This is a genomic window from Clostridium paridis (assembly GCF_016765615.1).
Lineage (GTDB): Bacteria > Bacillota > Clostridia > Clostridiales > Clostridiaceae > Clostridium_T > Clostridium_T paridis.
The window spans coordinates 375,898-837,270 of sequence record NZ_JAESWA010000022.1; the positions used below are offsets into that span (position 1 = coordinate 375,898).

The following is a 461,373-nucleotide window of genomic DNA, read 5'->3' on the forward strand; positions in this document are numbered from 1 at the left end:
AGTCCCCGATATCTTTTCTAAAATACATATCTTTAAAGGAAACATTATCAATATTCTTATATGCCGCAGCTTTTGCCTCTTCTATCGTTTTTCCTAATCCAACTACAGAGAGTACTCTTCCTCCAGCTGTTACAAGCTTTCCATCTTTAATCTGTCCCCCAGCTATAAAGACGTTATTTTTAACTTTATCATCTATAGTTATTTCGTAGCCTTTTTCAAAATTTCCTGGATATCCTTTTGAAGCTAATACAACATTGCAGCAGGCACCTTCATGCCATTTAATATTATAACTATCTAGTTGTTCATCTAGGGAAGCCTCTATTAATTCTAGGAAATCACTTTCCATTAAAGAAAGTAAACTTTGAGTTTCTGGGTCACCCAGTCTTACGTTATATTCAAGAAGATATGCTCCTTTTTTAGTCATCATTACACCGAAGAATATAATGCCCTTGTAATCATAGCCTTCTTCTTTTATTCCTTTTAATGTAGGTTTTAGTATATTTTCATTAAAATCCACTAAAACTTCGTCACTTACAAATGGATTAGGTGCTATAACACCCATCCCCCCAGTATTTGGTCCTTTTCCTCCATCAAGAATCTGTTTATGATCCTTTGCTGAAATAAACGGAATTATAACCTTTGAATCAGTTATGCTTATAATTGAAGCTTCTACTCCTTCAAGAAATTCTTCAATTATAATTTTCTTTCCTGCCCCGTTAAATACATCATCTACCATAAAACTATATATGGTATCTTCTGCTTCCTTTTTGCTAAAGCATATATTAACCCCTTTGCCCGCTGCTAATCCATCTGCTTTTATCACAAGTGGATATTCGCAATCTTTTAAGTATTCAATGGCTTTTATATGATCATAGAATTCCTCATACTTAGCAGTTCTTACCCCGTACTTTTCCATAAATACTTTTGAGTAACTTTTGCTTCCCTCCAGCATAGCAGCTCTTTGCTCTGGCCCAAATACTTTAAGTCCTTCCTTTTTAAATGCATCAACAACACCTTTAATTAATGGATCTTCTGGCCCAACTACTGTTAAATTAATTTTTTCACTTTTTGCGAAATTAACTAATTCATTAATATCAGATATATTTATGTTTTCACATTTGTTTTCTAGTGCAGTTCCTCCGTTACCTGGAGCTACAAAAATCTTTTCAACTTTATGATTCTGAGCTAATTTCCATGCCATTGCATGCTCTCTTCCACCTGAGCCAATTAATAATAACTTCATAACCGTCCCCCTAATGTTTAAAGTGTCTTACGCCTGTAAACACCATGCTTATGCCATTTTCGTTACATTTTTCTATAGATTCATTGTCTCTTATAGATCCACCTGGTTGTATTATGGCCTTTATTCCATGTTTAGCTGCCTCTTCCACCACGTCCCCAAATGGGAAGAAGGCATCTGATGCTAATATTGTAGCACCTTTTCCTCTTTCTAAAGCCTCAGTAGTTGCCCAAATTCTATTTACTTGTCCTCCGCCTATTCCTGTAGCTCTAAAATTATTTACAACAACAATTGCATTTGACTTAACATACTTTACAACTTTCATACCAAATGTTAGTTGATCTAATTCTTCCTTAGTTGGTGCTTTTTCAGTAACCACTTTTAATTCATCAAGTAATTTCTTATCTTCTTCTTGAATTAACATACCACCATCTACTGTAACCATATATTTTTTGTCTTTAGGAGAATTTTTTATTTTAAGTACTCTTAAGTTCTTCTTTGTTTTCAATACTTCTAAAGCATCTTCATCAAAATCTGGTGCCGCTACTATTTCTAAGAATATTTTAGCCATTTCTTCTGCAGTTTTCTTATCTACTTTTTTATTAACTGCTACTATTCCACCAAAAATTGATATTGGATCACAATCATATGCCTTTATATATGCATCATATACATCTGAGCCTATAGCTACTCCACATGGAGTATTATGTTTAAGTGCACAACATGCTGTTTCTTCGAATTCACATGCAACTTTCCATGCTATATCTAAATCTTTTATATTATTGTAGGATAATTCTTTTCCATTTAATATTTCAAAGCCATTCATAGAACCATCAACCATAGTTGATCCGTAATAAGCAGCACTCTGATGTGGATTTTCTCCATATCTTAAATCTTGAAGCTTCTTATATGAAACTGAAAGATATTCTGGATATTCTTCATCTAATAAGAAGTTTGAAATAGCAGCATCGTAAGCACTCATTAAGTTAAATACTTTTCCTGCAAGTAATTTTTTAGTTTTGTAACTTACTTCTATGTTTTCATTTATTTCATTTTTAACCTTCTCATAATCTTTTACATCACTTATTACAACAACATCATTAAAGTTCTTAGCTGCCGCTCTAAGCATAGTTGGACCACCAATATCAATGAATTCAACTTTTTCTTCAAATTCCAAATCCTCTTTTACCTTTTCAAAGAAAGGATATAGATTAACTACAACTAAATCTATTGGATTTATTTCATGTTCTTTTATTGTTTCCATGTGTTCCTTGTTATCTCTAATAGCAAGAATTCCACCATGAATTTTAGGATGTAAAGTTTTAACTCTTCCGTCTAGCATCTCTGGAAATTCTGTAACTTCATTTATTTCAACAACATTTATTCCATTTTCCTTTAGATATTTATAAGTTCCTCCTGTTGAGATAATTTCAACATTCTTCTCTTGTAAAAACTTAGCAAAGTCTAATATTCCATCCTTATTAAAAACACTTATTAATGCTCTTTTAATCATTTATTATCCTCCTAAACTATTTAGAGATATAGCATTTACCATTTTCTATTTTTACTTTTTTATCAGAAATAAGTTTAATAGCTTTTGGTAAAAGTTTATGTTCCTCTACAAGAATTCTCTTTTGAAGAGTTTCTGCTGTGTCTTCTACAAATACAGGAACCACTTCTTGCAATAAAATTTCTCCACCATCAACTTCTTCATTAACAAAATGTACAGTGCACCCTGAATACTTTACACCTTTTTTTACTGCAGCTTCATGAACTTTAATTCCATACATTCCAGCTCCGCTAAATGATGGTATTAAAGAAGGATGAATGTTAATAATTTTATTTCTAAATACCCTTAAAATTTCCCCATTTAATATTGAAAGATAACCCGCTAATACAATTAAATCAACTTGACCATTAATTAAATTTAAAATCTCATCTGATACTTTACCTTTATATATTTTTCTATCTAAAGCTATTGTTTCTATACCATGATTTTTAGCTCTTTCTAAACCATAAGCTTTTTCAGAGTCTGAAATAACATATTTAATTTCACAGTTTAGACTACCTTTTTCAATTTCATCTATAATTGCTTGAAGGTTACTTCCACTTCCAGAAACTAAAACTGCTATTCTAAGCAAACTCCTTCACCTCCAGCTCTTACATACCCAATCTCGTAAGCTTCTTCTCCAAGTTCTTTAAGTTCACCTATTACCGTTTGTGCATCATCTTTATTTACGCAAAGAACATATCCAATTCCCATGTTAAATGTGTTATACATATGATCCTTATCTACGCCTTTTTCAATAATTAAGTTGAATATTTCAGGCATAGGATATGAGTCTTTTTTAATTACTGCTGTTTGATTTTCTTTAGTAAACATTCTAGGAACATTTTCTATAAACCCACCGCCAGTTACATGCGCCATACCCTTTATTTCAAACTTATCTAAAAGAGCTAATATTGGTTTAACATATATCTTAGTTGGTGTAAGTAAGGTTTTCCATATTTCTTCCCCATTAAACTTCTCGTTTATGTCTGGAAAAAGTTTTCTAACTAATGAAAATCCATTTGAATGTAAACCTGATGAAGGAATACCAATTAGAACATCTCCTTCATTAATGTTACTTCCATTTATTATTTTATCTTTATCTACAATTCCTACAGCAAAGCCAGCTATATCATATTCACCCTCTTTATAGAAACCCGGCATCTCAGCTGTCTCTCCACCTATTAATGAAGCTTCTGACTGCATACAACCATCACACACACCTTTAACTAAATCACTTGACACCTCTGCTTCTAATTTTCCACAAGCAATATAATCTAGGAAGAATAATGGCTTTGCTCCATGACATAAAATATCATTTACACACATAGCAACACAATCAATTCCAACCGTATCGTATTTTTTAGTTTTAAAAGCTATTTCTAGTTTAGTTCCAACTCCATCTGTACCCGAAACTAAAACTGGCTTTTTATACCCTTCTGGCAATTCAACCATTCCAGCAAAACTTCCAAGACCATTTAAAACATAGCTACTTAAAGTTTCTTTTGCATATTTTTTTATTAAATCAACACTTCTATAACCTTCTTCAATATTTACACCAGCTTCTTTATAAGTTAGCATTATTCATCCTACCTTTCTAAATAGTCTTTTGAAGTTTCAATAGGTGTACTTACTGGATATTTCCCATTAAGACAGCCTATACAAAAACCATTAATACTATTTTTACCTAAAGAACTTATTAATCCGTCTATGCTTAAATATGCCAATGTATCGCATCCAACTATATCACTTATTTCTTCTACTGTTTTATTTGCCCCAATTAATTCTTTTCTATAAGGCGTATCTATCCCAAAATAGCACGGGAATTTAACTGCAGGTGACGCAACTCTAAAATGCACCTCTGTTGCCCCTGCTTTTCTTAGTGCCTCAATTAGATGTCTAGAGGTGGTTCCTCTTACTATAGAGTCATCAATCAAAATAACCCTTTTGCCCTCAACATTGCACTTAAGAGGATTTAATTTTACAGATACTGCTCTCTCCCTAAGTTCTTGGTTTGGAGTTATAAAGGTTCTACCTACATATCTATTTTTAACAAATCCCATATCAAAAGGTATTCCTGAGGCTTTAGAATATCCAACCGCTGCTGGTATTCCTGAATCAGGTACCCCAATTACTACATCTGCTTCTACTGGCGATTCTTTAAAAAGTTGTTCTCCTGCTCTTACCCTTGATTGGTGAACATTAATTCCATCTATTACTGAATCTGGTCTTGCAAAATAAATATACTCAAAAGCACATGTATGTCCCCCAGTTTTTTCTGAATATCTTATGCTTTTTACCCCATTTTCATCTATAATAACTATTTCACCTGGTTCGATATCTCTTATGAATTCAGCTCCAGTTGAATCAAATGCGCAACTTTCAGATGTTAACACATATCCTTCATCAATTTTTCCTAATGCTAAAGGTCTTATACCATATGGATCTCTTACCCCAATAAGCTTATCCTTGGTTGATATAACCATAGCAAAGGAACCTTTTATAGCACCAATGGCATTATAAACAGCACTTTCTATACCTTTATTCGCTCCTCTTGCGATAAGGCTTATTACAACCTCTGTGTCTATTGTAGTATCAAATACATATCCTACATCTTCTAATAGGCCTCTTAGCACATCAACATTTACTAAGTTTCCGTTATGAGCTACTGCAATTGAACCAAGCTTATACTTAGAAAGTAATGGCTGAGCATTTTCAACATTTGTTGCTCCAGTTGTTGAATATCTAACATGTCCTATTGCCACATTTCCTTTAAGTTTGTTTAAGTCTTCTTCACTGAAAGCTTCAGTTAATAGACCTAAGTCCTTGTGCAATGATATTTTTTCTCCATCTCCTACAGCGATTCCAGCACTTTCTTGTCCCCTATGTTGAAGAGCATATAATCCGTAATATGTTAGCCTTGCTACGTCTACTCCGCCTTTTGTATATACTCCAAATACACCACATTCTTCTTTGAACTTATCAACATTTGGATCTATTAACATTAATCAAACCTCACTTTTATTTCTCATTCTTTATTCTGTTTAATATTTCAACATAAGCATCTTTTACATTCCCTAAATCTCTTCTAAATCTATCTTTATCTAGCTTTTCGTTTGTTGTAGCATCCCAGAATCTGCATGTATCAGGTGATACTTCGTCAGCTAAAAGAATTTCTCCATTATATCTTCCAAATTCTAATTTAAAGTCAATTAGCTTAATGTTTAATTTTAGGAAGAATTCTTTTAATAATTCATTTACTTTTCTTGTTATCTCATAAATTTTATCTAATTCTTCAAAAGTCGTTGCCCCAATTCCTACAGCATGGAAATCATTTATTAATGGATCTCCAAGTGAATCATCCTTGTAACTTAATTCATAAACTGTAGTTTTAAGTTCAAAGCCTTCTTCTAGACCTAATCTTTTTGCCATACTTCCAGCTGCAACATTTCTAACTATTACTTCAAGTGGTACTATTTCAACCTTCTTGCATAATTGTTCTCTTTCATTTAATTGTTTTATAAAGTGAGTTTTTACTCCCTTTTCATTTAATAATTCAAATATTATAGAGGTAATTGCATTGTTTAATGCTCCCTTTTCCTCTATACTGCCTTTCTTCTCACCATTGAATGCTGTTGCATCATCTTTGTAATAAACTATTACCTCATCTGCCTTATCTGTAGCGTAAATCTTTTTTGCTTTTCCTTCATACATCATTTCTAATTTTTCCATTATAGTTCCACTCCTTCTCCATTTTCTTCTATAAATTTTCTCTTCATTTCAGTTCTAAAATTATTTAATGCTTCTTTTATTTCAGGATACTTAATAGAAAGTATTTGCACTGCAAGCATTCCAGCATTGTAGCTATTATTTATTCCAACAGTTGCAACTGGAATAGATTTTGGCATTTGCACTATTGAAAATAGTGCGTCCAGTCCTTCAACTGCTCCTTTTATAGGAACTCCTATTACTGGTAATGTAGTTTGTGATGCTATTACACCTGGAAGATGTGCCGCAAGACCTGCCCCAGCAATTATTACTTCACATCCCTTTTCTTGAACCTCATTTAATACCTCTGTTAATTTTTCTGGTACTCTATGAGCTGAAAGTACATATGCTTTATATTCAATATTAAATTCCTTTAAAGCATTTGCTGCCCCTTTCATTACATCTACGTCTGATTTGCTTCCAAAAAAGATTGCTACCTTCATTGTTAACCCCCTAATTTAATTGCATTTTATTATTTAAAGTAATTTATTCCACCCTGGAATATTTTTTGATCAAAATCTCCAGGTACATTTTTATATACATTAGTTGATATTCTCTCTGAATGAGCCATTTTCCCTAAAATCCTTCCATCAGGAGAAGTAATTCCTTCTATTCCAAGAACAGAACCATTTGGATTGTATGGCATATTTAAGGATACCTGTCCATTTAAATCAACATATTGAGTTGCAATTTGTCCATTTTTAATCATTTCTTGAAGTACTTCCTCTGATGCTACAAATCTTCCTTCTCCATGCGATATTGGAACCGTATGAATGTCCCCAAGATTTACTTCTGAGAACCATGGTGAAAGTTTGGAAGAAATCTTTGTTCTAACAAGTGAATTCATATGTCTTCCTATATTATTGTAGGTTAAGGTTGGCATTTCAGAATTCATTTCTCTAATTTCTCCATAAGGAACTAATCCAAGTTTAACAAGAGCTTGGAAGCCATTGCATATACCAATAATTAAGCCATCTCTATTATTTAATAGATCCATTACTGCATCTTTTATTCTTTCATTTCTAAATACTGTTGCTATAAATTTTCCTGATCCATCTGGTTCGTCAGCTGCTGAGAACCCCCCTGGTATCATAATTATCTGTGATTTTCTAATTTCTTTTTCTAAAGTTTCTATAGATTCAACTAGCATTTCCTTTGTTAGGTTCTTAAATAGGAATTGGGATGCATCTCCACCTGCTTTATTAAAGGCTCTTTCACAATCATCCTCACAGTTATTCCCCGGAAATACTGGGATTATTACCTTTGGTTTTGCAACTTTTATTACAGGTGCACTAATTGAACTTTTTACCTCTGGAAGTTTAACATCTTCTTCAGAAGCTTTAGTGGTTTCGCTTTTAAATACACCCTCCAACTTATTTCTCCATACTGATTGCAAATCATCTAAATTTAATACTTCATTTTCTATAACTATTTGATTTTCTCTTGCTGTTTCTCCAATAATCTTATAGTTACATCCTTTTAATAAATCCTCATTAAAATCTTCTGCCTTAATTTCTACTAATACTGCTGCTGGATTTAATCCAAATAATTCTTGATTGTTTAAATTAGATAATTTTGCTCCAATCTTATTTCCAAAAGCCATCTTCGAAACAGCTTCTGAAACACCACCAAATTTCAAAGTGAATGCTGAAATAACTTTCTTTAATTTAATTAAATCTACTAGCTTGTTCATGTTTGAAATATATTGCTCTAAGTTTAAGGTCTCATCTTCAAGTCTGTCTGTTTTTATAAGTACAAGTTTTGAGCTAACCTCCTTAAACTCTGGTGAAATTACATTTTCAGCTTTTTCTATTGCAACTGCAAAAGATGTTAAGGTTGGTGGTACATCTAAGTCACCAAAACTACCTGACATAGAATCTTTTCCACCAATTGCAGCGAGCGATAAGTCTTTTTGTACCTTAAATGCTCCAAGTAAAGCTGCAAAAGGTTTACCCCATCTTTCTTTTGCCACGCCTAATCTTTCAAAATATTCTTGGAAGGTTAAGTGAGATTTTCTATAATCTCCTCCCATTGAAACTAATTTAGTAAGAGATTCAATAACTGCATAATATCCCATGTGGAATGGGCTCCATAGTCCTATTTCAGGATTAAAACCATAAGCCATTAAAGTCGCATCCTTTGATTCTCCACCTTGAACTGGAATTTTTGCTGCCATACCTTCTGCTGGAGTAATTTGATTCACTCCTCCAAATGGCATTAAAACTGTTAATGATCCTATAGTTGAATCGAATCTATCAACTAAACCTTTTTGAGATGCTACATTTAGACTGCCTAATGTCTTAAGCCAATTTTCCTTAATGCTGCCTTTTATTTCTTTATTAAACACATTATGTGCTTCCTTTGGTAAATCAACCTTAACTTCTGTGTATGACTTAGCACCATTTGTATCTAAGAATTCTCTCTTAAGATCAACTATTAATTTATCTCTCCAGTACATCCTTAGTCTTTTTTCATCTGTTACCTCTGCTACAACCGTTGCTTCTAAGTTTTCTTTCTTTGAGAAATCAATAAACTTTTCCACATCATTTTTATCAACAACCACGGCCATTCTTTCTTGTGATTCTGATATCGCAAGTTCTGTTCCATCTAGTCCATCGTATTTCTTTGTAACTTTATCTAAATTTATATCTAAACCTTCACTTAATTCTCCTATTGCAACTGATACTCCACCAGCTCCAAAGTCATTACATCTTTTTATTAATGTTGATACTTCTTTATTTCTAAATAACCTTTGGATTTTTCTTTCTGTAGGAGCATTACCCTTTTGAACTTCTGCACCACATATATTTATTGATTCTTCAGTGTGCTCTTTAGATGACCCAGTTGCTCCACCTAAACCATCTCTACCAGTTCTTCCACCTAGAAGTATTATTATATCTCCCTTAACTGGTCTTTCTCTTCTTACATTCTCCATTGGTGCTGCCCCAATAACTGCTCCAATTTCTAATCTCTTTGCTTTATAATTATTATGATAAAGTTCTGCTACCTGACCTGTAGCTAGTCCTATTTGATTTCCATATGAACTATAGCCATGCGCTGCCCCTAATGTAATAGTTCTTTGAGGAAGTTTGCCTTTTAATGTATCCTCAATATGCTCTGTTGGATCGCCTGCTCCAGTTACTCTCATTGCTTGATATACGTAACTTCTTCCTGACAGTGGATCTCTTATAGCTCCACCTAAACAAGTAGCTGCACCTCCAAAAGGTTCTATTTCAGTTGGATGGTTGTGAGTTTCATTTTTAAACATTATTAAATAATCAATTGTACCTTTATCTGTTTCAACTTTTGCTTTTATTGAGCATGCATTGATTTCCTCAGATTCATCTAAATCATTTAATAATCCTTTTTTTCTTAACTCTTTAGCTGCAAGAACTGCGATATCCATTAAGTTAATATCTCTAGGATTTTCTCCATAAACAAAATTTCTAGATTTTTTATATTCTTCAAAGCTATTAATTAATGCTTGATTATATGTTCCTTCTTCTATCTCAACATTTGTGATATTGGTTAAGAATGTTGTATGTCTGCAATGATCTGACCAATAAGTGTCAATTACTTTTATTTCAGTTATTGTTGGATTTCTTTTTTCTTGTATAAAATATGATTGAACTAGTTTAAGATCCGCTAGGCTCATTGCCAGGGAAAGTTCCTTGTGAAGTGCTTTAATTTCATTTTCTGTAAGGTTTATAAAGTTATCTAACACCTTAACATCCTCTGGAACTAAATATTCTGAAAAGATTTCTTTAGAATTTATTTCTACTTCTCTTGAATCTACTGGATTAATGTAATATCCTTTTATTTTATCTTTTTCCTCTTTAAATAAATTGCCATATATTATTACTACCTTAGCTGATTTAACTTTTATTTTTTCTCCTGCCGTTAGTATTTCATAACATTCCTCAGCTGAAGCAGCTCTTTGATCATATTGTCCTGGAAGATACTCCACACAAAATGCCCATTCTTTTTCACCTAAGTTTAATTCTCCTACAAATACCTCATCTACCATTGGTTCAGAAAAAATTGAGCTAATAGCTTTAGATTCATATTCATCAGAAAGATTACCTATGGTATATTTGTTCAAAACTCTAACTTTTTCTATAGTTTTTATTGATAAGTTAGTTTTAAAATCTTCAAATAAACCTATTGCCTCTACGTCAAACCCCTTCTTCTTTTCAACAAAAACAGTTTTTACATTAGACATTGTGGCTAACCTCCAAATTAAATTTATAACTTCTTTCTAAAAGTAAAAAAAAAAACACTTGGGAAAATCCCAAGTGACTATTTCTAAGTCAAAGGGATACATCTTTGCTCGAACGATTTTTATAAACCTTCAAAAATCATTCGCCCTTTACATCCTTAGATTACCATCTGTTTTTGCAATTGTCAACTATATTAAGTTTTTTTAACCTTTCTTTCGCCTTATGTCGAACCATTTAAATATATTTGAATTTTATTGTTCGTATTTGTAAATTTTAGGTATACTACTTTCGGCCAATATTGGAGATATTTCTATTCTAAGTTTCTCATTTATATCTAGATTAGTTGCATCTACTAAAGTTATATTCATATTAGGCTTACTAACTATTCTAATCCCACCATTCTTAGAAAATATAATTGGTCTATATTTTACATGATTATATATTACTTTTACTAAATCATAAAAAATATTATGTTTAATATCTCGACTAAATCCTATGTGCTCAATATTCCCAATACCTAATACCCCAACCTTCATATTTCTTTTTGCTTTATATACGCAACTATATCCAACATGCTCTCCTGCTTTAACTTCACAAACATTAATGATCTCTGCATAATAATTATATGTCTTCTTAAAGCCCTTATCTAAGCCCTCATACCCATAAAGTATATTTCCTGCTCTAACTGCATTAGTGAAATCACATGCATTTCTTATTTCATCATTTATAGTTCCAGATGAATTAAGAGCATGAATCATAGGAATCTTTCCAATATATTTTTCACTCGCTTTCTTAAACACACTAATTTGCTTAAGGGTATACTTAACATTTTTAGTATTATGTAAATGCGTATAAATACCGTGAACTAAAACTTGGGGACGGTTAACATTTATTTTATTGATTACCTTGTCCAAATTTTCTGGTTTAATACCCATTCTATTCATGCCTGTATCAACATATATGTGAACTTTAAGTTCCTTATCTTCTGGGATTTTATCAATTATTTCTTCATTATCTATTGTGAAAATAATGTTGTCTTGATCAATTAGAAAATCCTCTTCTTTTATAAGGGGACTCAATATCAATACTTCCACATCTTGAGATATTCTTTTGGCTTCATCAAGTTCTGCCACCGCTAAATAATCTACCTTGTCCTTTAAAAAATCTGAGATTCCTTCAAGGCCAAGACCATAAGCATTTGCCTTAATTACACCTATCACTTTTTTTTCATCATTAAATTTTTTTACAAGATTTAAATTATGCTCAACATTATTTAAAGATATTTCACATGTAAGACCTTTCATCATTCTGCTCCTTCAAAAACAATTTATTAGATTGATTATATCAAATTTCATTAATCTTATACATATTTATTACTTGAATACCTAATTAAGTGGGGAAATTTCATAAAAAAAACACCATTGGATATATTCCAATGGCAGGACCTACGTAGCCCTTAAGTAGTATTATTATATCCATTTGCATTCAAATTATTCCTTATATTATTTTTTTACAACAGTCATCATATTTTATGGTCTTGTACAATTTTTCCTTAATTTTCTATAAGTTTAAGTTTAACTTTTTAAATTAAGCTATTACTGGCTCATTTATTTTTATAAATTCTTCGATTAATCCTTCATATACTTTATTATTTGTTAATAGTTCAATTCCTAACATTCCTAAATATGATGTTCTTGAATCAGTAATATCACCAATTAATTTCGAAATTTGATTAATTTGTAGATTACATAAACATCTCGTCATAGCAACTAAAATAGCTTTAAAGTCTTTATACTCTCTAATAAATTTTGCTATTATAAGTTTCTTACTAATCTTATATTTACTTTCTATGAAGTTTAATATGGAGCTAAAATCATACTTTCTCACAATTGGATTTCTTCCGCTTACATATAAATTTACATCTTTATTCAAATCCACGATTCCACCTAAAGTATCATTATTTGAAAATAACATTCTTCTATATCTATTTTTAGCATCATCTAGATTATTAGTTAACATAGATAATAAATATGCTTCATCTAATATATTGAACTCATCGTTTTTGATGCCCAAGAATACTGACAAACTAGAAAACCTGTATTTTTCTGGACTATGCATATATTTCTTCATATCTAATGGATTCTTATGTATGTATAAGGATAAATTCAAAATGTATCTATCATTTGCTATAAGCTTACTTTTAAATCTATCTTGAAATAAATGCCCATGTCTTTTATATTTTTTATTATAATATCTGGCATATTTTGAGTTTATAGAATGCATTATTTTAGATATATCTGCCCCATAAGAGTCTAAAATGAAATGGCCGTGAGTATTCATGAGGCAATAGCTATAAATTTTAAATTTAAATGTATTCTGAAGTTCTCTCAGTATTTTCAGGTACGCCACCTTATCTTCATCTTTTCTAAATAGCTTTATTTCGCTGATACTTCTTACCATGACGTGATATAATCCATTTGGTAACTTTACTCTTGCAGATCTAGGCATTTTATCAACTCCTTTATTCGGAGTATTGACAAGATTTCTTGATTTTAATCAAATATAAAAAGGGACGGTTAACATTTAATTTTATATTAAAAAATGTTAACCGTCCCCAATTTTTTTTTATTTCTTCAAAGTTTCAGCTATCGCTGCTATACTTCCTAATGACGACAATGTTTCATTTGGTAGAATAAGCTTATTAGCTGGGTTTTTAGCCATTTCTTGAAGTGCTTCAACTTGTTTTAGAGCAATAACTTGTTCATTAGTACCTGATTCAATTATAGCTCTATTAACTAGTGAAACTGCCTCTGCTTGAGCTCTGGCTACAACTTCAATTGCTTTAGCTTTACCTTCAGCCTCTAATAATTGAGATTCTTTCAAACCTTCAGCTCTTCTAATATTAGCTTGTTTCTCTGCTTCTGCTTGTAAAATCTTAGATTGCTTTTCACCTTCTGCTCTTTCAATAGAAGATTGTCTAGCACCTTCTGCTTCCAAAATAACTGCTCTCTTATCTCTTTCAGCCTTCATTTGCTTTTCCATTGCTTGTTGAATTTCAGCTGGTGGAATAATATTCTTAATTTCAACCGAAAGTATCTTTATACCATATGCATCAGTTATGTCATCAACAACTTTAAGTAGCTCTTGGTTAATAATATCTCTTCCAGATAATACTTCATCTAATGTCATATTACCTACGATATTTCTCATATTTGTGATAGTTGAATAAATTATACCTGATTTAAAATCTTCTATGTTATAAACTGCATCTTTTGCGCTTAAAACTCTGTAGAAGATAACATTGTCTATTGATATTTTAACATTATCCTTAGTGATAACAGCTTGTGGCTGAATGTCTAGTATTTGTTGCTTTGTTGAAACTTTCTTTCTAACAAAATCTGCAAAAGGTATTGTAAAATGCCAACCTGGCTCCAAAACTCTATGAAATTGTCCAAACCTCTCTAAAACGAATAAGTAACCTGTATTTACTATTTTAATAGATGATACAACTATTAATAGTAAAATAAATGCCAATACTCCAACAATAATTAGTGCTATCATTATAAATCCTCCTCCACTTTTTCAATCATAATTTTATTTCCTTTAAACTGTAAAATCTTGTATTTGTCCCCTTTTTTTATTTCATCCCCAGTATTTATAGCTTTCCACAAAACTCCGTCAAGCTTTATTTCTCCTTCGTTTATTATATCTTTTTCTGCTTTACCTATTGTTCCTATTTGCTCTTCGTCTCTTGTTTTAGTTTTCTTAACATTTACCTTAAATCTCTTTCTTGCCCATGGATACCCTAAAGATGTTGATACTAAACTTGCAACCAAAAATAGTATTATTTGAATTTCAAGTGGTATTCCAAATATTGCACCTATCATAGCAATTAATGCACCAAGTCCAAACCATACAAAAAGAAAAGCTGAAGTAAAAATATCAATGGCAAAAAATCCAATAGCGACTAGTAACCAAACAATCACATAAGTACTTTCCATGTTTCTCCTCTCCTTTACAACTATATATATAATATACTTTATTAAAAATCATTTTACAAATTATTTTCTAACCCATTAAGAGTTATTTAATATCTCTTTTACTTATTATATAAATCTTTTCTCTTTTTTTCATTGATTTTCTTCAGTTTTCTAATTATTATAAATTTATGAAATGATTTAAATTTTAATTAATTGTCTGATGATAAAATTTAAAATTTTAAAATTAACTTATATAAAAATTAAATGGAGATGATTCAATGGACTTTATAAAAGTTGCAGCAGCTTGCCCTAAAACAAGAGTAGCAGATGTTCAATATAACTTAGAAAATATAATTAAACAAGTGAATGAAGCGGAAGCAAATAATGCTAAAATTATTGTTTTTCCTGAGTTAGCCACAACATCATACACTTGTGGCGATTTATTCACTCAATGGAATCTTATAGAAAATTCATACTTATCAATAAAAAATATTTGCGAACATTCACTAAACAAAGACTTATTAATAATAGTTGGTTCACCGTTATTAGTTAATTATACATTATATAACTGTGCTTTTGTTATATTTGAAGGTAAAATTCTTGGAATTATTCCAAAATCTTATATCCCAAATTATACAGAGTTCTATGAAAAGCGTTGGTTTACTGAGGGATTATCGGTTACTAGCAAAAAAGTTGACTTATCTTTTCAAAAAGGAATACCTTTTGGAACAAATATTATTTTTGGATGTGATGATGTTAAAGTTGGAGTTGAAATATGTGAAGACCTATGGGTAACAATACCACCTTCTTCATATCTTTCTTTAGCTGGAGCAAATATTATTTGCAATCCATCAGCTTCAAACGAATTAGTATCTAAAAGCACCTATAGAAAATCTTTAGTTGAGAATCAAAGTGCTCGTTGTATGAGTGGTTATATATACTCTTCATCAGGAGTATACGAATCTTCAACAGATTTACTTTTCTCAGGGCATTTATTAATAAGTGAATATGGTTCAACTTTAATTGAAAATGAACGTTTCCAAAGGGAAAATGAGATTATTTATAGTTTTATAGATTTATTTAAACTAAATTCAGAAAGAACTAAAAATATTAGTTTTAGAGATTCCTATAAATCACTACCTTTTGAACCTGAATTAATAAGTTTCCAATATAAAAGCACTAAAATTTCTAATTTTAATCGTTATATTGCTAAACATCCATTCGTTCCCTCCTCAGATAGAGAGAGAGAATTTAGATGTAAAGAAATATTTAACATTCAAGCCTCTGCATTAGCTAAAAGACTAGAACATACATATTCAAAAAAAGCTGTTATTGGAATTTCAGGAGGATTGGATTCTACCCTAGCACTTTTAGTTATTGTAAAAACCTTTAAATTATTAGGTTTAGATTCAAAAAATATTATTACAATAACAATGCCTGGATTTGGAACCACAGACAGAACATACAATAATGCACTTACTTTATGTAAAGAGCTTAATTGTGACCTAAGAGAAATCAACATAGTAGATGCTTGCTTAAAACATTTTGAAGATATTGGGCATGATAAAAATAAGCATGATGTAACTTATGAAAATGTTCAAGCAAGAGAAAGAACTCAAATACTTATGGATATCGCAAATAAAGAAGGCGGTATACTAATTGGAACTGGAGATTTGTCTGAATTAGCCTTAGGCTGGTGCACATATAATGGTGATCATATGAGCATGTATGCTGTTAACACATCAATACCGAAAACCTTAGTAAGATACTTGGTTAAATATGTGGCTGATTATGAATCAACTAAAGAAGTTACGGATACTCTTTTAGACATATTAGATACACCTGTTTCTCCTGAGTTATTACCTAAAGATCACAAAGGTGAAATTGCTCAAAAAACTGAAGATATAGTTGGCCCTTATGAGCTACATGATTTTTTCCTATATCATTTCATAAGACATGGCTCCACTCCCGAGAGAATTTTATTCTTGGCTAAGGAAGCATTTAGAGATGATTATGATGAAGAAACCATAAAGAAATGGCTTTTTAAATTTATAAATAGATTTTTCTCACAACAATTTAAAAGAAGCGCCTTACCAGATGGTCCAAAAGTTGGTACAATATCTTTATCCCCAAGGGGAGACTGGAGAATGCCATCAGATGCATCTTCAAGTGATTGGGTAAATAAATTACAATAAGCAAAAGGTGAATGGTGTTGCACTTAATAAATGCTTACACTATTCACCCTTTAAATATGTAAAAACTTATCTATATATATCAACAATCAGCCCTTGTATTTCATCCACAGTTGATGCTATGTTTATATTTTCTTTCTCATCGCTTAACAACATTTGAGTCAATTCTTCTAATCTTGAGTCAATTATATCAACTGTAATAAAATACTGTGTCTGCCAAAAACTAATATCTTGCTTAATACTATACATATATTCTAAAACTGACTGTAAATATTCTTTAATCATTCTTTTATAGCTTGCAACATCTGCATAGGTTTTTGTAAGTACAAGACGATTCCCTTTCTTCTTGATATCTTCAATCATTTTCTTCAGTTCTTCACCACTTCTGCGATCTCTAGCTTGGCTGAAGCTTTGGGAAAAATCCTTCCTTGAACTTTGTATTTTTCTTTCGCTTGTAACTCTAGTGTTTTTTCCTAAACCCTTAATCTCCAAATGAATTCCCCCTCAAATTTATTATACATTATTAATGTAAAACTTCAATTGCTTTGTAAGTGTATTTTTTAGTCTAGTTATGACATTGCTTCAACCTTTTTAATTTCAAAGACCAAAGGGTTTAATGATTTAATAATCTGCTATAATGACATTTGTAAATTCTTTTGCTGACTATTTATAATTTCTATATCTCCGCATCTATCTGTTCTTAATATAATGGTATCCAATCTTTTAAGTCTATCTATTACTTGAATTTCAGGACTTTCATTCCCATCACAAGTTATAATAGTATATTTCGGATTGATTATTCTTAATAATTCCTCTGATGAAGATGTATCAAATCCATGATGACCTAACTTTAATACATCAATATTTTCTATATCTCTACTAAGTAAATCCTTCTCCTCGTCAAATTCGCAATCAGCCATAAATAAATAATTTTTCCCATTTAATATCCCTTTTATAACTAATGAATTATTATTTTCTAAGGAATCGTGCCCTTTTGAAGGTGCCAAAACTTTTAAATCTACTAATCCATCTTTATACTTCCATTCTTTTTCTATGACTTTATATGAAATTTTATTTTTTAGCAAAGATGCTAAGGCTTTATTTTTCTCCTCTTCAACTACACAATATCTAGGTACATACACCATATTAGTTTTTATTTTGCTTGTTATATCAAAAAGACCACCATAATGATCCTGATGATAATGCGTCAAGATTATAAAATCAAGCTTATTAATTCCATGTTTATTTAAATAGCTTAGAATTTTAGCACTGTTTTTTTCTTCCCCACTATCTATTAAATATGACTTTTCTCCATTTTCTATAAGAATACAATCACTTTGTCCAGTATCAATAAAATGCACTTTAACATCTATATCTGAAGCAAGCACATATTTATGGCTACATGTTATGGCTAAAAATACAGATAATAAAAATATATAGATTTTTCTCATACTCTCACTCCTTTAACTGATATTATTTGTTAACCGTCCCCAAAATATAACAAAAATAAGACAGGTAAAAAAATCCTCTACTAAAGCATTTTAAACTTTAATAAGATTCTTACCTGTCTCATATTTATCAAGTTAAATTATTGTTTTAAGTGAGTGCCAGTTTCATCTTGGTATACTTTACCTTGCTTCATTAACGCACCTAGTGTCATTTTAAAATAATTTTTGCTTGTATTAAACTCTCTTCTAATATCTTCTGGATTTGATTTGTCGTTAAATGGAATAGAACCTCCATTTTCTGTTAAAGCCTTTAATATCTTCTCTATTAAAACTTCTCTTTCATCTAACTTTCTTTTCCTTGTAGTTAATCCTAACGTTCCATCTTCATAAATTCTTCTAATTCTGAGCTTAAGTTCTTCTCCCATTGGAATATAGTCGTAATATTCATTTTTAAGCATTAATGCTTTATACTTATTATCCACAGCCAATTTTAATGTGTTATTTTCATTTATTTCATAAACCACAGCTGTAACTTCATCATCTATATTGTAATTTTTAGCAACTTCTAAATAATCATCAACATCAGTAGTTGCAGCTATTCTTCCTGTCTTATCAATATATAAATATAAAAGATATTTTTGTCCAGTATGTAATTTATATAGTTGCTCTTTAAGCGGTATTAGTACGTCCCTTCCTATACCTATGTCAGCAAATGCTCCAATGCTAGTTATGTCAACTACCTTTAGATAGGATATTTCAAAGCATGTTCCTAAGGGTTTTTTTAGTGTTCCTATAATTCTATCTTCAGAATCTCTATATATAAAAACCTTTATAATTTCATCTATATTAGGTTTTTCACCTGCAAGACTTCCCTTTGGAATTAAAATTTCTTGTTCTCCATCAGTAACAAAAATACCAAAGTCGCGTTCCTTTACGACCTTTAATTCATTATATTCTCCTAATTTTATCATTCTATTTCTCCTCACTCTTGTATTTATTTGAAAGATCAAAATACATTCTTGCTGATGATTTTATGCTACTAATCTCATCTTCAGTAAGCTTTCTTACAACCTTTGCCGGTGATCCAATGCATAAAACACCCTCTGGAATATCAGCATTCTGAGTTACTAGTGATCCTGCACCTACTATTGTATTTTTACCTATTCTAGCATTATTCAATATTATACTTCCCATGCCAATTAAACATTCATCCTCTATTACACAACCATGTAAAATAGCGCCATGACCTACAGTAACATTATTCCCAATCTTTACACTATAATCATCTACATGCACAACTGCATTATCTTGAATATTAGAATTCTTCCCAACTTTTATAGAATTCTCATCTCCTCTTAATACTGCACCAAACCAAATAGATGCACCTTCTTCAATCTCCACATTGCCAATAATAGTTGAGTTTTCTGCTAAATAAACTTCCTTATGAATTTTAGGTTTATACGGTGAAAATTCTTTTATCATATTTACCTCCTAAGGACATAAAATTCATTTATATCATATTATTATATAATATATAGAAATATTTTGAAAGAAGGACCTACTATGACTAGGAAAGAATCTACTTTTAAATATAAATCTGAAAAAATAGATGACAAAGATATAAACTTCTATTATGGAATTCCTCATTGTCACACATTCCTTTCTAATGGACGAGGTTCTCCTATTGAAGCACTGGAATATGGTTATAAAAATTCACTAGATTTTATGTTTATAACTGATCACAATTCATATCTAAAAGAAGATATAGATTATAAATCTTCTAAGGTATCCAAATGGACCTATTTGAAATCTTGCTTAAAAAAATATAATAAAAAACATAACCGTCCCCTTACTTTATTAGGATTTGAAAGCAGAAGTAATCCTTGGGGTGATTTGAATTTCATAAATATTTCTACCTATTTCACTGGAGTGGTTAAGGACTTAAGAGTGTTATTACTATGGATGCTAAATAACCAGGAAGGTCTTATATTTATAAACCATCCTCATAGCCCTATAGAAAGACTGCCATACAATGCTTATCTTAATTACTTTATAACATCTGTGGAAGTTGGTAATGGTTCCCCTCCTCATAAATACATTCGTCATCATAAGCATTATTTCAAGTTACTTGACAACGGTTGGAAGTTAGGTGCCATTAATGGGCAGGATAATCATAGGCTTAATTTTGGTGATACAGATAATCTTACTTGTGTAATCTGCAACGAGCTTAATCATTCATCCTTAGTAGATAGTATTAGATGCAGAAGAACATACTCAACTGAATCAAGAACATTAAAAGCTTACTTTAGTATGAATGGGTACTTTATGGGTGAGGTAATAAGTCATCCTAATCTTGATGAATTAAAATTCTATATTTTCCTGCAAGATCCAAAGTACAAAATAAAAAAAGTAGAAATAATATCAAATAACGGAATTGTAGTTAAAACCTTAAATGATTTAAACCTAAATACAGTTAAGTATTTTATAAACTTACCAGTAAACCCAGGTAACACTTGGTACTTACTTGAGGTTTATCAAGAAGAGGACAAAATAGCTATTACTTCTCCAATATTTTTTGAATATTAATCTACTATTCTACAATTGACATAAATAAAACTCGGCATTGCCGAGTTTTATTTATATTAAAAAGATAATTACTTATCTTTTTTGTCTTTATTTAAATTTTTAACTCTGTTTGGTTTTGCTTTTGGTCTTATCTCAATTTGTTTTTGTTTTTGCTTTTTCGAAGTTGCTGGTCCACCACCTTGATTTAAGTCTAAGAACCACATGAAAAATAATAAAGTTAATGCTGTTACAGCTACTCCTTGAATTCCATTTTGTATTTTAAATACAAACTGACCTGCAAGTAATAAAATTGCAATTGCTAACGGAATCCATTTTGATATTTTAAGCTTACTGAAAACGAATTTCCTTAATACATAAAATGCTCCAAGTACTACTGCAAATATAATAACTGTTTGTAATATAAGTAAAAACAGTCCCATTTACTACCCCTCCTAATATTTAATGCTACATATTATATTAATGTAAAATCTAAACATTTTCAATACTTTCTTCAAATAATAATTTGTCTGATTTTACTTTTTTATTGAAACATAGTATAATTTAATAAAATAATAAATAACCAAAAATTTTTTTTATATTTTTATATTTTTTTATAGAAATTTTTAAACTTATTTGATAAAATAAAAATGATAATAGAACAGAGAGGTGATAAAATGTCTATGAATCAATTATCACATTTAGATGATTTAGATTTACAAATATTAGACATATTAATAAAAGATTGTAGAACTCCTTATCTTGAAATAGCAAGAATTTGTCATGTTTCAGGAGGAACAATCCACGTAAGAATGAAGAAAATGGAAGACATGGGAATAATAAAAGGCACTAGAATAGTTCTAAACTTACCTAAACTTGGGTATGATGTTTGTTGCTTTGTAGGAATTTATGTTGACAAAACTTCATCTTTTAACTATGTATTTGAAGAATTAGCAAAAATTAAAGAAGTAGTAGAATTACATTTAACTACAGGTGATTATTCTGTTTTCTCAAAAGTAATTTGTAAGAACATAACAGATCTTCAAGATTTACTTATGAATAAGATTAACACTATAACTGGAATTCAAAGAACAGATACTTTCATTTCACTTACTCAACCTGTAGATAGAAATATTCAACTTTAATCGTGATAGTAGCTAAAACATTTTAATTTACATAAGTGTTTTAAAAACTTGGATATTGTCCAAGTTTTTTTGTTTATAAAAGACACTCATTTTTAAGTATACTTTATTTATTTATGGTTATACTATTGGTTGTAAACAAACAAAAAGGAGTGTGTTTTTTATGAGAACACTAGATACTATTGCACTTATTCTAGTAATCATTGGGGCTTTAAACTGGGGATTAATTGGATTTTTCTCATTTGATCTAGTTGCAAGCCTTTTTGGTCAAATGTCCATAGTTTCAAGAGTTATTTATTCTCTTGTAGGTATATGTGGATTATATGCAATATCTTTTTTCGCAAAAGACAGATATTCTTCAATAGACTAACATAAAAATAACTCTCTATTCATAGAGAGTTATTTTTATATTCAATATTTTTCCAAATTATTACTATTTATTTTAACTAAACAGCAAAATAATGTATAATATAAATTATTACTAATTTGAAAGGGGATGATTACTATTTACCATTCAATATTAGGTGTTAATCTATACGAAATAGTACTTTTATTTTTTATTTATTCATTATTAGGTTGGATAACAGAAGTTATCTACCAATTCTACAATAAAAGATATTTTGTAAATAGAGGTTTCTTGTATGGTCCATTATGTCCAATCTATGGAACTGGAATTGTTTCAGTTGTGTTACTTTTTAATAGTTTTAAAAGTAATATACTTCTTTTATATGTGCTTTCTACTGTTATAATTTCTTTTATTGAATATATAACTGGCTTCATATTAGAAAAGTTTTTCAAATCAAAATGGTGGGACTATACCAATGAACCCTTTAATCTTCATGGTAGAATATGTCTATCATTCTCTCTTGTATGGGGAATTGCAGCATTAATCATTATTAAATTTATCAATCCTTTAATATCAAATATTGTTTCATCTTTTCCTAGAGAATTTAATATTATGACATCATATATATTTTTACTTATTTTCACCTTGGATATAGCATTTACACTTTCCTCTCTAGTAAGATTTAGTAAAATGCTTACCAGGTTACAATTAATATCCTCAGAATTAAAAGAGCGATATGAATATATAATTGTCACAACAAAAGATGCCGCCTTTGATGCAGTTCAAAATATTGAGAACAACATAAAAGAGCTTAGACATAAATATGATATTTCTTTTGACGCTTTAGATTTTAATCACAAGAGACTTTTGCGCGCCTTTCCTAACTTAAAACCAAGTAAATTTGATAATATTTTAAAAGAAATAAAAGAAAAACTAAATTCCTTAAAAGAAATATAAAAAGCGATGGGTTTTCCATCGCTTTCTTATTCTATAGGTTATTTATTATGTTAAAAAGCTCAAGTGCTGCTTTTCGTGGCCCATTTTTCTCGCTTCCTTGTATTGCTAGAGAAGTTTTAATCTCTCCAACCTTAACACCAGATGCAAATAGCGCATCAAAGTATTTATCTAATAATATATCACATTCTTGTTGCTTTTGGGCTGGTCCAAATGGATTTGCAAAATAAGATTTTACTAATCCCCTCTCTGTTGTTGTTCCCTTTGCAACTCTTGCACCTGCTTTAAATACTTTAATTGCATCCTCTGAAGTTTCAAAATACTCTATTGCTTTTCCACCTTCAGAAACTTCATCGTAATTATTTGCATATAAGAAAAGATCTACTTTGTATCCTTTCATTATTTCCTTATAAGAAGCAACTGGCATTACAAGTCTTGCATTAATTTTATCTGGATTCATAAAAATACTTCTATCCATTTCTTTAAATGCATATCCTTGGTCTAAGTCATCCAATCTTACGAATGCTCCAATTTCCGTTCCATAGCCATAAATGCTACCATCTTTTTCTTTAATAGTTCCCATGTCATCAAAAACAATAGTCATATCAGAAATATAATCTTCACTTAAGCCTCTAAAAGCTTCTAGACTTTCAGATTTTCCAGCTCCAGAATCTCCCATAATAATAACATTTGCTTCTTTTCCATTCTTAAGAACTATATTAACCATAGCTCCATGTATAGGAAGATACCCTCTCTTGATTTGAATTAAATTATGAAGGGTCAAGCTCATTTTTTTCATATAGCCAAAATAATCTATTTCTTCTGAATGATTTATATATCCAAACATAATATCATTATCTTTATCATCATAGAAAACAGTCTTTAACTCATCACCCTTTTCTCTAGCTCCGTAAACGTAGATTATATCAGGTTTTTTACCCTTAAATTCTTTTTCCTTTGCTAATTCGAAAAGATTACAAAGTGTAATTCCATGCTCCATGAAGTCTCTATGGAAATATAAAAACGCCAATAAATCTCCTATTTTTGCAGGATAACAAAACCAATGATCTTTATCAATTATTGCCTTTTTTAACGGGTTATCCTTTACTTCTTTAAACATTCCATCTCTTGTATTCTTCTTAGGATAAGTAATAAATGGTGTTTGCAATAGAATCGAATCAATGAAAGGAATGTCTTCTAGTACTCTGTATTCATCTGGTGCTGCCCACACTACATTCGATAACATCAAACTAGCGTTTCCCCCAACTGGTAACTGCCTAAATACATTAGGGTTAAATCCTAAAATATTTTTTTCAATTCTTCTATAAAGTCTACGTATTAATCTGCTAAATTGAGAATTTACTTCCGTAAAACTTACAGCTGCAAGACCTGTCTTTACTCTATTAGAATATATAATTGTATATCTTTCTAACTTTCTCCAAAACAAATATAGATCCTCAATAAATGCAATAAATTCATCTTTATTTAGAAGAAGACCGCTATAATTAGGATTTACATGAGATATTTCTTCAACACTTAATACTGTAAGAACTTTAAATAAATTTGATATCTCAATCTCCAAGTTAAGAATTTGATCGTTTCCAAAGTTTTTCTCTAAAAACCTATAGCTATGTGTGTTTTTCTTTTTAGCCTGCTTTAAAAATGCTTCTAAAACTCTTCTAAATCCATCGCTTTCTAGTAACGTCTCATAATTATCACAATACTTGGCTGTAAAGTTAATAGTTGCCTTGTCATTACTTAATGAAAATTCTTTACGCATATTCTAGCCCCCTTAGTATGCATATAAATTTTTATAAAATTTCATTTTAATAGATTTTTTATCAATCTTATACAATTATAACATAAAAAATGAAATTCAGAAATTATTTTTATTTCATTTTTCAATCAAAATATAAATTTCTGAAAATATTAATATTATGTATTCATCTTAGTTTTCCTGTAAGTACTTAACGCAAAACAAGGCGTATCCATTTTAAATGAACACGCCTTGTTAAATAATTTTATTAAACTTGAAGATTTCCTTTTACAACATTCTGAACTCTTATATGCAATTCTTTCTCTTCTTCTTTTGTTAAATTATTAGTATATATTGGTTCCCCAAAGGTTACTTTTACTTCAGCACTTTGGAATTTATTATTTAACTCATAAGCTTTATAGCTACCATCTATCGAAACTGGTACTATAGGTGCTTTTGCTTTTGTTGCTAATTTCATACTACCCTTTTTAAAATCTTTCATTACTCCTTCTCTAGCTCTCGTTCCCTCAGGGAATATCGCCATATCATTACCATTTAACAAATTATCAGAACCTATGTTAATTACTTTTATAGCTTCTCTTACATTTTCTCTATCAATTGGTACACAATGAATTAAACGCATCCAGTATCCAATTACAGGAACCTTTAAGAGTTCTTTTTTAGCAATAAAGCCAACACTTCTTTGTGTTCCATATAGTAAAATAGGTATATCTAATAAGCTTTGATGATTTCCAATAAACACACAAGCTTCACTCGGAATATTTTCTCTTCCTACCACTTGTATTTTAAGATCTAGAGTCTTCACAGTAAATGCTGCCCAATTTTGAATAACCTTGTCCCTGTATTTAATAACTTCTTCTTCAGTTGCTCTTGATTTTAGCAATTTATACTTAAATCCTCTTATTCTAAATAAAATCATATATAAACCATAAGAAACTAACATTTTAATTTTTTTCATACTTTACACCATCCTAATTTCATCTATTTCATTATACTATGTCTTGATTAAAGTGCAAGTATTTCAAATCTTCTCATAAGAATAATATAATGATAAACTATATTTATTGGCAATTATTAAGGAGGCAGTTATGAAAAAACTTAAATTTCTATCATTATTATTAGTATTAACATCTTTACTTTTTATATCATGCAGTAAAGGTAATACCATTAGTAGCGAAACTCAAACAACAAGTGGAGTTAAAATACATTATATTGATGTTGGACAAGGTGACGCTATATTAATCCAATATAAAGATAAGAACTTACTTATAGATTCATCTACAAGTAAAGAAGATAAAAAATTTAAGAACTATATAAACTCATTAAAAATAAAAAAGTTTGATGCAATTGTTGCTACTCATCCCGATGAAGATCATATTGGAAACATGGATTGGGTAATTAAAAACTTTGATGTAGGCAAGTTCTATGCACCTAAGAAGAAGACTACAACTGCTGCATTTAAAGATATGGTAGCAGAACTAAACAATAAAGATCTTAAAATCAATGTTTTAAAAGGAGGCTCTACTATTGATTTTTCTCCTGATTTAAAGCTTGATGTATTTGCTCCAAATAGCGATAACTATGGTGATGACAATAACAATTACTCTGCTATTATTAAATTAACCTATGGTAATAATACTGCTCTATTTACTGGCGATGCAGAAAAAGAATCTGAGTCAGAAACTCTTCAAAAGGGTTATAATCTAAAGTCTGATATATTAAAAGTAGGTCATCATGGAAGTTCTACTTCTACTTCGAAAAACTTTTTACAGGCGGTAAATCCTAAATATGCTATTATTTCATGCGGAAAAGACAATAAATACGGGCATCCACATATTGAAACTATAGATAAATTGAAAGCTGCCAAAGTTAAATATTATAGAACTGATTTAGATGGAACTATTATTGCAACCTTGGACGGTAAAACTATCACCTTTAATAAATAAAATTAGGGACTAAAACTTGGGGACGGTTAACATTTTTTGGAACATTTCAGTCTAAAATTACAATAATAATATGTTAACCGTCCCCTAATAAAAAATAAAAGAGAGTTGTACTAAACTGTACAGCTCTCTTTTATTTCCTCTGAAGATTCTTGTTCTAATGTTATATGTTTTTTCCAATCCTTATATATGTGAAAAAGGTTAACGACATCCGCTTCATTATAAATAAGTATTTTTTCTATCTTTTCTTTTGGCATTCTAAAAATATAATCACTATCTTTCAAAACCTTATGGAAAGTTTTAGCTAAATTAGCTCCCGATATAAGATCACATTCTTCCCGTTCAATGAAAAATTGTTTTTCTAAATTTTTTAAACCTATACTCTTCTTATTTACTTTTTCATATTCTTTTTGCAAATCAATTGACGTAAAGTGCTCCTGAAATGAAAAGTCTACTTGGAATTTATTAAATAAGTAATTAATAACTGTAAAGTCATTGTTTCCCGAAAAAGTGACTATAGATTTCTTTAATTTATTTGTATAGATATCTTCCAGATAACTTTTTGCTAGAATAAGTATATCTTTTACTTCTTCCTTATTCTCAATCATATATTGAGTGACATGAATTTCTGAATCTTCAGCAGAGAAATAACAAGCGCCGAAAACGCCAACACATTTTGGTTTTTTATAGACATAATGTTCTAGGTCAAAATAGACAGCATCCTCAAAGGATAAATCTCCGTCTCCAAATTTAAGCATATTTTCCTTTGAGAGATCCGTCACTTTAATAGTGTTTTGTCTTACTATCACTAACTCTCACTCTTTCTTTTAAACATATTGAATGTCGTCTATATTTAAATTATAAGTTACATCTTTTCTTTCAACAACTACTTTTATTTTTTTTCTTATCTCCTCATCATCTCTCACCTTATCAAGAAGCTCTTTTGTTGGATTAATGCAGTATGGATAACTAACAGATTTAAGCATTGTAAAATCCCCTGATGTGTCACCATAAGCATAACTTTGAGACAAATCAATATCATATTTCTGTGTCATCTCATCAATCGCATTTTTCTTGCTTACTGAATCCCACATAGGCGATACCTCACCTGTATATTTGCCCTCTTTGTCCAAAAGATATATAGCTCCTTTATAATCATCAAATCCATATTTCAGCGCCATTTCTCTTACTAGCTCAATAGGAGAACCAGATATTATTATCAGAACATGATTATTTTCTTTATGCCATTTAATTCTTTCCCTAGAAAATGTATAAACTCTATCTCCCTTTTGTTCTATAACTCGATTAGCTATAAATTCAATATGATGCTTATCTATTCCTTTAATAGCTTCCATATATATATCAATCATTTTTAATAAATATAAATCGTAGTCCCCTTCTCTTCTATCCCATTTAAGAAAACTTGGACGCACTTCCTTATACCATTTATCCGGCTCAATTATTTCATACTTAATCATTTTTTTAAAAACTTCAGTAATTAAGCCTTCTCTGTACAAAGTACCATCAATATCGAAAAATGCTGCAATTCTTGTCATAATTATCACTCCATTACTTTAATTTTTAATTTTTAATTTTTATTTTATCACCATTATTAGAAATAATACAACCTATTTGTAAAATATTTTGTAACTTTACATTGTTATTTTCTTGACTATATATGAATATACTGATATTATAAGTATGTGATAATGATTTTCAATGTGAGGTGTTAATAATGTGCATTTGCGATTTAAAACCTGGTCAGGTTGGATTAATAAATGAAATTGCAGGAAATGAAAAATTAGCTAAAAGACTTCTAGCACTTGGTTGCGTTGAAGGAACTGAAGTAACCTTAAAAAGAATAGCTCCCTTAGGTGATCCTATAGTTGTAAATCTAAGAGGAACAGATTTCGCACTTAGAAAGAAGGACGCTGAAAATATTTTTATAAAATAAGGGGGAATATTAATGACAACTATCGCTCTACTGGGAAACCCTAATGTAGGTAAAACAACATTATTCAATGAATTAACTGGTTCAAATCAATACGTTGGAAACTGGGCTGGAGTAACTGTAGAAAAAAAGGAAGGTTTCTATAAAGATATCAAAATTGTAGATTTACCGGGAATTTATGCTATGGACACTTTCTCTAACGAAGAAAAAGTTTCTAAAGCTTTCTTAGAAGAAGGAAATGTAGATGCAATATTAAATATTGTTGATGCATCTAATTTACAAAGAAACCTATACCTAACTACACAGTTAAAGGATTTTAACATTCCAATTATATTAATATTAAATATGATGGATATTGTTCTAAAAAAAGGATTTTTAATTGACATAGACCTTTTAGAAAAAGAGATGGGAGTAAAAGTTGTACCAATCAGTGCTTCTAAAGGTAAAGGTATTGAACATATTAAAGAATTAATTGAAAAGAAGGATTTCGAATGCCCATCTACTGATAATGATTTTCATATGCAAAGCGAGGCTGAAGTATATGGATTCTTAGATAAAATCCTTTCTAACATATTAGTTAATAAAAATTCTCATGAAGCTAAAGAAATAAATGAAAAAAATCATGAATTCATAAAAAATCTAAATGTAAAAGAAGCTAAAGTTTCTGATATATCTGAGAAGTTAGATAAAATATTTCTCAATCCATTCTTAGCTTATCCCCTATTTATAGTAGCTGTTGCATTTATATTTAAATTTACTTTCAGTTGGGTTGGAATCCCATTATCCGACTGGCTAGATGGTACAGTATTACAAGGACTAATCATTCCTGGTGCTGAAAATTTACTATCCACTTCTTCAGATTGGTTTAAGAGTTTGATCGTGGACGGAATCATCTCAGGTGTTGGTAGCATAGTGGTCTTACTACCTGTTATTTTGGCTTTATTCCTATGTATTTCTATTTTAGAAGATTCAGGGTATATGGCAAGAGTTGCATTTATAATGGACAAACTAATGAGAAAGATGGGTTTATCAGGAAAGGCCTTTATACCTATGATGGTTGGTTTCGGGTGTTCAGTACCTGCTATAATGTCTGCTAGAACTCTAGAAAGTGAAAAAGATAGAAAATTAACGGCTTTACTAGTGCCATTTATGAGTTGTAATGCTAGATTACCAGTTTATTTAGTATTTTCTAGCGTATTCTTCAGAGGAAAAGAAGCTATCGTTGTAGGATCTCTTTATTTAGCTGGCGTTATTGTTGCATTTATACTCGGAATATTCTTTAAAAACACAATATTTAAAAAAGATGAGGAACCATTTATTATAGAACTTCCTGAATATAAAGTTCCTGAGATTAAGAATGTTATTAAGCACACTTGGGATAAAGGTAGTGGTTTCTTAAAGAAAGCTGGAACAATTATTTTCTCAATGAGCGTTGTTATTTGGTTCTTATCAAACTTCAACTTCTCAGGCATAGTAACTGAAATTAACACTAGTTTCCTAGCATCAATAGGAAATACTATAGCCCCATTCTTTGCCCCTTTAGGTTTTGGAAATTGGCAAGCAGCCGTATCATTACTTACAGGATTACTTGCAAAAGAAACTGTAGTATCTACTATGGAAGTTATTTATACTGGAGATTTATCAAGTATATTACCTAATTTCTTCAATTTTTTAACTGCACTTTCATTTATGGTGTTTGTACTTTTATATACACCATGCGTGTCTGCAATAGGTACTATGAAAAAAGAATTCGGTTCAAAATTCACCTTGTTTTCTGTAGTATTTCAATTAGCTATAGCTTGGGTAGCAGCATTTGCAGTTTATAATATTGGTGGATTATTATTTTAAGGAAGTGATTATATGAAAGAAATATTAATAGCAGGAGTTATCTTAGCGGTAGCTGGATATTTTATCTTTAAGAGTTTGAGAAAGTCTTCTAAGGGTGAGTGTAACTGTGGAAGTTGTTCAAGCAGTTGCCCAAAGTATGAAGAAGACCATGGACTTAAAATAAAAAAATAAGTAATACCTCACATTTATGTTTATATACTTACAAATAAGAGGCTGTTGCAATATGCAACAGCCTCTTATTTTAATTACATCTTTTCTACAACCTGTATTCCTATCAAATCTAAAGAATTCTTTATAACTTGGCAAGTAGCTTCGATTAATCTTACTCTTGCTATTTTAAGTCCTTCATCTTCTAAATTGCTAACTGAATGAGAATTATAGAACTTATTAAAGGCTTTAGCCACATCAATTGAATATCTAGTTACTATTGAAGGTTCAAGTTTATCTAAAGCACTTAGAATGTTTTTATTAAAGTTTTCTAGTGTTTTTATAAGTTCAAACTCCTCTTTAGAACTTAATTTGCTATAATCTACTTCACCTTGAATTTCTCCTATTTTCCTCAATATACTTTTCGCTCTTGCATAAGCATATTGAACATAAGGGCCAGTTTCTCCATCAAAAGATAACATTTCTTTCCAATCAAAAACTATATCCTTCTCTCTTGAATTTTTAAGATAAGTAAATATTACTGCCCCTATACCAACTTTTTCAGCAACCTCTTCCTTATTCTCTAATGAAGGATTCTTTTCATTTATTGTCTCAAGAACCTTTTCTCTTGCTTCTCTTAGTAAATCTTCTAATAGGATAACTTCTCCTTTTCTTGTAGATAGTTTTCTATCAGCAAACTTAATTAGTCCAAAGCCCACATGCACACAATCCTTAGCCCATTCATGACCAGCTAATTCTAATACCTTAAATACTTGCTTAAAATGAAGAGCTTGAGGTGAGCCAACAACATAAATACTCTTCTTAAAATTATAATTATTCTTTCTATACATAGCTGCTGCCAAATCTCTTGTGGCATATATAGTAGCTCCATCTGATTTTAATATTATGCATGGAGGCATATTATAATCTTCTAGCATTACTACTTGTGCTCCATTACTTTCAGTTAAAAGCTTCTTTTCTTGTAGTTCTTTTATAACTACATCCATTTTATCGTTATAGAAGCCCTCACCAGCATATGAATCAAACTTTACACCTAATTCATCATATACCTTATTAAATTCTTTTAAAGATAGTTCTGTGAATCTCTTCCATAAGGCTGTGGCCTCTTGATCTCCATCTTCCAATTTTTTAAACCACATTCTTCCTTCATCTTCTAACGCTGGATTCTTTTCTGCCTCATCATGGAATTTTACATATATTCTTAATAATTCATTTATTGGTTCTCTTTCAAGAGCTTCCTCATCTACCCATCTTTTATATGCAGAAATTAACTTCCCGAATTGAGTTCCCCAATCACCTAAGTGATTTATTCCAACTGATTTATATCCTTGGAAATTAAACATCTTGTAAAGTGCATTTCCTATTACTGTAGAGAATAAATGTCCTACATGGAAAGGCTTAGCTATATTAGGTGATGAATACTCAACACATACAGTTTCACCATTTCCAATATTAGATGATCCATAGTTATTACCTAAATCTATAATTTTTTCAATTGTATTTTTTGAAAAGGATCCTTTATCTACAAAAAAGTTAAGGTATGGTCCTAGGTTTTCAACTTTTTCAAAACCTTCAACATTTATCTTATCTTTAAGCTCAGCTGCAATCATATTTGGAGCTTTTCTTAAAACTTTAGATAATTGAAAGCATGGGAAGGCATAATCTCCCATATCACCATTTGGGGGTATTTCTATTAATGCTTCAATCTTATCTTTCTCTAATTCAATAACTGAACCAAGTCTTTCAGCCACAAGCTTTTTATAATCCATATTTCTTCCTCCTAGATAGTATAATTTTACAAATAAAAACGTCTCTTTATTTATAAAAATAAAGAGACGGAATTCCCGCGGTACCACTCTAATTCAAAATAGTGCTAAACGTAAAACACTATAATGCCACTTAATCATCTAACGCTTAAATCGCGACTACCCAATAGAAAACACCAGGCAGTATCTCCAAGGCTCTCTTCATCTTAATTTATCCTACAGAGCTTACACCATCCTCTGCTCGCTTAAAGATAACTAAACTCAATTATTGATTTATCTTGCCCAAATCACCAAGTATAAGTCAAGTTTACGTAGTTGCTATCTATAAGGAATCAATTAAACTACTTTCCTCTTCCCAGAATTTATATATTACATTATTCATATTATACATTTTGTATTTTGAAAATGTCAATAAAAATAGTCGCATTAGTTATTTTAAGTATGTGCATCTAATAAAATCATTTGCTATAATAGACAGTATAATCTATAAATACAGTAATTTAGGAGAATCATATGAAACGAATTGGTGTTATTGATATAGGCTCAAATTCAGTACGTGTTATGTTAGCAGAAATAGAGGACAGTGGTTATTTTAGAATAATAGATGAACTAAAAGAACCTGTGAGAATATCACAAGATCTATTAGAAGCTGATGAGATCTCTGAGGATACTTTTAATATTATTCTATCTACCTTACGATCATTCAAATCTCTATGCACAGGTTCAGGGGCTTCAAAAATATTTACTGTTGCCACTGACGCCTTAAGGACTTGTAAAAACGGCAAGAGTATCATTACTAAAATATCTGAAATGTTAGATATTAATATAGAGATTTTATCCAATGAAGATGAAATTTATTATAATTATTTAAGTGTAAAAAACACCACTTACACAGAAAACTCTTTACTAGTTGAAGTTTCTGGAGTTAATACTTATTTTGCATGGATAAAAGGTGGAAATATGATTAAATCTACTACAATTCCTTTAGGTAGCTTAAATTTATCATATAACTTTAATTTAAATGATAGAATTATTCATGAAGATTATGAAAATGCTTTAGAAGAAGTAACTAACACATTATCATCTATTGAATGGCTAAAAACTGAGAACTTTGATAATATAATTGGAATTGGGACCGCGTTTAGAACCCTAGGAAAAATTGATCAGAGAAGAAAGAGATATCCTTTATTTTTGACTCATAATTATACTTTCAATGATTTTGACTTATCCGAAATTCATAATGGGTTAAAAAGTAAAGATTTTAAACAAAGATTAAGAGTCGAAGGAATTTCCCCAGATGTTGGTGATATAATAGTTGGTGCAACTTTAATAATTAAAGTTCTATGTAAAAATCTAAATATTACTGATCTAGAAATATGCGGAAGAGGAATAAGAGAAGGAATAATCTTTGATTATATAACAAGAAACTATGCTCCAATTGATGATATTTTGGATTATTCTATTCAGGGTATTATGGAAACTTTGCATGTTAATATTGAACATGCTAAACACGTTTATGATATTACTAAGAGATTATTTGAACAAATGGAACCATTACATCATTTAAATAGCTCCTATAATAAAATTGTTAAAACAGCTTCTTTGCTTCATGATTGCGGAATTAGTATAAAATATTATAATCATCATAAGCATTCTTTTTATGTAATTCTTAATTCCTATATGAATGGGTTAACTCATAAGGAACTATTAATGAGTGCATTAACTGCAGCTTATCATAGAAATAACAGCTACACTATACCACTTCCACAGTTTTGTTCTATTTTAAACAAATTAGATGCAACTTCTGTGGAGAAAATCGGAATACTCCTTAGAATTGCTGAAGGTTTAGACAGGAGTTTAGAGGGTGCTGTAAAAGATGTTAATGTTGATATTGCTAATAAAGAAATAAAACTAACTGTATTTTCCTCAATACCATTAGAACTAGAAATACGTCAAGCACTCCGTTCTAAAGATAAATTCTATGAAATTTATCACAAAACACTTACCATTGAAAATATAATTAAATAATATAAATAGAGGTTATCTTAAACTTTCAATAAGATAACCTCTATTTATTACTTTAACCTCGCAGTCAAAAACATTATTTTCATACCCATTCCAGTCCACTTTGTTTCATATTCAGTCATAATATTTTCTTTAAAATCTGACTTATGTAAATCATAAGTTAGAAATTCAATATCAAAGCCTGATTCTTTAAAATATTCTTGTGATTCATCAAAAAGTTCTTTATCATCTGTTTTAAACCAAATTTGTCCACCATTTTTCAAGAAGCCCTTATAGATCTCAAGAAATCTGCTATGAGTCAATCTTCTTTTCTTGTGTCTGTCCTTTGGCCAAGGATTACAAAAATTTATATATATTTTAGATATTTCATCCTTATCAAAAATTTCTTCTATAAATGTAATGTTAAGAGGTATCAATCTGATATTCTCAACTTCTTCTTCATTAACTCTTCTTAACGCATTAACTAATACTTCATCTTTTAAATCAATTGCTATATAGTTCATATTAGGATTGTTCTTACAATTAATAGCTGCAAATTGTCCTCTTCCACAACCTAATTCTAAATATATTGGATTATTATTTCCAAAGACCTCACTCCATTTTCCTTTGTACTCCTTTGGATTTACAATAACCTTTGGATCTGCTTCTAATTCTGGTCTTGCCCACCATTTTTTCCTTAGTCTCATGGTTCCTCCTTAAAATAAGTTCGCTACAAAATACATTAGTTTTAATAATTGATCTATTACTAATGCTGATGGCCCTGATATTACTTTCCATGCAAAAAATACTACAATAAAGAATATTATCATTTGATACTTGTAAATTTGATCTCCAATTCTTCTAAAAGCACTTGGAAATAAATCTTCTAATATATTAAATCCATCAAATCCAGGTACCGGTAATAGGTTGAAGAAAAATAAATTAACATTTATCGTAACAATCATCAAAAGCATTTTTGCTGTTAAATATGCAAGATCTCCACTACTTCCCATAGCAAGACGAAAAAATATCCCCGTAATTACAGCAAATATAATGGCTACAATTAAATTTGCTAATGGCCCTGCTATAGATACCTTTAAATCATCTTTATAATAATTTTTAAACGCCCTTGGATTAACTGGAGTAGGTTTAGCCCACCCAAATCCAAAGATTAATATCATAATAAATCCCATAGGGTCAACATGTGCTAAAGGATTTAATGTTAATCTTCCTTGGAATCTTGCGGTTTTATCACCCAATCGATCAGCCATCCATGCATGTGCGTATTCATGAAATGTAAATGCAACCAAAATTGCAGGTATAGATAATACTGCAGTTAACATAAAATTCATTTCCAATCCTCCTTTTATAAATGATATTATAGCATAAGAAACTTAAATAATGAATTATCTGTTAAAGAAATTTTCATTACTTATAACTATGTCCACTTTTACTATTTATAGTCAAAATGCTAAGTATATATAATGCAAAAATCATATTACATCTCATGGTAAAACTCTTAGTTTAAACTTCTAAGAGTTGAAGTGGAATGTAAGTTTTTAATGCATTATATATAATATAAAAAGGATGGAACGTATCCATCCTTGTATAAGTTACTCTTTATTGAAAGGTGTTTTGATAAGTTTTCCTTGTGATGTTGAAGCAATTCCTAAATCATATACACCCAAATAGGTTCCTTCATATTTATATTCCTTTGACATTGTTACATCTTTTACTATACCTTGTAACTTATCATTGATCATTACGTCACCTTTTTGAGAAACAAAAATATTTTCCTTATCAACAGGTTTATCAAACAGAACTGTTTTCCAACTTCCTGTATCTGTATCTAAGCCTCCATACATAACTTTAGATATCTTTCCACCTTCAACAATACCAACATATACTATATCATTGCTATCTATATATAATAATTTAGTTTTATTATTAAATGATAGCCTTATATTAGGATTAGTAGCATATATATTTCCATTTAAATCATCTTCATAGATGAGTCTATCCACGTGAGGAATTACTTTTATGCTACCAATTATCGAACTGTTTAAATTCATTTTTGTAATTTTATGATTAATATCAATTCTATAAACTACACCTTTAACTCCTTTTTCATTAACCTTTATATAAGTTACATTATGAAGCGTCGAGGCATCAATACTATCTATTACTGCACCTTGGTCTAATGAATCTAACTTCTCAACTTTCCCAACTTCATTCTTACCTGCATCATAATAATTTAAAAAGAAATTACTCTTCTTTCCTTCACTACTTTCTTTATCCACAAATAATATTCTATTTCTATCTGAAAGCCAAATATAATTTAAGATTTTAGATTCATTTTCAGTTTTGACACTTTTTGATTCTCCTGTTTTTGTATCTATTATGTTTAATATCCCATCCTTTAAATAAGATAGATACTTTCCATCAAAACTATTCTTATATTCCACGTTTTGTGGTATGTTAATTACTTTATCAGTTGCCTTTTTCTTGTCTTCAACCTTTACAGCTTTAAAATTATTGCTACTTACAAATATCTTTTTATCTAAATAAAGAAGCCCTAAAGATTGAATCGTTAAAGAAATTATAATCCATATGATTATTCTCTTAAATACCTTCATTAAATTCTCTCCTTTTTACTTTACTATAAATGCAGTAGGAATACTTCTTTCACCTAAGCTATCTGAAGGAGTATTTATTACATCACCTTCATAATACATAGTCGTAGATTTCCCTCCATCAAGGTTAGCAGCATTAACAGCACCGTATTTTATCATTACATCTTGAGCTTCCTTTAGTGTTGCTCCAACACTCTTAAATACTTGTCTTCCGTCTATAACAAGTAACATTATAGCTGCATCACTTCTCTGACCTATTACAGTTCTAGGAGCAATTCCCCATCCACCATCGCCAGATTTGATTGTTCCCTTTCCATTAATAACTAACGCTGGTCCAAAGGTTACTGCTTCTTGAGCTCCTAGACCATTAAGTTCTTTTAATGAGTATTTACCAACTAGCAATCTTCCTTCTTTATTTATTGCTATCATATCAGTCTTACTATTTTCATCAGCATCATAGGAGATTACCTTTCCTCCTGACATTATTAAACCTATTACTTGTCCTCCGTTTCCAGCCCACGTTGAATTTGCTGATTTATCAGTAAATCCGCCTGCATTTATAGCTGCTATTGCATTATTATCCTTTGCAATTTGAGAAACGGTTTGCCCCTCCTTACCAAGCTTTGATGTATATCCAACATGAACTCTAGTTGGGTCTTTAACAACAAGTAAATATCCTTTAAATTTATCACTTTCTATATCGAATCTTTCTATAGTGTCGTCATGACTTTTAGGAATACTAATTTCTTTATCTGATGCGTCTGTATTTCCTTCTTCAATATTATTATTTTCAGCTAATATCTTATCAATTTCACTTTGACTTAAAAACCACTTTGCTAAGAATTGACTTTTATAAGAGGTCATTGCTGCTCCTACAAAGCCTTTTTTTACATTTTTGAAAGGTCCGTAGTATAAGAAGAATGGCCCTGTTATTGCAGTAAATACAAGTTCAAAAACAATAAAAGCAATAAAGATTTTAAATGAAAATCTTCTTTTTTTCTTACCTTCAACTTCTTTTTTAAATTTGCTCATTATTCATTCCCTTTCCACAAAAAATTAAGCAGACAAATATATTACCTGCTTAATTATATATTTTTATACACTTTTAATCAACAATGTATGATTACATTTTACAATATTTTATTTTTTTATTCTATTGAGTGGCAGGCGGTTTTTGATTATCACCAGTACCACTTGTAGGAGGTTTGCTGTCTCCAGGTGTTGTTCCTCCGTTTGAAGTTGTTCCACCAGGTGTTACTGCACCACCTGTTGTTCCCCCATTAGCAGGAGTACCCCCAGGTGGTGGTGTTTCTCCTCCTGTCGCAGGTTTTCCTCCATTAGTTGGAGTAGTTCCTCCATTTCCCTCTGTTTTTGTTGGAGTTTTAGTAGCTGGATCTATTACATCTCCATTCTCATCAAGTGCAGGCTTATCTGCTGGATTAAATGCTGCAGCCTTTGCCATATATTGATTTATTATATTCCTAAAACTTGTTAAATTATAATCTTTTGATCCCCACTTCTTGTCATTGAAAATAAAGTCTTGAAGCACTTTTCCATTCTGTTTTGCATCAATTAAAAATACCCATCCTTTATCCATATATTCTCCACCTTGACTTAATTCAGTAGCTGGAATTTGTAATTGTTCAAAAACAGGATTATCGAATTTATAAAATGTATATGCATAATTAAATATTGTCATTGGATCAATATTAGTTTTTACACACTTTAACAATGCATTTGCAACTGAAGGGTACTTTAATGGAGATATTTCTTTTCCCTTTTGTGCGAGCAGAGTAACTACAGATTTTTGTCTAGCAACTCTTTCATAGTCTCCATTCCCTACCTTTCTAATTCTTGCATAGGATAGAGCTTGCTGTCCATCAAGATGCTGCAATCCAGCTTTAGTTAATGGCGGAGATTTTACGGTGTCAACCTCACCAATATATTTATTTATTTCATTAATTTCATAATCTTTTACATCTATATCTAAACCACCCATAGCATCGACTATGTCTTGAAAACCCCAAAAGTTAACAACTACATATTTATCTAGTGTTACCCCAAAATTTTCTTTTATTGTTTTAATTAGCAAATCTGGACCACCAATAGAATAAGCTGCATTAATTTTTTGTTCCCCATACCCAGGAATTTTTATTAATGTATCTCTCATAATTGAACTTAATTTTACTTTTTTACTATTGGTATCTATTGTTGCAATTATAATCGAATCACTTCTAGATTTTTCGTCGAGTGTTCTCCCATCTATACCTACTAACAAAATATTTATTATACCATTTTGTTCTTGGTACTTTATTTCTTCTTTATCCTCTTTTGGAACTTCTACAACCTTTTCAGGTTCAACATAAATTTTGCTTTTTATATAATAATAAGTTCCTACAGATGCAGTAGCAATTATAAGAAGTAGCGTACTAATTACTATTATTAGCTTTTTCCTTTTACCCATTTTTTTCATTCTCATACCCCATCTTTAACATAATGTTTAAATATAATAAAATAATTATACTATATAAATTTTCACATTGGTTGCGAAAAAATGACATTTTAATGTTATAATTTTCTTAAAAACCAACAGGAGGTCATTTTTTGAAATTATTAATTTTAGATATACTACAAAGTAATAAATATAATTATGTTTCTGGTGAGGATATAAGTAAAACATTAGGGGTTACAAGAGCTGCTATTTGGAAGTACATAAAATCCTTACAAGAAGAAGGATACGTAATTGAATCTTCTCCTAGAAAAGGATATAAACTTACTTTTGCTCCTAGTAAACTATCAATTGATAAATTAACTAGTAATTTATCTGAAAACACATTAGTAAAAAAAATACTTTATTTTGATACCATTGAATCAACTAATGATTATTGTAAAAAGAATTCAGAAAATATACAGAATGGAACTATCGTATTAACTGATCATCAGCTTAAGGGAAGAGGAAGATTTGATAGAAACTGGTTTTCACCAAAAGGCAAAGGAATATATTGCTCAATATACTTAAAACCCGAATTATCTCCATACGAAATATCTAAAATCACCTCTATTACCTGTGCTGCAATAATAGAAGTTCTTCATTCATATAATATTGATGCTAAAGTTAAATGGCCTAATGATATTTATATTAACAATAAAAAAATTGGCGGAATCCTAACAGAAATGAAAGGAGATATGGACAGAATAAATTATTTAATAATTGGTTTTGGTTTAAACGTAAATCAGGAATCTTTTGAATTCCCTGAAGAAATTAGTTCAATTGCTACCTCATTAAAAACAGTATATAACAAGGACTTTAATAGAGAACTTCTATTAACTGATATCCTTAATAAGTTAGAAAACTTTTATAACAATTTTAGTGAGAATTTCAACTTCGAATATCCACTGAGAGTACTTAGAAATAATTCTTACGTTATTAATAAATCTGTAACATTAATTAAAGGTAAAGAACTTATCCAAGGAAAAGTAATAAACCTAGGTGAAAATGGAGAACTTATTATTGAAAGAAACGGAAAGACTGAAAGTGTTTTTTCAGGTGAAATTTCTTTGAAAATAAATAGTTAGTACATAACAAAAAGAAACCCACTAATGAACTGCTCTCTGTCTACTTGACGAAGAGCAGTTCAGTTCGTAATGAGTTTCTTTTTTATTACATGATAATTAAATAAATTAATCTATATTCCGGCTTCTTTTAGATGTTTTTTAATAATCTCAGCAGAAGCTTTAAGCTTATCACTTTCCTTCTCTTCTAAGGACACTTCTAGTATTTGTTTAGCTCCTTCTCTATTAACTATTGTTGGAATAGCTAAATATACATCATCAAGCCCATATTCACCATTAAGTAATGAGCTAACAGTTAATATAGAATCTTCATCTCTTATAATGGCTTCAACAATTCTACTAATTGCAAGTCCAACTGCATAATTAGTATACCCTTTTTTATTTATTATTTCATAAGCTGCATCTTTAACTTTATCAGGTATTGTCTCTTTAAAACTACCATTACATTTCTTGCACATTCTACTGCAATATTCATCAGCAGAAACTCCTGCAATATTTGTTAAACTCCATGCTGCAATTTCAGAGTCTCCATGTTCCCCTATTATATAAGTATGAATATTTCTAGCATCAATTTCAAAATGCTCGCTTAACATATATTTAAATCTTGATGTATCTAAAACAGTTCCTGAACCAATTACTCTATTTGCAGGTAATCCTGAGATTTTATAGGCTATATAAGTTAATATATCTACTGGATTTGAAACAACTAATAATATCCCATTTGGACTGTATTTTACTACTTCGGGTACAATGCTTTTGAAAATAGGAATATTCTTATTAATAATATCCAATCTTGACTCCCCTGGTTTTTGCCCAATTCCTGCTGTAATAATTATTATATCTGAATCTTTTGTATCTTCATATCCTCCAGCTTTTACATCTACAGCCTTAACAAATGCTGCTCCATGAGATAGATCCATAGCTTCTGCTTCAGCTTTTTCTTTATTAATATCAACAATTACAATTTCTGATGCCAATCCATTTAACATTAATGCATATGCAGTTGTTGAGCCAACAAAACCAGCACCAATAATTGAAACTTTAGTCCCTTTTTCTTTAATCATATTAATTACCTCCCTTTAATAATAATTACTTATTGATAATTATTATCTATGATTTTATTATATTCTTTTCCAATGTTGTTTTCAATATGTTTGTTAAATTTTTCATTAATTTAACCACTTCCCATATATCTATTCACAAAAAATTTAAGTTTTTATCTAAAATATTAAAAAAATACTCTTATATTTTGTCTAAATATGATATATAATTTGTTAGTACTAATGATTAGGAGGTAGATCGATGATAATAAATGTACTTGGTGTTCCTATATTTTATGGATGCGATAGAGAAGGTGTTAACTTAGGTCCAGATACCCTGAGAGAGCATGGACTTTTAGATATATTGAAAGAAAATAATAAAATTTTTGATTTAGGAAACATTTATGTACCAAAGGTTTCTGATGAAAATAAATTTGCAGAGCATAAAAATATGAAATACTTAGCTGCTATTGTTGAGACAAACAAGAACTTAGCACATGCAGTATATGCATCGTTAGCTTCAAATTCTTTTCCTTTCGTTGTTGGTGGTGACCATTCATTAGGATTAGGGAGCTTAAGTGGTGCAGCAAAATACTTTAATGATGATTTAGGTGTTGTTTGGGTTGATGCCCACGGAGACATAAACACTCATTTAACAACCCCTTCTGGAAATGTTCATGGTATGCCTTTATCTGCTGCTATGGGGATTGGTCATAATTTATTAACCGATTTATATTTTAGTGGTAGAAAAATAGATCCAAGTAAGGTATTTATAGTTGGAGCTAGAGATTTAGATAAGGGTGAAATGGAATTAATAAGAAAATTAAAAATAAATGTTTGGACTACTAATGATATTAAGTCTATTGGTATTAAAGCATTTTTAGAAGATTTTAGAAATAGAATTGCTCAACTAAACATAAATAACTTACATCTAAGTTTTGATATAGATTCTTTGGACTCTTCCTTTGTACCTGGAACAGGAACTCCTGTAAGCAAAGGTATAAACATGAAAGAGAGTAAAGAAATTCTATCAGGATTATTTACTACTAATATAATTCGTTCTATGGATTTTGTGGAATTCAATCCTCTTTTAGATGAAGACCACGAAACTTTAAGAAATTGTAAAGAGTTATTAGCTCATATTGCTAAACTTATAAAATAAAAAGTGCTGCCTTCGCAGTACTTTTTTTATTATTCTCAAATACTTTAGTAACATATACATAAATTTCTTAAATTTTTCTTTAAACTTCAAACTTTTTATATTATTATAAAAATAGTTATCTAAGGAGGACTAGAAGATGAAATTACTTTTTTTTGATACTGAAACTACAAGTATACGTCCGGGTAGAATATGTCAGTTAAGTTATATCATAGTAGATTCAGGTGTTAAACCTCAACAAACTTTCGGGAAAAACTTTTTTTTTACAGTAGATGAAATGGATCCATCAGCTGAAGCAGTGCATGGATTTTCTTTAGAGAAGTTATATGAATTAAGCAATGGGAATTATTTTGAAGATTCTTATGAAGAGTTTCTAGAGGATTTTATACAAGCTGATTTTATTATAGGACATAATGTATCTTTCGATATAAAATTCTTATCTCATGAACTTCTATACATACTTGGAGAAGAATTTAATGCTAAACGTACCTTTTGTACAATGAATTATTATAAAGATATTCTTAAATTACTTAAAAACAATGGTGAATATAAAAATCCTAAATTACAAGAGGTAGTTGATTATTTTAATATATCAAAATCAAAAATCCAAGAAACAGCAGATAAGTTATTTGAAGGTAGTGGAAACTATCATGATGCTAGATTTGACACAGCTGCCACATATTTAATTGTTGTAGAAGGAATTAAGAAAAAACTGATACCTGCTGGATACTTTTCTTCTAAAGTTTAAAAAGGCTTCTTATGAAGCCTTTCTTTTATTTATCATAACTATTCGCTAAATCTATTCTCTCTTTTGCAGTTGGATGATCAAACCTTAGTATCTTATACCATTTATCAACATCATATGGTGAAAGATTAGTTTCCATGAACTTAAGTTCTAATATTCCATTCGTTAAATTATCCTTTGTAATTTGAATTGCAAATTTATCAGCATCTAATTCTATTTTCCTCGAATAATATAGTGAAATAGGGTTTAAGATCATTCCAATTAATGTTGAAAATAATAAAATATATGCAAGTCCATATGGTCCCTTAATCGCTCTCTTATTTCTTTTTGCTATAACAAACGTTAAAAAATAAGCTGGAAAATAAGTTAATGCACCTAGTAAAAATTCCAGTGCGATTCCCTTTGGTATATGATTAAGCTTATAATGCCCTATTTCATGTGCCACTACTGATAATATTTGTGATTCATCTAGATTATTTAAAGTAGTATCCCATACAACTATTCTTTTTGATGAAAAAATTCCTGTCATATATGCATTTAATGCAGATGTCTGGTCGCTCATTTTCACTTGATAAACACTAATATTATCAATTCCTTCTCTATGAGCTAAATCTTTTATTTTATATTCCAATTCTTTATTTTGCATTGGAGTTATTTCATTTAGTAGTGGATCTACAACAAAAGGAAAAATAAATGTTCCTAATATAACCGAAAAGCCTGTAAATATTACAACTAAAAGTGGCCACAATTTAAATTTTCTAAAAATATAATATAAAATTGCTGCAGACAATGTAGTTAAAACAAAATTTAAAGCTTCATTTTTAAATAAGTCCAAAAGCCACGAAAAAAAGTCATAATTTAATAATCCTACAAGTTTCAATCTATAAAATGAAGAAAAAAATGTTAGCGGGAAAAATATAATAAAATTAGTTAAGTAGTATATTACTCCTATTATTATCCCTTCTCTTATATAATTGTTTCGTTTTAAAAATTTATTTTCTACAATTTCAATTATTCCGCATTTAATTATAAATATAGGGAAAATTATACTTAGTCCTATACTTAATAAAAAATACCCTTTTGAAAAAGCATAATTTGCTTTTACCAAAGAAGTTTCTACAGGTGGAATAATTTTATCCTTTTCAATCTTAATTTCGACCTTTTTATCGGAGTGAAACTGTCCTTTATATTTACTTTCCAAAAATAATGTAAAGGCCATGGTTATAAAAAATGTAATTGAGAGAAATACTAATAAACGTAATAAAAACTTTTTCACCTTGTCTTCTCCTTTTTTCTTTATTTAAATAAACCTTTATATATATTATATTCTTTATTATGTTTGACATTTAAATAACTTTATAAAATATAAGTATAAAAGTTTTAACTTATTCATTTATAGCATTATTCTAAATACTTAACAATGCATATTTTTTATATTATATTAAATAATATATTGAAATATATCTAAATTATGTTATAATTATATTGTAATTAATAATAGTTATTAAATAATAATGGAGGTAGATTTATGAAAAGTTATATTTGTGATGTTTGTGGTTATGTTTATGATCCTGCAGTAGGTGATGAAGACAACGGTGTTGCTCCAGGAACTGCTTTTGAAGATATTCCAGAAGATTGGGTTTGCCCATTATGTGGTGTAGGTAAAGATGAATTTTCACCAGTAGATTAATTTAATATTTGATAAATGAAAAAGAGGCAATGCCTCTTTTTATTTTTTGCTTACTTCTATTAGTAATTTTTCTAATTCTTTTGCTTTATTCTTATTCATTGCTGGCATTAATTCGAGCTTATATTTCATACCAAGTGCTTCATACTTATTAACTCCAAGCAAATGATATGGCAAAACTTCAATTCTCTCAACATTGTTAAGGCTTCTTATAATTTCTCCAAGTTTATTAATTGATTCTTCGTTGTCCGTTACTCCTGGCATCATAACATGCCTAATCCACATCTTTTTATTCATCTTATTTGCTAGAGCTAAAAACTTTAAACTTTCATCTATATTTCTTCCAGTAATCTTTTCATATTCTATTGGATCATAATGTTTAACATCAAAAAGAATTAAATCTACTAATTCAAGTATTTCCTCATATTTCCCTAACCCAACTCCTGCAGTATCTATAGCTGTATGAATTCCTCTCGATTTACATAATTTCAGTACTTCAATTAGAAACTCAGGTTGCAGAAGTGGCTCCCCTCCTGAAAAAGTGACGCCTCCACCAGAGTTTTTAAAATATGTTTTATATCTTTCGATTTTTCTAACTAACTCTTCGGGTGTATATTCAGTACCCCCTTTAGTATTCCATGTATCTGGATTATGACAAAAAGAACATCTAAGTGCACATCCTTGAAAAAAGACCACAACTCTTATCCCTGGACCATCCACTAATCCCATTGTTTCTATTGAATGAATATTTCCTTTTATCATGTTATCACCTCTTTTAAAAATAGGAGGCTGTAGGGATTTATGTAAACCCCTATTCTAGCCTCCCTTAATCTTTTACTTAGTTATAAACTTTCGTGGAAAGTTCTGCTTATAACTTCTTGTTGTTGTTTTCTTGTTAATCTATTAAAGTTAACGGCATAACCTGAAACTCTTATAGTTAATGAAGGATATTTTTCAGGATGGTCCATTGCATCCATTAATGTTTCTCTATTAAACACATTAACATTTAAGTGATGAGCTCCTTGTGTAAAGTATCCATCTAAAACTCCAACTAAGTTTCCTTCTCTTTCATCCTCTGCCTTACCTAAAGCATCTGGTACTATTGAGAAAGTATTTGATACTCCATCTTCACAAACTTCATTATATGGTATCTTAGCAACTGAATTTAATGAAGCTAAAGCACCATTATTATCTCTTCCATGCATTGGGTTTGCACCTGGAGCAAATGGTTCTCCTGCTTTTCTTCCATCAGGAGTTGCACCTGTTTTCTTACCATAAACTACGTTTGATGTGATAGTTAACACTGATAATGTATGTTTTGCTTCTCTATATAGTGGGTGCTTTTTAAGCTCACTTGAGAACTTATTTACTAATTCAACAGCTATATCATCAACTCTATCATCATCATTTCCATACTTAGGGAAATCTCCATCAATTTCAAAATCAACAGTTATTCCATTTTCTCTGATTGGTCTAACTCTTGCATATTTTATAGCACTTAATGAATCAGTAGCTACAGAAAGACCTGCAATTCCAAATGCCATTAATCTACCAACTTCAGTATCATGTAGAGCCATTTGTCCTGCTTCATAAGCATATTTATCATGCATAAAGTGAATTATATTCATAGTATCAACATATAGCTTAGCAACATATTCTAATACTTTAAAATAACTTGCTTTTACTTTTTCGTAATCAAGTATTTCATCTTCTATTTTCTCAACTCCTGGTACAACTACTGTACCCTTCTTCTCATCTACTCCACCATTAATAGAGTATAATAAGGATTTCGCTAAGTTACATCTAGCTCCAAAGAATTGCATTTGTTTTCCAACCTTCATGGCAGATACACAACAAGCTATTGCATAATCGTCTCCATATATAGGTCTCATAACTTCATCATTTTCATATTGAATAGAATCTGTTAGTATAGACATCTTTGCACAGTACTTTTTAAATCCTTCTGGTAAAGAATCAGACCATAAAACTGTCATATTTGGTTCTGGCGCAGATCCTAAATTTGATAAAGTATGTAAATATCTAAAGGAGTTTTTAGTTACTAATGTCTTACCGTTTACTCCCATTCCTCCAATTGATTCAGTAACCCAAGTTGGATCTCCTGCAAATAAATCATTATATTCTGGAGTTCTTAAATGTCTAACTAATCTTAGTTTAATTATGAATTGATCTATTATTTCTTGTGCTTCTTTTTCAGTTAATAGACCTCTCTTTAAATCTCTCTCTATGTATATATCTAAGAAAGTTGAAGTTCTTCCTAAAGACATTGCAGCACCATTATTTTCTTTAACTGCTGAAAGATATCCAAGATATACAGCTTGTACTGCTTCTTTTGCATTTTCTGCTGGCTTAGATAGATCTACGCCATATTTTAATGCCATATTCTTTATTGCTCCAAGGGCTCTTATTTGCTCAGAAACTTCTTCTCTTTTTCTAATAAGTTCATCTAGCATATCACCCTTTAGATTTTTTAAATCCTTTTTCTTTTCTTCTATTAAAAAGTCAATTCCATAAAGAGCAATTCTTCTATAATCACCTATTATTCTTCCTCTTCCATATGCATCAGGAAGACCAGTTAATAATCCTGCACTTCTTGCCCATCTAATTTCATCAGTATAGGCATCAAATACTCCTTGATTGTGTGTCTTTCTATACTTAGGAAAATTCTCAGCTATTTCTTCATCTATAGAATATCCGTAAGCTTCTAATGATTGCTCAACCATTCTCCATCCACCAAATGGATTTACTATTCTTTTTAACGGAGCGTCTGTCTGTAAGCCTACTATAACTTCATTTTCCTTATCTATGTAACCAGCTTCATAGCTATCTATGCCTGAAACTCTATCTGTTGCCACATCTATGATGCCTTTTTTGATTTCCTCAAGTATTAATTCACTTGATTTATCCCAAACCTTTTTAGTTTTATCAGTAATACCTTGTAAAAACTTATCATCACCTTCATATGGTGTGTAATTTTTTTGAATAAAGTTCCTAACATCTATCTTTTCTTGCCAGGTACCTTCCTTGAATTCATCCCATTGTTTAAACATTGCACATTCCTCCTACCTGAAGTTTACAACTTCATTATATCTTATAAGTATGTAAAAGTTAATAGATTTATGTAAATGATAAAAAGTTTCATTTATTGTTAATAATTATTATCCATAAATAACAAATTATAAAAAAGATATAGTTGAAAATGACAATCATTTAACAAACTATACCCATATTTTTACACAAACCTATTTAGTTCCATATACTTTATAATAATCTTCTATTCTTTTTTTCATTGTATCATCAATTAAAACTTGCCCATTAACTTCTTTATTATATAAATATTCCACCACTTCTTCCATAGTAACTATGGCACATGTTTTAAAGCCAAAATTATCGCGTATCTCTTTTAGTGCTGACTCTTCTCCCTTACCTTTTTCCATTCTATCTACTGAAATAATTAGTCCTTTAACTTCTACTTTTCCCTGAGCTTCTAGTATTGGCATTGTTTCATAAATAGAGGTTCCTGCTGTAGTTACATCTTCTACAATTAATATCTTATCACCATCTTTTATTTTACTTCCTAAAAGAATTCCTGTATCTCCGTGGTCCTTTACTTCTTTTCTGTTTGAACAATAGTTTACATCCATATCATATAGCTTACTTAAAGATATAGTAGTAGCCACACTTAAAGGTATTCCTTTGTATGCTGGTCCAAATACTATGTTAAAATCTTCATTAAAATTTTCCTTTATGGCTTTTGCATAAAAATCTCCTAGTCTACTTAGTTGACTTCCTTTTTTATAGTTACCAGTATTTATAAAGAAAGGTGTCTTCCTTCCACTCTTAGTAACAAAATCTCCAAAGGTTAATACTCCACATTCAATCATAAAATCAATAAATTCTTTTTTATATGCTTCCATTTTACCCCTCCTATTTTTAAATCTTAGCTATTCCTACAAGTTCATTTATATTCTTTATTCCTTCAGCTATTAGGAAATCTTCCATTTCTTTTATTATTCTCTTGCCTGCTAAAGGGTCATAAAAATTTACTGTGCCTATCTGTATTGCGTTAGCCCCTGCCATTATAAATTCAATAGCGTCTTTTCCACTCTCTATTCCCCCAAGTCCAATTACGGGGACAGATACTGCCGAACTCACCTCATAAACCATTCTAAGTGCTATAGGTTTTACTGCTGGACCTGATAATCCTGCTGTTACATTATTAAAAACCGGTTTTCTCCTATGTATATCTATAGCCATTGCTTTTAGTGTGTTAATTAATGATAGTGAATCTGCCCCTGCATTCACACAAGAATATGCCATGTCAACTATATCTTCTGCATTAGGTGAAAGTTTAACCATTAATGGCTTATTAGTTATTTTCTTAATTTTAGAAACAACTTCTGCTGCAACATTTGATTTAATCCCAAAAGCCATTCCCCCTGACTTAACATTAGGACATGATATATTTAATTCAATCATATCTATGTCTGTTTCATTTAGCATTTCACAAGCTTTTTCATAATCTTCAATAGTTGCTCCACCAACATTGGCTATTATATTTGTATCTAGCTTTTTCATTTTAGGAAGTTCTACTTCAATAAACCCTTTAACTCCTGGATTTTGTAATCCTACAGAGTTCATCATTCCCATAGGGGTTTCCCAAACTCGTATTCCATCATTGCCTTCTTTTGGATTTAAAGTTAATCCCTTTGAAGAAATTCCTCCTAATATACTTACAGGATAAAAATTATTATACTCTGCTCCGAATCCAAATGTACCAGAGGCTGCAATTACTGGATTCTTGAATTCTACACCATTTATATTTACTTTCATCATAATCTTTACCCTCCTTACATCTCTATATAGTTTCCGTCAAAAACTGGCCCATCTTTGCAGGTTCTCTTATTTCCATCCTTAGTCTTACAGGTACATACAAGGCACGCTCCTACTCCACAAGCCATATGTTTTTCTAAGGACACATATATTCTCTTATTCTTTTCTTTAGCCATTTCAACTACCTTTTTCATCATTACTTCAGGACCACAACACAAGATAGTATCATAATTGTCCATATCTATTAAATCTGTTACAAAGCCTTTTATACCATGCTTTCCAGTATTAGTTGAAATATTAACTTCATTACAATATTCATTCAGCTCATCCCTTAGGTATATGTCATCTCTAAAGCCTGCATATAAATCTATCTTCATATTAGGAAAGTTACATCTAAGCTCTCTTGATACCTGTAAAAATGGCGCTGTTCCTATTCCACCAGAAACTATAGCAACCTTTCCTAAATCCTCATTAGTTATAAATCCATTACCTAATGCACCAGTGACGTAAATCTTATCTCCAGACCTAAGTTTTGCATATTCTTCTGTACCTCTGCCAACTACCGCATATACAAATGATACTGCTTCACCATCCCAATTACTTACTGAGATTGGTCTTGGTAGGAGTGTTTTTCCATTTAGTTTCAACATATAGAATTGACCTGCCTTAACCTCATTTTTTTCAGCAATATCTATTCTATAAATATTGGGACTAATTTCAACATTACTTATAATCTCTGCTAACTTATATTCCATAAAACCACTCCTAACCTACTTTATTAACTGCATCTAAGATTTCGTCTCTCATTCTAATAACTTCTTTTCTGGCATAATAACCTAGGGATTCTTTACCGTCTCCTTCTTTATAAGCTAATAATATTTTTCTTGAGGAATTGACTACTCCACCATTTCCTTTGTTTAGGTATAGTGCTACATCTTCAGCCTTTCCTCCTTGAGCACCATATCCTGGGATTAAAAAGAACATTTTTGAGAACCTACTTCTTAATTCCTTAGCTTCTTCTCTATGGGTACATCCAAGCACTCCCCCTATTTGAGAATAACCACATTCCCCTAAACAAGCTTCTCCCATTTTAGTTAATCTATCTCCAACCTCATGGTATACCTTATGTCCTAAAGTTGTGTCTAGGAATTCAATGTCATTTGCCCCTGGGTTTGATGTTCTAACAAGCGGGAATAATCCTTTTTTCCCTCTTTCGAGATATGGCAAATATGGTTCTATTGAATCCATTCCCATATAAGGACTTAATGTAATAAAGTCTGCCTCAAAATCTCCTTCAAAATGTGCTTTGGCATACATCTTAGCAGTTGCTGCAATATCTCCTCTTTTTATATCTGCGATGATTATTGCTTCTTTTTCTCTTAAATAATCTAAGGTCTTCTTATAAACCTCTAGTCCTTTTATGCCCAATGCCTCATAATAAGCTATTTGAACTTTAAAAACTGCAGCAACATCATAAGTTCCATCTATGATTTCTTTATTGAATTTAAGTATTGCCTCTGCTTCATCTAAGCTAGCTTTTATAATATATTCTGGAACATACTCAATGCTTGTATCTAATCCTACGCAAACTACACCTTTTTCTTCTACCCTTTTAAATAATCTATCAATTATATTCAATATTTCCCCCTACTTTCTATATGCTATTTTTCCAGCCTTTATTGTCATAACAACCTCTCCGAAGTATTCCATGCCATCAAATGGTGTGTTATTGCTTTTTGATGCAAAATTATTTGAATTAATCTTATTTTTAGAATTTAAATCCACTAATACTAAATCTCCATCATATCCTGGCGATATTCTTCCCTTATTAATCCCAAAAAGTTCACATGGATTCGCTGACATTAACTTACTTAGTGTTTTTAAACTTATTTCATTTTCTTTAACTAATGTTGTATAACAAACTGAGAAAGCAGTTTCAAGTCCTACCATTCCTGGTGCACCCTTTTCTTTATCCTCTTTGCTATGTGGAGCATGATCTGTTCCTATTACATCTACATAGCCATCCTTAATAGCTTTAATTAAGTATTTTCTATCTTCCTCTTCTCTTATAGGAGGGTTAACTCTATAGTTAGATATTTCTGTATTTAATGAAATGTGATGAGGGGTAACTTCCGCTGTTACATTTGCTCCTTCTTTTTTTCCATCAATAACACATTTCATAGCCTCTTTAGTTGATATATGTGCCATGTGAAGCTTGGCTTTAGAATATTTAGCAAGTTCAACATCTCTTAGTGTCATTAGATTTTCTGCAAGTCTCATGTCTATGTTTGAAAATTCATGATTTTCAGCATGTGAAATAACTACCCAATTATTATTTTTAGCTATCCCCATTGCATCTAGCATAACCTTAGAATCCATGACCCCTTTTCCATCGTCAGATATTGCTTTTACAACTAAATTTCCTTGGAAATTATTAAGATGTGTAATGCTCTCCCCATCAAAATCTTTGGTAATAGACAGGCATTGATGTAAGTCTATTAACCCTACTTCTTCATTTTTCTTATATACATAATCAAGAACTTCCTTGCTAGAACAAATTGGGTTAGTATTAGCCATTAAATTCACAAAAGTAAATCCACCTTTTAATGCTGCCCTAGATCCAGTTTCTATATCTTCTTTATAAGTAAACCCCGGCTCTCTAAAATGTACATGTGTATCTATAAAGCTAGGCATTAAAGTTAAACCCTCTCCATTAATTACTTGTACATTTTTCTCAATTGAAGTGCCAATTTCTTTTATTAATCCATTTTGAATATATACGTCTCCTACAAAATCATGACTTTCATCAATTATTCTTGCAGCCTTTATTAATAAATCCATGCCTAACCCCCTATAATTTTGAGAATTCACTTGTTTCATCACAATACTCACATCTATAAATACCCTCTTCTTTATTGGTAAGTTTAAAAGCTTGTGGAATGTGTGCTTCTACTGATGTTATACATCTTGGATTTTTACAATAAAATATATTCTCAACTCTAGATGGTAATTCAGGCTTTATCTTTTCTACTATCTCTTCATTCTTAACTACGTTGATTGTAATACTTGGAGATATAAGCTTAAGGAAGGTATAGTCTTTGATACTTATATCCTCAATCTTTATAATATCTTTTTTACCTAATTTATTACTGGTAACATTCATGATAAGTGCTACTGGATAGTCCACCTTATTTAATTCTAAGTAATTAAATATTTTAATTCCTAGTCCAGCCCTTATATGATCTATTACTACACCGCTTTTTATAGTAGTTATTTTTAGCATTATCTCACCTCCAAAAGTTTAAGAATTAAAGCCATTCTTACATACATTCCATATTCAGCTTGCTTGAAATAGCATGCTCTTGGATCTTTGTCCACTTCTTGAGCTATCTCATTGACTCTTGGTAAAGGGTGAAGAACTATCATGTCCTTTTTAGCTTTAGACATTTTACTTTGGTCTAAAATATAACTATCTTTCAGTCTTATATAATCTTCTTCATTAAAAAATCTTTCTTTTTGAACTCTTGTCATGTATAGAATATCTAATTTATCAATTACATCTTCTAATCTTTCTACTTCTATAAATGGTATATTTTCTTTTATTAAAATTTCATCCCTTATATATTGCGGGATAGTCAATTCCTCTGGGGATATTAAGATTATTTTATTATTTTTATATCTAGATATGGCTTTTATAAGTGAGTGAACTGTTCTTCCAAACTTTAAGTCTCCACAAATTCCTATTACATGCCCTTCTAGATTCTCTTTAAGACTTTTTATTGTTAATAGATCTGTTAATGTTTGAGTTGGGTGCTGATGTCCACCATCTCCAGCATTAATTATTGGTACTGATGAATAAATAGTTGCTACTTTTGCTGAACCTTCTTTTGGATGTCTCATGGCAATAATATCTGCATAAGTTGAAACTATTTTTATAGTATCTGAAAGACTTTCTCCTTTAGAAACAGAAGATGAGTTAGGTTCTGAAAATCCTAGTATATTTCCTCCAAGCTTCATCATAGCAGCTTCAAATGAGAATCTTGTCCTTGTACTAGGTTCATAAAATAATGTGGCAAGTATCTTACCACTTAAAAGATGTGAGTATTCCTTAGGATTTTTCATTATATCGTTAGCTAAGCCCAATATATCCTCAAGTTCCATAATAGATAGATCCATGGGATCTATTAGATGTTTTATATTATTCATAATTTCCTCCTTTTTAACCTCTCTGTGTTAATTTAAAGGTTTTTAAATTTATAAAAAAAATGCCTTCCATAAAGGAAGGCATAATAATCTTATCAATGCTTCATTAAAATAGCTTCCTTAACGACCTCTCTGGATCAATTTAAAGGTTTTAATTTATATAGAGAATATCAAAGATCACATAAAATGTCAATGTTTTTTAGGTATAATTAAAAATATAAATGATAGTTTTAGGTAAGAGAGTCTGAATTAGAGTCTTTTTCAACCCTTCTTCTTTTATTTACTGCAATGGTTGGTCTGTTATACACTACTAAAACTTTCAGCTTAGCAAGTGTCTCATTGAAACCCTTAACTGTGTTTACATTTATTGTTTTATTAGTTGCTGTAGAATCAACTACTTCCGCAAGTTCAACTAACTGATCATCATATGGATAGCATTCTTTTGCTCTCTTATAATCCTTTTTTGCTTCCTCCTGATCCTTATATGTACCACACAGTACTCCTTCAATTAATAAAAACCATCTTTTCAATCGGTTTCCCTCCTATTATCGCAATACACAGGATAATATATATTTACTATATAGCATATTGAAAAGCTTTGCAATATTAAGGCACATTATATATCGGTTTTTTTAGTGAAATGCACGCTTTCTCTACCAAAAGGACTTCATTTTCTTCCACCTCATTAGGCAAAAGTAAAAACTTAAGTTTGTAATTTGATTTTATATATTCTATTACTTTACCTATATATTCTATATTTTTATTTTCTTCACCAATCTCATTTTCAACCCAGCTAGTAGTTTTAAATACATCCTCCATCACCTTATTCTTAAAGGTTTCACTAACATATTCTGGCATGATACTTTCTAATAATTTATTTTTTAAATTACCACTTCCTGAAGTACTCCCTATAAACATTAAATCTTCTGTATCTTTCTTATAAATAAAATATACTCCATTGAATTCTGGAAGTATTTCTAAACTATATTCTACAAATTCACTAAGATTCTCTTCTATTAACTTTTCAGTAAAGGTATTTACATTAAAAAAGTACGATTTTATATTCACCGTATCGTCTCTCCTTCTTCTTATTTGAAAAGAAAGAGTCTATTTAGACTCTTTTCTAACTGGATTATATTTTGATCTGTTTTTTTCTTCAGGATCGATATATTCATAATCACCTGATTCATTTTTCTTTAAACCTAAGCGTGCCATTTGTTTTTTCGTTACCCTAAGCTTGTTAGTCATATTAACACCTCTTAAGTATTATTATTGTCCTTAGGATATATTTTATACTCTGAAAAATAGACAGGCGACTAATTTCATATTTTAATATAATGTTGAAACATAGTCTTAAAAATTATAGATTGGATTGTTCATCTATAGTACTCAATATAAGAATATTGCGTAACAATATAGAGCATTTTAATTTGCAATTTCGGCTAATTTCTCTAAAGAAATAGTAACTGAATTATTTATATATTCGTTTATTTCATCAACCGTAAATATTTCTAATGGCTTATTCGATATTTGAGGATTGGCTTCAAAATACTGACTGGCTTGCGTAAGTATTTGGGGCAATAAATTTATATTTATCTCATCTATTTCCACTGATTTCATCACATCATCAACTTCCAGCTTACCTATATTAGGAATATTATTTTCCAGTTTATAAGTATTTACTATTACTGAATTTAATTGGCGTAAATCGTTAAGATACTTGATTTTTGCAGTACTTCTTTCTTCTGGTGGTAATATATTTACTTCCATAGTAGGTCTAAGATTGTGCCAAATATCATCTGAGATTAAATGACAAAAATATCCTAAGAAGTAACAGTCACTAAATTTGAGCTTGTACTTCTTATAGAAATCATAATAATTCACAAATCTTACTCCATTTTCGTCTACTGTCATGAAATGAGATTTGTTTTTAGGTTCTTTTGCTAAATGAGAAATGTCAGTTGACAGCATCCCCATAAGAAATCTATTTTTGTTTACTTTTAAACTCTTACTTAATTCATTGAAAATACAATAATGCATCATTAAGGAACCCATATTCCTCATCCTCTCTTATACGTAATATTTTACTAATGTTCATTAAATTATAGTTTTTAATAATACTTATTATAATATTCTTAAGGCATATTACAGTTTTCATTTATAAAGTTACATTATATTTCAATAGGATTTTTTCAAGTTCTTCATTTTTTATTGAAAATAAATTCCCATTATGAGATATTTGAAAAATATCTCCGCCACAATATTCAAAAGAGTCATGAGAACCATCTTTTGAATTTAAAATAATGGCCATTCCTCCATCTATTTGACCTGAGCTATTACTACGGTAAAATTCTGAGTTCAATAAATACTCTATAAAATTATCCTTTTCGGAACCAGTAAGTTCAACATTTTTAGCATTGATTCCCCCAGTATAAAATGTAATCTTTGAAATTTCTGTATTTTCTAATTGGTCTTTCTTCTGCGTCCATTCATACCTACTAAGAATATTGCTCCCTACGGTTGTTTTCAAACCTATTTCTACGCAACAAACGAATAGTAAAATAATAATTAATAAGTAGATAACATATTTTTTAGTCTTCATATACTTTACTCCTTAGCATAACTGCTCAACCCACTAAAACTTTCCACTATTTTAATTATATATTATATTTATTATCATTAATAACTCATAGTATAATTCCTAAAAAAAATAACTCCTAGAACCTAGGAGTTATTTATATTTTATGGCTTAGTGCCAATTATTCATTACATTATCCCACATCATCTTGCCACACTTAGCAAGAGTTATGGTACCATATACGCTGTTAGGTATTTCCATTGATAATACAGTAAACACAAAGTTACCTTTTGATAATTGAATTAACTGAGTATCATTTTCTACACCCTTCTTATCACCAGTTTTAGATGATATATCATATTTCAAATCATCTGAAATATATAAAGCAAGTTTATTCTTAATTTGTTGTCTTCTTAATATATCTACAATCATAGTGCTATTTTCTTTATTTAAATAAGTAGCATTATAAAGGTGCTTCCATATCATTGAAAGATCATAAGCTGAAGTTATATTTTCTAAATCGCTTTTTTCTGTTCTTTCATCAGCAGTTTTTCTATTTAAAACTGTGTTTCTAAGTCCCATTTCCTTGATATTTTCATTTATTCTATCCATTCCAACTAAATCAATTATTTTATTCGCAGCAGTGTTATCACTTTGAATTAACATTGCAACTAATAATTCAAAAATTGTATATTCTCTTTCTCCGAATTCATGAATTATACCAGTTCCATAAACTTTATCTTTTCCTTCTATTTTAATTTTATCTAAGAAAGTATATCTTCCATCTTCAACAGCTTTCACAAGAGATACTGCTATAGGTAACTTCATACAGCCTGCCGCAACCATTTGAACGTTTTCATTATAACTATACATATATCCAGAATGTAAATCTTCAAAATAAAAACTGTAATTACCTATTCTAGACTCTAAATATTTTTTTATCTCTTTCATAATACCCTCCAGCTTTCATTACATTATGTTTTTGTAAGATTATTATATCATGTTTTCAGAAAATTTTGAAGTATTTTAATAATTTGTATATTGAGTAAATATTTTGAGCACTAATCCCAATGGAATTAGTGCTCTCATTAAGGGTTTAAACAAAAAACTTAAATTATACTTGTGAGTAAATTCTAATCTTGCACTTACTACAAAGTATTAATCAATAAGTTAACTTAACCCATATTAATCTCCAAAAGAAATACCTATCTTTCTAGCAACAGTTACAAGTTCACCATCAGGATTTACATTTTTATTTGCTCCAATTACATTTTCAAGAGTTTCACATGATATTACATCACCTTTTAAACATACCATATTACCGAATTTTCCTTCTTTAATTAGGTCTGCTGCTGCAACACCATATCTTGTTGAAAGAATTCTATCAAAGGTTGATGTTGTTCCTCCTCTTTGAAGATGTCCTAATACGGTACATCTAACTTCATTTTCCTTAATGATTTTCTCTATATCTCCTGCTAACTTGTTACCTATTCCTCCAAGTCTTATTGGATCTGGAGAATCCTCAACTATTTTAGCTACAACCACTTCTCCATCTTTTGATTTAGCTCCTTCAGCTACAACTATAATAGAGAATGGTTTTCCATGTTTCTTTCTATCTTCAATCTTTTCTACTATCTTATTAATATCATATGGAATTTCAGGTAATAAGATTACATCTGCTGATCCAGCTATTCCAGATTCTAAAGCAATCCACCCTGCATTTCTTCCCATAACTTCAAGTAACATTACTCTATGATGAGATTCTGCTGTAGTATGAAGTCTATCTAAAGCTTCAGTTGCTATACTAATGGCAGTATTAAAACCAAAGGTTACATCAGTTGCTGCTAAATCATTATCTATTGTTTTAGGTACACCTATTACATTTACACCTTTTCTTGAGAAATCTCTAGCAGATGTAAGTGTTCCATCTCCTCCAATAACAACTAAAACATCAACGCCTTCTTTTTTCATGTTTTCTACTGCTACATCTGAAACATCTTTTTTAACCATCTTACCGTCTTCATTAACTAAATAATCAAAAAGATTATCTTTATTAGAGCTGTATAGTATTGTTCCACCTTTATGTTCTATTCCTGAAACACTTTCTAATGTTAGTGGAACAAAATCGTTGTTATATAAACCACGATACCCAAATTTGTAACCAATAACCTCATAACCATACTGCAAAATTGCTGTTCTTGTTACCGCTCTAATTACAGCGTTTAATCCTGGGCAATCTCCGCCTCCTGTTAGTAATGCTATTTTTTTAATTTCTTGTGACATTATAATCCTCCTCTACCCTTGCGGATCGTTCTAAAATTAATACTCTCACGGAAAGTGCTTTGATTTAACGACTTTCTTGTGCTATATTAATGCAAACGACAAAAAATGCTAAACGTTTGCAAAATATTCAGATAATTACCACAATTAAATGATATCATAATATTCAGAAAGTTAAAAGCTTTTTTTATGTTAATAAAATACAATTTTGCATTTTATATAAATATATACTTTTTAAAAATAAAATTAGGATGAGTAACTTTATTTTCTCATAAATTACTCATCCTATAGATTATTTATAGTTGTTTAAAAATACACTCATATTCCATGTAATTTAATAAATATAAATACCTAGATTATTACTCTACTTGAGTTAATAATCTTTTCATTATATCTTTTAGTTTCTTTTCTCCTACCTCTTCATGAGTTACTGCAATAACTAATTTAATATCATTGTCAGATTCATCCCACTTATACGCCCTAATATCTAAAATTGATTCTTCTGGAATATATTCTTCTAAATCTGTTGCGATTTCTTCTGCTAATGTAAGATATTCTTCAAATAATTCTTCTTCACTATACTCATTTATGTTGATTTCATCGTCTTCCATCATTTCTTTTAGTATATCTATTGATATGCTTAAGTTTAGAGCTAAAATATCATCCCTTTTTGAACCTTTGCTCATGTCTTTAACAACTTTAAATTCAGAATTATTTTCAATTTTATCTATAGTATCTTTACTATCAATAATTTGATTACCAAATGCTATGTACATATCTTCAACTCCCAATTTTTTTATGTTTTTAAACTAAATTTATCTGTTTTATTAATTATTATAACTTAAATAAATTAATATATTAATTTATTAACTCAAGCTATAACATTTAACATTATATAGGAAAATAAAAGAACTGCCAACATTTAGTCAGCAGCCCAGTTTAAATATTCATTTTTTATTTAATAATTCCTGCAAAAGCCAAACCTACTAAAACAAGTCCAACAATTATTCTATATACTGCAAATACTCTCATAGGTTTCTTCTTTAAGAAGTTAATAAACATTTCTATTACTACTAGAGCTACTAAAAATGCAACTATAAAGCCTATACCTAATGCTATCCAATAAGTTTTATTCATTATTGAAAAATCAAATTTAATTAATTTTAATAATGATGCTCCAATCATAGCTGGAATAGCTAAGAAAAATGAAAACTCAGTTGCCACAGAAGTTGAAAGTCCTGAGATCCATCCTCCCATTATTGTTGAGGCACTTCTTGACATTCCTGGCCACATAGCTAAGCATTGAAAAACACCTACTTTTATTGCTTGGGTAAAACTTATTTTATCAATGTCCTTAGTAATTCTTTTACTCTTCCTCAAGTCTTTTCTATAGTAGTTCTCAACTAAAACAAGTAATATACCACCAACAACAAATGCAAATGATACAGTTTTAGCTGAAAAAAGTTTTTCTTCTATAAAATCATTAAATTTAAGTCCTAATATAACAGCAGGTATAGTACCTATTAATACTGCTAGCCAAAAATTGAAACCTCTTTTTGCTTCTTGTTTTCTTGTTGCAGCAAATACAAAAAATTCAATTACAGTAGTATAAATTTTCTTCCAATACAATACTATAACGGCTAAAATTGCTCCTAGTTGAATAACTACCTCAAACATATCCGAAAATGCTTTTGTTTGTGATGTATTAAAACCAATTAGTTCTCCAATTAAAATCATATGTCCTGTAGATGATATTGGTATAAATTCAGTAATACCTTCTACAATAGCTATAACAATAGCTTTAAGTATAAAAATAAAATCAATTCCCATGCGTCTACTCCTTTATGTTTACTCAAATTTCATTATAAAACCTAATTACATCAATGTCTAATTAAAATTTCCTTAAAATTTTATTGCTATTAATTAACATATTAATTTATACTCATAAATCCTATGATTAATTCACATAAAAAAAACAGTTAAAAAGTCAAAAAAACTTTAACTTTTTAACTGCAATAATATTATCCTCTTATATTATTAAGTATTTCTTCTTCAACTTTAGCTTCATTTGGCACATATGATTTTAACAAGGTTGATTTTCCTATTATTTTATATTCGCCTAGTGTTGCTGGTATAAATACCGAATCACCCTTAGAATACTTAACAGTTCCATCTGTATATTTGATTTCTCCACTTCCCTCAGTACATGTAAATATATAAAATCTTTCCTTGTCACTGCTCTCAGTTACTTCAGTTTGTAATACATATTTTTCTATAGAGAAATATGGACAAAGTGATAAGTATTCTTTTAAATACCCGTCTTCTTGTATTTTTATTCCTTTTGCATTTTTACCTGATAGGGAAAAATCAATTACATCTAATGCTTTTTGAACGTGAATTTCTCTTCCTCTATTATAATCGTATACCCTGTAAGTAGTGTCGCTATTTTGTTGTATTTCAGCAATTGTTACACCTTCTTCTATTGCATGAACTAATCCACTTTTAACAAAATAGAAATCTCCTGGTTTAACATACACTCTATTTAAATATTTTTCTAAATCACCAGAATTTAATGCCTTTTCAAACTCTTCCTTTGTACAATCTTTAGTCCCTACTACTAGGCTAGCACCTTCCTTTGCATCTATAACATACCAAGCTTCAGTCTTTCCTAGATCTCCTTCATTTTTAAGAGCATATTCATCACCTGGGTGAACTTGAACTGATAATTTATCATTTGCAGTTATTATTTTAATAAGTAATGGAAATCTATCCCCTTTTATCTCACTACCTAAAATTTCAGCCCCTCTTTGTTTAATTAACTCTTCAAAGGTAAGTCCTTTAAATTCTCCATTTTTAACAACACCCATTCCATTTGGATGACAAGCTATATCCCAGCTTTCACCTATATTCCCTTCAGGTAAGTTATCTCTAAAGGCTTCTAGTTCTCTACCGCCCCAGATTCTATCATAATATAAATTCTCAAATACAATTGGATACATTACTAATCCTCCTTCTTAACTGTATGTAGGGTTTTTATAGCAATTTTAATTTATTCATGTTTCAGTTCCGGCATGAAAAAGTTGTTAGCTCAACTCAAAACCCTATATTATTTATAATTAATTATGTGTAAGTTATTATAACATTATATCATAGAGTTATATAAAAAAAGAATATTACTATATAAAAATATATTATATAGTAATATTCTAGATAACTTATTAATAGAACAATGTGAAATCTGGAATCTTTATAGAATCCCCATTACCTTTATTATAATCATCATATACTGTTTTTGCTTTAGTATAATTTTCTTCTATGGCTTTCTTTGTATCTGCATCAGTAATTGAATCTCTTGATTCATATGCCGCCTTTAAATTAGCCATACCTCTTTCTAAGTCAACATTAATCGAAATATAAAAACAACCAGCATTATTTAAAGTTAGTGGATCATTCTTATCTGCAGCATATGCATACCTAACTTCTTTAATCGCATCTGAATACTTTTCTTGATTCATATATACAGTACCCAATGTTCTATGATATTTAGGATTTGCATCATCTAATGAAATTGCTTTCTTAAGCAATGCAATAGCATCATCAGTAGAATTGCTATTTAGTTTTATTAATGCCATGTTATAATATAATTCTGTGTCAGTTGGCTTTACTTGAGATGCAAGACTAAAATATTCATAAGCCTTATTACTATCTTTAGCAGTTGTCCAATAATAATTTGCAATCTTTGCCATAATGTCATAATTAAAAGGTTCTTTTAATAAAGCTGCTCTAAAATAAGGTTCTGCCTCTTTATCTTTTCCTTGCTTCAACATAATATCAGGAATTAAGAAACCATAATTATCAGGATAATCCTTGTTAGCTAGAATACTCTTTTGAGCGAATTCAAATGCCTTATCATATTCTCCTTTGTCATAATAGTACCAACCTGCAGTATGATAACCTATATATGACTCACTATTTTGGCTGATAATTTCATTTAGTAATTTTTCACCTTTTTCATTATCACCAGAATACTGATATATTTTCGCTTGAATTATTTTAACATTAATATTTCCAATATCCTTACCATCTAATTCTGTTAGAGTTTTTTGAGCCATATCAGCTGAATCTTGAGACATTGAATATACTTTAGCTATCCATAGCTTGTAGCAAATCTCATTTGGCTCTTTTGAAGACCTATCTATTAATTTTTGAAGAATTAAATCCTTATTAAACGTAGCTGCTTGAGATATTATGTCAAACACCTTAATCTCGTCCTTATCCTTATACCAAGCTTCTTTTAATAAATCAAATCCTTTATCGTAATCATCTAAAAGCATCTGCATCTTTGCTAAAATGGATAAATCATATGCTGAATCACTATCCACTGGATACTCCTTAACCATTTCGCTAGCTTTATCTTTCTCTCCATTTACCATATATACCGTATACATAGTTCTCATTAATGGTTTATCTTTTCCATAATTATTTAGTTCACTTTCACCTATTTCCAAAGCTTCCTTGTAATTCTTATTCATAAAATATGTGAAAACAATATAGTTTACTAACTCTCTATCTTTAGCTTCATACTTTTCTCTATTATTCCCAACTATTTTATTTCTTTTATCCATAGCATCTTTTAAAAGATCATTGGACTTGTCCATTTCGCCTTGAACAGAATAGATTTCAGCTTCCTTTACTTCCCAGATAGGCCACTTATCATCTTCTTGCAATTTTTCGTACTCACTTACTGATTTATCAAAATCTCCTTGATAGAAAAGCATTTCAGCTTTGTTATTAGCAATTAATGTCTGATTTTTCTTTAAAGCAGTTTTTACTGAAAAAATTATAATCAAGGCCATCATAAAGCAAAAAATCATTACAACTGTAGGATGAAGTATACTCCATTTCTCACTTAAAGCTTTATATTTCTTAATAAATGGATCTATTTTAACCTTTAACTTTTCATAAATAGTTAAACTTTTTTCTTTCATTTTTATTGCATTTTTTATCAGCTTACTTTTTATGGGTTCTCCATTTTTCTTAAGCTTGTTCAATAATTCTTTAATTTTTCCCATTTTTCCTCCTAATTATCCCCTTGAGGTTATAAATAAATTCTATCAAAACCTAAATTAAAAATCTATAATATGCTATACTTAAATTGTATTTACTATAGTTAAATTTTCAAAAGCATTATATATATTAACATAAAAGGAGCCAAATATGAACCTAAAAATTAAACCTTCATTACTAATTATAATTTTTTCAGTAGGGATAATTGCAGGTATTATTACTATATCAAGTGGAAACTTCGAGAAAATATATAATAATTCTCCAAGTTACACCAATTCTCCCACCAATAATGATACTGTTAAAGATTCTATAGTTGAAGTGCCGCTTAACATAATTCCACTACAAGATGCATTTTTACAAAATAAAGATTTTAAAGATAAAACTGAAAAAAGTGGAGTAAACTTGTCAATAATAAATAAGGAAAGTAAAAATTCTTCATCATTGCTTAACTCCAATAAAAATAGATTTGAATTTATTCCAGATTTAAATAATGCTGTTTCTAATACAATTCTTAATGTTCAAAGTAAAAAAATATATATATCTTATATATTTTCAAGTGAAAAACCACTTACATATACTATATCAAATATTCCATACTTATCAAAAGGAACTTTTAATGTAGCTATAATAAATTCTAAGGAATATAATGTTTCTATTGAAAAAACATTGATTGATAAACATTTTAACATTATTATTGTTGAATCGGATACAGAGGCTTCAAGTAAAGTAATAGATAAAACTTTAATAATAAACAATCCTGAAAGTGAAAAGTTTATTTATGGCTTTAGTTTGGTTTATTCTAAGGATACTCCTATTGCTTATGGACTTAAGTTAATTTTCAATAAAATGTCCTATAGTGAAAGAAAAACAGTAATAAGCGCTTTTAATTCAAAAGCTCAAAACTTACCTTTTTATGCTAAAGAAAACTTTAATTATATAGATTTAGATTGATAAAATATCATATTTAGTGTATAAAAAGGAGGGGAATTTTTTTCTTTTTAAAATAAAAAGTATTGTTTGGAATTTCCTTTCTTAATATATTTAGTTATAAGTTACATAATTTTAAGGTGGTGGACAAAATTAGTATTAAATCTTTTTTAAGTATAATCGCAGGAAAAATAACTATATTTTTATCAAGACATTTATTTAAAGGTGGTAGTAACTTTCCTGGAAAAGTTGCCTTAAAACTTGATAAAAAGATTTTAAAAAAAGTTTCAGAAAACTATAAAGTAATTTTAGTAACAGGTACAAATGGTAAAACTACAACTACCTCAATGATAGCAAATAGTTTGAAGAATAATGGATTAGATATAATTACTAATGCAACAGGAGCAAATCTTCATACAGGTATCGTAGCTTGTTTCGTTGAAAATTATAAATTCTTCTCTAAACTTCAAAGATATGCTGTTATTGAAGTGGACGAGGCTAACTTAAAGTTTATTACGGAAGATATTGTTCCAGAAATTATTACAATTACTAATTTGTTTAGAGATCAATTAGATAGATATGGTGAAGTTTATACAACTTTAGAAAAGATATTAGAAGGTATTAAAAAAGTACCTGAGACAAAGCTTATTTTAAATGGTGACGAATCACTGCTTGGTGGATTAAAGCTTAAAAACCCTATGTATTATTACGGATTTAACACTTCAATTAATGATAATAAAGAAATTGAAATTAATGCTGATGCTAAGTTCTGCAAGTTTTGTAAAACTCCTTACTCCTATAACTTTATAACATATAATCACTTAGGTGATTATTATTGCGAAGGATGTGGGTTTAAGAGAGATGAATTAAAATACTACGTTGATAATATAATTGACTTAACTCCAGAAAGTTCAAGTGTAACTATTAATGGAAGAGCATTAAATATTAACCAAGCTGGTGTTTATAATATTTATAATGCACTTTGCTCATATGCAATATCAAAAGAATTAGCCCTTGAGGAAGACAAAATTATCGAATCCTTAGAGAAGCAATCTTCTAGTTTTGGAAGACAAGAAATACTTTCAATTGAAGATAAAAAGGTTAAAATAATTCTTGTCAAAAATCCTGCAGGGTTTAATCAAGCAATTGATACACTCTGCTTAAATAAGGAATCTTTTTCAACAGCCTTTTTACTAAATGATAATTATGCTGATGGAAGAGACGTATCTTGGATTTGGGACGTAGATTTTGAAAAGCTTAAGGATTTGCCTATACAAGATGTATTTATATCCGGAATAAGAATGTATGATATGGCTATTAGACTTAAAATTGCTGGGTTAAACAAGAATTCTTTTATAATTAAGCAAGAGTATAAGGATTTAACTGATTCAATTATTAATAGCGAGAATAATACTGTATATGTACTAGCAACTTATACTGCAATGATTAACTATAGAAAATATCTTCACTCAAAAGGATATATAAAGGAACTATGGTAGGAGGAATTTTAAATGGAAATAAATATATGTCATTTATATCCTGATTTATTAAATGTTTATGGAGATTTAGGAAATATACTTGTGCTTAAATATAGATCTGAACAAAGGGGAATAAAAGTCAATATTACTAACTTGTCACTTGGTGATAAATTTAATAGAAACGACTTTGACATTGTATTCTTTGGTGGTGGACAGGACTATGAACAGTCTATTGTATCTGATGATTTAAAATTAAATAAAGGATATGAACTACAAGAATATATTGAACGCGGTAAAGTATTTCTTGCAATTTGCGGAGGTTATCAACTTTTGGGTAAGTATTACACTTCTCCAAAAGGAGAAAAACTTGAGGGATTAAATATATTAGATTTATATACTACAGGAGGAAGCACTAGATTTATAGGAAATACCATGATAAAAAATGAAGATTTTAACGAAACCTATGTTGGTTTTGAAAATCATTCAGGAAGAACTTACTTAGGAGATGATTTGAAACCTCTAGGAAAATGTATAGTTGGTTATGGTAATAATGGTGAAGATGGAAATGAAGGATGCATATATAAAAATACTTATGGAACCTATTTCCATGGACCCTTTCTTACAAAAAATCCTGAATTTGCAGATAGATTAATTCAAACTGCTTTAGCAAACAAAGGATATGATTATACACTTGCTCCTATTGATGATACCTTAGAACTTAATGCTAAGGAATCTGTAATTAATACCTTAAGCAAATAACAACTTGAAGGGATATAACTATGAAAATTAATAATAAAGTATACAGTGTGTCTTTATTACTAGTTGCAGCTTTTTGGGGATTTGGATTTGTAGCTTCTAAAGAAGCTTTAAACTCCTTTCCCCCTTTTGTTTTAACTTCTATAAGATTTACTGTTTCTGGATTAATTCTACTTATAATCTTTATAAAACGCATTAAAAACTTAACACTAAAATCCCTCGGTTCGGGAATATTACTTGGATTTTTTCTTTTTTTAGGATTTTCAACTCAAACTGTTGGTTTGGTTTATACAACTGCATCTAAAAATGCATTTATAACAGGATTAAATGTTATAATTGTACCTTTTTTGGCTTGGATAATATTTAAGGACAAGCTAGAAAAATTTTCAGTATTTTCAGCAGTGCTTGCTTTTCTAGGTATTTTCCTATTAACTTGGGACGGTTCTTCACTTTTATTTAATTTTGGAGATACACTTACCTTGTTTTGCGCATTATTTTTTGCTATGCATATCACTTTTGTTGGTGTATTTTCAAAAAAGTATGACCCTATTTTGCTAACTATAATTCAATTTTTAGTAACTGGGATTTTAGCTTTAATTTGTTCTATTAAATATGAAAATGTATCTGATATAAATATAAATAACTCTTTAGTTTCATTAGGCTATTTAACTTTTGTTTCGACTTTATTAGCATTCCTAATGCAAAACATTGCTCAAAAGCACACCAAACCATCACAAGCTGCATTAATACTATGTACTGAATCTTTATTTGGTCCATTGTTTTCTTCTTTAGTCTTGAAAGAAACATTAACTATTCAAATGATATTTGGCGGAGCAATCTTATTTCTATCAATAATAATTTGTGAAACTAAGCTTTCATTTTTACATTTACTTTTTAGAAAAGAAAATTCTAATAGTCGTATTTAATATATACTCACTTAAAAGGGGATTATTTATCCCCTTTTATTATTTTAATAAATTCATAAATAATCCTAGCAGTATGTCCCCATACTACTACATCCCCATATTTATAAAAATGTGTAGCATATTTAATTTTTGAAAAATTATATTCCTTCCCTCCTCTTATTAAATGGAATGGGAATTCTTCTCCTCTTTCTACCTTAAGTTCATCTTCATGAATCAAGGGTGTGTTATTAATAAAAAACTCGAGTGGAATTTTTATCATTGAATCCACCTCATCTCTATTAAAATCTTCAGTTAAGCTCTTGAGTCTTCCTACATAGGGATACATTATAAGAGAAAATGGTGTAACTAAGTAATCCATTTGACCAATAATTTCAATATCTGATTCTTTTACGCAAAGCTCCTCCATGAGTTCTCTTACAGCAGCCTCCTTTGGATTTTCTCCTGGCTCAATCTTCCCTCCAGGTAAACAAATATCCCCTGGCTGATGTTTTAGTTTTAAAGAACGCCTTTCAAAAATTATATATGTTATTCCTTCTTCCTCATATAATGGTATAACAACGGAACTTCTCTTATATTTTCCTATTTTTCTTGGTTTTCTATCTTTAAATTTCTCTTCAATTTGTTTACAATTCATTATCAAATCTCCTTATAACAGGTTTTATAGTTGTTATTATACTACAATGATGGTATACTTATTAAGGCTAAAAAGGATTACAACTAAATTATTTTAGTTATAAAAAATTATATGAGAAGATTTGGAGAGATGTATTTTGAAACGTAGAACTTTATTATCAACACTTGCAATTACTTTATCCTTAACATTTATATCTCCTTTCGCACTAAAGACTCAAGCAGCTGAAAAATCCTCAGCACCTTCTGTCGCTGCGAAAGCTGCTATTACTATAGATTATGAAACTGGTGAAATTATTTACGCAAAAGATGTAGATGCAAAAAAGTATCCAGCTAGTACTACAAAACTTATGACTTCTTTACTTTTTGCTGAGAATAAAACTAAAAATGACACTATAGACTATACAGAAGAGGCAAAGAAACAGCCTGCATATTCATTAAATACTAATATGCAACCTATCCCTGTAGGTGGAACTATGACTGCTGACGATGTTATGAAGGCCCTTCTACTTTATTCTGCTAATGATTCAGCTTACATGATTGCTGATGCTGTTGGTGGAGATTCTAAAGGCTTTGCAGACATGATGAATAAAAAAGCTCAAGAACTTAATATGAAGGATACCCATTTTGTTACACCTAATGGATTACATGATGAAGATCATTACACTACTGCGTATGACCTTTCAACCTTAGGAAAAGCTGCTTACCATAATGATTGGGTAAGAGAAATAATGGGAACAGACAAAGCAACTATAACCATAAACAAAACTGCTACTTTCAATGTAGAAAATAGAAATGAAAATTTAGGAAAAGATGGTTGTATTGGTGGTAAAACTGGCTATACTCAACAAGCTGGTAGATGCTTAGTTGCTCTTTACGAAAGAAATGGAAGAAAAATAATTGGAGTTGTACTTGACTCAACAAAGGACGAGCATAGTACACAAGTTTTCAAAGATATGAAATCTATAATTGACTATAGTTATGATGCTACTCAAAAGACGCTACTTAAAGCAGGCTCTGAAGTTGGTAAAGTTTCTCTAGATTATAAAGCTTTCAAGTTCTTTGGACCAAAGAAGACTCTAGAAGTTCCTGTAACTTTAGATAAAGATGTCACAGCATATTCAAATTATGTAAATGATAAAGAAGGTAAAGTTACTATAAACACAGAAGGGAAAGATGCTTGGTCTCTTGCATCAAATAAAGCTACTAAACTAAGCTTTTCAGTAAGGGAGTATAAAGCAGATTACACTGGAAGTGTAAATGTAAAACTAACTCAGTTATTAAAAGCTAACATAGTATTATACGTAATTACTTTAGTAGGAATAGTTGTAATTTTAACTCTAGTTTATCTAATTGCAACTGCAAGAAAAAGATCTAGACGTAGAAGAAGAAGATATTAAAAACTTTTAATATATAAACCGCAAATACAAATGTATTTGCGGTTTGTTTTTATGCTATATTTTCTTTTAACTCTTTCAAAATTTCAATTACATCCATTGGCTTTTCTATAAAATAGTCTGGTGAGGCTTGTCTAAGTTCTTCTAATGGAATCGCCGTATATTTTACACCAATCGTCTTACATCCAGCCCCTTTGCCACATAAAATATCATATGTAGCATCTCCTACCATGATAGCCTCACTTGGCTTAATATTTAAAATTTCACAAGCCTTTAAAGCAGGCTCTGCATCTGGCTTATGTTTTTCAGTTGATTCAGGTGTTATTATTACATCCATTAAATTTAAAATTCCTGATATCTCCATACCTCTTTTTGCAAGAGAAGCCCTTTTAGATGTTACTATTCCAGTTTTTATACCCATATTCTTTAGCTGAATTAGCATTTCCTTCACGCCTTCAAAAGCATTGCACATATTATCATGATTACTTTCGTTATAATCTCTATAAGTTTTAACTAAATCATCAACTCTTTCCTCTGAATATTGTCCTAAGGTCTGAACTAATGGTCTTCCAAATAACATTGCTATTTCCTCCTCTGGAGGTTCAATATCTAATATTTCTTTAAATGCCTTTTTAAAGGAATCCATAATAAGTTTATTGGTATCAATAAGTGTACCGTCTAAATCGAATAATACTGCTCTAATCATAACTTCACTCCTTACTTTAATTCTAAGTCTATGATAATATGTTTAATTAAAATAGGCAAGTATAGGGTTTTTTATAGGAAACTTAACTTATACTTGTTTGAAAATGTCGGCTTCTAGACATTTCCAGACATGTATAAGTTAATAGTTGAACTTAAAACCCTATAATAGAGTTTTTTGTGAAGGAGATGGTACAAATACCACCTCCCCCATTTTCACTTCTTTTTAATCATCATCAGCTTGTCGTATGATAGCCTCATAATCATTTAGTTTGCTATCTAGCAGCTGACTTACTTCAACCAACTCTGGATCAAAGATCTCTTCTTTTTCGTCAAGAAGATTATTCATTCGACTTCTTAAATCTTCTATTTCCATTAGAACTTCTTCCAGATTTGACATAATACCCCACCTCCTTCAATAAAACATTATACTATCTGGAGTATTTTGTCAGTTTATGGTGTCTGAAATATTTTTTATAAATTCGTATAAAATATATCAAAATTATAAAAACTTATTGTGATAAACTAAATATTTATATAACGAGGTATACAAATGATGAGAAAAATATTTAAATCCAGCACTTTAATATTGATGATTTTAATTCTTGTAATAGCTAGCCCTATTAATGCTTTAGCTAGTGCAAATACCGATGTTCAAGCTCAAGATGATGAAGTTCATCTTGTCTTAGATGCTCTTAATTCCTCAAATCTTCCTAAACACTTCCGTAAAACTACAGATAAAATTGATATCAAGGATAGTAAAATTCTTAATTTAAATGGATTAGATGCTTTAAATATTTCAGGAAGCTCACAATTTACAGAATACTCATTAAAGACACTAAAAGAAGCCTTAGATACTAAAAAGAAAATAGTAGTTATAGACCTAAGGGAAGAATCTCACGGCTTTATTGATGGAAATGCTATCAGCTTTAAAAACAAATATAATAATGCAAATCATGGATTAACAAGGAAAGAGGTTATAGCTAAAGAGAAGAAAGACTTGAAAGGTATTCCTAAGAATGAATTTGTAACATTCTATAATAAACCTCAAACCACATTAACCCCCAATAAGATATATAACGAAGAAAAGTTGGTTAACAGTCTTGGTATGAAGTATAAGAGAATTCCAGTTACCGATGGCAGTATTCCTACAAATGATACAGTAGATTATTTTGTTAAAGAAATTAATTCACTTTCTAAGGATAAGTGGATTCATTTCCATTGCAAAGAAGGTATTGGTAGAACTACAACATTCATGATAATGTTCGATTCCATGAAAAACTATAAAGATGTTAAACTTGAAGATATCATAAAAAGGCAAATAATTCTCTCTGGAATTTCAACAGAAAGCATTCAAAGTTTCTATACAGAAAGACGCATAAATTTTCTAACTACCTTTTATGAGTATTGCTCAGAAAATGGTGATAAATATAAAGTAAAATTTTCAGATTGGGCAAAGGAAAAAGGGTATTGATATTATGAAAAGGAAAAGAACGTTAATAATATTAGTTATCTTAATTTTAATGAATTCAAGTTCAGTTCTAGCTTTTTCAAATATTCCAAAGTATTCTTTAAAAAATCCTAAAAAACCAAAATATCTTTATGTATTATCTCAGAATGATATGACAGAAGCTGAGCAAGTTATGATTTCAACTTTGCAGGGATTAATTTCTACTCATTCTTCAAGACAAATATATACAATTAACTCGAACCAACCAGATTATAATATATGGCTAGATGACTTGAAAGATAATTACAATGTAAATTACGAAATGGTAGCTAATCCATGGAGTATGATAGATGTTTTTAAAGATTATATTAAAGGATATGTTTTATATTCTAAAGCAACGCCTTCTGACCCTTCAATTAATAACGCTTGCACTTTAGCTGCTTTAAAATCCTCTCTAGCTATAGATGAATCTATAGAGGATAAAATTAAAGACTTGGGAATAACAACTGTTATTGGTGATTGTAGAAATACTGATAAGTTTTGGGCATATGATAACTTATGGAATAAGTTAAAAAACCATTCCTTGGTTATAGAATTATCCCCTGCACATTCTAGTGCTCTAAGAGATTATGCAATTATGACAAAATCTTTAGTTTTCTATGAAGATGATGTTAATGATTTTAAACTAAGAGAAAAAGTTTTTGGTTCCATGGATTCTAATTCTATTTGCCTTGGATGGGGGCCAGATGAATATAAAAATGTAAATATTGCTTCAAAGTATGGTGTTGGAATGATTGCCGCAGATTGGTCCTATAATTTATCTGTTCTTAGCTCATTTCCATCTAATCCATTAAATCAGAAAAACCAAGCAGTTCCTACAGAGGCAAATGTTCATTATGTGACTTTTATAATGTCAGATGGAGATAATCAGCAATGGAATCTAGGGAGTAACTATACTTCACCAAAGTGGTATGGATCAAAGTTTAGAGGAAAATTTAGTATGGGCTGGAGCATGACTCCTTCTTTATATTACCTAGCCCCTACTGTTCTTAATAAATATTATAGTTCCGCAACAAGTTTAGACAATTTCATCGTCTCTCCTTCTGGAAATTCATATATTTATCCAAGCAAATTTCCTTCTAACGCACTAGATAAATATTTAGAGGATTTAAATTCCTATATGGGAAAAGTTGATGAAAAGTATATAGCTGTTATCGATGATTGGGCTTTCAACAAAACAAGTTTATGGGATAAATTCACAATCAAACCTAATATTGAAGGGATTTTTTATTTAAATTATTCTAAGCATGATGATTATAAGGGCAAGATTTTATGGTCACATGAAAAGCCTATTGTCTCCTGTAGAAACTTACTTTGGAGTGGCCTTGAAGATGAAACGGAGTTAATTAATTCCGTTGAAAACTCCGTAAAAAATGGTGAAATAGATATAAATAATGAAAGTGCCTATACATTTGTATATGTTCATGCTTGGAGTAAAGATATGAGCAATATAAGCAACGTGGTTGAAAGACTTAATAAGTTACCTAACGTTCGAATTGTTACACCAGACTCATTTATGAAATTAATTAAGCAAAATGTATTGCAAAGTAAAAAGAACAGTAATAACTGTTCTTTTTACTTTATACTTCCTGCAGTTATAGATTTTATTATATGTTTTTGTGCTAGGAAATAGAAAATTATTACTGGTATAATGACTAAAATAAGCCCAGCTAAAGCTAAATTCCACTGTTTTGTATATTCTCCAAAGAAAAAGAATGTTTTAAGTGGTATGGTAAGAGTGTTTGGCTTATTAATAACTAGTGAAGGAAGTAAGTAATCATTCCATATCCATACAGTATTTAAAATTGCAACAGTTATTGTCATAGGTTTTAATAATGGAAAAATTATATACCAAAAAGTCTTGAATTTATTACAGCCATCAATTGTAGCGGCCTCATCTAATTCTTTAGGAATACTTTTTAAGAATCCATGATACAAGAATATTGATAATGATGAGCCAAAGCCAACATACATAAATATAATTCCAGCAACATTAAGAAAATGTATCTTTCCCATAACCCTTATTAAGGGAAGCATAACAGCTTGGAAAGGAATTATCATAGATGCAATAAATAATGTAAAAATAAATCCGCTTAACTTACTTTTTGTCCTTTCAAGCATCCATGCAGCCATAGATGAAAATACTACAATTAAAACAACACTTACAATTGTTATAAACAATGAGTGAGCTAAAGATGAAATAAAATCTAATCTTTGGAATGCTTCTTTAAAATTATCAAACGTTACTGAATGTGGTATGGATAATGTATTCTCAAACAATTGCTTTTTGGATTTAAAAGCATTGATAATTATAATATAAAAAGGTGATAAAAATAATACTCCTATTAAGCAACTAATTATTGTTATAAGAATATAGGAAATACGTAGCTTCTTCTTTGATTTCATTACATCTCCACCTCGCTTTTCTTCGAAAAGTATAGTTGAATTAAGGATACTCCTCCAACTATCACAAAGAATATTACCGCTTTTGCCTGGGCAACTCCCATTAAATTAAATTGAAAAGCAGTATTAAATATGTTCATTGCCAACATTTCGGTGGCTTTTGCAGGGCCACCAGCTGTTAAAGATAGGTTTTGATCATATAGCTTAAAGGAATTGGCTAATGTTAGAAAAACACTTACTGTAAAAGCTGGTCTTACTAATGGGAAAATTATATTCTTTACTTTTTGAAATAAGTTAGCTCCATCAATCTCAGCTGCTTCTAATAATTCAGTAGGTATATTTTGAAGCGATGCTACATAAATAACCATTAAGTATCCAGCCATTTGCCATGCCATTAAAATAACTAGGCCATATAAACCTGTCTTTCCATCAGATAACCATCCTAGGAGCCATTGCTGCCCAAAAGCTTTTCCAATTCCAGAAAAAACTTGGGTAAAAATAAATTGCCATATAAATCCTAAGATTAATCCACCAATTAAATTTGGCATAAAAAATACAGTTCTAAGTATGTTACATATTTTAGATTCTCTTGTCACTAACAATGCAAGTCCAAATCCCAGCGCATTTAATACTATTATAGATAAAACAGTAAATTTAAAAGTAAACCAAAATGATTGCTTAAATGTTGGATCTTTAAATACATTTACGTAATTTTGTATCCCTATTAGCTTTACATCTGAATTTATACCATTCCAATCTGTAAAGGAATAATATATTCCGATAACTAACGGAATTAATTGAACTACTATATACGCCAAAAGAATTGGTCCTACAAAACCCCAAAATGAAAAATTCCGTTTTCTCATCTAATCACCCCTATTTAGAACTATTTATTTAAATAATCCTGGATATCCTTAAAGGAAGTCCAGGATTATTAAATTTAATGTATTATTCTATTTCCTAGCATTTTGCCATTCAGTTTTAGCATTGTTAACTAATGTATCCCAGTTGATTTCTCCTGAAATGAATTTTTGAATGTCAGCTCCTAATTTATTTTGTCCCCATCCTGTAGGATATCCCATAAATACCCAAGGCATAGTCTTTCCATCTTTTGAATAGCTTATTATATCCTTTGATAAAGGATCTGCTGGTTGTAGATTATCAGCATCATATCCCTTAAGTGCAGGTATAAACTTAAAATCATGTACTATCATGTCTTTACCCTTATCGGAAGTATATAACCAATTTAAAAAATCTTTAGCTGCTTTTTTAGTTGCATCATCTTTACTACTATTTACGGACCAATACATTGGTACACCTACTGGAATAGAACCTTCCTTAACACCATCTATAGGCATAGGTAGTATTCCTACATTTTGTGCTAAATCTTTATCAACACCTTCAATGCTTCCATAAACCCAATTTCCTTGTTGAATAATTGCAACTTTTCCTAAGGAGAATTTTTGCTCAACTTGTGTTGAATAATCTACACTATTAATAGATTTATCAGTTCCATCTGGTTTATATGCATATTTAATCTGTAAATCTAATAATTTCTTCATTCCATCATTGTATTTAAAATCTAAAGTCTTAGAATTAAATGCTGCTACTCCATCCTTAAATTCATTTGAGAATGCAACATTTGATAAATGTAACCCTGTTACCCAAGTTTCTTTTCCTGGAAGTGCAAATACAGATTCTAAGCCTAAGTCTCCTTTCTTAGAATCTAATGTTTGAACTGCCTTATTTAGATCCCCATAAGTTTTTATTGAAGAAGGGTCTATTCCAGCCTTCTTAAATACATTTTTGTTATATATAAATCCATAACCTTCTAGATCAAAAGGCATTCCTAATATTTTACCATCCATTGTGACAGCGCCTAAAGTTCCATCATAAGCTTGTGAAACCCAAGATTCTTTAGATAAATCCTCTAGCTTGTCCTTCCAATCAAGAGCATCCTGAGGACCGCCAATATTATAAATTGCTGGCTCTTCACCAGATGCGAATTTTGATCTTAATGCTGCACCATAATCTTGTCCACCACCAACAGTTTGAATATTAATGGTAACGTTTTTATTTTCATCCATATAAGTTTTGGCTGCTTTTTCAAGAGCATCTTTTGCTTCAACTTTAAATTGAAATATGTCCAAAGTGACCTTTTTATCATTAGTAGTTTGAGAACTACCGCAACCAACAAGTATTCCCATAGAAACAGTAAGAGTACACGCCATAGCTAAAAGCTTTTTTATTTTTTTCATGATATCCCCCATTTACTAATTATTAAGTTGGTGCAAACGCTTGCACAACTTTAATTTAATTATATATCCCTTGCCAATGTTTGTCAATTAACATTATGGTTATTTTTAGAATTTTTCTATGCATGCTAATTAAAATCCCCATATAATTATTATATTGATATGTTTTTATTATATTCTTTCTTTGTGTTTTCATTCTTAATAAGTAAAAATTACGCAAGCGATTGCATTTGTAAAATCCTATTAATTTAATAAAATATAAAACGCTATATACTAGCATTTTAACTAGTATATAGCGTCATCATCTCATAATTACTTGTTGTATATTTTATTCACTATTTCTACTCTTGATTCACCTAGAACATTTGAAATTTGTAATGCAATTATTCCATTTTTATATACTCTTTCTCCATTTGCATTAATTACTTTTGTTAACTTTTGTTCTAGTTGATCATAAGTCACTAAATCCTCCAAATATGCATCTACAGAATCCTTTATAACTGTGGCTAATTCTTTTGGGTTCTTATAAACTGCTCTCATTATGTACTCCTTCTAACTATATCTTTTTATTATATTTTTAACATATTTATAATATTATAATATGCTTTTCGTTATCTTTCTATATTCATTTACAAATTTCTTTAAAATATTCATATATTAAGGCTACTTTTTTGTTTATTAACTTTTTTTTCTATTTGTGTTAATATTATTATATTGAATATTATGGAGGTAGCGTTATGAAAGTATTAAAAAAATGTTTCATTTATTGTTTCTTAGCAATAATACCAATTTTTATTTTTGGTTGCTCAAAAACAGAAACACCTACTGATGCATTTAATAAATTTAATGATAATCTAAATAACAAAGATTATAAAGCATTATATGCCATGTTAGATGATTCTTCTAAAGAATATATAAATGAAAAAGATTTTATAGACAAATATACCAGCATTTATGGTAGTTTAGATGCTTCAGATATAAAATTGAGTGCTAAAAATTTATCTGAGTCTAATAAGAGTAAATCATCTGAGCTTGACATTCCTTTTTCTCTAACAATGAATAGTGGGTTTGGGAAAATTGATATTTCAGATTATACTCTTAACCTAATAAAAACTAAGGATAAAGAAAATCCGTGGAAAGTTAAATGGAGTGAAAAGTTACTATTCCCTCAGATGGAGAAAGGTGAAAAAATTAAAATTCAAAGGATTCCTGCTAACAGAGGTGAATTAACTGATAGAAATAATGTTAAACTTGCTTATAATGGTAGTGTAGCTGCATTAGGAATACATCCCAGAAAATTTATTCCAACTAAGGATTCCAGTGTACAAGCCTTAGCTTCAATATTAGATTTAACTCCTGATTTTATTGCAGGCAAGATTAAAGATGCTGATAGTAAATTAGACGAATTTATTCCATTAGTAAATGTATCTCTAAATGATAAAGATAAGCTACAAAAGGCTATTGAAATTCCTGGGGTTAAATATATGGAGGTTCCCTCAAGAGTATACACTGGAGGCGAATCAATCGGCTCTTTAATTGGATATGTTGCTCCTATTACCGCTGAAGAATTAGATAAAAATAAAGGAAAAGGATATGGCAATTCTAGTGTCATAGGCAAATCAGGCTTAGAGCAAGTTTTTGAGCCAAGACTTAAAGGGCAAGATGGACTTAAGCTATATATTACTAGAAAAGTTGATAATAAAGATTCTGAAGTCATAATCACAAAAAAGGACGCAACCCCTGGGGAAAATATAAAACTCTCCATAGACTTAGCTTTACAACAAAAAGTTTATAGTGAACTTAGTGGTCAAAAAGGTGCATGTTCATCTATAAATCCTAAAACTGGGGAAGTTCTCTCATTAGTAAGTTCACCTTCCTATGATCCAAATATATTTACAACTTATAAAACAGAAACAATAAAAAAGCAATTTGATACATCTTGGAGTGATATGTCAAATAATAGATTTAATAATACTTACGCACCTGGCTCTATTTTTAAATTAGTGACTGCTGCAATAGGATTAGATGATGGAGTTATAAATCCAGATGAGACTTTAGATATAAAAGGTACTGAATGGCAAAAAGACAGTTCCTGGGGTGGTAAGAAGATAACCACTACTGTTGGTTCTGATAAGCCAATTAACCTTAAAGATGCTCTTATAAGTTCTAATAATATATATTTTGCACAGCAGGCCTTAAAAATAAAAGCTGACAAATTTATTGAAGGAGCTAAGGCCTTTGGAATAGGTGAAGAAATTCCTTTTTCATACCCTCTTTCAAAAAACCAAATTTCAAATGATAATACAATAAAAAGTGAGGAACTTTTAGCTGATACTGGTTATGGGCAAGGAGAACTTTTAATCTCTCCACTTCAAGCTTCACTTATTTATAGTTCTTTAGCAAATGATGGCAACATTATGACTCCAATTCTAGAATTAAGTGATAAAAATCCTCAAAAGGTTTGGAAAGAAAATGTTATAAAAAAAGAAAATATAAATATTTTAAAAGAAGATTTAATCTCAGTAGTAAATAGCCCTACTGCTACTGCTAACCTAGCAAAAATTGACGGAGTAAATATAGGTGGAAAGACAGGAACTGCGGAAATTAAAAAGACTCAAGATGATACAAATGGTACCGAAAATTCTTGGTTTGTAGGAATGAATATGGACAATCCTAAACTTGTAGTTGCCATGATGATGGAGGATACAAAATCCATAGGAGGTACTAAATATCTTGTGCCTAAAGTAAAAAATATCCTTAGTTACTCTATAGCGTCAAATTAGTAATCTTACACTTTTTAATAGAAGTCACCCTAAAAATTTTTAGGGTGATTTTTTTCAACTCTATTGCCTATTTCTTTATTACTTTCTCTATAACATCTTTTTATAAGCTCGTCTCTATTAGGTTCTGTTCCTAATAAAGTTTCGATTGTAACTTGATTTCTTGTGCTAAAATACTTTTCTAACATCTTTTCCTCTAGTTCTTCTTGTGTTGCTAAAGAATAGTCATGTACTATGTGCTTAAGGTTAAATCCGTTATTAATTAACGCTCTTCCAAGCAAAATTGCTCTATGGCAATTAATTGGGTCTTGCATAGCTCCCATAAGCACTATTCTATATCCCTTTATACAGCCAAGTTTTAACCTTTCAATTCCATCTAAAAAATCTTTATCTTCTACTACCTTCTCAAAGTCTGCATATCCTTCCTTCGTATATAACTCTCTATTTTCCCGTTGAGCTGCTAATTCTTTTCCCATATATATATACATAAATCCTCTATTTAATAAAGTATTTCTAATAGTTTCTTTATTAAATTGAACATTATATTTTGAGTAAGGGGTCCCCCTTATATCAACTACGCAATTTATCTTATAATAATTTAACATATCAATTAGTCTCTCAACAGAATAATTTGAATGACCTATTGTATATATATCCATGATTCTCTACCTCATTTTACTTACTATCTATAAACTATTTTTTGCAGTTAAAATTCTTGTAACTGCATCATTTATTCTACTTTCTTGAATTTCACCAGCTTGAACCTTCTCCTTAATAAACCTAACTAATTCTTCATATTCCTTATCATTTTCACCTGGGACCAATGCTACTGGCATTAGAATAATATCTGCACCTGCATTTATAGATTGCATTACAGCTGATTTAATATCATAGTTTTGTGTTATTGCCTTCATATCAAATGCATCTGTAATAACTACTCCTTTAAAACCCATTTTTTCCTTTAACAATGAAGTCATCATCTTTTTAGATAAGCTTGCAGGTGTTTTATCATCATCTAGTGCTGGTACAACTATATGTCCCACCATAATCATATCAACATTATTTTCCACTGCCTTTCTGAATGGATAAAGTTCAACATTTTCAATTCTCTGTAATGGTTGATTTACCTTTACTAGTTCCTTATGAGAATCCCCTGTAGTATCTCCATGCCCAGGAAAATGTTTTGCAGTTGCTAATATTCCCTGAGAATGTAACCCTTCAATAAATTTAACACCAAATTCTGCTACAATCTTGGGATCATTACTAAAAGCTCTGTCTCCTATCACTGGATTATTAGGGTTAGTGTCAACATCCATTACTGGTGCAAAATCTAAATTCAATCCTAAAGTTTTTAAATCACTACCAATGGTACTAGCAGCTTTATATGCATTGTTTGGGTCTTTAGTATTTCCAATTTCTCTTGCTGATTTTGTTTTATTTTCAGTTGGTATTTTATCTATTCTTCCACCCTCTTGATCTGTTGCTATAAAAAATTTATTTACTTTACTTAAATTTTGTATATCTTTAGTTAACTTTTCAGTCTGTGGCTTATCTATCATATTAAACTTAAATAATATAAGTCCAGCTAACTGATGTTTACTCAAAAAATTTTTGGTTGCTTCATTCATCTCTGTAAACTTAATTTTATTTCCATCTTTAACAACTTCGTCAATCGAAAGCATAATCATTTGATCTATTTTTTCTTCTAATGACATTTTATCAAGTTTCCTTTGAACATCATCTGAATATGAACTAACCTCTTCATTTTTAGTTAAGCTACATGCAACTAAAAAAGCTACAAGTATACATGACATCAATATCGAAATATATTTTTTCATATATTCACTCCCCTATTTTATTAATTTAAATTAGGTTATGTAGATTTGTAGCATATATACAAAAGTTTATATAAAATAAAGAGGCTCATTAAGCCTCTTATTTGAAAATTCAAAAAAGTCTTTTTAAAAACACAGTATCTATCACTATTTTAATGGTAGCCAATAGCAGCTATTCATATTAGCATACCCAATGTCTGGGTGATCTAATATATTTCCTCCTGTTAGCCAAAATTTATAACTTTCAGAGCCTCCATGACCACTAAATTGTAGTGGGTCATATATAACCCATGGATTATAAGTTCTTGCAGTTCTCCAAGCAACGTTATTAAATATGCTAAAAATTGGGTTATCAGCATATTTAGTCCAATGTATTCCATCATTTGAACTTGCACAACCAACTCCTTCATGTGAAGAATCTACGCCACCGCTATACCACATCTTAAAGCAGTTAGGTTCTGTACGTATTACAACTGCTCCTTCGCATGCATAATTTTCATCCCATTGCCCGTGGCATCCATGTGGAAGTACTGGCTGATTACCAATCCTAGTCCAATTTAATCCATTATTAGAAACAGCTAATGCAACTTCTTCAATTGAACCATTTGTGACATCATAGTACATAACATAGCGGTTATTAAAAGGCTTAGTTTTATCTATAACTAAGGAACTATTTTCAGGATAGTATAATACATCAGCTGGACCATAACTACCATTATAAATAGAAAATGGTATGAGTTTATCTGATTGCTCTTGAGTAATAGTTTGATCTTGTGTCCAATTTATTCCATCTACAGACACTGCAGTTCTAAGCATATGCGTCTCATCTCCAGGGTGGATATAGGGATCTGGGGAATCCCAATACCAAATTCTATACGGAGTATTATTTCCAAAACCATCTCGACTAAATAAAACTCTTGAATGACGTGCCGTAGCTGAAAGACCAGTTAAATTTTGAGGATAAGTAGTCCAATTTATCCCGTCTGGAGAAGTAGCCATTGCAATTCCTCCATTTGAATCATAATCATACCACATTTTATAAAAAGCTGCAGGACCATAGGGTGCAAACTCAAATTGATCATACCTTACAGTTTGATAATATGCAGGTGTAAGTGTGTCATACACGGGATTATTAACATATTCTATCCATGTACAACTAGGCCTATTACTAGCATCTAGCTTTAAGTACATTTGCCCGGTACATGTATTAATATATATATCTCCTATCTGTCCAATGTCACAGGTTGGTGCATCCATTCCTGTTATATATGATATACCCGGAGACCCTGGAGGGCCTTGAAATCCTCTTGGTCCTTGAGGACCAAGCTGCAAATATACCCATTGTTTCCCTGTATCTCTATAAATGATTCCTTGATCAGTTGCTAAATATAGTCGTCCTTCAATCATAGGTGGAGGCATTTTTGCATAAATTCCTTCTTGTATACTTGGAGTTCCACCAGCATTAATTACATAGATATTTCTATTGCCCTGATTTTGAAAATTATTATTCACTTCATTTATCTTCATATTTACCTTTATTCTAATTAATTCGTATAAATATATGATTTAATAATAACTTCTATGATTTTAATAATCACAATATACAAAAATCATGGGTAAATTTATCGTAATATAGTTTAATATTATAGACTATATATTTCTAGTTTGTTCTTTTAACCATTCTCTTTCTTCTTGAGTTAATTTAGGAGCTAACTTTAAATAAACATCCTTGTGATAATTATTTATCCATTTAATTTCATTTTCTGTAAGCATATCTTTATCTATCCCATCTAAATCTATAGGACAGTATGTAATTGCTTCAAACTTCATAAACTTACCAAATTCAGTTTTAATGTCTTCACATGCAACCATCATATTCTCTGTTCTAATACCATGCTTTCCTTCTCTATATATTCCTGGTTCATTTGTGATTATCATACCCTTTTCTAACTTAATTTCATTAGGTACTTGGCTTATTCTATGTGGTCCCTCATGAACATTTAAAAAGAAGCCCACTCCATGTCCTGTTCCACACTTATAATCTAACCCCTGTTCCCAGATAGGTTGTCTTGCTAAAATATCTAAATTAGATCCAGTAGCTCCATATAGAAACTTTGCCGAGCTTAGTCCAATATGACCCTTTAACACTAGGGTAAAATCTCTTTTTTCCTCTTCAGTAAGTTCACCCAATACTATAGTTCTAGTGGTATCAGTAGTACCATTTAAATATTGTCCACCTGAATCTACTAAAAAGAGTCCTTTATTTTTCAAAATATATTGTATTTCATCATTTGCTTTATAATGCATCATTGCAGCATGATCCTTGTATCCAGCTATTGTGTCAAAGCTAGGACCTACAAATAATTCTTGCTCACTTCTAAATTCCTGTAACTTTTTATCAGCACTCATCTCTGTAATTAATTCTTTACCTACATTTTCTTTTAGCCATTTTATAAACCTTACCATGGCAACTCCATCATTTATTTCACATTGTCTTAAGTTTTCTATTTCTGTTTCATTTTTGATAGATTTGAGATTAGTAGTAATATTGATATCCTCAATTTTCCTAGCTTGATTGTTTATTGAATAATATAAGCTCGCATTTACTTTATCTCCATCGAAAATTATGCTATCTTCTGATTTTAATTTCTTTAAATCATTTTCTATTTCATAGTAGTCACGTAGCACTATTCCTTCAGATTCAAGTTCTAACTTAACTTCATTAGGTACCTTTTGTAAATTTATAAATAAATAGCATTCTTCCATTGATATTAAAATGTTTGAAAGAACAACAGGATTATTTGGTACATCATTTCCTCTGACATTTAAAAGCCATGCTATATCATCTAATGAACTTAATAGGTGATAATTTGCCCCCTTAGTTTTCATCATGTTTCTTACTTTTGTTAATTTTTCACTTCTAGATTTACCTGCGTATTTTACATCATGGATAAATATCTTATCCATAGGGATTTCCGGTCTATCTTTCCATAATTCATCTATTAAGTCTAAATCAATTTTTAGGGATATTTTCTTATCATTTAATTCTTTTTCCATAGCTTTAACCATATTTATTGAAAAGACTCTACCATCCAAGCCTATCATATCATTTTCTTTTAATGTCTCCTTGAGCCATTCTGTGTATGAAGGTACACCAGGATCTACCATCCTAAACAATCTTATACCTGTGCCATTTAACTCATTTTCAGCTTGAATATAATACCTGCCATCTGTCCATAAACCAGCATCTTCTAATGTAACTACTATTGTACCTGCAGAACCAGTAAATCCAGATACCCACTGTCTACACTTAAAATACTCAGCTACATATTCGCTTTGGTGAGCATCATAACTTGGAACTATGTATGCTTGTACATTGCTCTTTATCATTAATTCTCTCAGTTGTTTTATTTTGTCCCTTACATTCATAATTAATTGACCTACTTTCTTTTGCATTTTCTATAACCATTATATACCTAAAACCTCATGATAAAAATATATTGATTAAAATTCTCTTAAACATATATATCTTTTATTAATTTCTATAATTTTTAATTAATGTTTGCAAACTTTATATCATGTTGTTTATAATATAATAGACAATCATTAATTATGTTTATTTTTTAAGGAGATGTTTTTATGGGAGAAATCACAAAATATATCGAAAAGTTTTTAACTTACGATAACCTTCAATTAAAGGAGATTGTTAAACAAGATGAAAAAAGAAATGATATCCAACCATATGTAGGTCCTCAAGTGGGAAAATTATTAGGATTATTAATTAGAGCAATTAATGCAAAAAAAGTATTGGAATTTGGTACATGTCTTGGATATTCTACTGTTTGGTTAGCTCAGGCCTTAAAAGAAACTGGTGGAAAACTTATATCTATTGAGTATAATACTGAACTTTATGAGACCACAAAGAAAAATATTGAGTCAGCTGGACTATCTGATGTAGTAGAATTACAATTAGGAGATGCTAATAAGATAATTAATAATCTTGAAGAGGATAATGTATTTGATATTATACTTCAAGATTCTGATAAAGTATTGTATACTACTATGCTTGAAAAGTGCATTAAGTTAACTCGTAAAAATGGTTTAATAATTGCTGATGATGTATTATTTAAACCTATGGGGATACCTGAAAAGTTTAGTATGCCTGTACATGAATATGTTCAAAAGGTTTTTGCAGATGACCGTCTTTATACTACAATTCTTCCTATAGGAGATGGAGTTGCTATAAGCACTAAATTATGCGACTAATAAGCTATTTTAGCACTCATATAACTTAAATTGTATGCTATAATTTTATATATACAAATTTTACAAGTAAAGGAGATTCTTATGAATGATGAAGCTTCAAACTATTCCCAGACGTCTTGTCCATTTTGTAATAGCAAAAATGTACAAGTAATAATCGAGAAAGAAACTAACGATTATGATGCTCCTAGTGGTTGCTTGGGTTATATCTGTTTAGGACCAATTGGCTTATTATGCGGTCTTTGTGCTGCTGAAGGTACTAAAACTACAACAACTTGTATATGTAATAATTGTGGAAAGCGATTTAGCAAATGATTACGAAAGACAAAGTTTGGATCGCCTTAATGAAGTTCTTTTCTCCAACTTGCCATCAAAGATCCGATAGAAGTTTTTTTCTAGGAAATTATCAATTTCCTTTATGTGCAAGATGCACTGGAATGACTTTAGGATATTTTATTTCAATATTATCAGTTATTAAAATAGGCGCAGCTCCATTAGCTATTAGCATTGTATTTTTAGGAATAATGTTTTTAGACTGGTTAATTCAAACTCTAAAACTAATAGAATCAACTAATATTAGGAGGCTTTTTACTGGAACCCTTGGTGGATATGCCATCATTTGTATTATATCTAATATAATAAGTTATTTTTCAGGTTTAATATTTATTTAAAGGGTGCTTCATATTTTAATGAAACACCCTTTAATAACTTTATGTATTAATTATTTTTACAATACTCTTCAATTGTTTCTGCTACTATCTTAGCCTGTACAACAGCTTCCACTACAGTTTTAGCTCCCGTAACTACATCACCTGAAGCAAAAGTTCCTTTTTTAGTTGTATTTCCCCTATCATCTGTAATAAGAAGCCCATGTCTATTGGTATCTAATTGTTTTGTAGTAGACACTATATTAGTTCTTGGACTTTGGCTTACTGCTATAATTGTTGAGTCACATTCAAAGAATTCTTCTTTTCCTTCAATAATCTTAGTTTTTACTTTTCCTGTTTCTTCATCAATTACATTTTCAGTAGGCGCTAACTTAACCCCATGCTCTGTTATTTCAATAGGCGCTTTAAATATGTTAAACTCTATTCCATCTTCCTTGGCTTCATTTATTTCTTGATTTGTAGCTGGCATATCATCGAAGCCTTTTCTATAAAGTATAGTTACATTTTTAGCTCCATTTCTTTTTGCACTTCTTGCAGCGTCCATAGCAACATTTCCTGCTCCTATTACCGCTACTCTGTCTCCTAATCTATACACACTACTAGATTTTAAATAATCAATAGCGTAATGTACGTTACCTAGGGTTTCTCCTTTAATATTTAATGTTTTAGGATTCCATACTCCTGTTCCGATAAATACAGCTTTATAGCCATCTTCATGTAGTCTATCAATATTTATTACTGGTCCAATTGTTGTATTTGGTCTTATTCTCACACCAAGCTCTATAAGCTTTTCTTCATATAAATCAATTATTCTTTTTGGCAATCTATATTCTGGAATACCATATCTTAATACTCCTCCAATTTTATCATGAGCATCAAAAATTGTGATACTATAGCCTTTTTGTGCTAGTATAAAGGCTATGGTTATTCCTGCTGGGCCACCACCAACTATAGCAATTCTATCTTTATCCTTTGGAATATTTTCAAATTTAATCTCCTCAAGATACTTGGTTGAAATTTCGTCTTCTATGTCATGGAATTTAATAGGCTCTCCTTTAATTCCTCTTATACAATTTCCTTTACATTGATCTTCATGAATACAAACTAAGGAACATACAACTGAAAGAGGGTTATTGTTAAACAATATTTCTCCTGCTTCCTTTAATTTTCCTTCTCTATAAAGTGAGATAATTTGTGGAATTGGTGTACTTATTGGACAATTCTCTTTACATTTTGGATTTTTACACATTATACATCTATTAGCTTCATCTAATAATAATCTTTCTATCTTATCATTCGCCATTTTATATCTCCTAATTTCTCTTTAGACTTTTAAATATATAATTAATTACTTACTTTCATTTTTTCGAACTATTTTTCCCCAATCTAAAAGTGCAACTATTATTGGTTTTATTGACATACCAAATTCAGTTAATTCATATTCAACCTTAGGTGGAACTTCGGCATAAACAGTTCTTTTTACAATATTATCATTTTCAAGTTCTCTTAATTGAAGGGTTAGCATTCTATGAGTTATCCTAGGCATTTCTCGTCTTAATTCATTAAATCTTTTTTTACCGTTAAGTAACCTGTAAATTATTATCCCCTTCCACTTACCACCAATAATATTAAGGCTTGTTTCTACAGGACATTGAATCTCTGAACATTCATTATTTTCCTTATATTCAATATTACTATTCAAATTATCACCTCAGTATAAAAAGTATACTTAAGTACCTTTTTGTATATTATATATAAGAAATGTTCATTCTTCAAGATATTTAATTTTAATATTATAATTTACTTAACCATTAACTATAATATTAAATTTAAGGGGTGACAAGATATATGTCAATTGAAAAATCAAAAATATTAGAAGCCTATGCATGTAAAGAGTTTGATGTAAACAAAAAAATATCTGATGAGGATTTTAAGTTCAGCCGCTTTGATAGGTATAGATTCATGCCCGATTGAAGGTTATGATATTAATAATGTTGAAGATTTACTTGAAAAAGAAGGAATACTAGATAAAACAAAATTTGGTGTTTCTGTTATGGCTGCCTTTGGGTATAGAACAAATAATCCAAGGGAAAAGACAAGACAATCAATTGATAAAATAACTGAATGGATTGAATAAACATAACAAAAAGGAGCTGTTGAATATTACAACAGCCCTTAATTTTATTTCCATAATATATTAGCTTCTTTTCTAGGTACAGTTCTCGAATACTTGATATCTGGATAGCCTATTACCATGCAGGTTACTATTTGTTTGCCTTCTGGCACTTCAAGAAAATCTACTATTTTTCTATTTGCTTGTGATGCCCTTACAAAGAAACCACTAAAGAATGTTCCTAGGCCTAAAGCATTTGTCATTAATTCCATATTTGATGAAGCAAGCGCACCATTTACTGGTGAATCAGCCACTACAACTATTACTGCTGGTGCATTAAAGAATAATTTTTCTTTCCCATTAGGGTTATCTTTAAATTCTTTATACATAGCTACCCACATCTCAGCGTATCTCTTGTACACCATAGTTTCAGGAGTTAAATTTGAAAGCATTGCTTCTCCAACGTTTTTTAAACTTTCTAAAGTTAATTCTTTTAATTCCTGTATTTTTTCTCTTACAACAATATAAGATACTCCTTGAGTGTTGCTTCCTGTCTGAGTAAATCTTCCAGCTTCAATAATTTTTGAAAGCTTGTCTTCTTCTACTGCTTTATCCTTAAATTGTCTTACCGTTCTTCTAAATTTAATAAAGTTCATTAGAGTTTCAGGCTCTATTGTAAACTCTTCTTTATTATAGTTCTTAACCTCTTCCATATTATATTCATCTGTTGATACTGCTTCCTTTGGGCAAACAGCAATACAATGTCCACATTTAAAACATGCTATATTTTTTATTTTTGCTTTACCCTCTACAAGCTCAATATCCCTTGCAAAACAATCTTTAACGCATAAGCCACAACCTATACATTTTTCAGCATTTACATTCATCATAATAAGTTACTCCTCTTCAATCTTAAAATATATAGGGTTTTAAGTCTCCTATAAAAAACCTATATTATATACCTTAAGATTATAATACTTTACTTTAATTTAATCCAGTTACTAAATATTGAATCTACTTTAAAGCCTCTTTTCTTATACATATTATAGGCTACTGAATTTCTTTCTATAACCAAAAGCCCTATCTTATTTACCTCTTTCTTATTTAAAAACTCAATAGCTGTTTCTAAAAGCATTCTTCCGAATCCTCTGCCTCTATAGGGTTTGCATAATCCTATGTCAAAAGACCCTTCTCCATTTTTTATAGTACAATCCATAAATCCTATATTGATGCTGTTATAGGACACAAAAAAATAATAATTTTCTTCATCCGCCTTTTTTAGGTACTCCTGAACTCCATCAATATCTACATAGGAACCATGAGGCATATCACTAAAGGAATCATTATATACTCTTTGATATTCCTGCTTATTTTCTTGAGTTAGTGGTATCAAATCTAAACATTCTATTTTCTTATCTCTATCTTCTAAATACATTCTAATAGCTCTATAATCTATATGAAATCCTAATTTTTCTAACAATTTAAGCCTATCTTCGTTTCTTTCTCCTAAATAAATTTCTTTTGCATTATATAAATTAGCTATAGTAATTGCTTCTTCAATTAAATTTTTTATAATCATTTCTTTTTCATTTGAGGAATCTTCTATATCTAAAAAATGTATATAAGTTGTTCCTAACTGCTGTGCGACTTCTAAAACTATATTAATTCTCCCTAATACTTTTCCACTTCTAAAATAGAATAAAGCTCCATTGCCGTAGTCATATACCTTATTATTGAACATTTCATCAACTTCATTTAATGTCTTTTTTTCTTCAATATTTCTATTTACAAAATCACATACTAAACTTTTCTCTACTTTGTCTAGTTTAATATAACTCTTAATCATTTTGCTCCCCCATTTTTATTCTTTTACCCAATATGAGCTACAATCATTTGATCTTTCTACAAATCCATACTCAACTAACGCTCTTCTTAGGGTAGCATAATCCTCATTTATTCTTTTTATGATTCTATTTATTTCTTTTTCAGAATACTTCTTGCCTTTTGTAAAGTTTTTAGTTATTTCTTTTAATACTATTATTTTCTTTTTCTCTCTAGCAGGGAAATTCTTTAATGCTCCGTTTTCATCAAAATAATTTTTAATGGTTTCTTTCTCTTCTTTATCCGTAATATTATATCTATCATCTATTGTTGTTGCTGTTTTATGTGCATCCCAGATAATATCATCTTCCAATTTATTAATCTTTTTACTTGTTGTCTTTGAAAGTAAATCCATCATTGCTAAGAATAATTTTGCTTGCTTTTCCTTTTCCCTTAACTTAAAACGATGATTTCTTATAGTCGATTGAGCAACTCCAAGCTTTAATGCAATTTCTTTATCTGTTAATCCTTGTGAAATTAAAGTAATAAGTTCTCTTTGAACTTCTGATACACCTGTAAATGATGAATTCATCCCAATTAAGTACTCAAGCATAGATTCATGCCTTTCTTTAATATGAAGTTCAGTTGTCAATTTTGAATCATAGAACTCCGAATTTTTTTCATATATACGCCCTTTTTTAAATGTCTCTTCACAAATTATACATGTATATTCATCTTCTGTTTCGATATAACCTTTTTTTACTTCCTCTATGTTTGCACTCCAAAATAATTCATTTGATTTAGTATCCATAACTTCTTCCTCCCAAGTTCTAAATATTTCCTTTATTATATTATACATCAAAATTAATTTCTGTCTACATATAGATAAACATTTATTATTTTGGTTTGTTTTTGTTTAGGGACGGTTCTGAACTTTTCAAAAAGTTTAGAACCGTCCCCAAAAATCAATTCACTTTGCATATATAACCTTATGGAGAGGTGATTAGAATGAACTACGATAAAATTGAAAATTTAGTTTTACTTGCAAAACTTGGAGAAGAACAAGCAAAGGAAGAATTGGTGAAAGAATTTAAACCTTATATATTAAATCTTTCAAAGAAAACCTTTATAAATGGCTTTGAATTTGAGGATATTAAAAGTGAATGTTATAGAGTCCTATTTAATTGTATACGACTCTATAATCCTGAAAAGCATAGATTTGTTGCTTATGCTACAAATGGAATACGAAATTCCATTAACTTTTTAATTAGAAGTTCAATCAGAAAAGATAAATCAGATGGACCTGAAACCTTGATACTTGATGATAACCTTGAAAACATTCTTTCTCACGACCTAGGTTTTGTTGAAGATGAATTATTTAATGTAATTTTTAGAGCAAAATTAAAAGAGGCTTTAAATAAGCTTGAATATGATGAATTAGAATTAATAACCTTTGTATTTTTTAGAAAGAAGAGCTTAATGGACTATTCTAGATACAAAAACACCACATATAGAAAAGCTGTAACTAAAAGAAATAAGATCTTAGATAAGCTACGATGCTTAATAAGCAAAGAAGAATATCATATGTATTTAAATTAATTCTATTGTTTAAAGTGGTAGTAAGTAATGTATTTATTTTCTTACTTACTACTTTTTTATTAATACCCTAAGTTTTCACCAACAATAATCACTTTTATTCTTCCTTTATTAAACTGACCCCTTATAATCACAAAATCATTGCAGATTCTATTTGTACTTTTACAGTCAACACAATATCCAATTTTAGTGCATGGTGTATCTTTATTCAAACGTTTAGCATCTATTGGTGCTGAATATTGTCTTACTCTTTTTTCAGCTGCTTCTATATCTTTAACAATTTTATTAATCCCTACCACAATAATTACTTGATTGGGACCATAAAGCATTGGAGCAACCCTGCTTCCATTGCCATCTATATTATATAATTCTCCATTTTCAGTAATTGCATTTGTGCTAGAAACAAAACTATCTGAACCAAAATTCTTAATATAAATTTCCCTTTTATCTTTTTTTGTTAGTCCTTCTTTATATTTATCAAGGAAATTATAATCCCCATTTCTTAATAAATCTAATACTCCTGTTTCACTAAGTGTCAGTGAATCTCCTACCCCTACGTTAGAACCAATAGATATGAATCCCTTTACTTTATTAATTAATTCAAATCTATCTTTTACGAAATAACCTTCCATATTACGATTATTCAAATTATTTATTGTTCTCTCTACTTGTTTTTCAATATACCAAGAAATATTATTATCCATGTATCCTCCATTTATAATTATAGAAAAGACCACTTTAGTAAGTGGTCTTTAATTCACGTATTCTTTGTCTTTGTCTAAAATATGTTCTTTTATCCATTGTACCATAAAATCCAGTATCTCAGTAATGTATTTATCCTGATTGCTATCTATTTTACTTAAGTCAACGCTACTTATTTTATCAATAAAATAATCATGTTCCATCTTATGTGTAAATAATTTTTTATATCCAATACTTTTTAAGTATTCCTCTTCAGCAGAGAAGTGAAATTGTGCATAATCTTTTAATTCATGAACTATATCCATAATCCTATCGTATTTATCTAAGTATAAATCATTTTTTAAAAGGCTATAGCCTTTATTAGCTATATCAAAAAGTTTTTTATGTTCCTCATCTATTCTCTCTATCCCTACTTCATACTCTTTTTTCCACTCAAACATATGTGAAAACCTCCTAAAACAAATACTTCTAATTAATATATGATATCAAAATATATTTCCTTATACTGTGATAAACATCACAAAGTGCAGCTTTACCACTACTTCTTAACACCTCAGTTACAGTATAAATAATTTACGGAATGAGAATATTAGTATTGTAAAAAAATATATTTACTACAAGGAGACTTTATATATGCAGATAGAGAAAATAGCTAATAAAATAGAATATAGTGATGACTCTTTTACAAAAAGAGTCCTTTTCAAAGAAGATAAAATATTAAACTTTGTTTTAAATTTCAGACCAGGACAAGGAGTTCCTCCTCACAATCATGAGCAAAGTGATTTACTAGTTCATGTTCTAAATGGTGATGGAGAATTAACTGTTGATGGAGTTACAAATAATATAACTCAAGGAGATGTAATTCATTGTACTGGTAAAGAAGTTTTTAGCATATCGAATACTGGTAAGGAAGATATGTCTCTATTTATTATATTGGCACCAAATCCTCATGCATTATATTCAAAAGAAGTATAAAAAAAGAATCTTTAAATATAATATGCTCCCTGTCAAGTAGACAGGGGGCAGTTCAATATCAAGATTCTTTTTTGTCTTGCTTTTTCTCCTTTTCGTTCCAGTAAGTTAAAGCAACTGCAATAGCAATCCCCATTGCAACCCATGGAAATGCAGCCCTAGCAAACTCTGCTATCATATTTACCTCCTTTGAAACCATTTTATACTTTGATTATTCGTATAATTCTCTTTCCTTTTTCATACTTTTCAAATTCTTATGTTGCTTTATTGTTAAGGGACTTATTAAAATAGCTATAATAAAGTTTATCAAACTACAAATCAAATTAATCATAAGTCCCCTATCAATATACATTACATATCCTATAATAAGGTTATATATAAATGAAGAAAAATTAAGTCCCCATAACACTAGAGTAAATCTAAATATCTTACTATAATGTTGAACCTTCGATTCATAATCCGAATATAAATTTACAAGTTGTTCTTTATTCTTACTTCTAAAATAGGCCCATCTGAAATAGGTGTTTACACACTCAATTTCATTCTCCTCCATAAAATTTATATAATCCTTACTATCAATACTTTTTGGTGTAGATTTTAATAGCTCAATTCTATAGGTATATTCTCCTGGTTCCCCTTCTTCAAATACATATTTTCCTGGAAATGAAAAGCTTAAAAAGTTATATCCTTTATCAGCCATATCATTTATCCAATTCTCTTCCCTCTCATAATCCCAAAAAAGTTTTCTAATAACTTTCTTCATCATTATCCCTCCATTATCCTTCTACCATTTAATATAAGTTCTTCTAATCTTTCAATTTCATTTCTCACTACTTCTTTACCAAGGTCTGTAATAATATATTCTTTTTTTCTACTATCCACATTGTTTTCTAGTATTTTAATCCACGATTTGGAAAGCATAGTATTAATAGCTCCATATAGTGTTCCTGGTCCTAGATTTACTCTATTATTACTCATTTCCTTTACTAATTGCATTATCCCATAACCATGAAGTGGCTTTTTTACTGAAAGAAGTATATAGTATACGGCTTCAGTTAACGCGCCTCTTTCTGAACTTTCTGGCATTTCTAATTCCTCCAATACTACTTTTAACGATATATCTGTTACCAATATATCGGTTACCGATATTCTATATTAATATTATATCGGCAGCCGATAGTTTTTGCAACAACTTTTTGTAATTAATTTCTAAAATATTTTTTAATTAGCAATTTAAATATATAATATAAGTAAGGGCTTCATATTTTTAAAACATAAGATTATGTTAGACTTAGGAGGAATAATATGATAGAAATTAAAGATCTATATTTTTCTTATAACAATTTACCTCCATACATACTAAGTGATATTAATTTAACTATAAATAATGGAGAATATATTTCAATCTTAGGTGAAAATGGTTCAGGAAAAAGTACATTAATAAAACTAATTTTAAAGCTGCTATCGCCAAGTAAGGGTTCTATTACTATTTCAAGTAATAGAATAGGATATGTACCTCAAAAATCAGATTTTATCAATTCTGAATTTCCTATAACAGTATACGAACTTCTTAATTCTTATAAAAAATTATTAAAATTAAAAGACATGGACATTGTCCAAACAAGTTTAGAAATGGTAAATATGCTTAATCATCAAAACTCACTTATAGGTAATCTTTCCGGAGGTCAGTGTCAAAAAATATTTATTGCAAGAGCCTTGATGGGAAATCCTGATTTGATTATATTAGATGAACCCTCAACAGGAATTGATGTAACTAGCCAAGAAGAAATTTATTCAATAATTAAAAACTTAAATGAAGAAAAAAAGATAACTGTTATTTCAATTGAGCATAATCTTACAGCTGCCATGAAAAATTCATCACTTATATATCACATATCTGCTGGAAAAGGACATTTATGTACTCCAGAAACTTATGTTAATGAGTATTTAGGATCGAATGACAATAAGGTTCCTATATTATAAATTTTTATAAACTTATTTGATATAGGTCCAAATTAGTTAAAGTAGCATAGTATATAAATGTAAAAAGCCTCTTCTATTTATATCATAGAGAGAATTCCTTCAGCTTTTTACACTCCTTTGGCATTTTAGGAATTTATCATAAATAGCTATCTAGCATATCCTATTTATAATTTCCTAAAAACAAAAAAGAAGCAGAGAAATCTGCTTCTTTTTTATCTAAATATTCTTCTAACTTTAAATCTATCATTTACATTTACTATCTTTATTCCTAATACATTTAAAAGCTTTTCTAAGCTTTTTACTCTGTTAACATATTTTATATTATTTTTATCTATCAGTTTTTCTACCATTTCTATAGTATCTTTTATTTGATTGTGACTAAGTTTATTTCCTTTAATGCATCCTGAATTTATATAAGTTAATGTAGTCCAAATCTGCTCCTCAGTTATCTTATTTATATCCATAAGTACCCAGGTAAAATCTTTTTTTCTCTCATGTGGTGGATATGCTTCTTTAAAGAATTCAATAAAATAATTAACTGGTTTTGGATCTATATTTTTAACATACTTGCCTAATTGCGCTTTTAATTGATTTTTTAAATACAAATTAGTATTTACTTTTATAGCATCTCCCATTTTCTCAATGCTATCATAGATAAAATTGTATGTTTCTTGTATCTGTTTACTATCTACATTATCTTTTTTTAATACCTTAGTAAGTTCTATGTATTCCAATATACTTTTCTTTGAATTTAATTCTTTATTATATAGCGCTTCCCATACTTCTTTCGCACTTAGTCCATCTAATTTAATGTTTTCATCTATCATTTGTATACCTGCCTTTTTTAGTCTATTATACCATTTAAACTTCTATTATATTATAATTTTTATAAAATGTGATTTTTTTAGGTCAGAAAATTATTCCTTTTAACGTATTTGTTTATGAGAAGCTTCTTAAAGGAGGAAAAAATGTGACTATAAACGAAACAAACTTTATTAAACAAATTAAATTAAAAAATACCAAGGCATTAGATTTTATGGTAGATAACTATAGTAATCTAGTTTTTAAGGTTGCACATAGTGTACTTAATTCAAGTTTTTATTCTAACTATGTAGAAGAATGTGTAAATGATATATTCTTCTCTATCTGGAATAACATTGAAAGCTTTGATGAAGCTAAAGGCGACTTTAAATATTGGATTACAGCAATCTCAAAATATAAAGCTATTGATTATAAGAGAAAATTATATAAATTAAATACTTCTGAATCTTTAGATGAATATATTTTACCTGATGAAGTGAATGTAGAAAATTTACTTATCTCTAAAGAGAATAGAGCGGAAATTATAGAGAGTTTAAACATTCTAAATCCTCAGGACAAGGAAATATTTATTCGCAGATATTTTCTCTACGAAGAGGTTTGTGATATAGCAAAAGCATTTGGTGTAGATAGAAATATAATTGATAAAAAACTTTCAAGAGGTCGTAAACAGTTAAAAACAAAACTCATTCCGTTGAAAGGAGAAGTTATATAATGAATAATATTGATTCTAAAATACAAGAAAAAGATATTTTTAAGTTATTTAATGAAGTAAAAATAGATGAAAAGGAATTTGAGGACTTTGAAATAGATGTTCAAACTCTTCAAAAAGAGAAAATAAAGAAAAATCTTAAAAAGAAAATAAAAGAAAATAAATTCCATAATTCTCTTAAATATGTATCTGCAGCTGCAGCTATTGCCGTAATCTCACTAATATGTATTGAAACAGCAACTCCTGCCTTTGCAGAAAAAATTCCTGCTATAAATTATATTGTTCAGTCCATTAATGATAGATTTGACAATCACGGAGAATATATTAAATATACTCAAATGATCAATAAAACTGTTTCAAATAATGGAATAGATTTTACTATAAATGAAGTACTAGCTGATAATTCTAAATTCGCCATAACCTACACAATAAAAAGTGATAAAAAAATAAAAGATTTAGAAACCTTTGGCCTTAGTAAATTTCTAAAGGTTAACGGTACCCAAAATGGTTCCACTGGTAGCATAATGGGTTATTACGTTGATGATTACACTTATGTGGCAAATGAAGATATTCATACGTCTTTACCACAAGATTCTAAGATGTTTGATGTAGACTTAAATATAGATGATATTATGGGAAACAAAGGAACTTGGAACTTTGCATTTGGAGTATCAAAGGAGGAGATAACAAAAAGCAGCCTAGTATTTAATCCTACAAACAAAATTTCTTTTCCAGATGGAACTAATGTTAATGTGGATAAAGTCGTATTCTCACCAATAGATACATCAATTTTTGTAAACGGAACTTTTAAAAATTATGAAAGGCATAATACCTTTAACGAATGGAACTATGGTAGCTGGATAGTATACGATGATAAAGGAAATGAACTTAGCTGGACTGGTGGTGGTTCTCAATCAAACTTAAATTCTAAAACTTTCACTGGAGAATTTAACTTTAAGAGTATGAAAGAAATTCCTAAATACTTAACCGTTGTTCCTTGTAATATCCTATCTACTGGAGGTGGAGAAACTCACATGGTTAATGGAAAAGAAGTAACTACCCCAATTGATGGTTATAAGACAAAAGAAATATCTAAATTTATAGATGGCAATTTCCCAATAGAACTTGTTCAAGGAAACGTGGGTAAGATCGTTATTAGTGAGGTGAAAACAGAGAATAACATTACAACTATAAGATTTACTGCTACTGGTAAGGCCCCATTTACTCAAGCAAATGAAGTACATGTAAAAGATGAAGCTGGTAATATTGTATCCCCTAAACTCCCTGCACTTCATAGGGATGAAAATAATCCTAATGTATTTACTATTGAATATAAAGCATTTGATAAGAATAAGAACTATACTATCTATACATCTGATCTTAGTAATTACGAATTTAGAGATGACTTAAAATTCAATATCGAGCTTAATAAATAATAAACTTAAAGCCATCCTTTTATTTTAGGATGGCTTTTAAACTATTCAATGTTGTTTTTTCCTTTAATATTACTTGAAATTATTTTTTTAAATGCTTCCGTCTCAGCTTCATCACCAAAGAAATTCTTAGGTATTAATATTGTTTTTACCTTAGGAATATTTAAAATATATAACTCCTTATGATTTGTTGCCTCAGTAATGTCCTTCCAATAATAGATATCCCCGCCTCTCTCAGATTGAACATGGACACCTTTTTTATTTATTGTATATACAAAATCATTATTAAGTGCAGTATCTTTCTTAAAAGTCTTTTTAATTCTTTGCCTTGTCACAATATATAAAGCTAAATACACTACTAAGGTTCCAAACACCCCTGCTATCAATACGAAAGGAATTCCGTATCTTTTATAAAAGATTATTCCATAGACACCTAAAAATAATAGGTATACAACTATAAGCATTTGCTTTGATAATCTTCCCATGTAATATGAAGTGAGTTTTTTATAGTCCTCCAGCGTTAGTTTACCTTTAACTTTAACTTCTTTTTTTGAATCCAAGCTATCTACTCCCCTTATCATCCTTTGTTATTTTCTTAACATAATTCTATCATAAAAACCTTTTCATTTATATACTTTTATTATTTTATAGCATCATCATAAAACTTTACAATTTCCTTCATAAGATCCATATCTATTTTTACATTAGTGCTTAAATAATTTTTATAGAATTCATCCTTTTCACTTTCCGGTATATTTTCTTCACCCTTTTCATTAACTAAAGACTTCCATGCTGCTACTTCTTCTTTTACTTCATTTGTAACATCAGATGAAAGTTCAACTGAGTGACCTCTATCTTTATAACTTATAAATTCAAAATTTTTATTATCACCAAATGTATTTTTATATTTTGTAAAATTATTATAACTTACTACTTTATCATCTTCACTTTGTACTATCATTACCTTGGCATTTGACTTAATCTTATCCAGTCCACCTATCCCAGTATAATTTGCTACCTTTCCAAAACCAATATAATTATATAGTTTTACATAAGGTGAGATAATTGAAGCTATCGGTCCTATCATCCCTTTTGCTTGATTAACTGATAAATCTGTAACATTAGAAAAGCCTGAAAGTGACACTACTGCCGAAATATTATTATCTAAATTTCCAACTGTTGTAACTGCATAACCTCCCCAGGATTGTCCATAAAGTAATAGTTTTAGGTTCTTTAAATTACTCTCTTCCTTCACATATCTTATTGCATAGTCTAAATCTATTACAGCTTGTGGTAATCCTATAACATTTTTCCCTTCACTTTCATCACATCCAGTACCGTCATAAGCAAAAACCCAATAGCCATTATTAATGAAATAGTATATCTGTGGTAAATATGAATTGTGACCTCCCCCACCAAAGCCATGAGATAAAATAATTAATGCCTTAGGTTTTGTTTCTTCTTGTTTTGAATATACATACCCTTTTAGATGTTGTCCTTCATTGCTAGTAAATGAACTCTCAGTTCTTATCATCCCTTTAAAGTCTTGGTAATTGTATTTTATCTTGGTATCATATCTAGTTCCAAATGTTTGTCTAGATAAAATAGTCACCGTAATAAAAATTCCAACATTGAATAAAACAAAAACTACTAGGGCAAAAATAGCTATTTTTTTAGGTGTTACCTTTTTAAACATTTTAACCTCCAAATATTATTGTTTAGGTAATTCATCATCTAATAACTCAAGGAATTTTTTTATTCTTTCCCTATCCTTAACATTTCCATATAAATTAACGCTCAATGTAAGGCTCTCCTTATAACTACTTATGGCAAGTTGAAAATATGGTGGATATTTTATAGAACCACACATATAGGCATCCTTTATTTGTGCTCCCCTAAGACATAGCTTGTCTTCCTCTAAAATTCCTATATTGGTCATGGCTATTAATGGGTGTTTAAACCCAAAACTTATTAGCCTTTTAAAGTTTTTATAACTAAATATTTTGTATATCATTGAAATTTTTATAAATCCATTTAATCCAAGTCCACTATCCTTTTTCTTATTTATACTATCACTAAGTCTTTTCATAGTTTCTAGAAAGCTCTCCTGCGAATCAAACTTTAACCTAGTAATTACTGTTGATGCTAAGTTGCATAAAGCATCAATATTCCTCTCTTCTAAATATCTTCTCATATCAATCATTATAGGAATATTAAGTTCATTTCCGTTTTGTATATCTAAAATTCTAAACATAACTCTATAGTAAGCTGCTAACACTATATCATTCACGGTTACTTTATGCTTTTTGCTATAAAATTTAATTAACTGAAATTTTTCTTTAGAAATATTATGAGTTATAATAAAGGGATGTTTTTTTTCGTCAGAACTTAAGGGAAATGTGTGTTTAAATTGTTTATTACTTTCGTTGTTTTGTGTAATAAAAGTTTTTAAGTTTTCTGTTAACATAAACTTACCTGTAACTCTTCCTATGCTTCTATCACCATTAATAACGAACCTTGGTTTATATGATTGTTCTCTTGTCAAGTTAGAATATATCTCACATAACAAATACATGTATTGCTTAAAACCTGCAGCATCACATATCATATGATTCATGCTTATTGCTAAAGTATCATCTTCAGAATAAAATAAGCATGCTTTAACTTGTGGGGCTTTAAACTCATTAATTTTTGAAGTTATAAAATCATTAAGCTCTTCCTCATTATCTACAACTTTAAATACTTCTTCATAATTTAATCTATCTTCCTTTATCCAATAAGCCTCTTTTTTGCCTTCAACATATTTGCTTCCTAGAATAGGTACTACATCTATAGTCATATCAATAGCTTTTTTTAGTATTGTTTTATCGATTTTTCCGTTAAATCTTAGAATACAATGCAGTACATGATCATTAAATTTATTCTTTTCAAATAGGAATTGTAATTCATCAAATAATTCTGCTTTAAACCTCATTTCTAAGCTCCTATTATTATTAATTATCAAGTCACAAGTTTATCCAATATCTTTGAGTTATTTCTCCATCCTCCTTAACTTCATTTTCTAAGACTCCTCCATTTTTTATAATTGTCTTAGCAGACCCAAGATTATTTTTATCACATGTTATTAACGCCTTATTAATTCCAAGTTTTTTGGCTATTGGTAGTGCAAGCTCTAACATAACAGAAGCATATCCTTTTCTTCTCTCTGTTGGACGAATTCCATAACCAATATGTCCACCATAATTTAATAAATAATCATTTAAACGATGTCTTATATTTATAGCACCTAGAATTCTTTTATTCTCATTAACTAAAAAATATGTATGTGCTGGCACAAAATCTTTTAGACATGTCTCTTCTTTTTCATACATATAGGTTTTTTCTAGCCATTCTTTATAATCCATATCAAGAAGTCTTGCTGAATAAGGAACGATATCTTGTCCATCCTTCTTCCATTCGTTTATGAAATCAAAATATTCCTCTTGCATATCAATATTGGGTCTCATTAGTTCTAGTTTCACACGTCATCACTCCTTAGGAAATTATTATAATTACAAATATTTTACATTAGTTTTCCTATATCTTCAAATAAATTCTTCATCACCATCTTAATTTTTTAAATCAGACCCAAATCCACTATCAAAAAGCACCCCATTTAATGCAATAAATGCTCCTAAAACTAATCCTGATCCAACATTCCCTAATTTAAAAAACCAAGCAATATTTATTGCTATTAGTATAAATATAATGCTTGCCATATTTCTATACAATTTTTTTCTCTTAAGACTTTTTGCATGTTTTTGAATGGGTATAAAAATTCCGATAACATTATTATTAAATACATTAATAAGTACTGAAAAAACTATAGTAGAAAATGCTGCAACTATAAATAAGATTAAATAATCCATGATTCTACCTCATATAAATATTATTTTACACTTAGTTTTTTCCAATATTTCAATTATTTATACCCATAAAGCAAGGTGATTTTTATCAATTATAGAAGATAAAAATCACCTTAAATATGTATTTTGATTTTTTATATTTATATTATTATTTGCCTTTAATGCTTTTTAAAAAATTATTTTTTTCTTCTTCCCCTTGAAATAAGTCAAACCAATCACATATCTCTACTGCAAAATCTACAAATGCTGTTCCCTGGGCAGTAATAATATTCTTGTCTCTAACAACTCTCTCTGAAACAAAATTATTTCTTGGGAAAGGATCTTTTTCTCCAAATACCTCCGCATGTTTCTCTGTCCATTCTACTACTGGTGTTGTGTATTTTGCATTCTGTAAAATTCCGGATTTTGCAAGATATACGGTTCCTGCTCCACATATTGCACTAATAAGCCTGTGCTTTGAATTTAATTTCTCGATTAAATCCATTAATTCTGGTTTAGTTTCACCATACCATCCACCAGGAATAATTAATCCATCAACATCTTCATTTAGCACATCTTTGACTAATTTGTGAGGCTTGTATACAAATCCTGATTTAGCTTTTATAATCTCGTCTGTATATGATATTGTAATTATCTCCTTACCAGCATCTGAATTTAAAAGATGAGTTATAAATGTTATTTCATAATCAGTCATTCCATCAAAAATGAAAACTAATATCTTACTCATTTATATTTCTCCTTTCGCAATTAGGCTATTTATTATCCTGCTCATCTAGTCTTTTCGTGATTATATCAAGTTTTCTGTCAATATCTTGATTCCTTTTTATAAAAGATCTAAAGCTTTTTATTCCATTATAAATAATTACTATAATCGCTATTAATACTACGATATTAATTATGGTCATTACTATTGTTGATAGATTGATATCCATTTTCTCCTCCTTAAAAAAAATTAAAGATATAAATCCATAAGGTACTCATCATCAAATTCCCCATTGATATTAAAATAGTTTTTATGTATTCCAACTCGTTCAAACCCAAACTTCTCATAAAGCTTCATAGCTGTTTTATTGCTTGCTTTAACTCCAAGACTTATAGTTTTAATATTTTCATGTACCTTGGCAAACTTTATTAGTTCGGTCATAACTGCACTCCCTATACCCATTCCCCAATATTCTTTCTTTACAGAAATGGACATTTCACTATTATGAGCTATCCTTTTTCTATTAGATGCACTTAAATGAGAAACACTTATAATTATATTATCTATAATTCCTAAAACCATTATGGTATTTGCATCATTGCTTACATTTTTGAGATATTCTCTTTCCTGTTCTAAAGTAAGCCTAAATTCACCTTTACCAAATAAAAGGTTGTCACTTTCTCCACCAACCACATTTAAATACTTAATCATTCCTTCTGCATCTTCTACAGTAGGTTCCCTAAGTACAAGCTCTTCTCCATTTTTTAATCTTATTTTATTTAAAATGTCTTTGCTCATATATCTATCTCCTTTTTAATATATAATTTGAAATATTAAAACCAAAGTTTTCATAAAAAGGTAGTGCCTCTTCGTTCGCATAAACTACATTTATTGAAATATCTTTAACACCATTATTATTAAACCATTTAAGTGCTCTCTCCATTAGCTTTTTTCCTTGTCCAAATTTACGGTAATCCTTGTGAATAAAAATTGACTCAATTTCTCCTCTTCCATCTTCAATTGAACTTATGCAGTACCCTACATAGCTATCGCTATCTGAATCTAATACTACATCAAACTTAATTATTCCTTTATTAGCTTTCGCATGTATAGTTTCTATTCTTTTTTCAAAAGTAAAATTCATATACTTCTCTTTGAAGCTAATTGATTTCTCAAAATGTACAGAATTAAGGCCTTCCCATAATGGTTTTATTAAATTAATTTCATTAATACCTTTTTCTATTATTGAAATATTCATAATTCCTCCTACTCATTTAAGGATTCTATTGGAACAAACTTAAGTTTTCTTATTGGACCATCCTTAAACTGCTGATAAAAAGGGAAAATACTTATATCATACCCGACTAAAGCTCCCATAACTTCTTTTCCATCGACTTTTTCAGACTCAGCTATATTCCATTTTATCACCTTATATCCTAATCCATAATATTGAGTGGAACCACCATCCTTTATTGTCCCTCTTTTAATAACGAATATAGGTCTTTTATTGAAATGTACTAAGGTAAAATCAGTAACATAGATACATACTAAAACTAAAATTGAGGCTATTATCTTTTTATACTTTTTTAACATATATATATCAACCTTTACTTAATAGTTTTTCTCCAATCATCCCTAATGATTCCATATAGACAATAATCTCTATAATCTCCATTTTCAAATTTATATTTCCTTAGTGTACCTTCAAGAGTAAATCCACTCTTTTCACCAAGTTTTTTCATTCCATCATTATCACTTCTTGTGATAAATTGAAGTCTCATTATATTTTTAGTATTAAATATATAGTCTATAAAAAGATTTAATGCTTCTGTTCCTATGCCTTTTCCTTTTTTATCATTATTAGCTACTAATATTCCAAAATCATAGGCTTCAGTTGTTGCCATAGAATTAAGATAATTAATTATACCAATGGCACGGCCATCCTTATCTTCAATTATGAAGAATGATATCCTGTTAGATGCTACAGCCCTTTCCATATCTGCTAGTGCTGAATCTTTTACTCTCATTTCTGCATCCATATATTCACCTAAATATTCTTGATTTGTATTCCAAGTATATACTAAATCAAAATCCTCTTTACATATTGGTCTTAAGTTGATATTTTTTCCTTTAATCATGCCCGCCTCCCCTTTACATATTATTCCACTTCATAATTGCCTAATTATAGATATTTCTTAAATCCTCTAGCTGCATCCCCGTCGAAACCAACAGACTCATAGAACTTATGTGCACCTTTTCTATGCTTTCTTGATAAAAGCATCATAAAAGAACAATCTCTCTTCACTGCATTTTTCTCAATTTCCTCCATAAGTAATCTAGCTACCCCCATTCGTCTGCATCCACTTGATACTACAACATTTTCTATCACCATAAATGGATCACATTCTCCTATTAATTCACTACAAGCTATACCCATTATCGACCCAATAACTTTACCATTATATTTAGCACATAAAACTATATAATCTGGATTTTCTTTCATCCTATTAAAAGTTTTCTTCATCTTATTAAAATCTGTATTTGTATCTTCAAATCCCTCATCATAAATCAATTTTAATTCTTCCAAATCTTCTTCAACTAATGATGTTACTGTTATCATAATTTTCCCCTTTACCCTTTTAATTTACTTATTTGCATTATTGCAATCAAAATATAAAACTTGAACTAACTCACTACCTACTTTTTCATATTTGCCCTAGCAGTCATCTTTGACATCATTCTTCCAATATATATGGGAAACAAGTATGCCATTTTGGTTTGCAATGCTTGAGAAAAACTATGGCAAATAATAAATTTATTCTTATCTATATTTTTAGCTAGTCCATTTCCTACTTTACAGGCATCAGCTTTAAACTCTTTTGGTACCGGTAGTGGCTCTGAAGATGTTGTTCTAGTTAATGGTGGATGTAATATATGAAAGCTAATTCCACTTGACTCATATTCAATATTCATACATTTAGCAAGAGATTCTATTGCCCCTTTACTTGATGCATATGAGCTTATATTTGTAAAACCTGTAACTCCAACCCCTGAACTTGTAAAAAATACTTTTCCAAAATTTTGTTTCTTCATATATGGCAAAACTTCTTTAGTTAAATTAATTGCACCATAGTAATTAACCTGAAATACTTCGTTATATTCTTCATACGCTAACTCTTCTAAACCCTTAAATATACACTTACAAGCATTATGAATTGCATAATCAATAGTTTTAAATTTTTGTACTACTTCACTTATACAATTTTTCAATTTGGCTACATCTCTAATATCACATTGAAATCCCACAAGTGAATCTGGATACTTCTTTTTTAACTCTGATATTTTATTCAATTCTAAGTCAAGAACTGCTACATTTTTACCATCAGATAAAAATCTCTCTACCATGTAATATCCAATGCCATCATTACCACCAGTTATTATCACTGTCTTCACAATTAATTTGCACCTCTTTATTATTAATAATTACTTATTGCTATTATCGAGCAACTAACCTTCCATATTATATTTATTATAACAATTTAGGTAATATATGTATATTAAATAATACATGAATAACAAGCTTTTGCCTAATACAGATATTAAAAGTTCAAATCCCCATGATCCAATTGTAGTGAATGCTTTACCTGAACCATAGCTTTTATTAGGAAGAGTTATAGACCTTTTAATACCCTATTTAAATAAAAAAGGCTTATTACAAGCCTTTTTATTTATTGTAACAACATATTATGAATATCCCACCCTAAAACACCTGCACACATGCCTTGATTAGCTAGAATAATTATATCAGTTTCAAGTTCAGGGTAATAATAAAGCCTAGCACTAACTCCGTACTCTTCTCCAGTATGTCCACACCTAACTATATTATTTTCTTTATTGAGTACAAATGAATTACCATACCCATACATCCATGTGTATCCTCTTGCACCATTTGCTTCTTCATCTATAACTTTAGGAATAAACATCTCCTTGCTAAGTCTTTCTCCCAAAAGGTTATTATTCCTTAACGCTTTGATAAATTTAATCAAATCATGCGCTGTTGATGTAGCCCCGCCATCTGCTGCTGCATCAGGGGTAGTTGTATAAATATTTTTGTTCCATTCAATTATTTCACCATCAGAATTTCTTATAGCTTCATACCCTTCTGCAACTCTTTCATAAACCTTATCTAAAGATAAAAAATCTGAATCCTTCATACCTATCTTATTAAAAACATTTTTTCTGACATAATCAAAATAAGATAACCCAGATGCTTTTTCTATGATTAATCCTAATAAAATATAGCCTGCTCCATTATAATGATATTTTTTTCCTACTTCATTAATTGGATCTTTATCTATAAATAGCGAAATATAATCTGAGTTTGTACGAATTTTATATATAGGAATCCTAGACCATATTCTCTCCCATTCCTCATCCCCTAGGCTCTCGTCATAGTAATCTCCAATGCCTGAAGTATGAGTGAGCAAACTTTCAACATCAACTTCCTTTGGAATCTTAGTATTAGAAAGTTCTAAGTACTCAGTAACCTTAGTATCAAAATCTATTTTTCCCTCTTCTATTAGTTGTAATATAGCTACAGCTGTAAACATCTTTGATATAGAAGCTATTCTAAATCTTGTTTCTATTGTATTTGGAACCCTCCATGACTTATCTGCATGTCCATAGCACCCTGAAAAAATCTCTTTGTCCCTTTGCATTATAAGAACAACTCCTGAAAACTCTTGTTTTGCAGTCTTTTCTCTTATAACATTGTCTAGTTCTTTTAATCCTCTCATACATCATCCCTCATTTTCTTATTTACTATCCTTTAGTTTTTTCTTCTTTAAGCATTCCTCTGGATTTATAATTATTGGTTCCCATATCCCATTTTCTGCTTTCTCATATTCTCCAATTTTGAAATCTGTATCATTTGTTAGTTTAATAAACTCAATCATATACATATTTCCATCTGTTCCTTTAAAGGGAACTTTTTTTATGTATCCCTTTTCTTCAGATGGCATTCTCTTTTGAACTAAATTACACCAGTACCCATATTCTATATCAACTACACTTTCTCCAAAAAAAGACCATCCATGATAAGGTGCACATAGATAGTTTTCTCCATAAAAAATCATATCATCTATTAGATACTTTTCATCTGTCTTAGTTACATATAAGTATCCATAATAGTATGCAAAGTAAGTTGCATCTTTTTCTGACCCTTCTATAGTTTCAAATTCCACAAAATATTTTATTGCTTCAGGATGTTCTTTATCTGATTCTACCCTCTTTAATTTCAAAAGGTTTATATGAAGTATATTTTTAAATGATTGTAGATATTTCGTATACCTTTCCCTATTCTGATAACTTTCAGTTAAAAACTTATATGCAATTGGATATGGTGCTCTAGTATCTCCAATTGACCCACAACCTGCTTTTTTACCTTCTTCATAATTTGAGGCTTCTCTTAATATACTAAAATAATTAATTATAGTATCTTCTGGAGTTTTAAATAGATACTCAGGTAATTCATTTTTTTCAGCTACATCCTGATAAAATTCATAGTGAAATTCCTTTGTATTAATTATAGGTAATTTAGATGGTCTAAAATACTTTTCTACATCTTTGTCTAATCTAGAATTAGTAGCATTTTCTTTAATTTTTATCCTTACTAATTTCCCACCTATTATACTTCTCTTTTCGTTTGCCATATTTAAATTCATCAACCTTCATATTCTATTACTATATTTAGAATATATTTCACAGGTTTTATAAATAGACTTATCCCATGGGTGTATTATTTAATATTTACGTGCCTTAAGCAAAAATAATGAATAGTCAATTTCTTTATCATCTATTACTTTTTCATCTCTATAGAATGTCTTTATTTCAACATCTCTAAAACCAATTTTTAATAGTATGCTTTTCAATTCTTCTTGATCAAAACCATTATGACCTTTAAAATCAGGTTCATTTCTATGAAAGCTTCCATCTTCCTTATCCAAATCTATAATACACAGAGTTCCTAATGTATTTAATAGCTCATAAAAATTCTTTATTATTTTAGAAGTGTCTTTAATATGGTGCAATACCATAGAGCTAAATATTACATCAAATTTCTTTGATGTGAATTCCTCATTGAGTATATCTATTTTACATGGAGTCATATTATTTATTTCATACTTAGTAATTTTATCTTTTAAGATATCAATCATCCCTTGAGAGGAATCCACAAGAGTAATACTTTTAAACTTTTCATAAATATTGAAGCTTATAAGACCTGTACCGCATCCGAATTCCATAGCAGTAGGATTATCTTTGATATCTATTGATTTTATTATTTCATTCGATATTACTTTAGCTCTTTTAATTCTAATATCTGTGTCCCAGTTCTTTGCGTATTCATCAAAACTCATACTACCCTCTCCTATTTTTTAAATAATCTTCCTTTAGTAGCCCATAGTACTCTAAATCTACAATACCTTTACCTGGCCAGAAATTTCCTTGTCTTATAGTCCCTTCTTTTAAAAATCCATTTTTCATTAATACATTTTTAGAGGGATTGTTATCTAACATAACTTCTGCATTTATTCTATTTACATTAATATGTTCAAATAAATACGAAACAATAATAGATACAGCTTCTGTTGCTATTCCTTTTCCCCAGCTTTTTTCTTCTAGAAAATATCCAAGGGTAAGCATATCTACTCTTTGATTAATATTAAAAACATCAATAATTCCTACTAATTTAAAACCATTATTTTCACTATATATTCCCCATTTAACCTTATCCTTCTTATTGAAATCTCTCCCAAAATGACCAACCATATTTTTCACTGTGTTTTTATTTTTCTTTGGAATAATGCCACAATATATAAAAATCTCTTCATTACTATATATTGAAAATAACTCTTCAACATCCTTATCTTCAACAGATTTTAATATTATATTTTCACCTTGAAGCTTTGGAATCTCAGAAAAAAGTAATTCTATATTCATGTAAATAACCTCGTACACTAATAATTTATTTTCAATTTTACCATAAATAACATAATAAGGATAGTTCAGTGATACTATCTGAACTACCCTCATATGTTATTTTATGTTTATCGCATCTCCAGTCTTCATTGTAAGCCCAGACCTTGTTTTTCTTATATAGTACTTCTTATCTCCTTGCATCTCTCTTTCAATATAGTATCCATCTTTTCTATTTGGGTCTTTTCCAATAGTACTTAGGGCAAAATCATTTTCATCTTCTCCGTAAATATATATATAACCCAATTCAGCTAATGTTTTTTCCCCATTATCATAATACACTCTTATTTTATTATCTGTTTTATCTATTCTATATACTTCTCCTTGGGACTCCTTAGAAAACTCTAATTTTTGTGGTAACGTCATTGCTTCAGTTATTTCTATATCTTTGTTATTTATATCCTGTGGATTTTCGTCTATATTCTCAATATATAGTGGGATAACTTTTATGCTTTTTGCACTTTTTACTTTATCATAGGTCAACTCCTTAATAAATGCGTGTCCTCCATCATCACTAGACCCCCAATTTATAAATCTATATCCAATACCATCAACTTCAATTAAGAATTTTCCACACTTCTCTAAATCAGCAGTAGTAAATCTAATCTCTGTTCCTAAAATTGTACTTTGCATCTCTTTTAAATATATCTTTTCATCTCCAAATTCAAGCATCTTATCCAATCTCGTATTCATAACCTTATCAAAAGAATTACTAAAATCAACCTTAAAATTAAAGTCTGCACTTACCTTCTCAATGCCATCTAATCCAAAAGAATGAAGATGCAATTTGAGATCTCCTCTTTTCTTAAAGGTTCCTCCTTGAATCTCTTCTTCATTAACTAAAAGTGCATTATGTTCATCGATATATTCTACATGTTGTCCTCCTGAACCAGACTTTGGTTGATTTTCAGGGAAATCCATTATAATTGTGAGATTATTAAGTAATGAAGTTTTCTTATCCTTTTCAAAAGGTTTTTTAGAATTTACCCTAATTGCAACAACAGCTTTAGTTGGGGTAACTACTACTTTGTCAATAGTAAACGAATATCCATTATTCTCTTGGGTTTGTCCAACCATCTCTGAAAAGTCTTTATATTCTTTATAGTATCCTAGTTTTTCATAAACCTTATCTAAAAGCTTAATATTTTCTGCAAATGCTGGTTTAGATAAAAGTATAATGGATATTGAAATAAAAACAAAAGCTAAAGCTGCTATAGATAGTCTTTTTATCCAATGTTTCTTGGACCCTTTATTTATTGAATCCTCATTTATTCTTTTTCTTAATACTTTTTTAGTTTTCTTTATCTCAAACTCACTTAACTCAACTGGTATAGTTTCAAAATCCTCTTCCTTTATATCTAAACCTTTGGATATCCTCATGATTTCTAAGTCGTCCATACTAAACTACCTCCTCACTAAAAAGAAACTCCAATTTCTTTTTACCTCTAAGAATCCTATTTGATACTGCTGAAACTGACATACCTAATTTTTTAGAAATATCTACAATTGATTCCTCTACAAAGAATCTTCTTAAAAATATTTCCCGTGTTATATCCTCCATTGTATCTATTTCCTTCAAAATTCTATCCCTAGTTTCTTTGTGTTCTAATTGTTTCTCTAAGGATATCTCATCTACTACCATAAATTCTTCTAAGGTTGATGTGGCTCTTCTATCTTTTTTTCTTACCTCATCTATAGCAATTCTTTTTGTGATTACTACAATCCAGCTAACAAAATTCTTATAATCCCCCCTAAATGATTGAATATTATTCCATATTCTTAGTAATGAATCATTCATACATTCTAAGCTTGTCTCTCTATCATTTAACACTGAATAGGAAACTTTAAATAAAAGATTACCATATCTCTCAACTAGATAATCCAATGCCTTTTCATTCTTCCTAGCTAGCTCTTGGATTAAATTATTATCATCAATTTCCAAAAAGTTCACCTCCAATAGTTACTCAATTATATAAACGTATTAAATTTAAAAACTCTCTCTCTATTTTCAAAAAAATTAACCTAACTAAAATTATTAGTTAGGTTAATTTTACTATAATACATAACACGATTTAAAATTATTTTACATTCTGTATACCATTTAAATATGGATTATAAGTCATGTAAGCATGATTTTCAGTGACATATTCATCCTTAATAAATCCTATATTATCATATACTTTTCTATAAATAGTATTGTTCCTTATATAGCCACCCCAAAGCCCAGGTGTTATTGAATGATCTTTTTCATAAACTTCATATTGTAACATAGACGATTCTGAACTTCTCCATTCTCCAACAAGTTCATCTTTAGTTAAATAAACTGCAAGCTGAAAATCGCTATTAGTTCCGTTATATATCTGTAAATCTAGTGAACTATATGAACAAGTTGCCCCTGAACCAAAAGGCTGAGTTCTATTTGAATCTGGGAATATATCATGGCTATGCCTATGCCTTTCAGTAACTGTTAATTGAGTATGCAATGTCATCCAATATATTAAATTTGAAAGCTGACAAAGCCCCCCTCCTACTCCTGATTTAAATGTTCCATCTGGATATAGTACTAGACCATCTAGATAGCCTTTTTGATAAGTGAGTCTTCCTATAAGCTTCCAATATGAAAAAGTTTCGCCAGGTTTTATTACTAATCCATTTACCTTTTTAGTTGCTATTCTAAGATTTTGAATCTTATTAATTTGCAACTGCATATCCACCCCTTTTAATTTTCTAAGAAGAGGTGTTCTATGCTGAAAAATAATGTTTTGATAAAGCTCTTCATTTAAATATTCAGAGAATTTCTTGTTACTGAAATGCCATTCAATGACTCTCTTTACATCATAATATTTCTTTCCAAAATATAACCTTAGTTTTGAACGATTAATTGGCTTCCTCTCAATATATCCCATACAAACTCCTAATTTACAAATTTATTATAAACATTATATTAGTTATATTTTTGCATTATGCTCTATTAAGTTCGATTAGTACTCCACCGCCATTTAAAATAAGTGTATTGTCATCTTTTATAAAAAAAGTACATCCTTTTCCCGAGGCATCTTGGGCTTGAACTTCAGTAATTGTTCCATTCTCTATTCCTAAATCCTTAAGCTTTAGATTTATTCTGTAATCATTCCAAAGGTCATCTTCATTTAAAATTCGTTTTGTGTATTTAGGATTAGCTGCAACATCTTTCATTGAATCTAATGAATCTCTAAAACAAGATGCACTTTCCTTTGAAAAACTAAATTTCATACCTATTATTTTATCTACATCCTCATTCGAAAAAGCACTTACTTTTGCAAAACCTAATTTCTTTTTAGCTACCCAATTGCCATAAAATTTTTCTTCTTGTTTATTACTTGTTGATTGACTTGATGTATTCTTAACTGAATTTAGAGCCTTATTATTATTACTTGAATCTATTGTATTAGATTTAGCCTCTTCAGCGCTTGAATTTTCTTTATTGTTAGTCTGTGAAACGCTTTGATTATTTTCTTTGCTAACTTGTGCACCCTCATCTTTTTTATTTCCACAAGCTACAGAAAATGCACTAACTACTACTAATAGAATTGTTATTATCTTTTTCTTCATTTACAATCCCCTTATACATTAATTTAATTATAAATTGCAATTACTATACTTTCTCTTTTTACAGTATAATACATTTTTTTCAATTTATCCATTAAGGTTTTGTTACATATTCCTTAAGAAAAAGAAACCCCTATGAACTGCCTTCAATCGAATAGATGTGGCAATTCACTAGGGAGTTTCTCTAATATTTTCGCTAATATTTATTTTACACTTTCGCCAAGGTAAGCTTTTTTAACTTCATCATTATTCAATAAATCAGCTCCTGAGCCTTTTAATGTAATTTTACCAGTTTCCATAATATAGCCAATATCTGCAATTTTTAATGCAGCATTAGCATTTTGTTCTATTAAAAGAACTGTGGTACCTTCTTCATTAATTTTTTTAATTATTCCAAATAATTCTTTTACTATTATCGGTGCAAGACCTAGAGAAGGCTCATCCATCATTATTAATTTAGGTCTAGACATTAAAGCTCTTCCTATTGCAAGCATTTGTTGTTCTCCACCTGAAAGGGTTCCTGCTAACTGCCAGCTTCTTTCTTTTAATCTAGGAAATAGAGAATATACATTTTCAAGATCTTCTGATATTTCTTTACGATCTTTTCTTGAATATGCACCTATCTTTAAGTTTTCAAGAACTGTAAGGTCAGCAAAAACTCTTCTTCCTTCTGGAACTAAAGCTATTCCTTTCTCAACCATCTTTTCAGTACTTAATTTAGTTAAATCTGTTCCTTCATAACTAATGCTTCCACTTTTAGGTTTTACCAGTCCTACTATTGATTTTAATGTAGTACTTTTACCAGCCCCATTAGCTCCAACTAAAGTGACTATTTTGCCGCTTGGTACTTCTAAACTTATATCTTTTAATGCCTCAATTCCTCCATACGACACCACTAAGTTATCTATTTTAATCATCTTCAGACACCCCCAAATATGCATCTATAACCTTTTTATCATTTTGTATTTCAGAAGGTGTTCCTTCAGCTATAGTAATTCCATACTCAAAAACTTGAATCTTATCTGATAAACTCATAACCATTTGCATATGATGTTCAATCATAAAAATTGATAGCTTAAACTTTTCTTTTATTTCCTTAACAAAGTCTGTAAGTTCATCTGTTTCTGTAGGATTCATACCTGCTGCAGGCTCGTCCAGTAGAAGAAGTTTCGGATTTGTTGCAAGGGCTCTTGCTATTTCAAGCTTTCTTTGTTTTCCATAAGGAAGTGATGTAGCTTTTTCATACTTTAAACTTTCGAGTCCTACTTCTTTTAGTAAATCTAGAGACTTCTCAACCATTTCCTTTTCTTCTTTTTTATATTTAGGAAGATTAAATATAGCTTCCATAAAGTTTGATTTAATGTGAACATGATTTGCTATTAAAACATTATCTAGTACTGATAAATCTTTAAATAGTCTAATATTTTGGAAGGTTCTTGCTATTCCTTTTTGTGTTATAAGGTCTTGTCTAAGTCCTGTAATATCATTTCCTTCTAATATGATTTTCCCTTTTGTGGGAGTATAAACATTTGTTATCATGTTAAAAGCTGTTGTCTTACCCGCTCCGTTTGGACCTATTAAAGAAACAATCTCTCCATCATTAATTTCTAAATTAAAATCATTTACTGCAGTAAGTCCTCCAAACTGCATTGTTGCATTTTCAACCTTTAATAACGCCATTATTTACTTCCTCCTTCTGTTAGAGGTTTATCACTTGAGTTTTTAAATATTCCTTTCCAAGAGAACTCTTTTGTTCCCATTATTCCATTTCTGAAGAAAAGAACTATAACCATAAGTATTGCTGAGAAAACTACCATTCTTAATCCTGGAACTCCATTAAAGCTTATAATACCAAAATTAAAATGTTTCTCCATATCTAAGAATCTTAAAACTTCTCCTAGAATAGTTACTACAAAAGCTGAAATTACTGTACCAGTTACGCTTCCCATTCCACCTATAACAATTATTAGTAATATATTAAATGTAAGAACAAACTTAAACATATTTGGATCTATGGTTCCCATTAAGTTTCCTAGAAGACCTCCTCCAACGCCTGCAAAAAATGCTCCAATGGTAAATGCGATGGTTTTATGCTTAAATAAACTTATCCCCATACTTTCAGCTGCTATTTCATCTTCTCTTATAGATTTTAATGCTCTTCCATAAGAACTATTCATAAGTGAAACTATGATTATAATAGTGAATATTGCAATACCGAAACTCCAATACAAATTAGTTTTATGTGGAATACCTCTTAGTCCAAGTGCACCATTAGTAACATTTTGAGCATTAGTTACAACTATTCTTATAATCTCTGCAAATCCTAATGTAGCAATTGCTAAATAGTCACCCTTAAGTCTTAATGCTGGAGCTCCAATTAAAAATGCTATTAATGCAGAAACTAATCCTGCTATTATTAATGCTGGCAAAAATGGAATTTGTATATGGTTAAGTGGAGAAATCAAGGATTCTAAAAAGAAGTTTTGATTCTTTACTCTTTCGGACATTGTTAGAAGCGCTGTTGTATAGGCTCCTATAGCTATAAATCCAGCATGTCCAAGCGAAAACATACCTGTAAATCCATTTATTAAATTTAAACTTAAGCCAAGTATTGTATATATTGCACAAAGATTTAAAATTCTAATTTTATATGTGTCCAAGCCTCTGTTGGCGGCTAAGAGTAATAGAAATATGATTAAAATTAGTCCTATATTTAAAAGTTTTCTTTTATCTTTCATACTTACACCTTCTCTGCTAAATTTTTGCCCATTATACCAGTAGGTTTAAATAGTAATATTACTATTAGAAATATAAATGCAAAGGCATCTCTATATCCAGTTAAGCCTGGAAGGAAAGCAACTATCATAATTTCACCAATTCCTAATATGAAGCCCCCAATAACTGCTCCTTTGATGTCACCTATTCCCCCTATAACTGCAGCTATAAAGCATTTAAGTCCTGGGATTATTCCCATAGTTGCAATTATCTGTGGGTACTTAACAGACCACATCATTGCCCCAACTGCAGCTAATGCTGAACCAATAGCGAAGGTAAAGGATATTATTCTATTTACGTTTATACCCATAAGTCTTGCTGTATCCACATCCTTAGAAACAGCTCTCATAGCCATACCAACATTTGTATGATTAACTAAGTATAAAAGAACAAATAATAATACTAATGTTACAACAGGAATTATGAATGTAAGATTTTGAATAGATACTCCCCCTATAGTAACAACATTTGTAAATATATCAGGTGTTGGGAAAGCTTTTGGCATTCCCCCAAATAAAACTATCGCTAGATTTTCAAGTAAGAAGGAAACTCCGATTGCAGAAATTAAAACTGAAATCTTAGGCGCACTTCTAAGCGGTCTATACGCTGTAAATTCAATAGACATTCCAAGTACTGCAGTTATAACTATTGCTATAATAAATGCAAAATACCAAGGAAGATTAAATGTAGCTACTCCAAAAAATGCAAAGTAAGTTGCCATCATGAAAATATCTCCATGAGCAAAATTAATAAGTTTTAATATTCCGTAAACCATTGTGTAACCTATAGCAATAAGTGCATATAAGCTACCAAGGGAAATTCCATTTGTTAAATGTTGCATAAATATACTAAAAGTCATGATTCCACCACCTATTTTTTAATTATCTGCTTTTATAGTATCGAGATAAGTAAACTTGCCATTTTTAACTTGTTTTAATACTGCATCTTTTACTGCATTATTATTTTCATCTATTGTTATCATACCTGCTGCTCCTGGGAAGTTCTTTGTCTTAGCTATTTCATCCCTTATTTTTACTGGGTCAGTAGAATTAGCTCTCTTAATTGCATCTAATATTAAAATATAAGCATCATATGATAGTGCAGTTACTGCTGCTGGTTCTTTCTTATATTCTTTTCTATACTCTTCTAAGAATTTCTTTGATTCATCTGTTATAGGAGTTTCACTTGCAAAGAAAGTTGAAAATACTGTTCCCTCCACTGCATCTTTTCCTATATCAATAAATTCTGGTGTTTCCCAAGTATCTCCACCAATAATAGGAGTTTTTATTCCAAGTTGTCTTGCTTGTTTAATTATTAATGCACCTTCAGTAAAGTTACCCGGCGCGAATATAACATCTGGATTCTTACTTTTTATATTAGTTAGTTGTGCTGAAAAGTCTTGATCTCCAGTATTATAATTTGCTTTTGCTACTATAGCATTCTTATCTCCAGTAAACTTAATAAAAGAATCAGTGAAAAACTTGCATATTCCTACAGAGTAGTCACTTGAAACTTCTTGAAGTATTGCAACTTTTTTTGCCTTTAGCTTTTCAGCTGCATACTTAGCCATTACAGTTCCTTGAAAAGGATCTATAAAACATACTCTAAAATAGTAATCATTTCCTGCAGTTACTAGTGGGTTTGTTGCAGAAGCTGCTACTGCTGGCACTTTTGCATCCATAACCACATCACCTGCAGCCATAGAATTACCACTTCCCCAGCTTCCTACTATAGCATTAACATTTTCTTGTTCCACTAGGTTTGCTGCTGCACTTGCTGCTTCAACCTTATCTGATTTATTATCTACAAAAACCAATTCAACTTTTTTCCCAAGTACCGTTGGATATAACTTATTTGCAAGTTTTACCCCTTCAACTTCAAGTTGTCCACCTGCTGCGTTTGCTCCTGTCATTGGTTCAAATACTCCAATTTTAACTACATCACTATCTACTCTTGTTTTTGTTTTAGCTTTACATCCTGCTAAAGTAAAAGTAGTTGAGATAGCTAGTACCAAAAGTAATGATATCTTTCTTTTCATAAAAATTGCCCCCCCATTTAGACATATTACTTCAAATTTGTCCTTGATTTAAATTGACATTTTTGAAGTAAAGTAGAATTAAAATTGATAATATATCAATAATTTATCCCTATTATTATTAACCAGTTTATATTAGCATGATATATTTGAAATTGCAACAGAGTCACTCAAGGCAACTTTACTCAATTACAGAACATTTGTATTCCAATGAAGGACACTTCTTTTACAACTTTTATTTCTTTATTACTCTTAAATGAATTAAACATTGCAAACATGAATAAACATTAATTTTTTACCATGTTTATCCCAAATTTATCCAGAAGGAGACCTACTCCCTTCCCCTATACACAGTTAAACCATTGAGTACATATGTATTCTCATCATGGACATCCTGTATTATTTTACTATTTTTCTTCCAATAAATTTTTTTAATTTTTTTATGAAAATATGAAAAAACAACCTAATTTAAATAAAATTAGGTTGTCTTGTACACTATTTTAAATTATTAATTATCCTCGATTAATTCTTTAATCTTTATACTCTTCATTTTGCTTCTTAAGTTTCTAATAATATCATCAACATATTTTTTATGTTCTAATAATTCTACATCTCTAAGAACTGGTAATAATGATTCATAGAGTGAAATTCGTTTTTCTAGTGCCGAAATTTCACTTCCATTTAAGAACATAGTTCTTGATACTAAATTTAACTGTTTAAATAATTCAAAAGATTTATTATATGATAATAAGAATGAAAGTAACTTGACCTTTCTCTTATCCTCAAAATAAGATATCCCATAAAAAAGTATTTGCATCTCCTCATGGCTAGAATAGTTCTCTTCAATATACATTCTAATCCAATTATCTTGTTTTTCGCTTATATCGACTATATCACTATACTTTAGTTTCAATAATTGCTTTATAAAATCATAAAACAAATATCTCTTCTCAATTGATTTTTCCTTAAAAATCTTTACAATTGACGAAACCAATTCAAGATAATTATCTCCTTGCCACAAAAATGCAAAGTCAAAGCTTTCATCTATATTTCTAGAATTCAAAATTAAACATATAAACTCCTCTTTAAATTCATCATCCTTCTCCATTAACTTGTTTAATATATTAGAATCATAATTCATTGTTTTGTCTATTTTAAGCAGTGTAAAATATGCTTTTCTTATAACCTTTAAATCATCCTTAAACACTTCAAATAAACACTTATAGATATCACTATACACATTAAATAATGACTTTAAAGTTCTAATAACAGTTAAGGGTGATTTTTTTGTTTTATTTAAAACAATATTCGTTACATTTATAAATACTCTGGAATCCACATGCATGTAATTTGATAAAAAGCTTACATTTCGTGTCCAACCAATTATTTCATCTTCATTATCAGCAAAATATTCATATAACTTATTAACATACTCTGTATTTATTTCCTTCTCAGGAATTAGTGTAAAGTAACAATATTGCCACTTACTCTTATTAAAGTATTCATATTTATTTATTATTCTTTCTGCTTCATCTAATCCTACTACCTCAATCAATCCCTTAATAATCAATTTTGGACTTACACTAATTGATAAGTTTTGTGATAAATAAAAATCTACTACTTCTACAAATAGACTTTTATTTACCATTAAGGATGAAAATACTATATCCATGCCTTCTCCTAACTCATATTCGTCACTAGATGAAAGTTCTCCAAATTCTTTACAACAGGTTATAAAGCTTTTATAATCTTCTAAGTTGTAATCTTCAACATACACTCTTATATCTAATTCTCTTAGTCTTTCTTCTTTATTATAATTAAATATTTTTAGATGTTTTCTTCCTTTTAGTAATTTGTATATTTTATATCCACCTACATAAAATTTTCTAATATTTATATCATTAGTTTCTAATTGTGCCTTATCAATAGCCTCAAATAATGAATCTGCTGCAATACAATGATTGAAATTATTCTCTTGTAGTTTTTCATTAATAAATAGCTTTATAAATATCATATCCTTTTTTATAACTTCTCTATCAACTTCAGTGAAGTAATCTTCCCCAAAATTTTTTAGAATCGCTATAACCTCTTTATGATATGCTTCATTATTATATAATTCAATAAGACTCAGCCATATCTTCTCTCTAAGCTTTTCAAGCGAAGGCGAATTTTTTAATGCTATTCTATGAAATAAGATATTCTTTTTTCCCCATGGCTCATTCTCATCAAAAACAAATCCTAAATAATAGTTTGATAAACGAAGAAATAACATAGTATAGAGTTTATTTTCAAAGTTCTTTGTAAGATTAATAACTTGATCTACAATATTTCTTTGAATAATAAAGTTCTGATAATATGAATCTTCATTAAACCCTAATCCATTTACTAATACATAATAAATCATTGGAAGGTCTTCAGGTTTTTTCATTAAATATTCTAGTATTAAACTAATTGCTATTGAATAATTATTGCTGCTTCTATACTGCACTAAAGTCTTGATACTTTCTGGCGCGACCAAATATTCATTTTTAGGTATTACATAGCTTTCTGGTTCAAGCATATTGGAACTTAAACTATTTATTCTTTTCTTAATATAAATAAGTGTTTCTGATTCCCTTACAAACCAAAACGTTAGCATCAATTCTGTTAGTCTATAATCATTTTTTCTTTCAAAACTATCCCAAACAATATTTATCTCTGAACTAATAACCTCATTTACTTTTTCAAAATTGAAATGTGTATATACTGAATTTATTGTTTCTATTATCCTTTGTTTTATATTTGGAAAGTATGCTTCTATTAATTCTGCATAATGAATAGCTTTCTTATCAATAAAAACTAAGTAAAATAGATAAGTCGAAAGAATCTGGTCCGTAATTTTTACTAACTCATCTTCATATATATCTATAATTTCCATGTTGCTTAATTTTTGAATTGATTCAAAAAATACACTCTTCTCTATTTCACATATAGTACATATTTTATTAATATTCTGGCTATCTTTAAGACTAATATGATTAAGAAAAGATATTATTCCAGCAATTCTTAATATATTTTCATCATCTAATGCTTGGAGATCTTTTTTTATATTTCTAAAGTACTCTTCTAATAATTGTGTGCTATCTATTATGCTCTCTAATGTGTTCTCCTTCACAACTAATTGAGCTGCCATCACTGCAAGTCTAGGGTTACCCTGTGCTATTTGAATTATTCTATCTAAATATAATGAATTATTTATATTAAATTCTTGACTTGCCATTTCTCTAATTTGCTCATCCTCTAAAAGAGTAATCTTAATAATCTTAGGGTGAGTTTCTTCATAAAACTTATCCAAGATTCTCCTTAGTGCATAATCTCTAACAGTAGCTATTATTTTCAGGTTAATTCCAAGATTTCCTTTGTGTAGATAATCTAATATATCTGATAGTGGGGTTGTTTGATTTACATCATCTATAAATACTAAGTAACTACCCGGTTCTGAAAAATATGTCTTCAAATCCTCAAAAATATTTTGTCCATTATTTTTTATGCACCAAACAATCGTATCCTTATGTTTTTCTGCATATTTCTTACAGCATTCAATTACTAACCTGGATTTTCCCACCCCTGCCTTACCTGATATTATAGTAGAATCATTTCCTTCTAATGTACTTAAGATTTCTTTTAATTCCATTTCCCTAAAATAGAATTTCATTCCCAAAGGTGCTACCATAGAATTTCTATCATAGCTTGCTATGAAATCTTCTAATCTCAATATTTGTCCAGTATCTACTTCTATCCCAAGAAAATCTTTTGCTATCTTGGGATGATAATGATAAATCTGCTGAGAAAGTTCATCTATTCCTATTATTCTCAAGTATACACATTTCTTCTTGCATTTTTTTATAAGTCTATCAACTTGATTAGTATAGAGCTGTGAAGTATGACAGTATATTATTTCTTGAATTTCTTCAGCTCTTATGTTAGTTAATGAAAAATCAAAACATTTATCAATATCTTCTTCTATTTTTTCAAATAGACCACTTTTTTTAACTGTATATTCTGCAAAAGCGTACTTTCCATTAGGTAAGATAAAATATGAATCTGGAGTTCCTTTTCTTGTACCATCGTTTCCAACTACTGAACCTAAAGAAACAATATGTCCATAACCACATGAAACTAAATAGCTATCTGCGAGTTTCTGAAAACTTCCACCATTTAATTCCTGTATTTTTTGCTGTATTTGATTTAGTTTAGACATAAGCCCCTCCCTCTTTTAATCAATTGCTATTTCTACACTGTTGAAAACTATTGATTATTTACGGGCTTCTTTTTATTTTTCCCCATCACTATTATTGGATTTATCCACGTTTATACTTACTTTTCTAGCTGCAAAATCATATCCTCCAGTTGCTGTGAATGTAACTAAGATAGCATTAATTAGCATAATATATAAATTACTAAAGGATATTGTACCATGGTATATACCAGATATAAGTATGGTTATAAAAGCTACAAGGAACGTAAAATACCTTGTGGGGATCTTTTTAATAAATGGTATATCTTTTAGAAATTGAACTATAAGCATTGTTACAATTACTGTGCCTACATAGCTAGATAAAAAATCAAAAGTTATAAAATCATTGATTTCCATACACTTACCTCCTTATGTTAATTAATATAATTTTATATTTCTCTTTTATATATTAAATTCCTTTTTTTGTAATATTTTTTATGAATTTTATTTTTTCTTTTCAAGAAAATATTAAAATTAATTAAATTTTCTATAATATTTATCTTATATATATTTAACAATATGTGGACGCACACAAATTATGCTTATTTAGTCTTTATTATTGTAAATTTATATGCATAAGAAAAAGCTATATCAATAGATATAGCTTTATTAAATTCATTATTTAGTTTTGAATTTTAATAGGTTCATCAATTATAGTTTTCTCTAATAGAAACCTTCCAAAATCCTTATCCATATTGCTTATATGATTTACCCACCATGAAGAGATTGATTTTTGAGCATTAATTATAAATAATGTTGAAGCTCCTGAAGTTGCAAATGTTCTTTTTAAATCTTTAAGTTCTTTTTTAAACTGTTCATGCTGTATATGTTGCAAAGTATAATTAGGATAACTATTATTTTTTTGAATTTCTTCTTCTTCTTTAAAATGCTCTATTACATGCTTTTCTAAATAGTCTAATGAACTTATAATATCCATGGTTTGTTTTCCTTTTTTCATAGCTTGTAATGATTTATTAATAAGTAGAAATAACTCTTTGTGATGATTATCTATACTATCAATTCCTGTAGTGAAATTATCATCCCAAATTAAAATCATAATAATCCCCCTTACTTTATATTCTAAATATACATATTCTAGCGAAAACTTCAAATTCCTCTTTAAATTATCAGAATTTTTAAACTTTTCTGATTTCATTTATTCACATTTCTTAATAACTCAATTAAAATCAAAAAATCAAGATCAGGTGAACAATTGGCTTTAACCTTAATATTATATTAGAGGAGGTGATATTATGCCTGTTAATAGTTCTGGAAATCAGACTACGAATACTACAACCAATACGACAACTCCTTCTGGTGGTACCAACACTAATGTTATAAATACCGGTAATGATCAATTAGATTTAGAGCTAATAGAAAGAGAGATTCAAGTAACTTTAATTTCTATAATAGCTAATTTGACTCTTATCGCGTCGGCAACTAAAAACAGACAACTAATTCTAGATAGGAAAAATGGCTTAGTTCCATCTAATCCATTGGAAGCAACTCAACTAGCTGCTCTTTCATCATTACTCACATTACATGCAGCTACTATACTTGGGGAAATTGCCGAAATAAGACTTGTTGAAAGAGAACAAAACATAGAATCCGGAACTGCTAAAGGAACCATAACCCCGAACATAAATATAACCTTTGGATATAGAGTGGTTATTAGTGGTCTTGTTTTTAAAGCTATCGGAGCTTTACAAAGACTACAAGAAGAAGGAGAAATAACCATATTATAAAAATAACCATCCTTTTTCATATAAAGAATGGCTATTTTTATTTATTTCTAATTTAAAATTGTTTTTATAAAAAATAGTGCAGATATAATCTACACTAAACTATTCAAATATTAATATATTACGTTACTAATTAAATCTATTTTCCCTTCCAGCTGCCTTACATAGTGATAATATTATGAGCCCATAAAATATAGGTAAAAATATAATTATATATACCATACTACCGTTCCCTTATCATTATTATTAGCCTGATTATAAAGCATATATATTTATATTCTATTATTAATCCATTAAATTTATTTTAATATTTATAAACTTATTTAAATGACTATTTTATATAGTACGACTAAAGATATGGAAGATATAAACTCTTGTATCTCGCATTTTAAAATGCTAGTATAGGATTACGGGTTTTAAGTCTCCAAGTGGGACTAAATTAGTTATTTAAACCGAGCAGATATTGGCATATCTGCTCTTTTTATTTGCAAATTAAAAAAGTAGAGTCTTCTCTACTTTCATTTTTAAAAACATATCCTTTATACGGAAAAGTTCCATAAGTATCACTCCAAAACTGTAATTATTACTTTCTAACAAATTCAATATTTATTCTTCAAAAATTCTATTAAACACTTGGAATTGGCTCAACATCAATTACACTTTCATTTGAACCTAAGTAAGTGACTGTCATATGTTCAAAGTCAGATATCCATCTTTCAACCCCGGTTTCTCCTGCTTGAATACAAAATGTGGGATAATCCGTTTCCCCTCTTTGGTGCATGGATAGAATCTCTTTAAATTTCTCTGGAGAAGGTTGTGTTGAAACATGTACATTTTCCAAACCTCTCTTAAATCGTACAACCTGTCCATCTGATCCTTTAAAAATCCAAGTCCCATCTAAAAGCACTACCTCATGACTTTTTACTCCCATATTCTTTATTTCATTAACATACTTAGGGAAGTCAGCACCACTTTTCACTTTATTATGAGCTATCTCAATTTGCTCTTTTGTAAACATAATCGGTTCCTCCATTTATAGTTTAATTTAACTATAGTTTATCAAATAATAATACAAATTATAAACTTGATTTATTCAATATGATATATACCATTAATTAAATCAGCTAAATAGTTCCCATGTGCATTAGCTTTTTCTAAATATTTAAGTAGTTTTAGAATGTCTCCATCTGAAAACCATATTATTGGGAAACGTATTTTCTACTTTCCTTATCATATACTCATTGTTGTCTTGAAAAACTATTTTTTTCATAAAAATATTCCGCTATATTAGCTGCATTTATACGCCAATCCTCTGTGCCATCAACATATATTACTGGACACATAAGCCTTTCTCCCCATTGCTCGATTTTTGATAGAGATCGTGAGGCTACTAAATCAACAAACTTCAAATGCTGCTCATGCATATCGCCACCTTCGCGAATGCGTTCTCCATGTTTCTCATACTCACGTTGCTCTATACGTTTTATACGTAGTTCAATCGGTGCTGATATAAATACAGCGAGTTCGTACAACTGCGGAATTGTGTCACCAAAGTCTCCAGTGACCGCAGAAATGACAAAGGAGTGATGTTTTTTTATGTCAGCGAGCATTAAATTCAAACACTCCTCATTTGAGCGTTCTATAGTATATGGAATTTCTGACTTTTCAAAGTGATAATCTTCAATGTCCATATACTTAAAGTTCAATATATTTGCCAATTGACGTCCAAGTGTAGACTTACCACTTCCGTTTGCTCCGAACACAATTATACCTTGCATTTTACACACTTTTTGACCTCCTGAACATTATAAAAATAATATTTACTTCGTAATATTTTACAATTACGCACTAACCCCATTATATAGTATTGAGTTAATACTGCATATAAGTACACTTCTGATAAAAAGTTTAACATTATCCTATATTAAATGGTTCAAAAGTATTGTAAATAAGTAAACTGAAGTTGGGATATCTAATGATAGTTTTAAATCAGAATTAGGTGTTAATCAATAACACATTCTCTGCCCCTATTTAAGGCTTCTTTAGTACATCATATAAGAAGATGGTTTACTACTTTTTTCTAAAAATATCTAAACTGTGATGTGTTATTCCAACCAAATCAGTACGTTCACATATATAAAAATGATATTTTAAGTAAGCTTCAAACATTTTTTCATCCATTTCGTCAATTGTATTTCTCATATGATTTGTAAATAAGTCAGTTGCAACAAAATGAAGGCGTTCAATATTATATCTTGCCATTAATTCATCGATTTCCTCTTTCCTATACATTTCAAACAGTAATGATGGATTTGATAGACATTTAAACGTATCTCCGTCAACAATGCCATTTTGAATACCTTCAATAATATTACTTTTTTGAAAGCCCCAATTTACAATCGTTGCATCATTCATACAATACGAAATAAATACAATACCGCCTTTTTTGGTAACTCTTATAGCTTCACTGATGGCTAGTCTTTTATCATCCTCATTAAACAAATGGTATAAAGGCCCGAGAACTAGCGTAATATCAAAAGTTTCATCCTCATAGCTTGACAAGTCAATCGCATTGCCCTGTCTAACATCTATATTACAATTTTTTGTAATCTTGCTTTTGAAAATATCAATATTATGTTGTATAAGTTCGATTGCATCAACTTTAAATCCTTTTTCTGCAATTGTAAGTGAATATCTGCCTGTCCCTGCACCTACTTCTAAAACACGCATTCCTTTTTTCAAAAACTTGTTTATATACTTCATTGTAGTAAGAAATTCCACCAGACCATATTTTGTTGTAAGACGCTTATCTTCATCATAATTATTATAATACTCAGTCAAATATTTTAGTTCGTCCATAACTCCTCACCCTCTTTTAACTTCAAAATAGTTTGCTATTGTTCATCTAAAAAGAACATTTCGAACTAATTATGTATAACTTCCCAACTGCCTCCTCTTCCATGATATGCTTCAACACATAATCCAAATCTACATTCGCAGTTTGCACATTTGAAAACATGATACGGAACATCATGAGGAAAAGTCTTATTTCTATCTATCAGACTAAAATCACAGTTACCTTCAGTTAATACTAATATACCTTCTTGCAACATAGTTTTTATTTGTTCAACAATACTGTAGTATTGATAAGGATGTTCTATTCTGATGGTTTCATGTAAATCATCACATATTTGGCACAAACTAATCACCACCATTTCAGATAACAAATTTATTTCGCACTCTTTTACAAATTCAAATAAATAAATTGATTAGATTATACCATATTATTACAATAATTAAAATCGGAATAGACTACACCTTTTTCTTTTCCAACTAACCTTTAAACAAGGACTCTTTAGCAAATAATCTTCCTTTACACTGTATCAAAAGAATGCTCTTAAACACTTTAGTATCCCATTAACATATACTTCACTTAACCTCTTACTAATGAGAAATTCAAAATATTTCTTAATATGTAAATGTGGCACTTCTTCTAATAACATAAAAAATACACCTTTATAAACTTTTATATAAGTTTATAAAGGTGTACTACTCGTATATCCATAACGGAATTAACAGAAATTCAACATATACCATAATGGGTTAGCTTTTTTAATGTTTACCATAATAGATAACAGTAACTTAACATCAACAATTTAGGCTAATCCATTGATATAACTATTAACCTTCCCATCCTTCAGGGAACTCAGCATTGTGATAAACATCTTGAACGTCATCATCATCTTCAAGTAAATCAAGCATCTTTTGGAATTTCTTAGCATCATCTTCGTTAATAGCTGTATATGTATCTGGTATCATCTTTACAGCTGCTTCTAAGAATTCTAATCCAGCCGCTTCTAAAGCTTCTCTAACTGCGCCAAAATCATCTGGTGTAGTTGTTACTACAAACACTTCTTCTTCTGAAGCAAAGTCTTCTGCACCAGCATCTAAAGCTAACATCATGATTTCATCTTCATCTTTATCTTCTTTTTCTATAACTATTTCACCTTTTTCTTGGAACATGAACCCAACACAACCTGATGCTCCCATGTTTCCACCACCTTTAGTAAAGGCACTTCTAACATTACCTGCAGATCTATTTTTATTATCTGTTAGAGTTTCAACAATAACAGCTACTCCTGATGGGCCGTATCCTTCATATACTATTGTTTCATAGTTAACAGAACCTAATTCACCTGAAGCTTTTTTAATTGCTCTAGTAATAGTATCATTAGGCATATTTTCAGCCTTAGCTTTTGCTATAACATCTCTTAATTTAGAGTTAGCTTCTGGATTTGGTCCTCCATTTTTAACACTTACCATAATCTCTTTACCTATCTTTGTAAAGATTTTACCTCTTTTAGCATCTGTCTTACCTTTTTTTGCTTGTATATTATGCCATTTTGAATGTCCTGACATTAAACTTCCTCCTAACTTTGTACCTTAAAAGTTTGTATTATATATAATGCATTAAAGAATTTACATGTCACTGTTAAGCTCTTAGACGCTTCAACTAAGAGTTGGACAATTAGATGTAATATGATTTTTGCATTATATACATAATAATCCTAAACCATTATAACATAGTAGAATTTTTTTCTGCAACCTTAAAAGAGCACATTTTAAGTGCCCCCTAGTTATCAATACTCTCAAAAAGCCTATTTTGTTCCTTAAAATATATACCAATATTTCCTTTATTAATGACAGCTTTCCCATTGGTAGTATTCATTATTTCTTTTACAGCTTTCTCTCCTTCTTCAAGTTCAAGGATAAGTGTAATTTTTACATCTTCAGTATAATCAGTATTTTCAATTGTCCAATTATTTTCACCACAAATATATTGAACCTTACCAAGTAAATCATAATTAATTTTTATATCTATTGGCATTCCCTTAACTTTCTCAACAATTCCACCCGCTTTAATAGCAATAGATGCACCCTTTGTATATGCCCTAGTTAGTCCACCTGCACCAAGCATTATTCCGCCGAAATACCTAGTTACAACAATAGCACAATCAGTTAATCCTGTTTTCTTAATTACTTCTAAAATTGGTATACCTGCAGTTCCTTGAGGCTCCCCATCATCAGAATAACGCTGAATTCCCAGGTTCTCACCTATAACATATGCCCAACAATTATGTGTTGCCATTTTATGCATATTCTTAATTTCTTGAACGAATTCTTTTGCCTCATCCTCTGATTCTACTCTTTTAATATACCCAATAAACTGTGACTTTTTTTCATCAAACTCATCATTAGCCTGCTTTTTTATCGTTAAATAAGACATTAAGATTCTCCTCCTTATAAGCTAAGCTCTTTTAAGATTATATTTAACCCCTCTTTTATTTTCTCATGATTTGTTTGGGAAAAACCTATTCTAAAATACTTATCTCCCTCTTGCTCTTTTCTAAAAAATAAAGCACCAGGAGAAATCAATACTCCTTTATCTCTTAGTATAAAGAATAACTTTCTTGAATTAAATTTCTCTGGTTCAGAAAACTTAAGTAAAAAACTAAGTCCACCATTAGGTTCCTTAAACTCAAGTATGCCTTTAAAATCTCTTTCTAATATTTGTTTAATAAATGTATACCTTGATCTATATTTTTCATTTAAATACTCTATATGTTTTCTCCAGTAGCCTTTAACTATATATCTTTCTAACGCTCTCTGCATTAATGAAGATGTTGAAATATCTGTATTTATCTTTGAAAGATACATACTATCCTTAAATACCTCTGGAATAATTACGTATCCTATTCTGATTCCTGGCATAAATATTTTAGAAAAACTTTTTATGTATATAACCCTATCATAAATATCATAACTTTTTAACGGATTATATACAAGGTTGCTATCATAAATAAGCTCAGATAAGTAATCATCCTCCAAAATATAAAAATCGTATTTTTCAGCTAATGCTATAAGCTTCTTTTTCTTTTCTTCAGAATAACTAATACCTGTTGGATTTTGAAAATAGCTCATTATATACATAAACTTTATCTTTTGCTTTTTTAGTATTTTCTCAAGGATAGCAATGTCAATCCCATCATTTTCAATAGGTACTTCTAGTATATCTGCCCTCTTCCACCTAAAAACTGAAATAGCTCCTCCGTAGGTTGGTCTTTCTACTATTACCTTATCATTTACATTTAATATAGCTTTAGCTGCAATATCTATTCCTTGCTGTGCTCCAGAAACTATTAAAATATCCTCTGAACTATATTTATTTTTCCAAAACCTTTTACTAATTTCTTCTCTTAATTTTTCATATCCTAAAACATCTTGATATAAAAGTGCCTCTGCTCCATCCCTATCAAAAACTTCATTTATAACCTTTTGAAGATCTTTAACCGGAAAGAAAGATGATGATGTTGTTTCTCCTGTAAAATCAATATACTCTCTAAGTCCTCCAGAACTTAATAATTTAAAGGTTTTATTATATTCCTTATTGAAGCTTCTTATAACTTCCTTTCTTCTTGCATAAGTTCCGCTTCCAATCTTCATATTTGCATATCCATCCGCCTGAAGCTTTTTGTAGGCATTTACAATAGTTACATTATTTACTTTAAGCATCTCAGATAAAGCCCTTATCGTTGGTAGTTTTTCTCTATCTTTTATCTCTCCAATATCTATTTTATGCTTTATATAATCTGATAATTGTATATACTTTGGTATTTCCTCATGAAAAATTAAGCTAAATTCCTTCATTTCTCCTCCAATTTTTTCAAAAATATATACTTCTATAAATATACTAGATAGTAAAAATACCCATTACAGGGTATCATAAAAATAAACATTTTCCTTATATCTGAAGCCATTTAAGCTCTGCATTAGAACTTTACTCTTAAGCAGCTTATTTTTGTATAGTTCTTTTAATATATCTTCCATATTAATTGATAAATCTCTAAAAAGCTCGTCCTCTTTTAACAATTGTGAAGTTACCCAATTATTTGTATTCTTTATATGTTCAATTAAAAAACTACAACAATTTTTTATATTACTTCTAATATATTTATCTATATATTTTATAAGACTATTTATGGACTTTGCTTTATCCTCATTGGAAAAAAACACATTTTCGACTATTATTTTGAAATCATCATTTAAATTTATTGCCATAGTAATGGCATCTTTACTTACTAAATAGTCGCTATTGTTAATATAGAGCTTAGAAAAAGAGTCAATACATTTTACTGCTATTTCGTAACTAGTTATATCTCTATGATTATACATGTATTTTTTTAAAACGCTCAGTACTTTTAGCGTTTCTCCAAGATATACCAAATTCATTCTTTGCCTTTCATTATCTGGGAAATACCTCAATTCCCTATGAATTTTGGTTATATCATCATCCTTTGAGAAAATAAGCTTTGAAGAAATAAGTATTTTATCTATATTCATCTTGTTTATTATCTTATTTTTCTTGTCTGTAATGACACTCTTTGAAATTAGTTTGTAATGTACTGGTATATTTTCTTCATAAATATATATATCTTTTATTCCATCTAATTCGTTCTTTATTATTACTAATAAATCAATATCGGATTCTTCCCACAAATCTCCACTTACTAGAGAACCATAAGCTAAGAGGGCTAGTACATCCTTATTTTCTTCAAACTCTGATGTAATTTTTGAAATTACTTTCTGAAATTCAGCTATCTTTAAATTCACAATATCCCTCCAGAAGATTTTTAAACTTATTATACTCTATAGTACATAAAAAATAAAGTTTAATAACTATTTGTATAAATAGAAAAATAGAGCATAATTTTATTTTTATGCTCTATTTTAAGAATCTTATTTTAATATATATTCATTATATTTATTATAAGCTTCGTCATCTACCTCAGCTTTAATATGGGTTCCTTCATCTTTATAATCTTCCTCTATTATATTTGACTTATTATGAAGATATGAAACTATATTTCCCTCTGAATATGGAATTATAAATTCAACCATTTTTAATTTATATGGTAACTTCTCTGATATCTTTTCTAATAGTAATTCAAGATTTATTCTTTCTTTTGCTGATATTTCTAAGATCTCGTATGTCTTAAATTCTTCCTTAATTTCATTTATTGCATCTTCTGATGCTAAATCTATTTTATTAAGAACTAAAAATCCTTCCTTATCTCTGGCTCCTAACTCTTCAAGCACTTCCTCAACAGCTCTTATTTGTTCTATCGCTGTAGGTGATGCAGCATCCACTACATGAACAAGCAAATCTGAGTAGATTACTTCTTCAAGGGTCGACTTAAAAGCTTGAACCAGCTCATGAGGTAATTTTCTAACAAATCCAACTGTATCAGTTAATGTTATTAATCTATTGTCTAGAAGGTTAATAGCTCTAGTAGTTGTATCTAATGTAGCAAATAACATATTAGCTTCAAATACTTTTTCTTTCTTTACTGCATCTTTAGTTGCTACCATATCACATAAAGTATTTCTCAATGTAGATTTACCAGCATTTGTATATCCAACTAGCGAAACTTGAGGAATACTCTGCTTTCCTCTTCTCTCTCTTTGAACTTCTCTATTTTTCTTTATTTTCTTAAGTTCATCATTAAGATCATATATTCTTTCTTTTATATGTCTTCTATCTGTTTCAAGCTTTTTCTCTCCTGGGCCCCTGGTTCCAACTCCTCCACCTGTTCTAGATAAAACAGTTCCTAGTCCTGATAGCCTTGAAGCCCTATATTTTAATTGAGCTAATTCAACTTGAATTCTAGCTTCTCTAGTTTTTGCTCTTCTTGCAAAAATTTCTAATATTAATGTTGTTCTATCAATTACTTTTGCTCCTATATATTCTTCTAAGTTTCTAACTTGTGAGCCTGAAAGTTCATCATCAAATATAACTAAATTAGCTCTAAGTGCTTGCCTTAAGCTGGCAATCTCCGCCACTTTTCCACTTCCTATAAATAGAGCTGCATCTATTTTATTTCTACTTTGAAATACCTTATACATAACCGGAATATCACAAGCTTGCGCTAATTCTTCAAGTTCATCTAAGCTTTCTTCTGTATCAGTTCCAACTATTATAGCTTTTTCAGAATCGTCATCCTCAATTTCACTTTCCTTTAAAGCCTTATCTATTTCTAGTATCTTATCAATTACATTAAATCTATAGGCCTCATCAAAAGAAAGTTTCTCTATTGTTTCTTCTACCAAAATATTATTTTCTATTGAACAAAATCCAAGAGATATATCTGTTATTGCGCCTTCAACAACCCCTACAGCAACAAGAGAATCTAGCTTTAATTTCAATAGTGCAGTAACATCTAATGCTGAAAGTTGTGAATAACCATTAGGATGTGTATGAATAACTCTTATTCCAGATAACTTTTTTTCCTTTATATCTATTATTGGAAGTTCTACTGATGTTGAGTCTCCTATAGCTACTGAAACAACATTTCCTCTTCTATCTATTGCAACTGATATTTCTCTTTCAATTAAAGAAGTTAACCTTGAAATACTTTCTACTATTTCTGTCGCACAAAATTCATATCTTTGAGTTTTAATACCATATATATCATCTAACTCTTTTAAAAAGGAATTCTTAATCCCTTCTACATTACCATGAATCATACTCTCACCTCATTTTCTTCATCTAATTTTAAACTATAACATAAAAGATGTAAATATAGTGTTTTAAGTTCAACTAATAACTTATACATGCCTGAAAATGTCCAGAAGACGACATTTTCAAACAAGTATAAGTTAAGTTTCCTATCAAAACCCTATAGTACACACTATTTATAATTTCCTAATGGAATAAAAAAATAAGTAGCTAAAATATAAATTTAAGCTACTTACTATTATTAATTTTCAAGTATTACTTGAACTTTTGGCTCATAAACTTCTGGTACTGCCTTAAATATAAAGATTAATGTTATAACTGTATTTAGAATAGTAACAATCATAAAAATATTATAATAGTGAAATCTATCTAATAATACTCCATACATAATAGATCCAAGCGGAACTGCTCCTTGAGCAATCATTCCAATTAATGAAAAAAATCTTGCTCTCATTTCGTTAGGGACCATCTTCTGAAGATTTGTACTTATTGGAGTATTAACTCCTGCATTAAAGCCTCCTATGGTTACACATATTAATGCAATTACAATAAATAGTGTCCAAGAATGCCCACCTAATAATGAAACTTGTTTTGGAAAAATTACAATTGAAAAACCAAATAACATTACGCTTTCCATAATAAAAGATAAATTCATAATGTTTTTTGTTTTTGCTTTTTTAGCTCCTAATCCTAGAACTACATTTCCCACTAGAACACCTAGTGTAAATATAGACATTAAATAACCAAACTGCTGAGAACTAAACCCTATTCCTTTTTTCATTATATATGGTAGAACAATATCAAATGAAGGAGTTAAAAGAAGATTAGTCATCATTGCATATCCAAATAACTGCATTATTCCTTTATTACCTTTTATAAAGGTTAAAGTTTCTAAGTTTTCATTAAAAAATGATTTTAATGTTATCTTACCTTTATCATTAATTTTATTTTCATAGATTATTAAAAATGACAATATTCCTGAGATTATAAAGGATGCTGCATTTAAATAAAAAACTGCCTTAATTCCTAAAAGTCCATAAATTATACCTCCTAGAGCAGGTCCAACTATCATTGAAGCTGCATCTAGTCCTCCTCTAGTTGAAGTAGCTTTCATCAGGCTCTCCTCAGATACTAATTCAGGAAGTAATGCTGTAGATGAACCACCAAAAATACTATCCATAATAGATATAAATATTTGAGCTATAAATAAAATATAGATATTAATATTTCCTGTTAAAGCTAAGGTTCCTAGCAAACAAATAATTATACCTCTTCCCAAGTCTGTTGCAACCATGATATTTCTTCTATTTTTTCTATCCCCTAGCATTCCTGCAAAAGGTAAAGTTATTAAATTAGGCACTAAATTTAATATTGAAAATACCCCCATCATTATTCCTGAATGGGTAATATCAAGTATATATAATGGAAGAGCAATTTGCTGTATTCCAGTTCCAATGTATGAAATAAACCTTCCTATCATATATAACAGAAAATTTCTTTTACTACTCATAAACATCTCCTAGAAAAAGTTATTTTTTATATGGTAATTTCTACTATAGTACCATCCTTTGCCTTAACATCTATTAAGGTTAATCCTTTGTACTCTTTTAAAATATATAAACATTTAGCAAGCTCGTTAAAATCTATCATCTCTACATATTTTCTTTCATTTTCTGGTATATTCTTCATGATAAAAGGACTTTTCACAAGTGACATTCCCCATTTGGCAAATACTAATGGAACAGGTATAAAATAGCGTCTTCCTTCTGCCTTAACATATATTCTCATGAAATCCACTCTCCTACTCTATTACAACTTCAACAATATCTCCATTAGCGCTATTAACATCAACAATCTTTCCGCAAAGGCCGTTATCAATTGCTTCTGATATAAGATTTAAATCTAAATTTTCAAGTCCTTTTACATTACTCTCAATTGGAAGCTTCCCTACTGTTTTTAATAAAGTTTTTATAAGTTTTATTGGGAGTTTAACATTTACTACATCACCTTCATGTGAATTAACTTTAATCTTAAGCATCATATTCATAATATCATCCGTTTGTACTGTTTGAATTTCTGTTTTTTTCTCATTAAGTGCTTCAATTAACTCTTGAGCCTTATCAGCTGTAATTTTACCTTCTTCAACCATTTTTAATATTCTTGATATTTCTTCATTCATTAATAATTCCTCCTTAATTCTATTCATTTAACATCTTAATAGCTTGGTCTGGAGTTATTTCTCCTTTATCTAACATGTCTATTACTTTCTTCTTATCTACTGCTGGAGTAGGATTTATATTATAACCTAATGATGAAATAACCTCATCAAGCTTTGCTCTTACTGTTGGATATGAAATACCTAATTCTTTTTCAACATCTTTGATGTTTCCTCTATTTTTTAAGAAAACTTCAATAAACTTTAGCTGCTCTAATGATAAATATTCAAACTTCGACATCTCAAAATCATTTTCTATTACTGTACTGCATTTAGAACACTTAAGCTTAGTAACCACAAGCTTCGAACTACATACAGGACATTTGTTTATAACTTTATACACTAATTGTCACTTCCTTCCTATAATCATACTATACTACTTTATATTTATAATTTCAATATAATTTTTAAAATATTTAATTTTAAACTTAATATTATTAATTTTATTAATTTGTATATTAATTTTATTAATTTATGTATTAATATTATTATTATTACTGCTCATGATAATATTGTAATAGTTGAAAAATGTCAAAAAAATTGTTAATATGGTTAATATGAATAAAGAGTTTAGCTAAAAAAACTTAACTTATACTGATTGAAGCTATTAATTTCTAATGTATAAATTAAATACAAACTTTAAACTCTATAGTAGATTATATATAAATTTTATTTTGGAGGATTAACATGGAAGATAAGAAAAGGAATATACTTATTACTGAAGAACAAATTGCTACTAGAATCAAGGAACTTGGTCAAGAACTTACTAAGGAATATTCAGATAAAAACTTATATGTTTTATCTCTTTTAAGAGGAAGTTTTATTTATGCTGCCGATTTAGTTAGATCTATCGATGCAAATGCTAAAATTGGTTTCATGACTACTTCAAGTTATGGACATTCAGAAGAATCTACTGGTAAAGTTAAAGTTGTAAATGATATTCCTGATAATATAGAAGGTTATGATGTTTTAATTGTTGATGATATTGTAGATACAGGTTATACTATGGAATTTGTAGTTAATCATGTTAAATCTCTTGGTGCTAAATCTGTAAAGACTTGTGTTCTTTTAGATAAGCCTTCAAGAAGAAAAGTGGATCTTAACCCAGATTATTGTTGCTTTGAAATAGAAGATGTTTTTGTAGTTGGTTATGGATTAAACTACGGAGACTATTATAGAAATGTTCCTTATGTTTTTAATTGGGAATAAAATTTAAACTACATAACTTCAGACTAAAAAAGAAGAGTTTTAAACTCTTCTTTTTTAGTCTAAAGAACTATTTATCTTAAAAACTTATTTTCCAAAATCTAAATTAGTTTGAGGGGTTTTACCTACTATAATTGTTTCTGCAATAGGTATTGTTGATTTTACCTCCACCTCATCATTTTTAGTAGGAACAATCACATTAATTTTTGCTTCTACTACTAGATAAATCTTATGTCTTGTCTGATTTATCCCTGCTGATTCAAACTCTGAATAATAATTTGTTTTAACTGTTCCTATAGGCTCCATTCTAACTGTTATCTTTGGTCCCCATGAGGATACTATGTTATTTCTAGAAATATAACCAATAGGGAACTTAATTCCAAGTGAACCTATTCTATTAATGTCCTGCTGTACCTCTAGTGAAACTTTAGTTGAAAGCGCGTTTAATTTTATGGTATCTGCCCTAAGCATTGTTATATTTCCCTCTTTGTCTTTTTCTATCTTAATTACATCATCATATTGAAATTCCTTTGAATAAAGTGTTAATACATTTTCATCAATAGATTCTATAGTTTTCGCTCTCATCTCTGTATCTGAAACCACCATTAATGTCCCCAAAATTATTTTATTAAAAATGTATATAAAAAATGTTAACAAGATAATAATTATAATAATTAATATTATAATACGTTTATTCCATTTATTTTTTTTAGTATAATATTTCATATCAACCACTCCATTTATTATTATATTTTTTTATGCTATAATATGGACTAATGATGATTAATTCATTTTAAATATTTAGGAGGAAATAATGAATAAAGCTAGCTCAACTAATAAAAGCGATCCTAAAACTAAAAATAAAAGTAAAAGTAAAAAACGTAAGAAAGGTCGTATATTTAGAAATATTTTACTTTCCTTATTTTTTATAGCACTAACTTTACTTGTAGTTGCAGGGGGGTATGCTTATGCCATAATAAAGAGTGCACCTGATTTAGATGTTAATTCAGTTCTAAATTTGAGCCAACCCTCAACCCTCTATGATAACGATGGTAATGTTATAGATACGGTTCATTCAGATGAGGAACGTCGTATTATCCCATTTAAAGATATGCCTGATAATCTAAAAAATGCCTATGTTTCAATAGAAGATGAAAGATTTTATGAACATAGTGGTATAGATGTTAAGAGAATCCTTGGCTCTGTACTTATTGATGTTAAAAATAAAGTTTCTGGTAAATCAGGCCTTCATGGAGGATCTACTCTTACCCAACAATTATTAAAAAACACCATTCTAACAAATGAGGTTTCAATAAATAGAAAAATAAAGGAAGCTTACTTAGCTACTAGATTAGAAAAATTGCTTTCAAAAGATCAAATTTTAGAAGCTTACTTAAACACAATTCCTCTTGGCGGTAAAATCTATGGTGTTGAAGCTGCTTCAATGTATTTCTTTGGTAAACCAGCTAAAGAATTAAACCTGATTCAATGCTCATACATTGCAGGGCTTACTCAAGCTCCATCTTACTATAGTGCTTATAATCCAACAATGCAAAAGGATCCTACTCCATACTTAAATAGAACAAAAACTGTAGTTACTAAGATGAAAGATTTAGGTAAAATTTCTCAAGCTGATTATGATCAAGCAATAAAAGATATCGATGCTAAAAAATTTGAATTTAAAACTCAAACTATATCTTATAAATTAAATTATGAGTGGTTCTCAAACCCTGTTATTTCGCAAGTTAAAAAGGATTTAAAGGAACAACTTAAATTAAGCGATGATGAAGTTAGCAAATTAATTGCTAATGGTGGATTAAAAATCTATACTACCATGGATAAAAAACTTCAAGATTACACTCAGAGTGTATTAGATGATAGAAGTAATTTTAATGTTGGAAATCCAGAAGTTCTTGATGAAAACGGAATACCAAAGCTTCAAGCCGCTGCTGTAATTATGGATTATCATACTGGTGAAGTTAAGGCAATGGTTGGAGGTAGAAAAGAACCTAAAGCTGCTAATTCTTTAAACAGAGCTTATAATGTTTTAAAACCTATCGGTTCTTCTACTAAGCCACTAACTGTATATGGTCCTGGAATAGACATGAAGTTAATAACACCTGCAACAGGTATTAATGATGCACCTATTCCTAAAGAAATCGGTATGAAATATGCTACTTCAGATGGACCATATGATCCACATAACCAATCACGAAATGATTATTCTGGACTTATATCAATTCGTGAAGGTTTAAGATACTCAAAGAATATCGTAGCTGTTTTAACTGAAGATAAAATTGGTATCAAAAATGGTATAGCTTATGGTGAAAAGTTTGGGTTAAAATATAACAGTGAATCAAAAACCTCTATAGCTGCCGTTGCTTTAGGTCAGTTTAATAATAATCCTAGTGACCCAGATGGAGGAAATCCATATAAAATGGCTGCTGCATACGGTACATTTGGAAATAATGGTACTTATACTGAAGGTATTCTATATACCCAGGTTAAAGATGCAACTGGAAAGGTACTTTTAGATAATAAACCAGAAACAAGAAGTGTATTATCACCTCAAGCATCATATATAACTTATGATTTACTTAAGGAACCAGTTGAACATTACACTGCTTCACATGCAAAGTGGGGTTCAATGCCTGTTGCTGGTAAAACTGGTACCACTACTGAAAATAAGGATTTATGGTTTGCTGGCTTAACACCATATCTTTCAGCCGCTATATGGGTTGGATATGATGTTCCTACTGAAATAAAAGGTGAAAGTGGTGCTGTTGTAACTCCTATTTGGGGAAAAATCATGGAAAAGGCACATGAAGGTTTAGCCGATAAAGAAATTCCGGTACCTTCAGGAATTAAGAAAATGGCTTTATGTAGCCTTTCAGGTAAAATTCCTACAGATTTATGTTCAAAGGATCCTAGAGGAAGTAAGGTTGTTGAAGATTGGGTTATAGATGGTGCAGAACCTACTGAAACCTGCGATGTCCATGTATCAGCTAAAGTTAATAAATTAAATAATAAATTAGCAACTGATAATACACCTAAAGAGTTGATTGAGGAAAGAGTTTTTATAAAGAAGCCATGGAACACGGATAATTCTTATGTAAAAGATGCCCAATATACTCTTCCTACTGAGCAAGATGATTATACAGTACCACCAACTAAGTCTCCTACTACTGGTGTCCCAGTTCAAGGAAATCAACCTGCTAATAACAATGATAGCAATGTTGACTTAGATGGTAATGAAACTAATAACACGGGAAAGCCGAAAAATAACTAAACAAGAAAGAGATGGAACTTAATCCATCTCTTTCTTGTTTTTTGTTGTCGATTATTGTACTAAGTAGTATAATAAATTTATCAAACTAATGGAGGTAAATACTATGGGTTTAAAAGGTTTAATTGAAGAAAAAAGAAAAGCACAACAAAGAAAGAAAAAGATTGAAACTGCAAAAAAGGTTACTTTAGGTGCTGCTGCTGGTGTAACAGCTGGTGTTGTTGGAGGAATTCTACTTGCTCCTAAATCAGGAAAAGAAACAAGAAATGATATCAAAGAAGGTTATTCAAAGGCAAATGAAAATATAAAACTAAAAGTTGAAGAAGCTAAAAATCTAGCTATGGATAAAAAAGAAACTACTGTCTCCAATATAAAAGAAGCTAAAAGTAAAATTTCTTCATACTTAGAGGAAAAGAAAAACAAAATTACCGCTAGCTCAGCTCAAGATGTTATCAATGAAGCTGAATTAAATACTGAAACATTTACAGAATAAGTGGAGGATTTAATATGCTAATTGATATAAGATATCTATTTTGGGGTATAATTGCAATTGCATTTTTTATTGCAATAATTTATTTAATATTTGTTTTAAGAAAATTAGTTCAAGTATTAAGCAACGTTAACTCAATACTAGAATCTAATAAAGGTTCCATGACAAACATAATTAAAAATATGGCAGATATAACTGATAACGTTAAAGATGTCAGTGAAGTTGTAACTGAGACTACTGCAGACGTAATTGTTGCAAAAGAAAATATTAGTGAATACATAAACATATTTAAAGATATTTTATTCTTAATAAAAAACGTATTTAAAAAATAAGATGGACAAGCGTCCATCTTATTTTTTATGTATACTTAAGTATTCTTTTAAATCTTTTGTCTTTTCATTTCCCAATATATTATCTATAATCTTCAAAGTTCCCTCTATAGAACTTTTTCCTCCAACAGTTGTAATAATTTTTCCTGTATCTACATAGCTTAATTCTGCAATCTTAGAACTTGGAGACATATTTAAAATTTGTTTTCTATCTTCTTCTAATGCTGCAATGATATGATTTTTTACTATTCCACACTTTGCTATAGTCATTATTCCATGGCCTGTAGCTAATATATAGTCACTATCCTTGTAAAATTTATCTATGTAGCTTGAAATTTTATTATTTTCTAAACATCCACATCCACCTGGCATTATAATAATATTAGGAATTATTGGTGCTTCATAAGAATGTGATGGTATTATCTTCATTCCATTTGATAAATCCACCTCATCATCACCGATAACATATAACTTAAATACTTCTTCCCCATTAAATTTATTAATTAAATTAAATAGCTCGAAAGTAAATGAAACTTCTAATAAATCAACTCCAGGATATAAAATGCAACAAACATTTTTCTTTTCATTATTAGATAGAGCTTTAAATGTTTCCTTAGATATTTGGTAAGTTATCTCACCCTTGTCCTTTCTTATAACTTCAAAACCTAAGGAACTAATAAATTCATTCGAAAATTCCTGTTTAGCTTTTTCCATCATGATATTACCACCAAATTCAAAGAAATAATATTCTAATAGTAATCTTATAGCTTCTCTACCATATCCCCTTTTCCTATATTTTCCTTGAATCTTTATATTAAATCTTGCAATCTTTGCTGCAGAATCATAACCATGAAAGCTTACTTCTCCAACTGGCACTTCATCTAAATTATATACTAAACAATAGAAGTTTTTCCCATCAGAAGGCATAACCATTTTATGATAAAAGACCTTCCATTTCTCCTCTGGAAAATGATATATCCCACCAATACCGTCCATGGTTTCTCTGTCTTTCCATAAGGTTTGAACATATTTGAGTTCCGAAAACTCTGGTTGTTTTATATAAACTAATTTTCCATCTCTTCTATAAAAGTTACTTTCCATAATATCACCTAATATTTTCTATATTATATTAATAATATCTCATATTTTCACCTTTTAATCAAATGAATTATCAGAAAACTTTTTAATTCTTGTTAATCAATTATTTTTCTAATACAAATTTCCAATTATTTATTGATTTTTAAAATTAAAATCTATATAATGTTGTTTAGTATTTTTAAACTTTATGTTTAGTATATTATGTTCTAATAGAAATAACTTAACTATTTATTTATAAACTATATGGGAGGAAAATCAAATGCAAATAGGTGAAAAAATTCGCAGATTAAGAATAGAAAAACAACTTACTCAAGAAGAATTAGCAAATAGATGCGAGCTTTCAAAAGGCTTTATTTCTCAGTTAGAGAATGACTTAACTTCTCCTTCAATTGCAACCTTAATGGATATTCTTGAAATCTTAGGTACAAACTTAACTGAATTCTTTAGTGAAGATAATCAGGAGAGAATCGCCTTTACAAAGGATGATATGTTTGAAACTGAAAATAATGAACTCAAATACTCTTTAATGTGGCTAGTACCTAATGCGCAAAAAAATGAAATGGAACCAATAATGATAAATTTAGAACCTGATGGAAGGTATACAGAAGAAGAGCCACATGAAGGTGAAGAATTTGGATATGTACTATCTGGGGTTATATTTCTTCATATAGGTGAAAAGAAATATAAAGTTAGAAAAGGTGAGAGCTTCTATTTTAAACCACGTGAAAATCATTATATTTCAAATGCAGGAAAAACTCCTGCAAAAGTAATTTGGATTAGTACTCCACCATCATTTTAGTGATCAGAAAGAGGTGCTTTATTTTGGGAGAAAATATTATAGAAATTAAAACTTTAACTAAATCATATGAAGACAACGTTGTACTAAACAACATTAGCATGAATATTAAAAGAAATGAATTTATAACACTTTTAGGTCCAAGTGGTTGTGGAAAAACTACTACATTAAAGATTTTAGGTGGTTTTGAAAATCCAGATTCAGGGGAAGTTATTTTTGAGGGAAGCAATATCAATGATATCCCTCCATATAAAAGACCCCTAAATACAGTTTTTCAAAAATATGCTCTATTCCCTCATATGAACGTATATGAGAACATAGCTTTTGGATTAAAAATAAAGAAGTTGCCTAAAGATGAAATTGACTCAAAGGTTAAAGAAATACTTAAATTAGTATCTTTAGAAAACTTTGAAGAACGTAGCATTGAGTCCCTCTCTGGAGGACAACAGCAAAGAATAGCTATTGCACGTGCATTAGTCAATGAGCCTAAGGTTCTACTTTTGGACGAGCCTCTTGGTGCATTAGACTTAAAGTTAAGAAAGGAAATGCAATTAGAATTAAAAAAGATTCAAAAGAAATTAGGGATAACCTTTGTCTTTGTAACTCATGATCAAGAAGAAGCCCTAACTATGTCTGATAAAATTATTGTAATGAATAAAGGGATAATTCAACAGATGGGAACACCAGAAGATATTTATAATGAGCCAGCAAATGCTTTTGTTGCTAGATTTATTGGTGAAAGTAACATAATAGATGGAATAATGCTTGAAGATTATAAAGTGAATTTCTGTAATAAAGATTTTAAATGTGTTGATAAAGGGTTCGAAAAAAATGAAGAAGTTCAAGTTGTTATTAGACCTGAAGATATTAAAATAACTGATAGTGAAAAAGGCATGCTTAAAGGCACGGTTAATTCTGTAATATTTAAAGGTGTTCACTATGAAATTGAAGTCATAGAAGATGATAGAAGCTGGATTATTCACAACACACAAAATGCGAAACCTGGAGATATCATAGGAATGGATATATACCCTGAAGATATTCACATTATGAGAAAGGTTTCTGAAAATGAATAAGAAAAGGGGCCTTGCTGCCTATCCTTATTTATTATGGAGCTTGCTTTTCATCGTAGTTCCACTGATTATAGTTTTATTTTTCAGCTTCACTAAAAAAATTGATTCTCAATATGTTTTTAGCTTAGAAAACTACCAAAAACTTATATCTCCACAATACCTTAAAGTTTTCGGAAGAAGTTTATTGCTTGCAGTTATTTCTACAGTAGCTTGTCTAGTTATGGGCTACCCTATTGCATATATGATTTCAAAGATGAACGTAGGTAAAAGAAATGTATTAATTATGTTATTTATATTGCCAATGTGGATGAATTTTTTACTTAGAACTTATTCATGGCTTGCAATACTAGGCAAAAACGGAATTATAAATACTCTTCTAGGTTATATAGGTATTGGCCCATTAAATTTACTATATAATGATGGGACAGTTATATTAGGAATGATTTATAACTTTCTTCCTTTTATGGTTATACCAATATATACTGTATTAATCAAAATAGATAGCGACTTAATTAGTGCAGCGCAAGACCTAGGTGCTGATAGACGTATACTATTTAAAAGAGTAATTTTCCCACTATCAATACCTGGTGTTATGTCTGGTATTACTATGGTATTTATGCCTGCAGTATCCACTTTTATAATTTCCAGCCTATTAGGTGGTGGACAATATATGCTTGTTGGTAACTTAATTGAACAACAATTTACCAATATAGGAGACTGGAATTTTGGTTCAGCAATTTCAATATTTATGATGATAATAATATTAATTTCAATGGCATTATTGTCTAGATATGAAGGGGAATCCGACAAAGAAGGTGGTGCATTACTATGATGAAAACCTTAGAAAAGATTAGCGCTAAGGTGTATATGTTCTTAATATATTTATTTTTATATGCACCAATACTTGCTTTAATAGTTTTTTCTTTTAATAGCTCAAAGTCAATGGCTTCTTGGGAAGGATTTACATTAAAGTGGTATCAGGCATTACTTGACAATGATAAAATACTTAAAGCACTTTATAACACTTTACTTGTAGCCTTATCCTCCTCAATTATTTCAACTATAGTGGGAACTATAGCTGCTATAGGTATTTATAATATGAGAGGTAAAACAAAAAAGTTAATTCTAAATATTAACTATTTACCTGTTTTAAATCCAGATATCGTTACTGGAATAGCACTTATGAGTTTATTTGTATTTTTGCACCTAACCTTTGGCTTCAAGACACTAATGTTAGCTCATATAACATTTAATATTCCATATGTTATCTTATCTGTTTTACCAAAGCTTAAACAGATGCCAAGCAATATAACAGAGGCTGCATTAGATCTAGGGGCAACCCCAAGCTATGCCATGAGAAAAATAATAATTCCTCAAATTACCCCTGGAATTATTTCCGGCTTCATTATGGCCTTTACTATGTCTATAGATGATTTTGTAATTTCGTTCTTTACTACAGGCTCAGGCGTATCTAACCTATCAATAGAAATATTTTCAATGGCTAGGCGTGGTATAAAGCCTGAAATTAATGCTCTTTCAACATTAATGTTCATTACAGTGCTTACATTATTAATCTTAGTAAACAAAAAAGATTTATCAAAGGAGCCTGTTAAGAAAAATAAGCCAAGCAGTAACAAGAATGGAAATAGAGCTATGGCGTTTGCTTTGGTTATAATACTTTTAGTTACTTCATTTGCTATATATGGCAAGAAGAAATCTGATAGAAAAGTTCTAAATGTATTTAATGTTGGTGACTACATTGATAAAGAGCTTATAACAAAGTTCCAAGATGAAACTGGAATTAAGGTTAACTACGAAGAATATGATACTAATGAAATAATGTATCAAAAATTAAAAGGTGGAAATTCCAGCTATGATATTGTAGTGCCTTCAGACTATATGCTTCAAAAAATGATAAAAGAAGATATGGTTGAAAAATTAGATTTTAATAATATTCCGAACTATAAAAACATTGATGATAAGTTTAAAAACCTATCCTATGATCCTAAAAATGAATACTCTGTCCCTTATATGTGGGGAACAGTTGGTATAATTTATAATAAGACCATGGTTACTGATCCAGTTGATTCATGGAATATACTCTGGAATCCTAAATACTCAAAACAAATAATGATGTTTGATTCCATAAGAGATACTATGGCAATTTCGTTAAAAAGACTTGGATATTCAATAAATACAACCGATCCAAAAGAAATAAATGAAGCAAAAGAAGAGTTAATAAAACAAAAGCCACTTGTTAAAGCCTATGTTGTTGATGAAGTTAAAGATAGAATGATAGGCGGAGAAGCTGCCCTTGCTACTGTATGGTCCGGAGATGCCGTATATATGATGGAGCAAAACCCAGACTTAGAATATGTTGTTCCAAAGGAAGGAAGTAATAAATGGTTTGATACCTTAGTAGTTCCTAAGGATTCTCCTCATAAAGAGGAAGCAGAAGCATTTATTAACTTCTTATGCGATCCTCAAAATGCAAAACAAAATGTAGAATATATAGGCTACTCTACTCCTAATAAGGAAGCATTTAAGCTTCTAGATGAAGATACTCAAAATAATCCTGCATCATATCCTTCAGATGAATTATTAGATAAATGTGAAGTATTTGTAGACTTAGGTGACAGCCTAAAACTCTATGATGATGCATGGCTAGAAATAAAGAGTAACTAATTATAAGATTATGTGATACAATCATATTTATATTTTGCTACAAGCGTGTCAAGAACTGGCACGCTAAATTTTTTTTCAAAAGTTGTGTAATATTTTATGCCTTTAAGTGACTAATTATATGAAAGGGTGATTTAAGTGAAACAAATAGAGAAACTGTACTTAGACCATAGTCAAGATATATATAATTATTTGTTGAGTATTACCCATAATCCTACCCTTTCAGAGGATTTGCTCTCTGAAACATTTGTAAAGGCCATCTATTCTATTGGTAGTTTTAAGGGCAATTCATCAATTAAAACATGGCTATTTAGTATTGCTCGACATCTATGGTTGCAAAGTTTACGAAAAGATAAGCCTACTGTGGAGTATAGTGACCTTTTAGAGCTATATGTCACAGATAATATGTTTGACATCTTTGATTCAAAACAAATATCAGATAGAGTGTGTGAACTGTTAAAAACCAAAGATGAGCGAATACAAAAGATAATAAGTATGCGTGTAGATGGTATAAGCTACTACGAAATATCAGAGAAAATAGGTATTTCTGAAAATTCAGCAAGAGTAATAGACTTTAGAACAAAGAAATGGCTTAAATTCATTTTAAAAAAGGAGGAATTAATTTGAATATATCCTGCGATATTATATTGGATTTAATACCACTTGTAAACGATAGGGTTGCAAGTGAGGACAGCATTAAATTAGTTGCTGAGCATATAAAAGGCTGCGAAAGCTGTAAACTTGAATTTGAAAGTCACACTTTGCCAATCCGAACAGAACTTGATGATAAAAAAGTGGTCTCTTCAATCAAGAAAAAGTTATTTTTTGCAATGTCAGCGTTATTATTGATTGGAGCTTTTATCGGAATGGCATTAAACAAAAATTCGCACTCAAACTTCATGCCAGCAATAATTGTTGTTTTAGGTATTGCCTTTGTTGGGATAATGATTTTTAAATTTGATTTAAAAGGAGATAGAAATATGAAAAGTTTTTTTGTAGGAAAAGCAATTGGTACAATTATTATCTTTGCAATATTAGGAATTTATTTATTGATAAAATATGTACTGAATTTATTTTAAATTTAGTACATATTTTTAGGGGAACTTTTCTATGCGTTCCCCTAAAAATATTGTATATTACCAACTCTGTTCTTTAACAGAGCCTGCTTTTTAAGATATATGTTCTAATTCTAATTTATTAATTACTTCTGGAAACCATAAACTAATCTCTCTTAAAGCGCTTTCTTTTGAATCAGATGCATGTACTGAATTCTCTGTTTTATCAATTGCATATAAGCTTCTGATTGTATTTGCTTCAGCTGCTTTAGGGTCTGTCGCCCCATTTATTCTTCTTATCTCACTAATGGCATTTTCCCCTTCTAAAACTAATGCACATAATGGACTTCTTGTAATATACTCTATTAAACTCTTGTAAAAAGCTTTTCCTTCATGTTCTTTGTAATGTATTTCTGCTAACCCTTCAGAAACCTTTAACAATCTCATTGCTATTACTTTTAGTCCATTTGACTCATAGGCATCAACTATTTTTCCTATTAAATTTCTTTCCACCGCATCTGGTTTAATTAGTACTAAACTCTTTTCCACCATAGTTATAAACCCTCCTTAACTTAATAATCATAATTATAACAAATTTTCAGTATATTTCAAATATTTAAACAATTTTTATTTTGTTCCAAACTTTTTTCTTTGTTATAATATAAAAAGAATTATTAAATACCAAATTATACAGGAGGGTCCTATGAAAAGATATTTAATGATTGTCTCTGGAAGGGTTCAAGGGGTAGGTTTTAGATATTTTGTTTTACTTATTGCAAAAAAAACTCAAGTAACTGGAACAGTTAGAAATCAATCTAATGGTATGGTTGAAATCATGGTTCAAGGAGATGAAAATCAAATAGAAAATTTTAAAGCTCAACTTATGAAGGGTAATGGCTTTTCTAGAATAGATGATTTATCCACGAAAGAAGTTCCTCTAGTAGAAAAAGAAAAAACTTTTAGAATATCCTATTAAAAAAAGGTTAGAGGCTTGTACATATACATTCCTCTAACCTAGTATTTTACTTAATTATTTTTAATTACTCAATTCTTTAAACTTTTTATTTTCAGCATTGTTATCTAATATCATAAGATTATTTGCTTTAATTATAGATATTAGATTATCTGCATAAATCTTTTCTCCATTTGAGTTCTCATGGGTCGAATAGCCACCCTTTTCTATTGCTTTGGCCATATCTTTATAGTTTTTAGCTTCAAATACACCTGCTTGCTTATACCTAGCGTTATTACTTAAAAATTTTCCGTAATCATCAAAAGATGCTTCAATACTATCGTATACTCTAAATTTAGCTTTAATAGTTTCACCGTTATACTCAGTAGTTGTTATCAACTTGCTTGGACCTTTCCAGCTTGTGTCTGCCTTTATTCCGAAGTAATTATTAATTTCAGCATAATTTCCCCATCCTGACTCTGCTATAGATTGAGCTATTACTACAGAAGGTAATATTCCGTATTTTTCATATATTTCATATGCATATGGTTCTACTGTTTTAATAAATTGAAGATTTTTATCTGTATAATTTTCAGGATATAATCCCATGTTTTCAAGCTGATCGTAGTAGTTATGTACTCTCTTCTTTTCTTTATCAGTATATTGTAATTCATCTATAACTTCATCTATACCTTTAGAACCATAATAGGTTTTTCCTGAAACTTTCTTTTCCTCAATAAACTTTTCAGCTAAATCTTTAACTTTATTTTCATCCATTTTAGTAAAATAATTATTTTCTTGAATTGCACTTACTGCTGCAATCTCTTTCCAATTAAGTTGTATTCTATTTTCTCCAACCGAATCTGCTTCACTTATGTATAACTTCATTGCATCTTTAGTAATTGCAATATTTTTCAATCTGTTTTCTTCAAGCTTATATCTATTATATTTTTTTAATCCTACAATTGAAGCTATAGTTATTACAGCTAAAAGTGCAAGAAAAACTATATATCTCATTCTTTTCTTTCTCATTTTAACACCTCACCTTTACATAATATCATAAAAAGTCGTATTTTGAACATAAAAAAATCGTCAAGATGATTTTTTTCTCGCATCTGCCTTTCCTAACACATGTGAGGAAAAATTGGCAGGCGACTAATTATATTTTTTACTCTTTAGGGTAGTCTAGTTAATCCTTAGATTATAATTAAAACTTATGATGTTATACACCCCTTAAAATATTATAAATTCCTAAAGAGTAAAAAACGCCAGAAAAATTCTGGCGTTTTTATTAATTATTTCTTAATTAATCTTTTAAAGTTTTTTATAGCAAACTTAGTTTATTAATACATGAATAAGTTACTATTTGAACTTAAAACCTTTTGCTATGCTATTGATTTATTTACTGCACTTACTACGGCCTTAATTGAAGCTAAGATAATATTATTATCTGTTCCTACTCCATAATGTTTTCTACCATCTTTATCTATTATTTGAATGTATGCTACAGATTCAGCATTTGAATCATCACCTAAAGAATGTTGATTATAGGAACTTACCTTGAAACCTTCAATTATATTATTCATCCCCTTAACAAATGCATCTATAGGACCATTCCCTACCCCTGCAATGTTCATAAGATTACCTTTATAATTTATAGATGCTAGTATTTCTATATCCTTTTTACTTACTTCTTTACTATTTATTTCAATACTTTCAAGGGTTATTGGAGAGTCAATATTTAGGTATGATTTCTTAAATGCATCGTATATGACTTCAGAATTAACTTCCTTTACACTCTCATCTGCGATACTTTGGATCACTAGACTAAAATCTTTCTGCATAAACTTAGGAATAGAAAATCCATAGTAATTTTGCATTATAAAGGCAATTCCGCCCTTACCTGATTGTGCATTTATTCTAATTATTGCCTCATAGGTTCTACCAACATCCTTAGGATCTATAGGTAAGTATGGCACTTCCCAATATTCTTCTTCATTATATAAGCCTAATCCTTTCTTTATTGCATCTTGGTGAGAGCCTGAATACGCTGTATACACAAGAGACCCAGCATAAGGTTGTCTATCTGGAACTGGCATTTCAGTACACTCTTCATATATCCCTATAACTTCATCTATACTACTAAAATCTATTTCTGGATCTATACCTTGTGTATATAAATTTAGTCCTAAGGTAACTAAGTCAACATTTCCCGTTCTTTCTCCATTTCCAAATATAGTTCCTTCAATACGGTCGATGCCTGCTAGCATTGCAAGTTCTGCTGTTGCAACCGCTGTCCCCCTATCATTATGTGGATGTGCACTTAAAATAATCTTATCTCTATTTTTAATATTATCTGAAAACCATTCTATTTGATCTGCATATACATTAGGTGTATACATTTCAACTGTAGTTGGTAAATTCAATATAATTTTATTTTCTGTTGTCGGCTTCCATTCATCAACCACAGCTTCACATATATCTAGTGCATAGTCAAGTTCTGTTCCACTAAAGCTTTCTGGTGAGTATTCTAAAATAAACTCTGTTTCAGGATATTCTCTAACTAACTCCTTTATTATTCTTGTACCATCAACTGCTAGGTCAATAATTTCTTTCTTGCTTTTATTAAATACAACTTTTCTTTGAACTACTGATGTGGAATTATATAAATGAACTACTGCCTTTTTTATGCCTTTAAGTGCTTCAAAAGACTTCTCTATAAGTTCTCTTCTTGCTTGTGTTAAGATTTGAATAGTTACATCATCAGGAATAAGATTATTTTCTATTAAGTATCTAGTAAAATCATATTCTATTTGTGATGCAGCTGGAAATCCAACTTCAATTTCCTTGTACCCCATTTTTACAAGTAAATTGAAAAAATCTATCTTTTTTTCTAAACTCATAGGATTTCTTAATGCTTGATTTCCATCTCTCAAATCCACACTACACCAAATAGGTGCCTTTTCAATTAACTTACTTGGCCACTTTCTCTCTTTTAATTCTACATTTTTGTACTGTTTGTACTTTTTGAATCCTTCTTTTTTCATAATTATAGCCCCCTTAATTTATTCTTATATTAGAAAAAGCGTAGAAATTTTATTTAAAATTTCGTAGCCTTAAATATATATTTTATTATTTTTAGATAACAAAAAAGCGCCTTTGCACTCCATTGGAGCGCAAAGGCGCGGTACCATCCAAACTTATAACTTAATTATAATAACGGTTATTAACCGGTTGAATCTACTTAATTTCAATCCACAGCTCATTGAGCGAGTTCAGAAATATCATTTATAGTCTCGCACCAACCGACTACTCTCTTAAAAATTTAATCTCCTACTACTCTCAGTCATAGCTTTTACAAATAATGATTGATATTATTTAAAATTAACCCCAATTTATAATTTAAAATAATATATCATTTACTAATTTAGTAAAATATTATACTAATTCAAACTAAAAGTCAATGCTATTTTTCCAATTGTTTTAAAACGTAATTAGGTAAAGCAAAAGCTCCTTTATGTATTTCTTCATTATAATATTTTGTATTTTCAAGTTTTTCTTTAAATTTAAAGCCCTTAAAATCATTAATTGGATCATATTTCTTAGAAGCAAATCCAAATAACCAATGACCTGATGCATAGGTTGGCATATTATATTGATATGCTTTGCATATAGGGAATATCTTACCTATTTTGTTATATGCTCTTTTCATTTCTCTAGCATTATTAGGATAGTAAGGACTTTCACATTGATTAACCATTATTCCTTCTTCTGTTAATGCTTTATAGCAATCATTATAAAATGCTTCAGAAAATAGACCTTCTCCTGGTCCTATAGGATCTGTTGAATCTACTATTATTAAATCATAATAGTTTTCTTTATCCTTAATATATTTTATTCCATCTTCATAATAAACAGTTACTCTTGGATCATTAAGTTTACAAGAAGTATAAGATAAGTAATCCTTTGAAGCTTGAACTACTACAGGATCAATTTCTACCATATGAATCTCTTCAATTGTAGGGAAGCCAGTTAGTTCTCTTACTGTACCTCCATCTCCTCCACCTATAACTAATGCTCTCTTGATATTAGGATTTACTCCTAAAGCAACATGTGTAATCATTTCATGATAAATAAACTCATCTTTTTCTGTAACCATAGTCCAGCCATCTATAACTAAGACACGACCAAACTCATAAGTGTCAATTATATCAATTTTTTGAAAATCACTCTTTCCTGAAAATACATGACCTTTAACCTTCATAGAAAATTTAACATTTTCAGTTTGATTTTCTGTAAACCATAATTCCATATTATTCACTCCTAATCCATAAATTCAAAAGGCTTATGAGATGTTATTTCTACATCTACTTTTGAATAATTTTTAATTTTTTCGACAATTCCTCTTGCGATTTCGGTTGATTCACTTCTTTCGGCTTCTAGAACCTTTTCAAGGTATGCAAAAGCATCCCATGGATTTATAGTATCTCCACAAGTATATAAATCAACAGATGCATAGCCATATTCTGGCCAAGTATGAATTGTAAGATGAGATTCTTGAATAATTACAGCTCCACTTACTCCCCAAGGATTAAATCTATGAAAACAACTTGTCACGATAGTAGCCTTTGATTCAATCGCAGCTTCTTTCATGTACTTTTCAATTATTTCATGATCTTTTAATATTTCCTTATTACAGTTGTAATATTCAATTAAAATATGTCTTCCTAGTTGTTCAATATGCATTTAAATCCCTCCTAAATTATTCACCTATAATTTATTTACATAGAATTTTATTAGTAATTTATTTATTTTTAATGATTTTTATCTATTTTATCTTCAATTAGTTTAGTAATACATAACTTTCAGTTTAATTTATTGAATTTATAAACTTTTGTTTAGTAATATTAAACCACCAGTTTTATATATATTAACCATTTAATAATATACCACACTTTAAATACATATATGTAATCCGAAATTCAACCAAAAATGGGATATAAGTTAATTTAAATCAACCTATATCCCATTTACTATGTTTTTCTTTAATTATCTTCGATTTTTATTAGGAATATATTAAATAATTGTATTTCTTATTTCTTGAATTTCTTTATGAATTTCATCAACAATACTTTGTTCATTTTTACTTAAAAAGCCTAAAGACATTTCATATATTTCTATTTCTCTTTTATAGTTATCCTTTCTACTTCTTAACTTTTCTTCGTAAGGTCTATCTATAAAATCTTTAATTAACATGGAGTAATACTCCTGACTGCCAAACTCTTTTGCTAATTTTAATTTTTCTAGATAATATAAATCCTTCTTTTCTTTCTTAATAAGGTAATCAATTAATAAGTTAAAATATTCTCGTGAAGTGTCATATGCTTTTATTTTGCTAAAATATTTCTCATCATTTATTAATGACAAAATTATTTCTTCATTTACACCTAATTTTATTAACTTATCCTTTAACTCATATACTTTCCAGTACTTTTTAGATCTAATTGATAAATCTGTGTAAGTTTCATAAACTTCTTTTGTTGTAAATTCTACTTCTTCACTTAAAAGTATTAGAGAAATTAATTGTTCTAAACATTCAATGGCTTTATTCGTATTATGTACCTCAAAATTATATTTATACTCAAACCACAAGTCCCTTTGCCATAGAAATACCTTGTTTTTAATTCCTTCCTTATAATGTTCTCTTTTAGAAATATTATAAGACTTGTTCAAAAAAATAAATGAATCAAGAAATTCCCTTTCCATCTCAGCTATATAAGCTAGGTTCAAGTAAAAATCCTCTTTTTCCCCATATTTAGATAATGACCTATAACAAAATTCTTTTGCTGTGTCCAATTCTTCTAAGTTAATTGCACAGTCAATCATCGAAAAATAACATAGAAGTTCTTCATCATTCTCTTCAATTTCATCTAACGCTTTCATAAACATTTCAAAGGCATCTTTATATTTTTCCTCATTTTTTAATCTACTACCCTCATTTATTAGAAGTTGAAACTTCCCTCTTGACATTATCTCACCACCTTTCTTTTAATAATACTCTCTATATTATATGAATTTATTCTAGCCACTTCTTTGCTGAACTTTCAAAAATCAAGTTTCCGTATACATATTCTGAAATAAGCAACTACAACCGTCCATTTATCTCATCTACTTCTTGGTTGAACATTCCAAGAAGTATGATTCATAAATGTGGGTTTCGTAAGCTTATTTCTATTATACCAATAATTTGCAAAAAAGAAAAAGCTAGAGGTATAAGCGTTATACTTATACTTCTAGCTTTAAATTTATAAATTATTCTTTGTATTGAAGAGCGTCTCTACCTTCTTCTCCAGTACTTATTCTAACAACATTCTCAACATTATATACAAATATCTTTCCATCACCTATTTTTCCAGTATGAAGCACTTTTTTTGCTGTCTTTACTACTTCCTCAACTGGAACATCACATACAACAATCTCAACTTTCACTTTAGGTAATAGGTTTATATCTACAGTAGTTCCTCTATAAAATTCTTTGTGCCCCTTTTGTGTTCCACAACCTAACACGTTTGATACGGTCATACCTGTTATCCCAATTTCATTTAATGCATCCTTAAGATCATCAAATTTACTTTGAGAAGTGATAATATCAATTTTTGATAATTTTTGACTCATAATAATACCCCCTTATTAGCTTAATCCGCCGTAAGCTTCCTCTCCATGATTCGAAACGTCAACTCCAGCTTGTTCGTCTTCACTAGAAACTCTTAATCCAATAGTCTTATCAATAACTTTTAAGATTATAAATGTCATTACTGCTGCAAATGCTATAGTTGCGACAATAGCAATTAATTGAGCCCCTAATAAATGTATATTACCATAAATCAATCCATCTGCACCAGCTGAATTTATACTTTTTGATGCAAATATACCAGTTGCTATACCTCCCCAGATACCTCCTATACCATGGCATCCAAAAGCATCTAAAGCATCATCATAGTTTAACTTTGATTTTAATATTGTTACTGCAAAGAAGCATATGAATCCACCTATTGCACCAATTGCAATGGAAGACATTGGACTTACAAAACCTGCTCCAGGTGTAATAGCAACTAATCCAGCTACAAGTCCACTTGCTGCTCCAAGTGCAGTTATTTTTCCTCTGTGTATATATTCACCAATACTCCATGCAATTGCTGAAGCTGCTGCTGCTGTATTTGTTGTAATAAATGCATTAAATGCTACATCGCTTACCGAAAGAGCACTACCAGCATTAAATCCATACCATCCGAATAATAGTAATCCTGCTCCTAAAACTGTAATTGTAAGGTTATGAGGTGTAACAGTTTCTTTCTTTTTTCTTTGTCCTAAAACCAATGCTGCAACTAAACCTGAGACTCCAGAACTTATATGAACTACGTCCCCACCAGCAAAGTCTAATGCACCTAGATTTCTAATCCAACCGCCAACACCCCATACCCAGTGAGCTAGAGGATCATATACAAAGGTTGCCCATAGCAACATGAATAACATAAATGCCATTGTTTTCATTCTTTCAGCAATTGCACCTGAAATTAATGCCGGCGTTATAACTGCAAACATCATTTGAAACATCATAAATGCTTGATGAGGAATTGTACCTGCATAATCAGCATTTGGTTCAAATCCAACCCCGTTTAATCCTAAGAAATTAAATCCACCTAATATTCCATTAATGTCTGATCCAAAGGCTAATGTATATCCTATAAGTATCCATTGTATGGAAATAATTGCTATAGCACCATAACTGTGTAAGGTTGTACTTAATACATTCTTTCGTCTAACCATACCCCCATAAAATAATGCTAATGCTGGTGTCATTACTAATACTAATACTGTTGAAATAAAAACAAACACCGTATCTGCACCGTTAATTGCGTTCATAATAAAACCTCCCCTTAAATAAATCCCGAAATAATTTTGTATTATTACTATGTCTAAAATTTTACTATTCAATTGAACATTTGTCAAATAAATCATCATTTGATTGATATATTTTCATTATTTTTAGGGTTTTAATATCATTTTCTTATTTTAGTGATGTACAATTAACTCAATCTTTTTTTGTCTTTTTTTGTTTATAGCTAACAACAAAGCCTTAAAAAATACATTTCAACTTGTACATAAAAGACTAAATTTTATAATTTTAAGCAACCTCCCTTTGTAAACATTTACTCGTTTGAGAAAATTTAAAAGCTACACTAAAATAAATCTATTTTAGTGTAGCTTTAACATAAAACTTTTATACAGGGTTTTGAGTTCAACTAATAATTTATTCATGCCTGAACTTAAACAAGAATAAATTAAGTTTCCTATAAAAAAACCTATACTATTCTGTTTTTCTTCTCTCCATCATAAAACGCCTTAATATTATTTAATAAGTCCCTAAACAATCTTTCTCTAGCCTCTAAACTCGCCCAAGCTATATGAGGAGTAACTACTAGCTTTTGTTTATTTTTTATTTTAAGTAATGGATTATCTTCATTAATTGGTTCTACCTTAAACACATCTAGAGCTGCTGCCTTTATTAAATCCTCGTCTAAAGCCCTTGCTAAGTCCTCATCTACAACTATAGGTCCTCTTCCCATATTAATTAGTACAGCATTTTTTTTCATTTTAGAAATATTATCATAATTCATTAACCCCTGGGTTTTATCATTTAGAGGTGAATGAATTGATAAAATATCAGAAGTTCTTAATAGCTCATCTAACTCTACTCTTTTATAATCAGCGTTATTATTTTGACCAGATGTAGAGTAATATTGAACATTAGCACCAAATGCTTCTGCTATTTTTGCAACTTTTCTTCCTATTGCTCCTAATCCTACTATCCCCCAAGTCTTCCCTGATATATCATTATATTCTTTATCTAAATTAGTGAATATAGGACTTTTTGAATATTCTCCACTTTTGACGTAGTTATCATAATATGCAATTTCATCGTTAATATGAAGTAATGTAGCAAAGGTATGTTGAGCTACAGTATTTGTAGAATAACCTGCCACGTTTGTAACAGCTATATTTCTCTTTCTTGCATACTCCACATCGATATTGTTATACCCTGTTGCCATTTCACAAATAAGTTCTAATTTTGTATTTCCTGATAAATTACTTTCATTTAATACAACCTTATTAGTTAATATTACATTTGCATCTTTAACTCTTTCAGCTACTAATTCACTTGGAGTAATATCATAATACTTTACATCTCCAAATTCTTTTAAAAGCTCAAAATTTACTTTTCCCATTGTTCTACCATCTAAAATTACTATACTTTTCATATGTGCCTCCTATATCAAAAACATTACTAACTATTATTATAGCACATAACCTTTAAGTCTTTTAAGAATGGTTTGTATGTCTTCTCCTTTTCTACGGCTATAATCTTCAATCTGATCCATAGATAATTTTGTTAAATCAAAATACCTTGAACTTTTTGAAGCAAAATACAAACCACATACTGATGAAACTGGATTCATCATGTAATGTTCTGTTAGTGTAACTTTAATTTTTTCTGTTCCATCTAAAAGTTTAAATGCTTTTTCTATTTCTTTTTGATCCTTAAGTGAAGGATAACCAAAAGCAGGCCTAATTCCTCTATATTTACTTTGGAATATTTCTTTCATGCTTAAGTCTTCATTTTCTTCGTAAGCCCAAAATTTCTTTCTAATATCCTCGTGTAGTTTTTCTGCAGAAGCTTCAGCTAATCTATCACATAAGAGTTTCAGCATAATAGCACCATAGTCATCTCCTGAATCTTTAAGTTCCTTTTCATACTCATAAGCGCCGTCCCCTGCAGTCACTATAAATGCACCTATATAATCTTTTATATTTGAGGTTTTTGGTGCAATAAAGTCTGCCAAACTTAAATACTCGCCCTTATTACTTTGCCTTTGCTGACGTAGGAAATAAAATTTTTCTACTTCTTTATTATTCTCATCATATAAAGTAACTTCATCACCTTCTGAATTACATGGGAATATGCCATACACGCCCTTTGGAATTATCCTTCCATTTTCCTCAAGAGTATCTAACATTGAATTAGCATCTTCTAATAACTTCTTGGCCTCTTCACCATATTTCTCATCCTCTAATATTTCTGGGTAAGTTTTTTTCATTTCCCAAGCAATAAAGAAAAAAGTCCAATCAATATATCTTCTTAATTCCTTAATACTATAGCTTATCTCTTGTTTACCTATAACCTTTGGAATAGCTATATCTTCTTTTCTCCATTCCTGCTTTAATGCTTTTTCCCTTGCTTCTTCTATAGAAACGTTATTGATTTTAATATTATTATAAGTATCTCTTACTTCTTGATACTCTTCTTTAATTTTATTTATATATCCTTCTTTATCTTTAATAAGTTCTTTTAAAATCTCAACTGTTTTAGACGCATCTCCACCATAAATAACACCTTTTGAATAATTAGGTTCTATCTTTAGAGCTGTATGAGTTTTTGATGTAGTAGCTCCTCCAATTATTAATGGTATATCAAAATCTTGTCTTTCTAATTCTGATGCAACATGGGCCATTTCATCTAGTGATGGAGTAATAAGACCGCTTAAGCCTATAACATCTACTTCCTCTTCCTTAGCCCTTCTTAATATTTCTTCACAACTCACCATTACTCCCAAGTCAATAACTTCAAAATTGTTGCAAGCTAAAACTACTCCTACGATATTTTTACCTATATCATGTACATCGCCTTTTACAGTAGCTAGTAGAACTTTACCTGCTTTAGCTCCTGATTTTGAATTTTCTTCTTTAATAAATGGTAGTAATATTTCCACAGCCTTTTTCATAACTCTAGCTGACTTTACCACTTGAGGAAGAAACATCTTTCCATCTCCAAAAAGCTCTCCAACAATCTTCATACCATCCATTAATGGTCCCTCGATTATACTTAAAGCCATATATTTAGCTTCTCTTGCCTCTTCTAAATCAAAAATTAAATAGTCTCCATTCCCTTTAACTATAGAGTTGCTTAATCTCTTTTCTAAAGATTCATTTCTCCATAGTTCAACCTTTGTATCACTAGCTACTCCTTCACCTTTAAATCTTTCTGCTGCCTCTAAAAGTTCTTCACTTGCTTCTGGCTTTTTATTTAACACAACATTTTCTACAAGTTCTAATAAATCTTTTGGAATATCATCATATATTTTAATCATTCCAGGATTTACTATTCCCATATCCATCCCACTCTTAATAGCATGGTATAAGAAAACAGAATGCATAGCCTCTCTTATTGCATTATTTCCTCTAAATGAAAAGCTTAAGTTTGATACTCCTCCTGATACTTTTGCATATGGAAGATTTTCTTTTATCCATTTAGTAGCCTTTATAAAATCAACTGCATACCCATTATGCTCTTCCATTCCAGTTGCTATTGCAAGGATGTTAGGATCAAATATTATATCTTCTGGTGGGAATTTAATCTTTTCTGTTAATAAATCATAAGCTCTTTTACAAATAGCTTTCTTTTTTTCAAATGTATCTGCTTGCCCATTTTCATCAAAAGCCATTACTACAACCGCAGCACCAAAAGATTTAATTATTTTTGCTTTCTTTAAAAACTCCACTTCTCCCTCTTTTAAAGAAATAGAATTTACTATAGGTTTACCTCCTATAGATTCTAAACCAGCTAAAATAACTTCCCATCTTGATGAATCAATCATAATTGGTTTGCTTGCTATTTCTGGTTCAGATGCTAAAAGTTTAAGGAAATTCTCCATTTCTTCCTTTGCTTCTAAAAGGCCATCATCAAAATTTATATCTAAAACTTGAGCTCCATTTTCTACCTGATCTCTAGCTATTGCTAATGCCTCTTCATATTGCTTTTCTCTAATAAGTCTAGCAAATTTAGCTGATCCTGCTACATTTAGTCTCTCACCAATATTTATGAAATTATTTTCTTCTCTAGCTTCTAGTAACTCTAACCCTGCATATTTACTATAAATTTTTATTTCCGGAAAATTTCTTGCTCTATATTCACTTACTAGTTCACTAATTGCTTTAATATGTTCAGGCGTAGTACCACAGCATCCACCAACTATATTTAAACAATTATCTTCTAATAATTCTTTAAGATTTTCAGCTGTAACCTCAGGAGTTTCGTCATATTCTCCTAATACATTTGGCAATCCTGCATTAGGATAAACTGATATAAATAACCCTTGGCTTTTAGCTAACTCTTTTACAAATGGAACTAACTCTTTAGCCCCAAAGGAGCAGTTTAACCCAATAGAAATAACATACTCACTATTCATAGATGCACAAAAAGCTTCTAAGGTCTGTCCTGATAGTATTCTTCCACCTTTGTCATTAATCGTGCCTGATATCATAATTGGAAGAGCTTTATTTTTTTCTTCAAAGACTTCTTCAGCAGCAATAATTGCGGCTCTAGCGTTTAATGAATCAAATATAGTTTCAATTAATAGTAAATCCACGCCTCCATCTACAAGTCCTTTAATTTGTTCTTTATAGGATTCCTTAACTTGTGTAAAAGTAACGCTTCTATAAGCAGGATTTTCTACTTCTGGAGACATTGATAATGTCTTATTTGTAGGTCCTACAGAACCAGCAACATATCTATATCTATCTTTTGTAGTATATAAGTCCGCAACCTCACGCGCTATTTTCGCACTATTAAGATTAATATCATAAACCAAATGCGTAAGTTCATAATCCTCTTGAGAAATTATAGTACTATTAAAGGTATTTGTCTCAATAATATCTGCCCCTGCTTCCAAATAACTCTTATGTATTTCTTTTATTATATCTGGATTCGTTAAAGATAATATATCATTATTTCCCTTTTGCTCTTTTGGAAAATCCTTTAATAATTCCCCTCTATAATCCTCTTCATTAAGCTTGAAAGATTGAATACTAGTTCCCATTGCCCCATCAAGAACTAAAATTCTTTCTTCTAAATCCTTAACTAATCTTGAATTTTTAAATAAATGCCCCCTCATACTTACCTCCATTATTTCAAAATTATATTTCTTTATTTGTGGTATAGGGTTTTTTATAGGAAACTTAACTTATTCTTACATAAATAAGTTATTAGTTAAACTTAAAACCCTATATTTTCATTTATTATACTATACAAAGACCACCAATTCTAGTAAATACCTATATATAAAATAGGATATACAAAAAATCGATTATTTATATTAATTAAATAATCGATTTTTTACTAATTAATTTAATTTTAAAAAATAATAATCCTACTCCCATGAACTATAATTATTGATGTAAGTTAATGCTTCAAGTCCACACACAGGACATGCGATGTCCTTTATCTCATTGTAATCAATTACTTTTTTAAGCTTGCTTCCACAATTACTGCAAAACATCTCCTCTTCATAGGAAATTCCTTCAGAAAATTCTACTTTAAGTATACTTTTATCAATTATATTTTTACAATCACTACAATAAAATAATTGTCTTACAACAGTATATCTCTCTATTGGGTACTCTTCATTTATCTGTTTTACTATTCTTATGCATTTTTTATCAGAAGTTTTTAAAATTTCTTCTAATTGAGGCAAATATGCCCCTTTACCCAATAGAAATTCTTGAGAAAAGTGGCAGTTATTACACCTAATGATAACCCCATTACCCATTGCTCAACACGACCTTATTTAATACTATAGTATATCTATATTACATAAGTAACACTTTATTCATATATAATTAAAATTTATCCTATAATAAATAGTTTTTTCTCAAATTTTTTAAAGATGTATTTTATTAGTATAGCCATACCTATACCAAGCACAGCTCCTCCTAAAACATCACTCAAATAATGAACCATTAGATAAACCCTAGAAAATCCTATTATTATAGCTAAGGAAAATATTATTACTCTATATTTTTTAAAATATGAACTTAAAATTGTTGCAGCTGTAAAAGAGCTGGCAGTATGTCCTGAAGGAAAGGAAAACCCACTTGGAGCCTTAATTAAAAGCTTTATTTCGTGTATGCTTATAAATGGCCTTTCTCTTCTAACTAAATTTTTTATTCCTATTTCTCCAACCAAGTAAGTTACTAGTAACGCAACTAAAGTAATAACTCCTATTTTTCTATATTTTTTTTGTGTAAGCAAGATAATAGATACTATAATCCATACTAGTCCTCCATTGCCTAAGTATGTGAAAACTGGCATAATCGTGTTAAATAACTTATTATCTAAATTATTTTTAATAAAATCTATAGTTCCTAAATCTATATAATTAATAAACCCCATAAAAAATCCTCCATAAATAATAAATCAATTCTAGAATATAAGAACTTTTATGTCAAATTAAAAAAGGCTTAAATTAGCCTTTTAAATTTTCTTATGTTCTTATTAAAATATTTTATCTTCTACAATTATTAATGATTTAGGATCAACCTTATTAAACCATGTATTTAATTTTCTTTTTGCCTTATCTTTAACTTCCTGATCAATATGTCTTGATATTTTCATTATTGCAAATGCTAATGCTGCAAAATCGTCACTATAGCCTGCAAAAGGTATGAAATCAGGGATTGCATCAAAAGGAAGTATAAAATAACCTAAAGCACTAACTACAATAGCTCTATCTTTCATTGAGATTTCTGGTTTTTGTAAGGTATAAAAAAGTACTAATACCGAATAAATTACTTTAATTCCTGCACTTTTTGAATAATGTTTAGCTTTTTCTAATAACTTACTTTCAGAAAAATATTTACTATAATCCTTTTTCATAATTCTTACCTCCATAAATTTAATAACACTTATGAAATCACGTCTAATATTTCTACCTTTCCGTCAAAGTTATATATAGCAGAAGCAACAATTAATCTTCCATCTTTTATTGCGTCAGTAACTATACTACTTTTAAGTATTTCCTTCAGGGTATTACCAATATTCTCAATTATACTTTCTTGATATAAGTCCTTATAAACTCTTGTTTTTACTCTTTTAATTGATGGAGAAATTCTTTCAAGTATAGATTTTATTTCTCCTTGATATTTTCCTTCTCCTTTTTCATACTCTATGGCAACATTAACAGCTGCACATCCCTGGTGGCCTAATACCATAAGTACAGGTATATTGACTGCCGTTATCCCATACTCAATTGATCCCAAAGCTTCACTGCTAATTATATTTCCAGCTAATCTTATTTCAAATATATCTCCAAGTCCTTGATTAAAAATTATTGTTGGAGTAATTCTTGAATCCGAACAAGATAATATTGTTGCAAATGGATTTTGCCCCTCTTCTAAGCTTTTTATCATTGCTTCTGATATATCAACTTCCGCATAATTTTTCTTATGATAAAATCTCTCATTTCCCTCTATAAGCTTATCTAAATAATACCTTGCCGTTCGAACATTATTCATATCTTTCATTTGTTTTAGCCCCTTTATTTTAAATTTATTGATATTATATCATAAAAATAAGGCTTGTAAATATGATTATACAAGCCTCTCTTATTTTATAGATTACTTAAACTCATTTAAAAATTTTTCTACATCCTTAACTTGCCACTTTCTATCAATTATAGGTGGCTTATTTTTAATTACAGGATGTAAGTCTTCAAAAGTTGCCTTTCCTTCTTCCTTGTATAAAATACCTGTAGGTATCTTATCTCCAAATTCTAGTGCTTTTTCCATTGCCTTAACTCTATCTGTTGCATCATAATCCTTAGGCAATCTATATACCCTATCTTTATACCACTTAAAAGTATTTACTTTATTAAAGCTAACACAGGGTTCTAATACATCTACTAATGCATAGCCCTTATGGTTTATAGCCTCTTTTAAAACCCTTACAAGGGTTTCCTTATCTCCTGAAAATGCCCTTCCTATAAATGTAGCCCCTGCTGCCAATGCCACTGCAAGTGGATTTATAGGATTTTGAATTACTCCTTCAAATTGCATAGAAGTTATCTGCCCTAGAAATGTAGTTGGAGATCCTTGACCTTTTGTTAATCCATATATCTGATTATCTCCAACAATTTGAGTAATATTTAAATTTCTTCTTATTGCATGCAAGAAATGATTTCCGCCTTCACCATAGGCATCTCCATCTCCTCCTACAACAATAACTTTCAAATCCTTATTTACAAGCTTTATTCCTTGAGCTGGTGGAAGTGCTCTTCCATGTAGTCCATTAAATCCATTTACTTTTAGATAATGTGGCATCTTTGCAGCTTGACCAATCCCCGAAACTACAACTGCCTCATGTGGCTCTATTTCAAGTTCCGCTAAGGTTTCTTTTATCCCTTCTAAAAGCCCAAAATTTCCACAACCTGGACACCAAGCATTTTCATCTTTTGATTCAAATATTTTTATATCAAGCATATTATTTCACCTCACTTTTTATCCTTTCAACTAATTCGTACCCATTTATCTGTCTACCATCGTATTTTAGGATACTTGAATCCATTAGAATACCTGTTTCTTGGGTTATTAACTTTCCTAATTGACCTGTAAAGTTTTGTTCTACATTTATAAACTTAACCTTACCTTTAAATTTTTCTAATGTTCTTTTAGGCAAAGGATAAATATCTCCGAAGCTTAAAGCACCAAATCTATCTTCCTCTTTATTTAGTAGTTCAACTGCTTCTTTTAAGGCTCCATAAGTTGAGCCCCATCCTATTAATATCAATTCAGGCTTTTCACTTCCCATATATATAGGTTCCTCAATATCACTTTCAATCAACTTTTGCTTTTTCATTCTCTTTTTCATCTGTTCAATTCTTACTTTTTCCGATTCTGTTATATGAGAGTCTTCATTATGCTCATCTGAATCTACCAAAACTGTCTGCCCTTTTATTTTTCCTGGAACAATTCTTGGAGATATTCCATCATCTGTTAGCAAATACCTCTTATATTCTTCTCCCGCTTGGAAGTCATCCTCTCGCCATTTACCTCTATCTATAGTGAGCTTATCTAAATTGAAATATGGAACTGTAACCTTTGCATCTGCTAAATATTGATCAGTTAATAAAACAACAAGAGTTTGATATTTCTCTGCTATATTTAAGGCTTTAAAAGTCTGATAAAATGCATCTTCAGCGTTTCTTACCGACAATACTGCTCTGGGGAATTCTCCTTGAGATGCGGTTAATAAAAAACTTAAATCACTTTGTTCAGTTCTTGTTGGAAGACCAGTAGCTGGCCCAGGTCTTTGAGAGTCTAGTACTACTATTGGTGTTTCAGTAATACCTGCAAGTCCAAAAGCTTCAACCATCAATGTTACTCCTCCACCAGATGAACCTGTCATTGCTCTCGCACCAGCATAAGATGCACCTATTGCCATATTTAATGCCGCTATCTCATCCTCCACCTGTTCAACTACAATTCCTGCTTGAAGTTGTTTCTTTGATAAATATGTCATTACTGAAGTTGCTGGTGTCATAGGATAACCACAATAAAAATTTAGTCCTCCTGCTAATGCTCCTAATGCTATTGAAGTATTACCATCTAAAAGCAAGTTTTTTTGATCCCCTAAGGGTTTAAGTTCGTATTTTTTATTTACCAATTCATACCCCTTGGTTAAAGCTTTTAGATTGATATCTCTTATTTCAGCAGCAAACTTTTTAGGAAAAACATCTTCTATTTTATCCAGAGATATTCCAAAAAACTTAAGAATAGCTCCTAGTCCTACCATTCCTAAAGCTTTTGATAACTTAAGTTCTAAAGAAATTTTCTTAAGTGGTAGTGTTTTAACCCTGTCATCTTCAGAATTTATTCCCTCATCTATGATTGCTATTCCGCCAGGAGATAATCTTTCAAGATGTATATCTAATGTATTTTTGTCTAACGCAAAAATAAAATCTAGCTTTGGAGAATGACTGTATATAGGCTCATCTCCAAACCTTACTTGAATAAAATTGTGTCCTCCTCTTACTCTAGACATATAATCTTTATTTGAAAAAACATTATATCCTTTTAACTTTAGTATTTTTTCTAAAAAATCACTTATGGTGTCCATCCCTTGTCCTGCGGCTCCACCAATTAATATATTATACTTCACGTTTCATGCCTCCTTGTATTTTTGTATATATTAAAAATCATTAATTTCTTTTATACCTTCATTATAATTGATATTTGTTATTAATCAATAATTATTATCGCTCATTTCCAATGATTAGCATGCCCCTGGAGGGTATATTGCAATTTATCTTTAATTGGCATTTGTTTTCATTTATATGCTTTATTTATTAAAATGTGTAAAATATTATTAATTCTTTAAATGTAAAATAAAAATGACCTAATGAATATCATTCCTCTAAGAATGGTATTTTTCATTAGGTCATTTTTTTAATTTTCCACTTCTATATTTGTAGGTAATGTTATTATAAATTCACTACCCTTTCCTACCTCACTGCTAACTCTAATGTCTCCTCCATGTAAAGTGACTAAATGTTTTACTAGTGTCAATCCTAAGCCGCTTCCTCCATGTTCTTCAGTAATCGTGTTATAGGCCTGTGCAAATCTATTAAATATTATATCTATATATTCTTTCTTTATTCCAACGCCTGTATCCTTAACTGAAATTTCAATCTTATCATGTAAGTCTAATATTCTAATATAAATAGACCCATTTTCCGGAGTAAATTTTACTGCATTTCCTATTAAATTTATTATACATTTTTCAATTTCATTTGCATCACATAGGATTTGTTTTTCTTCAACTTCCGGATCTATTATAAGTTCTAACCCATTACTTTCAATAAAGTCTTTCATGGAAAGTGCAACTTCTTCTACTAAATATACGATATCTACTTTCTCCAAGTTAAGCCTATAATTTCCCGATTCTATTCTAGATGTATCTATAATGTTATTTATATTTTTTAATAATCTATTAGAGTTCTTATCTAAAACCTCCACGTATTGCTCAATTTTATCCTTCTTTAACTTATTTTCTTGGTTTAATGTTCTTATAAGCTGAATAGAAGATAATATAACATTAAGAGGTGTCCTTAATTCATGGGATAAATTTATAAAATAGTTATTCTTATATCTTTCATTTTCTATAACTTTATTATATAGAACTTTATTTTCTTGAAGTTCTTTATTTAATTGTACCGTCCTTTGATTTACCATGTTTTCAAGTATATAAACATAATTCCAAATTAGATAAATTACTAAAGCAAGTAACATAGCATATAAAAAATATGCTCCTGGTGTTTTCCAAGGCGGATTATTAACATTTATCTCTATTTCCGTTGGTGCACTCCATATCCCTGATGAATTTCTTGCCTTAACTTTAAAAACATATTTTCCTGGATCTACATTTGTATACATTGCATAGTTTCTGTTATCGGATTCTACCCAATCTTTATCTACCCCTTCTAGCATATATTCATATTTTATTTTTTTAGTATTTCTATAATCAGGAAGAAAGTAGCTGATTGTAAAATAATTTTCGTTATACTTCAAATCTATGTTTTGTGTAAAATCAATGGCTTTATCATAAATTTTAAAGGAACTAACTCTAACATTCGTTAAATAATAGTTTTTAACTACATTTTCTGGATAAAAATTATTAAATCCATTAATTCCTCCGAAAAACATTTCACCAGACTTGCTTTTATAAAATGAGTATGCATTAAATTCAGTACTTTGAAGGCCATCTGAAACATCATAGTTTATTACTCTATTGCTACTCATATCAATTTTTGATATTCCGCCATTTGTACTTACCCATGGATTATTCTCTTTATCAATTAATACCCCATAGCAATAATCATTAGCCAAACCTTGGTCTTCAGTATATCTAGTAAATTCCTCCTTGCTTACATTAAATGAATTCAAGCCATGATTTGTGGCAATCCAAATGGTTCCCTTACTGTCCCCATTTATTGATTTTATACTATTTATACTTAACGACTTAGGATTATTTATTTCGTTTTTATATATCCTAAGCTTGTCCGTCCTTCTATTATATTTAATTAATCCTCCATCAAGTCCGCATCCAAACCACATATTGCCGTTTATATCTTCATAAATGGAAGTAATCAATTTATCAGTAATATTGCTAACAGATAATAAATCTGTATATGTAAAGACTTCTGTTTTAGGATTAAACGCCGCTAACCCATTTCTAGTACCAATCCATAATAATCCTTCGCTATCTATGTATAAAAATCTGCTCTCACTGCTTACTAAGCCATTTGTTAATTCACTCAAATCATATCTTTTAAATTTTCCTGTCTCTTTATCAAATCTATTAAGTCCATTTGAAGTTGCTATATATACATATTTATCTCCGTATCCTGTTATTCCCCAAACGCTATCACTGCTTATGCTATTCTCATCAGTTGGAGAAAACATGTAATGACTTACTTTTCCAGTCTTTCTATCCATTGAGTTTAGTCCACCTTCACTGGTACCAACCCATAGAACCCCTTCATTATCTTCATAAAAACCTTCAATTTCATTATCATTAAGACTATTATCATCAATTGGATTCTTTTTGAAATGATTAAAGCTGTTTATGGGATTAAAATAACTTACCCCATTATATGTACCTATCCACATTATGCCGGATTCATCTTGATATATTGAGAGAACAACATCATTTACCAAGCTTTGACTATCATAAAATTTGTTATTATATACTGCAAAATTATCAGTATCTTTTTTATATATTGCTAGTCCCTTGTCTGTACCCACCCAAATATTATTGTCCTTATCTTTATATAGACATTCAACCGAATCTGATGGCAAAGACATATTATCACTCTCATTATTTACATATGTTTTAAATACATTATTACTAATGTCATACACACTTAACCCACCGCCGTTAGTTGCAATCCATATTTTATTGTCATAGTATAAAAGACGTTTAATATAATCATTTTTTAGTTGAGTATTTTCATTTTCATTAGTGAATCTCTTGAATTTTTTTGTTTTTACATCATAAAAATTAAGACCATCTTTGGTTCCAATCCATGCATTTCCATTATCATCAAAGGTTAATGCTGTTACAAAATTATTACTTAATCCTATTTCTACATCTTTACTATAGAAGTACTTCTTAAATGTTTCATTTTTTTTATCAAATATATCTAATCCATTTTCAGTACCAATCCAGATATCTCCGTTTTTATCCTCTGTTACTGCCCATATATTATAGTGCGATAGTCCCTCGTTACTATTATTCATTCCGTACTTTTTAATTAGTTTTCCATCTTTGTTTAACTTATTTAGACCATTACTTGTTCCTACCCAAAAATTATCTTCCTCATCCTCGATCATATCTGAGATATAACTAGAACTTATGCTATCATTTTGTTTATCACTATACTTTAATATTTTGAATTCTTGGCCGTCAGTCCTATTTAATCCATCTGACGTTCCAAACCACATGTATCCACTTTTATCTTGTAGTATTGTTTGAACAGAAGCTTGTGATAATCCATCATCTATTGTTATTCTACTAAAATTAATCTTTGGATTGTTATAAGCAAAGGTTACAACAGATAAATTTAAACCCAAGCTACAAACCATTAGAAATAATATACATCTTCTTGCTATATTTCTCATTTTTCCTCCGAATTTGTTTAATATATCTCATCTTTCGCTAAACTTTAAAATTTTACAAATATCTATCATTATACCAAAATTATTAATTAGTGTGTGAATAATATATTTAAATTTACATTTTTGTATTAAATGCAATATACTAGTAATTTATACTAGTATTAATTTAAAGCAAATAAAAATAAGCTTGTCTTAATGACAAGCTTATTTTCTCCTTAAAATATTTATATAATTCTTCCATCTGTTCCGATAGTTATTGTCTCCCAAGGAACTACTTTCTCACTCTTTAGCATCGCCCTTTTAACTGCTTCTACTAAACCTCCACAACAAGGAACTTCCATTCTAACAACCTTTATACTTTTAATTTTATTATTTTCTAAAATAGCTGAAAGTTTTTCTGAGTAGTCCACCGAATCTAGTTTAGGACATCCTATAAGTGTGATTTTACCTTCCATTATATTATGCATATCTCTATATGCAAAAGCAGTACAATCTGCTGCTATTAAAAGCTCTGCATCTCTAAAAAATGGTGCATTAGGTGGTACTAATTTTATTTGGCATGGCCACTGAGCTAGGGCTGTTTCTCTTTCTTCTTTATCTTGTACTTCAACCTTTTTCGAATTATTCTTTTTATTCATCTCAACTTTTGTTGATGGACATCCAAAAGGAGTAAAGTCAAAGATATCCTTACTTTTAGTTAAATTTTTCTTTCTAATTCTTTCCTGTACTGCATCATCATCATATTCCTCAGCATCTCGTTCAATTATATTTATTGCATCCATTGGACATCCTGGAAGGCAATCTCCAAATCCATCACAATAGATATCACTTACCAAGGTTGCTTTTCCATCTATAAGTTCTAATGCTCCTTCATGACAAGCAGTAATACAAATTCCACATCCATTACATTTTTCTTTATCTATACTAACAATTTTTCTTTTCATTTTGATTCCTCCACCTATAATTTATAACTAAATTATAGGTTATGAGATGAATCAATTCAGTAACTAATGTTACAATTATCACGGTTTTTTATTTTTATTAATGATATAATTAAGAATTTATATTCATAAAAATATCCATCGATCATGAAATATTTAATAAATTTCTACTCTATATCTCCATTAATGATTGCATTAATATTTTGTGTTAAATAACCCCAGGCCTCTAAGAAATCATTCAATTCCTGAACACCCTTATCCGTAAGTTTGTAGTATTTTCTAGCTGGCCCAAAAGCTGAAGCTTTCATGGTACTAGTTATTAGTCCATTTTTCTGAAGTCTTGTATACAAAGGATATAAAGTTCCTTCTGAAATGTCTGAGAATCCATTTTCTTTAAGTAATCTAGCTATTTCATAACCATATATCTCTTCTTTTAGATCGATGATTTTTAAGACACAACCCTCTAAACTTCCTTTTAATAATTGTGATTTATTATTCATTATTCGTCACCTTAATCCAGCTTATTTTCAAGTACTTTAAGAATCAAATAAAAAGCACCAACACCAATAATATATATAAATAAGTTTATATCAAACAATACTTGCCTAAATAACAACTTACTTACTACGAATATCCATATGGTACAAAAAAATACAATATACATTTTTAATGTCCATTTTCTATCTTCTTTCTTTGTTCCATGATTAAGAATCCAAGAGGCTTTAGGTAGGGTTTTTATAGCTAAACTAATAACTAAAAATGCAATAATAGTATCTATTATCATGGATACTGTAACTGGAACAGCAAATGATATAACCTTTTCTTTTATCCATAATGGGATTAAGTAACCAAAAAGCATTTCCCAAACTCCAGTAAAAGCACCCATAACTATAGCTATTTTCGTCGATACTAAAACTATCTTTTTCAATAAGCTATAATTATCTCTTACTTCTCTTATATATTCATTACAAAATTCATCAATATTATCCGTTCCAAGTACTGTTTTTATATCTTTCCCCTCTTTTTCTGCTTGAAGAAAAAGTGATAAGCAATGATGATTAAACTCTTCTGCATCTTGCTCCTGTAATTTAGAGAAACGTATTTTTAACTTTATTTCATCAAACAAAGCTTGATTTTCTTCATTTAGTTTTGGACCATATTCATTCATTTCTTTAATTAGGTCATTAGTTTTCATAAAATTTCTCCTCTCACCACTTTAATGTTTTGCAAGGTATTATGCAATGCATAATAGTTCTTAACTATATGGTAATGTATAGTAGTGAGAATGTCAATTATTTTTTCCAAATATTTATAAAATGAAAAGAGTAAAAATCTTTTAGATTTCTACTCTTAACTATTTACACTCTATTATTTTATTAGAATATTATCTATTATCCCATACTCTAGTGCTTCCTCTGGAGACATAAAATAATCTCTTTCCATATCTTTTTCTACCTTCTCAATAGATTTGCCTGTATTTTCACTATATATCTTATTGATTCTCCTCTTAGTTTTTAGTAGCCAATCAGCATGAATCTTTATATCTGTCGCCTGTCCTTGAAAACCTCCTTGAACTGATGGCTGATGTATAAGAATTTCACTATTAGGAAGTGCAAATCTTTTTCCTTTTGCCCCTGCAGTAAGTAAAAAAGATTCCATGCTAGCTGCCATGCCTAAACATATTGTAGATACATCTGGCTTAATATATTGCATAGTATCATAAATAGCCATTCCTGCAGTAATTGATCCTCCTGGACTATTAATATAAAAATGTATATCCTTATCTGGATCATCTGACTCTAAAAATAATAATTGGGCTACTATTATATTAGCTGAAGCATCAGTTACTTGGTCATTTAACATTATTATCCTATCTTTTAATAGCCTCGAGTATATATCATAAGTACGTTCCCCTAAACTTGTCTGTTCAATTACAACTGGTACATAACTCACATAAATCCCTCCTTAAAATATCTATCAAGCTACCATAGAAAGCTTGCTTATACCCTTATTTCTTGAACTAATTAATGCAATCTTACTTCTATTTTCTCTAAACTCCCTTGGAGGTACCCCATATACCTTTTTAAAAGCTTTTGTAAAAGTTTCTTGCGAACCGAACTGATATTTTAATGCAATATCAACGATTTTATTATCTGAACTAATGAGCTCATTAGCTGCCTCTTCAAGCCTTCTTTTTCTTACATATTCAGCTACTGGTTCACCTACAATTGCATGAAAAATTCTATGATAATGATACTTTGATAGGAATGCTTTATCAGCTAGTTCCTTAAGTTCTATTTTTTCCTTTAGATTATTTTCAATATATTTAATAGACTCCCTAATACATAAATCATGCTCCATGTTAAATCACCTACCTAAGTTACTCTTTTACTTTATTATATTTTAATTGTTTTTATAAATCCTGTCTTTTTTTGCTCAATTAAAAAGACTGTAGCAAAAATCTACTACAGTCTTTCCTTATTAAAATCCTCTTTTATATTGATAAGGAATTAAATCTTCCCTTCCTACTTCTTTTGCCCATCTTAATACTAAATAAGGCTCTCTAAGTAATGGTCTTGCTAAAAATACAAACTCACTTCTTTCATTACCTAGAATTTCTTCTACCATATTTCTATCTAGAATTAATCCTCCTGCCATAACTGGTAAGCCAGTTTCCTTTTTAACGACCTCTGCAAATTTCACTTGATATCCTGGATAAAGATTTATGGCTGCTGGAACAACTGCACCTGCACTTACATTAATTAAATCTATTCCATAATTTTTAACTAGATTTATTATCTTCGATATATCCTCAGGTGTATTTCCACCTTCAGTAAAATCTGAAGCTGAAACTCTTAGTACTACTGGCATATTCTCTGGAATTACTTCCTTTATTTCTTTAAGAACCTCATCTAAAAACTTTGCTCTTTTTTCTAAGGTTCCACCATATTCATCATCTCTTTTATTTGATAATGGTGATAGAAACTCATTAATTAAATATCCATGAGCACCATGTATTTCAATAAAGTCAAAGCCAGCTTTTACGGCTCTTCTCGCTCCATTTTTAAAGGCTTCTACAACTTCTTTTATTTCATTAACTGATAATTCCTTAGGAGTTTTGCTTTTATCATCAAATGGGATTGCTGATGGCGCAACGATTTCCCCTGTAAATTCTGATTTTCTACCTGCATGAGCTATTTGGATACCAATAGGTGTTCCATTTTTTTTAACAGAATCAACTAGTTTCTTTAAGCCATCTATATGTTCGTCTTTCCAAATACCTAAATCTCTTTGAGATATTACTCCTCTCTCCTCAACTGCTGTAGCCTCAATAACAATTCCACCTACACCACCAATTGCTCTTGTTACATAATGATGTATGTGAAAATCCTTTACTTCTCCAGTAATATCACTAGAATACATACACATTGGTGCCATTATAACCCTATTTTTAAATTCTAAATCTTTAATTTTAAATGAATCAAAAATCTTAGCCATCTTCTAACCTCCTGTTACTTATATTTATTTATAATTATTATAGTTCTATTAAATTAAAAGTAAAGCTGAATTTTTACAATAAATTCTTATAAATATTTAAAGGCTTTATGTTAAACTATACTTACATATAATTTAAAATTATATCTGGAGGTTTATATGGGTACATTAATTTACTCTGATTTTACAATAGAAGAAAATAGCGAATGGGATAAAGATATTCCTGACCTTATATGCTACTTAATGGACAAAAATGATGACTTTAGTATTAATAGTGAATTTGTTAGCAACATCCACAACGACATAGTTGTTAAGAATAAAGATAATCTCTTTATGAGAATTCCTTTTTATCATGACAATAAAAATATACATATTCATGCAGTAATTGAAGATGATATCCTGATAGTTAATTATAATGACGTTGACTTCATAGAATATTTAAAAGAAAAATGGTCTTTATATCAGAATATAAGCTGGAGGATTATTTTACTTCAATTATTTCAATATTTCTCCATTACATATACAGAAAAGTTAATAAAGATTGAAGGTCTATTAGATGATCTTTTTGAAAATGCTGTTTATAAAGATGACATTAATCTTAAAGAACTGCTTTCAATAAAAAAAGAAATTTCTATTATGAAGAGAAATACAACTTTCTATAGATCTATGCTTAGTTATCTTGAAGAAGAATTTAATGATTTAGCGTTATTTGATAAAATATCCTTTATATTAGATAATACCTTTATATTAGTTGAAAATGTAGAAACATCTATTTTCTCATGTATAGATATATATAACTCAGTTTCTTCTAATAAAATGAATAAAACGATGCAATTATTAACCATAATCACAGTTATATCTTTACCTGCAACAATAGTAACAGGAATTTTTGGAATGAATTTTGAAAATATGCCATTAATAAATCGTCCTTTTGGATTTATTTTATCAATGATTGTATTGATGATTGTTATATTGTTTGAAGTATACTTTTTTAAAAAGAGAAAATACCTATAATTAATAAAGCAGTTAGACACTTAAGGGAACTTAAGCACTAACTGCTTTATTATCTATAAATCCATTTCAAGCCTAATCATATCCTTGCATCTAATTCCATTTTCAATTATTTCTTCTTTATAGTGTTTTATAAAAAAATCCCTATCTACTCCACATATATTGAATCCACATTTTTGATATAATGCTAATTGTGACAGGCTTGAATTACCTGTCCCTACTTGAAGAACTTTTATATTTTCTTCCTTTGCTCTTTTGATAGCATCAAATATAAGCTTTTTCCCTATTCCTTTTCCTTGATATTTTTCATTAACTGCTATATTTACTAATTCCATAGTAAGAGGTCTCGTTTTTATCAAAACATATACTCCTATAAGTTCACCAATGTAATTAGCTACAACAATTTCCCCTCTACTTACATAATCTTTAACTATATCTATAGATGGATCTGCAAGTAATAATAACTCATACGGAACTTCTTCATTTTGCATTAATCTTCTTATCTCAATACCCTTCATTTTTAAACCTCAATCTTCTTACTTTATCTAATTTCTTTATATATTTATTTTATCATATAATAAGCCCTACATATATTAAATACATGTAAGGCTTAAGGGTGGATTCTTATGACTTTTGCATCATATACATATTAATTATTTTCTGAAGATTTTTTTGAGAGCTTTCTTCTATTAACTACAATACCAGCTATTATAAATATTGCTCCTATAGCTATTAATACACCTGAACCAATTATTGCTCCAGTTTTAGGAAGATTATTATCAACTGGTGCTGTTGGGGTATCTGGTGTTGTATTTCCATTGTCTCCAGGGTTAGTTGGTGTTGTTGGGTTACTAGGATTACTTGGGTTGCTTGGATTACCTGGATTATTAGGAGTATCTGGAAGCTTAACTAACTTGCTCATTGCCTCATTAAGAGTTACTAAAGCTTTATCAACTTCTTCTTGAGTTGCTTCAGAATTATTTACTATAAGTTTTGCATTATTAATAACTTCTTTAAGTCTATCTCCACTTTCTTTTGAATATTTAGTCAAATCGATCTTTTCAGCACCACTAATTGCTGCTGAAAGTTGTGATTTATCTACAATAGAGAATTTCATATAATCTATATTAAAGTTTCCTTTATTACAATAGAAAGTAATAAATTGATCACCTGCTTTAAGGGTTACCTTGGATTTTACTGCAGTCCATGTTCCCCATCCTTTGGTATCTGGTACAGAAACTGTGCAAAGTACGTCATTTGCTTCATTCTTTATTGAAATGCAATTTTTGCTCTCAGACCCACTACCATTTGCCACACCAAATTCTACATCATAAACTCCATCCTTTGGTACGTTAACAAAGTATTTTAGCCAATTTCCTGCTGATGTATAACCTACATCCTTACCACCACTTGCTGAACCCGAATTTTCAACGAAGTTTCCACCTCCATCTGTCCAACCATTTTGCATAGAGTAATCTTCAGCTTCAATCTTTCCTAATAGTGGAGTTGCCTTTCTATTTACAATAAGCTTCATAGTTTTAGTATCTTTATCTTGCCCATCACTAACTACAAAAGATAAATCAAAGGTTCCTGCTTTAGTTGGTGCAAGTGTTACTAAGCCTGTTTTCGCATCTACAGTAATACCATCAGGAAGATTTATTCCATAATACATTAATGTATCTCCATCCCCATCAGTACCATTTAACTTGAAAGTCTTAGTAGAATATTGATCCATCCCTATATCAGTAATACTATTTAGTACTGGAGCTTTATTTTCTCCTTTTTGAGGAATTTCAGGTTTCCATCTTAAAGTTGTAGTAGAATCAGCAGGTACTTTTTCAACTAAAGCCTTGCCTAACATATTTACTTTTACATCTTTTTCAGCACCTGAATTTATTAATACCATTACAATTTCTCCATCTGGATTTTGGAATGCTACATTAGAAACTCCATTTACTGATCCAGTTGAGAAAATTCTACGTGCGCCTTCCTTTACACTATTATCAGATCCACTTCTTCCTCCACATGCAAGATATTTAGAGAATTGTCCAAGTCCATATAAGGAATCCATATAAGTTGCAGTCTTCTTATCTGTATCTACAACAACTAATCTATTTTTCCAACCTGGATTAACTGCATCCCAGTTAACATTATTATCTCTTGCATCTGTCCAGTGTAAAGTTCCTCCATTTTGATCTGTAACTCCTACCCATCCAGTATAACTGCTAGAATAGTTATTAAAATCATTCATTGCAGAAGATGGAGAAAAATCACCTGTTTCAGTAAGATGTACCTTAAGATTAGGATATTCTTTTGCAACATCAGCCATTACACTTGGATCCCCCCAATATGGATGGAATGCAACTGCATCACTTGCTTTTAAAACATCCTCACCTTTTGCTACATTAGAATCCTTAAATATTCTATAATAATTCTTTGTAGCTGTGCTTGATGGATCTTTCCAATCCCAGAAATTAAAATCATGAACCCAAAGTTCAGTATTTAAATTAGCTTTTGCAAATTCACTCTTTATATCTAAAGCTAATTTTTGTTGTTGTTCTATACTAATATCCATAGCTGGATAAACTACATCCATTCCTGGTTCATTTAGTAATGTAATTGCACGAATGTCAATTCCTTCATTAGCAAAGGCCTGAATAGTTTTTACATAATATCTTGCAAATACATTTATACAATCATCTCTAAGCTTATTAGCTTGTACAAATGAATTCGAACCATCATTCTTAGGCTCTACATAACCTGTAAATAAATTTTTTGTCTTCATCCACGCAGGTGCAGACCATGCAGACGCAAAAAACTGTGCATCTGGATTGTATTTTTGTATTAGCTTTATTGTATCTATAATATGATATTGTTTATCTTTCTCTATAGAAAAATATTCTAAATTCCAGTCTTCCTTTACTCCTTCTGGAAGTTCATCATAAGACCAAAATGGAATGTGCTCAATACAATCTGGACTACCTATAGTTATTCTAAATTGTTCTAATCCCGCACCTGATACTGGATCTACTAAATTTTTAACAACTGCTTCTCTATCACTTGCACTAAGTTTCCAAAGATTAGATATACTCGTTTCATCTAAGGATATACCAACCCCTTGATATTCTTGGTATTTCGTTGATGGATCTAAAGTAATTGTTGTATCAACTTTATCATTTGCTGCATCCTCTCCAAAGGTTACAGGATTAAGGGTTTCCCATTTATGAGTTATCCCAGAAGAATAGGTTCCTTGAACTTCTACAGTTTTACCTATAGCAGAAGCATCCAAAGCCCAAGTCGTAGATGCTGGTAAACTACCTAATAAAATAGGCAAACTCAAAATTCCTGATAACAGTGCTAATTTTTTTGCTTTTTTCACTTAGTTCTCCCCCTTAACTAATTATGATACGAACGAATTCCTTTTTTACTTAAAGAGCAACTTTAGAAATCGTTCCCAATACACTTTAACATAACACTTATTCGTATGTAAATATTTACCAATTACTATTTTAATTCTCATAATTTTGGGGTACTTTTTATAAAAATGGAGCCATTTATTTCTCTAAATAAAAAAATTGGGCACCCAAAATTAAATTTTGGATGTCCAATTATAATTTATATATTAACTATATTTCTGAATGTTCACCATAGCTTTTTCTTGAAGTTTTAGAAGCTATTTTATCAGTAATTGAAATTAACGCTGGTATAACAACAGGTAGTAGGATTAAGCTTAATAATAATAAACCTGTAACTACACAAATAGCTAATTCCATTAATACATGTATGTTTGAAGGATATAAGGTTGCAAATGTACCAGCAAGAATTATTGCAGCTGACATTACAACTCCTCCAATATTTTTAGCAGCCATAACTATAGCTTCTTTTGGTGACATTTCTGGATATTCTTTAAATCTAGTCATTAAGAATATACTATAGTCAACTCCCAGTGCTGCTATAACAACAAAGGAGAAGAATGGTACATTCCACGACATTCCATCCATACCACTAAATAATTTACTAGTTAAGAAGGCTGTAACTGAAATCGCTGTATAGTATGCAGCAAGTAAAGCCCCTACAATGTATACTGGAATCCAGAAGGATCTTATTACAATAACAAGTAATACAAAGATACATGCAAGTACTATTATTTGAGTAAAGGTAATATCATGAGTTGCTATTGCATTTAAGTCATTTGTACTCGCTGTTGGTCCAGAAATTCCAAACTTAGCATCTTGTAAAACTGTACCTTTAAGATCATTTTTAACAAGGTCTTGCATATGATCTATTACTGCTATTGATTCTTTTGAATATGGATCTGAAGTTAAATTAACAGTAATCTTAGCTATCTTTCTATCCTTTGATAGATATGCATCAAACATCTTATTAATATCGTCTTTTTCAAAGGCTTCTTTTGGGATGTAGAAAGTTTTTGTATTAGTTAATTGGTTTAAGAAATCATTTCCCTTATCTAATCCATCATGAATACTTCCAAGACCATCACGACTCTTTCCAATACCATCTTTTAATTGATCCATTCCACTGCTTAATTGAGTTAATCCACTGTATAACTTATCTTGACCATTTTTAACTTGAGTTGCCCCATCTTTTAAAGCATCAATACCTGCAATTACTTGTGCCTGTCCAGTAGCTCCTTGTTTTAATCCATCTGCAAGAGCTAATGCTCCTTGTTCCAACTTTTCAATTCCTATAACTAGCTCTGACTGAGAATTTGTGTTCTTAATCATTTCATCAATTCCAGCATTTAAGGCTGTCAATCCACCATTCAAAGTCTTAAAGTTAGCATTTGCATCATTTAGTCCTGCTTCCATGCCATTTATAGCATCAGTTAATCCTGCAACCTGACCTTTAAGTGTTTGAATATTTACATCAGTAGGATTATTTTGAGCTAGAGTATTAACAGTTCCACTTATGGATTGCACTAACTGTTTTAAAGGAGTAATAGATGATGCTATACTTGAATATCCACCTTGAAGCGATTTGTAGCCTGAATTTATTTGGCTAAGATTGCTTGAAATAGCTTGAAGCCCCTGATTTAATTGTGCCACTCCAACCTTAAGTCCTGCTATTCCTTGAGCAATACCTTCTGCCCCTCCTGCACCTTGCGATATTCCAGTGTTAATTTTCTTTAAGCCATCATTCAATGCGCCCATTCCAGTTGCAATACCACCAGTACCATCAGATAACTTTTTAACATCTGAAAAATCTGGTGTGGTTAATTTTTCATCTATTAGATTTAAACCATCTTTAATTTGACCTATTCCATCATTTGCTGAAGTATATCCATCTACTACAGTTCCTGTTTGCTTATCTGTATAAAAATCAGCTATTTCATCACCCTTAGGCTGAGTGACACCTGAAACTTGTTTTACACCATCTAATTTCTTTAACTTAGCTGTTAAATCGTCAATAACCGCTAGAGATTCATTGTTATCTAAAGCATTCTTGCTTTCAATGACTACAGTAGTTGGCATTGCTTTTCCTCTACCAAACTTATCTGCAACTATATTAAATCCTTTAACTGAAGGTGTATCTGCACTTAAATCCTTTAAGCTATCAAAAGATAACTTTGTAGAGTTTAATGCTATAACCGGAGCGATAATAGCCGCAACTATTAAAAGAGAAATAGCTGGATGTTTTACTGATGTGGAAGTTATATTCTCCCAAAGCTTACTTTCCTTATGCCCAGCAGTATTATGCGATGGCCAGAATAATTTCCCTGCTAATAACTTCATTAATACTGGTGTTAGAGTCATTAATTCAAGTAATAATACTGCTATTCCAATTGCTACTGCATTAGCTGAACGATAAATTGGAAATTGAACAAAAGTAAGACTTGCAAAGGCCATAAATACTGTTAATCCACTAAAGATAATTGTTTTACCTGCAGTCTTATAAGTAGCAACTACAGCATCATCAATTGATAAACCATGTCCTAGTTCTTCCTTAAATCTGTTAAATAATAATATGTTATAGTCTGTCCCAATACCGAACAGAACCAAAATAACAAACATTTGCGTTAAACTTGTTATTGGAAAATTGAATCCGTTTATTAGTATTCCTATGATTCCCATAGAGCATAGATATGCAACACCTACTGCACAAAGTGATACTAGTGGTGTTACTACTGAACGGAACATAATAATTAGTACAATTAAAATGAAAGCTACAGTAATAATTGCACTTTTATCTACTCCCTTATTCGTAGCATCTAGATAATCATTATTAATTGCCTGTTCACCTGTAATATAATGATTAACTTTTACATCCTTAAGAGCATCCTTAAATGCACTTATTATAGTTTCTCCGTCCCTAGTTCCTTTTTCATAATTTACTTGCACCATTAAGGTTGTACCATCTTCAGATATCATTTGATCTTTGGCCTCTGGTGTCGAAAAAGGATCCATAATATTAGTTACTTTCAGTTCATCTTTTTTAGCTCTTACGTTATCAATTCCTTTTTCAATATCTTTTAAACCTTCATCTGATATTTTACTGTCTTCATTAAAGACGAATAAAAGTGTATCTCCCTTAGAAGTACCCATATTATTGAGCATTTTTGAAGCAACTACAGAAGGCGAATCTTCACTAATAGTAGCTTGACCTTTTTGGTTCAATATTTGTTTCAAATTGGGCTGATATATGGTAAATAATACTGTTGCTACAAGCCAGATAGCTAACACAGCCCATCGTAGTTTTAATATTTTTCGCATCTTTCTGCCTCCTTATTAATTTTTATTCTTTATGGTACTTTCCCATTTGTCAGCATTTCGTTAATGCTTTTTTTCACTTTTTCATCATCATAAGTTATACCTAATGCTTGAAGGTTAAATATGGTGATTGGATATGCATATTCAGTAATATCTCTTTCCTCTTCGCTTTGAAGCCAATCCATAAGTACGTTATATAAAGTTCCAATAAATGCCAGGGCTGAAATCTTGATATCAGGAACATTAATCATGTTCTTTTCCTTCATTTCTTCAAAATGACCAGCTGAATAATTTACAAACTTCTTTGTAACCTCAGCTCTTTTCTTCTCAAACTCTGAATTTAACCCTACAGCCTCAATTAACATAATTTTAACTATCGGCTTATTACATTGGATAGCTTTCAAAAAAAAGGCAATAGCCTTACTAAACCCCACATCTACTTCATTGTTAATATTACTTAATGAAGCGCATAGGGTTTCATAAAATTCATCAATTACTTCATCATAGAGAGTAGCAAATAGTTCTTCTTTGTTTTTAAAATAAAAATAAAACGTACCTACGGATATATCTGCTTCATCTACAACATTTTTCACTGTAGTTTTATGATATCCATTGAATGCAAATACGCTAATTGCTGTGTCTATAATATGCTTCTTTTTAAGATCTTTTCTTTTCTGTGTTTCTACTGATGTTTTGTAAACCATTGTCTCACCTCACTTCAAGCATAGAATGACGCTTCATTTTATGCTTATTATAAAACTTACAAATATCAAAGTCAAGTTAATAAAATCCTACTTTCGCTTTTATTATTGTTCTAAAAAGTTCCTATTATTATAAATTTGTAAAATAAAAAAGAGCCTAAGCTCTTTAATTAATAATTACTCATTTATAGTTATCTTTCCCTTTTCATCAACTTTTATATTTAAAATTCTATTTAACTTTGCTTTATTTTCAATATATTTACTGTAATCTTTACTTAAGACCCTTAACTTACTTGCAAATTCTTCATGATAATTTATGTCTTCCATCTGCTTCTTTATAGTTTTATTCATCTCAAAAGTCTTTTTCCAACCTTCTTGCACTTCTGAATCTATTTTTAATCTACTATAGAATTCTAAAATCTTTTCCTTCTCTTCCTGAAGCTGCTCTTCAGTAATATTAAGCCACCTCTCTACATTATCATTTGTAAATTTTTCGTATTTCTTTATCTCATCTTCTGGTATGCTATCATATAATTTCTTCATCTCTACTGGATATTCTAAGCTTTCTGTTTCATCTAAGTATTTAACTAAATCTATCCAAGCTTTTTCTTTTTCCTTTGTATCTAATGGCTCTTTTAAAAATGGACTATAGTTAATGGCCAACATCTTTCCAAAGTTTCCTGGAAAAATTCTTTCTATTTGGCGCCTCATATATCCTTCTCTACTTTTATCATCCATTTCAAGGCACCTATTTAAAATACTAAGTTCTTTTGTAATATCAGAAACTTCAATTTTTGAACTAGATAAATTACTAAGGCAAGTTTTTATTACTTCTCTATTTTTATTTATTCTTTTTGCTTCCTCTTCAAGCTTTAATAAATGACATTCTAAAGTTTCTTTTAATAAGTCTGGATTTTGTAATATATTCTTAATTTCCTTTATAGATACATCAAATTTCCTTAATACTGATATTTGTAATAGTTTATCAATATCCTCTATTGAGTATTCTCTATAATTATTTTCTTCATTAGTTGCAGGCTTTATAAGTCCCTCTTCTTCATAATATTTAATAGCCTTCTTTGTAAGAGCTGTAATCTCCATAACCTCACTTATTCTCATAAAATTCCCTCCTCATAGAAATAATATAAGCTAATACCTAAGGGAACAGTCAATAACTTTATTAATATTTATTCAATTGATGCATAAGTTACTATATTTTTATAGTCCTCTAAATTAGGAAAATTCCTTTCTTTAGCCAGATTAATGATATCTTCTATTGGATAAGTCACTTTTTTATTAATCAACTTTACCTCATCATCTAGAAATTCTAATATACCATAGGAGGCTCTATTATCTTTATCTAGTGAATTACCTATACTCCCTACATTAAATATCTTTTTGCCATTCACTTCTCCTATGAAGGGGCAATGAGAATGTCCACATAGAATTATATCTTCTTTTACATCTTTAATTATTTCATTTATTTCATCTATTGGTACACTTCCATCTATCGCTTCAACTATTGATTTAGGGGTACCATGTACACAAAGAATGCTACTTCCTTTGTATTTTAGGGTAGCTTCTTCTGGTAAATTATTTATAAATGATATATCTTCTAAATTCATATGTTCTCTTGCATATTTTAAATATGAACATATTTCTTCTTCTCTTTTTGTTTTTGGTAAAAAATCTTCTGCTAGTTCCTCAAACCACTTATCTGTATTTCCTTTAACCCATGCTAAAGCTTCATATCTTCTCAATTCTTCTAATACTTCAGTTGTCATTGGCCCCTTAACTACTACATCCCCAAGTATTATAACTTTTCTAATATTTTCTTTTTTCATATCATCTAATACGGATCTAAGTGCAATACCATTTCCATGTATATCAGATAAAATACCTATTTTCATATTTATCCCCCTATTAATCCTTACAATATACTTCTATATCATTTCCTTCGCTATCTTTAAATTCCATTACTAAATTCTCATTTATTTTAGTTAGTGGAAATACAATTTCTGCATTTAATTCATCTAATTTTTTATTAAGCTTCTCCATATCATCAACTTCAAAGCTTGGTAAACAATTATCTCCCCAAGTTACCTCTTCATTAACTTTACTATTATTAAATAAACAAAATCTAAAACCATTTAGATTAAATATACTAAATACATCATCTTTCCTATCTACATCTTGTTCAAAAAATTTCTCGTAAAATCCAATCGCTCTTTCCATATCCTTAACACAAATATATAGTGAATTTATAGTAATTTTGAATGACATGTTTTCTACCTCTCAATCAAATATTTTTTAATTATAATTCCCCCTGCCGCTGGCTTTGAAAAAAGCTCCACAATATATCATCCTTTCAAAATTAAATTTCACGCCTTATATATTCTACCATATTAAGGTAAATAGATTCAAAAACGTCTCATAAGTATACTCAAATCATAAATTATGTATTATAATAAAAATTGTTGTTTTAAAGAAAAATAAATGTAGTAAACAATTAAACATTAGGAGATTACAATGAAAAAAGTCATAGTAATATTAGTATTGTCTCTACTTATATCAATAGGTGGAATATCATATGGTTATATAAAATCCACTGCTTTAGAAAAATTCACTGTATCCCAAGATGGAAATGTTCTTACTGATGAAAATGGACAAGAATATATATTAGATAAGGATTTTTGTACATCCCTAGAAGCTATTTCTTTTCAAAAGGAATTTGGAAAAACGAACTCAGATGGGAAAATATATGAAATAGATGGACAAGAGGATCATAATTGGATTGCCTTTAGTGCTTCTAGCGAAATGTCTATACTTAGCTTATATCACAAAAAGGAAATTAGTTCTTTTTCTCTATCAAAAGATGATATTAATGAGATTCGTTTAATTTCAAATAAAGGGGTAAAGCAATCCTTAGGAGTTCCAATTTCAACTACATCTGATTCAAATATTATAAAGGAATTCTCATCAAGTATTACTGAAAGTGGGAGTCCTCAAGAAATAAAACTTGATAAAATAATGTCTCTTCAAATTTTAAGTAAAGAATATGCTGGAATCGCATATAGAATTAATATTGTAATTACAAATGATAATAAAGTATTTTTATCAAAGGATGACGGTAGTAACTTCATCTTAGCTGGTAATTCATTAAGCAAATGGATATTATCAATTATTACGCCAAGTAAATAGTGAATTAACTTAGTATATACTTTATAAATAATTTTGATATAAATAGGGAAATTTTTCTGAAAGTTTCCCTTAACTCTAATATTTGAATTTTAATTAATAATTACTGTTCTTATCCATAAAGTAATCTCTTAATCTCTTCGAATACTCCAAACGATCTTCTGGATTAGAGTTCTCTCTATCTGTTTTATATAAATCATCATTCTCTACTCCGTCAACTATTAAGCAAAACGGGCAAAAATACCCTTCTGGCGCATGATTATACATATCTTTCCTCCAAAAATAACCTATCATTTCATTGTTGTGTCATGAATTCTTTTTATAAGCCGATACACTTTTTAAAACAATGTTGGTTGATATAGATAGTTCCTTTTTCTTTTCATTAAACTCTTTCTCAATAAGTGGTCCATAAACTTTACCATTTTCTATTTCTAAAATCCAATAACTCACTTTAGATTCATCTGGTATTTCATAAGTATCATTAATATTATCAGGATTTCTTCTTTTAAGTCCAATTTGTTTTGCAAGAACATATTTTTCATCTGAAGCAATTTCAACAACTTTAGCTGGAATTATATCACTTTCCCAACTAGTCTCGTTTATCCTTTTGTTTATCGTAACAATATGTGCCGAACTTCTAATTAATGAATATCCACCTGGTAGATCAATATCATAATCCCCTGCTCCAGCACAACCATATAAAGTTAAGGAAAGTAAAAACGCTAATAGAACTTTAGATAATTTCTTCATAGAAAAACTCCTCTATAATATTTAATAAATTTTCTAATGTATATAAACTATACACTTGTTTTTTTTATCAAACTAAAACCCAACATTATCATTTACTATAAATATCTTAATTCGTCCTTTTACAGCTTGTCCCTCTATAATCGATAGACTATTACATACCCTTTCCTCTGAAGTACAATCAACACATTTATTTAAAGCTACACAAGGCGGATTAAAACCTGCTCTTTTAGCATTTAAAGGACAGGCTTTATTTTTCACTCTTTCAATTCCTTTTTGCCAAGTATCTACTATCTTATTTATTCCAACCACAATAATAACCTTATCAGGGCCATAATTAATTGCAGCCACCCTATTACCACTATGATCGATATTTATAATACGTCCATCAACTGATATTGCATTAGATCCAGTTATATACCAGTCTGTTAATAAAGCTTTTCTTTTTAATATCTTACATTCTTCCTTGTCTTTGGCTAGTTCCATATCGAATATAATATTTCCTCTCCCTAACAATTCTTCAGTTATATTCATCCTTTGGAGAGTAGCTGAATGTCCAATCCCGATTGAACTATCTAGAGATATTATATTTAAAATCTCTGACTTCACATCCTCAAGTATCTCAAAACACTTAACTTCCATATTTCTTAATTCAAAATTCCTTTTTAATATATCTAGCTTTTCCTTATCCATTTAAATCTCTCTCCTAATTATTTCATAGAACTTCCCCTTAGCAAAGGTTTCATTCCAAGGACTATGTCCACATTTATCTAGTAAAATAAATTTAAAGTCCTCTATTACTTTTGAAAGTGGTTCTTTAACTCCTTCATATGGATGGGAATCATATTCTCCATGTATTGCAACCACTGGGCATTTTATTCTATAACCCATGTTTAATAGCTCTCCATTGTTTCTTATATTATTTATATCATCCATACATTTTTTAAAAACTTCAGGATAAAAATCAATAGCCTCATTCTCAATAACAATTGGAGAAAAGGAATCTGACTTTGACATTAATTTTCCGAACTCTTCTAAAACTTCTTTTTTATCCTTACTATTAATATCATTTAGAGTTTTAAATAAACTTTCAACTTTAACATTTTCTTCTTTAGTAAGCCTATTAACTCTTTTATCATTCATTATTGATAAATATTTGGCTTCATAGCATCCACTACCGATTATTATTAGTTTTTTAACTAATTTAGGATACTTTGCAGCAAAAATATAACTAAGCCATGCTCCCCAGGAATGTCCTATAAGCGTAATTGGAAAGCTAGCATTCTTATCAAGTATGTTTTTAAGTTCTAATATTTGTCTATCTATAGATTCTTCAGTTTGAAATGGTTCAAGAATGCCATATTCATCAGATAATTCTTTTGCAATAGGAGCTACCTCTCCTGGTGCACCTGGTCCACCATGAATAACTGCTATATTATATGGGTTAACTCCATATCTCCTTAGTCTATCCATAAAAATTATTTCTCCTTTTGCCTTAACTTCTTTAACTTCTCAATATCACCATTTCTTATTGCTTATAAGTTCTTAGAAATCTTTTCTACATCCCAGTTCCACCATTTAATTTTCAATAAATCTTCTATTACTGAAGTATTAAATCTCTTTCTTATTTCCTTTGCTGGCACTCCTCCAACTATAGTGTATGGAGGAACATCTTTAGTTACTAGTGCCCTAGTTCCAATAATAGCACCATCACCAATTTTAACTCCAGGCATTATTACAGCTTCAAAGCCTATCCAAACATCATTTCCTATAGTAATATCACCCTTATTATCCCATGCCTCTGTAACATTTGAAATTCCTGCCCAATCCTCATAAAATATAGGAAAAGTATAGGTGGCTAGAGAGCTCAAAGTATGATTTGCTCCATTCATAATAAATTTTGTGCCACATGCTATAGAGCAAAATTTCCCTATAATTAGCTTGTCCTTATTTATTGGGTAATGATATAAAACATTCTTTTTCTCAAAATTCATAGGATCATCAAAATCATGATAAAATGTAAAATCTCCAACTTCTATATTGGGATTTGTAATAATATTTTTTAAATAGCATATGCTTTCATCGTTTGTTCTTGGATATATTTTATTAGGATCTGGTACTTGCCCATTCATCTTCTCAAATCTCCTTATAAAACTATAAATTAGATTTCTTTGCTATATAATCAATATACCCTTGCTTTATCATTTTTCCTTCATACACTCTTTCAATAACTCTATCTTCTTTATATAGAATCTCCATATCCTCAAAATGTTTTTCAGCTTCATTGATTTCGTAGTAAGTATGAATAACCTCTTCTCCTCTTTCAATCTGAAGAAACTCATTTTTCCCTAATTCTTTTCCTTCCCCATACCATTCATCATTAAGTGAAAGGAAATTTAAGCAGCATATGCCCTCTGGTTTTAAAACTCTCTTTATTTCATTGATGGATGCTTCTATATCCTTTTTTGTCATATGAAAAATAGAATTATATGAGTATATAAAGCTTATTGATTCATCTTCAAAAGGTAAGCTTCTCATATCTCCTTTTGAGATATTTAGCTTTACTTCATTCTTCCCAGAAAATTCTTTTGCTTTGTTAAGCTGAGAATCACTTATTTCTAAGCCATAAGTTTTATAACCATGCTCTAAAAATAAATAAAGAGGGGGTAAGTCTCCGCCTGCTCCACAGTCTAATATGGTTTTTTCTAGATTACTTTCATTACAATAGCTTAAAAACCTATATAATTGGGGTTGTCTTAATACTAACTTCATATAATTGCCTCCTTAATAACCTATTATTTCTTCCATAAAACCTGCTGTATAAACTTGAATTTATATAAAATTATACCATTTATAGATAAATATTACCATTAACTTGAGCAATGCTCTCTTTTACAGCTAGCTATGAAGTTATATATTTTCATTTAGTTGTGATATACTTATTAAAACTTTCATTATAAAGCAATTATGGAGGATTTTTATGTACATTCTTATAGGTTTAATAATAATTTTTTTCATCATGAGTATTTACATTTTTTCAGGAAAAGGTGCTTGGCTAATTGCAGGATATAATACTATGAGTAAAGAAGAAAAGGCTCAATTTGATGAGAAGAAATTATGCCATTCTGCTGGAGCTTTTTTGCTTTTTGTAACCTTCTTAACAGCTATTTTAGCAATTGTTATATATTATGGAGACAAGCTTCATTCTGATAATATAATTCTTTTAGCTGCATTTGTTTACTCAGCTTTATTGCTTATAGGACTCTTTATTTCATCTAGACAATTTAAAAAGTACAATAAAAAAGGATAAAGTATGTTATTACACTTTATCCTTTTCTTTATTATTTTAAGTTAAGTATTAACACTAGCTAATCTTGCTTTTTAACTCCTCTATTGTCTTTAATAGTATTTCTTGGTTTTTCCTATACTCTTCCTGTTGCTCCATTAGCAAATCAATTTTATAGTGTAAGTCTTCTATTACAATTTCAGATTTTAGATTAACTAGATAATCAGTTTCAGCCGTTAACCTATCTTTCTCTGATTGACGATTTTGTGACATCATGATTATTGGGGCTTGAATAGCAGCAAGACAAGATAATATTAAATTCAAAAATACAAAAGGATACGGATCAAATGCTTTGTTACTTAGAATAACAGCATTTCCTATAATCCAAATTGCTAATACCATCCCAAAAGTTATTATAAAAGTCCAACTACCACCGAATGCTGCTATCTTATCAGCAGTTCTTTGTCCTAATGTAGCATTTTCATCATTTGAATTATTTATATTCTTTGAAACCTTACCACTAATAAGTTCATGGAGCAATTCTTCATCGATATTACTGCCCTTTAAGTCCTTATCTTTTTCTAATATTTCACGTACTAACTCTTCTTTGGTATTAAATGTAGTATCCTTACTACCATCCATATATAATCACTCCTATTCATTACCTTTTTATTTTATATATAACATTTCTACATGAGGAATTCCATCTTCTAAAAAAACATCACCCACTTCGTTAAAACCTAAACTTTTATAAAACTTAATTAAATATTCTTGAGCCTCAATTCTTATTGAACTTTCTTTTAATTCATTTTCAATAAAATCTGTAGCCATTTTCATGCACTTCCTAGCTAAACTTTTCCCACGGTATTTATCATTAACCAATACCCTGCCTATAGATATCTCATTAAAGGAAATTCCTTTTTCTATAACTCTTAAGTATGCACCAATTTCTCCATCTTCTTCACAAAAAATATGATATGAATTCTTATCCTTTCCATCACAATCTAAGTATGGGCATTCTTGCTCAACTATAAAAACACAATTTCTTATTTTTAATATTTCATATAATTCATTTATGTTTAACTCATTAAATTCTTTGATATGCCAGTTCAAACAAATTCCTCCTATAACCCTTTAGTTTTATAAAATTATTATAACTTAGTTTAAGTGGAGTTTTAATCATTTGCAAGTACTTTCTTCCATTATAATTTTAAAAATACCTTGCAATGCAAAGTAACTAGTTTTATAATTTATATATACTTTGCAATACAAAGTAATACTAGGTGGTGATAGATTGGAAAATAACACTCAAATACTTAAAGGAATATTAGAAGGATGTATTTTAAGTATTATTTCTAAAGAAGAAACTTATGGATATGAACTTTTAATCAAGTTAAAGGATAATGGATTTGATGATATGGTAGAAGGAACTATATATCCCCTTCTATTACGACTTGAGAAGAAAGGTTTTATTATTTCTAAGAAACGAAAAGAGGAAACTGGTATTGCCAGAAAATATTTTTATTTAACAGAGATAGGTGAAAAAGAACTTCATGATTTCAAAGCCTATTGGAACAAATTATATTTAAATGTTAATACAATTCTAGAGGAGTGATATTCGTTGAACATTTATATTAATAAAAATAATTTATCTGGTGACTATAAAACAGCTTATTTTGATATTTTAAACTATCTTCAAAGCTCTGATATTTCTGTAAATAGTAAGCTATATAATGAAGTAAGTGAAGATATGATGGATATGCTTTTATCTGCACAAAATAACAGCCTTCCAGTAGCTAATATAATTGGCGCAGATATAAAAATCTTTTGTAAAGATATAATTAATTCATATAATTCTAAAAACACTATAATAGTTTCAATATTAAAGAAGGTAAATTTTGCTTTAGTATTTCTAACTATTGTTTCTTTTCCTTTTCAGTTGTTTTATGAAAAGATTGCTTTAAGTTTGGTTGTTGTCATTTTACTAACTTGGAGTTTTTCTAGTACTTTAATAAACTTTTTCTATAGAAAATTCTTCTTAAAATTTAGAGGCTTAAAGAATAGGATTCTTTGCATTCTTATAACCTTTGTTTTGTGCATGGTACTTTTATTCCCTATAATCATGCTTCTGGCATCCTATCTTACAATAGGGCTAAATGGTTACTTAGTCTCTGCTATTTCACTTTTATTAATATTTACTTTTCACTATATATGCAAAAAATTAGACAAGAATATAAATTGGTATAGCTATTTGAGATAACTTTTAAAATAAAAACCTATGGCTTATTCAAATTTGTATAAGCTATAGGTTTTTATATCATTTATATATTCTCTCCAAAGTTCTATCTATACTCTCAACAGTTCCAAATCTATTATTAAATATTCTATAGTTATAATACTCATATAAATCTTTTGCTGAAATATTTCCATTATCAAAGGTTGAGTTTGTTTTCTCTGGAATAACTAATTTATAACCAAATTCAAAGGCAACTTTTACGCTGGTATCAAAACAGAACTCTGTTTGTAATCCTACCATGATTAATTCCTCTATTCCTTTACTATCAAGATATTCCTTTAAGCTTGTCTTTCTAAATGCAGAATTATAGTTTTTACGTATTACTTTCTCACCTATAGCTGGAGCTACTTCACTATAGATCTTCCATCCTTCTGAGTTAGCTGCAAATTCGCCCTCTTCTTCAGTATGTTGAATATATATGACTTCAACATTATTTTCTCTACTAGCTTCAATTAACTTTTTGATATTTTCTATAACTTCTTCAATGTCATAAGGCTTGTCAAATACTATTGCATTTTGAACATCAATAACTAAAAGTGCTTGTTTACACATAAAAGTCCCTCCCTCAATTTAAAACTTATACTTTATTATACTACAAAAAAATCATGGTCTTTAGAGTATTTATATACTACTAAAAACCATGATCATTTTTTGGGTCCTTCTATATTAAAAGTTTACTAGCATAATTAATTATTTGATAAGTCTTTTCCATTAGATGCAATTACTTTTTTATACCAATAGAAAGATTTCTTAGGTATACGCTTTAAGTCCTTTAGATCAAAGTTCCCACGATTTACGTAAATAAATCCATAACGTTTATCAAAGCCTTCGTGAGTTGATATTAAGTCAACAGCTGACCATGGACAATATCCCATCATCTCAACTCCATCATTTATAGCTAGTTGCATTTGTTCAATATGTTGCTGTAAGTATTTAATACGATAATCATCCTTAATTGTGCCATCTTCTTCTAGTTTGTCATAAGCACCTAGTCCATTTTCAGTAATGATTATTGGCAAATGATAACGTGAGTAAACTTCATTTAAAGTGTTACGGAATCCAATCGGATCAATTTCCCATCCAAATTCTGTTTTTGGTAAGTGTGGATTTTTAACTCCTCTAAATACTCCTGGAAGTGAGAATGGTGATTGTTGGTCTTTAATTCCAGCTGCTTCTGCTTCCTCAATAGGATAAGCTTCTGCTGTTGCGGTACTATAGTAGTTAAATGCAATAAAGTCTGGTTTTGCTTTCTTTAATATTTCCATATCTCCTTCTTGAATTTCAGGAGTTGCACCTAGCATTTCAAGAATACTCCATACTCTTGCATTGTATATTCCATAAACGGCCATATCTAAATACATCCAGTTCTTAATTGCACTTAATGTATTAGCTGCCTCAGTATCTTCTGGTTTATTTGAAGCTGGATAAACAGCCGAAATATTTGGAGCTGGTCCAATTTTGGCTCCTGGAAGCATTTCATGGCATAAAACCATGGCCTTTGCTTGAGCTAATAGCATATAGTGATTTTGTTGATATAATGCCTTTTGTACATTTTCAACACCTTCTGGATTAAAGGTTCCTATAACATGTCCCATTAATACCATTACGTTTTGCTCATTTATTGTTAACCAATACTTAACTCTATCTCCAAAGTTCTCATACATAACCTTTGCGAAATAAACAAAAGCATCTACAGTTTCTGGATTTGACCAACCACCTTTTTCATCTAAAGCTGCTGGTAAGTCAAAGTGGTACATAGTAACTAAAGGCTGTATATTATACTTTAGACATTCATCAATTAGATTGTTATAGTATTCAATTCCTTGAGAATTTACTTCACCTTCTCCTTTTGGAATTAGTCGAGACCAAGAAATTGAAAATCTATATGTTTTAAATCCCATTTCTGCCATTAAAGCTATATCTTCTTTATAGTGATGATATTGATCACTAGCTACTTTAAAATCAGGCAAATTATCAGGTATAACTTTTACATCTTGAACTGATGGTCCTTTACCATATTCTAAGCTTGCACCTTCTACTTGATAAGCAGATGTAGATGCTCCCCATAGAAAATCCTTTGGAAAATCTTTATTTTTTAACATATCCATTTAATCCCCCTTAAATTTTCATCTTATATTTTAATCAATTATGTGCTCCATTTACTCTATAAATATATTCTAATATAAAAAACAACTATACATTTTCAAATTTTGAAAACGTATGCTATTTGTAAAATAGTAAATCCTTACTTTCAGCTTAAACAAACTAAAAATAAGGATTTTTCTAAATAAATAGTTATATGAAATATTATAATATCGTTAAAACCTAACAACTTAAGGATTTACAATTGCTTGTTTCCTTGTGCTTAAATTTGAAGTCTCAGGGAAAACATGAACAATTTTATCTAGAAGTCTGCAATTTCTATTGATTCCCATGTTGCTATATACTTTATTATAATGTTTTATCCACTCTTCAAGGCTTGTCTTAATATAAGATCTGTCATTAACAAAGTTTACAAGAACCAGCCAAGTTGGAATATTTAAAACTTCATTCATAAAATATAAATAAGCAAATCTGTTTCCTAATTGATAATAATTTCTTGTCCAATCACAACATTTATCTACTCCCATATACCTCTTAACATTTTCTAAGGCTTCCTCAATCATATTAAGACTTTCCATTGATGAAGCTTTCAAATCTGATTTAGTTTCATCTGCATGTGCCTTAGCTTCAATAAGCAATACTCCCTGTTTTCCTTCGCTATCTTCTACTACTCCAAGTCCATCCCACTTTGGTCCATTCTTAGGCCAAAATTCTCTTAACTTCTTTTCTGTTTCTGATATATTAATGTCCTTTAATGATAAACCTCTTATAAAGTCATCTCTATACTCATAGAAATTATTATTAGAAATTGGAGATATCCACTTAACCTTGAAATTAGTGTAAGATAATAGACTCGGTGAAGATGATAATATTAAATCTGATAATTCTCTTTCGGCATTAAGCATACACCATTGCAAGCAGTATTGGCTTCCTTTTGAAGCTGATATTTTACTTACCATAGTTCTATCCTCCTTATAAATTGATTATATTATTATTTTACCATATTATGTAATATGGTTTACAATAAAAAATACTTATCAGTCATTAATCAAATTCTCTAACTAATAAGTATTGTTTATTCTTTATGTATATTATTTAAATTGAATTTATTGTCCTTACCTTGCTTCCATGCTATTTCAAAGCATTTTCGCTAGCTTTCATCTCTTTAATTAGCTCATCATACTTGTCCATATCCTGCTGAGAATTAAACACGATAGTATTATCTTCAAATGTATATCTACCTTTTATACTGTCTAAATAATCATAGATGGACTGAACCTTTGAATAAAAGGTATTTATACTAGTCAAAGTTGATTTAGCATCCTTTATTGTACTCTTATCTAATCCATCAATAATTTTTCTGATTTGATCTTTATCTCTTGAAGAAAATGGAGATTTCTCCACAGAATTATTCAATAGTTCTGTATCTTGGTCTACGGATTTCTCGTATTTCAAATTCGTATCAATGATATCTTGAATATATTTTTTACCTTCAACAGGATTCATCATATATTTCTCACTAAAAATATCGCTAGGATTAAATTTTTTATAAGCATTTATAACCTCATCTGAATCAGTCTTATATTTTATAACAGCATTACTAATATCTCTAGTGAAATTTCCATACTTACCGAGAGATTTATAATCTATATCTTGAGGCTTTAAATCCCCATCAATTACTTTTTCAATTGCTGCACTTACTCTATTTTGAGTTTGTATTTCTTTGTAAACCATTACTCCAAGTATCCCTATAATAACAATTACAACAATTAATACTATTAACAATATCCTCTTCACTTTTTTCTTCATTTAGCTTCTCCTTTTATTTAATCTTATTTAAAATTTTCATATTATGATACTTAATTCTATTTTCGTATATTTGGTTTTTTATTTAAGTTTAGTTACCATTTATGATTTGACTAAATTATTAGTATAACAAAAATAAAAAGAGCTTTCCTAAAATCAAATTAAAATTTTAAGAAAGCTTAATGCTATTAATGTAATTTCTATAAAATTGAATTTTATATCAAGTCATAGGTATGTAGAATAGTATAAATTTAGAACTACTTTTACGGAGGATGGCAATGCATATTATTTCTATAATTTTATTTGCTTTAACATCAAATATTGATAACTTTACCATAGGAATTGCTTATGGAATGAAAAAGATTAAAGTTGGCATTTTTAGCAATCTCATTGTGGCATTTATATCTGCAATAGGAACATTTATTTCTATGTCAATTGGATTACTCATAAGTAACTTACTACCAGTAAGGTTTTCTAATATATTAGGTGCTGGGATACTTGTAGTAATTGGACTTTGGTTTATCAAAGATTTTTTTACTCAAAAGAAGCTTGCGATTTCAAAGGATAACAAATTAACTAATCTATTGGACAACCCTTATGGTGCAGATACAAATAATTCTGGAAATATTGATATTAAAGAATCAATAACCCTCGCTTTTGCCTTAACAATAAATAATCTTGGTCTTGGAATAGGGGCAAGCATAACAGGTCTAAATATACAGTATACAACTACATTTACCTTTATTTTTAGTATCTTAACTCTCAGCCTTGGTTCACTATTGGGCAATTCTTTTCTTTCATGGTTATTTGGTAGATTTGCACCTCTTGTATCTGGCCTAATCATAGTAGTTTTAGGAATCTATGAAATGTTAATATAATTTAACTTTTAACTTTGAATTTTTGTTTCATTAAAAACACCTGATAAAAAATATGCCATAAGATACTTAATTTTCTTATAGCATATTTTTTCCTAATTTGTAACATAAATTTAATTTTTATTAAATGTAATCTTCTCAAAATAATGATATAATCATCTTAATGTGAACGATTTATACATAATATTAAAGGAGCATAAAACATATGCCAAAGAATTTAAGAGTACTTATTTTTTCTTTTACATCATTAATTTTAATTCTATTAATAGCATATACTATTACTTCTTATTTCAATTTTTTTAGAACTAGTAAAACTGTAATAAACACAAATGCCTATTCAAATTTGCGTCAAATGGACAACTTCAAGAGTCCTTATAATCCAAAAATCAAATTTTCTGACAGACGTATATCTGAAATTCATGATGTAAGTTTGAGCATTTTGGATGGGACAAGCATTACAGATGCTCCTATGATACTCAAATCTCAAAGATATTATATACCCCTTGATTTTATTTCAAAAAAATTAAATTATAATGTAGATAATTCAAAGGGATCACTGTCGTTATCTAATAATAGCAATATAATTTCTTTAACTGAAGACTCATATGAAAAAAACTCTAAAAAAGGACATCTTCGAGGGCATTTAATAAATTACAAAAATACTTTCTATATTTCAATATCTGATATAGAAAAGCTTTTCGATTTAATTGCTGTATTCGATTTTCAAAATAAAAAAATTAATCTTATTCAAGATGAAGTTACAGCACCTGAGAAGTCTTCAATACCATCTAGTGATAAATTTGCCCTAATGAGATTTGAAGATTTTGGTTGCGGTTACACAAATATAGTAGATAGAAATCAAACAAAAATAAAAATTATGTCAAATTTACTTTATTCAAATGGTATGAAGTTTCATGTTTCATGGATGCCTAGATTCATAGTGCCTTCATCAAATTTTGATAATGATTTACTCACAAAAGACAATATAACAAATGTAGGTTTTGTAGATATACTAGATTATATGATTAATAAAGGTGGAGAAATTGGGCTACATGGCTATTCACATCAATCTGGAAACACTGCAAGTGGAACAGGTGAGGAAATGTCAAAAGACGTTAATAATACTGAAGCTGAAACTCGAGCAGTTATTGAAAAAGGTATAGACACTGCAAGTGCTTTAAATATTCCTATTTCATATTACGAAAGTCCTCATTATAGAGAGACTATGGAGCAAAAGAAAATAATTAGCGAGTATTTTCAGTTTATATATGAGCCATATGATTATTCAAAGAAAGATAACGTGTACAAGCCTGATGATATTCATCTATTTGTTCCAACTCCATTAGGCCGTATATCAGATCCTGTTTCAGACACTCAGCGTATAATAGATAAATTTAATGAAGGTAATCCTGATATACTTAAAAGTTTTTATTACCATCCATCAATAGAAATAGAATATATTGATTTTGATACAAATGATAATAAACTAAACATACGTTATAATCCAGACTCACCTCTGCAAAGAATTGTGAAAGCTCTTATAAATGCTAGGTATAATACCCTTCATATTGATGAGCTTAAGGATAAATAATTAGCAATGAGAAAGAGAAGTATATTGTTAGATATTAAAATCTGAACAATATACTTCTCTTTATTTGTGTAACTACAAACAGTTAAATGATTTTAGACTTAGCTATTTAAAATATAAATTTACTTTTTACCCTCAAATTCTTTTTTCACAATCAATAACTCTTCTTTTCCAATATATTTAACTCCATCAAAATCAAGACGAATTATGTATGGCATAAAATCAATAATTCTCAAAAAATCATCGCAGCAATATGCTGGTTCAAAATAATTCAAAATCGTACTTAATGCTGTACCATGTGTTCCAATCACAATATTCGCATCTTTATAATTATTTATAATTTCAAAGATTGCTTTTATATTACGTTCTTGAACCATTTTGAGCGACTCTCCACATTCTTCGTGAAAGTCAAGGTTGTCCCACCGTTTCTTAAACATCTCCATGTTATTACCGCTTAAGCCACTTTCACGTTCTCTTAATCTTTCATCCAAAATAATACTAATGCCATGTCCATCTGCACTTTCTTTTATTGTATCGATGCTTCTTTTGTATGGGCTTGATATATAATAATCTATTTCCATTTCCCTAAAAAATTCAGTTACTCTTTTGGAATCATTCACCCCTTCATCACTTAACGGACGTGTTCTGTCCTCATCCCAATCATGGTCTGGTTGAGCATGTCTTATAAAGTATATACTTGTCATACTTCTCCTCCTAAAAACAATTATAATTATTAATCCCAATCCAATATCTAAATTATTTCATTTTACCCATATTAAATATCTTTATTATCCTATTCATAAATTAATTCATCTTTATATAATATATTAACTTTTAAAGATGCTAAAAATGATATACCTGATTACCTTTTATAAAATTAATAATCCCTAGATTATATACTTCGCCATCCCACTATGCTTTCCTTTTCATAAACATGGAAAAAGACACGTCCTACTAGCTTTACACTAATAAAACGTGTCTTGTATTTTAACTTAATTAATTCTAATTAAATTATTTTGCTAAAGCTTCTTCAATAGCAACTGTAAGTGTTTTAAATAAGCCGATTAACATAGCATTTGTGTATTATAAGTGTATTACCATTAGATTCCTAGAGCTTTTTATAAGTTCTATTCAGCAGAATCTAAAGTAACTTTTTTGAGAATTTGAATTACTTTATTTTAAGTGCTTCAAGTTCTCTTTTTTAGTTATACTTTAGCTGCAAATAAATTCTCATAGATTTTAATATCTATCTTAAGTAAAACTTTTATTAATAAATATATGCATTTACCCTTTACTATTTAATCAAAAAACAATAATCAATAATAGATTGTAGCTTTTATGTTACATATTTTTTAATATCTTAATGTTATATTTGACCTATAAATTCTATCTCCGATATCAAATCCTATATGATTTATATATTCTAATAAACCGTCCTTTGCAATTATATCTGAATTAATAGGTCCTATTGTTATGCTATCAATAGGAAATATCTTACTTCCTTCATATGACATAAACACTGATTCTATATAAGGCATGAAAATTCCATTTGATGTTCTAAAATTCAAGATTTCTTTCAGATTAAATTCATCAAAAACAGTAATCGTTATCCTAAATTCTTCTTCAGGATAAAATCCTTTATTTTTGAAATATACTATAATTAATGAAAAACTTGCGGCTATTCCTTCCACAATTTCATCAATTATAAAGCTTAATTTTTCATCTTTATAAATTCCTGAATTCGATTTAAAATCTAATTTATTATAATACTTCATGCAAATATCTTCATATAAAACTCTCAAATCATATAATATAAGTTCATTTTGTATATCTTCATTATAAATAACTCCACAAAAATCAACGAGTGGATATTTACCATTCATCATATTTTGATTATAAGTTTCTTCATCTAAAGTATAGTAATCTTTTATTTCTCCATTACTACAACTATATTTAATTCTTTCTGATTCTTCACTAACTCCCCAATATCCTCCAAAAATAAATTTTCTTAACTTTTCAAAATTTATTCCTATACTGTATCCTGAATAATTAGAATAATTAGACCATAGCATTAATGAATCATTGTTAAGTGAAGTTGATAAGATAAATGTATTTTTACTTTTAATAATAACTTTTTCTATTAATAATTTTATTTTTTCATCAAATAATTTATCAATCTCATTTTTATTCTCTATATTATTTTGTTTTTTCTTTATGTTTTCAGCACACTCTTTAATTTTATTAATCCCATGCAAAAATTCAGTACTGTCGTTTAAATATTTTCCATTAGTAAATCTTAATGAACTATTATCTAAAATACCCTTTAATCCTTCAATACTTGTATAATGATAAATACTTGAGATTTCACTAATTTTTTTACCAGAAGCATCTTCCCATTTTCTTCTGAAATTCACTGACATCTCTAATACATTATGTTTTTTCATTATCACTTCAATTTCGTTAGTTTCTTGAGCACTTAATAACTCCATATCCTCTTAATCCCCTTTACCCTGTTAAACTTTATATTAATCTTATCCTTTACATATATACTACACCTTATTTATATCCTCTTTCGTTTCTCTATAATCGAACGCACAAATTACTCTACTACCATATATAATTCCTAATTCCTTTTTTATTTTACAAAATCCTTTAATCGTCTCATTAGTTGTTTTTATAATAAAGTTACTACAAGAATTACATTTTCTTTTTTCTTTCTTCTTTCCATGTCCTTCACAACTCACAATGTTTACACCTACAAGATAATTACGCAAATTTTCAGCATCTTCTATTACTTCTAAGCTTTTTCCTTCATTATTATGCAATATAAACCTTACTGTTTTTTTATCACCACATACTTTAAACTTACAATCATTATCTAATTCATTGAATTCATGTATAAATTTAAAATCTGAAAAACAGTCTTCTGTGAGTCCAAATCCATTGTAATTGTAATTAATATAAATATGCCCTTTAAAATTTTCTTTTTGCAAAGTATATTCAATTATATAATCTCTACTTTTATAACTATCAGAAATATCATTATATAACATTTATATCCACCCCTCACTTACTATAATTATACAAAAAAGCCACTTAATTTTCTACAGATGTCTTTTTCCATGAATTAATGCAATTTTATTTTCTATATACTTATTTAAATTTACTAAAAATATCTATTTATTAATAAAAAAAGTGATGATATTTTAATATCACCACTCTAAAAGCATACGCAATTATTGCAAACTTTGACTTAATTAATAATTCTATATTAAATTAATCCATTTTCTACAATATAACGATGTGCATCTGACAAAATCCCCCTATTAAGCACATCTTTATGAGACATATAGAATTGATTACTTTTCTTCCTTATAGTTGTGCTGACATTAGAAACAACTTTAAGTGTAGAAAAGTCTAGATCATCCCCATTAAAGTATACTTCTATATATCTATTACTACTTAATCCATTGCACAACAACAAATCTATTATTAACGTTCCAAAGTAATTTTGTTTTCTTAATTCATCTTGTAAAACATCTATTTCATCAAGCGGGCTAATATATGAAGTTGATAAAACAATACATTGATTTTCCATATTAAATTTCTCGATAAAAAAATTCTTCATACTTAAACCTCCTTTTCTCAATAAAAATTCTACACTATTAACTCATAATATTTTTCAAAAAATTCGCAAACTTTATAAATAATTACTTCTGCATCACTAGAATTTTCTAATTTTTTAGTTGCTGGTAATATCTGTTTTGTATGAAATAGCACGTGTCTATTTTTTGCAAAAAAGTCATATGTCTCTTCCAAAGGATTTTTATACGCTACATCTTTTAATACAACAACCGGATTTAGAATTTTACAGCCAAGTTTACCATCTATAAAAATAGGAGTTCTTTTCCCTACTATTTTTATCGCAAAACCATTTAAATCATTTATAACTGTTCCATTTTTTAATAAAATTTGTTTAATGAAAGCTTCAAGACCTTTTAAAGCTGGGAAAGCCCAAACTGAAAAGTCCCTACATTCTGTTTTACTCTTTACTTGAACAAATGAATCATATAAATAATCTTTTAATTGGGAGTCTAATTTATCATATGCTTTGGGAACGCTTTTTCTTAGTATACTTTCTATAATATCTTCTTGTATATCTTCTTGTATATCAATATTTTCTATACCAGCACCCAAAGGATTTAAAAAACACTTCATTTCAGAGTATAACTTTAGTAAATAACCTTGAAATAAAATCTTATCACTGCTATAGAAGAAAGTCAACGTCATTTTATCTCCAATCTCACTTATAAATTGATATAGATTTTTTATTTCATCGTCATAATTCTTGACAACTTTTACCCCTTTTATACCTGATAAATACTTTACTAATTCGTCAAATATACTTTTTGTTGTCTTAATGACTATTGTATCACTTTTAATTTCAGTATAATCTAATTCATTTACTATATAGTCAGCCAGTTCGAATCCTCTTCTTTTATTTTCTTCATCTCCAATTGGTAATATAGTAGTTTTATTATCTTTCCTAAAATAAAAATCTATCTCAAGAGTACTGTCTTCGAATTCTATTTTATATCTAGTTTGTCCAATTCCTTTATTTATTTCTATAGGTGGATGAATTGTATAAGCCCCACTTTTTGTTTTACAAAACTTTTCCATAGCATCTTCAACATCTACTTTACTAATTAACAACTTTGAATAATTACCCACCTAAAACACATCTCCTATCATAAATTTTCTCACCAAATCTTCATTTTCCAGCATTACATAAAAAACAATCTCATTATTAACGATATTAACTTCTATCTCTAACTCTTTAATATCGCTCAATTTACGTTTTTCCTTTTTCCACAAAGCTTTAAACTTGTCCATCATAGAATCCGTATCAATACGCTTCCCTGACGTAACAATATTGAACACGGGTTCAATTTTTCCACTTTTAACTTTAGATTTTTTCAAATCAGCTTTTGAATTTTCACATGAATTTTCAATTTCATCATTTACATCATTATCATATATAGCACTTCGTGCAATCACATCTACTTCATCATTATACTTATCACCGCTATGTGATTTAACTTTTACAAATCTGACATCTATTGAATTCTTTATGCTATTAGAAAACATACTATACTCTTTTGTAAGTTTAGTATTGCTTTTCCATTCACCAGTAAACCACTTTTCTATTCCCAAATAATCATAGTATATATTCAATACTTTTATATTATTATCTAACGCATATTGCATAGTTTTTGTTGCAGCAATAACTTCCCCAGCAACATTTCTTAATTCTATTAATTCTTTATCATTTCCATTGCCTTTTATAATATGTTTTATTCCTTTATGAAAGATTATAGAACCGTATCCATATATCTTTATACTAGCATCGTAACTTCCATCAACATATGCTATAGCTGAATTTTCATCAAAATCTTCCAAATTGCTTTTTTCAACATTATTTCCATCATTAAGAAAACTTTTTGCTTCTTCCAAAGATGCGAAAGACTTAAAACTAGCGTTATTAAAACCCTTTACCTGTTTCTCACACTCCGCCCAAGAAGTAAATATGCCTCTATTTCTTCCGCTTTTTACAGCATAATATTTCATCTTTTTTCACCCCTTTACATAATTATACTATATGATTCCATCTATTTCTATTACTATATTAATTTGTATTATTTATTTATAAAATTACAATTGTGTAAGTTAATCCTTTCATTATTTAGATGCTAATCATTCTAATTTAAATAACCTTTTCCATTTAGAACTCCTTGAATCTCCATATTATTAATCAAATAATTATTACCTTCTTTATTTAAATTTAAAGTTAATATTGTTTGAGTTGTTGTTTTAACATTATTTATCGTAAAGCTATTCCAAACTCTTACAAGAACTTTTCCTTCTTTTAAATCAGTAATATAAATCTCTGATTTGTCATAAGTAGATTTATACTTAACCTTTGTGTCTGTAGTTTGTAAATTATTCTTGCTAAGAAAATCATTCGTTACATATTCCTTAATGCTATCACTTCTATTTGTTTTTTCATCATATTGAAAAATTGCTTTCAAAAAGGTTTCAGATACAGACTTAACCTTATCAATATCCTCATTATCACTTATATTTGAAAGCAATTCTCTATTCTCTTTATTCAACTTTTCTATAGTAGCTATATTTTTACTATTTTCACTAGCAAGAACTTTATATTTATTGGTAATCCTATTTAAGTTATAACCTAAATAAGCTATAGGAATTATAACAACTAACACTAAAATAATACTTTTATTTCTCATTTATAAATTACTCCTTTTATTTTATTCTTCCAGCACATACAAAATGTTTTTGCCAATAATCAGTATTTATATTCTCATATCCAATAGGATCACCAGCATGATACATTATGTTATCACCTACATAAATTCCTACATGAGTAATATAATCACTTGTAGAATAAGTATTTTTAAAGAAAAGTAAATCCCCTTGTTTAGCTTCACTCAATGGTATATGCGTCATAGAATCATATTGCATTTGTGCAGTACGAGGTAATGAAATACCAATTGAATTATAAGCCCATTTAGTTAATCCACTACAGTCAAAACTTGTTTCTGGTGTTTCCCCTCCAAATCTATAAGGATAGCCTTGATACTTTAATACTTCCTCCATCATCTTTTTAAATTCTTCATCACCTACACTAGCTCCTGAACTCAAATATCTCATTACGTGTTCTACATATAATATATCTCCATATGCACTCCAACCATTTTGAATAGCCATCATATCAGAAAATTCCTTTGCATTTTCTGGAGTATATCCCCCCCTACTTTTAGCCCATGAAACATACCCATTTCCAAAATTATATCCTTGCAAAGCAAGTTTCAGATCGCCAGCCTCTTTCCATACACTAGCCCACACTTGAACACCTACTTCTATAGAATATATTGGGTCTGTTATACCATTAGGTATCCTCGGATACCTTGTATTATATCCGCTCTCACTTGCTTGCATTGGGTCAAGACCTTGTCCACCGCTTTCTTGCATCATTATAGCCAGTATTATATTTATCTGGTCTTTAATATCATATTTATCGCAATATTCTTCGACTAAAGGCTTATATTTTAATACATCTGCTGAAATTGAGACATATTCATAATTAACATTATCATTATCATTTTTAACTGATACCACTGAAGCTAAGAGAACCACTCCAATAACTAATGAAAAAAAAATGATAGGTATTAAAACAATACCTATCTTTATCTTTATAAATTTATTCATTTATAAACCTCCCACGATTAGAAGAAGTTCTTTTATCACTTGCCCTATTTGTCCTATTCATATACTCTTTTCTTATATTACTTTTAAAATTACTATCAATTGGAGTCTCTTTAATAGAACTCTTACTTACCTTTTCCCTATTTCTATTTAACCCTTCACTAGATAATTTAAATTCTTTATTTATATTTTCTCTTTTAATATAGTCCTTCCGTTTATTCTGCTTATCGCTTCCTTCTGCCTTATTATTAGAACTTCTATCTGCATTTAATGTAGTAGGCTTTCCACTATCATAGCTTTTCATATTCTTCATTCTTCTATCTGATAAGTTATTCTTTTTATCTCCATAAGGTTTATTCATTCTATTTTTATGAACACTTCTCCTAGCTTCATTAAACATTTTCTCACTTTCATATTCATTTTTTAAATCTTCTAATGAACCAACTCTGTTTTTAATTCCAGTTTTAATATTACTTGGTGTAGATTTAATTTTATTTCCTAAAGCATCCTTTTTCATGCCTATATTATCCTTTATGCTTAATGCCTTTCCTATCTTATTACCTGTTTTGCTCATAATACTTCTATCAGTTAGTCCCTCATTATTTTCTGTGTTTTTCCTATTTAAATTTTTTCTTCTGTTTAAAAGGATTGCTCCAGGATTATTCTTTAGCGGATTACTTTCAGTATCTCCAGTATTACCACCTTCAAATTTTCGTTTAGTAAGTTTTCTTAATCTATTCATCATATAAAGTGACTTTATACTAAATTTATCCCCTTTACTTTTCCCATTCATAAAATCAAAAGCAGACAATACTTCATTAGATTTTCGATATGCTAAAAAGAAAAATAATAACTGTGCAAAAAATACAAACAAGAAACCATATTTATTTTCGTCAGATACAATATATAAAAACTCACTAATAGTAAAAACTAGAGAAGTTATAAGGCACAGCCCTTGCCTTTTTAATACAGACCCTAGCAAATTAGTAACTCCCCTTATTGCATTTCCTGAAAATCCTGGTATAAGTCCAGCAGTTAAATTAAGTGGTAATACTACAGCATAAAACAAAAATGAAAGTTGATAATATAGTAGTGCACCAGCAAACAATAAAACAACAGCCGAGAAAATGATATTTAAAAAGAACGTTAAAATAACAATTCCAAGCCTTGCTGCTAATCCACCTATGCTCATATAAGTATTTCCGTTATTTTCCACTTCCTTTTTTACAGCTTCTTCCCTTTCATTTGAACCATTAGTATTATTTAGAATAGATGCTACTCTATTAGAATCATCTTTATTTATATCATTTATATTTGAGTTCCCATACTGTAATAAAAGATAGGGTTTTTGCACTTGAATTTGAAACAATCTATCTCTTATACTTGCCACTGCTTCATCATTAGTCATACTTTTCTCTGGAGAAACTACAGTACTTCCTATACCGAGCATTCCTGAAGATACTTCCTTACTAAAATCATTTATCTTTAACAAGTATTGGTCACTAAATAACGAATAACCAACAAGCCCTCCCATAACTACTATAAAAGATAAAACTGAAGATAGAGCCTTTGACATTTCCCTTTTTAAAAGCCCAACTACTACTAAATAAGTTCCTACCGCTAAAATTAATAGCATAATAAAGCCCGGTAAAAGCCCATTTGACATCAATCCATTCTCATTAAAACCAATAACATTTTGAATCATTGGTTTAATTTGTTTTAATATATCTGATATAAAATCTAGGGAATAAGCTTGCTCAACTAGAAATCCAACAAAGTACGCTAATAGATTATTAATACTAAATATTGCATTTGTAATTAAATTTACTCCAGTCCCTAGTCCCTTCATAACATTATCTCCCCAATTCCATGGAAGAGCTGGACTTCCAGCATCATAATAGAAATCAAGTGAATAATTATCTAAAGGGTATCTATTATACTCATATGTTTTAGATGCGTTGGTATAATCTGATACAAAGTCACTTGCATGAGTAATATATTTAAAAGAACCTACACATAAAAGGATTACTATAAACACTAATGCTATAATAATCCTTTTCTTATTATTACTTATCTCCTTAAACATTTTCTTCACCTTCTTTATTCATAGGTGGACGAGTATCAAAGGCGTTAAATAAATCACTAAATACTAAATCAACATCTAATCTGCCTATATGTCCATAGATATCTTGGAATAAACATTGACCAGTTTCTAAATTCTTAATTGCATCTATATTCTCTTTATTTACCTCCAATCCTAAGAAGTCTAAATCTGCCTCAATTTCTTCAATCTTAGTTGACCTAAACACAAATTTCATACCTATATTATTTTTAGCATCATCATCTAAATCTAAAGCCGATTGAGTTGCTATAGATGCACCACTATTTTTAGAACGTCCAACTCTTACAAGTTTATTTACTAATACTCTTCCTTGCTGAACTTTACTCATTACCCAAGCCTCATCTAAATGAGATATCTTAAATACACTTCTATCATCTTCAATAAATTCTACTGCAAAATAAGATACAACCATAAGCATCGCAATACTTAAGATTTCCATACTGCTATAGTCTTTTTGTTCTATTTCTTTATCAGGTAACTTCAAATCTTCAATTTGAATTATATTTATAGCTTTTGATACATCTATTTTCTTTTCTGTTTCTCCATCACCAAATAATAATATTGAAAAACCTAAATCTACAAATGATTCTATGTGAATACCAATTTCCTTGGCTACTTCATTATCTGAATTCTTAAGAGCTTCTACTATTTTAGTCATACAAGGATTGTTCCCATCACTAATTAATGAAATATACTTCTTTAATACAGGAAACCTCTTACTATCTTTAATTGTTATTCCTGTCAAATATGATAAAATTTCAACAGCTATTGTTTCAGCCATCTTTAAATCAAATAAATTGTAAGGGTCTAATAATCCCTTGTTCTCAATATCACTAGTTAGATTTATTATATTAATATGATCTCTTAAGTATATTAAATCCTCCTTCCAGTTTCCCCTTTCACTTTTAGGGTCAATAATTAACAATTTACTTCCTAATAAAGCACAATAATAATCTATTAAATCTGAAAGCATAGATTTACCATTACCAGTAGCCCCAACAAAAGCCATTGAGGGAGAATTGGTTATTGAACCTTTTATTCCTTGTGCTGCTATTGCTGGCTTTATGTTTACTATCTTATTGTTATCAAGATTATATCCAATATATATTCCATTTTCTTCTCCAAGTTTTGAAGTCGCTCCAAATCCCAAGGATGCTATAAAGTCAGAAGTAACATATTGAATATAATCATTTACCATAATTTCAGATGCAGGAAGAAACTCATATTGAAAATTAAGCATATCTCCAAAAGGTCTTTCAACTACCACCTTATAATCAGAATAAAAATCTTTAACAGTACTAACCCTTTCTTCTAAAGTTTCCAAACTATTAGCTGATATTCTTACTACATAATTTAACTTGTACATACTTTCTTTGGTCTTATCCAGCACAGCTTCTAGCTCATTTGCATTGTCTCTAGCATCAACAAGACTACTTGAAGAGTCATTATTACTTGTCAATATGTGTTCGTCTAAATCTTTAAGTTCTTTTGATTTATTCCTTACTTTAGTTAAAGCCTCTTTATTTTGAAGAACATTAAATCTTATCGAAACATCAATAGGAAAATCTAAACTAGCCTCATCAAATAGTATTTCACTACCCGGGAAATCAAGTTCTGAAGTTACATTTGAAACAACCAAATAAGAAACATACTCCTTATTATCATCATTAGATATCTTTAAGTATTTTTCTTTTTCACTTATAAAACTATCAGACAATCTTAAAATATCATACAACCCTCCTAATTCTACAGGCTTAGGCTTATAAGAATAATCTTCATAAGCACATTTATTTTTACAATAAAGATGATTTATTATATATCCATAGTCTTTAGAAGTTATCTTTTCTAATCTAAATCTCTTATTCACTCTTTTATATAATAACTTTTCTAATTTTTTGTACTTTTCTATATCTACACTATTAACTTTTGTAAAGTCATTTATAAACATTGAATTTACTGAATTCGCAAAATCTATAAACCCTAATTTCAATTCTTTTAGTATATTTTTTAGATTTATATCTTCAATAAGAGTATTCAACTTAAAGCCTATATAATGCCTGTACTTAACTTGATTTTTACCATACTTCTTCGTTAATTCTTCTGTTATATCATCAATATGTTCTACTGCAATGTCCTTAAGGTCTCCCCTTATTTCCTTTTTGAAGCTCTCATTCATATTTGAAATTGAACTTTCTGCCCCTATTACAAGCATATGAACATCACTTGAATTATGTTGAGTGAAGATTTCATTTAACATATTATGAATACGCATTTTTTCATCTTCAGATAAATAACCATAATTATAATCTTTTAAATGATAATAAACAAAACATTCATTTTTGTAATTAATGATTAAATTATCATTAATAAATTTAACTGGAAATTTCAATAATAACACCTTCCCTTCTAATTATTTAAAACTGTAATCTCATAATCTACAACAATATTCTTTAACTTAATATCTCTTGATTTTGTTGTAAACTTGTTTCTAAATTTGTACTTAACCCAAGAAATTAAAAACTTATAAGGCTTTTTTCCATCAAAGGTTTTTTTAGACATAAACCAAGTAAATGCTACAGGAATAACAAAATACTTAATAAAATAGTTTGTTATTAAAGATAATGGGAATATATCCCCAAACATGATCGTAAAAAGTAATGAGGAAAGACCATATCCTATTTGTGTATACGTAACTGGTAATGGTAATTCTACATCATAGATACTATATAATATCCCTTCTATTCTCCAAATATTTGTATATGCTTTTATTTTCAAACTGTCACCTCCTATTTATAAAAAGAAAAGTACCTTAGAGAATCCTAAAGTACCTTTATCTATTACATAAGAATTAATAATATTGTCGATAATGCTATACTTGGAGCATACGCAACATTTTTATTAAATCTCATTTCCTTAATATTGAATTTATCTAAATTAGTAAAGAACAAAATCAAATTGCAAATTGCCATATTTAAAAACAACATTTCTAAAGTTGAATAATTGTATTTTACAGCTATAAATAAAGATATTGACATCAATATCTCATTATCCCCTCCTCCAAAAATTTTAAATTTAGAGCATAATGTAGTAAAACAACACCAAATCACTACACTAATAGCCACATAACCAACACTTACATTTTTTATATTTATTATTAGATAGATTACTGATACTCCCATAGTAATATAGTTAAAAATTGAATACACGTACATAGTTTTATAGTCTATATATGCACTGATGATTAAATATATAAAGAGATAAAAAAGAAATACAAAACTCATACTTAATTTATATTTGTAATACAACACAGCTACAGACACTAGAATTGATATACTTACTATAATTTCTCTTTTTATCTCTAAATCACTATTATCATTACACTTGACTATTAATAAAGCCCCATAAAAAATAAAAACGCCTATTATAGAGAACACTACAATAGCCATCTTACCTATTCATTAACCTTATCCTAGTTTTTAATTCATCAAGAATGTTTCCAGTCACCGAAAATGGTGGATATACAACTTTCTCTTTATCTTTCTTATAAGCCTTTACTTGTACGTTATAACTATTCATTTCCGTTTCTAATGGTATAAAAAACTCATAATCTATACTATCTGCCTTTTGAGGAGTAAGTGTAATTTCTTTATTAAGTGTATCATCTAAAGAACTTAATTCCGTAGGGAATGTTATATTAATTCTATCAACTCCTCCTGTTACATTTATCTTAAGTATTCCTTTTTCTCCACTTTTAAATATTGGGTCATGTGGGTCAAGAACTCTTACTATATTTGCATTCAATGTAAAAACATCAGTATCTTTACTTAATAGAGTTCTTTCATTACCTACATTATCAATCGCCTTTACCTTTACATTTACCGTATCAGCATTTCCATTAAATAAATCTTGTAGATTTTTTCCTCCTTTATATATTCCATTATTATTTTTTAAATCTTCTTCTACAACATTTAATTGACTATCATTAAGTGAATATTCTGCCCATATTCTTTTTACACCTGAACCAATCTCAACTACATTGGATACATTTATGCTCATATCAGATGTAACATTGTCATAATAGCAGTCAACTATACCATTAGGAGCTACCCCATCACTTTTTACAACTGCCTTTTTAATATCTTCCCATAGCGTTGTTTCCCTTAATAACTTCGTAGGGTCTGTATAATCTCCATCTTGGTATAATCTTAATAAAGGATAAATATAATAGGTTTTATTATCTTGTGTAATCTTAGCTGAAAAATTAGCTTCAGTATTAGTAGAACTAGTTCTATTAACACTTGTAGAAATAAGCTGCATTAAAACTGAACTGTTTGTAGTTGTCCCATTAGAAGAAGTATTTTGACTATTATTTACATATCCATTGAAATTAATTTGTGAATTTGTTTCATCTTTCATTATTGCATGAAGTGAATTAATTTTATAATCTGAATTAGCAGTCGCAGTACTTCCACTTATCTTAATTGAAAATTGATTATTAGGTTGTACCCAATATATATTATTATTCGTGTATTCATTACCTGATATTGAAACAGGATTAGACTTAATATCAGATGCTTTTAGCGTTACAGTCCCAGAATAATTTTGACTATATTTATAAACCCTTGTATCTGGTTTAGATACTGTACCAGTGTAATACCATGTACTCCAATAAGATTCCATTATTTGAAATCCTCCATCACGAGGTGGTTCTGGATTTGCTGGCTGAATATCAAATGCGGGGTCTGATTGTCTATATACTATTCCGCTATACTCTCCAACTCTATAATTTTGAGACAACGGATATAACCAAAGATAGTCAGTATCCAATTGTACATAAGTCCAACCATGAACCATATATTCATCATGCTGTGGTTGGTCAAGAGTTCCCCTTGGAATCCAACTACCATTTGCCCAACTCCATACTCCCCATTTCTTTTTCTTCTGAGTTCTTCCATCATCAATCCAATTCCCATATGCATCATTTACCCCAGTAACTATCTTACTATCAGCTGGAGAACCGCTTATGAGAGTTTTAGTCACTCCTTGTCCTGTTAGTACCCCAACATACGTGCCATCATCATAATATATAGAATTGGGCAAGTCATTACTTGAACTTGTTTTTGTTTGTGTCACTGTTTTACTTTCTACTGGTAAAGAAAAAGCAGGAATACTAGTGGAAAGTATCACTCCTATTCCCACTAACATTCCTGTTACTATTAATCTTATTTTAATAAAATCACCTTCTTTAATTCATCATTAAATAATACCCTTCCCCAAAACAAGCTGCTCCATTTGTGGATATTAACATATAAACATATCTACGAACTTTTCCATCTACTTGAGTTTCTTCTTTTAAAACTTTAAAATAGTAGTCTTGTATATAAAGTGAACCATTAGGTAATCTATCTGTTGTTTGAATATGATAATAATTTCCGTCATATGGTAACTTTCTTTCATTTATCATTCCTCCATCAATTATTGAGGCATCAGCTGTTTTTGATATTGAATTCATATATGAAACTGATGGTCTTTCTGGAACATCTGGTTGATAAACTTTTGGTGGTATTGTTATATTGGTCAAATTTCTTTCAGCATCTTGACCTATTGCACCATAAGAACCAAGGAAAGTTAAGTTAATTATCTTGGTATTTGAAGCTAAATATTGTTTTGTAGCTGTAATATCCTTGTCATTTACTAAAAGTATAGGAGCATTTAATTTTGATGCTAGTACACTTCCACTTAATGCATCTGGAAAATCAAAGCCAGTTGCTATAACTGCATTCGTTGTATTTAGATTAAAAGCCTTTGCTATACCTACAGATGTTTCAAATCTATCTTTTCCACCGATTCTTACAATGTTGCTAGAACTAATAGAAGGTAATGTCGCCTTTATTTGATTAACAACCTTATCTGAAACAACTCCAGCACTTCCAACTATATAAATCTTACTAGGTTGTATATCTTTTAGCGTACTTATACTAGGAGCTGGTAAACTATCTTTATAACTAAGTGCTATAGGATATTGTTTAATTCCCGCTACACTAGAAATTGATAACGCATCTGGAAAATCAAGTCCAGTTGCTATTACCACTGGCGTTCCCTTTGGTACACTTAGTTTTTGATTTATGATTCTAGCAGTTTCTTCTCTATTCTTTCCGCCTAGTCTTATCACATTGTTATACCCATTTGCCTTTATTTGACTTATAAGCTTATCAGGAATTACACCTGAACTACCTAAGATATATATAGTTCCAGTTTTAGATAAATTCTTTCTTATAAAATCTAAATCCATAGCATTATAACTATCATTTCCAGTTAAAAGTATTGGAGCATTTAATTTTGCCGCTAATACACTTCCAGTTAAAGCATCAGGAAAGTCACTTCCAGTTGCTAAAACTACATTATTTACAGTAGAATTTTTAATAACTTCATAGCTTATAGCCGTTGCAGTCTCATATCTATCTTTTCCTTGCAGTCTCTTACTATTTAAAGTCTGTGCCTGAACTTTTATTTGACTAGAAGAAATAATAATACTTGAAATTATCATACTTCCTAAAAATATTTTTGCTATCTTCCCTTTACCCATTTTGAACTCCCCCTTGAAAATGAATTAACATTCTATTTGTTTTCTTTATTTATTCTTTCAACTATACTTGTCATTATATCCATCTTTATCAAAAGCCTTATATAATCAGACCTACTTTTAACACCATATTTTTTACACTGTTCATCTAATTTTCTTAATGTTTCTTCATCAATATCCTTAATATCTATTCTTGGCATAAACATTCTCCACTTCATTTAAAATTAATATACTTATTTTAACATTCACTTTACATAATTTCCACAATATATAACTAGCTGTAATTTATGATGTTATTTACCATATATCTTAATTATATTATACGCTTATTTGCCGTATAAATCAAGGGTTCATTTTCACTTATTTGTCAATCTTAGAAACTCTTACCTGACCAGTACCTAATGCTTTATTTAATTTAGCTTCATCATCTTTTGAAATTAATATATTTATTGCAACAACTGGCGTTGTATCTCCTCTATTAACTTCCTTCCCTTCATTAGAAAATGTTCTATTTACATAAACATTATTTAATACATTTTCATTCTCTTTTGTTACTTGATTTATTGTTGAAATATTAATCATATCCCCTGTTCTTATAGTTCCACCAACAACTTGCGAAATATCTGTTGCCTTAAAAGATGCCTCAACAGGATTTTCAATCTTAGCTAAAACACTTTCTTTGTCAATAAATTCATTAGCGGATACTACTTGTCCTTTATTCACTTGAACATTAACTATTTTATTTAATAAATCTCTCTTACTTTTTATTGCATTATCAACCTCCAACTCACCATCTACTTTTTTAGTTTTAAACAGCTTACCTATATTATCATTAGTTATTAAAGTACCTTTTCCTATATTACTCGTTGCTATATATGCTATAGTAGTTCCATTAGGATTTAATATTGATTGCTGTCCTATTAAAAGCCCTATAAAAACTATTACTGAAACTATTAAGCTTAAAAATATTCCTTTAAAATTCTCTTTATTTATTAACTTCACTTTTTCACCTTCTTATCATTCTCTTTATAATTTCTTTTTGCAAGTCTATCACATAAAAATCTACCATTGGACTATCAACACTTAATTCTTTTTGTTTAGATTGCAATCTAAGCTTATAATAATACTCAATCAATTGCTCATTTGTAAATTCATTAAGTGGTTTATTTGTCCATTGTTCCACATCAAATCCAATTTTCATTAAAAGACCTCCTTTAACAACGTTTAATTAGAAATATCAACGCTCTTTTGTTTAAATACATCATATTCAGCACCTAAAAGTCCTTTAACCTTAAACGATATTCTACTATATATTGTAGTTGTTTTTATCAATACTCCATCAGGTGTCTTATAGCTCCCAAATCCATTATTAATCATTGTAGTTTCAAAACTCCCATCTGTATTTCTACTCACTACTTGAATATTATTACCTACAACATTATATATAGTGAATTTTTCAATATTAACTCTACTACTAATAAGTCTTTTATTTTTAGGTTCGAAATTATCATCTAGTTTTAAATTTACTTTTAAAGCATCTTCGAAATCATTAAATGACTTGGTATGATCCGTATTTATTATATTTTTTGTAGTTCCATATTCTTTTAAATCTATTGTTGCAGCCGCTAAATTTGAAGCTACCAAACCGTCTTCAACTAAATTACTCGTAACCTTTATTTCTCTTAACTTTAAACTTGTAACTATCATAAGTGGTACAAGTGTTAAAATAACACTTGCTATAAAAATCTCTAAACTACCTTTTCTTTTTTTCATCTTCATAACTTCACCTATTAATGTTTAGCTATTGAGCTTTTTAATATATTAATAGATAAAGTTGAGACTCTCTTATTTACTGAAAATAAGTTATTTAAACTATACTCTTTTACTTCTAAATCTCCACTTACAGATAAGGTTATCTTATTCCCATATCCTACATTACTTAAAGTAGTTCCAGTTAAATTTATATTTTTAACACCTAAATCCTTTAATTCATTCACAAGCTGTTCTTCATCAGTAGGTATTAAATATCCTTCAGTTTCCATACTAAGCAAATAATCCCTAACTATAATATCTACCTTATCTTTCTTTTCAAGGCTAGCATTTGTAACAATAAACACCATTATTACAATAAAAATAGCCACAAGAGATATTAAAGGTATACCAAACTTTTGTATTGAACCATCTTTTTTCTTAAGCTTCACTGAATTATTCACCTACCTTCCTTCAAAATCTATTCATTCTACTTATTAATTTTTCTATTTTACAGTTAACCTTTTTAAAGGGGGGAATTAACCCCTTTAAATCTCACTTTCCAATGAATTTTACTCCTTAATACCCTCTCTTAAAACGAATCAGATATGCCTTGTGCTCCTGCCTGAACCTTATTAAGAAATAAAACTAAAATACTCTTAAGTTGATCTCTATATAAGTAACACAATACTAGCCCAATAAGAATCAATATTATATCAGTTATTATCTCTTTTCCTCCACCATTCTTTTTCTTAGTTAATACCTTATTCTTAAAATTAATTAATAAATTTTTGTATTTGAACATGCTTAATGTTCCTCCTTATTTATATTTTTATATTTTGCATATTCTTACAAAGCAGACAAACTGCTTAATATCTCTATAAACATTGAATATACAACTATAGCAATTACTCCAATGTATATAAGCAATTGCTGAAATTGCAATTTTGCCTTAACTCTCTCAGCTAATTTTAAATTAATAGCATCTTGAATATCACTAATCTGTTCTGACAAATCTTCCAATATTTCTACCGTTTTACCACTACTCACACTTTGCTTTATAACAATACAAAAAGTGTCAATATAAGGACTTTTAAACTTAGAGTTAAAATCTTCAACAGCTTCATCAATATCACTCTTTGTTAAGATATAACTATTAAGTTCAAGTAAAGCTTTTTTAAGTCTCGGCGTTTTAACTGATAAATAACACTCTGTTAAAGACATAGTTAAAAAAACACCAGCCTTTGTTTGTATTCTAAGGGTGTCATATACTCTTTTTAAATCTGGAAGAATCTCTTCATTATCAACACTATTTCCTATCCTAATTAAAACATCAGGCAAGAAATATGCTATTATCCCTAAAGCAATACTCCAAAGAATACCTTGATTTAAAACACCTACTGAAAAAACTAGTGCTAAAACTATCTTTACTAGCATAAATTCAGTAGGCGTTACATCTTTTCCAAATATTTCTTTAAAGCCCATTTGCTTTAAGTGTTTTTCTATATTTTTATAAAAGGCAATATATTTTTCTGACTCTTTAAATTTGCCATCAGCTTTCTTTAAATCTATTTTACTTAACCATTTATGAGTAAATATCCCCTTAACTAGAATAAAGCATATTACACTTATGATTATCATAAAAACAAATGTAGCTATCTTTATTAACTGCAATTCTGTCACCCCTCCTTATCAAAGGAAATCATACCCTTTGCAATTATTCCAATAACAATCACATTATATAAAAGTATTAAAGTCCCTACAAAATTTCCTTGAAGTATATGTGCTAAATCAGGCACAAAGGACTTAATTACAAGTAGCACTATAAAACACATAGCAATACACATTAAATTTTCAAGTCTGCCATTATTAATTATGGCTTTTCTGTTTTGTTTTGACTTTAAGTAGTCCTTTAATGTATCTCTTGAATCTTCTATTATCTCTTTGTAATTTGCCTCATGCCGACTACAAATTTCTATATTTCTTATAATATCCCTGATGCGTTCATTCTCTATTTTCATTTCTAAATTACTAAATGCCGTTGTAAGGTCACCAGTTGAATTACATTCATTATAAAACTCCTCAACATACTTCTTTAATGGATTTTTCAAATAAGGATATGTCCTTCCCATAATCGTTACAATATCATCATTAGTTCCTGAATAATTCTCCATTATATTTAAAAACGTTAATGCATCTTTATCTATCCTCTCATAGTTTATTCCTGAAATAATATAAAGTATTGCATACAAGGCAATTATAGAAAACATTGCAAATACAATACCTATCAGCCAATAGTGCACTATAAGTATTCCAGCCAAAAATGCTATCATTGAAATCATAATACTTAGAGATATATAAACTTCTGTATTTAAAAATGGTAGTTTTTCTTTTATGTGACTTCTTTCTATGAGTAAATCAATTGAATTAATGAAAGACTTGCTTTGTATATTTCCTTCTTCAATTCTTTGAGCTTCTTTTTTGTGCTTTCTTTTACTGTAGCTTGTCTCTGCTGCATCAAAGATTTTATTTGTTGTTTTATTGACTAGCTTATTTTCACTTATATACTTCATCAGGAAATATATAAACGACATTATGCTTACAAATAAAATTATCTTACCTACCAAAAGCTCATACACCAATATATAACACCTCCTTAAACCTTCTCTTTACTTTAAGTTTTTCTAAATTAGATTATCTTTTTACTTTCATTAAGCTTAGTAGTATTTTCATACACAGGATTATATACAAGCTCTTTTTTTTCATAATCAAAACCAGTTATTTCTGATACCTCCGCTATTTTAAAATTCTTCATAAACACAACTATATCCATACTTGATAGCATCTTTAATAAATCTTCTCTTGTATAATCACTATCATATTTCATATAGTCTACAAGCTTATTCATACCTTCTCTTGAATTACTACCATGAACGCTACCCATACAACTATGACCTGTATAGCAAGCATTTAGAAAATACTTAGCTTCACTTCCTTTTATCTCACCTATTACAAAGTAATCCAAGTCAATAAGAAGTCCATTGACAGACAAATCTTTTAATGTATATTCAATCTTTCCCTCTCCTTTTGCTATTTTGACTTTTTGAAACATTAGATCAGGATGAGTATTACTAAATAGCTCTTCATTTTCTTGAATTACCAAACCACATGAGGAATGTGGAATCTCATCTAATAGCGTATTTAATATTGTTGTTTTTCCACTAGCTCCTTTTCCAGTGAACATAATTCCTTTTCCTTGTTTTACACATTCAATTAAATATTTCATCTGCTCTTTTGTTGCTAATCCTAATCTTATTAAATCTTCAGATGTATATTTAGTTTTAGAAATCTTTCTAATGTGTAAATACGCATGGTCAACAGAATTAACATATTCAGTTGAAATATTTAGTCTAAGAATAAAATCTTTATTCGTATCTTTATCAGTAAATGTTTGTATTGCATTTATATAAGATAAATTTACTTTATTTTTAATAGCAACAATTCTTATAAATCTGTCTAATTCTTCAGTAGATGAAAACTTAACATTAGAAGTATACCTTTTACCAAACTTCTTCACTCTTACAATATCTTTACTTAGAACCTTAATATCTGTTATGTCCTTATCATTAATTAATTCATCTAGGATATGATAACCCCAAATATAATTAATAAACATTTCCTTGACTTCATTAACTTGATCTACTTCGATTTTCTTCGTTTTTAAATAAGCTCTAGCCTCATTTAAAAGTTCATCTTTACTTTTAAGCCCTCTTTGAACTAAAGCTAAATCTTTAGGTTTAGAAGTTATAAAATAATCAAGCAAATCATTAAGTAATTGCTGATTAGTAAACCGTTGTTCTTTTAAACTTTCCGATTCACTTAATAAATCTTCCCCACTCTTAATAGATACAACTTTATCTTTCCAAAGTTTCAAAGTACCCCTCCTTTCCTATCAAATCATTTTAATTAATTCTATAAAAAAAGCTTATAGAATTTATTTCATTCCATAAGCTTATTACACCTTAAATTCAACTTTCACACCCATTTCTTTTCCTAGCCTTACAGCCTCCTCTAATGCAACATTATAACTTACATATCTTTCTCTAAAAACTATAATATCATCTAATAAAGCAGTTACTTTGTACTCTTTTAGATGTTTAAATAGACATACTCTTTTCTTCACGATACTCTAAATATCTTTTTAAATAAATTAACAAGTATATCTTTAACAACATCTGGAACAAAGATAAAGCCAGATGCTAATAACGACGCCACTATAAACCCAACAAACTTAGATATTTCCTTCTTAACAAGAAAATACAAAGCTAAACCAACTAATACAGCTAAAAATAAATACCCAACATTATCTTGTACTATGGAAAAAATGTTTTGTCCAAAATTCATTTGTTCTACCTCCTAAAATTTATTAATTACTAACTCTCCATTTTGAGTTATTAATCCAATATCAAAATGGTTCAAACTTTGAAATTTAGTTTGATTATTTTTATAAACTACATCAAGCGATACAGAATAACCATTCTCGACTTTTGTAATTACTATATTGTTTAAACTAACCAAGTCTAAATTTTTATTTAATGGTTCTATATTATCCTTAACATAATAAACAAGCTCTTTTGAACTCGCCTTAGGATAAATCTTAAAAAATGTATTTAAAAAATCATTTATCTTATTCCTTTCTTCATTAGTTAAGTTAATATCAGCTTGAAGTTCATTTTTAACCTTATAACTACTCTTACTAGGCTTAGTTGTAACCGTAGGACTTTGAATAACTATATAATTACCCTTATCATCTTTATGAACTGAAATAAAATAAGTATCATCAACATTACTCTTACTACCTTCAGAAGTAGTTAACTCTTGATAAACTGTAAAATTTACCTTAAAATTATTATCTTCAGATGATTTTATTTGCTCAACATTCCAAATATCAATATTATTAACTACAGAACTAACACCTTTCATTTCAGCTATATTAGAAGAACTAGAATTGACCAGCTCGTCAGTCATATAATTCTTTAGTTGAACAATTCTTTCTTGCCTACTTGCATCATCTGATGAAAAAGTAAAATAAGTCTTTACAAACTTAGTTGAAAAAGTAGTAATTCCAACATCAAAACTATTAGTCGCTTGATTCTCTGGTTTTGAAGTCCCTGAATTAGATTCATTTTTCTTGTTATAACTTATATTTATAAACCCAAGCAGTATCATTGAAACAAGAATGATCCAAAAGAAAGCTACAAGTACTTTCCTTATTTTTAACGGAGACATTTTCTTAGTCCCTTTAATTACTTTAATTTTATTTAACTTCATATACTCCTCCTTTTCACTTATATAAAATTAAGCGTAATTATAATTACGCTCTAAAAATTTAGCTCAAAGCGTATTGCTACGTACCTTTCCAAGTATTCCTTTACCTCATAGTCTTGTTTGTGATATCCTCGCCGGATGGGCAGAATGTCGACTCATAGATTTCAAAATCTCAAACTTAACGTTATCCACTAAGGTCTATCCAATATTTAAATACTAGCTTCGCCCTTCTATGTCTCTAGGGAGAGAATCTTCCATGTCCTCAAACTGACTTTTTTGTTTTAAGTAATTTACAATCTTCTCATAATGCTGTGGTTTTAAATTAGCAGAGTTCATAATTCTTTCTATCAGCTCCCCATTAATCCCTAATGAATTTTCTATTATTTCAACTGTCTTTAAAGAATTACTAGTCTGCTTTATCAACCATCTATAAGTATCTTCAAATGTCTTAGGTTCTGGTCTTATATACAAACTAAGATTTCCAGCATCTTCTATAAACCTTTCCCAATTTCTCCATGTCTTCCACCTGTATTTATACTTATCAGTGTCGCTCTTATTAGTAAACCTCACATAGTTATTCAAAATAGATTTAACTACATACAATATATTGCTATCTCTTGATAATACTTTCGCACACTCGGTAGCATTCTCATTTCTCATTTGTATTTCATATCTATTCCAGTCTCCTATTTCCTCAACTTCAACACCTTGTTTAAACGCTTGTTCATAGTTTTTTTCATAAAATCTAAATCTAACATTGGAAGTGGGTGACCCCATATACAATGTTGTTCCAGCATTAGAACCATCTGAATTCTTTAATTTCTCAAAGTTATAAGAGTACTTAAATTTTGAGACTATCTCACCAGCTTTTATCTTCTTAACTAATTGTGGAATTTTGAAATAGGTTTTAACATCATCAATAGACACATCTAATCTACTAAAGTTACACTTTGTTTCTAAATTAAAGCAATCCATAAAGAAATCCTTCCAAGTTCTTTGTTGAGCTTTTAAATAGAAATCTAATTGTCTACACCCTTTTCCTGACATTTGAAGATGAACTCCCATACCACTTACATCACTGTCTCCATTATAAAGAACCAAAATATCATTAAATTGATATGAATATTTATATCCATAAAACCCAAAGTCATTTTTAGTAAAAAATCCAGCTTCAAGCTTTAAAACATCTTTTATTATCTTTTCAATTTTGAATTTTTTGAAAGTCACTTGAACCCAGTCTACAACGGGATTTAAATAACTTTCAAATGATGATAGTACCCCCGTGTTACTTGCCGGGGGCTTCAATTTTTTTCAGCCATTACACTTCCTCCTTTATGTCACTCTCCTCTAAGGCTAACGCCAAGGAATCATTATCTCTACGTTCCACTGAAAAACTCCGTTTTCTACGAGATAACAATTCCTTTATATCTTCGATGAAGTCATAATCCTCTGGTATTAATGGAGAATAGAATTCAACTGGAACTTTCGACTCTCCCATTAAGTAAACATACCCTTGTCCTTTTTCAGTTCTTGGTAAAAATTCTTTTTCAACATCACCAAAAGTCATTTTATATCCTTCACTTGATAAATTACCAAGCGACACCCTTAGTCCTAAATTGTCTCTTACTGCTCCTGATAAAAACTCGGCATCTGCTCTTTGAGATGTTGGAATCAAAAATATTCCAGCTTGTCTACCTTTTAATATAATTTGAAACAATCTATCCCTTAATTCTTCTTTTTTCTTCTTTTCTAGTGCACTAGCAAATGCAATAAATTCATCAAAAACTATAAAATAAGGATTTAAATTATGCTCTAAAAAATTTGATCCAATCTTTTGATTTTCTTTAATCCTCATTAGAGAATATCTTCTATCCATTTCTTCAACTGCAAGTCTTAAAGCTTTAAGAATTTTGTCCTCCTCAAAGAATACATCTCCAGGTAATACCGAATCTAAAAAAGACAAATCGCTCATTTTAGGGTCAATTATTTTAACAATGCACTCCAAGGGGTCACCCACTTCATTCTCTAAATTAAACAGAGACCTAACTAGGTAAAATAAAAAATAAGTTTTTCCACCTCCTGTCCCCCCTGTAACAATAGCATGAGGGACATTAATAATATCCCAATTTAATCCCTCCATAAGTGGTATTACAGCCTTAAATTTCCTCTCGTCCTTAATATCTAAGGATAATCTTCTACTCTTTGAAATTAACTGTAATATATATATAACCTCTGAATTTTTAACAACTTTATCTATCAATTCAGCATTATACATTTGTTCTAATACTGAACCTAAATCTAAATACTTTGAATGAAATTTACTACCATCTAATTCAATGGTTATTGTGATTTTTTCATCTTTAAATGAATAATAGAATCTTGGAAAATAAATATATCTTTTTTTACTCTTACCACTTCCGCTCTTAATATTTTCTAATAAGAAAAAGTTATTATTTAAAATCACCTTACATAACTTTCTTTTATTATTTAAATTAAAAAAGAACTTCTTAAATACAAATTTAAAAAGTCCCATTATTACAATTGTTATTATTAGTACAACTAAAAAAGAAAGGCCTGTGCCCATTAAATCAGTTTCAATGCCTTTCTGAAGGTTGTTAAGATTTTTAAATCTAAGCATTAGGAATAAAGAAAGAAAGGCGGTATATAGAGCCATACCACCAAATAAGAATGTCTTTAATACTACACTCTTATGATATTGCCTTATTCTAACGCCTTTACTTTTTTTCATTACTTAGCCCCTGGAGCTTGATTACCTTGATTAGAAGAATTCTTATCAACAGAAACAATGTCAACCGCATTTATTGCTGTTATCACATTTGCAAAATTCCCACTGACTTGTGCTCTATGGGTAATTTCTACATCTTTTACTGAAACTTTTGACATAAAGCCAAATTCTTTTGGTGTCCCCTCAATATAAACAGAAACTTCACCACCTTGTATACTTGATGCAAGCTTGTAAATTGCTCCTGTAGGAGTTTCTCCCTTTTTTCCATCTACATAAAGGAATCTGTCTTCCTTTCCTAAATACATTAAATCTCCGAATGTTTTGTTGATGTCTGGAATAATTTTCATAACCTTTGCCATAATAAATACCTCCGTAATTTCATTTTTTAATTAATTATTATTTTTTCTTTTTTTATAAACTTGTGTATACAAGTGAATAAATCATTAAACATACCTGATGTTCTCTTATTATTTTCAATTAAATAATACTTACCATTTGTATTCCTTACTTTACCTTCTTTGTCTTTAACCTTAAAAACATACTCATTTACATTAATCTCTTTAATCTTTACATCGATTATTTTCATTCTTTTTTCCTTTAACATGATTAAAACATCTATATACTTATGATTTATTGGCTAAACGCCATAACATATATACTGCCGATACAACCCCCGCAACATATGCCTAAAATAATCAAATATCAATACTGCTCTGAATAACAGAAATCGAACCCACTATTCAAATTACAGAAATCATCAGATAATTCCTAGTTCAAGCTATAGTTTTAATTTTCTTAAAACTATACTTTATTGTATCCACTGCGTGATGATAACGGATATACACGCTTCCCAAGTATTCAAATTTATCAAAAGTATTTGTTATTAAATACTTTATTGAGTTTACAACGTTAAATATGTAAACTCTAAAAATATTTAATTCATATTCTTAAAACGCCTTTATGCCCTTTTTTAAAAAATGCAAATTCATTGTAATTTAATTTGTGCATCTTCATTATTTGCCTATCAGACCACCCTAAAGCCTTTAATCCGATATATCTTCTATATGTTAATTTCATAGACTCCCCTCCTCATACATATTCATTAAGCCCCGAAAGCCTTAGAACCTCCTCTAGTTTCTCCTTTGCCCTCTCATTACCTGAAGCTATTTCCATTTCAAATAATGTTGTAACTTTCTTAAATTCGTCATATCCTCCATTTATCAAAAGTTTTACTAAATATTGTTGCTTATACATATCCCCATAGCTGACATCATTAACTATTGTCTCTAAGGATTGAAACCTCAAATTTAACCCATTCATTCCATCACCTTCTATTCCATAGCTTCTGAAAGATAATTAATAACTTCTCCTAAATCTTCAAAAGCCCCATCTAGATTATCGCAAGCAGTATCTGCTTTCTCATATTTTTCAGAACACATTAAGTTTTCTGGCATGTTGTCCCTGTATTCAGCTTCTTCAGTTCCGATTTCTTCGATTTCTGATTTTAATTCCTCCAACTTGATCATAACTTCTTCAATTCTTTTTCTTCTTGCATTATTCATATCCTTACTTCCCTTCACTATTTAATAGCTTGTCTAGTTTTTGACTAATTTTAATTGTTCGCTTATCATTTACTCCATACTTATCTATATATTCATATAATTTTGCTCTTGAAATTTCTATTTTCATAAAACTATCTCCTAATAATAAAACCATTTAAAATTAAGTAATCCTCGGAATGTCGGAATAATATTTCTATTTTTACAAAGTGTTATAAATTGAAACATTATTTTGATATTCATTTAATCACCCCACTACTTCTGATATACCTACATAATCATAAAATAGCTTAGGTGAAATATAATATGTCCACATTGAGCTTAATTTAACAGCAGTTCCAAAAGGTAATAATCCTTTTTGAAGCCCTACTCTTATAAACTGTTGCGATTTACCCATAACTTCAGATGCCTTTTTTATTGATATATTTTTTTCCACCCTCTCACTCCTTTTAATACTTCAATTTTCATATTGTAACGCTTCTGTATCTTATAAAGATACTTCCTCATTAAAAAAAATTTCTGTTTTTATACCTAAATATTTAGCTATTATTTCAGCTTCACTTATTGTCATAGGAGTAATTCCCTTTTCCTTTTTATAATATGCTGATGGACTTTTAAAGCCTAATATTTTAGACAATGTATGTCCACTAACTCTCTTCTCTATTCTAATCTCTTTCAACTTTTCTAACATTAATATCCTCCTAAGCAACCCAAGTATCTTGTTGGGATACTTTAATTATATCACCCCCTTGTATCTTGTCAAGATATTTTTTTAACTTTTTTTCAAATTTGTTTCCAATTAAGATATTTGCTTTATTTCCTATTACGATACTTTTATAATATTAATATAAATATAGGAGTTGTTGATATGAATAGATTGAAAGAATTGAGATTAAGAAACAATTTAACCCAAGAAGAATTAGGGAAACTATTAAATGTTCAAAAAGCCGCAATATCAAAATATGAAAATGGTGTAGTAGATTTAACTGAAGAAACAATAAAAAAGCTTACTGAAATATTTAATGTAACTAGTGATTATATTATTGGCATATCTAACGATGAAGAAAAGCCTAGAAAATATAATAATGAAATAGATACCCTAGCTGCTCATTTTGAAGGTAAAAATTTAACACCTAAAAAAAGAAAGTTAATAGAAAAATATATAGATGCACTTTTTGAAGATGATGAAGAGTAACACACGTATAAAGGGGATGAGATATTAGTTTGACTTATGAAGAACTACTTGTAAATTATGAAGGAATAGTTAAAGTTAAAGAAGATAATTTTTCTAAAGTTCATTATTTAAATGGATTAAGTGGACTTTATAAAAATGGGAAAATAGCCATTAATTCAAATCTTAAATCAGATATTCATAAAAAATGTGTCCTAGCTGAAGAACTTGGACATCATTTCACAACATCTGGAAATATATTAAATCAAGACAATGTTACAAATATTAAAAAAGAAAAAATTGCACGTAATTGGGGTTATGAAAAGTTAGTAAGCATTAAAAATATTCTAGATGCATTTAATAATGGAGCTAGAAATAAATTTGAAATGGCTGAATACTTAGAAGTGACCGAAGCTTTTCTCGAAGATGCTCTTAGCCATTATAAAGAGAAATATGGTATCATGCTTAAGCTTGATAACTACACAGTTTATTTTGAACCCCATTTTGGAGTTTTAAAAATGTTTTAAATTATGTTAAGGAGGTGGTGCATAAAAGCACTATATATTTTTACTTTTTAATAGAACATATATTCGCACAAGGAGGATATTATATGAAAAATCCAAACGGATTTGGTTCAGTTCATAAATTGAATGGAACTAGAAGAAACCCTTGGAGAGCTAGAAGAACTGCTGGCTGGGATGAAACAGGAAAACAATTATATCAAACTGTAGGCTATTATAAAAGCAGACAACTTGCTCTACAAGCACTAGCAGAATATAACGCTAATCCATATGACCTACAAACTGATTCCATAACCTTTTCCGAAGTTTATGAAAGATGGAGCAACGAACATTTTGAAAATATTGTACCTTCCGCAGTAAGGACATGGAAATCTGCCTATAACTATTGTAAGCCTTTATATAATATGAGATTTAAGGACATAAGAGTCATACATCTTGAGGAAACAATTAAAAATGCTAATGTTGGAGAAAGTACAAAAGCAAGAATAAAATCAATGTTTAACTTAATGTATAAATACGCTCTTAAGCATGAAATATGCGATAAAGATTACGCCGCTCTTTGTAATTCCGTTAAAAAAACTAAAACTAAAATCAAAAGAACCCCATTTACCCATGATGAAATGCAAATTTTATGGGACAATATTGATATTCCTTTTGTCAATATGATTTTAATAGGAATTTATTCAGGATGGAGACCTCAAGAGCTTTCAATTCTCAAAAACATTGATATAAATCTAATAAACGAAACAATGTTCGGTGGATTAAAAACAGATGCTGGTAAAAATAGAATTGTACCTATTCATTCTAAAATATTTCCACTAGTCAAAGGTTGTTATGATGAAACTAATGAATATTTATTTAATGACTTAAATGGACAGCAAGGAACGCACATGACTTATGATAAATATAGATCACGTTTCAATAATGTTATGGATAACTTAGGAATGAATCATATGCCACATGATACTCGCCACACCTTTATTACTCTTGCAAAAGAATATGATATTAATGAGTATATTATAAAGTTGATAGTCGGTCATGCAATTAAGGATGTTACAGAAAAAGTTTATACTCATAGAACAATTGAGCAATTAAAGAAAGAAATTAATAAAATACCTTAATTCTTTCGATTAGCTTTGTGTATTACCTCTGTGTATTACCTGTGTACTACTTGTGTATTACCGAGAAAAATTCATACGATTCTATAAGACTTTATACAAATTATAAAATAGAAAAAAAGCCTTGTAAAAAGCTTTATTATAGCTAAATACAAGACTTAATTCAATTCTATAATTATTTTGTTAAAGCTTCTTCAATAGCAACTGCAACTGCAACTGTAGCTCCAACCATTGGGTTGTTACCCATTCCGATAAGACCCATCATTTCAACGTGAGCTGGAACTGATGAAGATCCTGCGAATTGAGCATCAGAGTGCATTCTTCCCATAGTATCAGTCATACCATAAGAAGCTGGACCTGCTGCCATGTTATCTGGGTGAAGAGTTCTTCCAGTACCACCACCTGATGCAACTGAGAAGTATTTCTTTCCTAGATCAACCATTTCTTTTTTGTATGTTCCAGCAACTGGATGTTGGAATCTTGTTGGGTTAGTTGAGTTACCAGTTATAGAAACGTCAACTCCCTCATGATGCATTATAGCAACACCTTCTCTAACGTCGTCAGCACCAAAGCATCTAACCTTAGCTCTTGGACCGTTTGAGTAAGCTATTTCTTTAACTATAGCTAATTCTCCAGTGTAGTAATCAAACTTAGTTTGAACATATGTGAATCCATTAATTCTAGAGATTATTTGAGCAGCATCTTTTCCAAGACCGTTTAATATAACTCTTAATGGTTCTTTTCTTACTTTGTTAGCTTTTTCAGCTATTTTGATAGCACCTTCAGCTGCTGCGAATGATTCGTGTCCAGCTAAGAATGCGAAACATTTAGTTTCTTCACTTAAAAGCATAGCTCCTAAGTTTCCGTGTCCTAAACCAACTTTTCTATCATCTGCAACTGATCCTGGGATACAGAATGCTTGTAATCCTTCTCCTATAGCAGTAGAAGCATCAGCAGCTTTTTTAGCTCCCTTTTTAACAGCAATAGCAGCTCCTAAAACATAAGCCCATCCAGCATTTTCAAATGCGATTGGTTGAGTTTCTTTTGCTATTGTATATGGATCAAATCCAAGATCTTGACAAATCTTTCTTGCTTCTTCCATAGATGCAATTCCGTACTTTTCTAGTACTGGAGTTATCTGTCCTATTCTTCTTTCATAACTTTCAAATAATGCCATGTTAATTATCCTCCTTCAACCACTTAATTATGCATGTCTTGGGTCTATTACTTTAGCAGCATCATCAAATCTACCATATTGACCTGTTGCTTGTTCTAAAGCTGTTTGAGCATCTACTCCCTTAGCTACAGATTCCATCATTTTTCCTAAGTTAACGAACTTATATCCAATGATTTGATTATCAGTATCTAAAGCAACGTTAGTTACGTATCCTTCAGCCATTTCTAGGTATCTTGGTCCTTTAGCTAAAGTACCATACATAGTACCAACTTGGCTTCTTAATCCTTTTCCTAAGTCTTCAAGACCTGCTCCTATAGGAAGTCCACCTTCTGAGAAAGCACTTTGAGATCTTCCGTATACGATTTGAAGGAATAATTCTCTCATAGCTGTATTGATAGCATCACAAACTAGGTCTGTGTTTAATGCTTCTAATATAGTTTTTCCTGGTAATATTTCAGATGCCATAGCAGCTGAGTGAGTCATTCCAGAACAACCAATAGTTTCAACTAAAGCTTCTTGAATAATTCCATCTTTAACGTTTAAAGTTAATTTACAAGCTCCTTGTTGTGGTGCACACCAGCCTACTCCGTGAGTTAATGCTGATATGTCTGTAACTTCTTTAGCTTGTACCCATTTTCCTTCTACAGGAATTGGTGCTGGTCCATGATTTGGGCCTTTAGCAACTACACACATTTCTTCAACTTCTTTTGAATACATCATATTTGTTACTCCTCCCTAACAATTAGAATTTATAGCCTAAAATTAAAGGTTATTCGAAAGGGCTATTTTTTCAAACGGGCACTTTATTGTCCCGCTGGGTTATTTATTACCTATGTATATTCTAACAAATGAACATGTCTCAAACAATATAAATTTTTCAAAATTTAAAAATTCCTCCTCCAATGCTACAATTATTGATAATTTTTCATTAATATCCTCAATTATCTTACATATATTAATAACAGTTTTTTCTAGAAGTTGAACAAGTTATAAAATAAGTGATAAAATACATTTATATAAATTAACTAAGAGGTGTTTTTATGGAGCATATTCCAAGTTTAGTATTACAAAAAATGATTTTCTATTTTGAAAAAGATGCTAGAAGAATAAATCACGCCCTTAAGGTTTATAGTTTTAGCAAAAACATTGGGGAATTAGAAGGACTTAAAGATAATGAACTTTTGATACTTGAAATATCATCTATTCTCCATGATATAGGCATTAAGGAAAGCGAAAGAAAATATAATAGTTCTGCTGGCAATTATCAGGAAATAGAGGGTCCTCCAGTAGCTAGAGAGTTACTTAAAGATTTAAATCTAGATGGAGATATAGTAGATAGAGTTTGTTATTTAATCGGAAACCATCATAGTTATAGTAAAATTAATGGCTTAGATCTACAAATTTTAATTGAAGCTGATTTTTTAGTAAATGCTTATGAAGATAACATGAATAGACGCGCTATCGAAACTTTTAAGGATAAATATTTAAAAACAACCACAGGAAGAAAATATTTAGATTCAATATATTAGTTTGGAGATGTTAATAATGAATAAATGTATTTGGTGTGGTAAAAATGGTGATGGCTATAAAGAACTTACTTTAAAGAGTGAAAATTTAGGGGAAAATAAAATGCTCATATGCAGTGATGAATGTGAGAAAAAAACCACTTCTTATTACCAAAAAGTATCAAGGAAATTAAAGTTTTTTGTCACTGGCATATTGCTATCAGTATTTATAGGTATTCCGCTTACTTTCATGCCTCAAATAGGCTTATCAATAATGTGTGGAGGCATTGCAATTACAATTATTTTATTTCCTTTTACTACTCCTCAAACAAATGCATTTATGGGAATAAAAAAATCTACAATATTAACTAGAATCATAGGTCTTATTATGCTTGCTTTAGTTTTATTTTTTAATATTAGATAAGTATGGGGACGGTTCTTCATCTTTAAAGTGAAGAACCGTCCCTTTAATTAACTTATTTTCTTCTTTTTACGTTGTACTCCGTACCCAATTGCAGCTAATAATAATCCAAAAGCTAAAAGCCTTTCTGCACTAACTACACTTCCTGTCTTAGGAAGATCTGAGTTTTCATTTGGTGTAGTCGGATTAACTATATCTCCAATTATGCTAACAGGCTTTGTACTTGCCTTCCAATTGTTTGAACAGTCTGGAGATATGGTCTTATGCTTTTGAATATAGCTCATCATCAAGCTTCTTACTTGTCCATCGTCACCTAATGCTTTTGAGGAATCATAGGTTACTATACTTGGATCAGTACTGCTTAATCCAACGGCTTTCATAAAGCCTCCACCGCCATTGTATCTATAATTATTTATGGCAACTGTATATACAGTATCTTCTTTAACTGACACTCCATTAATCTTTAAGTTCTTAATTCTATTTCCTGAAACTACTCTACCTGTAACAGGGTCAATTGTACAAGCTGGTTCAGTTAAATCTATATCATAAGTTGCACCATATAATTGGTCTAAATTATAGTCTGCAATGTTTAAAATTGTATCTTTTGTAATAGGATCATTTTCATTTGATACTTGTTTGTAGTATCTTACTGAATATTCCATCCAATCCTTAAGCTGCTTTCCATTCATCTTTACTCCATATAGGAAATTCTCAAATACATACACTGACATTACATCTTTTATAGTAACATTTCCTTTTGGTATATATGCTGATGCACTTAATGGTGCTGCTATTGATAATTGAGTTCCAGCTGCTTCTTTTTGTACTTTATTTATTAATTCCATTATTGCAGTTGGCTTTTCCAATTGTCCTTCCCCTTTAAATTCCCCTGTTGATGTTCCAAGAACAGTTTGAATATACTTTAAAGTTGTATCTTGGTATGGCTTTGCTAAATCCTTAATGGTTTGATCTTCTTCTATAGAGTTATCCATTATCACATTTTTAGTATTTATTCCATTAATACTCCCGTTACTTGCCACATTTATATCTATTTGTGAAACATTATTTGCCCATTTACCAGGTTCAACTACTGGTACAACTTTACCTTCTGGATTCTTTAAACTAATATCATTTAATGTTGAATGTGCATGTCCTGCTACTATTGCATCTATTCCAGTAACTTCTGTAGCTAAAGCTTTTATTTCATTTTCTGGAATAACATCTGATGCACTTTCTTCTCCACTATGAGCAGCAACTATAACAATATCTGCTCCTTTTGCTCTTACCTCTGGTACCCATTTTTTTGCTTCATCTACTAAGTCGTTAAATTTTAGTCCTTTATAATGTGCTGCATCTTCCCAGTTTGGTATGCACTTAGTAGTTAAACCTAGTATACCTACCTTAATTTCCTTGCCATTTACATTAAAACTCTTTATATAATATGGATCTACAAAGTTACTTCCATCATCTTTATAGGTATTAGCTGATAAAACGTGAATGTTTTGGTTTCTTGCATCTCCAATTATTCTATTTAATGTATCTAATCCATAATTAAACTCATGATTTCCAAGTGTCCACGTATCATATCCCATAGCCCCCATAACTTTTGTCATAGGATACTCTGTTTTAGTATCAAGCATATCATAATAATATGATAGTGGAGTTCCTTGTATTGTATCTCCATTATCTATAAGCATAACATTTGAATTTGAACCTCTAAGTCCTTTTACATAGGTAGATACCTTTGCTAACCCTTGTGACTTTGAAGGAGCACTACCTGTTGCATAATCATAATTGTAGATATTACCGTGTACATCTGATGTTGCAACAACTGAAATTGTTTTTTGACCAAAAACATTTATTATTCTATTTTCAGTAGAAGTAGTTATACTTGGGTCATTAGCCTTATGCTGTTTTAACCAATTTATTAATGCCTCTCTAACAAGAATGTGTGAATCATTTGCAGGATTTGTTCCTCCTAAGTTTTTAAAGTTTGTAAATCCATCTCCGCCAGTAGCTAAGAAATCTGGAACTGCAACTGTAAGCGCTTCGCTATCTGATATAGGTGTACCATCTTCTCTTGTTATATTAACTACTCTTTCTCCGCTTGCACTAGATGAATTATAAGAGAACTTTATTCCAGATACTTGTATTCCTTTTCCTCCATCTTGTACAGCCTGTTCTAAGACTGATTTAAGTCCAGCTTTATTCATAGTTAATTTATATATTGTGTTATCAAAAGGCATAAACTGCCACATAGTGCCCACTGTTATATTACCAGTAGGAATATCTATTCTTAAGCCTCCATTATTTTGAAATCCTACATCCGCTGATACAGCACTTCTGGTTACATCAGATGCCCACTTTCCTAATAATGATGAACCAAATGGCTCGTTGCTCTGAGTTCTTGTTAATGTACTTCCGCTATTTTTACCTATAACCTCTGATGATATTGGTGCTACTTTTGAATTTGCATCGTCTACAATTGCCTTAATACTTTGATCTATTATTGGATTACTTGTTTTATAACCACTATCGTTATCTAAAGCTGTATAGTCTGAGGAACTTGGTGTATTAAACACAACTTTTCCTTCTGATGTTACTTTGAATTTTGCATCAATAAATCCTTTACCACTTGAGTTTGCAATATATATTGGAATCTTTGTAACAGAAGCAGTCGCATATACTTTTGAATGAGAGTGTCCTCCAAAAACTGCATCTACATTTGATAAGCTATTTGCTATATCAAATATTGGACCAGTAGCATTATCTAGATTATCTCCTTCGTGTATTAAAGCTACTGTTACATCTGCTAACTTATTGTCTTTTATTTCTTTTGCTATTGTATTTATTTCATTTGAAACATCTGTAAACTTGTAATTATCTGCATATGCAGGAAGCACAATAGTTGGTGTTGTATCAGTTATTGCTCCAATAACTGCAATCTTTACACCATCTTTTTCTATAATTTTGTATGGCTCAAAAGCTCTCTTTCCTGTTGTCTTATCATAAACATTTGAGCAAACTATTGAGTAACCTGCCCCTTTCATGGTTACATTCTTAAGTGTATCTATTCCCCAATCAAACTCGTGATTACCTAAAGCAGTTACTTCCATTCCCAATTTAGTGAATACCTGCTCTACTGGTACTCCTTTAAGCATATTTGATATTGCAGATCCTTGATATAAATCTCCTCCCCCTAGTAGAAGGGTTCTTCCCGGATTTGAATTTTGAACTTTCTCTATTCTATCCCCCAGTACTGCTGCAACTTGATTGTTGCTTGAATCTAAAAGTGTACCATGAAAGTCTGTAACTTCAATTATGTCAAAATTTTTCTCAGCTGTAGCTGCTTTAGCTATGCTTACGAAACCATTTGAGAATAATGAAAATGCTACAAACATTGCTACAAATAAAGCTGTTAACTTCTTTTTTCTTAGAATACCTTTCAACATTACCCATCCCCTTACATAAATTAATAAGAAAACTTTACCATATTTTCCCATATAATTATATTATATAAAAGTAAAATTTATGTAAAAGTTCACGATAACAATATTTTATATCAAAAATTTAAGGATTATCCCAAAGTAAATATAAATTCACTTTAAGATAATCCTTTATAAACTAGTGTATTTTATTTTCATTTATTAAATCAATAAACTCTTGCACTATATATGGATCAAATTGTGTTCCCGAACATCTTCTTAATTCCTCAATAGCAAATTCAACACTTAGTGCTTCCTTGTAAACTCTCTGATGAGTCATTACATCAAAGGAATCTACAATGTTTATTATTCTTGCTAAAAGAGGAATTTCTTCACCTTTTAGTCCTATAGGATAGCCTGTACCATCATATTTTTCATGGTGATATAGTATTTCATCTGCAATATGTGCAAATACAGGTGTTGATTTAGCAATTCTATAGCCTATTTCTGTATGTGTCTTCATTACATCAAATTCCTCTTTTGTTAAAGATGAAGGCTTCATTAAAATCTGCTCCGGTATTCCTATCTTTCCAATATCATGTAATAGGGCTAGTAATCCAAGTTCATCCAACTTATCTTCACTTAAGCCTAATCTTTTTCCCAGCTTTAAACTTAATATTTTAATTCTCATGGTATGCTGCTCTGTTTCACTATGTTTTTCATGTAACGTCCTTAATAATGAACTTATAGTAGAATTTCTCGAACTCTTATCTTCCATAAGCTTATTACGATACATTCTTTTTTCAGCTAAACACATTACGGCTTCTGTATTAGGATATTCTGTGCTTTTTTCAGCATATCCTAGTGCTATGCTAATATTAAACTTATATTCTTTTTCTTTAATGCATTCAATTTTAATATTATCAATTAATTTTGAAACATAACTTCTATCTTTGTTTACTACGACTATAATAAACTCATCTCCACCCCATCTTGAGATAATATCACTAGTACTACAGGCCTCCTTTAGTATTTTGCTTGCAGTATAAATCAATTTATCTCCCTCTGAGTGTCCAAAAGAATCATTTACTAGCTTTAACCCATTTAAATCTCCCATTATAATGAAATATTTAGATTCTTTATTACCATTTAATTCACTAAAGACATTTTCCATATAAGTTCTATTTTTAATTCCTGTAAGCTTATCAGAATAACTCAAATATAATATTTGTTCTTCATATTTCTTTCTGTCTGTTATATTAGATAAGGTGCTTACTATCCTTATTGGCTTTCCATTTGAGTCTTTCTCTGAAACCTTTCCTCTTTGTGATACCCAAATTATCTCACCAGACTCTTTGATAAATCTAAATTCTTCAGTGAAACTATCTTCTTCACCTTTAATTACTTTGTAGAACTTTTCCTTTAATCTATCAAAGCATTCAGGGTGAATTTTAGAAATATAACTTTTAAATAATTCACTACCATTGTCGCCCTCGTAGCCTATTTCCGCTTTCCATTCTGGGCTAATATAAACTTCTCTACTTTTCACATAGAAATCTAAATAACCATCATTGGTAGCTTCCATTATTATTCTAAATCTATCATCGCTTTCTTTAATATCCTTATAAGCACTATTTAATTCCATTAACATCCTGTTAGTAGAATCTGCTAACTGATTAAGCTCATCCTCCCCACTAAGTTGAATTTTGAGACTGGTATCCTTTGTTTTTGCCACATACTCTATAAAATCAGTCAATTTAGAAAGTCTTTTAAATATTTGCTTGTCTATAACTATATAATCAATAACAAATACTAATAAAATCTGTAGAATAATTCCTATTACAAAAATACTAAAATAGTATTCTTGATAATTGGTTTGCTCTGTTTCTATAGAAAACATAATAGACTTTTCACCAAATACATCATTTTCTATTTTATACGCCTCAAAACTCCATTTACCTTTTTTGTACTTAACTTCATTATTTAAACTTTTGAAATCCTTATAATATATATCATTTGCCACACTTACATTATTAAATACCAGGGATGTCTTTGCAGTTTTTTGTATGTACGTTAATAATTTGTTATCAATTTCTCGAACAAATATCAAATACCCATTAGTATCTGCAGAATTATCTGATTTTGTAACTTTTGACTTTACAACTAAAAAAGCTTTGTTATTTACTAAAAGTAATGGGCTTTTATTACTTCCAATATCCTTTATTTGTTTATTTTTAAGTAAAATCTCATTACTTAATTCCTTTGATATTGCTTTATCGATTCCAGTTTCTTTACTATATACCAAATTACCCTTATTATCTAAGAAAATCATCATTTTCAAATTAAGTGTAACTAGTGTGCTAAAGTCTAAGTTAGATTTTATATACTCGTCATTTTTATCATTAATAAATCCATAGGTATCATCCCAAAAAGCCCAATCCAAAAGCGAACTTTTCAAACTTTCTTCTTCATTGCTTAAAATATAGTCTAATGTTTGAAAGCTTTCCTCTACTTCATCCTTTTTGTGTTTCTCTATGAACCCATAATATGACATGTAAAATACTGCGTATGTTACCAGAAACATGAAGATAAAACTTAAAATAACTACTGAAAAAGTCTTTTGTTTAACCTTCATTCCATCACTCCCTATAATGGATTTTACTTCTAAATTTTAAATCCATTTACTTCTTTTAACAATCTATCCGAACTATCTTTTGTGTAATTTGTTTGCAATACAAGACTATTTGCACTTTGTACTATTTCCATTGTTTTTTCTGCTATATGAGTAGAACCCTGCGCACCATCATTTGCTGCACTTGATATCTCATTTATAGTTTGTACAATATTTTTAATTGAATTTGTTAATTCTTCAGCTGTATTGGAAAATTCTCCAACTAAGTTTTCGATGAAAACTGCATCAGCGCTATATTGTTCTCCAGTTTCAACAAGTGTTTCATAATCCTTTAGAACACTATTATCCATAAATGTAAGCATATTGCTTGAATCTGAAGCTAAATTTTCAACTGAATCAATTACTTGTTTTGTTACCTCTTGTATTTTAGCTGCTGCTTCCTTTGAACTTTCTGCTAATTGTCTTACTTGCTCTGCAACCACCGAGAATCCTCTTCCAGCTTCACCAGCTCTTGCAGCTTCAATAGCAGCATTTAAAGCTAATAGATTAGTTTGAGAGGCAATATTGAATATAGCATCTGAAAGCAAATTAATTTGTTCAATGGATTTGGATTTTTCAATAGAAACTTTCATACTTTCTTGAGTCTTGTCATATACTTCTTTTGCAGCTTTTTGTGAAGAAATAGCTTTCGCTTTAAGTTCCTCTGCTCTCATTTTAATTTTAATTGCAGCGTCTTTTCCATCTTTGGATTTTTCCAGTGTATCTTCTGCTGATATTTTAATCTTAGATGCTGTTTCGTTCATTTCAAATGCTGATGCAGCTGTTTCCTCAAGCCCAGCAGATAATTCTTCTGTAGTAGCTGAAATGCTTTCTACATCACTATGTAACCTTTCAAGCTGATCTTTAGTATTATTTATATTATCTTCTATAACACCAGTTTCTTTTTGAACATTTTCAATAATTTCTTTTATTCCAAATTGCATTCCTTGAACTGTCTTTCCAATAAATCCAATTTCATCCTTTCTACTAATAGCTTTCTCATTCATTGTAATGCTAAAATCTCCTGATTCAAAACTCTTAATATCCTTTTGTACAACTTCTAAATCTTTTGTAATATATTTAGCAATACTTATGGTAATTAAATTACCAATTAATATCATACCCAAGCTTAGTAATAAAATATATATAGCCAATTCTTTTAATTCATTCATTGTTTTTTCATTTGATATTCCAACGAACCACATTCCAATTACTTTACCATCTTTATCTTTTATAGGAGTATAATACGCATCAATAGGAGTTTCCCCTACATTAACCTTACCTTGATATGTCTTCCCTCCATTTATAACTTCTTCCACTACCTTATCACTTGCCTTAGTTCCAATACTTCTCTTTCCACTACCATCTGTGATATTAGTTGTAACTCTAGTATCCTTCATAAAGACAGTAGCATACATTCCTGTCTTATTTTTGATATCATCCACAACTGAAAAGTCTTCATTAATTATAGTATCTCCCTTATAGAGCTTATCACCTTTAATACTCCAATCTCCAGGATATTTGTTACTTAGAGATATTAATCCCATACTTGAAGTCGCATTTAATTCCTCTACCATTTTAGTATTTAAGATATTAGTCACCTTAAAATACATTACAGTTCCTAATGAGATTGAAAATACTAAAAGTACCAAAGAAATAATTAAAGATATTTTCCATTTAAGTTTCATAACACTATCCCCCTTGATTTACATCTATTCCAAACGACTACTCGTTCGCTAGCATAATTTAGTCTTAATGTTTTTTTTTCCAATTATGTAATTTATATTATTATTATCGTATGTTTATCTGCATTTCTTTATTGTTTCTTCTTCATTTTTCTTCTTTTTTCGTCATAATTCTTCTTAGCTATATTTTCCCATAAAAAAGACAGGGATTCCCATATAAAGAGAAATCTCTGTTATAATTAAATAAAGTTAATAAATACAAGTCAGTATTAATAGAATGACTTTTCCCATATATTTCTATTTTTTTAACTGCTTATCTTCTTGCATTGTAGCATTATACTCTTATAGAACTAGCTACCTCTTCTTTTGCAGCTTCTCCTTGTTTTTGAACTGCTTCTTCTGCTTTTCTAATTTCCTCAGGATCTCCTAGGTAATAGTGCCTTATTGGTTTTAATTCATCATCAAGTTCATAAACCAATGGAGTTCCTGTTGGAATATTTAAATTAGTAACCTCTTCATTTGATAAGTTGTCCAAATATTTAACTAATGCCCTAAGACTATTTCCATGAGCTGCTATTATTATATTTTTGCCACTTTTAACTTCTGGTGATATAACTTCATTCCAATATGGTATAACCCTTTTAATAGTATCATTTAAGTTTTCTGTAAGTGGTAGTTCCTCTTCTTTTAACTCACTATACTTTCTTTCATTTCCAGGGTATCTTTCATCACTTTTTGATAAGGCAGGTGGATATACTTCTGAGTCTCTCCTCCACTTATGAACCTGTTCATCTCCATATTTCAATGCAGTTTCTGCCTTGTTAAGTCCTTGAAGTGCACCATAGTGTCTCTCATTAAGTCTCCAAGATCTTTCTACAGGAATCCATAATAAATCTAATTCATCTAATACATACCACAAAGTTTTAATTGACCTTTTAAGCACTGAAGAAAATCCCTTATCAAAACTATAACCCTCTTTTCTAAGTATTTCTCCTGCCCTTTTAGCTTCTTCAACACCTTTGTCGGAAAGCTCTACATCTGACCAACCTGTAAACCTATTTTCTTTATTCCATACACTTTCTCCATGTCTTAATAAAACAACTTTTTTCATAATATTCCCTCCTATCCTCCATAATATATATTTAATCTTTATTAATAACTATTACTATATAATAATTATACATCAAATATTATTATATTTAACCCCCTATATTATCCAAAAACACCTAAATAACATAATTTAAACCATTACTTATCCATTTCATTTCATTTTTCTAAGTTTATTGCCCCTTTATACAAAATATAAAAGCCACTAAAGAATCGTTACTCTAGTGGCTTCTATGACTTTTAAAATCTTTGTTCTGTTCTACTTATAATATCTTCTTGTGTAGTAGGATCTAGTGTTACAAATTGCGCACAATATCCTGCAACTCTAACTATTATATCTCTATATTCTTCTGGATTTTTCTGTGCATTTCTTAAGGTTTCTGTAGACATAATATTAAATTGAATGTGCCAACCCTTAACTGCAATAAAACTCTTAATAAACATTACAAACTTCTCAAATCCAATATCATTATTAACTAGATTTGGAGTAAATCTAACATTTAATAATTGACCACCTGTCATAAGAATATTAGGAAGTTTTGATACTGTATTTAAAACTGATGTCGGCCCCTTAGTATCTGTTCCTTGTACAGGCGAACATCCTTCTGCTGCTGGTGTCCATGCTTTTCTTCCATCAGGAGTTGCTCCTGTTACACACCCCATTGGTACATTAGAAGATATTCCAGATGTAGATAAACCATAATTCCCACCTATTGGACCTTTGCCATACCTTGTATTATTATATTTTGAAATCTCTTTTATATAGGTTTCATATACGTCCACAGCTATGCTATCAACATACTCATTATCATTTCCGTATTTAGGAGCTCCCTCTAATACTTTTCTTATTCTTTCCCCGTTAATTCCTTCAAAGTTGCTATCTAAAGCATCTTTTATTTCCTCTAGGGTAAATACCTTATCTTCATATACAAATTTCTTAAGAGCCGCAAAACTATTAGCTGCATTTGCTAGTCCAACTTGAAGCCCTGAAATTATATCATATAAAGCTCCCCCTTCTTTTATTGTTTTACATCTTTCAATGCAATTATCAATTAGTGAAGAGCAAAATATATCAGGATAATCTAATAGATTTACATCTGCAACTTTATCTGAAACTACTGATAGTTTTGTATAATATTCTATATTCTTCTCCCATGCTTCCCATAGGTCTTTATATTCTTTAAAATCCTTTAATGAACCATTTCCTGAATTAAGAATATATCCAGTTCTTTTATCAAATCCATCATTTAGTGTAAGTTCAAAGGCTTTAATAAAATTAAGGAATGTCATTCCTGTACATCTATACCCCCATTTTCCAGGAACTGCTACCTCAACACAACCTACCATAGTATAATTGTAGGCATCTTTGTAATAAACCCCTTTGTTTAGAAGAGCAGGGATGATTATGTCATCATTATGAAGTGCAGGCATTCCAAAACCTGTAGATATAACTTCAGCACATTCTCTTAAAAACCTTTCTGATGTATTCGCATGAACCCTTGCTGAAAGGTTTGGTTGAGTTAGTTTTGCCTCTCCAACACTTTCTAAAATCAAAAAGCTCAATTCATTTACTGCATCAGTGAAGTCAGAATTAGTTCCTCCAATTGTAACATTTTGATAAGTCGGATATCCTGCTCCATAACCAGAGTGAGAAGTTGATCTTATCTTAAGAATTGAATATAGTTTAATCCATAAGCATTGTAATAGCTCTTTAGCATATTCTCTATCAATTATTCCTTCTTTAATATCCTTCATATAGTATGAGTTTAGGTATTGATCTACTCTTCCAAGTGACGCAGAGTGTCCATTGCTTTCTATCTGTATAACTAAATGAATAAACCAAATCATTTGAAGTGCTTCTTCAAAACTTTCTGGAGCATCTCCTGGTACCTTCTTACATATTTCTGATATTTTAATTAATTCTTTTTTTCTTTTTTCATCAGTTTCTTTTTCACTTAAATCATATGCAAGCCTTGAATATCTTTCTCCAAATTCTATAATGCTTTTATTAATTATTATTATAGATTCTAGAAAAGCTATTTCCCTTAGAGCATCATCATCACTTATATCTATTTTTTCAAATCTTTCTTCTGCTTCTTTTATAATGCCTTTTAATCCTATTCTTAAAGCTTTTTCAAAATCAGGTACTATATGCCCATCACCAGAAGTCATATTACCTTCTCCATGTATAACTTTAATTTCAGAAGCTTTCTTAACCTCCTCAGGAATTACTGCCATACACTTGTCTTTTAAGGTCTTTCCTTTCCAATAACCTATGATTTCTTTTAGTTCTTCTATATGTTCCTCTGGAAGATAAAAGTTATCTCCATCTCTCTTATTGAAATTTCCTTTATCATTAAGTTCAGTTTCCATCCAATCTACTGCATACTCTGGAAAAATTGGTGCTGTTCTTTCCTCTGAGGCTTGGTTACCTACTATAAGTTCCCCTTCTTTAATATAAATGCTCATATTCCTTAAGATTTTTTCTACTGCTTTAGCCCTTTTAATGTATATTGGCTGAGCTTCATTTTCTTTATAAGCTTCAGTAATATATCTTGCACGTTCGATGCACACCATTGGAGTTTGGGATAAAACAGATTCCCTTAACTTTTTAATTCTTTCACTTTTAATTTGAAAACTTTTCATTTTTCTATCCCCCTATAATACATTTTATATTTTCTTCTTCAACCATAGCTTTTAAAGTTTCTATATATCCTAAATCTCTTTTATCTAAATCTTTTAGCTTATATTCCTTTTGCAATCTCTTATATTTGTCCATACCTAATGTGTGATAAGGAAGAATATGAATTTCATTAATATTATTTTCCTTAGCTATTTTAATAGTTTTACTTATATTTTCTTTATCATCATTCAATCCTGGGATTAATGGAATTCTTATAATGATTTGTTTATTTAATCTTGAAAGTTCTTTAAGATTATTTAGTATAACTTCATTAGGTACTCCTGTTAACTCTTTATGACTTTGTGAGTTAGTATGCTTTATATCAAACAAAAAAGTATCTGTAACCTTGCTTAGCTCTTTTAACTTTTCAATTTCTCCGTATCCAGAAGTCTCAACAGCCGTACTTATATAATTTTCTTTGCACATAGTAAGCAATTCTATAACAAAATCAGCATTCATCAGTACTTCTCCACCAGATACAGTTACTCCCCCTAAAGATTGTCTATAAAAAATTTCGTCTTTGTAAACCTCTTCAAAAACTTCCTGAGCTGTCATGTTTTCTGCTACAAATTTCAAGGATGAGGTCGGACAAGATTTAATGCATTCCCCACAAGTTGTACACTTTTTATGATCTATTTTTAACTTCCCATCTACTAGGATTAATGCTTCATCTTCACAGCTTAATATGCATCTTCCGCATGAAATGCAATCAACATCAGAATAATACAATTGATTCTTACCTCTTTGAGTTTCAGGATTGCTACACCAAAGACACCTTAATGGACAACCCTTTAAAAAGACAACTGTTCTAATTCCTGGACCATCGTGAATGGCATAATGTTCAATGTCACAAATTAATGCTTCCATTCTCTCGCACCCTTTCATAAATTATCATTTATTATCATTTATTATTAATTAATATCATTTTACTCTTTAAATATTATCAAGTCAATATATTGTTTATAGACTTTATTTATAATAATCTTTATTTTTTATTTTTTTTAATATACAATAAATGTATTATCAAAATTTATCATTTATTATCACTCAAGGAGGCATTAAATGTTTGCAGAAGAGAGATTAAACGCAATTCTTAGTATATTAGAGGAACAAGGAAAGGTGTATGTTAAAGATTTAAGTGTAAGATTTAACATGTCCGAACCTATGATAAGAAAGGATCTTCAGAGACTTGAGAAAGAAGGAAAATTAAAAAGAACCTATGGCGGAGCCATATTAGAAAGAAAAAAAGCTGAAAGCACTAGTATCGAAACTAGGCTTGTTAGAAATACAGATAAAAAGCACATTATAGCTAAAAAAGCTCTTAATGAAATTAATGATTTGGATATGATTTTTCTAGATATATCAAGCATTAATTATTTGATAGCAAAATTAATTGCAGAAGAAAATAAAAGAATTACTGTAGTAACAAACATGGTAGAGATTTCGACTCTTTTTAATGAAAATACAAACACTGAATTAATTTGCATAGGGGGAAGATATAACAAACATCTTGGTGGAGTTGTTGGTTCTGCTGCCTCATTAGATATTTCAAGATATAGAGTAGATAAAGCTTTTATAGGTAGCTGTGGAGTTAATGTACTTGATAATAGCATAAGTAACTTTGATTTGGAGGAAGGGAACACTAAAAAAGCTATAATTAAAGCTTCAAAAGAAACCTTTATAGTCATGGAAAATACTAAGTTTATTTTTGACGGCTCCTATAGATTTGCTATTTTAGATGATATCAATAATATCATTACAGATGAGCTCCCTGATATGAAAATTTTAGATGTTTTAGAGTCTAAGGATATTAGAGTAATTTAAACTTTATTCTAAATGAATGACTATATTTTAATATAGTGTCGAAAAATAGCCTTAAAATTTCAGGTGAAATTTTAAGGCTATAATTCTAAACATAAGAAATCTTCGAAGTATTTAACTTTCTATTCAAACAATTCATTTACTATTGGAATGATATTTACTAATGGTTCTTCATAAGGATGAATTTCGCTGATAACCTTAATTGCATTCTTAACATATTCCCTTTTACATCTTATCTCTATCTTACATTCCGTACCTTCGCATACCTTACCTACCTCACCATTAAAGGGATTAGAACCTTCTAAAGGTCTCCAGTAACCTCTAACATTTGTTATTGAAACAACATTATCATAATCTCCAATCTTACATGCATTAACTTTATTAAGTTCATCTCGTAATTTTATTGTATATTCTTCTGGAACGTATATTTCGATTTTTACTTCTTTAAATTCCACACTACATCCTCCCTAGCAGCTTCTATTATATTTACCATATTTGTTTCTACTTTAAATATTATCACTGACTGGAAACTTAGTCCATATCACATCAACATAGCTATTTAGCCGTGGTAAAAATGGCCATAAAAAAAGAGAAGTGAATATTAATTCACTTCTCTTTTTTTGGTGCTGATGGAGGGACTCGAACCCTCACGATTTGTGGTCGGTGGATTTTGAGTCCACTGCGTCTGCCATTCCGCCACATCAGCAAGGCACTTAAATATATTATCACATCTTTTATATTAATGCAATATGTACTTATGATTTCATGTTAAAATATAGAAAGAGGATATCTTAAAGTTATTTTAAGACATCCTCATCTTATTATTCTTTAATATCTTTAGTTGTTATAGTTTGCTCACTTTCTTCTCTAACTTCTTTACTTTCCTTTTTGTCTTTGTCCTTTGAGTTTATAGTTTCAATAATGGATTTCTTAATTTCTTCCACTACAATATTGTGGTTTTCATTAGGCTTATATTCAACGCCAATTTCTTTGCTTAGCAATACAGTTAGCAAGCTTTGAACTGCATCTACATGTCCATTTTCCGCACTATTTCCCATAGTAATAACATTCTTAGGAACTATATCAATTCCTGATGTAGCTATTGCTTTTGTGAATTTATCCATTACATCTTGAGTAACTTGATATTGTGGTCCACCGTATGCTCTAACCTGCTCTTCAATAGCTATAGCTTTACCTATACCTACCCTAGCTTCAAGTTCTGCTTGAGCTTCAGCTTCAAATTTAGTTTTATTAGCATTTGCCATAGCTATAGTTTCTATTTTCTTAGCTTCTTGAATAGATCTCTCAAGTTCAGCTTTACCTTGGTTAGCTTGGATTTCAATATTAATTAAAGATTCTGTTTTCATGGTTTGTTGTTTAGCTACAGCTTCTGCTTCCCTTAAGGTTTTTTCCATATCTGCTGCATCTTTCTGACTCTTATAGGTTTCTATTTTTTCTCTAGCTATTTGTCTATCCCTAAGCTGAGTGAGCATATCTTCTATACGAGGATCCTTTTCTCCTGAAGGAGTCCCTACTAATACCTCTTCAAGTTCAAGATTATATTTCTCGAATTTTTCTTTCATAGCCTCAGTTGCAAGTAACTGTATTTCTGTTCTATTTTGAACTAGCTCAATTAAGGTCTTAGTCTGTCCGATATTTTTAAAATAAGTTCCTATTAGCGGATCTAGAGTCTGCTCAACAAGCATCTTAATATCACCAAATCTTTGAATTACTAGTGGAGCTTTCTTATAGTCTATATGAACTACAACAGATAGTGGTAATAATGGTTCAAAGGCATCCTTAGTTATTAAGCTTACTTCCTTTAAATTACTATCATATTGTAATTTACCATTCTCCTTGCTATTCCATTTTAATATAAAGTTTGTAGTTGGAACTGGAAATACCTTGATTGCATATGGATTCAAAGCATATTTACCTGCCATTAATGGTTCTTTCCATACACCTCTTTCACTGCTTGCAACCAATTCTCCATGAGTGTAGGTTATATCAGACTGATCTTTTCCTTTTGCACCTGTAAAAGAGTTAACTACTCCAACATATCCTACATCAATTATTGTCTTTTTAACCAATTCTACTGATGCAAACAGTCTATTTATATAATACTTACCATCAGTAATTACTTGTAATTGTCTACCTCTGTATCCTCCAGCTACTAAGAACTTCTCAATATCCTGAAAATTATTATGATAGGTCTCTTTTATATTTTTGTCATTCCCTACAACTGGAGCTATAATATCACCTTCTGGTAACGATGGACCATCTTTTGTTGTAACAACCCCTACTAGATCACTTTCACCTTCAATAACTATTGGTCTAAATCCATTAGCATATGGATTAGGATTACTCTTATTCCATATATCATTTGCCATTCCCATAACTGATGCTTTATCATCATTTCCAATAGGCAAATAATATATCTGATTTTCAGTAATAATTATAAATTGTGCTGTATTAAAAGCATAAGTACCTTCTCTTAGTATTCCTCTTTGAGGCCCTTTTTGCCCACCATTTTCTAAGAATGCTCTAACACTTTGAAAATTATTGCATGAATCTATTATTTTTCCTAGTGATTGAGATGGCTTTAATGCTTCTCCATCACGAGCAAATACATATCCAATTTGTCCTTGAGGAATAGTAATAAGCTTCTGTCTATGAATTTTGTATTTAAATACTGATCTTAGATGAATTCCTGGTTTTAATAGATCTGGTTGATACCCAGCCTCTCCATTAAGAGAAATAACCGAATTATTATCCTTCTGTCCCTTTTTTCTACCAAGCCAAATTTCTACTACACCTACTTCATCACTTTTGATTATTGTAAGCCCTAATACTCTAAATATTAAAAACCACAATAAGAAAATACCTACAAGACATCCAACTACCCAAAAAATTATCTCTGTCATTTATTCTCCCCCCTTAGTTAATATACTTATTATATCATCATTGTATAATTTTTCTATTTACAAATTATGAATATTTATTAATTAACCTATTTACTATATTTACTGCCTTTGATGGATCTTCAGTTATTGTTGTTTCTTTTGCTAACAAAAATCCTGTCGCTCCATTTTTAATAAACCAATAAATATCATCCACTTCTGCAGGAGATATTTCTTTCCCTTTAACTAAAGAATCTAATAGATGAGTAGCTACTATTAATTCTCTTGATTTACATCTTTTAAATATCATTCTTTGTATAATTGGAATATTGTTTATCCCAACCTCAGGCACAAGGTCTCCTCTTGCGATAATAATGCCATCACATTCTTCTGATATGCTTTTTATATTTTCAACTCCCTTAAAAGTTTCAATCTTAGCATATATTTTAGGAAAGGCTTTTCCCATTTCTTTTGATTTATTAAAAATATAGTTTTTATAATTAAGCAAGCCTTCTTTACTTTCTATATAAGATAGTGCAATTATATTAAGTTCTGCTCTTATACAAAAATCAATATCCCTTTTATCTTTAGTACTTATACTTTTTTCCTCTCTTATATACCCTTTAATATTACAGCTTTTTTCTGCTCTAACAATTCCTCCTCTTTTAACCTTTCCAATTAGGAAGTCTTCATTTTTATTTACTATTTGAAGATTTATTGCACCATCTTGAAAGGTTATTTCCCTAGATGTGATCTTCTTAAAATTATCTATATTCAAATTAAGAGGAATTAATTTTTCCTCTAATGATATTAATTCATTATATTTTTCATAGGAACATATTTTAATTAGTTCCTTATGCAAGAGTCTAATTGGCTTTTGCATTTCACTCCATACCCTTATCTTACTTCCTTGTATATCTCCTAAAATATTAACATCAATCTCCTCTTCTCTTATTTTCTTCACCATTTCCCTAAAAAAATCCTCACTAAAGTGGGAGAAATTTAACCTGATTATATTTCCACCCGAATTTCTTAATTTATTTAATGTTGTCTTTTCTAATGTATTTGGTGCTACTGTACAAATTATATCCATATTTACCCCTTAAAAATTCCTTCTTTTTAATCCTATAATCTTAAACTAATTTTTATTCATTAAATTATATTTAAAGGGAGAGACTATCAAGTACTACTACCTCATAATTCCCTCCCAATCCTTGCTTATATCAAGCAATGCTTTACTAATATAAGGTTCAATCTCCCACAAAGAAATTCCCCTCTTTGTCATTACTTCAACGCACACAACACTATTTTCAATATTTGATACAATATAATAACTCATATCTTTTTTATAATCTGAAATCTTGAAATTCATCTTTTCTTTTTCAAAAGTAAATTTTTCATAAAACCTTTTTGAAAGAATACTCCCATCTCCAAATATTCTTAATTCCTCTTCATCTCCTTCTACAAGATTTAAATATAGATAGATATCAACCTTTGATTGATTAGCCAAGACTACCTTTTTAAGCAACATATCACCAAACCCTGAGTACTCAATATCATTCATAATTATGACAACGTGGTCTTCTTCCCTTAATTCTTTGGCAATTTTATTTCTTAAATAGCGATTTTCAATATCTATTCCATATTTCATATGCTTCCTCCTTAAGAGAATTTAAGTTATATATAGGGTTTTTTATAGGATACTTAACTTAAAACCCTATAGAAAAGTGTAAACAGCAATGAATGTTTCAAAAGCTATTTACACTTTTTATTATTGTATGTTATTAGCTTTAAAAGGTTCTAAGGTGTATAACCATTTAATAAATTATAATGAAGCAAAAAAAGGAGTGATTTTCATGAAAAAAGTTCTGGCAGCATTTTTAGCCTGCTCATTAATTTTCTTATTAAGTGGTTGTTCTCTTAAAGATCCTAAATACATAAATCTTGAGTCCAAGCCATCAGAACAATATTATACTCAAGAGTTAAAGGGCAAATTAAGTGATAGCGATGATTTTAAAGTATCGATACTTGATACTAATTTTTATAAAGAGAAGCAAATTCCTAAGGAAGAAAATAAATCATTTATAGACTTTATTAACTCAATACATCCTGAATACTACAAAGAAGCTTCAGTTGATAAAACCAAAAGATGTTTATATAAAGTGTATGTAACAATAAAAAATAGTAAATATCTTTTAAAAGTCTATGAAAATGAGGTTATAACCATTGCACCTTGGGATGGAGCTTTTGATGAAGATGTTTTAAGTGAATTAAGCATTCCACCTGGACAAAAGCTTATCTCTATATGTAAGCACTATATAAAATAAGGCTAGAATACTCAAATAGTTGTCAGAATGTGTTATTATATAAATAAGTTATTTAGAAGGTAGGGATTTTTCTGTTTATAAAAACTTTAAATACACTAGATAAAGATATAATTAAATCTATTAGAGAATTAGAACAGGTCTGCAAAACATATGATAAATTAAGTGGAGAGATGTTTCTTGATAATTCTCTAAACTTTAGTAAGGATATAAATAATATTTTTTTAGCTTACGAAGATAATCAATTAGTAAGCCTAATCAATATTTTTATTCCTACAAGGCATGAAGCTGAACTTTCTGCCTACACCCATCCTGATTATAGAAACATGGGATATTTTAGAGAATTACTAACCTCTGCAACTAGTGAACTTAAGAAATATAAAGTAAAAAGAATACTTTTTACTTGCGAGGCGCAATGCTTAGTTTCAAAGGATATTATAAAAAAGCTAGGGGCTAAATATGCCTTTACTGAGTATTCACTAGCATATGATTTTAACCATACTGAAAACAAAATTTTAAGTTCAATGAAATTATCTTCCCCTACAATTGATGATATTCCAACACTTATTTCCTTAGGTGAAGATATATTTGATGAAAATTATGAAGAATCAAAAAGTATTGCAACAAAAGTATTTAACGCTGAGGATAGAGAACAGTTTTTGGCAGAAGTAGATGGAAAATATATAGGTATGTGCTCAGTAAGATTTGAGAATAATGAAGCAATGATAAATGGTCTTGGTATATCTCCCATATATCAAGGTGAAGGATATGGCAAAGATTTAGTTTATTCCATCTTAAATGAATTAATTAAAAGAAACATCGAAAAAATTGCCATAGAAGTCGACAGTGACAATGATAAAGCATTTAATCTTTATCAAAAATGTGGCTTTAAAATCGAAACTGCTTTTGAATATTATAAAAAAAACCTTTAGAGTAAAATCTAAAGGTTTTTTATTTTATATTTTTTTCTAACTGGAATATATATTTCAGTTATGTATTCATCTGGATTATCTGTATCTGAAGCTCCCTTTATATACTTTTGATAAGAAGGAGCTATTACTTCATAATTTTGTTCTTCCTTCCATTTATATAAAGTATTATATACAAATTGAGCTCTTTGATAACTTCCAACATACTTGGTATAAATACATAGTGATCCTTCTAACGTTCTTATATACTTATTATCTGTTTCCTCTACAGGAACTCCCATTTCCATATCCACCAAACTATTTTCAACGTATTCTTTATTATGATAAATAGATATGGGCTTATCATATACATGAAGTTTAAAGCCTTCAATTAGTGGTATAAGCTCATTAAATAATTCTCCTTCTTCCCCTTCTTTAATAAATCTTCTTATACTTAAAATAGAAATTGGTTCCGTATTTATAATATTAATTTTTATATCTTCACAAATATTTATAAATTTATTCCTGCTTTCAATTATATTAATATCCTTCTGCATTTGTTTTAGTATATCATTCTGTCTCTCTATTTGTTTTCTTATATATTCTTGCTTTTCTATAATACAAGCCTTTAGATAATTATCATCATTTTTGTTAAGTATATTTAAAATCTCTATTAATGGGAACTGATACTCTTTTAATTTATTTATTAAATATATTTTTTCTAATTGATCTATTGAATAATATCTATACTCATTCTCTTTGTTTATCCAAGCTGGTTTAATTAGGTCTATACTATCATAATATCTTAAAGTTTTTGAGGAGACCTTGCATAGCTTAGAAAATTCTCCAATTGTAAGCATTAATAAATCCCCCCTTATTTATTAATTATATCATTGAGTAATATTCAGATATCATATTAAAGGATGCTTTAGGATCCCAGGGCATATCCTTATAAGTATTCCCTAGCTTATCTTCGTAACTTTTAACTATGCCATAAGCTGCCATATCTAAATCATATAAAGGCTCTTCTTTATGAGGATAATTTCCACTTATAAAAGTAAATACAAAAGCCCCTTCTACATCCTCTTCACAAAAAATATCTAATGATTCTTTTATATATTTTGCCTGAATACTCTCATCTCTTTTATAATCTCCACTTATCTCTAAAGGGGTTTTACTTTTATCTACAATCGCCCAGCCATAACCTCCTTTATCTTCTGCTCCTTCATAGGTGCAGCACCCAAATTCTGTTATAATTACTGGTTTCTTATGTTTATAATATTTTTTCAATCCTTTTCTATATGTGTTTTTATTGTTTTTATCCATATAATAGTCTATACATACCATATCAAACAAATCCCAATCTACATCCTCCCAAGGACCAGAAGCATAAGTTATCTTTCCATTAAACTTACTTTTAATAATATTTGTTGCTTTGGATAAGTATGAATTTAGATTTTTATTAAAAGATCCTTTAGAAAGAGTACTTTTTAGAAGCTTCATTGGCTTCATAAAAGTTCCTATTCTCTCAAAAGCTGTTTCTCCTAACACAAGTCCGTTCATAAAGAAGGTAAGTTCACAACCTGCAACAAAGATAATATCCTCTTGAGACTTCCTTAACTTCTCAGCTTCTTCAGCACATTTTTCATAATATTCTAGAGTTTCTTCTTCATTTTCATCTATGATAGCTGGAGAAAACCAAACTTGCAAATCATTTTCTATTGCGTATTTTGCAGCTGTAGTTAATCTATATAAATCATAGCCTGAAATCCTAACTGCATTACAATGTAAATCATTTTTAATTATCTCCATCTCTCGTTTAACAATATTTGAATCGAACTTATCTCTTGAGGAATTATCTTTTCCATTAGTATAAGTTCCTACATCGTAATTGATACCTTTTATTCGTAATGCTTCACTCATATCAAATTCACCTTCCTTAGTAAAATACTTTATATGTATAGTCTTTAAAATATTATATATTTTATGCTAAGATTATAAACCTTCTAGTAAGGGCAAGGTCAAATAAAAAAAAGAAACTCATTAATGAGTTTCTTTTGCAATTTCTAAAAGTTCAAATACTCTTTTATTTATTAATGGGTGTAAATAAAATGGACATATTTCATTTACTGGCTCAAGTACAAATAGTCTTTGATGCATTCTTGGATGCGGTAATATTACATGTTCATCATTTGATACTATATCATCCATAAAAATTATATCTATATCTATTGTTCTAGGTCCCCATTTAATTACTCTCTCTCTTTTTAATTTCTGCTCTGTTTCCAATAGAAACTCCATTAATTCATTAGGTGCTAGTATGGTTTCGATTTCTATTGCACAATTTAAAAATTCATCTTGCTCTGTATAGCCCCAAGGCTCTGTCCTTATAAAACTTGAAGTCTTTAATACTTTACATAAACTATGCTCATCAATTATTTCTATAGCTTTTTTTAAATTCTCTTCCTTATTTCCAAGATTCGAACCTAAAGATAACACTGCCCTGCTTCTTTTTCTAGTAATTTCAACTTCAACTGTATCTAAATTTCTATGTATAGGTGCCCAAGGCTTCTTAACTGATACCTTTATTTCCTTAACTAAAGGATATTTTAAAAGTACAAATTCACTAATTTTATTGCAAGCTGTTTCAATTAAATCATAACTTATTTTATTAAATTCCTTCTCTACTTTTTGTGATAATTCTCCATAATGCACTGAAGCATTTAAATCACCAGTTCTTCCTGGCTTTTTTAAATCCAAAGTAAGCTCTAAGGATATTAAAAACTTTTGACCTAATTTTTTTTCTTCTTCAAACACACCATGGAAGGCAAAAACCTCTAAATCTCTAACATATAATTTATCCATAATACTATTTATTTCTCCTAACTATAGCATCAGTCATTTGTGCAGCTCTTTTATTTTCCTTAACATCATGAACTCTCACAAAATCATAACCCTTCATTATTCCAACTACTGTGGTTGCAACAGTACCCTCTACTCTTTCCTCTGGAGGAAGATCTAAAGTTAGTCCTATCATAGATTTTCTTGAAGTAGCTAAAAGCATTGGATAACCTAGTGTTAATAATTCTTCTAATCTATCCATAACTTCAATGTTGTTTTCTAATGTTTTTGCAAAGCCTATACCAGGATCTAAAATAATATTTTCTTTTTTAACTCCTGCCTTCAATGCTATTTCAACAGATTCTTGAAGTTCCTTCTTCATATCTTCAATTATGTCAGTGTATTCCTTATTATCCTTATTATGCATTAGGCAGCACTGAACTTCATACTTAGCAGAAACTTTTGCCATATCCTTATCTTTTTTAAATCCCCAAACATCATTTATTAAGTCTGCTCCTGCTTTAATGGCAGCCTCTGCAACTTCTGCTTTATAGGTATCAATTGATATAATAATATCATGTTTTTCTTTTAAAGCTTTTATAATGGGAACTACCCTATTTATTTCTTCTTCTGCAGTTACATACATAGCGCCTGGCCTAGTAGATTCCCCTCCTATATCAATAATATCCGCACCTTCAGCTATTAATTTTTCCCCTTGCTTTAAGGCTTGTTCTAAATTATTATATTTTCCACCATCAGAAAAGGAGTCTGGAGTAACATTAAGTATACCCATAATATAAGTCCTTTTTCCTAAATGAAATTCTTTATTACCTATTTTCACTTTATCGCCCCTTTAGTACTTTATTTCTAAATTCTTCTTACTATCATCCCAATTGCATCCAAGCGTAGCTTTACAATTATAGCATTCCCTAGATAGTTTATCCCCTTCATATATAAGGCTAGCCATAGGCGATGTTTTCTGTATTCTCCTATGTCCTAAAATACCTTCTTTAATAAGCTCTTTTTCTTCAAATGAAAAGTTCATTCTGTCTAAAAAGCTTTTAGCTATTTCATATGAAGCCTCATTATGTGGGGTTCCTTTTTCATATTGTTCCCCTCTTCCTATATCATGGAGGAGTCCAATAATATAAATTATTTCCTTTGAAAATCCAAGATTTCTTTCTAAATTAATTATGTAACATATTCTTGCCATATTTAAAAAATGCTCAAGATTATGTTTGCAATATATTCTATCCTTTTCTAATAGCTCAATATTATTTAATAAAATTCTATATTCTCTGCTATTTAAGATTTCATTAACTCTATCCATTAATCAGTTCTCTTACCTCTCTTCTAAGGTCAACATTTTCTTCAAAATCACCTCTATAAGAAGTAGTAATTGTCTTAGTGCCAGGCTTTTTAACACCTCTCATGGTCATACACATATGTTCCCCTTCTATAATAACCATCACACCTTTTGGTCTTAAATATTCCATCATCGCATCTGCAATTTCAGCAGTTAGTCTTTCTTGTAATTGTGGTTTTTTAGCATAAACCTCCACAGTTCTGGCAAGCTTTGAAAGTCCTGCAACTTTTCCATTTGGAATGTAAGCTATATGTACCTTTCCAAAGAAAGGGACTAAGTGATGTTCACACATGGAATAATATGTAATATCCTTCTCTATTACTAAATCATCTCTCTCAGCAGTAAAAGTTCTATCTAAATATTTTTCAGCTGTTTCTCCAATACCTGAAAATATCTCTTCATACATTTTACTTATTCTAAGTGGAGTATCCTTAAGACCTTCTCTGTCTGGATCTTCTCCAATAGCTTCTAAAATCATCCTTACTGCATCTTGTATTTTAATTTTATCAACCATCCGTTTTACCTCCATATGTGCTTAGATATCTATTTTATCTATTAATTATATCATTAGTTTTAGTTCCTTTAATATATTTTTTTACTTTCTATTCCACTTGACAATACTACTAGCATTAAAGATATTGTTCTCTTTTTTTCTTATTTTACTATTATATAACCAAAAAATGATATAAAATATATTTAATTTATTAATTCTGAAAGGAGAAACCTATGATAAAAGTTGATATGCATACCCATACTATAGCTTCTGATGGAAGACTTACCCCAAGAGAATTAATTACTAGGGCTAAGGAAAATGGTTCAATGATGCTTGCAATTACTGATCATGACACAGTTGATTCTTTACAAGAAGCTGCTACAATTGCTAGAGAATTATCTTTAGAATTTATTCCTGGTATAGAACTTTCAACTGTACATAATGGAGAATCTATTCATATGTTAGGATTTTTTAGAGATGACAGTTATAAAAATAAAGAATTACTGGATTTTTTACTTTCATTAAAAGAACATAGAGTTAACAGAGGAAGAAAGATTGTAGAAAACCTAAAAAAGTATTTTAATATTGAAATTTCTTACGATAATGTTTTAAAGAGAGGAAAAGGTGTTATTGCTAGACCTCATATTGCTGATGAAATAATTGCAAGTGGATATCCATATACTAAAGATGAAATATTTGATAAGTTTATTTCAAATAAAAGTCCCGCTTATGTAGAAAATAAAAAGATAACTGTTCCTGAAGGAATAGCCCTATTAAAAAAATATAATGCTTTAGTGTTTTTAGCTCATCCAATTCTAATAAGAAAAACTCCGATCAAAGATTTTACTGAGTTTGACTTTGATGGTTTTGAAGCAATTTATTTTCAAAACAAAAGTGAACAAACCAAGAAACTTATTAAACTATGTGCAGAAAAGAATCTTTTAGTATCTGCTGGTGGAGACTTCCATGGTGATCTTGATGGAGACACTAAACATGGTGATTTAGGAATCACTGAGATTCCTGAAGAAATGCTAAATGCTTTTAAGAAAGCTTATTATAATATATAGATAAAAATATGAGTAGAATGCTTTTACACGCATTCTACTCATTTCTTTTTTTACTCTTATATCAAATTACTTCACTTCTATTATCGCCCTTGAGAATTTTCCCTATCAATAGTATCTTGAGTAATTTGATCGAATTCTCCTGATGATGCATTAGTATTTGTTGTTCCTGTAGTATTATTGGTTGTAATACTATTAGTAGTTACAGTATTATCTGCACTAGACTTATCATCTAAGAATCCTTTGTTATCTGTTGTTGGATTATTTAATATACCAGCCATAACTAGTATTCCTAATATACCTGAAACAATATCCTGATAATTCTTAGGAAGTATATCTAGTCCAAACCCTTGTAATATTAGGGGAATCAATGCAAATATTGCTACCCATAAACCATAGTTTTTAAATCTAGATTTATCCATACTTCTTCTCCTCCTTTGATATTTTCTTTTCCTTATATACTATTCACATAAGCTTACATAGGTGAAAACATAGGGTTTTCTATAGGAAACTTAACTTATTCTTGTTTGAAAATGTCAGTTTCTAGACATTTTCAGGCATGAATAGTTATTAGTTGAACTTAAAACCCTATAGTAAACGCTTATATAAAATACAACATTTTTATTATGCTAATTTTAATATTATTCTGAAAATATTTAAAAATATCATATTGTAATTTAATAAGCATTGTGTTAATATATCAATAACGATTTTTAAATATATTTAATTAATTAATCAACTTACGCTCATTTTGTTGATAATTTATCAAATTGAAATTTTAAAAACTTAAGGGGGATTTATTTATGAAGAAAAAGATTCTTGCAACTGTAATGGCTACTTTAGTAGTTGCTGCAGCATTTACTGGATGTTCATCCAAAAAATCAGATAGCGGAGACACTATTAAGATAGGTGGAATTGGTCCTTTAACTGGTAAGGCCTCCACGTATGGTCAGTCTGTTAAAGAAGGGGCCGAGCTATATCAAGATGAAATTAATAATGCCGGTGGAATTAACGGTAAGAAAGTACAATTCGTATTTGAAGATGATGAAGCTGATCCAAATAAAGCTATACAAGCTTTCAACAAACTTGTAGATGATGAAGGGGTTACTGCAATTTTAGGTGCTGTAACATCTGGAGCTTCAAAAGCTGTAGGACCTTTAGCTACATCAAAATCAATTCCTATGATTACACCATCTTCAACTGAGCCAAACATAACTAAAGACGGTGGAGATTTTGTATTTAGAGGATGTTTTATAGATTCTTATCAAGGTAAAATCCTTGCTAAATATACAACTGATTCATTAAAGAAGAAAAAAGCAGCTGTATTATATAATGTTGCATCTGATTACTCTAAAGGTATAGCTGATGCATACAAAGCAGAACTTGAGAAAAATGGTGGTACTGTAGCTGAATTCTTGACTTACAATGACAGTGATAAAGACTTCAATGCACAACTAACAAAAATCAAAGCTTCTAATCCAGATGTTTTAGTACTTCCTGATTATTATAATGTTGTTGGTCTTATTGCTAAACAAGCAAAAGATATGGGAATAAATGCTCAATTATTAGGTGGAGATGGCTGGGAATCTCAAGATCTTACTAAGATTGGTGGAACAGCTGTAAATGGAGCTCTTTATTTAAATCACTACTATACTCAAGATACTGATAAAAATGTTTCTGATTTTGTTAGTGCTTACAAAAAGAAATTCAGTAAAGATCCAGATGCATTTGCTGCTTTAGCATATGACTCAGCAAAAATCTTAGTTAAAGCAATCGAAGCTGCAAAATCAACTGATGGAGATAAAATAAGAGAACAATTATTAAAAACAGATCTACAAGTAGTTACTGGAAAAGTTACATTCGATGCTGACAGAACTGCAGTTAAAGGAGCAGTAATTATTAAAGTAGATGGAGATAAGAAGACTTTAGTAGATAAGGTTCAACCTTAATATTACATTAGGAGGAGTATTATATGGAGCTTTTACAACAATTAATAAATGGCTTGGCATTAGGTAGTGTGTATGCCCTCCTTGCTATAGGTTATACAATGGTGTACGGTATAATAAAGCTTATTAATTTTGCTCACGGAGATATTTTTATGGCAGGAGCCTTTGCAGGTTTCTATGCCTCAACAAAATTAGGCTTATCATTGATACCAACTTTAATAGTATCAATGTTTGCTGCAGCATTACTAGGTATTATAATCGAGAAGGTTGCTTATAAACCTCTTAGAAATTCACCTAGAATAACACTTTTAATTACTGCAATAGGTGTTTCTCTACTACTTGAACATGGTATGAGGTTTTTAGTTGGTCCTGATCCAAAACCATTCCCTGATTTATTCCCTGTAGGAACTATAAATATTGGATCTCTACACATAAATGGAAAAATACTTTTAATGCTTGGGGTATCTGCGTTACTTGTTTTACTCCTTCAATATATAATATATAAAACAAAGGTTGGAAAGGCTATGAGAGCAGCTTCTCAAGATATGGAAGCTGCCTCCCTAATGGGAATAAACGTTAATAATATCATTTCTCTTACCTTTGCTATAGGTTCTGCTTTAGCTGGAATTGCAGGTGTTTTAGTTGCAATAGCTTATCCAAGTATTGATCCTTATATGGGAATGATGCCTGGTCTAAAGGCTTTCGTTGCAGCTGTTGTTGGAGGAATAGGAAGCATACCAGGTGCATTACTTGGTGGAATAGTTATGGGAATATCTGAAACCCTAACAAAAGCATATATTTCAACATCTTTATCAGATGCTATAGCTTTTGGATTATTAATAATTGTTCTCCTATTTAAACCTACTGGTTTACTTGGGGACAAGACTAAAGAGAAAGTGTAGGTGAAGAATATGAAGAATAATATAAACTCAAAATTAAAACCTATTATCATATTAGTTTCTTTAATAGTAACCTATTTTGTACTTTCCATTTTAATGAAAAATCATATTATTAACTCTTATTATGGCGGAATCATAATACTTGTATGTATTAATATAATTTTAGCGGCATCATTAAATTTAGTAGTTGGATTTACCGGACAGCTAGCATTAGGACATGCCGGATTTATGGTAATTGGTGCATATGTTTCAGCTTATTTATCAATCCACTATAAGCTTCCGTTTATTGTTGTATTATTAGTTGGTGGATTAGTTGCAGGACTACTCTCTCTTGTTATTGGTATTCCTACTCTAAAATTAAAAGGAGACTACTTTGCTATTGCAACCCTAGCTTTTGGTGAAATAATTAAAGGAATAATTATGAATACTGAAGCTGTAGGTGGTGCTAGAGGTTTAAGCAGAATACCAAAACACACAGATTTTACTTGGGCATTTATCATAATGGTTTTAACTATCTTAGTTATATATAATATAATTCATTCTTCTCAAGGAAGAGCAATGATCTCAATTAGAGAAAATGAAATTGCTGCAGAAGCTATGGGAGTAAATACTTTTAAATACAAGGTTATGGCATTTATTATAGCTGCTTTCTTTGCTGGTGTTGCTGGTGGTCTTCTTGCTCATAATACTATGTTCATTCAACCACAATCCTTTGACTTTATGAAGTCAATAGAAATATTAACCTTCGTGGTATTAGGTGGAATGGGATCTTTATCAGGTTCAGTATTAGCCACTATTATATTAACATTCTTACCAGAATATTTAAGAGGATTAAAAGACTTAAAGAATATCATCTATCCTATTGCATTAATAGTATTAATGATATTCAGACCTCAAGGATTACTTGGAACTAAAGAGATATCATTCAAAATATTTTCTAAAATATTACCTAAAGGAAAGGAGAGCTAACCCATGTTAAAGGTTGATAACTTATCCATACAATTTGGCGGACTTAAAGCTGTTTCTGATTTTTCTCTTGAAATAGGCGAAAAGCAAATCGTAGGTTTAATTGGTCCAAACGGAGCTGGTAAAACTACAATTTTTAACCTCTTAACTGGAGTTTATGCTCCTACTGAAGGTACTATAGCTTATTTAGGAGAAAATATTCACGGCCTAAAGCCTTATAATATAACTCAAAAGAAAATAGCAAGAACATTTCAAAATATAAGATTATTTTCAAATTTATCTGTAATAGATAATATAAAGATAAGCTTTAATTATAGAGTTAAATATAATGTTTTTGATTCAATTTTTAGAACTCCTAGATTCATAAAGGAAGAAAAGGAAATAGAAGCACAAGCATTAGAATATTTATCGTATTTTGACCTTGATTCAAAGAAGGATGAATTAGCAAAAAATCTTTCCTACGGAGAACAAAGAAGACTAGAGATTGTAAGAGCTCTTGCAGCTGATCCAAAGCTAATATTATTAGATGAACCTGCTGCTGGTATGAATCCACAAGAAACTCAAGAACTTATGAAAATGATAAACTGGACAAAAGACAAATTTAATATCTCAGTTCTGCTTATTGAACATGATATGAAACTTGTAATGGGAATTTGTGAAAAGATAACTGTTCTAGATTACGGTAAAAAGATTGCAGAAGGTACACCTGAAGAAATAAAGAGAAATCCTAAGGTTATAGAAGCGTACCTTGGGGAAGGAGCTTAATCATGCTAAAGATAGATAACTTAAATGTATATTATGAAGGAATTCACGCTCTGAAAGATATTTCTCTTGAAGTAAATCAAGGTGAAATAGTAACCTTAATAGGTGCAAATGGTGCTGGAAAAACTTCTACTCTTAGAGCTATTTCTGGATTGGTTCCATACAAATCTGGAGATATAAACTTTAAAGGAAATGCTCTTAAGACTATAGCTCCACATAAAATACTTTCTCTAGGCCTTTCTCATGTTCCAGAAGGAAGAAAAATCTTCCCTGAGCTTACTGTAATGGAGAATCTAGAACTTGGAGCATATTTAAGAAAAGATAAGAAGGGGATTGCTACCGATATGGAATCAATCTTCACTAAATTCCCTAGATTAAAAGAAAGAATCAAACAAAGAGCCGGTACTTTATCAGGTGGAGAACAACAAATGCTTGCCATGGGAAGAGCTTTAATGTGCAGACCTGAAATGATTTTACTTGATGAGCCTTCAATGGGATTAGCTCCTCTTGTTGTTAAAGGAATTTTTGACACAATACAAGAAATTAATGCAGGTGGAACTACAGTATTATTAGTTGAACAAAATGCTCATATGGCCTTATCTATAGCTGATAGAGCTTATGTTTTAGAAACAGGTTCAATTGTATTAGAAGGTAATGCAAAAGAACTATTACAAGATGATAAGATAAGAAGTGCATATCTTGGAGAATAGCATATAAAATCCCCCTAGAATATTAAATATTCTAGGGGGATTTATTAATTATTTTAAGCTTCCTTTAAGAATGCTTCATATCCTCTCATAGTTTCATAAATATCTGCTTTGCTAGCTACTTCCCATGGTGCATGCATATTATGAAGGGCTATTCCACAGTCTATTACTTGCATATTGTATTGAGCAAGTATATATGCTATGGTTCCTCCGCCACCTTGGTCAACCTTTCCAAGTTCACCAGTTTGCCAAGTTACATTATGTTTTTCCATTATTCTTCTGATATATGCTACATATTCTGCGTTTGCATCATTTGAGCCTGATTTTCCTCTTGCTCCAGTGTATTTACTAAATACAATTCCTTTTCCAAAGTATGCTGTATTATTTTTTTCTACAACACTTGGGAAATTAGGATCAAATGCAACTGTAACATCTGAAGAAAGCATATGTGAGTTATTCAATGCTCTTCTAAGCTTTAGTTCTGAATACTCACCTTTTCTATCCAATATCTCAGCTACAATATTTTCAAAGAATCTTGATTGCATTCCTGTAGCTCCTACACTACCTATTTCCTCTTTATCAACAAATAATGCAACGCATGTTCTATCAGTCTTTTCAATAGCCATTAAAGCTTCAAAGCTTGTATATGCGCATATTCTATCATCATGGCCATATCCCATAACCATACTTCTATCCAAACCGTAGTCTCTAGCTTTTCCTGCTGGGACTATTTCTAGTTCTGCTGAAACAAAATCTTCTTCTTCTACTCCGTATTTTTCATTAAATAATGCTAAAATATTTTCTTTAACTCTCTCTTTAGCATCCTTATCTTTTATTGGCATTGAACCAACTAAAACATTAAGATCTTCACCTTCAATTACTACATTTGCTTTCTTTTCTAATTGCTTTGATGCAAGGTGAATTAATAAATCTGATACTCCTACAACTGGATCATTTTCATCTTCGCCTACATTAAGCTTTATAACAGTTCCGTCCTTTTTAACTAAGACTCCATGAATTGCTAGTGGAATAGTAACCCATTGATACTTTTTTACCCCACCATAGTAATGAGTATCAAATAAAGCTAACCCACCATCTTCATAAAGTGGATTTTGCTTTAAATCTAATCTAGGTGAATCTAAATGAGCACCTAGAATTCTTAATCCCTTTTCTAAAGGTTCTGACCCAATTAGAAATAAAGCTAAAGTTTTTCCCATATTATTTGCATAAACTTTATCTCCAGCCTTTAATACTTCTCCATTATCAATTATGTTTTGTAAATTTCTATATCCATTATTTTCTGCAAGTTCTATAAGTTCATCCACTGATTCTCTTTCAGTCTTGCATTTAGATATAAAATCTTTATATCTATCACTTAGTTCAAAAACTTTTTTTAAGTCATCTTTAGAATATTTATCCCAAGCTAAGGAATATTCTTTTTTTAATTTTTTACTCATGTTTAAACCTCCCATGTCTTTTTTTATAATTTTACACTTATTTATATGGAATATCAAACCAATAGATGTTTTATATGGTTTCTTATAGGACACTTAACTTAAAACCTTATAACTATATCATTCTATGCTTTTTAAAATAAAACAACATTGTTATAACTATTCCCCCCATAAAAATAAGTATTCCAAAAAACGCAAAATTATTTTCTTTAAATGGCATATGATCAAAACTCATTGAAAATACAGCTGTAATAAGCTCTAATGGTAGAAATACTGTTGTTACCACAGTAAAAACCTTCATTAAATCATTTGTCTTATTCGATATTTCAGCTTCATAAGCTTCTCTTACCATTGCTAGATCTTGTGTTAAATTCTCAATAGCCTTCATTAGTTTTGAGATTTTATTATCTATATTCTTAAAATAAATCATATAATTATCTGAAATTATTCCATTTTCATTTGCAAGTAATGCATCTCCTATATATCGTAACGGATTGAGTATTTTACGTATTTTGTATGTTTGACCTCTTAAAAATACAAGTTCTCTTATTTGATTCGAATGAGGAGATCTTAATATTTCTAATTCTACCTTATCAGCCATTTCTTCAACTAGTGATATACAATTATAGTTTCTTAATATTAATCTATCTAGAATATAATATAGAACTATTTCTGGCTTACCTTTATCTTTTAACATAAAACAATTTCTGTTCTTTTTTATATCTTTTATAAATTCTTCTAATACCGGTATTCTGTCTTTATACACAGTAACTATGAAATTATGACTAAGGAAGATATTAAGCTCTTTAGAGATAATATCTTCCTCATAAATATCAAGTACATTTAATACCATAAAAATATAATCATTGTAAAAATGAATCTGAGCTTCTTGTGAAAAATCCTTACATTCTTGTATACATTCCTCATCAAGTACAAGGTTCAATACTTCAATTTCTTCTGCATGAAGTATGATCCAATATAAACTCTTTTCCTGTTCCCAACTATCAACTTCTTTGAACTTATTTGATATATCATAAATTATCATCTTCTCACCTTTAATAAATATTTCTAGATATATATTATGTTCCAAAAGATGAAATTTTATTATATTTACATAAATACCTGTTTTATTATCCGTTCATTTTATTCATTCTGCTTTCAATTATGTCAACTGGAGTAACATCTGACATTAAGGAATATCTGTAATTAGCAGCTGCTGCTTCAATTATTACAGCTATATTTCTTCCTGGTCTTATTGGAACTATTAGCTTTCTCACATCAACACCTAATATATCCTGATAATCTGCATTAGTGCCTAATCTCTCATAATCTCCATCGTCTTTCCAATGTTCAAAATGTATTATTAGTTTTATATCTTTTGAAGGAATAACAGAGCTTAATCCATACAATGCAGTTATGTCAATTATCCCCATTCCCCTAACTTCAAGCATTCCGAAAGTTATTTCAGGGGATGTCCCAATTAATTCTCCATCAATTGCTCTTATCTCCACTGCATCATCTGTTACAATTCTATGACCTCTCTTTATTAATTCTAGTGCAGTTTCACTTTTTCCAATTCCACTTTCACCAGTTATTAATATTCCAATACCATACACATCAACAAGAACTCCATGAAGTCTTGTTTCTGGAGCCATCTTATCTGCAAGGTACATTGTACATTTACTCATAAATTGTGTAGTCACCATATTACTTCTAAGTAACCATGATTTACTCTTTTCAGCCGCACTTACCAGTTCCTTATGAGGTTCTAAATCTCTTGTAATAATTAAACATGTTGAATCAAAACTAAAAAATTTATTCAATCTCTTTTTTCTAATTTCTATCCCCATATCATCTAAAAAGCTCCATTCAGCTTTTCCTACTACCTGAATACGTTCCGGAGCAAAATAATTATAAAATCCTGCAAGCTGTAGTCCTGGTCTGTTTATATCACTTACACTTATTATCTTGTTAACTTCCCCTTTAACTAATACCTCTAGATCAAAATCCTTGATAAGCTTTTCTACTGTAACCTCCATGCTAACCACCCTCATACAAATTAATTATTAAACTTCTTTTTTGGTTTAATTCCACTTAATTGAGCTCTAAAATTATTTTTTACTAATTCTATATATTTTTTTCTCAGTTTATCCTGTTCCTCTTTTTCTATATCTGTTAGACCTTCTTCTTTACTTTTTTTATATAATTCATTTATTCTTGCGATTAATGCATCTTCATTCATTACTTAATTTCTCCTTTGATTTCTAGAGTGTTTAAACTCTAATCAATATCTAATTTCTATAAAGAAATTATACCACATGAGTGTAATTATTACTAACAAAAATCCCTCTGGTTTTAATACTTATAAATAATTTATATTTAATTGTATTAATTTAAATTACAATATATGTAATATACTGTATAATTTAGAAGATATTTACTTTATATTGATAAAATTTACAATTTTTTATTAAATTATTGCTAAATTTCGATTTACAATATTTTTCAATTTGGTATAATATAGGTATAAGGACTAAGCATATAATATATGGTGCCATTCTTTACTTTTTTGCACCATATAAATTTTAGAGGATGGGGTGAAAGAAATGAAAACAAAAACAATTCAACGCAGAATCAACTTAGAAAAGACTCTTTTAAATTTTTTATTAAAGTTTTTATCTCCAACCAATAGCTTTGTTATATACTTAAGTCAACATTTGGACAAGCTTATAGTAAAAGGACAACTTCGTTTATACAAAAAATATAAAAGAAAGCATAGTAGAAGAAAAACTATTCCTTTACGATACACAGCTTAGCTAAAAAAACTTAAAAATCAATTAACAAAGTTTTCAACACATATTTTAGATTTTAATCTAGACGAGATATATCTTAAATTAAATAAGATACTTGAATTATCTCACTTACTAAGAATAATAAAACAGAAACCAAAGGTTTCTGTTTTCATTTGTACATATTATATTATTAAGAAAAAACATAAGTCGCTAACCTTAACCAAAATATTAAAGACCTAACTCATCCATAACTTCTTCTATATCTTTTTCTTCATCAATGTCATTAAATAGTGCTACAAATTCCCCATAGGTAGGATTATTAATATCTAAGTCATAGGCCAAAAATTGTCCTTCTACTTCCTCTTCTTCCATAACTTCATCAATTATTTCCTCTACATTATCTAGTGCAATGTCATATAGGTATGGTAGGTATAATTCTTTGTACCACTCTTCACTTTCACTCTCATAAGTTTCTTCTTCATCTGCATAGGCTTTAGCTGCTGCTAATTCATCTTTATCAAAATCATAAAAAAACTTTACAAGTAAGAAACCTTTTTTATATTTGATTTCTTCAATATCACTTAAATCCTTTTCTTTTAATGACTTCAAAATCTCACTACTTACCATTTTCTATTCTCCTTGATATAGTAATTTTTTATACTCCTTTTTAACAGCTTCAAACTCTTTTTGATCTTCAACAAAATTATACTCTTCTTTTCCTTCCACCTCGTCTACTCTAAAAATGAAGGCATCTTCAACATTACCATCTCCTTCTAGGGGTGATAGTATTAAATATTCTTTTTCTTCTAAATATATTCTTGCAATTGCCTCAAAATCAACTTTATTTCCATCTTCGTCTCTAAAGGACATTATTTCTTTATCTTCTATTGTTTCTTTATTTTCCATTATACTCATTTCCTTTCTCTATGTGATTAAAAAGTAAGGGTAAAAAGTCATATACTTTTTACCCATTATAATAAAAACAACTTTATTTTACAAGTTCAGCAAATTGTTCAGCTAACTCATCTGCATTTTTATAGTCTTCATCCGAAGGAACAAACGTAAACTTTAATCCCGGATGGTTAACTTTAAGTTTTAAACTCTTTAATCTTTCAGTTAACATAGGAACACCTTCCCCACTCCAACCAAAAGATCCAAATGCTGCAGCTACCTTACCTCTATTAATTATAGGATTAACTAAGCTTAATAAATCCCACGAAGGTTTTACCGCATCTTGATTTATTGTAGGTGAACCAATTAAGAATCCATTACTTCTTTCAATTAAAGCGGCTGCTTCTTCTAATGGCATTGTAGTTATTTCATGAACTTCTGTCTTAATACCTTTAGCACTTATTTTTTCCGCTAAATAATTTGCCATATGTTCAGTATTACCATATGCTGATATATAGAATATTTGTACATTTTTTTCTACAGCCTCTATCTTAGCCCATTCTCTATATAAATCTAAGAATTTTTGAACATGATTAACATGAACTGGTCCATGACTTGGTGCAATTATGTCAAACTTTAAGTCCTTAATTTTATCTAAACCCATATTTACAAATTTCTTAAATGGTCCCATTATGCAATCAAAATAATATTTCATTTCTTCAAAGTACTCATCTCCAAAAGCAGCTGAAATACTTCCTGCTGGGCAATAGTGACATCCAGTAAAGTCACATGTAAATAAGAAGTTTAATTCTTCAACATATGTAAATATTGTGTCTGGCCAATGTAAGTTTGGTGCAGATATAAATTTAAGAGTAGTTTTTCCTAATGATAGATCTTCCTTTGCTTCAATATAGTTGAATTCTCTATTTAAAATATTTTTAAGATAGTTTATAGCTGCCTTTGAACCAACTATTGTTACATCTGGATAATCTTCTATTAGTTTTATTAAGGAACCACTATGGTCAAGTTCAGTATGTTGTACTATTACATAGTCTACTTTCTTATCTCCAATTACTTCCTTAAGATTTTCTTTAAATTCATCATAAAAACCATTTTTTACTGTATCCACTACAGCTACTTTTTCATCATCAATTACATATGAATTATAAGTAGTCCCTTTTTTAGTTTCCATTATGATGTCAAATACTCTTAATTTTGCATCTTTTACTCCAACCCAATAAATATTTTCTCTTAATTTTTCTACAGACATATTATACCTCCCCATACTTATGCTCCATCTTTAAATACAAAGTAATTGTACCATATTGATAGTTTATTAACAACTCTTGGAGAATGCTCCCTACACTTCTAATAATGGTGTTAATTTCCCTTTATAGAAGATAGTTTCTCTATGCAAAGCTCTCGTTAAAGCTACATATAGTAATTTTTTATCTTCCTCGGTATCTTTATATAAATTACTATCTACATTGAATAGTATTGTACCATCAAACTCCAAGCCTTTTGTTAAATATGAAGGTATTATTACATTATTTACATTCAATTCCTTATCTCCCTCTTTAACAACGTCCCAGGAGAAATTACTATAATTTTTTATTCTGCTCTTAAGTTTTTTACACTCCTCAAAATCTTTGCAAATTATTGCAATAGATTTTTTGTTTGCATTTCTTATTTCTTCCACTTTTTCATCAATATTCTTAGCCAGGTCTTTAAAATTGCTATATTCAATTATTTCTGGCATTGGTCCACTCCTAATTACTGCCTTTGCAGGCTTTGGAGCATTTAATTGTTTATTTAGAACAATATTTGCTACATCAATTATTTCCATAGTACTTCTATAACTTTGACTTAATGAAATAAAGGTACATTCTCCATTAAAAATATCTTCAATTAAGGTTTCCCAATTATTAATTCCTTTATAACTATATATTCCTTGTCCTAAATCCCCAACTATAGTCATGGAGCTTCCTTGACACATCATTTTAGTTACATGAAACATTAATGGAGAATAATCTTGTGCCTCATCAATTACTATATGCTTATATTTATTCTCATCCTTAATTCCTTCAGTTTTAAGCTTTAAATATAAAAGTGCTGCAATGTCATCCTCATCTATTATTTCCTTTTCTCTATTGTTTAGAACTTCTTGTCGCATAAACTTTTCTAACGCTTTAGGAATCCTTCCACCAGAAGCTTCTTCAAATATTTCATCTTCTTCAAACAATCTATAATAAAGTCCTTCTCCACTTTGACTATTCCAAGCTTCAAAATACTCTTTTAATTTTGATATAGCCTCATTTTTAAGATTTTTCTTTTTTTCATCTCTCTCATCATATATTTCTATAAGTTTCTTTCTTCTTTCAGGTGAATCTTCTTCATTCTTTTTAATCTTATTTATCTTTAAATTATAGAAAAGATCAAGTTGTTCATATACTCTAAGCAGTGTATTATCAAGCTTTTTACTAAAATATTTATGTATCTCTTCTATTCTTTTATTTACCGGGAAATGTATCAAATCTTTAAAGTATAATCTCTTAATTTCATTTGCTCCATAAAGGGTAAATCCTTGAATTTTAATGTCCTCTAAACTTTGAGAATCTCTTTCCCAAATAGTAATTAATCTATCTAAAATAGTTTTAAATAATATCGAGCCTTTAATCTTACTTGTGTTTTTTAAATATTTAGCTCTTTCACTATCTCCTTCTAATATCTCCCTTAGTTTTTCATCTCTTGTATAAATCTTACCCTTTAATCCTAAAAATTCTTTTCCTAGAATAGGAAAGGTCTTTTGATTAACCTCATAAGTACCTAGATTAGGAAGTATTTCAGAAATATAATCTAAAAACAATTTATTTGGTGCTAATACTAATATATCTTCACCTTTTATTTTCTCATTATATCTATATACTAAATACGCAAGTCTATGAAGTGCTACTGTAGTTTTCCCAGAACCTGCTGAACCTTGAACAATTAGTGGAAAATTAAGAGGTGCTCTTATGATGTCATTTTGTTCTTTTTGAATTGTAGCAACTACTTCCTTAAGCTTACTTCCTGCACTTTCTTCAAGATTTATTTTAAGAAATTCATCTACTAATTCATTTTCTTCATCTGCAGTTTCACCTTTTAATATAATTTCATTTATTCCTTCATCAAATATATCTTTAAGTTCACCATCTTTAATTAAAAACTTTCTTTTCAATTGAAGCTTTCCGTTTATTACACCAACTGGTGATCTATAGTATGCTTCTCCTTGTGTACCACTATAGTAAAGATCTGCAATAGGTGCTCTCCAGTCAATTACTATCTCTTCCCCATCTTTTGAATCGTATATCCCATACTTACCTATATAGAAGTTTTCTGGCATTCTTTTATCTTCTTTAAAATCAATTCTTCCAAAATAAGGATTTTCCGTAGCCTCTGAATAATTTTTAAGATTTTTACTTACTATATCATATATTATTTTTGTATTCTCAAGCTCTAAACTATAACTTCCTTTAGCAGCTTTCTTTAAATTAGAAATTTTTGTTTTAAAGCCCTCTTCTTCATTAACTTTTCTTTCTATTTCAATGTTGATCCTATTCTTTTTTTCCTCAAGAACTTCAACTTCATAATCAAATTCATTATGCATACTATCACCATCCTCTCAATGTAACTCTATTTTCTTTACTATCAAAGAAAATAAACTTAGCCTTAGGCTAAGTTTATTTATAAATACATTTAATAATTTACTACCAAAATTATACAACCACTAATAATGGTTGTCAAACTATTCTTCTGAACCCTCTTCTTCTAATTCATAAACTTCTGTAGCTTTATCAACATACATGATTCCATCTAAATGGTCAATTTCATGACAGAAACATCTTGCTAAAAATCCTTCTGCCTCATATTCCATTAGATTTCCATCTTCGTCATAGGCTTGAACTACAACTCTAGTTGGTCTTTCAACTAATCCTTCATATCCAACATAACTTAAACATCCTTCAGAATCTACTTCTTTACCCTCTTGTTCAAGTATCTCTGGATTTATAAGTACTACTGGTTCAGATTCTCCATCTCTTAAATCTATATATACTACTCTCTTATTTACTGCAATTTGTGGTGCTGCTAATCCTACCCCATCTACAGTTGCTAGAGTATCCCTTAAGTCTTGAATTAATTCATCAATCTCTTCATTTATTTCTTTTACAGGTTCACAAACTTTTTTTAAATGTTCATCACCTAGTTGCACAATTTTTCTAACTGCCATAACAATTCTCCTTTCGGTTATTTACAATACTATTATTGCATATAATCATGATTTTTGCATTAATTTTATAAGAAAACTGTGTAGCATTTTGTGGATTTAACTTTTCTCAATAAGTAGTAAAGGCCTTCATAGATTCTCTATGAAGGCCTTTCTATATAATATTTATTATTTTCTTGTTTTATATATAACGATTAAGCCTATAACAATAAATATTGCTGCTTTAATAAATACAGATATAGTATTAAATATATAATTATACCCAAAGTCTGCAAAGTAGAATCCTGCATTTTGAAGTGCTTGAGATATTCCTAAGAATACAAGTACTACTCCAACTATCTTAAAAAATAGCTTAAATTCTTTTGATTCTCCTTCAAAGAATCCAAATCCTTTTCCTTCTCTAAGTGCGAGTAAATCTAAAACGGAAAACACTGATAGCAATAAAATCAATGTATTTACTAATTGCATGTTTAAAAGTCCATTTATAAATATACCTGCTAGAAATGTAATAAATAGCTTCATACCCTTATCAGTATATCCTTCATATATATGTCCGAAACCTGGGATAATTGAAAGTATTATTCCTAATAAATTTTTATTTCTTTGAGAGAAATTAGTTTCCTCTTCTAAATTAATAATTCCTCTATTTATATAGTCTGCTGACATAAATGCATCCACTGCTGAAAACACCCATACAATAAATGCAAAATGATCAAATAAATTGTTTATGCCTCCAAAAAAATTATAATTCCCAAATCCATGCTCTCTACCACCAATGGATAAAACCATAGTACTTAATAAAAATATTATTCCTCTATTATAAAGCCCTAAATAAAAATGACCTCCTCCCGGTAACAGGGAGTAAATAAATGCTTTGCCCTTACTTTTCATACTTATTACCTCCTTTACTTTATATATTTATAATAATTCTATTTTCTTAATAAAATTATATATATCACCTTAAGTTTTTCTTAATATAATATATGAATCAAAAATCATACAAAATTATAGCCTAGGTAAACTAACTATTACCTAGGCTATTACTTATGTTCAGATATTAAAAATGTGGATCTATTTCATCCCTTTGTATTCTTTTTAAATCTTTTAATCTTAAATGAGTCTCTTCCATTATTTTATCCCAACTCTCACCTGCTATAATTTTTTCTTTTGCTATTTTATATAATTCTTTTTCCTTCTCATTAAGCATACAATCACTCCTTCACTATTAATCATAAATAGTTTTCTCAATAATTATAATTTTATAATTTAAAATTTAATGTTGTTTATAACGCACAAAATGTATTATATATTTGACATTTTGAATTGTATATAATACAATCTATTTATACCAATATTTAACTGGAGGTAATATACGAAATGGCTAAGCCTAAAATATTCAAAACTAATTTGAAGGTTTTAAGAGCTGAAAAAAATATAACACAAGAAAAGCTTGCTGAAGATATCGATGTGTCCAGAGGAACAATATTAGAAATTGAACGAGGGACTTTTAATCCATCATTAAAATTAGCTTTTAAAATAGCTCAATATTTTGATAAAAGAGTTGATGATATCTTTGAATTATTACAGGAGGATGTGGAAGATGAATAAGTATTTTGTAATCATAGGACTTGCAATTATTTGTATTATTGTTAACTTCGCTGTGGAGTTATTTATTAAAGAAAAAGACGAGAGAGAAACCCAAGCTTTCCTTGATTCTCTTAAACTAACTTGTATATTTACAATTTTTATTTTTGGACTAATTATAACTAATAAATTAATTCACTCAGTCCAAACATTTGACGTAAAAGAGGTAGGCTGGATTCTTATTTCAAGTTCATTTATTCTTTTATTAAGTTATCAGATAAAAACTAAGACTGATTTGAGTTTTCCTAAATTAATTAAAATAAATAGAACAAATAAAAACAGCATTAGAGTATCTTTATATATATTTTCATTTTTATTATTGGCTTTTGTTTTCTTTGCGATTTATATAACTAGCAACTCTTATGCTCTATACTTAAAAAGTATATTGGGAGTCATGGCATATATTTCTGTTTCGATTGTACTATATATATTAGCCTTCTTAAAAAAGAATAAAATCTTTTAAACTAAGTTAAGTTTAAAATTAATATCAGTCATAAAGTAATTTTTTAGGGAACTCCTGATGTATTGGATGTTCCCTATTTTTTGATAACTTATTTTTTTGTTATAGCTTTACGGTATTCATTGTTAAAACTTACTACAATTGCTTCCTTTATATCTACACCCCTTGCAGAGAATATTTCTGTACCAACTGGACACTCATTTGCTTCTCCATCATTGTTAGGTGAAGGTGTCACTTGTTTCCTAACTGATCCAATTTTCTTATCTAAATTCTCACTTGGAATTATTTCTGCTGTTATATAATAATTAGTATTATTATAAATCAGCATAGAAGCAGGGTAGACATTTATGACGGTAGATACTTTATTTTTAGCACACCCAACCAAAGTAAATAAACTTATCAAGATAACTAACGATACTAGTAATTTTCTCATTCTATAACCTCATACCACTTAAGATAATTTTATAATAACTCTTTCTATTTCAATCAAATTATATTATGCATTTATTTAACAATACATAATCTCAAAGAAAATTGCAAATATTTTACATTAAGTATGAAAACAAAAGACTTAAGGCAAAATACCTTAAGTCTTTAAATTCCTTATTCACCAAAAACATTTAATGAAAAACCAGTTTCTAAAACTTTTTTAGCATATTCTTTAGCCCCAAAAAGTGATAGATCTCTATAGTTTCCACATTGAATTTCATTTCTTGCTGGAATCTCATCTGCAACTAATACTTTTTTAAGTGCTGCTTCTAAAGCTGGTTTAACCTCTGAAGGTTCTCTGTCTCCCCAAACTATTAGATAGAATCCAGTTCTGCATCCCATTGGAGATAAATCAATTATTCCATCTAATTCTTCTCTTAAAAGACCTGCTAAAAGATGTTCTAATCCATGAATAGAAGCAGTAGGCATATCTTCCTTATTAGGTTGTGTAAATCTTAAATCGAATTTAGTAACCTTGTCGCCTAAACTACCATCTAAAGTCTTAGCCTTTCTAATATAAGGTGCCTTTACTATTCTATGATCTAATTCAAAACTTTCTACTTTTTCCATTTTGTTTCCTCCTTTATATAACTGCCTTTTCATTTAAGGTATTAATTATAGTTCCTATATTCTCTGTTATTCTTCTTGCTACTAATGGATTATTCATGGTATATAAGTGTATACCCCTAACTCCTGATGATAATAGATCAACTATCTGTTCTACTGCATAAGCTATTCCCGCATCTCTTAAAGCTTCTGGGTTATGCTCATATTTGTCCATCATTCTTAAGAATTTAGCTGGTAACTGCGCACCACAAAGGCTACTAATTCTCTCGATTTGCTTTTTATTCACTACCGGCATTATTCCTGCCTCAATAGGAACATTAATTCCTTCTTTATCTGCTCTCTCAAGAAAATTATAAAAGATTTCATTGTTAAAAAACAACTGAGAAACTAAGTGTTCAGCACCATTATCTACCTTTTGCTTAAGTCTCTCTATATCAATCTCTAAATTTCTGCATTCTATATGTCCTTCCGGATAACATGCTGCACTAACCCCAAAATCTCCTTGATCTTTAATGTGTTTAACTAATTCATAAGCATATGAAAATTCCCCATTATTAGTTTCACCCATAGGAATATCTCCTCTAAGTGCAAGGATATTATTAATATTATTCTTCTTCAAGTCATTTAGAATATTATTGATATCTTCTTTTGTAGATCCAATGCACGTTAAGTGTGCAAGTGCCTCAATGCCATACTTATTCTTAATTAGTGAAGATAATTGAGTAGTTTTATTATCTACTGTACTTCCACCAGCTCCGTAAGTTACTGATATAAAGTCTGGCTTTAATTCCCCAAGATTTTCTAGTGTAGTGTATATTGTTTCAAGTGAAGATGTAGTTTTAGGTGGAAAGATCTCAAATGAATAAACTACCTTTCTACTTTCAAAAATATCCTTAATAAACATATAAATACCCCCTTAAAAAATAAAAACCTAAAGGATATTACCTTTAGGTTTATATAACACGATTTCCCCAAATAATATCCTTATCTTCCAGTTAAACACTGCAGGAATTAGCACCCACTAAGTCAAATGATAACTTATAGGTTGCTGGGTTTCATTGGGCCAGTCCCTCCACCACTCTAGATAAGTTTGAATAAATTATACACTATCATAGTAATATTGTAAATATTTTTTTATTACAATATTACTGATATAATATACTTATTACTTAACTACAGGAAGGGTTAATATATGAGCGAAAATAATAAACATAAAGGTACAGAAGGCACTAAAGGTTCAAAAAAGGTAAACATTAAACTACTATTAAACAGCTTTGCAATATTATCAATATTAATCATAGTTTATTTAGGCGGAGTTATGAGTGAAAGCGTTGCAACAGATACACCTATAGATTCTATTACAAAAACTACGTCTAAAAAATTTGATGATAAGTCTATAAAAGTTGATAAAATAATATCAACAAACGATAATATCATTGGTTTCTATGAGTCTCAAAATTCAACTGGTATTATTGAGTTTGATAGACATAAATTCCTTTATAATAGGTTTGTTCCTACTAAACAATATGAGTCAACAGCTAAAATTAATACTCAAATTATAGGAAAATACTTCATTGTATTTGGAGATTTTTCAAATATTAATGTTAGTAAAATCAAAATAACCTCAAATTCAAAAACAGAAGAGGCAGAAATATCAAATGGAAAAGATTTTGCAGTATTTAACCTTGCAAGTGAAAATTCAACTGCTACCTACGTGTTACTAGACAAAGATGGAAATACTATTTCTGAAATTAAATAGCAGAAACTTATATCTAATTATAAAGGGAATTCAGTATTTGCTGAGTTCCCTTATTTAACTTAATCTATTTTTTATTTTCTTTTAAAGCTTTCTCAATTCTATCCATTGCTCTAACTAAAGTATCTCTTGTACATCCAAAGTTAAGCCTTAAAAATCCTTCTTCACCAAAATCCTTTCCATCTGAAAGAATAACTTTAGCATTTTTATATAGAAACTTATATGGATCCTTAATTCCTGTTTCTCTAAAATCTATCCAAAGCAAATACGTTCCTTCCACAGGAGTTAATTTTAATTCTGGTAATCTACTTTTAAATTCTCTCTCTAAAAATTCTAAATTACCTTTTAGATATTCTAGTAATTCTTTTCTCCAAGGCTCTCCATTTTTATATGCCTCTTTACATACTACATAGTTTAAAACTCCTGGATGTGGCAACAATCCTTCTGAAGCTCTTAAAAACTTATTTCTTAATTCTGTGTTTGGTATAACCCCAAAGGCTATTGGTATTCCTGGAAGATTATATGTTTTTCCTGGGCTCATAAGAGTTATGCCTTTAGATACTTTATCTCCTAGTGACACTAACGGTATGTGCTTTCCCTCAAATATAAGCTGACAATGTATTTCATCAGAACATAGGATTAGCCCATGTCTTTCACAAAATTCTGCTAACTCCTCTAACTCCTCTTTAGAAAAAACTCTTCCTACTGGATTATGTGGATTGCATAATATAAATAGTTTAGTATCCTCTCTTATTGATTTCTCCATTGCTTCAAAATCAAAAGTATATTTATCCTGTTCTCTCTTCAACGGAACTTCTATTACTTGTCTATTAACATTTACAGGTGCTTTTCTTATGTTAGGATATACAGGTGTATTTATCATTACAGAGCCATCAATCATTTGACATACTACATTTATAGTTGGCACAATACTTGGTAGCCACACTATCCAAGATTCTTTTATCTCTGTGTTATATTCTTTTTTAAAATGTTCTACTATCGTTTCTACTAGCTCTTTATCAGGTTTGGTGTATCCAAATATACCATGATCAATTCTATTGTTTAAAGCCTTTATTATGGGTTCTGGAGATTTAAAATCCATATCTGCAACCCATAAAGGAATATAATCCTCTCCATACTGGTCCCATTTATAGCAAGATGTATCAAACCTTTTTATATCTTCATTAAAATTAATTCTCATAGAAATTCCTCCCTTTAGATACTATAATAGTCTTTTATATAAAATTAGAGTTGAGATTTTATATAAGTAAATCTCAACTCTAGCTATTTTTAAACTTTAACAAATAACAATACTATTGATATTATGCTTAAGCACATACTAATTGCACAAATATATAAAACTATTTGATTTGTAGTAAGTCCTTTTTCTTGAAGTCTAAAATGTATTTGGCTTCTATCTGCCTGATAAATAGGTTTGCCTTCCGCATATCTTTTAAATATTACAAATATGTTATCAAAGATTGGTACACCTAATGCTAATATCGGAATAATTAAGCTCATAACCGTAGCTTGTTTAAATGCTCCATCTAAAGCAATTATCCCTAGAATGAATCCTAAAAAATTAGCTCCTGAATCCCCCATAAATACTTTTGCTGGATGCCTATTATACTTTAAGAAACCTAAAATAGATCCAACTAATATAATACACATCATAGCTGATTCTGGTTGTCTCATTGCAAGTGCCACAACAAATAAAGTTGTTGAAGATATTGTAGACAAGCTGCCTGCAAGTCCATCCATACCATCAGACCAATTTATTACCGTAGTAACCCCAAATATCCATGTTATTGTAAGTATAAATTGAACCACCACATGCAATTCTACATATTGTCCATTAAAAGGATTGGTAAATCCACTAAAAGCTATTCCACTTCTATAAACTAAAATAGCAGCAAGTATTTGTACGATAAACCTAGGATATATAGGGAATTCTTTTCCTCTTGTTTTATAGAAATCGTCTATTAATCCAATTAATAGGATACATAGTGACGCTATAAAAACAGTAATCTTTTCCTTTGTAATAAAATCTCCTACAAACACAAAATACATAACGAAAAAGCCTATAAACATCCCAACTCCACCGCAAAGAGGTATTGGCTCCTTATGTTTTTTTCTTTCAGTTGGTTTATCTAAAAAATCATATTTTACAAATAACTTCATTAAAACAGGAATAATCAAATAAACTATAAATACAGCACATGCTAATGCTATTCCATATTTCATATATAATCTCCTTCTAGGGTGTTAACTAAATCTTAAGTATCAAAGTATACACAAATAACCCCTTTATTACATAACTAATGATAATTATATCTTTTATTCTATTTATTATCAATATTCATCATTTTATTCTATTGTTAAAAAATTAAAATAATATTTAAATATTCTAAGTTTTCACTAATAAATCTTATGTCACTCAAAATTATACAACTCTGTCATTAAAATAATACCACAGAACAAGTTAAAAAAGATAAAATATTAGTTACAAAATATCAACATAAACAAAGCCTAATATAAATGGGGGATTACTATGAAAAAAATATTAACCTTTATCTGTCTTTTTGTTATTACCTCTCAATTTCTTATTGGCTGCTCAACGAAAAAGAGCGTGCAATTTAAAGAGTTTTATTCTCAAGTAATTGGCTTTAGTGAAAATGATGAAAAATCAAAGCCAATACCACAAGATACTATTCTTATGTTGACTAATGATGATTTCCAAAAATTTAAGGATAAATACTTTACACAAAGAGAAATTCCAATGGATTCACCTAATAAAGAAAAAGCCGTTTTATATTTGCAAGTTCCTTCACCTACTTCCTCAGTGAATCAATATAGTGTTGAAAGTATAAACATAAACAACGAAACTTTAACTGTAAAACTAAAAAAATCAACAATTGCACAAGTAGATGGCAAAAGTGTATTTAATGGTACATGGAAATGGGTTATCTTTATAGAAGTTGATAAGACTAACTTAAATGATTCTATGGATGTTGTTGTGAAAAAATAAGGTTATAAACGTAGCATTTTCTCAATGAATACTCTTTAATGTGTTCACTTAAAAACTAATATTTTATTTACTAACTGAACATACTAGGTGTGGAGGTGTTTTTATGAAAAAGAGTAATTCAACTAAAAAGGATAAAACACTTGCTTCCCCTGCAACAACTGATTCTCTTGGAACATCTACTTCTGCTAATCTAAATGTTGGATTAGCTGGACCAGATGGTGATGATAGTACTTCACTTTTCCCCAGTTTTCATGAGGATAAAAACTGGTCTTCAAAAACTACATCAATTGATACTGATGATGATGATTAAAATTTAGTTATTATCCACACCTTCATATATTTTAGTTAATAAAAAAGTAGCAGAATAAATTATTCTACTACTTTTTTATTTATGCTTTTTGCTCTAACATAGCTTTTACTTTCATAAGTCTTGTTAAAGCACTTCTTTCATTTTCATCAAGTTTCATTCTTATATATTTTATTGTCTCTTCTAGTTCTGGTATTGTCATGAACTCAAGAGCATTAACTCTTCTTCTTGTTTTCTCAATTTCATCTGCCATAAGCTGACAGCTCTTTTCTACTTCAGCTAGTTCAAGAAGCTTTGGTAAAATGTCATACAGTCCTTTTATGGAGTCATCTAGTTCAGAAGATGTACTTGCAAAACCATAAGGATATATACTTCCTGAATCACCTTCTAATTCTCGTTTAAAATTCATAACAGGAACATTTACACTCATGATATTTTTGCTTCCTACTTCCACGGATATACTCTCTTTTGGATAAGCAACAGCTTCTTCCAAGAATTCTGAACTCATAAGCGCTCTTGCCATAACAAAATCCTTTAAAGCACCATGTAATTCTTTTTCTACTTCTTTTCTTAGATTATTATTATGCTTTATCATGCTTATAAACTGCCTCATTAGCTCATCTTGTTTATCTTTTAAAAGCTTGTGTCCTCGAATTGCAGTAACGAGTCTCTTCTTTAGCTTAGTTAGTTCCATTCTGGTAGGATTGACATTTAATCTTGCCATAGACTACGCTTCCTCTCCCACGCTCATATACTTTTCAAGGTATTCATCTCTTATTCTCTTAAGCTCAGTTTTTGGTAATATCTTAAGAAGCTTCCACCCAAGGTCTAAAGTTTCCTCTATATTTCTATTTCCAGTGAAGCTTTGAGATACATATTCTTTTTCAAAAGCCTCTGCAAATTTTGCATACTTCTTATCAGTCTCTGTTAAAGCTGATTCACCTAAAATAGATGCTAGTTCCTTAGCTTGCTTACCTTGAGCATATGCTGAGAATAATTGATTCATAGTATCTGCATGGTCTTCTCTTGTCTTTCCTTTTCCAATCCCCTTATCTTTAAGTCTTGACAAAGATGGTAATACATCGATTGGTGGCATTATTCCCTTCTTATATAACTCTTTTGAAAGAATTATCTGTCCCTCTGTTATATAACCTGTTAAATCAGGAATTGGATGTGTTTTATCATCTTCTGGCATTGTAAGAATAGGGATTTGAGTTATGGAACCTTCTTTGCCTTTTATTCTTCCTGCTCTTTCATATATAGTTGAAAGGTCAGTATATAAATATCCTGGATATCCTCTTCTTCCTGGAACTTCTTTTCTAGCTGCTGAAACTTCTCTTAATGCTTCACAATAATTAGTTATATCTGTCAATATAACTAATACGTGCATACCTTTTTCATAAGCTAAGAATTCAGCAGTTGTAAGTGCCATTCTTGGAGTAGCTATTCTTTCTATAGCTGGATCTGATGCTAAGTTCATAAATAAAACTGACCTATCTATTGCTCCAGTTTTAGTAAATTCCTCAACAAAGAATTGCGCCTCTTCAAAGGTTATTCCTACAGCTCCAAAAACAACTGCAAACTTTGAATCTGAATTTAGAACTTTCGCTTGTCTTGCTATTTGAGCAGCTAATTCTGAATGTGGAAGCCCTGAACCAGAGAATATTGGAAGCTTTTGTCCTCTTACTAATGTATTTAATCCATCTATGGCTGAAACTCCTGTTTGAATGAATTCTGAAGGATAATCTCTAGCTACAGGATTTATTATTTCTCCATTAATATCAAGTCTCTTTTCTGGAAGTATCTTTGGTCCATCATCTTTAGGTCTTCCCATTCCATCAAATACTCTTCCAAGCATATCTTCTGAAACTCCTAATTCAAGAGGCTTACCTAAAAACTTTGCCTTCGTACCTTTTAAGTTAATTCCAGCAGAACCTTCAAAAAGTTGTACCATGGCCTTACTTCCATTAACTTCAAGAACTTTTCCTCTTCTTTTTTCCCCTGTTTGAAGTTCTATCTCAACTAATTCATCATATTTTACCCCACTAACTCCTTCTACTACCATAAGTGGGCCTACTACTTCTGTTACTGTTCTATATTCCTTAAGCATTAAACACACCTCCTTCAGCAATAAGTGCATCAACTGCCTCTTTTAATTCATCTAGAGTTTTATCTATCTTGCTTAATTCTTTTTCACTAACATATTTACTTCTTGCAATTTTATCTCTTATTTCTAATTCTAAAACTTTCTCTAGATATATTCCAGCATCTAATGCTCTCTCTGCTTCTTTATGGAAAGCTAAAACTAATTTTAACATTCTATACTGCTTTTCTAACGATGCATAGGTATCTATTTCATGGAAAGCATTTTGTTGAAGATAATCTTCTCTTAAAGATTTAGCTACTTCTAGCTTTAACCTATCTCTTTCAGAAAGAGAATCTATACCTACAAGTCTAACTATTTCTTCAAGGTTTGCTTCTTCTTGAAGTAATGCCATTGCTTCTGTTCTAAGTTCTGACCAATCTGAAGCTACATTTTCATTCATCCAGATTCCCATTCTATCTAAATACAGTGAATAAGAATTTAGCCAATTAATTGCTGGGAAATGTCTCTTATATGCTAATTGTGCATCTAATCCCCAGAAAACCTTAACTATTCTTAAAGTTGATTGAGTTACAGGTTCAGAAATATCTCCTCCTGGAGGTGAAACAGCTCCAATAGCTGTTATAGCTCCTTGTCTTCCTTCTTTTCCTAAGCAAACAACTTTTCCTGCTCTTTCATAATAGTCTGCTAGTCTTGAGCCTAGATATGCTGGATATCCTTCATCCCCTGGCATTTCCTCAAGTCTTCCTGACATCTCTCTTAATGCCTCTGCCCATCTTGAAGTTGAATCTGCCATTATTGATACCGAATACCCCATATCTCTAAAGTATTCAGCTATGGTTATTCCAGTGTATATAGATGCTTCTCTTGCAGCAACAGGCATATTAGACGTATTTGCAATTAAAACTGTTCTCTTCATTAAGCTTTCGCCAGTTCTAGGATCTTTTAATTCTGGGAACTCATTTAAAACATCTGTCATTTCATTACCACGTTCCCCGCATCCAACATAGACAACTATCTCAGTATCTCCCCATTTTGCAATCTGGTGTTGTACAACAGTCTTTCCAGCTCCGAATGGTCCTGGAACTGCAGCTGCTCCGCCTTTTGCTACTGGAAAGAAGGTGTCTACAACTCTCTGCCCTGTAGTCATTGGTTCTATTGGATTAAGCTTATTCTTAAAAGGTCTTCCTTTTCTAACAGGCCACTTCTGAAGCATAGTAAGTTCTTTATCCCCTTGTTCTGTTTCTAAAATAGCTATTTTTTCTGTTATAGTAAACTCACCTTTAAGTATTTCTTTTACTTTTCCACTTACCCCATAAGGAACCATTATTTTATGTAGAACTACAGGAGACTCCTTAACAGTTCCTAGTATATCTCCAGCCTCTACTATATCTCCAACCATGGCTACCGGAGTGAACCCCCACTTTTTTTCTCTATTTAGACTTGGAACAGAAATTCCTTTTTTAAGGTACGATGAATTTGCTGCTTCCATAAATGCATCTAAAGGTCTTTGAATTCCATCAAACATGGATTCTATTAATCCTGGTGCAAGTTCTACAGATAAAGGTTCGCCAGTTGTTACAACTGGATCTCCAGGCCCTATTCCTGAGGTTTCCTCATAAACTTGAATAGACGCCCTGTCTCCTCTCATCTCTATGATTTCACCAATTAAACCTTTTTGTCCAACCCTACATACGTCATATATATTAGCTTCGTCCATTCCTTCTGCTACAACCAAAGGACCTGAAACTTTAATTATATTTCCGATTTTCACCATTCAAAACCTACCTTCCTATAAAATATTAACGCCAACTGCTTTTTCTACATTATCACTTATTCTCTGAAGTCCTATATTTAAGGTTCCTTGGTTACTTGGAATTAATATTATTGAAGGAATCGTCATCTTATTATATCTTTCAATAGTTTCTTGAATATCCTTTGCAATCTGTTCTGTTATAAAAATAATCGCATAGTCACTCATCGCTAATCTATCTACTGTTTTCCTAGATTCTTCCTTTTCCGTTACTGGAAAAACATCTATTCCTAATGCTTTAAAGGCTAAAACTGAATCCTTATCACCTATAACTCCAACCTTTTTATACATAAGCTTCACGCAGCCTTTCTTTAATTAAATCTTCAGAGATGTTATTTAGTTTACCAACCATAATAATTCTAAGTAATTTTATTTCCGTTTCTTTAGCATAAATGTAAGCTATAATTGGCTCTAATCCAAAACTTACATATTTAGCTTTTTTCATTAATTCCATAATATAATCTTCACTTAACTTTTCGAAAACAGTTGAAGTTCCTTCTTTAACATAGGACTCTATTCCTATCTTTAAAATATCTTTATAATTCGTGTAGGAAAGCTTTGTACTTATATTTTCTGGTGCATCAGTTAATAAAGAAAATAATTTATCCTTATCTATACTTCCACCTAAAATCATTACATTTCCAAAGAAATCTCTTCCCTTATTTTGTTTTCTTACTCTTAACAATGTTTTTAGATTTGTAAGGTCTATTAAGGAAGTGATATAACTATGAAGAAACTTATCTCCAATTTCTTTATCTAATTCTTTTAATTCCTCATATAATCCCTTATCAAATATAATGTCTATATTTTGGGGATCTTTTTTCTCCTCAAAATCTTTAATGACACTCTCTAATGTTTTTCTCATTACTTTGTTAAAATCTCTATAGTATTCTGTTTCTATAAAATTTTTTAACTTTGATAATTCTATCCTTCCCACAGGTATTAGAAGGTTTGAGAAATCTTTATTTAAATATTTACCTTTAATTAAAACTTTTAGATTATGATAATCATATTTAATGCTCATTACATCAACAATTGATCTAACTGGGCTAATTTCATATATTGATTTATAAACCCTATTAAGTTCTATACTAAGTATTTCTTCATAATCTTCAAACTTTTTTATATTTGCTACAATATTTGAATACTCAGTTTCTCCTAGAAGTTTAAAAACTTCATCTATTGAGGAGGCTTCACTCATTCTTTCAAGCTTTGTTCTATCAAGGAGCCTTGTTTCTAATACCCTAAGTCTAGGTATAGCTTGGGTAAATATCATTGGATCCATTCCTTACCTCCTTAATTAAATAACAAGTTAGCCACTTCATATTCTAACTCATCTTTTTTTGAGGAAATTAAAGCTTCAAAAGTATTATTTATTTCAACTCCATTTTTCTCTAGTATATATCCACCTTTGAAATTTCCTACCTCTGAGCTAATTGTTAGTCCATCTTTTTTCCCTCTTGCTTTTAACATATTATTTATTTCATTTATAAAATCTTGTTCTATAACTTTCTTATTTGGTTCATTTAAAATAACTACTTCATCCCCAGTAATATCAAGATTAAGAATTGATTCTTTAAAATAATTTTTAAAAGCATCAGAATTCATATTACATAGCTCCTCTAAGGCTTTTTCAAAAACTTCATCCATAACTTTTTGTTTTACAGCTAGTTTTTCATTCCTTACCTTTAAAAGTGCATTTGATATAATTCTCTCTTTTCTCGATTTACTTTCTTCTTTTGCCTTATCCAAAATGACTTTTTTGATTTCTTCTGCTTCTTGTAATTTTTTTGATAGTATCTTTTCACCTTCTAAATTAGCAGAAGCTATTATTTCTTTTTGTTTTTCTCTTGCTTCTTCTAAAATTTTTCCAGTTAAATTTTCTATGTTAGCCATCTATGCTCACTCCAAACTATTTTATAAATAGTACCATAAATAATGAAGCTACAAAGCCTAAAACTGCATAGGTTTCAACCATAACAGCATATATTACACCCTTCATTACATCATTAGGTCTTTTTGCAAGTATTTGAATTCCCGCAGCTGCAACTTTTCCTTGAGAAATTGCAGATCTCCATCCAGCTAAAGCTACTGGTAGACATGCCATAAGATACTTTAATCCTAACTCAAATCCTGGAGCATCTCCTCCGAATATACCGATTTTTGTAAATAATAATAAAGCAATAACAAAGCCATATAACCCTTGTGTACCAGGTAGTGCTACTAATATAAAAGTTTTACCAAACTTATCTGGTTCTTCTGTCATTAATCCTGCGGCTGCTTCACCTGCAATACCTATACCTTTTGCAGAACCTATTCCTGCTAGCCCTACTGCTAATGCTGCCCCTAATAATGCGAATATTAATCCACCTTTGTCTATAAAAAATTCAATCCATGTCATAATAAAGTATCCTCCTACTATTTTGTTATTTTAATAAACTTATCACTTAACTTAAATGGGGTGAACTTCTTTCCTCCCCCTTCATAGAACTTACTAAAGAACTCTAAATACTGTAGTCTAGCTGCATGTACATAAGATCCTAATGCATTTATTGTTAAATTAAATAAATGCAGTCCTACAAATAGAAATGGTGCTAGAATAAACTTAAAGGGTGATGGAATTAAACTAATAATTAAATTTAAAGCGTTTGCGATAAATCCAGTTGCTAGTCCAAGCGCAAGTAGTCTTGAATATGAAACTACATCACCTAAGTAACCTGTGATTCCGTAAACCCCATATACGCCTCCACCTATTTTCCCTCCAATAGTAGTTGCTGACCTTCCTTGAGTAAATAGTAATGCTATTAATCCTCCAAAAAGAAGAATTTTCCCTAAGACACCGCCTATACCAAGTAGCATCAGTATTGCACCTATTAATGCTGCATACCAAGTTAATACATCATAAACAGCATCTTTTATAGCTCCAGATCTTATTAGTATATAAGCCTTTGTACCTAAACCTATGAAAATATGAATTATTCCAAATACTAATGAAATAATAAATATTTCTAATATATTATTGGCTGGGTCTAATAAGAATGGAATATTTACACCAAAGTACTTAGGTAATAGATCCCCAAACCATGAACCATATATTGCTCCCCAAAATACAGTTGAAATTCCAGCAAATAAAAATAACTTAAAGGTTTTTCTTCTTTCCTTATCTTTTACTCTCCATAAGGCAAAGGAGGTTGCTATAACCATTATTAATCCATAGCCAGCATCTGAAAGCATCATTCCATAAAATAAGAAATAGAAAATTGAAAGTATTGGAGTCGGATCAATCTCTGAATATTGAGGCATACTATACATTTCAATTACACTTTCGAAATTTGAAGCAAAGGAGCCATTTTTAAGTTTTATTGGAACTTTTGGAGATTCTTCTTCTCTTACTTCACTAAAACTAATATAATAATTTTCTCCCAAGGTATCTTCTATTAGTGAAACTAACTCTTCATTGGACTCTTCTGTATTCCAGCCATAGATTGCTACTGTTCTCCTGGTTTTAAGAAAATTATTATTTGCCTCTGCTCTAAGATGTAATGTATTAAAATATTCATATGCAATTTGTAATTCTGAAATCTTATCTACGTAATCATATAAAGATTCCTTTATATGATCTTCTTCATTAATTAACCTTAGATAAGATGAATTTAATTCTCTTATCTCTTCCGTAGGATTTTCACTATAACTCACTTGAAAATTAGAAAAACCACTATTTTTTAACAACTCATTAAGTGGCGAATTTTCTAGCTTTTTTTCTAATGCAAAAAAGTAAACATCAGTATTATCTCTATTTAAAATTTCATAATAAATAGGATTTTCAAGAGCATTTATTGAATTAATCAATTCCTCCTCGTACTGCTTAGGAAAAGTTCCTAAATAACTTGAAGTATATTTTAACTCATTAAGATATTTAAATGGTGCATCAAAATTACCCCACTTCTTTAAAAGTGAAATTTCAGTTTCAATCTTAGAAGTAACACTAGAAATTTCATTTAATCTTCCCTCTTTATCTTTTAACTCTTTATAATATCTTTTCCAAGAATTATCTTTCATCTGCTCAACTAAGTCATCATAAGATATTTCTCTTTTATCACTTAGAAAGGAGTTTAAAGCTGATTCTTTTTTTGAGTAAGGCGTTATAAAATCAATAGCAAATTTAATTTTTGACAAATTTTCTCCATACTCTGTATAACTTGAATCTGTAGTAACTTCGGATAATTCTTTTAAGGTTTCATCTTTCTCTTCTTCATTTTGAAGATTAATAAATTGAACACCTTCAAAGGTTTGAAGTCTTTCTAGTAGCTTTGATTTTTCAGACTCTAAGGCTAGCAAAGTAAATTTATTCATTTTAACTATTGCCATGAATATTCACTATCCTCTCCATAATTTCTTTTACAGCTTTAACCTTCTTATCTTCAGAGGTATTTAAAATTTCTAACTTTTCACTCTCGCCTTTTTCTAAAACAGGCTCTATATCTTTTTCCCCTTGTTTTTCAGCATTTTTAATTAAATTATCCCCTTGGTTTTTAGCCTTACATATAATTTCATCACATTTTTTTAAAGCTTCTTGGTTAGCTTTAGTTATGATGTTTTTTTCTTCTATCTTAGCTGCTTTGATTATTTCTTCAGCTTCTTCTTCCGCTTTTCTTATTTCTTGTAATGCGTCTAGTGCCAAATTATCACCACCTTATAATAATTTGCATGATAAGGAACAACCTTTTACATGGTATTAATTACTTCTTTAATTATGGCTTAATATGAACTTTTTGTCAATTACATATAGACAAGCTTTAACATTTAATTAACTTCTATTATTTCCTCTGAATTCTCTTCGTTAAAAATTATATATTTATCTTTTTGTACGATTTCGTTATTCTTAACATATTTCATTATGTCAATTGAAAACTTTTCTACATGATACCTTTTACTAGCATATATTTCTTTATACTCTAGCATTATATTTTTTTCTTCTTCCTTTGTTATTGTTCTATTTAAGAAATCTGGAAGCCACTTCTTCTTGTTAAAGGATAGATAATCAAACTTAATTATCTCTTTAAGTTCTGATAAATGCTCTCCATTTAGTTTTTCAGTATAAAAATCTACGAAAACCTTATAGTATTCTACATTCCCTATATTTCTGTTAAAATATCCTTTCTCTTCAAAGAACATTCCTAGCTCATAGTAGAAATCAAATGGTGTTTCGAACATATTTACAAAGAAGTTTAGAATATTATAAAATTTTTCAGAGTTATAATATTTGTCTACCATCTCTTCAACCTTTTTTAATTTTATAACTTCATCGTAACTTAAAACTGAAGTTCTTAGGATCTCATAAGGTGGATATGGTGAATACTCCATTCCCCACTTTTCACTTTCATCTCTCATTAATGATCCTTTTAATAGCTTTAGAAAACCTAATTGCACTTTTTCTGGTCTTATCTCATAAACATCATTAAAGGATTTCTTAAAGGTTTCATAATCCTCATCAGGAAGCCCCGCAATTAGATCTAAATGTTGATGAATGTTTTTAAGCTTCATCATCTCTTCTACTTTTTCTTTAATTTCATTGAAATTTACAAATCTATTTATATTATTTAAAACTTTATTATCTGTAGTTTGCACTCCTACTTCAAATTGAAATCTTCCCTTTGGTGCAGTACTTAAAAGCTTTAATTCCTCTTCGGTTAAAATATCAGCTGAAATTTCGAAGTGGAATCTTGTATTGGTATCTGAATTAATTAAAAAGCTCCAAATATCCATTGAAAATTTATGATTACAGTTAAAGGTTCTATCAACAAATTTGACTAGTTTAACCTTATTATCCATGAAAAATTGAAGTTCTTTTTTTACTCTGTCTGCTGGCAAAAATCTTACTCCATGAATAGTTGAACTTAAACAATATTTACAACTAAACGGACATCCTCTGCTTGCTTCATAGTAAACTATCTTATCATGTATAGTATTATCATTTTCTTTATATGGAAAAACAATTTCAGACATATCCATTAATGGTCTTTCTCCATTAAAAAATACCTTCTCATTTTCCTTATAATATAATCCTTTAATATCTTTTATGTCTTTTTCTCCAAGTTTAAACAACACAAAATCTCTGTAGGTTTTTTCTCCTTCACCAGAGATTACATAATTTCCGTTATGTTCTTCTAGAAATAGTTTACTATCGTAGGTAACTTCAGGTCCTCCAAATAGTATTTCAATATTTCTATCCACTCTTTTTATAAGCTCTGTCAATCTTTCAACGTATTCTAAATTCCATATATAAGTAGAAAAAGCCACTACATCTGGTTTTTCCTTTATAATTTCTTCTAGTATTCTCTCTATTTTATCATTTATTGAAAATTCCCTTATAATACCTTGATAATTTAAGTCCTCTGTAAATGTCTTTAAGTATCTCACCGCCAAATTGCTGTGAATGAACTTTGAGTTGATCGCTGTTAATAATATCTTCATCTGTATTTCTTCCCTTCTTCTTCGCCTTGATAAAAAATATGTCTTCCCATTCTCTAGTTTCTAGTATATCACAATATTTTTCAAGAACTTTTTTGCTTTCATCTGCTGACCATTCCTTAAGGAAATTGCCATCCTTTATTGAAAATTCCTTAGACTTCTCTTCTGGAAGTATTACTCTTATCTTATTTTTATATACTTCATTCTTTTTCTTTACAATATCCCATATATATAGTTCCCCCTCCTCCTTTATAAGAGGGTAAATTTCAGTCATTAATTTATGTCTTTCCCTATTACTATTTATTTTTCCTAATGAAAAGAATAGGATACATGTATCATAATTTGAATTCATTATTTCTCTGGATTCATCTACAAAATCTACTGCAACTTCACTATCTAGATATTTCTTTATATTATAAATAACTCCATAGTTTTCTCCTCCTACATCTAAAACATCACCCTTAAGTTCCATATCTTTTAGATTCAAAACTATTGTCTTCTCCATAATAACCTCCTGGTAAATACTTACATATATATTTTCTATAATAAAAAAAGAATTCCTTCAAGCAGAAGGAATTCTATGTTGTAAATTTCTATTTTGCAAATTTTTATTATAAAAATCAAGTAAAAAACCAGCAGTAGTTTTTTGAGCTCTGGACAATATATCCGCAGCAATTAAGTAATATCTTTCTTCTTTATTTTCAATTGTTCTATAAATTTCATGGGTAGCATTAGCAAAAATTGCGTTCTTTTTTATATAATCCCTCACTGAATCATTTCTGATTATACCAACTTCTTGAGTAAAATCATAATCATTAAAGAGTTTTGATATAATCCATAATTCAAATTCTCTATGCTTCTTTAACAATTTATTATTAACATGATGAGGAACTGTTGAGTCTTGTAATAAGTGACAAGCTGCACCTAAATAGAATAACGCTTTTTCAAGTTCACCTTTTTTTAAATGCTCTAAAGAAATTTTATGATATTTTTCACATTCACATAAAGCATTTGATAATCCATAAAGACCCTTTTCCTTCTCATAATGGAAGAAGTGATTTGAACTTTTAAAATCACTGTCTGCCCATTTTACTCCAGCATTTAATTGTCTTATATGCTCTTTATAAAAACTCCAAGCCTCCATCTCTCCTTCGTTATGAAGAATTTGTATGCTTTGAATATTTATAAACTTATGAATTATACAAGTAGTTTTTACAGCTACCTTTTTTATTGGATTTACGGCAAAAAATACTCCTCTTACAACTCTTCCATAAGCATTTTCTATTCTTTTGACCAATCTATTTCACCTCTTTTGTTAATTTAAGCTTTATTAATATTGTTACTATAAATATTAATAGTATGAATGTAATTGTCATTAACAATTTTTTTGAGAAAGAAATGGCATTTTGATTATTCTCTTTAAATACTTGAAATATAGTTCCTTGATTTTTTTCTAGCATTATAACTCCAGTATTATCAACTTTTATATCATTAATTTCTCCATTTCCTTTAAGGGTTATATATGAATTCAATACTCCCTCTTTACTTAAAGTAAATACCTTATTCTCTTTTTTGTCAAAGAAAATAATGCTATCCTTTGGGAAAATAATTTCCTTTTTATCTATTGCTAAAGCTGTCAAGCTCGAAAGATTCTTGCTTTGAAAAAATGGTGCTGGAGGATTTTTGCTAGGATGAATTGATAATAATAGCTGGGTTTTCTCACTATCTTTATCCCCAAATCTAGATGAATCAACTGAATCTCCACCTGAAAAATCTGGCCATCCATACCACATATCTTTCTCTAGCTTATAAATATAATCAACATCTCCATATATAGGCCTAGGCTTTACTGGTTCCATTCCTCCTACTACTGCGTAAATTTCCCCTTTTGAATTAAAATCTATTCCTTCTATATTTCTTATTCCCCATGCATAAAGTCTTTTATTCTTATTACTTAAGTCATAATATATTATGGACGCATTTCCTGGAAAAACTCCTTTAACAACTTCATTTTTTTTGGTCTCAGTTCCATATTTAGCGAATGCACCAGTTTGATCATAATTTATACCATTTAAAGTTATATCTAGTGGAGTTTTATCATAAATACCTGCAGCTTTAACTAATTCATCACCTGATACAACACCTGAATTAGTGGCTGCTCCAATAGTAACATATATTTTATTATCTTTTAAAACCAATTTACTTTCATTATATTCACCCGTATTAGGAAGATTATTCATTAAGGTTTCAACTTTTTTACTTTCTATCTCAAGCTCCATCAATGAGCTGCCTGAAATAAAATATAGTTTTCCATCTTTATATACTATTGAATATATATCTAGAGAAGAATCCTCATATAATTGTTTCTCATTTCCATCTTCATTTATTATTTTTATTGCACTTTTAAAAGCTATATAGATATTATTATTTTCATCTTCACAAATAGCTTTTGCTCCTTGCTGTCCTTTTGCTATTATTTTATATTCATATCCATTCGACACGGATAATTTAACTTTCTCTCTCGATATCTTATAGATAAAAAAAGTACCCACAGAAATAACGCAAGCTAATAAAATCAATGTAATAAATCTTTTCATTCAAAATCCCCCTAAACCCTAATAGAGATTTAAATTTAAATATCTGTAAACCCCTTTACTAATTTATATTTTGTAAAGTTAAATTTGATTACTATATATTTAGGTGAATTATGTACTATTTTTACAATTATTAGAATATGTTAATATTGATATTTTTAGGGGGTATTAACATGCGCAAAGATAGTTTCTATAAAAATTCCTTTATTTTAACCTCTTCCAATATAACGACTGGGGTTCTTGGTTTCATATTTTCAATTTACTTATCAAAAAAACTAGGACCTGAGGGAGTAGGTTTATATGGTTTAGTTATGCCAGTTTACAACTTATTTATTGGGCTAATGACAGCTGGTATAATCGCTGCAATATCTAAAGTTTCTGCCCTTTATCATAATAAGGGAGACTATCCAAACCTAATTAAAACCCTTAGAACTGTAGCTTTTTTTAATTTAATATGGGCTGCTATTATAGGATTATTAGTTTTTGCTTTTGCTCCTATGATTGGTACATATGGAGTTCATGATGAAAGAACCATAGATGCTATAAAAATCACTTGTCCAGCTATGTTTTGCATTGCTGTATCAAATATTCTAAAGGGTTACTTTTATGGTATATCCAAGGTTACCATGCCTTCATTTATTGATATATTAGAAAAAGCTATGCGTATTTTTGTTTTAATAGGTTTAATATACCTATTTAATGCACAAAGTCTTTCTGCACTTGTTACAGTTGCATATTTAGCCTTATGTATTGGTGAATTTCAAAGCTTGGCATTGCTATTTGTTTACTACAAATTCACCTTAATGGGAGTAAAAACCACTGGGGGGAAAACTGAAGGTAGAGCTCAATTATTATTTGATGTACTTTTTGTTTCAATACCATTAGGTGTAAATGGATTTCTAACATCAATTTTTTCAACAATTTCAACCTTGATTGTTCCTAGAAGACTTATGGTTGCAGGTTTTACTTATTCTGCTTCCTTATCATTAATAGGTAAGTTTAATGGAATGGCTTTTGTTATAGTAACCTTTCCTATTATAGTTATTGCATCCATTAATTCATTACTGATTCCTGATTTATCCCAAAGTCTTCATAGTAAGGAATACTTCAATGTTTATAGAAGGATAAAACAAGTTTTAATTATTGCCTTCTTATTAGGCCTATGTACTTTGTTAATTTGTCAAACAATTCCTGACCTATTAGGTGAGATGTTTTTTAGTAGAGATGATCTTGGTTCTTTTATTAGATCTGCGTCAATTTGCACTCCTATTCTATTTCCTGCCATCACAATGTTTGGAATATTAAATGGGCTTGGTAAGCAAGGAAAGATATTAAGAAATTCTTTGATAGTTGAACTTATAGAAATAACTTCGCTTTTTATATTAACTGCTATACCTTCAATTAATATATTAGGTGTTGCCATTGCAAATGTGATTACTGCAACAGTTGGTTTATCACTAAATCTTTATGAAGTGAATAAAAGTATTAAATTAAATTTATCAATAAGCAATATTCTAATATTATTGTTATTTTTTGTACTAGCCTTATTCAGCTTAAACCTATTCCTAAGAGTAGTACCTTTTGATGGTGCTATGTTTAAAACTCTTACTACAGTAGGTTCTTGCGTTATCTTATTCTTATTTTTACTTTTTGCAAATAGAAAATTACAGGAGGATTAACTATAAGCTATTATCTATATTAAAATTTTTACCCTCCAAAAAAGGATGTCTTAAAATTATCTTTAAGACATCCTCTTTTAAAAAGTTTTTATCTAAGTTTTCTTTTCATGAAACCTGGAATAACTTTTAACGCTTTTGGAGATATTCCTTCAATATCACTTTTTCTTATTCCTTTAGTCATAATCATTAGATATAGATAAATAAATCCGCCTAATGCTATGTATACAAAAGTTAATAAGGTTATAACCATTCTATTTGAGGTTATAGAGTGTGGTAATAGGAATAAAAAGAACTTGTCTAATCCAAATAAAACTAAAGACATTACCACAGATGCAAATAGTGGTTTAAGCGCTAACCTTATTAGTGGAATTTTTACTCTAACTGTTTGTTGTAGTTTTCTATGATTCATAACAACAGGTATTATAAAACATACAAATCCACCAATAACTGCTCCATATATGTTTATGCTCTTAATTCCAATTAAAAAGTAGTTAGTTACAATCTTTCCTACTATTCCGAAAAACAAGCTAAGTAGCAGGAATTTGAATTTCCCTAAGCTTTGAAGAATTGTAATTTCTATCTGCGAAAGACCCATAAAAATAACTACAAATGCTCCAAATATCATCAAGCTGCTTCCTCTTGAATTACCATAGAATCCAAGATAGATATATTCATTTAGAACAGATAATCCAAAGGCCGCTGGAATTGTAATTCCATATGTTAGTCTTAAGGCAAAGTTAATTTTTGATTTAACATTTTTTCTATCATTTAATATCACAGCTTTTGAGATAGCTGGAAGTACAGCTGAACCTAAGGCTGTAATAAAAATCAATGGAACATACATAAGATTTTTATATTTACTTAACAATCCATATAATATATCCGCATTTTCTTTAGTTAAGCCTATGTGCATTAATCTACCACTTACATTTGACATATCAACTAAAGCTCCAAAATTAGATAAACCTGCACTTAAGGTTATAGGCAAACCATATTGTATAATCTTTTTTATTATCTTCTTATTAGATATCTTCTTTCCTGTAATTGGTTGTTTTATCGCTTCTCTACTAAAATGTTTAATTTCAAAAATAACCATTAAGTAAATACAAGCTACTAAGGCTCCAACAGAAGTACCTATTGTTCCTCCTGCACTACCTAATGCTAATGAGTTCTTAACTAATAAAAATGCAAATAAAAGACTTACAAAAACGTTAATAAGCTGTTCCAACACTTGAGATGCAGCCAAGGAATTCATTTGATTTTTACCATTAAAGTATCCTCTATAAGCTACAAGTGTTGAAGATATAACAATTGTAGGTGACAAAGCAATTAATCCGTAAGTTATATCAGATTGAGCTTGTGCTGCAATTGGTTTTGCGAGTACTATTAATAAAATAGTAAATAAAAGACCTATTCCTAGTAATAACTTTCTAGCAATCCTAAAAGCTCTTAAGGCATCCCTTTCTCTGCCTAAGGCTGAAAGTTCAGATACAACCTTACATATAGCTGGCTGCATTCCTGAATTTGCTACAGCATAAATGAATATAAAAACATCATAAGTTTTACTATATATACCATATCCCTGATCCCCTAAAATCCTTGTTAAAATAGGTACATATAATACAGATAGAATTTTAACTAAGAAACCTGCAGCTGATAAGACTGCAAAGCCCTTAGTGGTTGACTGTTCTTTCATAGATAAACCCCTATCTTATAACAAATTTAAAAACATCCACCTTTATCTTTTTAAACATTGGAGGTAAACTTTCAGCTATTGTTTTATTTTTTAAATAACTGAACTTTTCAGGTACCTCCTTAAATATAACCTTATAGGCATATAAGAATTGATAATTTAACCCAAACTTATTATAAAAGAAATCATTTAACTTCTTATCACCATATTTACTATCACCTATAATTGGGTTTCCTAAATGAGCTAAATGAGCTCTAAGCTGATGACTTCTTCCTGTAATTAAATCAATTTCAATTAATGAGTATGCACCATTACTTTGAATTGTTTTAACTTCCATTGCTATCTTTTTGCTATTAGGAATTCTATCATTATATATTTTCGAAACATTATTTTCCTGATCTTTTAATATGTATCCTTCATAAACCCTATCATTAATTCTTCCTTTAACTAAAGCTGTATAAAACTTTTTAACTTTTCTTTCTCTAATTAATTCATTAAGTATTTTTAAAGATTCAAAGTTCTTTCCAAAAAACACTATACCTGAAGTATTTCTATCTAATCTATTACATGGTGCAGGTGTAAAAGTAATTTCCTTCTCTGGCAAATAGTCACCCTTCTCATGTAAATAACTTAAAACGTAATCAGTTAAAGTTGGCTCTCCATTTTTCTTATCTGAATGAACTAAAACTCCTGGCCATTTTTCAACTAATAACATATTTTCATCTTCAAAAGTTATTTTCAGTCCACCAGAATCAACTCTTTGGAAATTTAATTCTTTCTTCTTTTGGTCACTCTCTATATTTCTGATTTCAACAATATCCCCAATTTCAAGAGAATATTTTTCTTTTTGCTTTCTTCCATTAACCTTGACATCGCCTTTTCTTAAAGCTTTAAATATAGCACTTAAAGGAACATCCTTTAATAACTTTCTAACAAACTTATCAAGCCTTTGTCCTGCTTCATTAGTTCCTATTTCAATTTTCACAAAATCAACTCCATATTTTATTTGTATAGGATATTTAATTTATTGCATATATTTAACCACTTTATACATAGCTTAAAGTGGTTAAATATGCTTTCTCCATTATACTAGATTAATCTTATTTTACCCTCTTGTCAAATAATTAAATGCACTTTGGCATTGGATTGCAACACCTACTTGCAATGCATTTTCATCGATATCAAAAAGAGCATTATGAATAGGCTTATTTATTCCCTTTTCTTTGTTACCTATTCCTAAGAAATAAAATGCAGCATTTCTTTCCATTGCAAAATATGCAAAACTTTCAACCCCCATAAAAGGTGCTGTTTGTTCATATATATTTTCTTTACCAATTATAGTCTCTGCTGAAGTTCTTACTATATCCACCATATCATCATTGTTATATAGACATGGATAACTTTCCTCTATTTGGATAGTACAATCACCTCTAAAGGTACTTGCTATACCCTTAGCTATTTCCTCAATTCTTTTTACAGCATATGCCCTATCTTCTTTTGTCATGGTTCTTATAATTCCTTTTAATTCAACCTCATCTGGAATTACATTTTGAGCAAATCCTCCATTAATACTTCCAACTGTAACTACTGCAGGATTAACTGGAGATATCTCCCTACTTACTAATGGTTGAAGGGCAAGGACCAAATGTGAAGCTATAACTATAGGATCTACAGTATTATGTGGTTCTGCTCCATGACCACCCTTTCCTTTAACTTTAATAGTAAAAGGATTCGATGCTGCATTAACAACACCTTTCTTAACCTTAATCTCTCCTGCTCTTAAGCTTTCATTAACATGAAGTCCTATAATCCCATCTACATGAGGATTTTCAAGTGCTCCTTCTTTAATCATAAATGGTGCTCCACCTATTGTTTCCTCTGCTGGTTCAAATAATAGCTTAACATTGCCATTTAGTGATTCCTTATGTTTATTTAATAATTTTGCAGCCCCTAGTAAAATTGTTGTATGTGCATCATGTCCACAAGCGTGCATTTTCCCCTGCACCTTTGATGAATACTCACAAGTTTTCTTATCTTGTATAGGAAGGGCATCTATATCCGCTCTTAATGCTATAGTTTTCCCCTCTTTGCCTCCTTTAATAGTGGCTACAATGCCGGTCTTTGCTGCCTCCACAAAAGGAATTCCCTCTTTATTTAAAAACTCTTTTATAACCCTTGAAGTTCTAACTTCTTCAAAACCTAACTCAGGATTTTCATGAAAGTCTCTTCTCCACGCTATTAATTCTTCCTTAATGCTTATTGCTTCTTCTAAAAAATTTATCATTCATTTCCTCCTAAAAATTAATCCCAGAAAACTTTGATTTCATCCCCATTATTTAAAGTATCAGTATATGCAGCCTTTTTCTCATTTAAAACTAGATTTAAGCTTCCTTTAACTTGAGTTATATCAAAATTAATGAAGTTAAAAATGTCTACAAAAACATAGGATTCCTTACCAGTTAATTCAATCTTCTCATCATTCACTATTACAGTAATAGGATTTCCTTTTTTAACTTGTTCAGACTTCTCTTTAGCTGCTTCATTTGCAGCAACTTCATTATCTTTCACAACTTCTTCTTTTGAAATATGTTCCCCATCTAATATCTCATAATCATCCTCTAAAAGTTTACCATCTCTATATAAATTTATATCCTCATTGATTATGTATTTCTTAATTTCCTTAATTGACTTAGGATATATAATCTCAACATTATCTCCTTCATTTATATATGTATCAGGCGAAACTCTTTGATTATTTATTAAGAAAATAGGGTCTAAATAATAACTCTCACCATTTAAGTAAAAACTTTTTGAATCCACTTCTTTAATAAGCTCTATGCATCTTGTACTTGCATTTTTACCTTCTTTTGCAAATACCAGCTTAATATTATCTCCATTTTTTACCTTACTATCTAGTGTTTCCTCTTTTTCATTAATATAAACCTTAGCCTTTTCACCTAGTTCTCCAAAGGTTATCCTCTTGCTTCCATTTAAGCTAAATCTTAAACTCTTTCCATTTTTGGCCATTAAAACCTTAGGGTTTATACCAGCTTGAATTAATACATCCATAATCTTATGGTTATGTGAGTTAAATAAACTTATAGTTTTGTCATTTAGTAGTACATCTATGAAATCTCTTCCAGAACTCTTAAGTCCAACTAAAGCAATTCCAAGTACAGTTACTCCTTCTGAACCTAGCTTATTATCCATTGGTATGCATTGAGTAACAGATTCTCTTCCTCTTATAGCAACTCTTTGTAATGGAAGATTTAATTTTTCTGCAATAAGCTCATTAAGTAGTGGAGTACGTGCTCCTCCCCCAACCAAGAATAATGCTGAAGGGGATTTACCTCCATTTAATGCAATAACTTTAGATCCAACTTCCTGCGCCATCTTAGTAACAACAGGTCTTATTATATTTAATAAATGTTCCTTTGAAACACTATTTTCTAATCCAATAATATCTAAGTATGTAATTTGATCCTCTGTGTGAATTTTTCTTTTAATTACTTCAGCAGTATTAAAATCAACTAATAATGCTTGAGAAATAACCTCTGTAACTTCATCTCCAGCAATTGGTACCATTCCATAAGCAGAAATTGTTTCATTTGAAGATATTGCTATATCTGATGTACCAGCTCCTATATCTATTAAAGCTATGTTAAGTAGTCTTAAATTTTGCGGAACAACTGCCTCCATTGCTGCTATAGGTTCTAAGGTCATATTTACAGCCTTAAGTCCTACTCTATTCATTACTCCATAGAGTGAATCTACAACTGAACGTGGTAAGAAAGTTGCAATTACGTCCGCCCTAATTTGCTCACCCTTATGGCCTAGTAAATTAGAAATGCTATATCCATTTAAATAGTAGTTTTTAATGCTATATCCAACGGGATAAAGTTTTCCTGCTTTTTGATGATTTATCTTATTTTGAGCTTTCTTTATTCCGTGCATTTCAAGACCTCTGATTATATCTTTAGATATTTCTTCAGAAGGGTCTACTCTCTCTTCAACAGTAACTTCGAGAGTTTTAAGAAGTCTACCAGCTGCTGCAATATATACATCCTTTAGGGTAATACCTAAATCCTCTTCTAAGGAATCTTTAACTTCTCTAACCTTTTTAGCTACTAATTCTATATCATGTATTTGCCCATCAAGCATAGCTCTTTCGTCATGTTCTATATACTTTTCAGCTACAACTGAAAATTTATCTTTAATTACCATACCAACGGTACCAATTACACTTCTTGTTCCTATATCTAATGCAAATATTAAATTATCTGAATTTATACCATCTATACTCATATTAATTCATCTACTCCTTTATGATAAAGGCTCATATTCTCTTGAATATGAGCCTAATAAAATTATATTACATAATTTAGCATGTTTCAACATTGAAAGACTTTCTATTATATATACGCATCAACATATTTCACAAGTTCTGCTGGAGTCATTGGTTTGCTAAAATAATATCCTTGAATATAATCGCTTCCTAAATTCTCAAGAATATTTAACTGACTTTCAGTTTCTACCCCTTCTGATGTAACCGTTATATTTAAGTTATGAGCTAAATTTATCATAGTATCAGTAAAAGACACGCAATACTTATCTGATTCAATATCACTAATAAAGCTCCTATCAATTTTCAAGTTATCTACAGGTAATTTTCTTAGATAACTAAGAGATGAATATCCTGTACCAAAATCATCTATGGATATTTTAACTCCTTCATTTCTTAAATTTTCTAATATCCTTGAAGTATGGGTAAAATCAGTCATTATTAATGACTCAGTAATTTCTAAGGTTAATGCCTCAGATGGTAATTCTGCTTCCTTAAGTAAATCCATAACCATTTTATCAAAACCATCTACTTGAAGCTGTTTTACTGATAGATTTACATTTACAGTTAAATTGTTTATCCCCATTATCCTCCAAGCTGAGCACTGACAAATTGCTTCCTTAAGTATCCATTCACCCATAGGAACTATTAAACCTGAAGTTTCAGCAATAGGAATAAACTCTAATGGAGAAATCATTCCTAACTCTTTATGGTCCCATCTTAATAAAGATTCAACCGTAACCAAGTTTTTGGTATTACTATCTACAATAGGCTGATAAACCACATAAAAACCATCAAAATTATTATTAACCGCACATCTCATGCTATTCTCAAGTTGAATTTGTCTATGAAATCTATCATGATGCTCTTTAGAGTAAAAGGTATATCTATTCTTACCTTCTTGTTTTGATTTAAATAGGGCACTTTCAACATTTTTTAATATTGTTTCTACATCTTTTCCGTCCTTAGGATAACTTACCACTCCTATTGAAGTTGTAAAATAATATTCATATCCCGATATGTTCCAGGTGGATTTAAATCTATTAAGTATTTTATTTAAGCTTAAAATTATGTCATTCTTATCTTCCTGATGTACTAGCAATATAAAAGAATCTCCACCAATTCTATACGAACTATACGCTTCTAAATCTAGGGAACTTAAGAATTCAGATATTTCTTTAATTACCTTATCACCTAAATTACACCCAAAAGTATCATTGAAGTTTTTGAAATTATCAATATCAAACATGAATATTGAAAACTTATTTTCTCCCATAAAATCATTATTAGTTAAATTATTAAAATCGTGCTCAAACTTCAATCTGTTTGGTAATAAAGTTAGTTGATCTACAAATGCCATTTTAATTATATAATCTTCATAAGATTTTTTCTCTGAAATATCAAGTATGGATCCTGCCATTAATAATGGTCTTCCGGCTTCGTCATGTATACCTTTTCCTTTGCAATAAATCCACGCATATTCTCCATCGTTTCGTAAGATTCTGCATTCACAAATAAAGTATTCATTCTCTCCATCTAAAAATTCATATATTAATTCTTTAACCCTATTTCTATCATCATCATGAATTAGTATATCAAAAGCTTTGCTTAATTCTTTTCTATTAAAACTATTAACATTAGTTAATCCTACTAAGTTAATAAAATCTTCTGATATGTTAAAGTAATCCTCTTCTATGTTCCATTCAAATACGTAATCTGCAGCTCCTTCAATTATGAGCTTTTTTGTTGTTTCATTATACTTTAATTGATCATATAAATCCTTTACAATTTTTTTAACTTTTTCTGCGTCTTTTGATCCATTCTTAATTAAATCAATTGCATTTTCAAAATTCTCTAAGTATTTCATATAAATATTCCTCGTATTATGCTAGATTACTTATAATTTTATCATATTTTTTGGAACTTACCAATATATATTATTAATTCCTTTAATCTTATAAACCTATAAAATATCAGCTTTTTCAAGGATTTTTTTCATTTTATTCCATCATAAAACAAAATATCCAATTACTATACAATGGACGACAAAATTCTACATAGTAAGAATAGCTATATCTTTTCAATTTTTACGAACTTATTAAATTTTCAATTAACATATCTAAATAGCATTTAAAGTTATATTTTTGTATAATATTCATGAGGTGATATTGATGAATATTTTTTCTAAATTAAATAAATTAACTAATTTAACTGCAAATGAAAAAGTATTAGTTAATTACATGGAAGAAAATCCAGAGAAGTTTATAAAAATGAGTGCAATTGAAATAAGTGAGATATGCTTCATTTCAGCTTCAACTATTTATCGCCTTTGTCAAAAATTAGACTTAGCAGGTTTATCAGAACTTAAGGTACAAGTATCTGTATCAATTAATGAATATTTAAAAGAACAGAATTCTTTAGATTACAATTACCCTTTTAAGCAAAATGAAACTCAGCATCAAATAACTTTGAAGATGAAAGAATTGTATGAACAGACCTTAGTGTCTTCATTAAATTTAATAGATTTAGATCAACTAAGATTAGTTGTCAATGCATTAAAAAAAGCTAAACATATTGATTTTTATACATCAGCAGGAAATATATATTTTGCAGAGAATTTCAAGTTCCAAATGCAAGAAATCGGAACCTTCGTTAATGTTCCAATGGAAGAATATCTTCAACGCTTAACAGCATCTACTAGCGATAAAGAGCATATCGCTATAATATTTTCATATGAAGGAAGAGGAATAATCATACAAGACATAGCAGAAATATTAAAAAAGAACAAAACACCTATTATTTTGATTTCTTCTACTAATAAAAATCCACTAACTAAATATGCTAATTATAACTTGTATTTAAGTTCAAATGAAAACCACTTTAATAAGATATCATCCTTTTCAACAAGATTATCCTTGCTTTATGTTTTGGACTGTATTTATACATGCTATTTTGAACTTGATTACAATAATAATATTAAGTATAAGATTGATACATATAGGAAGATTTCGGAGAATAATAATTAAATTAATGAAACAATTATAATAACAAACTCTATTCTAGAAAGTAAACAAAGGTGCATGATTAACTAAAATGCTAACACTGCACCTTTACTAAGTTTTATTATCGTTGCTCTTTTATTATTCCTGTTCTATATGCATCCAAAAGCCACTCCAAATCTGCAATTTGAATTTTGAGTTCCTCCCCAATATCTGTATCACCAACTCGCTTTCTCTCAACTTCCTGTTCTAGCACTATTGTAGTTGAAAGAATATCTTTTTCTTCTTCAATTGCTTTTTGAGTAGATTCAAAAGGTTCATGTGATACTAGTAATAGCCCGTATGAATTATATATTAGTGTATAACCTGCTATTCCAGTTTCAGGTTGATACGCCCTTGAGAATCCTCCATCTATAACAAGAAGTTTTCCATTTGCCTTTATCGGACTCTCTCCCTTTCTTAACTTCACAGGTACATGTCCATTTATTATATGAGAAATCTTTGGATCTAACCCAAATTCCTTAAAGATCATATTACATGCACTCTCGTTATCTTCTAGTTCAAAATAGTAATTTTTCTTCTCTACATGGGTTGCTTTATCCTCTATAAAATATCTTTCAAAGGTCGTCATCTTGTCTTTTCCGAAAAGAGGTGAATCTGCCCCATTCCACAGGTACCATATTATATCCATGCCATATAGCTTAGCCTCAGGATTGTTTTTATAAAAATATCCTTCTCTTACTAAAATCTCTAATCTGTCTAAGTAATCTTTACCGTAATATTCTTTACCAGAAGCTCCAATGGTTACTCTTCTAAAGCTTCCATCTTCATTTAGTGGGATACATCCATGAAATAGTAAGTTAGAATTATACTTTAAACACAAGTTTCCTTTTGCAAAAAGAAATCTAACATGCTTTTGAAGCTTTTCACTATTTAAAAAGGATGATTTAAGCTTATCTATAAGCTCTAGCTCTTCAGGGATTAATTTATATGGATCATTAGGATTTATAGTTGGAAATTTACAATCCTTTAATTTATATGTTTGCCCATTCAAATTAATTATGCCTTTATCATAGTCTATCTTGTTTAATAGCAATCGTTCCTCCATCTTAAAGGATGGACGTCTTTTAATTATATCTCCTTCGAGCTTAAATTGTATGATAGTTATTGCTTTATGCATCTTTGCCATAAGTTTTACATCTTTATCATTGCAAGTATTATCATTTTCAAACCTAGGTTTAAAGAATTCGCACTTATCATCATTATAAAATTCCATGGCAAAGGTTGCTAATGGTAGAAGGTTGATTCCATAGCCATCTTCTATGGTACTTAGATTTGCATATCTTGCACTTGTTCTAAGAACTGTTGCAATACAGGCTTCACTTCCTGCTGCTGCCCCCATCCAAACTATATCATGATTCCCCCATTGAATATCAATAGAGTGATAATTTAAAAGAGTATCCATTATAATATCTGATCCTGGTCCTCTGTCAAATATATCCCCTATTATATGAAGTCTATCTATTACTAGTTGTTGGATTAGCTTTGATATAGCTACTATAAATTCTTTAGCTCGACCCACTCTAATTATGGTTTTTATTATTTCCTCATAGTATTTTTCTTTATTCATCTTGGCAGGTTGCTCATGTAGAAGTTCTTCTATAATGTATGAGAAATCCTTTGGCAAAGCTTTTCTTACCTTAGAACGGGTATATTTTGAAGATACATATCTGCACATATCAATTAGTCTATATAGTGTTATTTTGTACCAATCTTCGATATTTTGCTGTTCTTTCAGTTCTAATTCTATTTTTTGCTCTGGATAATATATTAAAGTGGCAAGGCTTTTTTTCTCCTTTAGGCTCAATATATTACCAAAAACATCATCAACTTTACGTTTTATAACTCCAGAGGCATTGTTCAAGACATGAATAAAAGGTTCATATTCTCCATGAATATCTGACAGAAAATGTTCAGTTCCTTTAGGAAGGTTTAAAATTGCTTGCAAATTTATAATTTCTGTACAAGCATCAGCTATAGTTGGATAACTATTTGATAGGAGTTTAAGATATTTTAGTTCGTCATGAAACTCTTTACTTGAATCTTCTTCAATATAAGACATAGCATTTCCTCCTAAGACTAAAGGCTAATTTAAATCTAAAATTAATAATCATTACTTAATAAAATTCATATATAAAGTATACTATTTCTTTTGTTTTTGTACAATGTTATATACTTTAATCAAATAGTGTAGCACATATTTTCTTATTTATCATAAATTAATATGTTATAGTTATTTATTTCTCTTTTTAACCCATCTAATTATTAAAAATATAATGTATATTGAAGCCAAAACAACATCACAAACAATTAATTGATCATTGGATATTACTGAAAAAATTTTAAACTCCATACCAATTGCCAGTATAATTATAGTACTTAACTGCATTGCTCTATTAACATCTATCTTTTTCATTTAACCTCCTTAATTAGTCATAGCTTAAGATATTCATTTATGCTCATTTCTTAAGACATATTCTTTTACCTCAGTTCTAAACATCATTTTCCCACAATATTGACATACTTGAGAACTACCATCAACTATAAATTCAACATTACCACACTGCTTGCTACAAACTGCATATGCTATATATATTTCTTTAGAAAATTTAATTTCTTCAGGTTCTTCTATATATTCATCAATCTCATATCCTTCAAAGCCTTCGAATTTTGATCCCTCCATTTTATAACCCCCAATTAACTCATTTTCTCTAGCTTATCTATCGTCTCATATAAAAATTCGCTTTTTCCGAAATAAAAAGAAAAATCATGAACAGCCTAAGATTTCTCTTAATACCATCCACGATTTCATTATTCTTAAATTTTATTTCCTACAATCTTATGTTTTTTAATGCATCAAATATAATTATAGCTAGCCCAGTTAATAAAATAATCCATATTCCTAGAATAATCCACTTGTAAGCAAATTCTGTGTATTGACCATCCTTATAATAACTATAACATTTCTTCTTTATTTCCCTTCTTTTTATTAGCATAAATACTCCCGTATAAAATAGTACTGCACCAGGGAAAATGAAATTCCAATTAAAATTGAAATCTGGATAAAAAGAGTCAATAGCAATATCTAGACACATTATTATTACATATCCTATAAAAAGCTTCAGTCTAAGTTTCATTATTTTCACCCTACCTAAATCATAACTTAGATATCATATATTTTCTTTACTATTCTATACCAGTTGCATTTACATGGGGTATTACCTCTTCACAGCAGTTTAGAATATATACATTTTCAAACTCCATTCCTTTTACGCCATGTAAGAAATTTAAGAAGACTTAGAGAGATAGTAATAAAGCCATTTCCATATTTAATTTCGTAAAACATTCCATACATTAAACTTAATTTGATTATAACATATTGTATAAAGTTAAAAATCATGAACACCTTAAAATTTCAAGTTATTCATGATTTTTAATATCACATTCCTATTCAATTACATTTATTTTATAATCCTCAAATACTGCTCTAAAAGCAACCATTTCGGATATAAACTCTACAAATTTAATATCTTTTGACTCTGAAAATACCCTAGATATAAATTTATTGTCATTATCCATAAAAATGTTAACTCCTCTAGTTTCAAATTCTAATCTAATGCCATCTTCTATCGTATTACTTCCTCCAATATGAAAATATTCAACATTTCCTCTATCGTCTTTAGGACATTTATTAATTCTTTTGCTACATATTCCTCTATAGTACTGAACACCACTAAATACTATTTCAATTTCTTCAAAATAGTCCTCATATTCCTTCACCATTTCTGATCTTGGATGGTCAATGCTAAATCTTCCATCTATAACTAGTCTTAAAATATTTTCACATATCCTATAATCTATATCTGTTAAATAACTTTCTTCAAAAACATACCAATCTATATTCATTTAATTCCTCCTTAATCACTTATGTCCCATTTGATTGGTGTATGATTTTCAGGACTTCTTTTAGAAACTGGGTTTCCAAATCTATCTGTTCGCTGCCCATTTGGGTCTCTTATTTCCACATGAGGGTTTTCACTACCTTTTGTTCGAGGACTTCCCTTCTTTATTGTTATTCTAGGAACATCATTTTCATCTATCCACTTTTCTGGGCCAGTTTCAGACTTTTCTTTTTTCCACCCTTTCGATTTTGCATGTTCCCGTAGCTGAGAAGCTGTCGGAGTATCAGATGATGGTATTCCAAAATTATCATCATCATTACTATCATTATTTTCTTTAGGTTTATTATCATGTATACGCCTAGTTCCATCTCCTAAGTGAACAGTCGGCATGGGGCATATTATATCCCCAATAACAACACCCAATCCTACTCCCAGTATAGCTCCAACCCCAGCTAGCGCGCCTAGGCCTCCTAATAATATTCCCCCTAATTCTTCTGCAGCTCCTAATAGTAACTCAAGTACTCCTGCATAACTATACCCATCAGGATCATATGCATTTACAGGATTATTCTTACAATATGCAAACATATTACACGATAATAACTCCCCTGGAGCTCCAATCAATCCATCAGCATTAATAAACCTACCCCAATCAGGATTATAGTATCTTGAATTTAGATAGTACATTCCAGTCTCTGTATCATATCTATATACTCTAAATCTATATGGGTTCTTTACTCCTAAAGTGTCCTTTAGTGTTCCATCTATTGATACTAGTTTGCCCCATGAGTCATAGCTATAACTTACAACTTGTGTTCCATTTGTATCTACTAATCCAATTATATCACCTTGTAAAATTTTTACATAGAAATACATTATTAGGAACATTGATAATTAAATATACATTTAGTGTTTTGCTACAAAAAAATCATGAACAATCTAAGATTTCTCTCAACCCATTCATGATTTTTATTTATTCCTTCACCTCTATAAGTCTATTTAAAAACAATATACTTAAGGAGAATTTTCTTTTTACTCCATCTTCAAATTCTATCTCAACTACGTCATCTTTCAAGGATACTATTTCCCCTTCTCCATGACTTTTGTGAAATATCTTATCTCCTTTATTTAGCTTGCTCTTTTCTTCTGGTTCACCTTTAAATTCAAGCTCTTTTATAAAGGGAGAGGTTTCTGTAAATCTTCCTCTTAGGGTCTTTGGTGCATATATATTTAGATTATTTATGGCTCTAGTAATAGCTACATAAAATAATCTTCTTTCCTCTTCTATATCAGTTGCATTTGCATGGGGGATTACCTCTTCACAGCAGTTTAGAATATATACATTCTCAAACTCCATTCCCTTTACTCCATGTATGAATTACAAGAGGTCTTAGAGATATAGTGATAAAGCCATTTCCATATTTAATTTCATAAAACATTCCATACATTTAACTGTTTTAATTATACCATATTTTATGAAGCGCTCCTATCAAACTTTTACCTCTTCGCCCAATCTCAGTTTGAAACAGGGATTCTCTACTCCTAACCTTGCCCAATATGCGTCCATTTTCCGCCCTTGGTACAAAAAAAGAAAGCATCCATCAACTTCAAGTGATAGATGCTTTCTCTGTGCTCACTTCATTATTTAGTTTATGCAGTGTATTCAAACATTAAAATTCAATCATATTCTTTGAATTACCTTTCAGAATCGAGTCATCAGTAATTTTGTAGTTAGTTTTCATAATTTTATGCATTAAAAACAGATGTTTTATTTTATATTATTTGATATTTCACATCTTATATTTATTAATCTACTTTTCAGTTGCACGCTTCGCAATAACCACTGCTATTATTAATGTAACAAAAAATAGAACTATCCCTCCTAATATCATATATAAGTTATCTAAATACATACCTATAGCTCCAATTATTAATGGTAATGTTATAGATAACATTATTATTGCCCCTAAGTAAAACTTCTTTACAAATAAAGCTATAATTATAAATAGTGCACAAGTTACTACAACAAACATAGCCATTACTTGTGAGCTATTTCCAAAGTAGTTCCCTAAAAATCTGCTAAGCAATACTCCAAAAATAACTCCTAATAGTCCTACATATTTCATGTTTTTCATTACTAATCTCTCCTATAATATTTATTTTTTATTTCGTTAGCTCCATAATCAATAAGCATAGCTGCCCCAACCCCTAGGATAAATACGCCCCCAACTACTAACAGTCCAGGGCATGCAGCAGCTATTGCTATATTACCTAATACTCCCAATCCATAACTTGCACCAACTCCAAGAGCTCCTGCAGTCAAATCAACTCCTACTCCAAAGTATTCTTTCTTTTTAACATCACCTACTACATCTTTTCCTGTAAAATATAGTGCTCCTGCTTTTCCCACAGTTCCTTTAATTGCCATGTCTCTCGTTGTTACTTCTTTAACGTACTTTCCCATTGCCAAGTACTCAAGAGATACCCACTTTTTAGCTCCAGTTGCTAAATTTTTAGTCAATCCTTCACCTGCGCTATCCGCCGCTCCTGATATTGTATTTTTTCGTGCATTTGCAGCCCAGTCATACGGATTTTCTATTTTATTTGCTCTTCCCATATAGATATCATCTTGTACTCCGCCATCAATTATTGAGTATCTATATCCATTTGGGTCTTGCATATTTACAGGATTATTCTTACAATATGCAAATATATTGTGAGATAATAATTCTCCAACATTTCCACCTAAAGCATCTGCATTAATAAACCTTCCCCAATCAGGATTATAGTATCTTGAATTTAGATAGTACATTCCAGTCTCGGTATCATATCTATATCCTCTATATCTATATGGATTCTTTACTCCTAATGTATCCTTTAGTGTTCCATCTATTGATACTAGTTTGCCCCATGAGTCATAGCTATAACTTACAACTTGTGTTCCATTTGTATCTACTAATCCAATTATATCACCTTGTCCATTTCTTACATAGAAATATTCTGTTCCGTTTAATTTAATACTTATTAGGTTACTGCTTGCATCATAGGTATAGTAAATCTTATCTACTGCACTTCCATTAGTTACTTCTTCATATACTACCTTATCTCCATTTAGTGTATATTTACTTACTACTCCATTTACATTCTTTTCTGTTCTTATTCCACTATCATTATACTTAAATGAGATTGTCTTTCCATTGCCTGTTATTCCTGTTAAGGTTCTTCCTCTATCCCATGTATACGTATTTCCATCATAAGTTAGTGGATTTCCTATTGCATCATAAGTTATTGCTTTTCCGTTATAGTTTGTTAATTTATCCTTCCAGTTGGTGTCTCCATACTGATAGACCTTAGTTCCTGTTGCGATTCCTAAGCCTCCATTTGTATATGGATATTCAGTTTTTGAAATTATATTTCCCCTGCATCATAGCTATAAGCAATTGTTTTATTTAATGCTTTATTATCTTCTCTTATAAGCTCTGATAATTCATTATAATAAAACTTCTGTAATAAAGTTGTTCCTTGGCTTATAGTTTCTATATTTCCATTTTTATCATAGGTATAGTTAATTGTTGAACCATTATTATTTACACTTTCTACTCTTGTACTTTGAGAACCATTTGCTCCTGCTTTAAATCCATATGATGTTAAATAAGTCTTTCCATTTCCAAAGGCTATTGTTCTACTATCATTTCTTCCTAATGTATCATAATGATATTTTACATTTTCACTTTCACTATTTAAGGTAATAGTATCAATTCTATTATCTTTATCATAATTATATCCTGTACTATTTGTGTTGCTATTTATTATACTTGTTTGTTTACTTACATTGTTATCAACATCAAAATCATTTCTAAAAACATTTCCTTTACTATCTGTTACTTTAGCTAATCTATCCGCTAAATCATAGGTATACTTATAAGTTACATTATTTACCCTATCTTCTAGCAACCCAAGACTTCCATTAGAATCATAGCTATAATGTGCTATTTCTAAACCATTTGCCTTCTTAGAGGTTATTCGATCTAAATCATCATATAAATTTTCAACCACCTTCCCATTTCCATAGGTTGATTTAGTTAAATTACCTGTAACAGGGTCATAAGCATTGGTTATAAGTTTTTGAGTTCCTACATTAACGCCAGTATTTCTGCCCACTGAATCATATGAAAATTTATAGTTAAAGCCATTATGAGTTATTGTATCTATTCTATCATTTAAATATTGATAACTATTAGTTATAACCTTTCCGTCTACTGTCTTTGATGTAGTTTTTAAGCTGTCAGTATTAGGATCATAAGTGTTTGTAGTTGTGTTACCTTTTGAGTCAGTTGCAGTCAATAAAGTACCTTTATTTGGATCATAGTTATAATTTACTGTCTCTTTTTTATCCCAATAATAAAAAAATCATAAATAATCTAAGATTTCTCTCAAACCATTCATGATTTTTATTTATTCCTTCACCTCAATAAGTCTATTTAAAAACAATATACTTAAGGAGAACTTTCTCTTTACTCCATCTTCAAATTCTATCTCAACTACGTCATCTTTCAAGGATACTATTTCCCCTTCTCCATGACTTTTGTGAAATATCTTATCTCCTTTATTTAACTTGCTCTTTTCTTCTGGTTCACCTTTAAATTCAAGCTCTTTTATAAAGGGAGATGTTTCTGTAAATCTTCCTCTTAAGGTCTTTGGCGCATATATATTTAGATTATTTATAGCTCTTGTAATTGCTACATAAAATAATCTTCTTTCCTCTTCTATATCAGTTGCATTTGAATGGGGAATTACCTCTTCACAGCAGTTTAGAATATATACATTTTCAAACTCCATTCCTTTTACGCCATGTATGGTGCTTAGTAGTACCCCGTCTTCTTTAAAGTCTCTCTCTCTATTAGATAACTTTTCTTTTACTTCTTCTACATGCACAAGCAGCGTTGTTATGCTTTTAAAATCTAAAACTATAGTTCTAAATTCCTCGATTATCCTTTCAAAGTCATCACTTGCTACTCTAAATTTTTCACCATATTCTCTTAAGTATTCTCTATACTCAAGGTCATTAAGTACAGTGTCTACTGCAGAAGGTAGTGATAATTTATTTAAATATGATATATCTTTTTTTAGCCTTTCTAAGTTATTCAATTGAAAGCTTTTAAAATCTCCATTTATAATTAAGTCATCAAATACATTTCTTCTTTCTCTAAGCTTACTTAGACTTTCTATATTATTCTTACTTATATATCTAAAGGGCTTATTTATTATTCTTTTAAATGCTTCTCTATCATAAGGATCTACAGATAGTTTTAAATATGCTAATATATCTTTACATATAAAATGTTCAAAGAAGTTATATTCCTTGTCTAAAAATCTAAAGGGGATTTTTCTTGCAATAAGCTCATCACTTATACTTCTTGATTCTATATTGGTTCTATAAAGAATTACATTATTATTTAGTGGAATGCCTTGCTCATTCTTTTTTACTATGCTGTTAACTATGTCCTCCCCTTGAAATTTTTCATTATAAGGCTTTGATATATTAATATTTCCTTCTTCTCCTCTATAATTTATAATTTCTTTTGGATTTCTTTCAAGGTTATTTTTAATTAAGTTCTTTGAAAGTTTAACTATATTTGATACGCTTCTATAGTTATAGGACAAATAAACCTTCTCTCCTCCAAATTCCTCTTTGAAATTAACCATACATTCTGGTCTTGAGCCTCTAAACCCGTATATACATTGATCTTCATCCCCAACGCAGAATAAGGAATTACTACTATTTAATAATTTTAAGATTTTTAGTTGTATTAGGTCACAATCTTGAAACTCATCAACCAGGACATACTTAAGCCCATTTGAGTAATATTCAAGTACCTTTTTATCCTCTGAAAGTAGTTTATACATTTCTATCTGTAAATCATCAAAGTCCATAAGATTTTTTTCCATCTTATAGTCTTCATAGTTCTCAATACATTTCTTTGTGATAATATCATCTATTTTATATTCTCCAAGAGAAGTTTTAAATCTAGAAATCTCGTTTAACATTTCCTTTACTTTATCTTCTGATATTTCATCAATATAAACCTTCAAGGTATTTTCTACTATTTTATAGGCCTCACTAGTAGAAATTATATTAATGCTCCCTAAATGTCTGATTAGAAGTTTATAAAATAATCCATGAAAAGTACCAAAGAAAGGAGGCTTAAGGTTAGAATTATCTCTTAAGAATCTATCCTTCATATTATTAGCCGCTGCCTTTGTGAATGTTATAACAAATATATTGTTTGAATTAACCTTTAATTCTTCTAATAAATGCTTGACTCTATTTATTATTACTGTTGTTTTTCCACTTCCTGGAGCTGCAACAATTAATGTATTTCTACTTTTTACTTTTACTGCTTCATTTTGAAATTTATCTAATTTATATGACATGTTATCCCCTTAATTTCTAGCTTTCCTATATTCATTAATTATTGACATAAATCTTAGCTCTTAATTTATATATAGTAAGTTTCCTATAAAAAACCCTATAGGGTTTTAATTTCAACTAAAAATTTATTCATGCCTGAAAATGTCCAGAACCTGCCATTTTCAAACAAGAATAAATTAAGTTTCATATAAAACCCTATATCATATTGTAATAATTAATTAATAAGGTTACAATAATTTTATAATATTTTACATAAAGGCGGTATTATTATGACAGAATTCTTTGATGTTAGAGACGAAAGAAATCTTACTATGCTTGTGGATTTTTATGAGCTAACTATGGGAAATGGTTACTTTAATAATAACTTAAAGGATCAAATAGCTTATTTTGATATGTTCTTTAGACGTGTTCCTGACGGCGGTGGCTATTGTATCATGGCCGGAGTTGAGCAATTACTTCATTATTTTAAAAATCTAAAATTCACAAGTGAAGATATTGATTATTTAAGAAGTAAAAATATCTTCACGGAAGAATTTCTTCAATATTTAAAAGACTTCAAATTTTCATGTGATGTTTGGGCTGTACCTGAAGGAAACCCTGTTTTCCCAAATGAACCATTAGTTACTGTTAAAGGTCCAGTTATTCAAGCTCAATTTGTTGAAACTATGGTGCTTCTTACAATTAATCATCAAACATTAATTGCAACTAAGGCTAATAGAATATGTAGAGCTGCTAATGGTAAACCTGTAATAGAATTAGGTTCTAGAAGAGCTCAAGGTTATGATGGCGCAATTTATGGGGCTAGAGCTGCTTTAATTGGTGGATGCGTTTCTACTGCATGTACAATCTCAGAGCAACTATTTAACATTCCTGCAACTGGAACTATGGCTCACAGCTGGGTTCAATTATTTCCTACAGAATATGATGCTTTCAAAGCTTGGGCTGAAACATACCCTGATAATGCTGTATTCTTAGTCGATACATATAATGTTACTAAGTCTGGAATTCCAAATGCTATAAAAGTATTTGATGAAATACTTACTCCAATGGGATATAGACCTAAAGGTATAAGAATTGACTCAGGTGATATAACTTATTTAACTAAGAAATGTAGAAAGATGCTTGATGATGCAGGCTATTCTGACTGTAATATAATTATCTCAAATTCATTAGATGAGTATATTATTAGTGATGTTTTAAAGCAAGGTGCAACTATTGATAGCTTTGGTGTAGGTGAAAGACTTATTACAGCTAAAAGTGAACCCGTTTTTGGAGGAGTATACAAGCTAGTTGCTATAGATAGTGAAAATAGTATAATTCCTAAGATTAAAATAAGTGAGAACAATGAAAAGATAACTAATCCAGGTTTTAAAAAGTTATACAGAATTTTTGATAAAGATTCCCATATGGCAATAGCTGATTTAATAACACTTAATAATGAAATAATCGATGAAAATGAGCCATTAGAGATTTTCCATCCAATTCATACTTGGAAGAGAAAGAAAATAACTAATTTTTATGTAAAAGATATGATGACTCAAATTTTTGACAAGGGAAAATGTGTGTATGATTCTCCATCTGTAATGGATATAAAGGAGTTCGCTGCAAAAGAAACCGAAAAGTTATGGCCAGAGGTACTTAGATTTGAAAATCCTCATACTTATTATGTTGATTTATCTGAAAACCTATGGACTTTAAAGCAAAGTTTACTTCATAAATATTCAAATATATATAAATAAAAAAAGGATGATAATTCATCCTTTTTTTTATTTATATGCAGTTAATTTTGGTAAATGAAGAAGCGTAAATTCTTCATCATAACCGTAGCTATCAATATCTCTCAATGATATTGTTTTAGCTGTAGAAAATTCTTTAAATGGACATATTTCATTCTCTTTCGTCCCAACACTCATAGGACATTCAGAATAACATGCAAATTTTTCTCCGTTAACTGACCAAAATGGACATTGACTCATAAACTCCCCCCCAGATGTAAAGGATATCTACATAATAACAACATTATAATCCAAAGTATAATTAAAATAAAGCTAAATGAGTAAATTTTTGTTATTTATATGTTAAAATTAAGATTTTCGTAATGTCTTTTGTATATTTTTCCATATTTTACTTGAATTTCTTGTTTTTCACTACCGAAATATTTATAATTTCATTCTGAAATGCTTTTAATAGTGCCTTTTCAAGAACCTTTTCTTGATCAAAGTTTTCAATATCATTGCAAACTGCAAAAACCTTATTAGTTTCTCCATCTACATTACTATAAGTAAGAGTAACATTAGGCTTATCATATTCTACATCTAATATTTTTAATCCCCAGGACATCTGAGCAAACTCATTCTCATATTTAAGATATGTTAATTCCTTTAATTTCTTTGTTTCCTTTTTAGGATCTTTAACTATTATTAGTTCATCCCCAACCTTATACTTAGCCATAAATATTGCCTCCTATTTCTTTTGTAAGACCAAATTCATATTATTATCTAATTTTAGATAAAAAATAAAAGAACAGAAAAAACTGTTCTCAAGAAAAATGAAATAAAATGAACATGGAATTTTAAGCATTGTTAATTGTTTAACAACCCTAGGTTCATTCTACCAAAATACTAGATATAATTCAATAGTTTTTTTGTAAATTTTCTGTATTTAATAAAAATACACATTCATTATTAATCAATAACCATTGACAAAGGAGAATTATTATTTTATACTTTAACTATCAATATACGAGGATGGTGAAAATGGATAATATAACCGCTATTTTTAAAGAAAAGAAACTAAAGCTTACTCCCCAAAGAATTGCAGTTTATAAATATCTTAAAGGAACAAAGGAGCATCCTTCAGCAGAAGTAATTTATAAAGCACTTCAAACTGAATATCCAACAATGAGCCTTGCAACTGTTTACAAAGCATTAAAGACTCTTGTCGAAGTAGGCTTGGTTCAAGAAATAAATGTTGGAGAGGGAAACTTTAGATATGATGGTACAGTTTCAGAGCATCCTCATGTTCAATGTATTAATTGTACTAGAGTAGATGATCTTTCTGAATTAGATCTTACTTCTCTAAATGTTGAAGCTGAAAAACATTCAAAATATAAAGTCTTCTCAAACAAAGTATATTTTTATGGTGTTTGTGATGATTGCCAACAAAAATAAAGCTACCTGGTAGCTTTATTTTTTTGCCTTATTATTTATTTGCTGCATCAATAACTTCTTTCCAAGCTTCTCCGGAGTATTTCCCTGAACTTATTTCATTTAATTTATTTTTTATTAGATCCACATATTTTGAAGGCAAATTATAAAAATAGAATAAATTATTTTCATTTGCATTTTTAATCTCTATAGCCATTTCTCCTCTTGTACCTTTAAGTTTTTCATCTAAAGACTTACTACCAGTTATTATACCTTCTTTTGATAGGGTTTCATATGCTTCCTCTTTCATCAAATAATCTATAAATTTTCTCCCGCCTTCTTTATTTTTTCCATTAGCATAAAGAGAAACCATTGCACTTATCCCAGTTGGTGAATAGTTAATATTTTCACTTAAATTTATGTTTGAGTAACTTCTAAGTGGACTATTCTCATTAATATTTTTAGAAAGATATGATGTTCCAAATATAATAGGTATGCTGCCTTTTTCTAGTTCTTTTATTTCATTTATAGATGTTTCCTTAAACAACCCTTTATTAAAATAACCACTATCAACAAAGGATTTCATTGTACTAAACAGAGTTTCCATTTTGGTTATTTTTTGATAATCCTCTTTACCTGACTTATAACTTTCCCTTAATTCACTAGGTAGCAAAAGGTAATTTGCAATATATGTAGATAAAGCTAATTCTACTGTAATATCCTTTGGTAATATATATGGAATCTGTATATTATTGTCTCTAAATCGCTTTAATAATCCTAAAGCTTCTTGAGAATTCTGTGGAACTTTTATACCAAGTTTCCCTAATGCTTCAGGATTATATATAAAGTCAAATGTATATGGAAATAATCCTAGACCATAATATCTGTCATTAACTCTTCCACTAGCTCTATTAATATTATTAAAATTATCACTGAATTTTTCTTGTTCAAATATTTCATCAATAAATCTAAAATTATTATCTTCAGCTATGTCAATAAATGTGTCCCTAGAAGAAATCACTATATCTGGTTCAACTTCTTTATTTTTTATACTTCCATAGATATTAGACTTACTAATAATATCTACCTTTATCTTTGAGTTTTTCTGCTTATATCCTTCAATTAATTTATTTATATTTTCTGGGGCTGTAATTTTATTTTCTTCCATCAAAATCTTAATATTATCATCAACGTTAAGAGTTTGCTTTTTACATCCAAATAAAAAACTCGATATTGATATTATAAGTAAAATTGATACTATCTTTTTCATTTGTACTCCTCCTTTTAATGTTATTTTGCTCAATTATTATGTACTCATACCATTTTTAATATATAAATAGTATAATCTTTCATTCCACTCATATATTTTATAGAGGTGATATGCATGAAATTAAGGGTATTATTTATACATAAAAAACAAATATTTTTTTTATTAATGTTTTTAATCTTATGTTTTATTTCTGTTATACTTTTTAATCTTTTTTCCCAAAAAGAATATGGAGACTCTTTATCAGTTTTTGCTAAAGAAGACTATGAAAAAGGCCTGAAAAAAGATTTGAATGGGGATGGAAAAGAAGATGTTATCAATATTACTACAAAAGATGATAAATATTATGTTGGTGCTACTATAAATAATAAAAGTTATATGCTCTCCCCCGATACCAAACTTGCTTCTTTAGGAAAAGAATATCCTAATTGGGGAATTAGATTATTTATGAAGGACATTTCTAGGGATGGAATTCCTGAGATCTTCTTACAATCTTCTCAAGAAGATACCGCAATTTCTCATATATTTTCATGGACTGGACTTGAATTTAAGGATTATTTTTATTCAACTAATAATGTTATGGGTATACTAAACTCACAAAACAATAAAACCCCAAAGTTTTTCTCTGGAAAAGTTGTAGATGGCCTTTTAACCTTTGATAGTTATATGCTAATTGGTAACAATTTTAAGAATACTTCCTACGATCAGTACACAGTTCCTGGTAGACAATCCGTCACTGAACTAATTGATGCAATAGAAGCTGCTTCAGTTCCATATGAACTTCCAAGTTTTTTCTGTAATTCTACTACAGAAAGTGATGCTGCTCTCTTATGGAAGTTAGATAAAAATGTCTATAGCTATAAGTTTCAAGATGCATTTTTCTTGGATGATAAGTGGGATAAGAATGGAGATATAACTTCTATTATATGGCAGATTAATTTTAAACGAACAAATAAGTCAACATCTAAAAATGACTCTATTATTATAAAGGCAAAGGTTATCCCCTCAAACAAGGATTATAAAGTATCTTCAGTAAGTTTATATGAAAAATAAAAGGCCGCTAATGCGGCCCAAAAAGGGGGATGGGGGGTTTGTTATAAAAAGCTATGCTCTTATAACAAGGAGAAATCTCTCCTTACATTTTTATTATTACCCTAAACAATAAGTTTATTCATTTTATTTAGTATTTAGTCATAAAATTTTCCTTTTTCATACATGTCTATTACCTTATCTAGAAACTTAGCTCTTTGAGTATCTACTATACTTCTTAGAGCTTTTAACATTTGCATATTTCTATCATCATTTGGGTTTTCTTTATAGGTATTATTTACATTATTAAATAAATTATTAAACATTCCTGGATCCATTTGACCTCCAGGATTATTTCCATTCATTTGACCTCCAGAATTATTTCCAGTATTATTACCACTAAGCTGGCTTAGTAATGCTGCAAGTCCTGACATTTCTCCCATGTTATTCATATTAAATCCTTCTGTACCCATTCCACTTAAAATATTCATCATTTGTCCCATGTCAAAATTTCCATTTAATAGCCCCATTAACTGACTTGGGTCAAAGCCCATTGGTCCATTATTTCCAAAAGGAGCATTGTTTCCAAAAGGTGCGTTGTTTCCGAAAGGTGTATTATTTCCATATGGGGCATTATTTCCAGCAGGAGAACCATTAATATTTTCTGATCTATTTCTATGTCTCTTTGACATTACCTTCCTCCCATATATTACTATGTACTATGTATTTATGTATAATGTTATATGTTATATGTTATAAAAATATATTTTTTTGGAGGGCATTGCCCTCCAACTACCATACTTAGTAACCGAATCCGCCTCTTCCTCCGCAACCGCAGCCACAGAGCCAGAACAATAATATTAATATAAATGCTCTGTCATTGCATAGAACGTTTGGTTTACAAAGTATAATTAATAATACTATTAGTGACCAAATATTGTTACTTCCTACACCAACTCCTGCTCCATAAGGTGCTATTCCTTGACCATATGCTGGAGCTACAGCAGTTTCATAGCAATATTCAAATTCATCACATTTATTATGATGTTTACTCATACACAACGCTCCTTTCGCTAAACTACTTCATATCTATAGTTATCTTAGAATATTAGCAGCAATTGTCTCTTCCGCATCCGCCACCAAATCCGCCAAATCCACGGTTTCCACAGCAGCAGAATAGTAAAATTATAATCCAAATCCATGAACAGTTTCCGCCGAATCCGCCGCAACCAAATCCGCCACCAAATCCACCTGGATATCCTCCTGGATAACCCATTCCTGGTCCTGGCATAAATCCATAATTAGGACAACAACATTTTTTACTCATTTATAATTCTCCTTTCAATTTTTAATTTATTATTTTTAAAGTTAATTGAGAAAATTAGCATACATCGTCATCAACACGTCTGTCATCGCAGCAACCATTATTATTTCTTCCACAACCACAAACTACGAATATTAATAGAATTATCCACCACCATGAATTAAATCCACCGCAGCCATATCCGCCTGGTTGACCATAAGGTAGCATTCCATAACCACCTACATTACCGCAACCGCATTTATTTTTCCTACACTTAACTGAGCAAGTATAAAGACCTGGATCATATCCGAATCCTGGATAGCCTCCTACGCCACCAAAGCCACCAGGTCCACCGAAGCCACCAGCTCCACCGCAGCCACATAGTGCAAATAAGATAATTATCCAAATAAAGCTACCACCGAAGAAACCATTATTATTGTTACAATCTCTTCTTTCTGCATTGGATAATCCATTTATGATCTCATTAATATCCATGGAAATCCTCCTCTCATTTTTTTGTATTGTTTAAATTTTATAGTATATACTATTCTTCACGCAAAAAAATGATACAATTTATTGTAATAACATGAATTAAATGGTATGCATGCACATATTTATATATAATGAAAAAAGCTTGCAAGAGTTCCAACTCTTACAAGCCTTTTTTATTATATTTCTTCTACTTCTTCTTTTTCCACTACATCTTTGAAAATAAAATCTATTACTTCTTCTCTCTTCTTTTTATTTAAAGAAGAGAAGAAAAATAATTTATTAGTATTTCCTAAATCTAAAGTATCTCTTATAACTTTTTCACTTTTTCTTAAGTCATTATTAGACAACTTATCACTTTTTGTTGCAACTATAACATAGTCATAGTTAAAATGCTTAATCCAATTAAACATATCTATATCATCTTTTGTAGGTTTATGTCTACAATCAACTAAAAGTACAACTCGCTTAAGTGGTTCCCTATGCATTAAGTAAGTTTCAATTGTTTTTCCCCAACTAGCTAGTTCTTTTTTGGAAACCTTGGCATAGCCATACCCAGGTAAATCCACCAAATAAAAATCCTTATTTATTAAAAAGAAATTTATAAGTCTTGTCTTTCCCGGCGTCCCACTTACCTTTGCCAAACCTCTTCTATTAGTCAAAGCATTAATAATTGATGACTTTCCAACATTTGATCTTCCAACAAAAGCAACCTCTACTCTCCCATCTATAGGATACTGCTCTCTTTTTACTGCAGAGATTATAAATTCTGATTGTTTTATATCCATATTATTCAACTCCAACTAAAGCATTTTCCAGAACTTCTTCTATTCTAGATGCAAATATAAATTTAATCTTATTTTTTACCGACTTAGGGATTTTATCCAAATCTCTCTCATTTTGTTTTGGAACTATCACAGTATCTATTCCAGCTCTATATGCTGCAAGCGATTTTTCTTTTAAACCACCTATTGCTAAGACCTTACCTGTTAAAGTTATTTCCCCAGTCATTGCTACATTATGTTTTACTTTCTTATTTGCTAATGCACTTACTAGTGCAGTAATTAATGTCACCCCTGCTGATGGTCCATCTTTTGGAACAGCGCCTTCTGGTACATGTACATGTACATCACATTTCTTGTAGAAATCATCATTAATACCATACTTTGCTGTATTTCCTCTAACATAAGAATATGCTGCTTTAGCCGATTCCTTCATAACATCTCCAAGCTGTCCAGTTAATTCAAGTTTACCTGAACCTTTCATAACCATGACTTCTACTGGAAGAGTATCCCCACCATAGGCAGTCCACGCCATACCGGTAACTACACCAACTCTATCAGTTTTTTCTATTTTATCATATGTATATATTTTAGTTCCTAAGTACTTTTGAAGGTTGTTTGAAGTAATGGATATAGTCTTTTTATCTTTCTCCATCATCTCTCTTATAGCTCTTCTTATCACCGTACTTATTCTTCTTTCTAGGTTTCTAACTCCAGATTCTCTAGTATAGTACTCAATTATATCTTCTATTGTTCCATCACTAATTTTAATAGAATCTTTTTTAACATTATGCTCTACTAATACTCTTGGAATTAAATATTTTTTTGCTATATTAAACTTTTCTTCGTAAGTATATCCTGATACTTCTATTACTTCCATTCTATCTAATAAAGGTCTTGGAATTGTTTCTAAAGAGTTTGCAGTAGTTATAAACATTACTTTAGATAAATCCATATCAAGCTCTAAGTAATTATCTCTAAAACTTGAATTTTGTGCTGAATCTAGTACCTCTAATAAAGCATCAGAAGGATCACCCTTAAAGTCACTATTTAACTTATCTATTTCATCTAATAAGAATAATGGATTATTAGATTTAGCATTTTTCATACCATAAACTATTCTTCCTGGAATTGCACCTACATAAGTTTTTCTATGTCCTCTAATTTCAGCTTCATCTCTAATGCCTCCAAGAGATATTCTAACAAAATTTCTATTTAAGGCTCTCGCAACCGATTTTGCAATTGAGGACTTTCCTACTCCTGGTGGTCCAACTAAACATAGTATAGGCCCTTTTAAACTTTGACTCATTTTTTTAACTGCTAAATATTCAATTATTCTTTCTTTTACATCTTTAAGTCCATAATGGTCTTCATCCAGAATATCCTTAGCCTTAACTAAATCCAAATTATCTTTAGTAAACTTATTCCAAGGTAATCCTAATACCCAATCCAAATATGTCTTAATAACATTTCCTTCTTGAGAATAACTTGAGGAATTTTTAAGCCTTGTTAACTCATAACTTGCTTTTTCCTTAACCTCTTTAGGTAACTTAGCTTTTTTAATTAACTCTTCATATTTATTTATTTCCCTTTTTTCTTCTTCATCCTCGCCTAGTTCTTCTTGGATGATTTTCAGTTGTTCTCTTAAATAGTATTCTTTTTGTAATTTATCTATTTTCTTTTTAACTTTGAATCCTATTTTCTTTTCTAGCTTTAATACTTCAATTTCATTTTTTATGACTATTAGTAATTTTTCAATTCTTTCTTTCAAATCTATCGCTTCAAGGATTTCTTGTCTAACCTTTTGTTTTAACAATAAATAAGAAGCAACTATATCTGCAAATCTACCTGGTTCATCATCTTCTTCAAAGTCAAGAACCTCATCAGAAGATTTATTGTTAGATATATCTAAAAATTCTCCAAATTCATCTCTTAAGCTTCTTAATGCTGCAATAAATTCTGGATCATCCTTATACTTGTCATAATCATCTTCAATACTTAGTATTTCACCTTGTAAAAATTCTTCTTTTTCTAAGTATTTTAATATCTTTCCTCTTTCTATTCCCTCAACTAAAACTCTAACTACATCACCTGGTAATTTAAGTAATTGTTTTACTATACATATAGTACCAACTTCATATATATCATTTTCACCTGGTTCCTCAACTTTTGCATCTTTTTGTGAAACTAGGAATATTTCTTGCTCTTTTAACATTGCCTCCTCTAAAGCTGCAATTGATTTTTCTCTACCAACATCAAAATGAATAACCATGTTTGGGAAAATTGTTATTCCCCTTAAGGGAATTAGAGGAAGAAGCTTCACATTCTCGCCCATTATATATTTCCTCCTTTAAGATTAATCTACTCTAGTTAAATAATTATACACATAAAGTAGGTACTTTTCAATAATTTTAACACTTCTTCCCTGATATTATCCTCAAAAGTAAAAGGATGTAAATAGAAATGATAAACTGTACTTCGTTATCCTCTCTATTTACACCAATAATTAAAAATCAGAACTTATTTTCTCCTTCTGCATATAAGACTTCTACTGATGTTTTATCATCAATTCCATTCATTTTATCTCCTGTAAGTGCTACCTTTAATACCTCGTCAATTGTCTCAACTGGAACAACCTGTATCCCCTCTATTTTTTTGAAACTCTCATTATAATTTTCCTTAGGTATTACAATAGTTTTAGCACCTGATTTCTTGCCAGCATTAATTTTTGCAATGACTCCCCCAATTGCCTTAATTTTACCTGTTAATGATACTTCCCCAGTCATAGCAACTTTGTTATCTATTGGAATGCTTTTTATTGCACTATATACTGCTGTTGCTATACTCACTCCAGCTGAAGGACCATCCACTATTGTACCTCCAGGGAAATTAACATGTATATTATACATAGATGAATCAATTGCGAAAATATTATCTAGTATACTTAAAACATTTTGTACTGAACAATATGCTGTACTCTTTCGCTTTATTTTCTTATTGTTACTACTTATTTCCTCTTCCTCTACTATTCCAGTTATTTTAATTTTACCATTATTCTTTGTTGTCTTTCTGGCTGTTGCCTCTATTTCTAAAATAGTTCCTAGATTAGCACCATAAACAGCTAATCCATTTACTACTCCAATTTCTGGTCTATCTCCTATCTTCTTATCTGGTCTTGCATTATATTGGCCATTCTCTATTACCCAGTTTATATCTTCAACTAAGATTTCATCTCTATCTTCATTTATGGCTAATCCTGAACATAACTGAATAATATTTACTACTTCTCTACCATTTGTACAATATTTTGCAATTAAATCTAGTCCCTCTTCACTAATATGTAAATTTACTTTATTAACAGAATTCTTAGCTATTATTTTAATTTCATCCTCATCTAATGCTCTAAAGAATATTTCTACGCATCTTGACCTAATAGCTGGAACTATCTCTTCTGGGCTTCTTGTAGTTGCACCTATCAATCTAAAATCTGCCGGTAATCCTTTATCAAAAACCTCTTTAATATAAACAGGCATGTTTGGATCTTCAGAACTATAATATGATGAGTCTAAAAATACTTTTCTATCCTCTAGTACTTTTAATAACTTATTTAATTCAATTGGATGTAATTCGCCAATTTCGTCTAAGAATAAAATTCCTCCATGAGCCTTTGTTACTGCTCCTGGTTTAGGTTGAGGTATACCTGCAACACCTAGCGAACCTGCACCTTGGTATATTGGGTCATGTACAGAACCAATTAACGGATCTGCTATTCCTCTTTCATCAAACCTTATTGTAGTTGCATCAACTTCTATAAATTTTGCTTCTTTATTAAATGGAGTTTTCCCCATTTTAATAGCTTCTTCTAATACTAGTCTCGCTGCAGCAGTCTTACCTACTCCAGGTGGTCCATAAATTATTACATGTTGTGGATTAGGGCCACAGAGTGCTGCCTTTAGTGCTAAAATTCCTTTCTCCTGCCCTATAATTTCATCAAAATTGGTTGGTCTGCTTTTCTCAGTTAATGGTTCAGTTAACTGAATACTTCTCATCTTATCCAACTTTTCCATCTCTTTTTTGTTTTCTCTATCCACAACAACCCTATTTGTTTGACTGGTCTTTGTATTTGCTATCATATACATGAAAAGCATTAGTATTAATACTACCTGCAAAATAACCATAACAGTAATTGCTGACATAAATTACCCTCCCTTCTTAATATTGTTATTATCTCCTTCATTATGGTTTATTATTCCATATTATTTTCATATTTATTGTTAATTTTAGCAACAAAAAATGAGCCAAGCAGAAATCTCATAAAAGATTATCTACTTGACTCATGAAATTTTAAAGATTATATTAAGCAGTTTCTATATCCTTACTTTTCTTAACTCTCTTAGCTTTTGCTTCTTTCTTTTCAGACTCATCACCTAAGATAACAATTGGATCTTTTTTATCAGCGATTGACTCCTTTGTAATAACAACTTTTGCGATATCCTCTCGCGATGGAATATCGTACATTATATTTGTCATTGTATCTTCAATGATAGCTCTTAACCCTCTAGCACCAGTACTTCTTTTAATAGCTTCTTGTGCAATTGCTTTAAGTGCTTCTTCTTCAAACTCTAATTCAACATCATCATATTCAAAAAGCTTTCTATATTGTTTAACCAAAGCATTCTTTGGCTCACTTAATATACTTATTAATGCCTTTTCATCTAATGACTCAAGTGTTACAACTATAGGAAGTCTTCCAACGAATTCTGGAATTAATCCAAACTTCAATAAATCCCCTGGCATAACATCCTTAAGTAGCTTACCTACATCTTTATCAGATTTTGATGAAATTTCAGCTCCAAATCCTATAGAGCTTCTTCTTGTTCTTTTCTCTATAAGTTTATCAATTCCATCAAATGCTCCTCCACATATAAATAAGATATTAGAGGTATTAATTTGTATAAACTCTTGATGCGGATGCTTTCTACCCCCTTGTGGTGGAACAGAAGCCGTAGTGCCTTCAAGAATTTTTAATAAAGCTTGCTGAACTCCTTCACCAGATACATCTCTAGTTATAGAAGGATTCTCAGACTTTCTTGCAATTTTATCTATTTCATCGATGTATATAATTCCTTTTTCAGCTCTTTCAATATCATAGTCAGCATTTTGAATTAGCTTTAGAAGTATATTTTCAACATCTTCACCTACATAACCAGCTTCAGTTAATGTAGTTGCATCTGCAATTGCAAATGGCACATTTAAAAATTTAGCAAGAGTTTGAGCTAATAATGTTTTACCTGAACCTGTTGGTCCTAAAAGAAGAATATTACTCTTCTGAAGTTCTACATCACTATCCTTATCCTTAGCGTTTATTCTTTTATAATGATTATATACTGCAACTGAAAGAGATTTTTTTGCACTATCTTGACCAATTACATATTGATCTAGATGGTTTTTAATCTCTACTGGCTTTGGTAATTCAGTAGCAGTAAACGGAACTGGTTCGTCAAATTCATCTGCAATAATTTCAGAACATAGTTCTATACATTCATCACATATATATACTCCAGGTCCTGCTATTAGCCTTTTTACCTGTTCTTGATTTTTACCACAAAAAGAACATTTTAATTGCTTCTTGTCTTCAAATTTTGCCATCCAATACACCTCACTGCGGCAGTTAAATTATTTATCTTTAACTACTTCATTTTTTCTAATTACCTTATCGATTAAACCATAATCACAAGCTTCTGGAGCAGTCATAAAGTAGTCTCTTTCCACATCTTGTTTGATTTTATCTAAAGACTTACCAGTGTTCTCGCTTAGTATTTCATTTAAAGTATCTTTTATCTTTAAGATTCTTTTTGCATGAATATCTATATCAGTTGCTTGCCCTTGGAATCCTCCTAAAGGTTGGTGAATCATTATCTCACTGTTTGGTAGAGCAAATCTCTTTCCTTTTGCTCCTGAAGATAGTAAGAATGCACCCATTGATGCTGCCATTCCTATACAAATAGTACTTACATCTGGTTTAATGTACTGCATAGTATCATAAATAGCCATTCCAGCTGTAATTGATCCTCCTGGACTATTTATATATAAATAAATATCTTTATCAGGATCTTCACTTTCTAAGAATAGTAGTTGTGATACTATTAAATTAGATGTAGTATCATTAACCTCACCACTAAGCATTATTATTCTATCTTTTAATAATCTAGAGAATATATCGTAACTTCTTTCTCCTCTACTTGTTTGTTCAATAACATATGGCACTAAACTCATTTTAATCCCTCTCTTTCTTTGTTCAATCACCTTTTATTAATATATCCAATTTTTAAGAAAAGTAATTATATTTATATATATATAATTAAATTATATATAACTTTTCCTCATTTGTTAATTAGTTATGTGAAAATAATTGCCAGAAAAAAACTTCTGGCAATTTCATCTTACTATTATTTTATTATTTTACTTTAACATTTTCAACTAATAATTTAACAGTTTTCTCAATTACTGTATCATGTTTTAAAGCTGAAACTTGAGATTTTAAAATTAAGTCTGCCATTTTTTCAGCATCTCCAGCTGAATACATTTTAGCAACTTCCATTGCTTTCTCTTTTAATTCTTCTTCAGTAGCGTCTATAGCTTCTTTCTTTGACACTGCTTCTAATACTAAATCAGTTTTAACTTTCTTAGTTGCTGTTTCTTTCATATAGTCTTTCATTGATTCTTCAGTATTACCTGTGAATTGATAGTATTGTTCTAAAGTTAATCCTTGATATTGTAATCTTTGTTCTAAATCTTTAATCATAGATTCTAATTCCTTAGTAATCATTGCTTCTGGAATTTCTACTTTAGCATTATCAACCACTTTATTAATTACAGCTTCTTCGAATTCTTTCTTTTCTCTTTCAGCATTTGCTTCTGTTATGTTCTTTCTAACATCATCTTTAACTTCAGCAATTGTATCGAATTCTGAAACTTCTTTTGCAAATTCATCATCTAATTCTGGTAATTCTTTTACTTTAATTTCTTTAACAGTTACTTCGAATTTTGCAGGCTTTCCATTTAAATCTTCTTTTCCGTAGTTTTCTGGGAATGAAACATTAATATCCTTGCTTTCTCCAGCTGCTAAGCCTACTAATTGATCTTCGAAATCTCCAATGAATGTTCCTGAACCTATTTCTAATGAATAGTCTTTTCCTTCTCCACCTTCAAAAGCAACTCCGTCTATGTATCCTTTAAAGTCAATAACTGCTATATTTCCTTTTTCAACAGTTCCTTCTGCTTTAGTTTCTACTCTTGCATTCTTTTCTTGCATAGAAACTAATCTCTTATCAACTTCTTCTTCTAATACTGGGTAAGAAACTTTCTCTACTTCTACACCTTTGTATTCTCCAAGTTCAACTTCTGGATATACAGTTACTTTTGCAGTATAAACTAAATCTTTTCCTTCACCAACTTCAACAACATTTATTTCTGGAAAATCAACTGGTGATATTTCATTATTTTTTAATGCTTCTGGATATGATTCATCCATAGCAATATTTATTGCATCTTCAAGTAATGCTTCTACTCCATAGTATTTTTTTACTATTTGCATTGGTACCTTTCCTTTTCTGAATCCAGGTACATTGAATTTCTTTTGATTCTTTTTAAACGCTTTATTTAAAGCTTCGTTGAACTTAGCAGCCTCAACTCTTATTTCAAGCTCAACAACATTAGTTTCTATTTTTTCCATTTTAACTTCCATTACTTTTCCTCCTGATTTTCTCGCCTTTAGAAAATAGTTATTTTAACTAGGTTATTATATCATAGATACTTTAAAATTATCAAATATTTTAGAAAAACTTTCTAAAATTAAATATTTAATCATTTTTTACTATATTATTTCTTATTTACTATTGTGGTGTTACATTTCCATCTGGCATTAACAGTGATGTATTATTATCAATAGCTACTTGGATTCCACCATCTTTTAAATTGCCAAGAGAAACATTTTTGCCTTTTAGATTCCAAACAGCTTTATGCTCTCCAGTCCCTAAATCAATTATCCAAACGTAAGTATCCAATTCGCCAGTCCCGAAATAGGGAAGTTGACTCAAGTATGCAATATGTGAATCATCTATAAATCTAGCATCTTTGCACCATACATATCCACTGTAGGTTGATAACATTTTATCTTTTGGAAATGACTCACCTTTACTAGTTACATATTCTGGCTTTGTTATTACAGTTTCTTTACCATCTGTATTATAAGTTTTAATGTCTTGTGTTAGATTATCCATAACAAGTATCAACTTTGATGATGGGTTAATTTCAGCATTTCCGGCATTTGATGAACCTGAAACAAATTTATATACTCTATTGCTTCCATCCCCCTCATATATAGCTTTTAATACTTCTCCATTTGAAAGTTTAATATCCATTGATTTTTCTTGAACAGCTTCTTCTTTATTAGTAGTAGTCGGCTGATTTGTTTCAGCTGAATTACTTTCCTGCTTTGTTGTATCTTCCTTAGTAGAATTCTTATCTGCTTCTTTATTCTTATCTTTAGCAAATATTGAAGTTATGCTATTTTTTGCGTAGGATAAAAATTTAATTGCCTTAGTGTTAAAAATAACACCTACTGACACTAATAATATTATAATTATTGAAAAGATAATTGTATTTCTTCTTCTCTTCATTTTTCTTTCATATTCTCTACTAAAAATACTTGGCTTTCCCAAAGTTATTCCCTCCTAGCTGTTACTCCTAACATGTATATTATACCTTATAGATATAGAAATACTAAATATTTTTCTATTTATATATATTGCATTAAAGAATTTACATACCACTTCAACTCTTAGACGTTTCAACTAAGAGTTACACCATGAGATGTAATATGATTTTTGCATTATATTAATTAAATTCTCTTGATATTAATATCAAAGATTCCTAAGTTTGAATTAATTTGGAAATGATAATTTACAATTTATCATCCCTATCTATCTATATTGTAATCTATCTCTTTTTACTTTTGCAACAACCACCTGAAGAACAACCACAAGAAGCAGATAGTCCAAGTTCCTTCATTTCTTCTAACGTTAGATTCACAACATTTTCAGTCATCTCTTCATAATCTGGAGTATCCTTAAGCAGAGATTTTCTTTCAATATTTATCATATTTCCTCCTGAAATTTCAAATTTTTTTTAACTTTATACTTTAAATTCATTACCTTTCTTTAAATATTTTACCCTAATTTCATATAAATTCATATTTTTTTATTGAAATTGTTGATTTTAATGAAAAAGTTAGTATAATTAAAATTGTAATTATAATTAAACACTTGTTAATGGATATTATACTAACCCTAAAGATACATATCTACAATTGTTTAATAACCCACACCAATCTAATGATTTACATTAGAATTTATTAAACCCCACACAGTTCATTTATTCCCTTTCTTAAATGAACTTAGCTTTCCTGTGCATTAGTTTGTACAGGAATATTTTTTTACTCATTTAAAGAATTTATAACATTTTAAAGTTTTAAATAATCTTATATTTTTTTATAAATAACCCCCAAAATGTTTGTCCATTTTGGGGTTTATTATTATAAACTCAAATAGTTTGCTGGATTAACAGGTACGCCATTTATTCTAATTTCAAAATGAAGATGAGGTCCTGAACTAAGTCCAGTACTTCCCACATATGCTATAACTTGTCCTTGTTTTACTTGTTGCCCTACAGATACTATGTAATTTCTTGTATGTCCATACATGGTTTGTTGGCTATTTCCATGATTTATTACTACCATATTCCCATAAATAGAATTCGTCTCTGCTGCAACAACTGTACCATCCTTTGCTGCTACTATAGGAGTTCCTAATGATGCCCCTAAGTCAACCCCCGTATGATTACTTGGTTTTCCAGTTACAGGATGTATTCTTGGTCCAAATGGACATGTAACAGGTCCAGAAGTAGGTCTAACAAACCCTTGTGAGTTGCTTGAACCCACATTTCCAGTATTCCCTTTATTTAAATTTGCAATTGCATTATCTAATTGCTTTTGAATATCCTGTTCCCTTGATGCTAGTTCATTATACATCTTTTGTTTTTGATCCTTTAAATTTTGTAATGAACTTTTGTCTGCTTCTAACTTATTCTTTTCATCTACATATACCTTTTGAGCATCAACAACCTCTTGCTGCTTTGTAAGTACCTGTTTTTTTTGATCATCTAAAACAGATTGTTTTTCCTCTAAATCAGCCTGCTCTGATGAAAGAGCTTTCTTAGCCTTGTCCACTTCTTCAATAGTATTTTTATCTGTTTCTATTATCTTGCTTACAGCCATGAATTTTGAAATAAAGTCTCCAACATTTCGACTTTGTAGTAAAACTAAAAATAATTCACCCTCATAATTACTTTTGTACATATTCCTAAGTCTGCTAGCCAAAAGCTTTTCTTTTTCTTCCTTTTCTTTTGTCTTTTTCTCTATATCTTGTTTTTTAGCATCAATATCCTTCTGAACTTTAGTTAAGTTACCTTGAATAGAATTGATTTGTGATTGTAAGTCATCTATTTTACCTTGATACGAGTTTACACTTTGTTCAGTTTGACTCAATTCAGAATTTTTCGCATCAATTTGATCCTTAACACCTTCTAAATCCTGAGATGCTTTATTTTTATCATTTGTTATTGCATCTTTTTGTTGCTGCAATGAGTTAACAGTCTCAGCATGTACATAATTTACAGGGATTATAGCTACTCCTAGAATTAAACTAATACTTAATGCTACTATTTTCTTTGCCATTCTTTACCCCCCAAAAATTTCACTCTCCATATATTATAACAAAAAGATTTATATTTTTCACATTATTCGATAAGTTTTAATTAAATTTAATATTTTATACGATTTTTTGTCTAATTAAATCATTTATAAATTTATTCTTTCCTTTTTATCAAGGTATGTTGTAGCCCAATATCAATGTTGTTAATCATTTCTTAATATACTTATAATACATTCTTAATGTAATTACCTTATACTATCTGTAGCACCCTAGGTGCAATTTCCATACTTTTTAATTATCACATACATTTTATAGAGGTTCTACTTATATGTAGGCCTCTCTTTTTTCTTCAAAAAAAGAAAATTCTCTGATATTAAATTCAGAGAATTTTCTATTAAAATTTATTTATCTACTAATATAATGTGTGTGCAATATTTCGTGGGCCTTTTCACTATTAGGTTTGATCAAATAGCTCTTATATACTTTCTTTATCATTGGGTTCTCATGAGATTTTCTTATTTTTTTGTCCAAGTCTTCACTATATAGAACCTCAGCTCTCTTCCTTAAGATATCTCTATTTCCCCTTATGAAAGGCTGACCCCCTCCATCAATACAACCAAACGGACACGCCATAACTTCGATCATTGAGTATTCATTGGTTCCATCTTTGATTGATTCCATAAGCTTTCTTGCATTTCCTAAACTACTTGCTACTGCTACCTTTAATTCTAAATCCCCAATTTTAACTTTGGCGCTCTTTATACCCACAAATCCTCTAACAGCTTTAAACTCTATATTTTCTAAAGTTTCTCCTGTTACCCATTCATGTGCAGTTCTTAATGCCGCCTCCATTACTCCACCAGTATTACCAAAAATAACTCCAGCACCACTTGATTCACCTAATGGATTATCAAAGTCTTCATCTTCAAATTCTTTCAAATCTAATCCAGCACTCTTTATCATGCTGCTCAACTCTCTAGTAGTTATTACTATATCTACATCTCTTATTCCATTAACTTCTAATTCTTCTCTGCTGGCCTCAAACTTTTTAGCTGTACAAGGCATAACAGATACTACTATCATATTTTTAGGATCAACACCTATTTTCTCAGCTAAATAACTCTTTGCAATTGCTCCGAACATCTGTTGAGGAGATTTACAACTTGATGGTAAGTTTAAAAATTCTCCATAATTATGCTCTAGGAACTTAATCCAACCTGGGCAGCAACTAGTTAAAAGTGGTAAGTTTTTGTTTTCTTTTATTCTATTAATTAACTCAGTAGCCTCTTCCATAATAGTTAAATCTGCAGCAAAATCGGTATCATATACTTTTTTAAATCCTAAAGCTTTAAGTGCTGATACCATTTTACCAGTTACATTTGTTCCTGGCTTAAATCCAAATTGCTCTCCTAATGAAGTTCTAATAGCTGGTGCAGTTTGAACTATTACATACTTATCTTCATCATCTAGAGCATCCCATACTCTGTCTTCATCGTTTGCCTCTCTTAATGCGCCAGTTGGACATACAGCAACACACTGACCACAATTAGTGCAATTTGTATCTGCTAATGGTTCTAAGAAGGCAGTGGACATAATTGTGTCAAAGCCTCTTGAAACAGGACTTAATACATTCACTGTTTGAATATTGTTGCATACACTCACACATCGTCTACATAATATACATTTATCAACGTCTCTTGTTATAGCAACTGAGGAGTAATCCGTTGGAACTCTATTCATTTCTCCTTCATATCTAATATCTCTTATATTTAAATCAGAGGCTATTTTCTGAAGTTCACATTTCAAGTTCTTTTGACACTTTAAGCAGTCTTGAGGGTGATCTGATAATAGTAACTCAACTATAGTTTTTCTTGCATTTGCCACCTTTTGAGTATTAGTTTTAACAGACATATAAGGTGACACTGGTGTAGAACATGCTGCGGCTAAGTTTTTCCTTCCATCAACCTCTACAACACAAACTCTACAGGATGAAGTACAACTTACATGTTCTCCATCTTGAAGCCTCAAATGGCAAAGTGTTGGTATTTCAATATTTAATTTTCTTGCAGCTTCTAAAATAGTAGCTCCCGGTTGTACCTCAACAACTTTTCCGTTTATAGTTAATTGAACTAATTCCATATCTCTCATCTCCCTCTAAACCAAGTCAATGGCTTTTACTGGACACCCTTCAAAACAAGTTCCACATTTAATACATTTATCTTCATCTATGAAATGTACTTCCTTCAATTTTCCTGATATACACTTAACAGGACATAATCTACTGCATTTTGTACATCCTATACATTTATCTGTTATCTTGTATCTAACTAGCTTTTTACATTTTCCTGCAGGACATCTCTTATCATTAACATGAGCATCATACTCATCCATAAAATATGTCATAGTACTCAATACTGGATTTGGTGCAGTTTGCCCAAGCCCACAAAGAGAAGTATCTTTTATTATTTTTGAAAGATCTTTAAGCTTTTTCAAATCATCTTTAGTTCCTTTTCCTTCTACTATTTTATTTAACATCTCTAAAAGTCTTTTATTTCCTACTCTGCAAGGAGTACATTTTCCACAGGATTCATCAACAATAAATTCTAGATAGAATTTAGCAATGTCAACCATACAATTATCTTCATCCATTACTATCATTCCACCAGATCCCATCATAGAGCCTATTGCATTTAATGATTCATAATCTATAGGCAGATTTAATAAAACAGATGGAATACACCCTCCTGATGGCCCTCCTGTTTGAACTGCTTTAAATTCCTTATTATTCTTTATTCCTCCCCCTATTTCGTAAATAATTTCTTCTAGGGTTATTCCCATTGGAACTTCCACAAGCCCTACATTATTGATTTTTCCTGCTAAAGCAAAAACTTTAGTTCCTTTTGATGTATTAGTTCCTATTGAACTAAACCAAGCAGCTCCATTGTTAATAATTGCAGGAACATTAGCAAATGTTTCAACATTATTAACTGAAGTAGGCTTCTCAAAGAGTCCTTTTTCAGCTGGGAAAGGTGGTTTAGTAGTAGGTTCTCCCCTTGACCCTTCTATTGAATGCATCAATGCAGTTTCTTCTCCACAAACAAAAGCTCCTGCTCCATATCTTATATCTATATCAAAACTAAAATCACTACCTAGTATATTTTCTCCTATTAATCCAAGCTCCTTTGCCTGCTTTATTGCTATCATAAGTCTATGAACCGCTAATGGATATTCAGCTCTAATATAGATAAAACCCTTGCAAGCACCTATTGCATAACCAGCTATAGCCATAGCTTCAATTATGTTATTGGGGTCTCCTTCTAATATAGATCTATCCATAAAAGCACCTGGATCCCCTTCATCTGCATTACAAATTATATATTTTATTTCGTCCTTAGATGCCCTTGCAAAACTCCACTTCTTTCCTGTAGGGAAACCTCCACCACCTCTTCCTCTTAGTCCAGAATCAGTGATTTCCTTAATTACATCCTCAGGAGTCATCTCTGTGAGTACTTTACCTAGTGCTAAATAACCTTTTGCAGCTATATATTCATTGATATTTTCTGGATTTATTACTCCACAATTTCTTAGTGCTATTCTTTTTTGCTTTTTATAAAAACTCATTTCATCTTGTCTTTTAACTTTTTGTTTTAAAGTTGGCTCTTCATATAATAATCTTTCTACAACATTACCATTTATGATATGTTCTCTGACTAATTCCTCTGCGTCCTCTGGTGTTACATGAACGTAAAATGTATTGTCTGGCATAAACTTAACTATAGGTCCTTTTTCACAAAATCCAAAGCACCCAGTCATTTCTACATTTACCTTATTAGAAAGATTGTTTTTTTCAACCTCTTCCTTAATATTTTTAATTATTTCATCTGCTCTTGCAGATTTGCAACCAGTTCCTCCACACACCAATATATCAATTTCATGTTCACTTTTGTGCTTTTCAATATTGTTTTCATCGGAGGTTCTTAAACTCAAAAGCTTTTTACATTCTTCATGGAATAGCTTTAATTCCGTATATGATTTTATCTTATCCATCATATATCCTCCACCTATTCAACATATTCTTGAATTAATCTATCAACGTCTTTTCTATTAAAATGTCCATATACTTTTCCATTTACTGAGACTACTGGAGCTAACCCACAAGCACCCACACACCTTAATGTATCTATGGTAAATTTACCATCTGCTGTAGTTTCACCTTCATGGATTCCTAACTTCTTTTCAAATTCCTCTAATACCTCGCCTGCTCCTCTTACAAAGCATGCAGTTCCAGTACAAACATTTATTACATATTTACCCTTTGCAGTTGTTGAGAAGAATGAATAAAAAGTAACAACTCCATATACCTTTGAATATGGTAAGTTTAGTTTTTCAGCTACAAACATCTGCACTTCTTTTGGTAAATACCCAAAAATCTCTTGAGCCTTGTGTAAGATAGCGATTAATTGTGATTTACTAGAGCCTTGCAATTTAATAAATTCGTCAAGTTCATTATATTTTTTTTCTGATAATTCATTTGAACAGCACATATACTCACTCCTTCCATAACTATATATTTGACATCTACCAAATAATTCCTGCTAATTTTTTCACAATTATTTGAATTTTCAAACTTTTTCACTTTACATTTTATTTTGAACCTTCTCTATATAGAATAAACTTTTAAAAATAAAAAAAGAAAAGGCATTTTTTTATAAATACCTTTTCTTTCAAAACATTTTATATATAATGCATTAAAGAATTTACATGTTACTTAGGACTCTTAGACGTTTAAACTAAGAGTTCCATGAGATGTAATATGATTTTTACATTATGCACTATAATGTATCTTGTCCTTCTTCCCAATTAATTGGGCAAAGTCCATTAGTTTTAAGTGCTTTTAGCACTCTAATAGCTTCCTTAGTATTTCTTCCTACATTCTTATTATGATAAAGTGCATATTGTACAATCCCTTCTGGATCTATTATAAATAGCCCTCTTAAAGCTACTCCTTCTTCTTCAATAAGTACGCCTAAATCTCTAGATAGGCTCTTAGTGATATCAGATGCTATTGGGAAATTAATTTTTCCAAGACTACTTTCTATCCATGCTTTATGTGAGTGAACACTATCGACGCTAACTCCTAAAATCTCTGCATCTTCTGACTTAAATTCTTCTATAGCTTGTGAGAATCCAGTAATCTCTGTAGGACATACAAAAGTAAAATCTAATGGATAGAAAAATAATACTAACCATTTTCCTTTATAATCCCCTTTGCTTACGCTAATAAAATCACTTCCATCACCTTTAACTGCTTCAAGCTTAAAATCAGGTAACTCTCTGCCTACTAATCTTTCCATAATAATACCTCCTATAACTGTAAAATTGTCTAACACAATTAAAGCACATATTATTTATTTTGTTAAACAGCAAAATCCCTGATTATAGCAATATATCTTCCTGTAGATACTATATACTCCATAATAATACTTATTGATAATTATTATTAATTAATATTATATATTGTTTATACTCTTTATTATCCACTTATTATCTTTATATTCACATGTAGTCATGAAAGTCTTTTCTTTCTTCTCTTTATTTATTGATATTCCAATAAAATCTTTTCCTGTACTGTATTCTATTTTAACTTTTACATTTCCAGAGTAGACTTTACCATCAAAGTTAAAGGAATCCTTCTCTATTTCGCAATCAATTTTATCCATGCTATATATATTTTTTAATAAAAAGTATTTCTTCGTTAAATCTGAATATAATAAAAACTTCTGATCTTCTGAAACATTTTCTATAAGATTGCTGTCTTCTTTATTTAATGCATTTATAACACTTTCATAAAAGCTAGTTACATTCTTAGTTATATCTTGTTCAGCCTTATCATTTATCATCTGAATTTTTGGTGTTATCTCTGGAAATTTCCCAACTTCAATTTCTTCACTTTGAATTTCTCCCCAAGGGAATGTGAATTTAAAATACAATTTATTTTTCTCATCAATTGGGAAAAAACTATAATTTTTAATATCCTTAACTGTTTTATTAATATCTTTATTATTAATATAAACTTCTCCTTCTTGATATGGGGAATTTATTATTGTTATTGCATTTCCTTGAAGTTCAAAATCTACTGATTCATCCTTGAATAATGATATTTCCTTGCTACCCTTAGCTTTTCCATAATCATCTCCAGCTATAGCATTAATCGTATATATTCCTGGGAGCTTATCTTTAATGATCAATGGTTCATCACTTTTTGTATTGCCAACATCTTTGCTATCTATATCTATTTCTGATGGATAATTTGTACTTATCTTAATTTGAAATCCTTCTGACTCCAAATAATATCCTTCAAAAATTAATTTTTTCTTATTCTTCAATGTAATCCCCAAAGCTTTTCCATTATCTTTAATATTCTTGATAAATGCATCCCCATTCTTTTCTCTTGATAAATAATCTAACAGTGGCTTTACTTCCTCGCTTGTGACCTTCTTACCATTTACCGTTATTAATGAGGAGAATTTCTTAACATCATTGTTAGCAATAGATTTTTCCAAGGAATTAAGAAAGTACTTTTCTGTACTTCTGCTATACTGAGCTACATAAATAAGTGATATTAAAATTATCGCTATAACTGGAACTATCACCTTATAATATTTTTTAAAAACTACTATGCCTATGTCTTTTCCATGTAGGATATAATTTTTAAAGTTTATTAAATACTTCCTCATTTTACTCTCCCTAACTTACTCCAAAATATCTATCATCCATTTTTCACACTCAACACATTTATATATTCTTATTACAAATAACTCTAAATTTTCAGGTTCAGAGTCTAATTCTTCAGTTAATAGGAATTCATCTTCTTCGTTAATGAATCCTTTTATTTCTGCAAAATAATTCTCTTTTGTTTGGAAACAACAGTCATTATTATCTACACAACTTATTTTTTCTAAACTAAGCGCCTCTTGGAATTCCTGTATTATTGGTATTATATCCACATATTCTGAATAATCATCCTGAAACTCCTCTTTATAAAACTTTACTCCATCAATTTCAAATAACAACATTTCTACACTGCCTTTCTTTTCTGATTTATTATCTATAATACCACAAATTTCATTAATCTTTATACATTCTTAAGCTTTTTTTAACTAAGCTTTAAGGTTTTTGTAACCTTTTTATAAGGTATTCAATGTATAATATGTATATAAGATTTAATTTTCCCTATAATTTAATGGAGTTCTGAGTCCCCTCTCAGAACTCAAAGAAGCTCCTTTTGGGGCTTTTTTTATTGTATATAATTATATAACTAGTATGATATAATCTAATTATTAAGAATTAGGAGGAAAATAATGATTTTTGATAACCATATGCACACTATATTTTCTAGCGATTCTAAAATGAAAATTGAAGAAGTTATAGAAGAAAGTAAAAATAAAAATCTTGCTGTTACTCTTACTGAACATATTGATTTAGATTTTCCTGATCCTGCACTATTTAGGTGCGATGTACCTAAATATATTAAAACCTATGAGCCCTATAGATCTGAAATACTTAAACTAGGAATTGAGATAGGACTTAATTCTTCATTTGTTAGTGATTATACCAACATAATTAATTCAAATCCCTTTGATTACGTTATTGGCTCAGTTCATATGGTAAATGGTAAAGACATTTATGTAGATTTTTATAATCCTGAAAAAAGCAAAGATGAACTTTATATAGAATATTTAGTTGCTATGGAGAAGCTTGTTGACTCATTTGATTGCTTTGATGCACTTGGTCATATCGATTATGCGTGCCGCTATGCTCCTTATGAAGATAAAGAAATCCATATAGAATTGTATGGTGAATATATTGATAATGTTTTAAAAAAGCTCCTATCTAAAGATAAATTGTTAGAACTAAATACAAGAATGTTACATGAAAAAGAAAGATATATATCTTTATATAAAATTTTTAAAAGATATAAAGATTTAGGCGGTAAATATGTAACCTTAGGTTCGGATGCTCACGGAAAATCAGCAATTGGTGTTAATTTTAAAGAAGCTAATGAGCTAATTACATCTATTGGACTTAAGGCTGTTCACTTTAGTGAACGTAAATTAGAATATTAACTAAAAGACATCCTTAAGAACTATTAATTCCTTTAAGGATGTCTTTTTTATGCAATTTATTTTATTTCATTTACTATTTTTACAACTTCTTTTGCAATATAATCAGCATCTTCTAATTTTAATGTTGAATATACAGGAAGTGTTATTTCATTTTCATATTGAGCATATGCATTTGGATAATCCTTGATATCTAATCCTAAGTTTTTATAAAGAGTTAGCATTGGAAGTGGTTTATAGTGTACATTTGTTCCAATACCTAATTCAGCTAATCTATAAATTAATAGATTTCTCTTAGTCTCATCAAATCCTTTTATTCTCAAGGTGTATAAATGATATGAAGATTCTGTTCCCTCATCATTCTTACTTGGCGGTAAGATTGCCCATTCATAATCTTTTAGTATATTAGAGTAGGTATTAAATATATCTGCTCTTTTTCTTAGCATATCTTCATATCGAGTAAGCTGAACAAGACCAATAGCTGCACTCATGTCTGTCATGTTGCATTTAAATCCATCAGTTACAATATCATATTCCCATGCACCTAGCTTTGTTTTAGATAGAGCATCTTTTGTTTGTCCATGAAGGGATGTTGTCTTAAATTCTTTAAACAAATCTTCTATTCCATAAAAATTATTATTATTAAAAGTAAGTGCTCCTCCCTCTGCAGTAGTTAAGTTCTTTACTGCATGGAACGAAAAGCTGTGGAAATCACATTGTCCTCCAACCCTCTCACCTTTATACTTTGCTCCAAAGGAATGGGCTGAATCACATAGAATTACTATATCTTCTCTCTTTTTAGCTTTTAATATTTCTTTTATTGCATCATAATCGCATGGGAAACCGCCTAAATCCACTGGCATTATTACCTTAGTTTTAGGTGTTATAGCAGCTTCTAATTTATTTAAATCCATAAAAAATGAATCTTTTTCAACATCAACTAAAGTTGGAATAATTCCTCTATGAACAGCAACACTTGAAGTAGCTGTATATGTATATGGTGTTGAGATAATTTCATCTCCTGCTTTTATATCAAGTATCTTTAAAACTAATTCCATTGCTGCAGTAGCTGAATTTAGGGCAACTGCCTTATTTACTGATAAATATTTTTGTATCTCTTCTTCAAACTTCACAAGCTTTGGGCCTGATGTGATCCAACCTGATCTTAAAACTTCTGCAACAGCCTCAATTTCGGCTTCTGTTATATCTGGCGGCGAAAATGGTATACTTTTTCTGTTATCCATCTTGTTATTCTCCTTTAATTCTAGATCTAAATTTAATTTACTAAACAAATCCATTTTATATCAATTCGATTAATTTGTCATTTATGTATTTAATTAAAATATGCTAATTTCCACTATTTTAGCTAATATCATTAGATTTAATTTGTTTTTAATACTTATTATATTATATTCCAATAGGTTGAATTATTGGTAATATTTTATCATAGTGAAAATTAATAATTATTTTAATGATATTCTATTTTTATTATGTTAAAATGTTTTTAGTTTGTATTTTGCATGTAATCATTTTCTAATACTATCTTGGAGGGGAATTTTTTGATAAACAAAAGCTTTAATTATAAATCCATTATTCAATTTATTACTTATGCCTTAGTTGGAGCATCCAATGTAATAATAGATTTAATTGTACTTAATATACTATGGTTTGCTTCAGGTATGTATATAGGCAGAATCAATTATCTTTTTAAGTTAATTTCGTTTGCGGTATATTCTACTACTGGATATTTACTTAATAAGAAATATACTTTTAAAACAAAAGCTTCAATAAAATCTTACTTTAGTTATATTTCCCTTTTAGCAGTATTAAGCTTAATGGATGCTATTATTTTAGTTAAACTAACAAGATTAAACCCTTTCCACTTACATAGAGGCATGAATGCAAACCTATCAGCCTTTACTGCTGCTATGGCAACAGGCTTGATTGGTTTTATAATTAATAAGTTTATTATATTTAGAAAGAAGTCACACAAAGAACATCCAAATGAAATGGGTGAACTTCACTAAATTTTTGTACATTCCAAAAATCCCTCCATATTTTATCATATGGGGGGATTTTCTAATATCTTTATAGATTTTTTACTTCTTTTCTTTCGCCTTTAAAATTGCCTATCTTCTCACTTCTTTTTTTCAATTCTTCTTCTACTGCTTCTAGTGGTATATCTAGTTCTGCCATTAGCACTAATAAATGATAGGTTAGGTCACATATTTCTGCTACTTGATCTTCTTTGCTATCTCCTTTTGAGGCTATAATTACTTCTGTACTTTCCTCACCTATTTTCTTTAATATTTTATCCAAGCCTTTTGAAAATAGATATTTAGTATATGATTCTTCTTCGCCATCTTCTTTTCTAGATAAAATAAGTTTATATAAGCTTTCTAATTCACTTTTCATATCCTTCCCCCATCTATTTTATTGAAAAAGCAACTATTTTTCCCCGTATGGCATGCTGGACCTTTTGGCTCAACCATCACTAATATTGTATCTCCATCACAATCATAGTACATTTCTTTTACAAATTGTAAATTACCTGAAGTTGCTCCTTTATTCCAATATTCATTTCTACTTCTTGAATAAAACCACGTGGTTCCACTTTCTAAAGTCTTATTAAGACTTTCTTTATTCATATATGCTAGCATTAACACTTCTTTTGTTTTATAATCCTGAACTATTGCTGGTACAAGAGAATTACCTTTGTCAAAATCAATTTTCTCTATATCAAACATAAAATCTCCTTTATTTTCTCATAGGAATTTTTCTTTCTCTTAAATAATCTTTAACTTCATTTATTCGAAGTTCCCCATAATGAAATAGAGACGCAGCTAATGCAGCATCAGCTTTCCCACTTTCGAAGGCTTCATAAAAATGTTCTAAACTTCCACAACCTCCAGAGGCTATAACAGGTACGTTAACTATTTCATCAACCTTTGCAAGAAGTTTATTATCAAAACCTTCCTTTGTTCCATCTCTATCCATGGATGTTAGAAGTATTTCTCCTGCCCCAAGCTTTACCCCTTCTTCAATCCAACTAAGAACGTCTAAGCCAGTATCTATTCTTCCTCCATTTACAAACACATTCCATCCAGTATTATCAGTTCTTCTTTTAGCATCTACTGCAAGTACTATACACTGAGAGCCAAAGTAATAGGATCCTTCTTTAATCAGTTCCTTATTTCTCACTGCAGCAGAGTTAAGAGATATCTTATCTGCACCTGCTCTTAATATCCTTCTAATGTCATCTACTGAAGTTAATCCCCCTCCTACAGTAAAGGGAATAAATACTTTTTCAGCAGTTCTTCTAACCACATCCTCCATTATTCCTCTTCCTTCATGAGTTGCCTTAATATCTAAAAACACTAGTTCATCAGCACCTTCATTACTGTAGTATTCTGCGAGTTCTACTGGGTCTCCAACATTTATAAGTCCTTTAAAATTAATTCCCTTAACAACTCTTCCCTTATCTACATCTAGACAGGGAATTATTCTTTTAGTATGCATAATATCCCTCCTAGGTTATTTAACTAAATCCAATGCATCTTTCAATGAAAGTTCTCCTGAATAAATAGCCTTTCCAGTTATTGCCCCATATATATCTAGTTCCTTTAGTTTTTGAATATCTTCTATATTTTTAACTCCACCAGAAGCTGTAATTTTTATATTTACTTCCTCTTTTAGCCTCTTTAACATTTCAAGATTAACACCTTGAAGGGTTCCATCTCTGCTTATATCTGTAACAATAATATTATCTACGCCGTAGTCTGCCATAGTTTTGCTAAAGTGAATATAGTCTAAATTACTTTCTTTAAGCCATCCATTACCGCAGACCTTTCCATCTCTAGCATCAATTCCTACTATAATAGCATCTCCATATTTATCTAATGCTCTTAATAACAATTCTTTATCTTCAATTGCTGCTGTTCCTAGAATAACCTTATCTACTCCATTAGATAGAAGCTTATCTATTCTATCAAGGTTTCTTATCCCTCCACCTACTTCAATAGACATATCTAAGTCTTTTGCAATCTTTAGAATAATCTCCTCATTTATTCCTGTTCCTTCCTTTGCTCCATCTAAATCAACCAAATGAAGATTAGTTGCTCCTAAGCTTTGAAATTCTTTAGCTTGATCGAATATATCCTTTGCTACGATTTCCTCTTTAGAATAATCTCCTTGATATAATCTAACAGCTTTTCCACCTCTAATGTCTATGGCCGGTAATATTATCATTAAATCAACTCCCTAAAGTTTTTTAATATCTTAAGTCCTACTTCTCCGCTTTTTTCTGGATGAAACTGTGCTCCGTACACCTTACCTTTATTAACTATCGCTGGTATTTTATTTTCTCCATAATTACTATAGGCAATAAGATTTTCATCTTTTATATTTTCTCCTTGAAATGAATGAACAAAATATACATAGCTCTCAACTTGTAACTCTTCCATTATTTTATCTTGCCTATTTACCTCTAAGGAGTTCCACCCAATATGCGGTATCTTAACACTGCTTTCTTTAAGTTTTTTGACTTCTCCTTGTATTATATTTAACCCTTCACATTCTTCGCCCTCATATCCTTTTGAGAATAATAATTGCATACCTAAACATATTCCAAGCATAGGTTTGCCCTTGTCCACTTCTTCCAGAATTATTTGGTCTAAATTATATTCTTTTAGATTTTTCATAGCATCAGGAAATGCGCCTACTCCTGGTAACAATATTCCTTTTGATGTCTTAATTTCGTTATAATCTCTTGTGACTTTACTCTCTATACCAAGGAATTTAAAAGCATTATATACACTTTTAAGATTTCCCATATCATAATCAATGATGCTTATCATTTTGACCCTCCTTAAAGAGCTCCTTTACTAGAAGGAATTCGGTTTATATTATTTTCATCTATTGTTACAGCTTCTTTCAAAGCTCTTCCTAAAGCTTTGAATAGGCCTTCAATTTTATGGTGATCATTCTCCCCATATAAAATTCTTCCATGTAAAGTAATCTCTGCATTCATAGCTAAGGCTCTAAAGAATTCCTTTACCATTTCAGTTGAAAAGTTTCCTATACTCTCTCTTGAAAAGTCTCCCTCAAAGTGCAAGAATCCTCTTCCAGATATATCAAGAGAAACTGTAGCTAATGCTTCATCCATAGGTAAAAAGAAGTTGCCATATCTTTTTATTCCTTTCTTATCTCCTAAAGCTTCTTTTATTGCTTTTCCTAGTAGTATTCCTGTATCTTCAACTAAATGATGATCATCAATATATATATCCCCTTTTGCTTTAATATTTAAATCAAAATTCCCGTGAAATGATAATAATGTTAGCATATGATCAAAAAATCCAACTCCTGTTGATATTTCTGAATTACCACATCCATCAATATTAAGTTCCATTGCAATTTGAGTTTCTTTTGTATCTCTCTTACCTTTATAAACTCTTAATGTCATATCCATCATCTCCTTCATAGACTAAAATCTTTCTTAAAGTATCCATTAGTCTTTTATTCTCTTGAGGTGATCCAACTGTTATTCTGAAACTATCATCTTCAAAAGTTCTAATTAGAATATTTTTATTTTTAAGTCCATTTACCAGTGCATCCTTATGAGATGTTTTTCCATATATAAAATTTGATTTAGATGGATAAAAACATATATCAAGTGAGCTTTCAACCTCTAACTCTTTAAGCTCTTCTAATAACTTTTCTCTTTCTGAAATTATTATATTTGTATTCTCTCTTAATAAATTTATATATTCTAATGCAACGGCTCCTAATGTCTGAGAAAGAGTATTTACATTATAAGGAACCTTATATGCTAAAAGCTCATTTATCTTTTCTTCATTAGAAATTAAGAATCCTACTCTTATAGCTGCTAACCCCCATGCTTTAGATAGAGTTCTCGTTACTATTAGATTATTAAATTTATTAATATACTTAATCATTGATTCACCGTAAAATTCATAGTAAGCTTCATCAACAACTATTGGAATATCACTAAAGCTTTCGCATATCTTAACTATATCTTTTTCTGCTATCACTGTTCCTGTGGGATTGTTTGGATTCGAGAATATTATCAAACTTACATTTTCACATTTTCCTGTTTCTATAAACTTCTTTACATTAATTTCTCCTTGATCTTCAATTTTAACCTTAACTATTTCTCCGCCTTGAACTGAAGTATAGAAATCAAACATAGAAAAGTCTGGATCCAAGGTTAGTAGTTTCTTTCCCTGTGATATTGTTGAGCTTATAATAAGGTTTATCATCTCATCGGAACCATTACCAACAATAATATTTTTTTCCTTAACTCCAGCATATTTTGCATATGCTTTTCTTATACTTAAGGCTTCATCCTCTGGATATCTATTAAACTGAGTAGACGCTAATATTGATGTCATAGAAAATATTGCATCCTTGTATAGATTATTAGATATCTCATTGGCATTAAGTCTAATCTCCTTTGATGTATCCATTGATGTATATGCTTGTATTTTTTTCATCTTAATCTAACCTCACTTTTATAGAATTTCCATGGGCTGTTAACCCTTCCTTATCAGCTAAAGTTATAATGTCTTTCGATGCCTTTATTAATTCTTCTCTTGTGTAATATATAAATGAAGATTTTTTAATAAAACTATCAGTAGATAATGCAGAGAAAAACCTTGCTGTTCCTGATGTGGGTAGTACATGATTGGGGCCACCAAAATAATCCCCAACAGGCTCTGGTGTATAGTATCCTAAAAACACACTTCCTGCATTTTTAACTTTCCCTAATAACTCCATTGGATTTTCAATCATTAGTTCTAAATGTTCAGGGGATATTATATTAGAAAGCTTAATACATTCCTCAATACTCTCACATAGTATCCCTATTCCAAACTTAGCCATGGATTTTTTTATGATATCTTTTCTATCCAAATTTTCAGTTTGTTTCTCCATTTCTTCACACACTTCTTTTAATAACTTTTCAGAAGTAGTTAGCAAAATTGATGAAGCTAAGACATCATGTTCTCCTTGTGATAACATATCTGCAGCAACATATTCCTTTTTAGCTTTTTCATCTGCTATAACTAATATTTCAGATGGTCCTGCTATCATATCTATATCTACAGTACCAAATACTAATTTTTTAGCAGTAGCTACATATATATTTCCAGGCCCCACTATTTTATCAACAGCTTTAATACTTTCAGTTCCATAAGCTAAGGCTCCGATTCCTTGAGCTCCTCCAACCTTATATATTTCATCTACTCCCGCAATTTTAGCTGCAGCTAGAATATAAGGGTTTACTTTTCCATCCTTCATTGGTGGAGTAATCATTGCAACTGATGAAACCCCTGCTACTTTAGCTGGAATAACATTCATTAATACTGAAGATGGATATGCAGCCGTTCCACCTGGAACATAAACTCCAACTCTTTCAAGTGGAATTACTCTTTGCCCCATAAATACTCCACTTTCATTAGTCTGTATCCAAGAATTTAATTTTTGCTTTTCATGAAATACTTTTATATTTTCTTTAGCTTTTTCTAATGCCTTAATAAATTCTTTTTCAACTTTGAAAAAAGCTTCCTCACTTTCTTCTTTTGAAACTAAAGTTGATTCTAATTGAACTCCATCATATAACTTAGTGAAATAGCTTAGAGCCTTATCTCCCTCAACTTTAACCTTGTTTAGTATTTCATTTACTGATTTTAATACCTCTTCACTTTCTTTAACTTCCCTATTCTTTAGTTCTTCTAAAACTTTATTTCTATTTTCTTCGTTGTAATTTAATATTCTTAACATTATAGCCCCCTATATTACATTGCTTATTTTTGAAAGAAAATCTCGAATCTCCTTCTCTTTTAACTTAAAGGCAGTATTATTAACAATAACCCTCGCACTTATATCACAGATTTCATCACGGACAACCAATCCATTTTCCTTTAGTGTTGTTCCTGTTTCCATAATATCTACTATCCCATCACATAACCCTAAAAGCGGTGCGAGTTCAACAGAACCTTCAATCTTGATTATTTCTACGTCCATTCCCTTATCATAAAAATATTCCTTTGCTACATTTGGATATTTAGTTCCTATTTTAATATGCCCATAGTCTTTAAATAATCTTGACTCTGGAAGAGATGCAACTATGAATTTACACTGTCCTATCTTTAAATCTAAAACTTCGTAATAGTTCAAGTTACTTTCAATAAGCGTATCCTTCCCAACAATACCAACATCCGCTACCCCATGCTCAACATAGGTAATTGCATCAACGCTCTTAACTAGAAAATAGTTATAATCCATTTTCTCATCCTTAAAAATGAGTTTTCTTCCTTTATCTTTTAACAATGACACATCAAAACCAGCTTTTTCAAAGATCTTAACACTTTCTTTTTCTAAACGCCCTTTTGTTAGTGCAATATTTACTGTCATATCCTTCCCCCCAATGAATCATAATAATTTAGAAAGATTAGATTAATATTGTATTTTCATCACTCTCTATTTCTGCGTCATCATCTTTCTTTTCAATTAAATTAACCTTATAGCCCTTACTTGTTAATTCATTTCCTTTTACCAGTGCCTCAATAAAGTCTTTTTTTGAATATAATATCTTAGTAATCTTTTCTTTTTTACTACTTTTATATACCTCAATTAATGAGTCAATATTTATAGCAAAGCCAATTGCCCCATTATCTATTCCAAAAGAATTTATTAGTTTATCGTAGCGTCCTCCTTGGAGTACATAGCTTCCAACCCCTTGCACATATCCTCTAATTATCACACCTGTATAATAATTTATTTTAGGTATGATCCCTAAATCTAGGGATACATATTCTTGTAACTTTAATTTTTTAATCGCCTCTGCCAATGCTTTTAAATATAATATTGGTTCCTTTATTTTTTCATATATTTCAAGTTCACTTATTGAGTCTAAGACTTCAATATTTCCAAAAAGCCATGGTAGCTTTTCTAAAAAGTTTTTAATTTCATCTGGTATATTAAGCTTATTTAAAAGCCCCTGTAATTCTCCTAGTCTCTTTTTTTCTATTAGAAATGATATTTTTTCTTTAACCTCATCATCAAGATTTAACTCTTCAAATATCCCTGTGATTACCCCCATGTGTCCTAATTCGATTTTGAATTCTTTTAAGCCTAAAGATTTTAGAAGATTAATTGATAGATAGATTATCTCTAAATCACCTTCTAAAGTTTCTCTACCAATTAATTCAGCTCCACAATGAGTTATTTCATTTGGTTTTCCTCCAAAAACCTCATTTACTCTATATACATTCGAAGTATATCTAACTCTAATTGGTCTTTTATAATCTTTTAATTTTGTACTTACTACTCTTGCCATTGGAATTGTCATATCAGGTCTTAAAACAAGAATCTTTCCTTTATTATCAAAGAACTTATACATTTCTTCTTGTTTAAAAGCTTCAGGATGAGAATTAAAAGTATCATAATATTCTAAGGTAGGTGTAATTATTTGTTCATATCCCCAATTTTCTAAGTTTTCTTCTAAAGATTTTCGTAGCTCTTCCTTTTTGTAACAATCTTCAGAAATTATATCTCTTGCCCCTTCAGGAAGAAAATTATTAATAGCCCCCATTTTATCCCTCCGTCTTTCACTTTATCACTTTATTCTGATAAATTACTAAAGTATACCCTTAATTATACACATTTATACGTAATTGTCAACTTAATATATATTTCCACTATTTCTTTTAAATATGCTAGTAATTATCTATATTTAATAAAAAAAAGATACCCTATATAGGATATCTTTAATAATTTTAAAATGTATAAACTTCCATGTTTTCTATTGCATCTTTAACTAATGCTTCACAATCTAAACTAGATTCTGATTTTTTTATTTCTTCAAGTACTGGTTTTGTTTTAGGATGCTTTGGAACAAAAATAGTACAACAGTCTTCATAAGGTCTTATTGATATATCGTAAGTTTCAATATCTCTTGATATATCCATTATATCTTCTTTATCCATTGAAATTAATGGTCTAAATACTGGTCTATCTGCTACATCATTTGATACAATTAACCCTTCCATTGTTTGAGACGCTACTTGCCCTATACTTTCACCAGTTGTTACTGATTGAATACCTTTTTCTTCTGCTAATGTACATGCCACTCTCATCATAAATCTTCTCATTATGATAGTAAGCTCATCTTCACGACACTTTTCAATTATTGACATCTGAATATCTGTAAATGGAACTACATATAGATTAACTTTTTCTGTATATGTAGCTAGCACTTTTGCTAAATCCTTAACTTTATCCTTAGCTCTTTCTGATGTATAAGGATGAGAATGATAATATACGCAGTGTAATTCAACACCTCTTCTTGCCATCATATACCCAGCAACTGGTGAATCTATTCCACCTGAAAGCATTAGCATAGTGCTTCCATTAACTCCGTAAGGCATACCACCTTCACCTTTTACAACATCTCCTAATGTCCATACATAAGCTTTCTTTCTTATTTCAACTTTTACCATACATTCAGGATTTTTCATTTTTACTGAAAGTTCACCATCATAATTAATTAAAACATGAGCTCCAACTTCTCTTGATACTTCAACTGACTCCATGTTGAAATCTTTATTTGCTCTATTAGTCTCTATTTTAAAAGTTTTTGCTCCTGATGCTTTTACTTTTTCGAAAGCTAATTCTTTAATCTTATCAAAATCACTTTCTATTTCAGTAACAAAGCAAATTTCTTTAACTCCAAAAACTTTCTTTACTCTATTTGCTACTTCATCTAAGTTTTCTGAAGCTATAAACCATCTGCTCATATCTTCTACAAATTCGAATTCAATTCCGTGTAGTTTTCTTGCAATATTCTTTTTTAATTTTCTTTCAAATTTATTTCTATTTAAACCTTTCAGAAATATCTCTGATGCATATTTTATTAATATTAATCTTCTCATTTTCTTACTCTCCTTAAAAATGTAAGTGCTTTTTTAAGCTCTTCTATTGTATAATCTATTTCCTCTTTTGTGCTAAATCTTGAAAAAGAAAATCTAATTGCCCCTTCACTGTCCTTTTCATTTAACCCAATAGCCTTAAGTACATATTTTCCTTTACCACCTCTAGAAGAACAAGCTGATCCCGTAGAAACAAAAATATCCTTTTCTTCAAGCAAATGCAGTAAAACTTCTGCCTTAATCCCAGGAAATGAAACATTTAAAATATATGGACTTATATATTCCTCTTCCTTAGAATTTATCCTCTTATTATCTAGATCATCTATTAGACTAATGAAATATCTTTTAAGTTCTTTTACCATATCAAAGTTTTCTTTTATTGACTTATGAGCTATTACTGCTGCTTCAGTCATTCCTATTACAGATGGAACATTTTCAGTACCACTTCTAAATCCACTTTCCTGTCCACCACCTGATATTAGTGCTTTAGGATTAAGTCCTTTTCTTATGAAACAAAAGCCTACACCTTTAGGGCCATGAATCTTATGTCCACTTGCTGTTAAAAAATCTATTTTATATCTATTTACATCTATTTCTATCTTCCCATAACTCTGAACTGCATCGACATGAAATCTTGCTCTACTAGATAATTCTTTTATAGTTTTCCCTATTTCTAATAAATTTTGTATTGTACCTACTTCATTATTAACATGCATTATAGATACTAATACAGTTTCTTTTTTAATACTTCTTTTAAGCTCCTCTATATCAATTCTTCCTTCTGAATCCAATGTCAATTCAGTAACTTCTGCACCCATATCCTTTAATTCTTTAAGTGTGTTAAGTACTGAAGGATGTTCAAATTTTGTTGTTATAATATGACTTCCCTTTTTACCAAAAGATTTAAGTATAAAATTATTTCCCTCACTTCCACCTGAGGTAAAATAAATTTCGCTTGCAATTGCATTTATAGTACCTGCTATTGCTTCTCTGCAGCTTAATAACTTTCTATCTGCTTCTAAACCAAGTCTATGTAAAGAAGATGGATTTCCAAAGTATTCTCGCATACCAAAATTAACTGCTTCAATTACTTCATCTATAGGCTTTGTTGTAGCAGCATTATCAAAATATACAATCATTTCTGTATCCTTTCTCAATTCTTTTTCCTTTATTTAAAGAACTTTAAATTGTTTATACTATTCTAGTTATACGGTTTTTCATATGAAACTTAACTTATTCTTGTTTGAATAAGTTATTAGTTGAATTTAAAACACTATAAAAAACCCCTAACTTTAAGATTAATTAAAAATTTATTATATGTCAAAGGAAAGTTTATAAAAAAATAAAAAACTCTTAAATTTATATTGTTGAAACCATTACAATTATTATTTATTAAATTTAGAGAAAATAAAAAAGGAAAAAGATTATTATCTGTAAAAATAATAAAGCATTTTCCTATTAAACTTATTCTATTTCTTCTAATTTACTAAAGAAGTGACTTTTAAATCTTATCCCTACACCAATTATAAGAACAAATACTACTGACAACATTATTATAATGAACTTTTTACCACTTGCTATATTCGCTCCATAATAACTTGATAAGAATAATGCTGGTAATCTTCCTAATGTTGAATAGATAATAAAGTTTTTAAAATTTATTTTTGATAGCCCCGCTAGAAATGCCAAACTATCTTTTGGAAATCCTGGAATTAAGTATACTAAAAAAACAATTAAATTAATTCTCTTGGAATTAAATATTTTCTCGAAAGACCTCTTTACTTTTTTCGGTAAAACCTTTTCAACGAAATTATGGCCAAATCTTCTAGTTGCAAAAAATAACACTGTTGATCCAAGGCTAATTCCTATTATTGAGTATAGTGTTCCAATCCACGTTCCAAATGCATATCCTCCAGCCGCTTGAATAAATTCGCCTGGGATAAAGAAAATAACCACTTGTAGAACTTGTAATAAAATGAATGTTATCCCCGCTAAAGGACCAAAGGATTTAATGTAGTTACTTACTTCATCAGTATTCTTAAGTAACTGCATGAAACTTAGCAATTCATCTTTGTATTTATATATAAATAAAAAAAGCACTAATAAAGTTAAAACTGATAGAGCTTTTTTCCAATGACTTTTAATAAAGTTTATCATGGATTCCGCCTCCATATGTTAGTTTATATCTTTATTGTACTGTGCTTTAATTAATAATACTATTAATATATTCTTAAAATATTCTTAATTCTATTCCATCGCCACAAATTCGACTTTTTGCACATCTTCAAGGGACGAAATCTCTTCTAAAATGTTCCATATATCTTCCCCTAGTGAGCTTACATCCATTGTTATACTAAGATTTGCTGAATTGTTGATTGGAATACCTTGATTTATTGTAAGTATGTTCCCACCTTTTTCTGAAAGAAAATTTAATATACTTGAAAGTATTCCTTTTTTATGTGAAATAATCATATTAAAAGTAAATTTTTTCCCTTGAGAGGTCTCTGAAAACTCGAAAACATAGTCCTTGTACTTATAATACACACTTCTACTTATGCCAACTGTTTTCGTAGCTTCAGTTATCTCTTTAACTTTTCCGCCCTTTAACAATCTTTTTACTTCTATTACTTTTTCAAATATCTCTGGTAAAACTTTCTTATCAATTACTAAATACTCACTTTTCAATCTTCTCACCCTTCAACTATTTCTGGACCAATGTTATTCTTTTCTAATTCTAGAAGTTTCCATCCTCCATCAAGTGTTTCTAAATACTTTTTAATGCCTTCTTTTATATCAATAGAACCTTTTTTAATAATACACATTATTGTTGGACCCGCTCCACTGAGAAATACACATAGAGCTCCAAGCTCTCTAGCCTTATTTGTTATATTATCAAAATTAGGTATTAAATTACTTCTATAATTTTCATGAAGTTTATCTTTACAAGCTACTTTCAATAAGTCAAAGTTTCCTGAGTAGAAACAACTTAATGTTAGTGCTGCTTTTCCTATGTTATATACACCATCCTTAAATGGTATAACTTCGGGAAGAGCTTTTCTAGCCTTTTCAGTTGAAAGCGTAAATTCAGGAATAAAAGCTAAGAACTCAATCCCATCTTTTATATCAATTCTATTATAATATGCTTTTCCCTCTTCCATTGAAGAAACGACTATACCTCCAAAGAATGCAGGTGACACGTTATCAGGGTGCCCTTCAATTTCAACTGCTAAATCAAATAAATCATCATTACTAAAAGGACTTCCCATTAAGATATTTGCTCCTATTAATCCAGCAACTATACAACTTGAACTACTTCCAAGGCCTCTAGATATAGGAATTTCTTCTTTAATTATGCCTATTTTTACGCCTATTTTCTTGTAATTTGCCTTATTAAAACAGCGAATCATCGCTTCATATATAATGTTTTGTTCATTACAAAACTCTTCCTTTACTCCAACAAACTCTAGTCCTTCTGGAATCTCTTCAAAGAAATATTCATTATATAGTTTAAAAGCTAACCCCATGCAATCAAACCCAGCCCCTATATTTGCAGTTGTTGCTGGAACTTTAACTCGTACCATGCTATACACCTACTTTTAGTATTTCTTTTAGTGTAGCTTCCATTTTATCACTTGGACACTCTAAATTATGAAGTATAGGAAGATCCTTAAGTTCCTTTAATCCTGCAGGAATTTCTAAAGATGTGTAGTCAGAAAGTTTATTTAATAGTTCTAAATCACTTTCTTCGTCTACTTTTATTCCTAGTGCATTTATTATACTTCTATTAAACTTAAATGGACTTGCTGTTGAAGCTACTAATACCTTTTTATTGTCACCAGTTTTCTCTTGATACTTTTTATATACACTATAGGCTACTGCAGTGTGTGTATCCATTAAATAATCTTCTTTATTATAAACATCTTTTATTGCTTTATATACTTCATCAATTTCTGAATAATCTCCATAAAAATCACTTAACTTCTCCTTCATTTCCTGGGTAATTGAATATTTACCACTGCTTTGAAGGGAATTCATTAATTCCTGAACCTTTTCACTATCTCTATCTGAAAGTTCATATAACAATCTTTCTAAGTTTGAAGAAACTAGTATATCCATAGATGGAGATTCTGTTAATATAAGTTCTCTATTTTTATCATAAGTTCCTTCCTTGAAGAAGTCTGTTAACACATTATTTTCATTAGATGCACATATTAATTTATCAATAGGTAACCCCATTTGTTTTGCATAGTAAGCAGCTAATATATTTCCAAAGTTTCCTGTTGGAACTGCTACATTGATATTATCTCCTTCTTTTATTTCACCTTGTCTAACTAACTCAAAGTATCCATAAAAATAATATACTATTTGAGGAACCAATCTTCCTATATTGATTGAATTTGCTGAAGATAATGAAATATTGCTCTTTTCAAGATCTTCTTTTAGTTCCTTATTACTGAAGATTGTTTTTACCCCTCTTTGAGCATCATCGAAATTCCCATCTATTGCTACAACAAAAACATTGTTACCTCTTTGAGTTCTCATTTGCTTTTCTTGAACTTCAGATACTCCTGATTTTGGATAATAAACTACTACTTTAAATCCTTCAACACCACTAAACCCTTCCAATGCTGCTTTCCCTGTATCACCTGAAGTTGCTGTTAATATAACTATTTCATTTTTGAAATTTATTACCTTCTTTGCTTTCTTCATGATTTGCGGAAGAAACAGAAGTGCTGCATCTTTAAATGCAGATGTAGGTCCATGATATAGTTCTAGGAATCCATTCTTTACTTCTACATTAAATCTTCCTTTATATGCATCGCTAATAGCCCTGATTAAATCTTCATTTGGTATGTCTGTAAAATATTGACCTATGATTTTTTCAGCCAATTCTTCATATCCATAATCAACTTTATCCTTTAATTTTGAATAAACTTCTGGAAAACTTGATGGAACAAATAGCCCCCCATCTTTTGCTATTCCTTTTAAGATTGCTTCTGAAGAAGATATATTATCTTCCACGCCTCTTGTACTTCTAAATAACATAAAATCACCCCAAATTTGCATATTACATTATATAGTAATATATAATAAAAAAATTATACCTTGTCTACTATAAGAATACAACTGTTTTTTTACGAAAGACTTTCTTTAGGGGACGGTTAACATTTTTTTGTTGTATTTTTTATGGTGTTATGTAATCAAAATTGCTTAAATTTCACTTAAAATAGTTCATTTAGTTGTTAACCGTCCCCTAAATTTTAAAAGATGAGCCTACACTGTTTGTAGGCTCATCTTTTCTTTTTTACTATTCAATTTGCTTTTAAAATTATTAATTGCAACTTCTGTGTTAATTCTATCCTTTTCTGAAAGTTCTCCTCGTCCGCATCTATCTGCATATGATAATAATGCAATTTCATCTATTGAGGTTTCCATTATTAATCCTTTAATATTTGCAAATGGAAGATTTTTTTCAACATACAAATAATGCATATGGTATTTTACTAAATTACTTACCTTCTCTATAAACTGATGGTCCTCCTCAAATGGGCTTATAAAATCAACGACCATCTCACTTCCTACACTATCGTGGTTATATGATGTCCATCTACCATTTCGCATTTTAGTTGTAGTTAATTTTCCTATATCATGTAGAAGTGATGCCCACATTAACGCTCTTTTATCTGTACTTTTACTTCTAAGATTTGCAGCTTCATCCACAACTAGCATCACATGATTTAGCACATTTCCTTCTGGGTGATATTTAGAAGATTGCTCAATGGTAGCTAATCTTTCAATTTTGTGAAATACAGTTCCTTTTAATGAGTTATTATTAAAGAGAGTCCTTAAAAATATTGATGGCTTTTGGTCCTCCAATAAATGCTTATCAATTTCATTAAAAATTTCTTGATTATTCATTTGTACACCTTCTTTATAAAGCTTTATAAATGTTTATATATATGGTTTGTTTATGATGATTTTTTATTCTATTCATTTTTAAACATCTCTAGTAAACAATCCCTTAGATTTTTTGATAAATAATAATGCTATAACGAACGAAATAAATGCACCTATCTCAACTATAAATATATTAACTATTCCCACTTGGTAAAGCACTGCTGGGAAATCAATTAGTGCATGGAATATAATTGCTAAGAAGAAAAATTTATATTTTCGCTCTTTTATTGCATATAAAACAAGTAATGACAGTCCTACTTGAATTCCTAATGCAAATATCCTTTCTATACCTGATATAAGCCAATAATAACTTTGAGTATCTATTAATGCATTTTTTGCATTTTCTAGTGTATTTGCAGCCACTCCTGAAGTATCTATTAATTTATTATAAGTTCCTGTGTTTATCATAATCGCTAAAATAAGATTATTTAAAAATCCTAATCCAGCTATCAAGATAGCTTCAATTCCTCCATGTCCTAAACCATATGCCAAGCCATCTTTCCATTCTTTTTTGTTTTTAAGGACAAATTTAAAAATAATAAACCTTGCTGTTTCTTCAAAGATTCCAGCCATTAGTCCACCATACAACATATATAATATTGGATTCTTTAAAACTTCAGCTGTAACTGTTATCTTTGTTAAAACAACTATATGGACTGACTTTTCTAATACTTGTGTTGCTATAAAGAATGCTACCGCCCCTATTAATACAGTTTTTATTGAAATTCTTTCTTTTTTATAAAAATAAACTACTAATGCTATTGGTAAAATAATAGAAATAATTATTGTTATTACCATAAAAAAAACAGAAACCGTACTTACCATATCTTCACCTCTTAAAAATATCCTTTAAATAGAATTATAATACTGATAATCTAGTGTATGCTTAAGATTTACTTAAAAGTACTTGGGACGGTTAACAACTATTTGCACTAGTAAAGTATAAATAGTTGTTAACCGTCCCCAAAAAGAAAGAATTTTCAGAATTAATTTTTTTTATGTTATAAACACTAACAATAAAGCCATTTGTCCAAATTAAATGCAAGAGTTAGATATTTTTTTAACAATATGGTATTGCACTTATAATTAAAAATGTTAAAATCTTATTGTCGGTATTCTATTTTAGAAACTGAACTAGGATCAAATTAATAATTTTTTCCGAATTATATCTACTTAAAAGAGTAAGAACGGAGGCTATCAAAATGGAAAGAAAAACAACTATGACTATGAGTATTAGAAAGCTTGTAGTAACAGGGATGCTAACTGGTATCACATTATTTTTAGGATTAACTGGGCTTGGATTTATAAACATACCGCCAGTTAAAGCAACTATTATGCACGTACCCGTAATTATTGGAGCTATTGTTGAAGGACCAGTCGTTGGAGCTGCAGTAGGATTTTGTTTTGGATTATTCTCAATGTACCAAGCATTTACAGCACCTACACCAACTTCATTTATATTCTGGAACCCAATTATCGCTATCTTGCCTAGAATACTTATTGGTTTATTTTCTTATTATGCTTATGCTTCAATAAGAAAGAAATTCCCTAAGACAGGCATTGGTGTTGCTGCAGTTATTGGTACACTAACAAATACAATCTTTGTTTTAGGACTAACATATGTTTTCTATGCTTCAAAATTTGCACAAGCTATTGGTATTAATCCATCAACTGTTGGAAAAGCCCTTTTTACAATTGGACTTTCAAATGGAATTCCAGAAGCTTTGGTTTCAGCAATAATTGCAGTTCCTGTAATAAGTATTTTGAATAAAATTAGATCGTAATTATTATAAGCATCCAAGAATCTTGGATGCTTTTGTGATATGGAGGTATTATTATGAATGAGATAAAATTTACTGATATTGATGGAATTAAGCTTGGTCATGCTCAAAATTTTGAAGGATGCACTGGCTGTTCTGTTGTTATTTGTAAGGAAGGTGCCTCTGGAGGTGTAGATGTCCGTGGTGGATCTCCAGGAACGAGAGAAACTGACCTCTTAAATCCTATGGAACTTGTTGATAAAGTTCATGCAGTCGTATTATCTGGTGGAAGTGCTTTTGGCTTAGATGCTTCTGCAGGCGTAATGGAGTACTTAGAAAAAAAATCAATAGGTTTTGATGTTGGTGTTACGAAAGTTCCAATTGTTTGTAGTGCTGTTTTATTTGACCTTGTTATTGGTAGTTCAGATATTCGTCCTGATAAATCAATGGGACTTCAAGCATGCATTAATTCTGAAGAATATAATGGCGACATAAATGGAAATATTGGAGCTGGTACAGGTGCAACTGTTGGGAAATTTAAAGGACCTGAATTCTCCATGAAAGGTGGACTTGGAACTTACGCAGTACAAGTTGGTGATCTTCAAGTAGGCGCAATCGTAGCAGTTAACGCATTAGGTGATATCATTGATACGGAAACTAATAATATTATCGCAGGTACTCTATCTGATGATAAGAAAACTTTTGTAAATACTGAAGACTATATGATTTCACAATATGATAAAAGTAAAAATGTTTTTAGTGGAAATACAACAATAGGCGTCATTGTTACAAATGCAATTCTAACTAAGGCTCAGGCTAATAAAGTAGCATCCATGAGTCATAATGGTTATGGAAGAGCGATTAGACCTGCTCATACAATGTTTGATGGTGATACTATATTTACTTTATCTACAAACAAAGTAAATGCTGACATTAATGTTGTTGGACTTTTAGCTGCTAAAGTTATGGAAAAAGCTATTGTTCGTGGGATTAAAGAAGCTAGTTCAGCTCATGGATTAATTTCCTATAAAGAATTTAATAAATGATGTATTTTTTTATTTGTTTTTTATAAAAATATAAAAGTGCATTATTATAACAATTTGTCCTATTTTTTGGTTAGACATGTACACATTTCCTCTTTTACCTCTGATATTATAGTGTATTAAAAACAAGAGTGCACAAAATAATGATGCAAAGCAAATAAAGCTTAGCAAATAAAATATTAAATCCCATAAGGGATAAAAGGAGGAAACTGTTATGGCAAGAAGTAATAGAACATTAGTACCAGATGCAAAAAATGGGCTATCTAAATTTAAAAATGAGGTAGCTAGTGAATTAGGCGTTCACTTAAAAGAATACAATGGAGATATAACTGCTAGAGAAGCAGGTTCAATCGGTGGAGAAATGGTAAAAAGAATGGTTGAACAATATGAAAACAATATAAAATAATTAGTAAACAAAAGGGTGTCTCCTTATAGGAGACATCTTTTTTATTTAAGAATTTTGTCATATAATATATTTTATTACTATCAATATAATCAACATAAGGAGTTGTTTAATTTGAAAAACAGCCTTCGGGTAAAATTTAAAATACTTATTACTCTATTAATATCAGTTAATGCAGTTATTGTAATTATTTCACTATATAATTTTTTCTATATAAAAGATTCTATTAATAGTTTTTATAAATACAATTTTGACAGTATTAATGCTGTTAAAAATATGCAAGATATTACAGAAAATCAGCATTTTGCATTATTAAATTATATTTCTACTAAAAATGAAACTTACAAGAACAATTTTTTAGATTTAGATAAAAATTTTTATGACAATTATGCTATTCAGCTTGATAGGACCTCTGAAAATGGGGAATTGGACTTGAATAATCAAACAAAAGCACTATATATTAAATTTTTTAATACAGGTAAAACTACTTTTGATTCTTACGATAAAGGAAATAGTATCTCTGGTTATTATAATGAAATACAAAATAAATATAATGAACTTAAACAAAATTTAGATGCTATATATGAACTTAATAATAATGCTATGAAAGTAAAGATACTAAATTCTCAAGAAAAAATAATTCTTTCTTCGAAATTTTTATTCATATCTTCTTTGATAGTCTTATTTCTAAGTATTCTTTTATCAAATAAATACTTAGATAAACTGCTACTCCCTCTAGTAAATCTTCAGAATGCAATACGTGGCTTTAAAGATGGAAACTTTTCATTTAATAGACCTATTAATTCAGAAGATGAGATAGGCGAAATTTATAAAGAATTTCACAATATGTCAAAAAGAATTAAGGAATTTAAAGACTCAACTTTGGGACAACTTATGGAAGAAAAAAATAAGTCGCTGTCAATTGTTAAAAGTATATCAAATCCTTTAATTGTTTTGGATAACAATTTCAAGTGCATCTTAATAAATGATGCTTGCGAGGATTTCTTTAAGTTTCGTGAAGCCTCACTAATAGGTCAACATATATTAGATTTCATTACAGATGGAGATTTATTTGATTTTATTTCAAAGGCTAAAGAGGTTAACTTTAGTGGTGCGTCTAAAGTTATGAATTTTCATAAAGATAGTCATAGTTTTAATGTATCTGTTTCAACTATAAAAAATCGAGATTCAAACCTAAACGGAATAATAGTATATTTTCAAGATATTACAGAACTAAAAAAACTTGATAAATTAAAACAGGACTTTATTAGCACTCTTTCACACGAGTTAAAAACTCCGCTAACTTCAATTATGATGGGCTCTTCAATGCTTGAGGAAAGTGTTATAATTGAAAATGCTGATGAAAGATATAGAATTATCAACACGATACAAGAAGATGCAGAAAACTTATTAAATATGATTGATAATTTTTTAAAGCTTACTCAGTTAGAAACTGATCAAAATTACTTAAATTTTGAGATTGCAGATATTTCTGATATTATTAAAAATTCTATTAAGAATTTTTGTACTATATCTCACGCTAGAAATATAATATTGAATTTTGAAAGAATCGGGGCTTTGCCAATGATTTCTATTGATAAGGAGAAATTTTCTTGGGTTGTTAATAACCTTATTTCCAATTCTATAAAATACTCCTTAGATAACAAACAAGTATTTATTTCTTTATACTCTGATGATAAATCAATAATTCTTACTGTACAGGATCAAGGTATTGGTATTAGCAAATCACAAATAGATAAAATATTTGATAAATTCTATAGAGGTAACGATACATCAAATGGTACTGGACTTGGACTACCTTTATCTAAGCAAATCGTTGAGCTTCATAACGGTACAATAACTTGTAATAGTGTATACGGATCAGGAAGTATCTTTAAGGTTACACTTCCAATAATAGGAGGCATATAATGAAAACTATTTTAGTAGTAGATGATACGAAAAATATAAGAGAAATGCTTAAAACTTTTTTAGAAATAGAAGGGTATAAGGTTTTTGAGGCAAAAAATGCTGAAGAGGCTATAGAAATATTTAATCACCATCAAATTGACTTAATGTTTACTGATATAAAACTTCCAAATGTATCAGGAACAGAACTTTTGAAGCAAGTTAAAAAAATGAATAAATCAACAACAGTTATTGTGATGACTGCTTTTGGAACAATAAAGAATGCTGTAGAGTGCACTAAATTTGGTGCTGCAGCTTATCTTCAAAAGCCTTTCACTACCAAAAGAATTAAATCAGTTTTAGACGAAGTTTTAAGAAAACATACTATAAAAAAAGACGTTAACTCATACTTAGTTTTATCTAAAAAATTAATAGACGATAATGACTATTTTAAAGCAGAAGAAGTTTTAAATAAGGCTCTTTCTATTGATAAGGAAAATAAAGAAATTTACCTATTAATAAGTCAAATTGCTGAACTTCAAGGAAATTTTGAAAAAGCGAAAAAATTTATTTCTATGGCTGAAATACTTGGGGACGGTTAACATTTATTAATTCTATATTTTATATTAAAATTTAAATGTTCTGAATGTAAAAAAGATAGACAAATTAGCTTGTCTATCTTTTACCTATTTTACAACCAAAATTTTAAGTAAATTTTTTAATTTATGCTGATTTTAAAAAATTATAAATTTCGTCATTGTATTCTTTATCATAAGTAATTAAATTAATGCCTATTCCACACAACTTAGATACTCTTGAATAAGTTATGTTCCCCAAAACCTCAGAAATCTCACTACATTTAAAGTTTCCTAAACTTTTCATTAACACCACCACAATTGCTTTTGCTTTTAGTGTTTCTCTTCTATTTTTAATATTAAGCATATCTCGTCCAAAACCATACTTATCTTTTATATATTTAAAAATTGAGTCTAAAGTGAAATTCCTCTCTATAATTTTTCTGCCGCTTATATATTGACTCTTCTCTTCTTTAAATTCGCCTTCATTAATATTTATTCCTGAATATCTGCTAATCTTCTCTGAATACCTTTTACATGCCAAATAGGAATCTTCTGCTATCAACGAATTTATAAAAGAATTATCAACTATTTGAAATTCGTCATTCTTTAAATTCAGATAAGATCCTAAGCTTGAAAATCTATATTTCTCAGGAAATCTTCTGTATTTTTTAATATCTTTAGGATTATTATGTATGTATAATGATAAGTTCATAAGATATCTATCGCTATTTATCAATTTACTTTTAAATCTGTCTTGGAACAAATGTCCATGTCTCTTATATTTGTGATTATAATATCTTGAATACATTAAGTTAACTCTATGCATTACTTTTGATATATCACTTCCACAAGAATCAATAATGAAATGGGCATGATTATTCATTAAACAAAAAGCATAAATTTTAAAAATATAAAACTTTTGACATTCTTTTAGAAAATCTAAATATTGAATTTTATCAAAATCATTCTTAAATAGTTTTACTTCAGAGATACTTCTAATCATTACATGATAAATTCCATTGCTAACTTTTATTCTTGCAGTTCTAGGCATAAAATCACCTTCCTTACCTACTGAATTATTGCCATATTTTATTTACCTATTCAATAGATACGTTGATTTTAACGGGGACGGTTAACATTTCTTATATCTAAATTAGATTACTTAAATGTTAACCGTCCCCGATTACCGATTAGATTACCTTGATTACCAGGTTTAATTTTAAACCTTAAACACTAATGCACTATCCTCTTCATCGATAGTTACGGTTACTCCATCATAGATTTCTCCTGAAATTATTCTTTTTGCAAGATTTGTTTCCAATGTATTTTCAATATATCTCTTTAATGGTCTTGCACCATATACTGGGTCAAATCCCTCTTCCGCAATTAATTTTTTAGCATTATCAGTTATTTCTAGGATTACATTCTTTTCTTTCATTTTATTTTTAACCTTAATCAAGAATATATCTATTATTTTCTTAATATCATCTAATGATAATGGGCTAAAGGTTATTATATCATCAACTCTATTTAAGAATTCCGGTTTAAATCTCGACTTCATTTCATTCATAACTTTTTCCTTTGATTCTTCTGAAACTCTACCATCTTTACTTCCATCTAATAAATAAGAACTTCCTATATTGGAGGTCATTATTATAATTGTATTCTTGAAATCAACAGTTTTACCTTGATTATCAGTTAGTCTTCCATCATCTAAAATCTGTAGGAACACATTAAATACATCTTGGTGAGCCTTCTCTATCTCATCAAACAAGATAACTGAGTAAGGTTTTCTCCTAACTGCTTCTGTTAGCTGACCACCCTCCTCATACCCTACATATCCCGGAGGCGCTCCTATCAATCTAGAAACAGAATATTTCTCCATGTATTCTGACATATCAATTCTTATAATGTTCTCTTCTGAGTCAAAAAGAGTTCTTGCTAATGTTTTCGCTAATTCAGTCTTACCGACACCAGTTGGGCCTAAGAAAATGAATGATCCTATTGGTCTATTTTCGTCTTTTAGCCCTGCTCTTGCCCTTATAACTGCATTTGTAACTGATTGAATTGCCTCATTTTGACCTATAACTCTTTCTCCTAATTCCTCTTCCAATCTTAAAAGCTTCTTCTTTTCCCCTTCCACTAGCTTTGTTACAGGAATTCCAGTCCATTTAGATACTATGTTTGATATTTCATTTTCTGTAACCTCTTCCTTTAAAAGAGCTCCCTCATAGTTTTCTTTAACTTCATTTTCTTTTTCAGCTATTTTCTCTTCAAGGGATGGTATAAGTCCATATTTAAGTTCAGCTGCCTTATTTAGATCGTACTCTCTTTCATATTTTTCAATCATTCCTCTAGCATCATCTAGCTGCTTTTTAAGTTCTCTAATTTCTGATATATGAGACTTTTCTTTTTCATATTTTGCACTCATCTCGTCATTCTTACTTTTTAGTTCTACAAGTTCTTTATCTATTGATTGAGCTCTTGCAATTGATGCTGGATCTTTTTCTTTAAGTAATGCTTCTCTTTCAGTTTCCAATAGAAAAATCTTTCTTCTTACCTCATCAAGTTCTGTAGGCAAGGAGTCTATTTCGCTTCTTATCATAGCACCAGCTTCATCTATTAAGTCTATGGCCTTATCTGGCAAGAATCTCCCTTGAATATACCTATCAGATAATTTTGCAGCTGCAACTATGGCAGAATCATGGATTCTTATTCCATGATGTATTTCAAATCGTTCCTTTAATCCTCTTAAAATTGAAATTGTATCTTCTACTGTTGGCTCATCAATTACAACTGGCTGAAATCTTCTTTCAAGAGCCTTATCTTTCTCAATGTATTGTCTATATTCATCAAAAGTTGTTGCCCCTATACAATGAAGTTCTCCTCTTGCTAAAAGAGGCTTAATTAAGTTTCCAGCATCCATTGCGCCTTCTGTTTTACCAGCACCAACTATTGTATGAATTTCATCAATAAATAATATTATTCTACCTTCTGAACTCTGAACTTCTTTTAATACAGCTTTTAATCTCTCTTCAAATTCACCTCTATATTTTGCACCTGCAATCAATGCTCCCATATCTAACGAAAATATTATTTTATCTTTTAATCCCTCTGGTATATCTCCTCTAACAATTCTCTCAGCCAATCCTTCAACTATAGCTGTCTTACCAACTCCAGGCTCCCCAATAAGTACAGGGTTGTTTTTAGTTCTTCTAGAAAGAATTCTAACAGTTCTTCTTATTTCTTCATCTCTTCCTATAACTGGATCTAGCTTATGTTTCTTGGCTAATTCAACTAAGTTGACTCCGTATTTGCTTAACGCATCATATGTTCCTTCTGGATCTTGTGTTTCAACTCTTTGACTTCCTCTTATTTCTTTTAAAGCCTTTAAAAATTCATTCTTTGTAACACCATATTTATTTAACAAATTTCCTATTACATTCTTATTTTCTATGTCAATAATCCCTAAGAATACATGCTCTACACTTATATACATATCTTTAAAGTCTTCAGCGTATTTATCTGCCTTTATAAGTATTTCTTCTATTTTCCTAGTTGCGTATACCCCTGATGAGGACGCAGCTGAACCTAATACCTTAGGCATACCAGATAAAAGTGAATCAGTATCCAATCTTAGTGATTTAATATCTTTTCCCATCTTACTTAAAATATTTGCAATAAGTCCATCTTCTGCATTAATAAGAGCTGCAAAAAGATGTATTGAATCTACACTTTGATGATTGTTCTTAACTGCTATTTCATGTGCATCATTTAATGATTGTTGCACTCTTAATGTCATTTTTTCAATATTCATATTATCACCTCATTAAAATTCTCCTTGTATTTTGCTTTAATTTAATAATAATATAAAAGTCAAAGAAAGTCAAAGTCTATTTTTTTATCTTCCTTTTATCTCTTTTTTCCCTTTATGATATAATATATTTATAAATAATAATTTGAGGTGAGAACTTGAGAAGAGAACATATAATTTATCCATTAGATATGCCAGTAACAATTTCATATTGCTCAATTGAAGATTATCCTATTCACTGGCACAACGCTATTGAGATAATATTTGTACTTAAAGGTACAATAAATGTAACCATAGATTCAGATACTTATGAAATTGAAGAAAAAGAGATGGAAGTAATCAACAATAACGAATCTCATAGAATATTTTCAAAGGATCCTGATAATAGAGTTTTAATCTTCCATATGGACTCAAGTTTTTTTGAAAAATATTATAATGACATAGAAAATATGTTTTTCTATCTTAATAGTTCAGATGAAGGAGCTCAAGAAAGTCAGGAATATGAAGATCTTAGAATTTTTCTTTCAATAATTCTCTGTGAGGCCATACAAAAAAGAGAAGACTATGATGAAGAAATTGAAAGTACTTTAATAGATATGCTATATCATTTAATTAACAATTTTCACTATTTAACCTATGAGAAGGAAGAGCTAAAGGACAATGAAGAACAATTAGAAAGATATCATAGAATTGCAAAATACATTTTCAATAATTACAACAATAAAATAAGTCTTCAAGAAATAGCTAAAAAAGAATTTTTAAGTGCAGACTATCTTTCACATGAGATAAAAAATGCCACTGGATATAGTTTTACTGATTTATTAAATCTTACAAGGGTTGAAGAGTCTATAAAACTACTTTTAGACAGCAATATGAGCATTTCAGAAATATCTGATGAGGTTGGTTTTTCTCATACAAGATACTATAATAAGAATTTTAAATTTTACTACAAATGTACTCCGCTTCAATATAAAAAGAAGTATAAATTAGATGAAAAATCTTATGAAAAAGCAAAAAAATTAACTTATTTAGAAACTTCTGAAGCACTTAAATTCCTCTACCCTTATCTAGAGGATTATGACAGATTTAACTATGAAAATAGAATTCATAAAATTCATATTAATATGGATGAAGAAATTTCTCCTTTCTCTGACGACTTTAGAAAAGTAATTAACGTAGGGGATGCCTTTGACCTTTTAATTGAAGATAATAAAGATAACCTCGAAGAAATCCAGGAAGAAATTTCCTTTAGGTACGGAAGAATATTTAATCTTTTCCACAGAGATATGGGAATTTTCCCTGGTAGCAGCTTTTATAATTGGAATAAAACAAAGACTGTTTTTGAATTTATGGAATATATTGAACTTACACCTCTAGTTTTATTGGAACAATTAGAGCTTACAGATGAGGAATTGATAAATGCCTTCCATAGCTATGTAGAGTATTTTTCGGAAATAGAGAGTATTGATTTTTATAACATAAAATATCAATTCCATAATGACTTTCCATCTGAACTTAAAAGTGAGATTATTAAAATTTTAGAGGAAAACTCATTGGAATATGAAGATGAAGGTTATATTGGAAATCACCTAGAAATAAACAAAATATACGACTCAGCTTATATGATACCTTATATTATTCACCAAGTAGCTAATAATAATATATCTTTAAATTTTATTAGGGCTTTTGACGTATTAGAGAAAGAGGTAGTACTTACTAATGAAGTATTTTTTGGTTCTTCAGGGTTGGTAAATGATATGGGAATTAAAAAACCTTCTTATTATGCTTACTATTTACTTGGTAAATTAGGAGATATTCTTGTCCAAAAAGGAGACGGCTATTTAGTAACTAAAAGCGATGATGAGTATCAAATTCTTCTTTATAATTATGGTGAAGAACTTAATAATTTAATTAGCTATGAAGCACTGGAAAAAAGAAGAGGTATTAAAAATACAACTGAAAAGAAAATATCCTTAAATATAGTAAATATAAATAGTAATGCACAAATAACTACCTATATATTAAATGAAAAAATAGGTTCATCCTACAATTACTGGTTAGGTATGGGAAAACCAATTAGATTAAATAAAGAAGAAAGGGAAATTCTTCACAAAGCTTCTTTCCCAGGCATTAATTTTAGATACACAAAGAAAAGTTCCGTTTTAAATCTACTACCTAAACTAAAAGGGTACGGTGCACATTTAATAATAATAAAGAAAGTATAAAACAATAATAAAAAAGTACAAAAACACCTTAATTAAGGTGTTTTTTTGTTTTTACTAATACTGGATTTATGAAGAACTTCTCGCAAATGTACCATTTTATAGCCTTAATTGTCAATGAATTTTACAAAACTTACCTCTATAATAATATTAAGAAATATTAAATGGAGCGTGAGTGTATGAAAATATTAAAAAGAATATTTAAGCCAATAAAAATAAGCTCCTTCAGTCCAAAACTTAGCTTATTTGAAATAACTTTTGACTTAATTAAAAAATATTAGTATAAATACTTTTCTTCTTATAATAGTAATAATTGATTTGTCTATATACTGATTTCGGCATAAATTAATTTTATATTGCAAATAAAAAGGGTTGTCCTTAATATGAATTCTCATAAGTTAAGGGCAACTCTTTATTATTATAATAACCAAAATGTTATAATTTTAACAAAATTTAGTCTTACAAAGTCTTCTCTAAAGATAAAGCAAGTGAAAAATACTTTAAAGCATCTCTTATTTCTCCAAGTCTATAGTACATTTGTCCCATGTCTATGTATCTTTGGTACCTATCTTCCTTATTACCAACTTTTAAGATAGCATCTAATGAAAGATTCATATACATTTCAGCTTCTTTAACCTTATTTTGCTTTTGTAATATTGTACCTTTTAGATAATATGATCTTTCAATTAATTTTATATTATCGCAATCAATAGCTAGATTAAGAGCTTCATCACATATGTTATATGCCTCATCATATTCTTCATAATCTATAAATAGCTTTATACAGTTATTCATAAATTCAACATATTTTATCCTATTATGTTTTGGAAAGATATGTAATCCTTCTTCTATTTCATTTATAGCTCTTTCCTTTTCCCCAATTCCAAAATAACATTCTCCATAATTCCACTTTGAAAGTGCCAATGATATAGGATTGTCCTTTTGAAAACTAAAAGCCTTTTTTACCCAAGCTTCTGCTTCAGATTTTTTTAGCTTTATGCACAGTGTTGCTAACAGGTTGTACATTTTCCCCTTATTTATTGAATCTTCAACATATTTAATATATTTCTCTACACACTTCATATCTTCATAAGCCTTATGTATTTCTTTTAACTTATAGTAACATAATGCCTTACTATATAACGTATATGCATATTCGCCTTTATCCTTAAACTTATTGCTACTAAGAACTTCTATAAGTCTTTCATAATATGTTATAGCTTCAGTATATTCTTTATTTTGGCAGAAATACTTACCCATATCATGAAAATAATTTATAACAATTTCTTTATCAATGTTTTTTTGAGATAAATAATAGTACTGAGATACTATCAATTGAATATTTTCATATTTTGACTCCTCAAGATAGTATTGAAATAATAAGTGCATTAATTCAAAAGATAAATCAAAATACTCATATTCATTTGCATATTCTAAGTTATATTTAATATTTTCTTCAATATCTTCCCCTGAAAAAAGATTCTTTCTAATTAATTCTATATTGTCTACAAGCTGTTCTTTAACATCTTTTAATAAATAATCTAAATCCAAAAACAACTTAGCGGCAATATACTCTAGAACTTCTTTTTCAGCCTTAATTTTTTCGTTCTCAATACAACTCATTTTTGAAATGGATATTTTATCCCCACAAAGTTCTTTTAATGTAATTCCCTTATAAACTCTTGCACGCTTTATTTTTTCCCCCGTTGATAGTATTTCCATCATATCACCCAATCTATTATTAATTTCTTAATAACCCTATGTCGCTAAATATATTAATCCCATAATCTAAATATTGTGCTGCTTCTTTGTCCCTTTTATTATCTATGTAGAATTTTCCAAGTATTATCGCTACTTGTCCAGCCTTCTTACTGCATTCATTATTGACTGCATAATTGTATGTTTCTATCAATATATTTTCTGCCTCTTCAAATTCTTCTTGTATTAAACGAAGTCTATAATTTAATAAATTACACTCAATTCGATTATCAATATCATTGTCATCGATCTTGTCATATATCTCATTTATAATTTCTTCACTCTTATCAACATCTTTTAATTTTAAATAATTTTCACATATATTTATAAGAGTTTCTATTAATTTGTTATCAGCATTTTTGCTTCTTATTTCCTTGGCAATATCATAGTGCATAAAAGACTCTTCTATATTCTCAAATTCATAAAATAACTTCCCTAAATTATTTTCTATTTCTCCAATATTTTTTGTGTCTTCTAATTCCTTATAAACATCTAGCGTTTTTTCAGAATATTTTATTGCATTCGCTAAATCACCTTTTTTATTATATTCTTCTGATAATAATAATAGAGTTCTTGCATATTCTTTTTTATTATGGATTCGTTTAAATTTTTCTGTTGCTAAAAATGAATAGTTTATTGATTCACTAATATTTTCAGTTTTGAATAAGGCTGTAGCCATATAATAATAAATTTCTCCAAGCAACTGATCGTTTCCAACACTGTTGTCTAAATACACCTTTTCAGCTTGTTTTAAATAAGAACTAGTAGAATGATACGCCCTAAGCTGTAATGTAATCTTTCCTAAATTAAGAAAAGTTTTTACAATTTCTTCAAAGTTGTTGTTTTTTATAAATATAACATTAGAAGATAGGAAATATTGTTGTGCTGCCACTAGTTCACCCTTTAGCATGTGTATTTCACCTGTTAAAAATAATATTTTTGCTTTTCTATATTCTAAATCATATTTTTCAGAATAATATAAAGCATTTTCAATATATTTCTCAGCTCCAAAATAATCTCCTGATAAAATATATGATTCAGCAATTTGTTCATAGTAAATACATATTTTTTCTGCTTGGGTTTCTTCAGATTCCATTAAATATTCAACAGAAGTCTTTAAAGCATCTGCTAAATATTCTAACAGATCCATAGATGGATTAGATCTTCCTGATTCAACTAAAGAAATTTGTCCAGGAGTTATTCTATCCCCTGCTAAATCCTTTAAGGTCATATTCAATTCTTTTCTTTTTCTTTTAATTTTTTCCCCTAATGAAAGTATTTCCATATCTAATCTTCCTTTTCTATGTATCATGTTTTAAAAAATTATTTAAAATGATTTAATTATTTTAAATTATAACACGAATTTTCAAATTTTAATACATTTTTTTGAAATTCTCATTATTTGCGCAGTAGTTTTCTACAATTTTTTTATTTTTGTATAAGTATTCCATATAATCATATATTTTCTTTTATAATGAAATAACTCGAGAAAATATCTCGAGTTATTTCATCCATCCCATAATATCAACTTTATCTTCAGCCATATCTATTACTTTTCTTCCAACTTTTCTAAATGTCTTTTGAGTTCTTCTGTCTAATTGTGGTAATATCATCATTCCAAAAGCTGCCCCTACTATTGCACCTGTTGTAATTCCACTTAGATATTTTTTCATAAAACTACACCTCTTACTCAATTATTATTTTACAAAACATTAATAAATAAAATTAATATAATGTTTTATACATATATTATGTGTAGTAATTATTTTTATACTCTTTGAAATATATGGGTATATTATCACTTTTTATTCAGCACTTATTTCTTTAACTATCTCTAAAATTCTTAATTGTTTTTCTTTAGATAACTTGTTAAGAATTCTATTTATTTCTTCAGGAATATTACTTTCTATTTCATCTTTTTTACTTTCATTACTTGTAATTTTTTGATTACCTACAACTACAATATTTTCTTCCTTATTATTAGTTATACTTAATATTTCAATTCTTACTTTTTCATTACTTACATATAGAATATTTTTAGCTAACCATTTATCTACAACTCTATCCGAAGCAATAGCTAATTTTTCTTTACATTTTTCATCTGCAAGTTCATTAAAGAATTCCCCAGTATGACTATCTACTTTAACAAATATAACTTCTATTCCTAACTTCATAAGTTCATTCATTCTATTAAAGTATTTTATAGAAGATTCTTCTCTTCTTTCCCAAAAACCTGTAGCATGATGGGCTATTCCTTCATAATCATGAAAAATTACAACCCTCTTATCCTTTTTACTCAAAGCATATTCTACGCCTTTGACTGCCGCTTCTAATTCTCCAGCTATCTGCCTTATATTGCTCTTAGAAGTATCTTCTGCAGATGCGCTATCAATATATTCAACAACATTATTCCTTACAGCAACTAATCCGTATGAGTATTTTTCAGTGCTTATATTATAACTTCCATCAACGTATATATGTAAGCAATCTTTTGGATATTCATCCACACCCATTTTTAGTAATTTACTTCCTTCTTCTAAGAACCGCTTAGCTTCATTTATGTCTTCAAAGCTCTTATATTTTGCTCCCTTAACGCCTTTAACATATTTTAAACACTCTGCCCATGTATTAACAATTTTATTTTCTATTTTTATGTTAGCTTCCGAATCAAAGCCTTCTTTTATAGCATAAACTTTCTTTCCCATTATATATGTGCTCCTTAAAATAATAATCAACTTTTCCTATTAAACAAATGAATCAATCAAGACATAAAATTTATCTAGTTTATTCCCCTTAGAAAATGATTTTAAATACTCTAATGCATTTTTAAGTACTAATATATTTTTATTACTCCCTTGCCAATTTTCTAAAAGAACTTCTAACGGCACATCATTAATCAACTTATTTAACGCAAAAAACACCACCGACATATCATCAATCTTCCCAAGCAAAGGAATCTTATCATTTATTATATCCTTTGGAATTATAATATATCCAAGAGAAGATGCTACTGCAATTTTTGTACTTTTATTAACTCTACTATCTTTTAACAGTCTAACTATTAATGCAATAATATCTGGTAAAATAAACAAGTAATCTTCTACTGGTTTAATACTATCAGGTATTTTTTCCTCTAGGAAGCTTCTTCCATCAGCATAAACATCTTGAACCTTTTCTATATTTTCAGTCTTATCTTCTAATAATAATATCTCATTATTTTCAATTAAGGTTGTCTTATTTTCTGCTGTGGTTAATATCTCATTTTCTATTTTGTCTTTACTATCTTTTTTTATAATATCCTTAATATCTATAATTATATTATGTAAAGTTACATTTATACCACTTTTACTTACTTGTATTTCCTTTATATCCATAGCAAAGTTTTTTATATCTTTCATTAATTTATTAAAGTTAATAATAACCTTATCTTCACTATGCTCAACACCCATATTCTTTAAATCTTTTAATATGTTTTTTAGAATAAACTTTCTAATAAGCTTTATAGCTGGAATTCCAAGAACTTTTATCTCTTTTAATCTAAATATTAATTCATCTTTTTTTACTTCAATTATCTCAACTGCAACTCTAAATTTAACTCTTAATATCTTTTTAAAACTTCCTGTAATTCTTATTACTTTATCTATTTCAATATCATCTATTTTAAGTCCTTTAAAGGTAATTACCTCTTCTAATAGGCCTAATATATCTTCTTTAGATAACTTCACACAAATCTCTGATACCCTCATGGTTCCCCCTCCAAAATATCTAGTAATAACCACTTAAGTATAACTCATAATTGGACAATTATCCATAACTTACATTGCCAAAAGTTATGAGATTCGTTAGACAAGAAATTTTAAACCCTTATAATCATAATTGTAGTATATATTAACTAGATAAAAATCTTGGAGGGATGTATGAAAATATTTAAAAGTAAACTTTTAATAATTCCAATAATTATTTTTATTTCATCATTAAGTTTTCTTGCATATACTAACTTAAGTTACAGAGCTCATAAAGATAAATCTTATTTAGACTTTAAAAATGATTTTTCAAGCAACAACATATTAAAAGTCTACTTTTCTACAAATAATAAACTCTTAGTAACCTTAAAATCTGGAGATAAATATTTAACTGAAAATCCTGAAACCCCTAACTTTAAAGAATCTTTACTTAATAAAAGCGTTATAATTGAAACTGAAAAGCCACAATCTCTATCAACTGTTTTACCTTCGCTTGGTATTATGATATCAGTATTTTGGCTAGCGTTTTACTTCATGAATAATAAAAGGTTCTCTACAAGCAATGGTTTTTCACCAAAAGTTGTATCAGACAATATTAAAACTAATTATGATTTTGATAAAGTTGCTGGAAACGATGAAGCTAAAGAAAGTTTAAAGGATGTTGTGGATTTTTTAATCAATCCAGATAAATACGTAAAATATGGTGCTAGAATCCCAAAAGGAGTTATTTTATATGGGGAACCAGGTACAGGTAAAACTCTTCTTGCTAAAGCTGTAGCTGGAGAAGCAAATGTGCCTTTCTATGCCATGAGTGGTTCTGACTTTATGCAGATGTATGTTGGAGTAGGTGCTTCAAGAATCAGAGATTTATTTAAGAAAGCAAAGGAAGCTGGAAATGGAAAAGCTCTTATTTTTATAGATGAAATAGATGCCATTGGTAAAAAAAGAGATGGAGGAAAGCAGTCTTCTGGTTCAGATGAAAGAGATCAAACCTTAAATGCATTACTTACAGAAATGTCTGGTTTTACTGAAAAAGAAGGTATTGTTGTTATTGCTGCTACAAATAGACTTGATATCTTAGATCCAGCCTTACTTAGACCAGGCAGATTTGATAGACATATAGAGGTTTCATTACCAGATATTAATGCAAGAGAAAAAATACTTAAACTGCATTTAGACAACAAACCTTATAGTGATATTAATATAAGAGACATCGCTGAAAAAACCGCGTATTTTTCAGGTGCTAAACTTGAGAGTTTAATTAACGAATCTGCAATACTTGCTGCAAAGAAAGACACAGAATTTATTACAATGGAACATATTAGTACTGCTTTTGACATTGTTGTAGCTGGTTATGAAAAGAAAGATAGGGATTACTTAAGTGAAAAAGACAGAAAGATTACTGCTTATCATGAAGGTGGACATGCCCTTTGCTCCTTAATTAGAATTCCAGAAGATAAGGTATCAAAGGTAACAATTATCCCAACAACTAAAGGCGCTGGTGGATATACGCTAACTATTCCTAAAGATAGTTCGTATCAAACTATATCTCATTTAAAAAATAGAATAATGGTTCTTCTTGCGGGAAGAGCTGCTGAAGAAATTATTTTCGGAAAAGATAACATAACTACAGGAGCCTATGGGGATTTAAAATCTTCCACTGAAATAATTATTTCTATGTTATCAGAATACGGAATGGGAGCTAATCTAGGTTTGTTAAAAATGTCTTCTTTAGGTTCTATGGGTAATTCATATGGAAACTTAATTATTGAAGAAGCTAAAGAATTATTAGAGAATTTATACACAGATACGAAAAATCTTTTGCATGAAAATATAGATACTCTTCATTTACTTGCAAAAGAGCTACTTGAAAAAGAAACCATATCAAGTAATGACTTAGAAGCAATAATTACAAATTAATAGACGTTTCTCAACAATTAAGTTGAGAAACGTCTTATTTTTTACTTTCTTTTATATAATATAAAACCTAGGACTAATCCAGTTAGCAATCCTCCAATATGCCCATACATATCTATGTTTGGTAGCATGAATCCAATAATTAAGTTCATTGCAATAATTGAAACCAAATTTACTAAAAAGTCTTTACCTATTCTAGTTCTTTCTTTATAGGCAAATACTAATAATCCTCCTAATAGTCCAAAAATAGCACCTGACGCTCCTACTGAAAGAGAGTTAGTAAGCATGGATGCACCTGATGCACCAACTGCACTTAAGAAATATATAATTACAAAGTTTCTATTTCCATAAATTCTATTAACTTGGTTACCTGTATAAAATAATGAATACATATTAACTGCTATGTGAACCAAACCTCCATGTAAAAAGGCAGATGTTATTAATCTCCAGTATTCTCCGGCTTGAATTGCTTGAGTATATTTCGCACCAAGTTCATAAAGCACATCTGATTTTATATCCATGACACTTCCTGATAAGAATGCACTATATATAAATACAAAAATATTAATTGCTATAATTCCCATTGTTATATATGATAAAGTACTAGTTGTTGGTCTTCTATATAATGAATTTAATATATCAATAAACGGTGTTTTATCATTCCATGACGCTACTACTTGTTTCTCGTCTGGTGAAAAGTAAATTTCGCCTGATTTTAATTCCTCTCCATTATAATTTCCCTCAATTACTTTAATAAATGATCCCTCTTCTGATTCTAATGTAATATCTCTATTTTCCTTAGATACTACCCCTACAAATATTTCTCCATTGTCAACTTTCATTTTAGCGATCCATTTTAAATCTCCCTGATTAACATCCTTAATATAGAAGCCAAATTCATTTACCAGTTTGTTTAACAGGAGTTGTTCGAAACTCTTCATAAAAATCCTCCTTAAGTTTGCCAAAATATTATGCATTAATTGATATTTTAACACTATTTAGATAAAAATGAAATTTATTTCTTTTTATATCTCTACATAATTAAAGGACGATTAAATGTTAACCGTCCCCTAATAATTATTTAATTTCTTTTTCTAGCATATCTAATAATTCATTAAATCTCTCTAATGTCGCTTCAAGTGGTTTTGAAGATGTCATATCTACCCCTGCATTTTTTAATATATTAATTGGATAGTCTGAGCCTCCACTTTTTAAGAATCCCTTATATTTCTCTACTGCATCCTTTTCTCCTTTTAATATAGAATTAGCAAAGGATGATGCTGCTGCATAACCAGTTGCATATTGATATACGTAAAAGTCATTATAGAAATGTGGGATTCTACTCCATTCACTTTCTATTTCTTGATCCACTATCATATGATCTCCATGATATTTCTTATTTAAGTCTAACCAAATACTGTTTAAAGCTTCTGCAGAAAGAGGTTCTCCATTCTCTAAGCTTTCATGAGTTAAAAGTTCAAATTCTGCAAACATTAATTGCCTAAATACTGTAGTTCTAATTTGTTCAAGTTCTTCATTTATTAAATACAATTTTTTATTTTTGTCATTTTCATTCTCTATAAGATAATGAATAAGAAGAGCTTCATTTGTTGTTGATGCTACTTCAGCACAAAAAATTGTATAGCCTGCATAAAAATATGGTTGAAATTTTCTTGAATAATAAGAGTGAATTGAGTGTCCCATCTCATGAGCTAAAGTGGATACATCATGTTGCTGGAAATTATAATTCAATAAAACATAAGGCATAGTATCATAACTTCCCCATGAGTAAGCTCCTGATCTCTTTCCTTTATTTTGGTAAACATCTACCCATCCATTATCAATTCCCTCTTGAAAAATTCCTAAATACTCCTCTCCTAGAGGATTTAAAGCTTTCTTAATTATTTCAATTCCTTTTTCATATTCTATATGCTCTTTTGGAACATCTATTGCTGGGACATATAAATCATACATGTGCATTTCATCTAGTTTTAATAATTTTTTCTTAAGTTTAATGTATCTGTGTAATAACGATAGATTTTCGTTTATAGTTTTCACTGAATTTTTATAAACATCTAATGGAATATCATTTGGCTTCAAGGCTTGCTCTAAAGCACTTGAATATTTTCTTGTTTTAGCTGAAAATATATCATTTTTTATTGATGCACTTAAACTTGCTGCAAGAGTATTTTCTAAAGCCTTATATCCACCATAAAGCTTTTTAAATGCATTTTCTCTTACTGATCTATTTTTACTTCTTACAAAAGTAGAATAGTTACCTTCATTTAATTCCACATCATTTCCTTCATCATCATTTGTTGTTCCAAAGGTCATGTCTGCATTAGTTAAAAGATTATGAATATTTGAAGGTGCATCTAAACAATCAGATACAGAAGCCATTAATTCTTCCATTTCCTTAGTAAGTACATGTGGTTTTTCTTTTAATATATCCTTAAATAAAAATTCATATATCTTTAGTTCAGGAATTCTATCTATCTCTTTTATTAGAAATTCCTCAGTTAATTCCAAAATTTCAGGAACAAAAAATGCACTATAACTTCCAAGTTCAGCTAAGTAAGCATCAATTTTATCTTTTAACACTTGAAACTTAGAATTTGCAGTATCCTCATCACTTCTTAGATGTGCATAAATCATTAACTTTTCAGCTTTTCTAGAAGTTTTTTCACTTAATTTCATATATTCTAATATTTTTTCTCCAGTTTTAAGCTGACCAGAGTACTCCTTTAGCTTTGGTGCCTCATCTTTAAGCTCCTGAAATTCTTTATCCCACTCATCTACTGAGCTATAAACCTTAGATATATCCCATTTATAAGATTCATCAATTTCATTTCTATTTTTCAATTTTTTATCTTCACTCATTTTTTCACCTCATTTTTTATATAGGGTTTTAAGTTCAATGAACAACTTCTTTATGTATGAATAAATTAAGTGCCCTAAAAAACCTATATATACTCGCTTTCTTTGTCTTTTATATCCTCCAGTACTTTTGAAATACACTCATTGATAATTGTACAAAGTTCATTTAGAATTGCTCTAATTTCCTCATGGTCATCCTCATAATCAAACGTTATCTTCCAAAGTGGATTAAATTCGCTATCTATTTCTTCAATATTGTATCCAAGTTTTTCAAATGCATCCACATCAAACAAATCATATATTGCTGAGAACTCCCAGTCTTCCACATCCTTACCAGTTCCGAAAAATAAATTTACTACTCCATCCTGTAAATATAACTTTGTTACATATATTGCACCTTCATTTACGCTATAACTGCCTACTTCTCTTATTAAATGCCCTGTAGCTCCATCTCTTTCCATTAAAACTAATGCTGAAAAATCCATTTAAGTCCCATCCTTTCACATAATTATTATATACCTATTATATGTTTTTATAAGCTTCAGATGCAATAACTCTTTATAATTTTACCATAATTTGGTAATATATTATTTGGAGGTGTTTTTATGAGTACTGCAAGAAGATTAGATAATAGAAGAATTTCAAAAAAAACTATTGATACAAATAGTCGTTTATATCGATTTAACATTCGTAAGAAACGAAAAATTAAACTAGTACTTACCAGAGCTATTATTATAGCTTTGCTACTTATTCCCTTAACTATAGTAGGAAGGACTTTGTACATTAACTATAAATGCAAAGATATATACTATGCAGTGGATTATTATATGACTTCTAAGTATGCAAAAGATTATAAACTCCTTAGAGTAAAAGAAGTTAACTTGACTTATGAAGACGATAAAACTGCACAAGTAACTGCTTCTGGATTAGAGGATACATCCCCGCATAAATATTCTTCATATAAAGTGTCTTTTGAAAAAACATCTAAAGGTTATTGGCAAATAGATAATATTTCTCCAGTTAATAATGACAAGTAAAAATATTATTGTATTAATATTTTTTGTTGCAAACCATTTGCAATTAGTTATATAATTTAATATGTATTTTAAATTTTAAATACATTAATTATTAACAACTGCAGGAGCTGATTTAATTTGATACAAATAAACGATTTAACCTTTTCCTATTCAGGTGGTATGCCTTATATATTAAATAATATTAATTTAAATATCCCAAAAGGAAGTTTTACTTCAATAATAGGCGAGAATGGGAGTGCAAAAACTACATTGTTAAAGCTATTACTTGGTATTTTAACTCCATTAAAAGGTGACATAACTATTGAAAAATGCTCTATTGGTTATGTTGCTCAAAAAGTTGATGGATTTAATAGCAGCTTTCCTATAACTGTCTATGAATTGCTTAAGGTGCACTGCAGAACCATTGGTATTAAAGGTTCAAACTCCATTGATAGTATTCTTGATTATGTAAATATGAAAGATTTTAAAAATTCCTTAGTGGGCTCACTATCTGGAGGACAGCAACAAAGAGTATTTATTGCAAAAGCTTTGCTTGGAGAACCAGAACTTTTAATGTTAGATGAGCTTTCCTCTGGAGTCGATGAAAAAAATCAGATAGAACTTTATGCCTTACTACAAAGATTAAACAGAGAAAAAGGGCTTACTATACTCTCTGTTGATCATAATATTACAAGAGCTTTAGAGTATTCTACTCATGTTATAGATGTTAGAGATTTCAATGCCTCACTTTATGAACTAAATGAATATGAGACACAAAGAGAAAGGGAGGTTTTATAAATGCTGTCATACGAATTTATGCAAAAAGCCCTTTTAGCAGGACTTATGATTTCAATTCTTTGTCCTAGTATAGGCTTATTTATTGTATTACGCCGCTATTCTATGATTGGAGATACACTTTCCCACTCCTCCTTCGCAGGGGTTGCCATTGGGCTTGTAAGTGGTATTAATCCATTGTTCACCTCTCTTGCTTTTACAACCTTATGTGCTGTTGTAATTGAATTTTTAAGAGGATATTTTAAAAAATATGCTGAGCTTGTTATGTCAATTGTTCTTACCTTAAGTTTAGGACTTGCAATTATACTTGTAAGTTCTGGTAAAACAACTGCCAAAGTAAGTTCGTATCTATTCGGAAGTATACTAACTGTAAACTCCAGTGAGTTATTATTGATATTTATCGTATCCCTAATATGCATGGGTGTTCTCTATTTTTTCTATAACCAACTGGTGTATATTACTTTCGATGAGGAAGGTGCAAAAGTTTCTGGTGTTAAGGTAAAGGTAATAAACTATATTTTCACCTTACTGATTGGAGCAACTATCTCTGTATCTATTAGAATAATGGGAATATTAGTGATTTCTTCAATAATAGTAGTTCCAGTTGCTACTGCACTGGTTATAAAAAAAGGATTTAAGACTACTCTATTACTTTCAATTATATTTGGGATGATTGATGTTTTAGGAGGTCTTGTATTATCTTATTATGGCAATTCCGCTCCAGGTGGAACCATTGCATTAATGAGCGTTATAACTTTAATATTAGTAATTATATTCAATAAAAAGAATTATTAAAGTAATAGAACCCCTTACTTCATTATTGAAGTAAAGGGTTCTATATTTACTTATTTTTCTTATTACATTCATCACAAATTCCATGTAACTTAATTGAATGTTCTGTTATCTTAAAACCAGCTTCCGAATTTATTATCTCTTGAATTTGTTTAATAGGACATGGTACAAGAACTTCTTTACTACACATATCGCATTTCAATAAATGCTTATGGTCATCTCTCTTTAAAGAATATCCATAGCACCCTTCTGGTAAGAAAAGTTTATCCACTATATCTTTATCGTCAAAAAGCTCCAATGTTCTATAAACTGTTGATAAATTAACATCATTATCCTGTTCACCTAATAATGAATATATCTCTTCAGCAGTTAAACTTTTATTGTTTTCTTCGAGTATATTTAAAATTGCCATTCTACCCTTTGTTATTTTCATTTTCTTTTCTTTTAATAGTTCTTCATATTTCATACTTTGCCTCTAAAAATAAATATTGATTTTATATCAAACATATAAATTTTATTCTTTGATATACATTATATCATAAAAATTATAAATTCTAAAAGAGTAAAATAGTTTCCTATAAAAAGCCCTATGCATTATAAAAACATCATTTTAAACCCGAAAATCATCAATATAATTCCACCAATATAGTCTGCATATTTAGCTATGAAGCTTATTCTTTTAGCATACCTGGATATATAAAAAGATATTAGACTTAAAATGAGCGTAGTAATACCAATAATGCTAGTATAGAAAATTACAATTAGCGGATTTATAGTATCATGTAATGCAGTAAATCCAACAACTAAGGCATCAATACTTACAGATATGCCTAGTACGAAATACATTTTGGGATTTAATAGTATACATTCATCCTTTTGCTGCATACCTTCTTTTATCATTAAAACTCCTACAACTGCAATTATAGCTCCCCCTATTATATTAGGTATATTTGCTATATAATTATTAAAATAATATCCTCCTATTGCGCCTATAAGAGATAATAAAAATTGAAAAAATCCAAATGAAATTGCAAAATAAAATTTATTTTTACGTTTAACAGCACAATTAATACCTATACTTAATGCAACTCCAAAGGCATCCATCGCTAAGGCCAATGCAATAATAACTACTCCTATCATTTATACTTCCCCTTTAAGTTCATAATGAGTTCTATATATTTTATTACAAAGTAACATAATTATTCTTACTTAATTTATATGATATTAATAATAAAAATATTAAACATTTAAATAGTATAGCACATTTAATATTTTTTTATTATATAATCGTTTTCTTGTTCTATATGTTGCAAAAAATACCTTTGACATATTAATTACATAGTGTATATTAGTATATGGAGTATTTAAAGCATTAAATAGTATAGCACATTTAATATAATAAGTTTTAAAGGAGATAATTCATGTCTAATTGTATTATTGCACAATCTGGAGGTCCAACCTCTGTTATAAATTCAAGTGTTGTAGGGTTAATTGAAGCAAATAAAGAATTTAAAGCCTTTGATAATGTATATGGCGGATTAAATGGTATTGAAGGAATTTTAGCGAAAAACATTGTGAATTTGAGTGATGTACCTCAAGACCAATTAGATTTATTTAAATACACACCTTCTTCCGGGCTTGGTTCTTGCAGGTATAAATTAAAGGATCATACACAATCCCCTGAAGAATATGAAAAGTTAATGACTATATTAAAAGAATTAGATATTACTGCATTCTTCTATGTAGGTGGTAATGATTCAATGGATACTACAAACAAATTGACTGCCTATGGAAAAGAATTTGGAATAGATATTAAGTTTATCGGAATTCCGAAGACTATTGATAATGATCTTATGTGTACTGATCATACTCCTGGTTTCGGTTCAGCTGGTAAGTTTATTGCAACAACAACTTTAGAGACTTTTTACGACTCTTCTGTTTATATAAATAACGGTATTTTTATATTAGAAACAATGGGTAGAGATACTGGATGGCTTGCAGCTTCAGCTGCATTAGCTCAAAAGAATGGAAAACCAGTTGCTGATTTTATATATCTTCCAGAAAAAACATTTTCATTATATAAATTTTTAGAAGATGTGAAGAAAAAATTTGAAGAAAATAATAAAGTTTACATAGTAGCGTCTGAAGGACTTGTTAATGAGAATGGAGAATTTCTTTCATTAATTAACGGAATTAAATCCCTTGATAGATTTGGACACGCTCAACTAGGTGGTGTTGGAAATTATCTTAGAGCTCAAATAATAAAAGCTGGAATAACAGACAGGGTAAAAGCTTTAGAATTAGGAGTTCTTCAAAGATGTTCAATGCATTCAGCCTCTCAAACAGACATTGATGAAGCTTATCAAGTTGGTTATGATGCATTAAGATATTCATTGGAAAACGAGTCCGGATTTATGGTTGCTATAAAAAGAGAAACAAATTTTCCTTATACATATTCAACCTTTACAGTACCAACTACTGAAATAGCTAATAAGGTTAAGTATTTCCCTAAAGAATGGATTAATGATGCTGGAAATCATATAACTGAAGAAGCTATTGAATACTTAAGACCATTAATAGCTGGAGATCCAAATTTTACATTAGAAAACTTTCTACCAAAATTTAAGGTCTTCAACCAAAGATAATAAAAGGTAGCTCCCATTTACAGTAAAATGGAGCTACCTTTTTCTTTGAGTATTTTTAATATTTTTTTGATATATATTCCATGGTATTAAGGAATGTCCAAAGTTCATCCAACGTATTATATACTCCAAAACTAACCCTAACCATTCCATCCTTTATCATTTTAGGATTCTCCAAATGCTTCTGAATTTCTGATTTAGGAATTCCAAGAAGTCTCTGAACATATGGTTGTGCGCAAAAACATCCATTTCGGGTTGATATTCCACTTAGAGTAGATAATAGTTGTGATAATTCAGTATGATTTATTCCATTGATATTAAATACACCGATACCTAGTCTATCTTTTTGAACAATAGGTACACCATATACTCTTACTCTTTTTATATTCCTTAATCCTTCAAACAAATTTTTTAATAACACTTCTTCTCTTCTCTCTATAGTTTCGTAGCCTATAGCATCAACTTCTTCCAATGCCCCAAGTAATGCTGCAATTCCTAATATATTTGGTGTTCCAGCCTCATCTTTTCCTTCATTATCTTTCCAAATAACTTTATCATCTGTAACTAATTCAACAGTTCCTCCACCTTTTAAATCAGGTTCTCCATTTATTAAGCCATCTTTCTTTCCAATAATAACTCCTACTCCAAATGGTGCATATATTTTATGAGCAGAAAATACAAGGTAATCAATTTCTTCCCCAGATCTAACCCCTGACATATTTATTCTTCTATGCGGTACCAATTGAGCTCCATCAACTATTATACGTCCACCATATCTATGCACCAACCTAGCTATTTTATTTATAGGATTTATATATCCTGTAACATTAGATGCACCAGTAATTGCAAGAAACTTAAACCTATCCATGTTCGCTATTAACTTTTCTTCTAAATCATCTAAAGATATTTTTCCATACTCATCTACATCAATATATTCTAGCTTACATTTTCCTCTCCAAGGTAAATCATTTGAGTGATGCTCCATTCTTGTTGTTATAACTAAATCATCTGCAGAGGTTATTAGTCTACTAGCTAACTTATTTATACCTTCTGTCGTATTTTTAACGTATATAACTTCGTAATCATCTCTATTTTTAAGGGAGAAAAATTCCAATATTTTTTTTCTTGACCCTTCAAACAAATCTGTGCTAATTTGAGATTTATATCCTGCCCCTCTTCCAACACTTCCATACCAAGGCAAGAAGTTATTCAAGTACTGTGCTGCTTTTTTAAATGCTGGGGTAGTAGCTGCATTATCAAAATTAATAAAATTTGCTTTTTGTCCATTAAAAAGCTTTATTTCAGAGTTTACCCCTATAAACTTATTTCTTATTCTCTCATCCTCAGGAAACATATGCATTACCTCCCTATGTATAATACTCAAATTTAAAAGTTTTTGTTAAATAAAGTTCTAATAAAAGCAATTTTTTCATAATTTTTATTAGTAAATTATTTATTTTAACAATATAAATGGAGGTTTAAATATGAATGAATCTAATAAAGATAAGGATTTAACTTTTAGGGTATTTCACGACACCTTAAATTTATCATCTTTTCCAAATGGCTTTGAATCAGGTGTTACTTCACAAAGCCTAATTAAATCAAGTAAGCTTAAAGGTGACTTAAATAATAACCTTTTTTTAAGCACTCAAAGCCAAAATGTTATTAATCCACCTGATCCACTAACTCTAATTAGAACTATAGATGAGGATGAAGATGATAGTTTATTTATTGAAGAAATAAAAGCAGCTAACGACGTGCTAAATAAAATTGAACAGAATAATCCTGGCCTAATAAGTTCATTAAGAGCTTATAATATTCCAAAATCAACATATAAAATGATTGTAAAGAGAATTATAGCTCTCTCTCTTAAATATAATGAAAATAATAAAGTAATGCCATTTGAAAATCTTTAGAGGAGACTAAATGAATTATTTTCAAAATCAATCTTCAAAAAATGGTTTAGGGCAATTGTTCACAAACACTTTGCCTCAAATGGAAATTTTCGTACGTTTTTTTAATACGTCTCCTAGTACTTCATCAATAGATGTTTATATTGACGATACTTTAGCATTTAGTAATATTGAATATAAGGAGTATTCAATTTACGTTCCTTTAATTACCGGAGAACATAAAATCTCTATATTTTTATCTAGAGATAATAAGCTTCCAATAGCCTCTAAAATAATTGAACTATCGCCTCATTCTATTTATACTATAGCTATAATAAATAAATTAAACTTATTAGATTTAATCCCTATAATAGATGGAAATAAATCCCATAGCTTTGGAACTACTTTTTTTAGATTTATCCATCTATCACCGGAAGCACCACTACTTAATCTTGTAAATAAGAAAGACAAGAAATTATTTAAATATATAGAATTTGAAGAAAGTACTGGCTATTTGCCATTGACACCTGGAAAATACAATTTTACTATTAGTTCTTCAACAAATAATGTTATTTATCTTAGAGTTCAACCAATAAATTTAATTGCAAATAATTTTTATACGCTTTATGTAGTTGGACTGCTCAATAACTGCCCAAAAATGGAGACATTTATCATCAAAGATGGTTTGTAAAAATGAACATAATAAAAAGCAGAGAAGCTATCATTTCTAATTTCTCTGCTTTTTACTATGTTTTAATTTAAATAAGCTTTATTCATATCTTAATGCGTCAATTGGATCTAATTTTGCAGCTTTTCTCGCAGGATATATACCAAAAAATATACCAACAGAAGAGGAGAAAAGAATAACTAAAATAATATCCCTAAGCGATAGTACAGGCGTAACATCTGCATAGCTGCCAATAGCGTAAGCTCCCATAATCCCTAAAATCATACCTATAAGTCCACCTATTAGTGATATAATTACTGATTCAGTTAAGAATTGAATGAGTATTGCGTTAGTTGTGGCTCCAATTGCTTTTCTTATTCCAATTTCTCTAGTTCTTTCTGTTACTGAAACTAACATAATATTCATAACGCCAATCCCTCCAACCACAAGAGAAATGGCTGCTACAGCACCTATGAAAGATGTAAAAATATCTATTATCTTATTGACTTGATCAACTTGTTTTAATAGTTTTTCTCCACTATATAAATCTTCTCCACGATTATTATGCTTTGCGCTTAGAATATTTAATGATTCATTTATTGCATCATCAGTTGTTTCCTTACTATTTGACACAATATAAATATTATCAATAGATAAATCGTCATACATATTTCTTAATGCAGTAATTGGAACATTTACCATTGCAGGCATCTGATCATTAAATGATCCTCCCATGTAGGAAGCACTTTTTGTAACACCTACTATTTTAAATTTTTTAATATTGGCATCCTTACCTAAAGTTATGGTCTCATCTACTGCGTCCTTATATCCAAATAAATAAGATGCTGTAATATCATCAATTACTATAACATTCTTTCCATCTTCAACTTCTTTTTCATTGAAAAATCTACCATATAATATCTCTGAATTTTGCACATACTTCATATCTTCATTACTACCAGTCATATATGCTCTTTTGCCTTTATCTTTATACCTTATTGTGCTTTGCCTTGAAGCTGATGCTGATGCATATTTAATATTTTCACCTTTTTCTTTTAAATAATCTACGTCTTTTAAGGTAAAATAATCCCCTTTTGAAGCTTCTTGAGTATCTACTTTAATTTGAGCTGATGAGGAACCTATTTTCTCAAGCTCTCCTGTTATACTCGCCTTTCCCCCTGCCCCTAATGATAAAATTGCTATAACCGAACTTATTCCAATTATTATTCCAAGCATAGTCAAGAAGCTTCTTAATTTATTAGAAACTATACTTTCCTTTGCCATTTTAAAGTTTTCTAACAATCCCATTTTCTAACCTCTTTTCAGATCATTTCATAGTACTATTCTATCTATAACCACATCATCCTCAACAATGTTACCATCTCTTACCTTAAGTATTCGTTTCGCATACTTTGCTATATCTGGTTCATGAGTTACCATTATTATTGTTGCACCTTCATCATTAAGCTGTTGAAATATTTTCATTACTTCTTCTGAAACCTTTGAATCCAAATTACCTGTAGGTTCATCAGCCATAATAACTGATGGACTATTTACTATAGCTCTTGCTATAGCAACTCTTTGCTTTTGTCCTCCTGAAATTTCATTAGGTCTATGCTTAATCCATGGAGTTAATCCAACTCTATCTAATGAATGTAATGCTCTCTCTCTTCTTTCTTTGGCTCCAATTCCACCATATACCATTGGTAGTTCAACATTTTCTAATATACTCATCCTAGGTAACAAATTAAAATTCTGAAATACGAATCCTATTTCTTTATTCCTAATTAAGGCTAATTGATTATCTGTAAGGTTAGAAACATCTTGATTATTTAATATATATGTTCCTTCATCCATCCTATCTAAACAACCAAGCACATTCATAAGTGTGCTTTTTCCTGAGCCAGAAGGGCCCATTATTGCCGTAAATTCTCCCTTCCCTACCACTAATGATACTCCTTTAAGAGCTTCATATACTATATCTCCCGTCCTATATGTTTTTCTCACATTCTTTATTTGAAGCACTCTAACTCCCCCATTACATAGAATTTTTCCTAAGATGATACTGTAACTTTAGTACCATTCGTTATGTTTTCATTTGGGTTTAAAATTACCTCGTCTCCCGCATTAAGTCCCAATAATATTTCAGCATCAGATTCTGTTTGTAATCCTACCTTAACCTCAACTTCTTTTACAACACCATTATTAACCACATAAACATAATATTTATTCCCTTTTGCTGATTTCAAAGCTTCCGCTGGTACTGAAAGTGCACCACTCTTCTCTCCTAGTAAAATATCTACATCTACATCAAACTCTACCTTTAATCCTTTTATGTCCTCCGTAGGTTTTATTTCGCCACCTAATGATACTTCCCCAGCAGCCAATGGATTTGAAGTATCTTGCTTTGCCGCAGGGTCTATGAATGAAACTACTCCAGGCACATCACCTTCAGGTCCATGTATCACAACTTTAGAATTCACTGCCACTTTACTTGAATCATTCTTATTTAGTGATATTTTAATCTTTAAATCACTCAAATCTTGTAATGTTAAAGCTTTAATAGTAGGATTACCTACTGAGCCCTCAGATAGATTAAGTGCTGTAACTGTGCCATTAAAATCTGCTACAATACTCCCTCCCATTGTTGATACCTTATTTTTAGCACTATCTAGCTGAATTTTGGCAAGGTCCACTGCACTTTGTGCTTGCTTTATTTGTGTATCGCTGATAGGTATTAATTGGTTTCTGTTTAATTTTGCTAAAGCTAATGCTTGAGCACTTGCAGCATCTGTTTTACCTTCTAATTGTTTTATTGTATCATCCAGTTGCTTAATGTTATTATCAATAGTACCTTTTTTGCTGATTAAATCATTATATTGAAGCTGAGCATTATTATAAGATATTTGTGCTTGCTTAATTGCTGAATCTAAATCACTTGTATCGAAAGAAACAAGGGTATCCCCCTTCTTTACATTATCTCCAACTTTAACATATATTTTTGTTACTTTAAGCTGTGATGTATAATAATCTTTAGTATTAGCTGACTCCACTTTTCCAGTGGTACTTAAATATGATTTTAAATCCTTTACATCGGCTTTTGAAGTTCGTACACTTATATCCTTCTTCTTTCCAACTGATAACTTATATACTCCAAATGCAGCAATAGCAATTACGCACAGGATTGCTATATTTCTAATTATTTTTTTATTCTTCATAGCGATCTTTTCCCCTCTCAATAAATCTCCATAATTATAATATACTAATAATACCTTCTTTCAATTCACTAAACAATTGTTTTATTATATATTAAATTAGAATTTTGCAATTATATATAGTATAATAAAATTGAATTTTTATCCCCAATAAGGAGTAGTAAAATGATTATTTTAGGATGTAAGGATTTAGAAAAAAGTTATGGTACAAAAGTAATACTTAATAAATTAAGCTTCTCAGTTAATGAGGGTGAAAAAGTTGGAATTATAGGGGCCAATGGTGAAGGGAAATCCACCTTATTTAAAATATTAACAGGTGAGTTATCTCAAGATTCAGGTGACGTCTTTTTAGATAAAAACAAAACATTAGGATACTTATCTCAACATTTGGCTTTAGATGAAGATAGTACAATTTACAGTGAAGCTTTAAGTGTATTTCAAGAATTGCTCGATATAGAGGCTCGTCTACTAGTTTTAGAGGAAAAATTAAAGGAACCTTATGATGAAAATAAGGCCTCCTATCACGAGAAATTAATAACTGATTACACTACCCTTCAGGATATATATTCCCATAGAGGTGGCTATACATATAAAGGTGAAATATCTAGAGTAATTAGAGGGCTGGGGTTTACTGAACTTGATTTTGATAAGAATATATTTAACTTAAGTGGTGGTCAAAAAACTAGGGTCGCACTAATTAAGTTACTTTTAAGAAATCCTGATATTTTGCTACTAGATGAACCTACCAATCATCTAGACTTGGAAGCAATTGAATGGCTTGAAGAATACTTATTAAGCTATAAAGGAAGCGTACTAGTAATTTCTCATGATAGATTTTTCTTAGATAAAGTTACAACAGGTACTTTTGAATTAATACAAGGTTCAATATATTGCTATAGTGCTCCATATACTAAATTTTTAGAATTAAGAAAAAAAGATATAGAAGCACGTACTAAAGCATATAACCTTCAACAAGCGGAAATTAAAAGGCAAAAAGAAATAATTGAACGCTTCAGATCTTTTAATAGAGAAAAAAGTATACGTGCTGCAGAAAGTAGAGAAAAAGCTCTCGAAAAAATGGAGCTTTTAGATTCACCTGAAAAAGAAAAAGCAGCCTCTAAAATTTCTTTTGAAACAAGAGTGAAGAGTGGAAATGATGTTCTACATATTGAAAATTTAAAAAAATCTTATGGTGACAATTTATTATTTGATAATCTATCTTTCGATTTGAAAAGAGGAGATAAAGTTGCTTTAATCGGTGAAAACGGAAGAGGAAAAACCACATTATTCAAAATAATATTAGATAATATTAAGCCCGATAGTGGTATTAAGGTAATAGGAAGAAATGTTGAGCTTGGATATTACGATCAAGAACAATCGGATTTAAATCTAAACAATACTATTTTAGCTGAGGTATGGGATGCTTTTCCTGAATTAACTACTTCAGAAGTTAGAGGTGCATTAGCAGCTTTTTTATTTAAAGGAGAAGATGTTTTTAAAAATATCTCTTTACTAAGTGGTGGTGAAAAATGCAGAATAAATCTTCTTAAATTAATGCTAGCGAAAGGAAACTTATTATTACTTGATGAGCCAACTAATCATTTAGATATCTTATCAAGAGAAGCTCTTGAAGACGCTATTTTATCTTATGATGGAACACTCATGGTAATCTCACATGACAGATATTTTCTAAATAAAGTAATAGATAAGATTTATGAACTTAATGCTGATGGAATAAAAGAATACTTAGGAAACTACACTTATTATTCTGAGAAGAAAAAGAACCCTACTAGATATGAACAGCTTAACGAAGTTCAAGGAAAAACAAAAACCCAAATTAGAGAAGAAAAGCGCAAGCAAAAGGAATCAGAAAAAGAAACTAAAGCTTTTAAACTCCGAATTCAAAATATTGAAAAAGAAATTGCAAATTCTGAAGACACTCTTCTAAAACTTCAAGAACAACAATGTCTTCCAGAAGTATACTCCAATCCAGAAAAGAGTGGAACTATAAATAAACAAATTTCTGAAATTCAAAATAAAATTGATGAACTATATGAAGAATGGGAAACTTTAGCTGAAAATTAAATTATAAAAGCAGAAACCAAAGACTATTCTATGGTTTCTGCTTTTATATAAAAAAATCGTCAAGGCGATTAATTCTATTTTTCTATACTCCCGTATGTCCAAATCCACCGCCTCTATTTTCTCCTATTTCTGCTGGATTATCATGATCAATAAATTTTGCTTTTTTATACTCACAAAATACCATTTGAGCAATTCTTTCATTTTTCTTAATATAAATTGTTCCATAAGGATTACCCTTTTTATCTAAATAGATAATATCCTCAAGAATTTTCAATTCTTGGCTTTTGTTTAAATATTTAGATAAACTTGTCTCAACATAATTTTCTTTAAGTTCATTTATTATCTCTGGATTTCTTAAAATTTCATATTTTAAATTTGCATTATTATAGTTATTCTCCACTATTACCCCTACCATATCTCTATAATCAGCATCGATAGTTCCTGGGGAATTAGGAATTCTTATGTTTGTTTTAAGCGATAGCCCGCTTCTTGGTCTTATTTGTGCTTCACAGTTATCTGGTATTGCAATACTAAAATTTAGTGGCATTATTCTTACTTCACCAGGTCTTATTACTAAGTCCATGCTTGCATATAAATCACAACCAGCAGCATGTACAGATCCATATGTAGGAATAGCCCCCTCTTCATTTACTTTTATGTATACATTTATTTCTTCACTCAATTGTACTTTCTCCTTATATAAAAATATACTAAAATTTTATATTAAAATACTAAATTAGACAATAGTATTCAAGGGAATAAAAACTTACGATAGATATTTTTATTCCCTCATAATTTTAAGAATTTATAAAGTTTTTACAAAATTATATATAAATTAATTAAGTTTAAAACCAGAAGCCCCAGCCTCCACAGAAGAATAGAAGTAGAATTATTGCTAATTCACAACCACAATCATTTCTTCTGCAATCTCTTCTGCGTAACCTGTTTACAACTATAATAGTAGCTGTTTTTACTACATCATTAATTTCAACTTCATTCCAAGGTATATAAGTTGGTCTTTGGAAGAATCTCTTATCTATTTCTTCTACTACTCTATAGAATCCATTTGGAAGATTATCAAAGATTACTCTACCATTGCAGTCTGTAATCTTGGAACTTATTAGTTTAGGACATCCTCCAGTAAGTCTATATAGATTTACTTTTACTCCAGATAAAGGTTCTCCACTTGCACTTCTAAATTTTGAATAAACAACTATACTGCCTTTTTCTTCATGGTGATGGTCGTGATGATGATCATCACAATCCTCTTCTTGAAAATCGTTACAGGAATTGCACCCATCATTCTCATTTTGACACTCATATTCATATCCATCATCATTTCTGAGATAGCTCTCGAATATATCATTATTTTCATTTCCCTCTAGTGGAAATCTGGTTTCTTCTTGACTACTTTGAAACATATAAATACCTCCTTCGATGTATTTCTTATAACATAATATGTTCGATAGGAAGTTTTTGTGTCACATTATAAAGAAAAAAGCTATGCTTATAGCATAGCCGAAAATATACCTACTAATGAACTAACAAAATTCAAGTCATTATAACTAAATTCTTTCTCATTTATAGAAACAGACAAATATATTACTCCTTTTACTTCACCATTCTTTATTAAAGGAACTATTAATAGTGATCTCCAGTCTGGCATCCATGTACTGCCATTTTGATTATATACATTGTCCCAATCTACTAAATATCTGCCACTTTTATTTATTATTACTTCTTCTACTAAATCTTCATTAAATCTAGAAACCTCGTACCAACCATCTTCATACCTTTTCCTCGAATATCTTTCTTTAACTTTATCACCCTTAACCAAGAAAAAGGTTATTTCATCTGATTCTACTATTTCATTTATTCTAGACATAAGCTCATATATCTTTTCTGATAAACTACCCCTATTTTTTATTATCTCAATTACATCCATAATAGCATTGACTTTTCTATAGTCATTACTTGTATTTCCTGATAGTATTCCTGTTAGCTTATCATTAGCCTGGCTTACTTTTCCATACTCTTGATCCCAAAGTACAGTCTTATTCTTCCCTGTATTCTTTGCAACATATAGGGCTTCATCCGCTCTTTTGATAAGTTCATCCGCTCTTGTAGAGTCAATTGGGAAATTAGAAACCCCTATACTTATAGTAAGCTCACGTCTTCCCCCTAGTATATTACTTTCCCTAACTTTTTCTCTAAATTTGTCACATTCCAATAAAGCCTTATCCTTATTCTTATTCGGGAAAATAATTACAAACTCTTCTCCTCCATATCTACTTAGTATGTTTTCAGGTTCTAAACTATCTTTTACGATTGCAGCAACTGATCTTAAAACCTTATCTCCTAGATCATGTCCAAACTTATCATTCACTCCTTTGAAATTATCAACGTCAAAGATAGCAATTGAAAATTCTTTATGCTCTAGTCTGGAACTTTCTAATAAATCTGCAAAAGTTTCTTCGAAATACTTTCTATTATAAACTCTTGTTAACTTATCTATAGTTGAATTTATTGTTAGATATTGTTTGTCTAAAAGAAATCCAAATAGCGGAATTAATTTTTCCAATTTTTCTAGAGTTTTTTCATTGATATTATTTAAATATTTATTAGAATATAAGATTAATGTACCTTGAGTATTTTCAGTTGCCTTAATCCTAATCCTATTTTTTATCCTTAAGCATATTGCAGCTTTCATTCCTTTAGGTAACAACTCTTCATTAAACCTATTTTCTGAATCTAAGGCTTTTTTTATTATCTTAGTTCCTTCATCAATATTTAATCTACTCTTAAAAAACTCAACATTTCTTTTAGGGTTTATTGCTCTATTTGTATGAATTATAGATTCAACCCCATCTGCATCCTGCATAGTTACAATGGCTCCATCAGCTAATGTAATTTTACATAAATACTTTGTTAAAACATCTATGTTGCTTATTATATCGCTTTTAAATACATTGAATACATCATACATATTTTTATAAAAGTTATAAAAACACTTATCATAATTCTCTTCTAACTCATATAATAATTCATTATTTTTAATTAAATTTGATATTTCTAATACATGCAATAAACCTTCAAATTCTTCTAACGAACCAATATATTCTACTTTCTTCAGCAATTGTTTTCCAGTTATCTTTTCTAGACTGCTTGCAAACTTATTATATGCATATAGAAAGCGTCCATAATTAATATAGTTTAACTTACTTTTATTTGGTAATGAATTAATATTATTAACTATTAGACTTAAAGCCATGTAATAGTATTCTATAGCATTAAATGGAATATTAAGCTCTTCATAAGTTTCACCTATCCTAATTGTTACCTTACCTACTAAGCTTTCATCATCTACATTTTCTATAAGTCTTTGGAGCTCCGTTACTATAGATAACTTTCCATTTTTCTCATAAAGCAGTTTAATATAATTAAGCTTTAAAATTAGTTTTTCATCAATGCAAACATTGCTTAAAGATTTATATAAATCTCTACCCAAGTCTTCATAAGATAAATCATTAAGCTCAAGTATTGTTTCTATTGTTAAATCAACCTTAAAGTATTCATCTCTTATTAATTTCATTTCCTCTAAAATTATATTTATTTCACTTATTATATCTTCTAAGTTCTTACAATTTCTTAGATTATAGAAATGAAATTGACATCTTAATTTGCTTACTAACTGTCCTGTAAGACCAAAACTTTCTTCAATAACTGAAGACATTATTTCTGAAGCCATTTGATAATCTTTAATTTTATATAGGTATCTAGCTTCATTACTCTTTAGGGATTTCCTGAAAGCTTCTCCAATATTATACTTAGAAGTTACTAATAATGATGCTTCCAAATATCTATGTGCTAATTGAAGCTTATCCAGATGTAAATAACAGCTACTAAGATAAGAAAGAACTATTCCCTTATAGAACTCATGATTCCATTCGTTAGCTTTTTCTAATGCCTTTAATAAGAGTTCTTCTGAATCAGCAAATCTTCGCTGAGACATTAAAGCTGCTGCGACATTTATTTCTGTAAGTATGTTTAAATCCTTAATTTGATGTTTATCTGAAGCCTTCTGTGCATTTATAAAAAAGCTCAATGCTCCCTCTAGATTTTCCTCTATTTCAAATAGTGTTGTTCCTAAATAGATATTAGATGAAATTACTCCTCTTAGATTAAAAGTCTTATTAAATAAGCTTTTTGCCTTATTTAAGCAGTCAATAGCTTCTTTCCCCTTAGAAATATTGAGATAACAATATCCAATATACAGGTTTAAATATCCTTTTAAGTCAAAATCTTCACTCCCACATATTTCGAGTGCTCTCTCTCCTGCTTCAATAGCTTCAGAATATTTACCAATAAAGCAAAGATGTTTTAGTAACGCTAAACTATATATTCCTTCGCCATACTTATAATCAAGGTTATTTAGAATACCTCTTGAATTTTTCAAATAATATTCTGTTTCTTTTATTCCATCAATTCTATAGCCAACTATAGCTAAGCCTGAATAGCAAAGGGATTTATCCTCTTGACTATCAGTTTTTTCTATTACATTAAAATAATAGTTTGTTGACTCTTTAATTTCCCCTTGTCTATAGTATAAGTCTGCTAAGATTAAAGCAATTTCAATATATTCTTCATTAGAAATTTCTTCTGCTTCTAATGCCTTTTTATAGTAATAAATCGCTCTGATATTATCCCAAGACTCTAACTTCTGTCTTCCTCTATTTTTACAAAAGTATATAAGTTTTTTTGTTTCACCTAAAACATCAAATTGATAAATAAGTTCATCATTATAGTCATGACCTAGTTCAATTTCATGCTCTAATAATTTTGAAATTTCTCTGTGTAATTCTTTTTTCTCTTTTTCATCTATACTCTTAGATACTATCTTTTTCACAAGATTATTATTTATTTCATAGAGTATTGCTCTGTCAGAAATTTTTTCAGAAATATATCCTTTGTTTTGCAATAAATAAAATTCATCATAATTATTTTTATCTAATACATTTGCTTTAAATAAGAAGTCTTCTTCAACTGCACCATTTATAACAGACATCTTCTTCATGATTTCATATTCCTTAATTGAAATCTCATTTAAGCTTCTCTCAATTTCTAATTCGATGTTTCTTGGAAGTGCAATTTCCTGCTGCTGTAAGTTTAATTTCCATCTTCCAGTCTGTTCTGATACAAAAAGTAATTTATCCTCAAATAATTTCTTTACAACTGCAATAATATACATTGGATTTCCCAATGTTTCTTTATATATCTTATTAGAAAAATCATAAAGTTCTGATGATGTATTCATAATGTTTCTTATTAATTGTCTAGATAAAATCTCATTTAAATAGGATATTTTATATTCTTCATAACGCTCTGTTAATTTACAATTATATATTAATTCTTCTATTTCCTCATGTTTCTTTAATTTATTTTCATTATAAGTTATAACTATAAGTAGGTTTTCAAACTGTGATTCTGAAAGAAATAAATATTTTAATAGCAGTTTAAAAATCGTACTACAACTTTCTATATTATCTACAAATAGAACAGTGAATTTATTTCTAGTTATTTCTGAAAGTAGTTTTGCAACTCTGTTTATTGTTTGTAATTCCCTATTGCTTTTACTTATCTCACTAGCCTCATGTGGGAGAGCTAGTAACCTACAAAATTCCTCTAAGTACTGTCCATATTTTTCTATTAAATTTTTATCTATAAAGCCTAAAAAATACTCAAAAATATCCTTTTGCTTAATTTGTCCACCAGAATTTCTCTTTATATCATCTGAATCAATTAAGTTAGCATTGTAATCAAATTTATTATAGATTAAAGTTTTAAAATAATTTAATAATTTTGTCTTTCCGCTACCTTCATCTCCATCAATCCCTATTATAGAAAATTTATTTTTTTTAGAAATTATGTTATCCACTACTTGAGAAAATCTCTTAATTTCATAATCTCTTCCTATAACTTCAACATCTTCTATTATTTTATTTAAAGAATTGTAATCGAATCTACTGTACTCTTTTTCAAAATGAATATTTATATAATCTATACACTCATTTAGAGAAATAAACATTTTATCTCTTATGTTTTTATATAAAGCTAAAATTTTACTACTATTATCACTTCTATTTTCTAACTCGTCTTCAAAAATCCCATAATAAATGTTTGAAATTTCAATATGATTAAAATCATACTCTTGAATTTCATGATTACTTCCAAGTATGTCCACTTCTCTATTTTTATTTATAACGCTTAATTTTTCTATTTCCATAGTTAGAATATCAGTCAACTTAACTTCATCTTCACTATAATAAATATTGTCTAAAGATAAGTTTCTATACTTGTATCCTTTAATACTCAGTGTATTAATTATGTTAAGTACCTTTGCAAATAAATTCAGTTTAAAATCAAAAGTGCTTTTCATCAAAATTTTTGATTTAATAACATCTTCGTATATTGGATCTATAAGATATGCATATTTTCTATTTTCTAAAACAATACCATCAATATTCTCAATAGTTAAAAATTCATACACATTAACTAAACCTGGGAAGTTTAAGTTTTTAATCCAGGTTATATTTGATAAAATATGTTCTTTTATTCTTTCATTTAATACTTTAGTTTCAATTACTTTTAATACATATACTTTTAAATCATCTAAATCTTTAACTAAGTAACTATTAATTTCATCACCCATAGAAATAGTTTTTTCTATTCTATACCTAGAATTAATTAACTTCATTTTACTTCTCCTACCTATATCAAATAAATCCCTCTACTTCTTAACATCCTCATAATCTACATCTATAACATTTCCATCTGTATATTCTTCCTGTCCTTTATAAGTAGTTGAATATCTATTTACATTATTATGCTTTCTGCTTTTTAACATATTATTCTTTATGTATCTATAAGCCCAGAATATAACTAATCCAATTAACACATAAGGTAAAATCCAAGATAATAAGGCTATTACACCAACAATTATGAATATTGTTACTAATAAATAAATCAATGTATTTAAACCTTTTCCCATATAACTCATCCTTTTCATAAGCTTTTTTTTAATTACATACATTATAACATAATTTCAATTTCTTAACTTCTTAATTTTTATTTATTTTTTATAATTTTATCTTAAAAATATATAGAGCAAACTCACGCTTTTATATTTTATAAATTAGTAGAATATTGAATTCACTCCTTTTATTACTTAATAAATATCTAATATTTTTTGTTTTATAGCAAATAATACTTGTGAAAAGGAGCTGATTGAAATGACTAAGTCTAAATTTACTTTTTTTATAACTTTATTCTTATTATTCACATTAACTTTTATTCCTTGCTATGGAATGGAAAGTGAAGAAAAAGTTATATATATTACTTTTGATGATGGACCCACTAAAGTAAGTAATAAGGTTCTAGATGTTTTAGATGAATATGGAGTAAAAGCAACCTTTTTTCTAATAGGAGAACAGATTCAGAGAAATAGAGATGTTGTGTTTAGGATGTATGAAAATGGTCATAGTATTGGACTACATTCTTATACCCATAGTAGAAATAAACTTTATAGCAGTAGAAGCTCATTTTTAGATGAAATGAAGAAAACTCAAAAAGAGCTTGAGGAACTTACTGGTTATAAGTCCACTATATTGAGGTTTCCTTTTGGATGTAACAATAATATGTATAAAATTGATAATAAAATGGTTGATATGCTTCATAGCGAAGGTTTAAAGATATTTGATTGGAATGTTGATAGTAAGGATGGTGCAATTCAAGGACTATCCTCATATGATATTCTTAAGAATTCTAAAAGTGATAAAAATAGAATAATATTACTACTTCACTGCAGTAATAACAACAAAAATACTGTTAAAGCACTTCCATCTATAATAAAGTATTATAAAGAAAAAGGATATACCTTTAAAACTATTGATACTAATACTGATGAACAATTTAGGGTAATAAAAAAATCGTAAAGGCGATAATGAGCCTTGGATTATAATCCAAACTTATAATTTTATCTATAGACTTAAAATATTGTAGATTCCTAACGAGTAAAATAATATACTAATTTATAATATTATTTTGGAGACAGTATGATAGAAGTTGATAGGATGAAAATAGTTGATTATGCCTATGAATATGCCCTTTATCATAATAAAACCTTCAGCTACTTAGGTAATATGTATTCTGGAGGAAGTGACTGTGCTAATTTTGTTTCTCAAAGTATTCATTATGCCGGCTCACCCATGAATTTTAATAATCCTTTATGGTACTATAGAAATAAAAATGACTATTCCATATCTTGGGCTACAGCTCATGGCTTATACTGGCTACTACTGGAAAACTATAGACGTAATCTGAAAGGACCTAAGGGGAAAATAATTGATAAAAGTGAAGCAGCCCCAGGAAACTTAGTTTTCTTCCAAAAGAAAAATAATTTTATTTTTCATTCTGCAATTGTTACTTCTTTTAATAAACTTGGTGATCCACTTATTTCTCAGCATAGTATAGATGCTCTAAATAAAGAGATAAACCCTAACTATTATTTTCTTAACATGTATTTCATTGAGGTTTATATTTAATAGGTGACTATAGTTCATATTATAGTCACCTTAATTATTTTATTAACTAAATTTTAACTGATTCTTTTTTAACCCACCCTGACTTTGTAAACTCACCTTTATCTGTTGTATAAACAATGTTTAACCACGAATTTTGTTCTTCTAAAATTGTTACTTTTTCATTTTTGAATACTCTACCAATTACACTCCCATTTGCATTTGAATAAACATCTAAATCTTGTAGAATAGTAGCATTATATGGATTTAAATATTGAATCCAACTTCCAACACTAACATATGCATATCTACTTCCAGTTGGCGTAGGATAAATTATATATGCAAGTTGTCTAGAATAAGATACATCTAAAACTTTTATCTTGTCTCCAATATCCACTCTTCTATTTGGAATAATTTCTCCTTTAGCATCTCTTACATACAACCAATCATATCTAACTTTTGCATTTGGCGTATAATTACTTGTATTCCCTGAATCACCAGGTGTTGATGGAGGTGTTGGTGTTGAAGGATTTGAACCTGAAGGATCATAATTAGCATTAGAAGTACTTCCAGTTACAGCCTTAACTATTGCATTTGCAATTGAATTAACATTATATCTATTCATATCTTCCTTAGAATCCAAAAAAGCACACTCAACAAGAACGCATGGCATAGAAGTATATTTCGGAATAAAAAGATTTCCAACTTTCACACCTCTATTATAATATCCTATTTTATTCATCTCACTGCATATTTCATTTGCATAAGCTTCTGCTTGACCACCTCTTCCAGATATCCAAGCTTCCACTCCAGCTCCTCCACCTATATTAAAATGTATACATAAATGAAGAGCCGAACCACTACTATTAGCTTCTTTTACCCTAAATCCTAGTGAACCATTTACTGAAGTAAATTTTTGATCCCAAGGTGTACAATCTTTCACCACATATCCTAAGTCACTTAATTTAAGCATTATTGCCTTCCAAACATCTTTAGTACAATTATCTTCAATCCTTATACCGATAGCACCAGTATCCGGATAAGCATTATGTCCAGCATCTCCGCTTATGATACTTCCCTTACTTAACATATCCTATCACTCCTTTATCCTAAGTTATATCTCTATATAATATGCAGACAAAGGAATTTATGAAATAAAAAATGAACATATACATAATCTAATACAAATTTTATAATTGTATTTCGATATGTATATGTCCTACTTATTAAAGTGAAATTTCTCTTGTGTCTTCAGAAATTTTATTAAATTTATAATCTACTCTTAAATTTTCTACGAAAGCTTTTATCCATTCATCTCTTAATTCATAAAAACTATTTACATTTCCACCTACAACATTCCAGTATTGTCCATGAATATCCATTGTTGATTGCCATACAATATGTTCTTCTGAATTTTCTACTATTTCATTTACTCTATCACAAGGCATACCATCAAGTATAAAATTATTAACTGCTGTAAATGCTTCTGCTGGTGATTCTATACTATTTCCTTCATTTAAATATTCGTCTGCGTTCTTCTTTCCTTTTTCTATGTAAATTTCTTTTACTGATTCTAAGAAAGAATCTCCAATTTCCTTAACGCCCTTAGTAATTAAAGCTGCCTGTCTGCTCTCAGCAGAAGTTATTTTTTCTTGTAGCCATCCATGAATGTTAGATGTATCTATCATATCTTCTAATGGTTTCTTTTCTGTTGGTTCCCCATACTTATTGTATATATCTGCTATCCAATCATCTACTTTATAGCCTTTGTTTTCAAGCATATTTTGAATTTCTTCTTCTATACCCTCAAACCATGTAATTTTATTAAATAGCCAGTAATGTATCTTTCCTAAAAATAAACTCATTTTTTCAACCTCTTTCATTTTTTCTAGTATGTTCTTATTATAAACACTTTATATATATTTATCAGTAACATGTGTTACAAATGAAAAGGCTGGAGAAATTTTTCTCCAGCCTTTTTTCATAAGATTAAAATTATGATCTTACAAATCAAATGATTTAGCAGCACCACTTCTTCTTAAAGATGCATCAAATATTTTGAATAATACAAGCCCTGCAACTAAATTTATAACTGTAGCTGGTAAAACTACTGTAATAAATAAAGCATTAAATGGAGCAGGTAATCCCACAATATATAAAGCAGCTGTTAAAAATATAGTTCCACTAATTAATGTTCCTATTGGAAGTATTAATGCTAGTACAATATTTTTATTTAATCTATTTCTTATTAAACTTAGCAAACCATAAACTATAGTAACAGTTACTACTTTATCAATAATATTAGGAATTTGTCCTCCTGGGAATTTTGTTGTTAAAGCAGTAAATATTCCAGTTATTATTCCAGCTGTTAATACAGTTTTAAAATCCTTATTTATCATCATTATTATAAATAATGTTGCTAAAGCAAAATCCGGTTGCATTGGAAATCCTAAAGCCGGTGTAAATTGATGTAGCATTAAGCCTATTGCTAAAAGAATTGCATTTAATGTTAATTTTTTTGTGTTCATTATGAACGCCCCCTTAATAAATAATTTTTAAAATAGCCCTTTATTGATAATAAAAAAGAATAAAAAAACTCCGTCCTATTATATTAATAGGACGGAGATTAAATCCGTGGTGCCACCTAAATTGCGTATAAAACGCCACTTAAATCAGGTACTAACATACCTTATTTCTCTTAACGTAGAAACTACGATTCAGCTACTCTCACAGGATTTCACCTTATTCCTCAAAGGCCCATTCATTATAACCTCTTGTGTTGAGATTACACCATCCTCAACTCTCTTTAACAATTTATTATAACTACTCTTCCTTATCAAAGGATTTAAATATTCTCTTTATATTTATATTATAATAATGAATTTCTAAAGTCAATATGTTTTATAACTTATCCTCATTAGATTTTTTATCTTTTATTAATGATGCAATTAATGCTGCTACTGCTAATGATAGTATAGTTGCTTTTCCTTTATTTTTTAGTGCCAAAAAGATCACTTCCCATCTATTTTACTTATTTCTATTATAAATATGAAATAAGTGTAATTCAATGAAAAGTTAATTTTCTTGTTTTACTGATGTCCAAATATCATCAAAAATCTTAATTTTATCTCCAATATCTTTTAGATATTCTCCTTTTTTAACTTCTTCACTAGGAGGATATACTGCTTTATCTGCTATTATGTCTGGGTCAATTAAAGGGTAGGCTGCCTTATTTGGATTTCCATATGGAAATGCCTCTGATATTTCAGCACTTATTTCTGGTTCCAAAATAAAGTTTATAAATTCATGTGCTAAATCATTATTTTTAGCTCCTTTAGGAATAACAAAGTTATCTTGTTGTAAAAATAACCCCTCCTTAGGCAATACCATTTGAATATTTTTATTTTCTCTTTTGGCTAAACTGCTTTCAGCCCCCCAAGCAAATATGGCTTTTGCTTCACCATTTATTAGCATAGTTTTAGGTGAATCACTATCGTAGGCCTTTATATTAGGCTTTAATTTAATTAATTTCTCTTTAGCTTTTTCAAGTGCTTCAGGTGAAGTTTCGTTTAATGAATAACCTAAAGACTTTAATGTCAAACCAATGATTACTCTCTCATCGTCCAATACTACTAGAGAATTTTTAAACTCTGGTTTCCATAAATCATCATAGCTTGTTATTGTACTTGGATCAACCTTTGAAGAGTCTACTCCTATGATTCCTGCTAGCCACATATATGGAATAGAATATTCATTTCCTCTATCAAAAGGAAGATTCATAAATTCATCTCCTAAGTTACCTATATTAGATAATTTATTCTTATTAATCGGCTCGATTAAATTTTGTTTTTTTAGAATTTCCACCATATAATCTGAGGCTACAGCAAGATCATAATTGGATCCTCCTGCCATAATCTTCGCAAGCATTTCTTCATTTGAGGAGAAGGTACTATAATTCACCTTACAATTATATCTTTCTTCGAACTTATCTATAACTGACTGTGGTAAATACTCTGACCAGTTAAATACATTTAGTTCTCTTTTTTCTTCACTTGGTCCTTTAACAAACTTAAGTATTCCTCCACTTATAAATAACACACATACTGTAATACTTAAAAGTATTGCTCCAACCTTTTTCATATTTATTTGATTATTTCTAAGCAATGCAGATAATAAGATTATAATCAACGTAAATAAAAGCATAAGCGTTGATAGTGCATTTATCTCTGGAGTTACTCCAAATTTCACCATTGAGAATATCTTAAGTGGCAAGGTGACACTTTCTGGTCCTGCTGCAAAAAAGCTTATTATCATATCATCTAATGATAATGTAAAAGATAAAAGTGCTCCTGCCATAACTCCTGGCATTATTATTGGAAGGGTGATTTTGAAAAAAGTTTGAGTTTCTGTAGCTCCTAAATCCCTTGCTGCCTCTTCAACTGATTTATCAAAATCATCTAACCTTGTTTTTACTGTACTTACTACATAAGCTATTGAAAATGTTATATGTGCAAGTATTAGTGTTACCATACCAAGCGGTATTCCTGTATATGAGAAAAATGTAAGTAGTGATATACCTAAAACTATTTCAGGTATAATAACTGGAATATATAATAAGCCTTCTAAAAGACTTCTTCCTTTAAATTTATATTTGTACATGCCTACAGCTGCCAAGGTTCCTATAATTACTGCAAACACTGAACTTACCAATGCAATAATAAAACTATTTTTAGTTGCTACAAGTATTCCTTGATTCTCTAGCAAACTTCTATACCACTTTAAGGTAAAGCCTGTCCAAGTTACATTAAGTTTTGATTCATTAAAAGAAAAAGCTATTAAGACTATAATAGGTATATATAAGAATGAATACATAAGTAGTCCGTAAAGTATTTTAAGAATTCCACCCCTATTTTTCTTCATCTATAGCACCTCTTTTCTTATGGACTCACCACTGCCACGTCTTGATAAAGCCATAAAAATTAGCATTACTGCTATTAGTACTACTGAAATAGCCGAACCTAATGGCCAATTTCTTGCTGTCAGGAATTGATTTTTAATAAGATTACTCATTAAAACAACCTTACTTCCTCCCATTAGATCACTTATAAAGAATAATCCTAAGGTTGGTATAAATACTAATAGGCTACCTGAAGCTATACCTGCCCTAGTTAATGGTAAAATAACATTTATAAAAGTACTGGTTTTGCTTGCACCTAGGTCTCTTGCAGCTTCAATATACGACTCGTCAACCTTCTCAATTGACGAATAAAGCGGAAGCACCATAAATGGTATCATCATATAAATCATCCCTATCATTACTGCAACATTGGTATACATAATCTCTATAGGTGCGTTTATAATATGCAATTTTAATAAAATAGTATTTAATATTCCTTCTGATCTGAGCAATATAATCATCGCATAAGTTCTTACTAAGGAATTAGTCCAAAATGGTAATATAACAAGCATAACAAGTATAGGTTTTACCTTCTTGTGCGCTCTAGCAATTATATAAGCAAATGGATATCCAAAAATCAAACACAAAGCTGTTGATGAAACTGCAATCATTAAGGAGTTGATGAATATTTTTATATAAAGTGGATTAAATAACTTTCTATAGTTATCTAAAGTAAATTTATACTGTATGTCTCCTACCTCACCTCTAACACAGAAACTAATAACAAGAATTGAGATAGCGGGTATTAAGAAAAAAATTATCATCCAAAAAGTTACTGGACTTAATGTAGCAAGTGCACCAATATTAATTCTTCTTTTCCTTATCATGACTTCATCACCACTAGATTATCTTGCTTCCAAGTAACATATACATTAGTTTCATTGTCAAAATCAAAGTTATCTTCTGTTGATTCTAGAACTTGTATTTCTTGTCCACTCTCAAGAGTAACTATGGTTCTTTGAGTTACACCAGTATAAACTTTTTCTTTATATGCTACCTTTAAAGACATAAGTTTATTTTCAGAATTGGATAGGCTTAATTTTTCTGGTCTTATAGCTAAAAATAACTTTTCGTTAACCTCATAATTTTTATTCTCTATTAATACGTCTTCACCAGTATTAATTGATAGTACTGCTTGGTCATCTTTTAATTCTTTAACTATAGCTTCTAAAATATTTGCCTCTCCAATAAAGTCTGCTACAAATTTTGTTGATGGTTTTTCATATATTTCATAAGGAGTTCCTATTTGTTCTACAACTCCTTCATTCATTACTATTATTCTATCTGACATTGTTAATGCTTCTTCTTGATCATGTGTAACAAAAATAAATGTTATCCCTAACTCTTTTTGCAAATGCTTTAGTTCAAACTGCATCTGTTTACGAAGTTTAAGATCTAGAGCTCCTAATGGCTCATCTAACAATAATACTTTAGGATTATTAATAACCGCTCTGGCTATTGCAATTCTTTGCTTTTGCCCTCCACTTAATTCTGAAGGCATCCTATTTATGTATTCCTCCATTTTAACCATTTTAAGCATTTTTTTAACTTTCTCATCTATTTCCTCACTCTTTACCTTCTTCATTCTAAGACCAAAGGCAATATTATCATAAATATTCATATGAGGAAAAAGTGCATAGTTTTGGAATACAGTATTTACACATCTTTCATTTGGATCTTTTAATGTTACATTTTCATCTTGAATTATAACATCTCCATTGGTAGGTCTCTCAAAACCTGCAATTATTCTTAGTGTTGTGGTTTTCCCACACCCACTAGGTCCTAACATCGTTAGAAACTCTCCTTGATTAATTGTTAGATTTAGGTTATCAAGAACTAACTTCTTATCTCCTTCAAACCTCTTTGAAACATTTACTAGCTGAACAAATGCATTCACGGTCACACCTTAACAACTCCTTCCAAATCTTAAAAATTAAAAACCCTTCCTATCCAAATTGCTAGATAGAAAGAGTCTCATTTTTAGGTCAAGAAAAATATACCATAATATATTTATATATTCAAATATTTTTTTCCATTATTTCAAAAAAATTTTATACAAATGCATTTCTACTGGAATTATACTCGTATCCAGCTTCCTTTAATCTCTCTATTAACGCATTTTGATCTATTTCTTCTTCATAACAATAATTATCTAGAGAACTATAAAAATCTCTCAATTTCATATTAACCATACTTAATAGTATAATAGGATCTCTATTAAATATTTCTTCTCTATCCAAAACTTCTCATCTCCTAAATATATTTTTCAATTTCCTTTACTAGCTTAGTAAGATATTCTTCCTCTAGTTCAGTAAATCTAGATAACTCTGGACTATCTATATCTAAAACTCCATAAATTTCACCATTTTTCATTATTGGAATTACTATTTCTGAGTTTGATGCAGCATCACAAGCAATATGTCCTGGAAACTCATGTACATTTTCAATTCTTAAGGTTCTCTTTTCTAATGCGGCTGTTCCACATACACCCTTTCCTAATGGAATTCTTATGCAGGCTGGCAATCCTTGAAATGGTCCTAGAACTAATTCATTTTCTTTAAATAGATAAAATCCTGCCCAATTACATCTATCCATATAAAATTTAATAAATGATGAAATATTTGATAGGTTAGCTATTACATCTTTCTCATCTTTTAGTTGTTCTATACATGCTGATACCATAAAACCTAATGTTTCACTTATTTTTTCTGAATTCTTAAGTTCCTTCAAAATAACTCCTCCTTAATTTAAACTTTTCTATATATTATATTAACTTAAAGTTATTTATAAAAAAAGCATTTATTTTCTAAAGAAAAAAAACCCCTGATACCAGGAGTTTAATGAGGATACTTATAACAGGCTTATGGCAAAGCTATGTTTTATTAGTTCCTTTGATATTTTTATCATATTGTTATACAATTATTCATTATAAATTTAACAATTAAAAAACATTTTTGAACTAATTACTTAATTCTATTTATTATAATAATTTTCAACTATATTTTTTAACCACTCTTTATCCTCACTACTGCAAAATGCTGCTTCAACTGCATAATGAGTAATCCTCTCAAGATCTTCAATAGAAAATCCTAATTTATCAATTATATTATTTATTTCACTTGATAAGCTCACATTAGAAACTGTTCTATTATCAGTATTTATAGTAACTTTTAACCCATTGTCATAATATGTTTTTATAGGATGTTCTAGTAGACTTTTTACTGCATTAGTATTTAAATTACTGGTTGGACACATTTCAAGGAAAACACTTTTTTCTTTAATAAGCTTTAATATATTAGGATTCTTATATGCAAACACTCCATGTCCAATTCTCTCAGCTCCCAATATATTTATTGCTTTTTCTATATTTTCTTCCTTACCCGTTTCTCCCGCATGCACAGTTATATGAAAACCTAAACTTTTTGCGAGTTTGAAAACTTCTTTGCTTTCTTCAGGTGGAAAATCATGTTCATTCCCTGCCAAATCTATAGCAACAACACCTTTGTTTAAAAAAGCAGCTGCTCTTTTAACTAAATCTATATTTTTTTCAATAGGAAAACCTCTCATGGTGCATATGATTAACCTACTTTTAACTTTATATTTCCTCTCCCCTTTGGAAAGTCCTTTTAAAACAGCTTCTATAACTTCTTCTATACTTAAACCTTTTTGCTGGTGGAAATATGGTGCGAATCTTATTTCACTATAGATAACTCCCTCTTTTGCAAGATCTTGAGCCAGCTCTTCACTTACTCTTGTTAAAACCTCTTTTGTCTGCATTACCTTTACGGGGAAATAAAATGCTTCTAAATATTCTTTTAGTGATTCACACTTACCATCAATACTCAATATATTATTTAATTCTTCATAGCTGCTGAACGGATTTTCACCTAATTCATTAAGCAGTTCCCATATTGTCTCTTTTCTTGTGCTTCCATCCAAGTGTAGATGCAATTCAATTTTAGGCATTCTTTGTATATCTTCTATTACATTCATTTATTCTTCCTCTTCTATAATTAATTAAAAATACTTGGTAATTCTCCACCTTTTTTTATAATAACCTCCTTATTCTTTAATAGTTCATTTTCGTCTTTTAACGCTTCAATATATTCCTTTGCTTTTATATCTACTTCTTTTTTCTTCTCAGAATCAATTAAAGTATCTAGTTCCCCCTTAAGAACATCTATTTCTTTTTGCTTTAAATCCATTTTAGATTCAATTTCTTTTAAACTAGCTTCAATATACTTGCTTGAATTCTCCCAGTACTCTTCTTCTTCTTTCTTAGTTTTATCTATTTGATTTTTCGCATCATTATTAGATATCAACCCTTTTTTAACCTGTTCAGCTAAATCATTAATATATTTATTTAATAATTCTCTAGATTTACTTCTATTATTTAATTTTTGTTCCCAAGCCCTATCAATATTTTCTTTTAAAGTTCTCTTTTGTACTAATATTTCTTTGTAATTGAATTCATTTTCTTCATTTAGAACTTTGTTTCTCTTTTCTATATTCTCAAAGGGCCAAAAAATTTCTTGAGCTTCTTCATTATTAATCACTTCATTTTCTTTTTTATAGTTAATCATAACTGCAATAGGAATTAAACTTAGTAAAAGTATTATTAATATGAGGATTAATTTGTTTTTCAAAAAACTCACCCCTTAATGTACTATATACAGGGTTTCTATAGGTAGCTTAATTTATTCTTCCATAAATAAATTATTAGTTGAACTTAAACCCTATATCTACATTAATAGTGTGGTTAATTTTTCAAATTAAATTCCTATTTTATCTAAATTATTTTATATTTAAACTTTTATTTTTTTAAAATTAAAGGATATTTCTTCATTTGTAAATTCTCCAATACAAAAGTAAGCATATCCGTCGATAGTCAATCCTAGTGAACCAGGATTTATGATTGTTTTTTCTCCATAACTTGTTACCATTAATGGTAAATGAGTATGACCAATTAAAACATAATCTACAGAATCATCGTAATCTTTTAAAAATTTTTCTAAAGATTCTCCATTATATAAAAGAGGTATATCTGTATTAGAAGTTTCTCTAGAATGTACCATTAAAAAATTTTTACCATTTATATCTATTATCTTTTTTAATTCTAACTTATTTAATTTTCTTATTATTTCTCCCCCATATTGCTCATATAGGTATGCTGACAACTTATTTTCATGATTCCCTCTAATATTTATAAATCTTTTATCACTAAAAACCTTCTCAAATACTTCTTTAGGATATTCACCAGCCAAAATATCTCCAAGGTTAAGTATTTTCTCAATACTTTTATCATCTATATATTTTATAAATGCTTCTAGCGCCTTTATATTTCCATGAATATCTGAAACTATAGCAAATTTCATAATTTCACCTAACCTTTTATTATTCCTGCTACAAAAACAATAATATATGCTGCTGGAACTAGTAATGCAACTGACATTAATGTTCCAATAGCTTTACTTCCTACCATTCCAATGACACAAGTTCTAAATTCTTCTGGCGATTTTCTCCCATCAATAACGTCATCTGTCATTATTGATAAATGTGGATCAGTAAACATAGTCAATAGCAGTGTAGCAATTCCATTAATAATACCAGCTAATGCAAGACAAGTTCTCCCATAACTTGGTGCTAACATACCTGCATAAATTGGTGATAGTGCTCCAGCAGTGGAAATAGCTACTATTATTGCATTAGTAAGTAATAATTTTTTAGGTAACTTTTTAAACTCAATACTTGTTACACTCTCCTTAACTGGTATTGCAATTGAATTTTTTATATGCCTAACCCCAGCTTTTGAAAAGCCATGTAGTACTATTTTAGAAACTGATTTATCTGCTGAAAATGCGATTACACCTTTAGCCAATATCTTTTGAAAAGTAGGAATAAGGAATGCACCTACAATTGTAGCTATTGTTGAAATCACAATTATTATATAAAATACCTTGAGTACCTCAAAGCTATTTGTACTAAATTCTACATAACTTGTTAAAACAGGTGTTTGAATAGAAACGGCAATTCTAGAAACTAGCATAACTATATTGAAGAGAGCAAATGAAATTGCAATTTTACCAGTTCTTACTCCCACAAGTCTTACTGAGTATCCTAAAGTCCCAATTAATGTAATGATAAAATTCATTACTAATACAATAATTACTCTAATATCCATAAATCCTCCACTAAGTAATATTTACATACGTAAATTCATTACCACAATATTCTAAAAATTTAATAAAATCATTATAACTTAAAAGTAGCGTAGAAGTGTTTACATTTGGGTGAAATGTTATATAATTACATAATCCTAAATCTTTATCTAATAGCACCTTCACATGTTTGTCTATATCATTTATTAATCCAAAGGGAGTTACTGATCCAGGTGTTAGTCTAAGTATTGACTTTAATTTTTCTTCTGATGCAAAAGAAAGTGACTTCTCATTTATCTCTTTGGTTATATGTTTTATATCCACCCTTTTACTATCATCAGCTATAAGTAAATAATACTGATCTCCTTTTCTATTTTTTAAAAACAAATTCTTACAATGCTGCCCAGGAATTTTCATTGGTATATCCTTAGTTTCAGCCACTGTGAATACTGCTTCATGCTTATACTCATCATAAGTAATATTCAAATTATCTAATATATCATATATATTGTTCATACTTTTCCCTTCTTCATTATTATTTTTTGATAAGAATGTTAAAATATCTAAATATTGGTTGATAATTTATTTATAAGTGATAGAATAGTCTGTAGGATACTGAAAGGAGTGAAAATTGTGGAAGTTCAAATTAAATATTCTTCTGAACTTATAAATGAGTGTTTAGAAACTATTGACTAGAGAAATAACCTAAAAGATAACCTTAGGTTATTTTTATTTATCTACTTTTATAATGTACTTGAACTAACCCTGAAGAATAAGACTTACTTTCTACATATTGAACTTCTTTAGTTGGACACCCATCTTGGAATAGTCTCTTTCCATCCCCCAATAATATTGGAATTATAGATATAATATATTCATCAAAAAGATTTTCCCTAAGAATCTCATTTACTACTTCAGCTCCTCCGTCAACAAAAATATCTTTTCCAGCTTTGTTTTTCAATTCTTCTATAAGCTTCTTTATATCTCCTGAGTAGTATTCAACCTCATTAGATTCTTTTTTCTTTCTAGAAATTATATAGCACTTTTTATCTTTATGAGGAAACTCAATACCAAAAGAACATACTTTATCATATGTCTTTCTGCCCATTATTACAGTATCTATTCTGTCTATAAACTTTGCATATCCATAGTCTTCACCATCTACTTCAACTTGTGACAGCCAGCTAATATCATCTTCTTTTGTTGCTATATAGCCATCTAAACTCATTGCTATATATAAAACTACGTTTCTTTCACTCATGCAATTCCCTCCTTAGATAATAATATTTATAAGATTATACCACAAATTACCTAATATATTTTATAAAAAGTAAAAAACAGATATTTCTATCTGTCTTTTACTTTTAGCTAAAAATATATTATTAAATACCTCTATTAGTTTGAAAACTTTGAGTCTTCCTTTTTCTATTGAGGTGTATAGAACATTTGAGTAGCATAGTATCTACCATTACTATAATATATTCCTATTCCGATTTCTTTAAATGCACTGTTAAGTATATTTGCTCTATGTCCTGGAGAATTCATCCATTGAGTAACAGTATATGCACCATTTGGTGTCATTCCTGTAGATGTATATATATTCTCACCCATAGTTGCATATTTAAATCCATTATTAGTAAGCATTTGTCCTGGATCTCCATAAGTTGGTGATGTATGAGAAAAATAGTTTTTATCATACATATCTCTAGCTTTCATTGCTGCTAGTTTTGACACACCTGCATTAAGCTTAAGTGGTTGTAGTCCTTGCTTTGTTCTTTCAGCATTTGTATTAGTTAATATATCATTTACAACATCTCCAGTGGTAACACCTGGGTTTCCGCTGTTAGGTGTATTAGGGCTTCCTGATGGGTTAGTTCCTTCAGGAATATTATTGTTAGTTGGAGGTTTTGGATTATTATTTGAGTTTGGAGGATTTGTATTTTGTACATTTCCATCCCCTGGATTTGTATTAGGTTGATTCAATGTACCATTTGTATTATTCTGCTCTCCAGTTGTACCTGTTGTGTCTCCTGTTGTATCATTTCCGCCAGATTGATTAGGAACTACTTGCGGTTTAATTGGTGAAGTTCCTTTTTGACAACCTATTACAGTAAAACTTAAAATTGAAAAACTTAATATTACTGAAATAAACTTTTTCATATAATCACCTCATCATTATTTTGAGCAAATTTAAGAATAATAAAATAATAACTTAGAGGTAATTGAGTAAAAAAAAGGAGAGCAATAAATTTTATTTTTTTGCTCTTCTTAAAAATATTTTTTTTATTTTAATTCTAAAATTTCATTTAATTTTACTTTTAATTCATCACTTATTTCAGTAAGTGGAAGTCTTAGTTCTGGGGATTCAATTAATCCTATCTTATTTAAGATATATTTAAGTGGTGCTGGATTTGGTTCTGCAAATAGCATAGGGACAAATTGGTATAGTTCTTTCCATATCTTCAAAGCTTCTTCATGGTTATTTTCTTTAACCTTATTATATACCTCTATAAAACTTTCAGTGTGAATATGAGATGAGGCCAATATTCCACCATGACCTCCAAGGGTTAGTGTAGTATAGAAAAAGCTATCTTCACCAGTCAAAATTGAAAAATCCTTTGGAGGATTAATAAGAAGATCTGTTGTTTGCTTTATATCTCCTGATGCATCTTTTATTCCTACAATATTTTTTATTTCAGCTAATTTATAAATAGTACTATTTTCAATATTTCTACCTGTTCTATATGGAATATTATATAAAATTATATCTAAATCAGTTGCTTCAGAAATACTCTTAAAATGTTCATATATTCCCCTTTGATCAGGTCTAGAATAATATGGTGAAACTGATAATATACCATCTACATTATATTTTTCTACAACCTTTAGTTTTTCTTTTACTTTTTTAGTATTGTTTCCACCTAATCCAAAATATACTGGAACTTTATTATTAACATATTCCATTGTTTTTTCTACAATAGTTTCATATTCCTTATCCTCAATAGTTGGACTTTCTCCTGTTGTTCCTAATGGCATAAAACCGCTAACACCTTTAGCTAAATAATACTCTACCATTCTCCTATATGATATTAAATCTAATTCATCATTTTTAAATGGTGTAATTAATGGGACAAAAACTCCTTGAACTGACATAACATACCTCCTAAAAATAGCAAAAAATAAAACCTTGGAGAATACCAAGGTTAAATTATTCTTAATTTATTTAATCGAATAAATTTCCATGTATAGCACTCCACAAAAAACTTGTGACAGTCTTGCATATATTTTATACAAAACCAGCAATATAGCCTTAAAGCATTAGCTATACACTTCGGCGATGGTTCCTTTTCCAAAACATCTATGTGCTTACCTCCGTAATGGTACTCATAAACATCGCGCCTCTATCTCAAAAAATATTTACTTTTTTGTTAATTATACCTTTATATTTAACATTTATCAAGGGTTTATTTTTACATAGTTTACTTAAAAAATATAAATACTAATAGAGTAAATAATAGTTTAGGGAGGTTTTATAACATGGATACATTAAAAGATTGGGATTCTTGGAAAGCTACCTTAGGTAAAGCTGTTGATGCTGGTGAAACTGTTGGACTTTCTGATAAAACTATTACTGGAGTTGCTGAAAAAGTAGGCACATTTCTTTCAAATAATGTTGATCCAAGAAATCACGAGGAAAGACTTCTTAAAGAATTGTGGGATGCTGCTGATGAAAATGACAGAAATACGCTAGCTAAACTAGTTGTAAAAATTGCTGATAAATAAGTAATTAATTTTCTTATACAAAAAGTGGGAAAGACTATTTTCATAGTTCTTTCCCATCACTATATATATTGCAAAAATCATATTACATCTAAGTAACATTTAAATTCTTTAATTTATTATATATACTATTTATTTAAGTCTTCAACAAGCTCTGAACTTAAATTTCCTTTTGCGATTTCTCTAACTTCTCCTGTCATCCTTACATTCCAGGTGTCATCAATTTCAATAATTAGCTCTCCACCTAGCATCTTAATTTTAACTTTATCATTTACTAATCCTCTTTTTCTTAAAACAGATGCAACTGCACAAGAAGAACTTCCTGAAGCTAGCGTAAATCCAGCGCCTCTTTCCCATATTAGTATTTGAGCTTCATCCTTAGAAATAACTTTTGCAAATTGAGTATTAATTCTATTTGGAAACTCTTTATAATTTTCTATTAATGGTCCGAATGCTTTTATTTCATCCATATCTAATTCATCTTTTATTATTACACAATGTGGGTTTCCTAAGGAAACACAATTTATTTCAAATTCCTTATTGTTAAGCGTTATTTTTTCACCTATAACTTCTTCACTTTTAAAGTTTGTAGGAATATCACCAGCTTTAAAAATTGCTTTCCCCATATCGACTGTAATTAATTTAGCCTTTGAATTAGATGTTTCAACAATATTAGCCTTAACTATTCCGCCTTTTGTCTCAACCGTAAAAACTTCATTATTGGTAAAACCATAGTCATAAATATACTTGCAAAATATTCTTAAACCATTACCACTTTTTTCAGCTTCTGAACCATCTGGATTATATATTCTTAATCCAAAATCAGCTTTTTCTGATTTTACTTTAAGTAAAATTCCATCAGAACCTATACCAAAATTAACATTACAAATTCTTTTAATAGCCCTATCAGTAAGAGTGAAATCAATTCTATCTTCTTCCAAAACTATGTATTCATTCCCCAAGCCATGAGTTTTAACAAAAAAATTATCTTTCATCTTCATCTTCCTTTTCTTAAATAATATTAAAATTATACCAAATTCCCAAAATTAATAAAACTGCAATCTATTGTAATCATAATTCTTGAATTGCTAAAAGTTTTTATTGTCCACTTAATATATCCTTTAAACTTATATTTAGTTTGTTTGAGGCCTCTTGTAACTTATCTGCTTGCTCTTTGGCATCATTAGCAGTTTTATATCCTTTAGCGGCAGTTATTACAGTGTCTAATCCTTTAATATAATTATTATGTATCCCATTTATTTCACTACTATGTTCCAAGGTCTCTGCATGGTTTTTAAGTATTATAAGTTCATCGGTATTTTCTTTGATATTCTTTCCTTCTTTAATAGCATCTATATTTTCTGCTGCATGCGAAGAAATTGAGCTAATACTTTTAAAATATGTATAATCTGTCTTATATCTGTTTATTTCATAGCCTATAGATTTTTTTGTAATAAAAATATTATAAGCACTTACACCTAAGGTTAATATCAATAATACTACTATGATTCCTTTTATTACTCCTTTTATAAATTTTATTGCTAAAAATAAAAATACTATAGCAACCAAGGCTATTATAATATTATCAGCGCTTAATCCCATTGTTATTGCCTCCATTTATTAATAAATATTTTCTTTATACCTATGTATTATATCATGATAATTTACACATTCATTTATTTTTGACAAAATCGAGAAAAAAGCAACTAAAATACGAGAAAATATTTCTTATATCTTAGTTACTTATTAAAATATGTTATACATTAAAGTTTATGTAGTTACCTGAGTTATCTGACGTTCCTGAAGTAAGGGTATCCACACTGCTATACATAGCATAGGGATTTGTACTTAATATACTTGAAACAGAATTTTTATAAGTACCATTTTCTATTGATTCATATTGTCCTAAGATATTAGTATCTATAGGATCACCATTAGGAGAATTACTCTGAAGAAGTGATAGTATATTTGAATCTTCTAATGTTCCACCATTTGTACTTGGTGCCACATCCTTTGGAATACTTAAATCACCTGACTTACTATATTCCAAGGGGATACCGTAATTAGGTTCGACTTGCTTGTAAATATTTGTTAATTCCGAATCTGTTGTTCCACCGAAATAATTATTCTTTAGATAGCTATTATTAACACTTGAATCAACATTTTCAATTAGTGGTACTGTAGCTGATACAGTATTTGAACTTGGATTAATATTCTTCCATAAAGAAGACATGGTATAATTGTTCATAACACTATTAACATCCAATGTAATCACCTCATTTTAATATACGTAAAATCAACTATTTATTAAATTATAGCATTTTACGAAAATCGAAATATGTAAATACTAATAAGATTCTATGAAGATATTGTTAATTATAAGTCACAAAAAAGTAGTGTGTTTGGTAATTATATCCAAACACACTACTCATTATTCTTTAGTCTTCTCTTTACCTTGAATTTCTGGTACAGGTGTTACTGTATTCTTTTTTGGTTCCTTAAATCTTTTACTATTCCATGAAGATTCTTGATCTTTCTTTGCCATAAATTCACCTCCAATTTACTATATTTATCTTTTTCTTTTATGGAGATTTTATTCATTACTTCTATCTTTCTTTTTCTTTAGTAATAATTCAGTGTTTAATTTTGCTCTTTCATTTTTCTTTACCTTGTCTTTTTTAACTTTTTCCTTTGGAGCTTGATTGTTCTCTAAAACCTTCGGGATAATTTCTATTTTACTTTCTGCTAAATTTCTCTCTTTTTTTAGTGGTGCTTTTTTTACTTTTTTCTTAAAATGGATCCTATTAATAAATTTAGGTAAAGTAATATTCAAATCTAATCGTCTATAAGCTATTTCAAGCATTAATAATATTAGTGCTAGTATTGTAAGAGGCAACGATAAATTTATTCCACCTTTAACCTTCTTTATTTCACCATTAAATATATCTTTAGGTAATTTAATAAACTTACCATTTGTACCTTCTACAAGAGAATCTAATGCTCCTGTATCTCCCATAAGCTTATACTCTAGTGAATATTGTAAGGCTATTACTCCATTTTTTACTGATGTAATCTTACCGTCATTTTCTTCTCTAACACTTACTGAATAAAAGCTGCTCTCATCTAGTGAAATATTCTTCTCATAGACTCCTGGAGCTTTAATATCTAGGTTGAAATCCCCTTGTGTACCATCACTTTTAGTATATATTCCGCTTAATTTAGTATTATCCTTAACGGAATTTGACTTATACTCAATATGAGCTTCATTTCCTTGCACAGAAATATTTAAATTGCTTTCCCCGCTAGTATAATCCTCTAATGACCAATTCAAGATATTTCCCCATAACTTCTTATATCCATCCCAATTAGTATAATTAGCATCCCATTTTCCTGTAACATCTGAAGTCCAGGCAACACTTCTTCCTAACCCATATTGCCAAAGAGCTAAAATAGGATCATCTTCATCAGAATTAAATACTACTGTAGCATTTTCCTTGGGTGAAGTACCAATATATCCTAGAAGATTAGGAATTTTGCCGTCATTTATAACCCCATCTAAAACCTCATGTGAATTTACAAGCTTAGGGGTAAATTCTCTATTATTTAGATATGCTTTTGAAGCCATAAAAATTTCTTTTGCAAATATCCTTGGCAGATCTGTATAAATATCAGTATGATAACTTCTTCCTTTTCCAGACTCTGCTAATGATTGTAATAACTTTGTATCAGCATCTTCTCCTACAGATACTGTTGATAATGTTATATTATTTTTTCCTAGGCCATCTATAATATCATCATATTGTCTAAAACCATCTTGACCATCTGTCAAAAGAATTATATGTTTTATCTTTGCGTCAGAGTTCTTTTCGTATTCGTAGGCTTCTTTAAGTGCTGGATAAATACTTGTTCCACCATTTACTTGTATCTGACCAATCTTATCTTTAACAACTTCTTTATTACTTCCTTTTTCACCCTTAACAACCCAAGAGTAACTTTGATCAAATGCTATTACTCCAATTTCATCATTTTCTCTCAAGGTATCTGCTGCTTTTTGAGCAGCTTCTTTTGCCAAAGTTAATTTAGAAACCTCTCCGCTTCCGCCTCCCATGCTTCCTGAATGATCAATTACTAATGTAATGCTCATTTTAGGTATTTCTTTTTTTCCCCTCATATCCATATTTACTGGAAGTACTTTTTCTAATGGAGTATTGGTATACTCTCCTAATGCATAGGAGTCTTCACCACCTGTAGCAATAAATGCTCCACCATATTCTTTAACATAGCTATCTAGTGAATCTTTAAATCCTTTTGGAAAATCCTCTCCATGAATATCTACTGATATAATTCCTTTATATGCTAACATATCCTTTAGTGCACCTGGGAGTTCTGTACCAAGTCCTCTATCGTAAGAATATCCAAGTGAAGTTAATATGTTTGCAATATTATCTCCTTGTCCCTTTTTCCCTTCGGCTATAAATACCTTTTCTCTAGTCAGTACATTTGTATACCCTATATATTCATTATTTTTGACTTCTGTATCCTCAGCAGGGTCAATTACAACCTTATAATTCTTAACTCCTCCTGATTTTTGAATATCTTTAAATGTAAAGTTATTCATTCCTTTGGTGAGTGAAACTTCACTTTGAGCTTTTAATGTGCTACCCTCATATAGGTAAACCTTTGTTTTAGTTTGTATGTTAGAATAAATCCCTACGCCAATGGAAAATTCGTCTCCAATATTTATTTTGTCTGGAAGTTTTAAACTATCCACATAAACTTCTTTTTTAAAGCTTTTTTCTACCTTATATACCTTCATATCAATATTTTGTTCATTTAAAGAAGGAATAGTTTTTTCAAGCTTTCCTATATTCTCTTCTCCATCTGTAATCAAAACAAATCTTTTTGCTTTATCTGATGGGAAAAGTGATATTCCTGTATTAATTGCATTTTCAATATTTGTTGCTGAAGCTATTGGCTTACTTTCTATAGTGTTAATTGTCTTACTCTTTGACACAAATTTTTCAACCTTTGCATCTTGTCCAAACACCACTATTCCTGCATAGTCGCTTGTTCCCATTTCTTTTAGAGTCTTTTTAATAAAATCTTGTCCATTTTCTTTAAACTCCTCATTTGAATGAGATAAATCTAGCAAGAAAATCGTTGAAGTGTCTTTTGTTATTTTATTCACCGTAATATTTACCAGCGAAAGAGTTAAAAGTATAGCAATAACACATCTTATGATAATAATTAATCTTTTTCTTCTCTTGTCCTCAATTATGCTTTTGCCTAAGTAAATAATAAATATCACAAGTATAGGTATTAATATTAGATAAATAGGCCTTAATACTTCAATTGACACTCTTTCACCTCCTAATTCTTTTTGGTATAAATAAACCATTCTATCATTAGAACAATTAATGAAAGTATAACCATGTATTCAGTTAGATTTCGTCCTCCTCTAACTTTAAATTCTTTATTATCTCCCTTTTCACTTCCCTCTTCTGTTACATCAGATTCCTCGATTGATGGAAAATTAACTCCAAACTTCTCCTCTTTTTTCTCACCTTTAATATCCTGAGTAACTTTATATATACCAACTTCATTGGTTTCTTCAAACTCTTTCATTGGAAATCTAATTGGCATACTTTTCTCTTTCCCTTCAGGATTTGTTATGTTAATATCTCCTCCATCAATATTAGGATTTAAAGGCACACTTTCCCCAGCAGAAAATTCTCCTGAGCTTAATATTCCACCTAAACTTAAATAGTTAATAAAATTATGAACCATTATAGGGAATTCTGGTTTAAGCACAATATCACTATCGCTTAATTTGAAAGGAATAGCTATTATCTTTCTGCCATCTTTTTCTCCATAAAAAGCTTCCTCTCTATCTTTTATTGATAAGAATCCTTTTAAGTATCCTTCCTTCTGTATCTGATTTATACTCTTTACTCCAAACTTTAAGTTCTTAATTTTATCCGTTAATGGCGTATCTATTTTTGCATTTCCATTTCCACCTTCTACCTCATTGGCTACCTTAAAAAATTCATTGGAAGGAGCATTAATAAATATTATATTTCCTTTCTCAGGAAGTTTATCAGGAATTACTCCATCAAAAATATATATATCATATTCATCCTTTGGGTTATAATTTTGAAGAGAATCTACTTTTGATACCTCAATTCCTTTAACAGTTTTCAATGCTTTTTCCATAAATAAATTTTTCTCTGATAGCAATAAAACTTTTTGATTCTTTTCTCTTTTTACAAATGAGTAATAAGTATTATCTTCTGATATTGCATCTTTTTCAGATAATTCCCCCTTTAAAATGCTTATATTTTTACTTTCTAATTCAAAGGTTAAAACCTTGCTTTCATCCTTAGAAAGATTGATCTCTTTAACTGCTAATAATTTATCATCTCCATATAAAGAGAAATCACCTTTATACTCGTAAGCTCCCCTATTTGTAATCTTTGAAATCACTGATATTCCCTTGTCAGTTTCCTTATAACTAACTAAATCCACTGATGCATTATTTCCCTTTGAAGATAAATTAATAACATCTCCATTTATCCCTTCAATGGGAAAATCCTTATCAGTCAAAAATACAACCTCACTTCCCTCTTGTGCATTGCATAAACTTTTGACTAATGAGAGAGAATCTTCTATTTTCCCTGTGGTATCTTCTGGTGATAAAGTTTTAATTTTATCTAATATTACACTTTTATTTTTTTCATTTGATAGTTCAACCTTACTATATTTCCCACTTGTTAATATTGTTACATTTGCACCTTCCTTTGTAGAAGAAATTAGCTTTTCCATTTCTTCTTGCGCAAGCTCAAATTTAGATTTTTCTTGAACCTTAGCTTTCATACTCCCAGTTATATCAAAAACAATAATTAAATTTCTAAATTCCTTCCCACCTAAAAGTGTAATTGGTTCTAGAAGAGAAAAAATAAGTAATGCCACTATTATTAGTTGCAATATCATTAGAATATTCTTTCTTAGCTTTTCCCAAGGGGATTTAGCCTTAATATTTCTATATACTTCTTTCCATAATATTAAAGATGGAACATCTTCACTTTTTCTTTTTTGCTTAAGCATATAAAGTAGAATAATTCCTACTAAGGCTAAAGAAAATACTAAAGGCCATAATCTACCTAGGCTCATGTTATCCCTCCTATCCCCTGTTAATTACACCTTTGATTGCAAGCTCTTTAAATATAATTTTTTCTAATGAATTTTCTGAAGATGTAAATATATACTTTGCTCCATATTTTTTAGAAATTCTTTGAACTTCTTCTTTAAAATCTTTTAGTTTTTCCTTATATAAATTTAAAGCCTTACCATAAATGCTTATATCTAAATTTTCCGCAATATCTTCTATATTTTTTAATTTTAAATCACCTCTTATAGAGGGCTCTAATTCTTCTTTTGAAAGTATTTGAATTAGAATAACTTCTTGTTTTTTATGTCTTAAATAAATTAAAGCATCCTTCAAGGTATCCATATTATAAAAATCAGATATTATTATGCTAACTCCTCTTCCAAAAATATCAGCCCTTTTAATGCTATCAAATAATGATGATCTTCCTTTAAAATCTATATCTTTTAATTCATTTAGTATCTTACTAATACCTAACTTCCCCGAGGCATTAACTTTTCCATAGTTAATACGTTCTGAAATCTCATGTATTTTAACTCTGTCATTATAATTTAATATCATATAACTTAATGCTACCGATAATTTTAGTGCAAGCTCTCCTTTATTAAACACTCCATAATCCATTGACTTGCTTGTATCAACAAATATATTAAATATTGCTTCTTTCTCCTCCATAAATAACTTCAAATATAGTCTATTGAATCTTCCATAAGCATTCCAATCAACTCTTCGAAAATCATCCCCAGGAGAGTATTCTCTATAGTCTGAGAACTCTACACTGATACCTTTTTCTCTTGACCTTCTCCCGCCTGTAAAGCCTGAGCTTATAGGTGTTTTTAAGATTAACTTTAAATTTTGAAGTTGTTTAAAAAATTCTTCATTAAATAAGTCATCTCTCATATTAAATAACCTTTACTTCTTCTATAATCTTATCTATAACCATATCAGTTGTAATTCCTTCTGAAACACCTTCAAAATTCAATATAATTCTATGTCTCAATATTGGATACGCTACATCTTTAACATCTTGAAAACTAACATTGTATCTCCCATCCATAAAAGCTAAAACTCTTGCTGCAATAAAAATCCCTTGAGCTCCTCTTGGACTTGACCCTACTGAAATATACTTCTTAACATATTCCGGTGCTTCATCTAATTCTGGATGAGTAGCTAGTATGATTTTCAAAGCATATTCTTTTACCCCTTCCGCCATAGGAACTTCCTTTACAATAGATCTTATTTCCATTATGTCCTTTAATGTGAGTATCTCTTCTAACCTAATATCCCTATTAGTAACTGTTATATCCATTATTTCCATAAGTTCTTCTAATGTAGGAAAACTTACTTGAAGTTTAAAAAGAAATCTATCTAGTTGAGCCTCTGGCAGAGGATATGTTCCTTCCATTTCAATAGGATTTTGAGTTGCCAACACCATAAATGGCTCTTGTAGTTTATATGTTTCATTGGCTACTGTTACGGTTTTTTCCTGCATTGCTTCTAATAATGCTGATTGAGTCTTTGGTGTAGCCCTATTAATTTCATCTGCTAAAAGCAAGTTAGTAAATACTGGCCCTTTCTGAAATTCAAACTGGTTTTTTCCATCTTCATTAATAATTATATTGGTTCCAATTACATCAGCAGGCATTAGATCTGGTGTAAATTGTATTCTTGAAAATGAAAGATTCAATACTTTAGAAAGAGTTTTAACTAATTGAGTTTTACCTAGTCCAGGAACCCCTTCTAATAGCACATTGCCTCCAGAAAAGAGCCCTATTAAAACTCCATTTACTATATCCTTTTGGCCTACTATACCTTTAGCTATTTCCACTTTACATTCTTGTATTTTCTCCAGAAGCTCTTGTATCATATCCTTTTCCATACTCTCTCCTCCTATTTACCTAGTTCTTCAAAATAATCCTTTATAATATCTTTAAGATAATCTGGCATGGAACTCCCTTCAAGTCCATCAATTGCATCTTTTGAATAATCCCCTATAACATTATCTAAATCAACCGATTCTCCTCTTTCATTTATTCCATTGCTAGAATTTTGAATCTGTGAATTACCTCCATTATTTTTTTGTCCAGTTAAATTTTCATCATTACCCGAATTTCTATCTGGAATGTAGACTTGCTCACCTTTGGCTGGATCAACCTCTCTCCCATTTTTGCTACCATTATTCCATCCTACTCCATTCCCATTTCCTTGAGACTGCCCTGAACCTTGCCCACTTCCTTGGCCATTTCCACTGCTATTTCCATTTCCACTGCTATTTCCATTTTCACCTTGGGATGATGATTCACTATTAGAATTTCCTTGGGAATTAGATATAGATGAACCTTCTTTTGCTTCTTTCAAAGCATCATTTAGTTTATCTTTGGTATTTGATGATATTTCTCCTGACATTACTTCTTCCGAAGCTTTATTTAATAAATTCTTTAGCTCCTCATCAGATACTGAACTAGCAGCATCACCTAATGCCTTGGAGACTTCACCTTTTTCTAAATCTCCCATAGATTTAAGTGAATTGTTAAGATTATTTAATGCTTTGTTTACATCTTCATCTTTACCACTCTCAATAGCTTTAGCTAGTTCATTTGTTTTTTCACTTCCATTTAGCTTATCCTTTATTGCATCTATATCTTTTTTATTATTAAGCTTTCTCTCCTCTGCTGCCTTTGGATTCAACTTATTTCTTAATTCTTCAAGAGAGTTTCTAATTTTATTATTATCTTTTTCTTTTTCTAACTGTTCTAATTTTTTATCAATTCTTTCTAATGTCTTTTTAAGATCACTTTCATTATTAGCTTTATTAATTTCAAGTTTACTCTTTTCAATTATTTCACTTAATTTTTTCTTATCCTCTTTACTTAATTCTTTATTATCTTCTATCTTTTTCTTTTCTTCCTGCAGAACTTTACTTACTTCATTTTTCTTTTTTTCAAGCTCGTGAGCATTCTTTGCTACTCCCTTTGCTGGAGTTGGAACTAATATAAACGTAATAAATAATATTAAAAATACTCCTATGCCTATTAACAATTTTTTATTTATTCTTAAAGGCAGTCCTTTTTTAATATCAACTTTTTCTAAATAATCTAATGCATCTTCCCTTTGAATAATTGCATAATCTTCATCTCTTCCAATCAATTCTAGTGCAGTTGATGCTCGTTCTTTTAGTCCTATAGAATCAAGTATTATCCCTTGCTCCTTTATACTTGGAAAATAAAAAAGGGCTATTATAAGCCCTCCTATTAAACTTGATGATATGAAGAATAAACTAAGAAAAACACTTTCATAAAAGGGTATGAAAAGAGATATTAAACATAATAAAGTACTTAATACTAGTGCAATTAATAATCCTTTAGTTACTTTATTTAATACTATTTGTATCTTTATTCTTCTTCCAGCCTTTTTTATAAAATATATAATTTGTTTTTCTTTATCACTCATTATTTTTTAATTCTCCTTTTTCTTAAAGGATTTAACATGTATGTCGCAGCAAATAACATTACTATTGTCATTATACCTTCTAGGATTAAATTTACAATCCATGCTTTTTCAATTCCAACAATTTGTCCAAAAGGCAATATAGAATTTGTACTTGCCCCTAATTGATTGTATATTATAGATCCATATCCAAGGCCTGGGTTAAAATATAACCATACTGGTATTACAGGGTCTAAACTTTTGCCTAATAAAGCATATTTATTTACTAAAATGTTATAGTATATTAGCGTTATTATAATAGTTCCAAAGGCAAGTACTGATAGAAATACATAAGTAGATGCTATAGAACCCTTTGTACTTTTGCAAAAAGATGAGAAGAACAATCCTACACTACCACAAAAAATTGCAGTAGCTATATATAAAAGTATCATTTCAAATATATTTGATATACTTACACCACCCAGTGACAGTGTTATTGCAAAAATAGGTGTTGAGGCTATAATAAGTAAAATAACCTTACTTAATGATGCCCATAACTTACCTAATATTATTGAACGTGGTGACATCTTTGTTGACAATAAAATATCTAAGGTTCCTCTTTCCTTTTCCCCACATATTGCAGGAGCAGTAAGGGTTGGTGCAATAAGCCCAATTATCACAAACTCTATTAATGTTGTAATAAAATATAAGGCTGTTAAGCTTGTTAAATTTCCATAGAACTTTACTTGGGTAAGCAATCCATCAAAAACTAGAATAACTAGTGCACTTATTATTCCTAGAGAAATTGCAAGGGTAAGAGGAAATTTAATGCTTCTCATTGTTACTACTAATTCTTTTCTCCATACTGGATTAATTTTCATTAAGATCTCCTCCATTACTCATTTCTGTTATTCTCATAAATACATCTTCTAAACTTCCATTCTCTTGTGTAAATGATATAACATCAATATCTCTGTCAATTAATTGCTTTAGTATGTCGCTTACTTCTTTTTCTTCTCCTTTAAAACCAAATATAATTTCATTTTCATTTTGAACAGGTTTATCTACATTAGGCATTTCTGCTAAAGCACTAATTGCTTCTTCTACCTTACTTAAAACTTTCAATTTTATTGGTCTAGAGTGATTCATTTTTATCATTATTTCTTCTACAGTACCTTGAACTATTAGCTTCCCCTTTTCTATAATCCCCAGATTTGTACATATCTCTGCAAGTTCAGGCAATATATGAGAAGATATTAATATTGTCTTTCCCATATCCTTAAGATTTTTAAGAATATTTTTCATTTCAAATCTTGCTCTTGGATCCATTCCTGACGCTGGTTCATCTAAAATTAATAATTCTGGATTGTGTACCAAACATCTTGCTAAGCATAATCTTTGCTTCATTCCTCTTGACAATCCATTAACATTTGAATCTTTTTTATCAACTAAATTTACTAATTCTAATAGTTCTAAAGAAAGCTTTCTTCCCTCTTCACCAAGTATTCCATAAATGGATGCATAAAATTCTAGATACTCAAGTGCTGTAAGATTATCATATACTCCAAAGAAATCAGGCATATAACCAATCTTTTCTTTAAGTATTTTGTTATCTTTAATTGCATCTATGCCTTCAATATAAACTTCGCCTGAATCAGGGGATAATAATCCTGATATAATCTTCATACTGGTAGTCTTACCAGCACCGTTAGGCCCTACAAATCCGAATATTTCACCTTTTTTAATTTCTAAATTTAGTCCATTAAGCGCTTTAAATCTCCCATAGGACTTCTCTAAGTTTTTAATAACTAACATTATTTAGCCCTCCCCGTTACTGCAATTTGAGGAATTGCTGTTGGCATTTTTCCATTTTCAGTATTTTCTGCTACGACTCTAATTCTAACTTTATTATTAGAACTATACATCTCTGGTGAAAATTCTTTTTTGTCAGAACTCAATTTATATTCATCATACTTAGAAGTTTTATAATTATATATTTCAAATTTACCTATATCTGAATACTTTAGTCCATTTCTGCTGTTATTAAGGTCCTCCATAAAGTATATTTTATCTAAACTTACTATTCCTTCAATGGTATATTCTAATTCTAACTCACCGGCTTCATATATTTCACCGTTAACTAAATCAACTCCATTTACCTTACTCTTTAAATCTAATTCTGGAATTATCAAGCCAAACGGATATTCAACTATTCCATTATTCTCATAACTTAAATCTACTGGAAAAGCTGCTAATGTTTTTTCTCTTTTATCTACTTTCCCATTATTAATAGATAAATTTTCAGCAAAATTATCATCTATATATCCAATAATATAGTTTTTATTTAGAACTGAATTACCTGTAGAAATACTTAAATAACTATTTAAGAAATACTCAATATCTGAAAATTCTATTCTTTTTTTAGTTTGCTCCTGCATTTCTTCCTCAGTTAAAGGTGCAGAACTTGCAACAAAATTATTTATAAAATCGTTAGTATTTCTATATTTTTTCATTGAATCGTTAATACTCAATGCTTTTCCTTTAGATATACTACCTAGCTCATATATTCCTGAAGATGTTATTAAATAAGAGCTGTTTAGATCATACTGTAAATTATTCTTAAGGTCACCTTGGATTTTCCCTCCACTATAATTTAGCTTACCATCTAACTTTCCAATAGTTTTCTCTCCACCGCTTAGAGAAAAATATGCTGGAGAAAAAGGTGACATATCTTTATTTTCATAAATTCTTTTACCATCAACATAGTTTATCTTCTGGACAACATTTTTAGTAAAATCACCACTTCTTCTGTTATTATAATTTAAGTTGTCCATAATAGTTTCTAGCTTAGATGACTCTGGCTCTTGAATCTCCAGATCACTTTTATATGGAAACATGACTCCAACAAGTGAATTAACATTTCCTTTACCTTGATTATCTACCAGTATGAAATTTTTAATATTCATAATTGGATCTTTCAATCTTGTTGTTCCGCCTACGATAGATATAATGACAGTAAATATAACTGCAGCTATTGGTATTCCTATCCACAATAAACTGCTCTTTTTAAGTTTTTTAAATATAAAGTAACCTACTGGTCCAATAATTAAAGCATAGACTAATAGAATTAATAATAGAATTTTTGTATTAGGCAATTTAACTCCTAATACATTTCCAACCATGTTTTGAATCCTATAATCCATTCCGCTCATTGAACTATTTGGCTCTAGCAGTTTTGCTGGAATAACCTCATCAATTATATTATTTATTGAAGTTTTACCAATTAATTTGTTAAAAGGCTCTGAACCTAGGCTATATGAACTAAAGATTATATTACCGTTACCCTTTTGTACCTTTTGAAAATATCCTGTATCATCAACCAAATTTTTAGATGCCTCAATTGTTAATGGCATTACTTGATATTCTCCAACTTTTTTTAATTCTTGACTCTTAATCTTAATATAATCATCTTTGAACATACCAAGTGTTTTTTTTCCATAAATACCTGTTCCAATAACAAGTTCTCTGCCACCTTCAACCCATTTCTTAATGGTATCTATCTGACCTTTAGATAACTTTGATGTGTCATAATTATCAATAACTATAACATCAAATACATCTAAAACTTTTGAATTTTCTTTTAGAAAATTCTCAGGTATATTAACCAATGTTGTATCTGAACTTAATCCTTTTACATTTTTTATATTTATATTTAATGATTCCATATAACTCAAACTATTAGGATCTTCAGTTAAGGTTCCAACTAAAAGCTTATTGGGAGAAAGTCTTTTACTATTTCCTATCTTTAATTCCTCTTCATATTCTTTTTTTCCTTTGTTATATATTGAAACTACTATCTTATTTATTGATTCTCCAACTGGAATACTTAATACAATATTCTTCTTATCTCCTTTAGCTAAAGATAATTCTTGAGAAATCGTTACTCCCCTCTGATCTTGAAGTGGATATGTTACCTGTATCTCTCCTTGTATGTCTTTTGTTTCGCTCTCTACTTCTATGCTTATTGGCATTTCTCTATAGGATTTATATACCCCTTGAACCCCAAAGTCAGCTTTTATTTTTACACTACTTTCCTCCGCCTTTACCAAACTTGAAGGTATTATTACCGTTAATATAAACAGAAAAAGCATTAATATAGAAATTTTTTTCTTCATCATCTCACCTCATAAAACTTCCTGTAATATTATTGTAAACATTTATTTCTACATTTAACGAAGGAATTTATTAAAATTTTCTTACAATAAATATGAATTTTTAATGGTTCAATACTACATAACTACGTTTCTTTACCACTTTTTTCTCATCTACCAAGTTAATATTTTATACTTATAACTATTTAATAATTTTTACTAAATCTTTTTTTAATAATTCACTTTTACTAAAACCATTTCTAAAATATCTTATCTGCTTATATTGAACTCCATTTAGTTCTAAGTCCAATACATCAATTCTATCTCCTGTATAAGTTATTGGTTCCTTTTTTCCTACTATATATACTCTTACTTCCATTTCTTTCACTCCTAGTTTATATTTTTTCTTTATATGTACATTTCGGGTAATTAGAACAACCTATAAACTCCCCATATGGTCCATTTCTAAACACTAGTTTTCCTCCGCAACTTGGGCATTGACTATCATATTTTTCTTTAATCAACTTATCTATATCCCTTCTATCCCAGAGCACTACATTATTCACCATAGCTAGTTTTTTTGCATTATCACTATAGTAACTATTGGTAACCACCATTGCTTCAGTGGCTTTATAATATCTCATTGACGCCACGACTTGCTGAATTGCTTCTACTCCTACAATACTTTTCCAACGTTTAGCCTGAACAACCTTTTTGACCCTAAACTTTTTCAGTATAAGATCTGCACCATAATCAGCAGTTCTTGGGGTTAACTTACATTTGTACCCTAAATCCTTAAATTTCACTTGAAGATACTCTTCAAATTCTTCCCCAGACATGATATCAATTTCATTAAAAGTTGCATTCCTCAGTTTCTCAATTCTTCTCTTTTTAAAAGCAACATAAATTAAAATAAATAAAATTAATGCAACAATAGGTAGAGATTTCTGATTTTGGTATATATAAAAATATATAAAAATTATTAAGTATAAAAATATAATAAATCTTTGCATCTTTTGTATTTTGTTTAATCTTCTTTTCATTAGTAGCACCTTCTAGTTTAATTATGTAACCCAATCATTATATTTCTTTCCAGAGATAATTATATACAATATTTTGGTCTCAATCAAAAGTATATAAACATATTTGGTGTAAATGTTGATTTTTGTATTTATTTTGAATTTATTGTATAATTATTTTAGGTTAAAAATTTTTATATTAATGTTAGGAGGAGATTTTATGTCATTAAAAGGTACAGAAACAGCAAAAAATCTACTTGCATCATTTGCAGGTGAATCTCAAGCAAGAAATAGGTACACCTATTATGCAAGTGTTGCAAAAAAACAAGGATATCTTCAAATTGCCGAAATTTTTCTTGAAACTGCAGAACAAGAAAAAGAACATGCTAAAAGATTCTTTAAGTTTTTGGCAGAAGATTATAAAGATGAAGCAATTGAAATTACAGCTTCATATCCAGTTTCACTTTCTACAGAAACAGTGGACAATCTAAAATCTGCTGCTGCTGGTGAAAATGAAGAATGGACAGATTTATATCCTAAGTTTGCTGAGATTGCAAGAAAAGAAGGTTTTCAAGATGTTGCTCTGGCTTACGATAATATTAGTAAAGTAGAAAATTTCCATGAAAAAAGGTATAGAAAATTAGTTGAAAGTATTGAAAAGGGGCAAGTTTTTGAAAAAGATGAATCAGTGTTATGGAAATGTAGTAATTGTGGTTTCATATATGAAGGAAAGAAAGCTCCACTTAAATGCCCTGCTTGCTTACATGACCAAAAGTACTTTAGGATTTTAGAAGAAAATTATTAAGAAGATTTTTTTGGGTGAAGTAAATTTTTTTTACTCCACCCTTATATTTTAATACATATTTTTGGGAGGATATACATGATCAATCCAATCTCTGATAACGAAATACTTAATTCCTTTAACACTCTTCTACCATACTTGCCAAGTATGTTTGATGATGATGTTGCATTAGGTATTACCGATACTACTACATATTTAAAATATCAAAGCTCACCTACACTAGACTTACGAATCACCGTAGGAGACAATATACCAAATAGCGGTGGTGCTTATGAAGCAATTAAGTCAGGACAAACTCTTATAAAAGATGTTCCTAAAGAAGTATATGGGGTTGCTTTTAGATCTTATGCTATCCCTATAAAGAATGAAAGTAATGAAGTTGTAGGATGTCTTCTTATAGGTAGAAGCTTAGCCAAAAAGAATGAAGTTGTTTCTCTTACAAAAACACTTTCATCATCCTTAAGTCAAATATCACAAGCAGTTAGTACTCTTTCAATTGGAGTTCAGGATGTGGTGAATATGAATACTGATATTTCTCAAATGGTTCAAGAAGCTGATGCCTCATCAAAGGATACAGATGATATCTTAAAATTCATACAAGGCATTTCAAATCAAACAAACATGTTAGGATTAAATGCTGCTATTGAAGCATCAAGAGCTGGGGAACTTGGTAGGGGATTCGCAGTGGTAGCTACTGAAATTAGAAAGCTCTCATCTTCTACTAGTGAATCTATACGAAAGATAGATACTGTTTTAAAAAGCATAAATGAAACAGTTACTGCAATAAACAGCAGAGTAACTGTTTCAAATAACATATTTCAAGATCAAGTTGCAACTCTTGAAGAAATTGCTGCATCTATAGAAGAATTAAATGTTTCTTCTCAGGTTCTTACTAATCTATCTGAGAAAATATAATAATAAATAAATTCACAAGACTTATGCAAATTAATTGTATAAGTCTTTTTTACATGTATATTAATCTTAAAGTTTTACAAACTAAATATATAAATAAAAGGGGGGATAGTATGAAAAACTCCAAAAAGAGTAAATCCTCTAATGAATCTTTGCTTACTGACAATAGGACACTTGATAAATCTTTAGAGAAAAACATTACACTAATTAAAGGAATATTTCAGAAAGATGATACATTGGTAACTAGAAGAATGGAGAATTACTCTAATAGTAATTTAAAAGGTTGTTTGTTTTTTATACAAGGTATGATTAATAGTGATTACTTAAGTGATAGTATTATAAAGCCCTTTTTAAAACTTAATGAACCAAATACAAATGTTAATCTTATAGATTTACTTGAGACTAAAGTAATATTCTCAAACTCTATTAATAGAACAAATGAACTTGATAAAGTTCTTGAAGCAATACTTATTGGAGATACTGTATTACTAATAGACGGATGCATAGATGCCCTAATAATTGCATCTAGAGGGTGGGAAAAACGTCCAATAGCAGAGCCTGATACTGAAAAAGTTGTTAGAGGCCCTAGAGAAGGTTTTGGAGAATCATTAGTTGTTAATTTATCTATGCTCAGAAGAAAAATTCAGAACCCAAGCCTTAAATTTGAATTTAAAAAAATTGGGAATGAAACACATACAAGAGTCTGCATATGTTATATAGAAGGTATCGCTCCGAAGGAAATCCTAGATGAATTAAATTCTAGATTAAACAAAATAGATTTAGATAGTATACTAGATTCTCAATATATTGAAGAATTTTTAAATGATGCTCATCTTTCTCCTTTTGAAACTGTCGGTAGTACAGAAAGGCCTGATACAGTAGCTGGCAAGCTTTTAGAAGGAAGAGTTGCAATCTTAGTTGATGGTACACCTTTTGCATTAACAATTCCATTTTTGTTTATTGAATACTTTCAAGTAAACGAGGATTATTATAACAATTACGTATTTATGTCTTTTAATAGAATACTTAGAGTAATTGCTGCATTTTTAACAGTAAGCGTACCCGCTATTTATTTGTCCTTTGTAACCTATAATCAAGAAATGATACCCACACCACTCCTCCTAAGTATTTACGCAGCTAGAGAAAGTATTCCCTTTCCTACAGTACTAGAATCTATTCTTATGCTTCTGGTATTCGAAATTCTTAGGGAAACTGGTACTAGGCTTCCTACTTCCATAGGGCAAACAACAAGTATAGTCGGTGCATTAGTTCTTGGTCAAGCAGCCGTAGATGCAAGAATAGTAAGTGCTCCAATTGTTATTGTCGTTGCTCTAACTGGAATAACTGGTCTTTTAAATATTAAAAATAAGGCTGCAACTATACTACTTAGAGCCATATTCTTACTTTGCTCAGCCTTTCTCGGGATATATGGATATATATTTGCACTTCTAGGTCTAGTAATACACTTGATGAGTTTAAAATCCTTTGGAGTGCCTTATATGCTAGCTATTGGATCCATAAAGCCAGAATATATTAAAGATGTAATTATTAGAGCACCTTGGTGGTATTCAAAGATTCATCCATTTTATATATCAATAAAACATAAGAGAAAAAGAGGTGAATAAAATTAAACTTCATAGATATCTCGCTTTATTACTTTCAATATTTTTACTTATGTCTACCTTATCAGGTTGTTGGAATTACAGAGAAATTGAATCCTTAATAATTGTTTCAGGTATAGCAATAGATAAAAATCCTGAGACTAATAAAATTGAAGTTACCACAGAATTTGTTGATATTAAATCTGGCAAGGAAATTGTCACAGAATCAAAAACTATTACCCTTTCAGGCGATACCATGTTTGAAATTGCAAGAAAATTAATAACCGTTTCTGGTAAACGTGCATATTGGAGTCATGCACAAGTAATGATTTTAAGTGAGACTATTGCAAGAGAAGGCTTAGCAAGAATTATAGACTGGTATGTAAGAGACGCTGAAACTAGAACAGACATCTCTGTATGCGTATCAAAAGAGAAAACTGCAAAAGAAATTTTATTTGCCCATGCTTTTACAAAGTCAATTGTATCTTTTGAACTAGCAAGCGTTCTAAAAAATGAAAAGAGTGTATCTACTGCTCCTCTAATTGACTTGTGGGATTATATTTCTGATTTAAAACAAGAAGGAAAAAACGCTATACTTCCAACAGTTCTTTTGAAGGGTAAAGGTAGAGAAGCTTCTCCTTATGTAGATGGCTTAGCAATATTTAAAGGGGATAGATTAACTGGAACTATAACTGGAGAAGGTACACAATACTTATTATTTGCTAATAATAAAGTAAAGGGTGGTATTTTAACATTAGGTAAAACTCCTTATGATGAATCTCGTTCAATATCCTTAGAAATATTTAAGAGCAAATCTAAAATCAAGCCAGTAATATCAAATAATGAAGTGGAGATACAAATTTTAATAAATACTAAAGTAGCACTAGCTGAGATTGCATCCTTTGAAAATTTTTCCTCTGCAGATGTAAGGAGAGAAATTGAAGAAAGGGCTAATATTATGCTTCAAAATAATGTAGAGGGAGTCATAAAAAGATTTCAACAAGAGTATGATGCTGATGTTTTTGGATTTGGAGAAAAAATCCAAAAGGATATGCCTACCCTATGGAAAAGTATTAAAGATGATTGGCCAGAAAAATTTAAAAATTTGAAGGTAAGTGTAAAATCAGATATTAAAATAAAAAATAGTGCAACTACAAATACTCCAATTGAGATGGGTGACTAATATGATTGTAATAGTGATTTTTTCTTATATTGCTATAGTCTTCTTTGATTTAATAGATCTTTATAAAAATAACTTGAAAAAAGATTTTTTTATTGCTCTAATTCTTTGCTTTATATCATTCGTTGTTGCCATTTTATTATCACTTGATGTTAAAATTCCATCTCCTGCAAAGCCTATTGCAGACTTTATAAAATATTTATTTAGATGGATTAAATAAAAGGAGAGGAAAACTAATGAATAAAGAAACCTTATCTAATACTCAAGCCATATGTACCATGAATTTATTTTTAATGGGAAGTACCTTATTATTAGGGGCTGGAGCGCAGGCAAAAAATGATAACTGGATTTCAATCATTATTGCCACCTTATTAGCAGTTCCTTTAGTTTATATTTATAGTAGAATACAAATATTATTCCCTAATAAAAGTTTATTTGATATTTTCAACACATTGTTTGGGAAGGTACTATCAAAAGTGTTTACGATTTTATATACCTGGTACTTCTTTCATCTTGGTGTACTCGTACTTCGTAATTTCGGAGAATTTTTAGGTACTCAAGCAATGCCTGAGACTCCTATGCTTGTACCAGTTATTACACTGTCACTTTTATGTATTTGGGCAGTTAAATCTGGGCTTGAAACAGTGGGTAGAAGCTCAAAAATTCTTTTTTTAACTTGTATTTTAGTAATAATAATAATACAATTCCTTGCACTTTCAAAAGAATCATTACCAAATATAAAGCCTATACTAAAAAATGGATGGAATCCAGTTTTTTCTGGAGCGTTTTCAGCTTTTTCTTTTCCTTTTGCAGAAATTATAGCATTTATGGGATTACCTTATTTCTACAAAGATAAGGTTAACCCTTTTAAGGTTATACTAATTTCTATTTTGGGTTCTGGCCTTCTTATATTATTAATAGCTCTTAGAAATATATTAGTTTTAGGTCCATGTAACTTAACCAATACCTATTTTCCTTCGTATATAGCGGTTAGTCGAATTCATGTTGGAGATTTTCTTCAAAGAATTGAAGTATCAGTTTCAATAACTTTTGTTTCTTCTGTTTTTATTAAGATTAATATTTGTTTAATGGCAGCTAGCAACGGATTAAAATCTTTGTTTGGATTAAGCTCTTATAAAACTATAACTTTTCAATTAGGGTTACTTATGGCCTACTTTTCATACTTCATTTATGGCAACATAATGGAAATGGTTTTTTGGGCCTTAAATATATACCAATATTATGCTTTTCCATTTCAAGTGATAATTCCTATTTTTGTTTTAATAGTTGCGAAGGTAAAGAAACCAAAACTTGTTATAGATAATTAAAAAAAGTGAAGATATAAGATTGAGACCTTATATTTTCACTTCTTCTTATTTTTCCTCTTTACTATTTATTATTGCTTGTTCAATTTCATCTCTTAAATCTTCAAAGTTTTCTATTCCAACTGAAATTCTTAATAAATTATCTTTTATTCCTATTCTTTCTCTAAGCTCAACTGGTAGTGCTGCATGAGTCATGGAAGCAGGATGGCATAATAATGATTCAATTCCTCCTAAACTTTCCCCAAATGTTATTAATTCTAATGAATTAATAAACTTCTTAAAATCATATCCTTCTTTTAACTTAAAGGAGACAACTCCTCCAAAACCTCTTGCCTGAGTTTTTTGTATTTCATGACCTGGATGATCCTTTAAACCTGGATAAAATACTTCTTCAATAGCCTCATGTGCTTTAAGATATTCTGCTATCTTTTGAGCATTATCTGCATGCTTATCTAGTCTAACACTTAATGTTTTTATTCCTCTTACTAATAAATACGAATCAAAAGGAGGAAGTACTGCTCCAATTGAATTTTGCAAAAATGCTAATCTTTCAGCAATTTCAGTGCTATTTGTAACAGCAAGACCTGCAACTACATCTGAATGTCCTCCTAAGTATTTTGTAGCAGAATGTACTACAATGTCTGCTCCTAAACTTAGTGGATTTTGAAAATATGGAGTCATAAAAGTATTATCAACTATAACAGTTAAATTTCTCTTCTTAGCTTCTTCAGCAACTCTCTTAATATCAGTTATAGATAATAATGGGTTTGTTGGAGTTTCTATAAATACTCCTTTAACATCCTCTGATATAGTAGAAAAATCAAAAGTATTAAAATCTTCAACTATATCGTATTTAAGCCCAAAGTTTGAAAACACTTTATCTATTACTCTAAAAGTTCCTCCATATAGATTATTATTAATTAGAATTCTATCTCCTGATTTAAATAGATTTAATACAGTAGATGTAGCTGCCATACCAGAAGCAAACGCAAAACCTCTTACTCCACCTTCTAGATCGCTTATTAATTTTTCTACTGACTCTCTTGTTGGGTTACCTGTTCTTGCATATTCATATCCAAGATTCACCCCAAATTCTGGTTGTTTAAATGTTGAAGAAAGATATACAGGCACATTTACTGCTCCTGTTATCTTGTCTGATGAAATTCCTCCGTGAATTACTAGTGAATCAATTTTCATAATTTCCTCCTAATTTGTATAACGTTTATTTTAAGTAGATAACATACTTTTTTCTATTAACAGATAATTCCAAACTTTTATATATCATATAATTCCTATATGATATATAGTATATGCTTAAGAGCTATATCTGTCAATTATTTTAAAATATAAATAGTAATACTCTCTCAAATTTTTAAAAAAATATAGAGAAAAGCGGCATCTTTTATTTCTATTGATGCCGCTATCTATACTTAAAAATTTTAAATTTTCTTTACCTTTTTATTTAATCAATCCACTTTCTCTTAAGAAATCTTCTGCAACCACCTGTGGAGATTCTTGAAGCTTATCTACTCTATAATTTAACTCTCTCATCTTCTCATCGTCAATTTTCCCCGCTAATTTATTAATTAAATCTTTAAGCTCTGGATGCTTTTTAAGAGTTTCATTATTAATCATAGGTGCAGCATAATAAGGTGGAAAGAAATTTTTATCATCCTTTAAAACTTTTAAATCAAATGCTTTTAATAGACCATCCGTAGAGAATGCATCTATTACATCCGTCTTATTACTATTTAATGATGTGTATCTTAATCCTCCATCTACTGCATTCACATTTTTAAAATTCATATTATAGGTTTTCTTAAGTCCTAGGTATCCATCTTCTCTATTACTAAATTCAATTGTACAACCTAATGTAAGCTGATTGCCTACCTTAGCTAAATCTGAAAAAGTTTCTAGATTATATTTTTTAGCGGTATCTTGTCTTACTGCTAAAGTATATGTGTTATTAAATCCTAATGGCTTTAACCAAGTGATATTATAATTTTTATCAAAATAATCACTTACTTTATTATAAGTTTCTTCTGGATCACTTGATGTTTGAGCTTTCATAATATCAACTAAACCTGTTCCTGTGTATTCTACATACATATCAAGTTCCCCTGCCTTTAGTGCATTAAATGCAATGCTTGTTCCTCCTAAATTTAATTTTCTTTCTACCTTAATATCTGTATTTTTTTCAATTAAAGTTGCTAACATATTTCCTAATATTAATTGTTCATTAAAATTTTTGGATCCTATAACAATAGTATCTTGCTTTTTAGAATACATAATAGCTCCGCTAACCATTATAATAAATGCTAAACCTGCTATTAAAACTCTATATTTAAATTTAGATTTATTATTTTTTCTCTTTGGTATTTTAATTGTTCCGTCAGCTTTTCTTATTCCTGGAGGTGTTACTCCCTTTTCTATCTTCCCTACAATAAAATCTATTAATAGTGCTAATGCACATGCTGGTATTGCACCAGCTAAAATCATATTGTTATTTACTGTCTGAACACCTGAAAAAACCATATATCCTAATCCACCGGCTCCTATGAAAGCTGCTATAGTCATAAGGCCAACAGCTGTTACAGCTGATATTCTTATCCCTGTCATAATTATCGGTAATGCAAGTGGTAATTGAACCATCCTAAGAATTTGGCTTTTCGTCATACCCATCCCTTCAGATGCTTCTATAACATCTGGATTTATATTCATAAGCCCAGTGTAAGTGTTTTTTATTATTGGAAGAAGCGAATATAAAAATACCATTAATATTGCAGGCTTACTTCCTATTCCTAGTATAGGTATTAAAAACCCTAATAATGCTAAGCTAGGGATTGCTTGTACTACATTTGCAAAACCAATTATAGGAGTTGACAATTTTCTATTTCTAGATATACCTATTCCTAGGGGTATTCCAACAATTATGGCTATAAGCACTGATATTACTGTTAATTGAACATGTTCTAATATTAAACTTAGTATCTGTTCGTGTCTCGAGACAATAAAATCTTTAAAGTCATTTATATACCCTATAATATTCATTATACATCTACCTCCTGATTAATATATTGATTGCTTAGAACACTTAATAAGCTACTTTTAGTTATTAATCCTGATAATGTAGAATTATCATCTATTACAGGAATATATCCTATGTGAAGTTCATTCATAATATTTAGAATATCTATTAAAGATTCATTTAATTTTACAGCTCTCACTTCTCTTTCCATAATACTATCTATCTTTACAGAGCCACTTTCATTTTTTCTAATATCCTTTAAGGTTACTATTCCTTCCAACTTGTTTTCTCTGTTCGTGATTAAAAGACTATCTACTTTATTTGATTTCATAATTTCTATAGCTTGTACAAGGGTTCTCTCCTTTGTAGTTTTTATAGGTTCAGAAATCATTATATCTTTAGCTTTTATATATTCAGGTTGTCTCCATATCCTGTTTTTTCCTATAAATTCTTCTACGAATTCATTTGCTGGCTTCTTTAATATTTTCTCTGGAGTATCAAATTGAATTACGTCACCATCCTTCATTATACAAATCCTATCAGCAAGCTTTAAAGCTTCATCCATATCATGAGTTACAAAAACGATTGTCTTTTTTAGTTCTTGTTGAAGATTAAATAATTCATCTTGAAGTTGGTCTCTCGTTATTGGATCTAAGGCACTAAAGGGCTCATCCATAAGAATTATATCTGGATTGGTTGCAAAAGCTCTAGCTACCCCTATTCTCTGTTGTTGTCCTCCGCTTAGTTCACATGGGTATCTATCAATATACGGCTTAGGCTCCATTCCTACTAACTCTAAAAGATCTAATGTTCTCTCTGTAATTTTTCCTTCTGACCACTTTTCTAATTTTGGGATCAACCCAATATTTTCTCCTACAGTTAAGTGAGGAAACAGTCCTGTTTGCTGTATAACGTACCCCATATTTCTTCTAAGTTCTATTGTATCTTCTTTTGAAATGTCTCTACCATTAAGAAATATACTCCCTGAACTTGGAGCTATCAACTTATTAATCATCTTTAAAGTTGTGGTTTTTCCACATCCACTTGGTCCTATTAAAACTACGAATTCACCTTTATTAACTGAAAAGCTAATATTTTTTAATATTTCTTTATTCTTAAATTTCTTAGTTACGTTCTTGAATTCTAGCATATAACCCTCCTTGTTTTGAAATATATTTATCTACTTTTTACAAAGTGACAACTTAATTTTATCATAAAGTTGTCTCTTTGTAAAATATCCTAATATTTTTTAATCCCTATGTCCTGAGAGCATTTAACTATACACTCTCATAAATCTTTCTTCTATCCACTTTTAAATAAAAAAAGATAAATTAGCTTTTCACCAATTTATCTTTTCTCCATACTATTCATTTAAAAAAATCGTTACTCTTTCGTAGGAGCTTTCTTCTCCTATCATTATATAGATATCCCCTTCCACAAAAGTTGCATATGGACCTGGAGACAATATTAAAGACTTTCCTCTTCTTATTCCTATTATTGTTGCCCCTGTATTTTGCCAGAAATTAACTTCACCAATTGTTTTGTTTATAAGCTTTGAATTTTGAGGTATCTCGATTTCAATGGGAGCAAATGGATTGGAATTTTTAAACCTCTCCGAAAAGTCAAAAAGTTTATTAGCATTTATAAATAGCTCTTCATCAAGTTTTTTCTTTTCATTTAATATTCTTTGAATTTCTTTCTTTACAGAAGTTATTGAATCCGTACTCTTAAATTTTTCAATAAATTTAAATGCAGCCTCCTTAGATTTAACCATAATGCCACTTCCTTGCATTACTTCTACTATATCCATATCTTCAAGCAGAATGACTGCTCTTCTTATAGTTTCTGGCGAAACATTATACTTGCCTGCAAGGGTTGATCTTCCATGTATCTTTGTTCCAACTGCAAATTCTCCGCTAGCTATTCTATTTGCCAAATCTATTGAAATTTGTTGATATACTGGTTTTATTATTGATACCTCTGACATCTTTATTCCTCCATTTTATAACAATAAATATTTACTAATTTTTTTCTTATTTCAATCCAACCATAAATTTCACAATATCCATTATACTTTTTTATCTATTCAACTTGCAATATATAATAGAACTTTACTTTAACTATAATAAATTTATTTTAAGTTGCATACTTTCAATACTTTTTTTCATATACAATATTAACTTAAATTTTATAATGTAAATTTCGTTTAATCAATTATAAGGAGATTCTTTATGTTTATTTTTTTAGTTCTTTTATTATTACTAACTCTTTTTTTGCCGCTACTCTCAAAATCAATAGAACATCACTTAGAAATTTTTCTATTTGTTATAGGTATCTTATCCTCAGTATTATCGGGTATTTTAACTATTAACTTTGTGCTTGATATTCTCAAAAATGAATTTTTATATCTCATTTCAATCACAGTATTAGCTGGTGGCATAATATTTAAATTATTTTATAAGAATTTTCAGCAAGTTATATATAAGATATTAAGAAATGTATCTATACAAATTTTCATTTTTTTAATGATAGTAATTTTAGGATTAATTTCTAGTATAATAACTGCAATTATAGCTTCACTAATCCTTGTAGAAATTATAAGTTTACTTCCTTTAAATAGAGACAATAAAATAATTGTAAATGTCCTATCTTGTTTCTCAATTGGTTTAGGCTCAGTTCTAACACCTATAGGTGAACCCTTATCTACAATTGTCACCTCAAAATTAAATGCAAATTTTTTCTTTATCTTTAATCTTATAGGCTCTTATATTATACCTATGATTTTAGCACTTGGAGTCTTAGGTGCATGTACAGTTAAAACTAGTGCAAACTTAACTTCAAAATTCAGCTCCACTCTACTGGAAGATGAAACGTATATGGCTATAATTGTTCGAGTATTAAAAGTTTTTATTTTCATTATATCTCTTGAATTGCTTGGTGCTAGTTTTAAGCCAATAATAGACACATATTTAATTAATCTTAATATTGAATATATATATATTATTAATATTTCATCTGCAATATTAGATAATGCTACATTAGCTTCAGCTGAGATAAGTTCACTAATGACACCATTGCACATAAAAACCATCCTTTTGAGTTTACTCATCAGTGGTGGAATGATGATACAAGGTAATATTCCAAATATAATTTCAGCCAATAAACTAAAAATAAAAAGTAGCGAATGGATATGTGTTGGATTTCCTCTTGGATTTTTTATTTTATTAATTTTTTATATTATAATGTTTGTAATTTAAAAACCTTTCCTTTTAAAATTAATTTTTCTACAAAAAGATGGTGTCTCAAATCATATTGAGACACCATCGTATATTTGTAAGGGATTATATGGACTAAACTATTTAATTACATTTCCATGAACATTTTAACATCATCTTCTACATTTGTTATTCCACCGATACCAAAGTTTTCAACTAAAACTTTAGCTACATTTGGTGAAAGGAATGCTGGTAATGTTGGTCCTAAGTGAATGTTCTTTACACCTAAGTATAGTAAGCTTAATAATACTATTACAGCTTTTTGTTCATACCATGCAATATTGAACGCTATTGGTAATTCATTTATATCTTCTAATTCAAATACTTCTTTTAATTTTAATGCTATTAATGCTAATGAGTATGAATCGTTACATTGTCCTGCATCTAATACTCTTGGAATTCCTCCAATATCGCCTAATTCTAACTTATTATATTTATACTTAGCACAACCAGCTGTTAAAATAACTGTATCATTAGGTATTGCTTTTGCAAAATCAGTATAGTATTGTCTGCTCTTAGCTCTTCCATCACAACCAGCCATTACGAAGAATTTTTTGATTGCTCCTGATTTAACTGCATCTACTACCTTATCAGCTAATGCAAATACTTGATTGTGAGCGAATCCTCCAATGATTTCTCCTGTTTCTATTTCAGTTGGAGCTTGACATTTTTTAGCTAATTCAATGATTTCTGTGAAATCTTTTGCTTGTCCATTAACTCCAGCTTCAATATGCTTACAACCTTCAAAACCTGCTGCTCCAGTTGTAAATAATCTGTCCTTATATGAAGCTCTTGGTGGTACAATACAGTTTGTTGTCATTAGTATTGGTCCATTAAAGCTTTCGAATTCTTCATTTTGTTTCCACCATGCATTTCCATAGTTTCCTACGAAGTGTGAGTATTTCTTAAATGCTGGATAGTAGTGAGCTGGTAACATTTCTGAGTGAGTGTATACATCTACTCCAGTTCCTTCTGTTTGCTTTAATAATTCTTCTATATCCTTTAAATCATGTCCTGAAATAAGTATTCCTGGGTTCTTTCCAACTCCAATGTTTACTTTTGTTATTTCTGGATTTCCATAAGTTCCAGTGTTTGCTCCATCTAGTAACGCCATAGCGTCAACTCCAACTTTACCAGTTTCTAATGTTAAAGCTATTAATTCTTCTGCTGATAATTTATCATCTAATGTTTTACTTAATGCTTTTTGTAGGAATGCATTAATTTCAGCATTATCATAATCTAAAGCATTAGCATGCTTTAAGTAAGCAGACATACCTTTTAATCCGTAAGTAATTAATTCTCTTAAACTTCTAACATCTTCATTTTCAGTTGCTAGTACTCCAACTGATGGTGCTTTTGCATCAATTTCTTCATTTGTTGTAGCAGTCCATAATGCAGCTTCACTTAAATCAGCTTTATTAGATAACTTTTCAATTAGTTCATTTTTTATCTTAAGAGTTTCGTTTATTCTTTTGTAGAATACTTCATTATCAAAGTTTGCATTTGTGATTGTAGTGAATAGATTTATTGTTACATAATGATCTACTTCTGCAGCAATCTTTATTCCTTCTTCTCTTGATTTTGTAGTAACTTCTGAAAGCCCTTTAGTTGCATAAATTAAAACATCTTGTAACCCAGCAAGTTCTGGTGTCTTTCCGCAAACTCCTTTTATTGTACATCCACTGCATCCAGCGGTTTCTTGACATTGATAACAAAACATACTCATTCTTTAATTCCTCCATTTATATTTTGGGGTTTCTTTAGTGAAACATAATTTTTACATGTTTGAAAATATCGGTACCTGGATATTTTCTGACATTTAAAAATTAATTGTTGAACTTGAAACCCTATTAATTTTTATTTTTGTTCTCTCTTGATCACAAGTTAATTATATTTGCATTTGAAAAGATTTTCGGTAACTAAAGTTACCAATAAAAAAAATCTTACTACTTTAGTAAGATTTTTTCCAAACATTATCTCTTTATTCTTAAATTAGTTAATCCTAATTACTTGCCTGCACCTTCATAGGCATTTATATACATTTGCTTAATTTCACTCATTAACGGATATCTTGGATTTGCACCTGTACATTGATCATCAAAAGCCTGCTCTACCATATCATCCAAGGTAGAATAAAACCTATCTTTTGTAACTCCATATTCTGCTATGGTTTTAGGCATTCCTATCTGTGTTTTTAAAACATCTATCTTTTTAATAAGTCGATCTATTTTTTCTTCCTCAGTGTTCCCTCCAAGATTTAAATAATCTGCTATAACAGCATATCTCCATTTAACATTAGGATATTTGTACTGTGGAAATGCTGCTTGTTTTCTTGGATCATCTACCGCATTGAATCTTATAACTTCATCAATTAACAAAGCATTTGCTACTCCATGAGGAACATGGTGCATTGAGCCTAACTTATGGGCCATAGAATGACATATTCCTAAGAATGAATTTGCAAAAGCCATTCCAGCCATAGTTGCTGCATGTGCCATTTTTTCTCTTGCTTTAACACTAGTAGTTCCGTTATTATATGCTTCAGGTAAGTATTTAAATATCAGTCTAATAGATTCTAATGCTAATCCATTAGTATATTCCGATGCTAAAACTGAGGCATAGGCTTCAATTGCATGAGTTAAAGCATCTATACCTGACGCAGCTGTTAACCCCTTTGGCATCTTCATCATAAGCTCCGCATCTACTATTGCCATATCTGGGGTTAGTTCATAGTCCGCAAGAGGATATTTTACTCCTGTTTTTTCATCAGTAATTACTGCAAATGGAGTTACTTCAGAGCCAGTTCCTGCTGATGTTGGCACCGCAACAAAATATGCTTTTTCTCCCATTGTAGGGAACTTATAAACTCTCTTTCTAATATCCATAAATCTCATGGCAAGATCTTCAAATCTTACTTCTGGATGCTCATACATTACCCACATTATTTTAGCTGCATCCATAGGAGAACCTCCGCCTAATGCAATTATAACATCTGGCTTAAAACTTTCCATCTCATCAGCACCTTTAGTTGCTGTTGCTAATGTTGGATCAGGTTCAACATCAAAGAATATCTTAAAGTCTATATCACCTTCCTCAAGTACTTTGGTCAATTCATCTGTGTATCCCAAATTATATAAAACTTTATCTGTTACTATAAAGGCTCTCTTTTTACCCATGTCTGCCAATTCTCTAAGGGCCACTCCCAAAGAACCATACTTAAAGTAAATTTTTTCTGGCACTCTAAACCAAAGCATATTTTCTCTCCTTTCAGCTACACTTTTTATATTCAAAAGGTGTTTAGGTCCAACATTTTCTGAAACAGAATTTCCACCCCATGACCCGCAGCCTAATGTTAAAGAAGGAGGTAATTTGAAATTATAAATATCACCGATAGCCCCTTGTGATGCAGGCATATTTATTATAGTTCTAGCAGTTTTCATTGTTTCTCCAAACTTTTCAATTCTATCTTTAGATCTAATTTGATCTGTATATAAAACTGAGGTATGACCAAAGCCGCCTAGCTCAATTAATCTAACTGCTTTCACTAAAGCTTCATCAAAATTTTCTACTTTATACATAGCTAAAATAGGTGATAACTTTTCATGGGAAAAAGGTTCTTCTAATTCCACCGATTCCACCTCACCTATCAAGACCTTAGCTTCTTCAGGTACAGTAATTCCTGCAAGTTTACCAATATTATAGGCACTTTGACCGACAATATCTGAGTTAAGCCCACCTTTATCATTTAATATTATTGCTCTTACCTTATCTCTTTCATCTGGATTTAAAATATATGCTCCACGATCTTGTAGCTCTTTTCTAACTTCTGAATATATAGAATCCATAACTATTAATGCTTGTTCAGATGCACAAATTACTCCATTATCAAAGGTCTTTGATAATAAAATAGAACTTACTGTAGTTTTTATATGAGCTGTTTCATCAATTATTACTGGAGTATTACCTGAGCCAACTCCTAGTGCTGGTTTTCCTGATGAATATGCTGCTTTAACCATGGCTGGCCCGCCTGTAGCTAAGATTATATCTGCTTCCTTCATTACTAATTGTGAAAGCTCAACAGAAGGTTCATCAATCCACCCAATGATATTTTCTGGAGCTCCTGCCTTTACCGCAGCTTCTAGAACTATTCTCGCCGCCTCAATAGTTGATTTTTTAGCTCTTGGATGTGGTGAAAAAATAATTCCATTTCTAGTTTTTAGTGATATTAATGATTTAAAAATAGCTGTAGAAGTTGGATTAGTAGTAGGTATAATAGCAGCTACTACACCTATTGGTTCAACAACCTTAGTAATACCAAAAGCATCATCCCTCTCAAGTATCCCACAAGTTTTCATATCCTTGTATTGATTGTAGATATACTCTGAAGCAAAATGATTTTTGATTACTTTATCCTCAACTATGCCCATACCGGTTTCTTCGGTAGCTGCCTTTGCTAATAGAATTCTTGCATTGTTTGCCGCCATTGCAGCTTCTCTAAATATCTTATCTACCTGCTCTTGTGAATATGTAGAAAATTTCTTTTGAGCTATTCTTATTTCTTTTATTTTTTCCATTAATTCTTCTGAATTAGTTACTTTCATGATACCCTCCTTGAATTTATATAGGTTTATGAATAGTATTCACTACTTAATTTCAAAATATCATAAATTCCTTAAGAGTATGAGAAAATTAAAACTTACTTTCTCACTTAATTTTTTTATTAAAGTAAAAGTATTTAATATTTTGTGTAACATTATTTGAAAGATTAATAGTATATAAATTGAGAGTGTTTTAAAAAAATATATCTTATGAAAATAAAAATATTTATAAGGGGGATGTAAATGAAATTTTGTACTAAATGTGGAAGTCCTATTTCAGATGATCAGAATTTTTGTCCAAAATGTGAACAAGAAACAAAAAATGAAATACCTAATTTAGATGCAAAAACTAAGGTCATGAAAAATAATTTATCTAAAGAAATAAATGATTTATCCAAAAACAACGCTCCTAAGAAAAAATCTTCAAAACTTACTATAAAAATAATAATAGGTTTATTATTATTTCTTATAATATTAGTTGTGGTGTTCTTTAATAAAATAAAGGGAGAATATTATATATTTAAATATAACAACACAGAAATAACACACGATAAGGTAGATTATGCAGTAAATGCAGTGAAATCACTAAGGACAAGCAATACTAAGGCTTTACTTGAAAATGTGCTAATTGAAATGTCTAAAACTGATATCAATACAGCAGAAACTAAACTTCAAGAAGTATCTAGCTTATTATCTGAGGATGAATATAAACGCATAGCTATAGAGATAAAAGAAATTAAGATAGATAAACTTTATGCTGAAGGCAGATACGAAGATATAATTAAGGAATTTAAAGAGATAAATAAATTAGGCGGAGATTTTAAATCTAATGTGAATTATGATAATGTTATGCTAAATATTTCTTCAAAGCTAACAAATACACCATTGCAAAATTCAAAAGGATTACTTATGAAGTATGAAGACGTTTACTATGACGACTTTGACGGAGACTCTTTCGATGAAATAATACATTTGCAAAATATGAATTACAATTACGGTGCAATATTAAAACTTGACTTGTTTAGAATTACTAATGGACAATACAACGTAGTTGATACTAAAACTTTTAGTGAACATTGGAATTCAGAAATACAAGGAGTATATGAATTTTCTAAAGGAGTAAAAGGTGCATTTATTCATTACAGTAATAGCTCAGGAGATTCTTGTACAAGTGTTTTTGGATTTGATAAAGAAGAAATAATATTTAAAGGTGCAGTAATTGCTAATAACTATACAATGCCAGATGATATTGATAAAGATGGTATTTATGAAGTGGTTGGAAATAACTTAACAGCATCATCTTCGACTATTTTAAAAAAATGGTTCAGAATTTACGAAGATGGAAGAACTCCGACAGAAGTAAAATCAGTAGTAGAACAAGTTGCTAATGAGCCAAATAATTCTGATGATTATATCATTGAAGACAGTTATAAGAGATACCTAACTGATGGTGATTTAATGTGGTTAAGCAAAGAGGAATTAGGGATTGCTAGAAATGAAATATTTGCACGTCATGGTTATGTATTTAAGATGGATGAATACAAGAATTATTTTAACTCTAAAAGTTGGTATGTTCCTAATCCAAGTTATGATGGAAGTGAGTCGGCTTTAAATGAATATGAAATAGCGAATTATAAGTTAATTCAAGAATGGGAGAAAAAATATTAATCCAAAATAAAACAGCCCATTTATGGGCTGCCTTATTTTAATTAATCTATCTATCTTTCTTATAAGCCTTCTCATTAGCATCGAATTCAAAGTTGACTTTATTCCTAAGATCCTTGGAATATTCTTTTCTAAAGTCCTTTGAAAATACATATTTAATTACACTCATTAAAATCAACTCCTTATTATATGTTGGATAATTATTCTTATTTAATAATTATTATATGATTATTGTTTCATTTTATCAACACTTTTATACATTATTTTTAAAAAAAATAAATCCCTAGCTCTTCATTAACTCATAGCTAAGGATTTATTTTAAGAATTTTATTTAAATAATACCTGTCCATTTTCAATTTTATCTATAATTGCTAAAGATTCTACTTTCACACCTAAGCCTTCAATTACTTTTCTTCCTGGTTGAAATCCTTTTTCAATAATTATTCCAACTGCCACAGGCTCAGCTTCACCTTGTTTTACAATGTCTATTAATCCGCAGGCTGCACAACCATTTGCTAGGAAATCATCTATAATTAAGATTCTTTCTCCTTTGTTAATAAACCTTTTACTTACAACCACATCATAATCTTTATTTTTAGTAAATGAGTGTACATTAGAATGATAAAGCTCATTATCTAAATTTGATGCTAAGGACTTCTTTGCAAAAACTACAGGAACATAATCAAAATATTGAGCAATTATTGTAGCAATTCCTATTCCTGAAGCTTCAATTGTAAGTATCTTGTCTATTCTTTCTCCTTTAAATCTTTCTTTAAATTCTTTCCCCATTTCATTGAATAATCTTACATCCATTTGATGATTTATAAAACCATCAACCTTAAGAATGCTATCACCAATAATTTTTCCTTCTTCTCTAATCTTCTTTTTTAGTAACTCCATAACTTTCCTCCAAAAATAAAAACCTATGGTTCTTAGTATTATTTTTCTATAAATTTATAGAAAAAGCTATTACTTCAGCCCATAGGTTCTACATACAATATTAAAGTTCGTAGCTAGATAATTTAAGGTTATCTCTAGAGACACTTGGACCATATTTCCATGTATATACGAACTGAAGTTTATATTCTCTTTTGATTGTATGTTATATTATTTTTGATAAAATTGCAATATTTTTTATACTTCCACATCTTTACTATAATCAATATTTTTTAGTCCAAATCCAAATAGTTTAAGGAATTCTTCTCTAAATCCCTCTGCATCAGATATTTCTGTTATATTTTCACTATTTATTTTTTCCCAACGTTCAATTACTTCCTTTTGAACATCTTCTCTAAGCTCTAGATCATCAATTCTTATTCTTCCTTCAGAATCTAATTGCAAATCTCCGCCATATATTCTATCGCTGAAAAGCCTATAAATTTGTTCTATGCATCCTTCATGTATTCCTTTTTCTTTCATTACTTTATAAAGTACAGAAATATATAATGGTACTATTGGTATAGCCGATGAAGCTTGAGTAACTAATCCTTTATTTACTGAAACGTAAGCTTTTCCATCAACTTCACTTAATAATTCATTTATTTCTTTTGCTTTAATATCTAAATCCTTTTTAGCCATTCCAATTGTTCCATCATTGTACATTGGATATGTTAACTTAGGTCCTATGTATGAATAAGCTAAAGTTTTTACGCCTGTATCTAAAACATCTGCTTCTTTTAATGCTTCAATCCAAAGCTTCCAGTCTTCTCCACCCATAACTTTTACTGTGTCATGTATTTCTTTTTCTGTAGCTGCCGTAACTTCTACATTAGATATTTTAAAAGTAAGAAAATCAAAAGTATTACCAGAAAAATTCTCACCAATTGTCTTAATTACAGAACTATATACCTCTCCTGTTTTAGGATCTGTTCTTCTAGGTGATGCTAATGAATATATTATTAAATCAACTTTTCCCATATTACTTTTTATTTCATTTATAACTTGCTCTTTAATCTCATCTGAAAAAGCATCTCCATTAATGCTATTATGATATCCACCTAAATCTTTAGCAAATTTCTCAAAGGCTTGTGTATTATACCAACCAGGAGTTGCTGTTCTTTTACCATTAGATTCTTTCTCAAAACTTACTGCCAAAGTATTTGCCCCAGCACCAAATGCTGATACAATTCTTGATGATAAACCATATCCTGTTGAAGCTCCTATAACTAGAACATTTTTAGCTCCATTAATAGTACCTTTTTCTTTAACATATTCAATTTGTTCTTTAACATTTTCCTCACAGCCTAAAGGATGGGCTGCAGTACATATAAATCCCCTAAATTTTGGTTCAATTTTCATTATAAAAATCCTCCAATTATTTTCGTATAAAAAAGTTTGATAATCAAAATATTTTACATATAAATTATATTAACACAAAATCCTTTTTTAGTCATTATTTTTTTGGTATAATATTTTTAGTTAAACGTTTAGGGGGATTACAATGGAAAGTGACAGTAGTATTATTTATTATTATTCAAGAACAAAAAATACTAAGACCGTAGCTAAAGATTTAGGAGAACTATTAAATTGTCCTGTTGAGGAAATAATCGATTGGAAAAAAAGAAAAGGATTTACTAAGTTCATTATTAGTGGATATGAAGCAATGAAAGGAAAAGAAACAAAAATTGCACCTATTACTAAAGAGCCAAAAGATTATAAACATATTATAATAGGATTCCCTGTCTGGGCTTCCAAGATACCACCTGCTATTAGAACCTTCATTAATCTTTATAAAAAAGACATTAAATCTATTAGCTTATTTTGCACTCAAGGTGGAAATGGAGGAGAAGCTGCTTTTTCTATTATTGAACAACTTCTAAATATAAACTCAAGTTTTAAAGTTACAATTACTAAATCTGAAGTTAATAAATTAAGTTACATAAATAAACTTGAAAATTTCTTAGATCATTAAAGTAAAAAAACTCGGTTATCCGAGTTTTTTTACTTTATATTAACCTAGTTACTATTATGGAAATAATTCCACCAACTATTGCACAACATGGTATTGTTAATACCCAAGTTGATACTATATTTTTAGCAACTCCCCATCTTACTGCTGAAAATCTTTTTGATGCTGATACTCCCATTATAGCTGTAGAAACTATATGTGTAGTACTAACTGGTGCATCTAACATAGTGGCTGTAAAAATAACCGCAGAACTTGATAAATCAGCTGCAAAACCTGAAGCTGGCGTTAGCTTTGCCATACCACTTCCCATAGTCTTTATAATCTTCCAACCACCTATAGATGTTCCTAATGCCATAGCAGTGGCACATGCAATTTTTACCCATAGAGGAACATGGAACGTTTCTAGATATCCTCCACTAACTAAAGCTAGAGAAATTATACCCATAGACTTTTGTGCATCATTACTTCCATGATTAAATGCTAAAAAAGCTGCAGAGAATACTTGTGCTTTTAAAAATCCTTTTGTTGCTTTCATTGGCTTTGCTTTTCTAAATACCCAATTAATTAATGTCATTATTATAAATCCGACTATAAATCCGATTACTGGAGATAAGAATAGCCATAAAACAACTTTCTTAAGAAATGTAGGCCAATTTATTATATGTACTGTTCCTGAGAATGCTATTGCTGCTCCGATAAGGCCTCCAATTAATGCATGGGATGAACTACTTGGAATTCCGAAATACCAAGTTATCAAATTCCATAGTATAGCTGCAATTACAGCTGCTAGTACTACTTTTTCTGGTGCTCCTCCTGAAAAAACTATTCCTCCACCAATTGTAGTAGCTACCTTTGTGCTTATTAAAGCTCCAGTAAAATTTAAGCATGCTGACATAAGTATAGCTTTTTGAGGAGACAATGCTCTTGTAGTAACTGAACTTGCGATAGCATTAGCTGTATCATGAAACCCATTTATAAAATCAAAAGCTAATGCAAGGATAACTATAATACTCGTAATTACTAATGCTGAATTAAACATGTTTCATTACAACTCCTTCAACTAAGTTAGCTAAAGTTTCGCAAGAATCTAAAGTTTTCTCTAATTTTTCATAAAGATCTTTCCATACTATTATTTCTATTTCTTTTACATCTGTAGTAAATAATTCTCTCATAGCTTCTCTATAAGCGAAATCTCCTTCTGTTTCTAGAAGATTAATTTCCACAATTGATTGTTTAGTATTATTATTCTTTTTAAAATCTTTAAGCGCTACAAATAATTCTTGTAATTTTACTGCACTTTTATCAATTAATTCAATCATTTTAAAACTTTTTTCTCTACTAGTTTTGATATTATACATTAGATATCTTCCAGCTAAATCTTCAATATTATCAATTACGTCGTCTAGCCTATTTGTAATCACTAAGATATCTTCTCTATCTAAAGGTGTAATGAAATTGTTATTTAATTCTTCAAATATTCTATGTGCAAGATCATCACCTTTGTGTTCAATATCTTTTAGTTTCAAACTTCTTTCTTCTAAAGTATTTGTGTCTTTTGCGAAACTTACTAGTTCCTTTGATGCCTCCTGAATTAATTCTGAAAAGTCGATAAATAAATCAAAGAACTTATCGTTTTTAGGTGAAAAGTTAAACATAATACCAATCCTTCCTTTTAATTATCACATACTCATAAATAATAACACTCCAATGTTAAGTTTATATTAAGAAAGTTAATATTTCTATATTAAAGTTATGAAAATGTAAAAAAGATAAATTTTTTTAAATTTAATTATAGTTTAATATATGTAAATATTTACTTTTTAACTTTTTGTTATTATATTGTAGTCTGACTAACAATAATTTAATTTACATTAACGAATTTTTGGTCATTATAACCTAAATTTTACCTTAATGTTCTTATTTTTTATAATAAAGTTAACAAAAAAGAGATGGAATAAATCCATCTCTTTTAATTTATTTATGATTATTGGTTAGCTAATTTCTTGTAACCTTCTAATCTTTCCATTGCATCTTTGTAAGTCTTTTCAAATAATGCATCTGCAGCTTCTGGGAATGCCTTAGCAAGTGAAGAGTATCTAACTTCTCCCATTAAGAATTCTTTAAAGTCTGCTGTTGGTTCTTTAGAATCTAATGTGAATGGGTTCTTTCCTTGTTCTTTTACTAATGGATTGTATCTGTACATTGACCAGTATCCACAAGCAGTTGCTCTCTTAGCTTCTTCTTGGCTGTTACCCATTCCTATTTTTAATCCATGGTTGATACATGGTGCATAACCTATGATTAATGATGGTCCCTTATAAGCTTCTGCTTCAGCAATAGCTTTAAGAACTTGGTTCTTATCAGCTCCCATGTTAACTTGAGCTACATATACATAACCATATGTCATAGCCATCATTCCAAGGTCTTTCTTCTTAGTCTTCTTACCACTTGCAGCAAATTTAGCTATTGCAGCAGTTGGTGTAGATTTTGAAGATTGTCCACCAGTGTTTGAGTAAACTTCTGTATCAAATACGAATATATTTACATCTTCTCCTGAAGCAAGTACGTGGTCAACTCCACCGTATCCGATATCGTATGCCCATCCGTCTCCTCCGAAGATCCATTGAGATCTCTTAACGAAGTAGTCTTTTTCAGCTAATATTTCTTTAGCAGCTTCAGTACCAGATTTTTCTAGAGCAGCAATTAATATTTCAGCTCTATCTCTTGTTCCAGCACCTTCGTTCATATTATCTAACCAATCTTGTAATTCAGCTTTTGCTGGATCTCCTGCAGCTATTGCAGCTTGAGCTCTTTCAGCTATTCTATCTCTTATAGCCTTAACTCCTAAGAACATACCTAATCCATATTCAGCATTATCTTCGAATAATGAATTTGCCCATGCTGGACCTTGTCCTTTATGGTTAACAGTATAAGGAGTTGAAGGAGCAGATCCTCCCCAAATTGAAGAACATCCTGTAGCATTAGATATCATCATTCTATCACCAAATAATTGAGTTATAAGCTTAGCATATGGAGTTTCTCCACAACCTGCACAAGCACCTGAGAACTCAAGTAATGGTTGTTCAAATTGGCTACCTTTTAATGTTAATTTATTCATTGGGTTAGCTTTTGGAGCTACCTTTTCAGTTACATAATCCCAGTTTGGAAGCTCAACATGTTGAGATTCTTGTGGTTTCATGATTAATGCTTTTCCTGGAGCTGGACATACTTGAGCACAGTTTCCACAACCTGAACAATCTAATGGACTTACTGCCATAGTGTAGCTTAGTGGTTCTTCTGTCTTTAATGCCTTAGCTGGAACTAATTTTAATCCTTCTGGTGCTGCTGCTTTTTCAGCATCTGTTAATAAGAATGGTCTTATTACAGCATGAGGACATACAAATGAACATTGATTACATTGGATACATTTATCAGCTTGCCATTCAGGAACATTTACTGCTATTCCTCTCTTTTCGAAAGCTGCAGTACCTTGTTCGAATGTACCATCTTCCATTCCTACAAATGTTGAAACTGGAAGTGAATCTCCTTCTAATCTGTTCATTGGTATAACTATATTCTTAACGAAGTCTGATTTCTTTTTAGAATCAACAACTTCTTCATCTACAGCTGTTTTCCAAGCTTCTGGTATATTAATTTCTACCATTGATTCGATACCTCTATCGATAGCTGCGTTGTTCATGTTAACAACTTTTTCACCCTTCTTACCATAAGAAGTTACAACAGCATCTTTTAGGTATTTAACTGCATCTTCAACTGGGATAATGTTAGCTAGCTTGAAGAAAGCTGATTGCATTATCATGTTGATTCTTCCACCAAGACCTATTTCTTGAGCTATTCCTACAGCATTTAAAGTATAGAACTTAATGTTGTTGTTAGCAATAAATCTCTTATATGATGCAGGTAATTTTTCTTCTAACTCTTCTGGAGTCCAGATAGTGTTTAGTAAGAAAGTTGAACCTGGTTTTAATCCATCAAGTACATTGTACTTATGAACATAAGATTGGTTAGAACATGAAACAAAGTCAGCTTTGTTTATTAAATATGGTGATTTAATAGCTTTCTTACCAAATCTTAAGTGAGATACTGTAATTCCACCTGATTTTTTTGAATCATAGAAGAAGTATCCTTGAGCATACATGTCTGTATGGTCTCCAATAATTTTGATTGCACTCTTGTTTGCTCCAACAGTACCATCTGATCCTAATCCCCAGAACTTACAAGCTGTAGTTCCAGCTGGAGTAGCATCTATATCTTGAGTAACTTCTAATGAAGTGTTTGTAACATCATCAATGATTCCAATTGTAAATCCATTTTTAGGTGCATCTTGTGCTAAATTAGCATAAACTGCAGCAATATGTCCTGGATTTGGATCTTTTGAACCTAAACCGAATCTTCCTCCTACAACTAATGGAGCATCAGTTTGTCCAAAGAATGCATTTCTTACATCTAAGTATAATGGTTCACCAGCAGATCCTGGTTCTTTTGTTCTATCTAATACAGCTATCTTCTTAACAGTAGATGGGATAGCTTTTAATAATCTTTCATTAGAGAATGGTCTAAATAATCTTACTTTAACAACACCGACTTTTTGTCCGTTTGCATTTAAGTAATCTACAGTTTCTTCACATACATCTGTAGCAGAACCCATAGCAACTATTACTCTATCTGCATCTGGTGCACCATAGTAATCGAAGCAGTGATATTCTCTACCAGTTAATTTAGTGATTTCAGCCATATAGCTTTCAACTGTTTCTGGTAATGCACTATAAAATTTATTAACAGATTCTCTTTCTTGGAAGTAGATATCTGCATTTTGAGCTGTTCCTCTAGTAACTGGGTGATTTGGATTTAATGCTCTTTCTCTAAATGCTTTTATAGCATCCCAGTCAACTAACTTAGCTAATTCATCATACTCTAAAACTTCAATTTTTTGAATTTCATGAGAAGTTCTGAAACCATCGAAGAAGTTTAAGAATGGAATTCTTGTTTTAATAGCAGTTAAATGAGCTACTGCTGCTAAATCCATAACTTCTTGTACTGAGCCTTCAGCTAACATTGCAAAACCAGTTTGTCTTGCAGCCATAACATCTTGGTGATCACCGAATATGTTTAATGAAGATGTAGCTAATGCTCTAGCTGATACATGTAAAACTCCTGGTAACATTTCTCCAGCAATCTTATACATATTAGGTATCATTAATAATAAACCTTGTGATGCAGTATAAGTAGTTGTTAATGCTCCAGCTTGTAATGAACCATGAACTGCTCCAGCTGCTCCAGCCTCTGATTGCATTTCCATAACTCTTACAGGTTGTCCAAATATGTTCTTTCTTCCTTGAGCTACCCATTCATCAACATGTTCTGCCATTGGTGATGATGGTGTAATTGGATATATTGCAGTAACTTCAGTAAATGCATAAGATATATGAGCTGCTGCAGTATTACCATCCATAGTTTTCATTTTTCTCATTTTGTTGACCCCTCTTTCTAAATGGTAAAATGATTTATTTTATTATGATTCTAAAATAATTTTTTAGATTCATAGAAAAAACTTTTTTCTATTCGGCAAGTTTTCTACCGAATTCCTTTGCTAAATCTAATTCATCTTGATCTGGTGATTCTTTCACAGCAAGTTCTCCGATAACATCAAAGTCATAGTCTTTCATTCTGTTAGACCATTCTTGCATAAATGCGCCGTTATCCCATCCATATGAACCAAATAAAACAAGTTTCTTATTACCGTTAGGTAATAACTTAAATTCATTTACA

460 protein-coding genes, 1 tRNA gene, 2 pseudogenes, 3 riboswitches and 2 other annotated features (2 of these 468 cut by a window edge) are annotated in these 461,373 nt (G+C 29.8%); of the genes and pseudogenes, 103 read left to right on the forward strand and 360 right to left on the reverse strand.

Features of this window, described 5'->3' with window-relative positions:
- The 12 genes from purD to JK634_RS09650 all read right to left on the reverse strand — a co-directional run.
- Positions 1-1,243 carry the 5' portion of a phosphoribosylamine--glycine ligase gene (purD, locus tag JK634_RS09595; RefSeq protein WP_202767427.1) on the reverse strand. It extends 5 nt beyond the left edge of the window, so 1,243 of the gene's 1,248 nt are visible here — the first part of the coding sequence; its start codon is at positions 1,241-1,243; its stop codon lies beyond the left edge, outside the window.
- A gap of 10 nt (positions 1,244-1,253) precedes the next feature.
- Positions 1,254-2,753, reverse strand: coding sequence for a bifunctional phosphoribosylaminoimidazolecarboxamide formyltransferase/IMP cyclohydrolase (gene purH / locus JK634_RS09600; RefSeq protein ID WP_202767428.1), 1,500 nt, complete (start codon positions 2,751-2,753; stop codon positions 1,254-1,256).
- A 16-nt stretch (positions 2,754-2,769) separates the two neighbouring features.
- Entirely contained in the window at positions 2,770-3,381 is a 612-nt protein-coding gene (purN, locus tag JK634_RS09605) for a phosphoribosylglycinamide formyltransferase (protein ID WP_202767429.1), read from the reverse strand.
- Positions 3,369-4,370 carry a phosphoribosylformylglycinamidine cyclo-ligase gene (gene purM / locus JK634_RS09610; protein WP_202767430.1) on the reverse strand — a complete coding sequence of 334 codons (1,002 nt, stop codon included), beginning with the start codon at positions 4,368-4,370 and terminating at the stop codon, positions 3,369-3,371. Before purM ends, purN begins: the two co-directional genes overlap by 13 nt.
- Positions 4,371-4,378: 8 nt before the next feature.
- Positions 4,379-5,794: an amidophosphoribosyltransferase gene (gene purF, locus JK634_RS09615; RefSeq protein ID WP_202767431.1), complete on the reverse strand. Its 1,416-nt coding sequence runs from the start codon at positions 5,792-5,794 to the stop codon at positions 4,379-4,381.
- A gap of 16 nt (positions 5,795-5,810) precedes the next feature.
- Positions 5,811-6,521 (reverse strand): phosphoribosylaminoimidazolesuccinocarboxamide synthase, encoded by a 711-nt coding sequence (gene purC / locus JK634_RS09620; protein ID WP_202767432.1) that lies wholly within the window; start codon positions 6,519-6,521, stop codon positions 5,811-5,813.
- Positions 6,521-7,000: a 5-(carboxyamino)imidazole ribonucleotide mutase gene (purE, locus tag JK634_RS09625; RefSeq protein ID WP_202767433.1), complete on the reverse strand. Its 480-nt coding sequence runs from the start codon at positions 6,998-7,000 to the stop codon at positions 6,521-6,523. Before purE ends, purC begins: the two co-directional genes overlap by 1 nt.
- 29 nt (positions 7,001-7,029) lie before the next feature.
- The gene (locus JK634_RS09630; protein WP_202767434.1) at positions 7,030-10,779 is read right to left on the reverse strand and encodes a phosphoribosylformylglycinamidine synthase; all 3,750 of its coding nucleotides are present in this window, start codon (positions 10,777-10,779) and stop codon (positions 7,030-7,032) included.
- A gap of 249 nt (positions 10,780-11,028) precedes the next feature.
- A complete protein-coding gene (gene alr / locus JK634_RS09635; protein WP_202767435.1) occupies positions 11,029-12,084 on the reverse strand; it encodes an alanine racemase in 1,056 nt (351 codons plus the stop codon).
- Between the two features lie 280 nt (positions 12,085-12,364).
- Positions 12,365-13,285: a transposase gene (locus JK634_RS09640; RefSeq protein WP_202767436.1), complete on the reverse strand. Its 921-nt coding sequence runs from the start codon at positions 13,283-13,285 to the stop codon at positions 12,365-12,367.
- Between the two features lie 117 nt (positions 13,286-13,402).
- Complete coding sequence (locus tag JK634_RS09645) at positions 13,403-14,338, reverse strand: SPFH domain-containing protein (protein ID WP_202767437.1); 936 nt, start codon at positions 14,336-14,338, stop codon at positions 13,403-13,405.
- Positions 14,338-14,778, reverse strand: coding sequence for an NfeD family protein (locus tag JK634_RS09650; protein WP_202767438.1), 441 nt, complete (start codon positions 14,776-14,778; stop codon positions 14,338-14,340). The genes JK634_RS09645 and JK634_RS09650 overlap by 1 nt, the downstream gene beginning before the upstream one ends.
- A gap of 257 nt (positions 14,779-15,035) precedes the next feature.
- Here JK634_RS09650 and JK634_RS09655 point away from each other — a divergent pair, with 257 nt between their 5' ends.
- Positions 15,036-16,952: an NAD(+) synthase gene (locus JK634_RS09655; RefSeq protein ID WP_202767439.1), complete on the forward strand. Its 1,917-nt coding sequence runs from the start codon at positions 15,036-15,038 to the stop codon at positions 16,950-16,952.
- 66 nt (positions 16,953-17,018) lie between these two features.
- Here the strand turns inward: JK634_RS09655 and JK634_RS09660 are convergent, their stop codons facing one another.
- From JK634_RS09660 to JK634_RS09675, 4 genes are all read right to left on the reverse strand, one after another.
- Positions 17,019-17,441 (reverse strand): YaaR family protein, encoded by a 423-nt coding sequence (locus JK634_RS09660; RefSeq protein WP_202767440.1) that lies wholly within the window; start codon positions 17,439-17,441, stop codon positions 17,019-17,021.
- A gap of 140 nt (positions 17,442-17,581) precedes the next feature.
- Entirely contained in the window at positions 17,582-18,400 is an 819-nt protein-coding gene (locus JK634_RS09665; protein WP_202767441.1) for a ComEC/Rec2 family competence protein, read from the reverse strand.
- Positions 18,401-18,537: 137 nt separating this feature from the next.
- Positions 18,538-19,368, reverse strand: coding sequence for a CvfB family protein (locus JK634_RS09670; RefSeq protein ID WP_202767442.1), 831 nt, complete (start codon positions 19,366-19,368; stop codon positions 18,538-18,540).
- A 1-nt stretch (position 19,369) separates the two neighbouring features.
- Positions 19,370-19,879, reverse strand: a complete 510-nt coding sequence (locus JK634_RS09675; RefSeq protein ID WP_202767443.1) for a gamma carbonic anhydrase family protein — start codon at positions 19,877-19,879, stop codon at positions 19,370-19,372.
- 81 nt (positions 19,880-19,960) lie between these two features.
- On the opposite strand from JK634_RS09675, the gene JK634_RS09680 reads away from it, so the two are divergent.
- Complete coding sequence (locus JK634_RS09680; protein ID WP_202767444.1) at positions 19,961-20,983, forward strand: CehA/McbA family metallohydrolase; 1,023 nt, start codon at positions 19,961-19,963, stop codon at positions 20,981-20,983.
- Between the two features lie 68 nt (positions 20,984-21,051).
- Here JK634_RS09680 and JK634_RS09685 read toward each other — a convergent pair whose 3' ends face one another.
- A complete protein-coding gene (locus JK634_RS09685) occupies positions 21,052-21,402 on the reverse strand; it encodes a hypothetical protein (protein ID WP_202767445.1) in 351 nt (116 codons plus the stop codon).
- A gap of 234 nt (positions 21,403-21,636) precedes the next feature.
- Between JK634_RS09685 and JK634_RS09690 the strand changes: the two genes are divergently transcribed.
- The 3 genes from JK634_RS09690 to JK634_RS09700 all read left to right on the forward strand — a co-directional run bounded on the left by JK634_RS09690 (position 21,637) and on the right by JK634_RS09700 (position 23,404).
- Positions 21,637-22,104, forward strand: a complete 468-nt coding sequence (locus tag JK634_RS09690; RefSeq protein ID WP_202767446.1) for an Lrp/AsnC ligand binding domain-containing protein — start codon at positions 21,637-21,639, stop codon at positions 22,102-22,104.
- Between the two features lie 160 nt (positions 22,105-22,264).
- Positions 22,265-22,471 carry a DUF378 domain-containing protein gene (locus tag JK634_RS09695; protein ID WP_202767447.1) on the forward strand — a complete coding sequence of 69 codons (207 nt, stop codon included), beginning with the start codon at positions 22,265-22,267 and terminating at the stop codon, positions 22,469-22,471.
- A 126-nt stretch (positions 22,472-22,597) separates the two neighbouring features.
- Entirely contained in the window at positions 22,598-23,404 is an 807-nt protein-coding gene (locus tag JK634_RS09700; RefSeq protein WP_202767448.1) for a putative ABC transporter permease, read from the forward strand.
- Between the two features lie 31 nt (positions 23,405-23,435).
- Here JK634_RS09700 and JK634_RS09705 read toward each other — a convergent pair whose 3' ends face one another.
- Positions 23,436-25,181, reverse strand: a complete 1,746-nt coding sequence (locus JK634_RS09705; protein WP_202767449.1) for a phosphoenolpyruvate carboxykinase (ATP) — start codon at positions 25,179-25,181, stop codon at positions 23,436-23,438.
- Between the two features lie 244 nt (positions 25,182-25,425).
- The gene (locus JK634_RS09710) at positions 25,426-26,136 is read right to left on the reverse strand and encodes a lysophospholipid acyltransferase family protein (protein WP_202767450.1); all 711 of its coding nucleotides are present in this window, start codon (positions 26,134-26,136) and stop codon (positions 25,426-25,428) included.
- 130 nt (positions 26,137-26,266) lie between these two features.
- Between JK634_RS09710 and JK634_RS09715 the strand changes: the two genes are divergently transcribed.
- Positions 26,267-27,124 carry a ComEC/Rec2 family competence protein gene (locus JK634_RS09715; RefSeq protein ID WP_202767451.1) on the forward strand — a complete coding sequence of 286 codons (858 nt, stop codon included), beginning with the start codon at positions 26,267-26,269 and terminating at the stop codon, positions 27,122-27,124.
- A 110-nt stretch (positions 27,125-27,234) separates the two neighbouring features.
- Here JK634_RS09715 and JK634_RS09720 read toward each other — a convergent pair whose 3' ends face one another.
- Together JK634_RS09720 and JK634_RS09725 are read right to left on the reverse strand one after the other, a co-directional pair.
- Entirely contained in the window at positions 27,235-27,930 is a 696-nt protein-coding gene (locus JK634_RS09720; RefSeq protein ID WP_202767452.1) for a ribonuclease H-like domain-containing protein, read from the reverse strand.
- A gap of 18 nt (positions 27,931-27,948) precedes the next feature.
- Positions 27,949-28,677, reverse strand: a complete 729-nt coding sequence (locus JK634_RS09725) for an HAD-IB family hydrolase (protein WP_202767453.1) — start codon at positions 28,675-28,677, stop codon at positions 27,949-27,951.
- Positions 28,678-28,856: 179 nt separating this feature from the next.
- Between JK634_RS09725 and JK634_RS09730 the strand changes: the two genes are divergently transcribed.
- From JK634_RS09730 to JK634_RS09740, 3 genes are read left to right on the forward strand one after another with little or no spacing between them, the layout of a single operon-like run.
- Positions 28,857-29,075: a FeoA family protein gene (locus tag JK634_RS09730; RefSeq protein ID WP_202767454.1), complete on the forward strand. Its 219-nt coding sequence runs from the start codon at positions 28,857-28,859 to the stop codon at positions 29,073-29,075.
- Between the two features lie 12 nt (positions 29,076-29,087).
- Positions 29,088-30,920: a ferrous iron transport protein B gene (gene feoB, locus JK634_RS09735; protein ID WP_202767455.1), complete on the forward strand. Its 1,833-nt coding sequence runs from the start codon at positions 29,088-29,090 to the stop codon at positions 30,918-30,920.
- A gap of 12 nt (positions 30,921-30,932) precedes the next feature.
- Positions 30,933-31,091: a FeoB-associated Cys-rich membrane protein gene (locus JK634_RS09740; protein ID WP_202767456.1), complete on the forward strand. Its 159-nt coding sequence runs from the start codon at positions 30,933-30,935 to the stop codon at positions 31,089-31,091.
- Positions 31,092-31,165: 74 nt separating this feature from the next.
- Here JK634_RS09740 and argS read toward each other — a convergent pair whose 3' ends face one another.
- Positions 31,166-32,857 carry an arginine--tRNA ligase gene (gene argS / locus JK634_RS09745; RefSeq protein ID WP_202767457.1) on the reverse strand — a complete coding sequence of 564 codons (1,692 nt, stop codon included), beginning with the start codon at positions 32,855-32,857 and terminating at the stop codon, positions 31,166-31,168.
- Between the two features lie 510 nt (positions 32,858-33,367).
- Between argS and JK634_RS09750 the strand changes: the two genes are divergently transcribed.
- Positions 33,368-34,882: a Ppx/GppA phosphatase family protein gene (locus tag JK634_RS09750; protein ID WP_202767458.1), complete on the forward strand. Its 1,515-nt coding sequence runs from the start codon at positions 33,368-33,370 to the stop codon at positions 34,880-34,882.
- Positions 34,883-34,929: 47 nt separating this feature from the next.
- On the opposite strand, the gene trmB is transcribed toward JK634_RS09750, so the two are convergent.
- The 5 genes from trmB to JK634_RS09775 form a co-directional block, all read right to left on the reverse strand.
- Positions 34,930-35,565 carry a tRNA (guanosine(46)-N7)-methyltransferase TrmB gene (trmB, locus tag JK634_RS09755; RefSeq protein ID WP_202767459.1) on the reverse strand — a complete coding sequence of 212 codons (636 nt, stop codon included), beginning with the start codon at positions 35,563-35,565 and terminating at the stop codon, positions 34,930-34,932.
- 9 nt (positions 35,566-35,574) lie between these two features.
- Positions 35,575-36,210, reverse strand: coding sequence for a site-2 protease family protein (locus tag JK634_RS09760; protein ID WP_202767460.1), 636 nt, complete (start codon positions 36,208-36,210; stop codon positions 35,575-35,577).
- Between the two features lie 261 nt (positions 36,211-36,471).
- Positions 36,472-37,494 carry a hypothetical protein gene (locus tag JK634_RS09765; RefSeq protein WP_202767461.1) on the reverse strand — a complete coding sequence of 341 codons (1,023 nt, stop codon included), beginning with the start codon at positions 37,492-37,494 and terminating at the stop codon, positions 36,472-36,474.
- 15 nt (positions 37,495-37,509) lie between these two features.
- Positions 37,510-38,523: a phosphodiester glycosidase family protein gene (locus JK634_RS09770; RefSeq protein WP_202767462.1), complete on the reverse strand. Its 1,014-nt coding sequence runs from the start codon at positions 38,521-38,523 to the stop codon at positions 37,510-37,512.
- Positions 38,524-38,644: 121 nt separating this feature from the next.
- Positions 38,645-39,964: an LCP family protein gene (locus JK634_RS09775; RefSeq protein WP_202767463.1), complete on the reverse strand. Its 1,320-nt coding sequence runs from the start codon at positions 39,962-39,964 to the stop codon at positions 38,645-38,647.
- A 131-nt stretch (positions 39,965-40,095) separates the two neighbouring features.
- Between JK634_RS09775 and JK634_RS09780 the strand changes: the two genes are divergently transcribed.
- Positions 40,096-41,067 (forward strand): biotin--[acetyl-CoA-carboxylase] ligase, encoded by a 972-nt coding sequence (locus JK634_RS09780; protein WP_202767464.1) that lies wholly within the window; start codon positions 40,096-40,098, stop codon positions 41,065-41,067.
- A 110-nt stretch (positions 41,068-41,177) separates the two neighbouring features.
- On the opposite strand, the gene JK634_RS09785 is transcribed toward JK634_RS09780, so the two are convergent.
- Positions 41,178-42,128: an L-lactate dehydrogenase gene (locus JK634_RS09785; RefSeq protein WP_202767465.1), complete on the reverse strand. Its 951-nt coding sequence runs from the start codon at positions 42,126-42,128 to the stop codon at positions 41,178-41,180.
- A 238-nt stretch (positions 42,129-42,366) separates the two neighbouring features.
- Between JK634_RS09785 and rocF the strand changes: the two genes are divergently transcribed.
- Entirely contained in the window at positions 42,367-43,266 is a 900-nt protein-coding gene (gene rocF / locus JK634_RS09790; protein ID WP_202767466.1) for an arginase, read from the forward strand.
- A 136-nt stretch (positions 43,267-43,402) separates the two neighbouring features.
- Entirely contained in the window at positions 43,403-44,011 is a 609-nt protein-coding gene (locus JK634_RS09795) for a 3'-5' exonuclease (RefSeq protein WP_202767467.1), read from the forward strand.
- A gap of 25 nt (positions 44,012-44,036) precedes the next feature.
- Here the strand turns inward: JK634_RS09795 and JK634_RS09800 are convergent, their stop codons facing one another.
- Positions 44,037-45,284 carry a M48 family metalloprotease gene (locus JK634_RS09800; RefSeq protein ID WP_202767468.1) on the reverse strand — a complete coding sequence of 416 codons (1,248 nt, stop codon included), beginning with the start codon at positions 45,282-45,284 and terminating at the stop codon, positions 44,037-44,039.
- 252 nt (positions 45,285-45,536) lie between these two features.
- Between JK634_RS09800 and rd the strand changes: the two genes are divergently transcribed.
- Positions 45,537-45,698, forward strand: a complete 162-nt coding sequence (gene rd, locus JK634_RS09805) for a rubredoxin (RefSeq protein WP_202767469.1) — start codon at positions 45,537-45,539, stop codon at positions 45,696-45,698.
- Positions 45,699-45,737: 39 nt separating this feature from the next.
- Here the strand turns inward: rd and pflA are convergent, their stop codons facing one another.
- The 20 genes from pflA to JK634_RS09905 all read right to left on the reverse strand — a co-directional run bounded on the left by pflA (position 45,738) and on the right by JK634_RS09905 (position 64,679).
- The gene (gene pflA / locus JK634_RS09810) at positions 45,738-46,457 is read right to left on the reverse strand and encodes a pyruvate formate-lyase-activating protein (protein WP_202767470.1); all 720 of its coding nucleotides are present in this window, start codon (positions 46,455-46,457) and stop codon (positions 45,738-45,740) included.
- A gap of 80 nt (positions 46,458-46,537) precedes the next feature.
- A complete protein-coding gene (pflB, locus tag JK634_RS09815; RefSeq protein ID WP_202767471.1) occupies positions 46,538-48,763 on the reverse strand; it encodes a formate C-acetyltransferase in 2,226 nt (741 codons plus the stop codon).
- Positions 48,764-48,955: 192 nt separating this feature from the next.
- Positions 48,956-49,630: an orotate phosphoribosyltransferase gene (pyrE, locus tag JK634_RS09820; RefSeq protein WP_202767472.1), complete on the reverse strand. Its 675-nt coding sequence runs from the start codon at positions 49,628-49,630 to the stop codon at positions 48,956-48,958.
- Between the two features lie 16 nt (positions 49,631-49,646).
- Positions 49,647-50,549 carry a dihydroorotate dehydrogenase gene (locus JK634_RS09825; protein WP_202767473.1) on the reverse strand — a complete coding sequence of 301 codons (903 nt, stop codon included), beginning with the start codon at positions 50,547-50,549 and terminating at the stop codon, positions 49,647-49,649.
- A gap of 14 nt (positions 50,550-50,563) precedes the next feature.
- Complete coding sequence (locus tag JK634_RS09830) at positions 50,564-51,301, reverse strand: dihydroorotate dehydrogenase electron transfer subunit (RefSeq protein WP_202767474.1); 738 nt, start codon at positions 51,299-51,301, stop codon at positions 50,564-50,566.
- A gap of 10 nt (positions 51,302-51,311) precedes the next feature.
- Positions 51,312-52,187 carry an orotidine-5'-phosphate decarboxylase gene (gene pyrF / locus JK634_RS09835; RefSeq protein ID WP_202768099.1) on the reverse strand — a complete coding sequence of 292 codons (876 nt, stop codon included), beginning with the start codon at positions 52,185-52,187 and terminating at the stop codon, positions 51,312-51,314.
- Between the two features lie 6 nt (positions 52,188-52,193).
- Positions 52,194-53,387 (reverse strand): dihydroorotase, encoded by a 1,194-nt coding sequence (locus tag JK634_RS09840; RefSeq protein WP_202767475.1) that lies wholly within the window; start codon positions 53,385-53,387, stop codon positions 52,194-52,196.
- A 10-nt stretch (positions 53,388-53,397) separates the two neighbouring features.
- Entirely contained in the window at positions 53,398-53,829 is a 432-nt protein-coding gene (locus tag JK634_RS09845; RefSeq protein ID WP_202767476.1) for an aspartate carbamoyltransferase regulatory subunit, read from the reverse strand.
- Positions 53,829-54,752, reverse strand: a complete 924-nt coding sequence (pyrB, locus tag JK634_RS09850) for an aspartate carbamoyltransferase (protein ID WP_202767477.1) — start codon at positions 54,750-54,752, stop codon at positions 53,829-53,831. Before pyrB ends, JK634_RS09845 begins: the two co-directional genes overlap by 1 nt.
- Positions 54,753-54,979: 227 nt before the next feature.
- Positions 54,980-55,279, reverse strand: coding sequence for a hypothetical protein (locus JK634_RS09855; protein WP_202767478.1), 300 nt, complete (start codon positions 55,277-55,279; stop codon positions 54,980-54,982).
- A 76-nt stretch (positions 55,280-55,355) separates the two neighbouring features.
- A complete protein-coding gene (locus JK634_RS09860) occupies positions 55,356-55,817 on the reverse strand; it encodes a hypothetical protein (RefSeq protein WP_202767479.1) in 462 nt (153 codons plus the stop codon).
- A gap of 39 nt (positions 55,818-55,856) precedes the next feature.
- Positions 55,857-55,997: a hypothetical protein gene (locus JK634_RS09865; protein WP_202767480.1), complete on the reverse strand. Its 141-nt coding sequence runs from the start codon at positions 55,995-55,997 to the stop codon at positions 55,857-55,859.
- A 177-nt stretch (positions 55,998-56,174) separates the two neighbouring features.
- Positions 56,175-56,804, reverse strand: coding sequence for a zinc dependent phospholipase C family protein (locus JK634_RS09870; RefSeq protein ID WP_202767481.1), 630 nt, complete (start codon positions 56,802-56,804; stop codon positions 56,175-56,177).
- A 103-nt stretch (positions 56,805-56,907) separates the two neighbouring features.
- Positions 56,908-57,351 (reverse strand): hypothetical protein, encoded by a 444-nt coding sequence (locus tag JK634_RS09875; RefSeq protein ID WP_202767482.1) that lies wholly within the window; start codon positions 57,349-57,351, stop codon positions 56,908-56,910.
- A 147-nt stretch (positions 57,352-57,498) separates the two neighbouring features.
- Positions 57,499-58,278, reverse strand: coding sequence for a serine hydrolase (locus tag JK634_RS09880; protein WP_202767483.1), 780 nt, complete (start codon positions 58,276-58,278; stop codon positions 57,499-57,501).
- Positions 58,279-58,512: 234 nt separating this feature from the next.
- Positions 58,513-59,610, reverse strand: coding sequence for a 6-phosphofructokinase (locus JK634_RS09885; RefSeq protein WP_202767484.1), 1,098 nt, complete (start codon positions 59,608-59,610; stop codon positions 58,513-58,515).
- A 356-nt stretch (positions 59,611-59,966) separates the two neighbouring features.
- On the reverse strand, positions 59,967-60,383 hold the full coding sequence (locus JK634_RS09890; RefSeq protein ID WP_202767485.1) for a hypothetical protein: 417 nt from the start codon (positions 60,381-60,383) through the stop codon (positions 59,967-59,969).
- Positions 60,384-60,561: 178 nt separating this feature from the next.
- Positions 60,562-61,437: an undecaprenyl-diphosphate phosphatase gene (locus JK634_RS09895; RefSeq protein WP_202767486.1), complete on the reverse strand. Its 876-nt coding sequence runs from the start codon at positions 61,435-61,437 to the stop codon at positions 60,562-60,564.
- 191 nt (positions 61,438-61,628) lie between these two features.
- Positions 61,629-62,606, reverse strand: a complete 978-nt coding sequence (gene manA, locus JK634_RS09900; RefSeq protein ID WP_202767487.1) for a mannose-6-phosphate isomerase, class I — start codon at positions 62,604-62,606, stop codon at positions 61,629-61,631.
- A gap of 219 nt (positions 62,607-62,825) precedes the next feature.
- Complete coding sequence (locus JK634_RS09905; RefSeq protein ID WP_202767488.1) at positions 62,826-64,679, reverse strand: tetratricopeptide repeat protein; 1,854 nt, start codon at positions 64,677-64,679, stop codon at positions 62,826-62,828.
- Positions 64,680-64,824: 145 nt separating this feature from the next.
- Between JK634_RS09905 and JK634_RS09910 the strand changes: the two genes are divergently transcribed.
- The 4 genes from JK634_RS09910 to JK634_RS09925 all read left to right on the forward strand — a co-directional run bounded on the left by JK634_RS09910 (position 64,825) and on the right by JK634_RS09925 (position 68,761).
- Positions 64,825-65,625: a hypothetical protein gene (locus JK634_RS09910; protein ID WP_202767489.1), complete on the forward strand. Its 801-nt coding sequence runs from the start codon at positions 64,825-64,827 to the stop codon at positions 65,623-65,625.
- Positions 65,626-65,744: 119 nt separating this feature from the next.
- The gene (locus JK634_RS09915; protein WP_202767490.1) at positions 65,745-67,100 is read left to right on the forward strand and encodes a MurT ligase domain-containing protein; all 1,356 of its coding nucleotides are present in this window, start codon (positions 65,745-65,747) and stop codon (positions 67,098-67,100) included.
- Between the two features lie 12 nt (positions 67,101-67,112).
- Positions 67,113-67,838 carry a type 1 glutamine amidotransferase gene (locus JK634_RS09920; protein WP_202767491.1) on the forward strand — a complete coding sequence of 242 codons (726 nt, stop codon included), beginning with the start codon at positions 67,113-67,115 and terminating at the stop codon, positions 67,836-67,838.
- Positions 67,839-67,858: 20 nt separating this feature from the next.
- Complete coding sequence (locus tag JK634_RS09925; RefSeq protein ID WP_202767492.1) at positions 67,859-68,761, forward strand: DMT family transporter; 903 nt, start codon at positions 67,859-67,861, stop codon at positions 68,759-68,761.
- 22 nt (positions 68,762-68,783) lie between these two features.
- Here JK634_RS09925 and JK634_RS09930 read toward each other — a convergent pair whose 3' ends face one another.
- Entirely contained in the window at positions 68,784-69,395 is a 612-nt protein-coding gene (locus tag JK634_RS09930; RefSeq protein ID WP_202767493.1) for an NUDIX hydrolase, read from the reverse strand.
- A 136-nt stretch (positions 69,396-69,531) separates the two neighbouring features.
- Here JK634_RS09930 and JK634_RS09935 point away from each other — a divergent pair, with 136 nt between their 5' ends.
- Entirely contained in the window at positions 69,532-70,791 is a 1,260-nt protein-coding gene (locus JK634_RS09935) for a D-alanyl-D-alanine carboxypeptidase family protein (RefSeq protein WP_202767494.1), read from the forward strand.
- Positions 70,792-70,840: 49 nt separating this feature from the next.
- Here the strand turns inward: JK634_RS09935 and ppaX are convergent, their stop codons facing one another.
- Positions 70,841-71,494: a pyrophosphatase PpaX gene (gene ppaX / locus JK634_RS09940; RefSeq protein ID WP_202767495.1), complete on the reverse strand. Its 654-nt coding sequence runs from the start codon at positions 71,492-71,494 to the stop codon at positions 70,841-70,843.
- A gap of 222 nt (positions 71,495-71,716) precedes the next feature.
- Positions 71,717-71,890: an aspartyl-phosphate phosphatase Spo0E family protein gene (locus tag JK634_RS09945; RefSeq protein ID WP_202767496.1), complete on the reverse strand. Its 174-nt coding sequence runs from the start codon at positions 71,888-71,890 to the stop codon at positions 71,717-71,719.
- Positions 71,891-72,043: 153 nt separating this feature from the next.
- On the opposite strand from JK634_RS09945, the gene JK634_RS09950 reads away from it, so the two are divergent.
- Positions 72,044-72,964, forward strand: a complete 921-nt coding sequence (locus JK634_RS09950) for a phosphatase domain-containing putative toxin (protein ID WP_202767497.1) — start codon at positions 72,044-72,046, stop codon at positions 72,962-72,964.
- 4 nt (positions 72,965-72,968) lie between these two features.
- A complete protein-coding gene (locus JK634_RS09955) occupies positions 72,969-74,633 on the forward strand; it encodes a GxGYxYP domain-containing protein (RefSeq protein WP_338031225.1) in 1,665 nt (554 codons plus the stop codon).
- Here the strand turns inward: JK634_RS09955 and JK634_RS09960 are convergent.
- The 4 genes from JK634_RS09960 to JK634_RS09975 all read right to left on the reverse strand — a co-directional run bounded on the left by JK634_RS09960 (position 74,576) and on the right by JK634_RS09975 (position 78,198).
- The gene (locus JK634_RS09960) at positions 74,576-75,406 is read right to left on the reverse strand and encodes a carbohydrate ABC transporter permease (RefSeq protein WP_202767498.1); all 831 of its coding nucleotides are present in this window, start codon (positions 75,404-75,406) and stop codon (positions 74,576-74,578) included. The two genes, JK634_RS09955 and JK634_RS09960, sit on opposite strands and share 58 nt — an antisense overlap.
- Complete coding sequence (locus JK634_RS09965) at positions 75,406-76,269, reverse strand: carbohydrate ABC transporter permease (RefSeq protein WP_202767499.1); 864 nt, start codon at positions 76,267-76,269, stop codon at positions 75,406-75,408. The genes JK634_RS09960 and JK634_RS09965 overlap by 1 nt, the downstream gene beginning before the upstream one ends.
- A gap of 87 nt (positions 76,270-76,356) precedes the next feature.
- Complete coding sequence (locus JK634_RS09970; protein ID WP_202767500.1) at positions 76,357-77,661, reverse strand: ABC transporter substrate-binding protein; 1,305 nt, start codon at positions 77,659-77,661, stop codon at positions 76,357-76,359.
- Positions 77,662-77,970: 309 nt separating this feature from the next.
- Complete coding sequence (locus JK634_RS09975; RefSeq protein WP_202767501.1) at positions 77,971-78,198, reverse strand: TIGR04540 family protein; 228 nt, start codon at positions 78,196-78,198, stop codon at positions 77,971-77,973.
- A 197-nt stretch (positions 78,199-78,395) separates the two neighbouring features.
- On the opposite strand from JK634_RS09975, the gene JK634_RS09980 reads away from it, so the two are divergent.
- Entirely contained in the window at positions 78,396-80,441 is a 2,046-nt protein-coding gene (locus tag JK634_RS09980) for a penicillin-binding transpeptidase domain-containing protein (RefSeq protein ID WP_202767502.1), read from the forward strand.
- Positions 80,442-80,470: 29 nt separating this feature from the next.
- On the opposite strand, the gene JK634_RS09985 is transcribed toward JK634_RS09980, so the two are convergent.
- The 4 genes from JK634_RS09985 to JK634_RS10000 form a co-directional block, all read right to left on the reverse strand.
- Positions 80,471-81,097 (reverse strand): DUF488 domain-containing protein, encoded by a 627-nt coding sequence (locus JK634_RS09985; RefSeq protein ID WP_202767503.1) that lies wholly within the window; start codon positions 81,095-81,097, stop codon positions 80,471-80,473.
- Positions 81,098-81,124: 27 nt separating this feature from the next.
- Entirely contained in the window at positions 81,125-82,276 is a 1,152-nt protein-coding gene (gene nagZ, locus JK634_RS09990) for a beta-N-acetylhexosaminidase (protein ID WP_202767504.1), read from the reverse strand.
- 144 nt (positions 82,277-82,420) lie between these two features.
- Positions 82,421-83,800 carry a glycoside hydrolase family protein gene (locus JK634_RS09995; RefSeq protein WP_202767505.1) on the reverse strand — a complete coding sequence of 460 codons (1,380 nt, stop codon included), beginning with the start codon at positions 83,798-83,800 and terminating at the stop codon, positions 82,421-82,423.
- Between the two features lie 123 nt (positions 83,801-83,923).
- Complete coding sequence (locus JK634_RS10000) at positions 83,924-85,702, reverse strand: aminopeptidase P family protein (RefSeq protein WP_202768101.1); 1,779 nt, start codon at positions 85,700-85,702, stop codon at positions 83,924-83,926.
- Positions 85,703-85,912: 210 nt separating this feature from the next.
- Here JK634_RS10000 and JK634_RS10005 point away from each other — a divergent pair, with 210 nt between their 5' ends.
- From JK634_RS10005 to JK634_RS10015, 3 genes are all read left to right on the forward strand, one after another.
- The gene (locus tag JK634_RS10005) at positions 85,913-86,539 is read left to right on the forward strand and encodes an O-methyltransferase (protein ID WP_202767506.1); all 627 of its coding nucleotides are present in this window, start codon (positions 85,913-85,915) and stop codon (positions 86,537-86,539) included.
- An 81-nt stretch (positions 86,540-86,620) separates the two neighbouring features.
- A complete protein-coding gene (locus JK634_RS10010; RefSeq protein WP_202767507.1) occupies positions 86,621-86,851 on the forward strand; it encodes a hypothetical protein in 231 nt (76 codons plus the stop codon).
- Entirely contained in the window at positions 86,848-87,207 is a 360-nt protein-coding gene (locus tag JK634_RS10015; RefSeq protein ID WP_207753617.1) for a DUF2085 domain-containing protein, read from the forward strand. Before JK634_RS10010 ends, JK634_RS10015 begins: the two co-directional genes overlap by 4 nt.
- Positions 87,208-87,253: 46 nt before the next feature.
- Here JK634_RS10015 and JK634_RS10020 read toward each other — a convergent pair whose 3' ends face one another.
- Positions 87,254-88,507 (reverse strand): NAD(P)-dependent oxidoreductase, encoded by a 1,254-nt coding sequence (locus JK634_RS10020; protein WP_202767508.1) that lies wholly within the window; start codon positions 88,505-88,507, stop codon positions 87,254-87,256.
- 45 nt (positions 88,508-88,552) lie between these two features.
- A complete protein-coding gene (locus JK634_RS10025; RefSeq protein WP_207753618.1) occupies positions 88,553-88,906 on the reverse strand; it encodes a winged helix-turn-helix transcriptional regulator in 354 nt (117 codons plus the stop codon).
- A 219-nt stretch (positions 88,907-89,125) separates the two neighbouring features.
- Here JK634_RS10025 and JK634_RS10030 point away from each other — a divergent pair, with 219 nt between their 5' ends.
- Positions 89,126-89,341 (forward strand): nitroreductase family protein, encoded by a 216-nt coding sequence (locus JK634_RS10030; RefSeq protein ID WP_202767509.1) that lies wholly within the window; start codon positions 89,126-89,128, stop codon positions 89,339-89,341.
- A gap of 44 nt (positions 89,342-89,385) precedes the next feature.
- Here JK634_RS10030 and JK634_RS10035 read toward each other — a convergent pair whose 3' ends face one another.
- The 3 genes from JK634_RS10035 to JK634_RS10045 all read right to left on the reverse strand — a co-directional run bounded on the left by JK634_RS10035 (position 89,386) and on the right by JK634_RS10045 (position 91,949).
- The gene (locus JK634_RS10035; RefSeq protein ID WP_202767510.1) at positions 89,386-90,207 is read right to left on the reverse strand and encodes a nitroreductase family protein; all 822 of its coding nucleotides are present in this window, start codon (positions 90,205-90,207) and stop codon (positions 89,386-89,388) included.
- Between the two features lie 89 nt (positions 90,208-90,296).
- A complete protein-coding gene (locus JK634_RS10040; protein WP_202767511.1) occupies positions 90,297-91,163 on the reverse strand; it encodes a GNAT family N-acetyltransferase in 867 nt (288 codons plus the stop codon).
- A 15-nt stretch (positions 91,164-91,178) separates the two neighbouring features.
- Entirely contained in the window at positions 91,179-91,949 is a 771-nt protein-coding gene (locus JK634_RS10045) for a DUF2087 domain-containing protein (protein ID WP_202767512.1), read from the reverse strand.
- 197 nt (positions 91,950-92,146) lie between these two features.
- Here JK634_RS10045 and JK634_RS10050 point away from each other — a divergent pair, with 197 nt between their 5' ends.
- A complete protein-coding gene (locus JK634_RS10050; RefSeq protein ID WP_202767513.1) occupies positions 92,147-92,737 on the forward strand; it encodes a sigma-70 family RNA polymerase sigma factor in 591 nt (196 codons plus the stop codon).
- A gap of 59 nt (positions 92,738-92,796) precedes the next feature.
- On the opposite strand, the gene JK634_RS10055 is transcribed toward JK634_RS10050, so the two are convergent.
- Positions 92,797-93,438, reverse strand: a complete 642-nt coding sequence (locus tag JK634_RS10055; RefSeq protein WP_202767514.1) for a lactate utilization protein — start codon at positions 93,436-93,438, stop codon at positions 92,797-92,799.
- A 48-nt stretch (positions 93,439-93,486) separates the two neighbouring features.
- Entirely contained in the window at positions 93,487-93,876 is a 390-nt protein-coding gene (locus JK634_RS10060) for a bacteriohemerythrin (RefSeq protein WP_202767515.1), read from the reverse strand.
- 193 nt (positions 93,877-94,069) lie between these two features.
- Between JK634_RS10060 and JK634_RS10065 the strand changes: the two genes are divergently transcribed.
- On the forward strand, positions 94,070-94,411 hold the full coding sequence (locus JK634_RS10065) for a cupin domain-containing protein (RefSeq protein ID WP_202767516.1): 342 nt from the start codon (positions 94,070-94,072) through the stop codon (positions 94,409-94,411).
- 208 nt (positions 94,412-94,619) lie between these two features.
- On the opposite strand, the gene JK634_RS10070 is transcribed toward JK634_RS10065, so the two are convergent.
- A complete protein-coding gene (locus JK634_RS10070; protein WP_202767517.1) occupies positions 94,620-95,171 on the reverse strand; it encodes a DUF2812 domain-containing protein in 552 nt (183 codons plus the stop codon).
- A 2-nt stretch (positions 95,172-95,173) separates the two neighbouring features.
- Positions 95,174-95,494, reverse strand: coding sequence for a PadR family transcriptional regulator (locus JK634_RS10075; RefSeq protein WP_202767518.1), 321 nt, complete (start codon positions 95,492-95,494; stop codon positions 95,174-95,176).
- Positions 95,495-95,713: 219 nt separating this feature from the next.
- Between JK634_RS10075 and JK634_RS10080 the strand changes: the two genes are divergently transcribed.
- Complete coding sequence (locus tag JK634_RS10080; RefSeq protein ID WP_202767519.1) at positions 95,714-96,391, forward strand: metal ABC transporter ATP-binding protein; 678 nt, start codon at positions 95,714-95,716, stop codon at positions 96,389-96,391.
- 212 nt (positions 96,392-96,603) lie between these two features.
- Here the strand turns inward: JK634_RS10080 and JK634_RS10085 are convergent, their stop codons facing one another.
- Positions 96,604-97,215, reverse strand: a complete 612-nt coding sequence (locus JK634_RS10085) for a hypothetical protein (RefSeq protein ID WP_202768104.1) — start codon at positions 97,213-97,215, stop codon at positions 96,604-96,606.
- A 146-nt stretch (positions 97,216-97,361) separates the two neighbouring features.
- Here JK634_RS10085 and JK634_RS10090 point away from each other — a divergent pair, with 146 nt between their 5' ends.
- Together JK634_RS10090 and JK634_RS10095 are read left to right on the forward strand one after the other, a co-directional pair.
- On the forward strand, positions 97,362-97,925 hold the full coding sequence (locus tag JK634_RS10090; protein WP_202767520.1) for a sigma-70 family RNA polymerase sigma factor: 564 nt from the start codon (positions 97,362-97,364) through the stop codon (positions 97,923-97,925).
- Positions 97,925-99,358, forward strand: coding sequence for a DUF4179 domain-containing protein (locus tag JK634_RS10095; RefSeq protein ID WP_202767521.1), 1,434 nt, complete (start codon positions 97,925-97,927; stop codon positions 99,356-99,358). Before JK634_RS10090 ends, JK634_RS10095 begins: the two co-directional genes overlap by 1 nt.
- Positions 99,359-99,399: 41 nt before the next feature.
- On the opposite strand, the gene JK634_RS10100 is transcribed toward JK634_RS10095, so the two are convergent.
- From JK634_RS10100 to JK634_RS10240, 29 genes are all read right to left on the reverse strand, one after another.
- On the reverse strand, positions 99,400-99,915 hold the full coding sequence (locus JK634_RS10100; RefSeq protein ID WP_202767522.1) for a YcxB family protein: 516 nt from the start codon (positions 99,913-99,915) through the stop codon (positions 99,400-99,402).
- Positions 99,916-99,995: 80 nt separating this feature from the next.
- Positions 99,996-101,051, reverse strand: a complete 1,056-nt coding sequence (locus JK634_RS10105) for an alpha/beta hydrolase family protein (RefSeq protein ID WP_202767523.1) — start codon at positions 101,049-101,051, stop codon at positions 99,996-99,998.
- A 15-nt stretch (positions 101,052-101,066) separates the two neighbouring features.
- Complete coding sequence (locus tag JK634_RS10110; protein WP_202767524.1) at positions 101,067-102,329, reverse strand: siderophore synthetase; 1,263 nt, start codon at positions 102,327-102,329, stop codon at positions 101,067-101,069.
- A gap of 31 nt (positions 102,330-102,360) precedes the next feature.
- Complete coding sequence (locus tag JK634_RS10115) at positions 102,361-102,876, reverse strand: GNAT family N-acetyltransferase (RefSeq protein WP_338031226.1); 516 nt, start codon at positions 102,874-102,876, stop codon at positions 102,361-102,363.
- 87 nt (positions 102,877-102,963) lie between these two features.
- Positions 102,964-103,263 (reverse strand): hypothetical protein, encoded by a 300-nt coding sequence (locus JK634_RS10120; protein ID WP_202767525.1) that lies wholly within the window; start codon positions 103,261-103,263, stop codon positions 102,964-102,966.
- A 145-nt stretch (positions 103,264-103,408) separates the two neighbouring features.
- Positions 103,409-103,987, reverse strand: coding sequence for a DJ-1/PfpI family protein (locus JK634_RS10125; RefSeq protein WP_202767526.1), 579 nt, complete (start codon positions 103,985-103,987; stop codon positions 103,409-103,411).
- Positions 103,988-104,012: 25 nt separating this feature from the next.
- Positions 104,013-104,192 (reverse strand): hypothetical protein, encoded by a 180-nt coding sequence (locus JK634_RS10130; protein ID WP_202767527.1) that lies wholly within the window; start codon positions 104,190-104,192, stop codon positions 104,013-104,015.
- 20 nt (positions 104,193-104,212) lie between these two features.
- A complete protein-coding gene (locus JK634_RS10135) occupies positions 104,213-104,761 on the reverse strand; it encodes a GNAT family N-acetyltransferase (protein ID WP_202767528.1) in 549 nt (182 codons plus the stop codon).
- A 4-nt stretch (positions 104,762-104,765) separates the two neighbouring features.
- Positions 104,766-105,221 carry a GNAT family N-acetyltransferase gene (locus JK634_RS10140; RefSeq protein ID WP_202767529.1) on the reverse strand — a complete coding sequence of 152 codons (456 nt, stop codon included), beginning with the start codon at positions 105,219-105,221 and terminating at the stop codon, positions 104,766-104,768.
- A gap of 8 nt (positions 105,222-105,229) precedes the next feature.
- The gene (locus JK634_RS10145) at positions 105,230-105,556 is read right to left on the reverse strand and encodes a hypothetical protein (RefSeq protein WP_202767530.1); all 327 of its coding nucleotides are present in this window, start codon (positions 105,554-105,556) and stop codon (positions 105,230-105,232) included.
- A gap of 14 nt (positions 105,557-105,570) precedes the next feature.
- Positions 105,571-106,101 carry a GNAT family N-acetyltransferase gene (locus JK634_RS10150; protein WP_202767531.1) on the reverse strand — a complete coding sequence of 177 codons (531 nt, stop codon included), beginning with the start codon at positions 106,099-106,101 and terminating at the stop codon, positions 105,571-105,573.
- 44 nt (positions 106,102-106,145) lie between these two features.
- The gene (locus JK634_RS10155) at positions 106,146-106,583 is read right to left on the reverse strand and encodes a GNAT family N-acetyltransferase (RefSeq protein ID WP_202767532.1); all 438 of its coding nucleotides are present in this window, start codon (positions 106,581-106,583) and stop codon (positions 106,146-106,148) included.
- Positions 106,584-106,660: 77 nt separating this feature from the next.
- Positions 106,661-107,416, reverse strand: a complete 756-nt coding sequence (locus JK634_RS10160; protein ID WP_202767533.1) for an SDR family NAD(P)-dependent oxidoreductase — start codon at positions 107,414-107,416, stop codon at positions 106,661-106,663.
- Between the two features lie 275 nt (positions 107,417-107,691).
- Entirely contained in the window at positions 107,692-108,759 is a 1,068-nt protein-coding gene (locus JK634_RS10165; protein ID WP_202767534.1) for a serine hydrolase domain-containing protein, read from the reverse strand.
- An 18-nt stretch (positions 108,760-108,777) separates the two neighbouring features.
- A complete protein-coding gene (locus JK634_RS10170) occupies positions 108,778-109,689 on the reverse strand; it encodes a hypothetical protein (protein ID WP_202767535.1) in 912 nt (303 codons plus the stop codon).
- A gap of 75 nt (positions 109,690-109,764) precedes the next feature.
- The gene (locus JK634_RS10175; RefSeq protein ID WP_202767536.1) at positions 109,765-110,379 is read right to left on the reverse strand and encodes a class I SAM-dependent methyltransferase; all 615 of its coding nucleotides are present in this window, start codon (positions 110,377-110,379) and stop codon (positions 109,765-109,767) included.
- A gap of 1 nt (position 110,380) precedes the next feature.
- Positions 110,381-110,962, reverse strand: a complete 582-nt coding sequence (locus tag JK634_RS10180; RefSeq protein WP_202767537.1) for a GNAT family N-acetyltransferase — start codon at positions 110,960-110,962, stop codon at positions 110,381-110,383.
- A 96-nt stretch (positions 110,963-111,058) separates the two neighbouring features.
- On the reverse strand, positions 111,059-112,396 hold the full coding sequence (locus JK634_RS10185; RefSeq protein ID WP_202767538.1) for a DUF4179 domain-containing protein: 1,338 nt from the start codon (positions 112,394-112,396) through the stop codon (positions 111,059-111,061).
- A gap of 1 nt (position 112,397) precedes the next feature.
- A complete protein-coding gene (locus tag JK634_RS10190; RefSeq protein ID WP_202767539.1) occupies positions 112,398-112,940 on the reverse strand; it encodes a sigma-70 family RNA polymerase sigma factor in 543 nt (180 codons plus the stop codon).
- Between the two features lie 136 nt (positions 112,941-113,076).
- Positions 113,077-113,904 carry a VanW family protein gene (locus tag JK634_RS10195; protein WP_202767540.1) on the reverse strand — a complete coding sequence of 276 codons (828 nt, stop codon included), beginning with the start codon at positions 113,902-113,904 and terminating at the stop codon, positions 113,077-113,079.
- 55 nt (positions 113,905-113,959) lie between these two features.
- Complete coding sequence (locus JK634_RS10200) at positions 113,960-114,589, reverse strand: hypothetical protein (protein WP_202767541.1); 630 nt, start codon at positions 114,587-114,589, stop codon at positions 113,960-113,962.
- Between the two features lie 200 nt (positions 114,590-114,789).
- Positions 114,790-115,503, reverse strand: a complete 714-nt coding sequence (locus JK634_RS10205; protein WP_202767542.1) for an ABC transporter ATP-binding protein — start codon at positions 115,501-115,503, stop codon at positions 114,790-114,792.
- A complete protein-coding gene (locus tag JK634_RS10210) occupies positions 115,496-116,266 on the reverse strand; it encodes an ABC transporter ATP-binding protein (RefSeq protein ID WP_202767543.1) in 771 nt (256 codons plus the stop codon). Before JK634_RS10210 ends, JK634_RS10205 begins: the two co-directional genes overlap by 8 nt.
- A complete protein-coding gene (locus JK634_RS10215) occupies positions 116,266-117,324 on the reverse strand; it encodes a branched-chain amino acid ABC transporter permease (protein WP_202767544.1) in 1,059 nt (352 codons plus the stop codon). The genes JK634_RS10210 and JK634_RS10215 overlap by 1 nt, the downstream gene beginning before the upstream one ends.
- Before the next feature lie 2 nt (positions 117,325-117,326).
- Complete coding sequence (locus JK634_RS10220; RefSeq protein WP_202767545.1) at positions 117,327-118,220, reverse strand: branched-chain amino acid ABC transporter permease; 894 nt, start codon at positions 118,218-118,220, stop codon at positions 117,327-117,329.
- An 18-nt stretch (positions 118,221-118,238) separates the two neighbouring features.
- Positions 118,239-119,399, reverse strand: coding sequence for an ABC transporter substrate-binding protein (locus JK634_RS10225; RefSeq protein WP_202767546.1), 1,161 nt, complete (start codon positions 119,397-119,399; stop codon positions 118,239-118,241).
- A gap of 505 nt (positions 119,400-119,904) precedes the next feature.
- Positions 119,905-123,636, reverse strand: a complete 3,732-nt coding sequence (locus JK634_RS10230) for an NACHT domain-containing protein (RefSeq protein WP_202767547.1) — start codon at positions 123,634-123,636, stop codon at positions 119,905-119,907.
- A 72-nt stretch (positions 123,637-123,708) separates the two neighbouring features.
- Positions 123,709-124,029, reverse strand: coding sequence for a hypothetical protein (locus JK634_RS10235; RefSeq protein ID WP_202767548.1), 321 nt, complete (start codon positions 124,027-124,029; stop codon positions 123,709-123,711).
- A gap of 265 nt (positions 124,030-124,294) precedes the next feature.
- The gene (locus JK634_RS10240) at positions 124,295-124,729 is read right to left on the reverse strand and encodes a bacteriohemerythrin (RefSeq protein ID WP_202767549.1); all 435 of its coding nucleotides are present in this window, start codon (positions 124,727-124,729) and stop codon (positions 124,295-124,297) included.
- A 196-nt stretch (positions 124,730-124,925) separates the two neighbouring features.
- Between JK634_RS10240 and JK634_RS10245 the strand changes: the two genes are divergently transcribed.
- Complete coding sequence (locus tag JK634_RS10245; protein ID WP_202767550.1) at positions 124,926-125,417, forward strand: hypothetical protein; 492 nt, start codon at positions 124,926-124,928, stop codon at positions 125,415-125,417.
- Positions 125,418-126,039: 622 nt separating this feature from the next.
- Here the strand turns inward: JK634_RS10245 and JK634_RS10250 are convergent.
- The 13 genes from JK634_RS10250 to JK634_RS10310 form a co-directional block, all read right to left on the reverse strand.
- Complete coding sequence (locus JK634_RS10250; RefSeq protein WP_202767551.1) at positions 126,040-126,432, reverse strand: DUF1398 domain-containing protein; 393 nt, start codon at positions 126,430-126,432, stop codon at positions 126,040-126,042.
- 220 nt (positions 126,433-126,652) lie between these two features.
- A complete protein-coding gene (locus JK634_RS10255; RefSeq protein ID WP_202768106.1) occupies positions 126,653-127,192 on the reverse strand; it encodes an AAA family ATPase in 540 nt (179 codons plus the stop codon).
- A gap of 292 nt (positions 127,193-127,484) precedes the next feature.
- A complete protein-coding gene (locus JK634_RS10260) occupies positions 127,485-128,273 on the reverse strand; it encodes a class I SAM-dependent methyltransferase (RefSeq protein ID WP_202767552.1) in 789 nt (262 codons plus the stop codon).
- Positions 128,274-128,338: 65 nt separating this feature from the next.
- A complete protein-coding gene (locus JK634_RS10265) occupies positions 128,339-128,614 on the reverse strand; it encodes a hypothetical protein (protein WP_202767553.1) in 276 nt (91 codons plus the stop codon).
- Positions 128,615-129,095: 481 nt separating this feature from the next.
- Positions 129,096-129,833: a YebC/PmpR family DNA-binding transcriptional regulator gene (locus JK634_RS10270; protein ID WP_202767554.1), complete on the reverse strand. Its 738-nt coding sequence runs from the start codon at positions 129,831-129,833 to the stop codon at positions 129,096-129,098.
- Between the two features lie 214 nt (positions 129,834-130,047).
- On the reverse strand, positions 130,048-130,701 hold the full coding sequence (locus JK634_RS10275) for a YigZ family protein (RefSeq protein WP_202767555.1): 654 nt from the start codon (positions 130,699-130,701) through the stop codon (positions 130,048-130,050).
- A gap of 14 nt (positions 130,702-130,715) precedes the next feature.
- Positions 130,716-132,122 (reverse strand): MocR-like pyridoxine biosynthesis transcription factor PdxR, encoded by a 1,407-nt coding sequence (pdxR, locus tag JK634_RS10280; RefSeq protein ID WP_202767556.1) that lies wholly within the window; start codon positions 132,120-132,122, stop codon positions 130,716-130,718.
- Positions 132,123-132,185: 63 nt separating this feature from the next.
- Positions 132,186-133,085, reverse strand: a complete 900-nt coding sequence (locus tag JK634_RS10285; RefSeq protein WP_202767557.1) for a nucleotidyltransferase domain-containing protein — start codon at positions 133,083-133,085, stop codon at positions 132,186-132,188.
- A 126-nt stretch (positions 133,086-133,211) separates the two neighbouring features.
- Complete coding sequence (gene hflX / locus JK634_RS10290) at positions 133,212-134,999, reverse strand: GTPase HflX (RefSeq protein ID WP_202767558.1); 1,788 nt, start codon at positions 134,997-134,999, stop codon at positions 133,212-133,214.
- 233 nt (positions 135,000-135,232) lie between these two features.
- A complete protein-coding gene (locus tag JK634_RS10295) occupies positions 135,233-136,501 on the reverse strand; it encodes an MFS transporter (protein ID WP_202767559.1) in 1,269 nt (422 codons plus the stop codon).
- 26 nt (positions 136,502-136,527) lie between these two features.
- Positions 136,528-136,779, reverse strand: coding sequence for a hypothetical protein (locus JK634_RS10300; RefSeq protein WP_202767560.1), 252 nt, complete (start codon positions 136,777-136,779; stop codon positions 136,528-136,530).
- Positions 136,780-136,792: 13 nt separating this feature from the next.
- On the reverse strand, positions 136,793-137,170 hold the full coding sequence (locus tag JK634_RS10305) for an SHOCT-like domain-containing protein (protein WP_202767561.1): 378 nt from the start codon (positions 137,168-137,170) through the stop codon (positions 136,793-136,795).
- Between the two features lie 19 nt (positions 137,171-137,189).
- Positions 137,190-137,549: a DUF2089 family protein gene (locus JK634_RS10310; RefSeq protein WP_202767562.1), complete on the reverse strand. Its 360-nt coding sequence runs from the start codon at positions 137,547-137,549 to the stop codon at positions 137,190-137,192.
- 344 nt (positions 137,550-137,893) lie between these two features.
- Here JK634_RS10310 and hpt point away from each other — a divergent pair, with 344 nt between their 5' ends.
- Positions 137,894-138,415 carry a hypoxanthine phosphoribosyltransferase gene (gene hpt, locus JK634_RS10315; protein WP_202767563.1) on the forward strand — a complete coding sequence of 174 codons (522 nt, stop codon included), beginning with the start codon at positions 137,894-137,896 and terminating at the stop codon, positions 138,413-138,415.
- A gap of 84 nt (positions 138,416-138,499) precedes the next feature.
- On the opposite strand, the gene yunB is transcribed toward hpt, so the two are convergent.
- A complete protein-coding gene (yunB, locus tag JK634_RS10320; RefSeq protein ID WP_202767564.1) occupies positions 138,500-139,138 on the reverse strand; it encodes a sporulation protein YunB in 639 nt (212 codons plus the stop codon).
- Between the two features lie 88 nt (positions 139,139-139,226).
- Between yunB and JK634_RS10325 the strand changes: the two genes are divergently transcribed.
- From JK634_RS10325 to JK634_RS10335, 3 genes are all read left to right on the forward strand, one after another.
- Positions 139,227-141,701, forward strand: coding sequence for a transglycosylase domain-containing protein (locus JK634_RS10325; protein WP_202767565.1), 2,475 nt, complete (start codon positions 139,227-139,229; stop codon positions 141,699-141,701).
- A gap of 103 nt (positions 141,702-141,804) precedes the next feature.
- Positions 141,805-142,191 carry a YtxH domain-containing protein gene (locus JK634_RS10330; RefSeq protein ID WP_202767566.1) on the forward strand — a complete coding sequence of 129 codons (387 nt, stop codon included), beginning with the start codon at positions 141,805-141,807 and terminating at the stop codon, positions 142,189-142,191.
- 14 nt (positions 142,192-142,205) lie between these two features.
- Positions 142,206-142,520 (forward strand): DUF948 domain-containing protein, encoded by a 315-nt coding sequence (locus JK634_RS10335; protein ID WP_202767567.1) that lies wholly within the window; start codon positions 142,206-142,208, stop codon positions 142,518-142,520.
- A gap of 18 nt (positions 142,521-142,538) precedes the next feature.
- Here JK634_RS10335 and JK634_RS10340 read toward each other — a convergent pair whose 3' ends face one another.
- On the reverse strand, positions 142,539-143,618 hold the full coding sequence (locus tag JK634_RS10340) for a GNAT family N-acetyltransferase (protein ID WP_202767568.1): 1,080 nt from the start codon (positions 143,616-143,618) through the stop codon (positions 142,539-142,541).
- Between the two features lie 256 nt (positions 143,619-143,874).
- Here JK634_RS10340 and JK634_RS10345 point away from each other — a divergent pair, with 256 nt between their 5' ends.
- The 6 genes from JK634_RS10345 (at position 143,875) to JK634_RS10370 (ending at position 149,245) form a co-directional block, all read left to right on the forward strand.
- Positions 143,875-144,414, forward strand: coding sequence for a helix-turn-helix domain-containing protein (locus tag JK634_RS10345; protein ID WP_202767569.1), 540 nt, complete (start codon positions 143,875-143,877; stop codon positions 144,412-144,414).
- Positions 144,415-144,437: 23 nt separating this feature from the next.
- Entirely contained in the window at positions 144,438-145,487 is a 1,050-nt protein-coding gene (gene potA / locus JK634_RS10350) for a spermidine/putrescine ABC transporter ATP-binding protein (RefSeq protein WP_202767570.1), read from the forward strand.
- The gene (locus JK634_RS10355) at positions 145,480-146,316 is read left to right on the forward strand and encodes an ABC transporter permease (protein ID WP_202767571.1); all 837 of its coding nucleotides are present in this window, start codon (positions 145,480-145,482) and stop codon (positions 146,314-146,316) included. Before potA ends, JK634_RS10355 begins: the two co-directional genes overlap by 8 nt.
- Positions 146,313-148,169 carry an extracellular solute-binding protein gene (locus JK634_RS10360; protein WP_202767572.1) on the forward strand — a complete coding sequence of 619 codons (1,857 nt, stop codon included), beginning with the start codon at positions 146,313-146,315 and terminating at the stop codon, positions 148,167-148,169. The genes JK634_RS10355 and JK634_RS10360 overlap by 4 nt, the downstream gene beginning before the upstream one ends.
- Positions 148,170-148,304: 135 nt before the next feature.
- Positions 148,305-148,793 carry a sigma-70 family RNA polymerase sigma factor gene (locus JK634_RS10365; RefSeq protein WP_202767573.1) on the forward strand — a complete coding sequence of 163 codons (489 nt, stop codon included), beginning with the start codon at positions 148,305-148,307 and terminating at the stop codon, positions 148,791-148,793.
- On the forward strand, positions 148,790-149,245 hold the full coding sequence (locus tag JK634_RS10370; RefSeq protein WP_202767574.1) for a zf-HC2 domain-containing protein: 456 nt from the start codon (positions 148,790-148,792) through the stop codon (positions 149,243-149,245). Before JK634_RS10365 ends, JK634_RS10370 begins: the two co-directional genes overlap by 4 nt.
- 90 nt (positions 149,246-149,335) lie before the next feature.
- Here the strand turns inward: JK634_RS10370 and ndk are convergent, their stop codons facing one another.
- Entirely contained in the window at positions 149,336-149,773 is a 438-nt protein-coding gene (gene ndk, locus JK634_RS10375; RefSeq protein WP_202767575.1) for a nucleoside-diphosphate kinase, read from the reverse strand.
- Positions 149,774-149,924: 151 nt separating this feature from the next.
- Between ndk and JK634_RS10380 the strand changes: the two genes are divergently transcribed.
- Positions 149,925-150,197 carry an acylphosphatase gene (locus JK634_RS10380; RefSeq protein WP_202767576.1) on the forward strand — a complete coding sequence of 91 codons (273 nt, stop codon included), beginning with the start codon at positions 149,925-149,927 and terminating at the stop codon, positions 150,195-150,197.
- 60 nt (positions 150,198-150,257) lie between these two features.
- On the opposite strand, the gene JK634_RS10385 is transcribed toward JK634_RS10380, so the two are convergent.
- The 22 genes from JK634_RS10385 to namA all read right to left on the reverse strand — a co-directional run bounded on the left by JK634_RS10385 (position 150,258) and on the right by namA (position 176,179).
- Complete coding sequence (locus JK634_RS10385; RefSeq protein WP_202767577.1) at positions 150,258-151,205, reverse strand: glycoside hydrolase family 73 protein; 948 nt, start codon at positions 151,203-151,205, stop codon at positions 150,258-150,260.
- A gap of 353 nt (positions 151,206-151,558) precedes the next feature.
- On the reverse strand, positions 151,559-153,220 hold the full coding sequence (gene leuA, locus JK634_RS10390; protein ID WP_202767578.1) for a 2-isopropylmalate synthase: 1,662 nt from the start codon (positions 153,218-153,220) through the stop codon (positions 151,559-151,561).
- Between the two features lie 120 nt (positions 153,221-153,340).
- Positions 153,341-153,532, reverse strand: a binding site (T-box leader).
- A 107-nt stretch (positions 153,533-153,639) separates the two neighbouring features.
- Positions 153,640-154,485, reverse strand: coding sequence for a polyamine aminopropyltransferase (speE, locus tag JK634_RS10395; protein ID WP_202767579.1), 846 nt, complete (start codon positions 154,483-154,485; stop codon positions 153,640-153,642).
- A gap of 11 nt (positions 154,486-154,496) precedes the next feature.
- Complete coding sequence (speD, locus tag JK634_RS10400; RefSeq protein WP_338031231.1) at positions 154,497-154,913, reverse strand: adenosylmethionine decarboxylase; 417 nt, start codon at positions 154,911-154,913, stop codon at positions 154,497-154,499.
- 336 nt (positions 154,914-155,249) lie between these two features.
- Positions 155,250-156,203, reverse strand: a complete 954-nt coding sequence (locus JK634_RS10405; protein ID WP_202767581.1) for a hypothetical protein — start codon at positions 156,201-156,203, stop codon at positions 155,250-155,252.
- 282 nt (positions 156,204-156,485) lie between these two features.
- A complete protein-coding gene (locus tag JK634_RS10410; protein ID WP_202767582.1) occupies positions 156,486-156,848 on the reverse strand; it encodes a P-II family nitrogen regulator in 363 nt (120 codons plus the stop codon).
- Positions 156,849-156,863: 15 nt separating this feature from the next.
- The gene (locus JK634_RS10415; protein ID WP_207753620.1) at positions 156,864-158,096 is read right to left on the reverse strand and encodes an ammonium transporter; all 1,233 of its coding nucleotides are present in this window, start codon (positions 158,094-158,096) and stop codon (positions 156,864-156,866) included.
- Between the two features lie 440 nt (positions 158,097-158,536).
- On the reverse strand, positions 158,537-159,493 hold the full coding sequence (locus JK634_RS10420) for a D-2-hydroxyacid dehydrogenase (RefSeq protein WP_202767583.1): 957 nt from the start codon (positions 159,491-159,493) through the stop codon (positions 158,537-158,539).
- Positions 159,494-159,529: 36 nt separating this feature from the next.
- Positions 159,530-163,183: a methionine synthase gene (gene metH / locus JK634_RS10425; RefSeq protein WP_202767584.1), complete on the reverse strand. Its 3,654-nt coding sequence runs from the start codon at positions 163,181-163,183 to the stop codon at positions 159,530-159,532.
- A gap of 255 nt (positions 163,184-163,438) precedes the next feature.
- Positions 163,439-163,837 carry a hypothetical protein gene (locus JK634_RS10430; protein ID WP_202767585.1) on the reverse strand — a complete coding sequence of 133 codons (399 nt, stop codon included), beginning with the start codon at positions 163,835-163,837 and terminating at the stop codon, positions 163,439-163,441.
- A 77-nt stretch (positions 163,838-163,914) separates the two neighbouring features.
- Positions 163,915-164,460 (reverse strand): phosphatase PAP2 family protein, encoded by a 546-nt coding sequence (locus JK634_RS10435; RefSeq protein ID WP_202767586.1) that lies wholly within the window; start codon positions 164,458-164,460, stop codon positions 163,915-163,917.
- A gap of 102 nt (positions 164,461-164,562) precedes the next feature.
- A complete protein-coding gene (locus JK634_RS10440) occupies positions 164,563-164,943 on the reverse strand; it encodes a YkvA family protein (protein WP_202767587.1) in 381 nt (126 codons plus the stop codon).
- A gap of 29 nt (positions 164,944-164,972) precedes the next feature.
- The gene (locus JK634_RS10445) at positions 164,973-165,590 is read right to left on the reverse strand and encodes a carbonic anhydrase (protein WP_202767588.1); all 618 of its coding nucleotides are present in this window, start codon (positions 165,588-165,590) and stop codon (positions 164,973-164,975) included.
- Positions 165,591-165,683: 93 nt separating this feature from the next.
- Entirely contained in the window at positions 165,684-166,544 is an 861-nt protein-coding gene (locus JK634_RS10450) for a 2-oxoacid:ferredoxin oxidoreductase subunit beta (RefSeq protein ID WP_202767589.1), read from the reverse strand.
- Position 166,545: 1 nt separating this feature from the next.
- Entirely contained in the window at positions 166,546-168,222 is a 1,677-nt protein-coding gene (locus JK634_RS10455) for a 2-oxoacid:acceptor oxidoreductase subunit alpha (protein ID WP_202767590.1), read from the reverse strand.
- A gap of 287 nt (positions 168,223-168,509) precedes the next feature.
- Positions 168,510-171,743: a ligand-binding sensor domain-containing protein gene (locus tag JK634_RS10460; RefSeq protein WP_202767591.1), complete on the reverse strand. Its 3,234-nt coding sequence runs from the start codon at positions 171,741-171,743 to the stop codon at positions 168,510-168,512.
- Positions 171,744-171,964: 221 nt separating this feature from the next.
- Entirely contained in the window at positions 171,965-172,684 is a 720-nt protein-coding gene (locus tag JK634_RS10465) for a 4Fe-4S dicluster domain-containing protein (protein ID WP_202767592.1), read from the reverse strand.
- Positions 172,685-172,848: 164 nt separating this feature from the next.
- Complete coding sequence (locus JK634_RS10470; RefSeq protein ID WP_202767593.1) at positions 172,849-173,181, reverse strand: PadR family transcriptional regulator; 333 nt, start codon at positions 173,179-173,181, stop codon at positions 172,849-172,851.
- 11 nt (positions 173,182-173,192) lie between these two features.
- A complete protein-coding gene (locus JK634_RS10475; RefSeq protein ID WP_202767594.1) occupies positions 173,193-173,876 on the reverse strand; it encodes a hypothetical protein in 684 nt (227 codons plus the stop codon).
- A gap of 173 nt (positions 173,877-174,049) precedes the next feature.
- Positions 174,050-174,634, reverse strand: a complete 585-nt coding sequence (gene clpP, locus JK634_RS10480) for an ATP-dependent Clp endopeptidase proteolytic subunit ClpP (protein WP_202767595.1) — start codon at positions 174,632-174,634, stop codon at positions 174,050-174,052.
- Between the two features lie 24 nt (positions 174,635-174,658).
- Positions 174,659-175,042 carry a helix-turn-helix transcriptional regulator gene (locus JK634_RS10485; protein ID WP_202767596.1) on the reverse strand — a complete coding sequence of 128 codons (384 nt, stop codon included), beginning with the start codon at positions 175,040-175,042 and terminating at the stop codon, positions 174,659-174,661.
- A gap of 120 nt (positions 175,043-175,162) precedes the next feature.
- A complete protein-coding gene (gene namA, locus JK634_RS10490; protein WP_202767597.1) occupies positions 175,163-176,179 on the reverse strand; it encodes an NADPH dehydrogenase NamA in 1,017 nt (338 codons plus the stop codon).
- Between the two features lie 156 nt (positions 176,180-176,335).
- Here namA and JK634_RS10495 point away from each other — a divergent pair, with 156 nt between their 5' ends.
- Positions 176,336-177,190, forward strand: coding sequence for a magnesium transporter CorA family protein (locus JK634_RS10495; protein WP_202767598.1), 855 nt, complete (start codon positions 176,336-176,338; stop codon positions 177,188-177,190).
- 53 nt (positions 177,191-177,243) lie between these two features.
- Here JK634_RS10495 and JK634_RS10500 read toward each other — a convergent pair whose 3' ends face one another.
- The 7 genes from JK634_RS10500 to JK634_RS10530 form a co-directional block, all read right to left on the reverse strand.
- A complete protein-coding gene (locus tag JK634_RS10500; protein ID WP_202767599.1) occupies positions 177,244-177,705 on the reverse strand; it encodes a GNAT family N-acetyltransferase in 462 nt (153 codons plus the stop codon).
- Between the two features lie 131 nt (positions 177,706-177,836).
- Positions 177,837-180,566, reverse strand: coding sequence for a carbohydrate-binding protein (locus tag JK634_RS10505; protein ID WP_202767600.1), 2,730 nt, complete (start codon positions 180,564-180,566; stop codon positions 177,837-177,839).
- Positions 180,567-180,813: 247 nt separating this feature from the next.
- Positions 180,814-183,918, reverse strand: a complete 3,105-nt coding sequence (locus tag JK634_RS10510) for an MMPL family transporter (protein ID WP_202767601.1) — start codon at positions 183,916-183,918, stop codon at positions 180,814-180,816.
- Between the two features lie 29 nt (positions 183,919-183,947).
- Positions 183,948-184,619, reverse strand: coding sequence for a TetR/AcrR family transcriptional regulator (locus tag JK634_RS10515; RefSeq protein WP_202767602.1), 672 nt, complete (start codon positions 184,617-184,619; stop codon positions 183,948-183,950).
- A gap of 174 nt (positions 184,620-184,793) precedes the next feature.
- The gene (locus JK634_RS10520) at positions 184,794-185,735 is read right to left on the reverse strand and encodes a MerR family transcriptional regulator (protein ID WP_202767603.1); all 942 of its coding nucleotides are present in this window, start codon (positions 185,733-185,735) and stop codon (positions 184,794-184,796) included.
- A 68-nt stretch (positions 185,736-185,803) separates the two neighbouring features.
- On the reverse strand, positions 185,804-186,526 hold the full coding sequence (locus tag JK634_RS10525) for a metallophosphoesterase family protein (RefSeq protein ID WP_202767604.1): 723 nt from the start codon (positions 186,524-186,526) through the stop codon (positions 185,804-185,806).
- 13 nt (positions 186,527-186,539) lie between these two features.
- Positions 186,540-186,899 (reverse strand): VOC family protein, encoded by a 360-nt coding sequence (locus JK634_RS10530; protein ID WP_202767605.1) that lies wholly within the window; start codon positions 186,897-186,899, stop codon positions 186,540-186,542.
- Between the two features lie 246 nt (positions 186,900-187,145).
- On the opposite strand from JK634_RS10530, the gene JK634_RS10535 reads away from it, so the two are divergent.
- Positions 187,146-187,817: a hypothetical protein gene (locus JK634_RS10535; protein ID WP_202767606.1), complete on the forward strand. Its 672-nt coding sequence runs from the start codon at positions 187,146-187,148 to the stop codon at positions 187,815-187,817.
- A gap of 93 nt (positions 187,818-187,910) precedes the next feature.
- Here JK634_RS10535 and JK634_RS10540 read toward each other — a convergent pair whose 3' ends face one another.
- The 6 genes from JK634_RS10540 to JK634_RS10565 form a co-directional block, all read right to left on the reverse strand.
- A complete protein-coding gene (locus JK634_RS10540) occupies positions 187,911-188,081 on the reverse strand; it encodes a hypothetical protein (RefSeq protein WP_202767607.1) in 171 nt (56 codons plus the stop codon).
- Between the two features lie 39 nt (positions 188,082-188,120).
- A complete protein-coding gene (locus tag JK634_RS10545) occupies positions 188,121-188,564 on the reverse strand; it encodes a DUF3997 domain-containing protein (protein WP_202767608.1) in 444 nt (147 codons plus the stop codon).
- A gap of 72 nt (positions 188,565-188,636) precedes the next feature.
- Positions 188,637-189,254, reverse strand: a complete 618-nt coding sequence (locus JK634_RS10550) for a lactate utilization protein (protein ID WP_202767609.1) — start codon at positions 189,252-189,254, stop codon at positions 188,637-188,639.
- Positions 189,255-190,034, reverse strand: coding sequence for an alpha/beta fold hydrolase (locus tag JK634_RS10555; protein ID WP_202767610.1), 780 nt, complete (start codon positions 190,032-190,034; stop codon positions 189,255-189,257).
- A 62-nt stretch (positions 190,035-190,096) separates the two neighbouring features.
- Entirely contained in the window at positions 190,097-190,693 is a 597-nt protein-coding gene (locus JK634_RS10560; protein WP_202767611.1) for a CatB-related O-acetyltransferase, read from the reverse strand.
- 22 nt (positions 190,694-190,715) lie between these two features.
- Complete coding sequence (locus tag JK634_RS10565; protein WP_202767612.1) at positions 190,716-191,333, reverse strand: class I SAM-dependent methyltransferase; 618 nt, start codon at positions 191,331-191,333, stop codon at positions 190,716-190,718.
- 208 nt (positions 191,334-191,541) lie between these two features.
- Between JK634_RS10565 and JK634_RS10570 the strand changes: the two genes are divergently transcribed.
- Complete coding sequence (locus JK634_RS10570; protein ID WP_202767613.1) at positions 191,542-191,871, forward strand: DUF3784 domain-containing protein; 330 nt, start codon at positions 191,542-191,544, stop codon at positions 191,869-191,871.
- A gap of 54 nt (positions 191,872-191,925) precedes the next feature.
- On the opposite strand, the gene JK634_RS10575 is transcribed toward JK634_RS10570, so the two are convergent.
- Both JK634_RS10575 and JK634_RS10580 read right to left on the reverse strand, forming a co-directional pair.
- On the reverse strand, positions 191,926-192,489 hold the full coding sequence (locus JK634_RS10575; RefSeq protein ID WP_202767614.1) for a DUF1003 domain-containing protein: 564 nt from the start codon (positions 192,487-192,489) through the stop codon (positions 191,926-191,928).
- A 27-nt stretch (positions 192,490-192,516) separates the two neighbouring features.
- On the reverse strand, positions 192,517-192,960 hold the full coding sequence (locus JK634_RS10580; protein ID WP_202767615.1) for a GNAT family N-acetyltransferase: 444 nt from the start codon (positions 192,958-192,960) through the stop codon (positions 192,517-192,519).
- A gap of 181 nt (positions 192,961-193,141) precedes the next feature.
- On the opposite strand from JK634_RS10580, the gene JK634_RS10585 reads away from it, so the two are divergent.
- Together JK634_RS10585 and JK634_RS10590 are read left to right on the forward strand one after the other, a co-directional pair.
- On the forward strand, positions 193,142-193,462 hold the full coding sequence (locus JK634_RS10585) for a PadR family transcriptional regulator (protein WP_202767616.1): 321 nt from the start codon (positions 193,142-193,144) through the stop codon (positions 193,460-193,462).
- Between the two features lie 6 nt (positions 193,463-193,468).
- Positions 193,469-194,107: a hypothetical protein gene (locus JK634_RS10590; protein WP_202767617.1), complete on the forward strand. Its 639-nt coding sequence runs from the start codon at positions 193,469-193,471 to the stop codon at positions 194,105-194,107.
- Positions 194,108-194,164: 57 nt separating this feature from the next.
- On the opposite strand, the gene JK634_RS10595 is transcribed toward JK634_RS10590, so the two are convergent.
- The 4 genes from JK634_RS10595 to JK634_RS10610 form a co-directional block, all read right to left on the reverse strand.
- On the reverse strand, positions 194,165-194,695 hold the full coding sequence (locus JK634_RS10595) for a cysteine hydrolase family protein (protein ID WP_202767618.1): 531 nt from the start codon (positions 194,693-194,695) through the stop codon (positions 194,165-194,167).
- 134 nt (positions 194,696-194,829) lie between these two features.
- Positions 194,830-196,251 carry a glycoside hydrolase family 1 protein gene (locus tag JK634_RS10600; protein WP_420839045.1) on the reverse strand — a complete coding sequence of 474 codons (1,422 nt, stop codon included), beginning with the start codon at positions 196,249-196,251 and terminating at the stop codon, positions 194,830-194,832.
- A 225-nt stretch (positions 196,252-196,476) separates the two neighbouring features.
- Positions 196,477-197,205 (reverse strand): hypothetical protein, encoded by a 729-nt coding sequence (locus JK634_RS10605; RefSeq protein WP_202767619.1) that lies wholly within the window; start codon positions 197,203-197,205, stop codon positions 196,477-196,479.
- A gap of 172 nt (positions 197,206-197,377) precedes the next feature.
- Positions 197,378-198,055 carry a hypothetical protein gene (locus tag JK634_RS10610; protein ID WP_202767620.1) on the reverse strand — a complete coding sequence of 226 codons (678 nt, stop codon included), beginning with the start codon at positions 198,053-198,055 and terminating at the stop codon, positions 197,378-197,380.
- 275 nt (positions 198,056-198,330) lie between these two features.
- Here JK634_RS10610 and ytaF point away from each other — a divergent pair, with 275 nt between their 5' ends.
- Positions 198,331-198,930 (forward strand): sporulation membrane protein YtaF, encoded by a 600-nt coding sequence (gene ytaF, locus JK634_RS10615; RefSeq protein WP_202767621.1) that lies wholly within the window; start codon positions 198,331-198,333, stop codon positions 198,928-198,930.
- 202 nt (positions 198,931-199,132) lie between these two features.
- Positions 199,133-200,518, forward strand: a complete 1,386-nt coding sequence (locus JK634_RS10620) for a DUF2334 domain-containing protein (RefSeq protein WP_202767622.1) — start codon at positions 199,133-199,135, stop codon at positions 200,516-200,518.
- 119 nt (positions 200,519-200,637) lie between these two features.
- Here the strand turns inward: JK634_RS10620 and JK634_RS10625 are convergent, their stop codons facing one another.
- The 36 genes from JK634_RS10625 to JK634_RS10800 all read right to left on the reverse strand — a co-directional run bounded on the left by JK634_RS10625 (position 200,638) and on the right by JK634_RS10800 (position 228,583).
- Positions 200,638-201,219: a histidine phosphatase family protein gene (locus JK634_RS10625; RefSeq protein WP_202767623.1), complete on the reverse strand. Its 582-nt coding sequence runs from the start codon at positions 201,217-201,219 to the stop codon at positions 200,638-200,640.
- 648 nt (positions 201,220-201,867) lie between these two features.
- Positions 201,868-203,004, reverse strand: coding sequence for a DUF2971 domain-containing protein (locus JK634_RS10630; RefSeq protein WP_202767624.1), 1,137 nt, complete (start codon positions 203,002-203,004; stop codon positions 201,868-201,870).
- Positions 203,005-203,064: 60 nt separating this feature from the next.
- Positions 203,065-203,568: a hypothetical protein gene (locus JK634_RS10635; RefSeq protein ID WP_202767625.1), complete on the reverse strand. Its 504-nt coding sequence runs from the start codon at positions 203,566-203,568 to the stop codon at positions 203,065-203,067.
- Positions 203,569-203,786: 218 nt separating this feature from the next.
- The gene (locus tag JK634_RS10640) at positions 203,787-204,143 is read right to left on the reverse strand and encodes a type II toxin-antitoxin system RnlB family antitoxin (RefSeq protein ID WP_202767626.1); all 357 of its coding nucleotides are present in this window, start codon (positions 204,141-204,143) and stop codon (positions 203,787-203,789) included.
- A 29-nt stretch (positions 204,144-204,172) separates the two neighbouring features.
- On the reverse strand, positions 204,173-205,246 hold the full coding sequence (locus JK634_RS10645; protein ID WP_202767627.1) for an RNase LS family HEPN domain-containing protein: 1,074 nt from the start codon (positions 205,244-205,246) through the stop codon (positions 204,173-204,175).
- Entirely contained in the window at positions 205,247-206,143 is an 897-nt protein-coding gene (locus JK634_RS10650) for a ribonuclease H1 domain-containing protein (protein ID WP_202767628.1), read from the reverse strand.
- Between the two features lie 131 nt (positions 206,144-206,274).
- A complete protein-coding gene (locus JK634_RS10655; RefSeq protein ID WP_202767629.1) occupies positions 206,275-206,826 on the reverse strand; it encodes a hypothetical protein in 552 nt (183 codons plus the stop codon).
- Positions 206,827-206,842: 16 nt separating this feature from the next.
- Positions 206,843-207,808, reverse strand: a complete 966-nt coding sequence (locus tag JK634_RS10660; RefSeq protein WP_207753621.1) for a bifunctional lytic transglycosylase/C40 family peptidase — start codon at positions 207,806-207,808, stop codon at positions 206,843-206,845.
- Positions 207,801-209,891 carry a CD3337/EF1877 family mobilome membrane protein gene (locus tag JK634_RS10665; protein ID WP_202767630.1) on the reverse strand — a complete coding sequence of 697 codons (2,091 nt, stop codon included), beginning with the start codon at positions 209,889-209,891 and terminating at the stop codon, positions 207,801-207,803. Before JK634_RS10665 ends, JK634_RS10660 begins: the two co-directional genes overlap by 8 nt.
- Positions 209,884-212,316 carry an ATP-binding protein gene (locus JK634_RS10670; protein WP_202767631.1) on the reverse strand — a complete coding sequence of 811 codons (2,433 nt, stop codon included), beginning with the start codon at positions 212,314-212,316 and terminating at the stop codon, positions 209,884-209,886. Before JK634_RS10670 ends, JK634_RS10665 begins: the two co-directional genes overlap by 8 nt.
- Positions 212,317-212,333: 17 nt before the next feature.
- Positions 212,334-212,702 (reverse strand): conjugal transfer protein, encoded by a 369-nt coding sequence (locus JK634_RS10675; RefSeq protein WP_202767632.1) that lies wholly within the window; start codon positions 212,700-212,702, stop codon positions 212,334-212,336.
- A gap of 62 nt (positions 212,703-212,764) precedes the next feature.
- Positions 212,765-213,373, reverse strand: coding sequence for a prepilin peptidase (locus JK634_RS10680; RefSeq protein ID WP_202767633.1), 609 nt, complete (start codon positions 213,371-213,373; stop codon positions 212,765-212,767).
- A 1-nt stretch (position 213,374) separates the two neighbouring features.
- Positions 213,375-215,132 carry a hypothetical protein gene (locus JK634_RS10685; RefSeq protein ID WP_202767634.1) on the reverse strand — a complete coding sequence of 586 codons (1,758 nt, stop codon included), beginning with the start codon at positions 215,130-215,132 and terminating at the stop codon, positions 213,375-213,377.
- A gap of 40 nt (positions 215,133-215,172) precedes the next feature.
- A complete protein-coding gene (locus JK634_RS10690; protein WP_202767635.1) occupies positions 215,173-216,513 on the reverse strand; it encodes a cell wall-binding repeat-containing protein in 1,341 nt (446 codons plus the stop codon).
- 32 nt (positions 216,514-216,545) lie between these two features.
- Positions 216,546-216,710 carry a ribbon-helix-helix domain-containing protein gene (locus JK634_RS10695; RefSeq protein WP_202767636.1) on the reverse strand — a complete coding sequence of 55 codons (165 nt, stop codon included), beginning with the start codon at positions 216,708-216,710 and terminating at the stop codon, positions 216,546-216,548.
- A gap of 160 nt (positions 216,711-216,870) precedes the next feature.
- Entirely contained in the window at positions 216,871-217,512 is a 642-nt protein-coding gene (locus tag JK634_RS10700; RefSeq protein ID WP_202767637.1) for an SAF domain-containing protein, read from the reverse strand.
- Positions 217,513-217,516: 4 nt separating this feature from the next.
- Positions 217,517-217,711: a hypothetical protein gene (locus JK634_RS10705; protein WP_202767638.1), complete on the reverse strand. Its 195-nt coding sequence runs from the start codon at positions 217,709-217,711 to the stop codon at positions 217,517-217,519.
- 23 nt (positions 217,712-217,734) lie between these two features.
- A complete protein-coding gene (locus tag JK634_RS10710; RefSeq protein ID WP_202767639.1) occupies positions 217,735-218,289 on the reverse strand; it encodes a hypothetical protein in 555 nt (184 codons plus the stop codon).
- Between the two features lie 11 nt (positions 218,290-218,300).
- Positions 218,301-218,723: a hypothetical protein gene (locus tag JK634_RS10715; protein WP_202767640.1), complete on the reverse strand. Its 423-nt coding sequence runs from the start codon at positions 218,721-218,723 to the stop codon at positions 218,301-218,303.
- Positions 218,724-218,851: 128 nt separating this feature from the next.
- On the reverse strand, positions 218,852-219,064 hold the full coding sequence (locus JK634_RS10720; RefSeq protein WP_202767641.1) for a hypothetical protein: 213 nt from the start codon (positions 219,062-219,064) through the stop codon (positions 218,852-218,854).
- Between the two features lie 44 nt (positions 219,065-219,108).
- On the reverse strand, positions 219,109-219,933 hold the full coding sequence (locus JK634_RS10725) for a type II secretion system F family protein (protein ID WP_202767642.1): 825 nt from the start codon (positions 219,931-219,933) through the stop codon (positions 219,109-219,111).
- Between the two features lie 5 nt (positions 219,934-219,938).
- Positions 219,939-220,832 (reverse strand): hypothetical protein, encoded by an 894-nt coding sequence (locus JK634_RS10730; RefSeq protein WP_202767643.1) that lies wholly within the window; start codon positions 220,830-220,832, stop codon positions 219,939-219,941.
- Between the two features lie 116 nt (positions 220,833-220,948).
- The gene (locus JK634_RS10735; RefSeq protein ID WP_202767644.1) at positions 220,949-222,193 is read right to left on the reverse strand and encodes an ATPase, T2SS/T4P/T4SS family; all 1,245 of its coding nucleotides are present in this window, start codon (positions 222,191-222,193) and stop codon (positions 220,949-220,951) included.
- 81 nt (positions 222,194-222,274) lie between these two features.
- Positions 222,275-222,442, reverse strand: coding sequence for a hypothetical protein (locus JK634_RS10740; protein WP_202767645.1), 168 nt, complete (start codon positions 222,440-222,442; stop codon positions 222,275-222,277).
- The gene (locus JK634_RS10745) at positions 222,439-222,663 is read right to left on the reverse strand and encodes a hypothetical protein (RefSeq protein ID WP_202767646.1); all 225 of its coding nucleotides are present in this window, start codon (positions 222,661-222,663) and stop codon (positions 222,439-222,441) included. Before JK634_RS10745 ends, JK634_RS10740 begins: the two co-directional genes overlap by 4 nt.
- Before the next feature lie 12 nt (positions 222,664-222,675).
- Positions 222,676-223,590, reverse strand: coding sequence for a conjugal transfer protein (locus JK634_RS10750; protein ID WP_202767647.1), 915 nt, complete (start codon positions 223,588-223,590; stop codon positions 222,676-222,678).
- Between the two features lie 213 nt (positions 223,591-223,803).
- A complete protein-coding gene (locus tag JK634_RS10755; RefSeq protein WP_202767648.1) occupies positions 223,804-224,892 on the reverse strand; it encodes a replication initiation factor domain-containing protein in 1,089 nt (362 codons plus the stop codon).
- Between the two features lie 13 nt (positions 224,893-224,905).
- Positions 224,906-226,336: an FtsK/SpoIIIE domain-containing protein gene (locus JK634_RS10760; RefSeq protein WP_202767649.1), complete on the reverse strand. Its 1,431-nt coding sequence runs from the start codon at positions 226,334-226,336 to the stop codon at positions 224,906-224,908.
- Positions 226,336-226,692 carry a DUF961 family protein gene (locus JK634_RS10765; protein WP_202767650.1) on the reverse strand — a complete coding sequence of 119 codons (357 nt, stop codon included), beginning with the start codon at positions 226,690-226,692 and terminating at the stop codon, positions 226,336-226,338. The genes JK634_RS10760 and JK634_RS10765 overlap by 1 nt, the downstream gene beginning before the upstream one ends.
- A 26-nt stretch (positions 226,693-226,718) precedes the next feature.
- Complete coding sequence (locus tag JK634_RS10770; RefSeq protein WP_202767651.1) at positions 226,719-226,937, reverse strand: hypothetical protein; 219 nt, start codon at positions 226,935-226,937, stop codon at positions 226,719-226,721.
- A 335-nt stretch (positions 226,938-227,272) separates the two neighbouring features.
- Positions 227,273-227,410: a hypothetical protein gene (locus JK634_RS10775; RefSeq protein ID WP_202767652.1), complete on the reverse strand. Its 138-nt coding sequence runs from the start codon at positions 227,408-227,410 to the stop codon at positions 227,273-227,275.
- A 12-nt stretch (positions 227,411-227,422) separates the two neighbouring features.
- Positions 227,423-227,653: a hypothetical protein gene (locus JK634_RS10780; RefSeq protein ID WP_202767653.1), complete on the reverse strand. Its 231-nt coding sequence runs from the start codon at positions 227,651-227,653 to the stop codon at positions 227,423-227,425.
- Between the two features lie 11 nt (positions 227,654-227,664).
- Entirely contained in the window at positions 227,665-227,895 is a 231-nt protein-coding gene (locus JK634_RS10785; RefSeq protein ID WP_202767654.1) for a hypothetical protein, read from the reverse strand.
- 4 nt (positions 227,896-227,899) lie between these two features.
- Positions 227,900-228,022 (reverse strand): aspartyl-phosphate phosphatase Spo0E family protein, encoded by a 123-nt coding sequence (locus JK634_RS10790; RefSeq protein ID WP_202767655.1) that lies wholly within the window; start codon positions 228,020-228,022, stop codon positions 227,900-227,902.
- A 117-nt stretch (positions 228,023-228,139) separates the two neighbouring features.
- Positions 228,140-228,328 carry a hypothetical protein gene (locus JK634_RS10795; protein ID WP_202768133.1) on the reverse strand — a complete coding sequence of 63 codons (189 nt, stop codon included), beginning with the start codon at positions 228,326-228,328 and terminating at the stop codon, positions 228,140-228,142.
- A gap of 51 nt (positions 228,329-228,379) precedes the next feature.
- Positions 228,380-228,583, reverse strand: coding sequence for a helix-turn-helix domain-containing protein (locus tag JK634_RS10800; protein WP_202767656.1), 204 nt, complete (start codon positions 228,581-228,583; stop codon positions 228,380-228,382).
- 177 nt (positions 228,584-228,760) lie between these two features.
- On the opposite strand from JK634_RS10800, the gene JK634_RS10805 reads away from it, so the two are divergent.
- The 3 genes from JK634_RS10805 (at position 228,761) to JK634_RS10815 (ending at position 230,705) form a co-directional block, all read left to right on the forward strand.
- Entirely contained in the window at positions 228,761-229,087 is a 327-nt protein-coding gene (locus JK634_RS10805) for a helix-turn-helix domain-containing protein (RefSeq protein ID WP_202767657.1), read from the forward strand.
- Between the two features lie 29 nt (positions 229,088-229,116).
- Entirely contained in the window at positions 229,117-229,590 is a 474-nt protein-coding gene (locus JK634_RS10810; protein ID WP_202767658.1) for an ImmA/IrrE family metallo-endopeptidase, read from the forward strand.
- An 83-nt stretch (positions 229,591-229,673) separates the two neighbouring features.
- The gene (locus tag JK634_RS10815) at positions 229,674-230,705 is read left to right on the forward strand and encodes a tyrosine-type recombinase/integrase (RefSeq protein WP_202767659.1); all 1,032 of its coding nucleotides are present in this window, start codon (positions 229,674-229,676) and stop codon (positions 230,703-230,705) included.
- A 172-nt stretch (positions 230,706-230,877) separates the two neighbouring features.
- On the opposite strand, the gene JK634_RS10820 is transcribed toward JK634_RS10815, so the two are convergent.
- Both JK634_RS10820 and JK634_RS10825 read right to left on the reverse strand, forming a co-directional pair.
- Positions 230,878-231,879, reverse strand: coding sequence for a GGGtGRT protein (locus JK634_RS10820; protein ID WP_202767660.1), 1,002 nt, complete (start codon positions 231,877-231,879; stop codon positions 230,878-230,880).
- 27 nt (positions 231,880-231,906) lie between these two features.
- Positions 231,907-232,599, reverse strand: a complete 693-nt coding sequence (locus tag JK634_RS10825; RefSeq protein ID WP_202767661.1) for an iron-sulfur cluster assembly scaffold protein — start codon at positions 232,597-232,599, stop codon at positions 231,907-231,909.
- Between the two features lie 320 nt (positions 232,600-232,919).
- Here JK634_RS10825 and JK634_RS10830 point away from each other — a divergent pair, with 320 nt between their 5' ends.
- Positions 232,920-233,408 (forward strand): HD domain-containing protein, encoded by a 489-nt coding sequence (locus tag JK634_RS10830; protein ID WP_202767662.1) that lies wholly within the window; start codon positions 232,920-232,922, stop codon positions 233,406-233,408.
- Positions 233,409-233,424: 16 nt separating this feature from the next.
- Positions 233,425-233,808 (forward strand): hypothetical protein, encoded by a 384-nt coding sequence (locus tag JK634_RS10835; RefSeq protein WP_202767663.1) that lies wholly within the window; start codon positions 233,425-233,427, stop codon positions 233,806-233,808.
- A gap of 47 nt (positions 233,809-233,855) precedes the next feature.
- Here the strand turns inward: JK634_RS10835 and JK634_RS10840 are convergent, their stop codons facing one another.
- The 6 genes from JK634_RS10840 to JK634_RS10865 form a co-directional block, all read right to left on the reverse strand.
- A complete protein-coding gene (locus tag JK634_RS10840; RefSeq protein WP_420839046.1) occupies positions 233,856-237,254 on the reverse strand; it encodes a bifunctional metallophosphatase/5'-nucleotidase in 3,399 nt (1,132 codons plus the stop codon).
- A gap of 175 nt (positions 237,255-237,429) precedes the next feature.
- Positions 237,430-239,865 (reverse strand): HD domain-containing phosphohydrolase, encoded by a 2,436-nt coding sequence (locus JK634_RS10845; protein WP_202767665.1) that lies wholly within the window; start codon positions 239,863-239,865, stop codon positions 237,430-237,432.
- Positions 239,866-239,894: 29 nt separating this feature from the next.
- Complete coding sequence (locus JK634_RS10850) at positions 239,895-241,589, reverse strand: methyl-accepting chemotaxis protein (protein WP_202767666.1); 1,695 nt, start codon at positions 241,587-241,589, stop codon at positions 239,895-239,897.
- A gap of 331 nt (positions 241,590-241,920) precedes the next feature.
- Positions 241,921-242,697, reverse strand: coding sequence for a 2,3-diphosphoglycerate-dependent phosphoglycerate mutase (gene gpmA, locus JK634_RS10855; RefSeq protein ID WP_202767667.1), 777 nt, complete (start codon positions 242,695-242,697; stop codon positions 241,921-241,923).
- A gap of 236 nt (positions 242,698-242,933) precedes the next feature.
- Positions 242,934-245,339, reverse strand: a complete 2,406-nt coding sequence (locus JK634_RS10860) for a glycyl radical protein (RefSeq protein WP_202767668.1) — start codon at positions 245,337-245,339, stop codon at positions 242,934-242,936.
- A 4-nt stretch (positions 245,340-245,343) separates the two neighbouring features.
- Positions 245,344-246,243: a glycyl-radical enzyme activating protein gene (locus JK634_RS10865; protein WP_202767669.1), complete on the reverse strand. Its 900-nt coding sequence runs from the start codon at positions 246,241-246,243 to the stop codon at positions 245,344-245,346.
- A gap of 195 nt (positions 246,244-246,438) precedes the next feature.
- Between JK634_RS10865 and JK634_RS10870 the strand changes: the two genes are divergently transcribed.
- Positions 246,439-247,200 (forward strand): DeoR/GlpR family DNA-binding transcription regulator, encoded by a 762-nt coding sequence (locus tag JK634_RS10870; protein WP_202767670.1) that lies wholly within the window; start codon positions 246,439-246,441, stop codon positions 247,198-247,200.
- Positions 247,201-247,319: 119 nt separating this feature from the next.
- Here the strand turns inward: JK634_RS10870 and cutA are convergent, their stop codons facing one another.
- The 5 genes from cutA to JK634_RS10895 form a co-directional block, all read right to left on the reverse strand.
- Positions 247,320-247,652 (reverse strand): divalent cation tolerance protein CutA, encoded by a 333-nt coding sequence (gene cutA / locus JK634_RS10875; protein ID WP_202767671.1) that lies wholly within the window; start codon positions 247,650-247,652, stop codon positions 247,320-247,322.
- A 166-nt stretch (positions 247,653-247,818) separates the two neighbouring features.
- A tRNA-Leu gene (locus tag JK634_RS10880) sits at positions 247,819-247,903 on the reverse strand.
- Between the two features lie 115 nt (positions 247,904-248,018).
- Positions 248,019-250,121 (reverse strand): SPFH domain-containing protein, encoded by a 2,103-nt coding sequence (locus JK634_RS10885; RefSeq protein WP_202767672.1) that lies wholly within the window; start codon positions 250,119-250,121, stop codon positions 248,019-248,021.
- 64 nt (positions 250,122-250,185) lie between these two features.
- Positions 250,186-251,190: a pyruvate kinase gene (locus tag JK634_RS10890; RefSeq protein WP_202767673.1), complete on the reverse strand. Its 1,005-nt coding sequence runs from the start codon at positions 251,188-251,190 to the stop codon at positions 250,186-250,188.
- Between the two features lie 96 nt (positions 251,191-251,286).
- Entirely contained in the window at positions 251,287-251,748 is a 462-nt protein-coding gene (locus JK634_RS10895) for a hypothetical protein (protein WP_202767674.1), read from the reverse strand.
- Positions 251,749-251,953: 205 nt separating this feature from the next.
- On the opposite strand from JK634_RS10895, the gene JK634_RS10900 reads away from it, so the two are divergent.
- Both JK634_RS10900 and JK634_RS10905 read left to right on the forward strand, forming a co-directional pair.
- Entirely contained in the window at positions 251,954-252,424 is a 471-nt protein-coding gene (locus tag JK634_RS10900; protein WP_202767675.1) for a DUF4883 family protein, read from the forward strand.
- A gap of 119 nt (positions 252,425-252,543) precedes the next feature.
- Positions 252,544-253,353 (forward strand): GNAT family N-acetyltransferase, encoded by an 810-nt coding sequence (locus JK634_RS10905; protein WP_338031232.1) that lies wholly within the window; start codon positions 252,544-252,546, stop codon positions 253,351-253,353.
- Positions 253,354-253,361: 8 nt separating this feature from the next.
- On the opposite strand, the gene JK634_RS10910 is transcribed toward JK634_RS10905, so the two are convergent.
- From JK634_RS10910 to folE, 6 genes are all read right to left on the reverse strand, one after another.
- Positions 253,362-254,189 carry a MerR family transcriptional regulator gene (locus JK634_RS10910; protein WP_202767677.1) on the reverse strand — a complete coding sequence of 276 codons (828 nt, stop codon included), beginning with the start codon at positions 254,187-254,189 and terminating at the stop codon, positions 253,362-253,364.
- A 25-nt stretch (positions 254,190-254,214) separates the two neighbouring features.
- A complete protein-coding gene (locus JK634_RS10915; protein WP_202767678.1) occupies positions 254,215-255,252 on the reverse strand; it encodes an abortive infection protein in 1,038 nt (345 codons plus the stop codon).
- A gap of 120 nt (positions 255,253-255,372) precedes the next feature.
- Complete coding sequence (gene folK, locus JK634_RS10920; protein ID WP_202767679.1) at positions 255,373-256,194, reverse strand: 2-amino-4-hydroxy-6-hydroxymethyldihydropteridine diphosphokinase; 822 nt, start codon at positions 256,192-256,194, stop codon at positions 255,373-255,375.
- 4 nt (positions 256,195-256,198) lie between these two features.
- Positions 256,199-257,011, reverse strand: coding sequence for a dihydropteroate synthase (gene folP, locus JK634_RS10925; RefSeq protein ID WP_202767680.1), 813 nt, complete (start codon positions 257,009-257,011; stop codon positions 256,199-256,201).
- Between the two features lie 12 nt (positions 257,012-257,023).
- Complete coding sequence (locus tag JK634_RS10930; RefSeq protein WP_202767681.1) at positions 257,024-257,500, reverse strand: HD domain-containing protein; 477 nt, start codon at positions 257,498-257,500, stop codon at positions 257,024-257,026.
- Positions 257,493-258,050 carry a GTP cyclohydrolase I FolE gene (folE, locus tag JK634_RS10935; protein WP_202767682.1) on the reverse strand — a complete coding sequence of 186 codons (558 nt, stop codon included), beginning with the start codon at positions 258,048-258,050 and terminating at the stop codon, positions 257,493-257,495. The genes JK634_RS10930 and folE overlap by 8 nt, the downstream gene beginning before the upstream one ends.
- 212 nt (positions 258,051-258,262) lie before the next feature.
- Between folE and JK634_RS10940 the strand changes: the two genes are divergently transcribed.
- A complete protein-coding gene (locus JK634_RS10940) occupies positions 258,263-259,096 on the forward strand; it encodes a PHP domain-containing protein (protein ID WP_202767683.1) in 834 nt (277 codons plus the stop codon).
- Between the two features lie 206 nt (positions 259,097-259,302).
- On the opposite strand, the pseudogene JK634_RS10945 reads toward JK634_RS10940, so the two are convergent.
- A pseudogene (locus tag JK634_RS10945) lies at positions 259,303-259,515 on the reverse strand (phage holin); the annotation flags it as partial.
- 381 nt (positions 259,516-259,896) lie between these two features.
- Between JK634_RS10945 and JK634_RS10950 the strand changes: the two are divergent.
- The 5 genes from JK634_RS10950 to JK634_RS10970 are packed head-to-tail and all read left to right on the forward strand — an operon-like array spanning position 259,897 to position 264,376.
- Positions 259,897-261,042 (forward strand): ABC transporter substrate-binding protein, encoded by a 1,146-nt coding sequence (locus JK634_RS10950; RefSeq protein WP_202767684.1) that lies wholly within the window; start codon positions 259,897-259,899, stop codon positions 261,040-261,042.
- Between the two features lie 23 nt (positions 261,043-261,065).
- Entirely contained in the window at positions 261,066-261,941 is an 876-nt protein-coding gene (locus JK634_RS10955; RefSeq protein ID WP_202767685.1) for a branched-chain amino acid ABC transporter permease, read from the forward strand.
- A 9-nt stretch (positions 261,942-261,950) separates the two neighbouring features.
- Positions 261,951-262,907, forward strand: a complete 957-nt coding sequence (locus JK634_RS10960) for a branched-chain amino acid ABC transporter permease (RefSeq protein WP_202767686.1) — start codon at positions 261,951-261,953, stop codon at positions 262,905-262,907.
- 3 nt (positions 262,908-262,910) lie between these two features.
- Positions 262,911-263,669 carry an ABC transporter ATP-binding protein gene (locus JK634_RS10965; RefSeq protein WP_202767687.1) on the forward strand — a complete coding sequence of 253 codons (759 nt, stop codon included), beginning with the start codon at positions 262,911-262,913 and terminating at the stop codon, positions 263,667-263,669.
- Positions 263,670-263,671: 2 nt separating this feature from the next.
- Positions 263,672-264,376, forward strand: a complete 705-nt coding sequence (locus JK634_RS10970) for an ABC transporter ATP-binding protein (RefSeq protein ID WP_202767688.1) — start codon at positions 263,672-263,674, stop codon at positions 264,374-264,376.
- 53 nt (positions 264,377-264,429) lie between these two features.
- Here JK634_RS10970 and JK634_RS10975 read toward each other — a convergent pair whose 3' ends face one another.
- The 4 genes from JK634_RS10975 to JK634_RS10990 form a co-directional block, all read right to left on the reverse strand.
- Positions 264,430-265,830 carry an aminopeptidase gene (locus JK634_RS10975; RefSeq protein WP_202767689.1) on the reverse strand — a complete coding sequence of 467 codons (1,401 nt, stop codon included), beginning with the start codon at positions 265,828-265,830 and terminating at the stop codon, positions 264,430-264,432.
- Between the two features lie 112 nt (positions 265,831-265,942).
- Complete coding sequence (locus JK634_RS10980; RefSeq protein ID WP_243425593.1) at positions 265,943-266,917, reverse strand: magnesium transporter CorA family protein; 975 nt, start codon at positions 266,915-266,917, stop codon at positions 265,943-265,945.
- A gap of 40 nt (positions 266,918-266,957) precedes the next feature.
- The gene (hprK, locus tag JK634_RS10985; RefSeq protein ID WP_202767690.1) at positions 266,958-267,866 is read right to left on the reverse strand and encodes an HPr(Ser) kinase/phosphatase; all 909 of its coding nucleotides are present in this window, start codon (positions 267,864-267,866) and stop codon (positions 266,958-266,960) included.
- A gap of 20 nt (positions 267,867-267,886) precedes the next feature.
- On the reverse strand, positions 267,887-268,069 hold the full coding sequence (locus JK634_RS10990; RefSeq protein WP_202767691.1) for a DUF896 domain-containing protein: 183 nt from the start codon (positions 268,067-268,069) through the stop codon (positions 267,887-267,889).
- Between the two features lie 364 nt (positions 268,070-268,433).
- Between JK634_RS10990 and JK634_RS10995 the strand changes: the two genes are divergently transcribed.
- Entirely contained in the window at positions 268,434-268,643 is a 210-nt protein-coding gene (locus tag JK634_RS10995) for a hypothetical protein (RefSeq protein ID WP_202767692.1), read from the forward strand.
- Between the two features lie 204 nt (positions 268,644-268,847).
- On the opposite strand, the gene JK634_RS11000 is transcribed toward JK634_RS10995, so the two are convergent.
- From JK634_RS11000 to JK634_RS11030, 7 genes are all read right to left on the reverse strand, one after another.
- On the reverse strand, positions 268,848-269,246 hold the full coding sequence (locus tag JK634_RS11000) for a hypothetical protein (RefSeq protein ID WP_202767693.1): 399 nt from the start codon (positions 269,244-269,246) through the stop codon (positions 268,848-268,850).
- A gap of 3 nt (positions 269,247-269,249) precedes the next feature.
- On the reverse strand, positions 269,250-269,507 hold the full coding sequence (locus JK634_RS11005; protein ID WP_202768111.1) for a DUF1292 domain-containing protein: 258 nt from the start codon (positions 269,505-269,507) through the stop codon (positions 269,250-269,252).
- Positions 269,508-269,607: 100 nt separating this feature from the next.
- Positions 269,608-270,780 carry an FprA family A-type flavoprotein gene (locus JK634_RS11010; protein WP_202767694.1) on the reverse strand — a complete coding sequence of 391 codons (1,173 nt, stop codon included), beginning with the start codon at positions 270,778-270,780 and terminating at the stop codon, positions 269,608-269,610.
- Positions 270,781-270,870: 90 nt separating this feature from the next.
- Entirely contained in the window at positions 270,871-273,156 is a 2,286-nt protein-coding gene (gene helD, locus JK634_RS11015; RefSeq protein ID WP_202767695.1) for an RNA polymerase recycling motor HelD, read from the reverse strand.
- A 138-nt stretch (positions 273,157-273,294) separates the two neighbouring features.
- On the reverse strand, positions 273,295-273,777 hold the full coding sequence (gene def, locus JK634_RS11020; protein WP_202767696.1) for a peptide deformylase: 483 nt from the start codon (positions 273,775-273,777) through the stop codon (positions 273,295-273,297).
- A 165-nt stretch (positions 273,778-273,942) separates the two neighbouring features.
- Positions 273,943-274,665, reverse strand: a complete 723-nt coding sequence (locus JK634_RS11025) for a hypothetical protein (protein ID WP_202767697.1) — start codon at positions 274,663-274,665, stop codon at positions 273,943-273,945.
- A 166-nt stretch (positions 274,666-274,831) separates the two neighbouring features.
- On the reverse strand, positions 274,832-274,981 hold the full coding sequence (locus tag JK634_RS11030; protein WP_202767698.1) for a hypothetical protein: 150 nt from the start codon (positions 274,979-274,981) through the stop codon (positions 274,832-274,834).
- 170 nt (positions 274,982-275,151) lie between these two features.
- On the opposite strand from JK634_RS11030, the gene JK634_RS11035 reads away from it, so the two are divergent.
- Complete coding sequence (locus JK634_RS11035; RefSeq protein ID WP_202767699.1) at positions 275,152-275,382, forward strand: helix-turn-helix transcriptional regulator; 231 nt, start codon at positions 275,152-275,154, stop codon at positions 275,380-275,382.
- Positions 275,375-275,881 (forward strand): hypothetical protein, encoded by a 507-nt coding sequence (locus JK634_RS11040; RefSeq protein ID WP_202767700.1) that lies wholly within the window; start codon positions 275,375-275,377, stop codon positions 275,879-275,881. Before JK634_RS11035 ends, JK634_RS11040 begins: the two co-directional genes overlap by 8 nt.
- Positions 275,882-275,969: 88 nt before the next feature.
- Here the strand turns inward: JK634_RS11040 and JK634_RS11045 are convergent, their stop codons facing one another.
- The 3 genes from JK634_RS11045 to metF all read right to left on the reverse strand — a co-directional run bounded on the left by JK634_RS11045 (position 275,970) and on the right by metF (position 277,838).
- A complete protein-coding gene (locus JK634_RS11045; RefSeq protein WP_202767701.1) occupies positions 275,970-276,311 on the reverse strand; it encodes a hypothetical protein in 342 nt (113 codons plus the stop codon).
- Positions 276,312-276,481: 170 nt separating this feature from the next.
- On the reverse strand, positions 276,482-276,937 hold the full coding sequence (locus JK634_RS11050) for an S-ribosylhomocysteine lyase (protein ID WP_202767702.1): 456 nt from the start codon (positions 276,935-276,937) through the stop codon (positions 276,482-276,484).
- Positions 276,938-276,950: 13 nt separating this feature from the next.
- Positions 276,951-277,838, reverse strand: a complete 888-nt coding sequence (gene metF, locus JK634_RS11055) for a methylenetetrahydrofolate reductase [NAD(P)H] (RefSeq protein WP_202767703.1) — start codon at positions 277,836-277,838, stop codon at positions 276,951-276,953.
- Between the two features lie 77 nt (positions 277,839-277,915).
- Positions 277,916-278,025, reverse strand: a riboswitch (SAM riboswitch).
- A gap of 101 nt (positions 278,026-278,126) precedes the next feature.
- Between metF and JK634_RS11060 the strand changes: the two genes are divergently transcribed.
- Positions 278,127-278,693, forward strand: coding sequence for a hypothetical protein (locus tag JK634_RS11060; protein WP_202767704.1), 567 nt, complete (start codon positions 278,127-278,129; stop codon positions 278,691-278,693).
- Positions 278,694-278,757: 64 nt separating this feature from the next.
- Here the strand turns inward: JK634_RS11060 and JK634_RS11065 are convergent, their stop codons facing one another.
- Both JK634_RS11065 and JK634_RS11070 read right to left on the reverse strand, forming a co-directional pair.
- Positions 278,758-279,891 carry a MalY/PatB family protein gene (locus JK634_RS11065; protein ID WP_202767705.1) on the reverse strand — a complete coding sequence of 378 codons (1,134 nt, stop codon included), beginning with the start codon at positions 279,889-279,891 and terminating at the stop codon, positions 278,758-278,760.
- Positions 279,892-279,980: 89 nt separating this feature from the next.
- Positions 279,981-280,934: an MraY family glycosyltransferase gene (locus tag JK634_RS11070; RefSeq protein WP_202767706.1), complete on the reverse strand. Its 954-nt coding sequence runs from the start codon at positions 280,932-280,934 to the stop codon at positions 279,981-279,983.
- 307 nt (positions 280,935-281,241) lie between these two features.
- On the opposite strand from JK634_RS11070, the gene JK634_RS11075 reads away from it, so the two are divergent.
- Together JK634_RS11075 and JK634_RS11080 are read left to right on the forward strand one after the other, a co-directional pair.
- Complete coding sequence (locus tag JK634_RS11075; RefSeq protein WP_202767707.1) at positions 281,242-281,718, forward strand: hypothetical protein; 477 nt, start codon at positions 281,242-281,244, stop codon at positions 281,716-281,718.
- Between the two features lie 103 nt (positions 281,719-281,821).
- The gene (locus JK634_RS11080; protein ID WP_202767708.1) at positions 281,822-282,028 is read left to right on the forward strand and encodes a hypothetical protein; all 207 of its coding nucleotides are present in this window, start codon (positions 281,822-281,824) and stop codon (positions 282,026-282,028) included.
- Positions 282,029-282,107: 79 nt separating this feature from the next.
- Here the strand turns inward: JK634_RS11080 and JK634_RS11085 are convergent, their stop codons facing one another.
- The 13 genes from JK634_RS11085 to JK634_RS11140 form a co-directional block, all read right to left on the reverse strand.
- On the reverse strand, positions 282,108-282,749 hold the full coding sequence (locus tag JK634_RS11085) for a V-type ATP synthase subunit D (RefSeq protein WP_202767709.1): 642 nt from the start codon (positions 282,747-282,749) through the stop codon (positions 282,108-282,110).
- A gap of 3 nt (positions 282,750-282,752) precedes the next feature.
- Entirely contained in the window at positions 282,753-284,135 is a 1,383-nt protein-coding gene (locus tag JK634_RS11090; RefSeq protein ID WP_202767710.1) for a V-type ATP synthase subunit B, read from the reverse strand.
- On the reverse strand, positions 284,128-285,903 hold the full coding sequence (locus JK634_RS11095) for a V-type ATP synthase subunit A (protein WP_202768112.1): 1,776 nt from the start codon (positions 285,901-285,903) through the stop codon (positions 284,128-284,130). Before JK634_RS11095 ends, JK634_RS11090 begins: the two co-directional genes overlap by 8 nt.
- 18 nt (positions 285,904-285,921) lie before the next feature.
- Positions 285,922-286,233: a V-type ATP synthase subunit F gene (locus JK634_RS11100; RefSeq protein ID WP_202767711.1), complete on the reverse strand. Its 312-nt coding sequence runs from the start codon at positions 286,231-286,233 to the stop codon at positions 285,922-285,924.
- A complete protein-coding gene (locus JK634_RS11105) occupies positions 286,226-287,227 on the reverse strand; it encodes a V-type ATP synthase subunit C (protein WP_202767712.1) in 1,002 nt (333 codons plus the stop codon). Before JK634_RS11105 ends, JK634_RS11100 begins: the two co-directional genes overlap by 8 nt.
- An 11-nt stretch (positions 287,228-287,238) precedes the next feature.
- Entirely contained in the window at positions 287,239-287,838 is a 600-nt protein-coding gene (locus JK634_RS11110; RefSeq protein WP_202767713.1) for a V-type ATP synthase subunit E, read from the reverse strand.
- Between the two features lie 16 nt (positions 287,839-287,854).
- On the reverse strand, positions 287,855-288,343 hold the full coding sequence (locus JK634_RS11115) for a V-type ATP synthase subunit K (RefSeq protein ID WP_202767714.1): 489 nt from the start codon (positions 288,341-288,343) through the stop codon (positions 287,855-287,857).
- 17 nt (positions 288,344-288,360) lie between these two features.
- Positions 288,361-290,310 (reverse strand): V-type ATP synthase subunit I, encoded by a 1,950-nt coding sequence (locus JK634_RS11120; RefSeq protein WP_202767715.1) that lies wholly within the window; start codon positions 290,308-290,310, stop codon positions 288,361-288,363.
- Positions 290,297-290,623: an ATPase gene (locus tag JK634_RS11125; protein WP_202767716.1), complete on the reverse strand. Its 327-nt coding sequence runs from the start codon at positions 290,621-290,623 to the stop codon at positions 290,297-290,299. Before JK634_RS11125 ends, JK634_RS11120 begins: the two co-directional genes overlap by 14 nt.
- Before the next feature lie 122 nt (positions 290,624-290,745).
- Complete coding sequence (locus JK634_RS11130; RefSeq protein ID WP_338031233.1) at positions 290,746-292,410, reverse strand: B12-binding domain-containing radical SAM protein; 1,665 nt, start codon at positions 292,408-292,410, stop codon at positions 290,746-290,748.
- Complete coding sequence (locus JK634_RS20445) at positions 292,292-292,918, reverse strand: hypothetical protein (RefSeq protein ID WP_243425594.1); 627 nt, start codon at positions 292,916-292,918, stop codon at positions 292,292-292,294. The genes JK634_RS11130 and JK634_RS20445 overlap by 119 nt, the downstream gene beginning before the upstream one ends.
- 57 nt (positions 292,919-292,975) lie before the next feature.
- A complete protein-coding gene (locus tag JK634_RS11135) occupies positions 292,976-293,710 on the reverse strand; it encodes a zinc dependent phospholipase C family protein (protein WP_202767718.1) in 735 nt (244 codons plus the stop codon).
- Between the two features lies 1 nt (position 293,711).
- Positions 293,712-295,010: a PQQ-dependent sugar dehydrogenase family protein gene (locus tag JK634_RS11140; RefSeq protein WP_202767719.1), complete on the reverse strand. Its 1,299-nt coding sequence runs from the start codon at positions 295,008-295,010 to the stop codon at positions 293,712-293,714.
- Positions 295,011-295,180: 170 nt separating this feature from the next.
- Between JK634_RS11140 and spoVB the strand changes: the two genes are divergently transcribed.
- Positions 295,181-296,686 (forward strand): stage V sporulation protein B, encoded by a 1,506-nt coding sequence (spoVB, locus tag JK634_RS11145; protein ID WP_202767720.1) that lies wholly within the window; start codon positions 295,181-295,183, stop codon positions 296,684-296,686.
- Between the two features lie 88 nt (positions 296,687-296,774).
- Here spoVB and JK634_RS11150 read toward each other — a convergent pair whose 3' ends face one another.
- The 5 genes from JK634_RS11150 to JK634_RS11170 all read right to left on the reverse strand — a co-directional run bounded on the left by JK634_RS11150 (position 296,775) and on the right by JK634_RS11170 (position 304,588).
- A complete protein-coding gene (locus tag JK634_RS11150; protein WP_202767721.1) occupies positions 296,775-298,382 on the reverse strand; it encodes a putative polysaccharide biosynthesis protein in 1,608 nt (535 codons plus the stop codon).
- Between the two features lie 10 nt (positions 298,383-298,392).
- The gene (locus JK634_RS11155) at positions 298,393-299,364 is read right to left on the reverse strand and encodes an RluA family pseudouridine synthase (RefSeq protein ID WP_202767722.1); all 972 of its coding nucleotides are present in this window, start codon (positions 299,362-299,364) and stop codon (positions 298,393-298,395) included.
- Between the two features lie 120 nt (positions 299,365-299,484).
- Positions 299,485-300,663: a M20 metallopeptidase family protein gene (locus tag JK634_RS11160; RefSeq protein WP_202767723.1), complete on the reverse strand. Its 1,179-nt coding sequence runs from the start codon at positions 300,661-300,663 to the stop codon at positions 299,485-299,487.
- 17 nt (positions 300,664-300,680) lie between these two features.
- Entirely contained in the window at positions 300,681-302,684 is a 2,004-nt protein-coding gene (locus JK634_RS11165; RefSeq protein ID WP_202767724.1) for a cell division protein FtsA, read from the reverse strand.
- Positions 302,685-302,791: 107 nt separating this feature from the next.
- Positions 302,792-304,588: a bifunctional diguanylate cyclase/phosphodiesterase gene (locus JK634_RS11170; RefSeq protein WP_202767725.1), complete on the reverse strand. Its 1,797-nt coding sequence runs from the start codon at positions 304,586-304,588 to the stop codon at positions 302,792-302,794.
- 304 nt (positions 304,589-304,892) lie between these two features.
- On the opposite strand from JK634_RS11170, the gene JK634_RS11175 reads away from it, so the two are divergent.
- Entirely contained in the window at positions 304,893-305,747 is an 855-nt protein-coding gene (locus tag JK634_RS11175; protein WP_202767726.1) for a MurR/RpiR family transcriptional regulator, read from the forward strand.
- 97 nt (positions 305,748-305,844) lie between these two features.
- On the opposite strand, the gene JK634_RS11180 is transcribed toward JK634_RS11175, so the two are convergent.
- The 12 genes and pseudogenes from JK634_RS11180 to JK634_RS11230 form a co-directional block, all read right to left on the reverse strand.
- Complete coding sequence (locus JK634_RS11180; protein WP_202767727.1) at positions 305,845-307,842, reverse strand: fructose-1,6-bisphosphatase; 1,998 nt, start codon at positions 307,840-307,842, stop codon at positions 305,845-305,847.
- A gap of 171 nt (positions 307,843-308,013) precedes the next feature.
- Positions 308,014-308,196: a hypothetical protein gene (locus JK634_RS11185; protein ID WP_202767728.1), complete on the reverse strand. Its 183-nt coding sequence runs from the start codon at positions 308,194-308,196 to the stop codon at positions 308,014-308,016.
- Between the two features lie 33 nt (positions 308,197-308,229).
- Positions 308,230-308,463, reverse strand: a complete 234-nt coding sequence (locus JK634_RS11190; RefSeq protein WP_202767729.1) for a hypothetical protein — start codon at positions 308,461-308,463, stop codon at positions 308,230-308,232.
- A 148-nt stretch (positions 308,464-308,611) separates the two neighbouring features.
- A complete protein-coding gene (locus JK634_RS11195) occupies positions 308,612-308,917 on the reverse strand; it encodes a hypothetical protein (RefSeq protein ID WP_202767730.1) in 306 nt (101 codons plus the stop codon).
- Between the two features lie 64 nt (positions 308,918-308,981).
- A pseudogene (locus JK634_RS20655) lies at positions 308,982-309,077 on the reverse strand (3'-5' exonuclease); the annotation flags it as partial.
- Between the two features lie 150 nt (positions 309,078-309,227).
- Entirely contained in the window at positions 309,228-309,686 is a 459-nt protein-coding gene (locus JK634_RS11200) for a hypothetical protein (RefSeq protein ID WP_202767731.1), read from the reverse strand.
- An 11-nt stretch (positions 309,687-309,697) separates the two neighbouring features.
- Positions 309,698-310,558: an RHS repeat-associated core domain-containing protein gene (locus JK634_RS11205; protein WP_243425595.1), complete on the reverse strand. Its 861-nt coding sequence runs from the start codon at positions 310,556-310,558 to the stop codon at positions 309,698-309,700.
- 97 nt (positions 310,559-310,655) lie between these two features.
- Complete coding sequence (locus JK634_RS11210) at positions 310,656-311,057, reverse strand: 3'-5' exonuclease (RefSeq protein ID WP_338031234.1); 402 nt, start codon at positions 311,055-311,057, stop codon at positions 310,656-310,658.
- 436 nt (positions 311,058-311,493) lie between these two features.
- Positions 311,494-311,817: a hypothetical protein gene (locus tag JK634_RS11215; RefSeq protein ID WP_202767734.1), complete on the reverse strand. Its 324-nt coding sequence runs from the start codon at positions 311,815-311,817 to the stop codon at positions 311,494-311,496.
- A gap of 2 nt (positions 311,818-311,819) precedes the next feature.
- Positions 311,820-313,094, reverse strand: a complete 1,275-nt coding sequence (locus JK634_RS11220) for an RHS repeat-associated core domain-containing protein (RefSeq protein WP_338031235.1) — start codon at positions 313,092-313,094, stop codon at positions 311,820-311,822.
- Entirely contained in the window at positions 313,091-314,026 is a 936-nt protein-coding gene (locus JK634_RS11225; protein WP_202767735.1) for a hypothetical protein, read from the reverse strand. The genes JK634_RS11220 and JK634_RS11225 overlap by 4 nt, the downstream gene beginning before the upstream one ends.
- A 111-nt stretch (positions 314,027-314,137) precedes the next feature.
- Complete coding sequence (locus tag JK634_RS11230) at positions 314,138-316,117, reverse strand: ATP-dependent helicase (protein WP_202767736.1); 1,980 nt, start codon at positions 316,115-316,117, stop codon at positions 314,138-314,140.
- Positions 316,118-316,384: 267 nt separating this feature from the next.
- Between JK634_RS11230 and JK634_RS11235 the strand changes: the two genes are divergently transcribed.
- On the forward strand, positions 316,385-317,854 hold the full coding sequence (locus JK634_RS11235; protein WP_202767737.1) for a nicotinate phosphoribosyltransferase: 1,470 nt from the start codon (positions 316,385-316,387) through the stop codon (positions 317,852-317,854).
- 27 nt (positions 317,855-317,881) lie between these two features.
- On the opposite strand, the gene JK634_RS11240 is transcribed toward JK634_RS11235, so the two are convergent.
- A complete protein-coding gene (locus JK634_RS11240) occupies positions 317,882-318,091 on the reverse strand; it encodes a hypothetical protein (protein ID WP_202767738.1) in 210 nt (69 codons plus the stop codon).
- A gap of 148 nt (positions 318,092-318,239) precedes the next feature.
- On the reverse strand, positions 318,240-318,566 hold the full coding sequence (locus JK634_RS11245; protein ID WP_202767739.1) for a hypothetical protein: 327 nt from the start codon (positions 318,564-318,566) through the stop codon (positions 318,240-318,242).
- A gap of 305 nt (positions 318,567-318,871) precedes the next feature.
- On the opposite strand from JK634_RS11245, the gene perR reads away from it, so the two are divergent.
- Positions 318,872-319,285 carry a transcriptional regulator PerR gene (gene perR, locus JK634_RS11250; protein WP_202767740.1) on the forward strand — a complete coding sequence of 138 codons (414 nt, stop codon included), beginning with the start codon at positions 318,872-318,874 and terminating at the stop codon, positions 319,283-319,285.
- A 31-nt stretch (positions 319,286-319,316) separates the two neighbouring features.
- Here the strand turns inward: perR and JK634_RS11255 are convergent, their stop codons facing one another.
- The gene (locus JK634_RS11255) at positions 319,317-320,531 is read right to left on the reverse strand and encodes an ABC transporter substrate-binding protein (protein WP_202767741.1); all 1,215 of its coding nucleotides are present in this window, start codon (positions 320,529-320,531) and stop codon (positions 319,317-319,319) included.
- A gap of 165 nt (positions 320,532-320,696) precedes the next feature.
- Here JK634_RS11255 and JK634_RS11260 point away from each other — a divergent pair, with 165 nt between their 5' ends.
- On the forward strand, positions 320,697-321,581 hold the full coding sequence (locus JK634_RS11260) for a hypothetical protein (RefSeq protein WP_202767742.1): 885 nt from the start codon (positions 320,697-320,699) through the stop codon (positions 321,579-321,581).
- A 134-nt stretch (positions 321,582-321,715) separates the two neighbouring features.
- Here the strand turns inward: JK634_RS11260 and JK634_RS11265 are convergent, their stop codons facing one another.
- The 19 genes from JK634_RS11265 to JK634_RS11355 form a co-directional block, all read right to left on the reverse strand.
- Positions 321,716-322,249, reverse strand: a complete 534-nt coding sequence (locus JK634_RS11265; RefSeq protein ID WP_202767743.1) for a hypothetical protein — start codon at positions 322,247-322,249, stop codon at positions 321,716-321,718.
- Between the two features lie 109 nt (positions 322,250-322,358).
- Complete coding sequence (locus tag JK634_RS11270) at positions 322,359-322,613, reverse strand: hypothetical protein (protein ID WP_202767744.1); 255 nt, start codon at positions 322,611-322,613, stop codon at positions 322,359-322,361.
- 52 nt (positions 322,614-322,665) lie between these two features.
- A complete protein-coding gene (locus JK634_RS11275) occupies positions 322,666-322,884 on the reverse strand; it encodes a ground-like protein (protein WP_202767745.1) in 219 nt (72 codons plus the stop codon).
- A gap of 54 nt (positions 322,885-322,938) precedes the next feature.
- Positions 322,939-323,355, reverse strand: a complete 417-nt coding sequence (locus JK634_RS11280) for a hypothetical protein (protein WP_202767746.1) — start codon at positions 323,353-323,355, stop codon at positions 322,939-322,941.
- Positions 323,356-323,528: 173 nt separating this feature from the next.
- Positions 323,529-324,137: a ribosome biogenesis GTP-binding protein YihA/YsxC gene (gene yihA / locus JK634_RS11285; RefSeq protein ID WP_202767747.1), complete on the reverse strand. Its 609-nt coding sequence runs from the start codon at positions 324,135-324,137 to the stop codon at positions 323,529-323,531.
- Between the two features lies 1 nt (position 324,138).
- The gene (gene lon / locus JK634_RS11290; protein WP_202767748.1) at positions 324,139-326,466 is read right to left on the reverse strand and encodes an endopeptidase La; all 2,328 of its coding nucleotides are present in this window, start codon (positions 326,464-326,466) and stop codon (positions 324,139-324,141) included.
- 178 nt (positions 326,467-326,644) lie between these two features.
- Entirely contained in the window at positions 326,645-328,327 is a 1,683-nt protein-coding gene (gene lonB, locus JK634_RS11295) for an ATP-dependent protease LonB (protein WP_202767749.1), read from the reverse strand.
- A 160-nt stretch (positions 328,328-328,487) separates the two neighbouring features.
- Positions 328,488-329,780 carry an ATP-dependent Clp protease ATP-binding subunit ClpX gene (gene clpX / locus JK634_RS11300; RefSeq protein ID WP_202767750.1) on the reverse strand — a complete coding sequence of 431 codons (1,293 nt, stop codon included), beginning with the start codon at positions 329,778-329,780 and terminating at the stop codon, positions 328,488-328,490.
- Between the two features lie 27 nt (positions 329,781-329,807).
- Positions 329,808-330,407, reverse strand: coding sequence for an ATP-dependent Clp endopeptidase proteolytic subunit ClpP (gene clpP, locus JK634_RS11305; RefSeq protein ID WP_202767751.1), 600 nt, complete (start codon positions 330,405-330,407; stop codon positions 329,808-329,810).
- 181 nt (positions 330,408-330,588) lie between these two features.
- Complete coding sequence (tig, locus tag JK634_RS11310) at positions 330,589-331,878, reverse strand: trigger factor (protein WP_202767752.1); 1,290 nt, start codon at positions 331,876-331,878, stop codon at positions 330,589-330,591.
- 148 nt (positions 331,879-332,026) lie between these two features.
- Positions 332,027-332,854: a hypothetical protein gene (locus JK634_RS11315; protein ID WP_202767753.1), complete on the reverse strand. Its 828-nt coding sequence runs from the start codon at positions 332,852-332,854 to the stop codon at positions 332,027-332,029.
- Positions 332,855-333,131: 277 nt separating this feature from the next.
- The gene (locus tag JK634_RS11320) at positions 333,132-333,293 is read right to left on the reverse strand and encodes a hypothetical protein (protein ID WP_202767754.1); all 162 of its coding nucleotides are present in this window, start codon (positions 333,291-333,293) and stop codon (positions 333,132-333,134) included.
- 433 nt (positions 333,294-333,726) lie between these two features.
- Positions 333,727-334,926 carry a murein hydrolase activator EnvC family protein gene (locus JK634_RS11325; protein ID WP_202767755.1) on the reverse strand — a complete coding sequence of 400 codons (1,200 nt, stop codon included), beginning with the start codon at positions 334,924-334,926 and terminating at the stop codon, positions 333,727-333,729.
- 382 nt (positions 334,927-335,308) lie between these two features.
- Entirely contained in the window at positions 335,309-337,042 is a 1,734-nt protein-coding gene (locus JK634_RS11330; RefSeq protein ID WP_202767756.1) for an NADH-dependent [FeFe] hydrogenase, group A6, read from the reverse strand.
- A 15-nt stretch (positions 337,043-337,057) separates the two neighbouring features.
- Positions 337,058-338,950 carry an NADH-quinone oxidoreductase subunit NuoF gene (locus JK634_RS11335; protein ID WP_202767757.1) on the reverse strand — a complete coding sequence of 631 codons (1,893 nt, stop codon included), beginning with the start codon at positions 338,948-338,950 and terminating at the stop codon, positions 337,058-337,060.
- Positions 338,951-338,964: 14 nt separating this feature from the next.
- Entirely contained in the window at positions 338,965-339,447 is a 483-nt protein-coding gene (locus tag JK634_RS11340; RefSeq protein WP_202767758.1) for an NADH-quinone oxidoreductase subunit NuoE family protein, read from the reverse strand.
- Positions 339,448-339,735: 288 nt separating this feature from the next.
- On the reverse strand, positions 339,736-340,257 hold the full coding sequence (locus JK634_RS11345; RefSeq protein ID WP_207753623.1) for a peroxiredoxin: 522 nt from the start codon (positions 340,255-340,257) through the stop codon (positions 339,736-339,738).
- A gap of 156 nt (positions 340,258-340,413) precedes the next feature.
- Positions 340,414-341,640, reverse strand: a complete 1,227-nt coding sequence (locus tag JK634_RS11350; RefSeq protein WP_202767759.1) for a TcaA 3rd/4th domain-containing protein — start codon at positions 341,638-341,640, stop codon at positions 340,414-340,416.
- Positions 341,641-341,655: 15 nt separating this feature from the next.
- Positions 341,656-341,979: a hypothetical protein gene (locus JK634_RS11355; RefSeq protein WP_202767760.1), complete on the reverse strand. Its 324-nt coding sequence runs from the start codon at positions 341,977-341,979 to the stop codon at positions 341,656-341,658.
- A gap of 285 nt (positions 341,980-342,264) precedes the next feature.
- Between JK634_RS11355 and JK634_RS11360 the strand changes: the two genes are divergently transcribed.
- Positions 342,265-343,029, forward strand: coding sequence for a histidinol-phosphatase HisJ family protein (locus JK634_RS11360; RefSeq protein WP_202767761.1), 765 nt, complete (start codon positions 342,265-342,267; stop codon positions 343,027-343,029).
- 56 nt (positions 343,030-343,085) lie between these two features.
- On the opposite strand, the gene JK634_RS11365 is transcribed toward JK634_RS11360, so the two are convergent.
- Positions 343,086-344,270 carry a DegT/DnrJ/EryC1/StrS family aminotransferase gene (locus tag JK634_RS11365; protein ID WP_202767762.1) on the reverse strand — a complete coding sequence of 395 codons (1,185 nt, stop codon included), beginning with the start codon at positions 344,268-344,270 and terminating at the stop codon, positions 343,086-343,088.
- A 315-nt stretch (positions 344,271-344,585) separates the two neighbouring features.
- Here JK634_RS11365 and JK634_RS11370 point away from each other — a divergent pair, with 315 nt between their 5' ends.
- Positions 344,586-345,053 carry a GtrA family protein gene (locus JK634_RS11370; protein ID WP_207753624.1) on the forward strand — a complete coding sequence of 156 codons (468 nt, stop codon included), beginning with the start codon at positions 344,586-344,588 and terminating at the stop codon, positions 345,051-345,053.
- A 61-nt stretch (positions 345,054-345,114) separates the two neighbouring features.
- On the opposite strand, the gene hisE is transcribed toward JK634_RS11370, so the two are convergent.
- The 18 genes from hisE to JK634_RS11460 form a co-directional block, all read right to left on the reverse strand.
- Positions 345,115-345,441, reverse strand: coding sequence for a phosphoribosyl-ATP diphosphatase (gene hisE / locus JK634_RS11375; protein WP_202767763.1), 327 nt, complete (start codon positions 345,439-345,441; stop codon positions 345,115-345,117).
- On the reverse strand, positions 345,438-345,773 hold the full coding sequence (hisI, locus tag JK634_RS11380) for a phosphoribosyl-AMP cyclohydrolase (protein WP_202767764.1): 336 nt from the start codon (positions 345,771-345,773) through the stop codon (positions 345,438-345,440). The genes hisE and hisI overlap by 4 nt, the downstream gene beginning before the upstream one ends.
- A 10-nt stretch (positions 345,774-345,783) precedes the next feature.
- Positions 345,784-346,545, reverse strand: a complete 762-nt coding sequence (gene hisF / locus JK634_RS11385) for an imidazole glycerol phosphate synthase subunit HisF (RefSeq protein WP_202767765.1) — start codon at positions 346,543-346,545, stop codon at positions 345,784-345,786.
- Between the two features lie 15 nt (positions 346,546-346,560).
- On the reverse strand, positions 346,561-347,274 hold the full coding sequence (gene hisA / locus JK634_RS11390) for a 1-(5-phosphoribosyl)-5-[(5-phosphoribosylamino)methylideneamino]imidazole-4-carboxamide isomerase (protein WP_202767766.1): 714 nt from the start codon (positions 347,272-347,274) through the stop codon (positions 346,561-346,563).
- Positions 347,274-347,882 carry an imidazole glycerol phosphate synthase subunit HisH gene (gene hisH / locus JK634_RS11395; protein ID WP_202767767.1) on the reverse strand — a complete coding sequence of 203 codons (609 nt, stop codon included), beginning with the start codon at positions 347,880-347,882 and terminating at the stop codon, positions 347,274-347,276. Before hisH ends, hisA begins: the two co-directional genes overlap by 1 nt.
- Positions 347,883-347,893: 11 nt before the next feature.
- Entirely contained in the window at positions 347,894-348,487 is a 594-nt protein-coding gene (gene hisB, locus JK634_RS11400) for an imidazoleglycerol-phosphate dehydratase HisB (RefSeq protein WP_202767768.1), read from the reverse strand.
- Positions 348,468-349,538, reverse strand: coding sequence for a histidinol-phosphate transaminase (gene hisC / locus JK634_RS11405; protein WP_202767769.1), 1,071 nt, complete (start codon positions 349,536-349,538; stop codon positions 348,468-348,470). The genes hisB and hisC overlap by 20 nt, the downstream gene beginning before the upstream one ends.
- Before the next feature lies 1 nt (position 349,539).
- Positions 349,540-350,826, reverse strand: a complete 1,287-nt coding sequence (hisD, locus tag JK634_RS11410) for a histidinol dehydrogenase (RefSeq protein ID WP_202767770.1) — start codon at positions 350,824-350,826, stop codon at positions 349,540-349,542.
- A 9-nt stretch (positions 350,827-350,835) separates the two neighbouring features.
- Positions 350,836-351,459, reverse strand: a complete 624-nt coding sequence (gene hisG / locus JK634_RS11415) for an ATP phosphoribosyltransferase (RefSeq protein ID WP_202767771.1) — start codon at positions 351,457-351,459, stop codon at positions 350,836-350,838.
- Between the two features lie 37 nt (positions 351,460-351,496).
- Complete coding sequence (gene hisZ, locus JK634_RS11420) at positions 351,497-352,639, reverse strand: ATP phosphoribosyltransferase regulatory subunit (RefSeq protein ID WP_202767772.1); 1,143 nt, start codon at positions 352,637-352,639, stop codon at positions 351,497-351,499.
- Positions 352,640-352,823: 184 nt separating this feature from the next.
- Positions 352,824-353,978 carry a tRNA uracil 4-sulfurtransferase ThiI gene (thiI, locus tag JK634_RS11425; RefSeq protein ID WP_202767773.1) on the reverse strand — a complete coding sequence of 385 codons (1,155 nt, stop codon included), beginning with the start codon at positions 353,976-353,978 and terminating at the stop codon, positions 352,824-352,826.
- Positions 353,975-355,114 (reverse strand): cysteine desulfurase family protein, encoded by a 1,140-nt coding sequence (locus JK634_RS11430; protein WP_202768116.1) that lies wholly within the window; start codon positions 355,112-355,114, stop codon positions 353,975-353,977. The genes thiI and JK634_RS11430 overlap by 4 nt, the downstream gene beginning before the upstream one ends.
- Before the next feature lie 325 nt (positions 355,115-355,439).
- Complete coding sequence (locus tag JK634_RS11435; protein WP_202767774.1) at positions 355,440-356,132, reverse strand: TVP38/TMEM64 family protein; 693 nt, start codon at positions 356,130-356,132, stop codon at positions 355,440-355,442.
- 90 nt (positions 356,133-356,222) lie between these two features.
- Positions 356,223-356,660: an ACT domain-containing protein gene (locus JK634_RS11440; RefSeq protein WP_202767775.1), complete on the reverse strand. Its 438-nt coding sequence runs from the start codon at positions 356,658-356,660 to the stop codon at positions 356,223-356,225.
- A gap of 5 nt (positions 356,661-356,665) precedes the next feature.
- On the reverse strand, positions 356,666-357,556 hold the full coding sequence (thrB, locus tag JK634_RS11445; RefSeq protein ID WP_202767776.1) for a homoserine kinase: 891 nt from the start codon (positions 357,554-357,556) through the stop codon (positions 356,666-356,668).
- 1 nt (position 357,557) lies between these two features.
- Positions 357,558-359,021, reverse strand: coding sequence for a threonine synthase (gene thrC / locus JK634_RS11450; RefSeq protein WP_202767777.1), 1,464 nt, complete (start codon positions 359,019-359,021; stop codon positions 357,558-357,560).
- Between the two features lie 228 nt (positions 359,022-359,249).
- Positions 359,250-359,894, reverse strand: coding sequence for an HDIG domain-containing metalloprotein (locus JK634_RS11455; protein WP_202767778.1), 645 nt, complete (start codon positions 359,892-359,894; stop codon positions 359,250-359,252).
- Positions 359,895-359,972: 78 nt separating this feature from the next.
- Positions 359,973-360,758, reverse strand: a complete 786-nt coding sequence (locus JK634_RS11460) for a YhfC family intramembrane metalloprotease (RefSeq protein WP_202767779.1) — start codon at positions 360,756-360,758, stop codon at positions 359,973-359,975.
- A gap of 377 nt (positions 360,759-361,135) precedes the next feature.
- On the opposite strand from JK634_RS11460, the gene JK634_RS11465 reads away from it, so the two are divergent.
- The 5 genes from JK634_RS11465 to JK634_RS11485 all read left to right on the forward strand — a co-directional run bounded on the left by JK634_RS11465 (position 361,136) and on the right by JK634_RS11485 (position 365,646).
- Positions 361,136-361,717: an ECF transporter S component gene (locus JK634_RS11465; protein WP_202767780.1), complete on the forward strand. Its 582-nt coding sequence runs from the start codon at positions 361,136-361,138 to the stop codon at positions 361,715-361,717.
- Positions 361,718-361,770: 53 nt separating this feature from the next.
- A complete protein-coding gene (locus JK634_RS11470) occupies positions 361,771-362,739 on the forward strand; it encodes a P1 family peptidase (protein ID WP_202767781.1) in 969 nt (322 codons plus the stop codon).
- Between the two features lie 211 nt (positions 362,740-362,950).
- Complete coding sequence (locus tag JK634_RS11475) at positions 362,951-363,142, forward strand: alpha/beta-type small acid-soluble spore protein (protein WP_202767782.1); 192 nt, start codon at positions 362,951-362,953, stop codon at positions 363,140-363,142.
- A 111-nt stretch (positions 363,143-363,253) separates the two neighbouring features.
- Positions 363,254-365,068: a sensor histidine kinase gene (locus JK634_RS11480; RefSeq protein WP_202767783.1), complete on the forward strand. Its 1,815-nt coding sequence runs from the start codon at positions 363,254-363,256 to the stop codon at positions 365,066-365,068.
- Entirely contained in the window at positions 365,068-365,646 is a 579-nt protein-coding gene (locus tag JK634_RS11485) for a response regulator (protein ID WP_202767784.1), read from the forward strand. Before JK634_RS11480 ends, JK634_RS11485 begins: the two co-directional genes overlap by 1 nt.
- Before the next feature lie 121 nt (positions 365,647-365,767).
- Here JK634_RS11485 and JK634_RS11490 read toward each other — a convergent pair whose 3' ends face one another.
- On the reverse strand, positions 365,768-366,673 hold the full coding sequence (locus JK634_RS11490; RefSeq protein ID WP_202767785.1) for a transposase: 906 nt from the start codon (positions 366,671-366,673) through the stop codon (positions 365,768-365,770).
- Positions 366,674-366,841: 168 nt separating this feature from the next.
- The gene (gene clpB, locus JK634_RS11495; protein WP_202767786.1) at positions 366,842-369,439 is read right to left on the reverse strand and encodes an ATP-dependent chaperone ClpB; all 2,598 of its coding nucleotides are present in this window, start codon (positions 369,437-369,439) and stop codon (positions 366,842-366,844) included.
- Positions 369,440-369,594: 155 nt separating this feature from the next.
- Here clpB and JK634_RS11500 point away from each other — a divergent pair, with 155 nt between their 5' ends.
- The gene (locus JK634_RS11500; protein WP_202767787.1) at positions 369,595-371,661 is read left to right on the forward strand and encodes a helix-turn-helix domain-containing protein; all 2,067 of its coding nucleotides are present in this window, start codon (positions 369,595-369,597) and stop codon (positions 371,659-371,661) included.
- 456 nt (positions 371,662-372,117) lie between these two features.
- Here the strand turns inward: JK634_RS11500 and JK634_RS11505 are convergent, their stop codons facing one another.
- From JK634_RS11505 to JK634_RS11525, 5 genes are all read right to left on the reverse strand, one after another.
- Positions 372,118-373,380 (reverse strand): helix-turn-helix transcriptional regulator, encoded by a 1,263-nt coding sequence (locus tag JK634_RS11505; RefSeq protein WP_202768117.1) that lies wholly within the window; start codon positions 373,378-373,380, stop codon positions 372,118-372,120.
- Positions 373,381-373,399: 19 nt separating this feature from the next.
- Complete coding sequence (locus JK634_RS11510) at positions 373,400-374,701, reverse strand: helix-turn-helix domain-containing protein (RefSeq protein WP_202768118.1); 1,302 nt, start codon at positions 374,699-374,701, stop codon at positions 373,400-373,402.
- A 217-nt stretch (positions 374,702-374,918) separates the two neighbouring features.
- Positions 374,919-375,089: a hypothetical protein gene (locus tag JK634_RS11515; RefSeq protein ID WP_202767788.1), complete on the reverse strand. Its 171-nt coding sequence runs from the start codon at positions 375,087-375,089 to the stop codon at positions 374,919-374,921.
- A 132-nt stretch (positions 375,090-375,221) separates the two neighbouring features.
- A complete protein-coding gene (locus tag JK634_RS11520; RefSeq protein ID WP_202767789.1) occupies positions 375,222-376,121 on the reverse strand; it encodes a ribonuclease H1 domain-containing protein in 900 nt (299 codons plus the stop codon).
- Between the two features lie 39 nt (positions 376,122-376,160).
- A complete protein-coding gene (locus tag JK634_RS11525; protein ID WP_202767790.1) occupies positions 376,161-377,162 on the reverse strand; it encodes a YkvA family protein in 1,002 nt (333 codons plus the stop codon).
- A gap of 171 nt (positions 377,163-377,333) precedes the next feature.
- Here JK634_RS11525 and JK634_RS11530 point away from each other — a divergent pair, with 171 nt between their 5' ends.
- A complete protein-coding gene (locus tag JK634_RS11530; RefSeq protein ID WP_202767791.1) occupies positions 377,334-379,079 on the forward strand; it encodes an ATP-dependent metallopeptidase FtsH/Yme1/Tma family protein in 1,746 nt (581 codons plus the stop codon).
- Between the two features lie 41 nt (positions 379,080-379,120).
- Here JK634_RS11530 and JK634_RS11535 read toward each other — a convergent pair whose 3' ends face one another.
- From JK634_RS11535 to JK634_RS11545, 3 genes are all read right to left on the reverse strand, one after another.
- Entirely contained in the window at positions 379,121-380,017 is an 897-nt protein-coding gene (locus JK634_RS11535; protein ID WP_202767792.1) for a rhomboid family intramembrane serine protease, read from the reverse strand.
- 136 nt (positions 380,018-380,153) lie between these two features.
- Entirely contained in the window at positions 380,154-381,956 is a 1,803-nt protein-coding gene (pepF, locus tag JK634_RS11540; protein WP_202767793.1) for an oligoendopeptidase F, read from the reverse strand.
- A gap of 83 nt (positions 381,957-382,039) precedes the next feature.
- Positions 382,040-382,438, reverse strand: coding sequence for a DUF6762 family protein (locus JK634_RS11545; RefSeq protein WP_202767794.1), 399 nt, complete (start codon positions 382,436-382,438; stop codon positions 382,040-382,042).
- A gap of 120 nt (positions 382,439-382,558) precedes the next feature.
- Between JK634_RS11545 and JK634_RS11550 the strand changes: the two genes are divergently transcribed.
- From JK634_RS11550 to JK634_RS11560, 3 genes are all read left to right on the forward strand, one after another.
- Entirely contained in the window at positions 382,559-382,990 is a 432-nt protein-coding gene (locus JK634_RS11550) for a hypothetical protein (RefSeq protein WP_202767795.1), read from the forward strand.
- 117 nt (positions 382,991-383,107) lie between these two features.
- Positions 383,108-383,767 carry a metal ABC transporter ATP-binding protein gene (locus JK634_RS11555; protein WP_202767796.1) on the forward strand — a complete coding sequence of 220 codons (660 nt, stop codon included), beginning with the start codon at positions 383,108-383,110 and terminating at the stop codon, positions 383,765-383,767.
- A complete protein-coding gene (locus JK634_RS11560) occupies positions 383,768-384,559 on the forward strand; it encodes a metal ABC transporter permease (protein WP_202767797.1) in 792 nt (263 codons plus the stop codon).
- A 46-nt stretch (positions 384,560-384,605) separates the two neighbouring features.
- Here JK634_RS11560 and JK634_RS11565 read toward each other — a convergent pair whose 3' ends face one another.
- Positions 384,606-385,022, reverse strand: coding sequence for a Fur family transcriptional regulator (locus tag JK634_RS11565; protein WP_202767798.1), 417 nt, complete (start codon positions 385,020-385,022; stop codon positions 384,606-384,608).
- 128 nt (positions 385,023-385,150) lie between these two features.
- Positions 385,151-385,696 (reverse strand): manganese efflux pump MntP, encoded by a 546-nt coding sequence (locus tag JK634_RS11570; RefSeq protein ID WP_202767799.1) that lies wholly within the window; start codon positions 385,694-385,696, stop codon positions 385,151-385,153.
- Positions 385,697-385,977: 281 nt separating this feature from the next.
- Here JK634_RS11570 and JK634_RS11575 point away from each other — a divergent pair, with 281 nt between their 5' ends.
- Positions 385,978-387,201 carry a 6-phosphofructokinase gene (locus JK634_RS11575; protein ID WP_202767800.1) on the forward strand — a complete coding sequence of 408 codons (1,224 nt, stop codon included), beginning with the start codon at positions 385,978-385,980 and terminating at the stop codon, positions 387,199-387,201.
- A 55-nt stretch (positions 387,202-387,256) separates the two neighbouring features.
- On the opposite strand, the gene JK634_RS11580 is transcribed toward JK634_RS11575, so the two are convergent.
- Positions 387,257-388,552: an aminotransferase class V-fold PLP-dependent enzyme gene (locus JK634_RS11580; protein WP_202767801.1), complete on the reverse strand. Its 1,296-nt coding sequence runs from the start codon at positions 388,550-388,552 to the stop codon at positions 387,257-387,259.
- Positions 388,553-388,682: 130 nt separating this feature from the next.
- On the opposite strand from JK634_RS11580, the gene JK634_RS11585 reads away from it, so the two are divergent.
- Both JK634_RS11585 and JK634_RS11590 read left to right on the forward strand, forming a co-directional pair.
- The gene (locus JK634_RS11585; protein ID WP_202767802.1) at positions 388,683-389,114 is read left to right on the forward strand and encodes a hypothetical protein; all 432 of its coding nucleotides are present in this window, start codon (positions 388,683-388,685) and stop codon (positions 389,112-389,114) included.
- A 10-nt stretch (positions 389,115-389,124) separates the two neighbouring features.
- Positions 389,125-389,781, forward strand: coding sequence for a DUF4397 domain-containing protein (locus tag JK634_RS11590; protein ID WP_202767803.1), 657 nt, complete (start codon positions 389,125-389,127; stop codon positions 389,779-389,781).
- A 78-nt stretch (positions 389,782-389,859) separates the two neighbouring features.
- Here the strand turns inward: JK634_RS11590 and JK634_RS11595 are convergent, their stop codons facing one another.
- The 3 genes from JK634_RS11595 to JK634_RS11605 are packed head-to-tail and all read right to left on the reverse strand — an operon-like array spanning position 389,860 to position 392,975.
- Positions 389,860-391,065 (reverse strand): ABC transporter permease, encoded by a 1,206-nt coding sequence (locus JK634_RS11595; protein WP_202767804.1) that lies wholly within the window; start codon positions 391,063-391,065, stop codon positions 389,860-389,862.
- Between the two features lie 24 nt (positions 391,066-391,089).
- Positions 391,090-391,782 carry an ATP-binding cassette domain-containing protein gene (locus JK634_RS11600; RefSeq protein WP_202767805.1) on the reverse strand — a complete coding sequence of 231 codons (693 nt, stop codon included), beginning with the start codon at positions 391,780-391,782 and terminating at the stop codon, positions 391,090-391,092.
- A 29-nt stretch (positions 391,783-391,811) separates the two neighbouring features.
- Complete coding sequence (locus JK634_RS11605; protein WP_202767806.1) at positions 391,812-392,975, reverse strand: efflux RND transporter periplasmic adaptor subunit; 1,164 nt, start codon at positions 392,973-392,975, stop codon at positions 391,812-391,814.
- A 162-nt stretch (positions 392,976-393,137) separates the two neighbouring features.
- Here JK634_RS11605 and abc-f point away from each other — a divergent pair, with 162 nt between their 5' ends.
- Positions 393,138-395,057 carry a ribosomal protection-like ABC-F family protein gene (gene abc-f / locus JK634_RS11610; RefSeq protein WP_202767807.1) on the forward strand — a complete coding sequence of 640 codons (1,920 nt, stop codon included), beginning with the start codon at positions 393,138-393,140 and terminating at the stop codon, positions 395,055-395,057.
- An 82-nt stretch (positions 395,058-395,139) separates the two neighbouring features.
- On the opposite strand, the gene JK634_RS11615 is transcribed toward abc-f, so the two are convergent.
- From JK634_RS11615 to JK634_RS11630, 4 genes are all read right to left on the reverse strand, one after another.
- Positions 395,140-395,739 (reverse strand): dUTP diphosphatase, encoded by a 600-nt coding sequence (locus tag JK634_RS11615; RefSeq protein ID WP_202767808.1) that lies wholly within the window; start codon positions 395,737-395,739, stop codon positions 395,140-395,142.
- A 163-nt stretch (positions 395,740-395,902) separates the two neighbouring features.
- Positions 395,903-396,478 (reverse strand): prealbumin-like fold domain-containing protein, encoded by a 576-nt coding sequence (locus JK634_RS11620; RefSeq protein ID WP_202767809.1) that lies wholly within the window; start codon positions 396,476-396,478, stop codon positions 395,903-395,905.
- Between the two features lie 86 nt (positions 396,479-396,564).
- Positions 396,565-401,811, reverse strand: coding sequence for a diguanylate cyclase (locus tag JK634_RS11625; RefSeq protein ID WP_202767810.1), 5,247 nt, complete (start codon positions 401,809-401,811; stop codon positions 396,565-396,567).
- 33 nt (positions 401,812-401,844) lie between these two features.
- On the reverse strand, positions 401,845-402,105 hold the full coding sequence (locus JK634_RS11630) for a hypothetical protein (RefSeq protein WP_202767811.1): 261 nt from the start codon (positions 402,103-402,105) through the stop codon (positions 401,845-401,847).
- Positions 402,106-402,346: 241 nt separating this feature from the next.
- On the opposite strand from JK634_RS11630, the gene JK634_RS11635 reads away from it, so the two are divergent.
- Complete coding sequence (locus tag JK634_RS11635) at positions 402,347-403,048, forward strand: polysaccharide deacetylase family protein (protein WP_202767812.1); 702 nt, start codon at positions 402,347-402,349, stop codon at positions 403,046-403,048.
- A gap of 120 nt (positions 403,049-403,168) precedes the next feature.
- Positions 403,169-403,657 carry an amidase domain-containing protein gene (locus tag JK634_RS11640; protein WP_202767813.1) on the forward strand — a complete coding sequence of 163 codons (489 nt, stop codon included), beginning with the start codon at positions 403,169-403,171 and terminating at the stop codon, positions 403,655-403,657.
- 46 nt (positions 403,658-403,703) lie between these two features.
- Here the strand turns inward: JK634_RS11640 and JK634_RS11645 are convergent, their stop codons facing one another.
- From JK634_RS11645 to dapA, 16 genes are all read right to left on the reverse strand, one after another.
- Positions 403,704-404,723 carry an N-acetylmuramoyl-L-alanine amidase gene (locus JK634_RS11645; RefSeq protein WP_202767814.1) on the reverse strand — a complete coding sequence of 340 codons (1,020 nt, stop codon included), beginning with the start codon at positions 404,721-404,723 and terminating at the stop codon, positions 403,704-403,706.
- A gap of 136 nt (positions 404,724-404,859) precedes the next feature.
- Positions 404,860-405,498 carry a hypothetical protein gene (locus JK634_RS11650; protein ID WP_202767815.1) on the reverse strand — a complete coding sequence of 213 codons (639 nt, stop codon included), beginning with the start codon at positions 405,496-405,498 and terminating at the stop codon, positions 404,860-404,862.
- A gap of 138 nt (positions 405,499-405,636) precedes the next feature.
- Complete coding sequence (locus tag JK634_RS11655; RefSeq protein WP_202767816.1) at positions 405,637-406,161, reverse strand: tryptophan transporter; 525 nt, start codon at positions 406,159-406,161, stop codon at positions 405,637-405,639.
- Between the two features lie 84 nt (positions 406,162-406,245).
- Positions 406,246-406,482, reverse strand: a binding site (T-box leader).
- Positions 406,483-406,708: 226 nt separating this feature from the next.
- Positions 406,709-408,553, reverse strand: a complete 1,845-nt coding sequence (locus JK634_RS11660) for an extracellular solute-binding protein (protein ID WP_202767817.1) — start codon at positions 408,551-408,553, stop codon at positions 406,709-406,711.
- On the reverse strand, positions 408,554-409,417 hold the full coding sequence (locus tag JK634_RS11665; RefSeq protein ID WP_202767818.1) for an ABC transporter permease: 864 nt from the start codon (positions 409,415-409,417) through the stop codon (positions 408,554-408,556). It lies immediately after the preceding gene.
- A complete protein-coding gene (locus JK634_RS11670; protein ID WP_202767819.1) occupies positions 409,414-410,493 on the reverse strand; it encodes a polyamine ABC transporter ATP-binding protein in 1,080 nt (359 codons plus the stop codon). The genes JK634_RS11665 and JK634_RS11670 overlap by 4 nt, the downstream gene beginning before the upstream one ends.
- A gap of 148 nt (positions 410,494-410,641) precedes the next feature.
- A complete protein-coding gene (locus JK634_RS11675) occupies positions 410,642-410,830 on the reverse strand; it encodes a DUF4250 domain-containing protein (protein ID WP_202767820.1) in 189 nt (62 codons plus the stop codon).
- Positions 410,831-410,843: 13 nt separating this feature from the next.
- Positions 410,844-411,272, reverse strand: a complete 429-nt coding sequence (locus JK634_RS11680; RefSeq protein ID WP_202768119.1) for a GAF domain-containing protein — start codon at positions 411,270-411,272, stop codon at positions 410,844-410,846.
- 291 nt (positions 411,273-411,563) lie between these two features.
- Positions 411,564-412,583, reverse strand: coding sequence for an adenosine deaminase (gene add / locus JK634_RS11685; protein ID WP_202767821.1), 1,020 nt, complete (start codon positions 412,581-412,583; stop codon positions 411,564-411,566).
- Between the two features lie 20 nt (positions 412,584-412,603).
- Positions 412,604-413,236 (reverse strand): hypothetical protein, encoded by a 633-nt coding sequence (locus JK634_RS11690; protein WP_202767822.1) that lies wholly within the window; start codon positions 413,234-413,236, stop codon positions 412,604-412,606.
- Positions 413,237-413,395: 159 nt separating this feature from the next.
- Positions 413,396-413,965 (reverse strand): metallophosphoesterase family protein, encoded by a 570-nt coding sequence (locus tag JK634_RS11695; RefSeq protein ID WP_202767823.1) that lies wholly within the window; start codon positions 413,963-413,965, stop codon positions 413,396-413,398.
- Between the two features lie 8 nt (positions 413,966-413,973).
- Positions 413,974-414,771 (reverse strand): lipid II flippase family protein, encoded by a 798-nt coding sequence (locus JK634_RS11700; RefSeq protein ID WP_202767824.1) that lies wholly within the window; start codon positions 414,769-414,771, stop codon positions 413,974-413,976.
- 10 nt (positions 414,772-414,781) lie between these two features.
- Positions 414,782-415,264, reverse strand: coding sequence for a prolyl-tRNA synthetase associated domain-containing protein (locus tag JK634_RS11705; protein WP_202767825.1), 483 nt, complete (start codon positions 415,262-415,264; stop codon positions 414,782-414,784).
- A gap of 217 nt (positions 415,265-415,481) precedes the next feature.
- The gene (locus JK634_RS11710) at positions 415,482-416,009 is read right to left on the reverse strand and encodes a dihydrofolate reductase family protein (protein WP_202767826.1); all 528 of its coding nucleotides are present in this window, start codon (positions 416,007-416,009) and stop codon (positions 415,482-415,484) included.
- 164 nt (positions 416,010-416,173) lie between these two features.
- The gene (locus JK634_RS11715; RefSeq protein ID WP_202767827.1) at positions 416,174-416,908 is read right to left on the reverse strand and encodes a CAP domain-containing protein; all 735 of its coding nucleotides are present in this window, start codon (positions 416,906-416,908) and stop codon (positions 416,174-416,176) included.
- 123 nt (positions 416,909-417,031) lie between these two features.
- A complete protein-coding gene (gene dapA / locus JK634_RS11720) occupies positions 417,032-417,901 on the reverse strand; it encodes a 4-hydroxy-tetrahydrodipicolinate synthase (protein ID WP_202767828.1) in 870 nt (289 codons plus the stop codon).
- 85 nt (positions 417,902-417,986) lie between these two features.
- Positions 417,987-418,160, reverse strand: a riboswitch (Lysine riboswitch).
- Positions 418,161-418,285: 125 nt separating this feature from the next.
- On the opposite strand from dapA, the gene JK634_RS11725 reads away from it, so the two are divergent.
- Positions 418,286-418,531 carry a DUF3243 domain-containing protein gene (locus JK634_RS11725; protein WP_202767829.1) on the forward strand — a complete coding sequence of 82 codons (246 nt, stop codon included), beginning with the start codon at positions 418,286-418,288 and terminating at the stop codon, positions 418,529-418,531.
- A 125-nt stretch (positions 418,532-418,656) separates the two neighbouring features.
- Here JK634_RS11725 and dapF read toward each other — a convergent pair whose 3' ends face one another.
- The 13 genes from dapF to JK634_RS20450 all read right to left on the reverse strand — a co-directional run bounded on the left by dapF (position 418,657) and on the right by JK634_RS20450 (position 434,313).
- Positions 418,657-419,523, reverse strand: coding sequence for a diaminopimelate epimerase (dapF, locus tag JK634_RS11730; RefSeq protein WP_202767830.1), 867 nt, complete (start codon positions 419,521-419,523; stop codon positions 418,657-418,659).
- A gap of 103 nt (positions 419,524-419,626) precedes the next feature.
- Entirely contained in the window at positions 419,627-420,130 is a 504-nt protein-coding gene (locus JK634_RS11735) for a hypothetical protein (RefSeq protein ID WP_202767831.1), read from the reverse strand.
- 154 nt (positions 420,131-420,284) lie between these two features.
- On the reverse strand, positions 420,285-420,794 hold the full coding sequence (locus JK634_RS11740) for a hypothetical protein (protein ID WP_202767832.1): 510 nt from the start codon (positions 420,792-420,794) through the stop codon (positions 420,285-420,287).
- A gap of 327 nt (positions 420,795-421,121) precedes the next feature.
- A complete protein-coding gene (locus JK634_RS11745; protein WP_202767833.1) occupies positions 421,122-423,887 on the reverse strand; it encodes a VWA domain-containing protein in 2,766 nt (921 codons plus the stop codon).
- An 11-nt stretch (positions 423,888-423,898) separates the two neighbouring features.
- Positions 423,899-425,698: a vWA domain-containing protein gene (locus tag JK634_RS11750; RefSeq protein ID WP_202767834.1), complete on the reverse strand. Its 1,800-nt coding sequence runs from the start codon at positions 425,696-425,698 to the stop codon at positions 423,899-423,901.
- 10 nt (positions 425,699-425,708) lie between these two features.
- Complete coding sequence (locus JK634_RS11755) at positions 425,709-426,593, reverse strand: DUF58 domain-containing protein (protein ID WP_202767835.1); 885 nt, start codon at positions 426,591-426,593, stop codon at positions 425,709-425,711.
- Between the two features lies 1 nt (position 426,594).
- Positions 426,595-427,572, reverse strand: coding sequence for an AAA family ATPase (locus JK634_RS11760; protein WP_202767836.1), 978 nt, complete (start codon positions 427,570-427,572; stop codon positions 426,595-426,597).
- Between the two features lie 11 nt (positions 427,573-427,583).
- Positions 427,584-429,143 (reverse strand): hypothetical protein, encoded by a 1,560-nt coding sequence (locus tag JK634_RS11765; protein WP_202767837.1) that lies wholly within the window; start codon positions 429,141-429,143, stop codon positions 427,584-427,586.
- The gene (locus tag JK634_RS11770) at positions 429,143-430,000 is read right to left on the reverse strand and encodes an ABC transporter permease (protein WP_202767838.1); all 858 of its coding nucleotides are present in this window, start codon (positions 429,998-430,000) and stop codon (positions 429,143-429,145) included. The genes JK634_RS11765 and JK634_RS11770 overlap by 1 nt, the downstream gene beginning before the upstream one ends.
- Complete coding sequence (locus JK634_RS11775) at positions 429,990-430,934, reverse strand: ABC transporter ATP-binding protein (protein ID WP_202767839.1); 945 nt, start codon at positions 430,932-430,934, stop codon at positions 429,990-429,992. The genes JK634_RS11770 and JK634_RS11775 overlap by 11 nt, the downstream gene beginning before the upstream one ends.
- On the reverse strand, positions 430,934-433,294 hold the full coding sequence (locus JK634_RS11780; protein WP_202767840.1) for a hypothetical protein: 2,361 nt from the start codon (positions 433,292-433,294) through the stop codon (positions 430,934-430,936). The genes JK634_RS11775 and JK634_RS11780 overlap by 1 nt, the downstream gene beginning before the upstream one ends.
- 178 nt (positions 433,295-433,472) lie before the next feature.
- On the reverse strand, positions 433,473-433,649 hold the full coding sequence (locus JK634_RS11785; RefSeq protein WP_202767841.1) for a hypothetical protein: 177 nt from the start codon (positions 433,647-433,649) through the stop codon (positions 433,473-433,475).
- Positions 433,650-433,665: 16 nt separating this feature from the next.
- Positions 433,666-434,313 carry a restriction endonuclease gene (locus JK634_RS20450; RefSeq protein WP_243425597.1) on the reverse strand — a complete coding sequence of 216 codons (648 nt, stop codon included), beginning with the start codon at positions 434,311-434,313 and terminating at the stop codon, positions 433,666-433,668.
- A gap of 196 nt (positions 434,314-434,509) precedes the next feature.
- Between JK634_RS20450 and rbr the strand changes: the two genes are divergently transcribed.
- From rbr to JK634_RS11820, 6 genes are all read left to right on the forward strand, one after another.
- Positions 434,510-435,094 (forward strand): rubrerythrin, encoded by a 585-nt coding sequence (gene rbr / locus JK634_RS11795; RefSeq protein ID WP_202767842.1) that lies wholly within the window; start codon positions 434,510-434,512, stop codon positions 435,092-435,094.
- Between the two features lie 75 nt (positions 435,095-435,169).
- A complete protein-coding gene (locus tag JK634_RS20545) occupies positions 435,170-436,006 on the forward strand; it encodes a methyl-accepting chemotaxis protein (protein WP_202767843.1) in 837 nt (278 codons plus the stop codon).
- A gap of 110 nt (positions 436,007-436,116) precedes the next feature.
- Positions 436,117-437,628 carry a spore germination protein gene (locus tag JK634_RS11805; protein ID WP_202767844.1) on the forward strand — a complete coding sequence of 504 codons (1,512 nt, stop codon included), beginning with the start codon at positions 436,117-436,119 and terminating at the stop codon, positions 437,626-437,628.
- The gene (locus tag JK634_RS11810; protein ID WP_202767845.1) at positions 437,621-438,787 is read left to right on the forward strand and encodes a Ger(x)C family spore germination protein; all 1,167 of its coding nucleotides are present in this window, start codon (positions 437,621-437,623) and stop codon (positions 438,785-438,787) included. The genes JK634_RS11805 and JK634_RS11810 overlap by 8 nt, the downstream gene beginning before the upstream one ends.
- Position 438,788: 1 nt before the next feature.
- Entirely contained in the window at positions 438,789-439,004 is a 216-nt protein-coding gene (locus tag JK634_RS11815) for a hypothetical protein (protein WP_202767846.1), read from the forward strand.
- Between the two features lie 16 nt (positions 439,005-439,020).
- On the forward strand, positions 439,021-440,112 hold the full coding sequence (locus JK634_RS11820; RefSeq protein WP_202767847.1) for a GerAB/ArcD/ProY family transporter: 1,092 nt from the start codon (positions 439,021-439,023) through the stop codon (positions 440,110-440,112).
- 45 nt (positions 440,113-440,157) lie between these two features.
- Here the strand turns inward: JK634_RS11820 and JK634_RS11825 are convergent, their stop codons facing one another.
- The 4 genes from JK634_RS11825 to JK634_RS11840 form a co-directional block, all read right to left on the reverse strand.
- On the reverse strand, positions 440,158-441,306 hold the full coding sequence (locus JK634_RS11825; RefSeq protein WP_202767848.1) for a trans-sulfuration enzyme family protein: 1,149 nt from the start codon (positions 441,304-441,306) through the stop codon (positions 440,158-440,160).
- A gap of 261 nt (positions 441,307-441,567) precedes the next feature.
- Positions 441,568-443,160 carry an ABC transporter permease/substrate-binding protein gene (locus JK634_RS11830; RefSeq protein WP_202767849.1) on the reverse strand — a complete coding sequence of 531 codons (1,593 nt, stop codon included), beginning with the start codon at positions 443,158-443,160 and terminating at the stop codon, positions 441,568-441,570.
- The gene (locus tag JK634_RS11835) at positions 443,160-444,287 is read right to left on the reverse strand and encodes an ABC transporter ATP-binding protein (protein ID WP_202767850.1); all 1,128 of its coding nucleotides are present in this window, start codon (positions 444,285-444,287) and stop codon (positions 443,160-443,162) included. The genes JK634_RS11830 and JK634_RS11835 overlap by 1 nt, the downstream gene beginning before the upstream one ends.
- 213 nt (positions 444,288-444,500) lie before the next feature.
- Positions 444,501-445,124, reverse strand: coding sequence for a GntR family transcriptional regulator (locus JK634_RS11840; RefSeq protein WP_202767851.1), 624 nt, complete (start codon positions 445,122-445,124; stop codon positions 444,501-444,503).
- Positions 445,125-445,368: 244 nt separating this feature from the next.
- Between JK634_RS11840 and JK634_RS11845 the strand changes: the two genes are divergently transcribed.
- Complete coding sequence (locus JK634_RS11845) at positions 445,369-446,394, forward strand: DUF1646 family protein (protein WP_202767852.1); 1,026 nt, start codon at positions 445,369-445,371, stop codon at positions 446,392-446,394.
- A gap of 106 nt (positions 446,395-446,500) precedes the next feature.
- On the opposite strand, the gene hcp is transcribed toward JK634_RS11845, so the two are convergent.
- Both hcp and adhE read right to left on the reverse strand, forming a co-directional pair.
- Entirely contained in the window at positions 446,501-448,132 is a 1,632-nt protein-coding gene (gene hcp / locus JK634_RS11850) for a hydroxylamine reductase (protein WP_202768121.1), read from the reverse strand.
- A 286-nt stretch (positions 448,133-448,418) separates the two neighbouring features.
- Positions 448,419-451,013 (reverse strand): bifunctional acetaldehyde-CoA/alcohol dehydrogenase, encoded by a 2,595-nt coding sequence (gene adhE / locus JK634_RS11855; RefSeq protein ID WP_202767853.1) that lies wholly within the window; start codon positions 451,011-451,013, stop codon positions 448,419-448,421.
- Between the two features lie 240 nt (positions 451,014-451,253).
- Between adhE and JK634_RS11860 the strand changes: the two genes are divergently transcribed.
- Positions 451,254-452,678 (forward strand): YARHG domain-containing protein, encoded by a 1,425-nt coding sequence (locus tag JK634_RS11860; RefSeq protein ID WP_202767854.1) that lies wholly within the window; start codon positions 451,254-451,256, stop codon positions 452,676-452,678.
- 324 nt (positions 452,679-453,002) lie between these two features.
- Here JK634_RS11860 and JK634_RS11865 read toward each other — a convergent pair whose 3' ends face one another.
- Both JK634_RS11865 and fabV read right to left on the reverse strand, forming a co-directional pair.
- Entirely contained in the window at positions 453,003-453,575 is a 573-nt protein-coding gene (locus JK634_RS11865) for a xanthine phosphoribosyltransferase (protein WP_202767855.1), read from the reverse strand.
- A 90-nt stretch (positions 453,576-453,665) separates the two neighbouring features.
- Positions 453,666-453,766: riboswitch (purine riboswitch) on the reverse strand.
- 43 nt (positions 453,767-453,809) lie between these two features.
- A complete protein-coding gene (fabV, locus tag JK634_RS11870; RefSeq protein WP_202767856.1) occupies positions 453,810-454,973 on the reverse strand; it encodes an enoyl-ACP reductase FabV in 1,164 nt (387 codons plus the stop codon).
- Positions 454,974-455,115: 142 nt separating this feature from the next.
- Between fabV and JK634_RS11875 the strand changes: the two genes are divergently transcribed.
- Positions 455,116-455,586: a flavodoxin family protein gene (locus JK634_RS11875; RefSeq protein WP_202767857.1), complete on the forward strand. Its 471-nt coding sequence runs from the start codon at positions 455,116-455,118 to the stop codon at positions 455,584-455,586.
- A 34-nt stretch (positions 455,587-455,620) separates the two neighbouring features.
- Here JK634_RS11875 and JK634_RS11880 read toward each other — a convergent pair whose 3' ends face one another.
- From JK634_RS11880 to JK634_RS11895, 4 genes are all read right to left on the reverse strand, one after another.
- Complete coding sequence (locus tag JK634_RS11880) at positions 455,621-456,622, reverse strand: inorganic phosphate transporter (protein ID WP_202767858.1); 1,002 nt, start codon at positions 456,620-456,622, stop codon at positions 455,621-455,623.
- Positions 456,615-457,238, reverse strand: a complete 624-nt coding sequence (locus JK634_RS11885; protein WP_202767859.1) for a DUF47 domain-containing protein — start codon at positions 457,236-457,238, stop codon at positions 456,615-456,617. The genes JK634_RS11880 and JK634_RS11885 overlap by 8 nt, the downstream gene beginning before the upstream one ends.
- 329 nt (positions 457,239-457,567) lie before the next feature.
- Positions 457,568-461,074: a pyruvate:ferredoxin (flavodoxin) oxidoreductase gene (gene nifJ, locus JK634_RS11890; RefSeq protein ID WP_202767860.1), complete on the reverse strand. Its 3,507-nt coding sequence runs from the start codon at positions 461,072-461,074 to the stop codon at positions 457,568-457,570.
- An 88-nt stretch (positions 461,075-461,162) separates the two neighbouring features.
- Positions 461,163-461,373 carry the final stretch of a flavodoxin gene (locus JK634_RS11895; protein ID WP_202767861.1) on the reverse strand. 215 nt of this gene lie beyond the right edge of the window, so the window shows 211 of its 426 coding nt (coding positions 216-426); its start codon lies beyond the right edge, outside the window — the gene reads right to left on this strand; its stop codon occupies positions 461,163-461,165.

What these genes read in the sequence shown, in the direction of transcription:
- purH (WP_202767428.1), bottom strand. Translation starts at nt 2,753, where the DNA reads ATGATTAAAAGAGCATTAATAAGTGTTTTTAATAAGGATGGAATATTA.
- purM (WP_202767430.1), bottom strand. Translation starts at nt 4,370, where the DNA reads ATGCTAACTTATAAAGAAGCTGGTGTAAATATTGAAGAAGGTTATAGA.
- purF (WP_202767431.1), bottom strand. Translation starts at nt 5,794, where the DNA reads ATGTTAATAGATCCAAATGTTGATAAGTTCAAAGAAGAATGTGGTGTA.
- purC (WP_202767432.1), bottom strand. Translation starts at nt 6,521, where the DNA reads ATGGAAAAATTAGAAATGATGTATGAAGGAAAAGCAAAAAAGATTTAC.
- purE (WP_202767433.1), bottom strand. Translation starts at nt 7,000, where the DNA reads ATGAAGGTAGCAATCTTTTTTGGAAGCAAATCAGACGTAGATGTAATG.
- JK634_RS09630 (WP_202767434.1), bottom strand. Translation starts at nt 10,779, where the DNA reads ATGTCTAATGTAAAAACTGTTTTTGTTGAAAAGAAGAAGGGGTTTGAC.
- alr (WP_202767435.1), bottom strand. Translation starts at nt 12,084, where the DNA reads ATGATGAAAGGTCTTACATGTGAAATATCTTTAAATAATGTTGAGCAT.
- JK634_RS09640 (WP_202767436.1), bottom strand. Translation starts at nt 13,285, where the DNA reads ATGCCTAGATCTGCAAGAGTAAAGTTACCAAATGGATTATATCACGTC.
- JK634_RS09645 (WP_202767437.1), bottom strand. Translation starts at nt 14,338, where the DNA reads ATGATAGCACTAATTATTGTTGGAGTATTGGCATTTATTTTACTATTA.
- JK634_RS09650 (WP_202767438.1), bottom strand. Translation starts at nt 14,778, where the DNA reads ATGGAAAGTACTTATGTGATTGTTTGGTTACTAGTCGCTATTGGATTT.
- JK634_RS09655 (WP_202767439.1), top strand. Translation starts at nt 15,036, where the DNA reads ATGGACTTTATAAAAGTTGCAGCAGCTTGCCCTAAAACAAGAGTAGCA.
- JK634_RS09665 (WP_202767441.1), bottom strand. Translation starts at nt 18,400, where the DNA reads ATGAGAAAAATCTATATATTTTTATTATCTGTATTTTTAGCCATAACA.
- JK634_RS09670 (WP_202767442.1), bottom strand. Translation starts at nt 19,368, where the DNA reads ATGATAAAATTAGGAGAATATAATGAATTAAAGGTCGTAAAGGAACGC.
- JK634_RS09675 (WP_202767443.1), bottom strand. Translation starts at nt 19,879, where the DNA reads ATGATAAAAGAATTTTCACCGTATAAACCTAAAATTCATAAGGAAGTT.
- JK634_RS09680 (WP_202767444.1), top strand. Translation starts at nt 19,961, where the DNA reads ATGACTAGGAAAGAATCTACTTTTAAATATAAATCTGAAAAAATAGAT.
- JK634_RS09685 (WP_202767445.1), bottom strand. Translation starts at nt 21,402, where the DNA reads ATGGGACTGTTTTTACTTATATTACAAACAGTTATTATATTTGCAGTA.
- JK634_RS09690 (WP_202767446.1), top strand. Translation starts at nt 21,637, where the DNA reads ATGTCTATGAATCAATTATCACATTTAGATGATTTAGATTTACAAATA.
- JK634_RS09695 (WP_202767447.1), top strand. Translation starts at nt 22,265, where the DNA reads ATGAGAACACTAGATACTATTGCACTTATTCTAGTAATCATTGGGGCT.
- JK634_RS09700 (WP_202767448.1), top strand. Translation starts at nt 22,598, where the DNA reads ATGATTACTATTTACCATTCAATATTAGGTGTTAATCTATACGAAATA.
- JK634_RS09705 (WP_202767449.1), bottom strand. Translation starts at nt 25,181, where the DNA reads ATGCGTAAAGAATTTTCATTAAGTAATGACAAGGCAACTATTAACTTT.
- JK634_RS09710 (WP_202767450.1), bottom strand. Translation starts at nt 26,136, where the DNA reads ATGAAAAAAATTAAAATGTTAGTTTCTTATGGTTTATATATGATTTTA.
- JK634_RS09715 (WP_202767451.1), top strand. Translation starts at nt 26,267, where the DNA reads ATGAAAAAACTTAAATTTCTATCATTATTATTAGTATTAACATCTTTA.
- JK634_RS09725 (WP_202767453.1), bottom strand. Translation starts at nt 28,677, where the DNA reads ATGACAAGAATTGCAGCATTTTTCGATATTGATGGTACTTTGTACAGA.
- JK634_RS09730 (WP_202767454.1), top strand. Translation starts at nt 28,857, where the DNA reads ATGTGCATTTGCGATTTAAAACCTGGTCAGGTTGGATTAATAAATGAA.
- feoB (WP_202767455.1), top strand. Translation starts at nt 29,088, where the DNA reads ATGACAACTATCGCTCTACTGGGAAACCCTAATGTAGGTAAAACAACA.
- JK634_RS09740 (WP_202767456.1), top strand. Translation starts at nt 30,933, where the DNA reads ATGAAAGAAATATTAATAGCAGGAGTTATCTTAGCGGTAGCTGGATAT.
- argS (WP_202767457.1), bottom strand. Translation starts at nt 32,857, where the DNA reads ATGGATTATAAAAAGCTTGTGGCTGAAAGACTTGGTTCAGTTATTGAA.
- JK634_RS09750 (WP_202767458.1), top strand. Translation starts at nt 33,368, where the DNA reads ATGAAACGAATTGGTGTTATTGATATAGGCTCAAATTCAGTACGTGTT.
- trmB (WP_202767459.1), bottom strand. Translation starts at nt 35,565, where the DNA reads ATGAGACTAAGGAAAAAATGGTGGGCAAGACCAGAATTAGAAGCAGAT.
- JK634_RS09760 (WP_202767460.1), bottom strand. Translation starts at nt 36,210, where the DNA reads ATGAATTTTATGTTAACTGCAGTATTATCTATACCTGCAATTTTGGTT.
- JK634_RS09765 (WP_202767461.1), bottom strand. Translation starts at nt 37,494, where the DNA reads ATGAAGGTATTTAAGAGAATAATCATATGGATTATAATTTCTTTAACG.
- JK634_RS09770 (WP_202767462.1), bottom strand. Translation starts at nt 38,523, where the DNA reads ATGAGCAAATTTAAAAAAGAAGTTGAAGGTAAGAAAAAAAGAAGATTT.
- JK634_RS09775 (WP_202767463.1), bottom strand. Translation starts at nt 39,964, where the DNA reads ATGAAAAAAATGGGTAAAAGGAAAAAGCTAATAATAGTAATTAGTACG.
- JK634_RS09785 (WP_202767465.1), bottom strand. Translation starts at nt 42,128, where the DNA reads ATGATTAAAGAAAAAGGGACTAAAGTTTCAATTATTGGTGCTGGTTTT.
- rocF (WP_202767466.1), top strand. Translation starts at nt 42,367, where the DNA reads ATGATAATAAATGTACTTGGTGTTCCTATATTTTATGGATGCGATAGA.
- JK634_RS09795 (WP_202767467.1), top strand. Translation starts at nt 43,403, where the DNA reads ATGAAATTACTTTTTTTTGATACTGAAACTACAAGTATACGTCCGGGT.
- rd (WP_202767469.1), top strand. Translation starts at nt 45,537, where the DNA reads ATGAAAAGTTATATTTGTGATGTTTGTGGTTATGTTTATGATCCTGCA.
- pflA (WP_202767470.1), bottom strand. Translation starts at nt 46,457, where the DNA reads ATGATAAAAGGAAATATTCATTCAATAGAAACAATGGGATTAGTGGAT.
- pflB (WP_202767471.1), bottom strand. Translation starts at nt 48,763, where the DNA reads ATGTTTAAACAATGGGATGAATTCAAGGAAGGTACCTGGCAAGAAAAG.
- pyrE (WP_202767472.1), bottom strand. Translation starts at nt 49,630, where the DNA reads ATGGAAGCATATAAAAAAGAATTTATTGATTTTATGATTGAATGTGGA.
- JK634_RS09825 (WP_202767473.1), bottom strand. Translation starts at nt 50,549, where the DNA reads ATGATGAAAGTAAATATAAATGGTGTAGAATTCAAGAATCCAGTAATT.
- JK634_RS09830 (WP_202767474.1), bottom strand. Translation starts at nt 51,301, where the DNA reads ATGGAATATAAGTTAGCAGAGATTATAAGTAATGTTGAAATTAGTCCC.
- JK634_RS09840 (WP_202767475.1), bottom strand. Translation starts at nt 53,387, where the DNA reads ATGGATTTATTAATAAAGGCTGCAAGAATAATTGATGAAAGTCATGAT.
- JK634_RS09845 (WP_202767476.1), bottom strand. Translation starts at nt 53,829, where the DNA reads ATGCTAAAAATAACTACTATAAAAAGCGGTGTAGTAATAGATCATATA.
- pyrB (WP_202767477.1), bottom strand. Translation starts at nt 54,752, where the DNA reads ATGAATAATATAAAACATCTAATAGATCCCATGGATCTATCTATTATG.
- JK634_RS09865 (WP_202767480.1), bottom strand. Translation starts at nt 55,997, where the DNA reads ATGACTAACAAGCTTAGGGTAACGAAAAAACAAATGGCACGCTTAGGT.
- JK634_RS09870 (WP_202767481.1), bottom strand. Translation starts at nt 56,804, where the DNA reads ATGGGTTCCTTAATGATGCATTATTGTATTTTCAATGAATTAAGTAAG.
- JK634_RS09875 (WP_202767482.1), bottom strand. Translation starts at nt 57,351, where the DNA reads ATGAAGACTAAAAAATATGTTATCTACTTATTAATTATTATTTTACTA.
- JK634_RS09880 (WP_202767483.1), bottom strand. Translation starts at nt 58,278, where the DNA reads ATGAAAGAGATAAAAAAATATTTAGAGTCTAGAATAGGTAATTACAGT.
- JK634_RS09885 (WP_202767484.1), bottom strand. Translation starts at nt 59,610, where the DNA reads ATGTCACAAGAAATTAAAAAAATAGCATTACTAACAGGAGGCGGAGAT.
- JK634_RS09890 (WP_202767485.1), bottom strand. Translation starts at nt 60,383, where the DNA reads ATGTACATAGCATTTGGTAATCAAATTATTGATAGTAAAGATACTATA.
- JK634_RS09895 (WP_202767486.1), bottom strand. Translation starts at nt 61,437, where the DNA reads ATGGGAATTGATTTTATTTTTATACTTAAAGCTATTGTTATAGCTATT.
- manA (WP_202767487.1), bottom strand. Translation starts at nt 62,606, where the DNA reads ATGTATCCAATTGTATTTGAGAATTTATATTATGATAGAATCTGGGGC.
- JK634_RS09905 (WP_202767488.1), bottom strand. Translation starts at nt 64,679, where the DNA reads ATGGGAAAAATTAAAGAATTATTGAACAAGCTTAAGAAAAATGGAGAA.
- JK634_RS09910 (WP_202767489.1), top strand. Translation starts at nt 64,825, where the DNA reads ATGAACCTAAAAATTAAACCTTCATTACTAATTATAATTTTTTCAGTA.
- JK634_RS09920 (WP_202767491.1), top strand. Translation starts at nt 67,113, where the DNA reads ATGGAAATAAATATATGTCATTTATATCCTGATTTATTAAATGTTTAT.
- JK634_RS09925 (WP_202767492.1), top strand. Translation starts at nt 67,859, where the DNA reads ATGAAAATTAATAATAAAGTATACAGTGTGTCTTTATTACTAGTTGCA.
- JK634_RS09930 (WP_202767493.1), bottom strand. Translation starts at nt 69,395, where the DNA reads ATGAATTGTAAACAAATTGAAGAGAAATTTAAAGATAGAAAACCAAGA.
- ppaX (WP_202767495.1), bottom strand. Translation starts at nt 71,494, where the DNA reads ATGATTAGAGCAGTATTATTCGATTTAGACGGTACACTTATTGATACC.
- JK634_RS09945 (WP_202767496.1), bottom strand. Translation starts at nt 71,890, where the DNA reads ATGTCAAATCTGGAAGAAGTTCTAATGGAAATAGAAGATTTAAGAAGT.
- JK634_RS09950 (WP_202767497.1), top strand. Translation starts at nt 72,044, where the DNA reads ATGATGAGAAAAATATTTAAATCCAGCACTTTAATATTGATGATTTTA.
- JK634_RS09955 (WP_338031225.1), top strand. Translation starts at nt 72,969, where the DNA reads ATGAAAAGGAAAAGAACGTTAATAATATTAGTTATCTTAATTTTAATG.
- JK634_RS09960 (WP_202767498.1), bottom strand. Translation starts at nt 75,406, where the DNA reads ATGAAATCAAAGAAGAAGCTACGTATTTCCTATATTCTTATAACAATA.
- JK634_RS09965 (WP_202767499.1), bottom strand. Translation starts at nt 76,269, where the DNA reads ATGAGAAAACGGAATTTTTCATTTTGGGGTTTTGTAGGACCAATTCTT.
- JK634_RS09970 (WP_202767500.1), bottom strand. Translation starts at nt 77,661, where the DNA reads ATGAAAAAAATAAAAAAGCTTTTAGCTATGGCGTGTACTCTTACTGTT.
- JK634_RS09975 (WP_202767501.1), bottom strand. Translation starts at nt 78,198, where the DNA reads ATGAGAGCAGTTTATAAGAACCCAAAAGAATTAGCCACAGTTATAAAG.
- JK634_RS09980 (WP_202767502.1), top strand. Translation starts at nt 78,396, where the DNA reads ATGAAAGTATTAAAAAAATGTTTCATTTATTGTTTCTTAGCAATAATA.
- JK634_RS09985 (WP_202767503.1), bottom strand. Translation starts at nt 81,097, where the DNA reads ATGGATATATATACAATAGGTCATTCAAATTATTCTGTTGAGAGACTA.
- nagZ (WP_202767504.1), bottom strand. Translation starts at nt 82,276, where the DNA reads ATGAAAAAATATATTTCGATATTGATGTCATGTATACTTGTAGCTTTT.
- JK634_RS09995 (WP_202767505.1), bottom strand. Translation starts at nt 83,800, where the DNA reads ATGAAGATAAATGAAGTGAATAATAATTTTCAAAATCAGGGCAATAGA.
- JK634_RS10000 (WP_202768101.1), bottom strand. Translation starts at nt 85,702, where the DNA reads ATGAATGTAAGGGACAAAATAAAACAACTGAGAGAATTAATGATAAAG.
- JK634_RS10005 (WP_202767506.1), top strand. Translation starts at nt 85,913, where the DNA reads ATGGGAGAAATCACAAAATATATCGAAAAGTTTTTAACTTACGATAAC.
- JK634_RS10010 (WP_202767507.1), top strand. Translation starts at nt 86,621, where the DNA reads ATGAATGATGAAGCTTCAAACTATTCCCAGACGTCTTGTCCATTTTGT.
- JK634_RS10015 (WP_207753617.1), top strand. Translation starts at nt 86,848, where the DNA reads ATGATTACGAAAGACAAAGTTTGGATCGCCTTAATGAAGTTCTTTTCT.
- JK634_RS10020 (WP_202767508.1), bottom strand. Translation starts at nt 88,507, where the DNA reads ATGGCGAATGATAAGATAGAAAGATTATTATTAGATGAAGCTAATAGA.
- JK634_RS10030 (WP_202767509.1), top strand. Translation starts at nt 89,126, where the DNA reads ATGAGGATTTTAAGTTCAGCCGCTTTGATAGGTATAGATTCATGCCCG.
- JK634_RS10035 (WP_202767510.1), bottom strand. Translation starts at nt 90,207, where the DNA reads ATGATGAATGTAAATGCTGAAAAATGTATAGGTTGTGGCTTATGCGTT.
- JK634_RS10040 (WP_202767511.1), bottom strand. Translation starts at nt 91,163, where the DNA reads ATGATTAAGAGTTATATTAAACTAGACAAAGTAGAGAAAAGTTTAGTA.
- JK634_RS10045 (WP_202767512.1), bottom strand. Translation starts at nt 91,949, where the DNA reads ATGGATACTAAATCAAATGAATTATTTTGGAGTGCAAACATAGAGGAA.
- JK634_RS10050 (WP_202767513.1), top strand. Translation starts at nt 92,147, where the DNA reads ATGAACTACGATAAAATTGAAAATTTAGTTTTACTTGCAAAACTTGGA.
- JK634_RS10055 (WP_202767514.1), bottom strand. Translation starts at nt 93,438, where the DNA reads ATGGATAATAATATTTCTTGGTATATTGAAAAACAAGTAGAGAGAACA.
- JK634_RS10060 (WP_202767515.1), bottom strand. Translation starts at nt 93,876, where the DNA reads ATGTTTGAGTGGAAAAAAGAGTATGAAGTAGGGATAGAGAGAATAGAT.
- JK634_RS10065 (WP_202767516.1), top strand. Translation starts at nt 94,070, where the DNA reads ATGCAGATAGAGAAAATAGCTAATAAAATAGAATATAGTGATGACTCT.
- JK634_RS10070 (WP_202767517.1), bottom strand. Translation starts at nt 95,171, where the DNA reads ATGAAGAAAGTTATTAGAAAACTTTTTTGGGATTATGAGAGGGAAGAG.
- JK634_RS10075 (WP_202767518.1), bottom strand. Translation starts at nt 95,494, where the DNA reads ATGCCAGAAAGTTCAGAAAGAGGCGCGTTAACTGAAGCCGTATACTAT.
- JK634_RS10080 (WP_202767519.1), top strand. Translation starts at nt 95,714, where the DNA reads ATGATAGAAATTAAAGATCTATATTTTTCTTATAACAATTTACCTCCA.
- JK634_RS10095 (WP_202767521.1), top strand. Translation starts at nt 97,925, where the DNA reads ATGAATAATATTGATTCTAAAATACAAGAAAAAGATATTTTTAAGTTA.
- JK634_RS10105 (WP_202767523.1), bottom strand. Translation starts at nt 101,051, where the DNA reads ATGTTTAAAAAGGTAACACCTAAAAAAATAGCTATTTTTGCCCTAGTA.
- JK634_RS10110 (WP_202767524.1), bottom strand. Translation starts at nt 102,329, where the DNA reads ATGAGGTTTAAAGCAGAATTATTTGATGAATTACAATTCCTATTTGAA.
- JK634_RS10120 (WP_202767525.1), bottom strand. Translation starts at nt 103,263, where the DNA reads ATGGATTATTTAATCTTATTTATAGTTGCAGCATTTTCTACTATAGTT.
- JK634_RS10125 (WP_202767526.1), bottom strand. Translation starts at nt 103,987, where the DNA reads ATGAGTAAGATATTAGTTTTCATTTTTGATGGAATGACTGATTATGAA.
- JK634_RS10130 (WP_202767527.1), bottom strand. Translation starts at nt 104,192, where the DNA reads ATGGATATCAATCTATCAACAATAGTAATGACCATAATTAATATCGTA.
- JK634_RS10135 (WP_202767528.1), bottom strand. Translation starts at nt 104,761, where the DNA reads ATGAGCAAAGACATTTTAAATAAAATAAGATTAAAAAATGGAGAAGAG.
- JK634_RS10140 (WP_202767529.1), bottom strand. Translation starts at nt 105,221, where the DNA reads ATGAATATTTCAATAATAGAAAAAGGTATTAATGAAATTAATTTAATA.
- JK634_RS10145 (WP_202767530.1), bottom strand. Translation starts at nt 105,556, where the DNA reads ATGTTAAAAAAGTATAAAAAGATAATAGCCTCAATTTTAGTTTTAGTA.
- JK634_RS10150 (WP_202767531.1), bottom strand. Translation starts at nt 106,101, where the DNA reads ATGATTAAAGGAAAAAATATCAACTTAAGACCAATATGTAAAGAGGAT.
- JK634_RS10155 (WP_202767532.1), bottom strand. Translation starts at nt 106,583, where the DNA reads ATGATAACAGTAACATCATTAGTTGAAGAAGATTTGGAAGAATTAAAA.
- JK634_RS10165 (WP_202767534.1), bottom strand. Translation starts at nt 108,759, where the DNA reads ATGAGAGGATTAAAAGAACTAGACAATGTTATAAGAGAAAAGACTGCA.
- JK634_RS10175 (WP_202767536.1), bottom strand. Translation starts at nt 110,379, where the DNA reads ATGAGTTTTGATGAATACGCAAAGAACTGGGACACAGATATTAGAATT.
- JK634_RS10180 (WP_202767537.1), bottom strand. Translation starts at nt 110,962, where the DNA reads ATGAATATAGAATTACTTTTTTCTGAGATTCCAAAGCTTCAAGGTGAA.
- JK634_RS10185 (WP_202767538.1), bottom strand. Translation starts at nt 112,396, where the DNA reads ATGGACGACTTAGAAATCATGAGGATATCCAAAGGTTTAGATATAAAG.
- JK634_RS10195 (WP_202767540.1), bottom strand. Translation starts at nt 113,904, where the DNA reads ATGGGATATATTGAGAGGAAGCCAATTAATCGTTCAAAACTAAGGTTA.
- JK634_RS10200 (WP_202767541.1), bottom strand. Translation starts at nt 114,589, where the DNA reads ATGAAGAAAAAGATAATAACAATTCTATTAGTAGTAGTTAGTGCATTT.
- JK634_RS10205 (WP_202767542.1), bottom strand. Translation starts at nt 115,503, where the DNA reads ATGATTAAAATAGATAACTTAGTGGTGTCGTATGGAGGAATTGAGGCA.
- JK634_RS10210 (WP_202767543.1), bottom strand. Translation starts at nt 116,266, where the DNA reads ATGGCGTTATTAAAGGTTGAAAATGCAACAATGCAGTTTGGAGGACTT.
- JK634_RS10215 (WP_202767544.1), bottom strand. Translation starts at nt 117,324, where the DNA reads ATGAAAGATAAAAGAAAACTTTTAAATATAGGACTAATTTTAATCATA.
- JK634_RS10220 (WP_202767545.1), bottom strand. Translation starts at nt 118,220, where the DNA reads ATGACTTTTAGTATATTTATGCAACATTTAACAAATGGAATTTCCCTT.
- JK634_RS10225 (WP_202767546.1), bottom strand. Translation starts at nt 119,399, where the DNA reads ATGAAAAGAAAGATATCATTACTTTTGGTACTAGCTATCTCAACTACT.
- JK634_RS10230 (WP_202767547.1), bottom strand. Translation starts at nt 123,636, where the DNA reads ATGTCTAAACTAAATCAAATACAGCAAAAAATACAGGAATTAAATGGT.
- JK634_RS10235 (WP_202767548.1), bottom strand. Translation starts at nt 124,029, where the DNA reads ATGGAAATCAATGATTTTATAACTTTTGATTTTTTATCTAGCTATGTA.
- JK634_RS10240 (WP_202767549.1), bottom strand. Translation starts at nt 124,729, where the DNA reads ATGATTTTAATTTGGGATGATAATTTCACTACAGGAATTGATAGTATA.
- JK634_RS10245 (WP_202767550.1), top strand. Translation starts at nt 124,926, where the DNA reads ATGCCTGTTAATAGTTCTGGAAATCAGACTACGAATACTACAACCAAT.
- JK634_RS10250 (WP_202767551.1), bottom strand. Translation starts at nt 126,432, where the DNA reads ATGTTTACAAAAGAGCAAATTGAGATAGCTCATAATAAAGTGAAAAGT.
- JK634_RS10255 (WP_202768106.1), bottom strand. Translation starts at nt 127,192, where the DNA reads ATGCAAGGTATAATTGTGTTCGGAGCAAACGGAAGTGGTAAGTCTACA.
- JK634_RS10260 (WP_202767552.1), bottom strand. Translation starts at nt 128,273, where the DNA reads ATGGACGAACTAAAATATTTGACTGAGTATTATAATAATTATGATGAA.
- JK634_RS10270 (WP_202767554.1), bottom strand. Translation starts at nt 129,833, where the DNA reads ATGTCAGGACATTCAAAATGGCATAATATACAAGCAAAAAAAGGTAAG.
- JK634_RS10275 (WP_202767555.1), bottom strand. Translation starts at nt 130,701, where the DNA reads ATGTCTTATTTAACGATAAAAAAGCAGGCTAATGATGAGTTTGATGAA.
- pdxR (WP_202767556.1), bottom strand. Translation starts at nt 132,122, where the DNA reads ATGAAGGAATTTAGCTTAATTTTTCATGAGGAAATACCAAAGTATATA.
- hflX (WP_202767558.1), bottom strand. Translation starts at nt 134,999, where the DNA reads ATGATTCATGGTAATGTAGAAGGGATTAAGAATTCCTTTTTAAAAGAG.
- JK634_RS10295 (WP_202767559.1), bottom strand. Translation starts at nt 136,501, where the DNA reads ATGAGTAGTAAAAGAAATTTTCTGTTATATATGATAGGAAGGTTTATT.
- JK634_RS10300 (WP_202767560.1), bottom strand. Translation starts at nt 136,779, where the DNA reads ATGAGAATATATGTTAAGGCAGAAGGAAGACGCTATTTTATACCTGTT.
- JK634_RS10305 (WP_202767561.1), bottom strand. Translation starts at nt 137,170, where the DNA reads ATGAATGAAGAAATATCAAGAATATTAAAAATGGTTGAAGAAGGTAAA.
- hpt (WP_202767563.1), top strand. Translation starts at nt 137,894, where the DNA reads ATGGAAGATAAGAAAAGGAATATACTTATTACTGAAGAACAAATTGCT.
- yunB (WP_202767564.1), bottom strand. Translation starts at nt 139,138, where the DNA reads ATGAAATATTATACTAAAAAAAATAAATGGAATAAACGTATTATAATA.
- JK634_RS10325 (WP_202767565.1), top strand. Translation starts at nt 139,227, where the DNA reads ATGAATAAAGCTAGCTCAACTAATAAAAGCGATCCTAAAACTAAAAAT.
- JK634_RS10330 (WP_202767566.1), top strand. Translation starts at nt 141,805, where the DNA reads ATGGGTTTAAAAGGTTTAATTGAAGAAAAAAGAAAAGCACAACAAAGA.
- JK634_RS10335 (WP_202767567.1), top strand. Translation starts at nt 142,206, where the DNA reads ATGCTAATTGATATAAGATATCTATTTTGGGGTATAATTGCAATTGCA.
- JK634_RS10340 (WP_202767568.1), bottom strand. Translation starts at nt 143,618, where the DNA reads ATGGAAAGTAACTTTTATAGAAGAGATGGAAAATTAGTTTATATAAAA.
- JK634_RS10345 (WP_202767569.1), top strand. Translation starts at nt 143,875, where the DNA reads ATGCAAATAGGTGAAAAAATTCGCAGATTAAGAATAGAAAAACAACTT.
- JK634_RS10355 (WP_202767571.1), top strand. Translation starts at nt 145,480, where the DNA reads ATGAATAAGAAAAGGGGCCTTGCTGCCTATCCTTATTTATTATGGAGC.
- JK634_RS10360 (WP_202767572.1), top strand. Translation starts at nt 146,313, where the DNA reads ATGATGAAAACCTTAGAAAAGATTAGCGCTAAGGTGTATATGTTCTTA.
- ndk (WP_202767575.1), bottom strand. Translation starts at nt 149,773, where the DNA reads ATGGTGGAAAAGAGTTTAGTACTAATTAAACCAGATGCGGTGGAAAGA.
- JK634_RS10380 (WP_202767576.1), top strand. Translation starts at nt 149,925, where the DNA reads ATGAAAAGATATTTAATGATTGTCTCTGGAAGGGTTCAAGGGGTAGGT.
- JK634_RS10385 (WP_202767577.1), bottom strand. Translation starts at nt 151,205, where the DNA reads ATGAGAAAGAAAAGAATGAGATATATAGTTTTTCTTGCACTTTTAGCT.
- leuA (WP_202767578.1), bottom strand. Translation starts at nt 153,220, where the DNA reads ATGAAAAAAGAAGGATTCAAAAAGTACAAACAGTACAAAAATGTAGAA.
- speE (WP_202767579.1), bottom strand. Translation starts at nt 154,485, where the DNA reads ATGGAATTATGGTTTACAGAAAATCAAACTGAAAATGTTAAATTTTCT.
- JK634_RS10405 (WP_202767581.1), bottom strand. Translation starts at nt 156,203, where the DNA reads ATGTCAAGAGGGAAGTTTCAACTTCTAATAAATGAGGGTAGTAGATTA.
- JK634_RS10410 (WP_202767582.1), bottom strand. Translation starts at nt 156,848, where the DNA reads ATGAGTCAAAAATTATCAAAAATTGATATTATCACTTCTCAAAGTAAA.
- JK634_RS10415 (WP_207753620.1), bottom strand. Translation starts at nt 158,096, where the DNA reads ATGAACGCAATTAACGGTGCAGATACGGTGTTTGTTTTTATTTCAACA.
- JK634_RS10420 (WP_202767583.1), bottom strand. Translation starts at nt 159,493, where the DNA reads ATGAAAAGTATAGTAATTTTAGATGGTAGAACAATGGGAAAAGTAAAT.
- metH (WP_202767584.1), bottom strand. Translation starts at nt 163,183, where the DNA reads ATGAGGGGGCATTTATTTAAAAATTCAAGATTAGTTAAGGATTTAGAA.
- JK634_RS10430 (WP_202767585.1), bottom strand. Translation starts at nt 163,837, where the DNA reads ATGGGTAATGGGGTTATCATTAGGTGTAATAACTGCCACTTTTCTCAA.
- JK634_RS10435 (WP_202767586.1), bottom strand. Translation starts at nt 164,460, where the DNA reads ATGGGGTTTATTAATTATATAGATTTAGGAACTATAGATTTTATTAAA.
- JK634_RS10440 (WP_202767587.1), bottom strand. Translation starts at nt 164,943, where the DNA reads ATGAAAAAGGATTATAGTAAATATTTTTCTGAAAGTAAGTTATTAGAA.
- JK634_RS10445 (WP_202767588.1), bottom strand. Translation starts at nt 165,590, where the DNA reads ATGAAAGATATGAATAATGTTCGAACGGCAAGGTATTATTTAGATAAG.
- JK634_RS10450 (WP_202767589.1), bottom strand. Translation starts at nt 166,544, where the DNA reads ATGCTTGATATAAAAATATTTGAATCAAAAGATGAAAATGCTTGGTGT.
- JK634_RS10460 (WP_202767591.1), bottom strand. Translation starts at nt 171,743, where the DNA reads ATGAGAAATATAGCAAGAAGATGTATATTATTTCTAATGGTTTGTAGC.
- JK634_RS10465 (WP_202767592.1), bottom strand. Translation starts at nt 172,684, where the DNA reads ATGAAAAGAAAAATTGTTAGTATAGATAAAGAAAAATGTAATGGATGT.
- JK634_RS10470 (WP_202767593.1), bottom strand. Translation starts at nt 173,181, where the DNA reads ATGAATAATAAATCACAATTATTAAAAGGAAGTTTAGAGGGTTGTGTC.
- JK634_RS10475 (WP_202767594.1), bottom strand. Translation starts at nt 173,876, where the DNA reads ATGAAAACTAATGACCTAATTAAAGAAATGAATGAATATGGTCCAAAA.
- JK634_RS10485 (WP_202767596.1), bottom strand. Translation starts at nt 175,042, where the DNA reads ATGGAGCATGATTTATGTATTAGGGAGTCTATTAAATATATTGAAAAT.
- namA (WP_202767597.1), bottom strand. Translation starts at nt 176,179, where the DNA reads ATGGCTAAGATTTTTGATTCATTTAAAATTAAAGATTTAGAATTTAAA.
- JK634_RS10495 (WP_202767598.1), top strand. Translation starts at nt 176,336, where the DNA reads ATGGGTACATTAATTTACTCTGATTTTACAATAGAAGAAAATAGCGAA.
- JK634_RS10500 (WP_202767599.1), bottom strand. Translation starts at nt 177,705, where the DNA reads ATGAAGGGTATTGAGATAAGAAGATTAATGCAAAATGAAGAAGTTCCG.
- JK634_RS10510 (WP_202767601.1), bottom strand. Translation starts at nt 183,918, where the DNA reads ATGCGAAAAATATTAAAACTACGATGGGCTGTGTTAGCTATCTGGCTT.
- JK634_RS10515 (WP_202767602.1), bottom strand. Translation starts at nt 184,619, where the DNA reads ATGGTTTACAAAACATCAGTAGAAACACAGAAAAGAAAAGATCTTAAA.
- JK634_RS10520 (WP_202767603.1), bottom strand. Translation starts at nt 185,735, where the DNA reads ATGAGAATAAGTGAGGTTATGGAGATTACAGCTCTTACAAAGAAGGCT.
- JK634_RS10525 (WP_202767604.1), bottom strand. Translation starts at nt 186,526, where the DNA reads ATGAAAATAGGTATTTTATCTGATATACATGGAAATGGTATTGCACTT.
- JK634_RS10530 (WP_202767605.1), bottom strand. Translation starts at nt 186,899, where the DNA reads ATGTCATTCAAAATTACTATAAATTCACTATATATTTGTGTTAAGGAT.
- JK634_RS10535 (WP_202767606.1), top strand. Translation starts at nt 187,146, where the DNA reads ATGAAAAAAGTCATAGTAATATTAGTATTGTCTCTACTTATATCAATA.
- JK634_RS10540 (WP_202767607.1), bottom strand. Translation starts at nt 188,081, where the DNA reads ATGTATAATCATGCGCCAGAAGGGTATTTTTGCCCGTTTTGCTTAATA.
- JK634_RS10545 (WP_202767608.1), bottom strand. Translation starts at nt 188,564, where the DNA reads ATGAAGAAATTATCTAAAGTTCTATTAGCGTTTTTACTTTCCTTAACT.
- JK634_RS10550 (WP_202767609.1), bottom strand. Translation starts at nt 189,254, where the DNA reads ATGGATAAGGAAAAGCTAGATATATTAAAAAGGAATTTTGAATTAAGA.
- JK634_RS10555 (WP_202767610.1), bottom strand. Translation starts at nt 190,034, where the DNA reads ATGGATAGACTAAGGAGATATGGAGTTAACCCATATAATATAGCAGTT.
- JK634_RS10560 (WP_202767611.1), bottom strand. Translation starts at nt 190,693, where the DNA reads ATGAATGGGCAAGTACCAGATCCTAATAAAATATATCCAAGAACAAAC.
- JK634_RS10565 (WP_202767612.1), bottom strand. Translation starts at nt 191,333, where the DNA reads ATGAAGTTAGTATTAAGACAACCCCAATTATATAGGTTTTTAAGCTAT.
- JK634_RS10570 (WP_202767613.1), top strand. Translation starts at nt 191,542, where the DNA reads ATGTACATTCTTATAGGTTTAATAATAATTTTTTTCATCATGAGTATT.
- JK634_RS10575 (WP_202767614.1), bottom strand. Translation starts at nt 192,489, where the DNA reads ATGGATGGTAGTAAGGATACTACATTTAATACCAAAGAAGAGTTAGTA.
- JK634_RS10595 (WP_202767618.1), bottom strand. Translation starts at nt 194,695, where the DNA reads ATGTGTAAACAAGCACTTTTAGTTATTGATGTTCAAAATGCAATAGTA.
- JK634_RS10600 (WP_420839045.1), bottom strand. Translation starts at nt 196,251, where the DNA reads ATGGATATGTTAAAAAATAAAGATTTTCCAAAGGATTTTCTATGGGGA.
- JK634_RS10605 (WP_202767619.1), bottom strand. Translation starts at nt 197,205, where the DNA reads ATGGTAAGTAAAATATCAGCTTCAAAAGGAAGCCAATACTGCTTGCAA.
- JK634_RS10610 (WP_202767620.1), bottom strand. Translation starts at nt 198,055, where the DNA reads ATGAAGAAAAAAGTGAAGAGGATATTGTTAATAGTATTAATTGTTGTA.
- ytaF (WP_202767621.1), top strand. Translation starts at nt 198,331, where the DNA reads ATGCATATTATTTCTATAATTTTATTTGCTTTAACATCAAATATTGAT.
- JK634_RS10620 (WP_202767622.1), top strand. Translation starts at nt 199,133, where the DNA reads ATGCCAAAGAATTTAAGAGTACTTATTTTTTCTTTTACATCATTAATT.
- JK634_RS10625 (WP_202767623.1), bottom strand. Translation starts at nt 201,219, where the DNA reads ATGACAAGTATATACTTTATAAGACATGCTCAACCAGACCATGATTGG.
- JK634_RS10630 (WP_202767624.1), bottom strand. Translation starts at nt 203,004, where the DNA reads ATGGAGTTATTAAGTGCTCAAGAAACTAACGAAATTGAAGTGATAATG.
- JK634_RS10635 (WP_202767625.1), bottom strand. Translation starts at nt 203,568, where the DNA reads ATGTTATATAATGATATTTCTGATAGTTATAAAAGTAGAGATTATATA.
- JK634_RS10640 (WP_202767626.1), bottom strand. Translation starts at nt 204,143, where the DNA reads ATGAAGAATTTTTTTATCGAGAAATTTAATATGGAAAATCAATGTATT.
- JK634_RS10650 (WP_202767628.1), bottom strand. Translation starts at nt 206,143, where the DNA reads ATGAAATATTATGCTGTAAAAAGCGGAAGAAATAGAGGCATATTTACT.
- JK634_RS10655 (WP_202767629.1), bottom strand. Translation starts at nt 206,826, where the DNA reads ATGAGAAATAAAAGTATTATTTTAGTGTTAGTTGTTATAATTCCTATA.
- JK634_RS10660 (WP_207753621.1), bottom strand. Translation starts at nt 207,808, where the DNA reads ATGAATAAATTTATAAAGATAAAGATAGGTATTGTTTTAATACCTATC.
- JK634_RS10665 (WP_202767630.1), bottom strand. Translation starts at nt 209,891, where the DNA reads ATGTTTAAGGAGATAAGTAATAATAAGAAAAGGATTATTATAGCATTA.
- JK634_RS10680 (WP_202767633.1), bottom strand. Translation starts at nt 213,373, where the DNA reads ATGGCTATTGTAGTGTTCTCTATAATAGGCGTTTTTATTTTTTATGGG.
- JK634_RS10685 (WP_202767634.1), bottom strand. Translation starts at nt 215,132, where the DNA reads ATGTTAGTGGGAATAGGAGTGATACTTTCCACTAGTATTCCTGCTTTT.
- JK634_RS10690 (WP_202767635.1), bottom strand. Translation starts at nt 216,513, where the DNA reads ATGGGTAAAGGGAAGATAGCAAAAATATTTTTAGGAAGTATGATAATT.
- JK634_RS10695 (WP_202767636.1), bottom strand. Translation starts at nt 216,710, where the DNA reads ATGCCAAGAATAGATATTAAGGATATTGATGAAGAAACATTAAGAAAA.
- JK634_RS10705 (WP_202767638.1), bottom strand. Translation starts at nt 217,711, where the DNA reads ATGAAAATTGGATTTGATGTGGAACAATGGACAAATAAACCACTTAAT.
- JK634_RS10710 (WP_202767639.1), bottom strand. Translation starts at nt 218,289, where the DNA reads ATGAAGATGAAAAAAAGAAAAGGTAGTTTAGAGATTTTTATAGCAAGT.
- JK634_RS10720 (WP_202767641.1), bottom strand. Translation starts at nt 219,064, where the DNA reads ATGTTCAAATACAAAAATTTATTAATTAATTTTAAGAATAAGGTATTA.
- JK634_RS10730 (WP_202767643.1), bottom strand. Translation starts at nt 220,832, where the DNA reads ATGAAGTATATAAGTGAAAATAAGCTAGTCAATAAAACAACAAATAAA.
- JK634_RS10745 (WP_202767646.1), bottom strand. Translation starts at nt 222,663, where the DNA reads ATGAATTTTGGACAAAACATTTTTTCCATAGTACAAGATAATGTTGGG.
- JK634_RS10750 (WP_202767647.1), bottom strand. Translation starts at nt 223,590, where the DNA reads ATGAAGTTAAATAAAATTAAAGTAATTAAAGGGACTAAGAAAATGTCT.
- JK634_RS10760 (WP_202767649.1), bottom strand. Translation starts at nt 226,336, where the DNA reads ATGAAAAAAAGTAAAGGCGTTAGAATAAGGCAATATCATAAGAGTGTA.
- JK634_RS10765 (WP_202767650.1), bottom strand. Translation starts at nt 226,692, where the DNA reads ATGGCAAAGGTTATGAAAATTATTCCAGACATCAACAAAACATTCGGA.
- JK634_RS10770 (WP_202767651.1), bottom strand. Translation starts at nt 226,937, where the DNA reads ATGTTAAAGGAAAAAAGAATGAAAATAATCGATGTAAAGATTAAAGAG.
- JK634_RS10775 (WP_202767652.1), bottom strand. Translation starts at nt 227,410, where the DNA reads ATGAAATTAACATATAGAAGATATATCGGATTAAAGGCTTTAGGGTGG.
- JK634_RS10780 (WP_202767653.1), bottom strand. Translation starts at nt 227,653, where the DNA reads ATGAATGGGTTAAATTTGAGGTTTCAATCCTTAGAGACAATAGTTAAT.
- JK634_RS10785 (WP_202767654.1), bottom strand. Translation starts at nt 227,895, where the DNA reads ATGAATAATGCAAGAAGAAAAAGAATTGAAGAAGTTATGATCAAGTTG.
- JK634_RS10790 (WP_202767655.1), bottom strand. Translation starts at nt 228,022, where the DNA reads ATGAAAATAGAAATTTCAAGAGCAAAATTATATGAATATATAGATAAG.
- JK634_RS10800 (WP_202767656.1), bottom strand. Translation starts at nt 228,583, where the DNA reads ATGTTAGAAAAGTTGAAAGAGATTAGAATAGAGAAGAGAGTTAGTGGA.
- JK634_RS10805 (WP_202767657.1), top strand. Translation starts at nt 228,761, where the DNA reads ATGAATAGATTGAAAGAATTGAGATTAAGAAACAATTTAACCCAAGAA.
- JK634_RS10815 (WP_202767659.1), top strand. Translation starts at nt 229,674, where the DNA reads ATGAAAAATCCAAACGGATTTGGTTCAGTTCATAAATTGAATGGAACT.
- JK634_RS10820 (WP_202767660.1), bottom strand. Translation starts at nt 231,879, where the DNA reads ATGGCATTATTTGAAAGTTATGAAAGAAGAATAGGACAGATAACTCCA.
- JK634_RS10825 (WP_202767661.1), bottom strand. Translation starts at nt 232,599, where the DNA reads ATGATGTATTCAAAAGAAGTTGAAGAAATGTGTGTAGTTGCTAAAGGC.
- JK634_RS10830 (WP_202767662.1), top strand. Translation starts at nt 232,920, where the DNA reads ATGGAGCATATTCCAAGTTTAGTATTACAAAAAATGATTTTCTATTTT.
- JK634_RS10835 (WP_202767663.1), top strand. Translation starts at nt 233,425, where the DNA reads ATGAATAAATGTATTTGGTGTGGTAAAAATGGTGATGGCTATAAAGAA.
- JK634_RS10845 (WP_202767665.1), bottom strand. Translation starts at nt 239,865, where the DNA reads ATGAAGGTTAAACAAAAGACTTTTTCAGTAGTTATTTTAAGTTTTATC.
- JK634_RS10850 (WP_202767666.1), bottom strand. Translation starts at nt 241,589, where the DNA reads ATGAAACTTAAATGGAAAATATCTTTAATTATTTCTTTGGTACTTTTA.
- gpmA (WP_202767667.1), bottom strand. Translation starts at nt 242,697, where the DNA reads ATGAAAAAAGTTGTTTTATTAAGACATGGAGAAAGTGTATGGAATAAA.
- JK634_RS10860 (WP_202767668.1), bottom strand. Translation starts at nt 245,339, where the DNA reads ATGAAAAGTTTTCAAATTAAAAGTGAAAGAATTAAAAAGTTAAGGGAA.
- JK634_RS10865 (WP_202767669.1), bottom strand. Translation starts at nt 246,243, where the DNA reads ATGGAAGCATTAATTTGTGACATTGAACATTATGCCATTCACGATGGT.
- JK634_RS10870 (WP_202767670.1), top strand. Translation starts at nt 246,439, where the DNA reads ATGTTTGCAGAAGAGAGATTAAACGCAATTCTTAGTATATTAGAGGAA.
- JK634_RS10885 (WP_202767672.1), bottom strand. Translation starts at nt 250,121, where the DNA reads ATGACAGAGATAATTTTTTGGGTAGTTGGATGTCTTGTAGGTATTTTC.
- JK634_RS10890 (WP_202767673.1), bottom strand. Translation starts at nt 251,190, where the DNA reads ATGGATATAATTTGTACAGTAGCACCAAATACATTAGAAAAGACAACA.
- JK634_RS10895 (WP_202767674.1), bottom strand. Translation starts at nt 251,748, where the DNA reads ATGAAATATGGAATAGATATTGAAAATCGCTATTTAAGAAATAAAATT.
- JK634_RS10900 (WP_202767675.1), top strand. Translation starts at nt 251,954, where the DNA reads ATGAAAAAAGTTCTGGCAGCATTTTTAGCCTGCTCATTAATTTTCTTA.
- JK634_RS10910 (WP_202767677.1), bottom strand. Translation starts at nt 254,189, where the DNA reads ATGCTTACAATTGGAGAATTTTCTAAGCTATGCAAGGTCTCCTCAAAA.
- JK634_RS10915 (WP_202767678.1), bottom strand. Translation starts at nt 255,252, where the DNA reads ATGAGTGAAGCATTACGAATAAAAGGTATCAATTACGATGTAGGAACT.
- folK (WP_202767679.1), bottom strand. Translation starts at nt 256,194, where the DNA reads ATGGATAAATTATATGTTAGAGATTTAGAGGTTTTTGCCTTCCATGGT.
- JK634_RS10930 (WP_202767681.1), bottom strand. Translation starts at nt 257,500, where the DNA reads ATGGATAGAGTTAATGAAATCTTAAATAGCAGAGAATATAGAATTTTA.
- folE (WP_202767682.1), bottom strand. Translation starts at nt 258,050, where the DNA reads ATGGTTGATAAAATTAAAATACAAGATGCAGTAAGGATGATTTTAGAA.
- JK634_RS10940 (WP_202767683.1), top strand. Translation starts at nt 258,263, where the DNA reads ATGATAAAAGTTGATATGCATACCCATACTATAGCTTCTGATGGAAGA.
- JK634_RS10950 (WP_202767684.1), top strand. Translation starts at nt 259,897, where the DNA reads ATGAAGAAAAAGATTCTTGCAACTGTAATGGCTACTTTAGTAGTTGCT.
- JK634_RS10955 (WP_202767685.1), top strand. Translation starts at nt 261,066, where the DNA reads ATGGAGCTTTTACAACAATTAATAAATGGCTTGGCATTAGGTAGTGTG.
- JK634_RS10960 (WP_202767686.1), top strand. Translation starts at nt 261,951, where the DNA reads ATGAAGAATAATATAAACTCAAAATTAAAACCTATTATCATATTAGTT.
- JK634_RS10965 (WP_202767687.1), top strand. Translation starts at nt 262,911, where the DNA reads ATGTTAAAGGTTGATAACTTATCCATACAATTTGGCGGACTTAAAGCT.
- JK634_RS10970 (WP_202767688.1), top strand. Translation starts at nt 263,672, where the DNA reads ATGCTAAAGATAGATAACTTAAATGTATATTATGAAGGAATTCACGCT.
- JK634_RS10975 (WP_202767689.1), bottom strand. Translation starts at nt 265,830, where the DNA reads ATGAGTAAAAAATTAAAAAAAGAATATTCCTTAGCTTGGGATAAATAT.
- hprK (WP_202767690.1), bottom strand. Translation starts at nt 267,866, where the DNA reads ATGGAGGTTACAGTAGAAAAGCTTATCAAGGATTTTGATCTAGAGGTA.
- JK634_RS10990 (WP_202767691.1), bottom strand. Translation starts at nt 268,069, where the DNA reads ATGAATGAAGATGCATTAATCGCAAGAATAAATGAATTATATAAAAAA.
- JK634_RS10995 (WP_202767692.1), top strand. Translation starts at nt 268,434, where the DNA reads ATGAAAACAAAAACAATTCAACGCAGAATCAACTTAGAAAAGACTCTT.
- JK634_RS11000 (WP_202767693.1), bottom strand. Translation starts at nt 269,246, where the DNA reads ATGGTAAGTAGTGAGATTTTGAAGTCATTAAAAGAAAAGGATTTAAGT.
- JK634_RS11010 (WP_202767694.1), bottom strand. Translation starts at nt 270,780, where the DNA reads ATGTCTGTAGAAAAATTAAGAGAAAATATTTATTGGGTTGGAGTAAAA.
- helD (WP_202767695.1), bottom strand. Translation starts at nt 273,156, where the DNA reads ATGCATAATGAATTTGATTATGAAGTTGAAGTTCTTGAGGAAAAAAAG.
- def (WP_202767696.1), bottom strand. Translation starts at nt 273,777, where the DNA reads ATGGCAGTTAGAAAAATTGTGCAACTAGGTGATGAACATTTAAAAAAA.
- JK634_RS11025 (WP_202767697.1), bottom strand. Translation starts at nt 274,665, where the DNA reads ATGAAAAGTAAGGGCAAAGCATTTATTTACTCCCTGTTACCGGGAGGA.
- JK634_RS11030 (WP_202767698.1), bottom strand. Translation starts at nt 274,981, where the DNA reads ATGCTTAATGAGAAGGAAAAAGAATTATATAAAATAGCAAAAGAAAAA.
- JK634_RS11035 (WP_202767699.1), top strand. Translation starts at nt 275,152, where the DNA reads ATGGCTAAGCCTAAAATATTCAAAACTAATTTGAAGGTTTTAAGAGCT.
- JK634_RS11040 (WP_202767700.1), top strand. Translation starts at nt 275,375, where the DNA reads ATGAATAAGTATTTTGTAATCATAGGACTTGCAATTATTTGTATTATT.
- JK634_RS11045 (WP_202767701.1), bottom strand. Translation starts at nt 276,311, where the DNA reads ATGAGAAAATTACTAGTATCGTTAGTTATCTTGATAAGTTTATTTACT.
- JK634_RS11050 (WP_202767702.1), bottom strand. Translation starts at nt 276,937, where the DNA reads ATGGAAAAAGTAGAAAGTTTTGAATTAGATCATAGAATAGTAAAGGCA.
- metF (WP_202767703.1), bottom strand. Translation starts at nt 277,838, where the DNA reads ATGTTTATTAAGGATATTTTTGAAAGTAGAAAGGTAGTTTATTCATTT.
- JK634_RS11060 (WP_202767704.1), top strand. Translation starts at nt 278,127, where the DNA reads ATGAGCGAAAATAATAAACATAAAGGTACAGAAGGCACTAAAGGTTCA.
- JK634_RS11065 (WP_202767705.1), bottom strand. Translation starts at nt 279,891, where the DNA reads ATGAGAATTAATTTTAATGAAGATATAAAAAGGTTTGATACATCTTGC.
- JK634_RS11070 (WP_202767706.1), bottom strand. Translation starts at nt 280,934, where the DNA reads ATGAAATATGGAATAGCATTAGCATGTGCTGTATTTATAGTTTATTTG.
- JK634_RS11075 (WP_202767707.1), top strand. Translation starts at nt 281,242, where the DNA reads ATGAAAAAAATATTAACCTTTATCTGTCTTTTTGTTATTACCTCTCAA.
- JK634_RS11080 (WP_202767708.1), top strand. Translation starts at nt 281,822, where the DNA reads ATGAAAAAGAGTAATTCAACTAAAAAGGATAAAACACTTGCTTCCCCT.
- JK634_RS11085 (WP_202767709.1), bottom strand. Translation starts at nt 282,749, where the DNA reads ATGGCAAGATTAAATGTCAATCCTACCAGAATGGAACTAACTAAGCTA.
- JK634_RS11090 (WP_202767710.1), bottom strand. Translation starts at nt 284,135, where the DNA reads ATGCTTAAGGAATATAGAACAGTAACAGAAGTAGTAGGCCCACTTATG.
- JK634_RS11100 (WP_202767711.1), bottom strand. Translation starts at nt 286,233, where the DNA reads ATGTATAAAAAGGTTGGAGTTATAGGTGATAAGGATTCAGTTTTAGCC.
- JK634_RS11105 (WP_202767712.1), bottom strand. Translation starts at nt 287,227, where the DNA reads ATGGATCCAATGATATTTACCCAAGCTATACCTAGACTTAGGGTATTA.
- JK634_RS11110 (WP_202767713.1), bottom strand. Translation starts at nt 287,838, where the DNA reads ATGGCTAACATAGAAAATTTAACTGGAAAAATTTTAGAAGAAGCAAGA.
- JK634_RS11115 (WP_202767714.1), bottom strand. Translation starts at nt 288,343, where the DNA reads ATGACATGGATTGAATTTTTTATAGACAAAGGTGGATTAATATTCGCA.
- JK634_RS11120 (WP_202767715.1), bottom strand. Translation starts at nt 290,310, where the DNA reads ATGGCAATAGTTAAAATGAATAAATTTACTTTGCTAGCCTTAGAGTCT.
- JK634_RS20445 (WP_243425594.1), bottom strand. Translation starts at nt 292,918, where the DNA reads ATGGAGAAGACAATAGTTTTGAATCTAAAAGATATGGAACTTAAGGGT.
- JK634_RS11140 (WP_202767719.1), bottom strand. Translation starts at nt 295,010, where the DNA reads ATGAAAAGATTTATTACATTGATTTTATTAGCTTGCGTTATTTCTGTG.
- spoVB (WP_202767720.1), top strand. Translation starts at nt 295,181, where the DNA reads ATGCGCAAAGATAGTTTCTATAAAAATTCCTTTATTTTAACCTCTTCC.
- JK634_RS11150 (WP_202767721.1), bottom strand. Translation starts at nt 298,382, where the DNA reads ATGAAAGAACAGTCAACCACTAAGGGCTTTGCAGTCTTATCAGCTGCA.
- JK634_RS11160 (WP_202767723.1), bottom strand. Translation starts at nt 300,663, where the DNA reads ATGATAAATTTTTTAGAAGAAGCAATAAGCATTAAGGAAGAATTAATA.
- JK634_RS11165 (WP_202767724.1), bottom strand. Translation starts at nt 302,684, where the DNA reads ATGAGTATAGATGGTATAAATTCAGATAATTTAATATTTGCATTAGAT.
- JK634_RS11170 (WP_202767725.1), bottom strand. Translation starts at nt 304,588, where the DNA reads ATGAAATACTTAGAGAATTTTGAAAATGCAATTGATTTAATTAAGAAT.
- JK634_RS11175 (WP_202767726.1), top strand. Translation starts at nt 304,893, where the DNA reads ATGAATATTTTTTCTAAATTAAATAAATTAACTAATTTAACTGCAAAT.
- JK634_RS11180 (WP_202767727.1), bottom strand. Translation starts at nt 307,842, where the DNA reads ATGTCTTATATTGAAGAAGATTCAAGTAAAGAGTTTCATGACGAACTA.
- JK634_RS11185 (WP_202767728.1), bottom strand. Translation starts at nt 308,196, where the DNA reads ATGAAAAAGATAGATGTTAATAGAGCAATGCAGTTAAGTACTATAATT.
- JK634_RS11190 (WP_202767729.1), bottom strand. Translation starts at nt 308,463, where the DNA reads ATGGAGGGATCAAAATTCGAAGGCTTTGAAGGATATGAGATTGATGAA.
- JK634_RS11195 (WP_202767730.1), bottom strand. Translation starts at nt 308,917, where the DNA reads ATGAAACTTAGACTGAAGCTTTTTATAGGATATGTAATAATAATGTGT.
- JK634_RS11200 (WP_202767731.1), bottom strand. Translation starts at nt 309,686, where the DNA reads ATGAATATAGATTGGTATGTTTTTGAAGAAAGTTATTTAACAGATATA.
- JK634_RS11205 (WP_243425595.1), bottom strand. Translation starts at nt 310,558, where the DNA reads ATGTATTTCTATGTAAAAATTTTACAAGGTGATATAATTGGATTAGTA.
- JK634_RS11215 (WP_202767734.1), bottom strand. Translation starts at nt 311,817, where the DNA reads ATGAAAAACATGAAATATGTAGGACTATTAGGAGTTATTTTTGGAGTA.
- JK634_RS11230 (WP_202767736.1), bottom strand. Translation starts at nt 316,117, where the DNA reads ATGTCATATAAATTAGATAAATTTCAAAATGAAGCAGTAAAAGTAAAA.
- JK634_RS11235 (WP_202767737.1), top strand. Translation starts at nt 316,385, where the DNA reads ATGACAGAATTCTTTGATGTTAGAGACGAAAGAAATCTTACTATGCTT.
- JK634_RS11240 (WP_202767738.1), bottom strand. Translation starts at nt 318,091, where the DNA reads ATGAGTCAATGTCCATTTTGGTCAGTTAACGGAGAAAAATTTGCATGT.
- JK634_RS11245 (WP_202767739.1), bottom strand. Translation starts at nt 318,566, where the DNA reads ATGGCTAAGTATAAGGTTGGGGATGAACTAATAATAGTTAAAGATCCT.
- perR (WP_202767740.1), top strand. Translation starts at nt 318,872, where the DNA reads ATGGATAATATAACCGCTATTTTTAAAGAAAAGAAACTAAAGCTTACT.
- JK634_RS11255 (WP_202767741.1), bottom strand. Translation starts at nt 320,531, where the DNA reads ATGAAAAAGATAGTATCAATTTTACTTATAATATCAATATCGAGTTTT.
- JK634_RS11260 (WP_202767742.1), top strand. Translation starts at nt 320,697, where the DNA reads ATGTTTTTAATCTTATGTTTTATTTCTGTTATACTTTTTAATCTTTTT.
- JK634_RS11265 (WP_202767743.1), bottom strand. Translation starts at nt 322,249, where the DNA reads ATGTCAAAGAGACATAGAAATAGATCAGAAAATATTAATGGTTCTCCT.
- JK634_RS11270 (WP_202767744.1), bottom strand. Translation starts at nt 322,613, where the DNA reads ATGAGTAAACATCATAATAAATGTGATGAATTTGAATATTGCTATGAA.
- JK634_RS11275 (WP_202767745.1), bottom strand. Translation starts at nt 322,884, where the DNA reads ATGAGTAAAAAATGTTGTTGTCCTAATTATGGATTTATGCCAGGACCA.
- JK634_RS11280 (WP_202767746.1), bottom strand. Translation starts at nt 323,355, where the DNA reads ATGGATATTAATGAGATCATAAATGGATTATCCAATGCAGAAAGAAGA.
- yihA (WP_202767747.1), bottom strand. Translation starts at nt 324,137, where the DNA reads ATGGATATAAAACAATCAGAATTTATAATCTCTGCAGTAAAAAGAGAG.
- lon (WP_202767748.1), bottom strand. Translation starts at nt 326,466, where the DNA reads ATGGGCGAGAATGTGAAGCTTCTTCCTCTAATTCCCTTAAGGGGAATA.
- lonB (WP_202767749.1), bottom strand. Translation starts at nt 328,327, where the DNA reads ATGTCAGCAATTACTGTTATGGTTATTTTGCAGGTAGTATTAATACTA.
- clpX (WP_202767750.1), bottom strand. Translation starts at nt 329,780, where the DNA reads ATGGCAAAATTTGAAGACAAGAAGCAATTAAAATGTTCTTTTTGTGGT.
- clpP (WP_202767751.1), bottom strand. Translation starts at nt 330,407, where the DNA reads ATGAGTTTAGTGCCATATGTTATTGAACAAACAAGTAGAGGAGAAAGA.
- tig (WP_202767752.1), bottom strand. Translation starts at nt 331,878, where the DNA reads ATGGAAGTTAAAATGGAAAAAATAGAAACTAATGTTGTTGAGCTTGAA.
- JK634_RS11320 (WP_202767754.1), bottom strand. Translation starts at nt 333,293, where the DNA reads ATGATAAATATTGAAAGAAAATCTCTGCTTAAGGATACTCCAGATTAT.
- JK634_RS11325 (WP_202767755.1), bottom strand. Translation starts at nt 334,926, where the DNA reads ATGGCAAAGAAAATAGTAGCATTAAGTATTAGTTTAATTCTAGGAGTA.
- JK634_RS11330 (WP_202767756.1), bottom strand. Translation starts at nt 337,042, where the DNA reads ATGGAATTAGTTCAATTAACTATAAACGGAAAAGTTGTTGAGGTACAA.
- JK634_RS11335 (WP_202767757.1), bottom strand. Translation starts at nt 338,950, where the DNA reads ATGGATAAGATAAAATCATATACGGAATTAAAGCTATTCCATGAAGAA.
- JK634_RS11340 (WP_202767758.1), bottom strand. Translation starts at nt 339,447, where the DNA reads ATGTGCTGTTCAAATGAATTATCAGAAAAAAAATATAATGAACTTGAC.
- JK634_RS11345 (WP_207753623.1), bottom strand. Translation starts at nt 340,257, where the DNA reads ATGGAAAGATTAGTAGGCAGAGAGTTACCTGATTTTAAGCTTGAAGCA.
- JK634_RS11350 (WP_202767759.1), bottom strand. Translation starts at nt 341,640, where the DNA reads ATGAGGAAGTATTTAATAAACTTTAAAAATTATATCCTACATGGAAAA.
- JK634_RS11355 (WP_202767760.1), bottom strand. Translation starts at nt 341,979, where the DNA reads ATGTTGTTATTTGAAATTGATGGAGTAAAGTTTTATAAAGAGGAGTTT.
- JK634_RS11360 (WP_202767761.1), top strand. Translation starts at nt 342,265, where the DNA reads ATGATTTTTGATAACCATATGCACACTATATTTTCTAGCGATTCTAAA.
- JK634_RS11365 (WP_202767762.1), bottom strand. Translation starts at nt 344,270, where the DNA reads ATGGATAACAGAAAAAGTATACCATTTTCGCCGCCAGATATAACAGAA.
- hisE (WP_202767763.1), bottom strand. Translation starts at nt 345,441, where the DNA reads ATGAAAAGTGAATTAGAAAGCTTATATAAACTTATTTTATCTAGAAAA.
- hisI (WP_202767764.1), bottom strand. Translation starts at nt 345,773, where the DNA reads ATGTTTGATATAGAGAAAATTGATTTTGACAAAGGTAATTCTCTTGTA.
- hisF (WP_202767765.1), bottom strand. Translation starts at nt 346,545, where the DNA reads ATGCATACTAAAAGAATAATTCCCTGTCTAGATGTAGATAAGGGAAGA.
- hisA (WP_202767766.1), bottom strand. Translation starts at nt 347,274, where the DNA reads ATGATAATATTACCGGCCATAGACATTAGAGGTGGAAAAGCTGTTAGA.
- hisH (WP_202767767.1), bottom strand. Translation starts at nt 347,882, where the DNA reads ATGATAAGCATCATTGATTATGATATGGGAAATCTTAAAAGTGTATAT.
- hisB (WP_202767768.1), bottom strand. Translation starts at nt 348,487, where the DNA reads ATGACATTAAGAGTTTATAAAGGTAAGAGAGATACAAAAGAAACTCAA.
- hisC (WP_202767769.1), bottom strand. Translation starts at nt 349,538, where the DNA reads ATGAAAAAAATACAAGCATATACATCAATGGATACATCAAAGGAGATT.
- hisD (WP_202767770.1), bottom strand. Translation starts at nt 350,826, where the DNA reads ATGTTAAGAATATTAAATTACAACGAAGAAAATAGAAATAAAGTTTTA.
- hisG (WP_202767771.1), bottom strand. Translation starts at nt 351,459, where the DNA reads ATGACAGTAAATATTGCACTAACAAAAGGGCGTTTAGAAAAAGAAAGT.
- hisZ (WP_202767772.1), bottom strand. Translation starts at nt 352,639, where the DNA reads ATGGGGGCTATTAATAATTTTCTTCCTGAAGGGGCAAGAGATATAATT.
- thiI (WP_202767773.1), bottom strand. Translation starts at nt 353,978, where the DNA reads ATGAGAAGATTAATATTAATAAAATATGCATCAGAGATATTTCTGAAA.
- JK634_RS11430 (WP_202768116.1), bottom strand. Translation starts at nt 355,114, where the DNA reads ATGATTGTATATTTTGATAATGCTGCTACAACAAAGCCTATAGATGAA.
- JK634_RS11435 (WP_202767774.1), bottom strand. Translation starts at nt 356,132, where the DNA reads ATGATAAACTTTATTAAAAGTCATTGGAAAAAAGCTCTATCAGTTTTA.
- thrB (WP_202767776.1), bottom strand. Translation starts at nt 357,556, where the DNA reads ATGGTACGAGTTAAAGTTCCAGCAACAACTGCAAATATAGGGGCTGGG.
- thrC (WP_202767777.1), bottom strand. Translation starts at nt 359,021, where the DNA reads ATGTTATTTAGAAGTACAAGAGGCGTGGAAGATAATATATCTTCTTCA.
- JK634_RS11455 (WP_202767778.1), bottom strand. Translation starts at nt 359,894, where the DNA reads ATGAATAATCAAGAAATTTTTAATGAAATTGATAAGCATTTATTGGAG.
- JK634_RS11460 (WP_202767779.1), bottom strand. Translation starts at nt 360,758, where the DNA reads ATGGTAAGTACGGTTTCTGTTTTTTTTATGGTAATAACAATAATTATT.
- JK634_RS11465 (WP_202767780.1), top strand. Translation starts at nt 361,136, where the DNA reads ATGGAAAGAAAAACAACTATGACTATGAGTATTAGAAAGCTTGTAGTA.
- JK634_RS11470 (WP_202767781.1), top strand. Translation starts at nt 361,771, where the DNA reads ATGAATGAGATAAAATTTACTGATATTGATGGAATTAAGCTTGGTCAT.
- JK634_RS11475 (WP_202767782.1), top strand. Translation starts at nt 362,951, where the DNA reads ATGGCAAGAAGTAATAGAACATTAGTACCAGATGCAAAAAATGGGCTA.
- JK634_RS11485 (WP_202767784.1), top strand. Translation starts at nt 365,068, where the DNA reads ATGAAAACTATTTTAGTAGTAGATGATACGAAAAATATAAGAGAAATG.
- JK634_RS11490 (WP_202767785.1), bottom strand. Translation starts at nt 366,673, where the DNA reads ATGCCTAGAACTGCAAGAATAAAAGTTAGCAATGGAATTTATCATGTA.
- clpB (WP_202767786.1), bottom strand. Translation starts at nt 369,439, where the DNA reads ATGAATATTGAAAAAATGACATTAAGAGTGCAACAATCATTAAATGAT.
- JK634_RS11505 (WP_202768117.1), bottom strand. Translation starts at nt 373,380, where the DNA reads ATGGAAATACTATCAACGGGGGAAAAAATAAAGCGTGCAAGAGTTTAT.
- JK634_RS11510 (WP_202768118.1), bottom strand. Translation starts at nt 374,701, where the DNA reads ATGGAAATACTTTCATTAGGGGAAAAAATTAAAAGAAAAAGAAAAGAA.
- JK634_RS11515 (WP_202767788.1), bottom strand. Translation starts at nt 375,089, where the DNA reads ATGAAAAAATATCTAAGTGGAATTACAACAGGTGCAATAGTAGGGGCA.
- JK634_RS11520 (WP_202767789.1), bottom strand. Translation starts at nt 376,121, where the DNA reads ATGGGAAAGAAAGTTTATGCTATAAAAGAAGGCTTTGATTCGGAAGCT.
- JK634_RS11525 (WP_202767790.1), bottom strand. Translation starts at nt 377,162, where the DNA reads ATGAGGGTATCAGAGATTTGTGTGAAGTTATCTAAAGAAGATATATTA.
- JK634_RS11530 (WP_202767791.1), top strand. Translation starts at nt 377,334, where the DNA reads ATGAAAATATTTAAAAGTAAACTTTTAATAATTCCAATAATTATTTTT.
- JK634_RS11535 (WP_202767792.1), bottom strand. Translation starts at nt 380,017, where the DNA reads ATGAAGAGTTTCGAACAACTCCTGTTAAACAAACTGGTAAATGAATTT.
- pepF (WP_202767793.1), bottom strand. Translation starts at nt 381,956, where the DNA reads ATGAGTGAAGATAAAAAATTGAAAAATAGAAATGAAATTGATGAATCT.
- JK634_RS11545 (WP_202767794.1), bottom strand. Translation starts at nt 382,438, where the DNA reads ATGGATTTTTCAGCATTAGTTTTAATGGAAAGAGATGGAGCTACAGGG.
- JK634_RS11550 (WP_202767795.1), top strand. Translation starts at nt 382,559, where the DNA reads ATGAGTACTGCAAGAAGATTAGATAATAGAAGAATTTCAAAAAAAACT.
- JK634_RS11560 (WP_202767797.1), top strand. Translation starts at nt 383,768, where the DNA reads ATGCTGTCATACGAATTTATGCAAAAAGCCCTTTTAGCAGGACTTATG.
- JK634_RS11565 (WP_202767798.1), bottom strand. Translation starts at nt 385,022, where the DNA reads ATGAAATATGAAGAACTATTAAAAGAAAAGAAAATGAAAATAACAAAG.
- JK634_RS11570 (WP_202767799.1), bottom strand. Translation starts at nt 385,696, where the DNA reads ATGATAGGAGTAGTTATTATTGCATTGGCCTTAGCGATGGATGCCTTT.
- JK634_RS11575 (WP_202767800.1), top strand. Translation starts at nt 385,978, where the DNA reads ATGTCTAATTGTATTATTGCACAATCTGGAGGTCCAACCTCTGTTATA.
- JK634_RS11580 (WP_202767801.1), bottom strand. Translation starts at nt 388,552, where the DNA reads ATGTTTCCTGAGGATGAGAGAATAAGAAATAAGTTTATAGGGGTAAAC.
- JK634_RS11585 (WP_202767802.1), top strand. Translation starts at nt 388,683, where the DNA reads ATGAATGAATCTAATAAAGATAAGGATTTAACTTTTAGGGTATTTCAC.
- JK634_RS11590 (WP_202767803.1), top strand. Translation starts at nt 389,125, where the DNA reads ATGAATTATTTTCAAAATCAATCTTCAAAAAATGGTTTAGGGCAATTG.
- JK634_RS11595 (WP_202767804.1), bottom strand. Translation starts at nt 391,065, where the DNA reads ATGGGATTGTTAGAAAACTTTAAAATGGCAAAGGAAAGTATAGTTTCT.
- JK634_RS11605 (WP_202767806.1), bottom strand. Translation starts at nt 392,975, where the DNA reads ATGAAGAATAAAAAAATAATTAGAAATATAGCAATCCTGTGCGTAATT.
- abc-f (WP_202767807.1), top strand. Translation starts at nt 393,138, where the DNA reads ATGATTATTTTAGGATGTAAGGATTTAGAAAAAAGTTATGGTACAAAA.
- JK634_RS11620 (WP_202767809.1), bottom strand. Translation starts at nt 396,478, where the DNA reads ATGTTTCAAAGTAGTCAAGAAGAAACCAGATTTCCACTAGAGGGAAAT.
- JK634_RS11625 (WP_202767810.1), bottom strand. Translation starts at nt 401,811, where the DNA reads ATGAAGTTAATTAATTCTAGGTATAGAATAGAAAAAACTATTTCTATG.
- JK634_RS11630 (WP_202767811.1), bottom strand. Translation starts at nt 402,105, where the DNA reads ATGGGAAAAGGTTTAAATACATTGATTTATTTATTAGTAACAATATTC.
- JK634_RS11635 (WP_202767812.1), top strand. Translation starts at nt 402,347, where the DNA reads ATGACTAAGTCTAAATTTACTTTTTTTATAACTTTATTCTTATTATTC.
- JK634_RS11640 (WP_202767813.1), top strand. Translation starts at nt 403,169, where the DNA reads ATGATAGAAGTTGATAGGATGAAAATAGTTGATTATGCCTATGAATAT.
- JK634_RS11645 (WP_202767814.1), bottom strand. Translation starts at nt 404,723, where the DNA reads ATGTTAAGTAAGGGAAGTATCATAAGCGGAGATGCTGGACATAATGCT.
- JK634_RS11650 (WP_202767815.1), bottom strand. Translation starts at nt 405,498, where the DNA reads ATGAGTTTATTTTTAGGAAAGATACATTACTGGCTATTTAATAAAATT.
- JK634_RS11655 (WP_202767816.1), bottom strand. Translation starts at nt 406,161, where the DNA reads ATGAACACAAAAAAATTAACATTAAATGCAATTCTTTTAGCAATAGGC.
- JK634_RS11660 (WP_202767817.1), bottom strand. Translation starts at nt 408,553, where the DNA reads ATGAAGAAAAATAGGGGTGGAATTCTTAAAATACTTTACGGACTACTT.
- JK634_RS11665 (WP_202767818.1), bottom strand. Translation starts at nt 409,417, where the DNA reads ATGATAAGGAAAAGAAGAATTAATATTGGTGCACTTGCTACATTAAGT.
- JK634_RS11680 (WP_202768119.1), bottom strand. Translation starts at nt 411,272, where the DNA reads ATGGTATCAGCATGTATAGAACAACTAAAAGATGAGAAAGATGTAATA.
- add (WP_202767821.1), bottom strand. Translation starts at nt 412,583, where the DNA reads ATGAATGTAATAGAAGATATACAAAGAATGCCTAAAATTGAATTGCAT.
- JK634_RS11695 (WP_202767823.1), bottom strand. Translation starts at nt 413,965, where the DNA reads ATGAAATTTGCTATAGTTTCAGATATTCATGGAAATATAAAGGCGCTA.
- JK634_RS11700 (WP_202767824.1), bottom strand. Translation starts at nt 414,771, where the DNA reads ATGGATATTAGAGTAATTATTGTATTAGTAATGAATTTTATCATTACA.
- JK634_RS11705 (WP_202767825.1), bottom strand. Translation starts at nt 415,264, where the DNA reads ATGAACAATATATATGATATATTAGATAATTTGAATATTACTTATGAT.
- JK634_RS11710 (WP_202767826.1), bottom strand. Translation starts at nt 416,009, where the DNA reads ATGAGTGAAAGAAACGTAGTTTTATATATAGCAATGAGTTTAGATGGC.
- JK634_RS11715 (WP_202767827.1), bottom strand. Translation starts at nt 416,908, where the DNA reads ATGAAAAAGTTTATTTCAGTAATATTAAGTTTTTCAATTTTAAGTTTT.
- dapA (WP_202767828.1), bottom strand. Translation starts at nt 417,901, where the DNA reads ATGTCAGTTCAAGGAGTTTTTGTCCCATTAATTACACCATTTAAAAAT.
- JK634_RS11725 (WP_202767829.1), top strand. Translation starts at nt 418,286, where the DNA reads ATGGATACATTAAAAGATTGGGATTCTTGGAAAGCTACCTTAGGTAAA.
- dapF (WP_202767830.1), bottom strand. Translation starts at nt 419,523, where the DNA reads ATGAAAGATAATTTTTTTGTTAAAACTCATGGCTTGGGGAATGAATAC.
- JK634_RS11735 (WP_202767831.1), bottom strand. Translation starts at nt 420,130, where the DNA reads ATGGGATTAAGCGCTGATAATATTATAATAGCCTTGGTTGCTATAGTA.
- JK634_RS11750 (WP_202767834.1), bottom strand. Translation starts at nt 425,698, where the DNA reads ATGAGCCTAGGTAGATTATGGCCTTTAGTATTTTCTTTAGCCTTAGTA.
- JK634_RS11755 (WP_202767835.1), bottom strand. Translation starts at nt 426,593, where the DNA reads ATGAGAGATGACTTATTTAATGAAGAATTTTTTAAACAACTTCAAAAT.
- JK634_RS11760 (WP_202767836.1), bottom strand. Translation starts at nt 427,572, where the DNA reads ATGGAAAAGGATATGATACAAGAGCTTCTGGAGAAAATACAAGAATGT.
- JK634_RS11765 (WP_202767837.1), bottom strand. Translation starts at nt 429,143, where the DNA reads ATGAGTGATAAAGAAAAACAAATTATATATTTTATAAAAAAGGCTGGA.
- JK634_RS11770 (WP_202767838.1), bottom strand. Translation starts at nt 430,000, where the DNA reads ATGAAAATTAATCCAGTATGGAGAAAAGAATTAGTAGTAACAATGAGA.
- JK634_RS11775 (WP_202767839.1), bottom strand. Translation starts at nt 430,934, where the DNA reads ATGTTAGTTATTAAAAACTTAGAGAAGTCCTATGGGAGATTTAAAGCG.
- JK634_RS11780 (WP_202767840.1), bottom strand. Translation starts at nt 433,294, where the DNA reads ATGAAGAAAAAAATTTCTATATTAATGCTTTTTCTGTTTATATTAACG.
- JK634_RS11785 (WP_202767841.1), bottom strand. Translation starts at nt 433,649, where the DNA reads ATGGAAGTAAGAGTATATATAGTAGGAAAAAAGGAACCAATAACTTAT.
- JK634_RS20450 (WP_243425597.1), bottom strand. Translation starts at nt 434,313, where the DNA reads ATGAAAAGAAGATTAAACAAAATACAAAAGATGCAAAGATTTATTATA.
- rbr (WP_202767842.1), top strand. Translation starts at nt 434,510, where the DNA reads ATGTCATTAAAAGGTACAGAAACAGCAAAAAATCTACTTGCATCATTT.
- JK634_RS20545 (WP_202767843.1), top strand. Translation starts at nt 435,170, where the DNA reads ATGATCAATCCAATCTCTGATAACGAAATACTTAATTCCTTTAACACT.
- JK634_RS11805 (WP_202767844.1), top strand. Translation starts at nt 436,117, where the DNA reads ATGAAAAACTCCAAAAAGAGTAAATCCTCTAATGAATCTTTGCTTACT.
- JK634_RS11815 (WP_202767846.1), top strand. Translation starts at nt 438,789, where the DNA reads ATGATTGTAATAGTGATTTTTTCTTATATTGCTATAGTCTTCTTTGAT.
- JK634_RS11820 (WP_202767847.1), top strand. Translation starts at nt 439,021, where the DNA reads ATGAATAAAGAAACCTTATCTAATACTCAAGCCATATGTACCATGAAT.
- JK634_RS11825 (WP_202767848.1), bottom strand. Translation starts at nt 441,306, where the DNA reads ATGAAAATTGATTCACTAGTAATTCACGGAGGAATTTCATCAGACAAG.
- JK634_RS11830 (WP_202767849.1), bottom strand. Translation starts at nt 443,160, where the DNA reads ATGAATATTATAGGGTATATAAATGACTTTAAAGATTTTATTGTCTCG.
- JK634_RS11835 (WP_202767850.1), bottom strand. Translation starts at nt 444,287, where the DNA reads ATGCTAGAATTCAAGAACGTAACTAAGAAATTTAAGAATAAAGAAATA.
- JK634_RS11840 (WP_202767851.1), bottom strand. Translation starts at nt 445,124, where the DNA reads ATGTCAGAGGTATCAATAATAAAACCAGTATATCAACAAATTTCAATA.
- JK634_RS11845 (WP_202767852.1), top strand. Translation starts at nt 445,369, where the DNA reads ATGTTTATTTTTTTAGTTCTTTTATTATTACTAACTCTTTTTTTGCCG.
- hcp (WP_202768121.1), bottom strand. Translation starts at nt 448,132, where the DNA reads ATGTTTTGTTATCAATGTCAAGAAACCGCTGGATGCAGTGGATGTACA.
- adhE (WP_202767853.1), bottom strand. Translation starts at nt 451,013, where the DNA reads ATGAAAGTAACTAATTCAGAAGAATTAATGGAAAAAATAAAAGAAATA.
- JK634_RS11860 (WP_202767854.1), top strand. Translation starts at nt 451,254, where the DNA reads ATGAAATTTTGTACTAAATGTGGAAGTCCTATTTCAGATGATCAGAAT.
- JK634_RS11865 (WP_202767855.1), bottom strand. Translation starts at nt 453,575, where the DNA reads ATGGAGTTACTAAAAAAGAAGATTAGAGAAGAAGGAAAAATTATTGGT.
- fabV (WP_202767856.1), bottom strand. Translation starts at nt 454,973, where the DNA reads ATGAAAATTGAACCAAAATTTAGGGGATTTATATGTACTGCAGCCCAT.
- JK634_RS11875 (WP_202767857.1), top strand. Translation starts at nt 455,116, where the DNA reads ATGGAAAGTGACAGTAGTATTATTTATTATTATTCAAGAACAAAAAAT.
- JK634_RS11880 (WP_202767858.1), bottom strand. Translation starts at nt 456,622, where the DNA reads ATGTTTAATTCAGCATTAGTAATTACGAGTATTATAGTTATCCTTGCA.
- JK634_RS11885 (WP_202767859.1), bottom strand. Translation starts at nt 457,238, where the DNA reads ATGTTTAACTTTTCACCTAAAAACGATAAGTTCTTTGATTTATTTATC.
- nifJ (WP_202767860.1), bottom strand. Translation starts at nt 461,074, where the DNA reads ATGAGAAAAATGAAAACTATGGATGGTAATACTGCAGCAGCTCATATA.